The 451834-nt window shown below is 61.9% G+C and carries 430 protein-coding genes, 11 tRNA genes, 3 pseudogenes and 1 riboswitch (1 of these 445 cut by a window edge); of the genes and pseudogenes, 163 read left to right on the top strand and 281 right to left on the bottom strand.

What is annotated here, in order from left to right:
* Both QM996_RS06620 and QM996_RS06615 read right to left on the bottom strand, forming a co-directional pair.
* A protein-coding gene (locus tag QM996_RS06620) for an LL-diaminopimelate aminotransferase (protein ID WP_429817114.1) crosses the window boundary here: on the bottom strand, positions 1-326 show its start. The gene continues 892 nt to the left of window position 1, outside the view; only the first 326 of its 1218 coding nucleotides appear in the window; its start codon is at positions 324-326; the stop codon falls past the left edge of the window.
* 125 nt (positions 327-451) lie between these two features.
* On the bottom strand, positions 452-760 hold the full coding sequence (locus tag QM996_RS06615) for an SHOCT domain-containing protein (RefSeq protein ID WP_500269761.1): 309 nt from the start codon (positions 758-760) through the stop codon (positions 452-454).
* Positions 761-870: 110 nt separating this feature from the next.
* Here QM996_RS06615 and phaC point away from each other — a divergent pair, with 110 nt between their 5' ends.
* From phaC to radC, 4 genes and pseudogenes are all read left to right on the top strand, one after another.
* Positions 871-2721: a PHA/PHB synthase family protein gene (phaC, locus tag QM996_RS06610; protein ID WP_500269760.1), complete on the top strand. Its 1851-nt coding sequence runs from the start codon at positions 871-873 to the stop codon at positions 2719-2721.
* Positions 2722-2742: 21 nt separating this feature from the next.
* Positions 2743-3462 (top strand): DNA/RNA nuclease SfsA, encoded by a 720-nt coding sequence (gene sfsA, locus QM996_RS06605; RefSeq protein ID WP_500269759.1) that lies wholly within the window; start codon positions 2743-2745, stop codon positions 3460-3462.
* A 31-nt stretch (positions 3463-3493) separates the two neighbouring features.
* The gene (map, locus tag QM996_RS06600; RefSeq protein WP_500269758.1) at positions 3494-4333 is read left to right on the top strand and encodes a type I methionyl aminopeptidase; all 840 of its coding nucleotides are present in this window, start codon (positions 3494-3496) and stop codon (positions 4331-4333) included.
* A pseudogene (gene radC, locus QM996_RS06595) lies at positions 4330-5115 on the top strand (RadC family protein); the annotation flags it as partial. The gene map and the pseudogene radC, both read left to right, overlap by 4 nt.
* A gap of 51 nt (positions 5116-5166) precedes the next feature.
* Here the strand turns inward: radC and QM996_RS06590 are convergent.
* Positions 5167-6210, bottom strand: coding sequence for a magnesium and cobalt transport protein CorA (locus QM996_RS06590; RefSeq protein WP_500269757.1), 1044 nt, complete (start codon positions 6208-6210; stop codon positions 5167-5169).
* Between the two features lie 204 nt (positions 6211-6414).
* Between QM996_RS06590 and sthA the strand changes: the two genes are divergently transcribed.
* Together sthA and QM996_RS06580 are read left to right on the top strand one after the other, a co-directional pair.
* Positions 6415-7830 carry a Si-specific NAD(P)(+) transhydrogenase gene (sthA, locus tag QM996_RS06585; RefSeq protein ID WP_500269756.1) on the top strand — a complete coding sequence of 472 codons (1416 nt, stop codon included), beginning with the start codon at positions 6415-6417 and terminating at the stop codon, positions 7828-7830.
* A 161-nt stretch (positions 7831-7991) separates the two neighbouring features.
* Complete coding sequence (locus QM996_RS06580) at positions 7992-8795, top strand: endonuclease/exonuclease/phosphatase family protein (protein WP_500270261.1); 804 nt, start codon at positions 7992-7994, stop codon at positions 8793-8795.
* Positions 8796-9003: 208 nt separating this feature from the next.
* On the opposite strand, the gene tig is transcribed toward QM996_RS06580, so the two are convergent.
* The 4 genes from tig to QM996_RS06560 all read right to left on the bottom strand — a co-directional run bounded on the left by tig (position 9004) and on the right by QM996_RS06560 (position 12622).
* Positions 9004-10482, bottom strand: coding sequence for a trigger factor (tig, locus tag QM996_RS06575; RefSeq protein WP_500269755.1), 1479 nt, complete (start codon positions 10480-10482; stop codon positions 9004-9006).
* A gap of 178 nt (positions 10483-10660) precedes the next feature.
* A tRNA-Leu gene (locus QM996_RS06570) sits at positions 10661-10745 on the bottom strand.
* A 183-nt stretch (positions 10746-10928) separates the two neighbouring features.
* Positions 10929-11516 carry a GDYXXLXY domain-containing protein gene (locus QM996_RS06565; RefSeq protein ID WP_500269754.1) on the bottom strand — a complete coding sequence of 196 codons (588 nt, stop codon included), beginning with the start codon at positions 11514-11516 and terminating at the stop codon, positions 10929-10931.
* Positions 11513-12622, bottom strand: coding sequence for a DUF2157 domain-containing protein (locus QM996_RS06560; protein ID WP_500269753.1), 1110 nt, complete (start codon positions 12620-12622; stop codon positions 11513-11515). Before QM996_RS06560 ends, QM996_RS06565 begins: the two co-directional genes overlap by 4 nt.
* Positions 12623-13560: 938 nt before the next feature.
* Between QM996_RS06560 and QM996_RS06555 the strand changes: the two genes are divergently transcribed.
* The 4 genes and pseudogenes from QM996_RS06555 (at position 13561) to trmFO (ending at position 17234) form a co-directional block, all read left to right on the top strand.
* Positions 13561-13704 (top strand): DUF1127 domain-containing protein, encoded by a 144-nt coding sequence (locus tag QM996_RS06555; protein ID WP_064816990.1) that lies wholly within the window; start codon positions 13561-13563, stop codon positions 13702-13704.
* Positions 13705-13802: 98 nt separating this feature from the next.
* Positions 13803-15144: pseudogene (locus QM996_RS06550) on the top strand (IS3 family transposase).
* Between the two features lie 425 nt (positions 15145-15569).
* Positions 15570-15713, top strand: a complete 144-nt coding sequence (locus QM996_RS06545) for a DUF1127 domain-containing protein (RefSeq protein ID WP_064816989.1) — start codon at positions 15570-15572, stop codon at positions 15711-15713.
* A gap of 102 nt (positions 15714-15815) precedes the next feature.
* Positions 15816-17234, top strand: a complete 1419-nt coding sequence (trmFO, locus tag QM996_RS06540) for a methylenetetrahydrofolate--tRNA-(uracil(54)-C(5))-methyltransferase (FADH(2)-oxidizing) TrmFO (protein WP_500269752.1) — start codon at positions 15816-15818, stop codon at positions 17232-17234.
* Between the two features lie 84 nt (positions 17235-17318).
* On the opposite strand, the gene QM996_RS06535 is transcribed toward trmFO, so the two are convergent.
* The 5 genes from QM996_RS06535 to yajC form a co-directional block, all read right to left on the bottom strand.
* Positions 17319-17786 carry a hypothetical protein gene (locus tag QM996_RS06535; protein WP_500269751.1) on the bottom strand — a complete coding sequence of 156 codons (468 nt, stop codon included), beginning with the start codon at positions 17784-17786 and terminating at the stop codon, positions 17319-17321.
* Between the two features lie 155 nt (positions 17787-17941).
* Positions 17942-18784, bottom strand: coding sequence for a phytoene/squalene synthase family protein (locus QM996_RS06530; protein WP_500269750.1), 843 nt, complete (start codon positions 18782-18784; stop codon positions 17942-17944).
* Between the two features lie 21 nt (positions 18785-18805).
* A complete protein-coding gene (locus tag QM996_RS06525) occupies positions 18806-19192 on the bottom strand; it encodes an Mth938-like domain-containing protein (protein ID WP_173518123.1) in 387 nt (128 codons plus the stop codon).
* Between the two features lies 1 nt (position 19193).
* The gene (gene secDF / locus QM996_RS06520; protein ID WP_500269749.1) at positions 19194-21764 is read right to left on the bottom strand and encodes a protein translocase subunit SecD/SecF; all 2571 of its coding nucleotides are present in this window, start codon (positions 21762-21764) and stop codon (positions 19194-19196) included.
* 47 nt (positions 21765-21811) lie between these two features.
* The gene (gene yajC / locus QM996_RS06515) at positions 21812-22147 is read right to left on the bottom strand and encodes a preprotein translocase subunit YajC (RefSeq protein ID WP_500269748.1); all 336 of its coding nucleotides are present in this window, start codon (positions 22145-22147) and stop codon (positions 21812-21814) included.
* Between the two features lie 291 nt (positions 22148-22438).
* Here yajC and QM996_RS06510 point away from each other — a divergent pair, with 291 nt between their 5' ends.
* A complete protein-coding gene (locus tag QM996_RS06510; protein WP_429817071.1) occupies positions 22439-23308 on the top strand; it encodes an ATP-binding protein in 870 nt (289 codons plus the stop codon).
* 119 nt (positions 23309-23427) lie between these two features.
* Here the strand turns inward: QM996_RS06510 and QM996_RS06505 are convergent, their stop codons facing one another.
* The 15 genes from QM996_RS06505 to QM996_RS06435 all read right to left on the bottom strand — a co-directional run bounded on the left by QM996_RS06505 (position 23428) and on the right by QM996_RS06435 (position 40702).
* A complete protein-coding gene (locus QM996_RS06505) occupies positions 23428-24981 on the bottom strand; it encodes a peptidoglycan DD-metalloendopeptidase family protein (RefSeq protein ID WP_500269747.1) in 1554 nt (517 codons plus the stop codon).
* A gap of 181 nt (positions 24982-25162) precedes the next feature.
* On the bottom strand, positions 25163-25807 hold the full coding sequence (locus QM996_RS06500; protein WP_500269746.1) for a biotin biosynthesis protein BioC: 645 nt from the start codon (positions 25805-25807) through the stop codon (positions 25163-25165).
* Between the two features lie 173 nt (positions 25808-25980).
* The gene (locus QM996_RS06495) at positions 25981-26634 is read right to left on the bottom strand and encodes a protein-L-isoaspartate(D-aspartate) O-methyltransferase (protein WP_483502355.1); all 654 of its coding nucleotides are present in this window, start codon (positions 26632-26634) and stop codon (positions 25981-25983) included.
* Positions 26635-27402, bottom strand: coding sequence for a 5'/3'-nucleotidase SurE (gene surE / locus QM996_RS06490; protein WP_500269745.1), 768 nt, complete (start codon positions 27400-27402; stop codon positions 26635-26637).
* A gap of 27 nt (positions 27403-27429) precedes the next feature.
* Complete coding sequence (gene serS, locus QM996_RS06485; protein WP_500269744.1) at positions 27430-28713, bottom strand: serine--tRNA ligase; 1284 nt, start codon at positions 28711-28713, stop codon at positions 27430-27432.
* A gap of 46 nt (positions 28714-28759) precedes the next feature.
* A complete protein-coding gene (gene tatC / locus QM996_RS06480) occupies positions 28760-29602 on the bottom strand; it encodes a twin-arginine translocase subunit TatC (RefSeq protein WP_500269743.1) in 843 nt (280 codons plus the stop codon).
* Positions 29599-30276, bottom strand: a complete 678-nt coding sequence (gene tatB, locus QM996_RS06475) for a Sec-independent protein translocase subunit TatB (protein WP_500269742.1) — start codon at positions 30274-30276, stop codon at positions 29599-29601. Before tatB ends, tatC begins: the two co-directional genes overlap by 4 nt.
* 75 nt (positions 30277-30351) lie before the next feature.
* Complete coding sequence (locus tag QM996_RS06470) at positions 30352-30558, bottom strand: twin-arginine translocase TatA/TatE family subunit (RefSeq protein ID WP_113537623.1); 207 nt, start codon at positions 30556-30558, stop codon at positions 30352-30354.
* Between the two features lie 91 nt (positions 30559-30649).
* Complete coding sequence (locus QM996_RS06465; RefSeq protein WP_500269741.1) at positions 30650-31759, bottom strand: ABC transporter ATP-binding protein; 1110 nt, start codon at positions 31757-31759, stop codon at positions 30650-30652.
* Between the two features lie 77 nt (positions 31760-31836).
* A complete protein-coding gene (gene scpB, locus QM996_RS06460) occupies positions 31837-32568 on the bottom strand; it encodes an SMC-Scp complex subunit ScpB (RefSeq protein ID WP_500269740.1) in 732 nt (243 codons plus the stop codon).
* The gene (locus QM996_RS06455; protein WP_500269739.1) at positions 32561-33427 is read right to left on the bottom strand and encodes a segregation and condensation protein A; all 867 of its coding nucleotides are present in this window, start codon (positions 33425-33427) and stop codon (positions 32561-32563) included. Before QM996_RS06455 ends, scpB begins: the two co-directional genes overlap by 8 nt.
* Before the next feature lie 36 nt (positions 33428-33463).
* Positions 33464-34480 carry a glycoside hydrolase family 3 protein gene (gene nagZ / locus QM996_RS06450; protein WP_500269738.1) on the bottom strand — a complete coding sequence of 339 codons (1017 nt, stop codon included), beginning with the start codon at positions 34478-34480 and terminating at the stop codon, positions 33464-33466.
* Positions 34481-34633: 153 nt separating this feature from the next.
* On the bottom strand, positions 34634-37564 hold the full coding sequence (locus QM996_RS06445) for an SPOR domain-containing protein (protein WP_500269737.1): 2931 nt from the start codon (positions 37562-37564) through the stop codon (positions 34634-34636).
* Between the two features lie 63 nt (positions 37565-37627).
* Positions 37628-39388: an arginine--tRNA ligase gene (gene argS / locus QM996_RS06440; protein ID WP_500269736.1), complete on the bottom strand. Its 1761-nt coding sequence runs from the start codon at positions 39386-39388 to the stop codon at positions 37628-37630.
* Positions 39389-39484: 96 nt separating this feature from the next.
* Positions 39485-40702 (bottom strand): deoxyguanosinetriphosphate triphosphohydrolase family protein, encoded by a 1218-nt coding sequence (locus tag QM996_RS06435; protein ID WP_500269735.1) that lies wholly within the window; start codon positions 40700-40702, stop codon positions 39485-39487.
* Positions 40703-40914: 212 nt separating this feature from the next.
* Here QM996_RS06435 and erpA point away from each other — a divergent pair, with 212 nt between their 5' ends.
* Complete coding sequence (gene erpA / locus QM996_RS06430; RefSeq protein WP_057255803.1) at positions 40915-41247, top strand: iron-sulfur cluster insertion protein ErpA; 333 nt, start codon at positions 40915-40917, stop codon at positions 41245-41247.
* Positions 41248-41277: 30 nt separating this feature from the next.
* On the opposite strand, the gene QM996_RS06425 is transcribed toward erpA, so the two are convergent.
* Complete coding sequence (locus tag QM996_RS06425; RefSeq protein ID WP_500269734.1) at positions 41278-42741, bottom strand: phospholipase D-like domain-containing protein; 1464 nt, start codon at positions 42739-42741, stop codon at positions 41278-41280.
* A 206-nt stretch (positions 42742-42947) separates the two neighbouring features.
* Between QM996_RS06425 and xth the strand changes: the two genes are divergently transcribed.
* Positions 42948-43739 (top strand): exodeoxyribonuclease III, encoded by a 792-nt coding sequence (gene xth / locus QM996_RS06420; RefSeq protein WP_500269733.1) that lies wholly within the window; start codon positions 42948-42950, stop codon positions 43737-43739.
* A gap of 68 nt (positions 43740-43807) precedes the next feature.
* Here the strand turns inward: xth and exoR are convergent, their stop codons facing one another.
* From exoR to QM996_RS06375, 9 genes are all read right to left on the bottom strand, one after another.
* Complete coding sequence (exoR, locus tag QM996_RS06415; RefSeq protein ID WP_500269732.1) at positions 43808-44614, bottom strand: tetratricopeptide repeat protein; 807 nt, start codon at positions 44612-44614, stop codon at positions 43808-43810.
* Between the two features lie 473 nt (positions 44615-45087).
* Positions 45088-46332 (bottom strand): OmpP1/FadL family transporter, encoded by a 1245-nt coding sequence (locus QM996_RS06410; RefSeq protein WP_500269731.1) that lies wholly within the window; start codon positions 46330-46332, stop codon positions 45088-45090.
* A 486-nt stretch (positions 46333-46818) separates the two neighbouring features.
* Entirely contained in the window at positions 46819-49659 is a 2841-nt protein-coding gene (locus QM996_RS06405) for a valine--tRNA ligase (RefSeq protein ID WP_500269730.1), read from the bottom strand.
* A gap of 122 nt (positions 49660-49781) precedes the next feature.
* Positions 49782-50615 (bottom strand): PopZ family protein, encoded by an 834-nt coding sequence (locus tag QM996_RS06400; protein ID WP_500269729.1) that lies wholly within the window; start codon positions 50613-50615, stop codon positions 49782-49784.
* Between the two features lie 179 nt (positions 50616-50794).
* On the bottom strand, positions 50795-52168 hold the full coding sequence (locus tag QM996_RS06395; protein WP_500270260.1) for a TolC family protein: 1374 nt from the start codon (positions 52166-52168) through the stop codon (positions 50795-50797).
* Between the two features lie 289 nt (positions 52169-52457).
* The gene (locus QM996_RS06390) at positions 52458-53123 is read right to left on the bottom strand and encodes a protein-L-isoaspartate O-methyltransferase family protein (protein ID WP_500269728.1); all 666 of its coding nucleotides are present in this window, start codon (positions 53121-53123) and stop codon (positions 52458-52460) included.
* 233 nt (positions 53124-53356) lie between these two features.
* Positions 53357-53782: an ExbD/TolR family protein gene (gene exbD / locus QM996_RS06385; protein ID WP_500269727.1), complete on the bottom strand. Its 426-nt coding sequence runs from the start codon at positions 53780-53782 to the stop codon at positions 53357-53359.
* A 3-nt stretch (positions 53783-53785) separates the two neighbouring features.
* A complete protein-coding gene (gene exbB, locus QM996_RS06380) occupies positions 53786-54730 on the bottom strand; it encodes a tonB-system energizer ExbB (RefSeq protein WP_500270259.1) in 945 nt (314 codons plus the stop codon).
* 315 nt (positions 54731-55045) lie between these two features.
* A complete protein-coding gene (locus QM996_RS06375) occupies positions 55046-57526 on the bottom strand; it encodes a ComEC/Rec2 family competence protein (RefSeq protein WP_500269726.1) in 2481 nt (826 codons plus the stop codon).
* 315 nt (positions 57527-57841) lie between these two features.
* On the opposite strand from QM996_RS06375, the gene gltA reads away from it, so the two are divergent.
* Positions 57842-59131: a citrate synthase gene (gltA, locus tag QM996_RS06370; RefSeq protein ID WP_173516397.1), complete on the top strand. Its 1290-nt coding sequence runs from the start codon at positions 57842-57844 to the stop codon at positions 59129-59131.
* A gap of 211 nt (positions 59132-59342) precedes the next feature.
* On the opposite strand, the gene lpxB is transcribed toward gltA, so the two are convergent.
* The 14 genes from lpxB to QM996_RS06300 form a co-directional block, all read right to left on the bottom strand.
* The gene (gene lpxB, locus QM996_RS06365) at positions 59343-60518 is read right to left on the bottom strand and encodes a lipid-A-disaccharide synthase (RefSeq protein WP_500269725.1); all 1176 of its coding nucleotides are present in this window, start codon (positions 60516-60518) and stop codon (positions 59343-59345) included.
* Complete coding sequence (locus QM996_RS06360) at positions 60515-61402, bottom strand: LpxI family protein (RefSeq protein ID WP_500269724.1); 888 nt, start codon at positions 61400-61402, stop codon at positions 60515-60517. The genes lpxB and QM996_RS06360 overlap by 4 nt, the downstream gene beginning before the upstream one ends.
* Before the next feature lie 5 nt (positions 61403-61407).
* Positions 61408-62217, bottom strand: a complete 810-nt coding sequence (lpxA, locus tag QM996_RS06355; protein WP_500269723.1) for an acyl-ACP--UDP-N-acetylglucosamine O-acyltransferase — start codon at positions 62215-62217, stop codon at positions 61408-61410.
* Between the two features lie 2 nt (positions 62218-62219).
* Positions 62220-62684, bottom strand: coding sequence for a 3-hydroxyacyl-ACP dehydratase FabZ (fabZ, locus tag QM996_RS06350; RefSeq protein ID WP_034796695.1), 465 nt, complete (start codon positions 62682-62684; stop codon positions 62220-62222).
* The gene (gene lpxD / locus QM996_RS06345; RefSeq protein WP_500269722.1) at positions 62677-63744 is read right to left on the bottom strand and encodes a UDP-3-O-(3-hydroxymyristoyl)glucosamine N-acyltransferase; all 1068 of its coding nucleotides are present in this window, start codon (positions 63742-63744) and stop codon (positions 62677-62679) included. Before lpxD ends, fabZ begins: the two co-directional genes overlap by 8 nt.
* 46 nt (positions 63745-63790) lie before the next feature.
* A complete protein-coding gene (gene bamA / locus QM996_RS06340) occupies positions 63791-66124 on the bottom strand; it encodes an outer membrane protein assembly factor BamA (RefSeq protein WP_500269721.1) in 2334 nt (777 codons plus the stop codon).
* Positions 66125-66373: 249 nt separating this feature from the next.
* On the bottom strand, positions 66374-67507 hold the full coding sequence (gene rseP / locus QM996_RS06335) for a M50 family metallopeptidase (protein WP_500269720.1): 1134 nt from the start codon (positions 67505-67507) through the stop codon (positions 66374-66376).
* Between the two features lie 29 nt (positions 67508-67536).
* Positions 67537-68370 carry a phosphatidate cytidylyltransferase gene (locus tag QM996_RS06330; protein WP_500269719.1) on the bottom strand — a complete coding sequence of 278 codons (834 nt, stop codon included), beginning with the start codon at positions 68368-68370 and terminating at the stop codon, positions 67537-67539.
* Positions 68370-69113: an isoprenyl transferase gene (locus QM996_RS06325; RefSeq protein ID WP_173516390.1), complete on the bottom strand. Its 744-nt coding sequence runs from the start codon at positions 69111-69113 to the stop codon at positions 68370-68372. The genes QM996_RS06330 and QM996_RS06325 overlap by 1 nt, the downstream gene beginning before the upstream one ends.
* 37 nt (positions 69114-69150) lie before the next feature.
* Positions 69151-69711 (bottom strand): ribosome recycling factor, encoded by a 561-nt coding sequence (gene frr / locus QM996_RS06320; RefSeq protein ID WP_173516389.1) that lies wholly within the window; start codon positions 69709-69711, stop codon positions 69151-69153.
* 54 nt (positions 69712-69765) lie between these two features.
* A complete protein-coding gene (gene pyrH / locus QM996_RS06315; RefSeq protein WP_247959054.1) occupies positions 69766-70488 on the bottom strand; it encodes a UMP kinase in 723 nt (240 codons plus the stop codon).
* Positions 70489-70680: 192 nt separating this feature from the next.
* Positions 70681-71604 carry a translation elongation factor Ts gene (tsf, locus tag QM996_RS06310; protein WP_429816987.1) on the bottom strand — a complete coding sequence of 308 codons (924 nt, stop codon included), beginning with the start codon at positions 71602-71604 and terminating at the stop codon, positions 70681-70683.
* A gap of 253 nt (positions 71605-71857) precedes the next feature.
* A complete protein-coding gene (gene rpsB, locus QM996_RS06305) occupies positions 71858-72625 on the bottom strand; it encodes a 30S ribosomal protein S2 (RefSeq protein ID WP_173516386.1) in 768 nt (255 codons plus the stop codon).
* Between the two features lie 184 nt (positions 72626-72809).
* A complete protein-coding gene (locus QM996_RS06300) occupies positions 72810-73637 on the bottom strand; it encodes a cell envelope integrity EipB family protein (protein WP_500269718.1) in 828 nt (275 codons plus the stop codon).
* 145 nt (positions 73638-73782) lie between these two features.
* Between QM996_RS06300 and QM996_RS06295 the strand changes: the two genes are divergently transcribed.
* The 4 genes from QM996_RS06295 to QM996_RS06280 are packed head-to-tail and all read left to right on the top strand — an operon-like array spanning position 73783 to position 76644.
* Positions 73783-74250 (top strand): RidA family protein, encoded by a 468-nt coding sequence (locus tag QM996_RS06295; protein WP_173516384.1) that lies wholly within the window; start codon positions 73783-73785, stop codon positions 74248-74250.
* Positions 74251-74263: 13 nt separating this feature from the next.
* Positions 74264-74989 (top strand): glycerophosphodiester phosphodiesterase, encoded by a 726-nt coding sequence (locus QM996_RS06290; protein WP_429816980.1) that lies wholly within the window; start codon positions 74264-74266, stop codon positions 74987-74989.
* 4 nt (positions 74990-74993) lie between these two features.
* On the top strand, positions 74994-76181 hold the full coding sequence (locus tag QM996_RS06285) for a GNAT family N-acetyltransferase (RefSeq protein ID WP_500269717.1): 1188 nt from the start codon (positions 74994-74996) through the stop codon (positions 76179-76181).
* Between the two features lie 40 nt (positions 76182-76221).
* Positions 76222-76644: an HIT family protein gene (locus tag QM996_RS06280; RefSeq protein ID WP_500269716.1), complete on the top strand. Its 423-nt coding sequence runs from the start codon at positions 76222-76224 to the stop codon at positions 76642-76644.
* Between the two features lie 101 nt (positions 76645-76745).
* On the opposite strand, the gene QM996_RS06275 is transcribed toward QM996_RS06280, so the two are convergent.
* From QM996_RS06275 to QM996_RS06240, 8 genes are all read right to left on the bottom strand, one after another.
* Positions 76746-77090 carry an AzlD domain-containing protein gene (locus QM996_RS06275; RefSeq protein WP_500269715.1) on the bottom strand — a complete coding sequence of 115 codons (345 nt, stop codon included), beginning with the start codon at positions 77088-77090 and terminating at the stop codon, positions 76746-76748.
* Positions 77087-77824, bottom strand: coding sequence for an AzlC family ABC transporter permease (locus tag QM996_RS06270; RefSeq protein WP_500269714.1), 738 nt, complete (start codon positions 77822-77824; stop codon positions 77087-77089). The genes QM996_RS06275 and QM996_RS06270 overlap by 4 nt, the downstream gene beginning before the upstream one ends.
* An 83-nt stretch (positions 77825-77907) precedes the next feature.
* Positions 77908-80421 (bottom strand): ATP-dependent Clp protease ATP-binding subunit, encoded by a 2514-nt coding sequence (clpA, locus tag QM996_RS06265; protein ID WP_500269713.1) that lies wholly within the window; start codon positions 80419-80421, stop codon positions 77908-77910.
* 9 nt (positions 80422-80430) lie between these two features.
* The gene (clpS, locus tag QM996_RS06260; RefSeq protein WP_173516377.1) at positions 80431-80784 is read right to left on the bottom strand and encodes an ATP-dependent Clp protease adapter ClpS; all 354 of its coding nucleotides are present in this window, start codon (positions 80782-80784) and stop codon (positions 80431-80433) included.
* A 240-nt stretch (positions 80785-81024) separates the two neighbouring features.
* The gene (locus QM996_RS06255; protein ID WP_173516376.1) at positions 81025-81381 is read right to left on the bottom strand and encodes a phasin family protein; all 357 of its coding nucleotides are present in this window, start codon (positions 81379-81381) and stop codon (positions 81025-81027) included.
* 279 nt (positions 81382-81660) lie between these two features.
* A complete protein-coding gene (locus QM996_RS06250; RefSeq protein WP_034796738.1) occupies positions 81661-81864 on the bottom strand; it encodes a DUF3126 family protein in 204 nt (67 codons plus the stop codon).
* A 100-nt stretch (positions 81865-81964) separates the two neighbouring features.
* Positions 81965-82792 (bottom strand): serine O-acetyltransferase, encoded by an 828-nt coding sequence (gene cysE, locus QM996_RS06245; RefSeq protein WP_429816962.1) that lies wholly within the window; start codon positions 82790-82792, stop codon positions 81965-81967.
* 95 nt (positions 82793-82887) lie between these two features.
* Positions 82888-83694, bottom strand: coding sequence for an alpha/beta fold hydrolase (locus QM996_RS06240; protein ID WP_500269712.1), 807 nt, complete (start codon positions 83692-83694; stop codon positions 82888-82890).
* 167 nt (positions 83695-83861) lie between these two features.
* Between QM996_RS06240 and QM996_RS06235 the strand changes: the two genes are divergently transcribed.
* Both QM996_RS06235 and QM996_RS06230 read left to right on the top strand, forming a co-directional pair.
* Positions 83862-84107 (top strand): zinc-finger domain-containing protein, encoded by a 246-nt coding sequence (locus tag QM996_RS06235; protein ID WP_057255736.1) that lies wholly within the window; start codon positions 83862-83864, stop codon positions 84105-84107.
* 9 nt (positions 84108-84116) lie between these two features.
* Positions 84117-85283 (top strand): Rossmann-fold NAD(P)-binding domain-containing protein, encoded by a 1167-nt coding sequence (locus tag QM996_RS06230; protein WP_500269711.1) that lies wholly within the window; start codon positions 84117-84119, stop codon positions 85281-85283.
* A gap of 153 nt (positions 85284-85436) precedes the next feature.
* Here the strand turns inward: QM996_RS06230 and QM996_RS06225 are convergent, their stop codons facing one another.
* Positions 85437-86627 carry a cystathionine beta-lyase gene (locus QM996_RS06225; protein WP_500269710.1) on the bottom strand — a complete coding sequence of 397 codons (1191 nt, stop codon included), beginning with the start codon at positions 86625-86627 and terminating at the stop codon, positions 85437-85439.
* Between the two features lie 339 nt (positions 86628-86966).
* Between QM996_RS06225 and QM996_RS06220 the strand changes: the two genes are divergently transcribed.
* The 4 genes from QM996_RS06220 to QM996_RS06205 all read left to right on the top strand — a co-directional run bounded on the left by QM996_RS06220 (position 86967) and on the right by QM996_RS06205 (position 91234).
* Positions 86967-87992: an amino acid ABC transporter substrate-binding protein gene (locus QM996_RS06220; RefSeq protein WP_500269709.1), complete on the top strand. Its 1026-nt coding sequence runs from the start codon at positions 86967-86969 to the stop codon at positions 87990-87992.
* Positions 87993-88084: 92 nt separating this feature from the next.
* Positions 88085-89278 carry an amino acid ABC transporter permease gene (locus tag QM996_RS06215; RefSeq protein ID WP_500269708.1) on the top strand — a complete coding sequence of 398 codons (1194 nt, stop codon included), beginning with the start codon at positions 88085-88087 and terminating at the stop codon, positions 89276-89278.
* A 4-nt stretch (positions 89279-89282) separates the two neighbouring features.
* The gene (locus QM996_RS06210) at positions 89283-90440 is read left to right on the top strand and encodes an amino acid ABC transporter permease (RefSeq protein ID WP_500269707.1); all 1158 of its coding nucleotides are present in this window, start codon (positions 89283-89285) and stop codon (positions 90438-90440) included.
* A gap of 17 nt (positions 90441-90457) precedes the next feature.
* Positions 90458-91234, top strand: a complete 777-nt coding sequence (locus QM996_RS06205; RefSeq protein ID WP_113537665.1) for an amino acid ABC transporter ATP-binding protein — start codon at positions 90458-90460, stop codon at positions 91232-91234.
* 84 nt (positions 91235-91318) lie between these two features.
* On the opposite strand, the gene QM996_RS06200 is transcribed toward QM996_RS06205, so the two are convergent.
* The 5 genes from QM996_RS06200 to QM996_RS06180 are packed head-to-tail and all read right to left on the bottom strand — an operon-like array spanning position 91319 to position 99836.
* Positions 91319-92848, bottom strand: coding sequence for a caspase family protein (locus QM996_RS06200; protein ID WP_500269706.1), 1530 nt, complete (start codon positions 92846-92848; stop codon positions 91319-91321).
* Complete coding sequence (locus QM996_RS06195) at positions 92845-94389, bottom strand: caspase family protein (protein WP_500269705.1); 1545 nt, start codon at positions 94387-94389, stop codon at positions 92845-92847. The genes QM996_RS06200 and QM996_RS06195 overlap by 4 nt, the downstream gene beginning before the upstream one ends.
* A 2-nt stretch (positions 94390-94391) precedes the next feature.
* Positions 94392-95282, bottom strand: coding sequence for an OmpA family protein (locus QM996_RS06190; RefSeq protein WP_500269704.1), 891 nt, complete (start codon positions 95280-95282; stop codon positions 94392-94394).
* 22 nt (positions 95283-95304) lie between these two features.
* Positions 95305-98532 carry a c-type cytochrome gene (locus tag QM996_RS06185; RefSeq protein ID WP_500269703.1) on the bottom strand — a complete coding sequence of 1076 codons (3228 nt, stop codon included), beginning with the start codon at positions 98530-98532 and terminating at the stop codon, positions 95305-95307.
* 44 nt (positions 98533-98576) lie between these two features.
* A complete protein-coding gene (locus tag QM996_RS06180; RefSeq protein WP_500269702.1) occupies positions 98577-99836 on the bottom strand; it encodes a ferredoxin reductase family protein in 1260 nt (419 codons plus the stop codon).
* Between the two features lie 272 nt (positions 99837-100108).
* Here QM996_RS06180 and QM996_RS06175 point away from each other — a divergent pair, with 272 nt between their 5' ends.
* On the top strand, positions 100109-100726 hold the full coding sequence (locus QM996_RS06175) for a GntR family transcriptional regulator (protein WP_500269701.1): 618 nt from the start codon (positions 100109-100111) through the stop codon (positions 100724-100726).
* A gap of 308 nt (positions 100727-101034) precedes the next feature.
* Here QM996_RS06175 and QM996_RS06170 read toward each other — a convergent pair whose 3' ends face one another.
* From QM996_RS06170 to cysG, 5 genes are all read right to left on the bottom strand, one after another.
* A complete protein-coding gene (locus QM996_RS06170) occupies positions 101035-101847 on the bottom strand; it encodes a ferredoxin--NADP reductase (RefSeq protein WP_500269700.1) in 813 nt (270 codons plus the stop codon).
* A gap of 198 nt (positions 101848-102045) precedes the next feature.
* Positions 102046-102546 carry a DUF934 domain-containing protein gene (locus QM996_RS06165; protein ID WP_500269699.1) on the bottom strand — a complete coding sequence of 167 codons (501 nt, stop codon included), beginning with the start codon at positions 102544-102546 and terminating at the stop codon, positions 102046-102048.
* Positions 102547-102562: 16 nt separating this feature from the next.
* On the bottom strand, positions 102563-104233 hold the full coding sequence (locus QM996_RS06160) for a nitrite/sulfite reductase (RefSeq protein WP_500269698.1): 1671 nt from the start codon (positions 104231-104233) through the stop codon (positions 102563-102565).
* Positions 104234-104247: 14 nt separating this feature from the next.
* On the bottom strand, positions 104248-104562 hold the full coding sequence (locus QM996_RS06155; protein WP_173516356.1) for a DUF2849 domain-containing protein: 315 nt from the start codon (positions 104560-104562) through the stop codon (positions 104248-104250).
* A gap of 10 nt (positions 104563-104572) precedes the next feature.
* Positions 104573-106033 (bottom strand): siroheme synthase family protein, encoded by a 1461-nt coding sequence (gene cysG, locus QM996_RS06150; protein WP_500269697.1) that lies wholly within the window; start codon positions 106031-106033, stop codon positions 104573-104575.
* 230 nt (positions 106034-106263) lie between these two features.
* Here cysG and QM996_RS06145 point away from each other — a divergent pair, with 230 nt between their 5' ends.
* Positions 106264-106851 (top strand): tRNA-specific adenosine deaminase, encoded by a 588-nt coding sequence (locus QM996_RS06145; RefSeq protein ID WP_500269696.1) that lies wholly within the window; start codon positions 106264-106266, stop codon positions 106849-106851.
* 5 nt (positions 106852-106856) lie between these two features.
* A complete protein-coding gene (gene mazG, locus QM996_RS06140) occupies positions 106857-107690 on the top strand; it encodes a nucleoside triphosphate pyrophosphohydrolase (RefSeq protein ID WP_500269695.1) in 834 nt (277 codons plus the stop codon).
* Between the two features lie 81 nt (positions 107691-107771).
* Here mazG and hflX read toward each other — a convergent pair whose 3' ends face one another.
* The 9 genes from hflX to dusB form a co-directional block, all read right to left on the bottom strand.
* On the bottom strand, positions 107772-109097 hold the full coding sequence (gene hflX / locus QM996_RS06135; RefSeq protein WP_500269694.1) for an HflX GTPase family protein: 1326 nt from the start codon (positions 109095-109097) through the stop codon (positions 107772-107774).
* A gap of 78 nt (positions 109098-109175) precedes the next feature.
* Positions 109176-109418, bottom strand: coding sequence for an RNA chaperone Hfq (gene hfq / locus QM996_RS06130; protein ID WP_003535434.1), 243 nt, complete (start codon positions 109416-109418; stop codon positions 109176-109178).
* Positions 109419-109527: 109 nt separating this feature from the next.
* On the bottom strand, positions 109528-110391 hold the full coding sequence (locus tag QM996_RS06125; RefSeq protein WP_500269693.1) for a D-amino-acid transaminase: 864 nt from the start codon (positions 110389-110391) through the stop codon (positions 109528-109530).
* 11 nt (positions 110392-110402) lie between these two features.
* Positions 110403-111779, bottom strand: a complete 1377-nt coding sequence (gene trkA, locus QM996_RS06120; RefSeq protein ID WP_500269692.1) for a Trk system potassium transport protein TrkA — start codon at positions 111777-111779, stop codon at positions 110403-110405.
* 149 nt (positions 111780-111928) lie between these two features.
* Complete coding sequence (ntrX, locus tag QM996_RS06115) at positions 111929-113293, bottom strand: sigma-54-dependent transcriptional regulator (RefSeq protein WP_500269691.1); 1365 nt, start codon at positions 113291-113293, stop codon at positions 111929-111931.
* Positions 113283-115553 (bottom strand): sensor histidine kinase NtrY-like, encoded by a 2271-nt coding sequence (locus QM996_RS06110; protein WP_500269690.1) that lies wholly within the window; start codon positions 115551-115553, stop codon positions 113283-113285. Before QM996_RS06110 ends, ntrX begins: the two co-directional genes overlap by 11 nt.
* A 222-nt stretch (positions 115554-115775) precedes the next feature.
* Positions 115776-117230 (bottom strand): nitrogen regulation protein NR(I), encoded by a 1455-nt coding sequence (gene ntrC / locus QM996_RS06105; RefSeq protein WP_173516348.1) that lies wholly within the window; start codon positions 117228-117230, stop codon positions 115776-115778.
* Complete coding sequence (locus QM996_RS06100; protein WP_429816905.1) at positions 117227-118378, bottom strand: two-component system sensor histidine kinase NtrB; 1152 nt, start codon at positions 118376-118378, stop codon at positions 117227-117229. The genes ntrC and QM996_RS06100 overlap by 4 nt, the downstream gene beginning before the upstream one ends.
* Positions 118375-119418, bottom strand: coding sequence for a tRNA dihydrouridine synthase (gene dusB, locus QM996_RS06095; RefSeq protein WP_500269689.1), 1044 nt, complete (start codon positions 119416-119418; stop codon positions 118375-118377). The genes QM996_RS06100 and dusB overlap by 4 nt, the downstream gene beginning before the upstream one ends.
* A 127-nt stretch (positions 119419-119545) precedes the next feature.
* Here dusB and QM996_RS06090 point away from each other — a divergent pair, with 127 nt between their 5' ends.
* Together QM996_RS06090 and QM996_RS06085 are read left to right on the top strand one after the other, a co-directional pair.
* Positions 119546-120772: a bifunctional 2-C-methyl-D-erythritol 4-phosphate cytidylyltransferase/2-C-methyl-D-erythritol 2,4-cyclodiphosphate synthase gene (locus QM996_RS06090; RefSeq protein WP_500269688.1), complete on the top strand. Its 1227-nt coding sequence runs from the start codon at positions 119546-119548 to the stop codon at positions 120770-120772.
* Positions 120772-121269 (top strand): CinA family protein, encoded by a 498-nt coding sequence (locus tag QM996_RS06085; protein ID WP_500269687.1) that lies wholly within the window; start codon positions 120772-120774, stop codon positions 121267-121269. The genes QM996_RS06090 and QM996_RS06085 overlap by 1 nt, the downstream gene beginning before the upstream one ends.
* On the opposite strand, the gene QM996_RS06080 is transcribed toward QM996_RS06085, so the two are convergent.
* The 14 genes from QM996_RS06080 to QM996_RS06015 form a co-directional block, all read right to left on the bottom strand.
* Complete coding sequence (locus QM996_RS06080) at positions 121257-121706, bottom strand: type II toxin-antitoxin system RatA family toxin (protein WP_500269686.1); 450 nt, start codon at positions 121704-121706, stop codon at positions 121257-121259. The genes QM996_RS06085 and QM996_RS06080 overlap by 13 nt on opposite strands.
* Before the next feature lie 9 nt (positions 121707-121715).
* The gene (locus QM996_RS06075) at positions 121716-122039 is read right to left on the bottom strand and encodes a P-loop NTPase family protein (protein ID WP_500269685.1); all 324 of its coding nucleotides are present in this window, start codon (positions 122037-122039) and stop codon (positions 121716-121718) included.
* 417 nt (positions 122040-122456) lie between these two features.
* Positions 122457-123425, bottom strand: coding sequence for a lipoyl synthase (gene lipA, locus QM996_RS06070; RefSeq protein WP_173516343.1), 969 nt, complete (start codon positions 123423-123425; stop codon positions 122457-122459).
* A gap of 131 nt (positions 123426-123556) precedes the next feature.
* Positions 123557-123808 carry a GlsB/YeaQ/YmgE family stress response membrane protein gene (locus QM996_RS06065; RefSeq protein ID WP_500269684.1) on the bottom strand — a complete coding sequence of 84 codons (252 nt, stop codon included), beginning with the start codon at positions 123806-123808 and terminating at the stop codon, positions 123557-123559.
* Between the two features lie 77 nt (positions 123809-123885).
* Entirely contained in the window at positions 123886-125331 is a 1446-nt protein-coding gene (gene lpdA / locus QM996_RS06060) for a dihydrolipoyl dehydrogenase (RefSeq protein ID WP_500269683.1), read from the bottom strand.
* 18 nt (positions 125332-125349) lie between these two features.
* Positions 125350-125931, bottom strand: a complete 582-nt coding sequence (locus tag QM996_RS06055) for a GNAT family N-acetyltransferase (protein ID WP_500269682.1) — start codon at positions 125929-125931, stop codon at positions 125350-125352.
* A gap of 2 nt (positions 125932-125933) precedes the next feature.
* Entirely contained in the window at positions 125934-126575 is a 642-nt protein-coding gene (locus QM996_RS06050) for an SGNH/GDSL hydrolase family protein (protein WP_500269681.1), read from the bottom strand.
* Between the two features lie 66 nt (positions 126576-126641).
* A complete protein-coding gene (locus QM996_RS06045; protein ID WP_500269680.1) occupies positions 126642-127988 on the bottom strand; it encodes a pyruvate dehydrogenase complex E2/E3BP family protein in 1347 nt (448 codons plus the stop codon).
* Positions 127989-128003: 15 nt separating this feature from the next.
* Positions 128004-129377, bottom strand: a complete 1374-nt coding sequence (locus QM996_RS06040; protein ID WP_500269679.1) for a pyruvate dehydrogenase complex E1 component subunit beta — start codon at positions 129375-129377, stop codon at positions 128004-128006.
* Between the two features lie 17 nt (positions 129378-129394).
* Positions 129395-130441, bottom strand: a complete 1047-nt coding sequence (pdhA, locus tag QM996_RS06035) for a pyruvate dehydrogenase (acetyl-transferring) E1 component subunit alpha (RefSeq protein ID WP_173516336.1) — start codon at positions 130439-130441, stop codon at positions 129395-129397.
* Between the two features lie 136 nt (positions 130442-130577).
* Positions 130578-130898 (bottom strand): FtsB family cell division protein, encoded by a 321-nt coding sequence (locus QM996_RS06030; protein WP_500269678.1) that lies wholly within the window; start codon positions 130896-130898, stop codon positions 130578-130580.
* 222 nt (positions 130899-131120) lie between these two features.
* A complete protein-coding gene (gene eno / locus QM996_RS06025) occupies positions 131121-132395 on the bottom strand; it encodes a phosphopyruvate hydratase (protein WP_483502263.1) in 1275 nt (424 codons plus the stop codon).
* Positions 132396-132532: 137 nt separating this feature from the next.
* Positions 132533-133375, bottom strand: coding sequence for a 3-deoxy-8-phosphooctulonate synthase (kdsA, locus tag QM996_RS06020; RefSeq protein WP_500269677.1), 843 nt, complete (start codon positions 133373-133375; stop codon positions 132533-132535).
* A complete protein-coding gene (locus QM996_RS06015) occupies positions 133375-134265 on the bottom strand; it encodes a VOC family protein (RefSeq protein ID WP_500269676.1) in 891 nt (296 codons plus the stop codon). The genes kdsA and QM996_RS06015 overlap by 1 nt, the downstream gene beginning before the upstream one ends.
* Before the next feature lie 768 nt (positions 134266-135033).
* On the opposite strand from QM996_RS06015, the gene QM996_RS06010 reads away from it, so the two are divergent.
* Genes QM996_RS06010 through QM996_RS05995 form a run of 4 tightly spaced genes read left to right on the top strand, consistent with a single transcriptional unit; the run spans position 135034 to position 137666 of the window.
* The gene (locus QM996_RS06010; protein WP_500269675.1) at positions 135034-135681 is read left to right on the top strand and encodes a lysophospholipid acyltransferase family protein; all 648 of its coding nucleotides are present in this window, start codon (positions 135034-135036) and stop codon (positions 135679-135681) included.
* Positions 135678-136628 carry a phosphatidate cytidylyltransferase gene (locus QM996_RS06005; protein ID WP_500269674.1) on the top strand — a complete coding sequence of 317 codons (951 nt, stop codon included), beginning with the start codon at positions 135678-135680 and terminating at the stop codon, positions 136626-136628. Before QM996_RS06010 ends, QM996_RS06005 begins: the two co-directional genes overlap by 4 nt.
* Entirely contained in the window at positions 136625-137029 is a 405-nt protein-coding gene (locus QM996_RS06000) for a hypothetical protein (RefSeq protein WP_500269673.1), read from the top strand. Before QM996_RS06005 ends, QM996_RS06000 begins: the two co-directional genes overlap by 4 nt.
* Positions 137013-137666, top strand: a complete 654-nt coding sequence (locus QM996_RS05995; protein ID WP_500269672.1) for a CDP-alcohol phosphatidyltransferase family protein — start codon at positions 137013-137015, stop codon at positions 137664-137666. The genes QM996_RS06000 and QM996_RS05995 overlap by 17 nt, the downstream gene beginning before the upstream one ends.
* A gap of 238 nt (positions 137667-137904) precedes the next feature.
* Here QM996_RS05995 and pyrG read toward each other — a convergent pair whose 3' ends face one another.
* The 6 genes from pyrG to QM996_RS05965 form a co-directional block, all read right to left on the bottom strand.
* Positions 137905-139542 (bottom strand): CTP synthase, encoded by a 1638-nt coding sequence (gene pyrG / locus QM996_RS05990; RefSeq protein WP_312033043.1) that lies wholly within the window; start codon positions 139540-139542, stop codon positions 137905-137907.
* Positions 139543-139680: 138 nt separating this feature from the next.
* Positions 139681-140157, bottom strand: coding sequence for a preprotein translocase subunit SecG (secG, locus tag QM996_RS05985; RefSeq protein ID WP_500269671.1), 477 nt, complete (start codon positions 140155-140157; stop codon positions 139681-139683).
* Positions 140158-140288: 131 nt separating this feature from the next.
* Complete coding sequence (gene tpiA / locus QM996_RS05980) at positions 140289-141059, bottom strand: triose-phosphate isomerase (protein ID WP_500269670.1); 771 nt, start codon at positions 141057-141059, stop codon at positions 140289-140291.
* Positions 141060-141187: 128 nt separating this feature from the next.
* A complete protein-coding gene (locus QM996_RS05975) occupies positions 141188-142504 on the bottom strand; it encodes a GNAT family N-acetyltransferase (protein WP_500269669.1) in 1317 nt (438 codons plus the stop codon).
* 8 nt (positions 142505-142512) lie between these two features.
* Positions 142513-143049: a GNAT family N-acetyltransferase gene (locus tag QM996_RS05970; RefSeq protein ID WP_500269668.1), complete on the bottom strand. Its 537-nt coding sequence runs from the start codon at positions 143047-143049 to the stop codon at positions 142513-142515.
* 190 nt (positions 143050-143239) lie between these two features.
* A complete protein-coding gene (locus QM996_RS05965) occupies positions 143240-143719 on the bottom strand; it encodes a hypothetical protein (RefSeq protein ID WP_500269667.1) in 480 nt (159 codons plus the stop codon).
* Positions 143720-143911: 192 nt separating this feature from the next.
* Here QM996_RS05965 and QM996_RS05960 point away from each other — a divergent pair, with 192 nt between their 5' ends.
* Positions 143912-144532: a cytochrome b gene (locus QM996_RS05960; RefSeq protein ID WP_500269666.1), complete on the top strand. Its 621-nt coding sequence runs from the start codon at positions 143912-143914 to the stop codon at positions 144530-144532.
* A 53-nt stretch (positions 144533-144585) separates the two neighbouring features.
* Entirely contained in the window at positions 144586-145131 is a 546-nt protein-coding gene (locus QM996_RS05955) for a YceI family protein (RefSeq protein ID WP_500270258.1), read from the top strand.
* A gap of 36 nt (positions 145132-145167) precedes the next feature.
* Here the strand turns inward: QM996_RS05955 and QM996_RS05950 are convergent, their stop codons facing one another.
* From QM996_RS05950 to QM996_RS05925, 6 genes are all read right to left on the bottom strand, one after another.
* Positions 145168-146619, bottom strand: a complete 1452-nt coding sequence (locus QM996_RS05950) for an aspartate aminotransferase family protein (protein ID WP_500269665.1) — start codon at positions 146617-146619, stop codon at positions 145168-145170.
* A gap of 11 nt (positions 146620-146630) precedes the next feature.
* Complete coding sequence (locus QM996_RS05945; RefSeq protein ID WP_500269664.1) at positions 146631-147641, bottom strand: NAD-dependent epimerase/dehydratase family protein; 1011 nt, start codon at positions 147639-147641, stop codon at positions 146631-146633.
* Positions 147638-148078: a DMT family transporter gene (locus tag QM996_RS05940; protein WP_500269663.1), complete on the bottom strand. Its 441-nt coding sequence runs from the start codon at positions 148076-148078 to the stop codon at positions 147638-147640. The genes QM996_RS05945 and QM996_RS05940 overlap by 4 nt, the downstream gene beginning before the upstream one ends.
* Positions 148079-148172: 94 nt before the next feature.
* Positions 148173-149495 (bottom strand): FAD-binding oxidoreductase, encoded by a 1323-nt coding sequence (locus QM996_RS05935; protein WP_500269662.1) that lies wholly within the window; start codon positions 149493-149495, stop codon positions 148173-148175.
* Positions 149492-150934, bottom strand: coding sequence for a UbiA family prenyltransferase (locus tag QM996_RS05930; protein ID WP_500269661.1), 1443 nt, complete (start codon positions 150932-150934; stop codon positions 149492-149494). The genes QM996_RS05935 and QM996_RS05930 overlap by 4 nt, the downstream gene beginning before the upstream one ends.
* Before the next feature lie 128 nt (positions 150935-151062).
* A complete protein-coding gene (locus tag QM996_RS05925; RefSeq protein ID WP_500269660.1) occupies positions 151063-151941 on the bottom strand; it encodes an alpha/beta hydrolase in 879 nt (292 codons plus the stop codon).
* 252 nt (positions 151942-152193) lie between these two features.
* On the opposite strand from QM996_RS05925, the gene parE reads away from it, so the two are divergent.
* A complete protein-coding gene (gene parE, locus QM996_RS05920; protein WP_500269659.1) occupies positions 152194-154254 on the top strand; it encodes a DNA topoisomerase IV subunit B in 2061 nt (686 codons plus the stop codon).
* Between the two features lie 121 nt (positions 154255-154375).
* Here the strand turns inward: parE and QM996_RS05915 are convergent, their stop codons facing one another.
* A complete protein-coding gene (locus tag QM996_RS05915; protein ID WP_500269658.1) occupies positions 154376-154846 on the bottom strand; it encodes a GNAT family N-acetyltransferase in 471 nt (156 codons plus the stop codon).
* A gap of 220 nt (positions 154847-155066) precedes the next feature.
* Between QM996_RS05915 and QM996_RS05910 the strand changes: the two genes are divergently transcribed.
* The gene (locus tag QM996_RS05910; protein ID WP_500269657.1) at positions 155067-155480 is read left to right on the top strand and encodes a hypothetical protein; all 414 of its coding nucleotides are present in this window, start codon (positions 155067-155069) and stop codon (positions 155478-155480) included.
* A 15-nt stretch (positions 155481-155495) separates the two neighbouring features.
* On the opposite strand, the gene QM996_RS05905 is transcribed toward QM996_RS05910, so the two are convergent.
* Entirely contained in the window at positions 155496-156518 is a 1023-nt protein-coding gene (locus tag QM996_RS05905) for an SDR family oxidoreductase (RefSeq protein WP_500269656.1), read from the bottom strand.
* A 96-nt stretch (positions 156519-156614) separates the two neighbouring features.
* Entirely contained in the window at positions 156615-157751 is a 1137-nt protein-coding gene (locus QM996_RS05900) for a DUF2336 domain-containing protein (RefSeq protein WP_500269655.1), read from the bottom strand.
* 110 nt (positions 157752-157861) lie between these two features.
* Between QM996_RS05900 and QM996_RS05895 the strand changes: the two genes are divergently transcribed.
* A complete protein-coding gene (locus QM996_RS05895; protein WP_500269654.1) occupies positions 157862-158524 on the top strand; it encodes an aldolase/citrate lyase/malate synthase family protein in 663 nt (220 codons plus the stop codon).
* Positions 158525-158547: 23 nt separating this feature from the next.
* Here QM996_RS05895 and QM996_RS05890 read toward each other — a convergent pair whose 3' ends face one another.
* On the bottom strand, positions 158548-159150 hold the full coding sequence (locus QM996_RS05890) for a flavin reductase family protein (RefSeq protein WP_500269653.1): 603 nt from the start codon (positions 159148-159150) through the stop codon (positions 158548-158550).
* Entirely contained in the window at positions 159150-159734 is a 585-nt protein-coding gene (locus QM996_RS05885) for a nitroreductase family protein (protein ID WP_500269652.1), read from the bottom strand. Before QM996_RS05885 ends, QM996_RS05890 begins: the two co-directional genes overlap by 1 nt.
* Before the next feature lie 100 nt (positions 159735-159834).
* Here QM996_RS05885 and QM996_RS05880 point away from each other — a divergent pair, with 100 nt between their 5' ends.
* Positions 159835-160845 (top strand): RgsD C-terminal domain-containing protein, encoded by a 1011-nt coding sequence (locus tag QM996_RS05880; RefSeq protein WP_500269651.1) that lies wholly within the window; start codon positions 159835-159837, stop codon positions 160843-160845.
* A gap of 135 nt (positions 160846-160980) precedes the next feature.
* Here QM996_RS05880 and QM996_RS05875 read toward each other — a convergent pair whose 3' ends face one another.
* The 6 genes from QM996_RS05875 to QM996_RS05850 form a co-directional block, all read right to left on the bottom strand.
* Positions 160981-161820 carry a lysophospholipid acyltransferase family protein gene (locus QM996_RS05875; protein ID WP_173516305.1) on the bottom strand — a complete coding sequence of 280 codons (840 nt, stop codon included), beginning with the start codon at positions 161818-161820 and terminating at the stop codon, positions 160981-160983.
* Positions 161821-161899: 79 nt separating this feature from the next.
* The gene (thrS, locus tag QM996_RS05870) at positions 161900-163882 is read right to left on the bottom strand and encodes a threonine--tRNA ligase (RefSeq protein ID WP_500269650.1); all 1983 of its coding nucleotides are present in this window, start codon (positions 163880-163882) and stop codon (positions 161900-161902) included.
* 224 nt (positions 163883-164106) lie between these two features.
* The gene (locus QM996_RS05865) at positions 164107-164646 is read right to left on the bottom strand and encodes a DUF1697 domain-containing protein (protein WP_500269649.1); all 540 of its coding nucleotides are present in this window, start codon (positions 164644-164646) and stop codon (positions 164107-164109) included.
* 12 nt (positions 164647-164658) lie between these two features.
* Entirely contained in the window at positions 164659-165078 is a 420-nt protein-coding gene (locus QM996_RS05860; RefSeq protein ID WP_500269648.1) for a DUF2267 domain-containing protein, read from the bottom strand.
* A 5-nt stretch (positions 165079-165083) separates the two neighbouring features.
* A complete protein-coding gene (yidD, locus tag QM996_RS05855; RefSeq protein ID WP_500269647.1) occupies positions 165084-165458 on the bottom strand; it encodes a membrane protein insertion efficiency factor YidD in 375 nt (124 codons plus the stop codon).
* Position 165459: 1 nt separating this feature from the next.
* Entirely contained in the window at positions 165460-165906 is a 447-nt protein-coding gene (locus QM996_RS05850) for an iron-sulfur cluster assembly scaffold protein (RefSeq protein WP_500269646.1), read from the bottom strand.
* A 340-nt stretch (positions 165907-166246) separates the two neighbouring features.
* Here QM996_RS05850 and folE point away from each other — a divergent pair, with 340 nt between their 5' ends.
* From folE to QM996_RS05835, 3 genes are all read left to right on the top strand, one after another.
* Positions 166247-166864 (top strand): GTP cyclohydrolase I FolE, encoded by a 618-nt coding sequence (gene folE / locus QM996_RS05845; RefSeq protein WP_429816789.1) that lies wholly within the window; start codon positions 166247-166249, stop codon positions 166862-166864.
* 23 nt (positions 166865-166887) lie between these two features.
* Positions 166888-167340: a phosphoribosyl-AMP cyclohydrolase gene (hisI, locus tag QM996_RS05840; RefSeq protein WP_500269645.1), complete on the top strand. Its 453-nt coding sequence runs from the start codon at positions 166888-166890 to the stop codon at positions 167338-167340.
* Between the two features lie 398 nt (positions 167341-167738).
* Entirely contained in the window at positions 167739-168698 is a 960-nt protein-coding gene (locus QM996_RS05835) for a patatin-like phospholipase family protein (RefSeq protein WP_429816783.1), read from the top strand.
* Positions 168699-168873: 175 nt separating this feature from the next.
* Here the strand turns inward: QM996_RS05835 and QM996_RS05830 are convergent, their stop codons facing one another.
* Together QM996_RS05830 and QM996_RS05825 are read right to left on the bottom strand one after the other, a co-directional pair.
* Positions 168874-169302, bottom strand: a complete 429-nt coding sequence (locus QM996_RS05830) for a CBS domain-containing protein (RefSeq protein ID WP_500269644.1) — start codon at positions 169300-169302, stop codon at positions 168874-168876.
* Positions 169303-169565: 263 nt separating this feature from the next.
* On the bottom strand, positions 169566-170297 hold the full coding sequence (locus QM996_RS05825; protein WP_500269643.1) for a rhomboid family intramembrane serine protease: 732 nt from the start codon (positions 170295-170297) through the stop codon (positions 169566-169568).
* A gap of 206 nt (positions 170298-170503) precedes the next feature.
* Here QM996_RS05825 and QM996_RS05820 point away from each other — a divergent pair, with 206 nt between their 5' ends.
* The 6 genes from QM996_RS05820 to QM996_RS05795 all read left to right on the top strand — a co-directional run bounded on the left by QM996_RS05820 (position 170504) and on the right by QM996_RS05795 (position 176384).
* Complete coding sequence (locus QM996_RS05820) at positions 170504-171289, top strand: PAS domain-containing protein (RefSeq protein WP_500269642.1); 786 nt, start codon at positions 170504-170506, stop codon at positions 171287-171289.
* Between the two features lie 108 nt (positions 171290-171397).
* Complete coding sequence (locus QM996_RS05815) at positions 171398-172006, top strand: PilZ domain-containing protein (protein ID WP_500269641.1); 609 nt, start codon at positions 171398-171400, stop codon at positions 172004-172006.
* Between the two features lie 681 nt (positions 172007-172687).
* A complete protein-coding gene (locus tag QM996_RS05810; protein ID WP_500269640.1) occupies positions 172688-173296 on the top strand; it encodes a transglutaminase-like cysteine peptidase in 609 nt (202 codons plus the stop codon).
* Positions 173297-173584: 288 nt separating this feature from the next.
* Positions 173585-174319 carry a hypothetical protein gene (locus QM996_RS05805; protein ID WP_500269639.1) on the top strand — a complete coding sequence of 245 codons (735 nt, stop codon included), beginning with the start codon at positions 173585-173587 and terminating at the stop codon, positions 174317-174319.
* A gap of 182 nt (positions 174320-174501) precedes the next feature.
* Positions 174502-176037, top strand: coding sequence for an SPOR domain-containing protein (locus tag QM996_RS05800; RefSeq protein WP_500269638.1), 1536 nt, complete (start codon positions 174502-174504; stop codon positions 176035-176037).
* 77 nt (positions 176038-176114) lie between these two features.
* A complete protein-coding gene (locus tag QM996_RS05795) occupies positions 176115-176384 on the top strand; it encodes a hypothetical protein (protein WP_247959104.1) in 270 nt (89 codons plus the stop codon).
* Positions 176385-176551: 167 nt separating this feature from the next.
* On the opposite strand, the gene QM996_RS05790 is transcribed toward QM996_RS05795, so the two are convergent.
* Positions 176552-176989, bottom strand: a complete 438-nt coding sequence (locus tag QM996_RS05790; RefSeq protein ID WP_429816765.1) for a DUF1489 family protein — start codon at positions 176987-176989, stop codon at positions 176552-176554.
* 176 nt (positions 176990-177165) lie between these two features.
* Complete coding sequence (locus QM996_RS05785; RefSeq protein ID WP_500269637.1) at positions 177166-178566, bottom strand: serine dehydratase alpha family protein; 1401 nt, start codon at positions 178564-178566, stop codon at positions 177166-177168.
* Between the two features lie 733 nt (positions 178567-179299).
* Between QM996_RS05785 and QM996_RS05780 the strand changes: the two genes are divergently transcribed.
* The 3 genes from QM996_RS05780 to QM996_RS05770 all read left to right on the top strand — a co-directional run bounded on the left by QM996_RS05780 (position 179300) and on the right by QM996_RS05770 (position 181610).
* Positions 179300-179992 (top strand): DUF599 domain-containing protein, encoded by a 693-nt coding sequence (locus QM996_RS05780; protein WP_500269636.1) that lies wholly within the window; start codon positions 179300-179302, stop codon positions 179990-179992.
* Between the two features lie 130 nt (positions 179993-180122).
* Positions 180123-181133 (top strand): heparan-alpha-glucosaminide N-acetyltransferase, encoded by a 1011-nt coding sequence (locus QM996_RS05775; RefSeq protein ID WP_500269635.1) that lies wholly within the window; start codon positions 180123-180125, stop codon positions 181131-181133.
* A gap of 3 nt (positions 181134-181136) precedes the next feature.
* Positions 181137-181610: a methyltransferase family protein gene (locus tag QM996_RS05770; RefSeq protein ID WP_429816757.1), complete on the top strand. Its 474-nt coding sequence runs from the start codon at positions 181137-181139 to the stop codon at positions 181608-181610.
* Between the two features lie 82 nt (positions 181611-181692).
* Here QM996_RS05770 and QM996_RS05765 read toward each other — a convergent pair whose 3' ends face one another.
* Both QM996_RS05765 and mgtE read right to left on the bottom strand, forming a co-directional pair.
* The gene (locus QM996_RS05765) at positions 181693-182079 is read right to left on the bottom strand and encodes a MerR family transcriptional regulator (RefSeq protein WP_113537749.1); all 387 of its coding nucleotides are present in this window, start codon (positions 182077-182079) and stop codon (positions 181693-181695) included.
* A gap of 68 nt (positions 182080-182147) precedes the next feature.
* Complete coding sequence (gene mgtE / locus QM996_RS05760) at positions 182148-183569, bottom strand: magnesium transporter (protein WP_500269634.1); 1422 nt, start codon at positions 183567-183569, stop codon at positions 182148-182150.
* A 395-nt stretch (positions 183570-183964) separates the two neighbouring features.
* On the opposite strand from mgtE, the gene QM996_RS05755 reads away from it, so the two are divergent.
* On the top strand, positions 183965-184474 hold the full coding sequence (locus QM996_RS05755) for a peptide deformylase (protein ID WP_500269633.1): 510 nt from the start codon (positions 183965-183967) through the stop codon (positions 184472-184474).
* 48 nt (positions 184475-184522) lie between these two features.
* On the top strand, positions 184523-184792 hold the full coding sequence (locus tag QM996_RS05750) for a hypothetical protein (RefSeq protein WP_500269632.1): 270 nt from the start codon (positions 184523-184525) through the stop codon (positions 184790-184792).
* A 151-nt stretch (positions 184793-184943) separates the two neighbouring features.
* Here QM996_RS05750 and QM996_RS05745 read toward each other — a convergent pair.
* Positions 184944-185028, bottom strand: a tRNA-Leu gene (locus tag QM996_RS05745).
* A gap of 389 nt (positions 185029-185417) precedes the next feature.
* Positions 185418-185502: transfer RNA gene (locus QM996_RS05740), tRNA-Leu, on the bottom strand.
* 194 nt (positions 185503-185696) lie between these two features.
* Here QM996_RS05740 and lipB point away from each other — a divergent pair.
* A complete protein-coding gene (gene lipB / locus QM996_RS05735; protein ID WP_500269631.1) occupies positions 185697-186416 on the top strand; it encodes a lipoate-protein ligase B in 720 nt (239 codons plus the stop codon).
* Positions 186417-186422: 6 nt separating this feature from the next.
* On the opposite strand, the gene QM996_RS05730 is transcribed toward lipB, so the two are convergent.
* Entirely contained in the window at positions 186423-187361 is a 939-nt protein-coding gene (locus QM996_RS05730) for a DMT family transporter (protein WP_500269630.1), read from the bottom strand.
* Positions 187362-187708: 347 nt separating this feature from the next.
* Here QM996_RS05730 and QM996_RS05725 point away from each other — a divergent pair, with 347 nt between their 5' ends.
* The 9 genes from QM996_RS05725 (at position 187709) to QM996_RS05685 (ending at position 194542) form a co-directional block, all read left to right on the top strand.
* Positions 187709-188107 carry a helix-turn-helix domain-containing protein gene (locus tag QM996_RS05725; protein WP_500269629.1) on the top strand — a complete coding sequence of 133 codons (399 nt, stop codon included), beginning with the start codon at positions 187709-187711 and terminating at the stop codon, positions 188105-188107.
* A 68-nt stretch (positions 188108-188175) separates the two neighbouring features.
* Positions 188176-189303: an S-(hydroxymethyl)glutathione dehydrogenase/class III alcohol dehydrogenase gene (locus tag QM996_RS05720; RefSeq protein ID WP_500269628.1), complete on the top strand. Its 1128-nt coding sequence runs from the start codon at positions 188176-188178 to the stop codon at positions 189301-189303.
* 194 nt (positions 189304-189497) lie between these two features.
* The gene (locus QM996_RS05715; protein ID WP_500269627.1) at positions 189498-189938 is read left to right on the top strand and encodes a DUF188 domain-containing protein; all 441 of its coding nucleotides are present in this window, start codon (positions 189498-189500) and stop codon (positions 189936-189938) included.
* 49 nt (positions 189939-189987) lie between these two features.
* Positions 189988-190635: a DUF1345 domain-containing protein gene (locus QM996_RS05710; protein ID WP_500269626.1), complete on the top strand. Its 648-nt coding sequence runs from the start codon at positions 189988-189990 to the stop codon at positions 190633-190635.
* A 24-nt stretch (positions 190636-190659) separates the two neighbouring features.
* Positions 190660-191493, top strand: a complete 834-nt coding sequence (gene fghA, locus QM996_RS05705) for an alpha/beta hydrolase family protein (RefSeq protein WP_500269625.1) — start codon at positions 190660-190662, stop codon at positions 191491-191493.
* Between the two features lie 24 nt (positions 191494-191517).
* Positions 191518-191895 (top strand): fluoride efflux transporter CrcB, encoded by a 378-nt coding sequence (crcB, locus tag QM996_RS05700; RefSeq protein ID WP_500269624.1) that lies wholly within the window; start codon positions 191518-191520, stop codon positions 191893-191895.
* 211 nt (positions 191896-192106) lie between these two features.
* The gene (locus QM996_RS05695) at positions 192107-193099 is read left to right on the top strand and encodes an RluA family pseudouridine synthase (protein ID WP_500269623.1); all 993 of its coding nucleotides are present in this window, start codon (positions 192107-192109) and stop codon (positions 193097-193099) included.
* Positions 193099-193764, top strand: a complete 666-nt coding sequence (locus QM996_RS05690; protein WP_500269622.1) for an HAD family hydrolase — start codon at positions 193099-193101, stop codon at positions 193762-193764. Before QM996_RS05695 ends, QM996_RS05690 begins: the two co-directional genes overlap by 1 nt.
* Complete coding sequence (locus tag QM996_RS05685) at positions 193757-194542, top strand: ATP12 family chaperone protein (protein ID WP_500269621.1); 786 nt, start codon at positions 193757-193759, stop codon at positions 194540-194542. The genes QM996_RS05690 and QM996_RS05685 overlap by 8 nt, the downstream gene beginning before the upstream one ends.
* 126 nt (positions 194543-194668) lie before the next feature.
* Here QM996_RS05685 and sugE read toward each other — a convergent pair whose 3' ends face one another.
* The 3 genes from sugE to QM996_RS05670 all read right to left on the bottom strand — a co-directional run bounded on the left by sugE (position 194669) and on the right by QM996_RS05670 (position 197940).
* Entirely contained in the window at positions 194669-194983 is a 315-nt protein-coding gene (gene sugE / locus QM996_RS05680; protein ID WP_500269620.1) for a DMT family transporter, read from the bottom strand.
* A 249-nt stretch (positions 194984-195232) separates the two neighbouring features.
* Positions 195233-196546 (bottom strand): replication-associated recombination protein A, encoded by a 1314-nt coding sequence (locus QM996_RS05675; RefSeq protein ID WP_500269619.1) that lies wholly within the window; start codon positions 196544-196546, stop codon positions 195233-195235.
* On the bottom strand, positions 196543-197940 hold the full coding sequence (locus tag QM996_RS05670; protein ID WP_500269618.1) for a DegQ family serine endoprotease: 1398 nt from the start codon (positions 197938-197940) through the stop codon (positions 196543-196545). The genes QM996_RS05675 and QM996_RS05670 overlap by 4 nt, the downstream gene beginning before the upstream one ends.
* Positions 197941-198139: 199 nt before the next feature.
* On the opposite strand from QM996_RS05670, the gene msrP reads away from it, so the two are divergent.
* Positions 198140-199081 (top strand): protein-methionine-sulfoxide reductase catalytic subunit MsrP, encoded by a 942-nt coding sequence (msrP, locus tag QM996_RS05665; RefSeq protein ID WP_500269617.1) that lies wholly within the window; start codon positions 198140-198142, stop codon positions 199079-199081.
* Positions 199082-199083: 2 nt separating this feature from the next.
* A complete protein-coding gene (msrQ, locus tag QM996_RS05660) occupies positions 199084-199746 on the top strand; it encodes a protein-methionine-sulfoxide reductase heme-binding subunit MsrQ (RefSeq protein ID WP_500269616.1) in 663 nt (220 codons plus the stop codon).
* 40 nt (positions 199747-199786) lie between these two features.
* Here the strand turns inward: msrQ and rplQ are convergent, their stop codons facing one another.
* The 31 genes from rplQ to rpsL form a co-directional block, all read right to left on the bottom strand.
* Positions 199787-200212 carry a 50S ribosomal protein L17 gene (gene rplQ / locus QM996_RS05655; protein WP_173516266.1) on the bottom strand — a complete coding sequence of 142 codons (426 nt, stop codon included), beginning with the start codon at positions 200210-200212 and terminating at the stop codon, positions 199787-199789.
* A gap of 103 nt (positions 200213-200315) precedes the next feature.
* On the bottom strand, positions 200316-201326 hold the full coding sequence (locus QM996_RS05650; protein WP_034795592.1) for a DNA-directed RNA polymerase subunit alpha: 1011 nt from the start codon (positions 201324-201326) through the stop codon (positions 200316-200318).
* Positions 201327-201429: 103 nt separating this feature from the next.
* Positions 201430-201819 carry a 30S ribosomal protein S11 gene (gene rpsK / locus QM996_RS05645; protein WP_003536496.1) on the bottom strand — a complete coding sequence of 130 codons (390 nt, stop codon included), beginning with the start codon at positions 201817-201819 and terminating at the stop codon, positions 201430-201432.
* A 228-nt stretch (positions 201820-202047) separates the two neighbouring features.
* Positions 202048-202416, bottom strand: coding sequence for a 30S ribosomal protein S13 (gene rpsM / locus QM996_RS05640; protein ID WP_173516265.1), 369 nt, complete (start codon positions 202414-202416; stop codon positions 202048-202050).
* A gap of 232 nt (positions 202417-202648) precedes the next feature.
* Complete coding sequence (locus QM996_RS05635) at positions 202649-203227, bottom strand: nucleoside monophosphate kinase (RefSeq protein WP_500269615.1); 579 nt, start codon at positions 203225-203227, stop codon at positions 202649-202651.
* On the bottom strand, positions 203224-204564 hold the full coding sequence (secY, locus tag QM996_RS05630; protein ID WP_500269614.1) for a preprotein translocase subunit SecY: 1341 nt from the start codon (positions 204562-204564) through the stop codon (positions 203224-203226). The genes QM996_RS05635 and secY overlap by 4 nt, the downstream gene beginning before the upstream one ends.
* 234 nt (positions 204565-204798) lie before the next feature.
* On the bottom strand, positions 204799-205269 hold the full coding sequence (gene rplO, locus QM996_RS05625) for a 50S ribosomal protein L15 (protein ID WP_057255582.1): 471 nt from the start codon (positions 205267-205269) through the stop codon (positions 204799-204801).
* A 13-nt stretch (positions 205270-205282) separates the two neighbouring features.
* Positions 205283-205486: a 50S ribosomal protein L30 gene (rpmD, locus tag QM996_RS05620; RefSeq protein WP_057255581.1), complete on the bottom strand. Its 204-nt coding sequence runs from the start codon at positions 205484-205486 to the stop codon at positions 205283-205285.
* 12 nt (positions 205487-205498) lie between these two features.
* Entirely contained in the window at positions 205499-206068 is a 570-nt protein-coding gene (gene rpsE, locus QM996_RS05615; protein WP_173516262.1) for a 30S ribosomal protein S5, read from the bottom strand.
* A 135-nt stretch (positions 206069-206203) separates the two neighbouring features.
* On the bottom strand, positions 206204-206566 hold the full coding sequence (gene rplR, locus QM996_RS05610) for a 50S ribosomal protein L18 (RefSeq protein ID WP_173516261.1): 363 nt from the start codon (positions 206564-206566) through the stop codon (positions 206204-206206).
* Between the two features lie 12 nt (positions 206567-206578).
* Positions 206579-207112, bottom strand: a complete 534-nt coding sequence (gene rplF, locus QM996_RS05605; protein WP_173516260.1) for a 50S ribosomal protein L6 — start codon at positions 207110-207112, stop codon at positions 206579-206581.
* A 44-nt stretch (positions 207113-207156) separates the two neighbouring features.
* Positions 207157-207555: a 30S ribosomal protein S8 gene (rpsH, locus tag QM996_RS05600; RefSeq protein ID WP_173516259.1), complete on the bottom strand. Its 399-nt coding sequence runs from the start codon at positions 207553-207555 to the stop codon at positions 207157-207159.
* A 12-nt stretch (positions 207556-207567) separates the two neighbouring features.
* Positions 207568-207873, bottom strand: coding sequence for a 30S ribosomal protein S14 (gene rpsN, locus QM996_RS05595; protein WP_173516258.1), 306 nt, complete (start codon positions 207871-207873; stop codon positions 207568-207570).
* A 34-nt stretch (positions 207874-207907) separates the two neighbouring features.
* Positions 207908-208465 carry a 50S ribosomal protein L5 gene (gene rplE, locus QM996_RS05590; RefSeq protein WP_429816692.1) on the bottom strand — a complete coding sequence of 186 codons (558 nt, stop codon included), beginning with the start codon at positions 208463-208465 and terminating at the stop codon, positions 207908-207910.
* On the bottom strand, positions 208458-208769 hold the full coding sequence (gene rplX / locus QM996_RS05585; protein WP_173516256.1) for a 50S ribosomal protein L24: 312 nt from the start codon (positions 208767-208769) through the stop codon (positions 208458-208460). The genes rplE and rplX overlap by 8 nt, the downstream gene beginning before the upstream one ends.
* Positions 208770-208783: 14 nt before the next feature.
* A complete protein-coding gene (gene rplN / locus QM996_RS05580) occupies positions 208784-209152 on the bottom strand; it encodes a 50S ribosomal protein L14 (protein WP_034795548.1) in 369 nt (122 codons plus the stop codon).
* Positions 209153-209330: 178 nt separating this feature from the next.
* Complete coding sequence (gene rpsQ / locus QM996_RS05575) at positions 209331-209567, bottom strand: 30S ribosomal protein S17 (RefSeq protein WP_173516255.1); 237 nt, start codon at positions 209565-209567, stop codon at positions 209331-209333.
* A gap of 12 nt (positions 209568-209579) precedes the next feature.
* The gene (rpmC, locus tag QM996_RS05570) at positions 209580-209780 is read right to left on the bottom strand and encodes a 50S ribosomal protein L29 (protein WP_056319072.1); all 201 of its coding nucleotides are present in this window, start codon (positions 209778-209780) and stop codon (positions 209580-209582) included.
* Between the two features lie 12 nt (positions 209781-209792).
* Positions 209793-210206: a 50S ribosomal protein L16 gene (rplP, locus tag QM996_RS05565; protein ID WP_011975175.1), complete on the bottom strand. Its 414-nt coding sequence runs from the start codon at positions 210204-210206 to the stop codon at positions 209793-209795.
* A gap of 38 nt (positions 210207-210244) precedes the next feature.
* Positions 210245-210979 carry a 30S ribosomal protein S3 gene (rpsC, locus tag QM996_RS05560; RefSeq protein ID WP_113541392.1) on the bottom strand — a complete coding sequence of 245 codons (735 nt, stop codon included), beginning with the start codon at positions 210977-210979 and terminating at the stop codon, positions 210245-210247.
* Entirely contained in the window at positions 210979-211368 is a 390-nt protein-coding gene (gene rplV / locus QM996_RS05555; RefSeq protein WP_034795534.1) for a 50S ribosomal protein L22, read from the bottom strand. Before rplV ends, rpsC begins: the two co-directional genes overlap by 1 nt.
* Before the next feature lie 2 nt (positions 211369-211370).
* Positions 211371-211649 carry a 30S ribosomal protein S19 gene (rpsS, locus tag QM996_RS05550; RefSeq protein ID WP_018239488.1) on the bottom strand — a complete coding sequence of 93 codons (279 nt, stop codon included), beginning with the start codon at positions 211647-211649 and terminating at the stop codon, positions 211371-211373.
* 15 nt (positions 211650-211664) lie between these two features.
* A complete protein-coding gene (rplB, locus tag QM996_RS05545) occupies positions 211665-212501 on the bottom strand; it encodes a large ribosomal subunit protein uL2 (RefSeq protein WP_500269613.1) in 837 nt (278 codons plus the stop codon).
* Positions 212502-212544: 43 nt separating this feature from the next.
* Entirely contained in the window at positions 212545-212838 is a 294-nt protein-coding gene (locus QM996_RS05540) for a 50S ribosomal protein L23 (protein ID WP_057255571.1), read from the bottom strand.
* Positions 212835-213455: a 50S ribosomal protein L4 gene (gene rplD / locus QM996_RS05535; protein WP_173516253.1), complete on the bottom strand. Its 621-nt coding sequence runs from the start codon at positions 213453-213455 to the stop codon at positions 212835-212837. The genes QM996_RS05540 and rplD overlap by 4 nt, the downstream gene beginning before the upstream one ends.
* 12 nt (positions 213456-213467) lie before the next feature.
* Positions 213468-214154 carry a 50S ribosomal protein L3 gene (rplC, locus tag QM996_RS05530; RefSeq protein WP_173516252.1) on the bottom strand — a complete coding sequence of 229 codons (687 nt, stop codon included), beginning with the start codon at positions 214152-214154 and terminating at the stop codon, positions 213468-213470.
* A gap of 138 nt (positions 214155-214292) precedes the next feature.
* The gene (gene rpsJ, locus QM996_RS05525) at positions 214293-214601 is read right to left on the bottom strand and encodes a 30S ribosomal protein S10 (protein ID WP_003507767.1); all 309 of its coding nucleotides are present in this window, start codon (positions 214599-214601) and stop codon (positions 214293-214295) included.
* Between the two features lie 318 nt (positions 214602-214919).
* Complete coding sequence (gene tuf / locus QM996_RS05520) at positions 214920-216095, bottom strand: elongation factor Tu (protein ID WP_336174473.1); 1176 nt, start codon at positions 216093-216095, stop codon at positions 214920-214922.
* Positions 216096-216166: 71 nt separating this feature from the next.
* The gene (gene fusA, locus QM996_RS05515; RefSeq protein ID WP_429816684.1) at positions 216167-218266 is read right to left on the bottom strand and encodes an elongation factor G; all 2100 of its coding nucleotides are present in this window, start codon (positions 218264-218266) and stop codon (positions 216167-216169) included.
* A 33-nt stretch (positions 218267-218299) separates the two neighbouring features.
* Positions 218300-218770, bottom strand: coding sequence for a 30S ribosomal protein S7 (gene rpsG, locus QM996_RS05510; RefSeq protein WP_173516250.1), 471 nt, complete (start codon positions 218768-218770; stop codon positions 218300-218302).
* Positions 218771-218847: 77 nt separating this feature from the next.
* Positions 218848-219219, bottom strand: coding sequence for a 30S ribosomal protein S12 (gene rpsL / locus QM996_RS05505; RefSeq protein ID WP_003507760.1), 372 nt, complete (start codon positions 219217-219219; stop codon positions 218848-218850).
* 564 nt (positions 219220-219783) lie between these two features.
* On the opposite strand from rpsL, the gene QM996_RS05500 reads away from it, so the two are divergent.
* The gene (locus QM996_RS05500) at positions 219784-220080 is read left to right on the top strand and encodes a transcriptional regulator (protein ID WP_500269612.1); all 297 of its coding nucleotides are present in this window, start codon (positions 219784-219786) and stop codon (positions 220078-220080) included.
* Positions 220081-220212: 132 nt separating this feature from the next.
* On the opposite strand, the gene rpoC is transcribed toward QM996_RS05500, so the two are convergent.
* The 9 genes from rpoC to QM996_RS05455 all read right to left on the bottom strand — a co-directional run bounded on the left by rpoC (position 220213) and on the right by QM996_RS05455 (position 232669).
* A complete protein-coding gene (gene rpoC / locus QM996_RS05495; RefSeq protein WP_500269611.1) occupies positions 220213-224418 on the bottom strand; it encodes a DNA-directed RNA polymerase subunit beta' in 4206 nt (1401 codons plus the stop codon).
* A 183-nt stretch (positions 224419-224601) separates the two neighbouring features.
* Positions 224602-228744, bottom strand: coding sequence for a DNA-directed RNA polymerase subunit beta (rpoB, locus tag QM996_RS05490; protein ID WP_500269610.1), 4143 nt, complete (start codon positions 228742-228744; stop codon positions 224602-224604).
* Between the two features lie 267 nt (positions 228745-229011).
* Complete coding sequence (gene rplL, locus QM996_RS05485) at positions 229012-229395, bottom strand: 50S ribosomal protein L7/L12 (protein ID WP_173516246.1); 384 nt, start codon at positions 229393-229395, stop codon at positions 229012-229014.
* Positions 229396-229453: 58 nt separating this feature from the next.
* On the bottom strand, positions 229454-229972 hold the full coding sequence (gene rplJ / locus QM996_RS05480; protein WP_104668466.1) for a 50S ribosomal protein L10: 519 nt from the start codon (positions 229970-229972) through the stop codon (positions 229454-229456).
* Between the two features lie 332 nt (positions 229973-230304).
* Positions 230305-231003, bottom strand: coding sequence for a 50S ribosomal protein L1 (rplA, locus tag QM996_RS05475; RefSeq protein WP_247961097.1), 699 nt, complete (start codon positions 231001-231003; stop codon positions 230305-230307).
* 4 nt (positions 231004-231007) lie between these two features.
* Complete coding sequence (gene rplK / locus QM996_RS05470) at positions 231008-231439, bottom strand: 50S ribosomal protein L11 (RefSeq protein WP_500269609.1); 432 nt, start codon at positions 231437-231439, stop codon at positions 231008-231010.
* 208 nt (positions 231440-231647) lie between these two features.
* Positions 231648-232178 carry a transcription termination/antitermination protein NusG gene (gene nusG / locus QM996_RS05465; protein ID WP_034795476.1) on the bottom strand — a complete coding sequence of 177 codons (531 nt, stop codon included), beginning with the start codon at positions 232176-232178 and terminating at the stop codon, positions 231648-231650.
* 16 nt (positions 232179-232194) lie between these two features.
* The gene (gene secE, locus QM996_RS05460; RefSeq protein ID WP_173516242.1) at positions 232195-232395 is read right to left on the bottom strand and encodes a preprotein translocase subunit SecE; all 201 of its coding nucleotides are present in this window, start codon (positions 232393-232395) and stop codon (positions 232195-232197) included.
* Positions 232396-232593: 198 nt separating this feature from the next.
* Positions 232594-232669 (bottom strand) — tRNA-Trp (locus tag QM996_RS05455).
* Positions 232670-232922: 253 nt separating this feature from the next.
* On the opposite strand from QM996_RS05455, the gene QM996_RS05450 reads away from it, so the two are divergent.
* The gene (locus tag QM996_RS05450) at positions 232923-233450 is read left to right on the top strand and encodes a GrpB family protein (RefSeq protein WP_500269608.1); all 528 of its coding nucleotides are present in this window, start codon (positions 232923-232925) and stop codon (positions 233448-233450) included.
* A gap of 19 nt (positions 233451-233469) precedes the next feature.
* On the opposite strand, the gene tuf (QM996_RS05445) is transcribed toward QM996_RS05450, so the two are convergent.
* The 3 genes from tuf (QM996_RS05445) to QM996_RS05435 form a co-directional block, all read right to left on the bottom strand.
* Positions 233470-234645, bottom strand: coding sequence for an elongation factor Tu (gene tuf / locus QM996_RS05445; protein ID WP_336174473.1), 1176 nt, complete (start codon positions 234643-234645; stop codon positions 233470-233472).
* 274 nt (positions 234646-234919) lie between these two features.
* A tRNA-Gly gene (locus QM996_RS05440) sits at positions 234920-234993 on the bottom strand.
* Positions 234994-235016: 23 nt separating this feature from the next.
* Positions 235017-235101, bottom strand: a tRNA-Tyr gene (locus tag QM996_RS05435).
* A 217-nt stretch (positions 235102-235318) separates the two neighbouring features.
* Between QM996_RS05435 and QM996_RS05430 the strand changes: the two genes are divergently transcribed.
* Together QM996_RS05430 and QM996_RS05425 are read left to right on the top strand one after the other, a co-directional pair.
* Positions 235319-236194: a TrmH family RNA methyltransferase gene (locus QM996_RS05430; RefSeq protein WP_500269607.1), complete on the top strand. Its 876-nt coding sequence runs from the start codon at positions 235319-235321 to the stop codon at positions 236192-236194.
* A 148-nt stretch (positions 236195-236342) separates the two neighbouring features.
* Positions 236343-237059 carry an AprI/Inh family metalloprotease inhibitor gene (locus QM996_RS05425; protein WP_500269606.1) on the top strand — a complete coding sequence of 239 codons (717 nt, stop codon included), beginning with the start codon at positions 236343-236345 and terminating at the stop codon, positions 237057-237059.
* On the opposite strand, the gene QM996_RS05420 is transcribed toward QM996_RS05425, so the two are convergent.
* Positions 237049-237309, bottom strand: coding sequence for a hypothetical protein (locus QM996_RS05420; protein WP_500270257.1), 261 nt, complete (start codon positions 237307-237309; stop codon positions 237049-237051). The two genes, QM996_RS05425 and QM996_RS05420, sit on opposite strands and share 11 nt — an antisense overlap.
* A gap of 165 nt (positions 237310-237474) precedes the next feature.
* Positions 237475-238095, bottom strand: coding sequence for an FMN-dependent NADH-azoreductase (locus tag QM996_RS05415; protein WP_500269605.1), 621 nt, complete (start codon positions 238093-238095; stop codon positions 237475-237477).
* Positions 238096-238232: 137 nt separating this feature from the next.
* On the opposite strand from QM996_RS05415, the gene QM996_RS05410 reads away from it, so the two are divergent.
* Positions 238233-239174 (top strand): LysR family transcriptional regulator, encoded by a 942-nt coding sequence (locus QM996_RS05410; RefSeq protein ID WP_500269604.1) that lies wholly within the window; start codon positions 238233-238235, stop codon positions 239172-239174.
* A gap of 82 nt (positions 239175-239256) precedes the next feature.
* On the opposite strand, the gene QM996_RS05405 is transcribed toward QM996_RS05410, so the two are convergent.
* Positions 239257-239332, bottom strand: a tRNA-Thr gene (locus QM996_RS05405).
* Positions 239333-239489: 157 nt separating this feature from the next.
* Here QM996_RS05405 and QM996_RS05400 point away from each other — a divergent pair.
* Complete coding sequence (locus QM996_RS05400; RefSeq protein WP_500269603.1) at positions 239490-240263, top strand: NAD kinase; 774 nt, start codon at positions 239490-239492, stop codon at positions 240261-240263.
* A gap of 151 nt (positions 240264-240414) precedes the next feature.
* Complete coding sequence (locus tag QM996_RS05395; protein WP_500269602.1) at positions 240415-240903, top strand: hypothetical protein; 489 nt, start codon at positions 240415-240417, stop codon at positions 240901-240903.
* Positions 240904-241068: 165 nt separating this feature from the next.
* Here the strand turns inward: QM996_RS05395 and prfB are convergent.
* The 3 genes from prfB to QM996_RS05380 all read right to left on the bottom strand — a co-directional run bounded on the left by prfB (position 241069) and on the right by QM996_RS05380 (position 246306).
* Positions 241069-242200, bottom strand: a protein-coding gene (gene prfB / locus QM996_RS05390) for a peptide chain release factor 2 (RefSeq protein ID WP_500269601.1) whose coding sequence is annotated in 2 segments (ribosomal slippage) — positions 241069-242130 and positions 242132-242200 — 1131 coding nt in all. Because the reading frame shifts where the segments join, the coding sequence is not laid out codon by codon here.
* A gap of 96 nt (positions 242201-242296) precedes the next feature.
* Positions 242297-244750, bottom strand: a complete 2454-nt coding sequence (locus QM996_RS05385) for a penicillin-binding protein 1A (RefSeq protein ID WP_500269600.1) — start codon at positions 244748-244750, stop codon at positions 242297-242299.
* A gap of 335 nt (positions 244751-245085) precedes the next feature.
* Positions 245086-246306: an N-acetylmuramoyl-L-alanine amidase gene (locus QM996_RS05380; RefSeq protein WP_500270256.1), complete on the bottom strand. Its 1221-nt coding sequence runs from the start codon at positions 246304-246306 to the stop codon at positions 245086-245088.
* A gap of 768 nt (positions 246307-247074) precedes the next feature.
* On the opposite strand from QM996_RS05380, the gene QM996_RS05375 reads away from it, so the two are divergent.
* Positions 247075-249888, top strand: a complete 2814-nt coding sequence (locus tag QM996_RS05375; RefSeq protein WP_500269599.1) for an Rne/Rng family ribonuclease — start codon at positions 247075-247077, stop codon at positions 249886-249888.
* A 170-nt stretch (positions 249889-250058) separates the two neighbouring features.
* Here QM996_RS05375 and QM996_RS05370 read toward each other — a convergent pair whose 3' ends face one another.
* Positions 250059-251216, bottom strand: a complete 1158-nt coding sequence (locus tag QM996_RS05370; RefSeq protein WP_500269598.1) for a pyridoxal phosphate-dependent aminotransferase — start codon at positions 251214-251216, stop codon at positions 250059-250061.
* 236 nt (positions 251217-251452) lie between these two features.
* Here QM996_RS05370 and QM996_RS05365 point away from each other — a divergent pair, with 236 nt between their 5' ends.
* From QM996_RS05365 to QM996_RS05340, 6 genes are all read left to right on the top strand, one after another.
* A complete protein-coding gene (locus QM996_RS05365; protein ID WP_500269597.1) occupies positions 251453-252220 on the top strand; it encodes a DsbA family protein in 768 nt (255 codons plus the stop codon).
* Positions 252221-252326: 106 nt separating this feature from the next.
* The gene (gene aroQ / locus QM996_RS05360; RefSeq protein WP_500269596.1) at positions 252327-252773 is read left to right on the top strand and encodes a type II 3-dehydroquinate dehydratase; all 447 of its coding nucleotides are present in this window, start codon (positions 252327-252329) and stop codon (positions 252771-252773) included.
* A gap of 26 nt (positions 252774-252799) precedes the next feature.
* Positions 252800-253285 carry an acetyl-CoA carboxylase biotin carboxyl carrier protein gene (accB, locus tag QM996_RS05355; RefSeq protein ID WP_500269595.1) on the top strand — a complete coding sequence of 162 codons (486 nt, stop codon included), beginning with the start codon at positions 252800-252802 and terminating at the stop codon, positions 253283-253285.
* Positions 253286-253297: 12 nt separating this feature from the next.
* Positions 253298-254641 (top strand): acetyl-CoA carboxylase biotin carboxylase subunit, encoded by a 1344-nt coding sequence (gene accC, locus QM996_RS05350; protein WP_500269594.1) that lies wholly within the window; start codon positions 253298-253300, stop codon positions 254639-254641.
* Positions 254642-254651: 10 nt separating this feature from the next.
* Positions 254652-255266, top strand: a complete 615-nt coding sequence (gene aat / locus QM996_RS05345) for a leucyl/phenylalanyl-tRNA--protein transferase (protein ID WP_500269593.1) — start codon at positions 254652-254654, stop codon at positions 255264-255266.
* 145 nt (positions 255267-255411) lie between these two features.
* On the top strand, positions 255412-255558 hold the full coding sequence (locus QM996_RS05340) for a hypothetical protein (protein WP_500269592.1): 147 nt from the start codon (positions 255412-255414) through the stop codon (positions 255556-255558).
* A gap of 40 nt (positions 255559-255598) precedes the next feature.
* On the opposite strand, the gene QM996_RS05335 is transcribed toward QM996_RS05340, so the two are convergent.
* The 5 genes from QM996_RS05335 to gatB all read right to left on the bottom strand — a co-directional run bounded on the left by QM996_RS05335 (position 255599) and on the right by gatB (position 259283).
* Positions 255599-256051 carry a DUF2155 domain-containing protein gene (locus QM996_RS05335; RefSeq protein WP_057252269.1) on the bottom strand — a complete coding sequence of 151 codons (453 nt, stop codon included), beginning with the start codon at positions 256049-256051 and terminating at the stop codon, positions 255599-255601.
* 125 nt (positions 256052-256176) lie between these two features.
* The gene (locus tag QM996_RS05330) at positions 256177-256572 is read right to left on the bottom strand and encodes an NADH:ubiquinone oxidoreductase subunit NDUFA12 (RefSeq protein ID WP_104665671.1); all 396 of its coding nucleotides are present in this window, start codon (positions 256570-256572) and stop codon (positions 256177-256179) included.
* Between the two features lie 108 nt (positions 256573-256680).
* Positions 256681-257151, bottom strand: a complete 471-nt coding sequence (locus QM996_RS05325) for a GNAT family N-acetyltransferase (protein ID WP_500269591.1) — start codon at positions 257149-257151, stop codon at positions 256681-256683.
* Positions 257152-257277: 126 nt separating this feature from the next.
* Positions 257278-257778: a GNAT family N-acetyltransferase gene (locus tag QM996_RS05320; RefSeq protein WP_500269590.1), complete on the bottom strand. Its 501-nt coding sequence runs from the start codon at positions 257776-257778 to the stop codon at positions 257278-257280.
* Positions 257779-257780: 2 nt separating this feature from the next.
* On the bottom strand, positions 257781-259283 hold the full coding sequence (gene gatB / locus QM996_RS05315; RefSeq protein WP_500269589.1) for an Asp-tRNA(Asn)/Glu-tRNA(Gln) amidotransferase subunit GatB: 1503 nt from the start codon (positions 259281-259283) through the stop codon (positions 257781-257783).
* Positions 259284-259442: 159 nt separating this feature from the next.
* Here gatB and QM996_RS05310 point away from each other — a divergent pair, with 159 nt between their 5' ends.
* Together QM996_RS05310 and QM996_RS05305 are read left to right on the top strand one after the other, a co-directional pair.
* Complete coding sequence (locus tag QM996_RS05310) at positions 259443-259751, top strand: DUF1294 domain-containing protein (protein ID WP_500269588.1); 309 nt, start codon at positions 259443-259445, stop codon at positions 259749-259751.
* Positions 259752-259928: 177 nt separating this feature from the next.
* Positions 259929-260183 carry a YjhX family toxin gene (locus tag QM996_RS05305; RefSeq protein ID WP_173516218.1) on the top strand — a complete coding sequence of 85 codons (255 nt, stop codon included), beginning with the start codon at positions 259929-259931 and terminating at the stop codon, positions 260181-260183.
* 57 nt (positions 260184-260240) lie between these two features.
* Here QM996_RS05305 and QM996_RS05300 read toward each other — a convergent pair whose 3' ends face one another.
* The 4 genes from QM996_RS05300 to QM996_RS05285 form a co-directional block, all read right to left on the bottom strand.
* On the bottom strand, positions 260241-260726 hold the full coding sequence (locus QM996_RS05300; protein WP_500269587.1) for a GNAT family N-acetyltransferase: 486 nt from the start codon (positions 260724-260726) through the stop codon (positions 260241-260243).
* Positions 260727-260810: 84 nt separating this feature from the next.
* Complete coding sequence (gatA, locus tag QM996_RS05295; RefSeq protein ID WP_500269586.1) at positions 260811-262292, bottom strand: amidase; 1482 nt, start codon at positions 262290-262292, stop codon at positions 260811-260813.
* Positions 262293-262341: 49 nt separating this feature from the next.
* Positions 262342-262629: an Asp-tRNA(Asn)/Glu-tRNA(Gln) amidotransferase subunit GatC gene (gene gatC, locus QM996_RS05290; RefSeq protein ID WP_500269585.1), complete on the bottom strand. Its 288-nt coding sequence runs from the start codon at positions 262627-262629 to the stop codon at positions 262342-262344.
* Between the two features lie 109 nt (positions 262630-262738).
* On the bottom strand, positions 262739-263443 hold the full coding sequence (locus QM996_RS05285; RefSeq protein WP_500269584.1) for a metal-dependent hydrolase: 705 nt from the start codon (positions 263441-263443) through the stop codon (positions 262739-262741).
* Positions 263444-263524: 81 nt separating this feature from the next.
* Between QM996_RS05285 and ruvX the strand changes: the two genes are divergently transcribed.
* Entirely contained in the window at positions 263525-264010 is a 486-nt protein-coding gene (gene ruvX, locus QM996_RS05280) for a RuvX/YqgF family protein (protein ID WP_500269583.1), read from the top strand.
* On the opposite strand, the gene QM996_RS05275 is transcribed toward ruvX, so the two are convergent.
* The gene (locus QM996_RS05275; RefSeq protein ID WP_500269582.1) at positions 263956-264297 is read right to left on the bottom strand and encodes a DUF6105 family protein; all 342 of its coding nucleotides are present in this window, start codon (positions 264295-264297) and stop codon (positions 263956-263958) included. The genes ruvX and QM996_RS05275 overlap by 55 nt on opposite strands.
* Entirely contained in the window at positions 264294-264449 is a 156-nt protein-coding gene (locus tag QM996_RS05270) for a hypothetical protein (protein WP_500269581.1), read from the bottom strand. The genes QM996_RS05275 and QM996_RS05270 overlap by 4 nt, the downstream gene beginning before the upstream one ends.
* A 222-nt stretch (positions 264450-264671) precedes the next feature.
* Here QM996_RS05270 and QM996_RS05265 point away from each other — a divergent pair, with 222 nt between their 5' ends.
* On the top strand, positions 264672-265607 hold the full coding sequence (locus tag QM996_RS05265) for an AEC family transporter (RefSeq protein WP_500269580.1): 936 nt from the start codon (positions 264672-264674) through the stop codon (positions 265605-265607).
* Here the strand turns inward: QM996_RS05265 and QM996_RS05260 are convergent.
* Entirely contained in the window at positions 265589-267241 is a 1653-nt protein-coding gene (locus QM996_RS05260; protein WP_429808827.1) for an acyl-CoA dehydrogenase family protein, read from the bottom strand. The genes QM996_RS05265 and QM996_RS05260 overlap by 19 nt on opposite strands.
* 157 nt (positions 267242-267398) lie before the next feature.
* Between QM996_RS05260 and QM996_RS05255 the strand changes: the two genes are divergently transcribed.
* From QM996_RS05255 to rpmG, 10 genes are all read left to right on the top strand, one after another.
* Entirely contained in the window at positions 267399-268340 is a 942-nt protein-coding gene (locus tag QM996_RS05255) for an aspartate carbamoyltransferase catalytic subunit (RefSeq protein WP_500269579.1), read from the top strand.
* The gene (locus tag QM996_RS05250) at positions 268337-269629 is read left to right on the top strand and encodes a dihydroorotase (protein WP_500269578.1); all 1293 of its coding nucleotides are present in this window, start codon (positions 268337-268339) and stop codon (positions 269627-269629) included. The genes QM996_RS05255 and QM996_RS05250 overlap by 4 nt, the downstream gene beginning before the upstream one ends.
* Positions 269630-269659: 30 nt before the next feature.
* A complete protein-coding gene (gene plsY, locus QM996_RS05245; protein ID WP_500269577.1) occupies positions 269660-270271 on the top strand; it encodes a glycerol-3-phosphate acyltransferase in 612 nt (203 codons plus the stop codon).
* Entirely contained in the window at positions 270271-271419 is a 1149-nt protein-coding gene (gene dprA, locus QM996_RS05240; protein WP_500269576.1) for a DNA-processing protein DprA, read from the top strand. The genes plsY and dprA overlap by 1 nt, the downstream gene beginning before the upstream one ends.
* 231 nt (positions 271420-271650) lie before the next feature.
* Positions 271651-274317 (top strand): type I DNA topoisomerase, encoded by a 2667-nt coding sequence (gene topA, locus QM996_RS05235; RefSeq protein ID WP_500269575.1) that lies wholly within the window; start codon positions 271651-271653, stop codon positions 274315-274317.
* Positions 274318-274319: 2 nt separating this feature from the next.
* The gene (gene rnr, locus QM996_RS05230) at positions 274320-276692 is read left to right on the top strand and encodes a ribonuclease R family protein (RefSeq protein WP_500269574.1); all 2373 of its coding nucleotides are present in this window, start codon (positions 274320-274322) and stop codon (positions 276690-276692) included.
* A 25-nt stretch (positions 276693-276717) separates the two neighbouring features.
* Positions 276718-277173 (top strand): DUF983 domain-containing protein, encoded by a 456-nt coding sequence (locus tag QM996_RS05225; RefSeq protein WP_500269573.1) that lies wholly within the window; start codon positions 276718-276720, stop codon positions 277171-277173.
* Entirely contained in the window at positions 277170-277871 is a 702-nt protein-coding gene (locus QM996_RS05220) for an NUDIX hydrolase (protein WP_500269572.1), read from the top strand. The genes QM996_RS05225 and QM996_RS05220 overlap by 4 nt, the downstream gene beginning before the upstream one ends.
* A 13-nt stretch (positions 277872-277884) precedes the next feature.
* Positions 277885-279069: an MFS transporter gene (locus QM996_RS05215; RefSeq protein ID WP_500269571.1), complete on the top strand. Its 1185-nt coding sequence runs from the start codon at positions 277885-277887 to the stop codon at positions 279067-279069.
* Positions 279070-279162: 93 nt separating this feature from the next.
* Positions 279163-279330 (top strand): 50S ribosomal protein L33, encoded by a 168-nt coding sequence (rpmG, locus tag QM996_RS05210; protein ID WP_034795357.1) that lies wholly within the window; start codon positions 279163-279165, stop codon positions 279328-279330.
* A 580-nt stretch (positions 279331-279910) separates the two neighbouring features.
* Here rpmG and QM996_RS05205 read toward each other — a convergent pair.
* Positions 279911-281278, bottom strand: a complete 1368-nt coding sequence (locus tag QM996_RS05205) for a PleD family two-component system response regulator (protein ID WP_500269570.1) — start codon at positions 281276-281278, stop codon at positions 279911-279913.
* 17 nt (positions 281279-281295) lie between these two features.
* Positions 281296-281667 carry a response regulator gene (locus QM996_RS05200; protein ID WP_003537642.1) on the bottom strand — a complete coding sequence of 124 codons (372 nt, stop codon included), beginning with the start codon at positions 281665-281667 and terminating at the stop codon, positions 281296-281298.
* A 156-nt stretch (positions 281668-281823) separates the two neighbouring features.
* Here QM996_RS05200 and QM996_RS05195 point away from each other — a divergent pair, with 156 nt between their 5' ends.
* A complete protein-coding gene (locus QM996_RS05195; protein ID WP_500269569.1) occupies positions 281824-282093 on the top strand; it encodes a DUF3572 domain-containing protein in 270 nt (89 codons plus the stop codon).
* The gene (locus QM996_RS05190; RefSeq protein ID WP_500269568.1) at positions 282090-282737 is read left to right on the top strand and encodes a hypothetical protein; all 648 of its coding nucleotides are present in this window, start codon (positions 282090-282092) and stop codon (positions 282735-282737) included. Before QM996_RS05195 ends, QM996_RS05190 begins: the two co-directional genes overlap by 4 nt.
* A 17-nt stretch (positions 282738-282754) precedes the next feature.
* Here the strand turns inward: QM996_RS05190 and QM996_RS05185 are convergent, their stop codons facing one another.
* Positions 282755-283339 carry a GNAT family N-acetyltransferase gene (locus QM996_RS05185; RefSeq protein ID WP_500269567.1) on the bottom strand — a complete coding sequence of 195 codons (585 nt, stop codon included), beginning with the start codon at positions 283337-283339 and terminating at the stop codon, positions 282755-282757.
* 66 nt (positions 283340-283405) lie between these two features.
* Here QM996_RS05185 and QM996_RS05180 point away from each other — a divergent pair, with 66 nt between their 5' ends.
* Together QM996_RS05180 and QM996_RS05175 are read left to right on the top strand one after the other, a co-directional pair.
* The gene (locus QM996_RS05180) at positions 283406-284698 is read left to right on the top strand and encodes a DNA polymerase IV (RefSeq protein WP_500269566.1); all 1293 of its coding nucleotides are present in this window, start codon (positions 283406-283408) and stop codon (positions 284696-284698) included.
* 113 nt (positions 284699-284811) lie between these two features.
* Entirely contained in the window at positions 284812-286047 is a 1236-nt protein-coding gene (locus QM996_RS05175; RefSeq protein WP_500269565.1) for a L,D-transpeptidase family protein, read from the top strand.
* Between the two features lie 106 nt (positions 286048-286153).
* Here QM996_RS05175 and dnaE read toward each other — a convergent pair whose 3' ends face one another.
* Positions 286154-289651 (bottom strand): DNA polymerase III subunit alpha, encoded by a 3498-nt coding sequence (gene dnaE, locus QM996_RS05170; protein ID WP_500269564.1) that lies wholly within the window; start codon positions 289649-289651, stop codon positions 286154-286156.
* A gap of 415 nt (positions 289652-290066) precedes the next feature.
* Between dnaE and QM996_RS05165 the strand changes: the two genes are divergently transcribed.
* Both QM996_RS05165 and QM996_RS05160 read left to right on the top strand, forming a co-directional pair.
* Positions 290067-290639: a hypothetical protein gene (locus QM996_RS05165; protein WP_500269563.1), complete on the top strand. Its 573-nt coding sequence runs from the start codon at positions 290067-290069 to the stop codon at positions 290637-290639.
* A gap of 80 nt (positions 290640-290719) precedes the next feature.
* The gene (locus QM996_RS05160; protein WP_500269562.1) at positions 290720-291187 is read left to right on the top strand and encodes a DUF5680 domain-containing protein; all 468 of its coding nucleotides are present in this window, start codon (positions 290720-290722) and stop codon (positions 291185-291187) included.
* 149 nt (positions 291188-291336) lie between these two features.
* On the opposite strand, the gene QM996_RS05155 is transcribed toward QM996_RS05160, so the two are convergent.
* From QM996_RS05155 to QM996_RS05035, 25 genes are all read right to left on the bottom strand, one after another.
* Positions 291337-292023, bottom strand: a complete 687-nt coding sequence (locus QM996_RS05155; RefSeq protein ID WP_500269561.1) for an ABC transporter ATP-binding protein — start codon at positions 292021-292023, stop codon at positions 291337-291339.
* Positions 292024-292039: 16 nt separating this feature from the next.
* A complete protein-coding gene (locus QM996_RS05150; RefSeq protein WP_500269560.1) occupies positions 292040-293350 on the bottom strand; it encodes an ABC transporter permease in 1311 nt (436 codons plus the stop codon).
* A gap of 19 nt (positions 293351-293369) precedes the next feature.
* Positions 293370-294698, bottom strand: a complete 1329-nt coding sequence (gene proS / locus QM996_RS05145) for a proline--tRNA ligase (protein ID WP_500269559.1) — start codon at positions 294696-294698, stop codon at positions 293370-293372.
* A 753-nt stretch (positions 294699-295451) separates the two neighbouring features.
* Positions 295452-295721 (bottom strand): DUF1467 family protein, encoded by a 270-nt coding sequence (locus QM996_RS05140; protein WP_483502091.1) that lies wholly within the window; start codon positions 295719-295721, stop codon positions 295452-295454.
* Between the two features lie 126 nt (positions 295722-295847).
* A complete protein-coding gene (gene mce / locus QM996_RS05135; protein ID WP_500269558.1) occupies positions 295848-296252 on the bottom strand; it encodes a VOC family protein in 405 nt (134 codons plus the stop codon).
* Positions 296253-296316: 64 nt separating this feature from the next.
* The gene (locus tag QM996_RS05130) at positions 296317-297984 is read right to left on the bottom strand and encodes a ribonuclease J (protein ID WP_500269557.1); all 1668 of its coding nucleotides are present in this window, start codon (positions 297982-297984) and stop codon (positions 296317-296319) included.
* Positions 297985-298010: 26 nt separating this feature from the next.
* Entirely contained in the window at positions 298011-298775 is a 765-nt protein-coding gene (locus QM996_RS05125; RefSeq protein ID WP_500270255.1) for a biotin--[acetyl-CoA-carboxylase] ligase, read from the bottom strand.
* Entirely contained in the window at positions 298775-300217 is a 1443-nt protein-coding gene (nuoN, locus tag QM996_RS05120; RefSeq protein ID WP_173516187.1) for an NADH-quinone oxidoreductase subunit NuoN, read from the bottom strand. The genes QM996_RS05125 and nuoN overlap by 1 nt, the downstream gene beginning before the upstream one ends.
* A 19-nt stretch (positions 300218-300236) precedes the next feature.
* Positions 300237-301748 carry an NADH-quinone oxidoreductase subunit M gene (locus QM996_RS05115; RefSeq protein ID WP_500269556.1) on the bottom strand — a complete coding sequence of 504 codons (1512 nt, stop codon included), beginning with the start codon at positions 301746-301748 and terminating at the stop codon, positions 300237-300239.
* Complete coding sequence (gene nuoL, locus QM996_RS05110; RefSeq protein WP_500269555.1) at positions 301748-303742, bottom strand: NADH-quinone oxidoreductase subunit L; 1995 nt, start codon at positions 303740-303742, stop codon at positions 301748-301750. Before nuoL ends, QM996_RS05115 begins: the two co-directional genes overlap by 1 nt.
* A 7-nt stretch (positions 303743-303749) precedes the next feature.
* Entirely contained in the window at positions 303750-304058 is a 309-nt protein-coding gene (nuoK, locus tag QM996_RS05105) for an NADH-quinone oxidoreductase subunit NuoK (protein ID WP_025426592.1), read from the bottom strand.
* A gap of 27 nt (positions 304059-304085) precedes the next feature.
* Positions 304086-304700, bottom strand: coding sequence for an NADH-quinone oxidoreductase subunit J (locus tag QM996_RS05100; protein WP_500269554.1), 615 nt, complete (start codon positions 304698-304700; stop codon positions 304086-304088).
* A 138-nt stretch (positions 304701-304838) separates the two neighbouring features.
* On the bottom strand, positions 304839-305330 hold the full coding sequence (gene nuoI, locus QM996_RS05095) for an NADH-quinone oxidoreductase subunit NuoI (protein ID WP_025426590.1): 492 nt from the start codon (positions 305328-305330) through the stop codon (positions 304839-304841).
* Positions 305331-305394: 64 nt separating this feature from the next.
* Entirely contained in the window at positions 305395-306438 is a 1044-nt protein-coding gene (gene nuoH, locus QM996_RS05090; protein ID WP_500269553.1) for an NADH-quinone oxidoreductase subunit H, read from the bottom strand.
* 20 nt (positions 306439-306458) lie between these two features.
* Positions 306459-308540 (bottom strand): NADH-quinone oxidoreductase subunit G family protein, encoded by a 2082-nt coding sequence (nuoG, locus tag QM996_RS05085; protein WP_500270254.1) that lies wholly within the window; start codon positions 308538-308540, stop codon positions 306459-306461.
* Between the two features lie 110 nt (positions 308541-308650).
* A complete protein-coding gene (locus tag QM996_RS05080; RefSeq protein WP_500269552.1) occupies positions 308651-309301 on the bottom strand; it encodes a helix-hairpin-helix domain-containing protein in 651 nt (216 codons plus the stop codon).
* Positions 309302-309307: 6 nt separating this feature from the next.
* Entirely contained in the window at positions 309308-310612 is a 1305-nt protein-coding gene (gene nuoF, locus QM996_RS05075; RefSeq protein WP_500269551.1) for an NADH-quinone oxidoreductase subunit NuoF, read from the bottom strand.
* An 11-nt stretch (positions 310613-310623) separates the two neighbouring features.
* Positions 310624-311751: an NADH-quinone oxidoreductase subunit E gene (locus tag QM996_RS05070; protein WP_500269550.1), complete on the bottom strand. Its 1128-nt coding sequence runs from the start codon at positions 311749-311751 to the stop codon at positions 310624-310626.
* Positions 311752-311767: 16 nt separating this feature from the next.
* Entirely contained in the window at positions 311768-312025 is a 258-nt protein-coding gene (locus tag QM996_RS05065; protein ID WP_500269549.1) for a hypothetical protein, read from the bottom strand.
* Positions 312025-313215: an NADH-quinone oxidoreductase subunit D gene (locus tag QM996_RS05060; RefSeq protein ID WP_500269548.1), complete on the bottom strand. Its 1191-nt coding sequence runs from the start codon at positions 313213-313215 to the stop codon at positions 312025-312027. Before QM996_RS05060 ends, QM996_RS05065 begins: the two co-directional genes overlap by 1 nt.
* Positions 313216-313272: 57 nt before the next feature.
* Positions 313273-313878 carry a complex I 30 kDa subunit family protein gene (locus QM996_RS05055; RefSeq protein ID WP_500269547.1) on the bottom strand — a complete coding sequence of 202 codons (606 nt, stop codon included), beginning with the start codon at positions 313876-313878 and terminating at the stop codon, positions 313273-313275.
* A gap of 18 nt (positions 313879-313896) precedes the next feature.
* Positions 313897-314478 (bottom strand): NuoB/complex I 20 kDa subunit family protein, encoded by a 582-nt coding sequence (locus QM996_RS05050; protein ID WP_500269546.1) that lies wholly within the window; start codon positions 314476-314478, stop codon positions 313897-313899.
* Positions 314469-314834, bottom strand: a complete 366-nt coding sequence (locus QM996_RS05045) for an NADH-quinone oxidoreductase subunit A (RefSeq protein ID WP_429808724.1) — start codon at positions 314832-314834, stop codon at positions 314469-314471. Before QM996_RS05045 ends, QM996_RS05050 begins: the two co-directional genes overlap by 10 nt.
* A gap of 293 nt (positions 314835-315127) precedes the next feature.
* Positions 315128-315204: transfer RNA gene (locus QM996_RS05040), tRNA-Asp, on the bottom strand.
* A gap of 76 nt (positions 315205-315280) precedes the next feature.
* Positions 315281-315357: transfer RNA gene (locus tag QM996_RS05035), tRNA-Asp, on the bottom strand.
* 454 nt (positions 315358-315811) lie between these two features.
* On the opposite strand from QM996_RS05035, the gene QM996_RS05030 reads away from it, so the two are divergent.
* Positions 315812-315887: transfer RNA gene (locus QM996_RS05030), tRNA-Val, on the top strand.
* A gap of 189 nt (positions 315888-316076) precedes the next feature.
* Here the strand turns inward: QM996_RS05030 and QM996_RS05025 are convergent.
* The 3 genes from QM996_RS05025 to QM996_RS05015 all read right to left on the bottom strand — a co-directional run bounded on the left by QM996_RS05025 (position 316077) and on the right by QM996_RS05015 (position 321299).
* Positions 316077-316475 carry a cupin domain-containing protein gene (locus QM996_RS05025; RefSeq protein WP_500269545.1) on the bottom strand — a complete coding sequence of 133 codons (399 nt, stop codon included), beginning with the start codon at positions 316473-316475 and terminating at the stop codon, positions 316077-316079.
* Positions 316476-316560: 85 nt separating this feature from the next.
* On the bottom strand, positions 316561-320019 hold the full coding sequence (locus tag QM996_RS05020; RefSeq protein ID WP_500269544.1) for an ATP-binding protein: 3459 nt from the start codon (positions 320017-320019) through the stop codon (positions 316561-316563).
* A complete protein-coding gene (locus QM996_RS05015) occupies positions 320019-321299 on the bottom strand; it encodes a metallophosphoesterase family protein (protein ID WP_500269543.1) in 1281 nt (426 codons plus the stop codon). The genes QM996_RS05020 and QM996_RS05015 overlap by 1 nt, the downstream gene beginning before the upstream one ends.
* Positions 321300-321679: 380 nt before the next feature.
* Here QM996_RS05015 and QM996_RS05010 point away from each other — a divergent pair, with 380 nt between their 5' ends.
* Positions 321680-323518, top strand: a complete 1839-nt coding sequence (locus QM996_RS05010) for a methyl-accepting chemotaxis protein (RefSeq protein ID WP_500269542.1) — start codon at positions 321680-321682, stop codon at positions 323516-323518.
* A gap of 271 nt (positions 323519-323789) precedes the next feature.
* Positions 323790-324266: a MarR family winged helix-turn-helix transcriptional regulator gene (locus QM996_RS05005; protein ID WP_173518111.1), complete on the top strand. Its 477-nt coding sequence runs from the start codon at positions 323790-323792 to the stop codon at positions 324264-324266.
* An 84-nt stretch (positions 324267-324350) separates the two neighbouring features.
* Here QM996_RS05005 and QM996_RS05000 read toward each other — a convergent pair whose 3' ends face one another.
* The 8 genes from QM996_RS05000 to QM996_RS04965 form a co-directional block, all read right to left on the bottom strand.
* Positions 324351-326558: an esterase-like activity of phytase family protein gene (locus QM996_RS05000; protein ID WP_500269541.1), complete on the bottom strand. Its 2208-nt coding sequence runs from the start codon at positions 326556-326558 to the stop codon at positions 324351-324353.
* Between the two features lie 75 nt (positions 326559-326633).
* A complete protein-coding gene (locus QM996_RS04995; RefSeq protein WP_500269540.1) occupies positions 326634-327539 on the bottom strand; it encodes a DMT family transporter in 906 nt (301 codons plus the stop codon).
* Positions 327540-327626: 87 nt separating this feature from the next.
* A riboswitch (FMN riboswitch) is annotated at positions 327627-327820 on the bottom strand.
* Positions 327821-327943: 123 nt separating this feature from the next.
* The gene (gene hbs, locus QM996_RS04990; RefSeq protein WP_065777403.1) at positions 327944-328219 is read right to left on the bottom strand and encodes a non-specific DNA-binding protein Hbs; all 276 of its coding nucleotides are present in this window, start codon (positions 328217-328219) and stop codon (positions 327944-327946) included.
* A 220-nt stretch (positions 328220-328439) separates the two neighbouring features.
* Positions 328440-330860 (bottom strand): endopeptidase La, encoded by a 2421-nt coding sequence (lon, locus tag QM996_RS04985; protein ID WP_429808707.1) that lies wholly within the window; start codon positions 330858-330860, stop codon positions 328440-328442.
* A gap of 373 nt (positions 330861-331233) precedes the next feature.
* Complete coding sequence (gene clpX / locus QM996_RS04980; RefSeq protein WP_077961578.1) at positions 331234-332511, bottom strand: ATP-dependent Clp protease ATP-binding subunit ClpX; 1278 nt, start codon at positions 332509-332511, stop codon at positions 331234-331236.
* A 283-nt stretch (positions 332512-332794) separates the two neighbouring features.
* Positions 332795-333427, bottom strand: coding sequence for an ATP-dependent Clp protease proteolytic subunit (locus QM996_RS04975; protein WP_500269539.1), 633 nt, complete (start codon positions 333425-333427; stop codon positions 332795-332797).
* Positions 333428-333720: 293 nt separating this feature from the next.
* Entirely contained in the window at positions 333721-335280 is a 1560-nt protein-coding gene (locus QM996_RS04970) for a phospholipase D family protein (protein ID WP_500269538.1), read from the bottom strand.
* Positions 335281-335304: 24 nt separating this feature from the next.
* Entirely contained in the window at positions 335305-336162 is an 858-nt protein-coding gene (locus QM996_RS04965) for an endonuclease/exonuclease/phosphatase family protein (RefSeq protein WP_500269537.1), read from the bottom strand.
* Positions 336163-336510: 348 nt separating this feature from the next.
* Here QM996_RS04965 and QM996_RS04960 point away from each other — a divergent pair, with 348 nt between their 5' ends.
* Complete coding sequence (locus QM996_RS04960; protein WP_500269536.1) at positions 336511-337749, top strand: cytochrome P450; 1239 nt, start codon at positions 336511-336513, stop codon at positions 337747-337749.
* Between the two features lie 39 nt (positions 337750-337788).
* Here QM996_RS04960 and QM996_RS04955 read toward each other — a convergent pair whose 3' ends face one another.
* The 3 genes from QM996_RS04955 to QM996_RS04945 form a co-directional block, all read right to left on the bottom strand.
* On the bottom strand, positions 337789-338133 hold the full coding sequence (locus tag QM996_RS04955; protein ID WP_500269535.1) for a cupin domain-containing protein: 345 nt from the start codon (positions 338131-338133) through the stop codon (positions 337789-337791).
* Positions 338134-338171: 38 nt separating this feature from the next.
* Positions 338172-339455 carry an O-acetylhomoserine aminocarboxypropyltransferase gene (locus QM996_RS04950; protein ID WP_500269534.1) on the bottom strand — a complete coding sequence of 428 codons (1284 nt, stop codon included), beginning with the start codon at positions 339453-339455 and terminating at the stop codon, positions 338172-338174.
* Between the two features lie 202 nt (positions 339456-339657).
* Positions 339658-340086 (bottom strand): CoA-binding protein, encoded by a 429-nt coding sequence (locus QM996_RS04945; RefSeq protein ID WP_500269533.1) that lies wholly within the window; start codon positions 340084-340086, stop codon positions 339658-339660.
* Between the two features lie 190 nt (positions 340087-340276).
* Here QM996_RS04945 and QM996_RS04940 point away from each other — a divergent pair, with 190 nt between their 5' ends.
* A complete protein-coding gene (locus QM996_RS04940) occupies positions 340277-341113 on the top strand; it encodes a DMT family transporter (RefSeq protein ID WP_500269532.1) in 837 nt (278 codons plus the stop codon).
* Between the two features lie 3 nt (positions 341114-341116).
* On the opposite strand, the gene QM996_RS04935 is transcribed toward QM996_RS04940, so the two are convergent.
* Entirely contained in the window at positions 341117-341938 is an 822-nt protein-coding gene (locus tag QM996_RS04935; protein WP_500269531.1) for an enoyl-CoA hydratase, read from the bottom strand.
* Positions 341939-342104: 166 nt separating this feature from the next.
* Here QM996_RS04935 and QM996_RS04930 point away from each other — a divergent pair, with 166 nt between their 5' ends.
* The 4 genes from QM996_RS04930 (at position 342105) to QM996_RS04915 (ending at position 344139) form a co-directional block, all read left to right on the top strand.
* The gene (locus tag QM996_RS04930; protein ID WP_483502060.1) at positions 342105-342536 is read left to right on the top strand and encodes a PaaI family thioesterase; all 432 of its coding nucleotides are present in this window, start codon (positions 342105-342107) and stop codon (positions 342534-342536) included.
* Between the two features lie 225 nt (positions 342537-342761).
* Entirely contained in the window at positions 342762-343226 is a 465-nt protein-coding gene (rplM, locus tag QM996_RS04925) for a 50S ribosomal protein L13 (protein WP_173516155.1), read from the top strand.
* A 2-nt stretch (positions 343227-343228) separates the two neighbouring features.
* Entirely contained in the window at positions 343229-343696 is a 468-nt protein-coding gene (gene rpsI / locus QM996_RS04920) for a 30S ribosomal protein S9 (protein ID WP_173516154.1), read from the top strand.
* 104 nt (positions 343697-343800) lie between these two features.
* Complete coding sequence (locus tag QM996_RS04915) at positions 343801-344139, top strand: antibiotic biosynthesis monooxygenase family protein (protein ID WP_500269530.1); 339 nt, start codon at positions 343801-343803, stop codon at positions 344137-344139.
* A gap of 37 nt (positions 344140-344176) precedes the next feature.
* Here QM996_RS04915 and QM996_RS04910 read toward each other — a convergent pair whose 3' ends face one another.
* The gene (locus QM996_RS04910) at positions 344177-344650 is read right to left on the bottom strand and encodes an Lrp/AsnC family transcriptional regulator (RefSeq protein ID WP_247957776.1); all 474 of its coding nucleotides are present in this window, start codon (positions 344648-344650) and stop codon (positions 344177-344179) included.
* Between the two features lie 114 nt (positions 344651-344764).
* Here QM996_RS04910 and QM996_RS04905 point away from each other — a divergent pair, with 114 nt between their 5' ends.
* The 3 genes from QM996_RS04905 (at position 344765) to argC (ending at position 347729) form a co-directional block, all read left to right on the top strand.
* The gene (locus tag QM996_RS04905) at positions 344765-345556 is read left to right on the top strand and encodes a phenylalanine 4-monooxygenase (RefSeq protein ID WP_500269529.1); all 792 of its coding nucleotides are present in this window, start codon (positions 344765-344767) and stop codon (positions 345554-345556) included.
* A gap of 126 nt (positions 345557-345682) precedes the next feature.
* Positions 345683-346645 carry an agmatinase gene (speB, locus tag QM996_RS04900; RefSeq protein WP_500269528.1) on the top strand — a complete coding sequence of 321 codons (963 nt, stop codon included), beginning with the start codon at positions 345683-345685 and terminating at the stop codon, positions 346643-346645.
* Between the two features lie 151 nt (positions 346646-346796).
* Entirely contained in the window at positions 346797-347729 is a 933-nt protein-coding gene (gene argC / locus QM996_RS04895; protein WP_500269527.1) for an N-acetyl-gamma-glutamyl-phosphate reductase, read from the top strand.
* 82 nt (positions 347730-347811) lie between these two features.
* On the opposite strand, the gene QM996_RS04890 is transcribed toward argC, so the two are convergent.
* Positions 347812-348915, bottom strand: coding sequence for a COX15/CtaA family protein (locus tag QM996_RS04890; RefSeq protein ID WP_500270253.1), 1104 nt, complete (start codon positions 348913-348915; stop codon positions 347812-347814).
* A gap of 173 nt (positions 348916-349088) precedes the next feature.
* Between QM996_RS04890 and QM996_RS04885 the strand changes: the two genes are divergently transcribed.
* The 3 genes from QM996_RS04885 (at position 349089) to QM996_RS04875 (ending at position 351575) form a co-directional block, all read left to right on the top strand.
* The gene (locus tag QM996_RS04885) at positions 349089-349301 is read left to right on the top strand and encodes a DUF2842 domain-containing protein (protein WP_500269526.1); all 213 of its coding nucleotides are present in this window, start codon (positions 349089-349091) and stop codon (positions 349299-349301) included.
* Between the two features lie 134 nt (positions 349302-349435).
* Positions 349436-350176, top strand: a complete 741-nt coding sequence (locus tag QM996_RS04880) for a metallophosphoesterase family protein (RefSeq protein WP_500269525.1) — start codon at positions 349436-349438, stop codon at positions 350174-350176.
* A 154-nt stretch (positions 350177-350330) separates the two neighbouring features.
* Positions 350331-351575 carry a GNAT family N-acetyltransferase gene (locus tag QM996_RS04875; protein ID WP_500269524.1) on the top strand — a complete coding sequence of 415 codons (1245 nt, stop codon included), beginning with the start codon at positions 350331-350333 and terminating at the stop codon, positions 351573-351575.
* Positions 351576-351640: 65 nt separating this feature from the next.
* Here the strand turns inward: QM996_RS04875 and QM996_RS04870 are convergent, their stop codons facing one another.
* The gene (locus QM996_RS04870; protein WP_500269523.1) at positions 351641-353830 is read right to left on the bottom strand and encodes a GumC family protein; all 2190 of its coding nucleotides are present in this window, start codon (positions 353828-353830) and stop codon (positions 351641-351643) included.
* 204 nt (positions 353831-354034) lie between these two features.
* On the opposite strand from QM996_RS04870, the gene QM996_RS04865 reads away from it, so the two are divergent.
* Genes QM996_RS04865 through QM996_RS04845 form a run of 5 tightly spaced genes read left to right on the top strand, consistent with a single transcriptional unit; the run spans position 354035 to position 359847 of the window.
* Complete coding sequence (locus QM996_RS04865; protein WP_057252881.1) at positions 354035-354610, top strand: polysaccharide biosynthesis/export family protein; 576 nt, start codon at positions 354035-354037, stop codon at positions 354608-354610.
* Positions 354611-354615: 5 nt separating this feature from the next.
* Complete coding sequence (locus QM996_RS04860; protein WP_500269522.1) at positions 354616-355788, top strand: glycosyltransferase family 4 protein; 1173 nt, start codon at positions 354616-354618, stop codon at positions 355786-355788.
* Positions 355789-355847: 59 nt separating this feature from the next.
* A complete protein-coding gene (locus tag QM996_RS04855) occupies positions 355848-357410 on the top strand; it encodes a sugar transferase (RefSeq protein ID WP_500269521.1) in 1563 nt (520 codons plus the stop codon).
* A complete protein-coding gene (locus QM996_RS04850; RefSeq protein ID WP_500269520.1) occupies positions 357407-358651 on the top strand; it encodes an O-antigen ligase family protein in 1245 nt (414 codons plus the stop codon). The genes QM996_RS04855 and QM996_RS04850 overlap by 4 nt, the downstream gene beginning before the upstream one ends.
* A 2-nt stretch (positions 358652-358653) precedes the next feature.
* Positions 358654-359847, top strand: coding sequence for a glycosyltransferase family protein (locus QM996_RS04845; RefSeq protein WP_500269519.1), 1194 nt, complete (start codon positions 358654-358656; stop codon positions 359845-359847).
* A gap of 63 nt (positions 359848-359910) precedes the next feature.
* On the opposite strand, the gene QM996_RS04840 is transcribed toward QM996_RS04845, so the two are convergent.
* Positions 359911-359987, bottom strand: a tRNA-Pro gene (locus QM996_RS04840).
* Between the two features lie 310 nt (positions 359988-360297).
* Between QM996_RS04840 and QM996_RS04835 the strand changes: the two genes are divergently transcribed.
* Positions 360298-360462: a hypothetical protein gene (locus QM996_RS04835; RefSeq protein ID WP_173516138.1), complete on the top strand. Its 165-nt coding sequence runs from the start codon at positions 360298-360300 to the stop codon at positions 360460-360462.
* A gap of 311 nt (positions 360463-360773) precedes the next feature.
* Here QM996_RS04835 and QM996_RS04830 read toward each other — a convergent pair whose 3' ends face one another.
* From QM996_RS04830 to QM996_RS04805, 6 genes are all read right to left on the bottom strand, one after another.
* Positions 360774-361310 (bottom strand): MerR family transcriptional regulator, encoded by a 537-nt coding sequence (locus tag QM996_RS04830; protein ID WP_057252555.1) that lies wholly within the window; start codon positions 361308-361310, stop codon positions 360774-360776.
* Positions 361311-361449: 139 nt separating this feature from the next.
* Positions 361450-361788, bottom strand: coding sequence for an integration host factor subunit alpha (locus QM996_RS04825; RefSeq protein ID WP_113536913.1), 339 nt, complete (start codon positions 361786-361788; stop codon positions 361450-361452).
* Between the two features lie 92 nt (positions 361789-361880).
* Complete coding sequence (locus QM996_RS04820; RefSeq protein WP_500269518.1) at positions 361881-362852, bottom strand: beta-ketoacyl-ACP synthase III; 972 nt, start codon at positions 362850-362852, stop codon at positions 361881-361883.
* Between the two features lie 4 nt (positions 362853-362856).
* Positions 362857-363915, bottom strand: a complete 1059-nt coding sequence (gene plsX / locus QM996_RS04815; RefSeq protein ID WP_500269517.1) for a phosphate acyltransferase — start codon at positions 363913-363915, stop codon at positions 362857-362859.
* A gap of 201 nt (positions 363916-364116) precedes the next feature.
* Positions 364117-364668: a YceD family protein gene (locus QM996_RS04810; protein ID WP_500269516.1), complete on the bottom strand. Its 552-nt coding sequence runs from the start codon at positions 364666-364668 to the stop codon at positions 364117-364119.
* A 104-nt stretch (positions 364669-364772) separates the two neighbouring features.
* Complete coding sequence (locus QM996_RS04805; protein WP_500269515.1) at positions 364773-365312, bottom strand: ubiquinol-cytochrome C chaperone family protein; 540 nt, start codon at positions 365310-365312, stop codon at positions 364773-364775.
* Between the two features lie 138 nt (positions 365313-365450).
* Between QM996_RS04805 and QM996_RS04800 the strand changes: the two genes are divergently transcribed.
* Entirely contained in the window at positions 365451-365960 is a 510-nt protein-coding gene (locus QM996_RS04800; RefSeq protein ID WP_500269514.1) for an outer membrane protein assembly factor BamE, read from the top strand.
* Between the two features lie 69 nt (positions 365961-366029).
* On the opposite strand, the gene QM996_RS04795 is transcribed toward QM996_RS04800, so the two are convergent.
* The 4 genes from QM996_RS04795 to ribH form a co-directional block, all read right to left on the bottom strand.
* The gene (locus QM996_RS04795; RefSeq protein ID WP_500269513.1) at positions 366030-368165 is read right to left on the bottom strand and encodes a sodium/proton-translocating pyrophosphatase; all 2136 of its coding nucleotides are present in this window, start codon (positions 368163-368165) and stop codon (positions 366030-366032) included.
* Positions 368166-368361: 196 nt separating this feature from the next.
* A complete protein-coding gene (locus tag QM996_RS04790) occupies positions 368362-369591 on the bottom strand; it encodes an MFS transporter (RefSeq protein WP_500269512.1) in 1230 nt (409 codons plus the stop codon).
* 22 nt (positions 369592-369613) lie between these two features.
* The gene (gene nusB / locus QM996_RS04785; RefSeq protein WP_173516131.1) at positions 369614-370096 is read right to left on the bottom strand and encodes a transcription antitermination factor NusB; all 483 of its coding nucleotides are present in this window, start codon (positions 370094-370096) and stop codon (positions 369614-369616) included.
* Positions 370093-370554 (bottom strand): 6,7-dimethyl-8-ribityllumazine synthase, encoded by a 462-nt coding sequence (gene ribH, locus QM996_RS04780; protein WP_500269511.1) that lies wholly within the window; start codon positions 370552-370554, stop codon positions 370093-370095. The genes nusB and ribH overlap by 4 nt, the downstream gene beginning before the upstream one ends.
* A 370-nt stretch (positions 370555-370924) precedes the next feature.
* Between ribH and QM996_RS04775 the strand changes: the two genes are divergently transcribed.
* From QM996_RS04775 to QM996_RS04765, 3 genes are all read left to right on the top strand, one after another.
* Positions 370925-371425, top strand: coding sequence for a cupin domain-containing protein (locus QM996_RS04775; RefSeq protein ID WP_500269510.1), 501 nt, complete (start codon positions 370925-370927; stop codon positions 371423-371425).
* Positions 371426-371449: 24 nt separating this feature from the next.
* Positions 371450-371995, top strand: a complete 546-nt coding sequence (locus tag QM996_RS04770; RefSeq protein ID WP_500269509.1) for a GNAT family N-acetyltransferase — start codon at positions 371450-371452, stop codon at positions 371993-371995.
* A 275-nt stretch (positions 371996-372270) separates the two neighbouring features.
* A complete protein-coding gene (locus QM996_RS04765; protein WP_500269508.1) occupies positions 372271-372621 on the top strand; it encodes a hypothetical protein in 351 nt (116 codons plus the stop codon).
* A gap of 92 nt (positions 372622-372713) precedes the next feature.
* On the opposite strand, the gene QM996_RS04760 is transcribed toward QM996_RS04765, so the two are convergent.
* The 7 genes from QM996_RS04760 to QM996_RS04730 all read right to left on the bottom strand — a co-directional run bounded on the left by QM996_RS04760 (position 372714) and on the right by QM996_RS04730 (position 379321).
* A complete protein-coding gene (locus tag QM996_RS04760; protein WP_429808609.1) occupies positions 372714-373334 on the bottom strand; it encodes a riboflavin synthase in 621 nt (206 codons plus the stop codon).
* The gene (gene ribD / locus QM996_RS04755; RefSeq protein WP_500269507.1) at positions 373334-374437 is read right to left on the bottom strand and encodes a bifunctional diaminohydroxyphosphoribosylaminopyrimidine deaminase/5-amino-6-(5-phosphoribosylamino)uracil reductase RibD; all 1104 of its coding nucleotides are present in this window, start codon (positions 374435-374437) and stop codon (positions 373334-373336) included. Before ribD ends, QM996_RS04760 begins: the two co-directional genes overlap by 1 nt.
* Before the next feature lie 20 nt (positions 374438-374457).
* Positions 374458-374931 (bottom strand): transcriptional regulator NrdR, encoded by a 474-nt coding sequence (gene nrdR / locus QM996_RS04750; protein WP_034803756.1) that lies wholly within the window; start codon positions 374929-374931, stop codon positions 374458-374460.
* A gap of 10 nt (positions 374932-374941) precedes the next feature.
* Entirely contained in the window at positions 374942-376237 is a 1296-nt protein-coding gene (gene glyA, locus QM996_RS04745; protein ID WP_500269506.1) for a serine hydroxymethyltransferase, read from the bottom strand.
* Positions 376238-376420: 183 nt separating this feature from the next.
* Positions 376421-377746 carry a L,D-transpeptidase family protein gene (locus QM996_RS04740; protein WP_500269505.1) on the bottom strand — a complete coding sequence of 442 codons (1326 nt, stop codon included), beginning with the start codon at positions 377744-377746 and terminating at the stop codon, positions 376421-376423.
* A 494-nt stretch (positions 377747-378240) separates the two neighbouring features.
* A complete protein-coding gene (gene ldtR, locus QM996_RS04735; RefSeq protein WP_065777474.1) occupies positions 378241-378753 on the bottom strand; it encodes a transcriptional regulator LdtR in 513 nt (170 codons plus the stop codon).
* 130 nt (positions 378754-378883) lie between these two features.
* Entirely contained in the window at positions 378884-379321 is a 438-nt protein-coding gene (locus QM996_RS04730; protein ID WP_500269504.1) for a DUF6163 family protein, read from the bottom strand.
* Between the two features lie 183 nt (positions 379322-379504).
* Here QM996_RS04730 and hemB point away from each other — a divergent pair, with 183 nt between their 5' ends.
* The 4 genes from hemB (at position 379505) to QM996_RS04710 (ending at position 382924) form a co-directional block, all read left to right on the top strand.
* Positions 379505-380521 (top strand): porphobilinogen synthase, encoded by a 1017-nt coding sequence (gene hemB, locus QM996_RS04725; RefSeq protein WP_247957820.1) that lies wholly within the window; start codon positions 379505-379507, stop codon positions 380519-380521.
* A gap of 109 nt (positions 380522-380630) precedes the next feature.
* Entirely contained in the window at positions 380631-381095 is a 465-nt protein-coding gene (locus tag QM996_RS04720) for an RDD family protein (RefSeq protein ID WP_500269503.1), read from the top strand.
* A gap of 140 nt (positions 381096-381235) precedes the next feature.
* The gene (locus QM996_RS04715) at positions 381236-382024 is read left to right on the top strand and encodes an arginyltransferase (protein ID WP_247957822.1); all 789 of its coding nucleotides are present in this window, start codon (positions 381236-381238) and stop codon (positions 382022-382024) included.
* A gap of 3 nt (positions 382025-382027) precedes the next feature.
* Positions 382028-382924: a DMT family transporter gene (locus QM996_RS04710; RefSeq protein ID WP_500269502.1), complete on the top strand. Its 897-nt coding sequence runs from the start codon at positions 382028-382030 to the stop codon at positions 382922-382924.
* 106 nt (positions 382925-383030) lie between these two features.
* Here the strand turns inward: QM996_RS04710 and QM996_RS04705 are convergent.
* Positions 383031-383357 (bottom strand): annotated as a pseudogene (locus QM996_RS04705) (helix-turn-helix domain-containing protein); the annotation flags it as partial.
* A gap of 24 nt (positions 383358-383381) precedes the next feature.
* On the opposite strand from QM996_RS04705, the gene QM996_RS04700 reads away from it, so the two are divergent.
* The gene (locus tag QM996_RS04700; RefSeq protein ID WP_500269501.1) at positions 383382-383537 is read left to right on the top strand and encodes a hypothetical protein; all 156 of its coding nucleotides are present in this window, start codon (positions 383382-383384) and stop codon (positions 383535-383537) included.
* On the opposite strand, the gene parC is transcribed toward QM996_RS04700, so the two are convergent.
* Positions 383527-385803 (bottom strand): DNA topoisomerase IV subunit A, encoded by a 2277-nt coding sequence (parC, locus tag QM996_RS04695; protein ID WP_500269500.1) that lies wholly within the window; start codon positions 385801-385803, stop codon positions 383527-383529. The genes QM996_RS04700 and parC overlap by 11 nt on opposite strands.
* A gap of 425 nt (positions 385804-386228) precedes the next feature.
* Here parC and QM996_RS04690 point away from each other — a divergent pair, with 425 nt between their 5' ends.
* From QM996_RS04690 to groL, 5 genes are all read left to right on the top strand, one after another.
* Positions 386229-387422: an aq_1923 C-terminal domain gene (locus tag QM996_RS04690; RefSeq protein ID WP_500269499.1), complete on the top strand. Its 1194-nt coding sequence runs from the start codon at positions 386229-386231 to the stop codon at positions 387420-387422.
* A gap of 508 nt (positions 387423-387930) precedes the next feature.
* On the top strand, positions 387931-389298 hold the full coding sequence (locus QM996_RS04685) for a cytochrome P450 family protein (RefSeq protein WP_500269498.1): 1368 nt from the start codon (positions 387931-387933) through the stop codon (positions 389296-389298).
* A complete protein-coding gene (locus tag QM996_RS04680) occupies positions 389285-390292 on the top strand; it encodes a lysophospholipid acyltransferase family protein (RefSeq protein ID WP_500269497.1) in 1008 nt (335 codons plus the stop codon). The genes QM996_RS04685 and QM996_RS04680 overlap by 14 nt, the downstream gene beginning before the upstream one ends.
* Positions 390293-390427: 135 nt before the next feature.
* Entirely contained in the window at positions 390428-390661 is a 234-nt protein-coding gene (locus tag QM996_RS04675) for a hypothetical protein (protein ID WP_057252607.1), read from the top strand.
* A gap of 111 nt (positions 390662-390772) precedes the next feature.
* A complete protein-coding gene (gene groL / locus QM996_RS04670; RefSeq protein ID WP_500269496.1) occupies positions 390773-392398 on the top strand; it encodes a chaperonin GroEL in 1626 nt (541 codons plus the stop codon).
* Positions 392399-392575: 177 nt separating this feature from the next.
* Here the strand turns inward: groL and aspS are convergent, their stop codons facing one another.
* Positions 392576-394363 carry an aspartate--tRNA ligase family protein gene (gene aspS, locus QM996_RS04665; protein ID WP_500269495.1) on the bottom strand — a complete coding sequence of 596 codons (1788 nt, stop codon included), beginning with the start codon at positions 394361-394363 and terminating at the stop codon, positions 392576-392578.
* A gap of 321 nt (positions 394364-394684) precedes the next feature.
* Between aspS and QM996_RS04660 the strand changes: the two genes are divergently transcribed.
* From QM996_RS04660 to QM996_RS04645, 4 genes are all read left to right on the top strand, one after another.
* Positions 394685-395926, top strand: a complete 1242-nt coding sequence (locus QM996_RS04660; RefSeq protein WP_500269494.1) for an MFS transporter — start codon at positions 394685-394687, stop codon at positions 395924-395926.
* Between the two features lie 150 nt (positions 395927-396076).
* Entirely contained in the window at positions 396077-397477 is a 1401-nt protein-coding gene (locus QM996_RS04655) for a multicopper oxidase domain-containing protein (RefSeq protein WP_500269493.1), read from the top strand.
* Between the two features lie 77 nt (positions 397478-397554).
* Positions 397555-398706, top strand: coding sequence for a ribonuclease D (gene rnd, locus QM996_RS04650; protein WP_500269492.1), 1152 nt, complete (start codon positions 397555-397557; stop codon positions 398704-398706).
* A gap of 165 nt (positions 398707-398871) precedes the next feature.
* Positions 398872-399924, top strand: coding sequence for an adenylate/guanylate cyclase domain-containing protein (locus tag QM996_RS04645; protein ID WP_500269491.1), 1053 nt, complete (start codon positions 398872-398874; stop codon positions 399922-399924).
* 22 nt (positions 399925-399946) lie between these two features.
* Here QM996_RS04645 and QM996_RS04640 read toward each other — a convergent pair whose 3' ends face one another.
* The gene (locus tag QM996_RS04640; RefSeq protein WP_500269490.1) at positions 399947-400354 is read right to left on the bottom strand and encodes a DUF2000 family protein; all 408 of its coding nucleotides are present in this window, start codon (positions 400352-400354) and stop codon (positions 399947-399949) included.
* Between QM996_RS04640 and QM996_RS04635 the strand changes: the two genes are divergently transcribed.
* Both QM996_RS04635 and QM996_RS04630 read left to right on the top strand, forming a co-directional pair.
* Positions 400353-401249, top strand: coding sequence for an AraC family transcriptional regulator (locus QM996_RS04635; protein ID WP_500269489.1), 897 nt, complete (start codon positions 400353-400355; stop codon positions 401247-401249). The two genes, QM996_RS04640 and QM996_RS04635, sit on opposite strands and share 2 nt — an antisense overlap.
* Before the next feature lie 200 nt (positions 401250-401449).
* Complete coding sequence (locus QM996_RS04630; RefSeq protein WP_500269488.1) at positions 401450-402808, top strand: esterase-like activity of phytase family protein; 1359 nt, start codon at positions 401450-401452, stop codon at positions 402806-402808.
* Between the two features lie 166 nt (positions 402809-402974).
* On the opposite strand, the gene ppx is transcribed toward QM996_RS04630, so the two are convergent.
* The 4 genes from ppx to QM996_RS04610 all read right to left on the bottom strand — a co-directional run bounded on the left by ppx (position 402975) and on the right by QM996_RS04610 (position 408598).
* Positions 402975-404498, bottom strand: coding sequence for a Ppx/GppA family phosphatase (gene ppx, locus QM996_RS04625; protein WP_500269487.1), 1524 nt, complete (start codon positions 404496-404498; stop codon positions 402975-402977).
* A gap of 11 nt (positions 404499-404509) precedes the next feature.
* Positions 404510-406696 carry an RNA degradosome polyphosphate kinase gene (locus QM996_RS04620; protein WP_429808938.1) on the bottom strand — a complete coding sequence of 729 codons (2187 nt, stop codon included), beginning with the start codon at positions 406694-406696 and terminating at the stop codon, positions 404510-404512.
* 64 nt (positions 406697-406760) lie between these two features.
* Positions 406761-407450, bottom strand: a complete 690-nt coding sequence (gene hdaA / locus QM996_RS04615) for a DnaA/Hda family protein (RefSeq protein WP_500269486.1) — start codon at positions 407448-407450, stop codon at positions 406761-406763.
* Between the two features lie 26 nt (positions 407451-407476).
* Positions 407477-408598 carry an AI-2E family transporter gene (locus QM996_RS04610; RefSeq protein ID WP_500269485.1) on the bottom strand — a complete coding sequence of 374 codons (1122 nt, stop codon included), beginning with the start codon at positions 408596-408598 and terminating at the stop codon, positions 407477-407479.
* Between the two features lie 372 nt (positions 408599-408970).
* Here QM996_RS04610 and purM point away from each other — a divergent pair, with 372 nt between their 5' ends.
* Both purM and purN read left to right on the top strand, forming a co-directional pair.
* Complete coding sequence (gene purM / locus QM996_RS04605; RefSeq protein ID WP_173516099.1) at positions 408971-410041, top strand: phosphoribosylformylglycinamidine cyclo-ligase; 1071 nt, start codon at positions 408971-408973, stop codon at positions 410039-410041.
* Positions 410038-410706 (top strand): phosphoribosylglycinamide formyltransferase, encoded by a 669-nt coding sequence (gene purN, locus QM996_RS04600; RefSeq protein WP_500269484.1) that lies wholly within the window; start codon positions 410038-410040, stop codon positions 410704-410706. The genes purM and purN overlap by 4 nt, the downstream gene beginning before the upstream one ends.
* Positions 410707-410822: 116 nt before the next feature.
* Here purN and QM996_RS04595 read toward each other — a convergent pair whose 3' ends face one another.
* From QM996_RS04595 to QM996_RS04575, 5 genes are all read right to left on the bottom strand, one after another.
* Complete coding sequence (locus QM996_RS04595) at positions 410823-412208, bottom strand: virulence factor family protein (RefSeq protein ID WP_500269483.1); 1386 nt, start codon at positions 412206-412208, stop codon at positions 410823-410825.
* Positions 412205-414814, bottom strand: coding sequence for a putative bifunctional lysylphosphatidylglycerol flippase/synthetase (mprF, locus tag QM996_RS04590; RefSeq protein ID WP_500269482.1), 2610 nt, complete (start codon positions 414812-414814; stop codon positions 412205-412207). Before mprF ends, QM996_RS04595 begins: the two co-directional genes overlap by 4 nt.
* A 103-nt stretch (positions 414815-414917) precedes the next feature.
* A complete protein-coding gene (locus QM996_RS04585; RefSeq protein WP_500269481.1) occupies positions 414918-415514 on the bottom strand; it encodes an NUDIX hydrolase in 597 nt (198 codons plus the stop codon).
* Between the two features lie 35 nt (positions 415515-415549).
* Positions 415550-416443 carry a cation diffusion facilitator family transporter gene (locus tag QM996_RS04580; protein WP_500269480.1) on the bottom strand — a complete coding sequence of 298 codons (894 nt, stop codon included), beginning with the start codon at positions 416441-416443 and terminating at the stop codon, positions 415550-415552.
* Positions 416444-416475: 32 nt separating this feature from the next.
* Positions 416476-418611: a molybdopterin-containing oxidoreductase family protein gene (locus QM996_RS04575; RefSeq protein ID WP_500269479.1), complete on the bottom strand. Its 2136-nt coding sequence runs from the start codon at positions 418609-418611 to the stop codon at positions 416476-416478.
* Between the two features lie 69 nt (positions 418612-418680).
* On the opposite strand from QM996_RS04575, the gene QM996_RS04570 reads away from it, so the two are divergent.
* The 4 genes from QM996_RS04570 (at position 418681) to QM996_RS04555 (ending at position 421419) form a co-directional block, all read left to right on the top strand.
* Positions 418681-419550 (top strand): 23S rRNA (adenine(2030)-N(6))-methyltransferase RlmJ, encoded by an 870-nt coding sequence (locus tag QM996_RS04570; RefSeq protein WP_500269478.1) that lies wholly within the window; start codon positions 418681-418683, stop codon positions 419548-419550.
* Positions 419551-419601: 51 nt separating this feature from the next.
* On the top strand, positions 419602-420042 hold the full coding sequence (locus QM996_RS04565) for a hypothetical protein (RefSeq protein ID WP_500269477.1): 441 nt from the start codon (positions 419602-419604) through the stop codon (positions 420040-420042).
* Positions 420043-420044: 2 nt separating this feature from the next.
* The gene (locus tag QM996_RS04560) at positions 420045-420761 is read left to right on the top strand and encodes a ribonuclease T2 family protein (RefSeq protein ID WP_500269476.1); all 717 of its coding nucleotides are present in this window, start codon (positions 420045-420047) and stop codon (positions 420759-420761) included.
* Positions 420762-420828: 67 nt separating this feature from the next.
* Positions 420829-421419, top strand: a complete 591-nt coding sequence (locus QM996_RS04555) for a glutathione S-transferase (RefSeq protein ID WP_500269475.1) — start codon at positions 420829-420831, stop codon at positions 421417-421419.
* 64 nt (positions 421420-421483) lie between these two features.
* Here QM996_RS04555 and QM996_RS04550 read toward each other — a convergent pair whose 3' ends face one another.
* Complete coding sequence (locus tag QM996_RS04550; RefSeq protein ID WP_500269474.1) at positions 421484-422122, bottom strand: outer membrane protein; 639 nt, start codon at positions 422120-422122, stop codon at positions 421484-421486.
* Between the two features lie 367 nt (positions 422123-422489).
* Between QM996_RS04550 and QM996_RS04545 the strand changes: the two genes are divergently transcribed.
* From QM996_RS04545 to QM996_RS04525, 5 genes are all read left to right on the top strand, one after another.
* The gene (locus QM996_RS04545) at positions 422490-423254 is read left to right on the top strand and encodes an SDR family oxidoreductase (RefSeq protein ID WP_500269473.1); all 765 of its coding nucleotides are present in this window, start codon (positions 422490-422492) and stop codon (positions 423252-423254) included.
* Entirely contained in the window at positions 423251-425275 is a 2025-nt protein-coding gene (gene uvrC, locus QM996_RS04540; protein WP_500269472.1) for an excinuclease ABC subunit UvrC, read from the top strand. The genes QM996_RS04545 and uvrC overlap by 4 nt, the downstream gene beginning before the upstream one ends.
* Before the next feature lie 128 nt (positions 425276-425403).
* Complete coding sequence (gene pgsA / locus QM996_RS04535) at positions 425404-425991, top strand: CDP-diacylglycerol--glycerol-3-phosphate 3-phosphatidyltransferase (protein ID WP_173516086.1); 588 nt, start codon at positions 425404-425406, stop codon at positions 425989-425991.
* Positions 425988-426248: a MoaD/ThiS family protein gene (moaD, locus tag QM996_RS04530; protein ID WP_500269471.1), complete on the top strand. Its 261-nt coding sequence runs from the start codon at positions 425988-425990 to the stop codon at positions 426246-426248. The genes pgsA and moaD overlap by 4 nt, the downstream gene beginning before the upstream one ends.
* A gap of 4 nt (positions 426249-426252) precedes the next feature.
* A complete protein-coding gene (locus tag QM996_RS04525; protein WP_500269470.1) occupies positions 426253-426720 on the top strand; it encodes a molybdenum cofactor biosynthesis protein MoaE in 468 nt (155 codons plus the stop codon).
* A 39-nt stretch (positions 426721-426759) separates the two neighbouring features.
* On the opposite strand, the gene QM996_RS04520 is transcribed toward QM996_RS04525, so the two are convergent.
* Complete coding sequence (locus QM996_RS04520) at positions 426760-427656, bottom strand: branched-chain amino acid ABC transporter permease (protein ID WP_500269469.1); 897 nt, start codon at positions 427654-427656, stop codon at positions 426760-426762.
* A 67-nt stretch (positions 427657-427723) separates the two neighbouring features.
* On the opposite strand from QM996_RS04520, the gene QM996_RS04515 reads away from it, so the two are divergent.
* Positions 427724-428284, top strand: coding sequence for a CGNR zinc finger domain-containing protein (locus QM996_RS04515; RefSeq protein WP_500269468.1), 561 nt, complete (start codon positions 427724-427726; stop codon positions 428282-428284).
* Positions 428281-428790 (top strand): hypothetical protein, encoded by a 510-nt coding sequence (locus tag QM996_RS04510; RefSeq protein ID WP_500269467.1) that lies wholly within the window; start codon positions 428281-428283, stop codon positions 428788-428790. The genes QM996_RS04515 and QM996_RS04510 overlap by 4 nt, the downstream gene beginning before the upstream one ends.
* Before the next feature lie 76 nt (positions 428791-428866).
* On the opposite strand, the gene ndk is transcribed toward QM996_RS04510, so the two are convergent.
* Positions 428867-429289 carry a nucleoside-diphosphate kinase gene (ndk, locus tag QM996_RS04505; RefSeq protein ID WP_331373919.1) on the bottom strand — a complete coding sequence of 141 codons (423 nt, stop codon included), beginning with the start codon at positions 429287-429289 and terminating at the stop codon, positions 428867-428869.
* Between the two features lie 102 nt (positions 429290-429391).
* A complete protein-coding gene (locus QM996_RS04500) occupies positions 429392-430081 on the bottom strand; it encodes a glutathione S-transferase family protein (protein WP_500269466.1) in 690 nt (229 codons plus the stop codon).
* 135 nt (positions 430082-430216) lie between these two features.
* Between QM996_RS04500 and QM996_RS04495 the strand changes: the two genes are divergently transcribed.
* Positions 430217-430726 (top strand): DinB family protein, encoded by a 510-nt coding sequence (locus QM996_RS04495; protein WP_500269465.1) that lies wholly within the window; start codon positions 430217-430219, stop codon positions 430724-430726.
* Here QM996_RS04495 and QM996_RS04490 read toward each other — a convergent pair.
* Positions 430712-433312 carry an AMP-binding protein gene (locus QM996_RS04490; protein WP_500269464.1) on the bottom strand — a complete coding sequence of 867 codons (2601 nt, stop codon included), beginning with the start codon at positions 433310-433312 and terminating at the stop codon, positions 430712-430714. The genes QM996_RS04495 and QM996_RS04490 overlap by 15 nt on opposite strands.
* Positions 433313-433592: 280 nt before the next feature.
* On the opposite strand from QM996_RS04490, the gene QM996_RS04485 reads away from it, so the two are divergent.
* Positions 433593-434672, top strand: coding sequence for a GGDEF domain-containing protein (locus tag QM996_RS04485; RefSeq protein WP_500269463.1), 1080 nt, complete (start codon positions 433593-433595; stop codon positions 434670-434672).
* An 11-nt stretch (positions 434673-434683) separates the two neighbouring features.
* Here the strand turns inward: QM996_RS04485 and QM996_RS04480 are convergent, their stop codons facing one another.
* The 3 genes from QM996_RS04480 to QM996_RS04470 form a co-directional block, all read right to left on the bottom strand.
* The gene (locus QM996_RS04480) at positions 434684-435136 is read right to left on the bottom strand and encodes a MarR family winged helix-turn-helix transcriptional regulator (RefSeq protein ID WP_500269462.1); all 453 of its coding nucleotides are present in this window, start codon (positions 435134-435136) and stop codon (positions 434684-434686) included.
* Between the two features lie 89 nt (positions 435137-435225).
* On the bottom strand, positions 435226-435504 hold the full coding sequence (locus QM996_RS04475) for a hypothetical protein (RefSeq protein ID WP_500269461.1): 279 nt from the start codon (positions 435502-435504) through the stop codon (positions 435226-435228).
* A 143-nt stretch (positions 435505-435647) separates the two neighbouring features.
* Positions 435648-435935, bottom strand: a complete 288-nt coding sequence (locus QM996_RS04470) for a hypothetical protein (RefSeq protein WP_173516076.1) — start codon at positions 435933-435935, stop codon at positions 435648-435650.
* 314 nt (positions 435936-436249) lie between these two features.
* Between QM996_RS04470 and QM996_RS04465 the strand changes: the two genes are divergently transcribed.
* Positions 436250-438139 (top strand): ABC-F family ATP-binding cassette domain-containing protein, encoded by a 1890-nt coding sequence (locus tag QM996_RS04465; RefSeq protein ID WP_500269460.1) that lies wholly within the window; start codon positions 436250-436252, stop codon positions 438137-438139.
* Between the two features lie 17 nt (positions 438140-438156).
* Here QM996_RS04465 and QM996_RS04460 read toward each other — a convergent pair whose 3' ends face one another.
* The gene (locus QM996_RS04460; RefSeq protein ID WP_500269459.1) at positions 438157-438999 is read right to left on the bottom strand and encodes a GNAT family N-acetyltransferase; all 843 of its coding nucleotides are present in this window, start codon (positions 438997-438999) and stop codon (positions 438157-438159) included.
* 228 nt (positions 439000-439227) lie between these two features.
* Here QM996_RS04460 and QM996_RS04455 point away from each other — a divergent pair, with 228 nt between their 5' ends.
* Positions 439228-440154 (top strand): Gfo/Idh/MocA family protein, encoded by a 927-nt coding sequence (locus QM996_RS04455; protein WP_500269458.1) that lies wholly within the window; start codon positions 439228-439230, stop codon positions 440152-440154.
* A 74-nt stretch (positions 440155-440228) separates the two neighbouring features.
* Here QM996_RS04455 and QM996_RS04450 read toward each other — a convergent pair whose 3' ends face one another.
* Positions 440229-440678: a DNA polymerase III subunit chi gene (locus tag QM996_RS04450; protein ID WP_483501950.1), complete on the bottom strand. Its 450-nt coding sequence runs from the start codon at positions 440676-440678 to the stop codon at positions 440229-440231.
* 41 nt (positions 440679-440719) lie between these two features.
* Positions 440720-442213: a M17 family metallopeptidase gene (locus QM996_RS04445; protein ID WP_500269457.1), complete on the bottom strand. Its 1494-nt coding sequence runs from the start codon at positions 442211-442213 to the stop codon at positions 440720-440722.
* A gap of 414 nt (positions 442214-442627) precedes the next feature.
* On the opposite strand from QM996_RS04445, the gene lptF reads away from it, so the two are divergent.
* From lptF to rsmA, 6 genes are all read left to right on the top strand, one after another.
* Positions 442628-443797 carry an LPS export ABC transporter permease LptF gene (gene lptF, locus QM996_RS04440; RefSeq protein WP_500269456.1) on the top strand — a complete coding sequence of 390 codons (1170 nt, stop codon included), beginning with the start codon at positions 442628-442630 and terminating at the stop codon, positions 443795-443797.
* Positions 443791-444873, top strand: a complete 1083-nt coding sequence (gene lptG / locus QM996_RS04435) for an LPS export ABC transporter permease LptG (RefSeq protein ID WP_500270252.1) — start codon at positions 443791-443793, stop codon at positions 444871-444873. The genes lptF and lptG overlap by 7 nt, the downstream gene beginning before the upstream one ends.
* The gene (locus QM996_RS04430) at positions 444873-447224 is read left to right on the top strand and encodes an LPS-assembly protein LptD (protein ID WP_173516069.1); all 2352 of its coding nucleotides are present in this window, start codon (positions 444873-444875) and stop codon (positions 447222-447224) included. Before lptG ends, QM996_RS04430 begins: the two co-directional genes overlap by 1 nt.
* A 187-nt stretch (positions 447225-447411) precedes the next feature.
* Entirely contained in the window at positions 447412-448350 is a 939-nt protein-coding gene (locus tag QM996_RS04425) for a SurA N-terminal domain-containing protein (protein ID WP_173516068.1), read from the top strand.
* 13 nt (positions 448351-448363) lie between these two features.
* Complete coding sequence (gene pdxA, locus QM996_RS04420) at positions 448364-449392, top strand: 4-hydroxythreonine-4-phosphate dehydrogenase PdxA (protein WP_500269455.1); 1029 nt, start codon at positions 448364-448366, stop codon at positions 449390-449392.
* Positions 449392-450219 carry a ribosomal RNA small subunit methyltransferase A gene (gene rsmA / locus QM996_RS04415; RefSeq protein ID WP_500269454.1) on the top strand — a complete coding sequence of 276 codons (828 nt, stop codon included), beginning with the start codon at positions 449392-449394 and terminating at the stop codon, positions 450217-450219. Before pdxA ends, rsmA begins: the two co-directional genes overlap by 1 nt.
* A 39-nt stretch (positions 450220-450258) precedes the next feature.
* On the opposite strand, the gene gmk is transcribed toward rsmA, so the two are convergent.
* Positions 450259-450918: a guanylate kinase gene (gmk, locus tag QM996_RS04410; RefSeq protein ID WP_247957854.1), complete on the bottom strand. Its 660-nt coding sequence runs from the start codon at positions 450916-450918 to the stop codon at positions 450259-450261.
* 3 nt (positions 450919-450921) lie between these two features.
* The gene (locus tag QM996_RS04405) at positions 450922-451809 is read right to left on the bottom strand and encodes a YicC/YloC family endoribonuclease (RefSeq protein ID WP_247957855.1); all 888 of its coding nucleotides are present in this window, start codon (positions 451807-451809) and stop codon (positions 450922-450924) included.
* Positions 451810-451834: the final 25 nt, after the last annotated feature.

The following is a 451834-nucleotide window of genomic DNA, read 5'->3' as shown; positions in this document are numbered from 1 at the left end:
GCCATGTTGGCGAAGCCTTCCTTGGAGCCAAGGGTGGCGACGACCTGCGTTTCCGGATTGAGTTTGACGCCGAAGCGACGGGCGTAGTAGGCGGCCTGGGCACGACGCAGCCCGGGAATGCCCTTCGACGACGAATAACGATGCGTGCGCGGGTCCTGAACGACCTCGCAAAGCTTGTCGACAATCGACTGTGGTGTGGGAAGATCCGGATTGCCCATGCCGAGGTCGATGATGTCAGCACCGGCCGCTCGCGCGCTTGCTTTCAAACGGTTGACCTGTTCGAAAACATAGGGCGGCAAACGCCGGACTTTGTGAAACTCTTCCATCTCCAAACCTCGTTTGGCGCACGCTCCCGCCAGCGGCTCAAGCCTTCGCGAAACCGTGCGCTGTGGTGAACGGCCGTCTTGCGGCCATTGAACGCTTTGCGTCCAAATCACCCGAAAGGCAAGCGCTAATTCTGGATCTCTTTCAGCGTGTCGGCGCCGTGCTGTTCGGCGAGCGCGCGCATTTCCTTCAGACGGCGCTGATATTCCGCTTCCGAGATCGCGCCGGACTTGCGCGCAGCGCCAAGCGATGTCAGGCGCGCCTGCATGTCGGCCGCCTCCTCATTCGTCATCTGCGTCGTCGCGGCCGGCTTTTGGCCGTAGACCGAGGGATAGTTCTCGAAGTTCGTCGTCTGGCTGTTGCAGCCTGCAAGCGTACCTAACAGAACGATCCCGGCAAGCCAGGTGATGGAACGCTGTTTTCCGACGGTAAGCATACTGAAGAGAACCTCTGATCTGACGGCGCGACGATGCGCCTAGCCCTTGTAATCATTTTCGGGCAGAATGTAAAAATACAAAACAAACAAGATGCTGTGGAGGAAGCCGGGTGACAGCAGAGAGGAAAGCGGAAGGCACCACTGGCAAGGACAGCTTCACGGGTTTCGACCCCAAATCCGTCGAGCCTTACATTGTCAAGGACCCGGAAAGCCTCGCCGTCAACCTCGCCCGCGCCATGGAGCAACTCGGCAAGGCGGCCTCCGCCTGGCTCGCGCCGCGTGAATCGGGGCAGAAATCGGGCGTCTTCGCCGAGCCGGTCACCGACATGGTGAAAACGCTGTCCAAGGTCTCCGAATACTGGCTTTCCGATCCGCGCCGCACGCTTGAAGCGCAGACGCATCTGATGGGCAGCTTCTTCGAGATCTGGTCGCGGACGCTCCATCGCATGTCCGGCGACGTCGGGATGGCGGAGCCGGCCGCGCTCCAGCGCAACGACAAGCGCTTCACCGACGAGGATTGGGTGAAGAACCCGTTCTTCGATTTCATCCGGCAGGCCTATTTCGTCACATCGGATTGGGCCGAGCGCATGGTCGAGGATGCCGAAGGGCTCGACGATCACACCAGGCACAAGGCGGCCTTCTACGTCCGGCAGGTTTCGAGCGCGCTCTCGCCTACGAATTTCGTCACCACCAATCCGCAACTCTATCGCGAAACCGTCGCGTCGAGCGGCGCCAACCTCGTCAAGGGCATGCAGATGTTCGCCGAGGACGTCGCCGCCGGCCGTGGCGACCTCAAGCTGCGGCAGACGGACACCAGCAAATTCGCGATCGGCGAGAATATCGCAATCACGCCCGGCAAGGTCATCGCCCAGAGCGACGTCTGCCAGGTGCTGCAGTATGAAGCGACGACGGAGACGGTGCTGAAACGACCGTTGCTGATCTGCCCGCCGTGGATCAACAAGTTCTACGTCCTCGACCTCAACCCGCAGAAATCCTTCATCAAATGGGCCGTTGACCAGGGGCACACGGTGTTTGTGATCTCCTGGGTGAACCCCGACGAGCGGCATGCGACCAAGGACTGGGAGGCCTATGCCCGCGAAGGCATCGGCTTTGCCCTCGACACCGTCGAGCAGGCGACCGGCGAGAGCGAAGTCAACGCCATCGGCTATTGCGTCGGCGGCACCTTGCTGGCGGCAACCCTTGCGCTGCATGCTGCCGAAGGCGACGACCGCATTCGCTCCGCGACCCTCTTCACGACACAGGTCGACTTCACCCATGCGGGCGACCTCAAGGTCTTCGTCGACGAAGACCAGATTCGTCAGATCGAACAGAACATGAGCGTGACCGGCTATCTCGACGGCTCGAAGATGGCGACCGCCTTCAATATGCTGCGCGCCTCCGAGCTCATCTGGCCCTACTTCGTCAACAACTACCTCAAGGGGCAGGATCCCCTGCCCTTCGATCTGCTCTACTGGAATTCCGATTCGACGCGGATGCCGGCAGCCAACCACTCCTTCTATCTGCGCAATTGCTACCTCGAGAACAAGCTCTCGAAGGGTGAAATGGTGCTTGCGGGCCGGCAGGTGTCGCTCGGCGACGTGAAGATCCCGATCTACAATCTCGCCACCAAGGAAGATCACATCGCTCCGCCGCGCTCGGTTTTCCTGGGTAGCTCTTCCTTCGGCGGCAAGGTTACCTACGTGCTCTCCGGCTCGGGCCACATTGCCGGCGTCGTCAATCCGCCGGACAAGGGAAAATACCAGTTCTGGACCGGAGGCGCGCCCAAGGGGGAGTTCGACGACTGGTTCAAAGCCGCGAAGGAAACGCCGGGATCCTGGTGGCCGCATTGGCACCAATGGATCGAGAAGCTCGACAAGAGACGCGTTCCGGCCCGCAAGCCCGGCGGCCCACTGAATTCGCTCGAAGAAGCGCCGGGCTCCTACGTTCGCGCCCGGGCATGATACAGTTGCAGGACATATCTTTTGATCTTCGATCCGCCGCTCGCACAGGCAACCCTCGTGCAGCGCTACAAGCGCTTTCTCTTCGATGCGATCCAGCCGGACGGCACAGCCTTGACCGGATCCTGCCCGAATACGGGCTCGATGCGTGGTCTGACGACGCCGGGCTCACGCATATGGATGTCGGAACACGACAGCCCGACCCGGAAATACCGTCACATGCTCGAAATCGTCGAAGCCGACGGCACGCTGGTCGGGATCAATACCGGCTTGCCGAACCGGCTCGCCGAGGAAGCCATTCGTCTGGGCCTCGTTTCCGATCTGCACACATACCAGGACTCCACGCGGGAACAGAAATACGGTCGCAATTCGCGGATCGATATCTTGCTCACCGACCCCGTTCGCGGCCTTGCCTATGTCGAGGTGAAGAACGTGCATTTCAGCCGCAGGCCCGGTCTCGCCGAGTTTCCGGACAGCCCGACGGCACGCGGCGCCAAACATCTCGACGAACTCGGCGACATGGTCGAAGCCGGCCACCGCGCCGTCATGATCTATCTCGTGCAGCGCAGCGACTGCGACCGCTTGCGAATCTGCCGCGACTTCGACCCCGCCTATGCGCAAGCCTTTGACCGCGCCATGGCACGCGGGCTCGAGGCCTATGCGATCAAATGTCAGGTTTCGCCGACCCAAATCCGTCCGACCGGGTTGATGGCAGTGGACGAAACGGCCCTCGCTGCTCTATGAAATCCGACTTGGAACAAATGAAAGCTTTGGAATGGTGACTTACATCGAGGCAGGGTCTGCCCCCTATAAAAACACCGGCGTTATCCGGCTCTACGGACCGGAAGGTTTCGAGGGCATGCGCAAAGCCTGCCAGGTAACCGCGCGCTGCCTCGACGAACTCGTCTCGCGCGTTCAGCCGGGCGTCACGACCGACGAGATCGACCGCTTCGTCTTAGAGTTCGGCATGGACAATGGCGCCCTGCCCGCGACGCTGAACTACCGCGGCTACACGAAGTCCTCCTGCACCTCGATCAATCACGTCGTCTGTCACGGGATTCCCAATGACAAGCCGCTGCGCGAAGGCGACATCGTCAACATCGACGTCACCTATATCGTCGATGGCTGGCATGGCGACTCGAGCCGCATGTATCCGGTCGGCGAGATCAAGCGCGCGGCCGAGCGGCTGCTCGATGTCACCCATGAAAGCCTGATGCGCGGCATTGCCGCCGTACGCCCGGGCGCACGCACCGGCGCCATCGGCGAGGCGATCCAGACCTATGCCGAAGCGGAGCGCTGCTCGGTGGTGCGCGATTTCTGCGGCCACGGTGTTGGCAAGCTCTTTCACGATGCGCCGAACATCCTGCACTACGGCCGCGCCAATGAAGGGCCCGAATTGCGTGAGGGCATGATCTTCACCATCGAGCCGATGATCAATCTCGGCCGTCCGCATGTGAAGGTGCTTTCGGATGGCTGGACCGCCGTTACCCGCGACCGGTCGCTTTCGGCGCAATACGAGCACACGGTCGGCGTGACCGCCGAGGGATGCGAGATCTTCACGCTGTCGCCCGCCGGCCTGTTCAAGCCGGGCCTCAACAATGTCGGCGCCGCATGAAGAAGCGTCCGATCTCCCCTGAGGGCGATGAAGCGCTATCGGCGGACGAAAGGACGTTTTTTCCGCAATTGCAATTGGACAGGGGAGCTGCGCCTAAGAAGGCGCCGGCGCCTGAAGCGCATTATCACGGCCATCGCGATCGGTTGCGGGCGCGCTATCGCGAGCACGGTGACGCGGCGCTTGCGGACTACGAAATCTTGGAAATGCTGTTGTTTCGGCTGATCCCACGCAAGGATACCAAGCCGATCGCCAAGGCGCTCATCAGTCGTTTCGGAACGCTTGCCGGCGTTTTCGGCGCACCGATCGGGCTGTTGCAGGAGGTAGACGGTATCGGCGAGGCCGTTGCCCTCGATCTCAAGCTGATCTCCACCATCGGTCACCGCACCCTGAAGAGCGCGCTTCGGCAAAAGCACCTTCTCTCCTCCTGGAGCGCCGTCATTGATTATTGCCATGCTGCAATGGCCTACGAGACCAAGGAACAGTTCCGCATCCTCTTTCTCGACAAGCGCAACGCGTTGATCGCCGACGAGGTGCAGCAGACGGGCACGATCGACCATACGCCGGTTTATCCGCGTGAAGTGGTCAAACGCGCACTCGAACTCTCCGCCACCGCGATCATTCTCGTTCACAATCATCCGTCCGGGGACCCTACGCCGTCACGCGCCGATATCGACATGACCAAGCTGATCGTCGAAACCGCGAAGCCGCTCGGCATCGCCGTCCACGATCACATCATCATCGGCAAGGATGGACATGTCAGCCTGAAGGCGGCTGTTCTGAGAAGCAGTTCCAGACGGAAACCGCTTCACATTGTTCCCGGGAAGTGCTTCGGCCTACAGCCATTTCGCGCGTCGGAAGAAGCGATAGAGCGTCGCACACAGTCCGATGATCACCGCCAGCACGACGAAATAGCCATAGCGGAACTTCAGCTCCGGCATGTCGTCGAAATTCATGCCGTAGATACCGGCGATCGCGGTCGGCACGGCGAGGATCGCCGCCCACGACGCGAGTTTGCGGGAAATCTCCGTCTGTTCGGATTGTCCGATCATCAGGCTCGCTTCGAAGGTGAAGGCAAGAACCTCGCGCAGCGCATCGATATCCTCCTGCACGCGGCGCACGTGGTCGGTCACATCGCGAAAGAGCGGCTGCAGCGCGGCATCCATCCCGGGAAGATCGATGTGTTCGTGCCGGCGGCAAACGTCGACAAGCGGCAAGACCGCATTGCGCAGTCTCAGGAGGTTGCGGCGGAGCAGATAAAGACGCTCGATATCACGCTTGACCAATCGCTCGCGTAACAGCCGATCTTCCAGTTCTTCCACCTCCTCATGGATCGCCTCGATCACCGGCATGTAGTTGTCGACGATGAAATCGAGGATCGAATAGAGGATGTAGTTTTCGCCATGGGCGAGCGCGGACGGCGAAGATTCGCAGCGCTGGCGCACCGCCATGTAGGACGTGGACGCGCCGTGCCTGACCGAGACGACATAGCCTCGGCCGACGAAGAGATGGGTCTCGCCGAAAGCGATCTCATCGCCGACCATGTGGGCGGTGCGGGCCACGACGAAGATCGAGTCGCCATAGATCTCCAGTTTCGGCCGTTGATGCGCCTTGCCGGCGTCCTCGATGGCCAGATCGTGGAGGTCAAACTCTCGTTGCAGTTGGTGAAGCAGGTCCGCATCGGGCTCGTGTAGGCCAATCCAGATCACCGCGCCTGGCCGCGACCGCCACTTGCCGGCATCTTCGATTCGAATATCGCGCAGCCTTACGCCGTTCTCATAGACCGCCGCCGCAACGACACCCGGTCGATGCGCGGACTGTGCAGCCGCGCCCTCCTCGTCGACTGGCGGCACCGCCCTGTTCGTAAGCTCCAATCCCATCGTCAGCCTCCCCAGGCGAATACGACACCGATGGGGCTCGGCATGTCGTAACGAAGCCAAGCCTACGCGCATTCCCTTATATTCTCATCCAGCTGTTTCGGCTATGAAAACCACTTCATCAAACCGTGCCATTGACGGTATAGACGCTTGCAAGCGAGAATTTTTGCGATGCACAACGATTCCTCCCTTCAAACGGAAATGCCCATGAACCAGTTCGATCTCATCGTCGTCGGAAGCGGGCCTGCCGGCCGCCGCGGCGCCATCCAGGCTGCCAAGCTCGGCAAGAAGGTTCTCGTCATCGAACAGGGAAAACGCGTCGGCGGCGTTTCGGTGCATACGGGTACCATCCCCTCCAAGACCCTGCGGGAGACGGCACTCAATCTCTCCGGCTGGCGTGAACGCGGCTTCTACGGGCGCGCCTATCGCGTGAAGCAGGAGATCAGCGCCGACGATCTCAGGCAACGGCTGATCATCACCCTCAATCACGAGGTCGAGGTTCTCGAACACCAGTTTGCCCGCAACCGCGTGCAGCAGATGCGCGGTAAGGCAAGTTTCGTCGATCCGACCACGCTCGAGGTTGTGAAGGACGACGGCGAGACCCTGCTCGTTTCAGCGACCAGCATCCTGCTTGCCGTCGGCACGAAGCCATTCCGCCCGGACTACATGCCCTTCGACGGCAAGACCGTCCTCGACAGTGACGAACTGCTCGATATCGCGGAACTGCCGCGCTCGCTCGTGGTCATCGGCGCCGGCGTCGTCGGTATCGAATACGCGACGATCTTCAGCGCGCTGGACACACATGTCACGGTGATCGACCCCAAGACGACGATGCTCGACTTCATCGACAAGGAGATCGTCGAGGATTTCACCTACCAGCTGCGCGACCGCAACATGAAGCTGCATCTGGGCCAGAAAGCCGACAAGGTCGAGCGGCTCGACGACGGTAAGGTTCTGCTGACGCTCGACAACGGCCGCAAGATCGTCACCGACATGGTGCTCTTCGCTGCCGGCCGCATGGGCGCGACCGACATGCTGAACCTGCCTGCAGCCGGGCTTGAGGCCGACAGCCGCGGACGGCTCAAGGTCAATCCGGAGACATTCCAGACCTCGGTGCCGAATATCTATGCCGCCGGCGATGTCGTCGGATTCCCGAGCCTTGCCTCGACCTCCATGGAACAAGGCCGGATCGCGGCGCGCGTTGCCGTCGGCGCGATCGCCATGGAACCGCAGAAGTATTTCCCCTACGGCATCTACGCGGTGCCGGAAATTTCCACCTGCGGCCTTTCGGAAGAAGAGGTCAAGGAACGCGGCATCCCCTATGAATGCGGCATTGCCCGCTTCCGCGAGACCTCGCGCGGTCACATCATGGGGCTCGATTCCGGCTTGCTGAAGATGATCTTCTCGATGAAGACGCGCCGCCTGCTCGGCGTGCACATCATCGGCGAAGGCGCGACCGAGCTGGTTCACATCGGCCAGGCCGTGTTGAACCTCAAGGGCACGGTCGAGTATTTCGTCGAGAACACCTTCAACTACCCGACGCTTGCCGAGGCCTACAAGATTGCCGGCCTGGATGCATGGAACCGCATGGGCGAGATCAAGCAGGAACTGCCGAAAGCGTAAGCCGCAGCCGACAGATCTGAGCGCGCTCAAAAGACGACACCGACGGTCCATGGCGTCCAACTCGGTCACATACCGAGCAAGCGGTCACGCAAATTGCGCGCATGCCCACATGCCAACGAATCGGTTAGCTTTGCCGCTCCCGATAAAGAGACATGAACGCCATGCGCATCCTTTCGCTCAATGCCTGGGGCGGTAAGCTCCATTCCCCGTTGATGAAATATCTCGCGGAGGTCGATGCCGATGTCCTGTGCCTGCAGGAGATTGCGCGTTCGCCGACCACGGAAGCCGAGTGGCTGACGTATCGCGATGCGGATGTCGTACTGCCGCAGCGCGCAAACCTCTTCGACGAGATCGCGGCAGCGCTTCCGGGGCATGATGGCTTCTTCTGCCCGACGGCGCGCGGCACGCTTTTCGACGGCGACAGGTCCGTGGTCTCGGAATTTGGGCTCGCAACCTTCGTCCGACGGACGTATTCCGTCATCGGCCAGGCGCTCGGCTTCGTGCATGGCAGCTTTTCATCCGGCGGGTGGGGGCCACATCCACGAGCGCGGAATGCGCATTGCATCCGCCTGTTCGATCACGACATCGGCGCTGCGATCACTATCGCCCATATGCATGGGTTGAGAGAAATTGACGGCAAGAACGACACGGCGGCGCGGCACGCGCAAGCGGATGCGCTTGTGGCGCTCATCCGTCAGGTCTGGCCCGGAGACGAGCGGCTTGTCGTGTGCGGCGACTTCAACGTGCTTCCCGACAGCGTTACCTTCCAGGCACTCGGGCGGCTTGGGCTTATCGACCTTGTGGCCTCCCGTGGCCACACGGACACCCGAACGTCGCACTATCTGAAAAGCGGCCGCTTTGCCGATTACATGCTCGTGAATGGTGGCGTCGATATCGCCCGGTTCGAGGTCGTCGCACAGCCGGAAGTGTCCGACCACCGGGCCCTGCTCCTCGACATCGGCTAGGCCACGCCGCTGAAACCGGAATAGATCCGCCTCCCCGACGTCCCTCCAACGAAAAAGCCCTGCCGCAAGCGGCAGGGCATTTCGATTCCTGAGGCTTACTGCATGTCTCCTTAAGTCGACCTCGATTTGAGGACAAAGACATGCAGCAACTCAAAGTGCTACAGCGATCTTTGCGCGTCTTAAAAGACGCGCGGCGCTGTAGGTCCGATTACTCGGCGCTGTCGTCAGCGGCCTTCTTCTTGGCCGGAGCCTTCTTCTTCGGAGCCGCGGCTTCTTCACCTTCAGCGGCTTCAGCCTTGGCAGCAGCCTTCTTCTTGGCCGGAGCCTTCTTGGCAGTCTTGCCTTCGCCTTCTTCGTCGTCAGCCGTCAGCTCTTCCTTGGAAACCGTCTTGTCGGTTACCGAGATTTCGCCGAGCAGGTGGTCGACGACCTTTTCTTCGAACAGCGGAGCGCGGAGCGATGCAGCGGCGCCGGGGGTGTTCTTGAAGTAGTCGAGGATCTGCTTTTCCTGGCCCGGGAACTGGCGGAGCTGCTCGAACAGCGAACGCTGCAGTTCGTCGTCGCTGACCTGGACGCCGGCCTTTTCACCGATTTCCGAGAGAACCAGGCCGAGGCGGACGCGACGCTCAGCGAGCTTGCGGTATTCGGCGCGGGCTTCTTCTTCGGTGGTTTCTTCGTCAGCGAAGGTCTTGCCGGCCTGTTGCAGGTCGGTGTTGATCTGGCGCCAGATGTTTTCGAATTCGGCTTCGACGAGGCGCTCCGGCGTTTCGAACTGGTAGAGTTCGTCGAGCTGGTCGAGGATTTGACGCTTGACCTTCTGGCGGGTCAGGTTGCCGTACTGGCTTTCGATCTGGCCGCGGACGATTTCCTTCAGCTTGTCAGCCGATTCGAGACCGAGCTTGGTGGCCAGTTCGTCGTTGATTTCGATGTCCTGGGCAGCAGCAACGTCCTTGACGGTGATGTCGAAGGTCGCTTCCTTGCCGGCGAGGTTCGCAGCCGGGTAGTCAGCCGGGAAGGTGACGGTGATCGTCTTCTCGTCGCCAGCCTTGACGCCGACGAGTTGCTCTTCGAAGCCCGGGATGAAGCGGTTGGAGCCGAGAACCAGCTCAGCGTCTTCGTCCTTGCCGCCGTCGAAGGCAACGCCGTCGACCTTGCCGAGGTAATCGATGGTGACGCGGTCGCCGTTGGCAGCCTTGCCCTTCTTCGATTCGTAGCTGCGGGCGCTTTCGGCGATCTTCAGGATCTGTTCGTTGACTTCCTCGTCAGCGATCTCGACGACTTCGCGGGTCACCTTGATGCCGCTGACGTCCTTGAGTTCGATCGCCGGGATGATTTCGTAGGCAACGGTGAACTCGAGGTCAGCTTCCGCATTGAGGATCTTGTTGGCTTCGGCCTCGTCCTCGGTCATCGCGATTTCCGGCTGGGTCGCCGACTTTTCGCCACGGCCCGACAGGATCTCGGTCGGCTTGTCGCGGACGATCTCGTTGACGAGATCAGCCATGATCGATTTGCCGTAGACCTTCTTCAGATGCGCGACCGGCACCTTGCCCGGACGGAAGCCGTTGATCTTCACACGGTCCTTCACTTCGGCCAGGCGCTCGTTCATCCGAGCTTCCATGTCCTTGGCCGGGATAACGACCTTGAGTTCGCGCTTCAGCCCTTGAGCGAGCGTTTCGATAACCTGCATGTTCAAACCTTCATTTCACGTTGACTGTGCTCTTCCCCTTCATAAGGTCTGGCGAGCACGTGAGCCGATCCATTTGCCGGGAGTGGCTTTACGCAGTTCTGCAACCGTTTTGCAAGCAAAATGGCACTCCAGCCCCCTTCATCCCTGCAGAATCCGGACTTTAGGCGCGATCCCTGTCTGGTGCGGGTAGAGAGACTTGAACTCCCACGCCTTGCGGCACCAGAACCTAAATCTGGCGTGTCTACCAATTTCACCATACCCGCGTTCAGACAATCGCACCGCCTGATCGTTTTCCCGCAAGTCCAACCAGCGGAATCCCGCGGATACTATGGGCATGCTGAAAGTTCACGGCTTTCCCGAGCGCGGCGTCTCTATATCACTCGTTTTCGCGGGATCAAAGGGAAAATGCGGAATTTCACGTTGGAACGGAGCAGGACGACCAAGCCTCAATAGAGCGGCTCTTCGTAGACCGGGCTTCCGTTGACCGCGATCTCGCGGATCTGCGCACGGCCCTTTCCATCAACGCGGATGTCGACGGAAAGCGCCTCGGCATTGCGCGCCTCCTCCAATGTGCGCCCTTCGCCCTCCGGCACGTAGAAGCGCTCTATGCCGTAGTCGACATTCACCGCGGAAGGAGGCGACGACGGATAATAGGAGAATGGAAGCGAGCGGAGTACGACGCTATCGCCAGCGGGCGGCAAGGGTTGGAACGACGCTTCGGTCGCCGTCCAGAAACCGTCGGGCTGCTTTTCCAGCCGGACATAAAGCACCACCTCACCCGATTGCGTCGGAATGGCGCCCTTGAACAGCTCGGGCTGCAGCCTGGAAATATCGTAGCTCAGGATCACATAGTCGCCCCTGAGCAGGTCGCGCGGATCAACGGGCACGGTTTTCAGGAGGACGTCCCGTCCGCTTCTGAGGATCGAGGCCCTGCTCTCGATCATGTAGCCGAGTGCCGCCGTCTGCGCGCCGGCGACAAGCAGGGCGGCAAGCAGCGGGTTCAGCCAACGCTTATTCGATGCGCCGCTGCTCATCGCGAAACCTCCGCCTGGCGCGTCCGCGCCATGTGCCCTTCGATGCGAATGACCAACCACGCGATGCACGCGACGACCAGCCCTGAAATCAGGAAGAAGCCCGATGTGCCGAGCATTGATCCCAAGGTTTCAAAAGCGAGATAGAGAAGCTCTCCGGCAAAGGCGACATAGCCGAGATAGCGCACAGCCCCATTCTGCGCTCCGGCAAGCGCAATGCCGAGGAGCGCCACCAGCAACGTGCCTGCGCCGGTCGCGATCTCCGTCGTCGGGCCGACTGCCTCATATTGAAGCCCGGTGAAACCAAGCAGGGCGAGCGCAAAGGAATAGAAGGCGGGTGCCGAACCGGCATCGAGCGCAAGTTGGCGCAGGGGCGAACCCGGCAGGGTCGCCACCAGGAATGCCGCAAGACCGAGGACAGCGAGGCCAGCGGCGAAAGCAAGCGATGGGCTATCCAGGTAGAGCCATGCCAGCCAGGAAAGAACGAGCAGATAAGCAAGATGGCGAGCCCTGCCCGCATCCGTGAAACGAACCAGGAGAACGACGATTGCGGCCAGGACCGGTACGGACCACGAGTGCCAGTCGGAGATCGTGGGGAACGCACCTTCCGTCAACATCGTACCGAAATAAATCCACGCGAGCCCGCCGGCGGCGGTTGCCATCGCCGCCGAGCGAAATGCGAATGCCGAGAGACTGGCGCCCAAGAACCAGAGCAGCGCAGCATCAGCCGCATCACCCGACAGGTGATACATCTGCCCGATGAGGGCGATGCCGCCGCCAAAGGCGGCCGCTCCCAGGACCAGAGCTGCGGCGGCAAAGGCCGCCCTGCCGGCGCGCAACAGCCAGCCAGCGGCAAAATGGAAGCCCCAGATCAGGGCAACAATGCCGGCAACCCGCGCCAGACGCGGCAGCGCCTCCCAATTGGCGGCGACAAGCAACAGGATCGACGCGGATAGCAGAAGGGCGGCGAGAATGAGCAGGACGCGCCCGGCTCGGAAGGTTGACTCCCGCCCGTCATACTCGGCCAGCATGGCGCGTGCGGCATTGTCCTGCAGCAGGCCCTTGTCGATCCAGTGCTTGAAGTCTCGCTCGAGACGCGCGCGATACATGCTGCCCTCAGCCTTAAGCATCCGATGCTTGAAATGATCCGGTTTCGTCACCAACTAACCACGTATCGGCGCGGAAATACAACTGCTCTGTCGCGAGCGTGCTCCCGTACCGATAGGAACTGCTGAACGGCTTGCGCGATGCGCATATCTTCCATGCGGATATTGCACTGCACAAATCGATTTAGAGCCCCTATATTCAAATCATCAAAGGCGAACGAGGGCAGCAAGCCAGACGATCGCCAGCGGAACTGGCCAACCGCCTCAGGACACTGGGAAAGGCCCGGGCAAAACCCGACAGAATTCGGATGAGCGTACTCCTCCTCCCAACGCTCCTCCGATCAGATTGGCAACACTCCTCCTCCCGGTTGCCAATCACTTCAAATGACGCTCGCTGGACCTCCTCCCCCAGCGAGCGTTATTGTTTTCAGCCCTCCTCCCACAAGAAAGCCAGCGCCTCGAGCAATTGCACAATATTCGTGCACATTACGGTCGCGCCCGCCAGAGCCATGCACCTATTGCATAGGTGCCATTCTGGAACAGCTCTACCCTTCCGTCCGGCTCCATACTATCTTCAATTCATCGATCGGGGCGGCGCACTCCTCCTCCCAGCGCCCCTCGATTTGGATCGGCGACACTCCTCCTCCCGGTTGCCGATCAGAACAAAGCGACGCTCGCTGGACCTCCTCCCCCAGCGAGCGTTGTTTGTTTTCCGGCCGTGGATTTCGGTCGAGACCTTCAACCACCACAACCCGATTGCACGATGCGCATCGAGCGCCATTGGTGGCCTGGCGACTGCGCCAAGGCTTGCACCTGATGCATGGGTGCGATGCAGCATTATCTCTGTAACTTCTGCTCAAAACGATTATATTTCAGATCATCAGATGACGGCCAGCAAGAGAGATAGAGCGCTGGCAAACGACCCTAGAAAGGATAGGATCATGAACCTCGCACGTTCTTTCAACAATTGGCGCAAGTATCGTCAGACCTGCAACGAGCTCGGCCGCATGACCGACCGGGAGCTCAGCGACCTCGGCATCGGCCGCGGCGACATCCCGTACGTTGCTCGCCAGGCGATCAAGTAATTCAGGCTGCGCTTCGAGCGCAACCGACCTCCAGTAAAAGCGCCCTCCGGTTCTGAACTGACCCCCGAAAGTTGGACATCAACCTTCGGGGGTTTTGCATGTCCAAGCACAGCACGGTTTTCAAGCAGTCTGTCGTCGCGTTTTATCTGCGCGGTGATCACGGCTACGGCAGCGTTGGGGCGCGGTTCGGCATCGATGACGCGACGGTGCGCAAATGGGTGGCGGCTCATGCGGCGCATGGTTTGGCGGGACTGGAGAAGAAATACGGCCACTATGATGCCGAGTTCAAGCTATCGGTTCTGCGTCGGATGTGGGAGGATGGGTTGTCCCGTCGGCAGGCAGCGGCGATCTTCGGCATCCGCAATGCCGGCTGCCTTTCGGAATGGGAGAGGCGATATGAACGCGGCGGCTCGCAGCCTTGACCCCGCGCCGGAGAGGAAGGCCGCCATCCATGCCAGAACCACCCGTCAAAGCCAGTGGAGCGGATGCTTCGCGGAGCGATGACGCCAAGAGCCGTGAGGAGCTGTTGGCAGAACTGAACTATCTGCGCATGGAGAACGCCTACCTAAAAAAACTGGAGGCCTTAACGCGGGAACAGGCGCCGAAAAAGCGCACGTCGTCCAAGCGTTAAGGCCGTTCTATCGGCTTGACGGCTTGCTCAAGCTTGCCGGCCTGGCGCGCAGCACGTTCTACTATCAGCAGCAGGCACTCGCCCGGCCCGACCGGCATATCGTGCTTAAGGACCGGATCCGATCAATCTTCGCGGCCCACAAGGGCCGCTATGGCTACCGCCGGGTGAGCGCAGCGTTGCGCGGACTAGGCGAGACGGTCAACCACAAGACGGTTCAGCGGCTGATGGTCGAGCTGGGCCTGAAGTCGCTGGTCCGGCCGAAGAAATACCGCTCCTACACGGGCCAGGCCGGACACGTAGCGCCCGATCGCATCCAGCGGCAGTTCGCCGCCGAGCGCATGAACCAGAAATGGGTGACCGATGTGACGGAGTTCAGCGTGGCGGGCGAGAAGCTCTATCTCTCGCCGGTCATGGACCTCCACAACGGCGAAATCATCGCCTATGAGACCGCCAGGCGGCCGGTGTTCAAACTGGTCGAGAGCATGCTCACCAAAGCTCTGAGCCGATTGCAGGCCGATGAACGGCCGATCCTGCACTCCGACCAGGGATGGCAATATCAGATGCCGGCCTGGCAGCGCCTGCTTCAGGCAGGCAACATCGATCAGAGCATGTCACGCAAAGGCAACTGCCTCGACAACGCCGCCATGGAAAGCTTCTTCGCCATCCTCAAATCCGAGTTCTTCCATCCCACGCGCTTCGACAGCATCAACAGCCTGCAAGACGGCATCGCAGACTACATCCACTTCCATCACCGCATCAAACTGAAGCTCAAAGGGCTGAGCCCTGTACAATACAGGACCAGCCCTTAAATCATCCCAGCCTATGAACCGTCCAACTTTACGGGGTCAGTTCATTCATTCCGGGGGGCGTTTTTCGTTGCCCAAACCGCGGATATCCCAACGCGCTTTCGCACGTGCGAGATACACCTGAGATCTGGTCGACAACGCCCGGCGGAATAACACGAGCCACGCTCGCCAGAGGCGCAGTGAGCGCGCGCCCGTGATTTCAGAAAATATTTAAAACACAGATGCTTAGCGCAGCAAAAACAGCATTCTAATTGATCGTTAATCGATGCCGCGTTTTGAAGCGGTGCCCATCTATGCGGCGATGCACTGCACAAATGCATAGCAGCTGCATTTTCTTTGCACTCCACCTTCTAATTAGACAAGCGTATAAGAACCTCAACGACGCAGACAGATGGCTGTCGCGACAAACTGATTTTGAGGAAAAGACCATGAACCCGATTCGTATCGCAAAAAGCTGGATCAACTACCGCCGCACCGTCAGCGAGCTCGGCAACCTGTCGAACCACGCTCTCAATGACATCGGCATCACCCGCTACGACATCCGCAACATTGCGGCCCGTTCCTTCCGTTAATCCGAACGGTTCGAACTGACTTTTCGAAACGGCGTCCCTCGGGGCGCCGTTTTCATTTATTGACATTGGAACGAAGGGCCGAGCCGTGATAGGAAGCCGGCCATGAGCAAAGACACCACTTCCCACTCTCCCATCCATGTCATCGGCGGCGGCCTTGCCGGCTCGGAAGCCGCCTGGCAGATCGCCGAGGCCGGCGTACCGGTCATCCTGCATGAAATGCGCGGCGTGCGCGGCACCGACGCGCACAAGACCGACGGCCTTGCCGAACTCGTCTGTTCCAACTCGTTCCGCTCGGATGACGCGACCAGCAATGCGGTGGGCGTGCTGCATGCGGAAATGCGTCTCGCCGGCTCGCTGATCATGAGGTCCGCCGACGCCAACCAGGTTCCGGCCGGCGGCGCGCTTGCGGTGGACCGGGACGGCTTTTCCGACGCGGTCAGCGCGGCGATCGCCGCCCATCCGCTGATCACAGTCGTGCGAGAAGAAATCACCGGCCTGCCTCCGAAGGAGTGGGACCTTGCCGTCATCGCAACCGGCCCGCTGACGGCGCCCGATCTTGCCGAAGCGATCCGCAAGGAAACGGGCGCCGACGCGCTCGCCTTCTTCGATGCCATCGCACCGATCGTCTACACCGAGACGATCGACATGGATGTCTGCTGGTACCAGTCGCGCTACGACAAGGTCGGCCCCGGCGGCACCGGCAAGGACTACATCAACTGCCCGATGACCGAGGAGCAGTACAACGCCTTCGTCGACGCGCTGATTGCCGGCGACAAGACCGGCTTCAAGGAATGGGAAGGCACGCCCTATTTCGACGGCTGCCTGCCGATCGAGGTGATGGCCGAGCGCGGCCGCGAGACGCTGCGCCACGGGCCGATGAAGCCGATGGGCCTCACCAATGCCCACAACCCCACGGTCAAGCCCTATGCGGTCGTGCAGCTGCGCCAGGACAATGCGCTGGGCACGCTCTACAACATGGTCGGCTTCCAGACGAAGCTGAAATACGGCGCCCAGGCGGAAGTTTTCCGCATGATCCCGGGCCTGGAGAATGCCGAGTTCGCCCGCCTCGGCGGCTTGCACCGCAACACCTACATCAACTCGCCGACGCTGCTCGACGGTACTTTGACGCTGAAATCGCGGCCGGGCCTGCGCTTTGCCGGACAGATCACCGGCTGCGAAGGCTATGTCGAAAGCGCCAGCATCGGCCTCCTTGCCGGCCGCTTCGCCGCTGCCGAGCGCAAGGGCGAGCTATTGGCTCCACCGCCGGCCACCACCGCCTTCGGCGCGCTGCTGAACCACATCACCGGCGGGCACATCGTCTCCGACGATGAGCCGGGCAAGCGTTCGTTCCAGCCGATGAACGTCAATTTCGGCCTGTTCCCGCCGCTCGAACCGGGCGCAATCACGAAGCCGGAGGGCGCCAAGCGCTTCCGTGGCAAGGAAAAGGCCGTTGCCAAGAAGCAGGCAACGGCGTCACGCGCCCTCGCCGATTGCGCCGCATGGCTCGGCAAGTCTGCCTGACGGCGAACCCGAAACCAGACAACGAAACGGCCCGCTCGCGATGACGCCAGCGGGCCGTTTCTTTTGAACGGATCTCTGAAACCGCTACTCGCTCGCCTGAGCCGCCGAGGACGGTTCCGATTCGGCCTGCGTGAATTCCGATTTCGGGTTGAAGCTGCCGAGCAGCCACAAGGAAACTTCGGCCGCTTCGCCTGCGTTTTGAAACTCGAAGGCGTTGTCCAGGTAGGCAAAGTCGGGGAAATGCACGATCAGCCCACGGCCGGTCTCGGAGCTGTTCACCCGCACCTTTCCCGGCTGGATTACATGGCAGACATAGTGCGTACCATGCGATTGAATGAAGCCCGCCTTGCCGTCGTGCAGCCTCAGGAATATCGCCTTCCGATCCGCGGTGGAATGCAGCGCACGGATCGCCTCATCCGGAAAAGCACGGCCGAATTCAACCATCGCAGAGCCTGCATCGGGATTGTCCCAATCCCGCTCGGCGCGGGCGTTCATCCACATGTAGAATGCGCCGGCCAGTACGATGACGGCGATGAGCAATAACCAAAGCATCCGCGGGCGCTCCCCTTCGCTCGGCGTGACGCCGATAAAACGTTTCTATACGCTGCGAGGCTTGTGCCAATGTGTCGTCCCGTCGGGGCGACTAAGCCGAACGCATTGGGTTTTTGACCGGTAGCCGCTCCGCCTCGACCGGCTGTCTTGGCGCGTTAGAAGCGACGACGCCGGGCGGCGCGCCACATCCACCATTGCCGCCGCCATTGCACCGGACGAATAGGCGTCTTCAAAAGCCCGGCGCCAGCCGCCTCAGCCCGATCGAAGACCGGCTCGGCTAACGCAACTGGCACGAAGGCGGGAAAGTTCGACGGCGAGATCGTCGCTATTTGCGCTCGAGCCTTGGCAAGATGGTCCCGTCCGAACCCGGCGAAGGCCCGAATTGCCCGGCTGATTCCGTCGGTGTCTTCCCCGGCGATGAGCCCTTCGCGATCGACGCCGGTCGCGCGCAACAGTTCTGCCGGCAAATAGACCTGACCGCGTTTCAGATGCAGCGGCAACAGCATCAGGAGGCCGGCGACGGTCTGCGCGACGCCGGCGTGGCCGGCGGCCTCCGCGGACTTTGCCGCATTCTGCGGATCGAGCACCAGCGACGAGAGCTGGATCAGGGCCGAGGCGGTCTCGCCGGCATAGCCCTCAAGCGCCGAGCGGTCTTCCATCGGATCGTCGTAGAGATCGAAAATCCGAGCGTCGATCATGTTCTGCAGCACCGAGACCGGCAGCCGATGCGCGCGGATGCACTGGAGAATGGCTTCGGCGAGCGGATGCCCCTCGCCGGACCCGGCACTGTTGCCAATGAGATCGCGCCACCATTGCATGCGGATTTCGCCTGGAATCGGCTCATGCACGAGATCGCGAATTCGCGCGATCTCCGCGTTGAAGGCATAAAGCGCGGCGAGCGAGCGCTGCTTGTCGGCGGGCGCCAGCAGGCAGGCGAGATAGCGGTCGCGGTCCGTGTCCCTGAGGTCGGCCAGGATCTGAGCGGAAATGTCTTGCACGTCGTCTTCCTCGGATCCCGATCAAACGGCGATCAGCGCGACGGCGACTGCACGCGATTCGGCCAGCATCACATTGTAGGTGCGAACCGCAGCCCCGGTGCTCATCGGATCCGAGGATACGTTGACGGCACGCAACGCCGCCTTCAGGTCTGCAGGCAGCGGGCGGATGTCCTTGCCGGTGCCGACCAACAGCACTTCGATGTCTTTCGCCTCATCGATGACCTTACGGAACTTCTCGACCGCCAAGGGATCGCCTTCCACCACGTCCCATGCATAGACGCCCGAGGGCAGCATCAGGATCGAGCCGCGATGCGACATGTCGGCAAAGCGAAAACCACCGTTGCCATAAGCATCGATAGGCGCGCGGCCCGGAAAATGCGCTTCGCGGATTTCAATACCCTTGGGCATTTCAAACTGTACCCTTTGCCGCGCCGGCAGCACCCGTATCCGCGCCGGACGCGTTTTCGTCCCCCGGAATGTGGTCGGTCCGCTTCCTGAAGAGGATGAGGACCGGGCCGGCGATGTAGATAGAGGAGAACGTCCCTACGGCGACACCAAACAGCATGGTGACGCTGAAGGAACGGATGAGGCCGCCACCGAAGAGATAGAGCGCAGCGAGCGCCAGAATGGTCGTCAGTGCCGTCAGGATCGTGCGCGAGAGCGTCTGGTTGATCGACGTATCGATCAGCACCGAAAGCGGCATGCGCGGATAGCGGCCGAGATTCTCGCGGATGCGGTCGTAGATCACCACCGTATCGTTCAACGAGTAGCCGACGATCGTGAGAACTGCGGCGATGCTGCCAAGATTGAACTCGATCCCGGTCAGCACCAGGAAGCCAATCGTCAGCAGCACGTCGTGCATGGTCGCGATGATCGCGCCGACGGCGAAGCGCCACTCGAAACGCAGCCAGACATAGAGCAGGATCGCCATGAAGGAAATCGCGAGCCCAATCGTTCCGGCGCGTGTCAGTTCGCCCGAAACAACGGGGCCGACCACTTCGACACGGCGGAACTCGTATTCGTCGGCCAGTTCCGTCCTGATGACGCCGGCGGCGGTCTGCTCGGCATTGTCGCCCGCCTCTTGAGACGGCACCCGAACGAGCACATCCTCGCCCGAGCCCAGTTGCTGTACCTGCACTTCGCCGAAGTTCAGCTCGTCGAGGCGGGTGCGGAGGTCGGCAACGTTGACCGCACCGCCCTTGGAGTGCAGCTCGATGATCGAGCCGCCCTTGAAGTCCACACCCAGATTGAGCCCGATGCCTGCAAGCAGGAGTACGGAGGCGGCCGACAAGGCGGCCATCAGGATGAAGGCCGGATTGCGTATCCGCATGAAGCGGATGTCCAGATTGCTGAAGCGACCGGTCCGAATGCCCTTCGGCAAACGTTCCGACTTCCACTGCCGAAGCCAGCGCTTCACGATCAGGCGGGTCACCGTATAGGCGGTGAACAGCGTCGTGACACTGCCGATCGCCAGCGTTACGGCGAAACCGCGCACCGGCCCGGAGCCGAGGTAGAACAGGATGGCGCTGGCGATCAGCATTGTCAGGTTGGCGTCGAAGATGCTGCTGAAGACGCGGGAGAAGGCGTTGTTGATCGTGCGACGCAACGGCTCGCCACCACGAACTTCCTCACGCAGGCGCTCGTAGATCAGCACGTTCGAATCGACCGCGACGCCGATCGTCAGGATGATGCCGGCAATCCCCGGCAGCGTCAGTGTCGCGCCTGACGCAGAGAGTGCGGCGAGGATCAGGACGATGTTCAAGGCAAGCGCGATCACGGCAAAGACGCCGAAAACGCCGTAGAAGAAGATCATCGAGGCGGCCACGGCAATCGCCGCAACGAGGCCGGCCTTGAGCCCATCGGCAATAGCGTCGTTACCGACCCCGGGGCCGACCGTCCGCTCCTCGACGAAGGTCAGCGGGGTCGGGAGCGGTCCGGTCCTGATGAGGGCGGCGAGATCGGCAGCGGAGTCGGCCGGCAGGTCGGCAGAAATGCGCGCTGTGTCGCCCTTGACCGCGTCCGAGAGTTTGGGCGTTGCGGCTACCTGGCCATCAAGGACGATCGCAATTTTCGCCTCCGGCTGCTGCGCCGTGACCGCTGCGACGCGCTGCTGCGAGGCAGCATCGAGCTTGACCGCGACCGACGCCGTATCGCCGGCAGCATCCGCTTCCGGCTGCGCGGCGAGAAAACTGCCCGTCGCCAGCAGCGGATCTTTCTGGACCAGATAGGGAACCGGCGGATCGTCGTAGGAATAGAGAACTTCTGCGCCCGCCGGCACTTGCCCCTCGACGGCCCGCTGCACCGGTACGGACGTGTCCAGCAATCTGAAGGTCAGACGAGCGCTTTGGCTGAGCAGGTCTTTCAGTCGTTGCGGGTCGTCGAGGCCCGGCACCTGGACGATGAGACGATCCTTGCCGCGGCGTTGGATCAACGGCTCGAGCACGCCGACTTCGGCGACACGACGGCGCACCACGTCGATAGACTGATCAAGGGCCAGGGACAGCCGATAGTCGATCCCCTCGTCGGTCAGGCGCAAACGGACGAGCTCATCCTCGGCGGCGCTGTCAAACACGACTTCTGAAATTGCCCCTCCGCCAAAGCCACCGATTTCGACCGGCGCCGTCAGCGTCTTCAGTTTGTCGCGAGCGACCGAGAGTTGCGCACGGTCCCGAACCCGGAACGAAATCGCCTGCCCTTCCCCAGAAAGGCCGATATAGGCGATATCGGCGTCCCGCAGCGACTTGCCAACTTCGCTGGCGACCGCTTCGAGCCTTTCAGCGACGATATCGCTGCGCGCGGCCCGCAGCATGAAGTGCGAGCCTCCCTGGAGATCGAGGCCGAGCGCCACCTGGCGATGAGGCATCCAGGACGGTAGTCCGGCTACCTCCTCACGCGTCAGAACGTTCGGCAGGGCAAAGGCGATGCCGGCGAGAGCCACCAACCAGACGAGGATACGTTTCAATGGCGGAAATCTGCGCATGCCCAAAACGCTCCAGTTGTTCGTCGGATGGTGACTGTCCGCGTCCCTTATTCTTTCACAGGTTCGCCTTTGACGCGAACTTCAGATACGCCGCTGCGAACGACGCGGATCTTCACGCCTTCGGCAATTTCGACTTCGACCTCGTTGTCATCGACGACCTTCGTAACCTTGCCGACGATGCCGCCACCGGTCACCACCTGATCACCACGACGGATGTTCTTCAACAGCTCCTCGCGGCGCTTCATCTGGGCGCGCTGCGGACGGATGATCAGAAAATACATAACGACAAAAATCAGCAGGAACGGCAGGATGGACATGAGAATGTCCGCGCCGCCAGCGGAAGGGGCGCCGGCTGTCTGCGCAAAAGCTTCGGTAATGAACATCGATCACTCCTTGAGTTCAAATATCGGCGGTTCCTCCGCACCAAATCGGCCGGAATATAGGGGCGCGCAGCCGCTCTGCAAAGCAGCGGCACCCTTACCCGTTCCTGTGCCTCTGACACAATTTCAACAAGAGTAGAACCCCCCGCGCGAGGCTCTGCGGCCTTTTCCAGCGCAAACCTGCGTGCTACCGGGTGTCAGTTAACCGTACAGTCGCAGTCGCGTGCCGATTCATGCGGCCCCTCGTCCTTGCGGCGCGACCAAATGATTGAATCAGTTGTTGGAGATAGACAGATGCCGGAAGCAAAGATCGACGTCCTCATCAGGGAAATGCAGAAGCTTTCCGCGGCGATCGAGCGCATGGCCGGTCCCGCCGCAGCAAGCAACGATTGGAACGCCGCCGAATGCTTCGTCTGGGCGCCGGCCACGCATCACCTGCAACCCGTCGCCAAGCCCAACCGTATCGAATTGTCGCTGATTTCAGGTGTCGACCACGTCCGTGACATTCTGCTGGACAACACGCTGCGCTTCGCCGAGGGTTTTCCTGCCAACAACGTGCTGCTCTGGGGTGCACGCGGCATGGGCAAGTCATCGCTGGTGAAGTCGGTGCATGCGCAGGTCGCCCGCGAGACTGGTGTTGCCGTCAAGCTCGTCGAGGTGCATCGCGAGGATATCGCCACCCTGCCCGCCCTGATGGACATCCTCAAGACGGCGCCGGTGCCGGTGATCGTCTTCTGCGACGACCTGTCCTTCGATCATGACGACACGTCCTACAAATCGCTGAAGGCCGTGCTCGACGGTGGCGTCGAAGGTCGTCCGTCGAACGTGCTGCTCTATGCGACCTCGAATCGTCGCCATCTGCTGCCGCGCCACATGATGGAGAACGAGCAGTCGACCGCCATCAATCCTTCCGAGGCCGTCGAGGAAAAGGTGTCGCTGTCGGACCGCTTCGGGCTGTGGCTCGGCTTTCACAAGTGCAGCCAGGAAGACTACCTTGTCATGATCGATGGCTATGCAAAGCACTACGGCTTCGCCGTCGAGGCCGAGACCTTGCATGCGGAAGCACTCGAATGGGCAACGACGCGTGGTGCAAGGTCCGGCCGCGTCGCCTGGCAGTTCATTCAGGATCTTGCCGGACGCATGCGCCATCGCCTGGACGCATAGGCTCGCGATCGCATCGCTGGTCACATCTGCTCTACGATCAAAAATACCGCCTGTCGGCCCGACAGGCGGTATTTGATTTTTCCGTCTCGATCGCGCCCGACTAGGGAAATGGCTGCGGACTATTCGAGGAAGGTCGCCGGGTTTACCGCCGTGGCGTTCTTGCGGACCTCGAAGTGCACCTGCGGCTGGCTGGCGCGACCGGTCATGCCGGACGCCGCGAGCGTCTGGCCGCGCTGAACCTTCTGGCCGCGCTGAACCTTGAGCTCGGAAGCGTTGCCGTAGACCGTAACCGTGCCGTCGTCGTGGCGGACCAGGACGGCGTTGCCGAGTTCCTTCAGGCTGCTGCCCGAATAGATGACGACGCCGTTTTCGGCCGCCTTGATTGGCGTGCCCTCGGGCACCGAAATGTTGATGCCGTCGTTGCGGTTGCCGTCGACATTGGCGCCATAACCGGCAACCACCGCGCCGCGCACCGGCCAGCGATATTTGCTGATGCCCGTCGACTTCGGCGAGTCCTCATCGACATCCGTCTTGACGGCCGCAACGTCCGTAACGCTCTGCTTGGCAGCCGGCGGCTGGTATTCTGCCGGCTTATTCTTCTCGAGCGAAGCAACCTGCGGCTGCTCGGCCTTCTTGCTCGGAACCGATGCGGTCTTGACCTGGTCCGGTGCGGCGCCGGCTGCGCCCGGCAGTTGCAGCGTCTGGCCGACACGGATCGATTCCGCAGTCAGGCCGTTCGCCTGCTTGAGGGCAGAGACGGACACACCCGTCGTCTTGGCGATGCGATTGAGCGAGTCGCCGGGCTTGACGGTATAGGTTCCACTGCCGTTACCTTCGCCGTTCGTCGCCGGCTTGCCAGCAACGACATCGGTCTTGCCTGCGCCCTTTTCGCGGGACTGGGCAGAGCCCGGCAGGATCGCAGCGTCACGCTGATCATTGGGCAAGGGCGACGGCTGGCGCTTGTTGCCATCGAGACCGGCAATCGAGTTGGTCGCAGCAGCCCTCGCCGGACTGCCCACGGAACCAAAGGTCGGGATCACCAGCCGCTGACCGGTTTCAACCTGAGCGGCAGACTGCAGACCGTTCGCCTTCAGAATTTCCTTCTCGGGAACACCGAAACGCTTGGAGAGGACCGCGACGTTGTCGCCGGGGCGAACCATGATCGTCGGGGCGTTCTGCGTCGTCCAGCCACTCTTGCTCGCGGTCTCCTTGACTGCGGCCGGAAGCGTCTGCTGTGTCGCGATTGCCGCCTGCTGACGTGCCGCGGGGAACGGCTGTGCCTCGGGACGCTGATGCGTCGTCGAGCTCGGGTCGGCGAGTGTCGTGCGCTGCACGGAGATCGGCGTCGAAGCGCCACGGGCCGTAGACATCGGCGTGGAAGCGGTATTCACCGGATCGTAGCCGTCCTGGGCGCCCGCAGTCGGATAGGGTTGACCGAGAGCCATGTTGCGCGAATCTGCTGGAGCGGCCATCTGACCGACCGCCACATCGCCGCGCGGAACCGGCGTCGCGTCGCGTGGGATTGAATTTGTGGTGATGTTGTCCGACCGGGAGAACAGGCCGTCAAATCGGCTGGCATCCGAACTGCAGCCCGTTGCGGCGCCTGCTAGTAAGACCGCCACGCACAGGCGGATCATGGACTTTCCAACCCCGGGAGATACAAACTGACGCATGACGCTTACCCACTCCGAACGCAACTCGATGTGGGATGATTAAAACGTATTAGAGTTACCGCCCGGTTAAGGTCGGTACCACCAATGGACTAATTTGACGAAACGCTAACCATAGGCGCCGGCTCGCCGCATCCATGGCGCCGAACAAGCCTGGTGACCGCGCACTTTTGCGCGACAAGTTTTAGCTCAGTTCGGAATAGAGACGCTCGATTTCGGAAACCGAACGCCGCTCCGTTGGTTCATCTTCATAGCTGATGCTTGTCAGATCCCAGGCGAAGATCGGACGTCCCTCCGGACGGACCGGGGTTTCGGACTGAGCGGTCTTGTCCTCTTCGAGCAGCACGCTCACCAGAGTCTGGAACGTGGCCTCGCCATCAAATCCGCTTGCCTGCTCATACTCGAGCGACCGCAGACCGGCGACGGCGGCCTCGCGCGTCCCGAAATAGCGCAGGCTGTCCTGATCCTCGGGGCGGAGGCTGTCGTAATAGTCGATGAAGTTCTTGTAGTAGGCCTCATGATCGCCGGCATCCAGAAACCTGCCGAAGGCCTGATATTCGCGCGACGCCAGCTGCGGAGTCAGATGATTGTTCCACTCGTCCCGGCTGAGCGGCGGTTGCCCGTCCGATGCCTTCTTCGCCTGGCTGAGATAAAGCAGAGCGTCGGCGGAAAGGGAGATGCGCGGAGTGGGGTCGAAGAAACTGGCCGCAAGAGCCTGCGCGGCCTGTTCGTCCTTGCCGCCGGAATTTGCCTGACCGGAACTGCGCCCGGCAAGATTATTCAGCCCGTCGCCCGATGCTGCGGCCGTCAGCCTGTTCGCGATCTGCATTTGCCGTCTCCGTCAATCTCACGATCCGGCAGCAACACCCTGGTCGAGCAAGAGCAACGACTCGCGGGAGGAACCCATCGTGCAATGGAGGCGTATGGCGCGAAGCTTGCGCGAGGCTGGGCGCGGTTAAAATTTCCTTAATGCACCAGCCGGAATGTTCGGCAGCAGCCGCATCATAGGAACGAAGCGAGCTGCGGCACGATCGGAAGGTAAGGCGCGTCGAACAGATCTTCGCGGTCGAAGCGACTTCCCGTTCGATTGACCCGGACGACCCGGCAATGGGTCTCGCTCATCATGATCGGCACCACCAGGGTTCCGCCGGAGACGAGATGATCGGAAAACATGCGCGGCAGGCTGTTGAAGGCAGCCGTAATCAGGATGCGGTCGAAGGTCCCCTCGCCCGGCACACCGGCGCTGCCATCGGCATGGCGGACGATGACATTGCGAACGCCTGATTTCTCGAGGTTCTTCTGCGCTGTACCAACAAGTGTCTGATAGCGGTCGATGGTCAGGACACGCTCGGCCACCCGCCCCATCACCGCCGCGGTAAAGCCGCTGCCCGTTCCAACCTCGAGGATGCGCTGTCCTGTCTTCAGGTTCAGACAGTGCAGCAACCGCACGGCAAAATCATAGCCTTCCATGAACGAGCCGCAGTCGAGCGGAATCGTCCGCTGCGAATAGGCCTCGGCCTGATATTGCGGCGGCGCGAACAGGCCGCGCGGAGTCTGCTCGACCGCCTTGAGGAGATCATGATTGGTGATGCCTGCGGCGCGCAGCCGCAGCACCATCTTGGCAAAACCTTCCTGTTCCGAAACGCGCACGCTCAATCAATGAGCCCCTTCGTTCAATGCCCGCATCAGACGGTCCTGGACGGTATAGTCCGTCAAGTCGAGCTTGAGCGGCGTTACGGAGATGTGATTCTCGCGCAGTGCATGAATGTCGGTTCCGGCACGGAAATCGCCGAAGCGCTCACCGAAGCGCAACCAGAAATAAGGAAAACCACGGCCGTCGGTGCGCTCATCGATCGACAGGCCGAAGTCGAGCTTGCCTTGCGACGTTACCTCGACCCCTGCAACGGTGTCGGCTGAGCAATTCGGGAAATTGACGTTGAGAAGCGTGCCATCGGGCAGATCCACGGCCATCAGCTTGCGGATCAGGCCCGGCGCATGCGTCTCCACCACATCCCAAGGCACGGTCTTGCCGACGGCGTGGTGATAGGCCTGGCTGAGCGCGATGGAGCGAATGCCCTGCAACGTCCCCTCGATAGCGCCCGCCACCGTGCCGGAATAGGTCACGTCATCGGCCATGTTGGCACCGATGTTGACGCCCGAGAGCACGAGATCGGGCTTGCGGTCCAGCACCTTGCGGACGGCCATGATGACGCAATCCGTCGGCGTCCCCCGCAGCGCAAAGCGCTTCTCCGTGATCTGGCGCAGCCGCAGCGGCTCCGACAGGGTCAGCGAATGCGCCAAGCCGCTCTGGTCCGCCTCGGGCGCCACGACCCAGACATCGTCCGAAATCGTCCGGGCCACCCTTTCGAGCACGGCGAGGCCTTCAGCATGGATGCCGTCATCGTTTGTCAGCAGGATCCGCATGGATGCCGTCCTTCCCTTGACGTCCGTTCAGTCCGCCTTCTCGATGCGCTTCTGGCCGCCCATGTAGGGCACCAGCACATCCGGCACCGACACCGAACCGTCTTCGTTCAGATAGTTTTCGATGACGGCGATCAGCGCGCGCCCGACGGCGACACCGGAACCATTCAAAGAGTGAACGAAGCGCGTTCCCTTGTCTTCCTTGGTCCGGTAGCGCGCATTCATCCGGCGCGCCTGGAAATCGCCGCAGACCGAGCAAGACGAGATCTCGCGATAGGTATCCTGTCCCGGCAACCATACTTCCAGATCATAGGTCTTGCGGGCGCCGAAACCCATGTCGCCGGTGCAGAGCGTCATCACGCGGTAGTGCAGACCGAGGCGCTTCAGCACCTCTTCCGCACAGGCGGTCATGCGCTCGTGCTCGTCGATCGAAGTTTCGGCATCGGTGATCGAAACCAGTTCGACCTTGTTGAACTGGTGTTGGCGCAGCATGCCGCGGGTGTCGCGACCGGCCGAACCGGCCTCCGAGCGGAAGGACGGCGTCAGCGCGGTGAAGCGCAACGGCAGCTTGTCGCCTTCGAGGATCTGCTCGCGAACGATGTTGGTGAGCGGCACTTCCGCAGTCGGGATCAACCAGCGATCATCCGTGGTTCGGAACAGATCTTCGGCAAATTTCGGCAACTGGCCGGTGCCGTACATGGCGTCGTCGCGCACCAGAAGCGGCGGCTGCACTTCGGTGTAGCCGTGTTCCTGGGTATGCAGGTCGAGCATGAACTGGCCGAGCGCCCGCTCGAGCCGGGCCAATTGTCCCTTGAGGATCGTGAAACGCGAACCGGAAATGCGGGCGGCCCCCTCGAAATCCATGAGACCCAGGGCCTCGCCGATTTCGAAATGCTCGCGCGGCTGGTGGTTCCAAGTGGGCTTGTTGCCGACCACGCGCTTGACGACATTGCCGGTCTCATCCTCGCCGACCGGAACATCCTCGAGCGGGATGTTCGGAATGCGGGAAAGCGCGTCGCTGAGCTCGGCTTCCACCTTGCGGCTATCTTCCTCGAGCGCCGGCATGGCGTTCTTGAGTTCGGCCACCTCGGCCTTCAGCTTGTCGGCAAGCTCGGCATTCTTCTGCGCCATGGCCGCACCGATATCCTTCGAGGCGGCGTTGCGGCGCGACTGCATATCCTGCAGCGACTGAAGGATCGATCGGCGGCGTTCGTCGAGAGCGATCAGCGACGCCGACAAAGGCTCCGCGCCCCGCTTCGCCAGGGCGGCGTCCAGCATCTCGGCATTTTCACGGATCCATTTGATATCAAGCATTGTCGTTCCACGCGTTGGTCAACTCACGGCGCGAAATCTCGAATGCTCAGCCCTTGGCGGGGCCGACCTCTCCGGAAGATCCTTCCTGCGACTCGGCAACTTCGCTCTTGAGCGCGTCCGCTGCCCGCTGTCTTTCGACGAGTCGCGCCGTATAGATCGAAATTTCGTAGAGAAGGATGGCTGGCAGCGCAAGGCCGATCTGGGAAACCGGGTCAGGCGGCGTGAGCACGGCCGCAACCACGAAGGCAATCACGATTGCGTACTTGCGCTTCTCGGCCAGGCCCTGCGACGTGACGAAGCCGACGCGTGCGAGAAGCGTCGTGATCACCGGGAGCTGAAAGACCAGGCCGAAGGCAAAGACCAGCGACATGATCAGGCTCAGATATTCCGAGACCTTCGGCAGAAGCTGGATGGCCACCTGCCCTTCGCCGCCGCCCTGCTCCATCGCCAGGAAGAACCACATCACCATCGGCGTGAAGAAGAAATAGACCAGGGCGCCGCCAAGCAGAAAGAGGATCGGCGAAGCGATCAGGAACGGCAGAAACGCGGCACGCTCGTTCTTGTAAAGGCCCGGAGCCACAAACTTGTAAATCTGCGCAGCGATCACCGGAAAGGCGATGACCAGTGCGCCGAACATCGCCACCTTAATCTGCGTAAAGAAGAATTCCTGCGGGGCCGTGTAGATCAGCTCGACATTGCGATGGTTCAGGCCGGCCCAGCCTACTGCCCATTTGAACGGCAGCACCAGGAGATTGAAGAGACCCTTGGCGAAGTAGAAGCAGACGAGGAACGCCACGAAGAAGGCGCCGACCGCCCACATCAGGCGCCTGCGCAATTCGATCAGATGCTCGATCAGCGGCTGCGGCCGGTCCTCGATATCGCCGCTCATGCTTCACCTTTCTTGCGCGTGCTGGCGCGCGGCTTGGACGTCTTGGTAGCCGGCTCGGTTGAAGCGGGCTTCGACGACGTCTTCTCGGCCACCGCCTTTGGGGGCGCCTTTGCCGAAGTCTTGAGTGCCGCCGCCTTGGGCGTTGCGGCTTTCTTTGCTGCCGGCGCCGGATCGGCCTTCGCCCTTGGCGCCCGCTTGGGCTTCTCGGCCGGGACGGCTGGATCGGCGCGCTCCAGCTGGCGGGTGGCTGAGCCCAGGGCGGCTGCGGCAACCGCATCCGCGGGCTTTGCTTCCGCCACAGCCGCGGGAGCGGCCGCTACCGGCTCCGCAATGGCGGGCTCGGTCGTAGCCGTTGTGACAGGCTTGTCGGGTGTCGCAGCCTTCTGCAGGTCCGATTTGATCTCGTTGCCGATCTGGCGAAGCGGATTCATCGCGTCCCTGAGCGCATTGGCCGGGTTGAGGCTCTGCGCATCGCTGATCGTCTTGCGAACCTCGTCGAGGTCCGCTTCGCGCAGCGCTTCGTCGAATTGCTGACGGAACTCCGAGGCCATGCCGCGCATCTTCGCCGTCATGCGGCCAAACGCCCGCAGCATAGGCGGAAGATCTTTCGGCCCGACAACGACGATCAAAACGATGGCGATGACGACAAGCTCGGTCCAGCCGATATCAAGCATTCGAAATGTCCTGCAAACCCGTGATGGGAACTGGTCCGATACCGATACCGGACCGGCTCCACCGACGCCAGACCGTTAGCGAACTTCGTCGGACTTGTGGTCAACGGTCTTGCTGTCGAGCGTCTTGTCGGTCGCGCCCGCTTCCTCGTCGCTCATACCCTTCTTGAAGTTCTTAATGCCCTTCGCAACATCGCCCATCAGTTCGGGAATCTTGCCACGACCGAACAAGAGCAGCACTACGACCAAAACGATCAGCCAGTGCCAAATGCTAAAGGAACCCATGCTCTTACTCCTCTGAGCCTTCCCCGATATAGGCTCTTTCACATGTCAATTTTCAGGCGCGCGCTAAACACGCCCTTCTTTGCGACAGAACCTAAGATGCAGAACCATCTTTTTCAAACAGTAATATATCCCGCTCGTTAACTGAAAGCATTACATCGCGCAATCCTTGCGGCAATTGGTCCGCGCGGATGCGCGCACGCACCACATCCTCACAACGCGGCACCGCCAGCTCCAGCAGTTCCACAACACCGATGAACCGACGAGAGAGGATACGCGCGGGAATCTCGCCCTCATTCTCGCCGACACGCACGCCGGAAAGCCTGACGGCGACCGAAACGCGCTCCCCTTCGTGGTGGCGCCCGGCCGCAACGGTGCCGACCGGCGTGTCGACGCGGCCATTGCGAACCTGTGCGTTGAACACGTTGATTTCCGAGAAGAACCCGGCTGCGAAAAGATTTCTCGGATGGCGATAAAGCTCATCTGCCGTGCCGACCTGCACCAGTCGCCCGTCCTGCAGAAGCGCAATTCGGTCGGCCATGCGCATCGCTTCTTCCGCGTCGTGGGTGACGACGATCGCGGTTGCCCGGGTCTCTCTGAGGATGGCGAGCGTATCGGCGCGGATCGAATCCTTCAGGCGCGAGTCGAGACCGGAAAACGGTTCGTCCATCAGAAGCACGGCGGGGCGTGGCGCGAGCGCGCGCGCCAGTGCCACCCGCTGCTGCTCGCCGCCGGAAAGCACATGCGGGTACTGGTTGGCGTAATGGGAGAGCCCCACACGCTCGAGCGCCGCATCCGCCTGGTTCAGGGCCTCCTTCTTCGGAAGCGCCGTCAGGCCAAAGCGAACGTTGTCGCGAATGGACATATGCGGGAAGAGCGCGAAATCCTGGAACATCAGGCCGACACCGCGTTTTTCGGGCGGCAGGAAGACCGAGGGGCCGGAAATCTCCTGGCCATTGAGCAGAAGCCGTCCCGCGCTCTGCTTCTCGATCCCTGCGGCGATACGCAGCAGGGTCGTCTTGCCGGACCCGGACGGGCCGAGCAGGCAAAGGACTTCGCCGGCCTTGGCCGCCAGGCTGACGCCCTTGATCGTTTCCTTGGCGTGATAGCTGTGATGAATGTCTTCGAAGGTCAGGCTCGCCGCGAAGGATACACCCGCCCGTCGTGTCGTCATGACGGGAGCGTCCTGCGGATCTAAAACCATGCTTGCATTCCTTGACACCAGTCGTGCCCGGCAAAAATGCCGGGCGCCGGGGAAAGCCGATATCCCCATTCAGGTTTTTAATCGGCTTCTTCGCCCTTCGGTGTCAAGAGCCCCAGTTCTTCAAGGTCAAGCTGGGTGATGGGGTCTTCATTCTCGGCAAGCTCGTCTTCGCCCACGGGAACGGGAATATTGAGATTGGACGGCACGCGGCCAGAGAGCAGCCCTGCCCCCTTCAGCTCCTCGATACCCGGCAGGTCGCGCAGTTCCTCGAGGCCGAAGTGATCGAGAAAGTCACGGGTAGTACCGAAGGTCACCGGCCGGCCCGGCGTACGCCGGCGTCCCCTGAAGCGGACCCAGCCTGCCTCCATCAGGACGTCGAGCGTGCCCTTCGATGTCTGGACGCCGCGGATATCCTCGATCTCGGCGCGGGTCACCGGCTGATGGTAGGCAATGATGGCGAGAACTTCGAGCGCAGCGCGCGAGAGCTTGCGGACCTCCTGCTCGTCGGTCTGCACCACGAAGGAGAGATCGGCGGCCGTGCGGAATGCCCAATGGTCCGCGACCTGGACAAGGTTGACGCCGCGCGTCGCATAGAGCGCCTTCAGCCGCCCCATGATCTGCCTGACATCGGCACCCCGCGGCAGCCTGCTTTCGATATAGGCCTCCGACACCGGCTGCGCCGAGGCAAAGACCAGGGCCTCCGCGATCCGCTCGGCCTCTTGTTCCAGCCGAGGATCCAAGGACGGCGTCGTATCGATATCGTCGTCCTCGTCGGGAGCGTCCGGCATGTATTTTTGGGCTTCAGCCACGGGCTGCCTCCATTTCGGCAAGCGTCTCCGCATCGATCGGATTCGGTCCGCGCCGAAGATAGATCGGCGCAAAGGCCTCTTCCTGACGGATCTCCAGCCGGCCCTCGCGGACCATTTCGAGCGAGGCGGCAAAGGAGCTGGCGATCGCCGTTGCCCGCTCCTTCGGCGTCGTCATGTAGCGGATAAGAAAATGATCGAGCGCTGTCCAGTCATCGAGCTCGCCGATCATGCGTGCCAGGATCAGGCGTGCGTCGGCGAGAGACCAGACGTGGCGCTTCTCGATCGTCACCTGCGTGATCGCCTGGCGCTGCCGCAGGCTCGCATAGGCGCTCAGGAGATCATAGAGCGAGGCGTCGAAACCGGACTTCTTCTCAGTGACGATATGTTCCGGCGCACCGCGAACGAAGACGTCCCGGCCAAGCCGGTTTCTGTTGACGAGCCGTGTTGCCGCCTCGCGCATCGCCTCCAGCCGTTTCAGCCGGAAAGCCAGGGCCGAGGCCATTTCCTCGCCAGTCGGACCATCGTCCTTCACCTGCTGCGGGATCAGCAGCCGCGACTTCAGATAGGCAAGCCATGCCGCCATGACGAGATAGTCGGCGGCGAGTTCGATGCGGATGCTGCGCGCCCGCTCGATGAAGGCGATATATTGCTCGGCGAGTGCCAGTACGGAGATGCGCGAAAGATCGACCCGCTGGCTGCGGGCGAGATGAAGCAAGAGATCGAGTGGGCCTTCGAAGCCGGCGAGATCAACCACCAGCGCTTCTTCATGCAGCCCGCGCTCGGCAGTCTCCTCCTGCCACAGGGGCTCCATCGGCGCCTTCGACGCAGGCTTGCCTTGTCTTTCGCCCGCATTGCTCACTGACAGTCCGATCCTTTCCCGCTGGCCGCGCCTGCCTTACCCTGTTGCGAACAGACCGTTGAACTCGGCCCGCAGATCGCTTTCGTTCGCATCGTCAGGCGCCCGGAAGGCCGCCTCGGCGATCCTTGCCCGACGCAGGCTCTCGCCGGCGAGAACCGGCACGACGTCGGCGACGGCCTTCATTTCTTCCATTATGCCATGACAATGCAAGACGAGATCAAGCCCCGCGGCAATGATGTTGCGCGCGCGGGTGGTCATGTCGCCGGCAAGCGCGTTCATCGAGACGTCGTCCGACATCAAAAGACCGTCGAAGCCGATGTGCCCGCGAATGATCTCGCGCACGACCTTCGCCGAGGTTGTCGCCGGGTTATCCGGATCGATCGTCGTGAACACCATGTGCGCCGACATCGCCATCACTTCGTCCTTCATCGCGACAAAGGGCAGGAAGTCGCTGACGGCGAGTTCTTCGAAAGTCGCACTGACCACGGGCAGGTTGTGGTGCGAGTCGACGAAGGTGCGGCCGTGACCGGGCATGTGCTTCATGACAGGCAGCATGCCGCCGGCCTTCAATCCCTCGCCCATCGCGCGGCCGATCGCCGTCACGGTCTCAGGGTCATGACCATAGGCGCGATTGCCGATAACATCGTGGCTTCCTGGCACCGGCACATCCAGCACCGGCAGACAGTCGACGGTGATTCCGAAGCGCATCAGGTCGAAGGCATGCAGGCGCCCCATGAGCCAAGCCGCGCGCAGACCCATTTCCGCGTCGCGGCGGTAGATCTCACCGATCGCCGCACCGTTCGGATATTGCTGGACGAGCGGTGGCCGGATGCGTTGCACGCGTCCGCCTTCCTGGTCGATGAGCACCGGCGCATTCGGATTGCCGATGCTGTCGCGAAGCGACGCCACCAGATCGGAGATCTGCTGCTCCTCGCCGATGTTGCGCCCGAACAGGATGAAGCCCCATGGCCGCTCGCCGGCAAAGAACTGGCGTTCGTCTTCGTTAAGAGAAAGGCCCTTGCAGCCCGAGATAAATGCTTTTGATTCGCTCATTGAAAGAGCATAGAGCGGGCGCCGCCCGGCGCGAAGCCACAAAGACGAAGCCCCGTCGTTCATTCACAAGGCCAAGGGCGATCGAAGCCCTGAAAATGCGAAGGGCGCGGCCCCCGAGCCGCGCCCTCCTCAAACTCTATCGGTGTGCCAGCCTTACTTGGTCACCAGGCAGCTTCCGCCAGCCCCCTTGTACTTGGAGCACAGAGCGTTTGCCTCTTCCTTGGATCCGGCCGGGATACGGACGCGATAGTAGGTCCCCTTGCCGGCGATCTCCGCCTTGCGGATGTCGACGCCGCGGCCGCCGATGACGTTCGCGAACTTGTTGGAAAGGCTATTGTACGACTTCTGCGCCTCAGCTTCCGACGGCAGGGACGCGACCTGGATGAAGTAACCACCGGTCGGAACCGAGGCCGTTGCCACCTGCTGCGGCGGCTGCGCTTCCGGTGTGGCGGCGGTCTGCTCTTCAGCCGGGCGAACATTGCCACCGTCTGCGGCCGCAGCGGCCACTTTGGCCGGCTGCTCGGCCGGACGCGTCTGCGGCGTCGGCGCCTTCTCGGCCGTTGCCGTCGTCGTCACGCTGCGAACCGGCACCTCTTCGATATTGGCATTGCCCGTTGCAGCAAGCGCGACCTGGTCGTCATTGGCGGACGCCTGACCGGCAGCGCTGACCTCAGCCGAGGCGACTTCCTTCGAGGGCGTTTCCGGCAGCGGCTGCGTTGCCCCGGCAACATCGGTCGCAGGCGCGGCAACCGGCTCTTCACGAGCAACCAGCGTGCCGTCCGGCTTGACGATCATCGTGCGCACCTTGCGCGGTGCGACGGCAGGCGCCTTGTCTTCTTCCTGAGCAGCCGTCTGGGTGCCGCCGTCCGGCAGCAGGCGAGCGCCATCCTCGTCGTCCGCAGGCAGGTTGGCCTGCGGGCCATCCGAGTCGTCACTGCCTTCGAGCGGCAGCGTTTCCGGCGTCAGCGTCTTCTGAACGACATCCATCGGCTCTTCGGTCGAGGAAACCAGTGCTTCCTGCTGCGGGGCACCGGCCTGCGCTCCAGCGACACGATCGTAAACTGCCTTGTCCTGATTCGGCACAGTCTTGCCGCCCTTTTCTTCCGGCACGACCTTAACCGGCCCCTTATCGGCGAGAATGATCTTGGGGCCCTCGGCCGAAGTTGCGGCATCACTGCCGCCCATCCAGGCATAGACTGCCGCGCCGCCGAGAATGATGACGCCAGCAACGCTTGCGGCAAGCAGCATCGTGCGCTGTGACCGCCGGCCGGAGCCGTAATCGCGATAGTCGCCCGCATCGTCCTGGCCTTGCGCCGCGGAAACCCGCTCCGCATCGCGCGTCGGGGACTGCCGCTCGGTCATGGAGCGGCGGAAGTCCTCCTCCATCGCCTTTTCGAATTCGTCGAAATCATCGAGCGCGCCGGCACCGAACGACGGATTTGCATTTGCGGCTGGGGCAGGACGAACCGCCTCGGCCTTTTCAACGGCTGCAGGACGGGCATCCTTGGCGACCGGAGCCGGCGTGCCGAACAGCTGCGCCATTTCCGCGTCGATATCGAGATCGTAATCCGCCGGATAGGCGACCGGCTTTTCCGTTTCGATGACCGGCAGCTGCGGCACCTCCATGTCGGCGATCGGCACAACGCCATTCTCGGCTTCGGCGATCATCGAGGGATCGAAGGGCAGCGTGCTTTCGGGCTGCGCGTCCTGCTGCTCAGCCTGGGCCGGAGCTGCGAAAGTCTCGACGGAGCGTTCCGGTTCGCGCTGCGGAGCTACGGTCTCGACGACGGGCTGCACAGCAGCCTGCGGCACGGCGGCAGGGGCCGCGGCAACCGGTTCGGTCGGGCCGAGGTCGGCGAGATCGAGCTTCAGCGCGGCATCGGAGAGCTCCATCTCGAAGTTCTCGATGTCGAAGCCCGGCTCGTTTTCCGGTTCCGCGACGGGCTGTGCTGGCTGGGCGGCCTCGACCACCGGCGTAGCGGCGGGCGTGGTGACCGCGGCAGCGGCAACCGGAGCGGCCGGGGATACGAGCGGGCCTGCAAAGGCGCGCTGTTGGCTCGCGCCGGTCGGCGAAGCGACAGGCGTCGCCCGGCTAAAGGTCGGCGTAAAGGGATAGGGGCTCTTCTTCGCCGGCGTCGCGACCGTATTTACTGGGGCGACGGCAGGCACAACAACCGGCTGTTCCGTCGCGTGAAGCGCCGGATGAGACTGAACGGCAGCGGCAACGACGGCAGCGACCGGCGGAACCGGGAAGCGCTCGACATCCGCGAGAAGCTCGTCGCGGGCAATTTCATGGCTCGCGGGCTCTTCCGGAATTGTCTCGTTCGCGTATGCGACCTCATTCAAGCGCTCCTCCGGAGCGACGTCAGGGCCGGCAACATCAAGGTTGGCAACATCAAGGTTGGCAACCTCAACGCTCGGCTCGCCGTAGACCGGGAACGGCTCGGCGACAGGGGCAGGCTCGGCCCAAGCGGTAGAGGGTTCTGCGGCCGGCGACTGCCAGGCGTCCGCAACCTGTTCCTTCGCCTCGGATGTCGGCGCTTCTTCGAACGGCAACAGATCGGCTTCGCCGAGCGACAATTCGAGCTCACGCTCCAGATCGAATGCCGGCTCATCAGTGCCGAATTCCGCGCCATCGCCTTCGGCAACCGGAGGGGCGGCCGAGAACGATTGCACCTCGAAAGCCTGATCCGGCTCCTCTTCAACGACAGAGGCTGGCGCTGCGACCGGCTCCGGCTGACGGAATATCGGCGCTTCGTATTCTTCCGCGAGGTCGGCTACCGGCTCGATTACCGGCTCGATCCGGGCCTCTTCGACCGGCTGCGGCGCCGAAACCGGCTCCACAGCAGGCTGCTGCACAGCGCGGGGCGCATCATAGCTGTCGAAGGCGCGAAGAAGTTCGTCCTCGAGATCGAAGGCGGGATCCTGACGGACCGCCTCCTGATGTCGCTGCAACTCTTGCAATTGCTGTACGGCCGGCCGGGCATCGTAACCGACGATCCGGGCGAGTTCGGCCAACGGATCATCGTCTGCCAATACGTCGAATTCAGCCGGCCCGCTTCGTGCGAATTGTTTGTCTGCCATGCTCTCCACTCACAATTGCCTGTATTTATGTGCCAGTGCATTGTGGGAAAATGGTGACAATACTTATCGCATTTCCTCCGGTGCGGAGGTGCCTGTAATAGACAGGCCGGACTTCAATACCGAAGCGACAGCATGCACCAGCCCGAGTCTGGCAGTACTTAATTCTCTATTTTTATCGTTAACAAAACGTAATTCCGGATTCTCTTTACCTTTGTTCCAGTGTCCGTGGAAGGCAGCGGCAAGATCATACAGGTAAAACGCGATGCGATGCGGCTCCTGAGCCAGTGCCGCCGCCTCGATCACGCGCGGATATTCTGCGAGCTTGGCGACGAGCTGAAGCTCCGTCGGATCCTCGATCTGCCCCTGTACGGCACCAGCAAAGTCGAGCGATTCGATATCCAGATCCGGGAAAGCTTCCGCCGCCTGACGGAACACCGACCGGCAACGCGCATGAGCATATTGCACGTAGAAGACCGGGTTATCCTTCGACTGTTCTGTAACCTTAGCAAAATCGAAGTCGAGTGGCTCGGAATTCTTCCGATAGATCATCATGAAACGAACCGGATCACGGCCGACTTCATCGACGACGTCGCGCAGCGTAACGAAATCGCCGGAGCGCTTCGACATCTTCACCGGTTCGCCGTTACGGAAGAGCTTGACCAACTGGCACAGCAGAACCGTAAGCTTCGACGAACCGCCTGATACGGCGCGTGCCAGCGCTTCGAGCCGCTTGACGTAACCGCCATGGTCGGCGCCCAGCACATAGATCATTTCGTCGAAGCCGCGATCGAACTTATCTTTGAAGTAGGCGACGTCGGCGGCGAAATAGGTGTAGCTGCCATCGGACTTGATCAGCGGGCGGTCGATGTCGTCACCAACCTCCGTCGAGCGGAACAGCGTCTGCTCGCGATCTTCCCAATCCTCCGGAAGTTGCCCCTTCGGCGGCGGCAGCGTGCCCTTGTAGACGTGCCCCTTGAAGGTCAGGTCGTTGATCGCGGTGCGAATCGCAGCCGCTCCATTGGCGTGCAGCGTCCGTTCGGAGAAGAAGACGTCGTGATTGACGTTCAGCGCCGCGAGATCTTCGCGGATCATCGCCATCATGGCACCGATCGTCCGGTCCTTGACGAGGGGCATCCACTTGTCTTCGGGCATCAGGCGCAGGCTCGTGCCGAATTCATCGGCGAGCGCTTCGCCGACCGGAACGAGATAGTCACCCGGATAAAGACCCGCCGGGATCTCCCCGATGTCCTCGCCAAGCGCCTGGCGATACCGCATGAAGGCGGAACGCGCGAGAACGTCGATCTGCGAGCCGGCATCGTTGATGTAGTATTCCTTGGTCACCGCATAGCCGGCAAAGGCCAGCAGGTTGGCAAGCGCGTCGCCGACGACGGCGCCGCGGCAGTGGCCGACATGCATCGGTCCCGTCGGGTTGGCCGAGACATATTCGACGTTGACCTTGCGGCCCGAACCGACGGTGCTGCGGCCATAGTCAAGGCCCGCCCGCACCACGTTCGACAACAGTTTCTGCCAATAGGATACTGAAAGCCGGACATTGATGAAGCCGGGGCCGGCAACGGTCACATCGGTGACTTCCGGGTTCTGCTTGAGCTTTTCAACGATGAGTTCGGCAAGCGCCCGCGGGTTCAGGCCGAGCGGCTTGGCCAGCACCATGGCGGCATTGGTCGCCACGTCACCGTGGCTCGGATCGCGCGGCGGCTCGACATTGACACGGCCGAAGTCAAGATCGGATCGCTTTTCTCGAACGCTTTCAAGCGTTTCGAGAATGTCCTTAATTCTTGATTCGAAGTCCGTGAAGAGATTCATCTGATCCGTCCGCTTTTCCCGACCACATGTGGCCGGTGCAAAACTCAAAAAGGAGGCTCGGTTCGGTTGAACCGTAAGCCTCCGGGCGGGGCGTCCCTACCGCAAATCCGGCGTGTGGTCAAACAAGCGCTTGTGCACGCTGATTGCGAAGGTATCGGTCATGCCGGCAAGATAGTCGCCGACATGACGGGCCCGCGCCGGTTCGGCCATGCCGGCAATCTGATCGATCCAATAGTGCTCCCGCATCAATTGCGGGTCATCCATGAAAGCATGATAGAGATCGCAGACGATCGACGCCGCTCCCTCCCGCACCCGCATCACTTCGGGGTGCCGGTAGATGCGGGTCATCAGCAAGCGCTTTATCTGCTTGTCGGTCTCGCTCATCTCGTCGGAGAAGGTCGCCATGACCGTACCCGCCTGACGCACCTCGCTCGCGCTCTCAGGGCGAATGTCCGCGATGCGCTTCTGGGCGACACCGATCACGTCCTCGACCATCGCCGTGATCTGGCGACGCATGATTTCGTGCGTGAAGCGGCTACTTTCAAGGCCGGGATAGCGGTCATGGACCTCGCGCATCAGACGGGCAAGGAACGGAACGTCTTCCAGCATCTCGAAGGTCAGATAGCCGGCCCTGAGGCCATCGTCGATATCATGGGTGTTGTAGGCAATGTCGTCGGCGATGGCCGCGACCTGCGCCTCAAGGCTCGCATAGCTCGCCAGTTCCAGATCGTGCAGCGCGCAATAATCGAGGATCGGCTGCGGTACCGGTCCGCGCGTGCCCTGCCCGTCGGGCGTCAGCAGCGGTCCATTGTGTTTGACCAATCCCTCCAGGCTTTCCCAGGTCAGGTTCAGCCCGTCAAACTCGGCGTAGCGCCGTTCGAGTTTCGTGACGATGCGCAGCGACTGGGCATTGTGATCGAAACCGCCGTAGGGCTTCAGCATCTCGTGCAAGGCGTCCTCGCCCGTATGCCCGAATGGTGTGTGACCGAAATCGTGAACGAGGGCGACCCCTTCGGCGAGATCCTCGTCGAGCTTCAGCGCGCGGGCGAGTGCGCGGGCGATCTGCGCCACTTCGATCGTGTGCGTCAGCCGCGTGCGGTAGTGGTCGCCGTCGGCGGCGATGAAGACCTGCGTCTTGTGCTTCAGCCGGCGAAAGGCCGTCGTGTGCACGATGCGGTCGCGGTCACGTTGGAAATCCGAGCGTGTCGCGCTCGATTCTTCCGGATAGAGCCTGCCGCGCGTCGCCCAGGGATTCGACGCGAACGGCGCATGTTCACCATACCCGAAGCCCAGCGCATTTTTGTCGAATGTCATTTTGCACCCAAATCGTCATCCCATTGACGGGACATTGAAGCCTTCATACCTATAGTGAAAGCCACGGAAACGCGTCGCGCAAGCATCGACCGATTCCGCAAGCGAAAGCAACGGCTTGGCCGCGGGAGTTGAAACCACCTCCGGAAGCGGCCGGGACATTGCTGGAACAACAATCAAATCTCTCCGGTTCTTGACCCCGGCAGGAGGCAGATATGACGCAAGAAACCGTGACCCTTTCGGACGCTGCTGCAAAGCGGATCGCCACGATCCTTCGTTCGGACAGTCACAACAATGCCATGCGGGTGTCCGTGGAAGGTGGCGGCTGCTCGGGATTCTCCTACAAGTTCGACCTGGTCGACAGCGCAAACGACGACGACCTGGTGCTGGAGAAGAACGACGCCAAGGTTCTGATCGACAGCCTTTCGCTCGTCTACATGGGCGGCTCGGAAATCGACTTCGTCGACAACCTGCTCGGCCAGTCGTTTCAGATCAAGAATCCGAACGCGGTCGCAAGCTGCGGATGCGGAACGAGTTTTTCCATCTGACACGGCCAGATGGCCCGATCGGGGTCGCCGTCACAGATATGGCGACCCGAGCCAAAGCAAACGGTTCGCCAACCGGTCGACGAGCGGCTTGGCGCGCAATGCCTCGAGCGTCACGGGCTCGGCCGATGCCTGAACATCCGATATCATCCCGCTGATCGTATGGGCGAAACCGTCGTCCAGCACTTCGAGATCGAACTCGAAATTGAGCCGCAGCGAGCGCGGGTCGAGATTGGTCGATCCGACATAGGCCCAGCGCTCATCCACGATCAAGAGCTTGGAATGGTTGAAGGCGCCTGCGGCACGCCAGACGCGGCAGTGGCCCTTCAAGACCTGGTCGAATTGCGCGGTCATCGCACGATCGACCAAGAGCAGGTTGTTGACCGCGGGGACGATGATATCGACGTCGACTCCCCGGCGGGCCGCAGTGACCAACGCGCTGATCAGTTCGCGGTCCGGAAGGAAATAGGGCGACATCAAGCGGATGTTCTTCCGCGCCACCGAGAATGCCCCCATCAGTATCTTGTGATTGGTTTCGTTGGTGGCGTCCGGCCCTGAGGGTACGGCGCGCATCAGCACGGAAGGTGCATCTGCCGACGGGGGCATGTCTTCGAGAGCCCAGGCGCCGCCCGCCAGCATCTCACCGCTGGAAAATTGCCAGTCCTCGGCGGCGACCTGAAAGATGTCGGCGACCACCGGGCCGCTCACGCGAAAATGCGTATCGAGCGCCGGTATTTCGCCGGGGATCTCGTTGGTAAAGCCGGCGCGGATGTTCATGCCACCGGCAAAGGCAACCCGTCCGTCGACGACGAGGATCTTCCGGTGCGTGCGCAAATTGGCATAGGGCAGCCTCAGTCCCATGATGATATTACCGTTGAAGACGGCCGTCGGAACGCCGGCTGCCTTCAAATGACCGACGATGCTGGGCACGGAGTAGCGCGCGCCGACTGCGTCGATCAGCACGCGCACCTCGACGCCGCGCGCGACCGCGGCGATCAAGGCATCGGCGAAGCGAAGGCCGACCACGTCGCGATCGAAGATGTAGCTCTCGATCAGGATGCTGCGCTGCGCACCGGCGATGGCCGTCAGCATGGCCGCATAGGCGGCGTCTCCGCCGGAAAGCACCTCGATGCCGTTGCCGGAACACATGCGATGGCGGGAAACACGATCCCCGAGAATTTTCATCGCGGCAAAACGATTCCCGAAGCGTCCGGCAATGTCCGTTTCGGAGATATCGAACTTGCCGAACTGGTCGGGGCCCTGGCCCCGCAACAGCGCGCGCTGCGAGCCGATCGAGGAGCGGCGGATACGGTTGATACCGGCGACGGCATAAAGCAATGCCCCGACGATCGGCGAGAGCAGAACGACACCGACCCAGCCGGCTGCGGCGCGAACGTCGTCCTTGGTCATGGCGGCGTGAATGGCAGCCGGGATGCCAAGCGCGAAGGACAACAGCGCCAGGATATGCGGCCAGTAGTTCTGCACGAGATCGATCATGCGCCGGACTATAGCCGGCCATGAAGCGGAATCAATTCGAGCACCCGCACCTATACCGTATAAACTGTGCTCGGCGCCGCACGCCGTCGTTGCACCTTTCCTGCGGGCCTGAAAGGCCGCAGGTATCGGATTTGTCAAAAGAATCGGGAGCAGCTAGAAGATTCTCGGCGTCAAGGACTCACCGATATGGAAGGGCGTTTCGAGCCATGAAGATTGCGACCTGGAACATCAATGGCGTTAAGGCGCGAATCGACAGCCTCTTGGCGTGGCTCAAGGAAGCCAATCCGGACATCGTCTGCCTCCAGGAAATCAAATCTGTCGACGATGGCTTTCCTCGTCTGGAAATCGAGGCGCTCGGCTACCATGTCGAGACCCACGGCCAGAAGGGCTTCAACGGTGTCGCCCTGCTCTCCAAGCTGCGCCCGGACGAAGTCAACCGCGGACTGCCCGGAGACGACTCGGACGAGCAGTCCCGTTTCATCGAAGGCGTGTTCTCGGTTGCCGGCGGCGTGATCCGCGTCTGCTCGCTCTACCTGCCGAACGGCAATCCCGTCGATAGCGAGAAGTACCCCTACAAGCTTTCCTGGATGCGCCGGCTTGCCGCCTATGCCGAGCAGCGCCTTCTGCTCGAAGAGCCCTTCATCCTGGCCGGCGACTACAATGTCATCCCGGAGGAGCATGACTGCTGGGACATCAAGGTCTGGCAGAACGACGCTCTCTTCCTGCCTGAAACACGCGCGGAGTTTCGGCGCCTGCGCAATCTCGGCTTGATCGATGCCGTGCGGGCGACGTCGGACGCGGTCCCGCTCTATACGTTCTGGGATTATCAGGCCGGCTGCTGGCCCAAGAATTTCGGCATTCGCATCGACCATCTGATGCTGTCGCCGGAGGCAGCCGATCGTTTGGTTTCGACCGCGATCGACAAGCATGTGCGCGCCTGGGAAAAGCCCTCGGACCACGTCCCGGTCATCGGCGAGTTTGCCTTCGTCGCCGCCTGAGGCGCGGAGCTGCCGTTCGGCTATTCCGTATTAGCTCTGCTGTTTTTGTGGGTTGTTCCGCGGTGAGATCAGTCGTCGTCGCCCTGCATGTGCAGGTTCTGCGACAGGGCGATTGCCGTGCGGCGGTCGTCCTCGCTCGCCAGCGAGAACGCTTGCTCCTGCATCGACTGCATCCAGGGCCGATCCTTCGGCGAACACTGGTCGAGCGCGGCAGTCATATAGGCGAGACCACGGACGGTCTGGCCTTCCTGGAAAATCACGTTGCCGAAGACACCCATGGCGCCGGCATGGCCGCTCTTGCGGGCCCGATTGAGCCACTTCTTGGCTTGCTGAACGTTGACATTGCCGCCCTCGCCCGAGAGCAGCATGCGCGCAAGCTGGAACTGCGCCTCAGCGACCCCAAAGGTCGACGCCGCCTGGAAATAGAGTTGCCGCGCCTGGGCCATATCCGACTTGATCGGGCTGTCGGGAATGCCGCGTCGGTAGTAGCCGGCAAGAGAGATCAATGCGTTGACGAAGTAACCGGTATCCTCGGAACCCGGCTCCACGCCCTGCTGGGCGATCTCGCTATAGATCTTGAAGGCTTCGAGGTCGTTCTCGGCGACACCGTCGCCATAGGCATACATATTGGCCAGAGCCCAGCGCGAGCCGGTATGCCCCTTCTCCGCTGCGTATTTGTAGGCTTCGATGGCCTCGTCCTTGCGACCGTTCTTGTAAGCGGAGAAACCGAACTTGAAGAGCGCGAAGGGACCGGATTCCTTCGTAACGCCTGCCCCCGGATCAAAGGCAAAAGCCGGCATGGTGATGGTCCCGCAGACCGCCAGCGACACGCCGAGTATCGCAACCTTCAGTGACTTCAGTTCACCCGCAAGCATCACAGTCTAATTCTTCCGTTCCAGCCGGCCACGCCGAACTCATCACCGCTGCAAACACAAACACCCGGGCGACCCGCCGCCGCCCAAAACTTCACCACATCCGTCGACGATATCGACGCGCCCATTCCAGAACGAAACTTCGACACATCCGCCGAAAAGACCATTTCAGTCGACCGCTTGCACAAAAGCACCGGAGGCCACATCTGACGTGAACATCGACAGTCCAAGTTTCATTTCACACCAAACGCCGCAGGTTTCGTTTTCACGTTGCAGGTTTGTCCCTACTATCGCTGCTCCCTGTTTGTGGCGGGAAATGGACATAGCCGGGACGAGTCCGATGCTAACAAACTCTAGCATTAAATGTGTTGCTGAATCGTCACATTGCGGGACGCTACTGGCGCTTGGTTAAACACTCCACACCAAAAGAAAGGCCCGGTTGAAACCGGGCCCTGAACGGTCTGATTAACGAAGGATCAGAACTTGATCTTGATCGAAGTCGAGACGGCTGCGAAGTAGTCGTCGTCGAAATCGTACTTCACGTCGGTACCGACGGGCTGTCCCTCAAACGTCTGCGGACCGGAGCTGCCGCCCGTCAGTATACCGACCGCACCGGCGAGGCGGAACTCCAGGTTCTCGGTTGCGGCATAGGAAAGCCCGGTGCCGAATGTCCAGGTGTCGGTCTGCGTGCCGAAGCCGTGGCTCGTGCCGCGGTCCCAAGTGATGCTGGCCGCGCCGCTGAGCTTGTCGGTAAACTTGTGGCCGATACCGCCCGAGATTGTCCAGCCGTCGCGGTAGAGCAAGTTGAGGCTCGTGCAGGGCGTGAGCGGGTTGGCCGTACGCGGGCAGAAACTCAGAACCTGGAGTTGGCTCCAGTCAGTCCACTTGACCGAGCCGAACGCCACCCAATCCGGAGCGATACCCGACTGCACCTTCAACTCCAGCGAATCCGGCATGGAAGCGTTGCCGAAAACATCATACTTGGTGCCCGGGATCCGAACCAGACCCACGCCAGGGATCACCACCGGAAGCGCCGCTTCGCGCAGATCGATCGAGCCGGAAAGGTCATCCAGATCGACCGCGCTGTTGTAAACGAGGCTTGCCCGCACAGCATACTCAGGAATCTCGTAGGCAACGCCAGTGCGCCAGCCCCAGCCTGTACCTTCGAGATCAAGTCGACCGGAGCCATCAAAGGTGCCGAATGCCGGTACGACCTGACGTTCTTTGAAACCGCCGACCTCCTGGTAGAAAACACCACCGATCACACGGAACTGGCCCGGGCCGACCGCCCACTTGTAGGAACAGGTCGCAGCATAGTTGTCACTTTCGACCTTCGTTTCGGCGTTATCATTGGCGCCGGCCCAGTTAAATCCTGGCTTCGAGTGCGCGCCCCAGGGCTGCGAATAGTCAGCCATACAGTCGAAGCCTTCGCCGATCCCAGCCTTGATGCCGACGCGCGGCACCCAGTAGCTCTCGGTGTCGCGAACGCCACTGGACGGACCACCAGGCGTACCGTTCAACGGGTTGAGATCGACGACGTTATTGAGTTCGCGCTGCGGATTGACGTAGGTTGCCGACGCTTCTGCCGCGTAGTCCGACGGGTCGAACAGCAGGTCGATGTTGTAGCCACCGCGCTCGAGACCGCCGGCGTGGGCCGCCGACGCAAACAGCAAACCAGCCGCCACCGTCAGGACGCCACGCTTAAAATTCATGTGAGCCATCAAGCTCCTCCCCTGCACTGCACTCTGCGACATTCCACCTCATGCCGCGTGTGGCGAAAGTATTCTCACGAACATGTGAAATCGCAAATGCCGGAGGCAGAGGTGGTGCGGCACTATGGGTCACATGATTTACGTAAGATTCTCATGATTTAGACACATTCGCGCATTTCCGAAATGATATTCCGGGAAATAGGTAAATAAGCCAATAAAATAGGAAAAACTTCCAACACTCGCGAAAGCTGTGTCGCGGAGACAACAATATTGGTTTTTGCTGGAGACCACAAAAATGGCCATTGAAACTCCGCCGGCACATGCCAAGCGATTTCGTGAACGGTCTACAGTATTCGGCCCGGCGATTCGATCGCGAAGCTCATACGCGCAAGTATATCCGGTCATGCTAAAATAAAAAATCCGCGACATAGCTGCCGCGGATTCTGATTTTCTTGGTCGACTGATCCTGGGGCGAATACACCCCTAGCGTGCTTCCTAACCGGCTTCCGCCACGCGGGTCAGAGCGACGCCAAGCGATTCCTTCTGAAGATCGAGCTCCACCAGACGCTCACGCTCTGCTTCCACCAGTTCAGGCTTTGCGTTCGCAACGAACTTTTCATTGGCCAATTTGCCAAGAATACGCTCGCGCTCTGCCTCCACCTTGGTGATCGCCTTCTCCAGGCGCGACTTCTCGGCGGAGAGATCGATCAGGTTGCCGAGCGGCAGGCACGCGGTCGCCTCGCCGACGACGATCTGGGCGCTGCCGCGCGGGGCGACAGACGCATGGTCGATGTGTTCGACACGTGCCAGGCGGGCGATTGCCGGGGCATGCTGCTGCAGGCGCTCGCGCGTCAGGTTGTTGGCACCGACGACGATCAGCGGCGCGGTTGCCGCCGGCGGGACATTCATCTCCGAGCGAACCGAACGAATGCCCGAAACGAGGTCGATCAGCCAGTTGATCTCGTCGGCAGCGGCATCGTCGGCATAGGAAGCCGCCGGCCATTCGGCGTGGCAGAGCAGCGTCTCGCGTTCGCGGCCCTCGCCTGCCGTCTGCCCCCAGAGCTCCTCGGTCATGAACGGCATGAAGGGATGCAGTAGCTTGTAGATCTCGTCGAGAACATAGGCGACGCAGGCCTGCGACTCGCGCTTGGCCGCCTCATCCTCGCCGTTGAAGACGGGCTTCAGCAGTTCAAGGTACCAGTCACAGAACTGGTTCCAGACGAAACGATAGAGACTGCCGGCCGCTTCGTTGAATCGATAGGCCTCGATCGCCTCGGTGACGTCGCGGATGGTGCGCGAAAGCTCCGTCAGGATCCAGCGGTTGATGGTCAGCGATGCGGCCTCGGGGATGAAGCCTTCGCTGTCGACGACGCCGTTCATCTGGGCAAAGCGCGTGGCGTTCCAGAGCTTCGTGCCGAAGTTGCGGTAACCGGCGATACGAGCGGGATCGAGCTTCACGTCGCGGCCCTGCGCGGCCATGATCGCCAGCGTGAAGCGCAGTGCATCGGCGCCATATTCGTCGATGAGTTCGAGCGGGTCGATGACGTTGCCCTTCGACTTCGACATCTTCTGGCCGTTCTTGTCGCGAACGAGCGCATGGACGTAGACCGTATGGAACGGCTCGACCGGGGTGCCGTCTGCATCCTTCATGAAGTGCAGGCCCATCATCATCATGCGGGCAACCCAGAAGAAGATGATGTCGAAGCCGGTCACCAGCACGTCGGTCTGGTAATACTTCTCCAGTTCGGGCGTCTCGTTCGGCCAGCCGAGCGTCGAGAACGGCCAGAGCGCCGAAGAGAACCAGGTGTCGAGCACGTCTTCGTCGCGCGTCAGGATTTCGCCCGGCTTGAAGTTCTCGAGCAGGTCCTCGACATAGGCCTTCATCGGACCTTCATGCGCAAGATAATGCTGGATCGCGGCGTGCAGCGCCTCTTCCTCGGTCTTCTCGACGAAGACCTGACCATCGGGGCCGTACCAGGCCGGGATCTGATGCCCCCACCAGAGCTGACGCGAAACGCACCACGGCTGGATGTTCTCCATCCACTCGAAGTAGGTCTTCTCCCAGTTCTTCGGAACGAAATTCGTCCGGCCTTCCTTGACCGCAGCAATCGCAGGCTTCGCCAGCGTCTTGGCGTCGACGTACCATTGTTCCGTCAGGCGCGGCTCGATCGGTACACCGCCACGGTCGCCGTGTGGGACCATGTGCTTGTGCGGCTCGATCTTGTCGAGCAGGCCAGCCTCTTCGAAGATGCGGACGATGATCTTGCGAGCCTCGAACCGGTCCTTGCCTTCGAGCTCGTCCCATGCGCCATGCAAGGCAGCCGGGTCGGTCAGTCCTTCGAGGAACTCCTCGTTGTCCTTGACGGTGATGCGGCCGTCGATCGTCATGATGTTGATCGCGCGCAGGCCTGCACGCTTGCCGACATCGAAGTCGTTGAAGTCGTGCGCAGGCGTGATCTTCACCGCGCCGGTACCGGCCGTCGGGTCCGCATAGCTGTCGGCAACAATGGGAATGCGCCGGCCGACGATCGGCAGGATGACATGCTTGCCGAGGAGCGGCTTGTAGCGCTCGTCGTCCGGATTGACGGCAATGCCGCTGTCCCCGAGCATCGTTTCCGGGCGGGTGGTCGCGACGACCAGATAGTCGCGCTTCTCCCATTCGGTCGCCTTGCCTTCGTCATTGAAGGCGACTGGATATTCATAGGTGACACCAGGCTCGAGCGGATAGCGCAGGTACCAGAGATTGCCATTGATCTCGTGCTGCTCGACTTCCAGATCGGAAATCGCCGTCAGAAGCTTCGGGTCCCAGTTGACCAGGCGCTTGTCCTTGTAGATCAGCCCTTCCTTGTAGAGCGAGACAAAGACCTCCAGAACCGCCTCCGACAGACCGTCATCCATGGTGAAGCGTTCACGCGACCAGTCGCAGGACGCGCCAAGCCGCTTCAACTGGTTGAAGATCAATCCGCCGGATTCGGCCTTCCACTCCCAGACCTTCTCGATGAAGGCCTCACGCCCCATCTGGCGACGGTGCAGCTGGGTTTCCATCAGCTTGCGCTCGACCACCATCTGCGTCGCAATACCGGCATGGTCCATGCCCGGCTGCCACAGCACGTCCTTGCCGCGCATACGCTCGAAGCGCACCATGATGTCCTGAAGCGTGTTGTTGAGCGCGTGGCCCATGTGCAACGAGCCGGTCACGTTCGGCGGCGGGATCACGATACAGAAGCTGTCGGCGCCGGGCTTGGCACCCGCGCCTGCACGAAACGCGTTTTCTTCGTCCCACTTCTTGGCGATACGTGGATCGACGGATGCGGAATCGTAGGTCTTATCAAGCATTTTGGAGCCAATTTAGGAGAGTGATGTCTGTGTCTTGTAAACCGGAACGGCCGGTGCAAGTCAACACGAACGCAAAAAGCCGCGACGGTCGCCGCGGCCCCATGCGTCAAACGGTCTGAATTTCAGCGACGCGGCCCGCGGGCAACACGCTCGATTTCCTCGCGAACCAGCCGTTCGACGAGTGTCGGCAGATTGTCGTCCAGCCATTCCTGCAGCATCGGCCGCAGCATCTCCTCAGCGATTTCGTCAAACGAACGCATCGCGCCCTGATCGACCGCGAGAGCGAGATTGTCGAAGGATTGCGCGACCTTCCGGCCGACTTCCGGAGAGACGATGGCTGCGATCGCCTTCTCGGGTGCCAGCGTGTCCACCACAGCGGCCGCTGCCTGTACGCGCGATTCGGGGTTGTCGCGAGGCTCCGATGAACCGGGGGCAGCGACGGCCTCCACATTCGCGTGTGTTTCAGAGGCGTGTGTTTCAGGGGCGGCGATCGGCTGAACGGCAGGAGCCTTGGGCGCCGATACCGCGGCCATGCGTGACGTTACGACAGGGCTGTCCTGGATCACCGGCGCCGGCGCGACTGGCTGCGTGTCACGCGGGGCAAACCCTGTCGCGTGACGCTCCGAAGCCGCGCGAACGCGTGCTGCGACATCCGCCAGGGAGAGCGGCGGCTGCGCGGACACCGTACCAGCCTCGGACGGAACGATGGAAAGCTCTACGGCCGGCGCCGCTGGCGTGGCCCTTGGTGCTGTTTCTGTGGGCTCCTCGCGCCTTCCGAAGGTTATGGTCTCGATCTCGCGGTCGATCGTCAACTCGATCTCGTCGCTCGCCTCGTCCTCGAAGTGCTGCTGCGGCGAAAGCCCGGCCTGCCCAGGCTCATTGCTTTCGATGATCTTGCGAATGGATGCCAGGATCTCATCCATCGAAGGTTCACGCGCGACATTGAGCTGTGCCATTTCCATCCTCGTTTGCACGGCCGGCATGTGCCTCAGAACAGGACATGCGCCGATTTCCGACAAACCTTATGTGAGTTCGCGGACGAAACATACGCCACGAATCAGCCACTCAGATTCTTGCACAGATTTGTTTTCAGGGGGAAAAATAGAAACGCCCCGGGGCGACCGGGGCGTTTTCTTCAGCGACCGTCGACGGTTCGAAGACCGAACCATTTATCCTTGACCGCCTCGTAGTGTTGCTCGGCGCGATACTCCGCAACCTGCAACCCTTGGCTCTTCACCGTAAGATTCGCCGCTGCCGCAAGCAACGTGTAGCTGGCGACGACGGCATCGCGTTGTGCGAGAGCCAGCAGTTCCTGCGCCTGAAGCACGTCCTGTTGCGAATCGAGAACGTCCAGGGTCGTACGCTGGCCGACCTTGCGCTCTTCGATCACGCCATCCAATGCCAGCTTGGCGGCAGAGATCTGCGCCTTGTTGGCGGAAATACGGGCAATCGCGGCTTCAAGCTGCGCATAGGCGGAGACGATTGTCTGCTGAACAGCCGCGCGAGCCGAATCGACCAGGATACGCTGCTGCCCCAGGCGTTCCTTTGCCTGGCGGATCTGGCCGTATTCGGCGCCGCCCTGATAGATCGGAACTTCCAGCCGCGCCGTTATGCTCGAGGTGTTGTTGTCGAGACCGTTGGTGCTGGCGTTACCGGTGGTGCGGCTGACCTCTCCCTGAAGCGTCACGCCAGGCAGCATCGTGCCTTCCGCGGACTTCACCTGGAACCCTGCCGAGTCGACCGAGTATTGCGCAGCCAGAATCGTCGGATGCTCGCGCAGACCTGCTGCAACAGCCTGATCGAGCGAGCGTGGCAGGCCCTTCGAAGCGGGCGAAGCCTGCTTGATGCCTCTCGGCACGTCGCCGACAATCTGCACATAGGTCGCTTCGCTCTGCTTCAGCTGAGCAACGGCCACGATGAGCTGCGACTGCGCGTTGGCGAGCGATGCCTCGGCAAGGCTCACGTCCGTGCGCGTGCCTTCACCCACGTCCAGGCGCGCCTTGGCGGCGTTCACCTGTTCCTGAAGGAAGGCGATGTTCTGCTTGCGGATAGAGACCAGCTGCTGATCGCGGGCGATGTTGGAGTAGATGGTCGCAGCCGAGAGCAGGATCTGCATTTCGTTGGCACGCAGCGATTCGCGGGTCGCGAATACGTTCGCTTCGGCCGCGCGAACATTGTTCAGGGTCTGAAAGCCGTCGAAGACCATCTGCGTTACGGAGACGCCGACCTGCCCCTGATGAAAGTCTTGTGACCGGGTTTTCTCTCTTTCGAGAGTCGTAAGCGTTCCCGTTGCGAAAGCCGCGACTTGGGGCCGAAAGCCGGACTTGGCGATCGGCACACTCTCGTCCGTCGCGCGCAGACCCGCACGCGCAGCATTCAGATCCGGGTTGTTCTCGTAGGCTTTGGCCATTGCGCCGAAGATCGTCTCGGCCAGTACTGCATGCGGGGCAACCAGTACACTCGTCGAAACGGCGGCCCACAGAGCCGCTTTACGGACAATCGACACCATTACTTCTCTCTCCGATCGGGGCGGCAGAGCCTGCCCTCTATTTCCCGCAGCGCCGTCCTCGTTATAAAAACGACGCTGCCTAGATACGGCGATGAAGCGCTCACACCGCCCACTGGTGAGCAAATCACTACCACTGCACTCTTTGAAACCCGGATTCCAGATTCCGACAACTGCGCAGACCTACTCTGTGCAGGCATTTCAAAAAGAAACAAGCACCCCGTTGCGAATTGGCAACATTGTTATTTTAGCAGTGCATTTTGAATGTTGATATCCCTCAATAAGCGGGACCTCAAAAAACAAATTCCTGCTCGCGGCGGAAGCCGGGAAGCGGCTTCACCGCAGTGTTGAAATCGGCACGCTCGGAGGTTCTTCCGTGCTCGTGCACATAGAGTTTAGCGCGCGAAGCGTTGCCAAATCCTTCGACCACGACGAGCCGGCCGCCATCGCGCAGCTGTTCGAACAGACCCGCAGGCAACACTTCCACCGCGCCGTGGACGAAGATGACGTCGTAGGGCGCTTCGGCAGCGTAACCCTTCTCGAGTTCGCCGGTGACGACGGCGATATTGTCATAGCCGAGACGCGCCAGGGTCTCGGTGGCGGTGGCGGCAAGACCCTGATCACTTTCGAGCGCCACGACCGAACCGGCGACCAGCGACAAGAGCGCCGAAGCGTAGCCGGTGCCGCAGCCGATCTCGAGCACGACGTCGGACTTGGCGATCTCGGCAAGCTGCAGAAGCTTGGCGAGCGGCGAAGGCTCCATCAGGAATCGCGGGGCTGCGCCGTTGGTACCTTCAAGCGCGATGTCGGTGTCGATATAGGCGAGCTCCTTCATCTTGGCGGGCACGAACTCCTCGCGCGGCACGGTGAGGAAGGCGGACAAGACCGAGTGGGACGTCACATCCGTCGTGCGGATCTGGTTGTCCACCATCTTGGTGCGCGCTGCTTCGAAATTCATGCTAGTGCCCTCGTATCCGGATAGGCGCGGCGCCGCTTTTCGGAGAAGCCCGCGCGATCGTCTTGTGGCTCTCAACGGAAAGCCTTTGACGTAAGCTCTTAAATCGCCGCCCCGCTGGATTCAAGCGACAGCGGCAAATTGCGCCGGAAAAACGGGGAAGAAGGGCCTTGAACGGCCAAGCGCGGCGGCGCGGACAGGGCAGGACGCATCGTTGAGACACGGACCCGGGTAGGTCAGCGCCCGGGTGCGCCTTCCAGGCCCACGAGGGCGATCTTGGCATAGCCGGCGTTCTGGATGAGGTTCATGACCGTCATCAGCTCGCCATAGTCCACGGCCTTGTCGGCCCGCAGCAGTACACGCGTCTCGGTATTGCCCTCGGTCAGGCGCTTCAGCTCGTCAGCGAAGGTCTCGCGGGCCGTTTCTTCGTTGCCGATCGCAAGCACCAGATCGGCCTTCAAGGTCACGAAGACCGGCTTGTCGTCGCGCGGTGCGGGCTTTGCCGCCGATTGCGGCAGATCCACCTTCATGTCCACCGTGGCGAGCGGCGCCGCCACCATGAAGATGATCAGGAGTACAAGCATGACGTCGATGAAGGGCGTGACGTTAATTTCGCTGTTCTCGTCGAGATCGCCGCCGTCATGGCTTACTTTTCCGGCCATGAGTCACCCGATCCGTGCGATGGTCGTTTCCGCATGGACGAAGCCTTCCTGACGGCGGGGCTGCGCCTTGCGGACCAGGCGGTGGTCGAGATCGCGGCTGACGAGCCGCTCTACGGCGGCGGCCGCATCGGCAAGGATCACCTTGTAGCCGCCCACCGAACGGGCGAAGTAGTTGTAGATGACCACCGCCGGAATGGCAGCGACGAGGCCGATCGCCGTGGCGAGCAGCGCTTCGGCTATGCCAGGTGCGACGATCGCGAGATTGGTCGTCTGCGCCTTACTGATGCCGATGAAGGAATTCATGATTCCCCACACCGTGCCGAAGAGGCCGACGAAGGGGCCGACCGAGCCGATCGAGGCAAGAATGCCAGTCCCACTGGCCATGCGCTTGCCGGCGCGAACCTCGATGCGATTCAGCAGCGATGAAACGCGCTCCTTGATACCGCTTGCGGGCGCATGGTCGACCACCGCTTCCGAACGCGCCATTTCGTCGATCGCGGCCGCCACCATCTCAGGCGCGGGGCCCGTCTTGCCATCGAACGCATTCTTGACATCCGCGAGGCCGTTGGCGGCTGACAGGAGGCGAACCGCACGGGTAAGGCGTGCCTTGGCACCGAAGAGCTCCAGTGCCTTGACCAGGAAGATGGCCCAGGTGGCGATGGACGCCACTGCCAGGCCGATCATTACGCCTTTGACGACCACGTCCGCTGCCATGAACATGCCGACCGGCGAGAGGTCATGCGGCAGCACCGGGCTCGCCGCACCTTCGGCCGCAGCAGCGGTGCCCTCGACAGCAACGGGGGCAGCTTCAGGCGACGTGGCCTGCGCCGCGGGCTGTACCTGCGTGGTCGGCGTCGCCCGGCTTACGGGTGCGGTGGCGGCCGTCTGGCCCTCTGCGACCGGCGCCTGCGCAGGCGAACCTGTGGCAGTTTCCCGATTGCCGCTCATGACCGGGGGGGACAAAGATCCTTCACTCGCTGATTGAGCGAACGCAACCGCAGGCAAAGCAGCCGATGACAGACCGAGTATCGCGGCTGCCAGCAGATTGATCGTCGATCGGGCTCGGTTCGGCATCTTGTTCCTCACGTACTGATCCGTTTCGTCGTTTCAGAGCGAAGGGATGGTCGTCACCCGCCACATCCCTTGCGTGCTTTTTTGGCTCTTTACGCAAAGGGGAGCCAAATGACAAGGATTTGTGGAGTTTATCAATCAAGAATAATTTCGCAACCTACCCGGCCCTCAGGACACGTACTGGAACTGCCGTCAAAAGCCTGACGGCACATCCGTGAAGGTAGCCGTCCGCCAGTCATAGGCGCGGTGCCGTTCCCACGGGCGGGCAAGAGTCGTGAATGCCGTCCGGAACTGCATGGCGGGCGGCGCTTGCTCCGTATCCGGTTGCGCTCGTATTTCGATCGCACCCGTACGACGCAGCGTCTGTGCATTCACGATACGGGCGCGATCGCTCGGGCACGTCGCGCCATCGACCCGCGCGGCGGTCACCACCAAATCCGCCAGGCCGCACAAAGCCGGAAACAGGCGCGGGTTCTCGAGCGCGATGATCGTCCAGTCGTAAGTGTTGCGCGCCGCACACCATTGCTTTTCCCGGCAGACGAAAACACCCGCAGCATTCGCCTCGATCGCCGACGACAGATCCGCACGGATTGCGGCCACCTTTGCCTCTTCGAGCGGCGGAGCGCCCTTCCCGGTCGGTTCCGTAGCCGGATAAGGATCGGTAGAAGCTGGTGGCGGAAGCGTCACCGGCGCAAGATGGTTTCCCAGCGCGAGTGCTCGCTGCCATTGTGAAAACACGAAATCCGACGGGCGCGTCCTGTTGGTCGCGATCGCGCCGTTCGCGACGAGACCGATGAGGCGGCCATCTTCGGCTATCACAACGTCGGGAAGACGGTCGCGCTCCACGGCGAGGCTGACGAGACCGGCGCAGATCAGCAGGGCGCCCGACAGTGCCAGCCAACTCCGCAATACACAAACCAGAACACCGCCCGTGGCAATCAGCACAAAGCCGAGATGCCCGATCCGACCAGTGACGATCTCGCCGTCAAGCGAGGTTACGAAGCGGGCGATGTCGAGCATCCGGTCGAGGCCCCATGCCATTGCCACCAGTGGATAGTGTTCAAGCCCCAGCGGCATCAGAAGCATGGCGAACAGGCCGAACGGCATGATCACGATGCTGATCACCGGCATGGTGAGAACATTGGCGAGCAGACCATAAGCCGGCAACCTGTGGAAATAGGCGATCGAATAGACCGATGTCGCCAGCCCGCCGATCAGCGAGGTGATGACGACACCGGCGACCACGCCCGTGACCAGCCCCCTTCCCTTGCCCTGTCTTTCCGCCGCCGGTAGCTCCGTTTCCCGCCGCTCGCGCCAGCGCGCATAACCGGCAACGAGCGCAAGGGTCGCGGCGAACGACATCTGAAAACCCGGCCCGGCAACCGCCGACGGCGTTGTGGCGACGATGACGATCGCCGCGAGCGCAACGTTGCGCAGGCTGATCGACATGCGATCGAAAAACACCGCCACGAGCATGATCGAAATCATGATCCAGGCGCGCAATGCCGACACGGCGCCACCGGCGATGAGAATGTAGAGACAGACCATCAGCAGCGCGCCGGCCGCCGCGACCTTCTTGATCGGCGCACGATGGGCGAGGCCGGGGACCATGCTGAGAACCGTGCGGGCGCCGATCAGAAAGGTTCCGGCGGCCAGTGCCATGTTGAGGCCCGAGATCGCCAGCACATGCGCAAGACCGGCTTGCCGCAACACCTCGACGGTCTCGCGGCTGATGGCACGCTCTTCCGCCGTCACCAGTGCAGCGGCAAGTGCGCCCGTATCGCCGCCGATCGCGGTGCGGATGCGCTCTCCGACAACCTCTCGCATCAAGGCGATCCTGGTCGCCAAGGATGAACCGAAGGAAGGAGGCGCTTCCGATTCTCCGGCCGCGGGCGCTTTTCCGCCTGTCGGCGAACCGTAGAAGAAGCCGACTGCGCCGATGCCCCTGAAGTAACTGTCGAACGCAAAGTCGTTCAGACCCGGCAGTGCCGGGCCGGACGGTGGCGACAGCCGCGCCCTGCCCTCGATGATCGCTCCTATCGGCAGCGGCTCGTCCCGACCCCGCGCCACCAGCGTTATTCTCGTTGGTTGGCGGCGCAGGCGCGGTTTGGTCGTCTCCTGAACCTCTACCCCGTAGCGCCATTGGCCCCGATCGTCCTGTTCGCGAGAGAACACCACGCCCCGCACATTCGTCGTCACCGGTGCGTCGAGAATAATTGTATCGGTACGCGCCGTCTCGGCCGCAATCAGCACCATTCCCGCTACAAACAGTGTCGCCGCGATCAGCGGTGCCCGCAGGAATGCAGATTTTCCGATGCAAGCCACCGTCGCTATACCAAAAACGCAAAGCAGCAGTGCAAGTTTGGCGATTCCGACATCGAAAGGGAGCGACAGCCAAGTGAGGACGCCGAAGCTCAGCAGTACCGGTATCAACACAAAACCGTGACCGAACGCGCGCTCGTCTTCGATCGCGGAGGCGAAAGACGCCTTGACCAGACGCGGGCCGAGGTGAGCCGAGACCATCGACATCCCGCGTTTGACCCGTGTCGAGAACAAGGCGGGCGGCGCATTGGGAGCAAAAACTGTAACGGCATTGGCGGGATCGGAACCGGACAGCAGGAAGCTGCCGCGCTCCGCGTCGTGCGACGCATACCGCCTTTCAGTATCGCTCATTGCGCCAGCGCTCTTTCCCCCGAATATGCGCTCGATCATGCAACCAAAGGCAGGCAACCGCAACCGCTGCGCTATCTGCCGAAAAAAGCGGCAAACCTATATAGAATGGTACCGCACCATCATCCGACGAGATTATTGATCTCCTTGGACTTATTGCCGTAACATGCCATTGTTGCGTCGCCATATGCACATTTTCGCATCGCACAATTTGCCTTTCGTACAGCTTGGCAGTCGAAAGTAAATCATATAGCAAATTCGCAACGTTCATTTTCGTGGCACGTCTCAGTGCCACGTTGCCATAAGACGGAGGGTCCGATGACTGAAAAAACCGCGGTTGTAACACTCGATGGAAAGTCTGCGGATCTTCCGGTGCGATCGGGGTCCATCGGCCCTGACGTCGTGGACATCGGCTCGCTTTACAAGCAGACGAAGATGTTCACCTACGACCCGGGCTTCACCTCCACGGCGTCGTGCGAATCCAAGATCACCTATATCGACGGCGACGAAGGCGTGCTGCTGCACCGCGGCTATCCGATCGAACAGCTCGCAGAACATGGCGACTTCCTGGAAGTCTGCTACCTGCTGCTCTACGGTGAACTGCCGACGAAGGCACAGAAGGCCGATTTCGATTATCGCGTCACGCACCACACCATGGTGCATGAGCAGATGTCGCGCTTCTTCACCGGCTTCCGCCGCGACGCGCACCCGATGGCCGTCATGTGCGGCTGCGTCGGCGCGCTGTCGGCCTTCTACCATGACTCGACCGACATCACCGATCCGCATCAGCGCATGGTCGCTTCGCTGCGCATGATCGCCAAGATGCCGACGATCGCGGCCATGGCCTATAAGTACCACATCGGCCAGCCCTTCGTTTACCCGAAGAACGACCTCGACTACGCCTCGAACTTCCTGCGCATGTGCTTCGCCGTTCCGTGCGAGGAATATGTCGTCAACCCGGTCCTGTCGCGCGCCATGGATCGTATCTTCATCCTGCATGCCGACCATGAGCAGAATGCGTCGACCTCGACGGTTCGTCTCGCCGGTTCTTCCGGCGCCAACCCGTTCGCCTGCATCGCTGCCGGTATCGCCTGCCTCTGGGGCCCGGCCCACGGCGGCGCCAACGAAGCGGCGCTCAACATGCTCGCCGAAATCGGCACGGCTGACCGCATTCCGGAATACATCGCCAAGGCCAAGGACAAGAACGATCCGTTCCGCCTGATGGGCTTCGGCCACCGCGTCTACAAGAACTACGACCCGCGCGCCAAGATCATGCAGAAGACCACGCATGAAGTGCTGGCGGAACTCGGCCACAAGGACGATCCGTTGCTCGAAGTCGCGATGGAACTCGAGCGCATCGCACTTACGGACGAATATTTCATCGAGAAGAAGCTCTATCCGAATATCGACTTCTACTCCGGCATCACGCTGAAGGCGCTGGGCTTCCCCACCACCATGTTCACCGTGCTCTTCGCGCTCGCCCGCACCGTCGGCTGGATCGCGCAGTGGAACGAGATGATCGAAGATCCGGAACAGCGCATCGGCCGTCCGCGCCAGCTCTATGTTGGCGCTCCGCAGCGCGACTACGTGCCGGTCTCCAAGCGCTGATCGGTTTCAGACCAGAAAGCGAAGCCCGGTCAGCGATGACCGGGCTTTTGTTTATGGGGGGCCGCGACATCGGCTCGTACGCGTTTCCATAAGACGGGCTGCAAGCAACGCCGGTCGCAAACTGGCTCCGCCGAGCGGAATCCCAGCGCATAGTTTCAGGGTCATCGGCGCATCGATGGATGCATCCTGCGCGCTCAAGGCACTATGAAACTTACCTATTGGTCTTCTTGAGATAGCCGAGAACAATCTCGGCCGCGATCTCTCCAGGCGGGCGGCTCGTCGCCATGCGCCGCTGTACCTCCGCGTAGCCATCCAGCATCGAGGCGCGCTGCGCCGTTGCACCGGAAAGCCGCTCCATCCAACGCGTCAAGGCACCGGGGCGGATTGCCTGGTTGAAGTATTCCGGAACGATCGGGAAGTCCGCGATCAAATTCGGCAAGGCGCCGCTCCAGATGCGGATGCGCTTGTGCAAAAGCTTCACCAGGAAATCGGGATCGTAGGTCGAAACGACGGGAACGCCGGCCAGCGCCAATTCCAGGAGAACCGTTCCCGAGGCAGCGATCGCCGCATCGGCCTGATCGAAGGCGGCCCACTTTTCCGCCGCGCCCACGGTGATCTCCGGCTGGATGGGCCAGGATGCCGTGATTTCGCGCACCAGCTTCTCCTGTCGCGAAACAGTCGGCAACAGGAAGCGGATGCCAGGATGCCGGCTGGCAAGCTCCTCGACCACCCGGCCGAAGATCGGCAACAGGCGGCCAACCTCACTCGAACGGGAGCCCGGCAGAAGGAGGCACGTCGACACCCGCCCATCCATGGCGCCGGCAAGACGCTGCTGGCGGCTCGCCCGAACCGCGAGCACATTCGCATCGCTTGCGAGGCGATGGCCGACATAGGTCGTCGGAGGGCCGTGCAGCTTCTGCATCGCCTCCGGTTCGAACGGCAACACCGCCAAAACATGATCGACATAGCCGCGCATGCGCGGCGCGCGTTCCGGCTTCCAGGCCCAGACGCTCGGGCAAACATAGTTGATGACAGACACATCCGGCAGTGCCGCACGCACCTTCCTCGCCACGCGGTGGGTAAAGTCCGGGCTGTCGATGATCAGCAGCGCATCGGGACGCGCGGCAATGATCGCCTTTGCCGTCTGGCGAATGCGCATGATGAGCTTCGGCAATCTTGCCAACACCTGGGTGAAGCCCATGATGGATAGTTCGGAATAGTCGAAGAGGGAGCGAAGGCCCTCCGCCTCCAGCGCCTCGCCGCCGACACCAACGAGCTCGATCGTGCTGGTGTTTTGCGTCCGAAGCGCCCGGACGAGATCGGCGCCCAGCAGGTCTCCGGAAACCTCACCCGCAATCACCGCGAGTTTGTAGCTGGACGCACTCATTGCTCGGCTCCCCTGGCCGATCGCTCGACCCCGGCAACAAACAGACCGGAGCGATCGGCGACGTCGATCACGTTGGCGCGTTCCAGCACCAGGGCCCTGCCAGCTTCGATGGCGATGCCTGCGAGACCGGCCCTTTCTGCGAGCGCAACGGTAGAGGGGCCGATCGACGGCAAGTCGGCGCGAAGATCCTGCCCCGGCTTGCAAAGTTTGACGAGGACTCCCCGCCGGCGAGAAGAGACACGGCCTTCGGCCTTCAAGGCGACAACACGTTCAAGCATCGCATCGGTACCTTCAGCGCCCTCCAGCGCCACGACGCGCCCACCGACGGCCACAGCGCCCTGCCCCACATCCAGAGCGCCGAGGGCATTGGCAGCGGCGATGCCGACCTCAATGTCGCGGCGGTCGTCGGCATCGGGCGTGACCGCACCGATCGGCCCCGGTTCCGCCAGGAGATTGGGCACCACTTCGTGAACGCCGATGACATGGGCTCCGCTTGCTTCGATCAGTGCCATGGCCATGCGCAGGACGGCATCGTCTCCACCGGATACCAGCGTCTTCAAGACGGCCGGGATCTTTGCGAGCGTTCTCAGCGTCGGGCGAATGTCACGCCATTCCGGTCGGCGGCGAACCCAACCCGACAGGACGACGCGATCGATCCCCTCTTCCCTGAAGGTACGGCTGATATTGGCAAAATCGCCGATCCCCAGGACGGAATGATCGAATCCGACCCAATCAGCCTCTTCCGCCTCTCGCGATAATGCGATGATGAAAGGATCTTCGCCGCGCGCCCGGACGGCTTCGGCCACGTGATGCGGCAGCGCGCCCCCGCCGGCGATGATTGCGAGCCGACCGCCGGTCGCTGCGTGGCTCGCAGCAGCCGACATCGCGCTCACGCCTTGCCGCGGGACGGCGACGATAGTGCCCGGTCGCTCTCGGCCGCGATGAAATCGAGGATTTCGACGACCGGTGCGCAGTCGGCGTATTCTTCGCGAATGGCGGCCGCATTGGCGCGGATCGACTCCGGCCCTTCAAAGATCTGCTTGTAGGCACGACGAACGACGTGGATCGTCGCCCGGTCGATCCCGGCTCTCGTCATGCCGACAACATTCAGCCCGCTCAGCACGCCCGGATTGCCGTTGAGCATACCGTAGGGAATGACGTCATAGCTGACGGCGGAGAGGCCCCCGACGAACGCCTGGCGGCCGACACGGGTAAACTGGTGCACGGCGCAGCCGCCGCCGAGAATGGCGCGGTCTTCCACCGTGACATGGCCCGCCAGCATCACGTTGTTCGACAGGATGATATTGTTGCCAAGCCGGCAATCATGCGCCACGTGCGAATAGGCCAGGAACAGATTGTTGTTACCGACGACCGTCTGTCCGCCATGCTCGACGGTGCCCGTGTTCATCGTCACGCCTTCGCGGATCGTACAGTTCGTGCCGATCAGCAGTTCCGTATCGACGGCGCTATGATGAACGCTCTGCGAGTCGGCGCCGATCACGGCCTGCGGGAAGATCTTGGACCCCTTGCCGATGATCGTGCGGCCGGTCACCACGACATGACTGTGAAGCTCAATATCGTCGCCGAGAACGACTTTCGGACCCACGTGGCAAAAAGGGCCGATCTTGACGTTTTCGCCGACCACAGCGCCGTCTTCGATGATCGAGGACGGGTGGATCTTCGCTGTTGCTGCAATCATGTTCAGGCGTCTTCCTTGCTGACGATCATCGCGCCGATATCAGCTTCTGCGACCAGTTGCCCGTCAACTTTTGCATCACAGTGAAATTTCCAGATATTGCCGCGCTGCTTCTGCTTCACGACATGGAATTCGACGCGATCGCCCGGTACGACCGGCTTGCGGAAACGCGCATTGTCGATGGTCATGAAATAGACGAGGTTTGTTCCGGTCCCCACCTTGCGGGCGCAGATCGCACCGGCCGTCTGAGCCATGCCCTCGACAAGCAAAACGCCGGGCATGATCGGCTGTTCGGGAAAGTGACCGGTGAAATGCGGTTCGTTCGCCGAGACGTTCTTGATGCCAATCGCCGAATTGTCGCCGTCGATCTCGATGATCCGATCGACGAGCAGAAATGGATAACGATGCGGGAGCAGCTTCAGAATTTCCTGAATGTCCGCCGTACCGAGAACCGTTGCTGCCTCACTCATCCGAGCCGCCCTTCTTCTTTTTCTGTCTGTCGCTTGCCCGCATCGCCATCTCCGCGACATCGCGCAGGAAATCGCGCATCGGGCGCGCCGGAATACCACCATAACGTTCGCCGGCGGGAACGTCGCTTGCCACGCCGCTCATCGCCGCGATCTGCACACCATCGCCGACTGTGATGTGACCATTGACGCCGCTACCGCCGCCGATCATCACGCCGTCGCCAATCTTCGTGCTGCCTGCAATGCCCACTTGGCTGACGATGCCACAATAGCGACCAATGCGCACGTTGTGGCCAATCTGGACCAGATTGTCGATCTTCGTCCCCTCGCCGATCACCGTGTCATCCATCGTGCCACGGTCGATCGTCGTGTTGGCGCCGATCTCCACGTGATCCTGGATGATCACGCGCCCAACCTGAATGATCTTGATCATTCCGCCCTTCGGACCCGGGGCATAACCAAACCCATCCTGCCCGATACGGGCGCCTGGATGGATGATCACGCTGTTGCCGACGAGAGCACAGAGCACGCTTGCGCCCGAAGCAATCGTACAATCACGGCCGATGCGCACACCCGAGCCGATGACCGCGCCGGCAGCAATGCGGGTGCCGCGACCAATTTCGGCGCCGGCTCCGACGACCGCCATCGGCTCGACTTCGACACCGTCTTCGAGACGCGCAGTCGGATCCACGAAGGCGCCCGGCGCCACGCCCTTGAGGCTGGTGTTGCGCGCGGGGCGCATCGCGACCTCGTGCAGCAAGGTACCGGCAAGGGCAAAGGCCGTATGCGGACGCGCCGCCAGCAGGACCGGGATATGGGCAGGCACAAGGCTGGAGATCGTCTTGTCGCAGATGATCGCGGATGCCTGACACGTATCAAGCTCGGCGCGGCTCTTGCGAGACAACATATAGCAGATGTCACCGGGCTTTGCCCGATAGACCGGTGCTACCGAACGGACAGCGCGGTCCGCAACCGCGACATCCACCAACTCCGCCCCAATTTGATCCGCCAGGTCACCCAGGCGAATCCCTTCATGGGGCGGAAAAAACCAGTTCTGTTCCATGGACACTCCAGAACGATCTTTTCTGGCAGTTCTGGACTGCTCTTTATCAGAACGACGAGGAAATACCGAACTTCAGGTTCTGTACCCGGTCGAAGTCTTCCTTGGCAACCGGCCAGGCGTAGTCGACACGCAGCGGACCGAACGGCGAAGCCCAGATCAGGCCGATACCGACCGACGCGCGCAGCGACGAGTCGTTGCCCTGAACCGTTTCCGACGGCAGCATTGCAACCTTATTGCTGTAGAGCGTGCCGGCATCGGCGAAGACCGCACCACGGAAGCCGCTGTCACGCGGGATACCCGGAAGCGGGAACGTCGCCTCGGCCGAAGCCGTGAAGTAGGTCGTGCCGCCGAGTGAATCGCCCGTAGCCTTGTCGCGCGGGCCGATACCGTTGCGCTCGAAGCCGCGGATATCGTTGGAGCCAAGCTGGAACTGGTCGAAGACCTGCAGATCACTGCCGGTTTCGAAGATGTGACCGGCGCTACCACCGAGCGACGCGATGATGTCCGCCTCGTCGTTCACTGTGTAGTACCATTTGGCCTTACCGGTCATCTTGTAGAAATCGGAGTCGCCACCAAGACCTGCAAACTCGTGCGTGAAGGTCGCCAGGATGCCGTCATGCGGCAGCTGCGCATCGTCGAGCGTGTTGTAGGTGATCGACTGCGAGACCGACGAACGGACCCAGTTTCCACCCTCAACCGCGCGAACGTAAGGCGACGACAGCTTCGCGACGTCGCCGCTATAGTCGAACTGCGTGAAGTTGTAGCGCAGCGTGGTCGACAGGTTTTCGGTGATCGGCGCCGTTACGCGCAGGCTGAAGCCCTGATCTTCGTAGCTGTAGTTGTCGTCATCGAAGTCGTTCTCGTTCTTGAAGACGTCAAAGCCAGCAGCCAGGCGATAGCCAAGGAAGTAAGGCTCGGTGAACGAAACGTTGTAGGTCCGGCTCTCATCACCGCGACCGGCGGCGACGCGGATATACTGACCGCGACCAAGGAAGTTCTTTTCCTCGATCGACGCTTCGACGAGGAAGCCGCCACCGCTGCCGGCGGAGTAACCCGCACCGATACCGAACGAACCGGTCGATTGATCCTGAACATCGACGATCACGACGACGCGGTCGGCAGCGCTGCCCGGCGCAGTCGAGATATTGACGCTCGAAAAGTAGCCGAGAGCCTCCAGGCGACGCTTGGCCCGTGCAACCATCTCCTGGTTGAAGGCATCGCCTTCACCCATGTCGAATTCGCGACGGATGACGTAATCACGCGTGCGGGTGTTGCCGCGGATCTCGATGCGCTCGACGTAAGCTCGTTCGCCCTGGTCGACGAGATAGTCGACGGCGATCGTGTGATTGGCCAGGTCGCGGTTGCCGCGCGGCGTGACGCGCGCAAAAGGATAACCAGCCGAAGCGACACGCTTCGAAATCTCGCTCATCGTCGCCTGAACGTCCTTGGCCTTGTAGACCGAGCCTTCACGGCTCACGACGAGACCCTTCAGCTCTTCGGCATTGATGCCCTCGACGGTCGATTCGACATTGACGGCACCGAAGTCATAACGCGGACCTTCTTCGACGGTGATCGTCACCGTGTACTCGTTGGTCGCTTCATTGAGCGTCGCGTCAGAGGAAACGACCTGGAAGTCCGCATAACCGCGGTTGAAATAGAACTGGCGCAGCAGTTCCTCGTCGGCGCGAAGCTTGTCCGGGTTGTAGACGTCCTTGCGCGTGATGAACGAGAAGATGCCCGATTCCTTCGTCGCGATGACCGATTGAAGACGGCCGTCGCTATAGGCCTCGTTGCCAACGAAGTTGATCTGGGAGATCTTGGTGCGCTCGCCTTCGTTGATCACGAAGGCAAGGTTGACACGTCCTTCGGCAACCGGAACGACCTGCGTCGTCACAGTGATATCGCTGCGGCCGATGGCAGCGTATGCGTCCTTGATGGCCTGAATGTCCGTTTCGACCGTCGCTTCGCTGTACGGGCCGAGCGGCTGCGTGCGGACGACGCCCTGCAGCTTGTCGTCCTTGATCTTGCGGTTACCGTTGAAGACAACCTGGTTGACCAGCTGGTTCTCGCTCACGTTGACGACCAGCGTACCGCCGGCGACGTTGATGCTGACGTCGGAGAAGTAGCCGGTGGCATAGAGGCGCTTCACGGAAGCGTCGATGTCAGTGTTGCTGAAGGCCTTGCCCGGAACGATCGTGATGTTCGCACGGACCGTCTCAGCGCTGACGCGCGTTGCCCCGCGCACTTCGACACGATTGATGACCGCAGCTTCTGCGACAGACGTGCCTGCGAGCAACCCAACACCAGCGCCGGAAACAACAATGCTTGTTGACAGCGCAGCCGCCGACACCGCGTTCAAAAACCTTGAACCAGCTTTCATGTTCAAATCTTACCTTTTCCAAACGTCGCGCGGCAGTTTCGTGCCGACTCCGGTCACGGTTGCCGTTTTAACCGCTTTTCCCATACAAGCAAGCCAGCTCGTTAATTTCTGTTTACTTCAATTCGAACCGTGGCTTAACGGCCACTACAGCCTCGAGTTATCGTAAACAAAACCTTTCTTCGCAAGCCGTTGAAAACCAATCGTTCACAGTGTCCGCCGAATTCCCCTCGCCGTTTCCCCGACCGAACGTTAGCCGAAGAACATCGATATGTCGTTCCAGGTGGCAAAGACCATGAGCATCAGCACCATGGCAAAGCCGATCCGATAGGCGACATCCTGCGCGGCAGGACCGACAGGCTTCCCGCGCAAGGCCTCAACCGCATAGAACATCAAATGGCCGCCATCAAGCACCGGCACGGGCATGAGGTTAAGCAATCCTATGGAAACTGACAGGATTGCAGCAATATTCAGCAGGAATGGAATACCGAGCGTCGCCATCTGTCCGGAAACCTTGGCGACGCGGATCGGGCCACCGATCTGGTCCGCCTTCATCCGTCCGGTCAGCACATTGCCAAGGTAGTCAAAGGTGCCCGTGATCACGTGCCAGCTTTGCAGGACGCCCTGTCCCACGGCCTCGATCGGGCCATAGGTGACGGTGCGGAAATTGCCGGCTTCCTGGTCGGTCAGGATGCCGATGATGCCGATTTCCATCTTGTTGCCGAACTGGTCGGCGAGCTCTGTCCGCTGAGGCACCATCGGCAGATCGAGCATCGCACCATTGCGCTCGATTCGAATCGTGATCTTCAGTTCGGGCCGCACGCTGACATAGCGGCGAACGTCGTCGAAGGTCGTCACCGGCGTGCCGTCAATCGAGATCAGCCGGTCGCCCGGGATGACGCCCGCCTGCGCGGCTGCGCTGTTTTCGTTCACCCGCGCCACCACCGGATCGGCGACCTGGCGGCCGTAAACGGAGAACAGAACGGCGAAGATCGCAATCGCAAGGATGAAGTTGGCGATCGGTCCTGCGGCAACGGTGGCGGCCCGCTTCCAGAGCCTGGCGCCAACAAAGGTCTTGCCGCGCTCTTCCGGCGCGATCGCTTCCAGGCGCTTGTAGTCCGGCACGCTCGCAGCGTCCTCGTCGCCGAAGAACTTGACGTAGCCGCCGAGCGGGATCAGCGACAATTTCCAGCGTGTTCCGCGCCGATCGGTCCAGCCGAACAGTTCGGGACCAAAGCCGATCGAAAAGGCAAGGATACGTATTCCCGACCAGCGGCCGACGAGGTAGTGCCCCATCTCGTGTACGAATACCAGCAAGGTCAGCACGAGAAGGAAGGGGATGATATAGCCGGTCAGAAGCTGAAAGGCATCAAGCAGATAGGTCATGAACGTTCCTCAAGTCCCTGCGATCGGCATCAAGGGCCGAGCAGGACCGAACCGAAGGCGATCTGGCGCCCGTCGCTGACGAAATACTGAATCATGACCAGAATCAACGCCGCGACGCAGGCGAATATCAAACCGTCGACTCGATCCATGACTCCGCCGTGCCCCGGAATGAGACGACTCGAATCCTTCACGCCAAAGCGCCGCTTGATGAAGGATTCGAACAAATCCCCAACCTGGCTGGCAACCGAAAGCACCAGGGCAATGATCGGGATCCGAAGATCTTGCAGCGAAAAGTATGCCATAAAAACGGCAATACCGGCGAGGATGCCACAAATCGTGCCGCCGACGGCACCCGACCAGGTCTTGCCGGGCGAGATGCGCGGCGCGAGCTTCGGGCCACCGATCGCGCGACCGGTGAAATAGGCCAAAATGTCGGTTGCCCAAACCACGGCAAAGACGAACAAGGTTGCGATCAGACCGAGATCGTCGGCGCCACGCAGCGCCGCCAGCGAGATGCCGGTGAGGCCCGCATAGGCAATGCCCCCGGGCAGCCACCAGCTCGTCTTTTGAACAAGGACCCAAAGCAATGCGGCGCCGATGCCGAACGCCAGGAAGGGAAGGCTGTAGCCGATATAGCCGGTGACGACCAGACCTGCGATCACCGCCATGGAGAGCCAACCGAAGGCATTACCCTGGAAGTCGCGCTCAACAAGGCCGGTGATCGTCGACCACTCGTAGTAGACAAGAAGCGCGATCAGGACGGAAAGGAACTGGAAAGCGAGCCCGCCGAACCAAGTCGCAGCGAGAGCGACCGCTGCGAGCACCACTCCCGAAGCGATGCGAAGCTTGAGTTCAGTTTGCATCAGGAACCAACCGCCCGCGTCGGCTCGACCAATCCGCCAAAACGGCGCTCCCGGCAAGCATATTTCTCCAGAGCCGCCAGGAAGGTCTCACGTGTGAAATCGGGCCAAAGTTCGGGAACGAAGATCAGCTCGGAATAAGCGCCCTGCCAGAGCAGGAAATTCGACAAACGTTCTTCGCCGCTCGTACGGATGATGAGGTCCGGATCAGGTATATCGGCGGTGTCGAGCGCGGCCGCAATGCGTTCCTGGTTGATGTCCTCTGGACGCAAGCGTCCTTCGGCGACATCGACGGCGAGGCGACGCATCGCTCGGCTCAACTCGTCCCGCGCGCCGTAGTTGAAGGCGATAACCAGGGTAATTCCGGTGTTCGCCCGCGTCGTTTCCTCGGCCTCGATCAACAAGGGCAGGATGTCGCCGCGCAGGTTCGAGCGGTCGCCGATGACACGGATGCGGACGTTCTCGCGGTGCAGGTCGGCGAGATCCCGGCGGATGAAGGTCTTGAGCAGCCCCATGAGGTCGCTCACCTCCGGTTCCGGTCGGCTCCAGTTTTCCGAGGAGAACGCAAAAAGCGTCAGATAGCGAATACCCAGTTGGGCCGCCGTCTTGACGGCATCGCGAACGGTCTCGACGCCTTTGCGATGCCCCATGGTGCGCGGTAACCCACGCGCGTTCGCCCAACGCCCGTTGCCATCCATGATGATGGCAACATGTTCAGGAACGGTCGTGGAGATGAGGTTTTGCATAAGGCGTCCGCGAAAGGAGACTCAGATCACGAGCAGATCAGACCTGCATGATTTCCTTTTCCTTCTCGGCGAGCAAGCGGTCGATCTCGGAAATCGTTTCGTCGGTCATCTTTTGCACGCGCTCGGACTGAGAACGGCTGATATCCTGACCGATTTCGCCATCCTTTTCGGCTTTTTTCAGGTCATCCATACCGTCGCGGCGCACGTGGCGTACGGCTACCTTGGCTTTTTCAGCATAGTCGTGGGCCACCTTGACCAGCGACTTGCGGCGCTCTTCGTTGAGCTCCGGCAACGGAATGCGCAGGTTCTGGCCGTCGATGATCGGATTGAGGCCGAGGTTTGATTCGCGAATGCCGCGATCGACGGCGCCAACCATCTGCTTGTCCCAGACCGAAACGGACAGCATGCGCGGCTCGGGAACGGTGATGTTGGCAACCTGGTTGAGCGGTACGCGCGAGCCGTAGGCTTCAACGGTCACCGGATCGAGAACGTTCGCCGACGCCCGGCCGGTACGAAGCGATGCAATATCGCTCTTGAATGCGGAAATGGCGCCATCCATGCGACGCTTCAGTTCCTTCAGTTCAACACCTTCACTCATGGTCGAAACTCCCGTTCTATCATTCGCCGGCCCGAGGGCCGTTCTGCGGCGTACTTAGTTGTCTGTGACGATGGTCGCGCGACCGCCGCCGGTCAAGATTTCCGCGAAACCACCCTTTTCGTGGATCGAGAAGACGACGATCGGAATGGTATTTTCGCGTGCCAGCGCGACGGCGGCAACATCCATGACGGCCAGGCCCTTTTCAAGGACCTCGCTGTGGGTCAAGCGATCGAAGCGGGTCGCTGTCGGATCCTTCTTCGGATCGGCAGAATAGATACCATCGACCTGGGTGCCCTTGAAAATGGCCTGAGCCCCCATTTCCGCCGCGCGCAGCGCCGCAGCCGAGTCCGTTGTAAAGAAGGGATTGCCGGTGCCGCCGGCGAAGATCACGACGCGGCCGAGCGAAAGATGATGAAGCGTTGCGCGCTGCGAGAAGCTTTCGCAGATCTCCGGCATCGCGATCGCCGAAAGCACAACCGTGTCGATGTCGAGCTTGCGCAGCGACGTTGCCAGCGCCAGCGCGTTGATGACCGTTGCCAGCATGCCCATGTGGTCGCCGGTGACCCGGTCTCCACCTTTGGAGGCCACGGCGACGCCGCGGAAGATGTTACCGCCACCGACGACGACACCGACTTCGACGCCCATGGCGCGCGCTTCGGCGATGTCGGCGGCGATGCGGTCGGCGACCGCCACGTCGATACCGAAGCCTTGGCTGCCCATCAGGGCTTCACCGGAGGCTTTGAGGAGAACACGCTTGTAGATTGGCTCGGCCGGCATCATCGCTCCTGATCAGATCGGTGCGCGTGCACACGACAACGGCGCACAGCGCATAAGGACATATTGCGCTCTCCGGTTTCAACCGCTGCGGAGTCATTTCCGGCGGGTCCGGCGCATTGACGAAGCCCGATACACGAAGGGCACCGCGTTGTCACGCGATGCCCCGAGGTTTTCCCAATATGGGTGAAGAAATCAGCCCTTGGCGACGGCCGCGACTTCTGCGGCGAAGTCGGACTCTTCCTTCTCGACGCCTTCGCCGAGCAGCAGCCGAGCCATGCCGGTCACTTCGATCGGTGCGCCAGCAAGCTTTTCAGCGTCCTTGACGGCCTGACCGACAGTGATTTCCGGGTTCATGACGAAGGCCTGCGACAGCAGGGCGACTTCTTCGAAGAACTTGCGCATGCGGCCTTCGACCATCTTTTCGATGATGTTGTCCGGCTTGCCCGAAGCGCGCGACTGTTCGATGAAGACGTTGCGCTCGCGCTCGGCGACAGCTGCGTCGACTTCTTCAGCGCGGATCGCCAGCGGGTTGGTCGCAGCGATGTGCATGGCGACCTGACGGCCGACCGAGTACAGCACTTCCTTGTCGCCGACCGACTTCAGCGCGACGAGAACGCCGAGCTTGCCGATGCCGTCGCCGGCAGCGTTGTGGATGTAGGTTGCGACAACGCCGTCTTCGACCTTGAGCAGAGCCGCGCGACGCAGCGTCATGTTCTCGCCGATCGTGGCAATCGCGTCCTTGATCGATTCGTCGACCGACTTGCCGGTCGCCGGATAGTTTGCGGCGGCAATGGCTTCAACCGTGCCGTCGGTGCCGAGCGCTACGTTGGCAACGCCGCGAACGAGTTCCTGGAAGGCTTCGTTACGGGCAACGAAGTCGGTTTCGGAGTTGATTTCGACGACGACGGCCTTGGCGCCGCCGCTGACGATGCCGACGAGGCCTTCGGCAGCCGTACGACCCGACTTCTTGTCGGCCTTCGCGATACCCTTGGCGCGCAGCCAGTCGATCGCTGCTTCCATGTCGCCGTTGGTTTCAGCAAGTGCCTTCTTGCAATCCATCATGCCTGCGCCGCTCTTTTCGCGCAGTTCCTTCACCATTGCTGCAGTCACAGTCATCTTTTTTGCCTCTTTGTCTGTTTGGCGGGGTGTACCCGCGCATGGCGCGATGCCAGGAGGTTTGGCAGGGAATGGCTTTTCAATGTGACACCGTGATGAATGCATCACGCTGATGTTGCTCGGATCCAACGATCCGAACGGATCGGCGCCATCCCCGGCTGAAAAGAACAAGGCCGTTCAGACTTTCATCACAAACGGCCTCGTCCCGACATTTCATTGGGGGCGACAGGGGTTATCTGCCGCCAGGGCCCGATCAGGCGTCGGTGGCCTCGTCGAGTGCCGGCTCGACCGGAACTTCGGCAGAGGCGCCGAGGTCACGGCCTGCTGCGCCCTGCTGGCGTGCGATGCCATCAATGGCAGCGCGAGCGATGAGGTCGCAGTAGAGAGCGATGGCGCGCGAAGCGTCGTCGTTGCCCGGGATCGGATAGTCGATCTGGTCCGGATCGCAGTTCGAGTCGATGACGGCGACGACCGGGATGCCGAGGCGCTTGGCTTCGTCGATCGCGATCGATTCCTTGTTGGTGTCGATGATGAACATCAGGTCCGGGGTGCCGCCCATGTCGCGGATACCGCCGAGTGCGCGGTTCAGCTTTTCGCGCTCGCGCTCGAGGTTCAGGCGTTCCTTCTTGGTGAAGCCCGAAGCTTCCGAAGCGAGGATTTCGTCGAGCTTGCGCAGGCGCTGGATCGAGTTCGAAATCGTCTTCCAGTTGGTCATCATGCCGCCGAGCCAGCGAGCGTTGACGTAGTACTGGGCCGAACGCTTGGCAGCGTCAGCGATGATTTCCGAAGCCTGGCGCTTGGTGCCGACGAACAGAACGCGGCCGCCGTTGGCAACGGTGTCGCTGACGACCTGCAGGGCGCGCGACAGCATCGGTACGGTCTGAGCGAGGTCGATGATGTGAACGTTGTTACGATCGCCGAAAATGTACGGCTTCATCTTCGGGTTCCAGCGGTGCGTCTGGTGGCCGAAGTGAACGCCAGCTTCCAGAAGCTGACGCATGGTAAAATCAGGCAATGCCATGCCTTTTTCTCCTTTTCCGGTTGAACCTCCGCGAAGCGTCGAGCATGGTCTTTCGACCGGCCCACCGGCGGAACGATCCGGATTTCTCCCGGAACATCCCATGCTTCACGTGTGGAATGGGCAGCCCCTTAACCTCAACTGCCCGAGAAATCAAGACGCGAAAGCCGCTTTTTGGCGGGATCGCCTATTTGCAGTCCTCGGAATTGAACACTTCGAGGTCAGCGAGCTTTCCGCTGAGGACAAAATCACCGTAGTCCATCGTCAGGTCGCGGGTGATTCCGTTTTCATAGAGCTTGAACGACATGCGGTAGATCGGCAGTGCATCGCCGCTCTTGTCGTCGTTGAAATAGGAGATCGTCACCGGCCAATAGCTTTCGCTGCCGAACTTGCCGGCCTTGCCCGCATCCGGCTCATCGGCGGTGGGCTTGCGCGATTTGCCGACGAAGGTCGAGGTGATCAGCGTCTTGTCGCCCGAGTCGGAACCGTCGAAGATGCGCGCCTCGAACAGGCTTTCTCCCTTTTTCGCCCGCGAAATCACTTCCATCATGTGGGCGGTCGGGAACCGGCTGGCCGCGAGTTCCACCTCACGTTTGTCGGGCGCAGTCAACTCGACCTTGACGCCGGCCTTTTCCTCGTGCGCCGTGCCGCGCACTTCCTTATCCAGTTTCTCGTCCGTGAAGGAACGTGTCAGGAAGCGGAAGTTGCCGCTCTTCAGGTCCTCATAGGTGGTCGTCTGCTGGTCGGTGAGACGCACTTCCTCGCCGGTGTCGACCTGGGTCACGAAGCGGAAGCTGACCGTATAGCCCTCGCAGGCGGAGCCATTGAATTCATAGACCATACGACCATACATTCCGGCAATGCCCGAACGATCCGACGCGTCCTTGAGTTCGAGATCATAGACGGCGCGATGCGGCACGAGGATATTCGCACTCGCCGCCGTCGCGCCTGACGCCGTCATGACGGCGAGACAAACGCTGCCCAGTGTGACGAGACCGAAGCCTTTATGAAACATCCGTTTCCTCCTGTTGGACTCGCCGGCAATGCTATAAACAAGCGTTCGGCAGAAGCGAGGCGGTGATTGCAGGAAAAGCCGGCCCCCCGCCGCGATCCGGCCTGAATGCAGGATTTTAACACAAAAGACAACAATGGAGCTTTCCATGTCCGCAGAGATCGAAACGCGCCTCAAGGACCTCGGCGTCACCCTTCCCCAGGCTGCGACCCCGGTCGCGAACTATGTGCCGTACGTGATCAGCGGCTCCATGCTGTACATCTCCGGGCAGCTTCCGATGGAGGACGGCAAGGTCGCCGTGACGGGCATTGTCGGCAAGGATGTTGACGTCGCCCGCGCACAGCGCGCCGCCGAACTCTGCTCGATCAATATTCTTGCACAGGCAAAATCCGCACTCGGCGGCGACCTCGGACGCATCCGTCGTCTCGTAAAGATCAACGGCTTCGTCGCCTCGACGCCGGAATTCACCGAGCAGCATCTGGTCATCAACGGCGCCTCCAACCTGCTGGCAGGCGTGCTCGGCGAAGCCGGTAAACACGCCCGCGCCGCCGTCGGCATGGCTTCGCTTCCCTTCAATGCCGCCGTCGAAATCGACGCGGTCATCGAGATCGCCTGATCAGGTGCCCGGCATGGCTGATATTTCCTGGCTGAAGGCCCAACCGATCGCCCATCGCGGTTATCACGACATGAACAGGCAAGTGTGGGAGAATACGCTCTCGGCATTTTCGCGCGCCGTCGAGGCAGGTTTCGCGATCGAGTGCGACCTGCAATACACCGCCGACAGCATCCCGGTCGTCTTCCATGACGACGACACCCAGCGGCTATGCGGTATCAAGGGCGACGTTCGCTCACGCACCGCCGGCGAGCTCGGCCTGATGGCGATTGGCGGGACCAAAGACAAGGTGCCGACGCTGACCCAGATGCTGCGGCTGGTCGACGGCAAGGTGCCACTCATCATCGAACTCAAGGGCCGCAAGGGCGACGACGAAGGCTTTGCCGCCGCCGTTCTGGAGACCCTCGAAGGATACAAGGGGCACGTCGCCCTGATGAGCTTCGATCACTGGCTGCTCAAGGATCTGAAGGCGCTCGACGCACCCTACCCGCTCGGCCTGACCGCGGAAGGCGCCAATCCCGAAACCTTCTTCGTGCATGAGGAAGCGATGCAGTTGGGGCTCGACTTCATCTCCTACCACTACGGCCACCTGCCGAACTCGTTCATCACCAAGGAGCGGACACTCGGCAAGACGATCATCACCTGGACCGTGCGCGACCGGCAGGCCGAGGCTTACACTTACGCCCATGCGGATCAAATGACCTTCGAGGGTTTCGATCCGCGGGAGGCCCTGGTTTCCTGAATTGATGTCAGACGCCGTCACCATCCGTATAGCCCAATCCTTCGCCGATGTGCCGGCAGCACGTTGGAACGTGCTTTCCGGTGCGTCGAAGGAGCATCCCGACGGCGTCTACAATCCATTCCTCTCGCATGCCTATCTCTCCGCTCTCGAAGAATCCGGATCGGCTACCGCCAAGACCGGCTGGCTCGGCCAGCACCTGCTTCTCGAAGGATCGGACGGCCATCTGCGCGGCGGGCTTGTCTGCTATCTGAAGAGCCACAGCCAGGGCGAATATGTCTTTGACCACGGCTGGGCTGATGCTTTTGAGCGGGCGGGCGGGCGCTACTATCCGAAACTGCAAAGCTCCATCCCCTTCACGCCGGCCACCGGACCGAGACTGCTTACGGCGCCGGGAGAGAACGAGCGGTCGGCGCAGGATGCGCTTGCCGCGGGCTTGAAGGAGCTTGCGCGCAGGCACGATGTCTCGTCGGCGCATGTCACCTTCGTGCCGGAAGCCGAGATGCCTGCCCTCGAGCGTGCCGGCTTCCTGCACCGCACCGACCAGCAGTTCCATTTCTCCAACGAGGGTTACGGATCGCACGCCGATTTCCTGGAGACCCTTGCCTCGCGCAAGCGCAAGGCACTCAAGAAGGAACGCAGGGCTGCGCTCGAAAACGGCATCTCGATCGACTGGCTGACCGGTCGCGACCTGACGGAAGCGATCTGGGACCAGTTCTTCGCCTTCTACATGGACACCGGCGGCCGCAAATGGGGTCGTCCCTATCTGACACGCGCCTTCTATTCGCTGATCGGCGAGCGCATGGCCGACGATATCCTGCTGGTGATGGCGCGCCGCAATGGGCGCTACATTGCCGGCGCGATCAACTTCATCGGCGGCGACGCACTCTACGGCCGTCACTGGGGCTGCATCGAGGACCATCCGTTCCTGCATTTCGAAGTCTGCTACCACCAAGCGATCGACTTCGCGATCGCCAAGGGCTTGAAGCGGGTCGAGGCCGGTGCCCAGGGCGAACACAAGCTCGCGCGAGGCTACATGCCCGTCACCACCCATTCGGCGCATTTCATCACCCATCCGGGGCTCGCCCGCGCGGTCGCCGACTATCTTGACCGCGAGCGCAGGGATGTGGAGGAAACGGGCGAGATTCTTGCAGAACACGGTCCTTTCCGCAAAGGTGAGCGGCAAGACGACTAGACCGCTTCGGCGAGGGTCGGCCTGCGCCAATTCACGAGGAATGACAATGAGCTACGACGACAACAACATCTTCGCCAAGATCCTGCGCGGCGAAATTCCTTCGCATCGCGTCTACGAGGACGATGCAACGATCGCGTTCATGGATGTCATGCCGCAGGCCGAAGGCCATTTGCTCGTCGTTCCGAAAGCGCCCTCGCGCAACCTGCTCGATGCCGATCCGGCGACGCTGCCAACGCTGATTGCCACCGTGCAGAAACTGGCGGTCGCGGCGAAAGAGGCCTTCGAGGCGGATGGCGTCACGGTCATGCAGTTCAACGAGGCACCGGCCGGTCAGTCAGTCTTCCACCTGCACTTCCATGTCATTCCGCGGCGCGCGGGCGTGCCGCTGAAGCCGCATTCCGGTACGATGGAAGACGGCGCCGTGCTGGCTGCCAATGCCGAAAAGGTTCGGCAGGCGCTCTGATCGCGCCTTCAATCTCTTCCTGAGTTGTAATTCCGGCGAGACGGTTCCCTTGCTCGGCGGATGGCTTTTTCAATCCGCCTGTCTTCGGCGAAGATGAGCGCTCAGAAACCAAGCAACCAGAGCCCCGACGCAAGCCCTGCGATGGCGGTCGCTATCCCGATCGCCGGCTTTCGGCCGAAGAGAAAGAAAGCCACGGTCCCAAGCGCAACGGATCCCGTGCGCAGCCAGAGTGGCGATTGCTCGAGCACACCCGTCGGATAGAGGACGAGCTTGGCGATGACCGCAGCGACAAGAGCGGTCGCGACCGCCCTCACCCAGTTCAGCGCCTCGGAATCATCGCGCAGCTTGTTGCCGGCAACGACGCCCAGCCAGCGCCAGATGTCGGTTGCCAGCCAGCCGGCGATCGCGATGAAGGCATAGGGCCACCAACCGTCCTGCCACGTCATGCGCCCACCTCCTTGCGTTGGCGCCAAAGGCGCTCGACCAGCCAGGCGAGCGTGCCGCCAACAAGGCCGGCAATCAGGATATCGAATTCCGGAAACAGCCAGTAGAACAGCGGCCCGCCGGCGAGGCCGAACAGGAGCGCGACGTAAACGACAGGGTGCCGCGCGGAATGCCATATCGATGCGAGGAAATAGACGGGTGTCAGGAAGAAGAGGCAGCCGGCGACGATCGGCGGGAAGTCCGCGACGAAGTGGTAGACGACGGCGACCAGCAACATGTTTGTCGCGACGAGCGTGATGCCGAAGCCGGCAAAGAAGGCGGCACGCCGCCCGCGCGGCACCTTCGGCACCTTCTCCATTGCGAACACCCAGGCGGTGATCGCGATGAAGTGCGACAGCAAGAGGAGCAGCCATGTCGGCGTTCGCGACGTGCGCAATTCCGGAACGAGCGCCGCAACCATCGGCATCAGACGAACGGACGACAGCGAAACCGCCAGGAACGCGGCCGCAAGGTTTGCGCCGCTCATCATCGAACCGACAAGGATAACCTTGGCCGGAAGCGCCCAGACGATGCCGGTCATGAAGACGACCTGCTGCACCGGAATTCCAGCCTGCGCCGTCAGCGAGCAGAAGCCGACGAAGGACAGCATCAGGATGAAGGCCGGCAGGCTGAAGATGCCGCGCATACCCCTTCCGAACCAGGCGAGCGAAGATTGCTCGTCTTCTTCCTTATTCATCGGCACTTCCGGACTGTCTTTGACTCAGAAAAACGGTGCCGGATGGTTCGCATCCGGCACCGTCGAACATTTCCTGCACGCGCCTATTTCTTGCGCGGCACCTTCGGCACCGTGCGGCCCTTTCTCGGAGCCGCGTCGCTGGCGCCAGCGTCGCCACCCGACGACGCCTTGGCGGCAGCCTTCTTCGGCTTGGACTTCGACGCAGGCTCGGCGCCCACTTCTTCCTTGTCCTCGGCCTTCTTCGGCTTTGTCTTCATCGCCGGGCGGGAAACCTCCGCCTTCGGCTTGATCGGCGTGGTTTCGGGAACGGCATCCAACAGCAAGCCCTTGGTGCCATCGGCCTTGGTGCCGATCGTCACCTTGACGACGCCGCCCTTCTTCAGCTTGCCGAAGAGGATTTCATCGGCGAGCGGCTTCTTGACGTTTTCCTGGATGACACGCGCCAGAGGCCGGGCACCCATCTTCTCGTCGTAGCCCTTCTCGGCAAGCCAGGCGATCGCCTCGGGCGCGAGGTCGAAGGTGACGTTGCGCTCGGCAAGCTGGGTCTCCAGCTGCATGACGAACTTCTGTACCACCTGGTGGATGACCGGGGTCGGCAGCGAAGCGAACGGGATCACCGCGTCCAGACGGTTGCGGAATTCCGGCGTGAACAGGCGGTTCAGCGCCTCTTCGTCCTCACCCGTGCGCTTGGAAGAACCGAAGCCGATGGCGGCGCGGGCCATTTCCGATGCGCCGGCATTGGTCGTCATGATCAGGATGACGTTGCGGAAATCGATCTTCTTGCCGTTATGGTCGGTCAGCGAGCCGTGATCCATGACCTGCAACAGGATGTTGAACAGGTCCGGATGCGCCTTCTCGATCTCGTCGAGCAGCAGCACGCAATGCGGATGCTGGTCGACGCCATCGGTCAACAGGCCGCCCTGGTCGAAGCCGACATAGCCGGGAGGTGCACCGAGCAGGCGCGAAACCGTGTGCCGCTCCATGTATTCCGACATGTCGAAGCGCAGAAGCTCGACGCCGAGCGACGTCGAAAGCTGCTTGGCGACTTCCGTCTTGCCGACGCCAGTGGGGCCGGAGAAGACGTAGCAGCCGATCGGCTTGTTCGGTTCCCGCAGGCCGGCACGCGCCAGCTTGATCGACGAAGCGAGTGCTTCGATCGCCAGGTCCTGGCCATAGACGACCGAGCGCAGCTCTTTTTCGAGGTTGGCGAGCACGGCCTCGTCGTCCTTGGAGACGGACTTCGGCGGGATGCGTGCCATCGTCGCGACCGTCGCCTCGATCTCCTTCTCGGTGATCAGCTTACGGCGCTTTCCGGCCGGCAGCAGCATCTGCGCCGCGCCGGACTCGTCGATCACGTCGATCGCCTTGTCGGGCAGCTTGCGGTCGTTGATGTAGCGGGCCGAGAGCTCGACAGCCGCCTTGATCGCCTCGTTCGAATATTTCAGGTGGTGATATTCCTCGAAGTAGGGCTTCAGCCCCTTCATGATCTCGATCGCATCGGCAATTGTCGGCTCGTTCACGTCGATCTTCTGGAAGCGGCGGACGAGCGCCCGGTCCTTCTCGAAGAACTGACGGTATTCCTTGTAGGTCGTCGAACCGATGCAGCGGATGGCGCCGGAAGACAGCGCCGGCTTCAGCAGGTTGGAGGCATCCATCGCGCCACCCGACGTGGCGCCGGCACCGATGACGGTGTGGATCTCGTCGATGAAGAGCACGGCGCCCGGATAGTCCTCCAGTTCCTTGACGACTTGCTTCAGGCGCTCCTCGAAATCGCCGCGGTAGCGCGTGCCGGCGAGCAAGGTGCCCATGTCCAGCGAGAAGATGGTCGCATCCTGCAGCGCCTCCGGTACCTTCTTTTCGACGATCCGCTTGGCAAGGCCCTCGGCGATTGCCGTCTTGCCGACGCCGGGGTCACCCACATAGAGCGGATTGTTCTTGGAACGGCGGCACAGCACCTGGATGGTACGGTTCACCTCGGCGTGACGCCCGATCAACGGGTCGATCTTGCCGGACTTCGCCTTTTCATTGAGGTTGACGCAATAAGCAGTCAGAGCATCCTGCTGCTTCTTGGGGCCGTTTTCCTCGGTGTCGCGCGAAGGCTTCTGCTCGGATTCGTGATCGTCGGCGCCGCGCACCGGCCGAGACTCGGAACTGCCGGGGCGCTTGCCGATACCGTGCGAAATGAAGTTGACGGCATCGTAACGCGTCATCTCCTGCTCCTGCAGGAAATAGGCAGCATGGCTCTCGCGCTCGGCGAAGATGGCAACCAGCACGTTGGCGCCGGTCACTTCCTCGCGGCCGGACGACTGGACGTGGATCACCGCGCGCTGGATGACACGCTGGAAGCCCGCCGTCGGCTTGGAGTCCTCATCGTAGCCGGTCACGAGATTGGAGAGCTCGTTGTCGACATAATCCGTCACGGTCTTGCGCAGCGTCTCGAGATTGACGTTGCAGGCGCCCATCACGGCTGCCGCGTCGGCATCGTCGATCAATGCCAAAAGCAGATGCTCGAGCGTGGCGTATTCATGATGGCGCTCGTTGGCAAAAGTCAGTGCCTGGTGCAGCGCCTTTTCGAGGCTGGGCGAAAATGTTGGCACGTTAGTTCCTCATTTCTTTTCCATGACGCATTGCAACGGATGCTGATGCTGCCGGGCAAAATCCATCACCTGCGTCACCTTGGTTTCGGCGACCTCATAGGTGAAGACGCCGCATTCTCCGACGCCATGATTGTGGACGTGGAGCATGATACGGGTCGCCTCTTCCGGGTCCTTCTGAAAGAAGCGCTCCAGAATGTGGATGACAAACTCCATCGGCGTGTAATCGTCATTCAAAAGCAGAACACGATACAAACTTGGCTTTTTGGTCTTCGGCTTGGTACGCGTGATGACGGACGTGCTGCGGTTGTTGCCGTTTCCCTCGTCATCGCTACCTTGCTGCATCCGGACCGGCATGGCGATCATTCTTGTCAGTTCCTTGTACAGCAGCGACCCCATTGAACACGGCCGCAGCGTGCTTGCCCTTTATCTAATGGTTCGTTTTCAGATTTTAAGACCGAACCAACGCACTGCAATCATAATCGCACGACCACGCGCAAGATTGATCAACTTTCTTCGAGCCGCTCACAGCAAAAGCGAGAAAACAAAAGGGCCGGTCGCAATTGCTGCGACCGGCCCTCGAGAAACTTGTTCCGTGTTCGGCGATCAGGCGGCGGCAGCGGCGGCCTTGACTGCTGCCGTTGCCTTGGCAACCGGCGCTTCGTAGGGCTTGTAAGCATCCTTGGCGAGATCGGCGTACATTTCGCCGATCTTCGTAGCCTCGGCGACGAAGCCTTCGTAGCTCGACTTGATGTAGTTGGTCTGCAGTTCGAAAGCAGCTTCGACACTCTTGGTGGCCGACAGCTTCTCGACGTGCGCAACACCTTCTTCGAAGGACTTCTTGGAATAGTCGGCAGCTTCGGTCGCGATAGCCTGGAGGCCCTTGGTCCAAGCGGAATAGCTCTTTACAGCCACGTCAATGGCTTCTTTGCTCTTCTTGTTTGCATCATCGAAGTTGAACATCCGGTGTCTCCTTAGTGACGGCCTGATCTGGAGGCTTCAGTTTATGTGCACTGCACAAAAAGTCAAGACGAGTGTGCAACGCAATAAAATACAACGGATGCAACAACTTGATGAAAAAATGCCGTCGAGCGTAAAATTTCCTTCGATCTTTGCCGGAAGACGAAAGATGAATGCCGCGAGCAATTGCCCAAAGCGACATCAAGGCTTCACCAGAAACAATAAGCCCCAAAAATCACGGGGATTTTCGGGGCTCGCTACTTTGTTGTCCGTCGTCAGGACTTAGAGGTCGATGTCGAGGATCGCCATGGAGAAGTTGTAGGAAAGCTCGCCATCTTCCTCATCGCGGAAAACGACACCGAGGAACTCGTCACCGAGATAGACCTCAGCGGACTCGTCCTTCTTCGGGCGAGCCTTGACGACCATCTGCTGGTTGAAGGTGCGCTTGAAATAGGCTTCAAGCTTGCGGATTTCTTCGGGCTTCAAAACACGTCTCCGTAGCCGTTTATCTGTGCGGCGCTTCTCGCACGCTGCATCGCCGGGTGTAAACCCCTCGAAAGAGGCTTACGCACCGGTTCCCGCATGTTCAGATATCGAAGCTGCTCAGGATCTGGTCCATCTGACGCGACGGCTCGGAGCAACCGGCCTCGCCCACCACCTTCGCCGGCACGCCTGCGACGGTCGACTTCGGCGGTACCGGTTTCAACACAACCGACCCAGCGGCGACACGCGAGCAATGGCCGATATGGATATTGCCGAGGATCTTGGCGCCGGCGCCGATCAGGACTCCATCGGCGATCTTCGGATGGCGATCGCTGCCTTCCTTGCCCGTACCACCGAGCGTCACGCCGTGCAGGATAGAGACATTGTCGCCGATCACGGCCGTCTCGCCGACGACAAGACCGGTGGCGTGGTCAAGGAAGATGCCGCGGCCGATGCGGGCGGCCGGGTTGATGTCCGTCTGGAAGACGCTCGACGAACGGCTCTGCAGATAGAACGCGAAATCCTTGCGGCCACGCTTCAAGAGCCAATGGGCCAGCCGGTGCGTCTGGATGGCGTGGAACCCCTTGAAATAGAGCACCGGCTCGATGAAGCGGGTGCAGGCGGGATCGCGGTCATAGACCGCCTGGATATCGACGCGCAGAATGGCGCCCCATTCCGGCCAATCCTCGAGCATCTCCGAGAACGTCTGCCGCAACAGGTTCGCCTGGAGATCGGGATGATCCAACCTCTCGCAGATGCGATAGATCACGCTTTCTTCGAGCGAGTGCTGATTGACCACCGTGGAATAGAGGAAGGCGGCAAGCATCGGGTCCTGCTCGGCTGCCACACGGGCTTCCTCACGCAGGCTGTTCCAGATCGGGTCCATCACCTTCAATGCTTCCGTCTGGCGAAGTTCGGTCTTGGCGACCATCGTCGCTCTCCTTCCTGTCCGTCCTGCAGTCAATATAGGGGAAATCCGACATGACTTAAATGGCCCGGCCTCAGTTCCACTCTCGGTCGAGCAACTCAGGAGCGGGCAAGCGTACGGTGCTCTCCGCCCACTTCCTCGAGGAACTCGAGTACGGCCTTCTTGAAAACCCGATCACCAACCGCGAGCATATGGTCCCGGCCCGGAATATCAAGCGCACGCGCATTGGGCATCAGTGCCGCCAGTTCCTGCGGCGAGCCGGCAATGTCGTCCTTCGTCCCGACGCCGATCAGAGCCGGCACGTCGATCCGCCCCATGTCCTCGGCGGTCAGCAGATCACGGGATGTCGAGATACAGGCCGCAAGCGCCTGCCTGTCGCTCTTGGTCTGGTCGGCAAAGGCGCGGAACATGCGGCCGCGCGCATGGGTCACGACTTCCAGAGAGGGCGCCACCAAGGCGTCGGCAATCGGGTCCCAATCCCCTACGCCTGTCACCATGCCGATACCGAGGCCGCCGAAGACCAGCGAGCGCACCCGGTGGGGATGTGCGAGCGCCAGAAATGCGGAGATGCGCGCGCCCATGGAGTAGCCCATCACATGCGCCTCGGCGATTCCGAGATGGCCCAGAAGCGCTACGGCATCGCCCGCCATCTGCTGCGGATGATAAAGTGCCGGATCATAGGGTTTGCTGCTGATGCCATGTCCGCGATTGTCGAGCGCGATCACCCGGTAACCGGCATCGCCCAGCGTCTTCAGCCAGCCCGGAAACACCCAGTTGACGTTGGCGCTCGAGGCAAACCCGTGAATGAGCAGAATGGGTGCGCCGGCTGGATCACCTTCGTCGAAGAAGGCGATCTCCAGGCCCTCGTGGGTAAAGCGGGAAAACGGCGGCGGATTGAGATCCATCTTTATCATCCTAGGGTATCGATCCGGTGCAACCTAGTTCGTCGCCCTGGCGAGTGAAACCCCGCCCCGGCAAAAACCACAGCTGCGGCGTGTTTGCCGCTACACTTTTGCAGCAAAGCTCACTATGGTGCCGGCAACTTTCAGACTTGCATTCATCGGAGCATGACATGGCCGGCCACAGCATCCCGCACTTCCAGAACGACGGCGGACATCAGGCAATCGAAATCGGCGTCAAGGAATTCATGTGCACCGGCGCGTCCATTCCTTACGATCACCCGCACATCTTCATCGATATGGGCGACGACAACGAAAAGGTCTGCTCCTACTGCTCCACGCTCTATCGCTACAATCCGAAGCTGAAGGCGACGGAAACCAATCCGCCCGGCTGCCTCTTCGCCCACAAAGCCGCCTGACAAGCCACGATGTCGCGCGCTGTCGCGATCATCGGCGCCGGTATCGGCGGGCTTACGGCCGCCTTGTGCCTCGCCCGCCGAGGCTTCGCGGTTGACATCATCGAGCGGGCCGAGGCACTGACCGAGGTTGGCGCCGGCCTGCAACTGTCACCGAACGCCTCGCGCATCCTCATCGGGCTCGGTCTCCTCGCAAAGCTCGAAGGCTACTGGAGCGAGCCGGAGTACATCGGCCTGGTCGACGGCGTAACCCTGAGCCCTCTGGCCAGCGTAGCGGCTGGCGCTTTCGCCCGCCGCCGCTGGCATGCCCCCTATGCCGTCATGCATCGCGCGAGCCTGCAGAAGGTCTTGCTTTCCGCCGTCGAGGCCGAGCCTCACTGCCGCCTGCAGCTTGGGCATCAGATCGATACTCCCGACGAGCAGACGATTGAAAGACTGACGGGGCGCCGCCCGGACATCATTATCGGCGCCGACGGGATCTGGTCGCGATTGCGCAACAGCGTACCCGGTGCCGGCCGCGTAAGCTTCTCGGGCAACGTCGCCTGGCGCATGACGCTCGCGCGTGACACGGCCGCGGGCCTCCTCAAACCGAACCAGGTGACGGCGTTCCTCGGTCCTCGCGCCCATCTCGTCGCCTACCCGTTGCGGGAAGTTGACGGCTTCAATCTCGTCGCGATCATCGAGGGCAAGGAGACCGACGCCGTCTGGGTCGGCAAGGATTCGGACGAGCGGCGCCAGGATTGTCTGAATGCTTTCTCGCGCTGGAATGCAGGCATCCGCTCGCTGCTCGAAAAGGCTGCGGCTCCCACCTATTGGCCATTGTGCACTGTGGACGACGGCGCCTGGCAAGACGGGCGAAAGACCGTGCTGATCGGGGATGCGGCTCATGCGATGACGCCTTTTGCGGCACAGGGCGCAGCCATGGCAATCGAGGACGCCTTCGAGCTTTCCGACTGCCTGGCCGCCGGCACCGATGTCCCGCTGGCACTGGCGACATTCGAAGCGAGGCGCCGACCACGCATCGCCCGGGTTCGCCGGCGTGCGGCATTCAATCACTTCGCCTACCATGCCCGGGGGCCTTTCCGCCTCGGCCGCGACATCGTCCTGAAACTCAAGGGACCGGACGCGCTCGCCGCCGACCTCGACTGGCTCTACGGCTACGGCGCCCAGCGGCCCTAATTCCGACGCACCGCATATCTTTTAAATCGGCCGCGATTCGAGGGCGAAAACAGGCGCCTCCGCGCGTCCGACAAGACGCGCGCCCCTGCGGCGCTCAGCCTTCGATAATCGATGGTAGCGAGGCGCCGCGAATGGTCGCGGCGCCTATTTTCGTCAGACGGCGTTCGCCGCCGCCAATCCCGCTTCGATGTCGCGGCGGATATCCGGCACATCCTCGAGGCCGATCTGCAGGCGGATGACCGGCCCTTCCGTCGGTGCCAGCGCGACCTTGCGATCTCCCAGGCCGACGTGAACGGCGAGACTTTCGAACCCGCCCCAGGAGTAACCCAGCCCGAAGAGCTTCAGCGCGTCGAGGAAAGCGTGCGCCTTGGCCTTGAAACGATCGGGGCTTTCCGCCTTCAGGACAAAGGAGAAGATGCCGCTCGCGCCGCTAAAATCACGCTTCCAGAGTTCGTGGCCCGGGAAGCTTGGCAGCGCCGGATGCAGTACGCGCGCGACTTCGTCCCGCGTTTCAAGCCATTTCGCCAGCGTCAGCGCACTTTCCTGATGGCGTTCGAGACGGATGCCCATGGTTCTGAGGCCGCGCAGGATCTGATAGCTGTCGTCGGGCGAGACACAGACGCCAAGCGTGACCATCGCCTCCGTCAACGCCGGCCAATGCGCGGCGTTCGCCGACACGGTGCCGAAAAGCACGTCAGAATGACCGGACGGATATTTGGTGGCCGCATGGATCGATACGTCGACGCCATGGTCAAGCGGCTTGAAATAGACCGGCGTCGCCCAGGTATTGTCCATGGTGACGACGCAGCCGTGGCGATGGGCGGCGGTGGCAATCGCGCGGATATCCTGCATCTCGAACGTGTTCGAGCCCGGCGCTTCCGTGTGCACCAGACGCGTGTTCGGGCGGATCAGCGATTCGATACCCGCACCGATCATCGGATCGTAATATTCGACGGTGACGCCGAGACGCGTCAGCATCGTGTCGCAGAAGTGGCGCGTCGGGAAATAGACCGAATCGACGATCAATGCGTGGTCGCCCGCTGAAAGGTAAGCGAGGAACGGCACCGTCACCGCAGCCAGACCCGAGGGCACCAAAATCGTCCCCGCGGAACCTTCGAGCTCGTTGATCGCGTCGCAAAGCGCATCCGTGGTCGGCGTTCCGCGCGTTCCGTAGGTGTATTTCTGCGCGCGCGTTTCCATCGTCTTCGCATTGGGAAACAGCACGGTGGACGCATGCACCACCGGCGGATTGACGAAGCCGAAATAGTCGGAGGGATTGTTGCCGCTATGAGCGAGACGGGTGTTGATGCCCCTCTTGCCATTCACATTGCCGCTGTCTGCCATTGCATGTTCCGCTTCTGATTTCGAATGAGAAACTCTTCGAATGAGCTACAACCGCGGTCAAGTGGCAAAAATCATGGAGTGTCGTTTTGGCAGTTATTGGCGGGCATTTGGCGATTTTTCGTCCAGCGCCCGCTCGCTTTCCCCAAAAGCTGCCTAACTTTCTGGCTTGTTTCGAGTTTTTCACATGCAAAATCAGAAAATCGGCAGCCTCTCTTGACCCTCATGGAATTTGAGCATGAGATAGCCTGTACTCGCGCCAGGAGGGTGGCGGAGACTGCACGCGCCCGAAGAGGCGGCGTTGCAGACGGGAACTAACGACAACAGAAAAAGGTTCTAAAAATGGCAAGAAGAATTCTGACAGCTCTCGTTGGCGCTGCTGTCATGGGGATTGGCACACAGGCGGCTTCGGGCGCCACCCTTGACGACGTGAAGGCCAAGGGCTTTGTCCAGTGCGGCGTGAATACCGGCCTTGCCGGCTTCGCGGCACCGGATGCTTCGGGCAATTGGAGCGGTTTCGACGTTGACTACTGCAAGGCAATTGCCGCCGCGATCTTCGCGGATGGCAGCAAGGTAAAGTACACGCCCACTTCGGCCAAGGAACGCTTCCCGGCACTGCAGTCCGGTGAGGTCGACGTCCTTGCCCGCAACACTACCTGGACGATCAACCGCGACACCGCGCTCGGCTTCAACTTCCGCCCGGTCAACTACTATGACGGCCAGGGCTTCATGGTTCGCAAGAGCCTGAACGTGAAGTCGGCCCTCGAGCTTTCGGGCGCAGCCGTCTGCGTGCAGACCGGTACCACCACCGAACTCAACCTTGCCGACTACTTCAAGTCCAACAACCTGCAGTACAACCCGGTCGTCTTCGAAAAGCTCGAGGAAGTGAACGCTGCCTATGACGCCGGCCGTTGCGACGTTTACACCACCGACCAGTCGGGCCTCTATTCGTTGCGCCTGACGCTGTCGAAGCCCGACGATCACATGATTCTGCCGGAAATCATCTCGAAGGAGCCGCTTGGTCCGGCCGTTCGCCAGGGTGACGACCAGTGGTTCGACATCGTCAGCTGGGTCCACTACGCCCTGATCCAGGCCGAGGAGTTTGGTATCACCCAGGCAAATGTCGAAGAAATGAAGAAGTCCACGAACCCGGACGTTCAGCGCTTCCTCGGCGTCGAAGCTGACTCCAAGATCGGCACCGACCTCGGCCTGACCAACGAATGGGCCGTGAACATCATCAAGGCCGTCGGCAACTACGGCGAAGTCTTCGACCGCAACATCGGCGTCGGCAGCCCGCTCAAGATCGAGCGCGGCCTCAACGCATTGTGGAACAAGGGCGGCATCCAGTACGCACCGCCGGTCCGCTAAGGCGATCTGACACGACAGGGGAAGCGGACCACCGCTTCCCCATCCCAACGATAAGAACACCCAAAAGGGTGAAAAGGGGAAAGAGGCATTGTATGGCGATTGGCGTCACAACTACGCCTGAGAAAAGCAAAGCGTCCGGGTCGATCATCAACGATCCGCAGGTCCGTGGCATCTTTTATCAGGTACTCACCCTCGTCGTTCTCGCGGCCTTCGTCTATTGGGTGGCCGACAATACGATCGAGAACCTCAAACGGGCGAACATCGCCTCGGGCTATGGCTTCCTGAAGGGGCGCGCCGGCTTCGACGTCGGACAATCGCTGATCGCCTATACCAGCGATTCAACCTATCAGCGCGCACTGTTCGTCGGCCTGTTCAATACGCTGCTCGTGGCGGTCTGCGGCATTGTGACGGCCACCGTCATCGGCTTCACGGTCGGCATCGGCCGATTGTCACACAACTGGCTGATCGCCAAGTTGTCGCTCACCTATGTCGAAGTGTTCCGGAACATCCCGCCGCTGCTCGTCATCTTCTTCTGGTACAGCGGCGTCCTGGCGATCCTGCCTCAGCCGCGCGAATCGGCGGCGCTGCCGCTGAACATGTTCCTGAACAATCGCGGCCTCGCCTTTCCGAGGCCGATCCTCGGTGACGGCTGGCAATTCACGTTCTTCGCCTTCGTCGTCGCGATCGTCGCAAGCTTCGCGGTGGCGCGTTACGCGCACAAGAAGCAGGAAGCCACCGGACAGCGCTTCCCGCTTCTGTGGACCGTTGTCGGTCTCCTCATCGGCCTGCCGCTCGTGACATTCCTCGCGAGCGGATCGCCGATCACCTTCGACGTTCCGATTGCCGGAAAGTTCAACCTCACCGGCGGCTCGGTCATCGGACCGGAGTTCCTGTCGCTGTACCTGGCACTCTCGTTCTATACGGCGGCCTTCATCGCGGAGATCGTGCGCGCCGGTATTCGTGGCGTTTCCAAGGGGCAGACGGAGGCCGCGCATGCGCTCGGAATCCGACCGCGCCTGACGACTCGCCTCGTTGTCGTTCCGCAGGCGCTGAGGATCATCATTCCGCCGCTTACCAGCCAGTACCTGAACCTCACCAAGAACTCGTCGCTTGCCGTCGCGATCGGTTATGCGGATCTCGTCGCCGTCGGCGGCACGATCCTCAACCAGACGGGTCAGTCGATCGAGGTGGTCACGATCTGGATCGTCGTCTACCTGTCACTGAGCCTCGCGACATCGCTGTTCATGAACTGGTTCAACGCCCGCATGGCCCTGGTGGAGAGATAAGACAATGAGCACACACCAGGCAACTTTCGTCCGGGCTTCGATGATCGAAGCTTCGGCTCCGCCGATCGCAGAAGGCGGCATCGTCCACTGGCTGCGCCAAAACCTTTTCGCCACGCCGAAGGACACGGTGCTCACCATCATCGCCGTGCTTGTGCTCGCGTGGCTCCTGCCCCCGGCGATCCAATGGCTGTTCCTTGACGCCGCTTGGACCGGAGGCGGGCGTGGCGTCTGCGCCACGGTTGCACAGGGCGGCGCGCAGCCGGAGGGCTGGAGCGGCGCATGCTGGGCCTTCGTCAATGCGAAGCTCGATCAGTTCGTCTACGGGCGCTACCCGCTCGAAGAACGGTGGAGGCCGACCCTTGTCGGCATCCTCTTCATAGTTTTCCTCGTGCCGATGTTGATGCCGAAGCTCCCTTACAAGAGCATCAACGCCATTTTGCTGTTTGCGGTGCTGCCGGTCATCTCCCTGATCGTGCTTCCCGGCGGCTGGTTTGGGCTGACCTTCGTCGAAACGCCGCTTTGGGGCGGCCTGATGGTGACGCTCATTCTCTCCTTCGTCGGCATCGCGGTGTCGCTGCCTTTCGGCATTCTCCTGGCGCTCGGCCGACGATCGCACATGCCGGTGATCAGGATGCTTTGCACCGCCTTCATCGAACTGGTGCGCGGCATTCCGTTGATCACGGTGCTGTTCATGGCCAGCGTCATGCTGCCCTTGTTCCTGCCGCAGGGCGTTACCTTCGACAAGTTCCTGCGCGCGCTGATCGGTGTCTCGCTCTTCGCCTCCGCCTATATGGCTGAGGTGGTGCGTGGCGGCCTGCAGGCCATTCCCAAGGGGCAATATGAGGGGGCCGATTCCCTTGGCCTCAGCTACTGGCAGAAGATGAACCTGATCGTGCTGCCTCAGGCGCTGAAGCTGGTGATCCCGGGTATCGTGAACACCTTCATCGGCCTCTTCAAGGATACGTCGCTGGTCTCGATCATCGGCATGTTCGATCTGCTCGGCATCGTTCGCTTCAACTTCACCGATGCAAACTGGGCCTCCTCGGTCACACCGATCTCGGGTCTAATTTTCGCTGGCTTCATATTCTGGCTTTTCTGCTTCGGTATGTCGCGCTATTCAGGCTTCATGGAACGCGTGCTCGACACGGCCCATAAACGATAAAATGAGGGGAGGATCGCATGGCAAATACCGCCACTGCTTCCAAAATGACTGTATCTGCAACGGATGTTGCAGTCGAAATCACCGGAATGAACAAATGGTACGGGGACTTCCACGTCCTTCGTGACATCAACCTGAAGGTCATGAAGGGCGAGCGCATCGTCATCGCCGGCCCGTCAGGCTCCGGCAAATCGACGATGATCCGCTGCATCAACCGGCTGGAAGAACACCAGAAGGGCAAGATCGTCGTCGACGGCATCGAGCTCACCAACGACCTGAAGAAGATCGATGAAGTGCGCCGCGAAGTCGGCATGGTGTTCCAGCACTTCAACCTCTTCCCTCACCTGACGATCCTGGAAAACTGCACGCTTGCACCGATCTGGGTCCGCAAGATGCCGAAGAAGCAGGCGGAAGAAATCGCGATGCACTTCCTGAAGCGCGTCAAGATTCCGGAACAGGCCAACAAATATCCGGGCCAGCTCTCCGGCGGTCAGCAGCAGCGCGTGGCGATCGCCCGCTCGCTGTGCATGAAGCCGAAGATCCTGCTGTTCGATGAGCCGACCTCGGCACTCGATCCGGAAATGGTCAAGGAAGTGCTCGACACTATGGTGTCGCTCGCGGAAGAAGGCATGACCATGCTGTGCGTGACCCACGAAATGGGCTTCGCACGCCAGGTCGCCAACCGCGTGATCTTCATGGACCAGGGCCAGATCGTCGAGCAGAACTCGCCGGCCGAGTTCTTCGACAATCCGCAGCACGAGCGCACCAAGCTGTTCCTCAGCCAGATCCTGCACTAAGCAATTCCGGACGGAGAACCGCCCGAGAGAAACGCCCGCCTCAATAAGGCGGGCGTCTTCATTTTCAGCGATCGGATCGTCGTCTTATTCCACGCGATAGCGCAACGTGCCGACGGACCAACGGATGCCGCGCCTGTCGAGATCATCGGTCCAGGTCTTCTGCAATCGCGCAACGATGTCGCCGAGCGTCTCCCGGGCATTCAGCTCGACCTTCAGCCCACGGGCTTTCGGCGCAATGCTGCTCAAATCGACCGCATCGCTGACCACGAATGCGACGAGGACGTTTTCGCCGGCACCCGACGCCTCGAAATCAAAGCCGTAATATTCGTCCGGCAATGTCAGCGGCACGTCTGGTGCGAGCGGCGTGATCTTCTGCGCGAATTCGTTCGGAAAGATTTGCGTCGCCTTGCCCTGGCTGTTCACGTCGAAGAGTATTAGGTCGCCGCTGGTGCGGCTGGTGACTGTCAGCTTGAAAACGTCGCCGGCCTTCATGGCTGTCGGTCGGTCTATGACAATCCTGACGTCTCCGGTCTCTGTCTTGCCGATGATGTCGCCGACAGCACTGACGGCACTGGCATCTTGATAGATGGGGTGGGCTAGGTTCGGTGTGCCGGCTTGCAGATAAGCCCCCTGCCCGTTGCCACTTGCATCCAGCCTTTCGGGTACGACTGCGCTCTCGCCAAGAGCCTGCGCCCTGCTTTCCAATTGCGGGTCGAGATTGCCGCATTTGTCCTGCGATGCGCAGTAAGCGGTCGATTGCGCCTTTACGAACTCGAGAAGCTCGGCGTTGCTCGTCAAACCGTTACCGTTCGCATCGGCGGCGTTTCCGGTCTGGCCGGCAACGAACGCGGCGGTGAACACGCCGCGGCGACCCTCAACGGGAAGCCGCACGTCGTCCCAGGCGACCTGGTATGGCGCAGCCGCGCTCCAGGTGGTCATGCCCGCTTCCGCGAGCTTCGGCTTGTCGACGACGGCAAGATCGATCCTGAGGCCGCGCGACAATGCCTGCTCAACCGGCTTGGCGTGAGGCCGCGGCAGGAAGCGGGCACCCTCGATGCCCGTTGCTATATCGTCGGAGGGCGGGCGAGAGATCGGGCCGGAATGGCAAGCGTCGATCACCATCGTCACCACCCGCCCCTGCAACCGCTCCAGCACCTCGTCGATCTCGTCATCGAGGACCGCGCCTTGCCAATCGGTTTGCCCGGACATGATATCGACAGGCGCCAGCGCCTCGTCCAGTCCATCCGCCTCGTCACCATCCGCATCCTTCACCTGAAGGCCGTGGCCGGAAAAATAGATGTAGACGCGATCGCCGGGCCCGGTTGCATCGACGAGCCACGAGTTCATCGATGAGAGGATCTCCGCTCGCGTCGCCTGCTCGTCCTTCAAAACGCGGATCGAGGACGCGTCGAAACCGAGCCTGCCTGTCAGCAGGCCGTGCATTGCCACGAGATCGTTCTTTGGACCTTGAAGCGCGAACTTCGGCGGCAGGTTCGGATAGTTGCCGACACCAATGAGCAAGGCCCGGTCGCCGGCCGTGGCCGGAGCAGGATGCAAGGCGAGACATGTCACCACAGCAAGCACCGCACGCCATGACCTGCCACGCGCGCTCATTGGCCCCGCTCCCTGGTGTAAAGCGGTTGGATGGCGACCGTGCTGTCGCTGCCTTCCAATCGCGTCTCGAGAAGGCGCAGAAGCTCTGCGGCGTCGAGCTTGGAGTTGGAGAAGGCGGCCGCAATGGCGTCGATCGGCGCGTTGGTCGAAATGACGATGAGATGATCGGCGCCGAAGGGTTTCACCACCTCCAGGCCCTGAAGCTGAAACGCATGGCTGCCGCTGCCGGCGATCTGCGCATCGAGAAGCTGGGCTTCACCGGTATTCGCCAGATTGAAAACCAGCATGTTGGCGTAGTCGCCCTGCGTCGCCCTAAAATTGAGGCGGTCCCCTGCCGCATAGATGTCCTTGAGCGGTGTCAGCGAAACGCTGCCAGGGCTCTGCGCCGCCAAGGTCTTCAGGAAGTCGACCAGGATGAACTTGTCGACGGCGCCCTGGAGCATTTCCGGCGCGATATGCTCGCCGGCGACATCGCCGTTCGGCGTATAGAACACGCCGGTCGCCGCATCCCAGCGGTAGGGCACGCCATTGCCGCCCAGATTGTTGAGCGGCGGCGCCGCACCGGTGACACTCAGTGCCAATTTCCCCGTCCAGCCCATGTCACGTAGTGATTTCAGCCGCGTCCTGGCCTCACTGGTCGCGGTCGCGCCAGTCGTTGCACGGCGCGGCAGCGACAGAACAATCTCCTTGTCGGAGCGCGGCAACTGCGGCGTAAAGTTCGGCACCTGCAGGGCTTCCGACTGAAGCTTGACGTTGGAGAAGACGTAGTCCTCGAGTTCGATGCGCGAGATCCGGCCGTCGCCGTCACGGTCGGCAGCGCCTTCAAGAGCCCGGGCAAAGCTCCAGCTCAGGGCTCCGCGCGGCTCTCCGCCGATCACCACTTCCGGCGTCGGCTGGCTTTCCAGCGATGCGGCGAGGATCGTCACGCTGGACAGTTCCGCCTCCTTCACCTTGGCGCCCTTGAGCGCCTCCTCGGATGGCGGAGGTACCTTCGCTCGCACGATCGGCGCAAGCCGCGTCTTGCCGGATATGGATCGGTTCATGCCGCCGGAAAAGCAACTGTCGGAAACGAACAGAACCTGAATGGCCTTGGCCTCCGCCTCCGCGAACCAGGCGTTCAGTTCGTTGTCGACAATGATCTCCTTGCCCGTTTCCTCCGCACGGCTTCTGTCGAAGCCTGGCAGTTCCAGGAACTCGTCCAGGCCGTCCTTCTCGCTGCCCGCGACCAACTCCGGCATCTGCGCGCCATGCCCGGCATAGGTGAAGACGATCGTATCGCCGCGAGCTGCGCCGGCGACCAGTTCGCTCCAGGCGGCGCGGATGGCGTCCTTCGTCGCCTGCTCGTTGATGAACTGCCGTATCGTGCCGACTTTGGCCGCCTTTAGCGCCTGCGCGACATCGCGTGCATCCTTGACTGCACCGTCGAGGCTCACTTCATGCGGATAGGCATCTACCCCGACGACAAGCGCCGACGTGGCGGCGAGGACGGGAGCTACGGGCAGGACGACGAGAGCCGTCGAAAGCAGGACCCTGTGCAGCACCGCTAGTTCCCCACATCCACTTCCACCCGCCGGTCGAGCTGGTGCAGCATCACCTCGTCATAGGCGCTCGGATCGTCCGGTTTGAAGGGCTCTTCCTCGCCCCTGCCAACGACTGTCCAGGTGCCTGGGTAGCCAGCTTCGACGAGGTACTTCGCCAATGCCTCGGCGCGTGCGATCGACAGCGCCTTGTTCGCCTCTGTCGTCCCAACCGGATCGGTATGGCCGATCAGCGTGATTGTCGGCGGTTTTGCTGATTTCAGGCACTCGAAAAGATCCTTCGCCGACTGCAGCCCCTCGGGTGTGAACTCGGCGGTGCCGAAAACGTAGCGCACCGGCGTGGCCTTCTTCCTGATCGATATGCCGCGGTAGGAGAACTTGCAGGCGCCGCGCGCCGCCAGCTTGACGGGCTTGCTTGCCGCAAGTCGCATCTCCGAGGCCAGCCTGTCCAGCCGCAGGATGTAGCCCTTGTCCGGCGCCATCCAATCGGGTGTCAGCTCTTCGTTCGCCGTATCTTCCAGCGCCTGCTGATAATACGTCGCCGCCGCCTCATAGTCCCGGCGCGCCCGGTGGATGTCGCCGAGAGCGTCGAGGATCTGCCAGGGGCCGCCGGCGTCCCTGCTCGCAGTCGTCAGGTCGCCTTCGAAGCTTTCTAGCTTGGCGCCCTGCCCCACGGCGGCCGCGACACGGTTGAAGGTCACCAGCGCCGCGACCCGACGCGTCAGCGCGATCTCAGTCGCCGAACATCCCGCGAAGCGCTCGGGATCGACCGTTGCACGCGCAGCCGCCTCGTCGCCGCGGTTCAGCGCCTCGGACGCCTGGCGAAGGCCATCGCAGGCCGGCGCGGGCCAGGCGAAAGGCAGCACCAACGCCGACACGAGAATGAGGGATGTCATCACCTTTGCCATGGCTCGCGCGTCAATCCTTGATCTCGAACGTTACCATCTGAACGCTGCTGGCCCCGCCATCGCCCTGGGCCTGCTTGGCCAGATTGATCGCCAGCCCCCTCGTCGGCGGCAACCGCGACCTCGCCACGTAGTCGCGCGCCTTCTCCACAGTGAGCCTCTGATCGCCAAGCCCGCCGACGCGGCAGAATGCCAACATCGACTCGGATGGTGCCGGCGTGTCGAAGGTCAGCGTGCCTGTCCCCGGCTGCGGGATCAGGCGCCGTTCGCCCGGCTGCAGCGTCGTGTTGCCAATCATCACATTCGGGATGACCTCGACATTGCCATTCTCCTCGACATAGAGGATCTGCAGCTCGCAGGCCTGATTGGCGCTGAGCTCGAAAGAAAGCTGATCGCCGACCTTCGCCGTCGTCGACTTCACCTTCAGTGCGAGCGCGAGCCTGTCGCCAGCTTCCGCCATCTCCTTGCGATAATCGGGCACTGCGACCGCGATCGATTGTGGCTTTGCGTCCAACGGCTGATCGGCACCGGCAACGACGATTGCCGCCGTGTCCAGGGGACGGCGCTGGAGCAACGGTTCCAGCAGCAAGGCATATTGCTGTTCGACCTCGTTGCGCGGGATCGTTCCGCCGGCTTCCAGGGTCGTCACCCAGTCGAGCCCCAGGCGCAGGACGTCGGTGTTCGTCACGCGCTTGATGGCATCGGAGAACTGCTTCGGCGTCATGTCGAACTCTGCCGCCAAACCGTCAAAGTCGAGTTCGTCTTCGTATTTGTCCGCGAAGTAGGTGATGATCTCTGCGTCGCCCGGCGCATGCCTGCTCTGCAGACGGCCATCGGGCGTCGGCTCGGTGACGCCAAGCGCCTTGAGGGCGGCGACGAAGCGCTCGCGATCCGTGCGATAGGCCTCGTCCAGTTCCTCCTGCTTCACATACATGGCGAGCAACACGTCCTGCTGATCCTTGCTGAAAAGCGTCGATGTCTCGATATGCTCACGCAACTGATCGCGCTTCGACAGAATGCCGTCGGCATGGCAATCGACGCAGGAACGCGCGTTGATAATCTCGACGCCCTTGCCGATCGGACGCTTGCGGAACGACACGATCGTCGTCGGTCCAACATCAAGCTGTTTGCCCGCCGCGGTCGATAAGTAGTACCCCTGCAATCCGTTCGGGAGCGAAAAGATCATCTCGCCCCCATCATGTTCGAACGGCACCAGGCCCGCACCGAGCGGAGCGAGTTCCTTCGGCCCGTGCGGGAACCGCTTCAGCACCTGCTTGCCGACGTCGCCGCCGAAATCATAGGATTTCCAGTAATAGCCGCCAAAGGGCATGTCGTGCCGCTCCAGCATGCGGTTATGGTCGGATACGCCGGAGGAGCCATCGGCGAAGCCGGCACGCAGGACGTCGCGCCGGCGAATGTTGCCGGCCACATCGATCTTGAAGCTCGCCTCGAGTTCACTGATCTGCGTCGGCAGCCTCATCAGCCGATTGTAGATCTCCGGCCGGGCGCCATTGCTCATGAACCAGTCGATCCGCATGATCGGCAGTTGCGTGGCCGTCTCCCTGGAAAGCGCCGCCAGCGACGGATCGCTCTGCGGATCGGTGCCGTAGAAATAGCGTTTGATCAGGAAGTCATAGTCCGCGGCCTCCCATTGCAGCTCGCGCAGATCGATGCGCACCAGCAGCCCGTTGGTGCCGTCGACCTCCGCCGGCAGGACCAGATTCGGCCCGTAGGAGAGCGAATTCAGCAGTTTCTTGAAGCCGCCCGCGAGCACGTCCATGCGCTTCATGAAGGTCTGGTCGTCCTCGCAACCCATCATGCCGTTATATTGGTCGCGATAGGAGAAATAGCGCATGAACGGACGATCGCGTTCGCTGACAGTCCCTATGTCCTTAAGCGCCGCCTCGACGAACTGCCCATAGGTCAACATCGGGCGCGCGCGCTCGGGCTTGGTCGCTGCGGTTTGCGGCAGGCTTTTCTCGCTCAGCGCGTTGATCCAGTCCTCCAGCACCTTGATCTCTTCAGCCGAGGGCCGCTTGCCGAGCGGCATGCGGCCGCTGACGACAGTCGAATAGAGACGCGACTTCGATGCGTCGCCCGGCGTTACGAAATTGGCATCGGCGGCGATCGAAGCGAGATCGCCGGCCGGGTAGCTCCCCTGCGAACTTTCGCCCGGTCCGTGACAGTTGCGGCAATACTTGCCGATGAAGGCATCCGCCTGCTGTGCCAGCGCCGCATTGTCGCCGCCGAGCGCTTCCGCTGCCGTGTTTTCCTTGCAGACGGCGGTCACCGATTGCGCCACCGGCGCCGGCGCCTTCACTTCGCGGTCGGAAAGAAAGGCATAGATCGCCCGCCGATCGTCCTCCGTCAGAACTTTCAGCCCCTTGGCGATGCGCCGCATGACGGGATCGCTGAATGGCGCGCCTGAAAGTTTCTTGCCTTCGTCGATCAGGCCCTTGGTGAAGACCTCGGGCGAAGCAAGGCCCGCCATCTTCGCCTTGCTGATGTCTGGCGCAACCGCCCCCGTCAGATCCTTTTCGCCCTGGTAGGCACGTTCCAGATCGAGGCCATAGGTGGTCGTGCGTGGCGTATGGCAGTCGCCGCAAGCACCGACATTCTCAGCGAGATAACGACCGCGCTCGGCTTGTGTCTCTTCGCGTGGCTGATAGCCGGGCACCGTGAAATGGCTGCGTTTCCAAAGCGTGATCGTCGTCTGGCGACTGAAGGGGAAGGCGATTTCGTGTTCTTTCGAGGCGGCGTCCGACTGCGGCAGCGTTTCGATATAGGCCTTGATGTCGAGCGCATCCTCCGGCTTCATCCCGCCATAGGAGGTGTAGGGCATGACCGGGTAGAGGTTGTTTCCCTCCCGATCGAGGCCGACCAGCACCGCGTTCAGGAACTGTGCATTTGTCCACCCGCCGATACCGTTGGCGTGCGGAGAAATGTTCGGCGCATAGAAGGTGCCGATCGCGGTGTTCATCTCCATGCCGCCGGAAAGCAATTCTGTATTGTCGCCGGATCCATGACAGGCGCCGCAGCCTGCGGCGTTGAACATGTACTGACCGTTTTCCACATTCGCCTTGTAGGTCGAAAACGCGTCATCGGCGAAGGCATCGCGTGCTTCTGCAAGGGCGGGACAAAGCGAGATGGCAAGCAGTACCGCCGCCCGCAATGCCAATGATCCCGTGCCGGGGCCGGCTCTTCGCGAGACGCTCTCCAGCCTTCTCCGCAGACCGCGCATAACACCCTCTCCTCAATCAAAAAATCGCTCGTAAAATCGGCTGCTTATCGAAACTGAAACCGCTCGAATTCGATTCGCCTCGGTTCCTTGCCGAGTTCCTTCAAGCCCTTGACGATTGCTTCTCTCAGCGGCGGCGGACCGCAGAACCACAGGTCGGCCTCCGACGGATCGATCGCGCTTCCGGTTGCCAGCTTGGCCGCGTCCAGGCGTCCATCCGCAGAGGAATCATGCAGGACGAAGCTGAAGTTTCCGAGCGTCCGCGCCTGCGCCTCGAAGGTTTCCAGGCCGATCGCCTCGCGCCGGTCGCGGACGCAATAGACCATATGGATCTGCTGTCCTTCGTCGCCCTTCAGGTGCCGTGCCATCGCCAGGAACGGCGTAACCCCGATGCCACCGGCAAGCCAGATCTGCTTCTTGCCGCCACGACGATGATTGAAGCGGCCGTAGCCGCCTTCGAGCTTCAACCGATCACCGGCCGCGATATTGGCACGGAGCGCTTGCGTATAGTCCCCGAGCGGCTTGATTGCGAAGCGGACGATGCCGTCAGCCTCGATTCCGGCGATCGTAAACGGGTGCGGCTCCCGAAGGCCCGGCTTCATCACGCGCAGAAACCCGAATTGTCCCGGCTTCGCGCGAAGGCGACGCCCGAGGGGCCGCGCCGCGATCACGGTCGCGCCGTCCTCCCTGGCGACATCAAAAACCTCGTAGCCGCGCGTTCTCAGCCAAGGCAGAAGCTGGGTATAGGCGTAGCTCAGAATGCCGAGAGCGGCAAAAACGTTCAGATAGACCGCGAGCATCGCAGTGCCGTCATAGGGACGCTTGATGAACATCTGGTGGAAAGCGACGAGAACGAAGAGCAGGCCGATCAGGCGGTGCGTGTATCGCCAGAGGTGGTAGGGAATCTCTATCTTTGTCCTCGGGATGATCTTGACGATACTGAGAACCAGCAGGACGACGAAACCATAGAAGGCATACTTCCCGGCCGAGGCGGCCAGGTGGTTCAGGCCGCTCGTCAGTGCCAGCCCCTTGAAATCGGGCTTTAGAAAATAATGGATGAGGATCAGGATCAGCACGGAAATGCCGATCTTGCGGTGGAAGTGATAAACGCGGTCGAGACCGCCGAACAAGGCTTCGACGAACGGCGGGCGTGCGGCCATGAACTGGGCGATCGCCATGCCGACGAAAGCGGCGGACGATGCCATCAGGGAGAAAGTCGTCAATGCATTGGTGTGGCTGACCGCCGGCACGGCCAGCAGCCCCGCAAACACCATCAGCGACCAGACCAGAAACGCGCCCACTTGCATCCTGCGCCCCTCAACGCCGACGTCAGACGGTTGTTGCCAAGGGAAAGACTGACAAGCCCCTTACCATTCGTCAACATCATTCCCGCTGGAAACGGCTGATGAGCTTCCTTTATTCATGCCTTTGAAATTCGTGATTTTTGAGCGCTTGCTCATTTACCTTTCTCAAGGCTCGCATCAGCTTGAAAGGCGATACTCGGATGCGATGATCGCCTTGCTTGCCTCCTTATGAGAAATTGTGCAAGCTCCTGATATATCAGAAGCAAAGGAACGGCATGTCACTGCAATCCCAAGCGCATCTCGCCTACCTCGCGCTCGAACGGCTCATCGTGACACTGAAGCTCGAGCCCGGCGCCCTGGTCACCGAGAAACGGTTGATCGAGCTCGCGGGGCTTGGCCGAACGCCGGTTCGCGAGGCGATCCAGAAGCTCGCTTGGCAAGGCCTGATGGATGTGCGACCGCGTGTCGGCCTGCAGATCACCACGATCCGTCCTGACGACCAGGTCCATGTCATGCAGGCCCGGCAGAAGCTGGAGCCGCTTGCGGCAGCTCTGGTCGCGACACACGCGAATGCTGACGACCGAAGCGCGATGAAAGCCTGCGGCGCGGAGATGGCCGCCTGCCTCGACGCAGGCGACATGGAGGGTTTCCTCGTGGCCGACAAGGTCTTTGACGAACTGATGGAGGAGGCGTGTCCCAACCGCTTCCTGACCGCGGCGCTGGCACCTTTGCAGACCCATGCGCGCCGCATCTGGTTTGCGTCCTCCTCTCCGGAAAAGATGGCTGGGTCGGTCCGCCGCCACGTCACCGTGATCGATGCGATCGAAAGGGGTGATGCTTCAACTGCGTCTGCGGCCATGACGGAATTGATGAACTATCTGTCAGACGCCTGAGGACCGGTCGCACAAGTGCGAAGAAATCACCGCAACCATTTGCTTTGACAAAGATTTCTTCGCTCTCACGCCTTCAATCCATGCATCACGCCGTTGGCATCATACTTCCGGTCCTCAGGCGGCGCACATGCCAAATCGAAAGCCTCTTCGCAGGAGGCCGCGCAGATCGTGCTCGGTCACCAGGATATGGGATACCATCGGCACGACGGATGAAATGGCTCCGCCCTTGGCGACGAGTGCCCACCACAAACGACGAAAGGCGCCCCGGGGACGCCTTTCGCAAAATCGAAGATTACCTGGAACCGGGATCAGCCGACGAAGGCCCGCTCGATCACGAATTCGGCCGGCTTGTTGTTGGCGCCCTCGGTCAGCCCGGCTGCCTCGAGGATTTCCTTGGTGTCCTTCAGCATCGCCGTCGAACCGCAGATCATGCCGCGGTCGACAACCGGATCGAGCGGCGGCAGGCCGAGATCGGAGAAGAACTTGCCGTTGACCATCAGGTCGGTGACGCGGCCCTTGAACGGATAGTCCTCGCGGGTCACCGTCGCATAGTGGCGCAGCTTGTCGCCGACGATCTCGTTCAGGAACTCGTGGTTGCGGATTTCCTCGACGAGATCAAAGCCGTACTTCAGTTCGGCGACGTCGCGGCAGGTATGGGTGAGGATCACTTCCTCGAATTTCTCATAGGTTTCCGGATCGCGGATCAGACTTGCAAAAGGCGCAATGCCGGTGCCGGTCGAGAACATATAGAGCCTGCGGCCGGGAACCAGCGCATCAAGCACCAGCGTGCCGGTCGGCTTCTTGCGCATCAGCACCTTGTCACCCGGCTTGATCGCCTGCAGGTGCGAGGTCAGCGGGCCATCCGGCACCTTGATCGAGAAGAACTCGAGCTCTTCGTCCCAGGCGGGGCTGGCGATCGAATAGGCGCGATAGATCGGCTTGTCGCCAACCATCAGGCCGATCATCGCGAATTCACCCGAGCGGAAACGGAATTCCGCAGGACGGGTCATGCGGAAGCGGAAGAGCCGATCCGTATAATGCTCAACGCTCGTCACCGTCTCGACGTAAACGCCTGCCGGTGCCTGGATCGCGAAATCTTCCGTTTTTGCCGGAGCATTCATCTGGCTAAAGTCCTGTAATGATGACCCTGTTTATCAACAATGACCGGATATTCCAAGCCACGAGCGATGGGAAGGAATTCCCTTCCAAATATAGTCGCTTTCGGGGATTTCAGCGTGCTTCACACTGTCGCGGCCGATTCGGCCCACTTCTTGCGCGAGGCGAGAGGAAAACCGCATCACATTATTCCTGGCATTGCCTCATGAAACCCGCCGCCAGCTATAGGATTTTGCGTCGGTCGAGGGCCTTGCCGTCGGTTGGTAGTGGTTGGCGATCCCCGGCAGACGTCCTTCCGAAAGGCGCTTGAGAGCCGTCGCATTGCTGACCGCGAAGCTCTCGACACCACAGCGCAACATCAGCGGGATCTGATCGATCAGCACGTCGCCGACCGCCCTCACCTCGCCGTCGAAGCCAAGACGCGAGCGCAGCAGCGACGCGTGGCTGAAGGCGCGACCGTCGTTGAAGGCCGGGAATGCCACCGCCACGAGAGCGACGCGATCGAGATGGGGCGCCAGCTTCGTCACGTCATCCGCCGGCGCGATGACCACGCCGAGGCCGGTTTCGTCGCTCGTTTCCACCTTGGCGAGGAACGCATCGAGGCCAATGATCGCCTTCTCGTTCGAGCCCGCCTTCGTTTCCTCCGTCTCGATGATCCAGGGATCGTCGCCCACGAAGCCGGTTTCCTTCCAGATTTTCGTCATATCCGTTCCTTGCGCCTCAGGCAGCTTCCTGCGCACTGCCGTAGAGCGCGTCCTTGAAGGGTTGCGGGCCGACGCGGCGATAGGCTTCGAGGAAGGTCTCGTCCTTGTCGCGGCGCAGTCCCAGATAGGTGTCGACGATCGTCTCGACGGCATCGGTCACCTTCTCCGGCTCGAAGCCGCGGCCGATGATCTCGCCGATCGAGGTGTTCTCGTCGCCGGAGCCGCCGAGCGTGATCTGATAGAGTTCCGCACCCTTCTTCTCGACACCGAGCAGGCCGATATGGCCGACATGGTGATGACCGCAGGCGTTGATGCAGCCGGAAATCTTGATCTTCAGTTCGCCGATCTCAGCCTGGCGCTCGGGCGAGCCGAAGCGGTTCGAAATCTCCTGGGCCACCGGAATGGAGCGTGCATTGGCAAGCGCGCAATAGTCCAGCCCCGGACAGGCAATGATATCCGTGATCAGGCCGGCATTGGCGGTCGCAAGGCCGGCGGCAACGAGCGCACGGTAAACCGGCTCGAGATCGGCCAGCGCCACATGCGGCAGGATGAGGTTCTGCTCGTGGCTGACGCGAATTTCATCAAAGGCATATTCCTCGGCGATATCGGCAACGGCGTCCATCTGCGCGTCGCTTGCGTCACCCGGAATGCCGCCGATCGGCTTCAGCGAGATCGTCACCATGCCGTAATCCGGATGCTTGTGCGGTTGCACGTTCTGCTGCACCCAGCGGGCAAAGTCCGCATCGGTCTTCTTCCAGCGCGCGAGGTTCTCCCAGCCTTCGGCGCGGTCACCGAGCGTCGGCGGCGCAAAATAGGTGGAGATCGCCTGAATGTCCGTCTCAGGCAGCTTCAGCTCGGTGTCCTTGAGCGCAGCAAATTCGACCTCGACCTGGCGCGCCAGTTCTTCGGCGCCAGTTTCGTGCACGAGGATCTTGATGCGGGCCTTGTACTTGTTGTCGCGGCGGCCGTGGAGGTTGTACACGCGCATGATCGCCGTGGTGTAGGACAGCAGGTCCTCTTCCGGCAGGAAGTCGCGGATCTTCTTGGCGATCATCGGCGTGCGGCCCTGGCCACCGCCGACATAGACGGCAAAGCCGATGCGGCCGTTCTCGTCCTTCTTGAGGTGCAGGCCGATATCGTGGACCTGGATCGCGGCGCGGTCACGCTCGGCGCCGGTGACGGCGATCTTGAACTTGCGCGGGAGGAACGAGAATTCCGGGTGAACGCTCGACCATTGCCTCAGGATTTCGGCATAAGGCCTTGGATCAGCAACCTCATCGGCTGCCGCACCGGCGAAGTGATCGGCCGTGACATTGCGAATGCAGTTGCCCGAGGTCTGCAGCGCGTGCATCTCAACCGTTGCCAGTTCCTGCAGGATATCCGGCGTATCGGAAAGGCGCGGCCAGTTGTACTGGATGTTCTGGCGCGTGGTGAAGTGACCATAGCCGCGGTCATATTTGCGCGCGATATGGGCGAGCATGCGCATCTGACGGCTCGACAATGTGCCATAGGGAATGGCGACGCGCAGCATATAGGCATGCAACTGCAGATAGACGCCGTTCATCAGACGCAGCGGCTTGAAGGCATCTTCGGCGAGCTCGCCGCTCAGGCGGCGCTCGACCTGATCGCGAAACTGTTCGACGCGGGAGGAAACGAAAGCGTGGTCGAATTCATCGTAACGGTACATCGGGTATCGGTTCCTCAGGCAGCGTGTTTCGGGCCGGCCAGACCGTTGTAGCCGGCAGCATAGGGGATGGACGGGCCTTCGGCGCGGATGCGTTCACGCATGCGCAGCGGCCGAAGCGTGCCGTTGATCTCTTCGACGTCGACGACATTGACGTCGACGACCTTGTTATCCTCGAACGCCTGCTTGCCCGTCGCTTCGAGCGCCGTCACGGCCTCAGCATGGCGGGCAACAAAGGCATCCTGAAGCGATTCGGCCCAGTTGCCGGCGGCATCCAGCCAGACGGAAATGCCGTCCGAAAGCCGATTTGCCGTCAAAACCTTGCTCACCATCGTCTCTTCCTCAGCTCAAAATCTGTTCGTTGCGCCCGGAGGCGACTTCAGCGGTTTTCTTGGCGCCGCGTGATTTGCCGACAACGAGCGGTTCGGACCGCCCGAAGTTGGCGCCGGCAACGGCCTCGCCAATGATGACCATGACCGGACCTGAAAGCTCGCTTCGGTTTTCGAGGTCCGGAAGATCCTTCAGCGTGCCATGCAGCAAGCGACGATCCGCGCGGCTGGCGTTCTCGATGACGGCGACGGTCGTTTCCGCCGGAAGGCCGGCCTGCATCAGACGGCCAGCGACGGACGCGGCGACAGTCCGGCCCATATAGACCGCAATCGTGGCACCGGAAACGGCAAGCCGTGCCCAATCGGGCAAGACTTCGCCGGTCAGATCGTGACCGGTGGTGAAGACCAGCGAAGAGGCAACGCCGCGCAGCGTCAGCGGCAATTCGAAATCAGCGGCGGCGGCAAAGGCCGACGTAATCCCCGGGACGATCTCATAGCTGATACCGGCTTCGCGCAGTGCCGCCATTTCTTCGCCGGCGCGGCCGTAGACCAGGGGATCACCGGACTTCAGCCGAACGACTCGCTTGCCTTCGGCGGCGAGCGCCACGAGCAACTGGTTGATCTCGTCCTGAGACTTCGTGTGGCAGCCCTTGCGCTTGCCGACGGACAGGCGCTCGGCGTCGCGGCGGCCCATATCGACGATCGCCTGCGGCACCAGCGCGTCATAGACGATCGCGTCGGCTTCCATCATCACGCGCTGGGCGCGAAGCGTCAGCAGGTCTTCAGCGCCCGGACCGGCACCAACGAGCCAGACATGGCCAGACGCCTTCTCAGGCGCATCGAGCAGGCGCGACGCCTCGCGCCGGGCAGCCGCCAGATCGCCGCCGGCGACCTTGTCGGCGACCGGACCTTGGAAGAACCGGCGCCAGAAGAGCCGGCGCGCCACGCCACGCGGCACCAGGCGGTCGACGGCCTCGCGATAGCTCGCGGCAAGCGACGCGACGACACCGAGCGAAGGCGAAAGGAGCTGATCGATCTGGGCGCGGATCATCTGGGCCAGCACCGGCCCTGCCCCTTCGGTGCCGATGGCGACTGCGACCGGAGCACGATTGACGAGCGCCGGCGTGAAGAAGTCGCAAAAGTCGGGCTGATCTACAGCGTTGGCCGGGATCTTGCGTTCACGCGCGGCGACAACGATGCGCCGGTCATCGGCGGCATTGCCGGTCGCGGCAAAAACGAGGATGGCGCCGTCGAGCTGCTCGGGAGCGAAGGCGGCGGCGACGTGCTCGATGGCGCGATCACGAAGATACTGCGCGAACTCCGCCTCCGGCTCATCGGCGTAGACGACGATCGAGGCTTCCGTGTTCAACAACAACCGCACCTTGGCAAAGGCCTCGTCGCCATTGCCGAAAACCGCCACGCGCTTCTGCGCGACGCGAAAGAATGCGGGGAAAACGGCGAGCTGCTGCGTCATGGTCTGGCAGAGGGTTCCTTCTACAGGCTGCGCCGAATATCCCGCATAGGGCACGACAATTGAAGGAACAGAAATTTCAATGCCTTTCCGGTCCCGTATTGTTTTGCTCGGTGGTGCACCATTTTGAGCAAATATCTCCGGTCCCGTTAAGCGGCCGGTCCTTCCGCAGCCATTGCGCCGCGGGGGCAACCTCCGTTAAATGCGGTCACTGACCTGCCGGAGATGCAAGCATGACCCAATCGGACCTCGCCGAACGGCTTTTGACCGTCATCGAGCAGAATATCCTGCCGCTCACCGAAAAGGGTGTGGCCGCGGGCAACAAGGTGTTTGGCGCTGCGATCCTGCGCAAGTCCGACCTGTCGCTGGTGCTGGCGGAAACCAATAACGAGACGGAAAACCCGCTCTGGCACGGCGAAGTCCACACGCTGAAGCGCTTCTACGAGATGGCGGAGAAGCCCGATACGCGCGACCTCATTTTCCTGTCGACGCACGAGCCCTGCTCCATGTGCCTTTCGGCAATCACCTGGGCCGGTTTCGACAATTTCTATTACTTCTTCAGCCACGAAGATTCGCGCGACAGTTTCGCGATCCCGCATGACCTGAAGATCCTCAAGGAAGTCTTCCGCCTGGAGCCGGGTGGCTACGCCAGGGACAACGCCTTCTGGCATTCGGCCTCGATCGCGGCCCTTGCGAAGGACGCCGATATTGAGACCCGTACGCGGCTTGCCGCCCAGGATGCCCGCATCCGCGCCCGCTACCAGAGCCTTTCCGACAGCTACCAGTCGGGCAAGGATCAGAACGCCATTCCGCTGAACTGAGATCCATGGAACCTTCACGCGACATCCAACGCCTGCTCGACATCATGGCGGCGCTCCGTCAGCCCGAGGCCGGCTGCCCCTGGGACATCGTCCAGACCTTCGAGACGATCAAACCCTATACGATCGAGGAAGCCTATGAGGTTGCCGACGCCATCGAGCGCGGCGACATGCACGACCTCTGTGACGAACTCGGCGATCTCCTGCTGCAAGTGGTGTTCCACGCCCGCATGGCGGAGGAAGCCGGGGACTTCGCCTTCGGCGACGTCGTCGAGGCGGTGACGCGCAAGATGATCCGCCGGCATCCGCATGTCTTTGCCCGTTCCGACGCCGATACGCCCGAGGCGGTCAAGCTGCAATGGGACGAGATCAAGAAGGCCGAGAAGGCAGAACGACAGGCGCGACGCAGCAAGCGCGGCCTCGCCCCGGATGCCGCTGCAAGCCATCTCGGTTCGGTCCAGCGCTCCTTTCCGGCGCTTGTCGAAGCGCTGAAACTGCAGGAGCGTGCCGCCAAGGTTGGCTTCGACTGGTCGGAGCCCGAACCGATCCTCGACAAGATCGAGGAGGAGATCGGCGAACTGCGCCAGGCGCTGCGCGAAAAGGACCGCGCCAAGGTCAGCGACGAGCTGGGCGATCTGATCTTCGCAGTGGTCAATATCGGCCGCCACGTCGGGACTGACCCCGAAATGGCCCTTCGCGGCACCAACACCAAGTTCCGCCGCCGCTTCGCCCATATCGAGCGCGAGCTAGAAGCCGGCGGCGAGACGCTGGATAACGCGACGCTGGAACGCATGGAAGAGCTTTGGCAGGCGGCCAAGGCGATCGAGCGGCAGTTGGGCTAGGACCATAAGGACGCAGATTTGCGATGTGCGTCCCCTTGCACGCAGCCAATGAAACGAGTGGATCTGGGCGAGCGCTCAGGCTTACCAGTCTTCCTCGACGGGCTTCGGCCCGTTTCCGAGACGGCGCTCCAGATCGGCGGCTTCGTTTTCGGTCAGCCGGAGATCGAGGCTCACCCGCCCGTCCTCCAGATCCTCGCGGCCATCGACGATGGCGTGCTGATAGATCCAGGGCAGAAGCTGCAACTGGTCGATGCCGAGCACGACGGTGCATTCCGTCAGAACGCCGGACAGGCGTCGACCGATTTCGGCGAGCAGCTCGTCAACGCCCTCGCCAGTGATCGCCGAGACGGCAACCGTATTGTCCGAGGTCGCGGCCTTGCCGCGCAACGCTTCGCGCGATTCGACGTCCAGCCGGTCGATCTTGTTCCAGACCTCGATCAGCCGTTCGGAGGCTTCCTTCTCGTCGATGCCGAGATCGGCGAGAATGCGGAGCACATCGCTTGCCTGCGCCTGGTTGTCCGGATCGGAGAGATCGCGCACATGCAAGATCAGATCCGCCTCCAGCACCTCTTCAAGCGTCGCGCGGAAGGCGGCGACGAGGTGCGTCGGCAGGTCGGAGATGAAACCGACGGTGTCGGAGAGGATCACCATGCGGCCATGCGGCAGCTTCAGACGCCGAAGCGTCGGATCGAGCGTCGCAAACAGCATGTCCTCGGCGAGCACGCCCGCCCCGGTCATGCGGTTGAAAAGCGTGGACTTGCCGGCGTTGGTATAGCCGACGAGGGCGACGATCGGATGCGGCACCTTCTTGCGCTTGGAACGGTGCAACTGCCGGGTCCGGCGGACCTGCTCCAGTTCGCGCTCGAGCTTGACGATGCGGTCCTGCAGCAGGCGCCGGTCCGCTTCGATCTGGGTTTCACCCGGACCGCCCATGAAGCCGCCGCCACCGCGCTGACGCTCAAGGTGGGTCCAGCTTCGGACCAGGCGGCCTTTCTGGTAGTTGAGATGTGCAAGATCGACCTGCAGCGTGCCTTCCTTGGTAGAAGCGCGGCGCCCGAAAATCTCGAGGATGAGGCCCGTTCGATCGATGACCTTGGCGTTCCATTCCTTCTCGAGATTGCGCTGCTGCACCGGCGTCAAGGGATGGTCGACGATAACCAGACCGGCATCCTGTTCGACGAGGATGTGGCCGATCTCTTCGATCTTGCCGGTGCCGAGCAGGGTGCCGGGCTTTGGCTGCGCCACCGGAACGATGGCACCATGCACGACATCGAGGTCGATCGCCAGCGCCAGCCCGGTCGCCTCGTCGAGGCGGCTTTCATCCGAGCGTGTGGTCATGGTCGAGAGTATTTCTGCGGACTGTCTTCCGGTCTTTTTCAAGACCGGAACGATGACGACCGCGCGCATGTCGTCGCGGAGCTTCTCGAGCTCCGGAATGATCGACGACGATTTTGAATCCCGCTTGGTAATGTGCCTAACGTCCCGTCAGGATGCGGCTTCTTCGTTCTCGAACATCTGCAGCGGCTGGCCGGGCATGATGGTCGAGATCGCGTGCTTGTAGACCAGTTGCGAGTGGCCATCGCGACGCAACAGGACGCAGAAATTGTCAAAAGATGTCACGACACCCGTGAGCTTGACACCGTTGATAAGAAAAATTGTCAATGAAATCTTTTGCTTGCGGACCGTGTTGAGAAAGAGATCCTGCAAGTTTTGAGAACGTTCCGCCATCGCGCCGCTTCTTTCTTATTTGCCGGCGTTTCGCGCCGGTGCATTTTTGTCGATATCTGCAATCAGAGGCGCCACAAGTACCTTCCCCGACACCTCTCTAAGTTTGGTATCAAATCAATGTCTTTTCCGCAACGCCGAAAAAGGCTTCACGAATATTCTGTGCTATGCTTCCCGGATGGCCATTGCCGATCGGCCTGCCGTCCACCGAAACGACCGGAAAGCAGATGCTGGTAGCAGCGGTGATGAACACCTCGCGCGCCGCGAGCATCTCCTCGACCGAGAACGCTCTCTCCTCGACCTTGAGCCCAAGCGGGCCCGCGACGTCCATCAGTGTGGTGCGGGTGATTCCCTTCAGGATCCCGTGCTCCGCCGGACGTGTGCGCAGCGTTCCGTCGCGATCGACGATCCAGACATTGGTCGCGGCGCCCTCCTTCACCGTGCCATCGGCGTCGACGAAAATCGCCTCTTGCGCGCCCTCCTCCTTCGCCTTCTGGCGGGCAAGCACGTTGGGGAGAAGCCCGACGGACTTGATGTCCACCCGGTCCCATCGGTTTTCCGGCACGGTGATCGTCGAGATCCCCTGCGTCGCCTTTTTGGCAATGGCTTCGGCATCGGTGCGCTTCGCCGTCACCACGATCGTCGGCATGGTCTCCTTGGCCGGGAACACATGATCGCGGCGCGCCACGCCGCGCGTGACCTGCAGGTAGAACAGACCATTCCGGACCCGGTTGCGCCGGATAACCTCCCGGATCACATGCACGAGCGCCGCACGGCTCATCGGCCAGTCGATGCGCAATTCACGAAGCGAACGGTCGAGACGATCGAGATGCCGGTTGAGATCGACGATGTAACCATGACGGACCTCGCAGACCTCGTAGACGCCGTCTGCAAACTGATAACCGCGGTCCTCGATATGGACTGCGGCGTCGGCGTGCGGCACGTAGGCACCGTTGACATAGGCAATTCTTGGCATGGATCTCGGCCCTAGAAATACTGGATGCTGACGCGGAAAAGCTGTTCGACATGCCGCACGGCATCGGCGGTCGCAAAGAGCACCACACGGTCCTTTGCCTTGATCTTCGTGTTGCCGTCCGGGCGGATGAACGTCTTGTCGCGGTAGAGCGCCCCGATGCGGATGCCATCGGGAAGTTCGAGGTCACGCAGGGCGCTGCCAACCAGCGGCGACGTTTCCAGCGCTTCGGCCTCGATCACCTCGGCCATTCCCTTCTGCACCGCGTAGACGGAGCGAATGCGTCCCTTGCGCACATGTTGCAGCACGCGGGAGATCGTCACGGCACGCGGGTTCACATAGGCGTCCACGCCAGCCGTGCCAGCAAAATCCTGATAGGACGGTTCGTTGATCAAGACGAGCGTCGACTTGGCGCCGAGCCGCTTCGCCATCATGCTACCGAGGATGTTGATCTGGTCATTGTTCGTCAGTGCAACCACGAGATCGGCACCCTGAACGTCCGCCTGCGCCAGGATCCGCTGATCCATCGCCGAGCCGTTGAGGACAACGGTGTTGCTCAGCTTATCCGCCATTACCACTGCCCGGTCGCGATCACTCTCGATCAGCTTCACCCGGGTCCGCGGCTGATGCTCCTCGATGGTCTTGGCAACGAAGTAGCCGACATTGCCGCCGCCGAAGATGATGATGCGCCGCGCTTCCTGCTCCTCATGGCCGAAGAGCGCCAGGGTCCGGCGGGCATGGTCCCGGTCGCAAACGACATAGGCGATATCGCCCGCCTGCAACTGGTCATCAGAGTGCGGCACCATGACCTTGCCGTTGCGGAAAATACCGGTCACCGTCGCGAGCAGATCGGGGAACAGTTCGCTCAACTGCTGCAGCGGCGTGCCGACAACAGGGCAATCTTCGAGGCACTCGAAGGCGACCATGGCAATGCGATCTTCGGCGAAACGCACGACGTCAATTGCGCCGGGAAAGGAAATACGCCGCAATACCAGCCGCCCAACCTCGACCTCGGGCGAAATGGTGACATCGATCGGCACGTTCTCACGGGAGAAGAGATTCGAATACTCGGGCGCGAGATAGCTTTGTGCCCGGATGCGCGCAAGCTTCGTCGGCACGTTGAAGATTGCATGCGCCACTTCACAGGCGACGATATTGACTTCGTCGGAAAGGGTGACGGCGATCAGCATGTCGGCCTGGTCGGCGCCGGCCTTGGCGAGCACGTCCGGATGCGCGCCGTGTCCGACATAGCCGCGTACGTCCAGGCTCTCGGTGATGTTGGCAATCAACGCCGCCGACGTATCGATCACCGATACGTCATTGTCTTCCTGTGCCAGCCGCTCGGCGATGCCGTATCCGACCTGCCCCGCGCCACAAATGACTACCTTCATGTCGTCCTTTCAATGAACTACAGCGACCTTTGCGTCTACAGCGCCGCGCGTCTTATCAGACGCGCAAAAGTCGCTGTAGCATTTTGAATTGCTGCATGGACGCGCAGCGCTGTAGGAGCGCGGGTGCCAAGGCCGTAAGTTGTATCGGCTCAGACGCCCAGCGACTTCAGCTTTCGATGCAACGCCGACCGTTCCATACCGACGAATTCCGCCGTGCGCGAAATATTGCCGCCGAATCGGTTGATCTGCGCGATCAGATAGTCACGCTCGAACATTTCGCGAGCCTCGCGCAACGGCAAGGTCATGATGTGCTGGTCGCCCTGGGCCGAGATCTTCGGCAGGGTATCGCCCACTTCCGTCGGCAGCATGTCGGCAGAAATCGGGGTATCCGGACCGTCGCTGCGCGCAAGGATCATCAAACGTTCGATGTTGTTGCGAAGCTGGCGGATGTTGCCGGGCCAATCATGGGCCTGGAGCACGGCCAGCGCGTCGTCGCCGATCTTGCGCGGACGGATACCCGCCTGCTCGCTGACCTGGCGCATGAACATGTCGACGAGGAACGGAATGTCCTCGCGCCGCTCGGCGAGCGCCGGCACTCGCACCGGAATGACGGCAAGCCGGTGGAACAGGTCTTCGCGGAACAGGCCCTCGGAGATCATGTTTTCGAGATTGTAGGCCGTCGAAGAGATGATCCGGACATCGACCCTGACGCGCTTGGTGCCTCCGACGCGTTCGAACTGTTGGTCGACGAGCACGCGCAGGATCTTGTTCTGCGTCTCGCGCGGCATCTCGCCGATTTCGTCAAGATAGAGGATGCCGCCATGAGCCTCCTCAAGAGCGCCCGTGCGACGCGGCTGGCCCGGCGTGCCTTCGGTTCCGAAAAGCGCGACCTCCATGCGGTCAGGCGTGATCGCCGCGGCGTTCAGCGCCACGAACGGACCGGCCGAGCGCGTCGACTTGCGGTGGATCATCCGCGCGACCAGTTCCTTGCCCGACCCGGACGGCCCCTGGATCATGATGCGGCTGTTGGTCGGCGCGACCTTCTCGATCGTCTGACGAAGCTGCGACACGGCAACCGACGTGCCGATCAACTCAACGGGATCGCCGGACTTCCTCTTCAGCTCAGAGACTTCACGCTTGAGCTTCGAGTTTTCCAGCGCCCGCTCGGCAATCAGGATCAGGCGGTCGGCCTTGAAGGGCTTCTCGATGAAGTCGTAGGCGCCACGCTTGATGGCGTTGACCGCGGTCTCGATGTTGCCGTGACCCGAAATCATGACGACCGGAAGATCCGGATACCGTCCCTTGATCTCGTCGAGCAGCGCCAGTCCGTCGAGGCGGCTTCCCTGCATCCAGATATCGAGGAAGACCAGACGCGGCACGCGATCACTGATCGCCGCCAGCGCGCTGTCGCTGTCGAAGGCGGTGCGGGTTTCGTGCCCTTCGTCAGAGAGGATACCCGACACGATCTCGCGGATATCTTCCTCATCGTCCACAACCAGAATATCAGCGGCCATCGCTCGCACCCTTATCCTTCAAACTGTCTTCGCCCCCGGCCTCTCCGGCAGGCGGCAGGATCACGCGGATCATCGCCCCGACACCGCCGTCGAAATCGGCTGGCGCATCGTGCAATTCCAATTGTCCGCCATGGTCCTCGATGATCTTCTTGACGATGGCGAGCCCGAGGCCCGTGCCCTTCTCGCGCATCGTCATGTACGGCTCCAGAATCCTGTGCCGGTTCTCCGTCGGCAGCCCCTTGCCGTTGTCGATGATATCGACAACGAAACGACCCGAGGCCAGGTCAATTCGTGCTCGCGCAACGATCATCGCGTGGCCGCGCACCGCGTCAGCAGGCACCGCCTCGATCGATTCGACCGCATTCTTGACGATGTTGCCGAAGGCCTGACCGAGCATGCGCCCATCAAACAGGCCTTCGAGCGGCTCTTCGCCGAGGTCCCGCACGAAATCGATGTGATTGTTGCCCATCTCGCGCAGGAACATCGCATCCTTCAGGATCGCGCGGAGATCGGCCTTCTCCTTGGTCGGCTTCGGCATGCGCGCGAAAGCCGAGAACTCGTCGACCATCCGGCCGATGTCTTCCACCTGGCGCACGATCGTATCGGTGCACTGGTCGAAGACCGTCTTGTCTTCCTGATTGATCTGCTTGCCGTAGCGGCGCTTCAGGCGCTCGGCGGAGAGTTGGATCGGCGTCAGCGGGTTCTTGATCTCGTGCGCGATGCGGCGCGCCACGTCGGCCCAGGCCGTCGATCGCTGCGCGATGACGAGGTCGGTGATGTCGTCGATGGTGATGACGTAGGATTCGTTCGACTCGCCGCCCTCTTCGCGCGTTACCTGAACGTTCAGCGTCCGCTCGGTCCCGCCGCGCATGATGTTGATCTGCTTGCGGTAGTCGTTGCGATGGCGGTTTTCCGCCTCGACCAGGACCTCTTCGATCTCGGGCGCCACCGTGCGCAGATCGGCACCCAGGAGTTCAGGTGCCGCCTTCTTCAGGAAATCTTCGGAGGAAGAGTTGGCGATGGTGATCTGCCGATCGCGGCCGACACCGATCACGGCCGCGGTCACGCCCGAAAGGACGGCCTCGATGAAACGGCGGCGATGGTCGACTTCGTCCTTCGCCTCCAGGATCTGCTCCTGCTGGCTGCGGATTTCCGAGACCATCTTGTTGAAGGTGCGCGACAGGTTGCCAACGTCGCCGTCGACGGCGCGCACGGGCACGACGACGTCGAGATTGCCCGAGGCGACGCTATCGGCAGCGCCGATCAATTGGCGAATGGGCCGGACGATCCGGTCGGCGACGGCGATGGCGGTCCAGATCGCCGCCAGGAGAACGATGAGCGCAAAGCCGATGTAGAGGACGCCGAAGGCGATCTGCGTGAAGGTCCGCCCGGCCTCCAGCATCTTGTACTCAGCCGTGTTCTCTTCCATCAGCCGCAGCGAGCGCATCACTTCCGGATCGACATTGCGAACCGTGTAGAGATAGGTGCCTGGAATATCGTCGAGCGGGATCACGGCGCCGACGAGGTTGGTAACCCCTGGCGGGATCAGGGTCGGCTGGCCGGAGACGGAGCTTTTCAGCGCGTCCGGTGGAATGGCCGGCAGTGGGCGGTCGGTGGAAATGTTGGCCTGGATGATGGCGCTGCCGTCAGCGCGCACGAGGAAGGCGCCGAGCATGCCGCGGCCCCGCGCCTGGCGGGTCATCAGCTCCGTAAAACCGGTGCGGTCGAGGCTGTAGAGCTGCCGGTTGCGTTCGAGGTCGTTCGCCATCGACACGGTCTGCCCCTGCAGATAGCTGGCATTCTCGAGCACATAGGCCTGGGCAACGTTGATCGACGAGCGGACGATCGCCTGGGTTCGAAGCGAAAACCAGCGATCGAGACCGACATCGAGGGTGATGCTGGCAAAGATCGCGACGAGAACCGCCGGCGTGATCGCGACGATCGAAAACAGGGCAACGATGCGCACGTGCAGGCGCGCGGCGGCGCGGCCCTTGCTGCGGGCCCGCAGCAGCCGCAGGATTTCGCGGGCGATCAGGTAGATAAGGCCGACGACGAACAGGCTGTTGATGGCAGCGCAGGCAATGACGACGTTTCTCTCGAGCCGTATCGGCGTCAATCCGAGAAGCACGAGCAGCGAGATGGTGGCGCAGATCAAGGCGCCGGTCGCCAGCATCAAGCCCGGGAGAGCAAAGGACGCGCGCCGGTCCTGCGCCGCGAGTCCCTCATCTGTGCCCAGCGGCAAGGCCATTGCGTCCACCATAAAAAGCGTTCCCCCAACCGCCGCCTGCCGGCGACGGCATCACTTGCTGGCATTCTCTGGTCAAAGGTTGACCTCACCGCCCAAATGGGCTGCTGCGTTGCGGCCCCAGTCAATCAATTGGGTCAAATCGATTAAACGAGACGGCAACGACGCACGATTCGGCGGTCGTCACACGTTCAAGCAACGCATTGTGGCGAAAATGCAACGGTGGCCGTGACCAAGTCAAGCGCTGCGTGAGCTGCGATAGACCGAAACGCCAAGTTCGCGGATTTTCTTGCGCAGCGTGTTACGGTTGAGGCCGAGCAAATCGGCCGCCTTGATCTGATTACCACGGGTTGCGGTAAGTGCCGCCAGGATCAGCGGATACTCCATTTCGGCGAGCACCCGGTCGTAGAGGCCGGCCGGAGGCAAGGCGTCGCCGAAGCTTGCGAAATACTGGCGCATGTTTTCTTCGACGGCCTGTGAAATGGTGAGCGATCCGGGCCGCGCGGCGGTCTTCTCGATCGGACTGTCCGGTATCTCCGAACGCAACTCGTTTTCGATGATTTCGCGGGTGATCACATCCTGTGGATAAAGTGCCGTGAGGCGCCGCACCAGGTTTTCCAGCTCGCGCACGTTGCCCGGCCAGGCATGCGCCTTCATCAGTTCCAGCGCTTCGTGATCGAAGCGCTTGACGTCGAGCCCTTCCTTTTCCGCCTGCTGGACGAAATGGCGAACGAGATCCGGAATATCCTCTGCGCGATCCCGCAGCGGCGGCAGACGCAACGGCACGACGTTGAGGCGATAATAGAGGTCTTCGCGGAACAGGCCCTGATTGATCGATTGCTTCAGGTCCTTGTTGGTCGCCGCCACGATGCGCACATCCGAGCGGATCGGCGTGCGGCCGCCAACGGTCGTGTACTCGCCCTGCTGCAGCACGCGCAGCAGACGGGTCTGCGCGTCCATCGGCATGTCGCCGATTTCATCGAGGAAGAGCGTGCCGCCCTCGGCCTGCTCGAAACGACCGGTCGAGCGCATCTGTGCGCCGGTGAAGGCGCCCTTCTCATGGCCGAAGAGTTCCGATTCGATCAGATCGCGCGGGATCGCCGCCATGTTGATCGCCACGAACGGGCCGTTGCGGCGCTTGCCATAATCATGCAGCGCGCGGGCGACGAGTTCCTTGCCGGTGCCGGACTCGCCGGTGATCATCAGCGTCAGATCCGTCTGCATCAGGCGCGCGAGCACCCGGTAGATTTCCTGCATCGCCGCCGAACGGCCAACCAGCGGCATGCCGTCCTGGGTGTCGTCGTCGAGCTTCGCCGGCCGGCGTTTGGGTTCCGATAGCGCCCGGCCGATGATGCCGATGAGTTCGGTCAGGTCGAAGGGCTTGGGCAGATAGTCGTAGGCGCCCTTCTCCGAAGCCTTGATCGCCGTCATGAAGGTGTTCTGGGCGCTCATGACCAGCACCGGCAGATCGGGGCGCGCCTTCTTGATGCGCGGCAGCAGGTCGAAGGCGTTCTCGTCGGGCATCACGACGTCGGTCACGACGAGATCGCCGTCGCCCGCCGCAATCCAGCGCCACAGCGTCGCCGCATTGGAGGTGATGCGGACATCGTAGCCGGCGCGGCTCAGCGCCTGGTTCAGCACGGTGCGAATGGCTGCGTCGTCATCCGCGACGAGGATCGTGGCACCCGTCATGCAAGGTTTCCTTTTGTCATCGGCATGTCGTCTTCATCCGCTGCCTGGCCCTTGGAGGCTGGCATCAGGACACGGAAAGTGGTGCGGTTCTGCTGGCTGTCGCATTCGACGATGCCGCCATGGGCGCCGATGATCTTGGCGACCAGCGCGAGCCCCAGGCCGGAACCGTTGGTCTTGGTGGTGATGAAAGGATCGAAGAGCAGCGGCAGAAGGTCGGAGGGCACGCCCGGCCCATTGTCGTGCACGCAGAATTCGAGCGGCAGCGAGATCTTCTCGCGCGTTCCGGCAACCGACAGGCGGATGCCCGGCCTGTAGGCCGTCGTCAGCACGATCTCGCCATCTGAGCGCTCGCCGATCGCTTCGGCCGCATTCTTGATCAGGTTCAGGAATACCTGAACCAGTTGATCGCGGTTGGCGAAGACCGGCGGCAAGGACGGATCATAGTTCTCCGCGAACTTGATGTGTCGCGCGAAGCCGGCCTTGGCGATCGCTTTCACGTGGTCGAGCACCGAGTGGATGTTCAGCGGCACGCGATCTACGGGGCGCTCGTCGGAAAACACCTCCATGCGGTCGACCAGCGAGACAATGCGGTCAGTCTCATCGCAGATCAGCCGCGTCAGCGCCCTGTCTTCGTCATTGACCGAGGTTTCCAGCAGTTGTGCGGCGCCGCGTATGCCGGAAAGCGGATTCTTGATCTCGTGCGCCAGCATCGAGGCAAGGCCCGTCACCGAACGGGCGGCGCCGCGATGGGTCAGCTGCCTGTCGATCTTGTCGGCCATCGAGCGCTCCTGGAAGACGACGACGACCGCGCCCGGCTCGGAAAGAACCGGCGCGACATAGAGATCGACAAGCTTGTCGGCGCCGAGACGCGGCGAACTCAGGTCGACACGGTACTCATTCACCGGCGCCTTGCGTTCGCGCACCTGCTCGATCAGGGTCAGCAGCGGACTGCCGAAGGGGATGAACGCGCTGATATTGTGGCGCGCCAGGTGATTGGCACTGGCGCCGAAAAACGATTCGGCTTCCCAGTTGGCGAAGGCGACCAATCCATTGGCATCGACCAGGATCACCGGGTTCTGAATGGCGTTCAGGACCGCCATCGACAGACCGTTCGCGGCGGCATCGGGAATGCTCGGTTTCTCGGTCATGCGGCGATTCCTTCTGCGACCATCTCGCCGTCAGACTTGGCCGGCGCCGCATCCAGCATCGCCGCGCGCGCCCTGTCGCGGACAAATCGGACATCGGTCGATGTCAGGATTGCAGCCTTTTCCGCACCTGCCATATCAGGGACGGCGCGGTCGAGATACCAGGCGACATGCTTGCGGGCATGCCGCAAGCCGACGTCGACGCCATAGAATTCGAGCATCATCTCGTAGTGCTCCGCAAAGATATCGGCGATCTCCGCCTGCGAGGGCTGCTCGACGGCACCGGCGAGAAAGCCGATGTGCCACGGGCGCCCCTGCGACGAGCGCCCGGCCATGACGGCGTCGGCACCCGACCGGCAGAGAATCTCTTCCGCGTCGGCGATCGTCTCCACGTCGCCATTGGCGACCAGCGGGACCGTAACGACGTCGCGAACCGGGCGAATGGCATCCCAATCGGCCTTGCCGTTGTAGAACTGCATGCGCGTTCGACCGTGCACGGTGATCGCCTTCACGCCCGCCTCTTCGGCGCGTTTCGCAATCAGCGGCGCATTGATGGAGTTTTCGTCCCAGCCGAGCCGCATCTTCAGCGTCACCGGCACATCGACGGCGTTTACCGTCGCCTCGACCAATGACAATGCGTGGTCGGGATCGCGCATGAGTGCCGAGCCGGAATAACCGCCCGTCACCTTCTTGGCCGGGCAGCCCATATTGATGTCGATGATATCGGCACCATTGTCGGCGGCGATCCTGGCGGCTTCAGCCATCCAATGCGCTTCACGACCGGCGAGCTGGACGATATGCGGCTTGATGCCCGAATTCTTCAGGCGCGCCCAGGATTCCGACGCGTTGCAGACCAGCTCGCGGCTCGCAACCATCTCCGTAACGACGAAGCCGGCACCGAAGCGCCAGGCGAGCCGCCGGAACGGCAGATCGGTGACACCGGACATGGGCGCGAGCGCAACCCGGTTGCGGATTTCGATCGTCCCGATTCGGAGCGGCGAAGAAAGAGCCGGAATTGGCAAATGCTTATCTTTCAGGCACATGTTGTTGCTGCACTATTTTTAGACATTGTTCTTGAGCTTGCCAAGCGATTTCGGCGCCTTGCGCAAATTTCCTCGCTTGGCTGGCAAAGCACGACCCTTCGCGGTACATCACGGCGAAGATCGGCGAATGCGGGACCTCATACAGAAGATGCAGCCTCAAGGACAGCTTAAGTGCGGCGTGGTGATCGTTGCAGCCGGGCGCGGCGAACGTGCAGGACAATCTGCCGAGGGTCCAAAGCAATATCGAACCATCGGCGACCGCCCCGTTATCGCCCATACGCTTGACACTTTCGCGACATGGCCGGGCGCAGGCCCGATCGTCGTCGTCATCCACCCGGACGACGAGGCCCTGTTCGACGCGGCGCGCAAACGCTCGGTGGCCGGCGACGTGATCATCGTCCATGGCGGCGCGACGCGGCAGGTATCCGTGCTCGCCGGCCTCGAGGCACTCGCCGGGACCGGCGTGGGCCATGTCATGATCCACGATGCGGTCCGCCCCTTTGCCGATCACGCGCTGCTTTCGCGTTGCGCCGCCGCGCTCGGCGGCGAGGTCAAGGCCGTGTTGCCGGCGGTCGCGGTCGCGGACACGCTCAAGCGCGCGGGCAAGGGCAGCGTCGTGCTGGAGACTGTTCCGCGCGACGGCCTCTATGGCGCGCAAACACCGCAAACCTTCGATCTTCCGGCCATTCTCGCCGCACACCGGGATGCGGCCAAGAGCGGCCGCACCGATTTCACTGACGATGCTTCGATCGCCGAATGGGCCGGCCTCAAGGTCGTCCTCGTCGAGGGCACGGTCGACAACGTCAAGCTTACGTTGAGAAGGGATATCGCCATGGCCGACGAGAAACTCAAGCGCACCGCCCTGCCCGATGTGCGCACGGGCAACGGTTACGACGTGCACCAGTTGATCGAAGGCGACGGCGTCACGCTCTGTGGCGTCTTCATTGCGCACACGAAGAAGCTCTCCGGCCATTCCGATGCGGACGTGGCGCTGCACGCGCTCACCGACGCGCTGCTCGCCACCTGCGGCGCCGGCGACATCGGCGACCATTTCCCGCCGTCCGATCCGCAATGGAAGGGCGCGCCGTCGCGCATATTCCTGGAGCATGCTGCACGGATCGTGCGGGAGCGCGGCGGCATCATCACAAATGCCGACATCTCGCTCATCGCCGAAGCGCCGAAGGTCGGGCCGCATCGCCTGACGATGCGTCAGAACCTCGCGGACATGCTGGGAATTTCGCTCGACCGCTGCTCCGTCAAAGCCACGACGAACGAACGCCTCGGCTTCGTGGGCCGCGATGAAGGCATCGCCGCCATCGCCACGGCCACCGTCGTCTATGGGAGCCTTTCCTGATGTGGCCCGCCGACATCGAAGTCAAGGCTGGCGAAATCATCGCCGAGCTCACGGCACGCGGCCTCAAGATAGCGACGGCCGAATCCTGCACGGGCGGCCTGATCGCGGGAGCGCTCACCGAGATTTCCGGTTCGTCTGCCGTCGTCGATCGCGGTTTCGTCACCTATTCCAACGAAGCGAAGGTCGCCATGCTCGGTGTCGAGACGGCGACGCTTGCCGCCCATGGTGCGGTTTCGCGCCAAACGGCAATCGAGATGGTACAAGGCGCGGTGCAACATTCGGCGGCGGATTTTGCGGTTGCCGTCACCGGCATTGCCGGCCCCGGCGGCGGATCGGCCGAAAAGCCGGTCGGGCTCGTGCACCTTGCGGCATCGGGGCGAAATGGTGAGATGCTGCATCGGGAGATGCGTTATGGCGACATCGGCCGCAGCGGCATCCGGCTTGCGACCGTCCGCACCGCGCTCGACATGCTCGCGGAAATCGCTCAGATCGCGTAGATGCTGTCGGCGCGCTTTTCGAAGGCGTCGGAAAACATCCGGAAGGCGCGGTCGAACATCGAGCCCATCAAGGCGCCGAGAATGCGGCTCTTGAACTCGTAGTCGATATAGAAATGCACGACCGACTGGCCCTCGCCCGCCGGTTCGAAACGCCAACGATTGTCGAGGTACTTGAACGGCCCGTCGATGTATTTGACGTCGATCGCACGCTCGGCCTTGTTCAACAGCACCTGCGTCGTGAAGGTCTCGCGGATCGCCTTGTAGCCGACGGTCATGTCGGCAAGCAGCAACACCTTGCCGTCGCGCTCCTTGCGTGAGCGCACCGCCAGCGCCTCGCAGAGCGGCAGGAATTCGGGATAGTGCTCGACATCGGCGACAAGATCGAACATCTGGTCGGCGCTATGCTTGACGACATGGTTGGTTTCGAAATGTGGCATGATCGAGAGCTAGTGGCCCCGCTTTATCTTAGCAAGTAGCAACGCCGTTTCGGCGTGCGATTTCAACACGAGAACCGGCAGGTCGGCATGAGCCGTCAGTTGCATCTCGATCTCAACCGCATCCCTCCGCTCGAAGTTCCAGACGTAGCGGAGGAAATCGAGATCGACCCTCTCCGGACAACCGTCGGCCATATCCGGGCGGGTCTTTTTCCAATAGGCGAACCAGCGCCAGAGCACCCCGCGCAGCGACACCCAGCGCGGCGGCCGCATCCAGATCACGACATGCGCACGCGGCAACCGCAGCGGCAGCGTCTTCGGGCCGGTGCCATCCATACCAGCGTTCGCCGGCCGCAGCCCTCGAGATCAGCGCGAGCATTTCCTGCCGCGGCCGAAGCTTCCATCCCGGCAGCCAGAAGAACTCCCGGTCCATCGCCAGATGCGGCAGGTCGAGCCGCTCGGACAGTCGCCGGGAAAGCGTGCTCTTGCCGCTGCCGGAACAGCCGATCACCAGAATACGTTGCGCATTCCTGAGATGCGATGCTGCCTCTTCCCCGTTCACGTATCGCGGCATCGGCTCGTCTCCTCTGAAGACAGCCGTTAGGCGATCGAGCGGGTCGATGCAAGCCTGGCGCGAGCGTCCGAACGTCGCGCCATGGCGCGGGGAAGCGTTTCGGTAAAAACAAAAGCTCCCAAAACAAAAGCTCCGGCGCAAGCGCCGGAGCCGATCGTTCTCCAAACCCGCAGTCCGCCTTACTCGGCAGCCTGCAGCTTTTTCTCGCGCGCTGCCCTCAGACGGGCAAAGTCATCGCCGGCATGGTGCGACGAGCGCGTCAGCGGGCTCGAGGAGACCATGAGGAAACCCTTGGTATAGGCGACGGTCTCGTAGGACTTGAACTCCTCGGGGGTCACGAACTTCTCGACCTTGTGGTGCTTGCGCGTCGGCTGCAGGTACTGGCCGATCGTCAGGAAGTCGACATCGGCGGTGCGCAGGTCGTCCATCAGTTGCAGCACTTCGTTGCGCTCTTCGCCGAGGCCGACCATGATGCCGGACTTGGTGAACATCGTCGGATCCAGTTCCTTCACGCGCTGCAACAGGCGCACGGAGTGGAAATAGCGCGCACCCGGGCGGACCGTCAGATAGTTGCCCGGCACCGTTTCCATGTTGTGGTTGAAGACGTCGGGCTTGGCGGCGACGACGCGTTCCAGCGCACCCGGCTTCTTCAGGAAGTCCGGCGTCAAGATCTCGATGGTCGTCGTCGGCGAAGCCTCGCGGATCGCCCAGATGACCTTCTCGAAGTGCTCGGCGCCACCATCTTCCAGATCGTCGCGGTCGACGGAGGTGATGACGACGTGGCTGAGCCCCATCTGCTTGACGGCCTTGGCGATGTTTGCCGGCTCTTCAAGATCGAGCGCATTCGGCTTGCCGGTCGCGACGTTGCAGAAGGCGCAGGCACGGGTGCAGATCTCACCCATGATCATGAAGGTGGCGTGCTTCTTGTCCCAACATTCGCCGATGTTCGGGCAGCCGGCCTCTTCGCAGACCGTGACGAGCTTGTTGCTCTTCACGATCGAGCGCGTCTCCTGGTAGCCCTTCGACATCGGCGCCTTGACGCGGATCCAGTCCGGCTTGCGCATCACTTCCGTGTCGGGCTTATGCGCCTTTTCCGGGTGGCGGACGCGTTGCGCCCGGTCAGAGACGGCATCGAACACCGTTACCATACTGTCTTCCTCGTCGCGGCGGGACCGGCATCAGGCCGGGTGACCCATTTTCGCTCTATATAGACGGCCCGACGGCAAATGTCAGGCCGTCTTTACTTGATGCCCGACGGAAGCGCGGAAAGCCCGACAGACTATCGTTTGACGGCGCGACCAGCGGCAATCAACAGGCAGGCGCCGATGAAGCCGATGACCAGATAGGCGACCCAGCCGGCAAAAGCCATGCCGAAAGCCGCCAGGATGAAGTTCAGCACCACCGCGCCGATGATGCCGAGCAATATGTTCATGAACAGGCCCATGTCGCTGTGCATGAACTTCTCCGCGAGCCATCCGGCCAAACCGCCGATGATGATCGCAGCCAGAATACCGACGCCGTTCACGCTCATTTTGGTCTCCGTGCATTGAGAACGATGGCCGTCCTCAATGCCGAAGCCGCCACAAAAGTTCCGGCGCCGGACAACCCTTAGGCGTTGAGCGCGCGGCCGTAGGCGTCGAGCACGCTTTCCTTCATCGTCTCCGAAATGGTCGGATGCGGGAAGATCGTATGCATCAGGTCTTCTTCGGTCGTCTCGAGGTTCATCGCGACGACGAAGCCCTGGATGAGCTCGGTAACTTCGGCGCCAACCAGGTGAGCGCCGAGCAATTCGCCGGTCTTCTTGTCGAAGATGGTCTTGACCAGGCCCTGGTCCTCGCCGAGCGCGATCGCCTTGCCGTTGGCGACGAACGGAAAGCGGCCGACGCGGATCTCGCGGCCCAATTCCTTGGCCTTGGATTCGGTAAGGCCGACGGAAGCAACCTGCGGATGGCAATAGGTGCAGCCCGGGATCTTCAGCTTGTCCATCGGGTGGACGTTCGGCAGGCCGGCGATCTTCTCGACGCAGATCACGGCCTCGTGCTCGGCCTTGTGGGCGAGCATCGGCGGGCCGGCGACGTCGCCGATGGCGTAGATGCCCGGGACATTGGTCTTGCCGTAGCCATCGATGACGATGCAGCCGCGGTCCGTCTTCACGCCGAGCGCCTCGAGGCCGAGGTTCTCGATATTGCCCTGGACGCCGACGGCGGAGATCATGCGGTCGGCGGTGATCTTCTCGACCTTGCCGTCCTTCATCTCGACATGGGCGGTGATCGAGTTCGCCCCCTTCTCGACCTTCGTTACCTTGGCTTCAAGGTGGATCTTCATGCCCTGCTTCTCGAACTGCTTCTTGGCAATCGCCGAGATCTCGGCATCCTCAACCGGCATGACGGTCGACAAGACTTCGACAACCGTCACATCGACACCCATGGTGCGGTAGAAAGAGGCGAATTCGATGCCGATCGCGCCGGAGCCCATGACGATAAGCGACTTCGGCATTTCCTCGGGCTTCATCGCCTCGAAGTAAGTCCAGATCAGCTTGCCATCGGGCTCGATTCCCGGAAGCGCGCGCGGACGGGCACCGGTCGCGATGATGATGTGCTTGGCGGTGTAGGCCCCCTCGCCCTTTGTGTTCTTCGGCAGCGGCGCCTGCGGCTGGACGATCGGCTTCGTCGACTTGCCGACGACGATTTCGCCGGGTTTCGTCAGCTTCGCTTCGCCCCAGATCACGTCGACCTTGTTCTTCTTCATCAGGAAGCCGACGCCGCCGTTCATGCGCTCGGCAATACCGCGCGAGCGGGCGACGATCGCCTTGAGGTCCGGCGTCACCGTGCCTTCGATCTTGACGCCATAGGCGCCCGGATGCTGGGCGTAGTGCAGGACTTCGGCCGAACGCAGCAGCGCCTTGGTCGGGATGCAGCCCCAGTTGGAGCAGATGCCGGCCAGATGCTCGCGCTCGACGACCGCGGTCTTCAAACCAAGCTGTGCTGCGCGGATGGCGGCGATGTAGCCCCCCGGACCCGAACCGATGACGATGACGTCGTAATTCTCAGCCATATGTTTCCTGCCTTTGTCTCAAGCGACCTTGCGGGTGAACAGCACCCAGTCGTGTTTCTTGCTTTCGTCAAAGAGCGGAACCGCCTCGGCGCGCGCTGCCTCGCCGAAGCCGTTTGCTCTGTATAGTGCCTGGGCGCTCACGTTGTGGCTTTCGGTGATCAGGCTCACCGGCGCCGATCCGGCGCGTTCGAATTCCCTTGCCAGGAGCGCGCTACCGATCCCGCGGGCGCGCTGATGGCGATAGACACCGAGGCTTTCGATGAACCAGTGACCGACGATCTGCCTTTGCAGCACGAGCAAGGGTTCCAGCGCCGGGTGCTTGGCGACGATCTCCAGAACCTCCGGACCGATCGCATAGCCGACCGACAGACCGGCAACCTCGTCATCGGTTTCGGCAACCAGCGCGTCGCGCCAGTTTCCAGGCCCCGGCTCCTCGCGAAGCTTGTTGCGGCCGCGCTCGAAAGCCGTGTCCGTCACTCCATGGAGGACGGCGCCGTACCAGAGCCAGGAGGCAAAGCCGTGCGCGGCGATGTCGACGAGGATGGCGAGCTCGGCCGCCTCACGTCTTTCCGCCGGACGAATGGTGACGCCCCCCACCATCCTTAGACCCCAAGCATCATCCGCACGACCGGTTCGAGACCCCGGCCGATCGCACGCGTATTCTCCGCATCGAGATGCACGCCATCGAGCGGCGTCGTCACCGCCACCGAACCGGCATCGAAGAAGCCGCAATCAAGCTCGTCGGCCAGGTCGCGGTAGAGTGGCGCCAGCATGGCCGACTGTTCGATGCCGCCGGCAAACATGGCGGCAAATCCGGCATCGGCAGTTTCGCAGAGCGCCGGCGGCGCGACGATCAGGATCTCCGGGCCCTCCTCGCCCTCGACCGGCCAGTCATGCCGGCGCACGAGGTTGACGAGACGCTGAATGCCCTTCACGGCGCCGAAGGCGGTTCCGTGGATCACCGGCTTCATGTCGTTGGAGCCGAGAAGAAATATAATGAGATCGAGCGGCGCGTGGCTGTGCAGCACCGTCGGCAGCACTTTTGCACCATTGCGATCGCAATCGGCGAGATGATCGTCATAGGCGGTCGTGCGACCGTTCAACCCCTCGGCGATAACCTGGACGTCAGAACCGAGCGCCTTCTGCAGTACACTCGGCCAGCGATCGGCAAGCGGGTGGCGGCCTCCGTCCGTGGCATCATAGCCCCAGGTCAGACTGTCGCCATAGCAGAGAACTGTTTTCATCGTCCGGGTCCGCCTTCGACTGCGCGAATAGGAACGGACCGGCCCGAGGGCCGGTCCCTATCCAACTCAGACCAGCATGCCCATCGGGTTTTCGATGTAGCGCTTGAAGGCGGCGAGCAGTTCGGCGCCGAGCGCGCCATCGACGCAGCGATGGTCGGTCGAAAGCGTGACGGTCATGACGTTGGCGATGACCATCTGCTTGTTCTTGACCACGACACGCTCCTCGCCGGCACCGACCGCGAGGATCGTCGCATGCGGCGGGTTGACGACGGCGGCGAAGTTCTTGACGCCCATCATGCCCATGTTGGAGACCGCCGTGGTGCCGCCCTGGTATTCCTCGGGCTTCAGCTTGCGGTCCTTGGCGCGCTGGCCGAGGTCCTTCATCTCGTTGGAGATGGCCGACAGGCTCTTCAGTTCCGCCTGGCGCACGATCGGGGTGATCAGGCCGCCCGGGATCGACACGGCAACACCGACGTCGGCGTGCTTGTGCTTGACCATGTTGTTCTCGGTCCAGGAGACGTTCGCATTCGGAACGTCGCGCAGCGCCAGCGCCAGGGCCTTGATGACCATATCGTTGACGGAGAGCTTGTAGACCGGCTTGCCACCCTGTTCGGGAGCAGCGGCGTTGAGCTGGGCACGGAGTGCCAGCAGCGCGTCGAGCTCGCAGTCGACCGACACGTAGAAGTGCGGGATCGTCTGCTTGGATTCGACGAGGCGCTTGGCGATCGTCTTGCGCATGCCGTCATGCGGCACGAGCTCGTAGGAACCCGGCTCGAAGAGTTTGAGAACGGCGTCGTCCGACGGTCCCTTGGCAAGCGGTGCGGCCGCCGGAGCAGCGGCGCCGGCAGCCGGAGCGGCTGCGGGCTTCGCCGCGCCACCGGCAACGGCGGATTCAACGTCCTTCTTGACCACGCGGCCGTGCGGGCCGGTACCGGCGATTGCCGAAAGGTCGATGCCGGCATCCTTTGCCAGGCGACGTGCGAGCGGCGAAGAGAAGACGCGTGCCCCTCCCTCGGACTTCGCCGGCTGCGCGGCAACCGGGGCGGCTGCGGCTGGTGCAGGAGCGGCCGCCGGAGCGCTCGGCGCTGCCGGTGCGGGCACTTCCGCCTTGGCCGCGGGAGCCGGTGCGGCTGCACCGTTGCCACCCTTGGCAGCCGTCGCGACATCCTCGCCATCGGCGGCGAGAACGGCAATCAGCGCGTTGACCTTGACGCCTTCGGTACCGGCGGGAACGACGATCTTGGCAACGGTGCCTTCGTCGACGGCTTCGACTTCCATCGTCGCCTTGTCGGTCTCGATCTCGGCGATCACGTCACCGGACTTGACCTTATCGCCTTCCTTGACGAGCCACTTGGCCAGATTGCCTTCTTCCATCGTCGGAGAGAGGGCAGGCATTGTGATGTTGATAGGCATCGAAGGGCCCTCCCCTTATTTGTAGCAAACGGCTTTCACCGCATCGACGACTTCGGCAACGTTCGGAAGCGCCAGCTTCTCGAGGTTCGCGGCATAAGGCATCGGCACGTCCTTGCCGGCGATCGTCAGGATCGGGGCGTCAAGGTAATCGAATGCCTGCTGCATGACGCGGGTGGCGATTTCGGTGCCGACGGAAGACTGCGGATAGCCTTCCTCGACGGTGACGAGACGCCCGGTCTTCTTGACGGATTCGATGACCGTCGGCAGGTCCATCGGACGGATGGTGCGCAGGTCGATCAGTTCGACGTCGATGCCCTGGGCTTCGAGCTCGGCAACCGCCTTGACGGCATAGGTCATGCCGATGCCGAAGGAGACGATCGTCGCGTCCTTGCCCTGCTTGTGGATGCGGGCCTTGCCGATCGGCAGAACGAAGTCGTCGAGCTTCGGCACTTCGAAGGAGTGACCGTAGAGGATTTCGTTTTCGAGGAAGATGACCGGGTTCGGATCGCGGATCGCCGCCTTCAGCAGACCCTTGGCGTCGGCTGCCGTGTAGGGCATGACGACCTTGAGGCCCGGGATATGGCTGTACCAGGCGGCGTAGCACTGCGAGTGCTGGGCGGCCACGCGGGCAGCGGCACCGCTCGGGCCGCGGAAGACGATCGGGGCGCCCATCTGGCCACCGGACATGTAGAGCGTCTTGGCCGCGGAGTTGATGATCTGGTCGATCGCCTGCATGGCGAAGTTGAAGGTCATGAACTCGACGATCGGACGCAGACCGGTCATGGCAGCACCGACGCCGACGCCGGCAAAGCCGTGCTCGGTGATCGGGGTATCGATGACGCGGCGGGAACCGAATTCCTGCAGCAACCCTTGCGTGATCTTGTAGGCGCCCTGATATTCGGCGACTTCTTCGCCCATGACGAAAACATCATCGCTGGCGCGCATTTCTTCGGCCATGGCGTCCCGAAGCGCTTCGCGGACGGTCATCGTGACCATTTCGGTGCCGGCCGGGATTGCCGGGTCGGCGGCAACTTCAACCTTCGGCTGGGCTGCCACCGGAGCCGGCGCGGATGCGGCCGGCGCCTCGGCAGCTGCCGCCTTCGGCGCCTCGGCCTTCGGAGCAATGGCGATATCGCCTGCCGCTTCACCGTCCTGCAGCAGCACGGCGATCGGCGTGTTGACCTTGACGCCTTCGGTGCCGGCGGCGATCAGCAGCTTGCCGATCGTGCCTTCGTCGACGGCTTCGACTTCCATCGTCGCCTTGTCGGTCTCGATTTCGGCGATGACGTCACCGGAGGACACCTTGTCCCCCTCGTTCTTCAGCCATTTCGAGAGCGTGCCTTCCTCCATCGTCGGGGAAAGGGCGGGCATAAGAATTTCTACTGGCATGTTTGTCCCTCCCCGGATCAAAGCAGGATGTCGGTGTAGAGCTCGGATGCATCCGGCTCCGGATCGGCCTGGGCGAAATCGGCGCTATCGGCAACGATATCGCGGACTTCCTTGTCGATCTGCTTGAGCTCGTCTTCGCTCGCCCAGCCCTTTTCCATGAGACGGGCCTTCACCTGCTCGATCGGGTCATGCTCCGAGCGCATCTTCTGCACTTCATCCTTCGAGCGATACTTCGCCGGGTCGGACATCGAGTGGCCGCGATAGCGGTAGGTCAGCATCTCCAGAATGATCGGGCCCTTGCCCGCGCGGCAATGGGCGACAGCCTCGTCAGCCGCAGCCTTGACGGCGCGCACGTCCATGCCATCCACCTGGAAGCCCGGAATGTTGAAGGAAACGCCGCGCTGCGAGAAGTCGGTCTGCGCCGAGGCGCGGGAAACGGCGGTGCCCATGGCGTAACGGTTGTTCTCGATTACGTAGATCACCGGCAGCTTCCAGAGCTGCGCCATGTTGAAGCTCTCGTAGACCTGGCCCTGGTTGGCCGCGCCGTCACCGAAGTAGGCAACGGAAACATTGTCGTTGCCGCGGTAGCGGTTGGCGAAAGCGAGACCGGTGCCGAGCGACACCTGGGCGCCAACGATGCCGTGGCCGCCGTAGAAGTGCTTTTCCTTGGAGAACATGTGCATCGAGCCGCCCTTCCCCTTGGAAAGACCGCCGCGACGACCGGTGAGTTCGGCCATCACGCCGCGGGCGCTCATGCCGCAGGCCAGCATGTGGCCGTGATCACGGTAACCGGTGATGACCTGGTCGCCTTCCTTCAGCGCCGCCTGCATGCCGACGACGACAGCTTCCTGGCCGATATAGAGGTGACAGAAGCCGCCGATGAAGCCCATGCCGTAGAGCTGACCGGCTTTTTCCTCGAAACGCCGGATCAGCAGCATCTCGCGGTAGGCATTGAGATCTTCTTCCTTGGAGAATTCGGCGAAGGTGCCGCCGTTGAAATCTTTCTTGGCCGGCTTTGCGGCACTCTTGCGGCTGGAAACGGACGCGGATTTTCGCGGAGCCATTCGTTCCTCCCAATGGTTAGCCTTTTGCGGTTACCATAGGGAAAGAAAGCAGTCACAGCAATGCCATATTTGCATGGCTCGCATTCCACACAACTTATTGAATTTACTTTACAAATCACAATTAACTGAATTCAGGTTAATTTGCGGTGCGGTGAAAAATAACGATCTCGTCGCTTCGCGACATGTTCAGCGCGAGGCGAGCTTTTTCATCCAGCATGTCCCGTTCCAGCGACCCGTCACTCATCAGCTGAACCTCTTTTTCAAGGATCATTCGCCGCTTCGTGAGCTCATCCAGCCGCGCCTGCCGCTCGACGATCTGGCGATCGAATTGCTCGGTCGCCTTCAGGCCATAGCCGCCGTGGATGGAATGATAGCCGAAGTAAGAGAGAAAGGCGACCGCGATCAGCGGCATCACCAGCCGACCCAGTTTCCGTTTCTTATGATGCCGTGTCCACATCCGTTCACGCCCTGATACGCAATACGGAAATCAGATTAGCGGCGATTGATTAACCGACCGTTGACCATGAATGGCAGGAAAACAGAAACCCGCCCACGAGGAACGTGAGCGGGTTCGTTTGTTAGCTGCTGCATTGCGCGTCCGACAGGACGCGCGGCTTTAGTAAGTTAGAGCGGGATGCGGGCGGAAAACCGCGCACACTTTCCTCGTCCCGCTCTGGGATCAGCCGCGCAGGATCGAGCGGCCGGCGTATTTGGCCTGCAGGCCGAGCTGCTCTTCAATGCGGATCAGCTGGTTGTACTTGGCGAGCCGGTCCGAACGGGCGAGCGAGCCGGTCTTGATCTGGCCGCAGTTGGTGGCAACCGCGAGATCGGCGATCGTCGCGTCTTCGGTTTCGCCCGAGCGGTGCGACATGACGGCGGTGTAGCGCGCCTTGTGCGCCGTCTCGACGGCATCGAGCGTCTCCGAGAGCGAGCCGATCTGATTGACCTTGACGAGGATCGAGTTGGCGACGCCCATCTTGATGCCGTCGCGCAGGCGCGCCGAATTGGTGACGAACAGGTCGTCGCCGACGAGCTGAACCTTCGAGCCGATCTTGTCGGTCACGGCCTTCCAGCCGTCCCAGTCGTCTTCCGCCATGCCGTCTTCGATCGAGAAGATCGGGTACTTGGCAGCGAGCTCCGCCAGGTATTCGGCCATGGCGCCCGGCTCCAGCGTGCGGCCCTCACCTTCGAGCACGTACTTGCCGTCCTTGAAGAACTCGGTTGCGGCGCAATCAAGCGCGATAAACATGTCTTCGCCCGGCTTGTAGCCGGCCTTCTCGATCGACTTCATGATGAAGTCGAGCGCCGCCGGAGCAGAGGCGAGACCCGGGGCAAAGCCGCCTTCGTCGCCGACATTGGTGTTGTGGCCGTCGGCTGCAAGCTGCTTCTTCAGCGTGTGGAACACTTCCGAACCCATGCGGACCGCATCGCGCATCGTGTCGGCGCCAACGGGAACGATCATGAATTCCTGGAAGTCGATCGGATTGTCGGCATGGGCGCCGCCGTTGATGATGTTCATCATCGGAACCGGAAGCACGTGGGCGTTCGGACCGCCGACGTAGCGGTAGAGCGGCAGGCCGGCAGCTTCGGCCGCGGCCTTGGCGACGGCCAGCGAAACGCCGAGGATGGCGTTGGCACCGAGGCGCGACTTGTTCGACGTGCCGTCGAGCTCGATCATGGTCTTGTCGATCTGGATCTGGTTCTCGGCATCCAGGCCGCCGATCGCTTCGAAGATCTCGCCGTTGACGGCTTCGACCGCGCGCTCGACGCCCTTGCCGAGGTAACGCGTACCACCATCACGCAGTTCGACAGCCTCATGCGCACCGGTCGAGGCGCCCGACGGGACCGCCGCACGGCCGAAGCTTCCGTCTTCCAGGTACACGTCGACCTCGACGGTCGGGTTGCCGCGGCTGTCCAGAATTTCTCGGCCGATGATGTCGATGATTGCAGTCATGATCTCTTCCCTGTTGAGGACGGTGGGTGGTCGGGGCCTGTCATACGCCAAGGCCTCGAAATTACAATGGCGCGCAAGATGCAAAACCGTTCGCGCCATTGCGGTTCATGAAAATTTCACGAAGCGTCGCTGATGGCTCAATCCTTGGCGATCGCATCGAAGGCGAGCAGCTTTTCGAGCAGCCGCGGCATGTCTTTCAGGTGCACCATGTTCGGGCCGTCCGACGGTGCGTTGTCCGGGTCTTCGTGCGTCTCGACGAAGACGCCGGCGACACCCACGGCCACGGCCGCACGGGCCAGCGTCTCGACGAATTCACGCTGGCCGCCCGAAGAACCGCCCTGCCCGCCCGGCTGCTGCACCGAGTGGGTCGCATCGAAGACGACGGGCGCACCGAGCGAAGCCATGATCGGCAGCGAGCGCATGTCGGAGACCAGCGTGTTGTAGCCGAAGGAGGCGCCGCGCTCGCAGAGCAGCACGTTCGGATTGCCGCTGTCGGTGAACTTAGCCAGCACGTTCTTCATGTCCCAGGGCGCCAGGAACTGGCCCTTCTTGACGTTGATCGTGCGGCCGGTCTTGGCGGCCGCGACCAGAAGGTCGGTCTGGCGCGACAGGAAGGCCGGGATCTGCAGGACGTCGATCGTCGGGGCGACCAGAGCGCACTGCTCCTCGGTGTGCACGTCGGTCAGCACCGGGAAACCGAATTCCTTCTTGAGATCGGCGAAGATCTCCATCGCCTTGTCGAGGCCTATGCCGCGCTTGCCGGAGAGCGACGTGCGGTTCGCCTTGTCGAAGGAAGACTTGTAGACGAGGCCGATACCGAGCTTCTTGCAAAGTTCAGAGAGCGCACCCGCGATCATGAAGGCGTGTTCGCGGCTCTCCATCTGGCAGGGGCCGGCGATCAGCGACAGCTTCTCGGTTTGCGCGAAGGCGACCTGGTGGGCGCCGTTGCCGACAACTACTCTGGCATTGGTTTTCATCATCAAGCTCCAAAAGCGAAGATCACCCCTTGCCCCGGTATTTCGGGGACAATGAGGCGTCCGCCCATTTCTGCAAATTCGATATCGTTCTCCGCGAAGAGGGTGCGTGTCGCCTCGAGGTCGGCGACGCGGAAAACGACAGCGCGACCACGCAGGCCGCGCTCGGCACCCCGCACCGAACGGCCGAAGAAGGCTTCCATACCGGCGGCGTTCAGCACCGAAATCTTGGCGTTGGTGGCCGACACATCCATGCCGAAGGAATGGGCCGCGACCTCGCGTTCGTCGACCGCCTCCTGCAGGAGGTACTGGAAATCGGTCGGGTTGGATTCCGACAGAACCACTTCGGTTATGCCGATCACGCCGTTTTCATGCTGCTCCAGTGCAGCCCGATCAGTGGGCAGCGCCCGGACACGCTGACAGTTGAAGAGGAAGAAATCCGGCGAGCGCAGATCGGCCGCGAAGGCAAGGCGGAAGGAACCCAGTCCCTCACGGCCATCCGGCAGCTTCATCGGCCGGGAAAACTCCAGCATGTCGCCGCCGGAAATGCCGCGCGCGCGAAAACGGATGTGATCGCTCGCGGCATCCTCGGTGCCGAAGACCAGCGCCGAGAGACCTTCTGGCCCCTGGCGGAAACGGAAGGCCTGATCGCGCGCGACAAAGGCATTACCATCGAGTGCAGCGGCTTCGCATTCTTCGCGGGAAGCAACGGCCAGCGGCTCGAGGTAGGTGCCGTCGGAAAAGAACACGCAGGCATTCTCGGTGCCGAAAGGATGGCGCGCGTCGTCGGCGACGGTAAAACCGAGATCAGACAGGCGACGCCGTGCCTGGGTAAGCGTATCCACCGGCAGCACGAGGTGATCGAGCGGGCGGGTGGTGCGCTTGGAGAGGCTCATGGCGTTTTCCCTGATGGTTCGCCGCTGTTTGCAACTTTTGGCCGGCGAATGCAAGCCGCGTCGCGGCCATGGAGCCGATTGGTCGCCGGCGCCCGAACACGGGCCACAAACAGAAACGCTCCGCGCCGGGCCGCGCCCGCCGCAGAGTTACCTTTGCCAGCAAGTGCCGGACGGCCTCAGTAGTAGCCCGGAGCCGCCGTGGAGTTGGCCGTATTTCCCGCCCCGAGACCGGGTGCGAAGGTTTGGGGCTGCGCGTAGGTCGTATTGGTGGAGGACGTGGAGGCACAGCCCGCAAGCCCCGCCACGATCGCCAACGGCACGAATAACAAAGTGATGAAGCGCATGCGTATTGCCCCTTTCCAGTTTCGCTGACGAACAGAAAAGAATGAAACCGACGATTTGGCGAGTACGTAACAGTAACGCGACGTAACAAGGGGCGATGATCCACGTGCAGCTTACCCGGGAACGCAACCGCGGGTCACAGCAGCCACATGGCATCGCATCATATTGCGATCCATCCCCGCCCGCTGATGGCGAATATCCAAAGCGCCCGGCACGTCATCATCCTGCGTGTGATTTCGACCGCTTGAGAAGCGGACACAATCGCGTAATGTTGTTCGATGCAGCCTGGAGTTACGCCGGGCGGCAGGCTGAGGGGCAGCGCTTGATCTTTTTGTTGCAAGGCATGAAACGCATCCGGGCGCGGCCGATAGGCTGCGCGAGGCGCGTCGCGACGCCGACCTGGTTCCCACTTGGATATGAACCGACATGATCCGCGATTTGACGGCCAAGCTGGCCTCCATCGCCATCATGATGTTTGCGCGCGCGCTGACTGCGGCGCGCGCCATCTGGCATGAGACCGGTCTCCCGCCGAAGCAGAGCATCTATTTCGCCAATCATTCCAGCCACGGCGACTTTGTGCTGATCTGGGCGGTGTTGCCGCCCTGGCTTCGGGAACGCGCGCGGCCGGTTGCCGGCGCGGAATACTGGCTGAAATCGAAGCTGTCGGCCTTCATCGGCCGCGACGTCTTCGATGCGGTGCTGATCGAGCGCGACCCGGCGGCCCGCACCCAGGATCCGGTCGAGCGAATGACGGCCGTTCTGAACGACGGCTCGTCGCTGATTCTCTTTCCCGAGGGAACGCGCAATCAGACCGAGGCACGGCTGCTGCCCTTCAAAAGCGGGCTCTATCACCTCGCCTGCAGGCGGCCGGATGTGGCATTGGTTCCTGTCTGGATCAACAATCTCAACCGCGTCATGCCGAAGGGGGAGTTCGTGCCGATCCCGCTCATCTGTACCGTAACCTTCGGCGAACCGATGCATCTCAAGGCGCAGGAGACGAAGGATGAGTTCATCGCCCGCGCCGAGGCCGCCATGCTCGCGCTCGCACCTTCATCGACGGAAGACGACGCATGAGCGCCGCAACCTTGGACATGCTCAAACTGCTTCTCGGCGTCGGCGGCATTCTCGTCCTGGCGTCGAGCATCGGCTACGTCCTGAAGCAAAAGCTCTCGCCGGATGGGTCGAACGGCGCAATCGAGAACCTCAACGCCCGCATCAAGGCATGGTGGGCGATGGTGGTGCTGATCGCCATCGCCTTCGTTGCCGGCCGGGTCGGCGTGCTCCTGCTTTTCGCCTTCTGCTCTTTCGCGGCGCTGCGCGAATTCATCACGCTCATCAATACCCGCCGCGGCGACCACTGGGCGATTGCTGCCGCTTTCTTCGTTGTTCTGCCGATCAACTACGTCCTGCTCTGGGCCGAGCAATACGGCATCTACTCGATCTTCGTGCCGGTCTATGCCTTTCTGCTGATGCCGATCATTGCCGTCATGCGCGGCGACACGCGCGATTTCCTGCTCAGGATCGCGGAGGTGCAATGGGCGCTGATGATCTGCGTCTTTTGTGCCTCGCACGTGCCAGCACTCCTGACGCTGCAGATCCCGGATTACGAAGGGCGCAACGTCCTTCTCATCGCCTTCCTGGTCATCGTCGTTCAGTCCAGCGACGTGCTGCAATATGTCTGGGGCAAGCTCTTCGGGCGAACCAAGATTGCACCGACCCTTTCGCCCTCGAAGACGGTCGAGGGCTTTATCGGCGGGGTCGCAAGCGCCACCCTGATCGGCGCGTCGCTCTGGTGGATCACGCCGTTCACGCCGTCCCAAGCCGCGTTGATGTCGCTGCTCATCACCCTGATGGGCTTCTTCGGCGGGCTCGTGATGTCGGCGATCAAGCGCGACCGCGGCGTCAAGGACTGGGGCCATCTGATCGAGGGCCATGGCGGGCTGATCGACCGGCTGGATTCCGTCGTCTTCTCCGCACCGATCTTCTTCCATCTGACGCGTTACTGGTGGTCACTGACATGACCGCGAAACTGAGAGGACTGGCGGGCAACGGCGTGGTGCACGTGGCATTCGCCTTTTTTGCCATGGGCGGCTGGGCACTTTTCGCCAATCGCCATCATCCGATACCCAAGCCGCTTCTTGCCGCGATCGTGCAAGGTACGCTCTCGGCGCTTCTGACGCTCTACCTCAAGACAGCAATCGACGCGCTTTCCAGGCGGTTCCGCGGAACAAAACGTTTGTTCCTGCCACCACTCCTCGCCTGCCTCGGTTCGTCGGCAATGCTTGCCGCGATCCACTCGGCCAGCGGCACGCCGGAGATCCTGAGGACGATCGCCCTGCCGCTCGCGGTGTCGACCACCTATGCCGCCATCTACAACTATTCCATCAGCCGAGGAGAGCCTGGGCATGACCGAGACCGGTGACCGCAGGCCGCTCGCAAGCCGCAACACCCGCTGGGCGCAGGCGATCGCGCGGCGCCTGGCGTCGAATGTCACGCCCAACCGGATCTCGCAGGCAAGCATGCTGGCCGCAGCCTTTGCCGGGCTTGCCTTCTGGCTGACGGGCGAAACTCAGGATGGGATGAGGGTCGCGCTGTTCGTCGCCGCCGCCCTCTTCTGCCAGTTGCGCCTGCTCTGCAATCTCTTCGACGGCATGGTCGCCGTCGAGGGCGGCAAGGGCGAGGCCGACGGGCCGTTCTGGAACGAATTTCCCGACCGGATCGCGGATATTTTCATCTTCGTCGGCGCCGGATATGGCATCGGTTTGCCTGCGCTCGGCTTTGCCGCAGCCGCCTTCGCCGTGCTGACGGCCTATGTGCGCGAACTCGGCCGCGCCAATGGCGCGCCGAGCGACTTCTCCGGCCCGATGGCCAAGCAGCATCGCATGGCGACCATGACGGCCGCTGCTCTCCTATCGTCCCTTGAAGGGCTTTGGCTTGGTGACGGCGAAATCCTCTGGGCAGCGCTGCTGCTGGTGTCGATCGGGGCGGCGCTGACCGCTCTCTTGCGCGCCCGGCGCCAGATCGCCCGGCTCCGGCAGAACGCCACCCACAAAGGCTGACCGCTTCCCCATCGCCGCCACTGATCGACGCCCGCGCGACAAACCCGCGGACGCCGCCCTAATGTTTCGCCGCTCAATTATTAAATGGTTACGGCGTGGCGCTTCTGCTCGGAATCCTTCTCGTCAGCACCATTGCCTTCGCCCCTACTGCCGTGAACGCGCAGACCGCTCCGGACACCGGCGCATATGAAAAAGGCCGGTCTCGCGACCGGCCCTTCATGGTTCCTGCAATCCCGACTTAGACGAGGCGGGACTGTTCCAGTGCCGCTTCGACGAAGCTCGCAAACAGCGGATGCGGGTCGAGCGGGCGCGACTTCAATTCCGGGTGGTACTGGACGCCTATGAACCACGGATGATCCGGATATTCGACCGTTTCCGGCAGGACGCCGTCCGGCGACATGCCGGAGAAAACGAGGCCACAGGACTCGAGGCGATCCTTGTAGTCGACGTTGACTTCGTAGCGGTGGCGGTGGCGCTCTGAAATGTCGGTCGAACCATAGATCTCGGCGATCTTTGTATTGCCCTTGAGCGACGCGCGATAGGCGCCGAGACGCATCGTGCCGCCGAGATCGCCGGAGGCGGAACGCTTCTCGAGTTCGTTACCTTTCACCCATTCGGTCATCAGGCCGACGACCGGCTCCTTGGTCGGACCGAACTCCGTGGACGAAGCCTTCTCGATGCCGGCGAGATTGCGGGCCGCTTCCACGACCGCCATCTGCATGCCGAAGCAGATGCCGAAATAGGGCACCTTGCGCTCGCGGGCAAAGCGCGCCGCGTTGATCTTGCCCTCGGAGCCACGCTCGCCGAAACCGCCGGGAACGAGGATGCCATGCACCTTTTCGAGATAGGGTGCGGGATCTTCCTTCTCGAAGACTTCCGACTCGATCCACTCGAGTTTGACCTTCACCCGGTTGGCGATACCGCCGTGGTAAAGCGCTTCGATCAGCGACTTGTAGGCATCCTTGAGGCCCGTATACTTGCCGACGATCGCGATCGTCACTTCGCCTTCCGGCGTGCGGATCCGGTCGGCAACGCGTTCCCAGGCTTCCATGCGCGGCTTCGGCGCCGGCTCGATACCGAAGGCGGCGAGCACTTCGTTGTCGAGGCCTTCCTTGTGGTAGGCGATCGGAACGTCATAGATCGAGGCAACGTCGAGCGCCTGGATAACGGCCGACTGGCGGACGTTGCAGAACAGCGAAAGCTTGCGACGCTCGGCTTCCGGAATTTCGCGGTCGGCGCGAACGAGCAGGATATCGGGATGAATGCCGAGCGCCTGCAGTTCCTTGACCGAATGCTGCGTTGGCTTGGTCTTGAGCTCGCCGGCTGCCGGAATATAGGGCATCAGTGTCAGATGGACGTAAACTGCGGTGCCGCGCGGCAGGTCGTTGCCGAGCTGGCGGATCGCCTCCATGAACGGCATCGCTTCGATGTCGCCGACCGTGCCGCCGATTTCACAGAGCACGAAGTCGTAGTCGTCATTGCCTTCGGTGACGAAGTTCTTGATTTCATTGGTGACGTGCGGGATCACCTGAACCGTCGCGCCGAGATAGTCGCCGCGCCGTTCCTTGTCGATGATGTTCTTGTAGATCCGGCCCGTGGTGATGTTGTCGGTTTTTGTCGCCGAACGCCCCGTGAAGCGTTCATAGTGGCCGAGATCGAGATCGGTCTCCGCGCCATCGTCGGTTACGAAAACCTCGCCGTGCTGGGTCGGGCTCATGGTGCCCGGATCAACGTTGAGGTAGGGGTCGAGCTTGCGCAGTCTCACCCGGTAGCCACGCGCCTGCAGCAGTGCTCCGAGAGCCGCTGCAGCGATGCCTTTTCCGAGGGAGGAAACCACGCCGCCAGTGATGAATACATATCGCGCCATGGGAGTCACCGGATACCTTTTCACAAATGATTCCGCCACCGAAAAATTCATGTTCCAGAACTTTTCGCCTTGGGATGGAGGCAGATTTCACACAAAACAAAACCGGCGGATGAAACATCCGCCGGCGGGTTCTTTAGAATTGCGACCTTATTGGCCGCTGGGAACTTGCGATCCCGAATTGTTGTTGGCGGGCGTCTCGGTCGTTGCGCCGCCTGCCGGAGCTTGGCCCGACGTTGCCGGTGCCGTCGAGGGGACACCGTTGCCCGTTGCCGGGGCAGTTGCCGGCTGCTGCTGCGTCGCACCACCGGCGGGAGCCTGGGTATTGCCGCCGCCGAGCGAATTGAGAACGCCGCCACCGTTGGAGCTGGTGCCCGGGATACGATCGAGGATGTCGGTCGCCTGCGGCTGGTAGCGAGCAAGGATACCCATGGCAAGCGCCAGAACGAAGAACATGGCCGCGAGGATTGCGGTCGTGCGGGTCAGCGCATTGGCCGTGCCGCGCGCGGACATGAAGCCCGAGCCGCCGCCGATGCCGAGACCACCGCCTTCGGAACGCTGGATGAGAACGACGCCGATCAGGGCGACGACGACCATGAGATAGATGACGAGTAGTACGGTCTGCATCAGCTTCCAGTCCTGCCCTTTGGGCACACGAATCAAACCATGCGCAAACTCGGCATGGCCGGGCGCAATTTTCGCGCCTCTTTATACCATGCCGTGCGCCATTCCAAGCCCCTGCCCGGCGATGCGCGCGATCAGGCCGTCAATTCTTCATAAGCCCGGTAGATGGCGAGGAAGTCTTCCGCTTTCAAGCTCGCGCCGCCGATCAGGGCACCGTCGACATTGGCGACGCCCATCAGCTCCTTGGCATTGGACGGCTTGACCGAACCGCCATAGAGGATGCGCATCCTGGCTCCGGCGTTGCCGAAGCGCGAAACGAGTTCCTTGCGCATGAAGGCATGCGCCTCCTCGACATCGGCCGCCGTCGGGGTCAGGCCGGTACCGATCGCCCAGACGGGTTCGTAGGCGATGACGGTGTTTTCGGCGGTCGCCGCATCCGGCAGGCTCTCGGCGAGTTGGCGCTTCAGAACATCGAGCGTCTTGCCAGACTTGCGCTCATCGCCGGTCTCGCCGATGCAGACGATCGCCACGAGCTCGGCGGCATGCGCCGCTTCGGTCTTCGCGCGAACCAGCGCATCGCTTTCGGCGTGGTCGGTGCGGCGCTCGGAATGACCGACGATAACGTGGGTGCCGAAGCAATCGGCGATCATTTCGGCGGAAACGTCGCCGGTGTGGGCACCCGACTGCTTCTGATGGCAATCCTGCGCGCCGATCATCAGCGGGCTGTCGTCGCAGAGCGCCGTTGCCACATAGAGCAGGGTTGCCGGCGGGCAGATCAGCGTTTCGACCTTGGCGGAGAGCTCGCCCTTGACCCCTTCGGCCATCGTCTTGATCTGATCGAGCGAGGCGCGGGTTCCGTTCATCTTCCAATTGCCGGCGACGAGCGGGCGGATATCGGGCGTCATGCAATTTCCTCCGGATCTTATGCTTTTCTCCGGAAGCGGCCTAGCAAATGCGGCAGGCAAATAAAAGCGCTGCCGGCGATTATTCCCGTGCGGTGAGGCGGGTTGCACCGCCCCATCGCGCGGGTTTGTCATGCGCTGCGCGTCATGGCGATCACGGCGAAAGGCAGTCCTTCGTCGTCCGTCTCTCTGCGCCCGGTTTCGACGAAGCCGCGGCGACGGTAGAAGTCGACGGCGGCCTGATTGTCCGCGTAGACACTGACTTCGAGTTGCCCGAGGCGCGCGGCGGCATTCTCGACGAGGGCGCGACCGATGCCGGCGCCGTGGATGTCCGGATCGACGAACAGTCCGCCAATGAAGTTATCGATCAGCCCGATGAAGCCCACGACCTGCCCGTCGATCTCGGCGACCCAATTGTCTGCCATCGGCAGGTAAGTGTCCCGTACCAACTGCTGCTGCTCGATAAGACGCGCCTCACCGAGAAACGGATGGCCGATACGCGATGCGGCGAGCCAGATTGCAAGCAACCGTTCGCCTTCCTCCGGACGCCAGGGGCGAATGGCGACGGGCGCGGCACCATCACCGGCTCCCTGCTTGCCTTCCGGTTTTGCCGCTCCAATCGAGTACATCAAAGGCAGGCTTGGCATGGTTGCCGGCGGCGCCAGGCGCCGGCCACCGAGGTCTCGCATGCCTTCGAAACCGACCCAGCCGTTGGCATAGGGATATTCCGTCAGGCGTTCGATCCGGAGTCCGGCATCGATGAGCGCCTGGATCACGTCGGCGATACCCCAGTTGAACTCGAAGGATGGGTGGGGATTGGTAAAGCCCACGACACCCTCCTGGTAGCCGCCGATTGCAAGGCCAGTGCCGGAATCGGCGACATAGTCGCCGACACCCGCTTCTGCGACCGGGTCCTTGGGAGCATAGTCGTAGTGCGGCTTCCAGCCCGGGTCGAAGACCATCGCGAAGGGATGGAACTCGATGAAGGCGAAGCGCCCGCCCGGCCTTAGCACGTCGGCTATGCCGCGGGCCCAGATGCCGAGATCCGACAGCCAGCAGATGGTGCCGTAGGACGCAAAGACGCGATCGAACCGCCGTCCGTCCGCCACCGCACGCTCGAACCATTCGAACAGGTCGGACCGTTCGAAGCTGGCCGCAATCCCGCTTTCTTCGGAAAGCCGCGTCGCAAAGGCGATCGCCTCGTCCGAGATATCGACACCAGTGACCCGGGCGCCGAGGCGGGCGAGACTCAGGCTGTCCTGGCCGGAGTTGCATTGGAGATGGAGAAGCTCCAGCCCGGTCATGTCGCCGAGCAAGTCGATTTCTTCAGGATAGAGCGTGGAGCCGCCCGCGCGAAAAAACGCCGCCTGATCGCCCTTGTGGCTGTTATGCGCGACCGTCGCCGCGTTCCAGGAGAGGCGATTGGCCTCGTGTAGATCGTTACTCATTGTCCTACTCATAAAATAGTATCGGCAGGCATGCGGCCGACGCCCATGTCCGCACGGTTCGAAAACCTCAGCACGGCCTCAAGCTCGTTATCATAATGCTCGCCCGTCAGCTCAAAACCGAGGCCACGATAAAATCCTTCGGGGCTGCCGGGACCCTGACCGTAGCTCGTGTAGAGTTCGCGAACACCGCGGGCTTTCAGATCGCGCACGACAAGGGCGATCGCCTGCTTGCCAAAGCCCCTGCCCTGATACGGACGGGCAATCATGAAGCGCCAGAGATAGACGCCGGGGCAATCGATGCCGTCGTCCCAGTCGGAACCTTCATGCAGCATGATGAAGCCGACCAGCGTCTCTTCAGCATAGATTGCGCGGAACCAGGCATTCTCGGAAAAATGGGCCTCGGCGATCGAGGTGCCGTTGTCCGCTACCATGTCGCGCTGTTCGTCGCTCAGCGTTTCGCTGAGCTCGCAGACGTCACAGACGGTCGCGGCTGAAATGCGCCGGAGGCTAATCTCGGCATCAGACGTCAATACGGTTTCACGCATTGGGAAACTCCTAAGAAAAATCAAAATGTAAAAAAGCCGAGGCCGGGAGGTCGGCATCGAATCACCCGCAAAAAGGGCAATTGGCGCGTAAAATGAAATCATGGCGAGAAAACGCCTGCCCGTTCGCAGTGGCGAACGCCGGTGAAATCCGGTGCGGTGGTGGTCGTGGCTCCGGCTTAGGAACCCGACGTCACTTCGGTCGACCTGCTGCCGGCTGCGTTCCGCCGTTCTCCAGGCCGGCAATCGCCGCGTGAACGTCCGCCTCCAGATCTTCGTCGAACTGCTCGAAGATCGCATCGCCGATCAAGCCATGAACCTCGCGGAGGTAAGGCGCGGCTGCCTCGCCTTCGCCAAGAGCGAGGTAGGAGCGCGCGATCGAAAGTGACGAGAGCGGCTGGCGCCGCTCCAAGGTCCATTCTCGGGCCAGCAGCGAGACGGCAATGCTCTCCCGGTATTGCCCGGCATCGCAAAGTGCCGCGCCGTAGCCGCTTTTGACCCAGTAATACATGTCCGTGAAAGCGAGGTGCGCGTCGGCTATGTCGGACGCCAGACGCCAGGCGTCGATCGCCTCGCCATATTTGGCTTCGGTTCCAAAGCGGATGCCCTTACGTGCATGTTCGTAGGCCTCCCGCTCATGCGGACTCATTGGTGTCGTCTTTTTCTTCGTCATGTATGCCAGCCCAACTGCTCCCGGGAACAACTCCTCCGTGTCCCCCTCCACTGCAAGTGGACCACAGCTTGCCGACGTCAACAAGATCGCAGTGCAATTTTACGGTATTATCGGCGAATAAAAGCATGGGCTCATGGGTCTCATCGCCGTAACCGAGTTGTAGCGGCCGGGCTGGTGAACACGGAGACGATCATGTTGCGCAACGACAAAGCCGGGTTCGGCTGGGTCACCATCGTCCTTCACTGGACGATTGCGGCGATCATTCTTGCCTTACTCGCCCTCGGCTTCATCATGAGCCGGGTTCCGATCGATCCAGCGCTGCAGTTTTCGCTTTACCAGTGGCACAAGTCGCTGGGTTTCACCGCGCTTGGCCTGGCGGCGATCCGCGCCCTCTGGCATCTGGTCGAGCTCCGCCCCCAACCGCCGGCAGGCCTCAGCCCGCTTGAACAGCGTGCCGGCAGCATCACGCATATCGTGCTCATCGGGCTTGCTCTCGCGGTCCCGCTCGCCGGCTGGGCCGTCGCGTCGACCTCGACGTTGGACATTCCCAGCTTCTATTTCAATTGGTTCATCATACCGCATCTACCGATGGCGAAATCGGCGCCGGCCGAGGACTTCTGGACGCTCGTCCATATGTCGCTCGCCTACCTGCTCCTCGCTTTTGTCGCGTTTCACGCATTGGCCGCCCTCTACCACCACTTCGCGCGCCGGGACGACGTCCTCGTTCGCATGCTGTCGGCCGGATCGCACCGCCGCAAACGCTCCCAAGCGGCGGGCTCGGATCCGGTGATCGCTGGAAGGAAAAAACCATGACACTGCGCCTGCAACCATCACCCAGGGCAATAGCGCTCGCCTTTCTGGCGGTCATGCCCGTCGGTCCGTCACTCGCCTTCGCCGCCGCGCCAGACCTTGCCGACGCCGCCGGCAACTATGGCATCACCTCTGCCTCCCGCATCCATTTCACGGTAGCACAGGCCGGCGGCGGAGGAGGAATTGTCGGTGACTTCGGCAAATTTTCCGGCAGTTTCCGCATAGACCGAAATGATGTCGGCCACTCGACGGTTGAGTTCACGCTTTATCCGGAGAGCGTGAAAACGGGAGAGAAGCGTGTTGAGGATTTCCTGAAATCGAGCGCCGTCTTCGATACCGCCAACTACAGCACCGTCACCTTCCGCTCGACGAACGTGAAGCAAACCGGCCCCGATACGGCGGCGGTCGAGGGAACATTGACGGCCCGCGGGACCTCCCGCAAGGAGCGCTTCTCCGTCACGCTGCTTGACTGGAATCGCAGCTCGATCGCTTTCAACATCCGCGGCAATATCCACCGCTCGCCCTACGGCATGGATGTCGGCACGCCGATCTATTCCAACGTCGTCGAATTCGACATGAACATCAAAGGGCAGAGGCGGTGAACGCCCCTGCCCTTGGCAAGAGTATAGGCTCGTCGTTCAGCCGATCTGGCTGCCAACGAAATCCTTGACGATACGTACGATGCCACGGCCGAGCAGGTCGTCCAGCGCAGCGATGAACTGGTCGACATGGGCGCGCTCGCAGATCAGCGGCGGCTCGAGGCGGATGACGTTGCGATTGTATTCGGTGAAAGCCACCAGCACGTCGTAATCGCGCAGCAGCAGCGCACCGATGAAGCCCGAGAGCGAGCCCTTGAGCTTGTCGTCGAGCATCGAGACGACAGGGCGCAGCACCATCGGCAGCGTCTGGCTGAAGTCCTGGAACTCGAGGCCGACCATCAGCCCCTTGCCGCGCACGTCCTTGATGACCTTCGGATACTTCTCCTTCAGCGCCTGCAGGCGCTCGAGCAGATAGTCGCCGCTGTCGGCGGCACGATCGATCAGGTGTTCGTCGTAGAGCACGTTGATGCCTTCGATCGCCGTCACGCAGGCCTCGCCCATGCCGCCGAAGGTTGCCATGGCGTGGATCATCGCCGTCTTCGGCGTGCCATAGGCCTTCATGTAGACTTCGCGGCGGGCGATCATCGCGCCAACGGCCGCCTTGCCGGCGCCGAGCGACTTGGCAAGCGCGGTCACATCGGGCACGACGCCGTAGTGCTCGAAGGCATAGAAGCGGCCGGAGCGGCCATAGCCGCACTGCACTTCGTCGGCGACCCAGAGCACCCCGTATTGGTCGCAGAGCGCGCGCAGCTTCTGCCAGTATTCGGCCGGCGCCTGGATGATGCCGCCGCCGCCCTGGATGGTTTCGAGCACGATGACGCCGATCTCCGGGTCGGATTTGAAGGCGTTCTCCACGGCGTCGATATCGGCAAAGGGCACGCGGACCGTGTTGTCGGTGACCTTGAAGTCGGCACGGTAGAGCTGGCCATCGGTGATGGCGAGCACGCCCTTGGTCTTGCCGTGGAAGGAATTCTCCGCATAGACGACCTTCGGCCGCTTCGGACCGGCGGCGCGTTCGGCAAGCTTGACCGCGGCCTCCATCGCTTCCGAACCGGAGGATCCGAGAAAGACCATGTTGAGATCGCCGGGCGAGCAGGCAGCGATGTTCTTCGCCAGCGCCGCCGCATATTGCGACATGAAGGCGATTGCGATCTCGTGGCGCTTTTCGTCCTGGAACTTCTGGCGGGCGTCGAGGATGCGCGGATGGTTGTGGCCGAAAGCGAGCGAGCCGAAGCCGCCGAAGAAATCGAGGATCTTGCGGCCGTTCTGGTCGGTGTAGAACATGCCTTCGGCGCTCTCGATTTTCACCTTGTGGAAGCCGAGAAGCTTCATGAAGTGGAGCTGTCCGGGGTTCAGGTGCTCCTTGAAAGCCGTGGTGATGTCGCCGATCGACATGGCTTTCGCCTGTTCGACGGAGATGAGATCGGGCTTGGTCACGCCACCGTCAAGCGAAGGGGCGGCAACGGCGATACGGTTCGGTATGTCCAGCATGGTGTCTCCCCTCACTCGGCCGGCACGGCGACGGCAGCGGCGGAAACTGCGCCTACCTTCTTCGCCCGATATTCGTCATAGGCGGCGATCAGCATGTCGCCGTCATTGTATTCGGCACGCCACCCGAGCTCGCGCTTCAGCTTGCCGGTTTCGCGCACGCACATCTCGTCGGCGATCAGATACTGCTCCGGGTCCATGATCGGCTTGTTGATCAGGTCGAAGAAGGCCAGCGTCTGCTTGACCGCGAAGGCGGGCGTCGGCAGCAGGAAGGACTTGGAACCCGCATGCCTGATCAGATTGCCGAGCAGGTCGCGCACTGAAGGCGGGTTGTCGGAGCCGAGATTGTAGGCTTCGTTCGGTACGCCACCCTTCCAGGCAAGGCGCGCGGCTTCGGCGCAATCGAAGACCGAGATGAACTGATAGGGCACCTTGCCCGAGCCGATCATCGGCACCGGCAGGTTCATGTCTATCAGCTTGAACAGTTTCTCGAGAATGCCGAGACGGCCGGGGCCAATGATGAGGCGCGGGCGGAAGATCGAAATGTTCATGCCCTGCTTGCGCCATTGCACCGCAAGCTGTTCCGTCGCCCACTTCGATTTACCGTACTCGCCGAGCGGCTTTGCCGGGTGATCCTCCGTCTGCGGCGACTGGACCGTATGGCCGTAGATCATGTCGGTGGTGAACTGCACCAAACGCGACGCACCGGCGGCATCCATGGCCTTCATGATGTTTTCGGCGCCGTAATAGTTGACGGGCCAGAAGAATTCCCACCGTTTCGAGCGGATCTGCAGCGGCGACAGCATCTTCGCCGCCATGTTGTAGATCATATCGTCCGCGCCGATACCGACCTTCCGAACAGATTCCAGATCGGTGACGTCGCAATGGACGAAGCGGGCGCGGCCGTAATGCGGCAGGTCGGACTTGACGATATCGGCGATCACGACTTCCTCGCCGTCCTTGACGAGGCGCTCCGCCAGGTGACGGCCAACGAAGCCGTCGCCACCAAAGATGATGTGTTTCATGACTTGCTCCCGAATTCTGCGGTGCTCACCCCGGCGGCTTCAGCCGGCTTGTCATCGGCATGGGATGAGATGCCCGACTGGGCGATGAGAACGGTTCCTGCGCAGATCAGCGCGATACCGGCGATGCGCCAGGTATTGAGGTCCTCGCGGAAAACGAAATAGGCGAAGACCGCGACGGCGACGTAAGCGAGGCTGAGGAAAGGATAGGCAAAGGAAAGCTCGACCTTCGACAGCACATAGAGATGCGACGCCATCGAAATGACGAAGGTCGCGAGGCCGGCAAAGACCCAGGGGTTGAAGACGATCTGGAACAGCCGGACGATCGCCGTTTCGGCGGTCATCGACATCGGTCCGAGCGTCATCATTCCTTGCTTCAGCATGAGCTGAGCGGCAGCGTTGGTAAGCACCGTAAAGAGAATGAATGGAATATATTTCATTGTTTTACTCCCCAGTCCCGCAAATGTACTTACGGGCAAGAGACGGATTTTCCGTGAAGATTGAAAGTTTAATTGAATAAAATTGTCTGCATTCTCATTCTGGCAAAGCCAGAGCCGTGCGCTTCCAGAAGTTGGAAACGAGCGCAGGATCGCGCAGCGCCTCGAGTTTTTTCCAGGAAGGGAACGATTTTTCAAAGACTTGCGGGCTCATGCGAGCATCCTTGTACGGATTGATCGCACCGCCTGCCTCGATCACGATGCGATCGAGCGCATCCAGGAGCTTTACTGTCCGTTCACCTTGATTGGCGAAGTCCAATGTCAAAGTAAAACCGGGTCGCGGGAAGGACAGAAGACCGCGCGAGCCGATGTCGCCGAAACGCTTCAGAACCGTCAGGAACGACGCATGGCCTGCCATACGGGCCGTTTCCATGAGCTGCGCAGTGATTTCCGGCGCGCGCTCCGTCGGATAGACGCTCTGGTGCTGGTAGAGACCGCGCGGACCGTAAAGCCGGTTCCAGGCGCCGATCGCATCCAGCGGACAGAAATAGGAGGTCCAGGGAACCGTCGTCACGGTTTCACCCGGCTTTTTCTTGCGGAAGTAATATTCGTTGAATGCCTTGAGCGTTGCCCGATTCAGAAGGTTGAAGGGCGGCGCGAAGGGCACCGATAGCTTCAGTCCCTTGGGAATATCGGGCAGCTCGCAGGAGCCATCGGCGTGGTCGCCGGCAAGCAGTACACCCCTGCCCGTGCGCGAACCGGTTGCGAGCTGATCGATCCAGGCAACGGAATATTCGTGCTCCTCGTCGACGCGATCGACGAGCGCGAAGTATTGGTCGAGATTGTCGAAGCGGATCGCATGTTGCTGCACATGCGGCGACGGCACCTTCATCAGCCGCAGATCCACGGTCAGGATCAAGCCCGTCAGGCCCATGCCGCCAATGGTCGCGGCGTAGAGTTCAGGGTTCTCTTCCGGCGAACAGGTCAGCCGATCCCCATTCGAACGCAGGAGCGTGAAACCTGTCACGTGATTGCCGAAGGTGCCGCGCGCATGGTGGTTCTTGCCGTGCACGTCGTTGGCAAGCGCGCCCCCGACGGTCACGAAAGCCGTGCCAGGGGTGACCGGCAGGAAGAAGCGATGTTCGATCGCGCGTTCGAGCACCTGACGCAACGTCACGCCGGCCTCGCAGGTCATGTTGCCGGTGCCGGGATCGAAGGCGATGATCCGGTCATGCCGGCGGCTTTCGATCAGCGTGCCCCGATCATTGTGGCAACTGTCGCCATAGCTGCGGCCATTGCCGAAGGGCAAGTAGCCTTCAACGTCCAGGCTGCCGAGACGATCCTCGTAGTCGTCAGGCGAGATGGCCGGCCGCGCGCGATTGTCGAGCCGCCCCCAGCTTTCATGATCTAGCAAACTCATTGCGGCCCGATGGCTCCAAACAGGATCAACAGCGCGCCGACCAGCATGGTCAATTGGCTGCGCCAGTCACGCATGATGAAGACAACGGGGTCTTCATGCAGCATGCCGCGACGCGCGAGCATCCAGATGCGCAACAACATATAGAGCACCAGCGGGCAAAGTGGCCACAGCGCCCAGGGCGTGGTGTACATTTCCTGGAGTTCCTTGCTGTGCACGTAGAGCGCAAGGACCAGGGCCGAGGTGAAGGCGGAAGCGACGCCGGCCTGCCCCACCATCTCGAAATCGACAGCGAGATAGCCGCGGCCCGGAACGTTGCCGCCGTCCTTGTCGTCGAACTCGTGCAACTCGACATAGCGCTTCACCAGCGCGAGGCTGAGGAAGAAGAAGATCGCGAAGGAGACCAGCCAGAAGGAGAGTTCCGTGCCCGTGGCCGCAGCACCGGCAACAATGCGTGTGGTGTAGAGGCCGGCAAGCGTGAAGACGTCGACCAGCAGCTTGCGCTTCAGCACGAAGGTATAGGCGGTCGTCGCGCAGGCATAGAACGCCAGCACACCGGCGAATTTCCACGGCAGCACGAGCGTCAGCGACAGCGACGCCATGATGAGGCAGGCGGCGAGAATGAGCGCCGTCGGCACCGACATCTGGCCGCTTGCGAGCGGCCGGTGACGTTTCTTCGCGTGGCGGCGGTCATTCGAAAGGTCCGAAAGGTCGTTGATGACGTAGACCGCCGAGGCGAGGAAACTGAACGCGAAGAAGGCAATGATGACGCTGACGATCGCGTCGAGATGCAGGACCTCGTGATTGAGGATCATCGGCACACCGATGAGCACGTTCTTCGCCCATTGATGCACCCGAATGGATTTCAGCGGGGCGAGCATGCTCACCTTGCCAGTATCCAGGCGCTCGGCATCATGATTGCGGCGCCACTTTTCGGCGGCGGCATCCGGGGCGACCACGATCGCGCGCCGCGCCGCCTCGAAGACGGCGATGTCGTCACGGCTGTTGCCCATATAGTCGAAGGCACCGTCGCCGAAGCGATCGACCAGAGCCTGGCGCTTGCGGCTACTCGTCAGATTGAGCGCATCGGTCGAATGCATGACCGAGGAAAAGAGCCCGACATGATCGGCAACGTCTCTGGCGACCGACGGCGCCGCACCGGTGACGAGCACCAGTTCGCGCCCGGTTTTTCTTTCCTCCGCCAGCCGATCGATGACGGCCTGGCGGTAAGGCCAGTCCTGAGCCCGGCGGCCGGAACGCAAGGCCACCTCATGCTTCAGCCGCGCCTTGCCCTTCGCCAGCCAGAACAGCATGGGAATGAGCATCAGGGGATTGCGCAAGAGGATGATCGCCGCACCTTCCCACAGCGTATCGGCGGCCAACAAAGTACCGTCCAGATCCACACATAGGGGAACGTGCCGTGTTTCGGTGCGCGCGTCCATGATATTCACCCCAGCCATAATTGCCGGGGCATGATGACCTCTTCAACTTTCCAGAGTGGAAACACGGCCTACAATCTCGGTCGGAAACTGTCGGGCTGGTTAACAAATGTCAGCGGCGCCAACCAAGGTCAGTGGCGACCGATCCAGTTCAACGCATCGCGCCAATCGGTCATGCGCACCGGAGTGCCATGCGATCCGGTTTCGAAGAGCACGAAGCGTGTCGGGTAGCCCTGAGCCTTCAGCGTGCGATAGAGCGACCTCTGGCTTTCGGCCGGATAGACGCTGTCGCGGCTGCCGTGGCTGAAGAACATTGGCAGCTTTGCCTTGTAGGCGGCGCTCTTGGTGAAATCGGGATCGCTCACGCCGCCCATCACCATCATGCCGCCGAGAGCCGCCACGGCAGAGGCATCGCGCGAAACGCCCCAGCAGATGAAGCTTCCCATCGAGGCGCAGGCGAGCACCACGGGGCGACCGCCGGATCGCTCGGAAGCGTGCTTCACCAGGCCGGCAATATCCGCAGCGCCTGATGTATCGAAGGAGCGGACGCTCGGCGCGTAGTAGGCGCCGCCGTTGGCGACAGCGAGGTTCTTCAGCCGGTTGAAGTTGCCGCCAAAGGAAAAATCGTTGGTGCCGAGCCGGCGATCGCCGCCGCGGCCGTGGATGAAGATCACCGTGAAGGCAGCGCCACGGTCGGGACCGACGCGGGTCACGTCAAGCGAACGGCCGCCAATGTCGAGCGTCTCATTGACTTGCTCGCTCTTCACGCCAAGCGAAACATAGGCACGCTTCACCCGGCGCTCCGGGATCTCGTCCCTTTCGTTGATGTCGCGCAGTTCCTGATAATCGACGGTCAGGTCGTCGCCGTCATCATTTTGCTGCAGCACCTTGCCATAGGAGAAGAGTTCGTCCTTGAAGGGCTTCAGAGCCTGTGCCTGGGCGACGGAAGCCGCGGAAAACAAGGCAACGGCCAGCAAAAGCCGACGAAACGGAAAAACAATTGTGGACACGGCCAATGACGGGCTCCCTCGTTCGCCGAAAGCCTTGCCATCGCCCGGACGCCAAAGCAACACTTGCTCCATGACATGGCCATGAAGGCGGCATTTCGCCCCCGGCCAAGGCCAGCATTCTCCTTTTGTTCGCGCATCCTGTGAGAGTCTGGCAGAATTCAGGTGATTCGACCGCCGGGGGATGGCGGCAAAGCCGAGGTCTTGCTATGGCCTCCGGCATCCCCAGACGACAGGAACGACCCGAACGGCCCCATGGACGACAACAGCGACCTCTTTTCAATGCCCGAGCAACCCAAGCCTGCACAGCCGAGCGCCAAGCCGGCGGTGCCAGTGGCACCAGTCGCGCGCGAAGAGCCGCGGCCTGCGCCGAAAGGCAGTGATGGCAGCGACTATGACGCTTCGGCAATCGAGGTGCTCGAAGGGCTGGAGCCGGTTCGCCGTCGTCCGGGCATGTATATCGGCGGCACCGACGAGAAGGCGCTGCACCATCTCTTCGCCGAAGTCATCGACAACTCGATGGACGAAGCGGTCGCCGGCCACGCGAACTTCATTGAAGTCAACCTCGATGCCGACGGCTTCCTGACGGTGACCGATAACGGCCGCGGTATTCCGGTCGAGAACCATCCGAAATTCCCGGGCAAGTCCACGCTCGAAGTCGTCATGACCGTGCTCCACGCGGGCGGCAAGTTCGACGGCAAGGCCTATGAGACCTCGGGCGGTCTTCACGGCGTGGGCGTTTCCGTCGTCAACGCCCTGTCCGATGCGCTCGAAGTCGAGGTCGCCCGCAACCGCAAGCTCTATCGCCAGCGCTTCTCCCGCGGTATTCCGCAGGGCGGGCTCGAAGAACTCGGCGACGTGCACAACCGCCGCGGCACCCGCGTTCGCTTCCATCCGGACCCGGACATCTTCGGGCCGCACGCGCATTTCGAGCCCGGGCGGCTGTTCCGCATGGCGCGCTCGAAAGCCTATCTCTTCGGCGGCGTCGAGATCCGCTGGTCCTGTGATCCGTCGCTCCTGCAGGAAGGCTCGGAAATCCCGGACAGGGCCGTCTTCCACTTCCCGGGCGGCCTGAAGGACTATCTCGCCGCGACGCTCGGCAAGGAATTCACCGTCACCCGCGAGATTTTCGCCGGCAAGTCGGAGAAAGCGAACGGGCACGGCTCGCTCGAATGGGCCGTCACCTGGTACGGCGGCGACCAGCAGGTGCATTCCTACTGCAACACCATCCCGACGCCCGAGGGCGGCACGCACGAGGCGGGTTTCCGCATCGCGCTGACCAAGGGCCTGAAGAGCTATGCCGAGCTGACGCAAAACAAGCGGGCGGCGATCATCACCACCGACGACGTTATGATCTCGGCGGCGGGCATGCTGTCGGTCTTCATCCGCGAACCGGAGTTCGTCGGCCAGACGAAGGACAAGCTCGCGACTGTCGAGGCGCAGCGCATCGTCGAAAACGCGCTTCGCGACCCCTTCGATCACTACCTGGCCGACAATCCGGGAGAAGCCGCCAAGCTGCTCGACTGGGTGATCGAGCGCGCCGAAGAGCGCGTACGCCGGCGCAAGGAGAAGGAAGTCAACCGCAAGACGGCGGTGCGCAAGCTGCGCCTGCCCGGCAAGCTGGCGGACTGCTCGCAGAACACCGCAGAAGGCGCCGAACTCTTCATCGTCGAAGGGGATTCGGCAGGTGGATCGGCAAAACAGGCGCGCAACCGCTCCAACCAGGCGATCCTGCCGCTGCGCGGCAAGATCCTCAACGTTGCGAGTGCGGGCCGCGAAAAGCTCAGCGCCAACCAGCAGATCACCGATCTCGTCCAGGCGCTCGGCTGCGGCACCCGGACCAAGTATCGCGACGAGGATCTGCGCTACGAGCGCATCATCATCATGACCGACGCCGACGTCGACGGCGCGCATATCGCTTCGCTGCTGATCACCTTCTTCTACCAGGAGATGCCGGAGCTGATCCGCGGCGGCCACCTCTATCTCGCCGTACCGCCCCTCTACCGCATCAGCCAGGGCTCGAAGACGCTCTATGCCCGCGACGATGCGCATCGCGAAGAGCTGATGCGCACCGAATTTGCCGGTCGCGGCAAGGTCGAGATCGGTCGCTTCAAGGGCCTCGGCGAAATGCTGCCGGCACAGCTCAAGGAAACGACGATGGACCCGGCCCATCGCACCCTTCTCAAGGTGGAGATCGACGAGATCGATTTCGAGGGCACGCGCGAGGCGGTGGACAATCTCATGGGCACGAAGGCCGATGCCCGCTTCCGCTTCATCCAGGAGCGCGCCGTGTTCGCCGAGAACCTGGACATCTGATCGGGAGATGGAAGGCGCATGACGTTCTTGCGCGTCACCCCCCCTGAGCGATCGAGATTGAGAACGGCGGCACGAGTGCTGCCGTTTGGTCTTCAGCGCATCGCGGTTCGGCGAGCTGAGATCATACCGGCTGGCGAACAGGCTTTTCCATGAACAGGCTCAACGGATCCGGCTGGTAGTCACCAAAGGGCGGACGCTCGACATAGCCGGCCGCCTTGTAAAGCCCGATCGCCTCGGGCTGGTAGATGCCGGTTTCGAGGCGAATTGCCGTGTATCCGAGTTCAACCGCGCGTACCTCCAGCGCCTGTAGCAACAGCTTACCGATCCTCAGCCCCCTCGCCTCCGAATCGACGAACATGCGCTTGATCTCTGCCGTGCCGTCGTCGGCTTCTACCAGGGCACAGCAACCGACGATGTCGTCCTCACGCCGCGCCACATAGAAGGAAACGCCAGGCTGCTCCAGGCTCGACAAGTCGATCATATGATTGCTCTCGGCGGGATAGAGCGAAGCGGCATAGGCGTCGGAGAGTTCCAATAGACGCGCGACCTGTGCTTGGCGCGGCGACTCCAGGGCTATGGTTACGGCAGGCACTTGTTTCGTCCTTCTCGATCTCAGCTATTTCTGCCGGACGTTAGTGTCAGCCCTTCCGCCAGCCAATACGTCAAATGACGCAGGCGCCCGGTTCTATCATCCGGCGAACAGGCCGAAACAATTTGTTCCGCGCCACCCGCGACGCCGCCCCAATTCGGAGAGAATCGCACAGGCATAGATTGATTCCTTACAACCTCCAGGGACCAACGACAGGAACACCATGCAAGCGGCGCTGATTGTCATGACCATTCTCGGCTGCGACCACGATGTCAGCCAATGCCAGTACATCTCGACGGTCAACGGCACATGGCCGTCGATCGCCCAATGCGATACGGACTCGCAGGCGCAATTGCCAAAGTTCTCGAACGCCAACTATCCGGTCGTCGTCGCCGTTTGCGAAAGCTCCAGCCCGGCCCTCGCCGACTTGAGCCCGCCACCGGCCGGCTCGCAACAGAGCCAGATGCCGCCCTCGCAGGTGACGGAGCCGGAGCCCGAACCAACCTTGCCGAAACGGACACTGGCCTTCCTGTCGGGCGCCATCCCGGATCGGGAAAAGCTCAAGACCATCGTCACAAAGCCGGTGCATTACATTGAGGACGGCTATTCCTGGGTCGCCCGCCGTTTCACCAATTAGAGCGGGCGGGCACACTCACACAAGACCGGCGCCGATCAGGCTTTCGGCGCTGGCCATGACCGCCTCTTCCGCGGCTCGTGGCTGCCACCCCAGAATGCGACGCGCCTTTTCGTTGGAGATACGGGAGTCGTGTCCCAGTTCCCCGACGATCAGGCGCAAGCCGGCGTCAAAGGGAGCGGCCAAGCCTGCCAGCCAGTTCGGCAGAATGAATTTCGGCAGCTTGGCGGCATGCTCGGGAAACCGACGGCGAAGGATGGACGCCATGTCGGCAAGAGACAAGGTCTCTCCGGCGACCAGAAGACGCTCGCCCGCCGCGCCAGCAACGGTCATCGCCCGCAGATGGGCGTCGGCGACGTCGCGGACGTCGACGACGGGTACGCTGAACTTCGGCAGAGCGGGGTACCCCCCTCTCAGGAGGTTGCGGACCACGGCGACAGAAGTGCCGATCTCACGTCCAAGCAGCGGCCCGAGGACCATGCCCGGATTGACGACTGCCAATTCGAGCCCGTTCGCGGTCGCATAGTCCCATGCCGCGCGCTCCGCGAAGGTCTTCGAGCGATAGTAGGGCGTCGCCAGCGGCGATTGCGGATCGGTCCAATCGTCCTCAGTGAACGGCGCGCGTCCAGGCCCGTAGATGACCGCAGCGACCGAGGAGGTCAGGACGACGCGGCGAGCGCCGGATGAGCGGGCGGCTTGCAGAATGCGCAGCGTGCCGTCGCGCGCCGGCCCGATCAGTTCGGCTTCGTCCGCAGGCAGTCGTGCGGGGAACGGCGATGCCGTGTGCATGACATGGGAGACGCCGGTGAAGGCCTCCGCCCAGCCCCGTTCCCCCAGCAGGTCCGCTTCGGCAAAGGTCAATTGCGCCAGATCCGTGCCGCCGGCGGCACGGATCGATCGTTCGATCTCCGCCGCGCGCGCCAGGCTACGAACGGTGCCGCGCACGTCATACCCCCGCCGCAACAAGAGGAGCGCGATGTGCCGTCCGACAAAGCCGCCTATGCCGGTCACAGCAACGGTTGCGGCGGCCTTCATGCTCATGGGTCAGTTCCTTGTCGACCGGAGGCCCACCGTCGCCGGAGCGCCTGCGGAGAAGTGGGTGGAGATGTTGCGGGGCGCACTTGACCGCAATCGAAGTCAGGCGGCCTGCCGCGCTGCGAGTTCCGCATAGTTGCGGGCCGACTGCCGCTCCTCGGCAAATGCCAGGCGCTCGAGCAGGTCGATCATCGCGGTATTGACCGGCGACGATGACCGCTCGTTTCGAAGGCGTGCAAGCAGTGCTGTGGAAACGGAAGCGACACTGTCGTTTCCGGCTGAAGCATCCTGGCGCCAGAGAAGCACGGCCGCAGCGAAGGTTTCGCTGACATCATGGCCGAGGCCGGCGCTTTCGAACAGGGCGCGGATCGAATGGATGCGGCCGCCGGACAGGATGGAGCGCACGCGCTTTTCGCAAACGCCGGAGAGATCGACGATCGCCGCCGAGAAAAATTCCGCTCGGCCGGTGACGAGCGCATGGAGCAGGAAGGCTGGGGTCAGGCGCCCGGTGTCGCGCAGATGCGCCACCAGGCCAGGCAATTCCTCCACCGCCAGCGTGCCGGCCATGCCGACGGCAGCGATGTCGCAGGCTTCCCGCGTGATCCGCCGTCCGCGGGCTTCTCCGATCGCCATCTGCACCAGGCCAAAGGCGGCCAATGCAGCGCCCACTTCTTCCACCAGCGCATGGCGGGCGTCGCTCGGCAGGTCCGGCCGCGCAAGCAACAGGTCACGCACGGCCGCTGAACAGCCAAGACGCTCGGCAATGCGTTTCAACGACCGGCGCGACAGGTTGGCGCCGGCATTTTCCAGGAGGATCAGAATTTCTTCCTCGCCGCCGATTTCGGCGATCGCGGCCGATACGGCACGGGAGACGAAATTGCGCGCGGCGATCAGCGCCCGCGTTTCGAGCGTTCCTCTGGCCGCGAGGTCGACGAGGTCCTCGTCCGTCAACACCGGCGAGCGGGAAATGACGACATAGGCAATTTCGGGCTGGTCTTCGGCAAGGCCGAGAATGATGGCGCGCGGAACCGACGCGCAGCCGCAAAGCGCATCGGCAAGTGCGTGTCGAACCTTTGGCGACGGATCGTCGAGCAGGAAGGTCATCGCCATCTCCGCGGCGCGGCGGTCCAGGCCATTCATCTGCGCATCGACATAGGCGCGACCAAGCGCGCTGGCGGCGCGGGTGCGCTCACCCGTTCTCGCCGTTTCCACCCAGCGAAGAAATGCTTGTATGATCACCTACGCCCCACTAGACCACGCCAATGCCACCGATGTTCAAACCCTAGCGGGCAAAGGTTTAAGATTGGTTCACCATGTCTGTTAACCGCTCCCAAACCATGAGGCCGCTGTTGATCATCGATGGCGCCTTCCCGACCATGGACATCGTTGCACTCAATGCGCTGGCCGGCGTCATCGTCGATATTGGTGTCGACACCGATACGCTTGCCGCAATGGCACGTTTGGCAGGCCGCACCTTCGCGCTGCTCGCGCGCGTCGAACCGCTGGAGCGGCTGAGCGAGGACGTATTGCAACGGCTGCTCGATAGCGGTGCCGACGGCATCGTGCTTTCCGGATGCCGCGGGCGCGCCGATATACAGAAGCTCGATGTGATGTTGCGGGTTGCGGAAGCCGCCCATGGCGCCGCGTCCAACCCTATCCGGATTTATGGGGAATATGGCGGTGCGCCGGAGGGCTTGTTGTCACCCCATCCGCTGACGGACTCGTCGCCCCGCCTGAAGGCTCTGATCTTCAATGGCGTAGCGCTGGCAAAGTCCATCGGTTGTCAGGAGCCGACCAGCGCTCGCCATCAGCGCGTCGCAGCGCCGATCCTCACCGGACGAGCAAATGTGGTCCTGAGGGCGTTCGAAGCCGGCGTGCCCGCCTACGAGGTATTGCCTGCCACCCCTGACGAAACCGCGGCACGATGGGCGCAATCGCAGAGCCGAGACAACGGCTTTGCCTCCGTCGTTTGCAACTCGATCGAACAGGCAACCATTCTCAGCAACGCGTGACCTGCGCGGCCAAGTCGCGGATCTCAACGGGTCGGGCGGGTCATCTGAAAGACATCACCGCCGTCGCAATAGTCCATGTAGCCAAGACGGGCGAGCGGCTTGACCGTTGCCATGTCGAAGCGACCGTCGCGGATTGCTTCTTCTCGGATATGAATGCCGACGACCTGGCCGATGACGACATAGTTGTCGGTCACCGCGCCATCCAGGCCTTTTGGTTGAAACATCTCGGTCATCCGGCACTCAAGCGCAGCAAAAGCCTCGGCGACGAACGGCGCATTCACCAAGGTACCATCGACCGGAGTGAGCCCGGCGATCTCGAATTCGCTCTCGCCATGCGGTGCGGGAACAGACGTCTTGTTCACGGCCTCGGCAAGATTGCGGCTGGCGAAACTCGCCGTGAACTCACCCGTCGCTTCGATGTTGCGAACCGTATCCTTGTGGCCGCTTGACGAGAACATCACGAGCTTAGGCCGATCACTGATGGCGTTGAAGAAAGAATAGGGCGCGAGATTATGCGTACCGTCGCCTCCGCGCGTGCCGATCCAACCAATCGGCCGCGGCGAGACGATGGCCTTGAAGGGGTCATGCGGCAGGCCGTGACGATTCGAGGCCGTATCGTAGAACATCAGGCGTCCTCTCCGACCCAGGTGACGATCTCGGCGAGCTCCGGCCGCGGCCGTTCCGTCGGCGGCATCATCGCGGTACCGATGTGAATGAAACCAGCAAGTTTCTCACCCGGATTGACACCCAGCAAGGGATAGGCGCGTTCGTCGAAGGCAAACCATTCGGTCAACCAGTTGGAGGCGTAGCCAAGTGCGTTTGCGGCCATCAGCAGGTTCAGGCACACGGCGCCGGCGGACATCAACTGCTCCCACTCCGGGATCTTGAAATGCGGCGCAGCCTTGCTGACCACAGCGACGACGACCGGCGCCCGCGTCAGCCGCGTTTCCTCGACCTTGATCATTTCCTCCGAAAGATCCGGTTTTACCGCCAGCGCCAGCTTCTTCAATTCGGCGCTGATGCGCGCCCTCTCCTCGCCGCGATAGACGATGAAGCGCCAGGGAGCGAGCTTGCCGTGGTCCGGCACGCGGGAGGCGAGCTTCAGCATCTCCTCGACCTCGGCCTTGCTAGGGCCGGGTTCGCCCATCTGGAAAGCGGGGATCGAGCGGCGGGACGCGAGGTAGTCAACAAGCTTAATTTCGGTTTTCATGTCGGATGAATTCCACTAATTTGCCGCAGCATCGGAAGCCACGAAAATGCCATATCGGCGTCCCAAGTGGAGTCACTCAGTCAGGAAGTCAACTGCTCTCATGCGTGCATGCTCTCGTATTTTCCTCGGAACCGGGCTCGCGATCCTTGTCGCCGGCGCTGCTGCGGGAAGTGTGCGTGCCGAGGATGCGACCCAGGCCTTCGAGAGTTTTCCGTCGATCGCCGGCCCGCGCAAGATGCCGAAGCTGACGGGCTTCAGCCCGATGACGAGCGATCCGATCGCCGAAGGCACCTTGAAGGATGTCAAGCTCGAAGCCTTGCTCACGCAGAAGGGCGCGCCCGTCGAGGCTGGCCTGACCTGGCGCATGTTCAGCCCGATCCCGGGAAGCGACGGCAAGCTGCCGCTGCTGGCGACGTCGGAAGGCGGTTCGACGGCATTCAACGTTGCACCGGGTGATTACTTCGTCAACGTTTCCTTCGGACGCGCCTCCGCGACGCGCAAGATACGCGTGCCCCAGGAAGGCACGCTCGAAAAGCAGACTCTGGTCCTGGACGCAGGCGGTATCAAGCTGAATGCCGTCTCCGGCAGCGATGTCCGCATACCGCCGGCCGAACTCAGCTTCTCCGTTTATTCCGCTGACACCAAGAGCGACGGCGAGCGGGCGCTCATCATGTCGGATGTGAAGCCGAACACGGTTATCCGGCTCGGCGCCGGAACCTATCACGTGACCTCGAGCTACGGTGCGACCAACGCTTCGACGGCCGCCGACATCCAGGTCGAAGCTGGCAAGCTGACCGAAGCGACCATCCAGCACCGCGCTGCCAAGCTGACGCTCAAGCTGGTGTCGGAACCGGGCGGCGAAGCCATCGCCAACACCGCCTGGACGATCCTGACGTCGGCCGGCGACACCGTGGACGAAGAAAACGGCGCCTTCCCGACGCTGGTTCTGCTCGAAGGCAGCTACTCCGCCGTCGCACGCTACAAGGACAAGATCTACGAACGTGACTTCACGGTGAAGGCCGGTGTCAACACGGACGTGGAAGTGCTGCTCAGCAGCGGCGGCAACGATGCGAACACCAACCCGGGCGTCGTCTCCGACGCACAGGACTAGAGCATCCTGCCTTGAAGTGGTATCACTTGAAAGCAGAAAGATGCTCTAGAATCAAAGTGCTAGAGCGTCCTTTGTGCGTTCATATAAACGCACGGCGCTCTAACTCCAACGTCACGGTATGCGATTGACGCTACGTCAACCCGCTCGCCGCATGAACCGCCGGCGCGGCGGCGCCATGGAGAAGACCGCGTCATAGATACGGGCCAGCAGATCCTTGCGATCACTACAGACGCCGAGATCCTCGGGCGTCAGCACCCGGCCGATGCGCGCCGCGATCGTCGTGCCGGACAGACGGCGGAACTCGCGGATCAGCAGCGACAGCCTCAACGTCAGTGAAATCTTGCTCGCCAGATGGAAGATGGGACCGTTCTGCCCCTCGAAGTAGATCGGGATGACGCTCGCGCGTGCGGCCTGGATCAGTTTCGCCGGGAAGATCTTCCAGGGCAGGTCCTCGGCGCGGCCAAAACCCTTGGGCGCGGTCGCGACGCCACCGGCGGGAAAGATCACGATGGTCACGCCTTCCTTCAGCAGCCGCAATGCCTCATGGCGCGTCGCCATGTTGACGGCCAGCGCCTCCTTCGTCTCCTCGAACGATACCGGCAGGGAGTAAGGCGCCATTTCCGGCACCTTCAGCAGTTCGTTGTTGATAAGGACACGGAACGGTCGGCCAAGCTGTTCGGCGAGAGCCAATACGGCGATGCCGTCGCCGATGCCGAAAGGGTGATTGGCGACGATGACGATCGGCGTGTCGGGCAAATGCCGCGGCGGCCACTCGCCCTGGGTGCGCAGTTTCACATCGATGAGTTGCAGCATCTCACCGAAGACCCGATCGCTCTTGCCGACGATGTCGGACCGCCAGCGCGTGTAGAGCTTTGCGTAACGGTTGCGGCCCGACAGGCCTTCGATGGAGCGGATGAACCAGCGCTTCAGGCGCCGGTCGTTTGCGTTGGCGTAGGACAGCTCTTTGAACTGCACGGAAATCTCCGATGGATCATCTCGTATCCGGATATTCCGCTAATATGACAGTTTGCTGACAAAGCAAGTGCCCAGGGTCTCAACCCCGGGCTTTCTTTTCGGCCTTGCGTTTAAGGTCCGGCGCCATGGCTTCCGAGGCGAGCGAAGCAATCGCCTCGTCGAGCGACATCGCGGTCTGCGCCTGGGAGCCCAGACGACGAATGTTGACCGAACGTTCTTCGGCCTCGCGCTTGCCGCAGACGACGATGACCGGAACCTTCGTAACCGAGTGTTCGCGGACCTTGTAGTTGATCTTCTCGTTGCGGAAGTCGGTCTCGACGGTCAAGCCCGCGTCACGCAGGAGTTGGGCAACCTCGCGACCGTAGTCGTCGGCTTCAGAGGTGATCGTCGCGACCACGACCTGCAGCGGCGAAACCCAGAGCGGCATGTGGCCGGCGAAGTTCTCGATCAGAATGCCGAGGAAGCGCTCCATCGAACCGCAGATGGCGCGATGGATCATGACCGGCTGGCGCTTTTCCGATTCCTTGTCGATGTAGAACGCGCCGAAACGCTCCGGCAGGTTGAAGTCGACCTGGGTGGTGCCGCACTGCCATTCGCGGCCGATTGCGTCCTTCAGCGTATATTCGAACTTCGGCCCGTAGAAGGCGCCCTCGCCCGGCAGGATGCCGGTCTTGATGCGGCCTTCCGACTGCGCCTCGATCGTCTTCAGCACGTCCATCATCACGCTCTCGGCACGATCCCAGAGTTCGTCGGAGCCGACGCGCTTGTCCGGACGCGTGGAGAGCTTGACCACCACTTCCTTGAAGCCGAAGTCCTCGTAAACCGAGAGGATGAGGTCGTTGATGCGCAGGCATTCAGCCGCCATCTGCTCGTCGGTGCAGAAGACGTGCGCATCGTCTTGCGTGAAGCCACGCACGCGCATCAGTCCGTGGAGCGCGCCTGACGGCTCGTAGCGGTGGACGTTGCCGAACTCGGCCAGGCGGACCGGAAGTTCGCGATAGGACTTCAGGCCATGCTTGAAGATCTGGATATGGCCGGGGCAGTTCATTGGTTTCAGCGCGAAGACGCGGTCGTCGTCGGTCTCATCGCCGGCCACCGTCACCTTGAACATGTTGTCGCGGTACCAGCCCCAGTGACCCGAGGTTTCCCAGAGCGACTTGTCGAGGACCTGCGGCGCATTGACTTCCTGGTAGGTGTTTGCGAGCCGGCGGCGCATGTAGGCCACCAGCGTCTGGAACATGCGCCAGCCCTTGCCGTGCCAGAAGACGACGCCCGGACCCTCTTCCTGGAAATGGAACAGGTCCATTTCGCGGCCGAGGCGACGATGATCGCGCTTTTCGGCTTCGGCGAGAACGTGCAGGTACTGGTCGAGCTCTTCCTGGGTGTGCCAGGCCGTGCCGTAGATGCGGGTCAGCATGGCGTTGTTGCTGTCGCCGCGCCAATAGGCACCGGCCACCTTCATCAGCTTGAAGGCCGTGCCGATCTGACCGGTCGAGGCCATGTGCGGGCCGCGGCAAAGGTCGAACCAGTCGCCCTGATAATAGATCTTGAGATCCTGTCCCTCGGGGATCGCATCGACGAGTTCGACCTTGTAGCTCTCGCCCTTTTCAGCAAAGACCCGGCGCGCCTTCTCGCGCGACCAGACTTCCTTGGTGAAAGGCTTGTTGCGCGCGATGATCTCCTTCATCCGCTTTTCGATGATCGGAAGATCGTCCGGAGTGAAGGGCTCGTTGCGGGCGAAATCGTAGTAGAAGCCATTGTCGATGACCGGGCCGATGGTCACTTGCGTTCCCGGCCACAGTTCCTGCACGGCCTCCGCCATCACGTGCGCGGCATCGTGACGGATGAGTTCCAGCGAGCGCTTGTCGTCGCGCACGACGATCTCGATCCTGCCATCGGTCACGGGATCGGACAGGTCGCGCAGTTCGTCGTCGAGCGCAATCGCCACGGCTTTCTTGGCGAGCGACTTCGAAATCGATTCTGCGACGTCACGGCCGGTCGTGCCGAAGGGATATTCGCGCACCGAGCCATCGGGAAATGTAAGGGAAACGGAATTCGACATAATGATCTCCTATCCAGTCCCGCCAACGAATGCGGGTGGTATGGTTGACCGGCAACGACCGGTGAATTGACGATACAGCGTCGCATCCGTCAGACGCGCATAGATCGCTGTAGTGCTTTGGATTTCTGGATGTTTTACCCCAGGCCGGAGGCGACCCGGGGAAACACGCCGTAGCCTGATAAAGGGTTTTCGAAAGTGAGTAAAGGCGAAGGCTGCGTTGGAGACTAGCTGCGCAACATCTCGGCAAGCCCCTTCACCGTATTCCAGTTGCGGAACGTTCCGACACCAAGGCGCTTGGTCGTCATCGCGCCCAGGAGTTTCGATTCGCTCGCCTTGCCGGTGAAATGGACCCACAGATCGCCGTCGACGATTGCCAGACGTTCGCCGGCGACACAGTAACGCTCGAGACCTGCGAGCGCGGCCCCCGTCAGCGGATCGCGCATCACCCGCACATGGACACGCGTCGCGTCTTCTTCGCCCTCATCGCGAAACGGATTTGATGCCGCAAGCTTCCGCCAGTCGGCGCCGGACCGGACAATAATGTCGACATGCCGGCCAAATGTCCTGGAGAAGGCTGCCTCAAGCGGCGGTTCGAGGTCTCTTATGGATGTTTGTCCGGCCTCAAACACAAGATTGCCTGTCGCAACCAATGTTCGCGGCGAACGGTAGCCGAGACCTTCGGCCATCTCTCTGAGATCGGCCATCACGACCCGTCGCCCGGCATCAAGAACGATGCTGTAGAGCAAGGCAACGTAGCTGTTCATCTCTTCTCCCGCTCATGCACGCCAGAAATCTGCAGCACCCGCCGGCAGGCGGGCGAGAACCCGATCGAGCTTCGCCTCGTCGATGTTGCGACGCAGGGCGGCAGCCACATCGACGATCGCGCTGTCCGGCGAAAGATTGTGATCGGCCCGAAACGCCTGCACCTCCCGGGTCATGGCGATACGGCCCGAAAACGGGCTCTTCGGCTCTTCGAGGTCCCATTCGGCGACGAATATCGCGCGCAGCACCGGCGGCAAGACATCTGCGAACAGGATGGCCTCCTCAAGGTCCAATCGCCGCCGGAAAGTCTGGAGCACCGCCTGAACCATCGTATAGGCCTGGTTCGTCGTCTGCAGCCCGGCCAGCTCGCGCGCGTCGAGGATGAACCGGTCGAAGTCGACCGAGGCCTGGCGGTATTCCATCGGCATGGGCATCGTGATCAACCAACCTTCGGCCGCGGTCGCCAGTAGCGCCACGGCGCATACCACACGAGGCGAGACTCAAGCCGTTCCGGTACCGGATCAAAGCCTTGCGTCCCGCCTGGCCCGCAGCGGGCGACGCGAAACAGCGTCATCCAACCTCCAGCCCAGAAGCCATGACGGGCGATTGCCTCATAGCCATATTCCGAACAGGTCGGCAGGTGCCGGCACGAATTGCCGATGAAGCTCGAAAGCGTGAGCTGGTAGGCGCGGATCAGCGCCATCCCGATCAGCCGCCCCGGAGTCTTGCGAAACGGGCCCTTCCAGTTTCGACCATGCGCCGCCGGCTCCGCACCGCTGTCCGGCGAATGCCGACAATTCGGTTCGCCGCACATGTCAGACGGCCGCGAGCAGCCGCTTGGCTTCGATCTGCTCGATGGCGTCGACCACGGCATCGAAAGTCAGCATCGTCGATGCGTGGCGCGCCTTGTAGTCCTTGACGGGGCGCAGGAAACGCATGTCCTCGAAGCGCCCGGACGGACCTTCGCCGTCCGCTTTCAACATGGCAAGCATGTCCGCACGCGCCTGGCGGATTTCCTCCGCACCGGCCCCGACGACATGGCGCGCCATGATCGAGGAAGAGGCCTGACCCAGCGCGCAGGCCTTCACGTCATGGGCGAAATCGGTGACCACGTCGCCGTCCATCTTCAGCCAGATATGCACCTTCGAACCGCAGAGCTTCGAATGCGCGATCGCGTCCGCGTCGGCGTCCGAGAGCGTTCCGATGCGCGGAATGTTGCCGGCAAATTCGAGAATTCGGCTGTTGTAGATGTCATTCATCATTTGACGCGATCCGACTGATTTTTCGCGGTTTTGAGTGATCGACGCATGATTTTCTCCGGTAGGCAGGAAAAAAGCACGACGCGACACGCTCCGCCTCTTTCATCTCTGTGGCACCATACTATATGCTATGTCGTGTTGGGGCGACAGTTCCGCAAGAGGAACAATGTCGCCTGTTGTTTGGGAAACCGTGCCGGAAGGTCCAGTGCACTGCTAAGCCAGGACCCGAAAGCCCCGGAGCCCGCCAACGGAACCCAAGCCTGCAGGGTTAGGCGAATGGCCAGTGGCGAGTTGTCCGAAAGATAAAACGTCAAGCAATCCCGTATTGCTCAAAGAGGCCATTATGGATGCCATAGTGAAGAATTTTCCTGTGCTCGACGATGCGAGCGGCCGCCCGACCCAGAAGGAAGCGGAGGATGCCGTGCGCGTCCTGTTGCGCTGGGCCGGCGACGATCCGGAGCGCGAAGGCCTGAGGGACACGCCCGCGCGCGTGGCGAAGTCCTACCGCGAGCTTTTCAGCGGCTATGATCTTGCCGCCGAAGACGTGCTTGGCCGGACCTTCGAAGAGGTTGCCGGCTACGACGACATGGTGCTGGTCAAGGACATCCCGTTCTACTCCCATTGTGAACACCACATGGTGCCGATCATCGGCAAGGCGCATGTCGCCTACCTGCCGAATGGCCGCGTGCTCGGCCTGTCGAAGATCGCCCGCGTCGTCGATATCTACGGCCGCCGGCTGCAGACGCAGGAATCGATGACGGCGCAGATCGCTCGGGCGATTGACGAGTCGCTTGCCCCGCGCGGCGTCGCCGTGATGATCGAAGCCGAACATATGTGCATGGCGATGCGTGGTGTGCAGAAGCAAGGCTCGACAACGCTCACCACCACATTTACGGGTACGTTCCAAACGGAACCGGCCGAACAGGCGCGGTTCATGACTATGATCAGGGGCTTCAAGTAAGGCTCCGACAGACGGAGCCTTCCATGACGCTCATCTTCGACGCCCCCTCTTCCAACAAGGCCGAGCTGGAATCCGGACCGGCGTTCACGCCCCGTTTTGATGAAAAGGGCCTGATCACCGCTGTCGTCACGGATGTGCGGGACGGCGAGCTCTTGATGGTTGCCCATATGAACGCCGAGGCCCTGGCCCTGACGATCGAGACGGGTATCGCGCACTATTACAGCCGCTCGCGCAAGAGCCTCTGGAAGAAGGGCGAAAGCTCCGGCAATCTTCAGACCGTCAAGGAGATCCGCACCGATTGCGACCAGGATGCGATCTGGCTGAAGGTCTCGGTGGGCGGTCACGACGCCACCTGCCACACCGGTCGCCGGTCCTGCTTTTATCGCACGGTCGGCGTCGAGAGCGGCCAGGCCGTCGTCACAATCACCGACGACCATAGGCACTTCGACCCTGCCGAAATCTATGATAAAAATTAACGATCGCGCATCTTTTTGATGCGGCCACATGCTATATTTATCATTTGGAAACCAAGTGAGCGCCTAATCCTTAAGCAAGGATGCGGCGCGATGAGGGAGCGGCAACGTTCCCAATTGTATTGCAAACTGTATCCAATATTTATCGGTCATGCCGCAATCGGCGACGGGATCGGTGATATACCTAAGTACGGTGCCAGTCTTTCAGCAATGGAATAGGACGAGGCCGGCACCTGCGCCGGCTTGGCGAAGCCTCCCAAGACGCGCGCATCAATTTGCCTCTCTCCAGGATCGAATTCGGTCCTGGGAAGTTAAGTCAATGATGATTTGCCACAGCGATCTTCGCGCATTCTCATCGACGTGTCGCGCTGCGGAGTATTCGGCGGTGTTGGAGGTGCCGGATGTTGAACTGGACTTTTACGCGTAACAATCAGATTGCAGATCTGTCCGGCCCGGACGGAACATCGATTTCAACAACACCACCAGAACCTGCGACACCCCCACAACGACCGAAGATCGCTATTGCCCTTGGGGGTGGCGCCGCCCGCGGCTGGGCGCATATCGGCGTGCTGCGCGCCCTCGACGAGGAAGGCATCGAAGTCGGCATGATTGCAGGCACGTCGATCGGCGCGCTCGTCGGCGGCTGCTATCTTGCCGGCAAACTCGACGAACTCGAGGCCTTCGCACGCTCCCTCACCGTTCGGCGAATCGCTGGACTGCTCGACTTCGCCATTGGCGGCGGCGGTCTCTTCGGCGGCCTCCGACTGACCAAACGCATGCAGGAGCACCTGGAAGGTCTCAGCATCGAAGGTCTCGACAGGCCGTTCATTGCCGTTGCGACCGAAGTGCACAGCGGTCACGAGGTTTGGCTCGAGAGGGGATCACTCATTACCGCGATCCGCGCCTCCTACGCGCTGCCCGGCATCTTCGAACCGATCAAGGCGAACGGGCGCACGCTCATCGACGGCGCGCTGGTCAATCCCGTCCCGGTCTCGGTCTGCCGCGCCCACGAGCAGCAACTCGTCGTCGCCGTCAACCTCAACTACGACCTCTATGGCCGCTCCGCCGTCGTCAAGCACAGCGCTGGCATGGAAACGCCGGATGCGCAGGAGAAGGAAGCGACCCATCACTCCCGCCTCGGCATGACTGGCGTAATGGTTCAGGCCTTCAACATCATCCAGGATCGTATCTCGCGGGCCCGCCTTGCCGGTGATCCGCCGGATCTGGCCTTGCACCCCAAGCTCAACGATATCGGCCTGTCGGAGTTTCATCGTGCAGGTGAGGCCATCGACCGGGGCTATCACGAAGCGAAGGCCAAGCTCATGGAAATCCGCAGAATGCAGGACGCGCTCGTGCGCTGACGCGCGTTCCATCAATCGTCTGCGTTGGCCCCGCGGTGATGGCGCGCAGGGCATTGCCCATTTGAGGGAACCCCTTCGCGAAGCCCGAACGAACCGCTTCGCGCGTCGTCGCGACAAGCAGTCGACGTATCCGAGGCGCGGATAAGAGGGCGGCGCGGGCCGCCCTACCCGCTCGTTAGCCAGCGATATAGGCTTTGATCTGTTCGGTCTCGTGCTCGATCGCACGGATGTGGTGCTTGATCACGTCACCGATCGAAACGATGCCGGCAAGCCGGCCATCTCTTTCGACCGGCAGATGACGGGCCCTGAGCTTGCTCATCATTTCCATCAGGGCCTGGACGGTCATTTCCTCGGTGCAACTATAGACGTTCTGCCACATGACGGCCGCGACCGGCCTTTCGAGACAGGTGGCTCCCTGCTTGGCGATCGCTGCGACGATGTCGCGCTCGGTGAGGATGCCTGCGATCTGATCGTCCGCATCGACGATGATGACCGCACCGATATGATTGTCACGCAAGAGAATGGCAGCCTGTTGGACTGACATCTGCGGGCCGACCGTTACGACATTGCGGCCCTTCTCATCGAGTATTGCTTTTACTGACATGCGCACATCTCCCGTTGCGACAACACCGGGTCGGCAGGGAAAGGTCCAGCCGTCTCTCGTGCGGTACGGTCGGGCGATGGAACCTGTACCCTGGCCGCTTACGATCGCCTGCCCGCGTGCTCCTCAGACGCGAACGGGCTTTCAATACCCGGCCTTCACAGGCCGCCTGCCTCTCGACAATCAGCGACCGTGGCAAATGGTGCGCCAGCACCCATGGGAAATCAAGCGCCGAGGAATGTCGTCCGCCGATCTTTCCCCGACCGTCAGTCGCGCGGGTCGAAAAGGCCGAAGAGAAGAAAGCCGAAGAGGAAACCGCCGATATGGGCCTCCCAGGCGATGCTGCCCGCGCCGCCAGGCGTGAACATGCCAAGCCCGATCAGAAAGTTGGTGAGGAACCAGATCCCCGCGAAGATCACGACGGAGCGATTTGCCAACGATTCGCTGATAGGCAGCCGTCGGTTGAGATGAGCAAATTGCCGGCTGATCCGTCCACTTGGCGAGAAGACGAAGCGCGCCGCCGCGCCCATGAAACCGGACACGACGCCCGAAGCGCCGACGACCACGATCATCTCACCCCAATGAAATGCCGTGTGCAGCGCAACGGCGGCCGCAGCCGAAAGGCACCAGAACACCGCCAGCCGCCCCATGCCGATGCGGCGTACGACCGGAGCGCCGAAAGCGACCATCCAGAAGATGTTGAAGATCAGGTGCTCCCAGCTCCCGTGCAGGAATGAATAGGTAATGGGGCTCCAGAGCCAGGCGAGACCCTGCTCGGCCAAGGGATGATCGTAGCGCGCCGGCAAAAAGGCAAAGTTGAAGATGATCTCCTGATCGATCGCAGGCGGCAGGACATAGGTGCGCAAGGCGTGAATGGCGATCAGAAACAGCAGGATGCCGGTGAGCCCGGCCGGCAGATTGAAGGCAGGCTCACGCGATGGTCCGGCGGCGCTGTCCCGGTCTGTCTCCGGTGGCGTTGCCGTCTGATCTCGTTCCATGGCTGCTGCTTTCTCCATCGATTGGTCCGTTCGATCGAACTCGATCGAGGCGATGGCATGACATCGCCGGATTCGGACCGGACTGGGGCGACCAGCCATAAGCAAACAAAAAAAGACCGTCCAGTAAAAACTGAACGGTCGCCAAGCTCAAATCCGAGCTCCAGTTCAAGTGCCGAAGCCAACGCTTCGTGAAGTCATGTCTTCCAGTGCCAGTCGTGGTGCCCGCGTGCAATCGAAACCGTTCGTTAACCTTAATTTCGAGCTGGCATGGTTTTCGCTCCATTGATCTCAAGACCGCAATGAACGGCCAAACATGTGCCAGACCGGCACAGACGGCCCGCAGAAATGGAATGAACGCAAAGATGCGCAGCAATACGAGCACGGAGCTTTTCCGATACTGGAACACCATTCGCGGCAAGCGCGACCTTCCGCGTCGGGACGAACTCGAGCCGGGGGACATCCGCACGCTCCTGCCCAACCTGTTCATTCTCGAGCGTGACCGTAACGCCGGCATCTCGTTTCGTCTGGCGGGAACCCATGTCTGCGCCCTCTTCGGCCTTGAGTTGCGCGGGCGGCAATTCGGCATGCTCTGGCTGAACGCGCAGGCCGCCAAGGCGCAGCGCATGGCCGGCCAGGTGATGGCGCACCGAGTGCCGGTGATGCTGTCCGCCAAGGGCCGTACCGCCGATGCGCGCGAGATCGAGGTCGAAGCACTATTGCTGCCGCTCGCCTCGACCGAGGAGGCAAGCGACCGAATCCTGGGTGCGCTCTCGCCACTTTCCCGCCCGTATTGGTTGCATGCGACATCGGTGGAAGGCCTTGACGTCACCGGCATGAAAATCCTCGATCCCGATCGCACAGCCGTGTTTCGCGAAGAACAGGCGCCAGAACATGTCCCGCCCCGCGCAGATTCACATGCTGGCGAAGGGATTTTCGGCGAGTTCCGTCGGGTCCGACATCTCCGCATCCTGGAGGGCGGGCGTCGCGGCTGATCGCCGCCGCTGTCCCGGGCTGGCCACTTGGACCAACCGGAGGACGAACCTTCTATTAACCCGAACGTCCTAAACTCTGCCTGCCGAAATACGTCATGCAGAGTCACCATGTTCTCGTTCCAGCACGCTCAGAATACCGCTCCGAAGCCGCATCACGAAGGTGCGTTCCAGCGCGTTTCGGTGAACCTTGCTGGACGGCTGATGCTCGCCAATCGCGACGAATATGACTGCACCGCCGTCGACATGTCGCCCGGCGACGTCCTGTTTTCCTCACCGGCACGGCCGCGGGCGGGTGAGCGCATCATCGCCTATATCGACCATGTCGGCCGCCTCGAAGGCACGGTGTCGCGCGTCGCCGACGATGCCTTCGTGATCCAGCTCAACGCCACCGAGCGCAAGCGCGAGAAGTTGGCCGCACAGCTCACCTGGATCGCGAACAAACACGAACTCGGACTGCCGGAAGACCGGCGTCATGATCGCCTTGCACCGCGCAAGACGTCTACCGAGCTGACGCTCGACACCGGCGAGAAATTCCCTTGCCGCATCATCGACCTCTCACTCTCCGGCGCTGCCGTGGACATCGAGAATCGCCCGCCGATCGGCACCCCGGTCATGCTCGGCAACATGAAGGGCAAGATCGTTCGCCATTTCCAGGAAGGCTGCGCCATCGAGTTCTCGGGCGTGCAGTCCCGTGAAGCGCTGACCGAGTTCCTCTGAGGCGTGCCCGCGCCATCGCGCCTGCCCTACCCCGGATCAAGTTCGCTGGCCCAATCCTGCCGCACGAAACGAGGGTGCGTCCCGGACTCGCGGCTTCGCTTCCTGCGCTCTGAGTTTATGATATTTCGCATGTCGGTATCGCAAGACCGCCGCCCATTTTTGCGCGACATGCTTGATCCTCGGCCTTCACAGTAGATCTGCCCCATAGGCCGCAACAAAGCTGCCGGCGAAACCCAGCCGATCGAAATCGCTTCGAGGCCGAGACTGCCTCATTTCGGAACATCACGACGCGACCGCTGCTTCCGATCGCTGCAAATATTTTTTCGAACAAATTCAAGGCACGACGCATATTCCAAGTCGAAAAGCGTCGACACAATCGCCGGATTTCGCCTCGCGAGCCATACATCGCGGCCGCCATTCTCCCCCAACCACTGCACCAGTCGACCCGCGGATCGACATGGATCGATTGATTACAGTCACTTACATGGTCAAGGAAACATGAACGCAAGGTCACTCCGCTGGAAAATCGATAAAATTTGAGTCAAATTCGATTTAAATAAAAATCAAAATCTATTCTTATTTTATTCTTATACGACTTTTATTTGTACTTGTTTTTAGTTCGCAAGTTCGCGATCGATGAAAACGTCTGTGCCATTGTCGAACCACAACGGGGAGACAATCATGCTCAAGACAATCACCAAGATGGTCGCGGTTGCGGTCCTTTTCACCGCCGGCTTGATCGAAACGGCGCTGGCGCTTCCGGCCAACATGGTCGTCACCGGCGCCACCAATCCGCCGATCGGTCACTACGAGTTCTGCAAGATCTATCCGTCGGAGTGCACTTCCAACGGCAAGGACGGCGGCCCGATGGTGCTGACGCGCGAAGGCTGGCAGAAGATTCTCGAGGTCAACTACGACGTCAACCAGGCGATCACGCCCATGACCGACATGGAAATTCACGGCGTCGAAGAAAAGTGGTCCTACCCGGAGACGGTTGGCGACTGCGAAGATTATGTTCTGCTGAAGCGCCGCAAGCTGATCGAGAACGGCTTCTCCCCGTCGGATCTCTTGATCACCGTCGTTCTGCAGCCGAATGGCGACGGCCATGCCGTCCTGACCGTGCGCACCGACCGCGGCGACTTCATTCTCGACAACATGCGCAACAAGGTGCTGCTGTGGTCGGACACCGAATACACCTACCTCAAGCGCCAATCGACCGAACACTCCGGTCGCTGGGTCAAGCTCCAGGACGGCCGCACCGTCGCCGTCGGCAGCGTACGGACGCAGTAACCTTAGAAGACTTGGGGAGGCGGCGCGCCTGCCGCAGCGGCCTCCGTGATTACAGGGCTCCGGTCACACTATCCCCGTCCAGACCGAGCCTCGGCCGGTTCCGCGTCCCTCGGAACCGGCTTTTTTATTGGTGGATTCCCGTAGGGCGCCGCCGGAAAAGAAATTTATCAAAAATTAACCATCCTCGACCAGCGTCGGGCAAGCGACGTCGTCCACCTTAAAACGCGCAGGAAGCGTGAGCGAACAAGGATCGCCGAGGTTCGGTCATCACTACGGGACAGTCCAACGATGAGCAGCACTTCAAATGAGACTCACGAACCGGACCTCCGACCGCTGTTGTCGTCCGGATTCGTCTACCGGGTGACGGCAGTCGTCATGGTGCTCGCGACGCTGACGGCCGCCATCTCGCTTGCGGGGCGCTGGTTTGGCGAAAATCTCGCCCTTGCCGGCCACACCGCGAGCAATGAGGTTTTCGACATCTTCATCGGCCAGGATCACTTGCGCCTTCCGGCAAACATGATCCGCTTCGAAGCTCAGCGCGCCACCTCGATCGCCGAGCGCGTCGATCTTTACCTGACCTGGCCGGGGCTCGAAGGCTACAGCGATCGGAGCCGGGACCTCTTCAACAATGTCGACGCACCCGAAAAGCTCATCTTCCTGCAGATTTCGCAAAGCACGATGTCTCGCGACATGTCCGGACGGCTCGAGCCGATTTACGCGCAGGTCTTCGACGGCGCGCCCACGGCTGGCCCTGCGGGCCTGACGGAGCACACAGTCAAGGCGACATCCAGCTATGCGGGCGAAGTCTTCCTGACCGCTGAGACGACTGCTCAGGCACCCTATGTGGTGCGCTGTCTCAAGCCCGACCCACAAACCATCTCGACCAGCGCCGACTGCCAGCGCGACATTCACGCCGGCAAAGATCTCGTCGTGCTCTACAGATTCTCGAACAGGCTGCTGCCGCAGTGGCGCGAAATCGACCAAGCAATCGCGACCTTCGTCAAAAGCCGTCTCGTGCCCTGATTTCGACTAACTGGTGTGGTGCAGGCAGCCCGCCGCGCCATTGCGCTACACCGGCATCGCCCTTGTACAAATGCATTCGATTCCGGAAACCAATCATTCATCATAAACCGATTGGTAACGCTATGCCGATACTGTCTCGAGAACGGTCGTTCCCGGAGGCGGCGTCCGGACAACCCCATGACATGAGAATAAAGAGTAGCGTAGTGTCCCAATCCGGTTTTTTTGATCTCGCGAAGCGCCCGTTCGGTGCTCTTTCAAAGATGGTAGGACGGGTCGTCCTTGCGGGCGCCATTGCCTCGGTCGCGCTTGCCGCGCCGGCTTTCGCAGCCTCCTCGAACTACGCCAATCCGAAATATTCGGGCATCGTCATCGATGCGAAGACAGGCAAGATCCTCTATGGCGAGGACGCCGACGAACCGCGCTACCCGGCGTCGCTCACCAAGATGATGACGCTCTATCTGACCTTCGAAGCGCTCGAGGCCGGCCGGATCACGAAATCGACGCCCATTCCCTTCTCGAAGAACGCTTCCTCCGAGCCGCCGTCGAAGCTTGGCGTCCGCGCCGGACAGTCGATCACCGTCGAGCAGGCGATCCTTTCGCTCGTCACCCGCTCGGCCAACGATGCGGCGACGGCGCTTGGTGAATATCTCGGCGGTTCCGAGCAGCGTTTTGCCCGCATGATGACGAACAAGGCCCGTGCGCTCGGCATGACGCGCACGACCTATCGCAACGCAAACGGCTTGCCCAACCCGGAACAGCGCACGACGGCGCGCGACCAGGCCCGCCTCGGCCTCGCGCTTCGCCAGCACTTTCCGCAATATTACGACTACTTCTCCACCCGCAGCTTCCAGTTTGGCCGACAGACAATCGGCAACCACAACCGCCTGCTCGGCAATGTACGCGGCGTGGACGGCATCAAGACCGGCTATACCCGCGCATCAGGCTTCAACCTGGTGACATCGGCTCAGCTCGAAGGCCGCAGCATCGTCGCTGTCGTCATGGGTGGCACCTCCGGCGGCAGCCGCGACGCGCAGATGCGCCGACTGGTCGCCAAGTACATGCCCGCAGCGTCCCGTCGCGGCGACGGCAACCTGATTGCCGAAACCAAGCCGGCTCCGGTTCCGGCCGAAGAAACCGAGGTCGCTTCGGCAGCACCCGTCTCCGAGACGCCCGTTGTCGCCGCGACCGCCAGCGGCCATGACTTGCCCAACACTGGCCCGGTTCCGGACTTCCGCTACAACGGCGAGAGCGCGAGCAGCGTGCAGATGGCCTATGCTGGCAACACGCGCGCGTCCAACAACCCTGTCCTTTCGCCGAAGATCGTTCCCAACACGCTCGATGCGCAGAGCCTGAAGCTTCGTCAGCCGGTCGCCGCCGGCATGGTCGACACCCAGGTCACCAACTCCGTGCCGAAGAAGGCCGAAGCCATCGCAAAGGCGGAGCCGGTCGAGGGCGCAAAGGCCGAACCGATGCCGGCCCAGCCGCAGGGCTGGGTGATCCAGATCGGCGCGACGCCGGACAAGGATCAGGCCATGACCCTTCTCGGCAATGCCAAGGACAAGGGCGGCAAGGCTCTGCTGAACGCAAAGCCCTTCACTGTGGCCTTCGGCCAGGTCTACCGCGCGCGCTTCGGCGGCTTCGACGACCAGAATGCAGCCGTCAACGCCTGCAAGGCATTGAAGAAGAAAGGCATCTCCTGCTGGGCGAGCCAGCAGTAAGGTAAAAGTTTTGGCGGCCGGATGTGTTTGTTTTCCGGCCGCCTTCCTCGGATTTGTACAGCGTAACGAGGTTAATCATGGCGATGAACGAAAACGTTCCGGGTGTTACCCCGCTGCCGGGACGGCGCGCTAAGCCGTCGCGTATCAACCTGCATCCCCTGCACGAGGCGGCCATGCGCATTGCCGATCTCGGGCTCAACAGATCGAAGGCGAAGACGCGCGATCTGGTCGGGATGCTGCTGACGCACGGAGCGCGCGCCTGGCGGTCGACGCAGCCGCGCGCCGGCATTCATCTTCACGTGACGGGGCCGAACCGCCGCCATCCCTTGAAGATGCGGATCTCCTGAAAGTTCGCGACGTTGCAAGGGCGGCCTGTGCCGCCTTTGTGCTTTCAACAGTGTCGCTGCAACGATGCGCGTAGATTACCCCAACCAGCCATCCGGTTGATGGCTCGCCACATTGTCAAAGTTGAAGCTGGAGCAAACGTAGTGCGTTCATCTGAACGCATGGCGCGCTAGAGAAGTCCGAGTTCCGCCAGTTCACGGCGCAGTTCGAGCGGCATATCGGCACCACCGCCGGAAAGCGACGCCAGGTCGCGAGGCGCGTCCTTGTCGGTGAGATAGCGCCAGCCCTGGAAGGCGCGCCGCGGCTGCAACTCCGTCTCGACCACTTCCGGCCCGAGCAGCAGATTGCAGCGGCCGATACCCTCGCCATCCGTGAAGGTCTCGATGCCGATCAAGGGCTGCCGCGCCTGCACCGTCCCCTTGATGACCCAGTAGAGCGAACCGCCATTCAGCAATTCCTCCACCCGTTTCGGCACCATGCGGGTCGTGTGGAAGGAGTGGGGCTCAAGGCCTGCGGCCATGGCGGCCATCGCCTTGCGCGAAACCCATTCGCGCAGGTCCTCGATCGATTCCGCTCCGACGCAGAGCTTTATGAGATGCAGAGACATAGCTGTTTTGAACACCCGTCCGGCCGCTGCGGTCAAGCGGCCAGACGCCGTTCATCCACAATCACCGCCACTGCATAATTCCTTAAACCGGAAACGATTTACGGACAAATTATGCAGCACTTCAAAGTGATACAGCGACCTTGGCGCGCCTTAAAAGGCGCGCGGCGCTGTATGGCTCAACATTCGACGACGTTGACCGCGAGGCCGCCGGTCGATGTTTCCTTGTACTTCTCGTTCATGTCGACGCCGGTCTGGCGCATCGTCTCGATGCAGGCATCGAGCGGCACGAAATGCTTGCCGTCGCCCTTGAGCGCCAGGGACGCCGCCGTCACCGCCTTGACCGCACCGAGTGCGTTGCGCTCGATGCATGGCACCTGAACCAGGCCCGCCACCGGATCGCAGGTCATGCCGAGGTGATGCTCGAGTGCGATCTCGGCGGCATTTTCGATCTGCTCGGGCGTACCGCCCATGACGGCAGCAAGACCTGCGGCGGCCATGGCGGAAGCGGAACCGACTTCGCCCTGACAGCCGACTTCTGCGCCCGAAATCGAAGCGTTGTGCTTGATGATGCCACCGATCGCGGCAGCCGTCAGCAGATAGTCGCGAATGCCCTCCTGATCGGCATCGTCATGGAAGTGCATGTAATAGCGGATCGTGGCGGGAACGACGCCGGCGGCACCGTTGGTGGGCGACGTGACGACGCGGCCGCCCGCGGCATTCTCTTCATTGACCGCCATGGCGTAGACGCTCAGCCAGTCGTTGGCGAGCAGCGGATTGGTCTTGTTGGAGCGCCATTCTTCCTGCAGCTTGTCGTGGATCGAGCGGGCACGGCGGCGGACCTTCAGGCCGCCGGGCATGATGCCCTCCTGACTCAGCCCCCGGTCGATACAGTTGCTCATCGCGCCCCAGATGCGGTCGAGCCCGGCATTGAGCTCATCCGGCGACATGGTCGCTTCTTCGTTCGCCCGCTTCATCTGAGCGATCGTCAGACCCGAGCGGGCCGCCATGTCCAGCATCTCCTGGGCTGTCGAGAACGGGAAAGGCACCTTGACGCCAGCCGCCTTGTTCTTCGAGGCACGCATGGCCTCGAGTTCCGTGTCGGTCACGACGAAGCCGCCGCCGATCGAATAATAGATCCGCTTCAGAAGCAGCCTGCCATCCCGATCGAAGGCGGAGAAGGACATGCCATTGGCGTGGCCGGGCAGCGGCACCTTCTTGTCGAAGATCAGGTCGGTCTTCGGCTGAAATTCGTAGGACGGATGTCCTGATGGCGTGATGCGGCCACTACGCTCGACCTCGTCGATCAACGCATCCATGCGATCGGGGTCGACCAGATCGGGGCGTTCGCCGACGAGGCCAAGGATCACCGCCCTGCCCGTTCCGTGGCCGATACCGGTATGGGCAAGCGAACCATGCAGGCTGACCTTGATCGCCGCCACGGCAGCGTGGGACGGGCGCGGCCAGTCATCAGACAGGATGAGATCAAGAAAGCGGTTGGCGGCCGACATCGGCCCCATCGTGTGCGAGCTCGAAGGCCCGATACCAATCTTGAACACGTCGAAGACGGAAAGAAACATAAGCTGCCTGCCCCGGAGACTGACCCGCAGCGCACCGGCATGACCGCCTGAACGCCGCATTCACGATTGCCTCGATATCACGCTTCACGGTCCGTGCGAACCGGCGCGCTATCCTCATATTCGCTAGACGATTTTATCCTCAGATCGGTCCCGATTTAAGGAAATCCGCAGCAAATATAGGAACGAAGCCTATGCGATCCCATAGCGAACGGTCAGGCGATCAACCGACATTCGATCCCATCCGTGCGACATTGCCGTGCGCAGGCGCTCCCGCCATCAGGAATCAAAACGGCGCGGCTCTTGGGAAGCCGCGCCGTCAATCAGTGGACTTTTCTAGATACTAGATATCAAAGGCCGCCGAAAAGATAAGCAAGAACAAGAACGCCAGCGAAACCAGCTACGGCGCGAGCAGTCACACCCCAGCAAGACTTCTGAATTGTATTGTCCATGATGTCTCCGAAACACTCTCAACGGCCGCGGGCTGCACATGTGGCGCGCCCCGCGTCTGGGGCCATGCATATTGAAGAAAGCGTAAATGCGCAATGGGGAAATGTGGCGAAAAGGTGTCCCGACCTTGCCGCACCAAACGCCAATCTGGTGAAAACCGCGCAATCGGCCGGCGGCAACGGAGAAAAATTCCGCCGCAATTTCATCACAGTAGTTGACGCGCCGCCGATTCCCGCGCCGCCGCGGCCACCTTGCAATTTCCAAAAGCCATGCCAAAAACACGTGTATGACCTTCGAAGATTACATAGCGCTTGTCGTGTTCATCCTGCTTTGGGCAGGCTTCAGCTGGGCGACCGACGGCTCGCGCGGCTTCAAGCGCGTGAGTCTCACCCGCCTCATGAACGAGCATCGTGGCCGCTGGATCCGCAATTCTCTGAACCGCGACCTGAAGATGATCGACACGCAGATCATCGCAGGGCTTCAAGCCGGCACCGCCTTCTTTGCCTCGACAACGATTTTCGCGCTCGGCGGCTGCTTCGCGTTGCTGGGGGCCACCGAACAGGCGCAGATGATCTTCGCGGACATGCCCTATGTCTTCCATGGTGGGCGAACCGCGTTCGAGCTCAAGGTCGGAGGCCTCACCTGCCTCTTCGGCTATTCCTTCTTCAAGTTCGGCTGGTCCTATCGGCTGTTCAACTATTGCTCGATCCTGATGGGCGGCATTCCGATGACCGCCGACATGCAGCGAGATCCACGGGCGGCAGAGAAGGCTGCCGAACGGGCGATCCGTATGAACGTGCTGGCCGCCAAGCACTTCAACGCTGGCCTCCGGGCGATTTTCCTGTCGATCGGTTATCTCGGCTGGTTCGTCAGCCCCTATGTCTTCGTCGGGCTTACCGTCTTCGTCATCTTCGTGCTGACCCGCCGACAGTTCTACTCGCAGGCACGCGCGGCGTTATTGCAGGACGCAGCGCCCTGACGGCACGCACGCCTTTCGCGCCGAACAGCAACAAGCCAGGTCTGCTCAGTTCCACCATCAACCAGCGACGCGTGTTTGGCGCAAGCCAAGCCTGTCATTCTTCCTCACGCCCACAGGATGGCGAATGCCCATGTCCGACAGCAACGTGACTTCACCGGCAACACAGATACCGGCTCAACCTGCCGCACGGGGGCGGCTTGCCTTCATCGATGTCGCGCGCGGCGTGGCGCTGCTCGCCATGGCAACCTATCACTTCGTCTGGGATCTCGAGTTCTTCGGCTATGTTGCCGCGGGAACCGCCGGAACCGGCGGCTGGAAGATCTTCGCCCGGCTGATCGCCAGCAGCTTCCTGTTCCTCGCCGGTTACAGCCTGGTGCTCGGACAATGGCCGAAGCTGCGCCTCGACGCGTTCATGCGCCGCTTCGCCAAGATCGCCGGTGCCGCAGCACTGATTACCATCGCGACCTATTTCGCGTTCCCGGACTCGTTTATCTTCTTCGGCATTCTGCATGCCATCGCCGCGGCAAGCGTGATCGGCCTCGCTTTCCTGCGGCTTCCCGCCGTCGTCTCTCTCGTTGCGGCGGCAGCAGCCATCGCAGCACCCTTCTATCTGCGCTCGCCGGCCTTCGACGCCCCCTGGCTCTGGTGGGTCGGACTGTCCGAAACGTTGCCGCGCTCCAACGACTATGTGCCGATGCTGCCGTGGCTCGGGCCTTTCCTGCTCGGCCTTGCCGCAGCCAAGCTCTTCCACGCGCGGCTCATCGCGGTCCTGGCAATCCGTCCATCCACAGGCGACAAAGGCAAGCTGTGGATGAGGCCCTTCGTCTTCGGCGGTCGTCACAGTCTGGCCATATACCTCATTCACCAGCCCGTGCTCATCGGACTGGTCTATCTCTTCTCGCTGATCTCACCGCCGACATTGCCGGATCCCAAGCAGGCGTACCGCAGCAATTGCGTGGCGGCCTGTAACCAGGGCAACCCGACCGTGCCGTGCGAGGCCTTCTGCGGCTGTACGTTGGACCTTCTGGTGCAGCAGAACCTGTTCGACAGCCTGAACAGGGGAGAGATCAACGTCAGCACGGATGAACGCATTGCGCGAATCGCGCGACAGTGCACAATGGACTTGCAATCAGGGGACTAGGACATGAATGCCTATCGTGCCAAGCCGCTGACCTTCCCGTGGCCCGCCCTGCTCTACGGCGTCGCCACGCTCGCGGCCCTTGTTCTGGGGCGATATTCCCCCATCCCGGTGGCACACGGACACAGCTGGTTTCCCTGGATCATCGGCGGCACACTGATCACTGTCGCCATCTGGCTGGACCTCTGGGCGGTCAAGACCTTGCTCGACCGCCACACGGCCGTCATGCCTTACCGCTCCGCGACCTGCCTTGTCACCTACGGCCCCTTCCGCTTCACGCGCAATCCGATCTATCTCGGCTATACCTTGATGATGGTCGGCTTTGGCCTTGCGACGCTCAATCCGTGGTTCTTCATCACGGCGATCGCAGCGGTGATGCTGACGACGCTCTTTGCCATTCGCAATGAAGAGCGGCACTTGCTTTCGCGCTTCGGCTTCGAGTTCGAGCGCTATTGCCGGCACACCAGCCGCTGGATCTGAGCTGGCAGCCCGGTAAAGCCAAACAAAAAAGGCGGCGCACACGCCACCCTTCGAATTCCTCATCTGCAAATGCATTGGCGGATCAGGTGCCGACGCCAATCTCCGCCAGACGCGTGAGGCACGCCTCTTCGACATTGTCGAGTTCTGCCAGCGTGTCTTCGATATCCTTGCGCTTCTGGCGAAGTTCCTCGCGCTTTTCCTCGACGCGGCTCATCAACAGCCGAAGTTGGCCCATCTCGCCGGGCGGGTCCTTGTAGACCTGGATGATTTCGCGGATCTCGGCAATCGTAAAGCCGATCCGCCGGCCACGCAGAATTTCCTGGATCAGCCGCCGATCCGCCGGCCGGAACAGCCGCGTACGTCCTCGGCGCTCAGGATGAATGAGGCCCTCGTCCTCATAGAACCGCAGCGTTCGGGTGGAAATGCCGAATTCCCGCGTCAATTCGGTGATGCTGTAATATTTATTCACGCTGCCATTCCATGATTTTTCGCAAGTCCACTATCGTTGACCTTGACGTAAAAGTCAAACAACGACGCTTACGTGACGTGGAACCACCAGGTGGCAATGCCGAGAAAACTGAAGAAGCCGGTGATATCGGTAATGGCGGTCACGAAGACGGCGGAAGAGACGGCCGGATCCGCGCCGAAGCGGTCCAGGCACAGCGGAACGAGGATGCCGGCGAGCGCTGCGGCCATCATGTTGATCAGCATCGCGGTAGCGATGATGCCGCCGATGTTCGGATCCTGAAACCAGAGACCGGCCACCAAACCGATCAACGTGCCGAAGATCATGCCGTTGAGGAGCCCCACCCCGGCTTCGCGCCGAATGATGCGCGGAGCGTTGTGAATATCGAGACCGCGGGTCGCAAGCGCGCGCACGGTGACCGTCATCGTCTGCGAACCCGCATTGCCGCCCATGCCCGCGACGATCGGCATCAGGATGGCAAGCGCCACGATCTGCTGAATGGTCGCATCGAAGAGGCCGATGACCGAAGCGGAAATGCAGGCCGTCATGGAATTGATGAACAGCCAGGGCACGCGCGAGCGCGATGCTTCCGCCACCGAGTCCGACAGTTCTTCGTCGCCGACGCCGCTCAGGCGCAGCAAGTCTTCCTCGGCTTCTTCCTGGATGACGTCGACGACGTCGTCGATGGTGAGAACGCCAACCAACCGACCGTTGTCGTCAACCACCGCCGCGGAGAGCAAGTCGTACTGCTCGAAGAGCTGAGCCGCCTCTTCCTGGTCCATTTCGGCAGGAATGGCGTGGCTCGTGTCGTGCATGATCGCGTCGACCTTGACCGAGCGTTTGGTACGCAGCACGCGATCGAGGTCCACGGCACCGAGCAGCTTGAAGGTAGGATCGATAACGAAGATCTGCGTGAAGCTCTCGGGCAGGTCCTCGTCTTCGCGCATGTAGTCGATCGTCTGGCCGACGGTCCAGAACGGCGGCACGGCCACGAACTCGGTCTGCATGCGCCGGCCGGCCGTGCTCTCGGGATAGTCGAGCGAGCGGCGCAGGCGAACCCGTTCCGTAAAGGGAAGCTTCGCCAGGATTTCGTCCTGGTCTTCCTGGTCGAGGTCCTCGAGAATGTAGACGGCATCGTCCGAATCCATCTCGCCGATAGCCTCGGCGATCTGCTCGTTCGGCAGATGATCGACGATATCGAGACGGATCGCCTCGTCGACTTCGGTCAGTGCCGAAAGGTCGAACTCCTTGCCGAGCAGCGAGACCAGGGCCAGACGCTGCTCCGGCTGGATCGCCTCAAGCAGGTCGCCGAGCTCCGAGGAATGCAGGCCGGCAACGTGCTGGCGCAGATAGATCGTGTCGCGATCGGCAATCGCCGCGCCGACATGCATGAGGAAATCGGAACGGACCGAACCGTCGTCGGCATAGATGTCCGAACCGTCAAAGGTCTTGACGTCTTCGAGACCGCTGTCGTCGTCGCCGATATTGCTCATGGGCGCCCTCGAAACGATTGCTGCTTTCCGGTGGTCCATCTTTGCAGACCGGAAAGAATGCGTCACTGACGGTTGGCTGGCCTTCTTCCGCCGCCGTGGTCCGGAGTCGGGCTCTAGAGCCTGCTACCGCAAAGCCCCGCCGAGGTCCACAGCACAGTTACCACCCCGCGCGCGGCGGCAACAGATTTATTCAAGCTGTTGCAAATACATGAGAAACCGGCTGCACCTCGATACAGTCGACATCGATCGCACGATCGGTTAGCACTTTCCTTCGCTCCCTGGAGCCGGAATCGATTTCAGCGAGCGAAACAGCAGCTCAAGGTTTACGGCGTCTCTTGCGTCCCTCAATGGGACGGACCGCGTCGCTCCAGACCGCTGCAGTCAAGGAATAACTGATGGCGATCCGTCCCATTGTCCGCTTTCCAAACCAAACGCTGAGCCGGAAAGCGGACAGCGTCACGTGCTTTGACGCGACGCTCGAGGCCCTTGCGGGCGACCTTCTCGACACGATGCGAGCGGCACCGGGTATCGGTATCACCGCGCCGCATATCGGCGTCCTTCAGCGGGTGACCGTGATCGAGCTCAACCAGGAGAGCGGCGTCAGGATCTACGTCAACCCGGAGATTGTCTGGCACTCTGCCCAGCTCATGAAACATGCGGAAGGCAGCGTTTCGATGCCGGGGGTCACGGAAGACGTCGAACGTCCGCAAGCGGTGCGGGTTCGCTTTCAGGCACTCTCCGGCGAAACAATCGAGGAAGACGCCGAAGGGCTGATGGCGATTTGCCTGCAGCACGAGATCGACCAGCTCGACGGCATATTCTGGACCCAGCGCCTCTCGCGCCTGAAACGCGATCGGGCCATCAAGAAATTCGAAAAGCTGACAAGGGAACAGACACGCAGCTAGAGCCGTGCCCTGTAGACAGTATCAAATGACTCCACCAAGGATCGAACAATGAAGCCAAAATATCTTGCAGTCATCGGCCTCCTGGCTCTTACCGGTTGCAACAGCGCCCAGCAGAGCCTTGAACCCCTGCCCGAAAGCCTGACCTACGGCGAGAACGCGAGCAAGAGAAAGACGCAGGCCGCTCCCGGCACGATGGTCCAGAACCGCTTCATGTATGAAGGGCAGATGGTCTACGAAACCTACGAGGTTCAGCCCGATCACAGCTACAAGCTCGTCCGGCGCCGCATGGACCAGAGCGGCCCCGCCGGCAACAGCTGACGCGGGCCGTGAAGTCGCGTTCGACCTGAAAGGCGCCTTGCGATCGACAGCGCAGATGAACGCAAGGCGCCGGCACAGGTTCGTCCACCCACACGTTCAAAGCTAACTGTTGGATTTACAAACAAAAAACCCGGCCGAAGCCGGGTTTTTTTGGTGCGGTCGAGAAGACTCGAACTTCCACGGGTTGCCCCACAGCGACCTCAACGCTGCGCGTCTACCAATTCCGCCACGACCGCATCGTGGTAGCTGCCGACTCGCGCCGGCGGGCTGCATGTAGCAAAAGCCCCCGGGGTGCACAAGGGACGGCTGTGCACAATTCGGACGATCGCGACGGAACGCAGCAGCCTTCGCATTTCGGTGTGAAGAGGCCAGGGCCCGGTCGCCTCTCCGCACACCAAGTGCGCACGCACGTTATCAGCGACCGCGCCGAGACAGGCCGTTTGGATCGCGGCGGTTCTCGACCAATCGCGAGTAAGGCGAACGAGCTGGTCCCGCCATATCGAACGGCTGCTCTTGATCAGAAACGTGCAGCGAATGAATCGGTCAAAGACACGATCCCGGACAAACGCCGTTTTCGCTAAGCTTAAGATAAAAAACAAAAAACCCGGCCGAAGCCGGGTTTTTTTGGTGCGGTCGAGAAGACTCGAACTTCCACGGGTTGCCCCACAGCGACCTCAACGCTGCGCGTCTACCAATTCCGCCACGACCGCATCGTGGTAGGTGTCGACTTGCGCCGACGCGGCTGCATTTAGCAAAAGCCCCTGGGGGGCACAAGAGGATGACGACAGAAATTTGACGGGAAATGAAACTATTTCAACAGCCCGCTCGGGAAGCCGTGGAAACGCTGGACTCTTGTCTCACGCCATCCCATGTACAAGCTCTGAAAAACAGGAATGCCGAGCGAATGCAGCGTGAAAATCTGAGCCAGGACATGTTCGCCTCTCCGGAATCACCGCCGGTTCGCTGGCGGATCGCCTCCGAACTGGTCGATTATCCACAGGCCGTCGAGTTGATGGAGAAGGAGGCCGCCGCGATTGCCGCTGGAACGGCGGACGAACTCGTCTGGCTGGTCGAGCATCCACCGCTCTATACGGCCGGAACCAGCGCCGATGCCGCCGACCTGGTGATGCCAGATCGCTTTCCGGTGTTCACGACCGGTCGCGGCGGCGAATACACCTATCATGGTCCGGGCCAGCGCGTCGTTTACGTCATGCTCGACCTCAAGCGCCGGAAACAGGACGTGCGCGCCTTCGTCTCCGCGCTGGAGAGCGTCGTCATCTCCACGCTCGATTCCATGAATGTCAGAGGCGAGCGCCGCGAAGATAGAGTGGGCGTCTGGGTTCGCCGCCCGGAAAAGCCCGCCCTGCCCGACGGCTCCATGGCAGAAGACAAGATTGCCGCAATCGGGATCCGCCTGCGCAAATGGGTGAGCTTCCACGGCTTCGCGCTGAACGTCGATCCGGACCTCGACCATTTCGGCGGCATCGTGCCCTGCGGTATCCGCGGTTACGGGGTCACGAGCCTCGTCGACCTCGGTCTGCCGGTCATGATGCCGGACGTGGACATCCGTCTGCGCGAAGCCTTCGAGAGCGTGTTCGGTCCGACGAAGAGCGACGGAGCCTGAACCCGCTTACTTTGCTGCCCGTCGGCCTGCCTGCCGCTCGCGCCAGATGATGAAGAGGCCAGAGCCGACGATGATGGCGATACCGAGCCATTTGGAGAGCGATGGGAAGTCTCCGAAGATGAGGTAGCCGAGCGCTGTCGTCGTGACGATCTCGAAATAGTGGAATGGCGCCAGCAAGGAGACAGGCGCCGCTCTGAAGGCCTTGACGACGAGCAGGTGGCCGTAGCCGGAAAGCGTGCCGAGCACGACCACCAGTGTCAACCCAAGTGCCGAATGAGGCAAGGACGGCACGAAGTCCGCGCTCCCCATGCCGTTACCGATCAGGATCACCAGCGCCATCATCAATGTGCCGCCGATACCGGTGATGGTCTGCATCGTCAGCGGCGAGTCGCCGGTACCGACCGCGCGATTGAGAAGCAGATAGCAGGCAAACACGAAGGCGCAGGCAACCGGCAGCAATGCCGTCACGCCGAAAGCCGCGAAGCTCGGCTGGATGACGATCATCGCTCCACCGAAGCCGACGACAATCGCCAGCCAGCGCCGCCAGCCGACCTTCTCCTTGAGAAACACGGCCGAAAGGCAGGTCAGGATGAAGGGCTCGACGAAGTAGATGGCGAAGGTATCGGCCAAAGGCATGTACTTCACGGAAATGAAAAAGAACAAGGCCGCCGTCGCCAGCAGCACGCCGCGCAGCAGATTGGCCCAGGGACGCTTCGGCTTCAGCGCCCGCAGGCCACCGGCGCCGAGAAGCATGGGCAACGTCGCCACCAACTGGAAGAAGAAGCGATAGAAGGTTACCTGGCCGGGCGACATGCCTTCATAAACGGCCATGTATTTCGCGATCACATCCATGCCGGGCAAGATGACCATCGCAAAGAGCATGATGGCGACGCCTTGCATCACCGTATTGGCGGGCTCGGCAGCCGCGGTTCGGGCGTCGGTCATGGGTAGGCTCCGGTTGGCCGCGGCAGATTAGTGGCAACGCTGTGGTTTTCAACAGCAGAAGACAAGACGGAGAACAAACTATCCGCGCCTGCAGCGCCGCGCGTTTTATCAGATGCGCAAAGGTCGCTGTAGCGCTTTGATTTTCTGCATGTCTTCGTCCTCAAATCGAGGTCCGTTTAAAGAGACATGCAGTAAGCCGCAATTGACGGTGTTTTTGGCGCTTCGGGGTGGTCCCTCGCCGGCCAAATGCCTATAAGTTCAGGACCATCTTCCGCCCCGGAAATCAAAAGCGGCCGTCTGCCGGATTTCCGGGACCTTTGAACGTAACCGTGGCAAAGGAGATATCCATGCGCTTATCCACCGAAACGATGATTGCCCGCCTGCGAGACACCAGCGACGGTGATACGCTGGGTGGACGCATCTGGAGGGCGCGCGATGCCGCCAGCCTCAGCACCAAGGATCTTGCAGACCAGCTTGGGGTGCGCGCTGAAACGGTCTCGGCCTGGGAGCGCGATCGTGCCGAACCCCGGACGAACCGGCTGTTCCTGCTGGCCGGCGTGTTGGGCGTTACGCCCGCCTGGCTGATTGCCGGCCTCGGCAAGGCCCCGGATTCAGAGGCGTGCGACGATGATCGCGATGGTCTTCGCGAGCAGCTTGCACTGGTCAAGAAGCTGCACGAACAGACAGGCAAGGCCATCGCGGCTCTTGAGATGGAACTCAATCGCGTTCAACAGAACACTCGTTAGCTATTACCGATTCCAACGGGCCGCCGTCCTGGTGGCCCGAAACCATTTTTGCTCAAGGGAGAAATTAAATGGACGTACGTGCCGCCGTTGCCGTTCAGGCCGGCAAGCCGCTCGAGGTCATGACGGTTCAGCTCGACGGCCCGCGGGCGGGCGAGGTGCTGATCGAGGTCAAGGCCACCGGCATCTGCCACACCGACGACTTCACGCTTTCGGGTGCCGATCCGGAGGGCCTGTTTCCGGCGATCCTCGGCCATGAGGGCGCCGGCATCGTCGTCGACGTCGGCCCGGGCGTCACGAGCGTGAAGAAGGGCGATCACGTCATCCCGCTCTACACGCCCGAGTGCCGTGAATGCTATTCCTGCCTGAGCCAGAAGACCAATCTCTGCACGGCGATCCGCGCGACCCAGGGCCAGGGCCTGATGCCGGACGGCACCTCGCGCTTCTCGATCGGCAAGGACAAGATCCACCACTATATGGGCTGCTCGACCTTCGCCAACTACACGGTGCTGCCGGAGATCGCGGTTGCCAAGGTCAACCCGGAGGCGCCGTTCGACAAGATCTGCTACATCGGCTGCGGCGTCACCACCGGCATTGGTGCGGTGATCAACACGGCCAAGGTGGAGATTGGCGCGACCGCGATCGTCTTCGGTCTCGGCGGCATCGGCCTCAACGTATTGCAGGGCCTCAGGCTCGCCGGCGCCGACATGATCATCGGCGTCGATATCAATCCGGACCGCAAGCAATGGGGCGAGAAGTTTGGCATGACCCACTTCGTCAACGCCAAGGAGGTTGGCGACGACATCGTGCCCTATCTCGTCAACATGACGAAACGCAATGGCGACCTGATCGGTGGCGCCGACTACACCTTCGACTGCACCGGCAACACCAAGGTGATGCGCCAGGCGCTGGAATCGGCCCACCGCGGCTGGGGCAAGTCGGTGATCATCGGCGTCGCCGGCGCCGGCCAGGAAATCTCCACCCGGCCGTTCCAGCTCGTCACCGGTCGTCAGTGGATGGGCACCGCCTTCGGTGGCGCGCGCGGCCGCACCGACGTGCCGAAGATTGTCGACTGGTACATGCAGGGCAAGATCCAGATCGACCCGATGATCACCCACACCATGCCGCTCGAAGACATCAACAAGGGCTTCGAACTGATGCATTCCGGCGAAAGCATCCGCGGCGTCGTTCTTTACTAACCGCCAAGTGACACAATTCCGGGCGGAAACCGCTTCACACTTTTCCTGGAATTGCTTCAACTTGACTGATGCAATTCCAGACGGAAAACCGCTTCACACTTTTCCTGGAATTGCTTCACAATCCGATTCAGAACGGCGCCGGGGTCGATTGATTTCCGGCGCCTTTTTCAGTCCCGTTGAGAAACTGATTCAAGATGATCTATGTCGATGCCGATGCCTGCCCGGTGAAGGCGGAAATCCTGAAGGTGGCCGAGCGCCATGGAATAGAGGTGACTTTCGTCGCCAATTCCGGCCTGCGTCCTTCGCGCGACCCGATGGTGCGCAACGTCATCGTCTCGGCGGGCTTCGATGCGGCGGACAACTGGATCGCCGAACGGGCGCATGTGGGCGATATCGTCGTCACCGCCGACGTGCCGCTGGCCGTGCGCTGCGTTGCCGCCGGCGCGCTGGTCACCGGTCCTTCGGGTCGCCTCTTCGACAAGAGCAATATCGGCATGGCGTCCGCCATGCGTGATCTTGGCCAACACCTGCGCGAAACCGGCGAGAGCAAGGGCTACAACGCCGCCTTCACCCCACGGGATCGCTCGGCCTTTCTTGAAACACTTGACCGACTCGCACGCCAGTCGAAAAATTGACGGCGCGACGAGCAAGCCCGCGGGCAACCGCAATCGCAGGGGCATTTCAATGAAAGCGACGACAAAGCTCAGGCACTGGCCCTTCTACACCGCCCTCTTCTGCGGAGTTCTGACCGTACCAGCCCTCTGGTTCCTTGCGCGCCCCTTTGTCCTCGTCGCCGCTGCCATTACCTTCTTCTGCGTCTATCTCTTCATGAGCTGGCGGCGCTTGCGAATGATGACGGGCAGACATCTGAAAACGCATGCCCGTAACACCGACGAGCCGGAAGCCGTCATCTTTCTTGTAACATTCGCGGCCGCCGCAACTGCGCTCGTCTCGCTGTTCATTGCGCTCAACGCCCAGCAAACGGGATCCGCACTGGCTCTCGCCCTCGCCTTTGCCTCTGTCGTACTCGGCTGGGCGACGATCCACATGATGGCCGCCATGCACTATGCCCATGTCTACTGGGTGGCTGACCAGAATCAGCAGGCAGCGGAGCCGGCGCGCGGCCTCGATTTTCCCGGGACTCCCGATCCTGGCGGCTATGACTTCCTCTATTTTTCCTTCGTCGTCGGCATGACGGCGCAGACATCTGATGTCGCCATCACGACGACAGCCATGCGGCGTATCAACCTGATGCACGCCATCGTTTCGTTCTTCTTCAACACCGTGCTCGTCGCCGCCGCCGTCAATGCGGCCGTGCAGCTTGCCGGCTGAGCATCATTATCCAAGGAGCATTCCATGAAAGTCCTTTCGCAAAACACCGCCTTTGGCGGCATGCAGGGCGTCTTTTCGCACGAGTCCGAGGCCTGCAAGGGCGAGATGACCTTTGCCGTCTTCGTGCCGCCGCAGGCGATCAAGGAGCCAAGACCGGTGCTCTGGTACCTGTCCGGCCTCACCTGCACGCATGCGAACGTCATGGAAAAGGGCGAGTACCGGCGTATGGCCTCCGAACTCGGCCTCATCATCGTCTGCCCGGATACCAGCCCGCGCGGAGCCGACGTTGCCGACGAGTTGACCAACTGGCAGATGGGCAAGGGCGCCGGGTTCTATCTCGACGCCACCGAGAAGCCCTGGGCCGAGCACTATCAGATGTACACCTACGTCACCGAAGAGCTGCCTGCCTTCGTCAGCCAGCACTTCCGCATGGACATGAGCCGCCAGGGGATCTTCGGACATTCAATGGGCGGTCACGGCGCGATGACGATCGCTCTGAAGCACCCCGACCGCTTCAGGAGCTGCTCGGCATTCGCACCGATCGTCGAGCCGTCGACGGCTGATTGGTCGATCGGCGCCTTCGAAAAGTACCTTGGAACCGACCGCGCCGTCTGGCGGCAATACGATGCCTGCGCCCTCGTCAAGGACGGCGCACGCTTCCCCGAATTCCTGATCGACCAGGGCAAGGCCGACGGCTTCCTCGAAAACGGATTGCGCCCCTGGCTGTTCGAAGACGCCGTGAAGGGCACGGGCATCGATCTGACGCTGCGCATGCATGAGCGCTACGACCACTCCTATTACTTCATCTCCACCTTCATGGACGATCACTTGAAGTGGCATGCCGACCGGCTGGCCTGAGCCGATTTGACCCCGGAGCGACTGATGACCCACCTCCTTCTCGTCGGCGCCGGTGGCGCGATCGGCTCGATCTTGCGCTACATTGCCGGTCTCTGGGCTATCCACCGCTTCGGGCCCAGCTTCCCGTGGGGCACCCTTGGGGTCAATATCTCAGGCTCGTTCCTGATCGGCCTGCTGGTGGAGATGATCATGCGCAAGTTCGGCGCGTCGCCGGAAATGCGCGTGTTCCTCATCACCGGTGTTCTCGGTGGTTACACGACCTTCTCCGCCTTCTCGCTGGACGCAATCACGCTGGCCGAGCGCGGCGATGTCATGCTTTCCATCATCTATATCATCGCCAGCGTCGCGCTTTCGATCTTGGCGGTCTTCTGCGGGCTGGTTCTGGTGCGCGCAATAGTCTAAAGGCTGCTCCTACAGGCGCTGCGTCTCCAGAGAGAAACGCGGCGCATGCTGCATTGGTCCGCGACCGTCATCGCTTCGAGGGCGTTGTCATGCAGCGGCTAAAGGATTGCGGCAGCCTTTGCGCGCCTGAAGCGTTTTCCTGCGTCCATCCCAGCGCAGGAGCTTCGGACCGACGCGCGACGCTGCGGAAACAGAAGGCAGGTTCGCTCAAATGGCAGGTATAGAACACAGACAAGTGGATGGTGACGAGGCCGGCATGCGCCTCGACCGCTGGTTCAAGGTGCATTTTCCCGGACTGGGCTTCGGTCCACTGCAGAAGCTCCTGCGCTCCGGCCAGGTTCGCGTCGATGGCGCGCGCGCCAAATCCGACACCCGCGTCCAGCCCGGCCAGACGATCCGCATTCCGCCGCTCGGCGTCGACCCGAAGGAGACCAAGACCGGCCCGATCGGTGGCCGCGATCTCAGGCACTCTCCGGATGGCGAGCTTCTGTCGCGCATGGTGCTGCACGAGGATGCGAAGGTCATCGTACTGAACAAGCCGGCCGGCCTTGCCGTCCAGGGCGGCTCCGGCGTCAGCCGTCATATCGACAAGATGCTCGAGGCCTGGACCAACCAGAAGGGTGAAAAACCGCGCCTGGTGCACCGGCTCGACCGCGACACTTCGGGTGTGCTGGTGATCGCCCGCACCCGCGGTGCTGCCCAGCAACTGACGGCCGCCTTCCGCGAGCGCGACACCAAGAAGACCTATTGGGCCCTGGTGAAGGGCGTGCCGCGCAAGCGTGAAGACCGGATATCCACCTGGCTCGTCAAGGAACAGACGCCGGATGGCGACCGCATGCGCATTGCCAAGCATGGCGACGACGGCGCCGATCACGCGATCTCCTACTACCGGATCGTCGAACAGGCCGGCCAGAACCTCGCCTGGCTTGAAATGGAACCCTATACCGGCCGCACCCATCAGTTGCGCGTGCACGCGGCCCATATCGGTCATCCGATCATCGGCGATCCCAAATATTTCGAGGCCGACATCAACTGGTCGTTCCCGGGCGGCATTCAGAACCGGTTGCACCTGCATGCCCGGCACATCGACATCCCGCATCCGAACGGCGGTCGCCTGCAGGTGACAGCGCCGCTGCCGCCGCACATGGTGCAGAGCTGGAACCTGCTCGGTTTCGACGAGAATGCTGCGAACGAGGAAGACTGATGAAACTGGCTCTCTTCGACTGTGACGGGACACTGGTCGACAGCGGTGGCCTGATCCATGAAGTGATGGCGCGCACGTTTGAGGCCTTCGATCGCGAGCGCCCGCCCCTTTCGGCGACCAAGGGCATCATCGGCCTGACACTCGACATCGCCATTGCGCGGCTGCTCGGCCGTGAGCACGTCGACGACCTGGCGCTGGCGATGACGACACACTATAAGGCGATTTTCGCAGGCGTGCGCGGCGAAGCCGGCTTCCAGGAGCTGTTGTTTCCGGGAATCGCCGACATGATGCAGACGCTCTCGTCGCGCAATGAACTGCTGATCGGTGCTGTCACCGGAAAGTCGCGGCGCGGCCTCACCCACATTGCGGCAACCCACGGCTTCGACAGCATCTTCTTCGTTTCCCGTACGGCCGACGATTGCCCCTCCAAGCCGCATCCGGCGATGGTGACCGGGTGCTGCTCGGAAGCCGGCATCGATGCGAAGGATACGGTCGTCATCGGCGACGCGATCTACGACATGCAGATGGCCAAGGCAGCCGGTGCCGCCGCCATCGGCGTCGCCTGGGGCTATGCGTCCGTCCCTGAGCTCATCGAGGCAGGTGCGGATTTCGTTGCCCAGACGCCGGCTGACATCATTGAATGGATGGAACACAATCATGCCTGATATTCGCGACGAACTCAGCGGTGCGATGAGCCACGAGGATCCGGTCCGCCGCGCACAGATCCAGATGCTGAAGCCGCTACCGAAGCGCTTCTACAAAGAGGTCAGTATCGCTGCGGCCGACGGAGATACGTATAGCGTGCTGCTCGATGGCCGGACGGTGCGCACGCCGGCAAAGCAGCCGCTTGCCGTGCCGATGCGCAAGCTCGCGGAGATTCTCGCCGCCGAATGGGAGGCCCAGACCGAGGTCATCAACCCCGGCCAGATGCCGGTCACCCGCATCGTCAACACGGCGCTCGACGGCGTCGCCAAGGACCAGCGCTCGGTCTTCGACGACATCCTGCGCTTCGCCGGAACCGATATGCTCTGCTACCGCGCCGACAGCCCGGAAGGTCTCGTCGCCCGCCAGAACGAAATCTGGAATCCGGTGCTCGATTGGGCGCGACAAATGCTCGGCGCCCGCTTCATCCTTGCCGAAGGCGTGATCCATCAGGAACAGCCGGAAGAAGCGCTCGCTGCCTATGCGGAAGGCTTGCGTGCCTTCGCGACGCCGCTCGGCCTCACCTGCATCCACACGGTGACGAGCCTGACGGGCTCGGCCCTCTTAGCGCTCGCCTTCGCCTCGGGCAGGCTCTCCGCCGAAGAGGCCTGGACGGCCGCGCATGTGGACGAGGACTGGCAGATCGAGCATTGGGGAACCGACGAGGAGGCCTTCCGCCGGCGGGAGAACCGCTGGCAGGAAATGCAGGCGACCGCCGCGGTGCTCGACGCCCTGCGCTAACAGAAAACGCCACATCGCTGAATACGATTGCGGGTTGCGCGTCCTTCATGACGCGCAACCCGCTTCGTTTGTAACTATGGCTGCCGCTTCGAGAGCCTGACGCTACGACAATGCGAGTACGCAGCGTTAGGCAGCGAGCTTCAGCCCGGCGATGCCGCTGATGATGAGAACAATGCAGCCGAGGCGGATGAAGGTCGCCGGCTCCGCGAACAGGAAGATGCCGAGGATGACCGTGCCGACGGTACCGATGCCGGTCCAGACCGCGTAGGCCGTGCCGAGCGGCAGGCTGCGCACGGCGAGACCAAGCAACACAATACTGAGGATCATCGACCCGACGGTCAGGATCGTCGGCGTGACGCGCGTAAAGCCATCCGTGTATTTGAGACCGATTGCCCAGCCGATTTCGAGGAAACCGGCAAGCAGAAGAAGGAACCAGGCCATGTCAAACTCCTGAGGTTGGAGCGAGGCCGTCCCCGCGGTTGTTCGGTATCGACTTTGCGACCCGTGCAGCCGTCTGCAATGCGGCTTCTATCTCACACTCCGGTGCCGACAGCAAGGCAACCACGGGCAGATCAGCTTTGCACCGGTGGCAAAGCTGGATCACTTCACGCATTCCTTGAAACAAGCGGGGATTGCTGCGAGCCACGCACTTCGCAAAGGGAAGCCGTCTTACGCCTTCCCGGATCGGCGCTAGGAAGCATTGCGCTCCCGGCGCAGTTTCGCCCACCATTCCAGCCGCCTGCGGATTTCGCGCTCGAAACCGCGCTCCGGCGGGTCGTAAAAGGTCTGGCGGCCCATCTTTTCCGGAAAATAATCCTGGCCAGAGAAAGCATCCGGTTCGTCGTGATCGTAACGATAGCCGTCGCCGTAGCCTTCGCCTTTCATCAGCTTGGTCGGTGCGTTAAGGATGTGTTTCGGCGGCAGCAGCGAGCCGTTTTCCTTGGCAGCGCGCATCGCCGCTTTGTAGGCGGTGTAAACGCCATTCGACTTCGGCGCGGTCGCCAGATAGACGCAGGCCTCGGCGAGCGCCAGCTCGCCCTCCGGCGAACCGAGATAATCATAGGCGTCCTTGGCGGCGTTGCAGATCACCAGCGCCTGAGGGTCGGCGAGGCCGATGTCCTCGACCGCCATGCGCACCAGGCGTCGCCCAAGATAAAGCGGATCCTCGCCAGCGTCGAACATACGGCAGAGATAGTAGAGGGCAGCATCCGGATCAGAGCCGCGTACCGACTTATGCAGCGCGGAAATCAGATTATAGTGGCCGTCTTGGCCCTTGTCGTAGACCGGCGCCCGCCGTTGCACGATGTTCTGAAGCGCTGCCGCATCGAAGATTTCGTCGCGCCGGGCCGCCCGCCAGACTTCCTCGGCCAGTGTCAGGGCCGCCCGGCCATCGCCATCAGCCATGCGGATCAGGCTGGCACGCGCATCCGCATCAAGCGGCAGCGTCTTGCCTTCCGCCTGCTCGGCTCGCGACAGCAGCTCCTGGATGCTGTCTTCGTCATGCGGCTTGAACGTCAATACGCGGGCGCGGGACAACAGAGCGGCATTGAGCTCGAAGGACGGGTTCTCCGTCGTTGCGCCGACGAGGATGACGGTGCCGTCTTCCATGACAGGCAGGAAGCTATCCTGCTGGGCGCGATTGAAGCGGTGGATCTCGTCGACGAAGAGCAGGGTCTGCCGGCCGGACATGCGCCGCGCGCGCGCCGCTTCGAACACCTTCTTGAGATCGGCGACACCGGAGAAGATGGCCGAAATCTGCTCGAAGGCAAGCCCCGCCTCCCCCGAAAGCAACCGCGCCACGGTCGTCTTGCCGGTACCCGGCGGCCCCCAGAAGATCATCGATCCGAGAGAACCCGACGCGATCATGCGCGACAGCACGCCATCATCCCCGGTCAGGTGCTCCTGACCGGTGACTTCGGCAAGCGTGCGCGGACGAAGCCTGTCGGCAAGCGGTCTTGCCGACGCCATCTCAGGAGGTTCGGAGGCGGAGAAGAGATCGCTCATCGGAAGAACTGACGGATCAGTTGGCCGTCCCGCTCGATCTCGACCCGCCAGAAGGAGGCATCATCGGCCATCACATGCTCCAGCGTCTTGGATGTGTCTATCGTGGTGCCATTGACGGAGCGCACGATGTCCTTCGGTTCTAGACCGATACGGGCTGCCGGCGAACCGCGGTTGACCTCCATGACGACGACCCCTTGCAGCGAAGTCGACATGCGCAACTCGTCGGCAAGACGCGGCGACAGGTTGGCGACGACCGCGCCGGCGAAGGGGTTGCGCCCCTCGATCAACCGTTCGTCGCGCGGCGACGTCTCCGGCGCCCGATCGAGCTTCAGCGTCACGTCACGGGTTTTGCCGTTTTCCGACACGGTCACGCGCGCCTCGTGACCGATGCCGACCGTCGTCAGGCGGTAGCCGAGCGCATCCGGGTGTTCGACGTCGATGCCGTTGACGGCGGTGATCACCTGTCCCGGCTTGATGCCCGCCTGTTCGGCCGGGCCACCCGCCACGACAGCAGTCACCAGCGCGCCGCGGGCACGGCTGAGGCCAAGAGCCTCGGCGACTTCAGAGGTCACCGGTTCGAAGCTCGCGCCGATAAAGGGACGCACGAAGGTGCCATTGCCACCGTCGGCGGAAGCGACGAAAACCTTCACCAGATTGGCCGGGATGGCGAAGCCGACGCCGTTCGAGCCTCCACCCTTGGAGAAGATCGCGGTGTTGATGCCGATGAGTTGGCCATTCATATCGATGAGGCCACCGCCGGAATTGCCCGGGTTGATTGCCGCGTCCGTCTGGATGAAGAAGCCGAAATCGCCCGACGAGACCTGGTTGCGCGCGAGTGCCGAGACGATGCCGCTCGTTACCGTCTGGCCGACGCCGAAGGGATTGCCGATCGCGAGAACAAGGTCGCCGACTTCGACCGCATCGGAATCGCCGAGCGGGACGATCTCGAACGGGCCGTCCGACTGGATCTTCAGCACCGCCAGGTCGAGCCGGTCATCCTTGAGCACGATCTTGCAGGGAAACTCGCGGCCATCTGCCAGCGCCACCTTGATGTCGTCGGCGCCCTCGATGACGTGATTGTTGGTCACGACGATTCCGTTCTTGCCGACGATCACGCCGGAGCCGAGCGAGGATTGCTTTTCCGAACGGTTCGGCATCCGCTGGCCGAAGAATTCCTCGAAGAAGGGATCGCCGGAAAAGATCGAGCGGCGCTCGACGACGCGTTCGGCGTAGACATTGACGACCGCGTTTGCCGTCTGCTTGACGAGCGGCGCGAAGGAAAGCTGCATTTCGGTGCGCGACTGCGGAACGGTCTTGGCCTCCTCGGCCAATGCCGGACAGGCAAGAGAAACAGCAATGACGAGCGCGGCAAGCGCTCTTCGACTAACGATCATGTGAAGCATTCTCCTATTCGTCGCGGCTACGTTCAGATAGGATTTCGCGGGAAAAAAGGCAAATGTTGGCGCAAGATACGCAAACTTGCCGGCTTCACGCGCTACGCACGAAAACGTGGTTCGGCACCCCTTTCACGGTGATCGAAAGTCTGCTGAGTTCTTACAAGCCAAGGCTCATAAACCACTCTCGGATAAGACCATGCCATCCTACCGTCCGCCGCGAATCGTTTCCTCCGAAATCACCCCGGAGAATATCTTCATCAACCGTCGCGCATTCCTGGGCGCCGCTGCCGGCGGCATCCTCCTCGCCGGAAGCAGTTCAGGCATGGCGGCTGCGCTCAGCGCACCGAAAGGCAAATACGTCGTCGACGAGGATCTGACCCCCGAGACCGACGTCACGGGCTACAACAACTTCTATGAATTCGGGACCGGCAAGGGCGATCCCGCCGCCAATTCCGGCAACTTCAAACCGACTCCCTGGACGGTGAAGGTCGACGGTCTCGTCGGCAAGCCGCAGGAGTTCGGGCTGGAGGAATTGCTGAAGTTCCCGATCGAGGAACGCGTCTATCGCATGCGCTGCGTCGAGGCATGGTCGATGGTGATCCCCTGGACCGGCTTCCAGCTTTCGACCCTGCTCGACAGGGTCGAGCCGCTTGGCAGCGCCAAGTATGTTTCGTTCGAGACGATCGTGCGCCCCGCGGAGATGCCGGGCCAATCCGGCTTCTTTCAGCCGTTGCCCTGGCCCTATCGCGAAGGGCTGAGGCTGGATGAAGCCCGCCATCCCCTCACCCTCTTGTCCCTCGGCGTCTACGGCAAGACCCTTCCCAACCAGAACGGGGCGCCGATCCGGCTCGTTACCCCCTGGAAGTACGGCTTCAAGGGGATCAAGTCGATCGTGCGGATCTCGCTCACCGAAACGCAACCGCCCTCCACCTGGAATCTGTCGGCCCCGCACGAATATGGCTTCTATGCCAACGTCAACCCGGCTGTCGATCACCCGCGCTGGAGCCAGGCGACGGAGAACCGCATCGGTGGCGGTGGCTTCTTCGGCTCCAATCGTCGCGACACCCTGCCCTTCAACGGCTATGCTGATGAGGTTGCCAGCCTCTATGCCGGCATGGATCTCAGAGCGAGTTACTGATCATGGTCCATCTGCCCGCCCTCCCGAAACGCTACCACTCAGCCTCGGTATGGGCACTTTATGGCCTCGGCCTGCTGCCGGCAGGCTACGGCTTCTACCTCGGCGCCACTGGGCAACTCCCCGGAAATCCGGTCAAGGAATTCGAGCACCTGCTTGGTCTCTGGGCGCTTCGCTTTCTCGTCGCGACCCTGGCGATCACGCCGATCCGCGACATTTTCGGCATCAATTGGCTTCGCTATCGCCGGGCGCTCGGGCTGCTCGCCTTCTATTACGTGCTGATGCACTTCCTCGCCTACATGCTGCTCGATCAGGTGCTGAATATTCCGGCGATCCTCACCGATATCGGCCGTCGCCCGTTCATCACCATCGGCGTGGCCGGGCTCGTGATGTTGATCCCGCTGGCACTGACGTCCAACAATTGGTCGATTCGCAGGCTCGGGACCCGGTGGAATACGCTGCACCGCCTTGCCTATGTCATCGCCGCTGCCGGCGCCCTGCATTTTTCGATGTCGGTGAAGGTCGTGGGCCCCGAGCAGATGCTCTATCTGGGGCTGGTCGCCGTGCTGCTCGCCTGGCGACTGGTGCGCAAGCCCTATCTGCGCCGCAAACGTCAGGCGGCCAATTCGCCGATCAGACGGCAGCCCATAGAAAAAGCGGCCGGGTGATTGCCACCCGGCCGCTTTAATTTTTCTGCCTTCGATCGGCTTAGGCTGCTTCGGCAGCTTCAGCTTCTGCGGCAACGCGGGCGCGGTCCGCAGCGCCCTTGGCGTCGACATCGCGGTCAACGAACTCGATGACGGCGAGAGCGGCGTTGTCGCCGTGGCGGAAGCCAGCCTTCATGATGCGCAGGTAGCCGCCGTTGCGGGTGGCGTAGCGCGATGCGATCGTGTCGAACAGCTTCGAAACGACAGCGGCGTCGCGGATCTGCGAGATCGCCTGGCGGCGAGCATGCAGGTCGCCGCGCTTGCCGAGCGTGACGAGCTTCTCGACGATCGGGCGGATTTCCTTGGCCTTCGGCAGGGTCGTAACGATCTGCTCGTGCTGGATCAGCGAAGCTGCCATGTTGGCAAACATCGCCTTGCGGTGGCTGGCGGTTCTATTCAGCTTGCGGCCGGCTTTTGCGTGGCGCATGGCTATTCTCCTTCAATGCAGGCTCTGCCTGCCGTTTCCTGGCACATACAGGTGCAACACCTGCTGTTTGACGGGGAAAGGCAGAACAAGCTGCCTTTATCTGTTAGTATTGGTCTTCGTAACGCTTGGCGAGATCTTCGATGTTCTCCGGCGGCCAGGACGGCACTTCCATGCCGAGGTGCAGGCCCATGGAAGCGAGAACTTCCTTGATTTCGTTCAGCGACTTGCGACCAAAATTCGGCGTGCGGAGCATTTCTGCTTCGGTCTTCTGAATGAGGTCGCCGATGTAGACGATGTTGTCGTTCTTCAGGCAGTTGGCCGAACGGACCGAAAGTTCCAGTTCGTCGACCTTCTTGAGAAGCGCCGGGTTGAAGGCGAGTTCGGTAACTGCCTCTTCCTCTGCTTCCTTCTGCGGCTCGTCGAAGTTGACGAAGACCGACAACTGGTCCTGAAGGATGCGGGCCGCAAAAGCGATCGCATCTTCACCGGTGACGGAACCGTCCGTCTCGATGGACATCGTCAGCTTGTCATAGTCAAGAACCTGGCCTTCGCGGGTGTTCTCCACCTTGTAGGACACTTTCTTGACCGGCGAGTACAGGCTGTCGACCGGGATCAGGCCGATCGGAGCATCTTCCGAACGGTTGCGATCAGCCGGCACGTAGCCCTTGCCGTTGTTGACGGTGAACTCCATGCGGATCTCTGCGCCCTCGTCGAGGGTGCAGATCACATGGTTCGGGTTGAGGATTTCGATATCGCCAACCGTCTGGATGTCACCGGCGGTAACAACGCCCGGACCCTGCTTGCGCACAACCATGCGCTTTGCGTCGTCGCCATCCATCTTGATGGCGATTTCCTTGATGTTGAGCACGATGTCCGTCACATCTTCCCGGACGCCCGGGATAGAGGAGAACTCGTGCAGAACGCCGTCGATCTGCACTGCGGTGACAGCAGCACCGCGCAGCGACGACAGAAGCACGCGGCGAAGCGCGTTGCCGAGCGTCAGACCGAAGCCGCGTTCAAGCGGTTCCGCAACCAGCGTTGCCTTGGTGCGGCCGGAGGAGACGAACTCCACCTTGTTCGGCTTGATCAGTTCCTGCCAATTCTTCTGGATCATGTTTTCTGCCTTCCGTTCGTTGCCACCATCCAATCGTGACAACCGAGCCCCGAAGACCGGGAGAGCGCGGATGCACCCTCACCGGCATGTTGAATGCATATGATCAGACGCGGCGCTTCTTGCGCGGACGGCAGCCGTTGTGCGGGATCGGGGTCACATCGCGGATCGAGGTGATCATGAAGCCCGCAGCCTGCAGCGCGCGAAGAGCCGATTCACGGCCGGAACCCGGACCGCAAACTTCGACTTCCAGCGACTTCATGCCGTGTTCCTGAGCCTTCTTGGCGCAGTCTTCAGCGGCGATCTGTGCGGCAAACGGGGTCGACTTACGCGAGCCCTTGAAACCCTTTGCACCGGCAGACGACCAGGCAATCGCGTTGCCCTGTGCGTCGGTGATGGTGATCATCGTGTTGTTGAACGACGAATTGACGTGTGCAACGCCAGACGTGATGTTCTTGCGTTCGCGGCGGCGAACGCGGGTGGCTTCCTTGGCCATAGGATCCCTTTCTTAGATCTCTGCACCGCCGTAATTCCAGCGGCTCCACCGGGAAAAGGATTTGTCGTCCCCTGCCCTGCATCTTCATTTCCCCCGAGGGGCGGAATACCCGCTCTTCGGACTAACATCCGGACCATTCGCCCGGACAGCGGTCAGGCAAGCGCCGTACCAAACTGCAAAAGGAGGCCGGCGCCTGACGCCAGCCTCCCAATCTCCCTTTTCGGGAAATTACTTCTTCTTACCGGCAATCGCCTTCGCCGGACCCTTGCGGGTGCGAGCGTTGGTGTGGGTGCGCTGACCGCGAACCGGCAGGCCACGACGGTGACGCAGGCCGCGATAGCAGCCGAGGTCCATCAGGCGCTTGATGTTCATCGAGGTCTCGCGACGCAGGTCACCTTCGACCTGGTAGTCACGGTCGATCGTTTCGCGGATCTGCAGAACTTCAGCGTCCGTCAGCTGATGCACGCGACGATCGGACGGAATACCGACCTTCTCGACGATTTCCTGTGCGAATTTCGGGCCGATCCCATGAATGTAGGTCAGCGCGATAACTACGCGCTTCGCCGTCGGGATGTTGACGCCAGCGATACGTGCCACGTCTATTCTCCTTGCGTTCCAGTTGCCATCCGGCAATAGGTGCTTCGTTACGCGACCTCGAAGAGCCGCACGTTGATTGAGGTTCGAGACACGTCAAAAACGACCGCACCCGGACTTCATTTTCTTTGAAGACCGCGCCGATCGCTCTCATGTCGCGAGTTGGCGCTGTCTTTGGCGGAATCGGCCGGAAAAGTCAACTCCCCGGCGGTTCCTTTTCGGCAAAGACCAGTGTCTAAGCCAGAATCTTCTCGATCTCTGCGGTGACGGCGGTCACATCCGCCATGCCATCCACCGTTCTCAGTTGGCCGGTACCGGCATAGTGCTCGGACAGCGGCGCAGTCTTTTCGCGATACTCTGCCAGGCGACGCTTGAAGGCTTCCGGATTGTCATCCGAACGGACCATACCTCCCGCAGCGATAGTCTCCGCTACGCGATTCTCCATCCGCTTTACAAGGGCCGCCTCGTCGACCTTCAGCTCAATGACCGCATCGAGCTTCAGTCCCTTGCTTTCCAGCATCTTGTCGAGGGCAATCGCCTGCGGAACGGTGCGCGGGTAGCCATCGAGGATGAAACCCTTGGCACAATCCGGCTGATCGATGCGATCCGACACGATTTCGTTGACGATCTCGTCCGATACCAGCTGGCCGGCGTCCATCACTGCCTTGGCGCGCTTGCCAACTTCAGTCGCCTGGGCAACGGCGGCCCGCAGCATATCGCCTGTGGAAAGCTGCGGAATGCCGTATCTCTCCGTCAGAAGCTTGGCCTGAGTCCCCTTGCCAGCGCCCGGCGGTCCCAAAAATATCAGTCTCATCGTCCCCTCTTTCCTCCGCGCAGCTTCGACTTCTTGATCAGCCCCTCATATTGCTGTGCGATGAGATGGCCCTGGATCTGTGCTACAGTATCGAGGGTCACGCTGACAACAATCAAAAGCGACGTACCACCAAGGTAGAACGGCACGCCGGTCTGCGAAATCAGAACTTCCGGCAGAATGCAGACGAAGATCAGGTAGACCGCACCGATGACGGTGATGCGCGTCAGGACGTAATCGATGTATTCAGCCGTGCGCTCGCCCGGACGTATGCCCGGAATGAAGCCGCCGTGCTTCTTGAGATTGTCGGCCGTGTCCTTCGGATTGAAGACGATCGCCGTATAGAAGAAGGCGAAGAACGCAATCATCGCTCCGTAGAGAACCATGTAGAGCGGCTTGCCGTGACCGAGCGCACCAACGATGGTCGTCGCCCAACCCGGCAGTGTCGCCGTGTTGGCGAAGCCTGCAAGCGTCGCCGGCAGCAGCAGCAGCGAGGACGCGAAGATCGCCGGGATGACGCCCGAAGTGTTGAGCTTCAGCGGCAGATGCGAGGTGTCGCCCTGGAACATGCGGTTGCCGACCTGGCGCTTTGGATACTGGATCAGAAGCCGGCGCTGTGCCCGCTCGACGAAGACGATGAGCGCAATGACGGCAACGACCATGATGATGATCGCGAGGATCAGCGGCGTCGAGAGCGCGCCGGTGCGGCCGAGTTCGAGCGTGCCGGCGAGAGCCGTCGGCAGGTGGGCGACGATACCGGCGAAGATGATCAGCGAAATGCCGTTGCCGATACCGCGCGACGTGATCTGCTCACCGAGCCACATCAGGAACATGGTACCGCCGAGCAGCGAAATGACGGTCGAAATGCGGAAGAACCAACCCGGATCGTTCACAAGGCCGTTGCCGCTCTCGAGGCCGACGGCGATGGCGTAAGCCTGCGCCGTGCCGAGAAGCACCGTACCGTAGCGGGTATACTGGTTGATGATCTTGCGGCCCTGCTCGCCTTCCTTCTTCAGCTGTTCCAGCGCCGGAACGACGGAGGTCATCAGCTGAACGATGATCGAAGCAGAGATATAGGGCATGATGCCGAGCGCGAAGATCGCCATGCGCTCAACTGCACCGCCCGAAAACATGTTGAAGAGACCGAGGATGCCGCCGCTCTGGCCACGGAAAGCCTGGGAAAACGCTTCCGGATTGAGACCGGGCAACGGGATATAGGTGCCAAGACGGTAAACCAGAAGCGCACCAAGCGTGAACCAAAGCCGTTTCTTCAGATCTTCCGCCTTGGCGAAAGTCGAGAAATTCAGGTTCGAGGCGAGCTGTTCCGCTGCAGAAGCCATGCAATTCTCCGCGTACCAAATCTCGGAATCAGCGGGAGCACCCGGTCCGTTCCGGAAGGAGTAACTTTTCGTCTTGAAAACCGGACGCGAGGCGATTGTGTCTGCAATCGGATGCCTCACCGTGGTTTCCGCTATGTCCGCCGCGGCGAGCGATTCGCCGATTGCGGACGTGAGGCTCACATATGGGAGCAAAACCGCCCGGAGTGAAGCACCCCGGGCGGTTCATCAGTAATATTATTCAGCGGCAGCTGCGAGCAGCTTGACCGAACCGCCGGCCTTTTCGATCTTCTCGATCGCCGACTTGGAAGCGCCAGCGACTTCGATCGAAACCTTCGCCTTCAGTTCGCCGTCAGCGAGAACGCGGACGCCGTCTTTTTCGCGACGGATGACGCCAGCGGCCTTGAGAGCGGCTGCGTCGACGGTCTTCGAAGCGTCGAGCTTCTTGGCGTCGATTGCCGTCTGGATACGGCCGAGCGACACGACAACAAACTCCGAAGCGAAGATGTTGTTGAAGCCGCGCTTCGGCAGACGACGGTAGATCGGCATCTGACCGCCTTCGAAGCCGTTGATGGCAACGCCCGAACGAGCCTTCTGACCCTTGACACCGCGGCCGGCCGTCTTGCCGGAGCCAGAGCCGATACCACGGCCGAGACGCTTGCGGCTGTGGGTAGAGCCTTCGTTGTCCTTGATTTCATTCAGTTTCATGAGCTTATCCCCCTCACTTCTCGTCGACGACGCGAACGAGGTGCTGGACGGTCCGGATCATGCCGCGAACAGACGGAGTGTCTTCCAGCGTGCGAACCCGGTGCATCTTGTTGAGGCCCAGACCAATGAGCGTCTGACGCTGTACGGCCGGACGGCGAATGGGGCTACCGATCTGCTCGACGGTAACCGTCTTCTTGGCAACTTCTTTCTTAGCCATCTGTCAGCTCCCTTATTCTTCGGAAGCAGCGCCGGAGGAAACACGACGAGCCTGGAGCGTGGCGTACTTGATGCCGCGCTGAGCTGCGATGTCCTTCGGGTGCATCTGGTTCTTGAGGGCGTCGAAGGTTGCGCGAACCATGTTGTAGGGGTTCGACGAACCGGTCGACTTTGCAACGACGTCATGAACGCCGAGCGTTTCGAAGACCGCGCGCATCGGACCACCGGCGATGATACCGGTACCGGGCTTGGCCGAACGCAGCAGCACCTTGCCGGCGCCGTGACGGCCATGGACGTCGTGATGCAGGGTACGACCACCACGCAGCGGGACGAAAATCAGGTCGCGCTTGGCAGCTTCCGTGGCCTTGCGGATGGCTTCCGGCACTTCGCGGGCCTTGCCATGGCCGAAGCCAACGCGGCCCTTCTGGTCGCCAACGACGACGAGAGCGGCGAAACCGAAACGACGACCGCCCTTCACCACCTTGGCGACGCGGTTAATTGCTACGAGCTTATCGACAAATTCGCTGTCGCGCTCTTCGCGGTTCTGGCGATCTTCGCGAGAACCTCTTTTTTCTTGTGCCATTGTCCTCTTCCTTTTTCTTTTCCGGGTGCAATCGGCAGATTGACGAGACCGCCTCCCCTCTTTTCGAGGTGAAGACGGCTGGAGATTTGCGAAACCGGCTGAAAAGCCCGGGCGGTTACGCCCGGGCCAACGAACTTAGAAGTTCAAGCCGCCTTCGCGGGCTGCCTCGGCCAGCGCCTTGACGCGGCCGTGGTAGATGAAGGCGCCGCGGTCAAAGACAACGTCCTTGACGCCAGCCTTCGAAGCACGCTCCGCCAGGAGCTTGCCGACAGCCGAAGCGGCTGCCGTGTCTGCGCCGGTCTTCAGAGAAGACCGCAGATCCGTGTCGAGGGTCGATGCCGAAGCAAGGGTCTTGCCGGCAACGTCATCGATGATCTGCGCGTAGATGTTCTTCGACGAGCGATGAACCGACAGGCGCGGGCGGCCGTTGGCGACCGCCTTGATTTGACGGCGCACGCGGTTGGCGCGACGCACAAGAGTATCTTTCCTGCTAGCCATTTCGCGTGATCCTTACTTCTTCTTGCCTTCTTTGCGGACAATCCGCTCTTCGGCATACTTGACACCCTTGCCCTTGTAGGGCTCGGGGCCACGGTATTCGCGGATTTCCGCGGCAACCTGGCCGACCTGCTGCTTGTTGATGCCGGACACGATGATTTCGGTCGGCTTCGGAACAGCAATCGTGATGCCTTCCGGCGTCTGGTAGACGACGTCGTGGCTGAAACCGAGCGCGAGCTGCAGGTTCTTGCCCTGCATCGACGCACGATAACCAACGCCGTTGATTTCGAGCTTGCGCTCGTAACCGTCCTTGACGCCCTTGAAGATGTTCTCGATCATCGTGCGGGACATGCCCCACTTCGAACGAGCATCCTTGCTCTGGCTGAGCGGCTGAACAACAACCGCATTATCTTCGAGCTTTACCGAAACTTCGTCGTTTGCAACGAAGAACAGTTCGCCCTTCGGGCCCTTCGCCGTTACCTTCTGGCCATCAACGCTTGCCGTGACGCCTGCCGGAACCTGAACGGGCTTCTTACCGATACGAGACATTTTTATACCTGTCTGTTCGCTATGGAGAACCTGCTACGCCTTCGTTAGAAGACGGAGCAAAGGATCTCGCCACCAACATTCTGTTCGCGTGCCTGATGATCGGCCATCACACCCTTCGGGGTCGAAAGGATGGTGATGCCGAGGCCGTTCGCGACCTGCGGAATGGACTTAACCGAGACATAGACTCGGCGGCCCGGCTTGGAGACGCGTGCGATCTCGCGGATCACGGAAGCGCCTTCGTAGTACTTCAGCTCGATGTTCAGCTCGGACTTGCCGTTGCCGAATTCGACTTCAGAGTATCCGCGGATGTAGCCTTCGGCCTGAAGGACATCCAGAACGCGTGCACGGAGCTTCGAAGCCGGCGTGGAAACGCTCGACTTGCGGCGAGCCGCGCCGTTACGGATACGGGTGAGCATATCGCCCAGCGGATCAGTCATTGCCATGTGCCCGTCTCCTTACCAGCTCGACTTGACGACGCCCGGCACCTTGCCGAGGTTGCCCAGTTCGCGAAGCGCAATACGCGACATACGAAGTTTACGATAGTAGGCGCGCGGACGGCCGGTAACTTCGCAACGGTTGCGGATGCGGGTCTTGGATCCATCGCGCGGCAGACCTGCCAGCTTGATGGTTGCCTTGAACCGCTCTTCAATCGGCAGAGACTGGTTCATGATGATCGCCTTCAGAGCGGCACGCTTTGCAGCCTGCGAGGCAACCAGTTTGCGGCGGCGCTTGTTCTTTTCAACTGCGCTCGTTTTCGCCATTACAGTTATCCTTCTTTACGCTTGTCGTTACGGATTACTGACGGAACGGGAAGTTGAACTCTGTGAGCAGAGCGCGAGCTTCGTCGTCGTTAGTTGCCGTCGTGCAAACGATGATGTCCATGCCCCACATCTGATCAACCTTGTCGTAGTTGATCTCAGGGAACACAATGTGCTCCTTGATGCCCATGGCGAAGTTGCCACGGCCGTCAAAGGACTTCGGATTGAGGCCACGGAAGTCGCGAACGCGCGGGAGAGCGATGTTCACGAGACGATCCAGGAACTCAAACATCCGAACGCCGCGCAGGGTAACCTTGGCACCAATCGGCATGCCTTCGCGGACCTTGAAGCCTGCGATGGAGTTGCGAGCGCGGGTGATTACCGGCTTCTGGCCAGCAATCGCTGCGAGGTCGGCAGCAGCAACGGTCGGCTTCTTCGAGTCGCCGGTTGCTTCGCCAACACCCATGTTGATGACGATCTTGTCGAGGCGCGGGATCTGCATTTCGTTGGCGTAGGAGAACTTCTCCTGCATCGCCTTGCGGATGCGCTCTACATATTCCTTCTTGAGCCGTGGCTCATAAGCGGACTTAGCCATCGATCACTTCTCCCGAACGCTTGGCCACGCGGACCTTCTTGTCGCCATCGATCTTGAAACCGACGCGGGTCGGCTTGCCGTCCTTCGGATCGGCAATCGCGATGTTCGAAAGGTGGATCGGGGCTTCCTTGTTGATGATGCCGGCTTCCTGGCTCTGGGTCTGGCGCTGGTGACGCTTCACCATGTTGACGCCACGCACGACAGCCCGGTCTTCCTTCGGCATAACCTGGACGACTTCGCCGGTACGGCCCTTGTCCTTACCGGTGAGAACGACAACCTTGTCGCCTTTGCGAATCTTTTGCATCTCTCAACGCTCCTTTAGAGTACTTCTGGAGCCAGCGAGATGATCTTCATGTGGTTCTTGGCGCGAAGTTCGCGCGGAACCGGTCCGAAGATACGGGTGCCGATCGGCTCTTTCTTGTTATCGATAAGAACGGCTGCGTTGGTGTCAAAGCGGATGACGGAACCATCCGGACGGCGGATGTCCTTCGCAGTGCGAACGACAACAGCCTTCATGACATCACCCTTCTTTACGCGGCCGCGCGGAATGGCTTCCTTGATCGATACGACAATGATGTCGCCGACCGACGCATACTTGCGCTTGGAGCCGCCCAGCACCTTGATGCACATGACACGACGTGCGCCGGAATTATCCGCCACGTCGAGGTTTGTTTGCATCTGAATCATGTCAGGTCGCCTTCTTGTTGTTACCAGGCCGGTTGGGTCGAGACCCCCTCGCCTGGCTTATAGTGCTCATCTCAAAGCAAAAGAACGCCCGGACTCGAGCGTTCCTCTGCTTCAATTGCGTGCTTCATACAGGTATTTGCCCAAGACGCAAGGGTCTTGCGGTCAAAACCTGCAGAAATCAAGCGTGGACGGCTACGACCGTCCAGCGCTTATCCTTCGAGATCGGCGCACATTCCTCGATGGAAACGACGTCACCAACCTTGTACTGGTTGTTTTCGTCGTGCGCCTTGTACTTCTTCGAACGGCGAACGGTCTTCTGGAGGATCGGGTGCGCGAAGCGGCGCTCGACCCGGACGACAACCGTCTTGTCGTTCTTATCGCTGACAACAGTGCCCTGCAGAATGCGTTTCGGCATATTTTCTGGTCCTTAGGCCTTGGCTTCTGCCGCCTTCTGGCGGGCAATGGTTTTGACGCGTGCGATGTCCTTGCGGACTTCGTTGATACGCGAAGACTTCTCGAGCTGGCCGGTTGCCTTCTGGAAGCGCAGGTTGAACTGCTCCTTCTTCAGTTTGGCAAGCTCTTCGTTGAGTTGATCGGCGCTCAGAGCGCGAACATCTGCGGCTTTCATGAGCTTCACTCCTTACTCTGCGATACGCTGCACGAAGCGCGTCTTGACAGAGAGCTTGGCAGCGCCAAGACGAAGTGCCTCACGGGCAAGTTCTTCGCTGACACCATCGATCTCAAACATCATTCGGCCGGGCTTGACCTTGCATGCCCAGTATTCGACCGAACCCTTACCCTTACCCATGCGGACTTCCGTCGGCTTGGCGGTAACGGGAACGTCAGGGAACACGCGGATCCAGACGCGGCCGGCGCGCTTCATGTGACGCGTGATCGCGCGGCGGGCCGCTTCGATCTCGCGCGCATTGACGCGGTTCGGTTCCTGAGCCTTCAGGCCGAATTCACCGAAGGCAAGATCAGAACCGCCCTTGGCAACGCCCTTGATGCGGCCCTTGAACTGCTTGCGATACTTCGTACGCTTTGGCTGCAACATTTTTTTACTTCTCCGATATTGGCTGCCAAACGCGAATGTTACGCGTTTTCACGACGGCGGTCACGATCGCCACGGTCGCGATCACGGCCGGCCGGGCCCTGGTTGTCACTTTCGATCGCGCGACGCTCGGAAGCCATCGGATCGTGCTCAAGGATTTCGCCCTTGAAGATCCAGACCTTGATGCCGCAGATACCGAAAGCGGTTTCCGCTTCGGCCGTGCCGTAGTCGATGTCCGCACGCAGCGTGTGCAGCGGAACGCGACCTTCGCGGTACCATTCGGTACGAGCGATTTCGGCGCCGCCGAGGCGACCGGCGCAGGTGATCTTGATGCCTTCGGCGCCAAGACGCATGGCCGACTGAACAGCGCGCTTCATCGCACGACGGAAGGCCACGCGGCGCTCGAGCTGCTGGGCGATCGACTGGGCAACGAGCGTTGCGTCAACTTCCGGCTTGCGCACTTCGACGATGTTGAGGTGCGTTTCGGAGTTGGTCATCTCGGAAAGCTTCTTGCGGAGCTTTTCGATGTCGGCGCCCTTCTTGCCGATGATCAGGCCCGGACGAGCCGAGTGGATCGTGACGCGGCACTTCTTGTGCGGACGCTCGATGACCACCTTGGCGATACCGGCAGCCTTCAGTTCTTCCATCAGGTAGGCGCGGATCTTCAGGTCTTCGTGAAGAAGCTGGCCGTATTCGGCATTGTCCGCGAACCAGCGGCTATCCCAGGTCCGGTTGATGCCGAGACGGAAACCGATCGGATTAATCTTCTGGCCCATTATGCGGCCTCCCCTTTGGCTTCCACTTCACGAACGACGATCGTCAAGTGAGAGAACGGCTTTTCGACACGCGATGCACGGCCGCGACCACGAGCGTGGAAGCGCTTCATGACGATCGACTTGCCAACGTAAGCTTCTGCGACGACGAGCGAATCGACGTCGAGATCGTGGTTGTTCTCTGCGTTTGCGATCGCAGATTCAAGGGTCTTCTTGACCGTTTCTGCAATGCGCTTGCGGGAGAACTCCAGTTCGGCCAGAGCGCGGTCGACCTTCTTGCCGCGGATCATCGCGGCAACCAGGTTGAGCTTCTGGGGGCTGACGCGGATCGTGCGCGCAACTGCCTGCGCCTCATTATCCTTCAGCCGGCGTTCGGCTTTTGCCTTGCCCATCGTTACTTCCTCTTTGCCTTCTTGTCCGCGCCATGACCGTAGTAGGTCCGGGTCGGAGAGAATTCGCCAAACTTGTGGCCGACCATGTCTTCGTTGACGCTGACCGGAACGTGCTTGCTGCCGTTGTAGACGCCGAAGGTGAGACCGACAAACTGCGGAAGGATCGTGGAGCGGCGGCTCCAGATCTTGATCACTTCGTTACGACCGCCTTCGCGGACCTTCTCAGCCTTCTTGAGAAGATAACCGTCAACGAACGGACCTTTCCATACTGAACGAGTCATTCGAGACTTCCTCTCTTACTTCTTCTTCTGATGCCGCGAGCGCATGATGAACTTGTCGGTCGACTTGTTCGAACGCGTACGCTTGCCCTTCGTGGGCTTACCCCACGGGGTAACCGGGTGACGACCACCCGAGGTACGGCCTTCACCACCGCCGTGCGGGTGGTCAACCGGGTTCATGACGACGCCGCGAACGTGCGGACGCTTGCCGCGCCAACGCGAACGACCAGCCTTACCGTCATTGATGTTGCCGTGATCGGGGTTCGATACGGCGCCGATCGATGCGAGGCAGGAACCGTGCACGAGGCGCTGTTCGCCCGAGTTCAGACGAAGGATCGCCATGCCCTGGTCGCGACCGACGAGCTGTGCATAGGTACCGGCCGAGCGCGCCATCTGGCCGCCCTTGCCCGGCTTCATTTCCACGTTGTGGATGATGGAGCCGACCGGGATGTACTGCAGCGGCATCGTGTTGCCGGGCTTGACGTCAACGGCCTTCTCGGAAGCGATGACCTTGTCGCCGGCAGCGAGGCGCTGCGGAGCGAGGATGTAGGCCTTTTCGCCGTCGGCGTAGCTGACGAGCGCGATGAAGGCGGTGCGGTTCGGGTCGTATTCCAGACGCTCGACCGTGCCCTCAACGTCGAACTTGCGACGCTTGAAGTCGACCAGACGGTAGGTACGCTTGTGACCGCCGCCCTGGAAGCGAACGGTGATGCGACCGAGGTTGTTGCGGCCGCCCTTGGAGGACAGGCCTTCGGTCAGCGCCTTGACCGGCTTGCCCTTGTAGAGGCCAGCCCGGTCTACGATGACCAGCTGACGCTGGCTCGGGGTCGTCGGATTGAAACTTTTCAATGCCATTTTCTTGTTCCCTTTTGGGTTTTTACCCTAATGGGCCTATCCGTTAGAGACCGGTGGAGACGTCGATGGACTGACCGTCGGCGAGCGTGATGATCGCCTTCTTCACGTCCTTCTGCTTTCCGGCAAAGCCGCGGAAACGCTTCGTCTTGCCCTTGCGGACGAGCGTGTTCACGGCCGTAACCTTGACGCCGAACAGAGCTTCGACGGCAGCCTTGATTTCAGGCTTCGAAGCGTCCTTGGCGACGTTGAAGACGACCTGGTTCTGTTCGGAAACCAGCGTCGACTTTTCAGTGATCGAGGGGGACACGATCACGTCGTAGTGGCGAAGATCCGTCATTTGAACCGCTCCTCCAGAGCTTCCACGGCAGCCTTGGAAAGCACGAGCTTGCCACGGCGCAGAATGTCGTAAACATTGATGCCCTGAACCGGCAGAACGTCCACGTTCGGGATGTTCTGGGCTGCGAGCTTGAAGTTGTTCTCGATCTCGGCGCCGCCGATGATCAGAGCGTTGGTGAGGCCGAGCGATGCGAACGCACCGGCGAGAGCCTTGGTTTTGGCTTCCTTGGCAACGAGATCGTCGATGACGATGATCTCTTCAGCCTTCAGCTTGGCCGACAGAGCATGACGCAGGCCGAGGGCGCGAACCTTCTTCGGCAGATCATGCTCGTGGCTGCGGACGACCGGGCCATGGGCCTTGCCACCGCCGCGGAACTGCGGAGCGCGAGCGGAGTGGTGGCGGGCGCGGCCCGTACCCTTCTGCTTGTACATCTTGGCGCCGGTGCGCGAAACTTCCGCGCGGCCCTTGGCCTTGTGCGTGCCCTGCTGCTTCTTGGCGAGCTGCCAGCGAACGACGCGGGCAATGATGTCTTCACGGGGTTCGAGGCCGAAAATGGCGTCAGAAAGGGAAACCTTTCCCGCGTCCTTGCCCTCGAGGGTTTTGACGTTGAGATCCATTACTCGGCTCCCTTACTTCGATGCTTCGGCGCGCACGGCGGCCGGACGCGGAGCGCCTTCCGGGGTGCCCGACTTGATGGCGTCACGAACGACGATCCAGGCACCCTTGGAGCCGGGGACTGCGCCCTTGACCAGGATCAGACCGCGGTCTTCATCGGTCGATACGACTTCGAGGTTCTGGGTGGTGACGCGGGTCTGACCCATGTGACCAGCCATGCGCTTGCCCTTCCAAACGCGGCCCGGATCCTGGTTGGAACCGGTCGAACCATGCGAGCGGTGCGATACGGAAACGCCGTGCGTTGCACGCAGACCACCGAAGTTGTGGCGCTTGATCGCACCAGCAAAGCCCTTACCGATCGTGGTACCGGTAACGTCGACGAGCTGGCCGGCAACGAAATGGTTGGCCGTCAGTTCTGCACCGATGTCAATCAGGTTGTCCGCGGTAACGCGGAACTCGACGAGCTTTGCCTTCGGCTCGACGTTGGCAGCAGCAAAATGGCCGCGCATCGCCTTCGGCGTGTTCTTGACCTTCGAACGGCCGGCGCCCAGCTGGACAGCCACGTAGCCGTTCTTCTCTTCCGTACGCTGGGCTACCACCTGGCAGTTCTCCAGCTTCAATACTGTAACCGGGATATGCTCACCGGCGTCGTTATAGACGCGGGTCATTCCCACTTTCTGTGCAATCACACCTGAACGCATCGGTTCATTCCTCTTGAGAGTTAGTGACGGGGCAAGCCCCCTCACATCTCTGGTTTAAGGTTTCCTTGAGATCATCCGATCTTGAGGTCGCCCGTTTTCGGAAGCCGTTGGACCGGGGTCCACGTACCTTCCTTGTTATTAAAGCTTGATTTCCACGTCGACGCCGGCAGCCAGGTCGAGCTTCATCAGCGCGTCAACGGTCTGCGGGGTCGGATCTACGATATCGAGAAGGCGCTTGTGGGTGCGCATCTCGAACTGTTCACGGCTCTTCTTGTCGACGTGCGGCGAGCGGTTGACCGTAAACTTTTCAATGCGCGTCGGCAGCGGTACGGGACCGCGCACGCTTGCACCGGTACGCTTTGCCGTCGACACGATTTCGCGCGTCGAGGCGTCGAGGATCCGGTGATCAAACGCCTTGAGGCGGATGCGGATGTTCTGGCCGTTCATACGACTTATCCTTGTTCATGTTGTCTGCGGTTTCCGTGGAAAAACACGCATTGAACTTCGTTTAATGTTCGGCCAGTCCGCTAATTTTCAAAGATCGGAGGGACAGGGTTTCCCCTGCCCCTTCCTATTTGAGCGGCCGTGGCCGGCCTGTCTTTTTGTGAGCGCACAACGTCGAAGCACCGTGCAAATCACGCGTGGGCGCCATTTGCACTATTTCGTCGTCTTCGGCAAGCCGTGCGACCAACTAAATCTTTCGGGGCGGGTATGTTCGAGGCGCATAGCACGCGCCTCGCTTCCCTCCGCCCTCAGTCCCGTCGATTACTCGACGATCGAGGCAACGATGCCGGCGCCGACGGTACGACCGCCTTCGCGGATCGCGAAGCGCAGCTTTTCTTCCATCGCGATCGGAACGATCAGCTCGACGTCAACCGTGACGTTGTCGCCCGGCATAACCATTTCCGTGCCTTCCGGCAGCGTCACGATGCCCGTCACGTCCGTCGTGCGGAAGTAGAACTGCGGACGATAGTTCGTGAAGAACGGCGTATGACGACCGCCTTCTTCCTTCGTCAGGATGTAGGCTTCGGCCTTGAACTTCTTGTGCGGCTTGACCGAACCCGGCTTGCACAGGATCTGGCCACGCTCGACGCCGTTGCGGTCGACACCGCGCAGCAGCGCACCGATGTTGTCGCCGGCCTGGCCCTGGTCGAGCAGCTTGCGGAACATTTCAACGCCCGTGCAGGTCGTCTTCGTCGTCGGACGGATGCCGACGATTTCGATTTCTTCACCGACCTTGACGATGCCGCGCTCAACGCGACCGGTCACAACCGTACCGCGGCCCGAGATCGAGAACACGTCTTCGATCGGCATCAGGAACGGCTGGTCGATCGGACGCTCCGGCGTCGGGATGTAGGCGTCAACCGCTGCCATCAGCTCGCGGATCGCGTCTTCGCCGATCTTCTTGTCCGAATCTTCCAGAGCAGCAAGCGCCGAGCCCTTGATGATCGGAATGTCGTCGCCCGGGAATTCGTAGGACGACAGAAGTTCGCGAACTTCCAGCTCGACGAGCTCGAGAAGCTCGGCGTCGTCAACCTGGTCGACCTTGTTCAGGAACACGACGATCGCCGGAACGCCGACCTGGCGGGCCAGCAGGATGTGCTCGCGGGTCTGCGGCATCGGGCCGTCAGCGGCCGAGCAAACCAGGATCGCGCCGTCCATCTGCGCCGCACCGGTGATCATGTTCTTGACGTAGTCGGCGTGGCCGGGGCAGTCAACGTGAGCGTAGTGACGGTTCGGCGTCTCATACTCAACGTGCGCCGTCGAAATCGTGATACCACGGGCCTTTTCTTCCGGAGCGGCGTCGATTTGGTCATACGCCTTGAACTCGCCGAAGTACTTCGTGATCGCTGCCGTCAGCGACGTCTTGCCATGGTCAACGTGGCCAATCGTGCCAATGTTAACGTGCGGCTTGTTGCGCTCAAATTTGCTCTTTGCCATTTCCGGCTCTCCGTTTTCTATCCCCTCTCGGGGAAAACTTTCTATCTGCTTTCAGCGTGTCGGTATTCCGGTCACTTCTGACCGGAATACTTTGCCTGGATTTCCTGTGCGACGTTCGACGGGACCGGCGCGTAGTGATCGAAGGTCATCGTGTACTGCGCACGACCCTGCGACATGGAGCGCAGGTTGTCGACGTACTTGAACATGTTCGCGAGCGGAACGTTTGCATTGATCACAACGGCAACGCCACGCGATTCCTGGCCCTGGATCTGGCCACGGCGGGAGTTCAGGTCGCCGATAACGTCGCCGACGTAGTCTTCCGGCGTCACGACTTCCACCTTCATCATCGGCTCGAGCAGCTGTGCACCAGCCTTCTTGGCTGCTTCACGGAAGCAAGCGCGCGAAGCGATTTCGAAGGCCAGGACCGACGAGTCGACGTCGTGGAAGGCACCGTCGATGAGCGTCGCCTTGACACCCAGCATCGGGAAGCCAGCGAGCGGACCCGAGGACAGAACGCTTTCGATACCCTTCTGAACGCCCGGGATGTATTCCTTCGGAACAGCACCGCCGACGATCTTGGATTCGAAGACGAAATCTTCGCCATCCGGGTTCGGTTCGAACACGAGCTTGACGCGCGCGAACTGACCGGTACCACCGGACTGCTTCTTGTGCGTGTAGTCTTCTTCGTGCTGACGGGTGATCGTTTCGCGGTAAGCAACCTGCGGCGCGCCAACGTTGGCTTCAACCTTGAACTCGCGACGCATGCGGTCGACGATGATGTCGAGGTGAAGTTCGCCCATGCCGGCGATGATCGTCTGGCCGGATTCCTGGTCGGTCTTGACGCGGAACGACGGGTCTTCAGCTGCCAGGCGGTTGAGCGCGAGGCCCATCTTTTCCTGGTCGCCCTTGGACTTCGGCTCGATCGCGATCTGGATAACCGGCTCCGGGAATTCCATGCGCTCGAGAACGACCGGCTTCAGCGGATCGCAGAGCGTGTCACCCGTGGTGGTTTCCTTGAGGCCGGCGAGAGCAACGATGTCGCCTGCGAAGGCTTCTTCGATGTCTTCACGCGAGTTCGAATGCATCTGCAGCATACGGCCGACGCGCTCGCGCTTGTCCTTGACCGTGTTCATGACCGACGAGCCCTTTTCGAGCTTGCCCGAGTAGATGCGGGCGAAGGTCAGCGAACCGACGAAGGGGTCGTTCATGATCTTGAACGCGAGCATTGCGAGCGGCTCGGCATCGTCAGCATGACGTTCGATTTCAGCTTCGGTCTTGACGTCGATGCCCTTGATGGCCGGAATGTCGACCGGCGACGGCAGGTAGTCGACGACGGCGTCGAGAAGCGGCTGAACGCCCTTGTTCTTGAACGCGGTACCGCAGAACATCGGGTGGAACTTCACGTCGATGGTGCCGCGGCGAACGAGTTCGCGGATCTTGTCGTTCGAGGGCATGTTGCCTTCGAGGTAGGCTTCCATCGCGGCTTCGTCGATCTCGACAACGGTCTCGATGAGCTTTTCGCGATATTCTTCGGCCTTGTCCTTCATGTCGTCCGGGATCTCGACGACGTCCCACTGCGCGCCGAGCGATTCATCGCGCCAGACGAGAGCGTTCATCTCGATCAGGTCGACGACGCCCTTGAAGTCGCTTTCAGCGCCGATCGGCAGCTGCATGACGACGGCGGTCGCGCCGAGACGGGTCTTGATCATCTCGACCGAGCGGTAGAAGTCGGCGCCGGTCTTGTCCATCTTGTTGCAGAAGATCATGCGCGGAACATGATACTTCTCAGCCTGACGCCAGACGGTTTCCGTCTGCGGCTCAACGCCGGCGTTGGCGTCGAGCAGCGCGATGGCGCCATCGAGAACGCGCAGCGAACGCTCGACTTCGATGGTGAAGTCGACGTGGCCGGGGGTGTCGATGATGTTGAAGCGGCGGGTCTTGCCGTCGCGACCCTTCCAGAAGGTCGTCGTAGCAGCGGACGTGATGGTGATGCCGCGTTCCTGCTCCTGCTCCATCCAGTCCATGGTGGCAGCGCCGTCGTGGACTTCGCCGATCTTGTGGGACTTGCCGGTGTAGTAGAGGATGCGCTCGGTCGTCGTGGTCTTGCCAGCGTCGATGTGCGCCATGATACCGAAGTTACGGTAGTCTTCGATTTTATATTCGCGTGCCATAGTGGACTGCCTCTCGAGACGTTCGCGCCAGAATTACCAGCGATAATGCGAGAACGCACGGTTGGCATCAGCCATCTTGTGCGTGTCTTCGCGCTTCTTCACGGCGCTACCACGGTTGTTCGCTGCGTCCATGAGTTCGCCGCAGAGGCGATCAACCATGGTCGTTTCGTTACGCTTGCGTGCGGCCGCAATCAGCCAACGGATGGCGAGGGCCTGGCGACGCTCCGGACGAACGTCGACCGGAACCTGGTAAGTAGCACCACCGACGCGGCGCGAACGCACTTCAACGTGCGGCGCAATGTTGTCGAGCGCGGAATGGAATACGGTGATCGGCTCCTGCTTCAGCTTGGCCTGGACCGCATCGAATGCGCCGTAAACAATGCTTTCCGCTACGGACTTCTTGCCGTGCAGCATGATTGCGTTCATGAATTTCGTGACAACCAGATCACCGAACTTCGGATCCGGGTTGATCTCACGCTTTTCTGCTCTGTGACGTCGGGACATACTTCTCGTCTCTTTAACTGTTTCAGCGCTTTACCACGCGGAGGACCTCGCGCAGCGCCGGGATTTTCAAAACCGAATTACTTCGGACGCTTCGCACCGTACTTCGAACGGCGCTGCTTGCGGTTCTTAACGCCCTGCGTATCGAGAACGCCACGGATGATGTGGTAACGAACACCCGGAAGGTCCTTAACGCGGCCGCCGCGGATCATAACAACCGAGTGTTCCTGAAGGTTGTGACCTTCACCCGGAATGTAGCCGATGACTTCGAAGCCGTTCGTCAGACGAATCTTGGCAACCTTACGGAGAGCCGAGTTCGGCTTCTTCGGGGTCGTCGTATAAACGCGGGTGCAAACGCCGCGCTTCTGCGGGTTTTCCTGCAGAGCAGGAACCTTGTTGCGCTTTACCTGTGCCTGACGAGGCTTGCGGATCAGCTGGTTTACGGTAGGCATATACCCATCCCTTGCAAAATCTTGTCACGTTACCCTTGCGGGCGGATCGTTGCCGTCGCCGGCGATGTCGAACGCCTCATGAAATGCGCAAAACAGGGGCCGATCCGCCTTTCCGCAGATGGCCCCAAATAAAGCAGAGGACGCACTATCGTGCGCGTCTTGCGTGCAGCATTGTAGTCGTCAGCGTGCGTTTCGAACCTTGTTTGAGGCGAACTCCAGAACGCGACGTTCCGAACCAGCCAGCCTCACATGGGCTCCGATGCGGCGGGGTGTACTGATTTCAAGGCCAACAGTCAAGGGCAATTAAGAAATATTCTATCGCCCGCAGGCCTGACATGCCTGCAAAACCAGGCTTTTGCACATGGTTTCGCACCCGGCGCTCGCCTCCTTGGCCCTTCAGCAGGCGGAGTGTCCGACAGGGTTAAGGAATCGGCAACCACTTTGTGGGGGTTTTCCACCGTCTTCGAGTCGACTGCCCGAGATGCGCTCCGGCAGCGCCGCATTTCCATCGCCTTGGACAAAAAAGGGCGCTAAGGTCGCGCCAGCCAAACGAAAGGAAACAAAATGGCCGTCACCCCAGACAACGACAATGCCCCGGACGAACCGATGGTGTTCATCATCATTGGCAAGGCCTATGAGACCGACGGCGACGAAGACGGCGTGGATATTCACGTGATGCTCAAGGCGCCCGACGACGATACCGCCGTTCGCGAAGCACTGAACGCCCTTGCCGAAGAGGGTTTTCTCGAGGCTGATCTGGACCAGATCGGTACATTGACCGAAGTGCCGAGTGAGGAACCTCACTCCTCTGCCTACCAAGGCGCACTCGAAGGCGAAGTGGCGATCATTCGCTTCAGTTGAGCGTTACGGGCGAGCAACCTTCGCCCTCGCCGTCTGCACGCGGGCCGCACCTCCCAAAAGAAGAAGCCGCCGAGAGCGATCTCGGCGGCTTCTTCTTTGTCTGGACAGAGGGCGGAAACCCGCCCTCCCCACTTATTCGGCTGCTGCGTTCTCGTTGGCGAGATCGGCCAGCATCGGCGTTGCGGTCTCGGCACCCGTGCCGCGACGACGCTCTTCCAGGATCATTTCGTCGCGCGCGGTTGCGATGCGGCGAATCTGGGTCATCGTGCCACCGGTACCGGCCGGGATCAGACGGCCGACGATGACGTTTTCCTTCAGACCCTGCAGTCCGTCCATCTTGCCGGCAACCGCAGCCTCGGTCAGGACCTTGGTGGTTTCCTGGAACGAAGCGGCCGAGATGAAGGACGGCGTCTGCAGCGATGCCTTGGTGATGCCGAGCAGAACCGGGTCGCCGTAGGCGGGCTTCTTGCCTTCGGCAATCAGAGCGTCGTTGACGTCTTCGAGTTCGATCCGGTCGACATTGTCACCGACGATATAGGTCGAGTCACCGGCGTCGGTGATTTCAACCTTCTGCAGCATCTGGCGAACGATGACCTCGATATGCTTGTCGTTGATGACAACGCCCTGCAGTCGGTAGACTTCCTGGATTTCGTTGACCAGGTAGGAAGCAAGTGCTTCCACGCCCTTGATCGCCAGGATGTCGTGCGGCGCCGGGTTGCCGTCGAGGATGTAGTCGCCCTTTTCGATGTAGTCGCCATCCTGAAGATGGAAGGGCTTGCCCTTCGGGATCAGGTACTCGACCGGCTCGACACCATCTTCCGCCGGCTCGATCAGAACGCGGCGCTTGTTCTTGTAGTCGCGGCCGAAGCGGATCGTGCCATCGATCTCGGCGATGATGGCGTGGTCCTTCGGACGACGGGCTTCGAACAATTCGGCAACGCGCGGCAGACCACCGGTGATGTCCTTGGTCTTGGCGCTTTCGAGCGGCGAACGGGCGAGAACGTCACCCTGGCTCACCTTCTGGCCCGGCTCGACCGAGAGGATCGCGTCAACCGAGAGCAGGAAGCGGGCTTCGCCGCCACGCGACAGCTTGGCAACTGCGCCGTTCTTGTCCTTGATGACGATTGCCGGCTTGAGGTCCGTACCACGCGGGGTCGAACGCCAGTCGATAACCTGACGCTTGGTGATGCCGGTGGATTCGTCGGTCGCTTCGAGCACCGAGATGCCGTCGACGACGTCTTCGAAGTGAACGATACCTTCCACTTCCGTCATCATCGGACGGGTGTAGGGGTCCCACTCGGCGAGACGCTGACCGCGCTTCACCTTGTCGCCATCGTCGACGAGGATCTTCGAACCGTAGGCAACGCGCTGCGACGAACGCTCGACGCCGCGCTCGTCCAGGATCTGGACCGCCATGTTACGACCCATCGCAACGAGAACGCCTTCCGAGTTGCGCAGCATGTTGCGGTTCTTGATCTGAACCGTACCTTCGTAGGACGCTTCCAGGAACGACTGGTCAACCACGGTCGCCGTACCACCCAAGTGGAAGGTACGCATGGTGAGCTGGGTACCCGGTTCACCGATCGACTGAGCCGCGATGACGCCGACGGCTTCACCCATGTTGACGGGCGTACCGCGGGCCAGGTCGCGGCCGTAGCAGACGCCGCAGACGCCGGTCTGGATTTCGCAGGTCAGAGCCGAGCGGATCCGAACCGACTGGATACCAGCCTTCTCGATGGCAGCCACGTCGGCTTCGACAATCATCTTGCCGGCGTCGACGATGCGCTCGCCGGTGATCGGGTTGTCGATGTCGTCCAAGGCCGTACGGCCGAGGATGCGTGCGCCGAGCGAAGCCACGACCTGACCGGCGTCGACGATGGCCGTCATGGTCAGGCCCTTGTCGGTACCGCAATCGGTGTGCGTGACGATGCAATCCTGCGCGACGTCGACGAGACGGCGGGTCAGGTAACCGGAGTTCGCGGTCTTCAAGGCAGTGTCTGCGAGACCCTTACGGGCGCCGTGCGTCGAGTTGAAGTACTCGTTCACGGTCAGGCCTTCCTTGAAGTTCGAGATGATCGGCGTCTCGATGATTTCGCCCGACGGCTTGGCCATCAGGCCGCGCATGCCGCCCAGCTGACGCATCTGGTTCGGAGAACCACGAGCACCCGAGTGCGACATCATGTAGATCGAGTTCATCGGCTTCTGGCGACCATTGTCGTCGAACTCGACCGCCTTGATGCGCGCCATCATCTCGTCGGCGACCTTTTCGGTCGCCTTGCCCCAGGCGTCGACAACCTTGTTGTATTTTTCGCCCTGGGTGATGAGACCGTCGTTGTACTGCTGCTCGTATTCCTTCACCAGCGCTTCGGTGTCGCCAACGATCTTCGCCTTGGTGTCCGGAATGACCATGTCGTCCTTGCCGAACGAAATGCCGGCGCGGCAGGCATGGGCGAAGCCGAGCTGCATGATGCGGTCGCAGAAGATGACCGTGTCCTTCTGGCCGCAATGACGGTAGACCGTGTCGATCATCTTGGAGATGTTCTTCTTGGTCATTTCCTGGTTGCAGATGTCGAACGGAATGTTCGCGTTCTTCGGCAGAAGCTCGCCGATGATCATGCGGCCAGGCGTCGTTTCATAGATCTTCGAAACCGGGTTGCCCTCGGCATCGACGGTCTTGTAGCGGCCACGGATCTTGGCGTGCAGCGTCACGGACTTGGTTTCGAGCGCGTGGTGCAGCTCGCCCATATCCGAGAAGGCCATGCCTTCGCCCGGCTCGTTCTGGTTCAGGATCGACAAGTAGTAGAGACCCAGAACCATGTCCTGCGACGGAACGATGATCGGCGCGCCGTTTGCCGGGTGCAGAATGTTGTTCGTCGACATCATCAGCACGCGGGCTTCGAGCTGCGCTTCGAGCGACAGCGGCACGTGAACAGCCATCTGGTCGCCGTCGAAGTCGGCGTTGAAGGCCGTGCAGACGAGCGGGTGCAGCTGGATCGCCTTGCCTTCGACCAGGGTCGGTTCGAAGGCCTGGATGCCCAGGCGGTGCAGCGTCGGTGCGCGGTTCAGCAGAACCGGATGCTCGCGGATGACCTCGTCGAGGATATCCCAAACTTCCGGCTTTTCCTTTTCAACGAGCTTCTTGGCCTGCTTGACGGTCGAGGAGAAGCCCTTGGCGTCAAGACGCGCATAGATGAACGGCTTGAACAGCTCGAGCGCCATCTTCTTCGGAAGACCGCACTGGTGCAGCTTCAGTTCCGGACCGGTCACGATGACCGAACGGCCGGAATAGTCGACGCGCTTGCCGAGCAGGTTCTGACGGAAGCGGCCCTGCTTGCCCTTCAGCATGTCGGACAGCGACTTCAGCGGACGCTTGTTGGCGCCGGTGATGACGCGGCCGCGACGGCCGTTGTCGAACAGCGCATCGACAGATTCCTGCAGCATGCGCTTTTCGTTGCGGATGATGATGCCCGGAGCGCGCAGTTCGATCAGGCGCTTCAGACGGTTGTTACGGTTGATGACGCGGCGATAGAGATCGTTCAGATCCGACGTCGCGAAACGGCCGCCGTCGAGCGGGACGAGCGGACGCAGGTCCGGCGGGATCACCGGAACGACCTTGAGGATCATCCACTCCGGACGGTTGCCCGACTCCATGAAGTTCTCGACGATCTTCAGGCGCTTCATCAGCTTCTTCTGCTTCAGATCCGAGGTCGTCTCAGCGAGCTCGGTGCGCAGGTCGCCAGCGATCTTTTCCAGGTTCATCGAAGCGAGCATCTCGTAGATCGCTTCTGCGCCGATCATGGCGGTGAACTGGTCTTCGCCGAATTCATCAACGGCGAGCATGTAGTCTTCTTCGCTGAGGAGCTGGTTCTCCTTCAGCGACGTCAGACCCGGCTCGGTGACGATGTAGTTTTCAAAGTAGAGAACGCGCTCGATGTCCTTCAGAGTCATGTCGAGCAGCGTCGCGATGCGGCTCGGCAGGGACTTCAGGAACCAGATATGGGCAACCGGAGCAGCGAGCTCGATATGGCCCATGCGCTCACGGCGAACGCGCGACAGCGTGACTTCGACGCCGCATTTTTCGCAGATGATGCCCTTGTACTTCATGCGCTTGTACTTGCCGCACAGGCACTCGTAGTCCTTGATCGGGCCAAAGATGCGCGCGCAGAACAGACCGTCGCGTTCCGGCTTGAACGTGCGGTAGTTGATCGTCTCCGGTTTCTTGATCTCACCGTAAGACCAGGAAAGAATCTTCTCCGGCGACGCGATCGAAATCCGGATGGAATCGAAGGTCTGTGCAGGCACCTGCGGATTGAAAAGATTCATGACCTCTTGGTTCATGCCTGTCTCCTTTACGGGCTTTACGCCCTGAGCTTGGCGAGGGTGCCGACAAATCCCGGGCGCCGGCCCCTGCCCCTTAAACAGCTAAAACCGCATTGGCTGCGGCTCTGTTCCTTCCGAAGACTTGAGCGTCTCCAGGCGGAAACGGTGCGCGCCGCGTCGCGGCACGCACCTTGGGTCTCTTTACTCGGCTGCGTCCGGCAATTGTGCCGCAGCGCCGGCGTCGTCGACCTTCGAGTTTTCGAGCTCGACCGAAAGGCCCAGCGAGCGCATTTCCTTGACGAGAACGTTGAAGCTCTCCGGAATGCCCGCTTCGAAGGTATCGTCGCCGCGGACGATCGCTTCGTAGACCTTGGTACGGCCGGCGACGTCGTCCGACTTGACCGTCAGCATTTCCTGCAGGGTGTAGGCCGCGCCGTAAGCTTCCAGCGCCCAGACCTCCATTTCCCCGAAGCGCTGACCGCCGAACTGCGCCTTACCGCCCAGCGGCTGCTGGGTGACGAGCGAGTACGGACCGATCGAACGGGCGTGGATCTTGTCGTCGACCAGGTGGTTGAGCTTCAGCATGTAGATGTAGCCCACGGTCACCTGGCGGTCGAACTGATCGCCGGTACGGCCGTCGTAAAGCGTCGACTGACCGGTCACCTTGAGGCCAGCCTTGGCCAGCATCTCGTTGACGTCGGCTTCGACTGCACCGTCGAAGACCGGGGTCGCGATCGACACGCCGCGGCGGGTCTGCTCGGCCAGGCGGACGATCGACTCGTCGTCGTACTGCTTGATCGGCTCACCCTTAGGACCGGATCCGATGACATCGTCGATGGTCGCGCGCAGCGGCTTGATGTCGCCACTCTCGTGGTAGGCATCGAGCATCGCGCCGATCTTCTTGCCCATGCCGGCGCAAGCCCAGCCGAGATGGGTTTCGAGGATCTGGCCGACGTTCATGCGCGACGGAACGCCGAGCGGGTTCAGAACGACGTCGACATGCGTGCCATCTTCCAGGAACGGCATGTCTTCGATCGGCACGATACGCGACACGACACCCTTGTTGCCGTGACGGCCGGCCATCTTGTCGCCCGGCTGGATCTTGCGCTTAACAGCGACGAAGACCTTGACCATCTTCATGACGCCCGGGGGCATTTCGTCGCCGCGCTGGACCTTCTCGACCTTGTCCATGAAGCGCTGTTCAAGGCGCGACTTGGATTCGTCGTACTGGGCGCGCAGAGCTTCGATCTCGCCCTGAGCCTTTTCGTCTTCGACGGCGAACATCCACCACTGCGAGCGGGGGTATTCGCTGACGACGAGGTTCGAAAGCTCGGTGCCCTTCTTGAAGCCCTTCGGGCCGGCAACGGCCGTGTGGCCACGCAGCATGTCGACGAGACGTGCGTAGACGTTGCGATCGAGGATCGCCTGTTCGTCGTCGCGGTCCTTGGCGAGGCGTTCGATTTCCTCGCGCTCGATCGCCATCGCGCGCTCGTCCTTCTCAACGCCGTGGCGGTTGAAAACGCGAACTTCGACGACGGTACCGAAGGTGCCCGGAGGCATGCGCATCGAGGTGTCGCGGACGTCGGAGGCCTTTTCACCGAAGATGGCGCGCAGAAGCTTTTCTTCCGGCGTCATCGGGCTTTCGCCCTTCGGCGTGATCTTGCCGACGAGGATGTCACCCGGCTGAACCTCAGCACCGATATAAACGATACCGGCTTCGTCGAGGTTGCGCAGCGCTTCTTCCGAAACGTTCGGAATGTCGCGGGTGATTTCTTCCGGACCCAGCTTGGTGTCACGCGCCATCACTTCGAATTCTTCGATGTGGATGGAGGTGAACACGTCATCGCGCACGATCCGCTCGGAGAGCAGGATCGAGTCTTCGTAGTTGTAGCCGTTCCACGGCATGAACGCGACGAGCGCGTTGCGGCCGAGAGCCAGGTCACCGAGGTCGGTCGACGGACCGTCAGCGATGATGTCGCCCTTGTTCAGAACGTCGCCGACGGTCACCAGCGGGCGCTGGTTGACGCAAGTGTTCTGGTTCGAACGCTGGAACTTCTGCAGACGATAGATATCGACGCCCGACTTCGACGGATCGAGGTCTTCGGTGGCGCGGATAACGATACGGGTCGCGTCGACCTGGTCGACGACGCCGCCACGACGGGCTGCGATCGCAGCGCCGGAGTCGCGGGCAACGACCGGCTCCATGCCGGTACCGACGAACGGGGCTTCGGCACGCAGCAGCGGCACGGCCTGTCGCTGCATGTTCGAGCCCATCAGTGCGCGGTTGGCGTCGTCGTTCTCGAGGAACGGGATGAGCGCGGCCGCGACCGAAACGAGCTGCTTCGGCGAAACGTCCATCAGGTTGATGTTGTCGCGCGGCGCCAGCATAACTTCGCCGGAGTGACGGCAAACAACGAACTCTTCGGAGAAGGAGTTGTCCTCGTTCAGCGGCGAGTTAGCCTGCGCCACGTGATACTTCGCTTCTTCCATCGCCGAGAGGTAGACGACGTCATTCGTCACCTTGCCGTCGACGATCTTGCGGTACGGGCTTTCGATGAAGCCGTACTTGTTGACACGGGCGAAGGTTGCGAGCGAGTTGATCAGACCGATGTTCGGGCCTTCCGGCGTTTCGATCGGGCAAATACGGCCGTAGTGGGTCGGGTGAACGTCGCGGACTTCGAAGCCGGCGCGCTCGCGGGTCAGACCACCCGGGCCAAGAGCCGAGAGACGGCGCTTGTGGGTGATTTCCGAAAGCGGGTTCACCTGGTCCATGAACTGCGACAGCTGCGAGGAGCCGAAGAATTCACGAACGGCAGCAGCGGCCGGCTTCGCGTTGATCAGATCCTGCGGCATGACCGTGTCGATCTCGATCGAGGACATGCGTTCCTTGATCGCGCGCTCCATGCGGAGCAGGCCGAGACGGTACTGGTTCTCCATGAGCTCGCCGACCGAACGAACACGGCGGTTGCCGAGGTTGTCGATGTCGTCGATCTCGCCCTTGCCGTCACGCAGCTCGACGAGCATCTTGACGACCGCCAGGATATCTTCCTTGCGCAGGATGCGCACGGTGTCGGCGACTTCGAGGTCGAGGCGCATGTTCATCTTGACGCGACCGACGGCCGAAAGGTCGTAGCGTTCGGCATCGAAGAACAGCGTGTTGAACATGGCTTCCGCGGAATCCATGGTCGGCGGCTCACCCGGACGCATCACGCGATAGATGTCGAACAGGGCGTCCTGACGGTTCTCGTTCTTGTCGGCCGCAAGCGTGTTGCGGATATAGGCACCGACATTGATATGGTCGATGTCGAGAACCGGGATCTCGTCGAATCCGGCCGAGAGGATGACCGGAAGGGTCTTCTCGTCGATCTCGTCGCCGGCTTCGAGATAGATCTCGCCGGTGGCGAAGTTGACGACGTCCTCGGCAAGGTAGTTGCCGTAGAGATCATCGTCGGTGGCCTTGAGTGCCTTCAGGCCCTTGTCCTGCAGCTGACGGAGCAGGCGCGGGGTCAGCTTCTTGCCGGCCTCGACAACGACTTCGCCGGTGTCGGCGTCGACCATCTCAGTGATCGCCTTCTGGCCCTTCAGCGCATCCGGCTGGAACGGCACGCGCCAGCCTTCGCCGTCGCGCTGGTAGAGCGACTTCGTGTAGAAGGTGTCGAGGATTTCCTCGCCATCCATGCCGAGCGCCATCAGCAGCGACGTCACCGGAATCTTGCGGCGGCGGTCGATACGGGCATGCACGATGTCCTTGGCGTCGAACTCGATGTCGAGCCAGGAACCACGGTAAGGAATGACGCGGGCTGCGAAGAGCAGCTTGCCCGACGAATGGCTCTTGCCCTTGTCGTGGTCGAAGAAGACGCCCGGTGAACGGTGCATCTGCGAAACGATAACGCGCTCGGTACCGTTGACGATGAAGGTACCGTTGTCGGTCATGAGCGGCATGTCGCCCATGTAGACGTTCTGTTCCTTGATGTCCTTGATCGACTTCGCGCCGGTATCCTCGTCAATATCGAACACGATGAGACGCAGCGTCACCTTGAGCGGCGCTGCGTAGGTCAGATCGCGCTGACGGCATTCTTCGACGTCGAACTTCGGCGGCTCGAATTCGTAGGACACGAACTCCAGCATCGATGCGCCCGAGAAATCCTTGATCGGGAAAACGGACTTGAAAACAGCTTGGAGCCCTTCGTCAGGGCGACCGCCCTTGGGCTCTTCAACCATCAGAAACTGGTCGTAGGACGCCTTCTGAACCTCGATGAGGTTCGGCATTTCTGCGACTTCTGGAATTTTACCAAAAAACTTGCGTACGCGCCTGCGACCGTTAAACGAAAGGGTCTGAGCCATCGTCGCTCCTTGTCAATCTTGCATCCGGGCCTGCAACGGACGGGAACCGATGGCCAGTCGATCCCGTCAATCAATGAGTAGTCCAATCTCGTCCAGCTAACGAAAAACGCTCAGCGCGGATTGCTGTGCTGCCTTCCGTTCGAGACCATCCTCTTGAAGAACCCATTACCCAAAAGCCGTTTTTCGACAGGCTTTTGGGTAATATGTTCTAAAAACGGTCAAAGAGAGGCGGCCTGAAAAGGCCACCTCCCCTTGCATGTAGCCGAATTACTTGACGTCAACCTTGGCGCCAGCTTCTTCGAGCTTCTTCTTGAGGTCAGCAGCTTCAGCCTTGGAAACTGCTTCCTTGACCGGCTTCGGAGCGCCTTCGACCAGGTCCTTGGCTTCCTTGAGGCCGAGGCCGGTGATGCCGCGAACTTCCTTGATGACGTTGATCTTGTTGGCGCCAGCGTCAACGAGGATAACGTCAAACTCGGTCTTTTCTTCTTCAGCAGCAGCAGCAGCACCGCCGGCAGCGCCGCCAGCAGCAGCAACAGCTACCGGAGCAGCAGCCGAAACGCCCCACTTCTCTTCGAGCATCTTGGAAAGCTCAGCAGCTTCCAGGACGGTGAGCGAGGAGAGGTCTTCAACGATCTTTGCGAGATCAGCCATTTTACTTTTCCTTTTGTTCGGTTCGAACTGGTTTTAAATACAGCAGCGAAAATCCGCCTTAGGCGGCTTCGTCCTTCTTGGCATAGGCCGAGAACACGCGAGCAAGCTGGCTTGCCGGTGCCTGAACAACCGTTGCGACGCGGGTTGCCGGGGCATTGAGAAGGCCCAGCAGCTTTGCGCGCAGCTCGTCGAGCGAAGGCAGGGTCGCGAGCGACTTGACTGCTTCGGCGTTGAGCGTGGTCGTGCCCATGGCGCCACCGAGAACAACGAGCTTGTCGTTGGTCTTGGCGAAATCCATGACAACCTTAGGAGCCGTGATCGGGTCTTCGCTGTATGCGATCAGCGTCTGACCCTTGAAGAGATTGCTCATCCCTTCCGACTCGGTGCCCTGAAGAGCGATCTTGGCCAGGCGGTTTTTCGCGACTTTGACGGTGCCGCCAGCAGCGCGCATCTTCGAACGGAAGTCGTTCATCTGCGCAACTGTGACACCAGCATAGTGGGCCACGACAACCGAACCGGAAGCCTTGAAGACTTCGTTCAGCTCCGTGACGAATTCGCGCTTTTCCGCTCTTTCCACTGTCTGTCTCCAGTTGACAGGGTTGCAATAATGCCCCCCTGCCGGGTTTGCCTTTGTCACCCGAGATCGAGCTCGATCCCTGATAACGCTTAAGGATCCTGTCCCTTGGCGTTCCCGGGAGAGCCGGGTCTGACACAAGGCAAGCGAGGTTCGAACCGAATTTCGACGCCTCCGGCGCCATGGTGAAATTCAGATCTTACCCGTCTCATGCAGGCCGAAGTGATTAAGGTAAAACCACCCGCAATCTCGGACAGGAGTTCCGGACTTGACGTCCGGAATTCCCGGCCCCGAAGGACCGGGAATTTGTGTGCCGGGCCGAAGCCCGAAAACAATTAGGCGACGCTGAGCGTGGCCGGGTCGATCTTGAGACCCGGGCCCATGGTCGACGAAATCGCGACGCGCTTGACGTAGTTGCCCTTGGCGCCGGTCGGCTTCGCCTTGATTACGGCGTCAGCGAAAGCGCGGATGTTTTCTTCCAGCGCCTTGGCATCGAAGGATGCCTTGCCAACGCCGGCGTGAACGATACCAGCCTTCTCGACGCGGAACTCGACGGCGCCGCCCTTGGATGCCTTGACGGCACCAGCAACGTCCATCGTAACCGTGCCGACCTTCGGGTTCGGCATCATGCCACGCGGGCCGAGAACCTTACCGAGACGACCGACGAGCGGCATCATGTCCGGGGTGGCGATGCAGCGATCGAAATCGATCTTGCCGCCCTGGACGATTTCGACGAGTTCTTCCGCGCCGACAACGTCAGCACCGGCAGCCTTGGCTTCGTCAGCCTTGGCGCCACGGGCGAAAACAGCGACGCGAACCGAGCGGCCGGTGCCGTTCGGCAGGTTGACAACGCCACGAACCATCTGGTCGGCATGGCGCGGGTCAACGCCGAGGTTCATCGCGACTTCGATGGTCTCGTCGAACTTGGCGGTCGCACGTTCCTTGACCAGCGATACGGCTTCGGTGAGGCCGTAGATCTTCGCCGGATCGATGCCCTCGCGGGACTTCTGTACACGCTTTGCAATCTTCGCCATGGTCTTAGCCTACCACTTCCAGGCCCATAGCGCGGGCAGAGCCCTCGACCATAGCCATTGCGCCTTCGATATCGGCAGCGTTGAGATCCTTCATCTTGGCTTCGGCGATCGACTTGATCTGAGCCTTGGTGAGCTTGCCAGCCGAAGTGCCCTTACCCGGGGTCTTCGAGCCGGACTGGATCTTCGCTTCTTTCTTCAGGAAGTAGCTGACCGGCGGCTGCTTCATGACGAAGGTGAAGGACTTGTCCTGGTAATAGGTGATGACGACCGGGATCGGCATACCCTTTTCCATTTCCTGCGTGGCGGCGTTGAACGCCTTGCAGAATTCCATGATGTTAATGCCACGCTGACCGAGCGCAGGACCGATCGGCGGGGACGGATTGGCCGACCCAGCCTTCACCTGCAGCTTGAGCTGGCCTGCAACTTTCTTAGCCATTTCTCTCTGCCTTTTCTAAAATCCTCTCGCGACGGATCGCTCCAAGGATCGATTGCGCCGGTTTCCCGGCTTTTGCCGACCACGGGGATCGGCGGCTGCGGTTGCGTGGTGCGGAACATCCGACCCGGCTAAGGCCAGCTTCCTTCCACGCGCATGCGGATTTCTCCGCCAGAACGGGTCGTGACCCGCCCTATCTCTTGAGATCTTCTCAGACCTTCTCGACCTGACCGTATTCCAGTTCGACCGGCGTCGCGCGACCGAAGATCGACACCTCGACCTTGAGGCGCGAACGCTCTTCGTCGACGTCCTGAACGACGCCGTTGAACGAGGCGAACGGACCGTCGGAGACGCGAACCTGCTCGCCGATCTCGAACGAAACCGACGGCTTCGGACGCTCGACGCCGTCCTGGACCTGACCGAGAATGCGCTCAGCCTCATGATCCGGAATCGGAACCGGCTTGCTGTCGGTACCGAGGAAACCCGTCACCTTCGGCGTATTCTTGATAAGGTGGAATGCCTCATCTGTCAGGTTGGCGCGAACCAGAACGTAGCCCGGGAAGAACTTGCGCTCGGCGTCGACCTTGCGGCCACGACGCACTTCGACAACCTTCTCGGTCGGCACGAGAATCTTCTCGAACAGATGCTCGAGACCCTTCTGCTTGGCCTTTTCCTCGATCGATTCAGCGACCTTCTTTTCGAAGTTCGAATAGGCGTGAACAATGTACCAGCGCGCAGCCATGCTACCCTCCACCCAATCAAGCGCCAACGTTGAGGACGAGGCCGATCAGCCATCCCATCAACTGGTCCGCAGCAAAGAAGAAGGCGGCGGCAAAAAAGACCATGACAAAAACCATCAGCGTCGAGATCATCGTCTCGCGCCGAGAGGGCCAAGTCACTTTCGACGTCTCAGAGCGAACCTGCTGCAGAAACGTTACCGGATTCGTTTTGGATGCCATGTAATGCTCACGCCATTACGGCGCGTAAAGCCGATGATTCAGCCCCACGCACCGCGTGTCTGTTTGGACCCTACATAAAGACCGATTCTGAAAACCACAAGAGCCAATCAGTCTTTTTTGTGAATTTCACCAGCCGGGTAACCGGCCCTTAAACTTACTCTGCCGAACCCTCAACCTTTATGCAAGTGTCGAGGAGAATGGCAGGGGCAGAGGGGCTCGAACCCCCGACCTGCGGTTTTGGAGACCGCCGCTCTACCAACTGAGCTATACCCCTATTCAGCGGCGCCTTTCGTCTAACGACGCGTCACCGCCTCAAGTCAGCGGCTTCATATTCAGTTTGCCGGAGGATGACAAGCATCTTTCACCGAAGAAGCAAAAAAATCCTCATCGGATTGAGACGACACCTCCCCTGGCGGCTTTGGTACTGCACCAACGGGCGCAAGTCATTGCCGAGCCAATCGGAATTTTCCACAGGCGCAGAACCAAAGGAGCCGCTACCCTGCCGGCAATTGGCCGGAGCCGAATCAATGTCGCGCATCACGTTGGTCGAATACGATCCCTGCTGGCCATCGCTCTTCGAAGAACGAGCCGTGGCCGTAACCACCCTGCTCTCCCCTTTCGTCAGCGAGATCCACCACATCGGCAGCACGGCAGTACCGGGCCTGGCGGCGAAGCCGAAGATCGATATCGATGTCGTCGTCTCGGATCAAAGGATGCTGCCGGAGCTCGGCGCGCGCCTTCGTAGCGCCGGCTACACCTTTCACGGCGATCCGTACGCAGACGGCCTCTGGACGTTCACCGCCGATACTCGCCCCTGCGGCACACGGCTCTATCTCTGCGGAACCGACAACGCCGCGCATGCGGTACGCCTCCGCGATGCGCTCCGCGAGCACAAGGATCTCGCCCGCCGCTACGAGACGCTGAAACGGCGGCTCGCAAATGAGGCGAAGGGTGACTGGGATATCTACACGAATGGGAAGCACGGCTTCGTAAATGAAGTCCTGACACTGGTGGCAACGAAAAAGGGCCCCGCTGTCGCCAGCGGGGCCCTCTGAAGAACTGTAACCCTAGGGATTACTCGACGATCGAGGCAACGATGCCGGCGCCGACGGTACGACCGCCTTCGCGGATCGCGAAGCGCAGCTTTTCTTCCATCGCGATCGGAACGATCAGCTCGACGTCAACCGTGACGTTGTCGCCCGGCATAACCATTTCCGTGCCTTCCGGCAGCGTCACGATGCCCGTCACGTCCGTCGTGCGGAAGTAGAACTGCGGACGATAGTTCGTGAAGAACGGCGTATGACGACCGCCTTCTTCCTTCGTCAGGATGTAGGCTTCGGCCTTGAACTTCTTGTGCGGCTTGACCGAACCCGGCTTGCACAGGATCTGGCCACGCTCGACGCCGTTGCGGTCGACACCGCGCAGCAGCGCACCGATGTTGTCGCCGGCCTGGCCCTGGTCGAGCAGCTTGCGGAACATTTCAACGCCCGTGCAGGTCGTCTTCGTCGTCGGACGGATGCCGACGATTTCGATTTCTTCACCGACCTTGACGATGCCGCGCTCAACGCGACCGGTCACAACCGTACCGCGGCCCGAGATCGAGAACACGTCTTCGATCGGCATCAGGAACGGCTGGTCGATCGGACGCTCCGGCGTCGGGATGTAGGCGTCAACCGCTGCCATCAGCTCGCGGATCGCGTCTTCGCCGATCTTCTTGTCCGAATCTTCCAGAGCAGCAAGCGCCGAGCCCTTGATGATCGGAATGTCGTCGCCCGGGAATTCGTAGGACGACAGAAGTTCGCGAACTTCCAGCTCGACGAGCTCGAGAAGCTCGGCGTCGTCAACCTGGTCGACCTTGTTCAGGAACACGACGATCGCCGGAACGCCGACCTGGCGGGCCAGCAGGATGTGCTCGCGGGTCTGCGGCATCGGGCCGTCAGCGGCCGAGCAAACCAGGATCGCGCCGTCCATCTGCGCCGCACCGGTGATCATGTTCTTGACGTAGTCGGCGTGGCCGGGGCAGTCAACGTGAGCGTAGTGACGGTTCGGCGTCTCATACTCAACGTGCGCCGTCGAAATCGTGATACCACGGGCCTTTTCTTCCGGAGCGGCGTCGATTTGGTCATACGCCTTGAACTCGCCGAAGTACTTCGTGATCGCTGCCGTCAGCGACGTCTTGCCATGGTCAACGTGGCCAATCGTGCCAATGTTAACGTGCGGCTTGTTGCGCTCAAATTTGCTCTTTGCCATGGGTACGTTTCCTGTGGTCAAGTATGAATGATCAGCCGGCAGGGCCGGTTTGTGGAGCCGTTTAAGGGTTTCAGTGGATTTGCGCAAGACTTAATTGCGTACGCCCGGACCGGTCGCCGACGGCCTTTTCCTATCGAAATGTAAGAACGGTGAAGCGCCGACGCAAGAGTGGGTATCTGCGAATCACAGATCGCCAGCCAAGCAAGATAAACAATGGTTTATCACGAGGCGCTGAAGCGTCGATTTAAGTGGGGATTTGGAGAAAGTTCGCGGCTGGAGCGGGTAGCGGGAATCGAACCCGCGTATTCAGCTTGGAAGGCTGCTGCTCTACCATTGAGCTATACCCGCGGGCCTTCGATCCAGAAGCAGAATGGTGGAGGGAGTTGGATTTGAACCAACGTAGGCTGAGCCAACGGATTTACAGTCCGTCCCCTTTAACCACTCGGGCATCCCTCCATTATTCTGTCGGGATCTTTCGACCAAGCATTTGAGATCGCGAGACAACCAGCGACTTGTCGTTGCCGCTCTCGATCTGTGGCCGGGTATATGACTGCCCTCTTTCGTCCTGTCAACACGGCTCAATGGAAAATTTCTGAATTTCTCCACAGCGACAATTCCGGACCGCTTACGGAAAACCATTTCGCCCCGCCTGCAACCTCTCTATAAGACGCCCATGAGCAAAGATCGCACCGGCGACAAGAGCGCCAAGGACACCCATTACGCCAACCTCAGGCGCGCCCACCGCGACGCCAGGCGGGAACGTGGCGAAATCCCAACGCCAAAACAGGAGAAGCGCCGCAAGGCGCCGGCCGACTGGAAGCCGCCGCAACTCGCGCCGGAGCAGGTCCTGCTCTACGGCCTGCACACGGTTCGCGCCGCCCTCGACAATCCGGCGCGCCAAGTCGTTCGCCTCAGCGTTACGCAGAACGCTGCTGCCCGGCTGGACCTCGGCGAACTGTCGGCCCTGCCCTTCCCGGTCGAGACCGTGACGCCGCAGGATCTCGACAAGATCCTCGGCCCTGATGCGATCCACCAGGGCGTTATGCTCGAAACGCGCCCCTTGCCGCACCGCAAGCTCGAAGCGCTTCGCGACTGCCCCCTGATTCTCGTCCTCGACCAGGTGACCGATCCGCACAATGTCGGTGCCATCATGCGCTCCGCCGTCGCCTTCGACGCCGGCGCGCTGATCACCACCATGCGCCATAGCCCGACCGAATCGGGCGTGCTCGCGAAATCCGCCTCAGGCGCGCTGGAGATGATTCCCTATATCCAGATCACCAATCTTGCGGATGCGATCGAGGAACTCCATCGGCTGGGCTTCCAGACGATCGGCCTCGATTCAGAAGGACCGCAGCCGCTCGAGGGTACATTCAGCGGTGAGAAGGTCGCGCTCGTTCTCGGTTCCGAGGGCAAGGGGCTGCGGCAGAAGACCCGTTCGATCGTGACGGACCTTGCCCGGCTCGACATGCCCGGCGCGATCAAGTCGCTGAACGTATCGAACGCGGCGGCGATCGCCATGTATGCTGCGCGTCAGTTCCTGAACCGCTGAGATCTCCAGGCAAAGCCGACCGCCCCATCGCGACGACCATGCGGGCGGTCGCATTGCCCAAGGCTCAGCGCAGCGACACCGAAGGCCGCGCATTGACGCGTTCTTGGGCCTGTGGAAATCTCCGCATCGTTGGGATCGGAGAACTTCCATGGTCATCGCACTGGCGTCACGCATTTCCATGTTTCAGCTGCTGGTTTTGACTGCGGTCTGCCTCGGTCCGCACACCGCCTCCGCGGCCGGCGACATCGATCCCGCCATCATCGCGGCGCAGACGGGCGATTATCTGGTCGCGCCGCTCGATGGCGCCGACGGATGCACGCTCACATTCACCGCGGACGAGGCGATCGGCGGCTACGCCGTTGCCGGAGCCGAGGGCTGCGCCAAAAGCTTGCCAATCCTTGCCGACGTCGCCGCCTGGAATTTCGACGGGAGTGGTGGCCTGTTGCTGATCGACGTCCTGCGAAAGGTTCACGCCCGCTTTGAAGAGAGCGAGGGATCCCCTCTCCAGACAAACGGCGAGAACGGGCCTCTGCTGGCGCTCGTACCTGCGGTGGACGGCATCTCGCATCTGCCGGCGCCGGCCAATATGAAAGGCGCATGGCAGATGAAACGTCCGGACGGAAGCGCCGTCTGCCAGGTGAGCTTCACGGGGACCGCCGACAATGACGGCAATCTCGGGCTGTCCGTGGAGGAACCTTGCGAAGGCGCCGTCAGAAAACTGAAACTGCGGAGCTGGACAGCAAACGGCCTTGGCATAACCCTGATGGGAGACGGCGGCAGTTCGCTCGCCTTCACGGCCACGGCTTCCGGATTCGAGAAAGACCGGAACGAAGGCGGCAAGCCGCTGCTCCTCGTCAGAAACTGACCGATTGCCGCGTGAGGTCTGGAGGCGTGCTCATCCCGGCCGTCGGACAGCCGTCGCGCAACTTCTTCCAGGTGGTGACATTGAGGTTCATCTCGCAGCGCGCGAGATAGGCGTTGCCGTCGACGCGCACGCAGGCAATCTGCCCAAGTTCATATTTCGAACCATCGCGGTTGCGGCAGGTGCAGCCATGATCCGGCGGCGCGGCAAGGGCGGCTTCGGCGGCGAGCAAAAGGGCCACCGTAGCGGTCATGCCCCAAAGGATCGTCCGCCCGTTCATCATGAAGGCAATATAAAGCAAATCGTAATAGACGAAAACGGACAATGCCGGCTGCATTCGCAACCGGCACCGTCCGCAAGCAGGGCCGAGGCCCCTCCACCGGATCACCGCCGTGATCCGCTGAACCCATCTTTATTTTTAGCTCGCCAGGCGAAGCACATTGCCCTCGGCAATGGTCTTTTCGGCTTCGGCGATCGCGAACTGCTTGGAGTCGGCGCTGAGGTTCAGGCCTTCGGCGCGGACGAACTCGACATCCGTGACGCCCAGGAAACCGAAGACCGTCTTCAGGTAGGATTCCTGGTGGTCCATCACGGCAGCCGGACCGGCGGAGTAGTGACCGCCGCGGGTCGAGGCGACGATGATCTTCTTACCCTTGGCGAGGCCTTCCGGACCACTTTCGGTGTAACGGAAAGTCTTGCCGGAGACGGCGATGCGGTCGATCCAGGCCTTCAGCTGGCTCGGAATACCGAAGTTGTACATCGGCGCGCCGATGATGATCGTGTCAGCAGCCAGGAATTCTTCGAGCATGTCGCGGCCAAGCTTGACGTCGGCGGCAAGGTCGGCGTCCACGCCTGCGAGATCTGCGGGAGCCATGATCTGGGCGCCGGTCAGGTGCGGGAGCGAGCTGGCGGCGAGGTCACGATAGGTCACCGTTGCATCCGGGCGGTCTGCCTTGACCTGAGCAGCGAGTGCGGCCGTCAGGCGGCGGGAAACCGAGTGATCACCGAGGATACCGGAGTCGATATGAAGAACATTCATGGGAACACCTTTGTGTTTGCGTTGCGGTGGTCCACATATGAGGGGAAAACAATCACCCGATAAGCCAGTGGATATTTGACATACTGTTTCCAGACGGAAACAATCATCCCAAGCATCCGCACTTCGGAGACAGGACAATGCAGGATCTAAACGACCTCGGGCTTTTTGCCGCCGTGGTGCGAAACAACGGCTTCAGCGCTGCCGCACGTGACCTCAACATACCCAAATCCAAACTCAGCAAACATGTGGCCCGCCTTGAGGAGCAGCTCGGCGTGCGCCTTCTCGAGCGCTCGACCCGCAAGCTGCGCGTCACCGACATCGGCCGCGTGTTCTACGAACATTGCCAGGGGCTGCTCGACGGTGTTGCTGCCGCCGAAGCCGAAATCGCGGCCGTTCGGGCCGAGCCCTCCGGCACCGTCAGGCTCGCCTGCCCGCTCGGATTCACGCCCATGCTCGCCGATATCCTTCCGGCGTTTCACCGGCGCTATCCCGGCGTCCGGCTGCTGATCACCGCCACCAACCGGCGCATTGACCTCATCGAGGAACGGATCGACGTGGCGCTTCGCGCCCGCGGCCAGCTCGATACCGACAATCAGCTGATCATCCGCAAGTTCGGCGAAGTGCGCGAGCGGCTCGCCGCCAGCCCGACGTTCCTTGCCCGCGCGGGCGAGATCACGATCGACAATCTCAGCCAGCAGGCGACGCTGTCGATGAACGAACAGCATCCGACCGATGTCTGGCGGCTCATCTCGGCGGACGGAAACGCGACGGAGATCACCCACCGCCCGATCATCGGCTGCAGCGACTTCATCATTCTCGAACGTGCCGCGATCGAGGGCATGGGCGTGGCGCTGCTGCCGGACCATATCTGCGAACGCGCCTTCCGTGCAGGCGTCTTGGTACCGGTGCTACCGGAGTGGACCTCGAACGACGTCGTCGTGCATCTCGTCTTCCCGTCCCGCCAGGGCATGCTGCCGGCAACCCGGGCGCTGATCGACTACCTCGCCGAAAATCTCCTCAACGCCTTGCAGAAATGCCGCGAGGTTCCGGTGCGGATGGCCCCCTCGTTCGACATCTGACGTCGCGCGCGGCCGCCCGCATCTCAAAATCCGAATGCGGCCCCACGGTAAAAAGCGAACGATTTCAGCAAAAAGGATGGCGTGGTGCCCCCAGAGAGACTCGAACTCCCGACCTACTGATTACAAATCAGCCGCTCTACCAACTGAGCTATAAGGGCACTTTCAGCGGTCGGAGTTACCATAATCTCGCGCGGTGTAAAGCAAATTTGCGAATTCTCCCAATTTTTCAGATGCGTTCGGTTGCCGGCCATGCCAGAAACGGGGGTGAGAGAACGCCGTAAGCGGCACGCAACGCATCGAACGGACTAGAGTTTCATGGCCCGAACGTTCAATTCCTTCGCCTTCATCGCCTCTTCTGCGGAGGAGGCGCAAAAGGCTGCGGCTGATCTCAAGGCGATCTATGGTGATCACGATCCGGCAAAGGCCGACGTGATCGTGGCGCTCGGCGGCGATGGCTTCATGCTGCAGACGCTGCACCAGACCATGAACAGCGGCAAGCTGGTCTACGGCATGAACCGCGGGTCCGTCGGCTTCCTGATGAACCGCTACAGCACCGAGAACCTGACGGATCGCATCTGTCAGGCGGTCGAAAACGCGTTCCATCCCCTGGAGATGCAGACGACCGATGTCTATGGCGAGAGCTTCACGGCGCTTGCGATCAACGAGGTCTATCTCTTCCGCCAATCCTACCAGGCCGCGAAGCTGCGCGTCGTCATCGACGGCAAGACGCGGCTCGAGGAACTGACCTGTGACGGATTGCTGGTGGCGACGCCCGCCGGATCGACGGCTTACAACCTCTCCGCCCATGGCCCGATCCTGCCGCTCGAGGCGCCGCTTCTCGCGATGACGCCGGTCAGCGCCTTCCGTCCGCGGCGCTGGCGCGGTGCGCTGCTGCCGAACCATGTGACCGTCGAGATCGAAATCCTCGAAGCCGACAAGCGGCCGGTCAACGCGGTGGCGGACCACCAGGAAGTAAAATCGGTGGTCAAGGTGCGGATCGCCGAATCGGAAAACATGACGGCGCGCATCCTATCGGATCCCGACCATTCCTGGTCGGACCGCATCCTGGCCGAGCAATTCTCGAACTGAGCGCACGTTTTCCGCGCGATATGGTATGATCCTCCATGGACCGGCTTGCGACCGCTCAAAATGCTACAGCGACCTTTGCACATCTGATAAGACGCGCGGCGCTGTAGGAGCGAAGCGGCCGCGGAGCGGCTTGAAAGGACGACAACCCCAAATGCAAAGATCCGCCCTCCTCGCGCTTCTCCTATTCGTGAGCAGCGCCGGCGCCAAGGCCGAGGACGCCAACGTCGTGCCGCCGCAGGTAACCTTTGTGACCAGCACCGGCTATTGGGAGGAAAGCGGAGAGCCGCTTTCGTTACTCGACCCCAATGCGGCCGCCGAGAAGCAAGGCGACGCCCGGCGCGGCTACTACAAACTGATTGCGCTTCGCCAAGCGGATGGCACGGCACAGGTCCACCTGCAGCAAATCGAAGCGACACCAGCCGGACCCGTGGTGGTTTCCTCGGCGGAACTCGAAGAGTTCTCGGCGCTCAAGGCCTATGTCACCGATATTCGCCCGGAGACCTCGACCGGCGTCACCGCGCAGCCGGGCATGTTCGCGACCGTCTATCTGAAGACCGATCCGAGCGCGCGCGAACCGGAGAGCTGGACCGTGCTCATCGACGATCTCGGCGACATCAAGATCGAGCGCGCCTCGAACTGAGCAAACGAAAAGGCCGGAAGCGAACACCCGGCCTTCTTCAACTCCAGAACTCTCGCCGCGATGCTTAAAGCCGGTCGCGATCTTTCAGATTCGCTCCTTGCGCTTTAAGTTCTTGATATCGCATGTCGCTATCGCAAAACCGCTGCGCACTTTTGCGCGACATGCTTAGTTTAGATCGTCGACGATGGCATCCGCGCCACCGCTGACACGGTGCGCGAGCGCCGCTTCCATGAACTCGTTGAGCTCGCCGTCGAGAACATCGCCCGGTGCCGTGCTTTCGACGCCGGTGCGCAGATCCTTGACCAACTGGTAGGGCTGCAGAACGTAAGAGCGGATCTGGTGCCCCCAGCCGATGTCGGTCTTCGACGCGGCTTCGGCGCTTGCCGCCTCTTCCCGCTTCTTCAGCTCGGCCTCATAGAGGCGGGCGCGCAGCATGTCCCAGGCCTTCGCCCGGTTTTTGTGCTGCGAGCGCTCCTGCTGGCACTGCACAACGATTCCCGACGGCATGTGCGTGATGCGCACCGCCGAGTCGGTCGTGTTGACGTGCTGACCACCGGCGCCCGAGGAGCGGTAGGTATCGATGCGGCAATCGCTCTCATTGACGTCGATCTGGATCGAATCGTCCACCACCGGGTAAACCCAGATCGAGGAGAACGAGGTGTGACGGCGGGCGTTGCTGTCATAGGGCGAAATGCGGACAAGGCGGTGCACGCCCGATTCGGTCTTCAGCCAGCCATAGGCATTATGGCCTTTGACGAGCAGTGTCGCAGACTTGATGCCGGCTTCTTCGCCATCCTGGATTTCCAGAAGCTCGACCTTGTATCCCTGGCGCTCGGACCACCGGGTATACATGCGCAGAAGCATGTTGGCCCAGTCCTGGCTCTCCGTGCCGCCGGCGCCGGAATGCACTTCGAGATAGGTGTCGTTCTGATCCGCCTCGCCAGAAAGCATGGCCTCGACCTGCTTCTTGGCCGCTTCCGACCGAAGCTCGCGCAGCGCCTGTTCGGCATCCGCGACGATCGCCGCGTCGCCCTCTTCCTCACCGAGTTCGATGAGTTCGATGTTGTCGTTGAGCTGCTGCTCGAAACGACGCAGGCCATTGATGCCGTCGTCAAGCTGCTGGCGCTCGCGCATCAGCTTCTGTGCTTCCGAAGCATCGTTCCAGAGGGTCGGGTCTTCCGCCTTGTTGTTCAACCAGTCCAGTCGTCTTACCGCCTGATCCCAGTCAAAGATGCCTCCTCAGCAGGCTTATGGCCTGCTTGATTTCGTCGACAATATTCTCGATTTCGCTGCGCATGATCCTGCTTCTTGTGAACCCGATATGAAGATGAGCGTCAAATAGCGATGCCCGCCGCTGATGTAAAGGCGGCGGGCATCGCGAGTGAGGAAAGGCTTAGAACAGGCCGTTGGAACCCGAGGTCACAGCCTGGTTTGCCTGCGGCGAGTTCTTCAGGATCTCTTCGGGCGGAACATATTGATCGAGACCGCCGATGACCGAGAACGTATCGGCCGGGCCGGTGCCGGGCTTGAAGGCTTCGATGATCGTGTCCGGCTCGCCCTCATAGGCGGCCATACCGGTCTTGCGGTTGACGGCGATCATGCTCATGCCCTCCGGAACGACGAACTTGCTCGGGCGTATGCCCTTGACGGCCTCCTGCATGAAGTCGTTGAAGATCGGCACCGCGAGGCTGCCGCCGGTGGCGCCGCGGCCGAGCGGAGCGGGATTGTCGAAGCCGAGATAGAGGCCGGCAACGATGTCCGGCGTGTAGCCGACGAACCAGGCGTCCTTTTCGTCATTGGTGGTACCGGTCTTGCCGGCAACCGGACGATCGAGCTTGATCTTGCCAGCCGCCGTGCCGCGCAGGACCACGCCCTCCATCATCGAAGTGATCTGGTAGGAGGTCATGGGGTCGAGCACCTGCTCGCGGTTGTCGGTCAGAACAGGCTCTTCCTGGCTCTGCCAGTCGCCTGCATTGCAGTTGTCGCAGGTGCGATCCTCATGCCGGAAAATCGTCTTGCCGTAGCGGTCCTGAATACGGTCGATCAGCGACGGCTTGATCTGCTTGCCGCCGTTGGCGAGCACCGAATAGGCCGACACCATGCGCAGAACCGTCGTTTCGCCGGAACCCAGCGACATCGCCAGCAGCGGCGGCATCTTGTCGTAGATGCCGAAACGCTCGGCATATTCGGCAACGAGGTTCATGCCCATGTCATTGGCGAGGCGAACGGTCATCAGGTTACGCGACTTCTCGATGCCGAGACGCAGCGTCGACGGACCGGCCGAGCCGCCCCCATAGTTTTCCGGACGCCAGACCTGACCGCCGGCGACGATCTCGATCGGGGCGTCGAGAATGACCGACGCCGGCGTGTAGCCGTTGTCGAGCGCTGCAGCGTAGACGAAGGGCTTGAACGACGAGCCCGGCTGGCGCATCGCCTGGGTCGCGCGGTTGAATTCCGACTGGCCATAGGAGAAGCCGCCGACCATGGCCAGCACGCGGCCGGTCTGCGGGTCCATCGCCACGAGACCGCCCTGGACCTTCGGCGGCTGGCGGAGGCGATATTCGCCCTTTTCGGGCAAGGGCTCGACATAGACGACATCGCCGGCACCGAAGACCCCCTCGGGCGACTTCGCCGACTTGCGGTCGCCGTTGGCGGAACGGTAGGCCCATTGCATGTTCTTGGCGGAGATGTGTCCGGTGACGCGTTCGGCGACGATCTTGCCCGAGGCTTCCTTATCCGGCTGGATGCCGATCTCGGCACCCTGGGCATCGACCGACAGAACGACGGCGAGCTTCCACTCCGGCACGTCGCTGAAGGCAGGAACCGCGCCAAGCGGCTCACCCCAATCGCCACCGATCTCGATCGTCTTGACCGGACCATGGAAGCCGCGGCGCTCGTCATAGCTCAGCAGACCCGCCTGCAGCGCCTTGCGCGCCGCGATCTGCAGACGCGGATCGAGCGAGGTGCGAACCGACAGGCCGCCTTCATAGAGCGCGTTGTCGCCATATTTCTGGATGATCTGCCGGCGGACTTCCTCGGCGAAGAAGTCGGACGCGAAGAGATGTGCGCCACCGCGGCGTGGATTGACGCCGAGCGGCTGCTTCTTGGCCTCTTCGCCATCGGCCTTGGTGACGTAGCCGTTCTCCACCATGCGGTCGATCACCCAGTTGCGGCGTTCGATGGCAGCTTCGGTCTTGCGGAACGGATGGTAGTTGGCCGGGCCCTTCGGCAGAGCGGCGAGATAGGCGGTCTCGGCAATGGTAAGCTCGGTGACCGACTTGTCGAAATAGGTCAGCGCCGCGCCGGCAATACCGTAGGAGTTCAGGCCGAAGAAGATCTCGTTGAGATAGAGCTCGAGGATCCGATCCTTGCTGTAGGCCTGCTCGATGCGGAAGGAAAGGATCGCTTCCTTGACCTTGCGGTCGATCGTCTGGTCGGACGACAGCAGGAAGTTCTTTGCCACCTGCTGCGTGATCGTCGATGCGCCCACGGGCCTACGGCCGGAGCCGAAGTTCTGCAGGTTGACTGCGATAGCGCGGGCGAGACCCGTAAGGTCGACGCCCGGATGCTGGTAGAAGTTCTTGTCTTCGGCCGAGATGAAGGCTGCCTTGACGCGATCCGGGATCGCCTGGATCGGCAGATAGAGACGCCGCTCGCGCGCGTATTCTGCCATCAGGGCGCCGTTGCCGGCATGAAAGCGCGTCGTCACAGGCGGCGAATATTTCGCGAGCACCTCGTAGTCAGGTAGATCCTTGGTGACGACGCCCAGATAAAGCGCCACGGCTCCGGCCACGCCAAGCAGCAGAAACGCACCAATCCCGAAGAAATATCCAATCAGCCTGATCATCAGTCAGATACCGGTACCTTAATTATCGTCCAATTGCCGGACCGCCGCGCGACAGTCCATGCTCTGTGCCGCCGGTTTACATTGCGTCGGTCCGACCAAACTCTTCCGTCAGAAATCGTCTGGCATCGCAGCGCCCCGCCAGCCCGGCTCCTCATATGGCGAGGAACCCCGGGCATCAACTCGTTTCTCAACAAATCCGGGCGCAATTCCGGTTAGGTCTCGGATTGTGCGTAAAATAGGGCTGTTTCTGATTATCGCGTGCGCATCCAGTTGAAAAGCATAACGCTGTTACCGGGGCGACACAAATCACTTCGTTCCGGGCATGCCTTCAAACGTCAGCCGCCGCTGGCCACCGCCTGCTCGCGGTAACGCTGAACCGCGACGGCAAGACGCTCCGAAACTTTTCTGCGCCATTCCGGATCCAGCAGCAACTTCTCATCCTCCTTGTTCGACAGGAATCCCAGTTCCAGCAGGATCGACGGCACATCGGGAGCCTGCAGCACCCGGAACCCGGCGAAGCGGTGCGGGTTGTTGATGAGATTGATCTGGCCCTCGAACGAGGAAACCACCGCGCGCGCCATGTTGACGGAGAAGGCCTGCGTCTCGCGGCGGGTCAGGTCGATCAGGATATCGGCGACCTCCGCGGGCTCGCTTTGAAGCGGTACGCCGGCGATTTCGTCCGAAAGGTTCTCGCGGGCAGCAAGGCTTGCAGCCAGATGGTCCGATGCCTTGTCGGAGATCGTATAGACCGTAGCGCCACGGATGTCCTTCTGCCGGAGTGCATCGGCATGGAGCGAGATGAAAAGATTGGCGCCCCTGTTGCGGGCAATCTGCACGCGCTGCGGCAACGAGAGAAAGATATCCTCTTCGCGGGTGAGAAAAGCCTCAATCCCCGCGCCCTTGTTCAGGGCCGCGACGAGATCTTTGGCAAAGGCCAGCGTGACGTGTTTCTCTTCCGTCTTCGTCTCGCCGGCGAGCGCGCCGGTGTCGATGCCGCCGTGACCGGCATCAATTGCGACGACGAACGGCCCGCCGTCCTTCGCAGGCGCAACCGCAACGGGTCTGTCGGTTTTCGTCGCTGCGACCGAACCGGTCCACTGCTGTTCGCCGAGAAGCGCATCGAAACGCGCCTGGTCGACCCGTACCGCGTCGAGGACCAGGCGGTAGCCCTTGCCCCCCTCTTCCGCAATTACTTCCGCATGGGTCACGGCGACCGGTCCCTTCGCGGAGAGAACGATGCGGGAATTGCCCGCCCCCATGCTGCCATAGCGGATCGCATCGAACAGACCACGCGGCTCGAGGCTCTCCGCCTTCAGACCAAAGGCCGTTTCCGGAAGGTCGACAACCACGCGAACCGGGTCGGCCACGTAATGAAGGGAAAAGTCCGGCTTGCGGTCGAACTCGACGACGACCCGGGTGCGCGCGTCGTCACCGGCGATCCGCGCGCCGAAAGCGAGCAAGGGTCCCGGCTCGACAGCATTGGCGGTCGGCGCGCTCAAGAGGAAACCACCGACGAGCAACGATGCACCGAGCAAACGCCAACCCGTACGCGACATCAACGACAACAGCGAACCGCGCATGCAAACCGCCAAAGGCTTCACCTTGGGCTCCCACCACTTTCTAAAAAACCAGACGGCAGCCGACGCGGCCACCAAACGCACACATTGATCAATGAACCTTTATGGTTAACCAAAGCTTGACAAAGGTCATCTTCCGCCCTGCACCGAAGCCATCGATTCATCATTTGCCGGCCTACTCCACGTGGACAAGCGAATCGATCATAATTGTGGCGGCACGGGCTTTTCTCTTGCCAATGTGACATAGAAAACATAAAAGCGTCACAAGGAGAAAGTGTTGACGGGATAGAACAGTCGACCGGGCAGCCGGAGCTTCTCCAAAGCTTGGCGCCAGGGAGTGGTCGAACCGGATTAACCGGTTAAACGCATCGCACTTCCGCGGTCGCAAGCGTTCATCCGCCGTCTCTGCATTTCCTCCTCGTATACTGGATCGCAAATTTCCGGCGGTGGCCGGAGTTCTTGATGGTGATTTTTCACCAAGGCCCGCAAGCGGGCGCATTCATCGGGTCTTCATGAGACCTTAGACATTGGCATTCTTGTTTGGTCATTGATGTTGACTCAGCAGTATCGGTCAGAAGTAGAGCGGCCCCGGAACAGACATGTTCCGGCTGTCGTCTGGCTGCTGCACCATCGCCTGCACCAAACAGGAACTTTCATATCCGGCGCACCTTCCGACGTGTTTGGCAGTCTTCCCAAGGAAGCAGGTCTGTCTCCCGTTCCGCTGGTGCGCCGAGGAGCACAGCTTAGATGGCAGAGAAAATGCTTATCGATGCGTCTCACTCCGAGGAGACGCGCGTCGTTGTCGTACGCGGGAACCGCATAGAAGAATTCGACTTCGAGTCGGAACATAAGAAGCAAATCCGCGGCAATATCTATCTGGCGAAGGTCACCCGGGTGGAGCCTTCGCTGCAGGCCGCCTTCGTCGACTATGGCGGCAACCGCCACGGATTTCTGGCCTTTGCCGAAATTCATCCCGATTACTACCAGATCCCCCTTGCCGACCGTCAGGCCTTGCTGAAGGCAGAAGCTGAGGAAGCACGGCGCGACGACGACATCGAACACGTCGAAACCGCACCGGCGCCGACGAGCGGGCTTTCCGTTCCCGTCGACCTCGAGGTCGCAACGGAGTCCGAAACCGAGGCGCAGCCGGCAGAAACCGTCGCCGCCGAACCGGCGGTCGAAGAGGAAGCGCCGGCCGAAAAGCCGAAGGCAAAGCCGAAGCGCACCCGCAAGACCAAGGCCAAGGCTGCCGAAGAAGCGGCAGCCACAGCCGTCGATGGCGACGAAAGCAACGACGGCGAAATGGCCGCAATGGTCGACACCGACACCATATCCGAGGATGTCGACAGCCGCCGTCGCCATGACGACGACGATGATGACGACGACAGCCACGATGGCGAAAAGGAAATCATCGAGTCCGTCGGCGCGGAAGACGCCATGGAAGAGGTTCCGGATCGTCAGGTCCGCAAGCCCCGGAAGCAATATCGCATCCAGGAAGTCATCAAGCGCCGCCAGATCCTGCTCGTCCAGGTCGCCAAGGAAGAGCGCGGCAACAAGGGCGCGGCGCTGACGACTTACCTGTCGCTTGCCGGTCGCTACTCGGTGCTGATGCCGAACACGGCGCGCGGCGGCGGCATCTCCCGCAAGATCACCAACCTGCAGGATCGCAAGCGCCTGAAGGAAATCGCGCGCGGCCTCGAAGTGCCGCAGGGCATGGGCGTCATCCTGCGCACCGCCGGTGCGAACCGCACCAAGGTCGAGATCAAGCGCGACTTCGAATACCTGATGCGCCTGTGGGAAAATGTCCGCACGCTGACTCTGAACTCCACGGCCCCCTGCCTCGTCTATGAGGAAGGCAGCCTGATCAAGCGCTCGATCCGCGATCTCTACAACAAGGATATCGGCGAGATCATCGTTTCCGGTGAGGAAGGCTACAAGGAAGCCAAGGGCTTCATGAAGATGCTGATGCCGAGCCACGCCAAGGTGGTTCAGCCCTATCGCGACGTGCACCCGATCTTCTCGCGCTCCGGCATCGAAGCACAGCTCGACCGCATGCTGCAGCCGCAGGTGACGCTGAAGTCCGGTGGCTATATCATCATCAACCAGACCGAAGCGCTGGTTTCGATCGACGTCAACTCCGGTCGGTCGACGCGCGAGCACTCGATCGAAGACACGGCGCTGCAGACGAACCTCGAGGCGGCCGAAGAAGTAGCGCGCCAGTTGCGCCTGCGCGACCTTGCCGGCCTTGTCGTCATCGACTTCATCGACATGGAGGAAAAGCGCAACAACCGCGCCGTCGAGAAGAAGCTGAAGGACTGCCTGAAGAACGATCGCGCCCGCATCCAGGTCGGCCGCATCTCGCATTTTGGCCTGCTCGAAATGTCGCGCCAGCGCATTCGCGCCTCGGTGCTCGAATCGACGATGCAGACCTGCCCGCACTGCAACGGTACGGGTCACGTTCGCTCGCAGTCCTCCGTCGCCCTGCACGTGCTGCGCGGCATCGAGGAGTATCTGCTCAAGAACACCACGCACGACATCACCGTGCGCACCATTCCGGATATCGCGCTCTACCTGCTCAACCAGAAGCGCGGCACGATCATGGATTACGAAGGTCGCTTCGGCGTCTCGATCATCATCGAGGCAGACGCCCATGTCGGTGCGCAGCACTTCGCGATTGATCGCGGCGAACCGGTCGAAAATCCGGTCAAGATCGAGCAGCTCCTGCACTTTGAGCCGGAGCCGGAAGAAGATGACGTCGTGATCGAAGAGGAACTCGACGAAGAAGAAGCCGAAGAAATCGCCAGCGAGCAGCGCCAGGAGCAGCCGAAGGCTGCTCAGTCCTCCGACGACCAGGGTGGCCGCAAGCGCAAGCGCCGCCGTCGCCGCCGCGGCAAGGGCGGCCAGCAGGCCGAGGGCGGTGTCACCCAGGTCTCCGAGTCGGCATCGGATGCGGAAGACGATTCCGATGAAGGTGAAGCAGATGACGAGGGTGTAGAGGCCGAAGCCACGACCGCCGATGGCGATCAGAAGCGCAAGCGTCGCCGTCGCGGCAAGCGCGGTGGCCGCCGCAACCGGCCGGAGGGTGAAGGTGAAGGTGAAGGCGAAGGCGAAGGCCAGATCGAGGCCGATGCGGAAGGCGATGACGCCGACGAGCCGGAGGCCGCAGAAGCTCCGGCCGTTGCTGCAGAGATCGAAGTGGCCGTAGCCGTCGAGGAAACCGCTGCAGCCGTCGAGGAAGCTGAGGTCGTCGAGGCTAAGCCGGCCAAGCCGAAGCGGACCCGCAAGAAGGCTGTGAAGGCCGAGGAACCGGTCGCGGCCGTCGATGACGTCGCCCAGGCCGCCGTCGAAGATCAGCCGGCAGACGTCGACGTCGCGGCGGAGGCGGTAGAAGAGGCTGCGGCCGACCTCGCCGAAACCAAGCCGGCGCGCGCGAACCGCGATCTCTCGAAGATTGCCTCGGAACCGGTCGTGACCTCGAGCTCTCCGAAGGCCGAAGGCGAAGAAGAAGAGCCGACGAAGCCTAAGAAGGGCGGCTGGTGGCAGCGCCGCGGCTTCTTCTAAGAAGTCGCTCTGGTCCCGGCTCGAAGCCGAACCGGGACGCTGACGCCTCGAAGCGTTGAACGCGAAAGATCATGAACAGAAAAGGCCCGGATCGCTCCGGGCCTTTTGTTTACAGATGGTAGCCAAAGCAGACGGGACTTCTTCGCTCCCCTGCCGGTTCGGCCGGGCAATCAGGCAAGCCAGCGAGAGATCCTGTCCATTGCCTCGACCATGTCGGCCTCGGCGCCGGCATAGGAAAAGCGCATCGTGCGGTGTCCCTCGAGCGGATCGAAATCGAAGCCCGGCGTCGCCGCGACATTGATCTCGGCAAGCATCCGGCGGGCAAAGGCCATGCTGTCATTGGTGAAGCGGCTGACATCGGCATAGGCGTAGAAGGCGCCATCCATCGGCGAGGCGATGGAGAAGCCGATCTCCGGCAGGCGCTTCAAGAGCATCTCGCGATTAGCCGCATAGGCGGCCTTGTAGCCGTCGAGTTCCTCATGCGTGTCGAGCGCCGCTTCGGCGGCGATCTGCGACAGTTCCGGCGGCGAAATATAAAGGCTCTGGGCGATGCGCTCGAATCCGCGCACCTTGTCGGCCGGCAAGACCATCCAGCCGATGCGCCATCCGGTCATGCAGTAATATTTGGAGAAGGAGTTGATGACGATCACCTCGTCGGTAATCTCCAGCACGCTCGCCTCTTCGCCGGCGAAGGTCAGGCCGTGATAGATCTCGTCCGAAATGAAGGCGATCGATTCCGCCTGGCAATAATCGGCCAGCGCCTTGAGGCCGGCCCTGCCCGTGACGGTGCCGGTCGGGTTCGCCGGGCTTGCCAGCAATACGCCCTTCAGCGGTCGGCCGATCTTTGCGGCGGCCCGCGCCAGGCTTTCCGGTGTCAGCGTGAAGCCGGTCTCGGCATTGGCCTCGACCTCGACCACCGTCAGACCGAGCGCGGCGAGGATGTTGCGGTAGGCCGGATAGCCGGGCCGCGCGATGGCGACGCAATCGCCGGGATCAAAGAGCGCGAGGAAAGCGAGATTGAAGCCGGCTGACGACCCCGTTGTCACGGCAACCCGCCGCGGATCGAGTGCGATCCCGTGGCGCTTCTCGTAGTGGCGGGCGATGGCATTGCGCAACGACAGAGTGCCGAGCGCATCGGTATAGCCAAGGCGCCCGTGTTGCAGGGCGTTGCGCGCGGCTTCCAATGCGGCCGCCGGCGCCGGATGCGCCGGCTGCCCGACCGCCATCGAGATCACCGGATGGCCGGCATCGCGGCGACGAGTCGCCTCTGCCAGCACATCCATCGCGTGAAAAGGTTCGACGGCGCTGCGTTTTGACAAGTCTATCAACGGAAAATCCTCGATATGCGGCTGTGCTTCAGCCCCTTTGCCCGATGATATTGGCCTTCACAAGTCCGCGAGTGCCGTATTTCCGCCGATTTTGCCGTTTCGTTTCCGCGGCACCCACCCTATGCTGCCAGCATGTAGCGAATACGAGGATTCCTGTTGTCTTTTGCAGTTGCCCCGGTTGACGTGACGATGGCCGATGAACGACACACAGGATACGCAAGGACAACGAGGTAAAAATGAATTTCAGCACCAAGATGGTTGCCGCCGGAACGCTCGCCGTGCTCGTGGCCGGAGCCAGCCTGCCGCAGAGCGCGTTTGCGCTCGACGCGAAGCAGAAGGAAGAGATCGGCGCCTTCATCAAGGAGTACCTGATCGCCAATCCGGAGATCATGCTGGAGGTCCAGGAGGCGCTGACGACGAAGCAGCGCGCCAAGCAGCAGGAGGCCGCCGAAAGCGCGATCACCGAGAACAAGAAGGCGATCTTCAACTCCGACTATGACATGGTGTTGGGCAATCCCAAGGGCGACGTCACCATCGTCGAGTTCTATGACTACAACTGCGGCTATTGCAAACGCGCCCTTTCGGACATGGACGCAATCCTCAGCAAGGACAAGAACGTCCGCTTCGTGCTGAAGGAACTGCCGATCCTCGGCCCGGATTCGCTGGCGGCGCACAAGGTGAGCGCTGCGTTCCGTCTCATCGCTCCAGAGAAGTACGGCGACTTCCATCGCGCCCTGCTCGGCGGCGAAGACCGCGCCACGGAAGAGACCGCCCTTGCTGTCGCCGCCAAGCTCGGTGTTCCTGAGGATCAGTTGCGCTCCAAGATGGAAAAGGAGCCGCATGACGCGGCCGTGCGCGAGGCCTATGGACTTGCCAACGACCTCGGCATCACCGGCACGCCGTCCTATGTCATCGGCAACGAGGCGGTCTTCGGCGCCGTCGGCGCCGAAGAAATCGAGGGCAAGGTCGCCAATATGCGCGAGTGCGGCAAGACCGCCTGCTGACAAACCTTCCCATGACTGTGGACAAATCCCGCGGGGGCCCAAAGGGCTTTTCCTCGCGGGACCATCAGTCTATAGGTAACCCTCCATCATCGGACCGGAATCCCTTATGCCATCGACCATTTTCGTGCTGAACGGCCCCAACCTGAATGCGCTGGGCAAGCGCGAACCGGGTATTTATGGCGGCCAGACGCTCGCCGATATCGAGGCGATGTGCAAGGCCGAGGGCAATGCGCTCGGCTTCGCGGTCGATTTCCGCCAATCCAACCACGAGGGCACGCTGGTCGACTGGCTGCATGAGGCCGGCAGCGTCGCCGCGGGCGTGGCGATCAATCCGGCGGCATACGGCCACACGTCGATCGCGCTTCACGACGCCATCCGCGCCATCGGCATTCCAGTGGTCGAACTCCACCTCTCCAACATCCATGCGCGCGAGGAATTCCGCCACAAATCGATGATCGCGCCCGCTGTCAAAGGCGTCATCTGCGGCTTCGGCGCGCAGAGTTACATTCTTGCGCTGCATGCGCTAAAGAACCTGACAAATCCGTCGAAATAAAAAGAACATTAAGAGGCTCATATTCCATGGCTGACAAGAAACCAGGTATCGACCAGGCGCTGATCCGCGATCTCGCCAATATTCTCAAGGACACCGATCTGACCGAGATCGAAGTCGAGCAGGACGACCTGCGCATTCGCGTCTCGCGCAACGGCACGCCCGTGGCGATGCCGATGGCCATGCCGCAGATGCCGGCCTATCAGGTCCCCGCTGCTGCGGCAGCCGCCGCTCCGGCAAACGCTGTCGCCGCTCCCGCTGCCGAGAACGGCCGCGCGTCGAAGAACGCGGTGACGGCACCGATGGTCGGCACCGCCTACCTCGCTCCGGCTCCCGGTGCGCGCCCGTTCATCGAAGTCGGCGCCACCGTCAAGGAAGGCCAGACCATCCTCATCATCGAGGCGATGAAGACGATGAACCAGATTCCGGCTCCGCGCTCGGGCAAGGTCACCGAAATCTTCGTTCAGGACGCAGCCCCCGTCGAATATGGCGAACCGCTGATCGTAATCGAATAAGGCGGCGCGGCGATGATCTCGAAAATTCTCATTGCCAATCGCGGCGAAATCGCCCTTCGCGTGCTGCGCGCCTGCAAGGAGCTCGGCATCGCGACGGTTGCCGTCCACTCCACGGCCGACAGCGATGCCATGCATGTGCGCCTCGCCGACGAGAGCGTCTGCATCGGTCCGCCGCCCTCGCGCGATAGCTATCTGAACATTCACCAGATCGTCGCCGCCTGCGAAATCACCGGTGCCGACGCCGTGCACCCGGGCTACGGGTTCCTGTCGGAAAACGCCAAGTTCGCCGAAATCCTCGAAGCGCACGACATCACCTTCATCGGCCCGACGGCCGAGCACATCCGCCTCATGGGCGACAAGATCACCGCCAAGAAGACGGCGCAGGAGCTCGGCATCCCGGTTGTTCCGGGCTCGGATGGCGAAGTGAAGCCCGAAGATGCGCTCGAAGTCGCCCGCCAGATCGGCTTCCCGGTGCTGATCAAGGCCACCGCCGGCGGCGGCGGCCGCGGCATGAAGATTGCACGGACGGAAGCCGATCTCGAACATGCCGTGGCCACGGCGCGCGCCGAGGCCCTGGCGGCCTTCGGTAACGACGCGGTCTACATGGAGAAGTTTCTCGGCCAGCCGCGCCACATCGAGATCCAGGTCGTCGGCGACGGTGCGGGCAACGCCGTACACCTCGGCGAACGCGACTGCTCGCTGCAGCGTCGTCACCAGAAGGTCTGGGAAGAGGCGAACTCCCCGGCTCTCAACGTCGACCAGCGCATGAAGATCGGCCAGATCTGCGCCGATGCGATGAAGAAGCTCAAGTACCGCGGCGCCGGCACGATCGAGTTTCTCTACGAAAACGGCGAGTTCTATTTCATCGAAATGAACACCCGTCTTCAGGTCGAGCATCCGATCACCGAAGCGATCACCGGCATCGACCTCGTGCACGAGCAGATCCGCGTCGCGTCCGGCGGCGGTCTTTCGGTCAAGCAGGAAGACATCGTGTTCTCCGGTCACGCCATCGAGTGCCGCATTAACGCCGAGGACCCGCGCACATTCGTCCCCTCCCCGGGCACGATCACGCATTTCCACGCGCCAGGCGGTCTTGGTGTACGCGTCGATTCCGGCGCCTATCAGGGTTACCGCATCCCTCCGTACTACGACAGCCTGATCGGCAAGCTCATCGTGCACGGGCGCACGCGCGTCGAGTGCATGATGCGTCTGCGCCGCGTCCTCGACGAATTTGTCATCGACGGCATCAAGACCACGCTTCCGTTGTTCCAAGACCTGATCAATAATCAGGATATCGCCAACGGCGACTACGATATCCACTGGCTGGAAAAGCATCTGGCCGCTACGTCCGAGTAAGGGCCATACGTTGAAAGGGACGCGCAGCAAGCAGCCCGACATTACCCCGGACATGCTGCTGCGCGCCTATTCGATCGGCCTGTTCCCGATGGCCGACTCGGCCGACGACCCGGAACTCTTCTGGGTCGAGCCGGAAATTCGCGGCGTTATCCCGCTGACGAACTTTCATGTCTCCCGCAGCCTCGCCAAGACGATCCGCCGGAAACCCTTCGACATCCGCTTCAACACCGCCTTCGAAGCGGTGATGGAAGGCTGCGCTTCCCCCGCCCCGGACCGACCGACGACCTGGATCAACAGCAAGATCCGTACCCTCTATGCAACGCTTCACACGATGGGCTACGCCCATAGCGTCGAGGCCTGGGAGAATGACATGCTGGTCGGCGGCCTCTACGGCGTCTCGCTCGGTTCGGCATTCTTCGGCGAGAGCATGTTTTCCAGGCGCACCGACGCCTCGAAGATCTGCCTCGTGCATCTGGTGGAGCGCTTGCGCGCTCGGGGCTTTGAGTTGCTGGATACCCAGTTCACCACCGAGCATCTTAAATCCTTCGGCGCGATCGACGTGCCGAAGGCCGAATATGAGATCATGCTCGGTAACGCGATGAACTCGCCGGACCTCTCGTTCTAGATACTCTTCGCTGCGGAAGCAAAGACATATCGCGAGATGTTCGGTAGCGAACCGAACCTGTCACCTGAGTATTCGGCCGTCGTGGGGTCGCTGGATTTCAAGCAGAGCAAGGCGCCGCTGCCCTCCGCCTACGGCAGCAGCAGCCTTGCTTTCCATAGCGCTGGCCTTTCTGAAAAAAGGCGGCGTGGTGATCGTGATTGCCGGCGCTGCGGTTCTGCGTTTCTTCAAGGGCCTGTTCGGCCGCAAGGAACCGCAAGCGCATAGCGCCGGGACGATGACGGAGATGGATTAGGTGTTAGGCTGCGGCTCGTACGTCCGACAGCCTCGGCGAATTACTGCTTCGCCGCCGTATCCGGTGGCGGCAGATCGGACGTCGCCTTGCAGGACTGCAGCCAGACGTCATAGACCGGATGCTCCACAGCGTTTAGGCCTGGGCTATCGGCGAACATCCAGCCGGTAAAGATGCGGCGGATCTTGCGGTCGAGCGTGATCTCCTCGACCTCGACGAAGGTCGTGATCTTCTGCGCCTCGGTATCGTCGCGGCTGTAACAGACGCGCGGCGTGACCTGGAGGGCGCCGAACTGGACCGTCTCGCCGATATAGACGTCGAAGGTCGTGATACGGCCGGTGATCTTGTCGATGCCGGAGAAGACCGCAACGGCATTGGAAAGGCGCGCCGCATCGACGGCACCGGCCGAGGCGATCAGCGGCAAGCCGGCAAGCAGGGACAAACCCAACCGCCGTGCTCCTTGGCCGATTGCTTTGCGCAGATCAGAACCTGCCATTGTCGCCTGTCTCCCGCGTGCCCTGTTCATCGTCGATAGATTTCAGGCGCTAACCATCAATTGTGGCCGCGCCGTGATCGAGGAACCTATTCCGCGGTCCGTCCTCGTCGCTGAAGAGAGATTTCTCAGGAACCCGGTGTCCAGGCATCGTAGTCGCCGGTCACGCGCGGGCGTTTGCCGGTGGCTGCGATCGAGCCCTGCGGGCGGTAGGCATTGGCCGTGCCGGTCGGGTTCGCGCGATGCGGCTTCTGCCATTCGCGCGGCGTGTACTTCTCGTCGGCCGGCGAAACGTCGGTGCGGTGATGCATCCAGCCGTGCCAGCCGGCCGGAATGGCGGAGGCTTCGGCATAGCCGTTATAGATCACCCAGCGGCGGGTGCGGCCTTCGGAATCCTTGCCACCCTGATAGTAGACATTGCCGAGCTCGTCTTGACCGACCCGTTGACCATGGCGCCAGGTGTGAAAGCGCGTTCCGATCGTCTGTTCGTTCCACCAGGTGAAAATCTGCAGCAGGAGCTTCATGGATGCCGTCCTTGACCGGCCGTTGGGAAGGCGGCCAGATACCAAAACTATGTTCCCGCTTATGCCCCGCCGCTCATGGCTTGTCCAGTGATTCCGAGGCAAAGGCCGTCATTTCAATGGCATGAGGAAGCCGAAATGGCTGCGCACGAAGCCAAGCCGCTCATAGAAGCGGTGCGCATCCGTGCGCACGGCATTGGACGTCAGTCGCACCTTCTTCGCTCCCCGGTCGCGCGCCTCGGCGACGGCGTGGCGCATCATGCGTTCACCGATGCCGCGGCCGCGCATATCCTCACGCGTCTGAACCGCCTCGACGATCAGGCTGGACCTGCCCCGCCCCGACAGGGTGGTATGCAGCGCCGTCTGAAAGGTACCGACGACCTCGCCGGCAAGCACCGCGACGAAAAGTGTCTGCAGTGACGAAGCTTCGATTTTCTCGAAGGCGGCGACATAGTCGCCGAAAGCGGCGGGATCGGCCGTGTCACCATGACCACCAACCTGATCGGCGGCGAAGAGAGCGACGATCGCCGGCAGGTCTTCGCGCTCGGCCTTGCGGATCAAGAGTTCGGTTGTCGCGTCCATGGTTCCCCCGCTCACATCGTTCATCGGCAGCGGACCAAATACCGAGAGGTAGCGGCGTGATGAAGGCTCCGCACCTCCCGCGGTTTTCCACAGGCACACGAAACTTCAGGCGGCCGAAGCCATCGCCTAGCCGAGAAGCCGCTTCTCCAGGATGATGGCCGGCAGGCCGGATTGCTCGTCGCCGCAATTGGCCGTCTTGCCCATCTCTGAGAAGCCATGCGTCCGGTAAAACACCAGCGCATGCAGGTTCTGCGGCTCAACTTCGACGCGCATGCGCTCGGCATCGGGGAAACAGGTCTCGAGCTCGGCGAAGATGTCGCGGCCAATGCCCTGCCGCTGGAATTTCGGCAGCACATAGAGCTGATGGAGCACGGCGGTCTTGGGCTGCGTGTCCGACATCGCCGCAAAGCCCATGCCCCCGATCTGGCGGCCGTCATCGGCCACCAGGAATTCGGCGTTCTTACGGGCAAGCCGGGCTTTCAGCGCCGGCAGCGAGTGCCAGCGCTCTGTCAGCTCGTTGACCTTCTCGACGCCATAGAAGGTGTCGTAGGTCGCGTGCCACGTTTCGATCAGCAGGGCGCGCACCTTTTCCAGGTCGCGCTCGCTGGCCGTGCGCACGAAGAACATCGTTATTCCTCGATGCCGAGCTTGGCCTTCACCAGCGCCTGTACGGCTTGCGGGTTGGCCTTGCCGCCGGTTGCCTTCATCACCTGGCCGACGAACCAGCCGGCGAGCGAGGGCTTGGCCTGAACCTTGGCAACCTGATCGGGGTTGGCGGCAATGATCTCGTCGACAGCCTTTTCGATGGCGCCGGTGTCGGTCACCTGCTTCATGCCGCGCGCTTCGACGATTTCGGCCGGGTCGCCACCCTCGTTCCAGATGATCTCGAAGAGATCCTTGGCGATCTTGCCGGAAATCGTCTCAGCCTTGATGAGGTCGATGATACCGCCGAGCTGTGCCGGCGAAACCGGAGTCTCTTCAATGGCTTTGCCGGCTTTGTTCAAGGCGCCGAGCAGGTCATTGATGACCCAGTTCGCAGCAATCTTGCCATCGCGTCCTTTGGCTACCGCCTCGAAATAGTCCGCGATCGACTTCTCGGAAACGAGAACCGACGCATCGTAAACCGAAAGGCCAAGGTCGCGAACGAACCGCTCCTTCTTGTCGTCCGGCAGTTCCGGCAGGTCGGCCTTCAGTGCTTCGACGAAAGCGTCGTCGAATTCCAGCGGCAACAGGTCCGGGTCCGGGAAATAACGGTAGTCGTGCGCGTCTTCCTTGGAGCGCATGGATCGGGTCTCGCCCTTGTTCGGGTCGAACAGACGGGTCTCCTGGTCGATCACGCCGCCGTCCTCGAGGATGCCGATCTGGCGGCGTGCCTCATATTCGATCGCCTGGCCGATGAAGCGGATCGAGTTGACGTTCTTGATCTCGCAGCGCGTGCCGAAGGCTTCGCCCGGACGACGGACGGAAACGTTGACGTCGGCGCGCATCGAGCCTTCGTCCATGTTGCCGTCGCAGGTGCCGAGGTAGCGCACGATCGAGCGCAGCTTGGTCATGTAGGCTTTCGCCTCGTCCGACGAGCGCATGTCGGGCTTGGAGACGATCTCCATCAGGGCGACGCCCGAACGGTTGAGGTCGACATAGGACATCGACGGATGCTGGTCGTGCATCGACTTGCCGGCATCCTGTTCCAGATGCAGGCGTTCGATGCCGATCTCGACGTCTTCGAACTGTCCCTGACGATCCGGCCCGATCGAGATGATGATCTTGCCTTCGCCGACGATCGGATCCTTGAACTGCGAGATCTGATAGCCCTGCGGCAGGTCCGGGTAGAAATAGTTCTTGCGGTCGAAGATCGAGCGCTTGTTGATCGTAGCCTTGAGGCCGAGGCCGGTGCGCACGGCCTGTTTCACGCATTCCTCGTTGATGACGGGCAGCATGCCGGGCATGGCGGCGTCGACGAGCGAAACGTTCGCGTTCGGCGCATTGCCGAACTCCGTCGAGGCACCCGAGAACAGCTTCGAATTGGAAAGCACCTGGGCATGGACTTCCATGCCGATGATGACTTCCCAGTCGCCGGTGGCGCCGGGAATGAAGCGTTTCGGATCGGGGGTGCGGACGTCGACAATGCTCATATCATGCTCTTCTTTGAAGCCTGAATTCTTGGTTTCTCGGTAGAACAATTGGTTCACCGGTGCAAGTTGTTCGGCGTCATCTGACGTCTATCTCTGTGCAACCGCGAATGCGAAGCGCCGCTTAACCACCGCTTAGCACCCTTGCGCCAAGATTTCCCAATGTCGACCGTAACCGCACTCGCATTGTACGCAGCCTACATCAACATCCTAAGCTTCGGGCTGTTTTGGTTTGACAAACGGGCTGCGCGCGCGGGCCGTTGGCGCGTCAGCGAGCAGACATTGCTGACAATCTCTCTCCTCGGCGGAAGTCCTGGTGCGATGGCTGCCCGGCACATATTTCGCCACAAGACGCGCAAGGAACCGTTTCGAACCCGGTTGGCGCTCATCATCGTTTTCCAGCTGGCTGCCGCGACTGTCGGCACCCTGGCGTTGCACGGGCACCTTGACGTGCTCGCAAGCGTCTTCTAGGAAAGCGTCGTCTTTCTGGAGTTTTGATGTTCACTTCTTCGTCTGAGTCCCGGTAAGGGCCCGTCCCCGCAATCCCCTTTGATTGCGCGCACGGGCCGGAAACGTCGCCCCGCATTCCCAGTGATTTGCGGAACGGTTTCCTGCGTTCATACGAACGCTTTTCCGGAACATTCAGAAATGGACATCTCACGCGCCGAACAGCGCATTCTTCATCATTTGGCCCAGGGCGGCCGCATCGAAGTCACCCGCGAAAGCAAGGCGATCATCGAAATTCGATGCTTCACCCGTGACGGCTGGGTCTATCCTGGTTTTGACCTGGAGCTCTTCCGCAAGCTGAAGCGCAAGAAGGCGATCTCGTCCTCTGGCGGCAAGCCCTATCGCATCACGGAACGCGGCTTGCAGCTGGTGCGCGCCGAACTCAACAACCGCTGAGCGGTAAGAACCGATGATGCCGGGCGTCGAATGATGCCCGGCACAGGTGAGCGGTTTTTAGTCTCGCACATTGAGGACTTTGCGAAGACCGATGAACTCAACATCGCTGTCAAGTTGCGGCGCGTAGGCGGTGGAGAGCCAGTTCACGTCGAAACCGCGATTGCGGAAGAACGTCACTGCACGGCCGTTGCGCGCATGCGTCCTGGTAGTGACAGCATCGAACCCGTCCGCAACGACGCGATGCTCGATCTCACCAAGCAGCAACGCGCCGAAGCCCCTGCCCTGGTCTGCCGGCTCGATCCACAGGTCGGAGATCGCGTTGTCGAAATCTTCGCGCGCTGCCCAGCCGCGAATGTCGCCTTCCGCTTCGATCAGCAGAACGGACAACCAGTGATCGGAAAGAAAACGGGAGAACGAGGCTTCGGCCACATGCCGCATTTTCTCGCTGTCGGCGAGACCCGCAATCGCGGATTGCCAGGCGGCGATACCAATCGCCGTCAACCGCTCGATATCGCCGACGCGAGCATGGCGGATGAAGGGCATGACGCGGGCTCCTTCCGCGACAAGAGTGGCTGTGCGTGCCTCAGAAGCAGAATGGCGGTGCCTGCCCGGCACCGCCATCAGAATTTACCACCACTTGGTGGGCGTGAAGCGGCCCGCCGCCTGCTCGATGATATGCGCCGTCTTGAACAGCGTCTCTTCTTCGAACGGCTTGCCGATCAGTTGCAGGCCAAGCGGCAGGCCCTTGTGGTCAAGCCCGCCGGGAACGGCGATGCCGGGCAGGCCCGCCATGTTGACCGTCACCGTAAAGATGTCGTTCAGGTACATCTTGACCGGATCGGATGCCAGATCCTCGTCGGCAATGCCGAAGGCGGAGGACGGCGTGGCGGGCGTCAGGATCGCATCGACGCCGGCGTGGAAGGCCAGCTCGAAGTCCCGCTTGATCAGCGTGCGGACCTTCTGTGCCCGCAGATAATAGGCGTCGTAGTAGCCGGCCGAAAGCACGTAGGTGCCGATCATGATGCGGCGCTTGACCTCCTGGCCGAAACCGGCGGCGCGCGTCTTCTCGTACATTTCGACGATGTCCTTGCCGTCGACGCGCAGACCGTAGCGCACGCCGTCATAGCGGGCGAGGTTCGAGGAAGCCTCGGCCGGAGCGACGATGTAATAGGCCGGCAGGGCATATTTCGTGTGCGGCAGGGTGATGTCGACGATCTCGGCGCCGGCCTCCCTCAGCCAGGCAATGCCCTGTTGCCAGAGCGCCTCGATCTCCTCCGGCATGCCGTCGACGCGGTATTCCCTGGGAATGCCGATCTTCATGCCCTTGATCGACTTGCCGATCGAGGCTTCGTAATCCGGCACCGGCAGATCGACCGAAGTCGTGTCCTTGGTGTCGACGCTTGCCATCGACTTCAGGAGGATGGCGGCATCGCGCACGTCACGGGCGATCGGGCCGGCCTGGTCGAGCGACGAGGCGAAGGCGACGACGCCCCAGCGCGAGCAGCGGCCATAGGTCGGCTTGATGCCGACAGTGCCGGTGAAGGCGGCCGGCTGGCGGATGGAACCGCCGGTATCGGTTGCCGTGGCGCCGGCGCAAAGATGTGCCGCCACCGCCGCGGCAGAACCGCCGGAGGAGCCGCCCGGAACAAGATCCATGTTGGAGCCCTTGGCGCGCCAGGGGTTCTTCACGGCACCATAGTAGGACGTCTCGTTCGACGAACCCATGGCGAACTCGTCCATGTTCAGCTTGCCGAGCATGACTGCACCGTCGTTCCAGAGGTTCTGGGTAACGGTCGATTCGTAGCGCGGCGCGAAACCGTCGAGGATATGGCTGCAGGCCTGCGTGTGCACGCCTTCGGTACCAAATAGGTCCTTGATACCGAGCGGGATGCCTTCGAGTGCACCGGCCTTGCCGGCGGCAATGCGCGCATCCGAGGCCTTGGCCATTTCGCGTGCCTTGTCCGGCGTTACGGCGACATAGGCATTGATCGCCTCGTTGGCGGCGTCGATCGCGCTGATATAGGCGTCCGTCAGTTCGACGGCGGTGATTTCCTTGGCGGCGAGTTTTGCGCGGGCTTCGGCAATCGTGAGGCTGGTAAGGTCGGTCATGATGAAATCGGGCTTTCGCAATCGGGAACGTCGGGGCGGCAGGCGGAGGTTACTCGACCACCTTTGGAACGAGGAAGAAATTGCGATCGGAATTCGGCGCATTGGCAACGATGTCGTCCGCCTTGCTGCCGTCCGACACGGCATCCGTCCGCTTCTTCATCTCCATCGGCGTGACCGAAGTCATCGGCTCGACGCCATCGACATTCACTTCGGAGAGCTGTTCGACGAAACCGAGGATGCCGTTGAGTTCGCCCATCATTCGCTCGGCTTCTTCTTCGCTGACGGCGATACGGGCAAGGCGCGCAACGCGCTTCACGGTGGCAAGGTCTACGGACATGATCGTCTCCGGTAACTGGAACTTCCCCCGCTATAATGGCGCACGGCCAGCCACGCAACGGGGGAATTGCCGGAGTACCGGGCCTCACGTCAAAAGGCCCGGAGCAACATCAGACCTCGACGACGCCGCCAACCTGCGGCGTCTCCACCTTGGTGGATGCACTTTCCATACCGGCAACGAAGGTCTCTGGCGTCTGGTCGATGATCGGGAACGAGCCGTAGTGGCAGGGGATCGCCGTCGAGAACTTGAAAAAGCGCTGGCAGGCGAGTGCAGCAACCGCGCCACCCATGGTGAAACGGTCGCCGATCGGAACGATGCCGATCTCCGGCTGGTGCAGTTCGCCAATCAACGCCATGTCGGAAAAGATGTCGGTGTCGCCCATGTGGTAGAGCGTCGGCTCGTCGTCGAAGTGCAGCACCAGGCCATTGGCGTTGCCGAGCGAGTGGGAGACGCCGTCCTCGGTGATCTGCGCCGAGGAATGCAGCGCGTTGACGAAGGTTGCGGAAAAGTCGCCGAGATGGATCGTTCCGCCGGTGTTGCCCGGCTCCATTTTCGTGACGCCCTGCCTGCCGAGCCACATGCAAAGATCGAAGTTGCCGACGACGGTCGCCCCTGTCTCCTTGGCGATCGCAACCGTATCGCCGACATGGTCGCCGTGGCCATGGGTCAGGAGGATGTGGGTGAGGCCGGCGGTCGCGCCCCTGCGCTCCTCGTCCCGGAAGGCGGGATTGCCGGTGAAAAAGGGGTCGATGAGGATTTTGGCCTTTGCCGTCTCGACGTGAAAGGCGGAATGGCCGAGCCATTTGATCTTCATGACTTTCTCCCTGATGATTTGCGTATCGGAACAGCATATGGAACAGACAACCCTCCGCGCAAAGATCGAATCGACACGGACATGGCAATTCTCACCATCGAAGAGCTGGCATCCCAGCTTCATCAGAACCAGGCGATCGCCGGGCTCGACCTTGGCACCAAGACGATCGGTCTCTCGGTCTCCGATCTCGGCCGCCGTTTCGCGACCCCCCGCGAGGTGATCCGCCGGGTCAAGTTCGGGGTGGACGCGGAAGCACTGTTGTCAGTGGCGGAAAAAGAAAAGGTCGCCGCCTTCGTCATCGGCCTCCCCGTCAACATGGACGGCAGCGAGGGACCGCGCTGTCAGGCGACCCGCGCCTTCGTGCGCAACATGGAGCAGAAAACGCCGCTGCCCTTCATCTTCTGGGATGAACGACTTTCTACCGTTGCGGCCGAGCGCGTGCTGATCGAGATGGACGTTTCGCGACGGAAGCGGGCCGAACGCATCGATTCGGCCGCCGCCTCCTTCATTCTTCAGGGCGCGCTCGACAGGCTGACGTCGCTTGAAAGGGACGCCCTCTCGGACTGAGCTTTGCCGGCACCGAAATGACGGCGATACCAGGCTGCGATCTCCCGGCGCTTGCGAAAACCGATGATGGCAAAGACCACGAAACTATCGAAGACGATTGCGCGGGCGACAAGCGGCGGGATCGTCTCCGGCGGAATGCCGAGGACATGGCCGTAGACCTGGAACACGAGATCGTGGGTCTGCCGCGTCAGCATGAAGAAGCCGAAGCTCATGTCGTAATAGGAGAGACCATACCACGACGTGAGGAACACGACCGGGCAGGCCCAGAGGATTAGAAACCACTTCATGCGGCTCCCCTTTCCGAAATGCGGCGGTAGACCAGCGGATATATGGCGCGGTCTGCCAGCAACAAGGCGAGCAGGATCGTCGTTGGGACCGCAATATCCATCGCCAGTCCGGCGAAAAACATCATCATGATGATCAAAAGGCCAGTTCTCACCGAACTGCTCCATCCGGATTCTGTTGAAATGCCTGGTCAATTTCCTCCTTGCGGGGAAGACGTGCAACGTAAACCATTTGTTAAGGTTAATTTGCACAGGGCTGGTCTTTTCGTGCCGTTGGATGGGGCCGCGCTCCGATTTTTCTTCACCATGCCGCAAGCCCATTCCGGTCTCAGCGGAATTCGGGTAGCGATATCCCTCCCCCTCGCAGGTCCTCCTCCATGACCGTCGTCTTTGAAAGCATCCTCCCGATCTTCCTGCTCGTACTGCTCGGCGCCTGGCTCAAGCGCTCGACATTCGTCGACCAGAGCCTTTGGCTCGGGCTCGAGCAGTTTGGTTATTTCATCCTGTTCCCCGCCCTTCTGTTCTCGACGCTCGCCCAGGCAGACTTTGCCGGCCTTAGAGCCGACGCGACGGCCATCGCGACGGTCGGCAGCGTCAGCCTGATGTCGGCCTTCGTGCTGTTGCTCTGGCCAATTCTGCGCGACCGGAAGGTGTCCGGTGCCTCCTTCACATCGGTCTTCCAGACCGCGACGCGTTGGAACGGCTTCATGGCGCTGGCAATTGCACAGAAGCTTTACGGCCCGATCGGCTTGACGCTGACCGCCCTGGTGATGACGCTCGTGATCATCCCCATCAATCTCTACAACATCGGCGTGCTGGTCTGGTTCGGCGGGGGCCATCGTGACTTCAGGCGCTTCTTCGCCAAGATCGCCACCAATCCGCTGATCGTCGCCTCGGTGCTCGGCATTCTCGTCAACTCGGTCGGCCTGAAGGTCTACGGCCCCGTGATGACCACGATCGAGATGCTGGCAAGCGCCTCGCTCAGCCTCGGGCTGGTAATGGTCGGGGCGGGTTTGCGCGCTTCCGATGCACTAACGCCGAGCGCGACGGCGCTGCTCGCGGTCTTCCTCAAGCTGATCGTCATGCCGGTCTTCATGGTGAGCGCGAGCTACCTGCTCGGCATTCGCGGCGACGCCCTGCTCGTCATCGCGCTTGGCGCGGCCGTGCCGACGGCGATGAACGGCTATCTGCTGGCCAAACAGATGGATGGCGACGCCGAACTCTATGCGGCAGTCGCGACGATCCAGACGGTCGTCTCGTTCTTCACGATACCGCTCGTCCTCTACCTGACGGCTTACGCCGCAGGGGGATAGAGAAGATCGAGGATGTAGGCGGAATCGAAGCGCGAATCGAGCATGCCGTAGGTCGAGCGCCATCCGGCAGCCAGGCGCGATTCGAGGAACGCGTCCGCGATGCGGCCGGCACCGAGGCGGTAAAGCTCGGCGGCTGCTCCTGCGAGCGCCAGTTGCTCGACCAGCATGCGCGCCGCTCCCTCGTCGCGTTCGCAGAGCGACATGGCCGCACGCAGCACGTCGATCGTCTTGCGGCCGGACGGCCCGAGATCGCGCGCCAGAACGACGAAGAGCTGCTCGAAGAGGTCCTTGCCCTTGGCGAGCACGCGCAGCACGTCCAGCGCCATGACGTTGCCGGAGCCTTCCCAGATGGCGTTGACCGGCGCCTCGCGGTAGTGACGCGCCAGCGCGCGCTCCTCCACATAGCCGTTGCCGCCCAGGCATTCCATCGCTTCATAGATCAGCGCCGGCGCGATCTTGCAGGCCCAGTATTTCGCGACCGGCGTCATGATCCGCGCATAGGCCGCGTCTTCCGAACTGCTGCGCGCCTTGTCGAAAGCCTCGGCCAGACGGAAGGAAAGCGCGCTTGCCGCCGCCACATCGAGCGCCATGTCGGCCAGCACACGCGTCATCATCGGCTGGCTGACGAGCGGCTTGCCGAAGACCTTGCGGCCGCGTGTGTGATGCACGGCTTCGGCGAGCGAGGCCCGCATCATGCCGGCGGATGCCAGCGCACAGTCAAGGCGCGTCAGCGTCACCATGTCGAGGATCGTCCGTATGCCGGCATCCGGTGCCCCGAGGATGAAGCCGAAGGTGTCGGAGAACTCGACCTCTGACGAAGCGTTGGAGCGGTTGCCGAGTTTGTCCTTCAACCGCTGGAAACGCAGCCCGTTGGCGCTGCCGTCCTCCAAGAGACGCGGCACGAGGAAGCAGGCGAGGCCGTCGCGCGTCTGTGCCAGCATGACGAAGGCGTCGCTCATCGGCGCCGACATGAACCACTTGTGGCCGTTGAGCCGGTAGATGCCCTCGCCCACGCGTTCCGCCGTAGAAGTGTTGGCGCGCACGTCCGTGCCACCCTGTTTCTCGGTCATGCCCATGCCGACGGTGACCGCCGATTTCTGCATCCAGGGGCGGTTGGTGGAATCGTATTTGCGCGACAGGATCTTCGGCGCCCATTCCTTCTGGACCGCCGGCGACGCAGTGATCGCGGCAAGCGAAGCGCTCGTCATCGTCAGCGGGCAGAGATGGCCGCATTCGAGCTGGGCCGTCAGATAGAAGCGGATGGCGCGGGTCTTGTGCGACTGGTTGCGTTCATCCGGCAGATTCTCCCAGGCGGACGCGTGCAGGCCCGAAGACATCGAGCGGCGCATCAGCGCATGCCAGGCCGGGTGGAACTCGACGACGTCGAGACGCTCGCCGCGCGGACCATGCGTCTTCAGCTTCGGCGGACCTTCGTTCGCCATGCGCGCCAGTTCCTGTGCTTCCGGCGAGGTGACGTAACGGCCGAGCAGGTCGAATTCGTCGCGCAGCGTCTTGCTCATGCCAGAGGTGATGTCCACCACCAGCGGGTCGGAGCGATAGGCATTGACACCGGACCAGGGCTTGGGCTGGTTCAGCTCGGCGAGTTTCTGTTCAGTCCGGTTCATCTGATTCATGGGCCGGTTCTAGCGCAAGTTTTACGACCACGGAACGGGGCGCGAAAAAGATAGGATCGCCGTTGCAAGTTTTCTGCGGACGGTGACGCCCAAGCCTTGCCGTGCCGAGGGCCAAGTCTTATAGAGCGACCACATTTCCAGAGCGCAAGGGCGGCCCATGATCACTTTCCCGCATCGCCACCTGCTCGGCATCAAGGGGCTCACGGAGCAGGATATCACCTATCTGCTCGACCGCGCCGATGAAGCCGTCCAAATCTCCCGTCAAAGAGAGAAGAAGACTTCTACGCTTCGGGGCCTGACGCAGATCAACCTCTTCTTCGAAGCCTCGACCCGCACGCAGTCTTCCTTCGAGCTCGCCGGCAAGCGCCTCGGCGCCGATGTCATGAACATGTCGGTCGGCAATTCCTCGGTGAAAAAAGGCGAGACACTGATCGACACGGCGATGACGCTGAACGCCATGCACCCGGATGTGCTGGTCGTGCGCCATTCCTCGGCCGGCGCCGCGGCGCTGCTGGCGCAGAAGGTTTCCTGCTCCGTCGTCAATGCCGGCGACGGCCAGCACGAGCACCCGACCCAGGCGCTGCTCGACGCGCTGACGATCCGCCGCGCCAAGGGCAAGCTCTCACGCATCATCGTGGCGATTTGCGGCGACGTGCTGCACTCGCGCGTGGCGCGCTCCAATATTCTCCTCCTGAACCAGATGGGCGCCCGCGTCCGCGTGGTCGCTCCGGCGACGCTGCTGCCCTCGGGGATCGCCGAGATGGGCGTTGAGGTTTACCACTCCATGGCCGAGGGCCTGAAGGGTGCCGACGTCGTCATGATGCTGCGCCTGCAGCGCGAGCGCATGGCCGGCGCCTTCGTTCCTTCGGTGCGCGAATACTTCCACTATTACGGGCTCGATGCGGAGAAGCTGAAGGCTGCCAAGGACGATGCACTCGTCATGCATCCCGGGCCGATGAACCGCGGCGTCGAGATCGCCTCGGAAATCGCCGATGGCCCGCAGAGCGTGATCGAACAGCAGGTCGAGATGGGCGTTGCCGTACGCATGGCGGTGATGGAAACGCTGCTTCTCTCGCAGAATCAGGGGCCGCGCCTATGACCAGACCACTCGTTCTGAAGAACCTCCGCATCGTCGACCCCTCGCGCAACCTTGATGAGGTCGGCACCATTATCGTTGGAAACGACGGCCGCATCCTGGCTGCTGGCGCCGATGCGCAGAACCAGGGCGCGCCGGACGGCGCCTTCGTCAAGGACTGCGCCGGGCTCACCGCAGTCCCGGGCCTCGTCGATGCCCGCGTCTTCGTCGGTGAACCGGGCAGCGAACATCGCGAGACCTTCGAATCCGCGTCGCGCGCGGCAGCAGTCGGCGGCGTCACCACTTTCATCGCGATGCCGGACACCGATCCTGTGATCGACGATATCGCGCTGGTCGAGTTCGTGAAGAAGACGGCGCGCGACAAGGCCGTCGTCAACGTGCACCCGGCCGCGGCCCTGACCAAGGGGCTGGCCGGGGAAGAGATGACCGAATTCGGCCTGCTGCGCGAAGCCGGCGCCGTCTGCTTCACCAATGGCCGGCGGTCGATCCACGATACGCTGGTTCTGCGCCGGGCCATGACCTATGCACGCGAATTCGGCGCCGTCATCGCCCTTGAGACACGCGACAAGTATCTCGGCGCCAACGGCGTCATGCACGAAGGCCTGCTCGCGAGCTGGCTCGGTCTTGCCGGGATCCCGCGCGAGTCGGAGATCATCCCGCTCGAGCGCGACCTGCGCATTGCCGGCCTGACGAAGGCGGCCTATCACGCCGCGCAGATTTCGGTTCCCGAATCGGCAGAGGCCATCCGCACCGCGCGCGAACGCGGCGCCAACGTCACCTGCGGTATCTCCATCAACAATCTGGCACTCAACGAGAATGACATCGGCGAGTACCGCACCTTCTTCAAGCTTTCGCCGCCGCTTCGCAGCGAGGACGACCGGGTCGCCATGGCCGAGGCACTGGCCGATGGCACCATCGACATCATCGTCTCCTCGCATGACCCGCAGGACGTCGATACCAAACGCCTGCCCTTCGCCGACGCCGCCGATGGCGCCATCGGCCTGGAAACGCTCGCGGCTGCAGCCCTTCGCCTGCACCACAGCGGCCAGGTTCCGCTGATGCGCCTGATCGATGCCATGTCGACGCGTCCGGCAGCCATCTTCGGTCTCGACGCCGGCACGCTGAAACCCGGCGCCAAGGCGGATATCGCGGTCCTCGACCTTGACGAGCCGTGGGTGCTCTACAAGGAAGCGATCGTTTCGCGCTCCAAGAACACGCCGTTTGAAAATGCACGCTTTACCGGCCGGGTTGTGCAAACCTATGTTGCGGGCAAGCTTGTGCATTCCGCATAAGCCCAAAGCGGTCGCGCGGGAGGGGAACCGGTGGATCTATTTTCCTGGCAGCTCGGGCTGCCCTTGACGTTGGTGAGCCTCGCCTTCGGCTATCTGCTCGGCTCGATCCCATTCGGGCTGATCCTGACCCGCATGGCGGGGCTCGGCGACGTGCGAAAGATAGGCTCGGGCAATATCGGCGCGACCAACGTGCTGAGAACCGGCAACAAGAAACTCGCAGCCGCCACGTTGCTGCTCGACGCCCTGAAGGGTACGGCGGCGGCGGCCATCGCCTCCTATTGGGGCGTCGAGGCAGGCATCGCCGCCGGCTTCGCGGCGTTTCTCGGTCACCTTTATCCGGTCTGGCTCGGCTTCAAGGGCGGCAAGGGCATTGCCACCTATATCGGCGTCCTCCTCGGCCTCGTTCCCGTCATGGTGCTTGCCTTTGCGGCGATCTGGCTCGCCATGGCGAAAATCACCCGTTACTCCTCATTGTCCGCCCTGGTTGCAACGGCTATCATTCCGGTTCTACTTTACGCGGTAGGGAACGAGAAGGTCGCTCTCCTCTTCGCCGCAATGACCGTCATTAGCTGGGTGAAGCATCGCGCCAATATCCAGCGGTTGCTCGCCGGCACGGAAAGCAAGATTGGAGATAAGGAATAATGTCTGAGGACAGCGCAGGACGAACCGGAGTGGCGCTGACCGAACGACAGAAACTCTCCTGGCTGCGGCTGATCCGCAGCGACAATGTCGGTCCCATCGCCTTCAGGGACCTGATCAACCACTTCGGCACCGCTGAAAATGCGCTCGACGCGCTTCCCGAGCTGTCCCGGCGCGGAGGAACCAAGCAGGCCTACCGCGTGGCGACCGTGAGTGAGGCCGAACGGGAACTGGAAGCGGCGCGACGCTGCGGCGCGGTCTTCGTCGGCATCGGCGAGCCGGGTTATCCCTCGGCGCTGCGACAGATCGACGGCGCTCCCCCTCTTCTCGCCATGAAGGGCGACCTCAAGGCGGCGACCCGCCCGTCGCTCGGTATCGTCGGCTCGCGCAATGCATCGGCGAGCGGCGCAAAGTTCGCGGCGATGATCGCGCGCGATGCCGGTCGCGCCGGCTATGTCGTTAGTTCGGGTCTCGCCCGCGGCATCGATACGGCCGCCCATCGCGCGAGCCTCGAAACCGGCACGATCGCCGCACTTGCCGGCGGGCTGGATCGGCCCTACCCGCCCGAAAACCTCGGCCTCCTCGAGGAGATCACATCGGGCCGCGGCCTCGCGATCAGCGAGATGCCTTTCGGGTGGGAGCCGCGGGCCCGCGATTTTCCGCGCCGGAACCGCCTGATCGCCGGCGTCAGCCTCGGCGTCGCCGTCGTCGAGGCGGCCACGCGCTCCGGCTCCTTGATCACCGCCCGTTATGCCGCCGATTTCGGCCGGCTCGTTTTCGCCGTTCCGGGATCCCCACTCGATCCCCGATGCCATGGCACGAACGATCTTCTGAAACAGGGCGCGATCGTCACGACGTCGCCGGGCGATGTCCTCGAAGCGCTGGCGCCGCTCAGCCAGTTCGAGTTAGCCTTGCCTGGCGCCAGGGAACCGGAGAGGCACACGCCATCGAGCGCCCCCACCACAACCAGCGACAACGACCGTGCGGCCATCATCAATGCGCTCGGCCCGACGCCGGTCGAGACGGACGACATCGTCAGGCACACCGGGCTCTCTCCAGCGCAGGTCTACCTGCTTCTTCTGGAACTCGATCTCGCCGGGCGGCTCGATCGGCACGCCGGCGGGCTCGTGTCTCTCACGACAAGCGAATGAGTGCCCGCGATGGTGATCCGCGGCCGCGGCGAAGCGATGGGACATCCCATTGCAGATTGCGGACGCCATGCAATCTTGCGTGAGTTGCATCGCCTCCTCTCATCGTTATTTTGGGTGAACCCTCTTGACCCCGCACGAATCCCTGTCCATTTCGGGGCATCGATACAAGGCGACACACGGCGCTGACAGCGCTGACGCCCGAACCAGAACCGGTTGTCTCAGAAAATGACGATGAATGTTGTAGTGGTGGAGTCGCCTTCCAAGGCAAAGACGATCAACAAGTACCTCGGGCCTGGCTACAAGGTGCTGGCTTCGTTCGGCCATGTGCGCGACCTGCCGGCGAAGGACGGTTCGGTCCGCCCGGACGAAGACTTCGAAATGTCCTGGGAGGTCGACGGCGCCTCGGCGAAGCGCATGAAGGACATTGCCGACGCGGTCAAATCCTCCGACGGCCTCATTCTCGCAACCGACCCGGATCGCGAAGGCGAAGCCATTTCCTGGCACGTGCTCGACCTCTTGAAGAAAAAGAAGGTGCTCGGTGACAAGCCCGTGAAGCGCGTCGCCTTCAATGCCATCACCAAAAAAGCCGTTCTCGAAGCGATCGCCCACCCGCGCGACATCGACATCTCGTTGGTCGACGCTTATCTGGCGCGCCGCGCGCTCGACTACCTCGTCGGCTTCAACCTCTCCCCGGTGCTCTGGCGCAAGCTGCCGGGCGCCCGCTCGGCCGGCCGCGTGCAGTCCGTCACGCTGCGTCTCGTCTGCGACCGCGAAGCCGAGATCGAGCGCTTCGTCTCGGAGGAATACTGGAACATTTCAGCACTGCTGAAGACTCCGCGCGGCGACGAGTTCGAGGCTCGCCTCGTCTCGGCCGACGGCAAGCGCCTCGCGCCGAAGGCGATCGGCAACGGCGAGGAAGCGAACCGGCTGAAGACCCTGCTCGATGGCGCCGCCTATGTCGTCGACAGCATCGAGGCGAAGCCCGTCAAGCGTAACCCGTCGCCGCCCTTCACCACCTCGACGCTGCAGCAGGCGGCATCCTCCAAGCTCGGCTTCTCGGCCTCGCGCACCATGCAGGTCGCGCAGAAGCTCTACGAAGGCGTCGACATCGGCGGAGAGACGGTCGGTCTGATCACCTATATGCGTACCGACGGCGTGCAGATGGCGCCGGAAGCGATCGAGGCCTCGCGCAAGGCGATCTCCAGCCAGTTCGGCGATCGTTACCTGCCGGAAAAGCCGCGCTTCTATTCGACCAAGGCGAAGAACGCCCAGGAAGCGCACGAAGCCATCCGCCCGACCGATTTCAACCGCACGCCGGACCAGGTTCGCCGCTTCCTCGATGGCGACATGCTGCGGCTCTATGACCTCGTCTGGAAGCGCGGCATCGCGAGCCAGATGGCATCCGCCGAGATCGAGCGCACGACCGCAGAAATCACCGCCAACAATGGCGGCAAGACCGCCGGCCTGCGTGCCACCGGCTCCGTCATCCGCTTCGACGGCTTCATCGCCGCCTATACGGACGCCAAGGAAGACGGCGAGCAGAGCGACGACGGTGACGAGGATGGTCGCCTGCCGGAGATCAATGCGCGCGAGAACCTCGCGAAGCAGAAGATCAACGCCTCGCAGCACTTCACCGAGCCGCCGCCGCGCTACTCGGAAGCGAGCCTGATCAAGAAGATGGAAGAGCTCGGCATCGGCCGGCCTTCCACCTATGCCGCCACGGTCACGACGCTGCTCGACCGCGACTACATCACCAACGACAAGCGCAAGCTCGTGCCGCAAGCCAAGGGCCGCCTGGTGACGGCGTTCCTGGAGAGCTTCTTCACGCGCTATGTCGGCTACGACTTCACGGCGTCGCTCGAAGAGAAGCTCGACCAGGTCTCGGCCGGAGAGGTCAACTGGAAAGACGTCCTTCGCGACTTCTGGAAGGATTTCTTCGCGCAGATCGAGGAAACCAAGGAACTGCGCGTCACCAACGTGCTGGACGCGCTGAACGAGGAACTGGCGCCGCTGGTCTTCCCGAAGCGCGAGGATGGCGGCGATCCGCGCACCTGCCAGGTCTGCGGCACCGGCAAGCTGTCGCTGAAGCTTGGCAAGTATGGCGCCTTCGTCGGCTGCTCAAACTATCCGGAGTGCAACTTCACCCGCCAGCTTTCCTCCGAGAGCAACGGCGACCAGGAGGCGGCGGTCTCCAACGAACCGCAGGCGCTCGGCAAGGATCCGCATACCGGCGAGGAAATCACGCTGCGCAGCGGCCGCTTCGGTCCCTATGTCCAGCGTGGCGACGGCAAGGAAGCCAAGCGCTCGAGCCTGCCGAAGGGCTGGACGCCATCGACCATCGACCATGAGAAGGCGGTCGCCCTTCTGTCGCTGCCGCGCGACATCGGCGCGCATCCCGAAACCGGCAAGATGATCTCGACCGGCCTTGGCCGCTACGGACCGTTCGTGCTGCATGACGGCACCTATGCCAATCTCGAATCGATCGAAGACGTGTTCTCGATCGGCCTCAACCGCGCCGTCTCGGTTCTTGCCGACAAGCAGTCGAAGGCCGGTGCCGGGCGTGGCCGCGCGGCAGCCGCCGCGCTCAAGGAACTCGGAGAGCACCCGGAAGGCGGCGCCATCACCGTTCGGGACGGGCGCTACGGTCCCTATGTCAACTGGGGCAAGGTCAATGCCACGCTGCCCAAGGGCAAGGATCCGCAGTCGGTAACGGTCGAGGAGGCGCTCGCGCTGATTTCGGAGCGCGCCGCCAAGGGCGGAACGACGAAGGGCAAGGCAAGCAAGGCCAAGACGACCAAGGCAGCGGCAAAGTCCGAGGACGGTGTCGCGAAGACGACCAAAGCCAAGGCACCCGCCAAGAGCAAGACGAAGACGGCCGCCAAGGCCAAGAAGGGCTGATTTTGACCAGAATACCGCGCGACCCGACCGAACAGTCCGGCAAGAGAAGCATGGGCAAGAAGCCTGTTCGCGCGGCCAAGGGAGGATCGGCCGCGGCGAGCGAACCCATCATCCACGGCGCGGTTCCACCGCGTGACGTGCTGATGCGCTTCATCGCCGAAAATCCTGACCGCGCCTCCAAGCGCGAGATCGCCAAGGCCTTCGGCCTCAAGGGCGAGACCCGCGTCGAACTGAAGGCGCTGCTGAAGTCACTCGAAGTCGACGGGTTCGTCGAGAAGAAGCGCAAGTCGCTGGTGCGTCCGGGCGCCCTGCCCCCGGTGACCGTGCTCGACATCACCATCCGCGACGTCGACGGCGAGCTGATCGGCCGGCCGGCCGAATGGCTTGACGATGACGGCGTCGCCCCGGCGGTGCTGATCAAGCAGTCGGCCGTAGGCAAGGCCAAGGGCAAGGTTCCGGTTGGCGGCCTCGGCGACCGCGTGCTCGCCAAGATCTTCCCCGCCAAGGAACGCGGTGGACCTGCCTATACCGCACGCATCATCAAGGTGCTCGACAAGCGCAAGGACGCGGTGCTCGGCGTCTTCCGCTCGACGCCCGGTGGCGGTGGCCGATTGATGCCGATCGACAAGCGCGGCGAGGAAGTGCTCGTCGATCCGGAATTCACCGGCAACGCCAAGGATGGCGATCTGGTCGAGGTACAGCTCGCACGGCTCGGCCGTTACGGCTTGCCACGTGCCCAGGTGCAAAACGTCATCGGCTCGGTGGCCTCGGAGAAGGCGATCTCGATGATCGCGATCCATTCGCACGGCATACCCCACGTGTTCCCGGAACGGGTGATCGAGGAGGCAAATGCCGCCGGGCCCGCCACCATGGCGCATCGCGAAGACTGGCGGACGCTGCCGCTCATCACCATCGACCCGGCCGATGCGAAGGATCACGACGACGCCGTTCATGCCGAGCCGGATTCGTCCGAAGACAATCCCGGCGGCGTCGTGGTTACGGTCGCGATCGCCGACGTCTCCTACTATGTGCGGCCGAAGACCGCCCTGGACCTCGAGGCACTGAAACGCGGCAACTCGGTCTACTTCCCCGACCGGGTGGTGCCGATGCTGCCCGAACGGATTTCGAACGATCTCTGCTCCCTCAAGGAAGGCGTCGACCGCCCAGCGCTGGCCGTGCGCATGCGGTTTTCCAAGGAGGGCCGCAAGGCCGGCCATACCTTCCACCGCATCATGATGAAGAGCGCGGCGAAGCTCTCCTACCAGCAGGCGCAGGCGGCGATCGACGGCAACCCGGATGAAAAGACCGGGCCGATCCTCGACGCGATCCTGAAGCCGCTCTGGGAGGCTTATCGCATCCTCACGCGCGGGCGTGACCGGCGCCAGCCGCTCGAACTCAACATGCCCGAGCGCAAGATCATCCTGAAGCCCGACGGCACGGTCGACCGTGTCTTCGTTCCCGAACGCCTCGATGCCCACAAGCTGATCGAGGAAATGATGATCCAGGCAAACGTCGCTGCGGCCGAGACGCTGGAGCAGAAGCGCCAGGTGCTGATCTACCGCGTTCACGACCAGCCGTCGCTCGCCAAGCAGGAAAGCCTGCGCGAATTCCTGGCAACGCTCGACATCTCGCTCGTCAAGGGCGGCAACATGCGCTCGAACCATTTCAACGGCGTTCTCGCCAAGGCCGAGGGAAAACCCTTCGAGACGATGGTCAACGAGATGGTGCTCCGCTCGCAGAGCCAGGCCATCTACAGCCCCGAGAATATCGGGCACTTCGGCCTGAACCTCTTGAAATATGCGCATTTCACCTCGCCGATCCGGCGTTATGCCGACCTCATCGTGCATCGGGCGCTGGTTGCCTCGCTCGGTCTCGGCGAAGGCGGACTGACGCCGCAGGAAGAGGGCGTGCTCGACGACATCGCCGCCGAGATCTCGACCTTCGAGCGCCGCGCCATGGCAGCGGAACGGGACACCGTCGACCGGCTGATCGCCCATCATCTGAATGGCCGTGTCGGCGAGGAATTCGACGGCCGCGTTTCGGGCGTCACCAAGGCGGGACTCTTTGTCACCCTGCCCGCCTATGGCGCCGACGGCTTCGTTCCGATATCTACGCTCGGACGCGACTACTTCATCTATGATGAGGCGCATCAGGCGCTTTCCGGCGAAAAGACCGGGCTCGGCTATCGCCTCGGCGATCCGGTGCGCGTCAAGCTCGTGGAGGCCGTGCCGCTTGCGGGTGCGCTCAGGTTCGAGATGCTGAGCGAAGGGCGCAAGATGCCGACGGCGACGCGCTCCTTCCACAAGTCCGGCCGGCGCGACCGCACCGTGGCACGCAAGAAGCCGGGAACACGGCCGCCGAGAGGCCGGCGATAGGTCCCCGCAAGGCAGAGGAATAGGCATGAAAGCAGCGGCAGGCGAAACACTTCAACTGGGCAGCCGCGAAAGCGACGAGCGCTCGGTTGGCCTTTCGATGAAGCGCGGCTTTCTCGGCCGCTGTCCGGCCTGCGGTAGCGGCAAGCTGTTTCGCAGCTACGTCAAGTCCGTCGATGCCTGCGCCGCCTGCGGCGAGCGCATGGACCACCATCGTGCCGATGACTTCCCGCCCTATATCGTCGTGACGATCGTCGGCCACCTCGTGCTTGCCGGCTATATGATGACCGACCTCATCCTGCCGTTGACGACGTGGCAGCATCTGGCGATCTGGGCGCCGATCACCGTGATCAGTTCGCTGGGGCTGCTGCAGCCGGTCAAAGGTGCCGTCATCGGCCTGCAATGGGCGCTGAGGATGCACGGCTTTGGCGGTCACGAAGACGCGCCGGAGGATGTCCTGCCGCCGCGAGACGACAGGGCATGACGTCTGCGCGGAGCCAGGGCGTCCAGGAACGCCAGCGTCCCGCGGCTGTCAGACCGCGGGATGCCGCCTCCGTCATGCTGCTCGACCGCCAAGGGAAGCGCGTGCGGGTTTTGATGGGCAAGCGGCACAGCGCCCACGTCTTCATGCCGGATCTCTATGTCTTCCCCGGTGGACGGCGCGATGCCGGCGACCACCGCATCAGTTTTGGTTCCGATCTTCACCCGGCGGTCCTGCATGCACTGAAGACGGCCGGCCCGCGCAAGCTGACCGACGCACGCGCCCGCGCGCTCGCCCTTGCCGGACTGCGTGAGCTCTACGAAGAGGCCGGCATCGCTGTCGGCCAACCAGCGCCTTCGGCCACCGCGCCGGTTCCCTTTCTTCCCGATCTTGCAAAGTTGCGCTATATGGCTCGGGCCATTACCCCTCCGGGCCACGCGAGGCGGTTCGATACGCGCTTCTTCGCTTTGTTTGCGGACGAGGCCGGGATCGATCCGACACGCTTCCTGGACAGCCGGGAGCTTCAGGATTTGCAGTGGATCGATGTGAACGATTCTCCGTCTCTACGGATACCTGACATCACCGCCATCATACTTGCGGATCTCAGAAGCAGTCTCGACACCGATCCGTCGCTCCCCTGTGAACGAGCGGTGCCACTCTATGCCGCGCGCCGTGGGCGCCTCGTCCGCACGTTGCCCTAAGGATCTTCGTCTGATGTCACAGCCGTCGCCCGGTACAGTTGCACCGGTTGGGGATATTCACTGGCGGTCGCTGATCGCTGCCGTTGCCGCAATCAGCGCCGTTGGCATCGCCATCGGCCTTGGTCTGCCGCTGCTCTCCATCATCATGGAGAAGCGTGGGATTTCCTCGACGCTCATCGGGCTCAATTCGGCGATGGCCGGCCTTGCCTCGATGGCGGCCGCGCCGTTCACCACAAAGGTCGCCCATCGCTACGGAGTCGCGCAGACCATGTTGTGGGCCGTGCTGGTCGCCGCCATGAGCGGCTTCGGCTTCTACTACATCACCAGCTTCTGGCTCTGGTTTCCGCTGCGTGTGGTCTTCCACGGTGCCATTACTGTGCTCTTCATCCTCTCGGAATTCTGGATCAACGCGACTGCACCACCAAGCAAGCGCGGCTTTGTGCTCGGCATCTACGGCACGGTTCTTTCGCTCGGTTTCGCCACCGGTCCCCTCCTCTTCTCCATCCTCGGCAGCGAGGGCATCCTGCCCTTCGTCGTCGGCGCGGGCGTGATTCTGCTTGCCGCCGTGCCGATCTTCCTGGCGCGTGACGAGAGCCCTGTCATCGACGAGAAGCCCGAGCGGCATTTCCTGCGCTACGTCTACCTCGTTCCCACGGCCACGGCCGCCGTCTTCATCTTCGGCGCGGTCGAATCGGGCGGGCTTTCGCTGTTCCCGGTATTCGGTACCCGGTCCGGCTTCACCGAATCACAGGCCGCACTGCTGCTGACGGTGATGGGCATCGGCAACTTCATCTTCCAGATCCCCCTCGGCATGCTGTCCGATCGGGTGAAGGACCGGCGCACGCTGTTGTCCGCGATGACGGTCATCGGCCTCATCGGCGCGCTCTGTCTGCCGATGCTGGCCGAAAGCTGGTTCCTCATGGCGGTCGTGCTGCTCTTCTGGGGCGGTTGCGTTTCCGGGCTCTACACCGTGGGCCTCAGCCATCTGGGGTCTCGCCTGCAGGGCGCGGATCTTGCGGCCGCCAACGCCGCCTTCGTGTTCTCCTATGCGGTCGGCACGGTCGCTGGCCCGCAGGTCATCGGCGCCGCGATGGACGTCACCGGCGACAACGGCTTCGCTTGGGCGATCGCCGGCTTTTTCGCTCTCTATGTCGCGCTTTCGGTGGTCAGGATCGTTTTGAATCCAAAACGGCCTTGACTTTTCGGCCGCGATTTGTAGTTTCGCGCCAACCTTGCCCGTGGCCCGCAACCGGTTGTCCACGGCTTTCATTGTTACAAAGGCAGGACGACCATGGCAAAAGCCACCACCATCAAGATCAAGCTGCTTTCGACAGCCGACACGGGTTTCTTCTACGTCACCACCAAGAACAGCCGTACGATGACGGAAAAGATGACGAAGACCAAGTACGACCCGGTCGTCAAGAAGCACGTCGAATTCAAGGAAACCAAGATCAAGTAAGATCGACCGTTTCCCGGGGATCAAAGGGCGCCGACCGCAAGGTCAGGCGCCCTTTCCTTTTGGGCGCTCGCGCATGGAGCATGGGCTTTCGGCGATCGCGGCACCGTCCAGTTGACGGTCGAAAGGCATGCCATCTCGCGCCTCTCGCCTGATCCCCCAAAGCAAAAACGCCGCCCCGGGATGGGACGGCGCTTCGCAAAGGGGGTCGGCTGGCCTCTGACTGCGGCACGAGGATTCCGCAGGCGTCAAAAGCCAACCGACCGACCCCACGACCCAGGAGATGCGGCGGACCTGAGCATCATGGGGTAAGCAAAATGTTAGGAGGCGATGCCCTCTTGTTCATCAGCATCACCTGAAAATGGAAAAAAATCAACGAATTCTTAATGCGCGAAGCGGTGCCGCTAAGCGCATGGTTAATTCTGTATCAGACTGAGACAGGCGCACGGCCTGGGCGCCGCGGCTACCCAAACTCCCCGGTAGCATCGGCTGCGGCGAGAATACAACTTTAGATGCAACCCGCAAGAGGTGGCCCCAAGAAATTCACCGGGGCGCGAAGCGTCCGGATTGGACGGCCAAATGCTCAGGCGGCCGCCGCCACCACCCGGTTGCGGCCCTCGTTCTTGGCTTGGTAAAGTGCCGTATCCGCGCGCTTGAGCAGAGCCTCGGCCGTATCGGCATCCGGCCTGAGCGTCGCGATTCCCATCGACGCCGTCACCTTCAAAACACCATCCGCCTGCGGTACCGGGAACGGCAAGCTTTCGATAATCATGCGTAAGCGTTCGGCGACGCCGGCCGCCATTTCAGCCGACGTATCCGGCATCACGACGACAAATTCCTCTCCGCCGAAACGACAGGCAAGATCAGCCCCACGCACGGTCGTGCGGATGCGGTTGGCGAACTCCCGCAGCACCTCGTCGCCGGCATCATGGCCGTAGGTATCGTTGACCTGTTTGAAACGGTCGATGTCCGTCATGCAGATGGACAGCGGCCGGCCGCGCGCCGCAGCCCGATCCATCAGCAGTTTCAGGTGAGTGTCGAAATAGCGGCGGTTGTGCAGGCCCGTCAGGCCGTCGGTGACGGCAAGTTCGATGGTCTGCTGCACGCTCGCGCGCAGCCTGTCATTGCAATGCTTGCGCCGGATCTGGGTCATGGAGCGAGCGATCAGCTCATTCGGATCGACCGGCCGCATCAGGTAATCGGTCACGCCGAGATCGAGCGCGCGCACCACCATCTCGTCGCTGCCCTGCTCCGCGATCAGCAGGATGGGAATGAAGCGCGTCCGCTCCAGCGAGCGCAACTGCGAGCACAGCCGCAGAGGATCGTAGTCGTCGAAGTTCGCGTTGACGATGACCAGGTCGAAATTGTTCTCGGCCGCTTCGAAGAGCGCTGCCTGCGGATCGGAAATCACCGAGACATCCGCGATCGGCGCAAGCGCGCGCTGCAGCCTCTCCTGCGACGAGCCGCGGCCATCGACGAGCAGAACATTGCCCGGCTCGTCCGGGCGGTCCGCGCGGCCGACGTCCTCGAGGCCGATGGTCTGCGCCGTCTGAGCGCGCAGGCGCAGTTCGTCGCTGACATTCTTCAGCCGCACCAGGCTCTTCACGCGCGACATCAGTTGGAGATCGTTGACGGGCTTCGTCAGGAAGTCGTCGGCGCCAGCCTTCAGGCCGCGCACGCGGTCCGACGGCTGATCGAGCGCCGTCACCATGACGACGGGAATGTGCGCCGTGCGCGGATTGGCCTTCAGTCGTTCGCAGACCTCGAAACCGTCGAGACCGGGCATCATGATGTCGAGCAGCACGAGATCGATGGGCGTCTTCTCGCAGAGCGCCAAGGCCGAATAGCCGTCATTGGCCGTCAACACATCGAAATATTCGGCGAGCAGCCTGGCTTCGAGCAACTTCACATTGGCCGGAACATCATCGACGACAAGGATACGCGCAGTCATAACAATTTTCCCGCCGCTCAGGCATCGCCCAGGTAGGTTTTGATCGTTTCTATGAACTTCGGTACGGAAATCGGCTTGGAAACATAGGCTTCGCATCCACCCTGGCGGATGCGCTCCTCGTCTCCCTTCATTGCAAATGCGGTAACGGCGATGACAGGAATGACGTGCAATTCATCGTCTTCCTTCAGCCACTTGGTCACTTCCAGACCGGACACTTCCGGCAACTGGATATCCATGAGAATGAGATCGGGCCGGTGCTTGCGCGCGAGTTCGAGCGCCTCCATGCCGTTGCGCGTCTGGATCGTCGCATAGCCGGAAGCCTCAATCAGGTCGCGGAACAGCTTCATGTTCAGCTCGTTGTCCTCAACAATCATTACCTGTTTGGGCATGTCGATCCCTTGCTGTCCATCGTCACCTTGCAAGTCTCCTCAGGACATTTAACTTGCAGAGCCGACGACTCGACCCATTTCCTCAACTTCAGAGATAGGCCTATTTGGTTGAAAAATAGGTAACTCCGCACGTAAAAACCATACGGGGACGAAGCATTGAAGAGCGCTGATGAAATCGCCATCGACATCCTTGCCTGGCTCGCCGGCGAGCCTGAGCTTCTGTCCCGTTTCCTGGCGCTTACGGGCACCGATCCCTCGGCGTTGCGCAATGCCATCGCCGAGCCTGGATTCATGGGCGGTCTCGTTGCCTTTCTCATGGACCACGAGCCGACGCTGATGGCATTCTGCCAGGCGACCGGTACGGCGCCGGAAGATGTGGTGCGCGCCCATGCGGCACTTTCGGGCCATTCGGAATTTGAGGATTGAGCGTGCCAGGCGCGTCCACAGGCGACCGCATCCAGCTTCGAGAGCGCCCGCTGATCGTCAGCGACATCGATGAGGTCGTGCTCGAATTCATCAATCCGTTCAAGCTCTTCCTTGAAGGCTGCGGCCACGTTCTGCTGCCCCGATCCTTCCGTTTGACCGGCAACATCGTCGATCGTACGAACGAACGACCGCTCGCGGAGGCGGAGGTCAAAGCCCTGCTTGATTCCTTCTACGGGTCGCAGGATCGCTGGCAGAAGCCGGCCGCACAGGTCGTCGAGACCTTGGCCGCGCTGTCGAAGGAAGCGGACATCGTTTTCCTCACCGCCATGCCGCCGCATCACACCGCGGTCCGCCGCGCCTTGCTCGACCGGCTTGGCCTTCCCTACCCGTTGCTTGCCTCCGAGGAGCCGAAGGGACCGATCGTGCAAAAACTGCACGCCGGACGGCCGGTTCCGCTGGTCTTCGTCGACGACATTCTCCGCAACCTGCAGTCGGTCCAGCGCCACGCGCCGTCCTGCCTGCTGATCAACCTCATGGTTAACGCGGAGTTCCGCGCGCTCGCCCCAAAGCCGGACGCCGGCATCCGCGCGGCCGCGGACTGGCCAGAGGCCGCGGCGGCCATTCGTGCGCATTTCGAGGGCTAGTTCAGCGCCGGTTCCCATCAGTGCAAATCCAATCGCATCAGCGGCCTGCCATCCTTGCGGCGCGCCACAATGTCGAATCCCGCAGCCTCGAAGACCGTCGTAGCGCCGACCCAAAGGGCGACTGACTTTGACTGTTTGGCGTGATCGATCGGACAAGCATCGAGATAGCGGGCGCCGCCCACTCTCGCGTGGTCGATCGCGGCGCGCACGAGTTGATGGCTCAAGCCCTTGCCCCGTAGTTTCGACTGCATGAACAGACAGCTCAGCGCCCAGATCGTCGGATCGGTCGCCTCGCGGTCCTCCAGCGGTCGCGCGACCGTGCGCGGTGAATTGAACTGCGGAACATCCTGGCGAGGACCAACCTGAACCCAGGCCACCGGCCTTCCCTCGAAATAGCCGAGGATTCCGGGCGGCGGCGCGGCTTCGATGCGTGCCTTGATAAAGGCCTTGCGCTGCCCGGCCGGCATCGCAGTTCGGACGGAATGCGGCAGGCGCAAAGCGGTGCACCAGCAACCGCCATAGGCACCGTTCGGCTCAAGAAGCTGCTCGAAATCCGCCCAACTATCCGCCGTCACGGGTGAGAACTGGAGTGTGATTTCCAACAGAGCCTCCCTTGAGACTCACCAGCCTAGAGCGTAAGGTCGCGATGTTCAATATTTGTTCCCGATATGCCCGACAGCGCTGCTCAATCTCCAGGCTTCTGCCGCGACTGCCTCAAGGAACAGGCCGGTGGCGCGCGGCGCTGCACGGCCTGCGGCAGTCCACGCCTGCTACGCCACAGCGAGCTCTATGATCTGACATTGGCGCATATCGATTGTGACGCCTTCTACGCGTCGATCGAAAAACGCGATGATCCGGAACTTGCCGACAAGCCGGTGATCATCGGCGGCGGCAAGCGCGGCGTGGTATCCACCGCCTGCTACATTGCCCGCATTCACGGCGTACGCTCGGCAATGCCGATGTTCAAGGCGCTGGAGGCCTGCCCACAGGCCGTGGTCATCAAGCCCAACATGGAAAAATACGCGCGTGTCGGCCGCGAAGTCCGCACGCTGATGCAGGAGTTGACACCGCTGGTGCAGCCGCTGTCGATCGACGAGGCCTTTCTGGAGCTCAAGGGCACCGAGCGGCTGCATCACGATCCACCGGCGCGTACGCTCGCGCGCTTCGCCCGACGTGTCGAGCAGGAGATCGGCATCACCGTCTCCGTTGGCCTCTCCTACTGCAAGTTTCTCGCCAAAGTGGCTTCCGACCTGCAGAAGCCGCGCGGCTTTTCCGTCATCGGCCAGGCCGAGGCACTGGAGTTCCTGAGGGAAAAACCGGTCACGCTGATCTGGGGCGTCGGCAAGGCCTTCGCCAATACCCTGGAACGCGACGGCGTGCGCACGATCGGACAATTGCAGACCATGGAGGAAGCCGATCTCATGCGCCGCTACGGCACCATGGGACAACGGCTCTTTCGTCTGTCGCGCGGGCTCGACGAAAGGGCGGTCGAGATCGACGGCGAAGCCAAGAGCGTATCCGCCGAGACGACGTTCAATGACGATATCGCGCGTTACGATGATCTCGTGGCGCATCTCAGGCGTCTCAGCGAGCAGGTAGCGCATCGGCTGCGAAAGTCGGAACTCGCTGGCCAGACCGTCGTTCTGAAACTGAAGACGGCCGACTTCAAGATCCGCACCCGCAACCGGCGGCTCGACAGCCCGACACGGCTCGCCGACCGCATCTTCCGCACCGGGGTGCAACTCCTGGAGAAAGAGGCGGACGGTACGAAGTACCGCCTGATCGGGATCGGCGTCAGCGATCTCTCAGCCCCGGATCTTGCCGATCCGCCCGATCTGGTCGACCCCGCGGCAACCCGCCGGGCCGCGGCCGAAGACGCCATGAACAAACTGCGCGACAAGTTCGGCAAGGCCAGCGTCGAGACCGGCTATACCTTCGGCACCCGGAAACGCGGTCGCTGAACGCGGACACAGCGCGATCACGCAACCTTGATGTGGTGCGCACACGGGCTGGATGAATTCTTTAAAGATTGCAGGCTAGGCTCGCTCGCCAAGTCACGTGTTGGGTTGAGTGTATGGTATCGCGTTTCGCTCTCACCGCCAGCTTCGTTGCTCTGCTCTTGTCACCGGCCACCGGGTTTGCAGGCAGTCGCGGGCCGCTACAGATCATCGTTTCGAAAGACCAGCAATCGCTCGTCGTCTATGACGGCGACGCCGTGATTGCGACGTCGCCCGTGTCAACCGGCAAGGCCGGCCATGCGACGCCGACCGGCATCTTCTCGATCCTGGAAAAGCGGCGCCATCACAAGTCGAACATCTATTCGAACGCGCCGATGCCCTTCATGCAGCGGCTTACATGGTCGGGTATCGCGCTGCACGGGTCCAACCATGTGCCCGACTACCCCGCCTCGCATGGCTGCGTGCGCCTGCCGAGCGCTTTCGCCGCCTCGCTTTACAAGATGACCGAGCGCGGCGTGCACGTGCTGATTTCCGACCGGCAGATAACGCCTGCAGAGGTCAAGAGCGCCCTGCTCTTTCGCCCGGCTCCCTCGGAAGTCCTGCCACCGCTTTCCGATGTGCCGCTGAGACCCGCCATTAGCCAGGCTGGAGATACGCCGGTCGAAGTCGCCATGACAGAACCGGCAGGTGGTGCGGCCGGCGCAGCCAAAGCCACGGCAGAACCGATCCGAATCCTGATCACCCGCAGCGATGCACGGGACACCATGCGTGAGGTCCAGGCGTCGCTGGAATTCCTCGGATACGCACCCGGTACGATCGACGGCCACGCAGGGCCGGCGACGATTGCCGCGCTTCGTGCCCTCCAGGCGAGCGAAGGGCTCGAAAGCGACGGCAAGCTGACGCCGGAGTTGACCGACAGGCTGCTGCGCAAGGCCGGCCGCACGCCGCCGCAAAACGGCAAGATCCTCGTGCGGCAAGGGTTCAAGCCACTGTTCGAGGCAGGCCTTACGATCGACAAACCGGAAGAGGCGCTGGGAACGCATTTCCTTCAATTCCGCCACAATGAAGAAGAAGAAGGCGCTGAAGGCAAATGGTTCGGCGTTTCACTCGAGAACCACCTGCCTGCCTCGACGAAGAAGCGGCTCGGCATTTCCATAGACGCCGATCCCTTCGCCTATAACGGAATACAGCGGACGCTGGCGCGGATGACGATATCAGACGATGTTCGCAAGCGGGTCGAAGGCCTGTTGGTCGAAGGCTCGTCGCTCTCGATCGCCGACACGGAAAGCGGCCTAGAGACCGGCCAGGGTACCGATTTCATCACCATCACCCGAGCGCAGCCCGGCGACTGATCGGACGCTTACATGGGAAATGCGAAGCGACCACGGGCGCGCCGCCGCTCGCCTTCAAGGCCCCCGCGTCAGTTCCCCCTTGAATGAAAAGGGGAAACCATCCGGATCAAACCAGCTCGACGTCGACGACACCCGGCGCCGAGCGCAGCGCTGCGGCGATCTCCGGCGAGATCCGGAACTTCTCGCTCAGTTCCACCTCGATCTCGCGCTGACCGTTGTCCTTGATGACGACGAAGGAGACAAGGCCGTCGCCTTTGGTGTTGAGATGCGAGGCGATCGATTTCAGCGGGCCGGAATCGCGCACATAGACGCGCAGCGCCTTCTGCAGTTGCAGCGATTCTTCCTCCAGCGAGCGCAGGGTCTGGATGCGCAGACCGATGCCTTCCGGCCGCTCTTCGGCGGCAACCGTCATGACGAGCGATTTGCCCGGCTCAAGGAGGTCACGATACTGATGCAGCATCTCGGAGAAAAGCACGGCCTCGAATTGGCCGGAGGAGTCCGAAAAGGCGATGATGCCCATCTTGTTGCCGGTGCGCGTCTTGCGTTCCTGCTTCGAGGTCACCGTGCCGGCTAAGCGGCCGGCGGTTGCCCCCTTCTTCACCGCGCCGGCGAAATCGCCGAAGGTCTGCACGCGCATCTTGGCGAGCAAGGCATTGTAGGTGTCGAGCGGATGGGCGGAGAGATAGAAGCCCAGCACCTGGAATTCGCGGTGCAGCTTTTCCGACGCGAGCCAGGGCGTGTAGGCCGGGAGCGCGATTCGCTCCGGCCCGGTTGCCGCCCCTACCCCGAACATGTCGCTCTGGCCGCTCGTCTTATTCTCCTGCGCACGCTGGGCGAAGCCAAGGATGCGATCGAGCCCGCCGACCAGTTCCGCCCGGTCATAGCCGAAGCAATCGAAGGCGCCGGCGGCAATCAGGCTTTCGAAGACGCGACGGTTAAGAAGCTTGGGATCGATCCTGAGGCAGAAGTCCTCGAGGCTTGCGAAAGGCCGGTCACCGCGCACTTCGACGATATGCTCGACCGCGGATTCGCCCACGCCCTTGATCGCGGCGAGCGAATAATAGATGCAGCTCTCACCTGTCTGGAAATGCCGGAACGAGGTCTGCACCGATGGCGCGATTACTTCAATGCCCAGCCGCTTCGCATCCTGGCGGAAGTCGTTGACCTTTTCCGTGTTGGCCATGTCGAGCGTCATCGACGCCGCCAGGAACTCCACCGGATAGTGCGCCTTCATATAGGCGGTCTGGTAAGAGACGATCGCATAAGCCGCGGCATGCGACTTGTTGAAGCCGTAGTTGGCGAACTTGGCGAGCAGGTCGAAGATCAGGTCGGCCTGCGGCTTCGACACTTCATTCTTCACGGCGCCGTCGACGAAGCGGGCGCGCTGCTTGTCCATTTCCTCCTTGATCTTCTTGCCCATGGCGCGACGCAGAAGATCGGCCTCGCCGAGCGAATAGCCCGAGAGCACCTGGGCGATCTGCATCACCTGCTCCTGGTAGACGATGACGCCCTGCGTTTCCTTGAGCAGATGGTCGATCTTCGGATGGATCGATTCGACTTCTTCCTCACCATGTTTGCGGGCATTGTAGACCGGGATGTTCTCCATCGGGCCCGGGCGGTAGAGCGCGACCAGCGCGATGATGTCCTCGATGCAGTCGGGCCGCATGCCGATCAGCGCCTTGCGCATGCCGGCACTTTCCACCTGGAACACGCCGACGGTCTCGCCGCGCGACAGCATCTCATAGGTCTTCGGGTCGTCGAGCGGGATGCTCGCGAGATCGACTTCGATGCCCCGCTGCTTCACGAAATCGACCGCAACCTTCAGAACGGTGAGGGTCTTCAGGCCGAGAAAGTCGAACTTGACGAGGCCCGCCTGCTCCACCCACTTCATGTTGAACTGGGTGACCGGCATGTCGGAGCGCGGATCGCGATACATCGGCACGAGTTGCGACAGCGGCCGGTCGCCGATCACGATGCCGGCGGCGTGGGTCGAGGCGTGACGGTAGAGGCCTTCGATCTTCTGCGCGATATCGAGAAGCCGCGCCACCACCGGTTCCTTCTCGGCCTCCTCCTGCAGGCGCGGCTCCTCCTCGATCGCCTTGGAGAGCGGCGTCGGATTGGCCGGGTTGTTCGGCACCAGCTTGCAGATCTTGTCGACCTGGCCATAGGGCATTTCGAGCACGCGGCCGACGTCGCGCAGTGCGGCGCGCGCCTGCAGCGAACCGAAGGTGATGATCTGCGCCACCTGCTCGCGGCCATATTTGCGCTGCACGTAGCGGATCACCTCTTCGCGCCGGTCCTGGCAGAAGTCGATGTCGAAGTCGGGCATCGAGACGCGCTCAGGATTGAGGAAGCGTTCGAACAGCAGCGAGAAGCGCATCGGATCGACGTCGGTGATCGTCAGCGCATAGGCAACCAGTGATCCTGCACCCGAACCGCGCCCCGGCCCGACGGGGATATCGTGCTGCTTCGCCCATTTGATGAAGTCGGCAACGATCAGGAAGTAACCGGGGAACTTCATGCGCTCGATAACACTGAGCTCGAAGGCCAGGCGTTCGCGATATTCCTGCTCGCTATAGCCGGGCGCCATGCCGAGCCTGGCGAGACGCTGTTCGAGCCCCTCCTCCGCCTGGCGGCGCAGCTCGGCCGCCTCGGCACGCTCCGCCTCTTCCGGATCTGCGGTGGCGCCGGTAAAGCGCGGCAGGATCGGTCCGCGGGTCTTCAGCATGAAGGAGCAGCGCCGTGCGATCTCGACGGTGTTTTCCAGCGCCTCGGGCAGATCCGCAAAAAGCGCCGCCATTTCCTTGCGGCTCTTGAGATAGTGGTCCGGCGTCAGACGGAAGCGGCTGTCGTCCGAAACCATCGCGTTGTGCGCGACCGCCATCAGGGCGTCATGGGCATCGTAGTCGGACGGCGACGGAAAGAAGGCTTCGTTGGTGGCAACAAGGGGAATGTCGAACTTGTAGGCAAGCTCGATCATCCGGCTCTCATGGCGCCGGTCGTAGCCTCCGTGCCGCTGCAGCTCGATATAGAGACGATCGCCGAAGAGATCATGCAAGGTTTCAAGGCGCGCTTCGGCCAGCGCCGTCGAGCCCGCCTTCAAGGCCAAGTCCACCGGACCGCCGGACGCGCCGGTCAACGCGATCAATCCGTCCGTACCGTTTTCGGCAAGCCAGGAGCGCGTGATCCGGGTCGCCTGGCTGCCCTCGCCGCTGAGATAGGCGCGGCTCACCAAATCGACGAGCCGCGTGTAGCCGTCGTCCGTCGCGGCGATCAGGACGATCGATGGCAGCTTCGCGAGCTGTTGCGCGTGGCCGCGCCGTTCGCCATCCACCTCGTCTTCCATGTCGATGGAAAGCTGGCAGCCGGTAATCGGTTGCAGTCCGTCGCCGGCTGCCTTCTGCGAAAACTCGAGCGCGGCAAAGAGATTGTTGGTGTCGACGATCCCAATCGCCGGCTGATTATCGGCAACCGCCTTGCCGATGACCTTCTTCAGCGGCAGTGCGCCTTCGAGCAGGGAGAAAGCCGAGTGAACACGCAGATGCACAAACTGCGGGTCCGTACCAAGCGCCTCGCTCGATGCTGCTTTGCCGTCGTCTGCCATTGTTCGCACCCTGATTCCTGTCCGGTCGGCAGGATATCCCGCTTCTCACCCGACATGTCCAGTTTCACCTGACACGTCGTCCCCCTTATTCAATCGAGAGGGCGGAAATTGGGAGGTGCGTGAGAGGAAATGTCGGCGCTCCTCAGAGGCCGAGCGCGATGAAAGAGATGCTTGCGATGAAAAGGCTCATCGAAGCGAAGGCGGCGAGGTCACGAACAAAATCAGTCATAACATGGCTCCTTTTCCGTTATGTTTTTACTTTGTTCCATTTTTGTTCACGCGTCAAGTGAGACACAGGCGTACTGTTCACGATGGTTAACACGGCAGGCGAACGCAGGTTAACCGGTGAGGAAGCCGCTTGAGGAAAGCGCCGAGCCCGCCTATCAAGAGGAACAACCAAGCGGAGCGTTTCGACATGCATGCACGCCTGATTCTACTCTTGCTGTTCCTGTTTCCGGCCGTCGCCTCCGCGACGGAAACGATCGACCCTGCCCGGATTGTCTCCGCGGCAACCGGCGACTGGGACAAGGACGGAGATACGGATCTCGCCCTGATCGTGCGGCCAGCCGAGGGCAGCGACGACGACAACGGCGTCTATGTTTACCTGGCCGGCGAAACTGGCGCGCTCGGTTTGAAATCGGCCATCCCGAACAAGATCTGGGGGCAGTTCGACCTTGCCGGGCAGGCGCCGTCGGTCGAGGCGTTGCCGAACGGTTCGTTGATCATCACCAGCCACAACGACGCCATCGGCCGTGACCGCTGGGAACAGAAATTGACGGTGGCATACCGCAACTTCGACTTTGTGGTCGCAGGCTACACCTACTCATCCTACGATACGCTCGCCCCCGACAGCACCTCCCAATGCGACCTCAACGTGCTGACGGGTAAGGGCAAGGCCAACGACAAGCCCATTGCCGTAAAAGGCGAGCTCGTTCTCCTCAAGGACTGGAACGACGATCGCGGGCAGAAGGCTTGCGGCATTCAATAATCATCCGATTGTTCCCTTTATGTTCTTTACAGCTCTCGCGCATTGCGGCATCCTGGGCCCGGAACAGATGAGGAACGATCATGACCGAACTCAAGGGACTCACGGACTTCATCGTAGAGGCCAAATCTAATGCCTATGTGGGCGGCGGCATGGCCCGGGCTTCTTCGCGTCCGGGTTCCCACGACATCGGTTATGAACGTGATCGCTGGCGCTATCTCGACAGCTATTTCGGTGGGACTGATTTTGCCGGACAGGAAACCGTCTGGCGGGAGGAGGAACCCCGCTGGGCGATGAACTATTTCGGCCGCATCATCCGCCCCGATCTCATCGATGGAGAGAAGGCTGGACTGGTCATCAAGGCTGCCCTGCAGGCGATGTATCAGGGAAAGCGCCACTTCCTCGGCGGCATGGAGTTTCGGCATGCGCATGGCTACTATATCGATAGCAGCCGTGGTGACACCGGACATTTTTCCGGCCACGAAGTCATCTTCGTCGATGGCGAGGAAGCTTACGAACTCGACTATCGCGGCGGTCTGATCAGGCGTTAAGAGCAAGGCCAGAATATGCGTCCATCGTGCCTCAGAGCAGACGCTCCGGTCGGCCTAAAGACGCGGGCTGAGCCCGCTTGTCCCGGACGGGCGAAAGACCGCGCGAGAGGTAACGGCGCCTGACGATCAACAGGCCGGCCGCCACGCGGTCAGTTCATCTCGACAACCTTGCCGTCCTCGATCGTCACGCGGCGGTCCATCAAGCCGGCAAGCTCGTGGTTGTGCGTGGCGATCAGGGCCGCAAGGCCCGACTGGCGCGCGAGCGCCTCCAGCGCTTCGAAGACATAGCCGGCGGTTTCCGGATCGAGATTGCCCGTTGGCTCGTCCGCAAGGAGCACGAGCGGCGCATTGGCGACGGCACGCGCGATCGCGACACGCTGCTGCTCGCCGCCAGAAAGTTCCGCCGGGCGGTGGTCGGCGCGGTGACCGATGCGCATGTAGTCGAGCAGCGCCCTTGCCCGATCGGCGGCCTCAGCCTTGGGCAGACCAGCGATCAGCTGCGGCATCATGATGTTCTCGAGTGCCGAGAATTCGGGAAGCAGATGGTGAAACTGGTAGACGAAGCCGATCTCGTTGCGGCGGATCGCCGTGCGCCGATCGTCGTTGAGCCCACCGCAGGAGACGCCGTTGACCAAGACTTCGCCGCCATCCGGGCGCTCCAAGAGGCCGGCCACATGCAGGAGCGTCGACTTGCCGGTTCCCGAGGGTGCGACCAGCGCAACCGTCTCGCCGCTTCTCAACGCAAAATCCGCCCCCTTGAGGATGGGTAGGTACGTTTCGCCTTCCCCGTAGTGTCGCTCGACGCCGGAAAGCTGCAGTGCCACGCGCGCATTCATTCAGTTGATGTCCTTGTCATTCGTAACGCAGGGCCTGCACCGGATCGAGGCGCGAGGCACGCCAGGCCGGGAAGATTGTGGCGAGGAAGGAAAGCGTGAGTGCCATGACGACGACGAGCACGGTCTCATCGGCATTCATGTCGGCCGGGAGCTGGCTCAGGAAATAGAGTTCCGGACTGAAGAGTGTGGTTCCCGAGATCCAGGAGAAGAACTGCCGGATGGATTCGATGTTGAGGCAGACGACGACGCCGAGCGCCACGCCGGCGATCGTTCCCGCCACGCCGATCGCCGCGCCTGTCATGAAGAAGATGCGCATCACCGAGCTTGAAGTTGCGCCCATCGTTCTGAGAATCGCGATGTCGCTACCCTTGTCCTTCACCAGCATGATCAGGCCCGAGATGATGTTCAGCGCCGCGACCAGCACGATCAGCGTCAGGATCATGAACATCACGTTGCGCTCGACTTCGAGCGCCGAGAAGAAGGTCTTGTTGCGATCACGCCAGTCGCTGATGAAGATCTGCCGTCCCGCGGCATCCTCGATCGGCTGGCGCAGTTCGTCGACGACATCCGGATGCTCGACGAAGACCTCGATCGACTGCGCGAGCCCCTCCGCGTTGAAGAAGAGCTGCGCCTCTTCGAGCGGCATGAAGATGATCGTCGAGTCGTATTCGGACATGCCGATCTCGTAGATCGCCGAAACGGTATAGGCCTTGACGCGCGGGTTCATACCGAGCGGCGTCACGTCGCCATTGGGCGAGGTCAGCGTGATCGTTCCGCCGACACGGATGCCGAGTTGCTCGGCCATGCGCGAGCCGATCGCCACGCCGGAGCCGGAGGCAAAACCGACCATGTCGCCGGACTGGATGTGGTCGGAAACCGACTTCATCTTGCTGAGATCGTCGGCACGGATGCCGCGAACCAGAGCGCCCGTGGAACTATCGCCGACGCCCTGGGCCAGAACCTGGCCCTCGACCAGCGGGATCGCCATGGTGACGCCCTTGACGCCCGAGAACTTGGTCGCCAGTTCCGCATAATTGTTGAGCGGCCCGTCGATCGGCTGGACGATCATGTGACCGTTGATGCCGAGAATGCGGGAGATGAGCTCGGTGCGGAACCCATTCATCACCGCCATGACGATGATCAGCGTCGCGACGCCAAGCATGATGCCGATAAAGGAGAAGCCGGCGATGACCGAAATGAAGGCTTCCTTGCGCCTGGAACGCAGGTAGCGCCAGGCTACCATGCGCTCAAAGGCGGAAAAGGGACGGCTGGAGGACTTTTCAGGCTGCGCTGCGGCCTGCACCTGATCTTGCACCACGGCGGTCATCCTGCCTTCCCTCGCCTCATTACTTCGTTGCGATCAGCTTGTTGATCGCAGCTTCGACGGTCATCGTCTCGCGCTCGCCGGTCTTGCGATCCTTGACCTCGACTTCGCCATTGGCGACCGAACGCGGACCGACGATGATCTGGACCGGAACCCCGATCAGGTCAGCCGTCGCGAACTTCGCACCGGCGCGGTCGTCGGTGTCGTCAAGCAGCGCATCGAATCCTGCCTTGCCGAGTTCGGAGTAGAGCGTCTCGCAGGCTCCGTCGCAAGCGGCATCGCCCGCTTTCATGTTGATGATGATGCCATCGAACGGCGCGATCGACTTCGGCCAGATGATGCCGTTGTCGTCATGCGAGGCTTCGATGATCGCCGGCACGAGGCGGGTCGGCCCGATACCGTAGGACCCCATGTGCACGGCGTGCTCCTTGCCGTCGGGGCCGAGAACCTTGGCGCCCATGGCTTCGGAATACTTGGTGCCGAAATAGAAGATATGGCCTACTTCGATACCGCGCGCCGACACGCGATCGCTTTCGGCAACCGCATTGAAGGCTGCCTCATCGTGCATTTCCGATGTCGCCGCGTAGCGCGACGTCCACTTGTCGAAGATCGCCTTGAGGCCGGTGACATCATCGAAGTTGGTTTCTTCGCCGGGGATATCGAAGCCAAGGAAATCCTTGTGGCAGAAGACTTCGGATTCGCCGGTGTCGGCGAGGATGATGAATTCGTGGCTCAGATTGCCGCCGATCGGGCCGGTATCGGCACGCATCGGAATGGCGCGAAGGCCCATGCGCGCGAAGGTGCGCAGGTAAGCGGCAAACATGCGGTTATAGGCGTGTTCGGCCCCTTCCCGGTCGAGATCGAAGGAATAGGCGTCCTTCATCAGGAACTCGCGCGAGCGCATGGTGCCGAAGCGCGGGCGAATCTCGTCACGGAACTTCAGCTGGATGTGGTAGAGGTTGAGCGGCAGATCGCGGTAGGACTTCACGTAGGAACGGAAGACGTCCGTGATCATTTCCTCGTTCGTCGGACCGTAGAGCATCGGGCGGTCCTGGCGGTCCTTGATGCGCAGCATCTCCTTGCCGTAGGCGTCGTAGCGGCCGCTTTCCTGCCAGAGCTCTGCGGACTGCAGCGTCGGCATCAGGAGTTCGATCGCGCCCGAGCGGTTCTGCTCCTCGCGGATGATCGCATTGACCTTGTCGAGAACGCGCTTGCCCAGTGGCAGCCAGGTATAGATGCCCGAGGACTGCTGCCGGATCATGCCCGTACGGAGCATGAGGCGGTGGGAAACGATTTCCGCTTCCTTAGGATTTTCCTTCAGGATGGGCATGAAAAAGCGGGACAGGCGCATGACGGGTTCCAGAACTTGATGAACGTCGCACTATCGGCGGATTCGGGCGAAATGACGTTGAGCTCCGGCGCCTTCCTTGCCGATAGACTGGCAAGGGCGACCGTCGCTTCTCGGGGTCGAGCTCTCCATTATCCATCGCCGGCAAAGCCAGCGTGAACCTTTATGAGCCTTGCGTTCATAGCTGCTTCGCAGGCGGAAGAAAACCCTACTCTCAGACCATCGCCGGAAAGATCGGAGCCGCTGATTTTGAGGAGAAAAGACCGGCAAAGCCTGCGTCAAAAGAGCACGCTAGTAACAAGATTGCGACAGGAATTGTCAACGGGAATATTTTACCCAACTGTAGCAAAAATGCAAAAAAACAGGATGACAGAGCTTAATGTTTGGGCTAATTTCGGCTCACAAAACAGGCATGAAGACTAAATTCTTGCCGACTTTCGCGGTCAAGTCTTGGGAGGATAAGATCTTAGGCGCGCTTAGTCGCTGCCGCCGGCAACGGATGAAAGATCACGCGAAACTTGAAAACAAGGCTTCTGGCCTTGTTTTTTTTTGCTTTTCTCGGTCCATCGCAATCGCGAAGCAGCAATAAGAATTGAACTATGTCAATTTGGCGGCGGTCAACCCTGCGATTGCCCTGGTTCCGGTCACGGCGGCACGCTGGCCGTCATCGCGACGCCGAAATTTCAGACTCGATATCCTGAAAAATCTTCGCTCGCCCTGCGGCTTCGCTCAGCCAACCCGCCCTCGCGGAAGCTCTCAATAGAATTTCGGGTAAAATCGCGGGATGGAATCGATGCCGTAGCCAAGTTTGACGGAGACGACATACCAGGCGATCTGGATGACGGCAGCGATGGCGGTGGTCAAAAGCACGACCCGTTTCGCATTGAACTTGGCCGGCGCGCTTTCGACGCTTCCCGGGACGACGCTGTTTTCTTCCGCTTGCGTGCGTACTCCCAAGGGGAGAACGGCAAACAGCGTGATCCACCAGATGATGAAGTAGATGGCAAAAATTGAAAACAGCGGCATTTCCGGCTCCCGGTGAAGGCAATCGACGTAACGGCCCAAGGCCATTCGCCGCGACTTCCGCGACATTCTGTCCGCCTTATAGCGCCGCCTGCCCGATCAGACAAACGCGCATCGCGCGGTCAACTGTCACACCTCTTCGAGTTCGATCAGCGTACCCTGGAAATCCTTGGGGTGCAGGAAAAGCACCGGCTTGCCATGCGCACCGACTTTCGGCTCTCCGTCTCCCAGAACCCGAGCTCCCGCCGCCCGCAGCGCGTCACGCGCCGCGAGGATGTTCTCCACTTCGTAGCAGATGTGGTGCATTCCGCCCGAAGGGTTCTTCGCCAGGAAGGCGGCGATCGGCGAGCTCTCGCCGAGCGGCTCGAGGAGTTCGACCTTGGTGTTGGCCAACGTCACGAACACAACGGTTACGCCGTGCTCCGGCAATGCCTGCGGCTCGGTGACGGATGCGCCGAGCGTCGAGCGGTAGCTTTCGGCGGCGGAGCCAAGATCCGGCACGGCGATGGCGATATGGTTCACTCGTCCGAGCATTGCGATCCTCCCGCTATGACGTCCTGTACCGGTCCCGCTTACATCGCCGCGGGACAACCGCCAATCAGACTTTGGTGACAAACACCGTTACAATCGGCTTCTTGCCCCAGGTCTGATTGGCTGTGCTGCGAACGGCGCGGCGAACCGCCTCCTGCAACATTGCCAGGTCCTTGCGCTTTGCCCGCGGAATACTCTCGACCGCACCGAGGATTGCGTCATAGAGGGTGTCCTCCATGTCTTCGCCCTCATCATCGAACTCCGGGAGACCGATCGCAACGATATCCGGGTCGCCGAGGAAATCGTAGCGGCTGTCGAGAACGACGTTGACGGCGACGTGTCCGGCGAAAGAGAGCTTGCGGCGCTCGCCGATGCCCATTTCTTCAAAATCGCCGATGAGGTTGCCGTCCTTGTAGATACGGCCATGCGGCGCTTCGTCAATGACCTCGGCCGGACCCGGGGCAAGGCGCAGCATTTCGCCGTTCCGAAGGCGCGGAACACTGGCAATGCCAGACTGCTGACCGAGTTCGGCATGGGCCGTCAGATGCGCAGCTTCGCCATGAACCGGGACAAGGATCTGCGGGCGCAGCCACTGATACATCTGCTGCAGTTCGGTGCGGCGGGGATGACCGGACACATGCACCAGCGCTTCACTGTCGGTGATGATGTGGATGCCCTGCTCGACCAGGCCATTCTTGATGTCGTTGATCGCCTTCTCGTTGCCGGGGATCGTGCGTGAGGAGAAGACAACGGTGTCGCCGGCGGAGAATGCAACGTTGCGCATCTCGTCGCGCGCGATCTTGGCGAGTGCTGCCCGCGGCTCGCCCTGGCTGCCGGTCAGGATAACCACGACCTTGTCGCGTGGCACATAGCCGAACTCATCTTCAGCGAGGAACGGCTTGATGCCTTCCATCAACCCGAGATCCTGAGCAACGGCAACGACGCGGCGCATCGAGCTGCCGAGCAGGAGGACATCCCGCCCCGCCTCTTCCGCGGCCTCGGCGATGGAGCGGATGCGCCCGACATTCGACGAGAAGGTGGTGATCGCAACCCGGCCCTCGGCGTTGGCGATGATCTTCGACAGGCTTTCGGAGACTTCCTGTTCCGACGGCGAAACGCCGTCGCGCATGGCATTGGTGGAATCGCAGATGAGCGCCAACACGCCTTCGTCGCCGATCTGGCGGAAACGCGTCTCGTCGGTCAGGGGCCCGAGCGACGGATGCAGATCGATCTTCCAGTCGCCGGTATGAACGACCGTGCCGAGCGGCGTGCGGATGATCAGCGACATCGGCTCGGGGATCGAATGGTTGACGCCGACGGCTTCGATCTCGAACGGGCCGACATTGATGCGGTCACCCTGCTTGAAGATCGTCACCGGGATTTCGCCGCGGCTCTTTTCGAAATCGCGCTTGGCCTCCAACATGCCTGCCGTGAACGGCGAGGCATAGACCGGAACGTTGAGACCCGGCCACAGATCATTCAGGCCGCCGTAGTGGTCCTCGTGGGCGTGAGTGATAATGATCGCCTTGAGATTGCGCCGCTCCTCGGCGAGAAACCCGATATCGGGCAGCACCAGCTCGACGCCGGGAAGCTCCGGTCCCGGGAACGTCACGCCGCAATCGACCATGATCCACTGGCGGCTTCCGGGCCGCCCGAAGCCGTAAAGGCCGAGATTCATGCCGATTTCGCCGACGCCGCCAAGCGGCAAGAACACCAGTTCTTCGTCCTGCGCCATATTGTAATGCGCCCTTGTTCTAGAAATTATCCGAAAAATACGTCGCCGGCTGCAATCGCCTGCATCGTGCCTGACCCGGTATCGAGCATCAACCGCCCGGTCTCATCAATACCGGCAAAGCGGCCCGAAAGCGATCGGTCCGGCAGGTTCACTGTAATCGTCTCACCGATGCCGCGGGCGGCCGCCCGCCATTGCTCGATGGTCTTTGCAATCCCCGCGCCACGGTCCCATAGCGACAGCGTCTCCGCCATCGTCACGAACAGCCGCGCGAAAAGTTCGTCCGGAGAAACCGAGGCGCCCTCGTTCCTCAACGAGGTAACGGGATAGAGGGCCTCGTCCGGCTGGACGGCAATGTTGATGCCGCAGCCAATGACCAAGGCCTGGCGCCCGTCAGGAAGAGCCTCCCCTTCGAGCAGGATGCCGCAGGTCTTTTTCCCATCGATGAGAATGTCGTTTGGCCACTTGATCTCCACCGGTGCCGCACCCGGCGGCATCACCTGGCGGATTGCCCGGTGCACGGCGACGGCAACGGCGAGCGGCAGAGAATGCAGATGCTCGATTGGTGCCGGATCGATCAGGAGAAGCGATGCATAGAGGTTGCCGGGTTCCGAAAACCAGGCACGGCCGCGGCGGCCGCGACCGCCGGTCTGCCTGACAGCCGTGACCCAGAGATTGCCCGGATCGCCCTGGCGCGCACGCGCCAGGCATTCGCTGTTTGTCGATCCGACCGCATCGAGAGCGACATGCCGGAAATCGTCGGGCGATATCCGGCTACCGCTTTCAAGGGCGATCAAAAGAAGGTCCGCGCCGCGGCCTCGGCAGCGCTTCCAAGCGGACCGCCGATCAGGACGTATCCGATGACGAACAGGCCCGAGAGGCCGAACACCAGCTTCAGTTCGCCGGCCGTACGGGCAAATTCGCCCTTGGCGTCATCGAACCACATGACCTTGATGACGCGCAGGTAATAGTAGGCACCGACAACGGATGCGAGCACGCCGATGATGGCGAGTGCATAGAGCTGCGCCTCGATCGCCGCCATGAAGACGAAGTACTTCCCGAAGAAGCCTGCCATCGGTGGAATGCCGGCGAGCGAGAACATCAGGACGGTCAGCACGGTCGCCATGAAGGGGTTCGTCTGCGACAGGCCGGCGAGATCGTCGATGTTCTCGACGTTTTCGCCTTCCTTGCGCCGCATCGCCAGGATGCAGGCAAAGGTGCCGAGCGTCATGACCATGTAGATGAGCATGTAGAGCAGCACGCCGCGAACACCCGCCATCGAGCCGGCAGCAAGGCCGACCAGCGCGTAGCCCATGTGACCAATCGAGGAATAGGCCATCAGGCGCTTGATGTTTTTCTGGCCGATCGCCGCAAAAGCGCCGAGCAGCATTGAAGCGATCGAGATGAAGACGATGATCTGCTGCCAGTCGGCAACGACGGGCTCGAAGGCGTTGATGACGATACGCACAAGGATCGCCATCGCGGCGACCTTCGGCGCTGCCGCGAAGAAGGCGGTGACCGGTGTCGGCGCACCTTCGTAAACGTCCGGCGTCCACATGTGGAACGGCACGGCCGAGATCTTGAAGGCGAGACCGGCGAGCACGAAGACGAGACCGAAGATCAGGCCGAGCGAGCGGCCTTCCGCCGTCAGCGCAGCGGCGATCTGGGTAAAGCCGGTGTGACCGGTAAAGCCGTAGATCAGCGACATGCCATAGAGCAGCATGCCCGAAGAGAGCGCACCGAGCACGAAATACTTGAGGCCGGCTTCGGTCGAACGAACGCTGTCGCGGTTGATGGCGGCGACGACATAGAGCGCAAGCGACTGCAGTTCCAGCGAAAGATAGAGCGAGATCAGGTCGTTGGCGGAGATCATCAGCAGCATGCCGAGCGTCGCCAGCACCAGAAGCACCGGGAACTCGAAGCGATCGATCTGGGCGGAACGCGCGTGACCGACGGTCATCACCATCGCCGTGATCGAACCGATCAACGCCAGCACCTTCATGAACTTGGCGAAGGGATCCGACAGGAAGGCGCCGCCATAGGCTTCGCCTTCACCGGTTTTCAGAACGAGCCAAAGGCCGGCGATGATCAGAACGGCAACCGCGAGGCCGGTGACGGTCGAAGCCGACTTTTCGCCGGCAAATACGCCGATCATCAGCAACGCCATCGCGCCGACCGCGAGGATCAACTCGGGGATCGAGAGTTGCAGGCTTGCAAGGAGGGTTTCAGCAGTCATGTCCAATCACGTCCTGTGGTCATTGCACCGAAAGCGCAACGTTTTGCGCTGCCTGCAGGGCTGCGGAGTAGTTGTTGACGAGCAGATCCACGGAAGCCGCGGTCGCATCGAAGATCGGTGCCGGGTAGACGCCGAAGAAGATCGTCAGGATCACCAGCGGATAAAGAATGGCCTTTTCACGCGGCGACAGGTCGAGCAGCGCCTTCAGGCTTTCCTTTTCCAGCGCACCGAAGATCACCCGACGATAGAGCCAGAGAGCATAGGCGGCCGAGAGGATGACGCCCGACGTCGCGAAGAGCGCAACCCAGGTGTTGGCACGGAACGCGCCGACGAGGGTCAGAACTTCACCGACGAAGCCGGAGGTACCCGGAAGGCCGACGTTAGCCATGGTGAAGACCATGAAGGCGACGGCGTATTTCGGCATATTGTTGACCAGGCCGCCATAGGCCAGGATCTCGCGGGTGTGCAGACGGTCATAGACGACGCCGACGCAAAGGAAGAGCGCGCCGGAGACGATGCCGTGCGACAGCATCTGGAAGATTGCACCCTGCACGCCCTGGGTGTTGGCGGCGAAGATACCCATCGTCACGTAGCCCATGTGTGCAACAGACGAATAGGCGATCAGCTTCTTGATGTCCGTCTGCATCATCGCGACCAGCGAGGTGTAGATGATGGCGACGATGGAAAGCGTGAAGACGAACGGCGCGAAGTAGTCGGATGCCAGCGGGAACATCGGCAGCGAGAAGCGCAGGAAGCCGTAACCGCCGAGCTTCAGGAGGATGCCTGCCAGGATGACCGAGCCCGCCGTCGGCGCCTGAACGTGCGCGTCCGGAAGCCAGGTATGGACCGGCCACATCGGCATCTTCACCGCGAAGGAGGCGAAGAAGGCGAGCCACAGCCAGGTCTGCATCTGGCGCGGGAAGTTGTAGGCGATCAGCTGCGGGATGTCGGTCGTACCGGCCTGCCAGTACATCGCCATGATCGCGAGCAGCATCAGCACCGAGCCGAGCAGCGTGTAGAGGAAGAACTTATAGCTGGCGTAGACGCGGTCCTTACCGCCCCAGACACCGATGATGATGAACATCGGGATCAGGCCGGCTTCGAAGAACACGTAGAAGAGCACGATATCGAGCGACACGAAGACGCCGATCATGAACGTTTCCAAAACGAGGAAGGCGATCATGTATGCCTTGAGCCGCTTCTCGATCGTCAGCCAGCTTGCAAGCACGCAGAACGGCATGAGGAAGGCCGAAAGCACGACGAAAAGTACCGAAATGCCGTCGACGCCGAGATGATAGGAAATGCCGGTGCCGAGCCACTCGTGCTTTTCGATCATCTGGAAGCCCGGGTTCGAGGCGTCGAACTGGTACCAGATGTAGACCGACACGGCGAGCGTGAAGATCGTCGTCAGCAGCGATACGTTCAGGATGTTCCGGCGGCCGTAAGCGCTGTCTTCCCTTGTCAGCAAGAGAAGCAGAACGCCGACGAGCGGCATGAAGGTGACCGCGGAAAGTACGGGCCAATCGGTCATCAGAAGGAACTCCTGAACATCATCCAAGTAACGAGCGCGGCAATGCCGATCAGCATCGCGAACGCGTAGTGATAGAGGTAACCAGTCTGCAGGCGGACAACGCGGTCAGTGACGTTCAGCACACGCGCGGCAACGCCGTTCGGGCCGTAGCCGTCGATCACGCGGCCATCGCCTTCCTTCCAGAGGAAAGTGCCGAGCCACTTGGCCGAGCGTACGAACAGCAGGTCGTAGAGCTCGTCGAAGTACCACTTGTTGAGCAGGAACTGGTAGAGGCCACGATGCTGCTCCGCCAGATACTTCGGCAGTTCCGGCCGGCGGATATACATGTACCAGGCGGTGAAGAGGCCGAGCGCCATGGCGACGAACGGGCTCCACTTAACCCACAGCGGAACGTGGTGGTATTCATGGAGGACTTCGTTTTCCGCCCCCGTGAAGAGCGCCCCCTTCCAGAACTCGGCATAGCCTTCGCCGAAGAACTGGTCGTGGAACAGGAAACCCGCGAGCAGCGCACCGGCACCCAGGATGTAGAGCGGCACCAGCATGACCTGGGGCGATTCATGGACGTGATGCATCACATCCGATGACGCACGGGGCTTGCCGTGGAAGGTCATGAAGGTCAGGCGCCACGAGTAGAAGCTCGTGAACAGTGCGGCGATCACCAGCAGCGCGAAGGCAAGGCCCGATACGGTGCTATGCGAGGCGAAGGTCGACTCGATGATCGCGTCCTTCGAGAAGAAGCCAGCCGTACCGAAGAGCGTACCGGGGATACCGACGCCGGTCAGCGCGATCGTACCGATGAACATCATCCAGTAGGTGACCGGGATGTGCTTCCGAAGGCCGCCCATGTAGCGCATGTCCTGTTCGCCATCGACGGCGTGGATGACCGAACCGGCCCCCAAGAACAAGAGCGCCTTGAAGAAAGCATGCGTGAACAGATGGAAGATGGCCGCGCCATAGGCGCCAACGCCGAGCGCCACAAACATGTAGCCGAGCTGCGAGCAGGTCGAATAGGCGATGACGCGCTTGATGTCGTTCTGGACAAGACCGACGGTCGCCGCGAAGAAGGCGGTGATTGCGCCGATTGTCGTGACGACGGTCAGTGCGTCCGGCGACAGTTCGAAGAGCGGCGACATGCGGGCGACGAGGAAGACGCCGGCCGTGACCATGGTTGCGGCATGGATAAGAGCCGAAACCGGGGTCGGGCCTTCCATTGCGTCCGGAAGCCAGGTGTGCAGCAGGAACTGCGCCGACTTGCCCATTGCGCCCATGAAGAGCAGCAGGCAGGCAGCGGTCAGCGCATGGCCCTTGTCGAGCTGCATGCCGAAGAGGTTCACGACCACCTCCCCTGCAGCGGCGCCTTCGGCCGGCAGATAGGTCTGGGCGGCGGCGAAGATCGTCTCGAAGTTGACCGAGCCGAACAGCACGAAGACGAGGAAGATACCAAGCGAGAAGCCGAAGTCGCCGACGCGGTTGACGATGAAGGCTTTAATGGCGGCAGCGTTGGCCGAAGGCTTCTTGTACCAGAAGCCGATGAGCAGATAGGACGCCAGGCCCACGCCTTCCCAGCCGAAGAACATCTGCACCAGGTTGTCCGACGTGATGAGCATGAGCATCGCGAAGGTGAAGAGCGACAGATAGGCAAAGAAGCGCGGACGATGCGGATCGTGGTGCATGTATCCGATCGAATAGACATGCACGAGCGTCGACACGGTGTTGACGACCACGAACATGACCGCCGTCAGCGGATCGACGCGGAACGCCCATTCGACGTCGAAGCTGCCGGACTGGATCCAGCGCAGCACCGAAACCTTGATCATCTCCTGGTGGCCGAGGGCGACGTCGAAGAAGACGTACCAGGAGAGCGCAGCGGCGATGATCATCAGACCGCTGGTGACATATTCCGATGCCTTGGCGCCGATCGAAGTCCCGAAGAGGCCGGCGATCAGAAAGCCGATCAAAGGCAGGAAGACGATAGCCTTGATGATGGTATCCATAGCCCAATCAGCCCTTCATCATGTTGACGTCTTCCACGGCGATCGAGCCGCGGTTGCGGTAGAAGACGACGAGAATTGCAAGTCCGATGGCCGCTTCCGCAGCCGCGACGGTCAGGATGAACAGGGCGAAGACCTGGCCCGTGATGTCGTTCAGGAACGACGAGAAGGCAACCATGTTGATGTTGACCGCGAGAAGAATGAGTTCGACCGACATCAGGATGACGATGACGTTCTTCCGGTTCAGGAAGATGCCGAAGACGCCCAGCGTGAACAGGATGGCGCTGACGGTGAGATAGTGGGAAATTCCGATTTCCATTTTTTGTTCCTCGATCTCGCGTCCGACTTAGATGCCCTGGCCCGGCTTGACCGTGACCACTTCGACGGCGGTCTCGGGCGTACGGGCAACCTGCTGCGGGATGTTCTGGCGCTTGATGTTTTCGCGATGGCGCAGGGTCAGCACGATCGCGCCGATCATGGCGACGAGCAGCACGAGGCCGGCGATCTGGAAGAAGTAGATGTAGTGGGTGTAGAGCACGTCGCCGAGAGCTGCCGTGTTTGTCCTCTCCGTGACGGCCGGGATCGGCATCGAAATCGCCTTGGCGATGTCCGGCGAGAAGGTTGCGCCGCCGACCACGATGATGAGTTCGGCTGCGAGGATCAGGCCGATCAGGGCGCCGATCGGCGCGTATTCGAGCACACCTGCACGCAATTCCGCGAAGTCGATGTCGAGCATCATGACCACGAACAGGAAGAGCACCGCGACCGCACCGACATAGACGACCAGCAGGATCATCGCGAGGAATTCGGCGCCGGTCAGCAGGAACAGCCCCGCCGAGTTAAAGAAGGTCAGGATCAGGAACAGAACCGAATAAACCGGGTTCCTGGCCGCAATGACCATAAATGCCGACGCCACCGCGATGAAGGCAAAGAGATAGAAAAAAAGAACCTGCAGACCCATGATCGGTGCCTTTTTCGTCTTGCACGGCGTGAAGCGCTTCTGGCTCCACTCCACAGGCAAAGCCGGACACGCGTCCGGCCGTTGCCCAAACCTATGTCACATGCACCGCCCTCCCCGGGGCGGCACTACGCTCCGGCCTCAGCGATAAGGCGAGTCCATTGCGATGTTGCGTGCGATTTCCCGTTCCCAACGGTCGCCGTTGGCGAGGAGCTTGTCCTTGTCGTAGTAAAGCTCTTCGCGCGTCTCGGTGGCGAACTCGAAGTTCGGGCCTTCGACGATCGCATCGACCGGACAGGCTTCCTGGCAGAAACCGCAATAGATGCACTTCACCATGTCGATGTCGTAGCGCACCGTGCGGCGCGTGCCGTCGTTGCGGCGCGGACCGGCTTCGATGGTGATGGCCTGTGCAGGACAGATCGCCTCGCACAGCTTGCAGGCGATGCAACGCTCTTCGCCATTCGGATAGCGGCGCAGAGCATGCTCGCCGCGGAAGCGCGGGCTGACCGGCCCCTTTTCGAAGGGATAGTTCAAGGTCGCCTTCGGCTTGAAGAAATAGCGCATCGACAAAAAGAACGCGCCGACGAATTCCTTCAGGAACAGCGAGCTGACGGCTTGCGAAAGACCGGCCATCATTTACCTCCAGAATTGCCGGCCTGAGAGCGGCCGGCGGTATGCTGCCAAACGTGAGCCATCGTCATGCGGCTCCCGTCAGCTTGAGAACGAACGCAGTGATCACGACCATTGCAAGAGAGAGCGGCAGGAAAACCTTCCAGCCGAGACGCATCAACTGGTCGTAGCGATACCGCGGAACGAAAGCCTTCACCATCGCGAACATGAAGAACACGAAGGATGCCTTCAGAACGAACCAGATGATGCCGGGAACCCAGTTCAGGAACCAGACGTCGACCGGAGGCAGCCAGCCGCCGAGGAACAGGATCGTCGTCAGCGCGCACATCAGGCAGATGGCGGCATATTCGCCGAGCATGAACATCATGTACGGAGTGGAGCCGTACTCGACCATGAAGCCGGCGACGAGTTCGGATTCGGCTTCCGGCAGGTCGAAGGGCGGGCGGTTCGTTTCGGCGAGCGCCGAAATGAAGAACACGATGAACATCGGGAACAATGCCAGCCAGTGCCAGTCGAGGAACGACGCCGGGAGGCCGAGGCGCGTGCCGATGCCGTCGGTCTGGGCGTTGACGATGTCCGTCAGGTTCAGCGAGCCGACGCAGAGCAGGACGGTGACGATGACGAAGCCGATCGAGACTTCGTAGGAAACCATCTGTGCCGCGGAACGAAGCGCGCCAAGGAACGGATATTTGGAGTTCGACGCCCAGCCGCCCATGATGATGCCATAAACCTCTAGAGAAGATATGGCGAACACGAAGAGGATGCCGACGTTGATGTTCGCGATCACCCATCCGGCGTTGAGCGGGATCACCGCCCAGGCGGCGAGCGCCAGCGTCACGGAGACGAGCGGAGCGAGCAGGAAGATCGCCTTGTTGGCGCCGGCCGGAATCACCGGCTCCTTGAAGACGAACTTCAAAAGGTCGGCGAAGGACTGGAAAAGCCCCCAGGGGCCCACCACATTCGGACCACGGCGGAGCTGAACTGCAGCCCAGATCTTACGGTCGGCGAGCAGGATGTAGGCGATGAAAAGCAGCAGCGCAACCAGGAGCAGCAGCGACTGGGCGACCATGATGATCGTGGGCCAGACATAGGTCGAAATGAAAGCGTCCATGATACTCTATTCCCTCGCGCTCATTCCGCCGCAGCTTTGAAATTGTTGCGTGCCAAAGCCGAGCATTCGGCCATGACGGCGGATGCGCGCGCTATCGGGTTCGTCAAATAGAAGTCTTTGACCGGAGACGCAAACACGGATTTGCCCATCTCACCGGCTTTTTGGCCGAGTGCGGCAATTTCGTCGCCGTTACCGGTCGCGATCGCGTCGACATCAGCGAAATGCGGGTGGGCCGCATAGAGCTTCTGGCGCAATTCGCCAAGCGAATCAAAGGGCAGCTTCTTGCCGAGAACGTCGGAGAGTGCGCGGATGATCGCCCAGTCCTCGCGTGCATCGCCTGGTGCGAAGCCGGCGCGGTTGCCGACCTGAACGCGACCCTCGGTGTTGACCCAGGTGCCGGACTTTTCGGTGTAGGTTGCGCCCGGCAGGATGACGTCGGCGGCATGCGCGCCGTTGTCGCCGTGCGAGCCGATATAGACCGTGAATCCGGACTTGCGCGCCGAAAGATCGATCTCGTCGGCACCGAGCAGGAAGAGAACGTCGGAAGCGGTAACCATTTCGGCGGCCGACTTGCCGTTCGCACCCGGCACGAAACCGAGGTCGAGACCGCCGACGCGGGAAGCGGCCGTGTGAAGGACGGCAAAACCGTTCCAATCGGCGGTGACTGCACCGACAGCGCCCGCGAGCTGGGCGGCAGCAGCGAGAACGGCAGCACCGCCCTCCCCTGCGATCGCGCCCTGGCCGATGATGATCATCGGGCGCTGAGCCTTCTTCAGCGTTGCGGCGAACTTGCCCTTGCCGGAGACGAGTTCGGCCAGCGTCTCGGTACCGGCGCCGAGATATTCGTATTCGTAGCGCAGCTCACCGGGCTCGCCGATCACGGCGATCGGGAAATTGCCCATGCGGTAGCGCTTGCGGATACGGGCGTTGAGGACGGAAGCCTCGAAGCGCGGGTTGGAGCCGATGATCAACAGAGCATCGGCGCTTTCGATGCCGGCGATCGTCGGGTTGAAGATGTAGCTGGCGCGGCCAAGCGACGGGTCGAGCGCTGCGCCATCCTGGCGGCAGTCGACGCTCTCGGAGCCGAGCGCTGCGATCAGGCTCTTCAGTGCAAACATTTCCTCGACCGAAGCGAGGTCGCCGGCAATGGCGCCGATCTTGTCGCCGGAGGTCTTGGCAACGGCAGCCTTGACCGCCTGGAAGGCTTCGCCCCAGGTCGCCGGCTGCAGGCGGCCGTCCTTCTTGACGTAGGGACGATCGAGGCGCTGGGTCTTCAGGCCGTCCCAGATGAAGCGGCTCTTGTCGGAGATCCACTCTTCGTTGATGTCTTCGTTGACGCGCGGCATGATGCGCATGACTTCGCGGCCGCGGGTATCGACGCGGATCGCAGAACCCAGCGCATCCATCACGTCGATGGATTCGGTCTTGTTCAGCTCCCACGGGCGGGCGGTGAAGGCGAAGGGCTTCGAGGTCAGCGCGCCGACCGGGCAGAGGTCGACGACGTTGCCCTGCAGTTCAGAGGTCATCGCCTGCTCGAGATAGGTGGTGATCTCGGCGTCTTCGCCGCGGCCGATCAGGCCAAGCTCGGCAATGCCGGCAACTTCGGTCGTGAAGCGGACGCAGCGCGTGCAGTGGATGCAGCGGTTCATCACGGTCTTGACGAGCGGGCCGATGTACTTGTCTTCGACGGCGCGCTTGTTTTCCTGATAGCGCGAACTGTCGATGCCGAAGGCCATCGCCTGGTCCTGAAGGTCGCATTCGCCGCCCTGGTCGCAGATCGGGCAGTCGAGCGGATGGTTGATCAGCAGGAATTCCATCACGCCTTCGCGGGCCTTCTTGACCATCGGCGTGGTCGTGAAGACTTCCGGCGCTTCGCCGTTCGGGCCCGGACGAAGGTCACGCACGCCCATGGCGCAGGAGGCGGCCGGCTTCGGCGGCCCTCCCTTCACCTCGACCAGACACATGCGGCAGTTGCCGGCGACCGAAAGCCGCTCGTGGAAACAGAAGCGCGGAACCTCGGCTCCGGCCTCTTCGCACGCCTGAAGCAGCGTGAAATGATCCGGTACCTCGATCTCTTTTCCGTCGACTTTCAGCTTTGCCATCTTCGTACTCAATCCTGTCTTCCGTCCATCGGCCTTCCGGCGACGGACAATTCCAACACAGCCTTGCTGCTTGCGGGCGATGACCGTCTCAGGTCCCCGCCCCTATTGTCTCACGCGCCTTTCAGCGCCTTGGCCTGTCCAACCCAGTCATCCCGCTTGATCCGGCCGCCGAAACCGAGTTCGTCATCGAAGCGGGCAACGTCCGCCTCGCTCCAGCCGGCAATGTCGGCAAAACCGCTGATACCCTTCGCGTTCAGCACCTGCTCGAGCTTCGGGCCGATACCGGAAATCCGCTTGAGGTCGTCAGCGGCCTTCGCCTTGGCCCGCGCCGCGCGAGCCTTAACCGGCTTCTCGACGGCGGCCTTATCAACCACCGGCTTCGCCGCAACGCGCTTGGCGCCCGCGGACGGCCTGGCGACCGGTTCCGGCTTTGCTTCGGCTTGTACCGTCTTTGCGACAACCGGGGCCGTCGCGCCAGACACTGCGGGTTCCGTCCGCTTCTGAGCCGCCTCGACCGCCCCCTGCATCGCGCCGAACATGGCGCCTGCAATGTGGCTCGTGAGGCCGAAGCCGATCGCGGTCGCTGCCGCGACCGCGGCAGCCGGGTGAACGATAAGCGGATGCAACGGCACCTGCGGCAGGCCCTTCATCCATTCGGCCACGCCGAAGGGATCGGCCGGATCGCCGCCAAGCGGACGTGCGAACGGAATGCCTGTTTCGGCCTGCCCCTTCATCTGTCCCTCTCCGCGTGCGCCGGCCATCGTCCGTTACTCCGCCGCTTCCAGAACCGCGCCGTGCGACGAGGCATTGCGCGTGTACTCGTCGATGCGTTTTTCCATTTCCGGACGGAAATGCTTGATCAGGCCCTGGATCGGCCAGGCGGCTGCGTCGCCGAGCGCGCAGATCGTGTGGCCTTCCACCTGCTTGGTGACGTCGAACAGCATGTCGATCTCGCGCTTCTGGGCGCGGCCCTGAACCATGCGTTCCATCACGCGCATCATCCAGCCGGTGCCTTCGCGGCACGGCGTGCACTGGCCGCAGCTCTCGTGCTTGTAGAAAGCCGAGAGGCGCCAGATCGCCTTGATAATGTCGGTCGACTTGTCCATGACGATGACGGCGGCGGTGCCGAGACCCGAGCCGAGTTCGCGCAGACCGTCATAGTCCATGATCGCGTCCTTCATCTGCGCGCCGGGCACGCAGGGGACGGACGAACCACCGGGGATGACGGCGAGCAGGTTGTCCCAGCCGCCGCGAATGCCGCCACAGTGCTTTTCGATCAGCTCATGGAACGGAATCGACATCGCGTCTTCGACCGTGCACGGGCGGTTGACGTGACCGGAAACCGAATAGAGCTTGGTGCCGTGGTTGTTCGGACGGCCGAAGCCCGTGTACCAGCCGGCGCCGCGACGCAGTATGGTCGGGGTGACCGCGATCGACTCGACGTTGTTGACGGTCGTCGGGCAGCCGTAGAGGCCCATGTTGGCCGGGAACGGCGGCTTCAGGCGCGGCTGGCCCTTCTTGCCTTCGAGGCTTTCGAGCAGTGCGGTTTCTTCGCCACAGATGTAGGCGCCGGCACCATGGTGCACGTAAATGTCGATGTCGTAGCCTAGCTTGTTGTTCTTGCCGAGCAGGCCGTAGGCGTAGCACTCGTCGATCGCCGCCTGCAGCGCCTCGCGCTCGCGGATGAACTCGCCGCGAACGTAGATATAGGCGACATGCGCACCCATGGCGAAGCTGGCGACGACGCAGCCTTCGATCAGGGTGTGCGGATCGTGACGCATGATGTCACGGTCCTTGCAGGTGCCGGGCTCGGACTCGTCGGCGTTGACAACGAGATAATGCGGACGGCCATCGCTTTCCTTCGGCATGAAGGACCACTTGAGGCCCGTCGGGAAGCCGGCGCCGCCACGGCCGCGAAGGCCGGAGGCCTTCACCTCGTTGACGATCCAGTCACGGCCCTTTTCGAGCAACTGCTTGGTGCCGTCCCAGTGGCCGCGCGCCATGGCGCCCTTCAGGGATTTGTCCTTGAGGCCGTAGATGTTGGTAAAGATGCGGTCTTCATCTCTGAGCATAATTCACCTCTTTACCGCGGCTTCTTGCCGAAGACCTTGATGTATTCGGCTTCGCCACCCTTGGCGAGCGCCTTGGCCTGCTTGACCCAGTCGTCGCGTTCGATGCGGCCCTTGAAATTCAGGTATCCGTCGACCCATTCGCGCTCCGCCTTCTTCCACGAAGCAACTTGCGCGTAGGTGTAGATGCCCAGTTCGTTCAGCGTGCCCTCGATCTTCGGACCGACGCCGGAGATCAGCTTGAGGTCGTCGACGGCTGCCGGCTTTTCGATGCCTGCTGGGCGGTTCTTGTCCTCGAGCGAAGGCTTGCCGGCAACGGCGGCAGCCTTGGCCGGCTTCGATTTGTCGACGGTGTCACCTTCGACCTTGGCGTTGGCAGCGGCTTCCGCCTTTGCCGTCGCCGGGGTCTTCAGCGATGCGTCGGTCACGGCCGAAGCGGTCTTGGCGCGGGCGGCATTCGACGGCGGCACGGAAACGGCCGGCCCGTCATTGACCTTCTTGGCGCTGGCCGCAGCCTTGGTCGGAGCCGGATCGGCCGTCATCAGCGTCGTCAGGCCGCCTTCCGGCGCTGAATAGATGCGGTCGATCTGCGGACCGGGGGTAACTTCGGCGCCCTTGCCTGCTTCGAAACGGTCGATGATCTGCTCGAGCTTCTCGGGCGTCAGGTCTTCGAAGGTATCCTTGAAGATCATGACCATCGGCGCGTTGACGCAGGCGCCCTGACATTCGACCTCTTCCCAGGAGAGCGTGCCGCTTTCGTTGAGCGTGAAGGGGTCATGCGCGATCTTGCTCTTGCAGACCTTGATCAGGTCTTCGGCGCCACGCAGCATGCAGGGCGTCGTGCCGCAAACCTGGACGTGGGCGCGCGTGCCGACCGGCTTAAGCTGGAACTGGGTGTAGAAGGTCGCAACTTCGAGCACGCGGATATAGGCCATGCCGAGCATGTCGGCGATCGACTCGATCGCCGCCTTCGTGACCCAGCCGTCCTGATCCTGAGCGCGCATCAACAGCGGGATGACGGCGGACTGCTCACGACCCTTGGGGTATTTCTTGATCGTTTCCTTCGCCCAGGCGGCGTTCTCCTTGCTGAAGGCAAAGCTCGCTGGCTGGACGGTGTCTTCGGCTAGTCGACGAACGGACATTCTAGTGGACACCTTATCAGTTAATCGAACCGCACCGCGATTTCGTCACCGAGACGAATTCGCAGGCATAGGCTGACTGGTCTTTCTGCAAAAATACGATGTAGCGCGTGCCATTGGCGACCGCGGCCTTGATCTCGTAGCCCTTGGCCACGAGGTCGGCCATCGAGCCCCCGCGCATGCCACCCGACGTCGCGCCGCTGTCGACCGACTCCTGCGCAGGAGCGGCCGATGCGAAAGCGAGAAGAGCAAGCGTGGCCAGGGGCACGAGACGCATCAGCGGTCTACCTCACCGAACACGATATCGAGGGAGCCCAGCACGGCCGAAACGTCGGCAAGCTGGTGACCGCGACAGATGAAATCCATCGCCTGGAGATGTGCGTAACCCGGCGCACGAATCTTGCAGCGATAGGGCTTGTTGGTGCCGTCGGAGACGAGATAGACGCCAAACTCGCCCTTCGGCGCTTCGACGGCGGCGTAAACTTCGCCGGCCGGCACGTGATAGCCTTCGGTGTAGAGCTTGAAGTGGTGGATCAGCGCTTCCATCGAACGCTTCATCTCGCCGCGCTTCGGCGGAACGATCTTGCCGTCGAGCGACGAAACCGGACCGACCTTGGCATCGCCGAGCAGGCGATCGACGCACTGGCGCATGATGCGCGCCGACTGGCGCATCTCGATCATGCGGATCAGGTAGCGGTCGAAGCAGTCGCCGTTCTTGCCGATCGGGATATCGAATTCGAGATCCGAGTAGCATTCGTAGGGCTGCGAGCGGCGCAGGTCCCAGGCAGCGCCCGAGCCGCGCACCATGACGCCCGAGAAGCCCCAGGCCCAGGCGTCATCGAGCTTGACGACGCCGATGTCGACGTTGCGCTGCTTGAAGATGCGGTTACCGGTCAAGAGTTCGTCGATGTCGTCGACGGTCTTCAGGAACGGATCGATCCACTTGCCGATGTCTTCGACCAGCTCGTGCGGCAGGTCCTGGTGGACGCCTCCCGGACGGAAATAGGCCGAGTGCATGCGCGCGCCACAGGCACGCTCATAGAACACCATCAGCTTTTCGCGCTCTTCGAAACCCCAGAGCGGCGGCGTCAGCGCACCGACGTCCATGGCCTGCGTGGTGACGTTCAGGAGGTGCGAAAGGATGCGGCCGATTTCCGAATAGAGAACGCGGATGAGCTGGCCGCGGATCGGGACTTCCGTGCCCGTCAGCTTCTCGACCGCAAGCGCGAAAGCGTGCTCCTGGTTCATCGGCGCCACGTAGTCGAGGCGGTCGAAATAGGGCACGGCCTGCAGATAGGTCTTGGTCTCGATCAGCTTCTCGGTGCCGCGGTGCAGAAGGCCGATATGCGGGTCGACGCGTTCGACGATTTCGCCATCAAGCTCGAGCACCAGACGAAGAACGCCGTGCGCCGCCGGATGCTGCGGACCAAAGTTGATGTTGAAGTTGCGGACGTTATGTTCGGTCATACCGATTGCTCCAGGCCGGACGGCAGCCGTTCAACGGCTACCGCGGGCCACTTAGTCTCACCGTGCTTTCGCCTTCTCGTCGCCGGGCAGCACGTAGTCCGTGCCTTCCCAGGGAGAGAGGAAGTCGAAGTTGCGGAATTCCTGCTTCAGCTCGACGGGTTCGTAGACGACACGCTTGGCTTCGTCGTCATAGCGCACCTCGACAAAACCGGTGACCGGAAAGTCCTTGCGCAGCGGATACCCTTCGAAACCGTAGTCCGTCAGGATGCGGCGCAGGTCCGGATGGCCGGTGAACAGGATGCCGTACATGTCGTAGGCTTCGCGCTCAAACCAGTCGGCGCCGGGATAGACCGGCGTCGCCGACGGCACCGGCTCGTTCTCGCCGGTCGAGACCTTGACGCGCACGCGCAGGTTCTGGCGCGGCGACAGCAGGTGATAGACGACATCGAAGCGATCCGGCCGCTGCGGCCAGTCGACGCCGCAGACATCGACGAGGTTGACGAAGGCGCACTGGACATCGTCGCGCAGGAAAGTGAGCAGCGCGATGACGTTGGCAGCCGTCGTCGTCAGCGTCAGTTCGCCATAGTTCAGCGATGCGTCGGAGATCAGCGCGCCGCGCGTTTCGCGCAGGTAGGACGCAAGCTCGTTCAGGGCTTCACTCATATCAAAGACCCTCTGCCCTTAGCGCTCGATCGTGCCGGTCCGGCGGATCTTCTTCTGCAGCAGAAGCACGCCATAAAGCAGCGCTTCTGCCGTGGGAGGACAGCCTGGCACGTAGATATCGACCGGAACGACGCGGTCGCAGCCGCGAACAACCGAATAGGAATAGTGATAATAACCGCCGCCATTGGCGCAGGAGCCCATCGAGATGACGTAACGCGGCTCCGGCATCTGGTCATAGACCTTGCGAAGCGCAGGCGCCATCTTGTTGGTCAGCGTGCCGGCGACGATCATGACGTCGGACTGGCGCGGTGAGGCGCGCGGCGCAAAACCGAAACGCTCGGCATCGTAGCGCGGCATCGACATCTGCATCATCTCGACCGCGCAGCAGGCGAGACCGAACGTCATCCACATCAGCGAGCCGGTACGGGCCCAATTGATGAGCTCGTCCGTCGAAGTAACGAGAAAACCCTTGTCGGCGAGCTCGTTGTTGATCTCGCCGAAGAATGCGTCATTGCTGCCAATCGGCTTGCCGGTGGAGGGATCGATGATCCCCTTCGGCTTGGGCGCAACGAGCGTGGTGCCGGATGATGCTAGTTCCATTCCAGCGCTCCCTTCTTCCATTCATAGACAAAGCCGATCGTCAGCACAGCGAGGAAGACCATCATCGACCAGAAGCCGAACCAGCCCAGATCATGGAACGAAACCGCCCAGGGGAAGAGGAAGGCGACTTCAAGATCGAAGATGATGAAGAGGATCGACACGAGATAGAAGCGGATGTCGAACTTCATGCGGGCGTCATCGAACGCATTGAAGCCGCACTCATAGGCCGACAGCTTTTCCGAATCAGGAGCCTTGAAGGCGACGGCGAAGGGAGCAATCAGAAGCGCCAGGCCGATCACCAATGCGATTCCAATGAAAATCGCGATCGGAACGTAGGAACCGAGAAGTTCAGTCATTGTTATCCGTCCCTGCCTGCGGGAGGGCGCATGGGAGAGCACCAAAACAACAGATCTCGCAGGCCGAAAAATATGTTGCAACGCCAGAGTGGTTAGCGCAGGCCGCGCCTGCGCGCAAGCCTTCAAGGGTCATTTAAACCGGTTCACGGCACAGGATCGAATGGGTGGGCGCGACAAAGCTCGGAATCACGGGCCATCGCCGACTTTACCGTAAACAGCGGCAATGCGAGACAGATTGCCGCAGCGCACAAATTCAGCCGCACAGCACAGAAACGGGAAAATTCAAGAGGAAGTGGCGCGAGTGACGGGGCTCGAACCCGCGACCTCCGGCGTGACAGGCCGGCACTCTAACCGACTGAGCTACACCCGCGCATGATGACCGCGAACGATCATTATTACCACCATTGGCCATCCATGAGAATGCCTAGGCAGGACCAGATCAAGAGTGGCGCGAGTGACGGGGCTCGAACCCGCGACCTCCGGCGTGACAGGCCGGCACTCTAACCGACTGAGCTACACCCGCATCATCTTGACTTGGTTGGAGCGTTTCCGCCCCGGCACCGAGCGGGCTTGCCCGTTCGATGAGCGGCTAACTAAGCGGTTCGCATTGGGGTGTCAAGCGTGTTTGAAGACAAATCCATGACGGAACGAAAAATGATCCACAGGCCAGGGGTGACGGCAAAGTTCAGAAGGCTGGATCGGATGCACGACGCAGGCACAGGCCCACTCCGGTCACCTCTTCTATCGCGTCCGACAGTGCCGAACGGCGAATCTTTGCCTCTCTCCCTCCCCCGCCGCGCGGGACGGCCAAGATCCCACTCACTTGTCCACAAAGCGCGAACCCCGGCAATTCAGGGCGTTGTACGACCCGCAACAAAAAAAATCATAAAAACGATACAAATGCTCTTGCGGTTTTATTCGGTTACGCCTAGATCACGGCCACCGACGCGGCGGACTGATCCGGTCCGGATGCGGAAGGGCGATTAGCTCAGTTGGTAGAGCGCCTCGTTTACACCGAGGATGTCGGGAGTTCGAGTCTCTCATCGCCCACCATTATTCTCCCCGAAGATCGACATCCATACATTTGCGGCATCGCTGTGTATTCGAGCGCCGCTCGCGCCTGCCTTTCATAATCTTTTTCAAGATGGGCGCTGCGCTTTAAGCGGGCAAGAATCACGGCCTCGACAATCACGATCGAAGACCGCCAATTTTTCGCCGGATGCGCCGACCGGCGCGGCGCACCTACGCGCCGCGATACTGCTCGTCGGTTACATGTTCCAGCCAATCCACAGCCTTGCCGTCGAGCGCTTCCTGAATCGCCAGATGCACCATTGCGGTCTCGGGCGCGGCACCATGCCAGTGCTTTTCGCCCGGCGGGAACCAGACGACATCACCCACGCGAATCTCGCGCACGGGGCCGCCCCAACTTTGGGCCAGGCCGCGACCGGCGGTCACGACCAATGTCTGGCCGAGCGGATGGGTGTGCCAGGCGGTGCGGGCGCCCGGCTCGAAGGTAACGCTGACGGCGCGGACCCGCGCCGGATCTGCGGCCTCGATGACCGGGTCCTGCCGCACGGTGCCGGTGAAATACTCCGCCGGAGCGCGCATCGAAGGTCTCGATCCACCGGGTATGATCTCCATCTCTCGTTCCTCCGGTTTTCGCTTGCGGCGCTTCCGTTAGCGAAAGTGCGTCACGGCGAACAGGCACCGCCTTTCCGCGACCCTATCATAACCTGTGGATTGTCACAGTCGGGCAGGCAGTACGGGCGATCTCGCACAGATGTTCGTGGTGCGTCAGATAGATCACCTGGCCCACGCGTGCCATTGCCGCCATCTGCTCGAAGGCGCGGCCGGCGCGCCCGTCGTCGAAGGTCTCCATGATGTCGTCGGCGATGAAGGGCAGCGATTCGCGTGCTGCCGCGATTTCGTGATAGCCGGCGATTCTGAGCGCCAGGTAGAGTTGGAATCGGGTGCCTTTGGAGAGATCCTTGGCAAGTTTCGATCCGGCTCCGGCGGCGTTGGCGATCAGGAACTCCTGCCCCCTGTCGGATTGCGCCGACAGGCCGGAATATTCGCCGCCGCTGATGCGGCTGAAGGTTTCCGAGGCCCGGCGCATCATTGCGCTGCGGTGCCGCTCGCGGAAAAGCCGAAGCGCCGTTTCCGCCGCGATGACGCCTGCCCGGAGCCGCAGATAGGCGAGCGCCTTGCTCTCGATGTCAAGCAGCAGCGTTCGCCGCTTCTGATCGAGCTCGGCCACCGTATCCCCGCCTTCGACATCGGCGAGCGCCTTCTCCTTGCCGCGCATATCCGTATGCAACTCGCTGACGTCGCGGTCGCTGTCTTCGAGCGCCGCGTCGAGCCGCGCCAATTCCAACCGGACCGCGGCGTCATCGAACTCCGCGAACAACGCCTCGGCCTCCTCGCTGTTAGCGACGCCAAGTCGAGATACAAGGTCCGCTTCCAATTCGGCGATACGCTGGCGCAGGCGCTCCTGCTCACGCGCGATTTCGAACTGCTGCGCAGCTTCCTCGAGTGTATCGCACGCGAAGAACTCAGTAACGAGGCGCCGGCGCGCGCCATGAAGCTCGCGTGCGCCACAGATTTCTCGCCGCTCTTCCTCCAATCGGGCCAGTTCCGACAGAACGGTCGCCCGACGATCGGCAATCCGCTGCGCCTCAGCGGCACGCGCTTTGAGCATCGCAAACGTTGCGAGCGTATCGTCTGTCGCGGATGCGCCGGCAAGGTCGGCGATATCGCGCTCGAAAGCCGCCTGATCCTTGCGCATGCCGGCGATGCGATATTCGAGGTCGGCCTTGCGCTGTGCGAGCTTGTCCAGGTCCTGCAGGATAGCGAGCATCGCGCCAATCTGCTCCGGCACGAGTTGTTCGCTGCGTTCGGCAAGCCAGCTCTTGGCGAGAAGCGCATTCCACTGCTCCTGCCAGGCGGCCCCCTCTGCCTCGGCAAGATCAAGGGTCGAACGCCGGGCTTCAAGAACCGTTGCGCCGCGCTTCACCGCCTCGCGGGCCGCGTTGCGGGCGGCGGCTGCGGCTTGCGCTTGCGATACGACCCGCTCGGCGATCAGCAGAAGATCGTCGAGCCGCTCCGGCAGCCCTTCTTCCATGCCGATGCCGGCGAGCTCGTCGCTGAGCCCGCGAATCGCTTCGGCTTCCTCGGCATGCGCCCGCTCAAATTCCAGGCGCGCCATACGCAATTGCGCGCGAATCTCGAGCGCCGAAATCCGAACGGCAAGCCAGGCCTCCAGTTGCGGCAAACTCGTGACGCTGGGTAAGCCGCACGACGTCGCGACGCCTCCGAGAACCTGCGCTTGGGCCACCCCTTCCTCGCTGCATCGCTGCTGCTGTTCACTGAGCGCCGCGAGCCGGGCGCGTCGCTCGGCGAGCGAAAGGGACAGGCCGCGCGTCTCGGCGAGCCGCGCCGTTTCGGCGAGGCGCAGCGCGGTGACCTCGTCATCCCTACCCATCGCCTCTTCGAAAACGACGGCCGTTTCGTGGAGGAGCCGGTCCTTGTGCCGTTCCCAGGCCTCGTCACGATGACGACGCAGCGCCGCGGCCGAAACATCGTCCAGAGTGCCGCCGACGACAGAGAGCGCGTCCAGCCGCGCCTCCTCGCCGGCAAGCAGTTCCTGCTCGCCGGCGATGCGATCGGACAGGCGCGCTTGCCGTTCCTCCAATGTGGCGGCCGCCTTGCGCCAGGTCTCAAGCGCTCCGGGTGCGGGAACACCAAGCGCCAGGAGATCATCGGCGCTTCCGGCAAAAGGTTGCAGCAGCAACAGTTTGTCGGCAAGTTCCGCCTCCAGCCGATCCAGCGACTGCGCGGCGGCCTGTTTCCGCATCAGACAGTCGCTGCGACGCAGCAGCGTCAGCCGCCCGGCAAGACCCGAGGCATCCGCTGGTCCCCCTTCTCCATCGATCCGCGCCAGTTCACATTCAGCGACCCGATTTTCCTCGGCGGCCGCCCGCACTTCGTGCCGGGCGGACGTGCACCGTTCGGCAAGGGCAGAGTGCCGGCGCGCGAGATCCTGAAGCCGCGCGCCAACCCCTGCCGGCAGCAGCAGCTCGGCGGGTTCGCGGTCCGCCGGTTCGCCGAGCCGCAGCAAGCAGCCGGCGATCTCCGTCGACGTTCTCGCCAGTTCGTCCAGCCGCGACGGCATGTCGCGCGCGGCAGTGACATAGCGCGCATCGAGTGCTGTCTCCTGCAGCGCCGTCAGCCGTTCGGCGAGGCACAGCCCTTCCTTATCGAGTGGTAATTGTTCGAGCGCATCACGACGATGCTTCATCTCGCTTTCGTTTTGCCGGAGCCTGACCTCGATCTCCGCTTCCTGGCGGCGAAGCGCCGGCAGTTCGGTTGCCCATTCGGCCGGCGGAACCGGCAACACCGGCGCGCTCGCCAGCTCCATGCGAAGTGCACGCAACCGGCCAAGGTGCGGCATTGCGTCGATCTCAGTCTTCAATCGAGCCCGCGCGACCCGAAGCTCGGCGCGGCGTGTGATCGCCTCCTCGTGACGGTCGCGTGCTTGCGCCAGCGTCTTGCGCAGCGCCGCATATTCGCGTGCATTGATATCGAGAGTGTTTCGTTCGGTCCTCAAAGCATCAAGCTGCGCCTTCAGCTCGGCAAGCTGATGCTTACGCGCCTGTGGCCGATAGAAGGCGTCCGCCTGGCCACGCAAGGCCGCAAGGATCGCCGTGCTGTCCGGCAGCCCCGAGCTTGCGGAGAACAACAGCGATCCAAGCTCGCCCTCGCTCTTCAGGATCGCCTCGCCGCCCTTCTCGATGCTCTCGTCATCGAGCGAAAACATCGTCTGATAGGTGTCGCGGTCGATTGCGCCCAGCGCTCCGGAGAAGAGATTGTCGGGCAGCGGCTGATCATCTGCAGCAACCAGCGAGTTCGTCTTGCGTTTGATCCGGAACACGCGGTGAGTCCGATCGGCCGCCGTGAGTGTGCCGCCGACGCGCATCGTCGGATAGGGATGCAGGAACCCATAGGGGCTCGAGTGCTCTATCCCGAAGAGCAGATCGAGGAAGCCAGAAAAAAGAGTCGATTTGCCCGCTTCGTTCGGACCGTAGACGATGTGCAGATCGGGCACGTCGGCCGCACTCTCACCAAAGTCGAGGCGGCGATCGGTGAATTTGCCATAGCGGACGAGATCAAGCGCACGAAGCCGCATCAGTGGCTGCCCTCGCCGGCACTGCCGCCATGAAGATGGGCAAGCACCTCCATACCTCCCGATGCGCTGGCATCGAAAGCGAGCCGTTCGATCGCATCTTCGTCAGGCGCCATAACTTGGCGCAGCTCCGGAGGCAGTTGTTGCAGCAAATCTTCCACGGCCGCCCGGACCTCCTGGCGAAAGGCGTGGGCGGGCAGAACGTCGGCCTCGACGAGAGCCACAAGTTCGTCGACCGGATCCACCATTGCACCCGTTTTTTCCGCGAGCGGACTGCCGCAGGCGAGTTCCACCTTCTCGATCCAGCAACCGACGATGCCTGCCGCGATGTTGTCGATCTCGGCGCGCAACAGGTCCGAGTCACGGCGAAGGCGCCAGGCCAGCGCCGTCGCCCCTGTCAGCGTTACGCGCAGGATCACGTTTTCTGCCGCCGTATCCACAGTGACACGCGTAAGCGCCTGCCTGACCGCATCGAGCACATCGCTCCACTCGGCGAGGCCGGTGATATCGACCGGCAGGCGCTCGAAACTGGCGATGCCGATCGGCATCTCGGCAATCTCGGTCCGTCCGTCGTCATCGATCGCCACCAGCGTCACGCTTTTCACACCGGCCTCGTTGATGTCGCGGCCCTGCGGTATGCCGGGCATGACGACGAAACGGCCTGTTGCATGGATCTGGCGTTGGTGGATATGGCCGAGCGCCCAGTAGTCAAAACCATGCGCCACGAGGTCGGCGGTACTGCAGGGCGCATAGGGATCATGGCCAGCGGCGCCGGCAAGGCTGGTATGCAGCATGCCGATATTGACCGCGCCCGGCATCGGCGGCTGAAAGGCCGGCAGCAGGCTTTCCGGCGCGTGCGGACTGGCGAAACTTACCCCGTGCACGTAGACGTCGCGCCCGTTTGCCAGGGTCTTGGCGAGAACGGCCTTTGCCTTGCCTTTGAACACATGTGCCGAGGGCGGCAAAGTAAGCTCGTTGGTGACCTGCGACTGGGCGTCGTGGTTGCCGCGGATGATGAACGTCCGGATCCCCGCCTCATCCAGCCGGCGCAACTCCCGTCCGAGAAACAACGCCGTGTTCATCGACGTCTGGCTGCCGTCATAGAGATCGCCCGCGATCAGCAGCGCATCGACCTTTTCGGCGATGCAGAGATCGACGATCTTGACGAAGGCGCGCCGGGACGCTCCGCGCACGATCTCCGCGAGGTCGGCGTTTCTGAGGGCGAGGCTGCGGAAGGGCGAATCGAGATGAAGATCTGCGGTATGGACGAAGCGGAAGGGCATGGCCGACCATGGCCCGGCAGGCCGGTGCCCGTCAATCAGCGGCCTCCCTTCATCCACGTGGGAGATTGGCCGGTGATAGACGAGCACATTTCAGGCCGGCCAAGTAAAGCCAAGACTAAACAGAAGATCCCCTAGAGGATTGACGAAACCGAACGATCAACCGCACCGTCTGAGTACCTGCAAATATCAGATTATACTCACTTTAATCGATTAGGGTTTTTGTAATATCTTGTTCGCTAGGTTTCCACCGGCTGCGCTCAGGGCGCATCCGGGCACCGGAATGATTCCTGCTTCGGCATCCGCTCCGTCATGACGATTAAGAGCCGGAACGACTTCATCAAGTACAGCTTTATGGACGGCCGTCCTTCCGGGGGGAACCTATGTCACGGCTCAAGATTTCACACACGCTCATTGCCCTTTTCCTCGTGGTCGCCGTCATCGTCGCGGCGCTTGCGGTTTCCTCGCTCGGCGGCATCAAGATGATGAACGAGCGCAACAACGAGATCGCCACCACCTGGCTGCCGCGTGTCTCGCTTTCCCGCGCGCTCGAAACCCAGCTTTCCGACACGCGCATGGCGTTTGCGCGCCACCTGATCTCGCTGACGCCCTTCGAGAAGAAGGCCGCGGAAAAAGTCATCGGCCAGACCGTCGAAGGCTTCAACAAGCTCGCCGACGACTATGCGGCGCTGATGGTGACGGACGCCGACAAGGCAGCGCTGGAGAAAGTACGCACTGCCTTCCAGGCCTACCTCTCCATCGCCGATGGCATGGTCAAGCTCTCCAACAACCTCGAGAACATGAAGGCGCAGAGCGTCTTCAAGGTCGAGATGCGTGAGACGGAGCAGAAGGTCGACGAGGCGATCAAGGAAATGCGCGCCCTCAACGTCGCCGGAGCCGATGCCGCCGTTGCCGCAAGCTCGGCAACGCATGACCAGATCCGCATGATCGAGATGGCCGTGATCGCCGTTGCCGCCATCATCGTGATCGGCGCCATTTTCTATGCCGTGCGCGGTATCGCCCGCCCGATCCAGATCATCACCCGTTCGATGGCGCGCCTTGCGGAGGGCGACACGGACAGCAGCATCCCCTACGGCGCCCGCAAGGACGAAATCGGCGAGATGGCCCGTGCCGTCGAGGTCTTCCGCCAGGCGGCAATCACCAACGAGCGGCTCGAAGCGGATGCTGAGGCGCAGCGCGCACGCGCCGAGGCCGATCGCCGGCGTCTGACCGAAGAAGCGGAAGCCGCGGCCCAGCACCGTCTCCAGGAAGCGACCGCCGGCCTGGCCGGCGGTCTGCGCCGCCTGGCCTCCGGCGATCTCGCCTTCCAGCTCAACGAACCCTTCGCACCGGACTTCGAGCAGCTTCGCCACGACCTGAATCAGGCCGTCGCCCAGCTTGCCGACACGCTTGCCGCCGTTTCGGTAAGCTCCGGCAGCATCGACAGTGGTGCGCGCGAAGTCAGCCAGAGCGCAGACGACCTGTCGCGCCGGACCGAACAGCAGGCCGCTTCGCTGGAAGAGACCGCGGCCGCCCTCGACCAGATCACCGTCAATGTCGGCAATTCATCGAAGCGCACTAACGAGGCCCGCGCGGTCGCCAGCCAGGCAAACAAAAGCGCCCGCAAGTCCGGCGCAATCGTCTCGGGCGCCGTCGATGCCATGGGCCGAATCGAGCATTCGTCGAGCCAGATCTCGAACATCATCGGCGTCATCGACGAGATTGCCTTCCAGACGAACCTCCTGGCGCTGAATGCCGGCGTCGAAGCGGCCCGCGCCGGTGATGCCGGCAAGGGTTTTGCCGTCGTCGCCCAGGAAGTGCGCGAACTTGCCCAGCGCTCGGCCAATGCGGCCAAGGAGATCAAGGACCTGATCCGCAACTCCGCCGTCGAAGTCGAGAGTGGTGTCCGGCTCGTGCGCGAGACCGGCGAGGCACTCCGCACCATCGAAGGCTTCATCGTCACGATCAATCAGCATATGGATGCGATCGCCGTCTCGGCGCAGGAGCAGTCCGCCGGACTGTCGGAGGTCAACATGGCCGTGAACCAGATGGATCAGGTGACGCAGCAGAATGCCGCCATGGTCGAGGAAGCCAATGCGGCAAGCGCCACGCTTGCCCAGGAAGCTGGCCGCCTGCGCGAACTGATCGCCCGCTTCACGCTGGAAGAAGCTCAAGGCTATGGCAACGCGCCGTCCGCCGGCTCGACGCGCCGGGCGGCATAACAATCGCGCAGGCCAGAGCCTCGTTTTCGCGGGCGGGCGCCGGACACATCGCAACCGACCGTGAAGTGGACGAGCGATCGTAGCCGGTGTGCGGAATACGAAAATCTTGACGAACCAACAGAAACGGCCGCCGGAAACGGCGGCCGTTTCTTTGCCTGTCCGGCGCTTACCGTGAAGTCTCGGAGGTTTGTATCGACAAATGCGGTAATTGTAACTATCACTAATGTTACTGCCATTTCACATGGCACCTCATGAAATTCCAATGACGATCATGAAGAAGACATTCGAAGTTTCCGACAGACTGTTCGAGCTCTACCATCGGGTCCACCGGCTGGTGAACGAATCGATGACCGAAGAAGGCGTATCGCTGGCACGGAGCAAGTTCCTCTTCTTCCTCAGCAAGCTCGGCCCCTGTCGCTCGACCGATATCGCCTGCGCGCTGAACTTCGCGCCGCGCACGGTCACCGAAGCCATCGACGGTCTCGAACGTGACCGCCTGGTCATGCGCAAGCCGGACCCAGAAGACCGGCGCGCCAAGATCGTCTCGATCACCGAAACCGGCCGCATCGTTCTCGAGGCCGCCGAACATCCACGCAAGCAGCTGCTCGAGGAAATCTTCTCGGCGCTCGACGACGAGGAACTAGACGCCCTCTACGACATCGTCGGCAAGCTCGTGGACAGGACGGACGAGATCCGCAAGCGCAAGGACGAAGCCGAAGAGGCGGCACAGATCGCTGTCGCCCGCTAACGGCTATCAAGCCATGCAGTGCCGAAATTGAAAGAGGCCGGGGCGTCATGTCCCGGCCTCTTCCGTTTTCTCCGGGCGTAACGCTTACATCGCGTTGATGGCGCCAATGGAGAAGAACAGGGTTTCGCCGGAGGAGTCGTCGACACCGTCGTTGTCGGTGACGACGTAGCCATTACCGGCGGCATCGACAGTGAAGCCTTCGACCTTGTCGACGACATAGCCGTTCAGCGCCTTCAGGTCCGGAATGAGGTCACGTACCTCTTCCTTCTTGACGACCGGCAGTTCGCCACCGAGTGTTGCCGGCCTCAGTTCCGTCAGCGCGACGCGGTAGATCTTCTTGAGCTTGGCTGCCTGGCCGATCAGGTTGTCGCGCTCGATGATATAGGCGTAGTCGCCATGAACGGAGATTTCCGAGAGGCCGACCCAGCCGTCACCGGCCTTTTCCAGCGGGTAGCGCACGGCGCCCCACTCTTCACTCTTAGGCTTATAGGAAACGAGTTTGACGAAGCCCTTCTCGTCATCCTTCCATTCGCGTTGGACAGCCATCCACAGCGTCTGGTCGTCGCCTTCGCCAACGACGGTGATGCCTTCGAGGCCGAAGCGGGTTTCGCCGGCACGCAGCGCCTCAGGCAGAGCGATTTCCTTCTTGATCTCGCCCTTCTTGTTCACGTGGAAGATCGCGTGATTGTAGAGCTTGTCGGAGTTGCCCTCGGATGCGAGCCAGAAGCCCCCTTCCCCGTCATTGGCGATGCCCTCGATGTCGAGCTTCTGAGCCGGCGCGCCGTCCCGGGTGATCGTAAGCGTTTCGGTGATGAGAGCGGGCTTCTGCGTTGCGTCGATCGTGAAGATCGTCGGCTGCGACGAGAAGACCGAGTCGTTGACGGCGCGCAGGAAACCCGGCTTGTCCGAGACGGCAGCAAGACCGGAGAGTGCGCCGAAGCCGACCGGCAGGCCGTCCTTCTCGGCGGAGCGGATCTGCGGATAGGCTGCCTCGCCTTCAGCGCGCTCATAGATCATCACGTGCGAACGTGCGCCGCCGTCCTCGACGAGGTCGACTTCGTTTGCGGTCGCAAGCAGATTGCGCGACGGGATGGCGACAGCACCTTCCGGCGAAATGCCCGACGGTAGCAACTGCAGCAGTTCAGGCTCCGCACCGGTGTCCTTGTAGACGCCAACGACTGAAGCACGCTCCGAGAGCAGGAAGAACAGGTTGTCGTCACCGAACTTCGCCGCGTCCAGCCCCTCGGGCTCGACGCCCTTGGCAGAAGAGCGCTTCTCCGGATAGTGGCCGATCGCGGCAATGGCATGCTCGAAGCTCGCACCCGATTCGAAGAGGACCTTGCCGGTCGTATCAAAGATCGTGAAACCACGCGAACCGCCTTCGTAATCACCTTCGTTGGCGACGACGATCCGATTGTCGTCGAGCCACTTCACCGCATCCGGCTCGCGCTTGCGGCCCAGCTGTTCGTCCTTGAAGGCAATCGCACCGTTGCGCTTGGTGTCGATCTCCTTGAGGTCAACCGTACCGGCGGAGAAATGCGTCTTCACCGTCGCGGTCTTGCCGTCGATGATGACGATGTGGTTGTTTTCCTGCAGCGTCAGCGCAATCTCATCCTTGCTGTTGAAGGAGACGAATTCCGGCTCCGGATCCTCGCCGGCGATTTCGGCAAGACCTGTCAGTGTCACACGCTTCAGCGAGCCGCAGTCGGCAACGTCGTCCTTCAGCGACAGGATCACCAGGTCGCCGGCCGGCATCTGCGGGATCTTGCCTTCGTTCACATCCTCGTCACGCTCGTTTTCAATGGCGATGGCTGCAAGCGTGCGATCCTTGTTGACGGCGACCGAGTCCGGCTGACCGCCGAGGTCACAGGTTGCCTCGACGTTCTTCGAAGCGAGATCGACCACGGCGAGCAGACCGGAAGGCTTGACGAAGCTTTCGCGCGTGTTGACCGCAACGAGCGCCTTGGCGCCGGCAACGGTGACGGAGGTCGGCTCACCATCGAAAGAGATCGTGCCGGCAGCCTTCGGCGCCTTGGCATCGGTGATGTCGATCAGGCCGACGCGCTTGCCCGGGCTGTCCGAATAAATCAGCGTATTGCCGTCTTCGCTGGCCGTGATGATCTCGGCAGACGTCGGCGCCTTGCGCGCGTCGCCTTCAGGCAGATTGTCGGCAACGGCGAAGGATGCAATCCGGTTGAATACGGGCTCGGCCGCCGCGGGAAAAGCCGCGGAAGCGAGAAGGACGGCGGCAAATGCCGCCACGCGCGATGCATTGGTCATAAAATCCCCCATGGACACACCTGAAAAACATGGGGTTTCTGCGCGATGGGGATGACAGCCGAATGACAGCCGAACGGTTTTGCACACTCAGGCGGCGGCGGTCTCCCGCTCGCGCCTGATCTCGTTGCGCATGATGAACAGCGAGGCTGCGAGGATCAGCACGGCACCGATCCAGAGATAGCCGGTCGGCGCGTAGCCGAAGACGAGCCAGCCGGCGAAAACATTGAGCGGCAGCTTCAGATCATCGAAAGGCTGCACATAGGCTGCATCAGCGACCGTGTAGGCCAATGTCAGCAGATACTGCGCGAAAACGGTCAGAACCCCGGCGAGCACGAGAAGGCCGAGTGCCGCGCCGTCCGGAACCGCAAAACCAGTCGTGAGCGCTATGGCGCCATTGATCGGGGTCAGGAGGACAAGCAGCCAGATGGTGATCGTTTCGGGACGCTCGCTGCTCGTCAGGCTCTTCGTGATGAGTGACGACGCGCCCCAGAGCAAGGCGGAGAGGATCGGCAGCAGGGCCGCCCAGGTGAAGCTGTCCGACCACGGTTCGAGAATGATCATGGCACCGGCAAATCCGACCGCCGTCGCGGTCCAGCGCGCCGGGCCGACGCGTTCGCCAAGAAACAGGCGAGCGCCAAGGATGATGAAGAACGGCGAGGTCATGACAAGGGCGATCGCCTGCCAGATCGGCACGTGAGCGAGGCCGGAGACCCAAGCCCCGACGCCGAAGGCGGCGAGCGCCACACGCACCACATGGCGCCAAGGGTGATCGGTGCGCATCGCCGAAAACCCCGCACGACGCAGGAACGGCAGCGAAAACAGGAAGGCGAAGGCATATTGCCAGAAGGCCGTGGCGGCGGCGGGAAAGCCGAGCGTCATCGTCAGCCATTGGGTCACGACGTTGAGGCCGGCGAAAGCTGTGCCGGCCAGCACCATGAAGCCGGCTCCGGCCACGGCACGCGAGGAGGAAAAACCGAGGGAAGTCTGATTCATGTCATGCATCCTGAGAAATGAACAAACACAAATCAGGACGCATGAGCGCGCGGCACGACGCCGGGCGGCCTTGCCCTTCGTGCCGACGACCATTCTCTTTCATCCGGACTATGACCGTCGGCTCCGGAGTTGCACCGGATCTGCTGACCCCTTCCCCTGTTTTAGAAGAAAGGCGCTCGCGGGCTTGGGCCGTACTGCGACCTTGGTACGCCTTGAAAGACGCACGGCGCAGTAGTGCCCTTACCGCCGGTGGGGACTTTCACCCCGCCCTGAGAATGGGCAAGCCGTAGAGCAAATGGCGGGAGGCTGCAAGGGCCGTCCCTGAATGCAAAAGGGTCCGGCTTTCGCCGAACCCTCGAATACCTGGACTGCCGGCCTCGTGTCCGGCCGCCAAGCAAATCTGATCAGCCGTTGACGGCGTCCTTCAGGCCCTTGCCGGCCGTGAACTTCGGCACGTTGCGAGCCGGGATATCAACTTCCGCACCCGTGGACGGGTTGCGGCCCTTCGAGGCTTCGCGGCGCGAAACCGAGAAGTTGCCGAAGCCGACCAGGCGAATGTCGCCGCCGTTCTTCAGCTCGCCCTGGATGGTCTCGAAAACTGCATCAACTGCAGAAGATGCGTCGGTCTTGGAAAGTCCGGCCTTCTCAGCAACGGCAGACACGAGCTCATTTTTGTTCATGTTTCCACCCCTTTCAGATTGGTTCGAAACGACTGTGTTTTAAGGCGCGGCGGCTTGTGCATCGCCCGCGTCTTGCCTTTCCCAATTGCGCCTAATCCCTTGGAATGCAAGGCTTGCAGCGCGCTTTTACAACAAAAAAGACCGGCCAGAGGCCGGTCTTCCCAATTTTTCTGCAAAATGAGCGCCGCGTGAGGGCGCGGCGCCCATTGCCTGGCATTTTTTAGTGGGCGATCGAAGATCCCGCTTCGTCCTGCGAATCAACCGCTGCGACGGTCGCCGGCTCGTTTGCCGGGTCCCAGTCGATCGGCTCCGGCCGGCGCACCAGAGCGTGTTCGAGCACTTCGCCCATCCGCGAAACCGGGATGATTTCGAGCGCGTTCTTCACGTTGTCCGGGATCTCGGCGAGATCCTTGGCGTTCTCTTCGGGGATCAGCACCTTCTTGATGCCACCCCGGAGAGCTGCGAGCAGCTTCTCCTTGAGACCGCCGATCGGCAGCACCCGGCCGCGCAGCGTGATCTCGCCGGTCATCGCCACATCCTTGGAGATCGGGATGCCGGTCATGATCGATACGATCGCGGTTGCCATGGCGACACCGGCCGACGGGCCATCCTTCGGCGTTGCGCCTTCCGGCAGGTGCACGTGGATGTCGCGCTTGTCGAACAGCGGAGGTTCGATGCCGAAGTCGATCGCCCGCGAACGGACATAGGACGCCGCCGCCGAAATCGATTCCTTCATCACGTCACGCAGGTTGCCGGTGACCGTCATGCGGCCCTTGCCGGGCATCATGACTCCTTCGATCGTCAGCAACTCGCCGCCGACCTCGGTCCAGGCAAGACCCGTGACCACGCCGATCTGATCGTCGCGTTCGGCTTCGCCGTGACGGAAGCGCGGTACACCCAGGTAGTCGTTGATGTTGTCCGCCGTGACTTCGACCGTCTTGGTCTTACCCTTGATGATCTCGGTCACCGCCTTGCGGGCGAGCTTCATCAATTCGCGCTCGAAGTTACGGACACCGGCTTCCCGCGTATAGGTCTGGATGACCGCCATCAGGGCTCCGTCGCTCACGGAGAACTCCTTCGGCTGCAGCGCGTGGTCGCGGATCGCCTTCGGCAGCAGGTGCCGCTTGGCGATCTCCAGCTTTTCCTCTTCGGTATAGCCGGCGATGCGGATCACTTCCATGCGGTCCATCAAAGGCGCCGGAATGTTCAGCGTGTTGGCCGTGGTGATGAACATCACGTTGGACAGGTCGTATTCGACTTCCAGGTAGTGGTCCATGAAGGTCGAGTTCTGTTCCGGATCCAGCACCTCGAGCAGAGCCGACGACGGATCGCCGCGGAAGTCCTGGCCCATCTTGTCGATTTCGTCGAGCAGGAACAGCGGGTTGGACCGCTTCGCCTTCTTCATCGACTGGACGACCTTGCCCGGCATGGAGCCGATATAGGTGCGGCGGTGACCGCGGATCTCGGCTTCGTCACGAACGCCGCCCAGCGCCATGCGCACATATTCGCGGCCGGTCGCCTTGGCGATCGACTTGGCGAGCGAGGTCTTGCCGACGCCCGGAGGGCCGACGAGGCACAGGATCGGGCCCTTGATCTTCGACGAACGCGCCTGCACGGCGAGATATTCGACGATGCGTTCCTTGACCTTGTCGAGACCGAAGTGATCCGTGTTGAGCACGTCCTCGGCATGGTTCAGGTCGCTCTTGATCTTCGACTTCTTGCCCCAGGGCAGGCCGAGCAGCCAATCCAGATAGTTGCGAACCACGGTCGCTTCCGCGGACATCGGGCTCATCTGGCGCAGCTTCTTGAGTTCCGCATCAGCCTTTTCGCGCGCTTCCTTGGAAAGCTTCGTCTTGGCGATGCGTTCCTCGATCTCGGCCATCTCGTCGCGGCCATCTTCGCCGTCGCCGAGTTCCTTCTGGATCGCCTTCATCTGTTCGTTGAGGTAGTATTCGCGCTGGGTCTTCTCCATCTGGCGCTTGACGCGCGAGCGGATTCGCTTCTCGACCTGCAGGACGGAGATCTCACCTTCCATGAAGCCGAGCGCCTTTTCCAGGCGCATCTTCACGCTGGTGGTCTCCAGCATTTCCTGCTTCTCGACGATCTTGATCGACAGATGCGAAGCGACAGTATCGGCGAGCTTCGAATAGTCTTCGATCTGGCTGGCGACGCCGACGACCTCGGGGGAGATCTTCTTGTTGAGCTTCACATAGCTTTCGAACTCGGAAACGACCGAGCGGCTCAGCGCCTCGATCTCGACCGGATCCTCTTCCGGCTCGTTCAGCGTATGCGCCGAAGCCTCATAAAATTCTTCGCGCGGCGTGTAGCCGTCGATCTTGGCGCGCGCGCGGCCTTCGACCAGCACCTTGACGGTGCCGTCGGGCAGCTTCAGCAATTGCAGGACATTGGCGATTGTGCCGACGTCATAGATCGCGGACGGTTCCGGATCGTCGTCGGTGGCGTTGATCTGGGTGGCAAGCATGATCTGCTTGTCGGTACCCATGACTTCCTCAAGCGCACGGATCGACTTTTCACGGCCGACGAAGAGCGGCACGATCATGTGCGGGAAGACTACGATGTCGCGGAGCGGCAGGACCGGGTAGGTCGCGCTTTCAGTCGCCGGTGACGTTTTGTTCGTCATGTCATTTCCTTTCCGTCCCGATTTCGGGCCCGTTCCCGGGAGCCCCGCAGGCACTCCCGGCTGTCATATTTTCCACATGAAAGTGGAGTGCGACCGCGTCCATTTCAAGGCTGACGCGACACCCACCAACCGTGGCCGGGTCCTTCTGACTACGCATCATTTCTGTTGCGGGCCTTGCGACGGAGAACGAGGCTCAAGGACGCGCAACGACAAAGGTCCTTCATTGAATCATCACATCATTGCGTTGTTTGGGACACTTTAGCAACAATCGAATTGTGAAATCTGCGCTGCCGCCCCTTTGTCTCAACAGCTAAGTGCATGAACATGAAAAAGCCCGCACAAGGCGGGCTTCTCAAACGATAATTCAGCTTTCTCAGGCCGAAACGTTGGTCTTTTCGTCCGACCGCTCGGAGTAGATGTAGAGCGGCCGAGCAGCCCCCTTGACCACTTCGTCGGAGATGACCACTTCGCGCACGCCTTCCAGCGTCGGCAGCTCGAACATGGTGTCGAGCAGGATCTTTTCCATGATCGAGCGAAGGCCGCGAGCACCGGTCTTGCGCACGATCGCCCGGCGGGCAATCTCGCGCAGCGCGTCTTCATGGAAGGTGAGCTCCACGTCTTCCATCTCGAACAGGCGCTGGTACTGCTTGACGAGCGCGTTCTTCGGCTCCGAGAGGATCTGGATCAGTGCATCCTCGTCGAGGTCTTCGAGCGTCGCCAAGACCGGCAGACGACCAATGAATTCCGGGATCAGGCCGAACTTGACCAGATCTTCCGGCTCCAGTTCGCGCAGCACTTCGCCAACGCGACGGTCTTCCGGCGCACGAACCGTGGCACCGAAGCCGATCGAGGTCTTCTCGCCGCGGGCGGAGATGATCTTGTCGAGGCCGGCAAAAGCGCCACCGCAGATGAACAGGATGTTGGTGGTGTCGACCTGCAGGAATTCCTGCTGCGGATGCTTGCGGCCACCCTGCGGCGGTACCGATGCAACCGTGCCTTCCATGATCTTCAGCAGAGCCTGCTGCACGCCCTCGCCCGAAACGTCGCGAGTGATCGAAGGGTTGTCGGACTTGCGCGAAATCTTGTCGACTTCGTCGATGTAGACGATGCCGCGCTGGGCGCGCTCGACGTTGTAGTCGGCTGCCTGGAGCAGCTTGAGAATGATGTTTTCGACGTCTTCACCGACATAACCGGCTTCGGTCAGTGTCGTGGCATCCGCCATGGTGAACGGCACGTCGATGATGCGGGCGAGCGTCTGGGCAAGATAGGTCTTGCCGCAACCGGTCGGGCCGACGAGCATGATGTTCGACTTCGCCAGTTCGACATCGCTGCCCTTGGCGGCGTGCGCCAAGCGCTTGTAGTGGTTGTGTACGGCGACCGACAGGATGCGCTTGGCCTGCTGCTGGCCGATGACGTATTCGTCGAGAACCTTGATGATTTCCTGAGGGGTCGGCACACCGTCGCGGGACTTGACCATCGAGGTCTTGTTCTCTTCGCGAATGATGTCCATGCACAGTTCGACGCATTCATCGCAGATGAAGACGGTCGGTCCGGCAATCAGCTTACGGACTTCGTGCTGGCTCTTGCCGCAGAACGAACAATAAAGCGTATTCTTCGAGTCACCGCCGTTGCTTCCGCTGACCTTGCTCATTTCCACTTCCTTCCAGCACGCCGGACACTTCAAGAAAAGTATCGCGGACCACTCAATTCGCCCTGTAGCCTATCCTCATGCAGGGCTTCCGGGAGTACTTACCGCATCGGCACGGACACGCCCGATACGGCTGCAACGACTCTCCCAACTCATCCGAACACTATGCCCTCAGAATCCAACATAGCATTAACGGTCCATATTAACGGCTTTACCCTGACGATAAAGCCCTTGAGCCATTACAATTGTGTCACAATTACATCTGTCGCGACACAAAAGCGCGTTATCAGGCCTCCTCGGCGCCTTCGATCTCTTCGCGCGAGGTCAGTACCTTGTCGACGATACCCCAGTCCAGAGCCTCGTCCGCGCTCATGAAATGATCGCGATCGAGCGTCTGTTCGACTTCCTCGTAAGTCCGACCGCAATGCTTGACATAGACCTCGTTGAGGCGGCGCTTCATCTTGAGGATGTCGCGGGCATGGCGCTCGATATCGGAGGCCTGGCCCTGGAAACCGCCCGAGGGCTGGTGAACCATGATGCGCGCATTCGGCGTCGCAAAACGCATGTCCTTGTGGCCGGCCGCCAAGAGCAGAGAACCCATGGAGGCTGCCTGGCCGACGCAGAGCGTCGAGACCGCCGGCTTGATGAACTGCATCGTGTCGTAGATCGCCATACCCGAGGTGACGACGCCGCCCGGGGAATTGATGTAGAGCGCGATTTCCTTCTTCGGGTTCTCCGCTTCGAGGAAGAGAAGCTGGGCGCAGATGAGCGTCGCCATCTGATCTTCGACCGGACCGGTGACGAAGATGATGCGCTCCTTCAGAAGGCGCGAAAAGATATCGTAGGAACGTTCACCGCGGTTGGTCTGCTCAACAACCATCGGCACCAGTGCCAGTGCGGTATCAACGGGATTTCTCATATCGAACCTTCATCAATCGGGCTCGCAAAACCTTTGCGAACCGGGAATCACGGGATTTACCTTCTGCTCCTACATAGAGTGTCAACACCCTTCACTTCAAGTCGCGAAGCTTCGATAACCTTAATCGAACGCCCCGCTTTGCTGCGAAGTCCGGCACTCCTCCACACATGGTTGTCAATAGAGCCTTTTTTCACCGAAAAGCGCGGTGCAAGCCGTCGCGACCGAGCGTTTCGCACAGGGTTCGATGACCTCGGTAAACGAACGGCAAATCATGCAGCCGGTCCACCGCCTTGTCAGAGCTGAGATTCGATCGGCAGAATGCGGATCAGGTTGGCCATCAAGCGCCTTGCAAGGCTCGCATCCGGCTCGTGCCGCAACAGCCTCTCGGAACCGTTGGCGCGATCCCGCCAGACAAGCCGTGAACCGTCCATTCCGAGCCGATAGCTGATCGACGGCGAGGTCTCCTCTTCGAACATGCCGGCCAGTTCGCCGGCAAGAGCCTCGTCCGCAAATACCACGCCCATTTCCGTGTTGAGCGATGCGGAGCGCGGATCGAAGTTCATCGAACCGACGAAGCCGTGCCGGCCATCAACGACGAAAGCCTTGCTGTGCAGGCTCGCATTGCGCGCGCCGAACAACGACATGCGATGCCCTTCGGTGACATCGCCCTGTTCCTTCAATTCGAAGAGTTCCACGCCGGCGCGCACGAGTTTGCGGCGATACTTGACGTATCCGCCGTGAACGGCTGCGACGTCCGTCGCAGCAAGGGAGTTGGTCAGGACCGAGACGCGCGCGCCGCGCGCCGCAATGGAGGTAAGCTCGCGCGTCCCGGCAACGCCGGGTATGAAATAAGGTGAAATGATCCTGAGATCCCTAGCGGCCGCCTCTATCAACGGGAAGAGCTCACGCAGCATCCAGTTCTGCCGCCGCTGCATCAGCGCCTTTTCCGGCGGGTCCGATGCCAGGCGGATCTGCGAACTCCAGTGAAGGTGTCGCGAGCCGTGATAGATGTCGGCCTCCTTGACCGCGCTGTCGATGCGTTCGATGTAGAACCGGCCCGCCGGCGTCCGGGCAAGTCCTTCGACGGCATCGCGGAGCGCCGGCAGATATTGCTTGCGTGGTGTGCGCAGCGCCGCGATCGGGAGAACCGAGGCGCTGTTCCAATAGCGGTCGAACATGGCAGACGCCTGTTCCAGCACCGGCCCCACCATCCAGACGTCAAGGTCGCGGAAGTTGGAGAGTTCGGCAGCGTCGAAATAGGCATCGCCGATGTTGCGCCCACCGGCGATCGCAATGCGGCCATCCGCCACCCACAGCTTGTTGTGCATGCGGCGGGTGGCGCTGAAGGCACGGATCGCCATTTCGAAGCCGCGACGAAAGCGATCGGTCCGCGCCCGGCTCGGGTTGAAGAGCCGCACGTCGATATTGGGGTGGGCGTCAAGCGCGATGCACATGCGATCGTGAATGCCGGCATTGATGTCGTCGAGCAGCAGCCGGACACGTACGCCCCTGTCAGCCGCTGCCAGGATCTCACGAGCCAGCAGAAGACCGGTCAGGTCATCCTTCCAATAGTAATACTGCAGATCGAGACTTCGTCCGGCGCGGCGCGCCGCATGCGCGCGCACCACCAGGGCCTCGATATTGTCGGAGACGAGCGACACGCCATTTGCCGCTGGATGGGCTGCAAGAAGCGGCGCCAGATGCCGATCGAGTTCGGTTCCGGCCTCGGCCACCGGGAGCGCGGTCGACGGCAGCCCATGCGGGCGCCGCCCGAACCGGCCGTAAATGTAGAGGATGACCGAAACGGCCACACCGAAGATGATAGCAACGGCGATCAGGACGGAGGACAACATCGAAAGTTCGCCCCGCGCCCGACGTCAGGCCGATCCGGCGCGACCGGCATCGACCCGATTTCCGTCTCGGTGCTCCTGCTGGGCTGCCTTCAAGGCGATCGAGGCTTTTATCGGCAGATGGTCCGAGGCGATCCGCGCAAGCGGTGAGTCATGCACGGCGACCGAGGTTACCAGGTGGTGTGGATTGCCAAGCACGCGATCGAGCGGAAGCAGGGGAAAGCGCGACGGAAAACTCGCGACCGTGGCATGCGACGGATCGAAAACCGGACTGAGGAACGACAGCGACGAGCGCCGGCCCATGCGCCACTCGTTGAGATCGCCGATCAGCAAGGTCGGCCTGCCGTTCGCATCGGCCGCCGCCTCCAGGATTGCCTCGGCCTGCTGAGCGCGGGAATGCCTGAGAAGACCGAGATGGGCGGCGATGATGCGCAATGGGCCGACCTTCAGATCGAGATCGACGACGAGGGCACCGCGCGGCTCGACACCCGGCAGTTTCAGCTGCCGCACGTCCGAAACCGCCCCCTCGCGCAGCAGCAGCACATTGCCGTGCCACCCATGCCCCTTCGCAGAAAACCCGGAGATCGGCACCGAAACGAGATGGGCTTCACGGCGGAGGTGGTCGAGATCGAGAAGGCCGGCGCGCTCCCCGAACCGCTGGTCCGCCTCCTGAAGCGCAACGATGTCGGCTCCCAGTTCCCCGATCACATGAGCGGTCCGCCCAGGATCGAAACGCCCATCCGTGCCGACACATTTGTGGATGTTGTAGGAGGCTATGACGATGTCGCCGCGGTTCACCGCGGTTTCGCGATGGACGACCGTGGGGCGCCGCTTGCGGATCGCCGCCACGATCCCCGCCGATAGACTGGACTGGTTTTTTGCCATGCCGCTCCCTGCCTGCTGCCCGCATCATTGCGCAAATAGGTCGCCCGGCGCTACCGAAAAAGGGTGGAAGGCGGAAGTTGTTTCGCAACCGCATTGCGGCAAAGACCGAATGGATGCCGAGACAGCAAGAGCAGCGCGGGTATCCATTTCGCCGTTCACGCTCCGTCGGCCGGCCCTGCGAACAGGACCAGATTTCCGTCCGGATCGACCACGATGAACGGCGGGCACTCCAGGGTTCCGTCCGCAGTCAACGCCGTGCCGGCGGCCGGAGGGATATCTGCACTTGCCGGTCGAACGCCGGTTCCCGTAGAAATAGATATCAGTCAAATCCTGCGAAGAGCCCGTTGCATGCCTGGCATAACCATTGACGGCGCCCAAAGGCGCGTTTCCATCGATGCGCGCAATCCAGCTTTCTACAGTGCGCCACTCGCCGCCTATGCCGAGATCCACGCGCAATGCCCGGCCTTCTTCTGGGAAGAGCGGCAGCAATGGTATTTCGCTGGCTACGACCAGGTGAACGCGCTGCTGCGCGACCGGCGTTTCGGCCGGCAGATCCTGCATGTGGCGACGCGCGAAGAGGTTGGCCTGCCGGCACCGAAGCCGCATTTGAAGGACTTCGACGCGCTTGAAGAGCATTCGCTGCTGGAGCTCGAACCTCCGGCGCACACCCGCCTGCGCACACTCGTCAACCGCGCCTTCGTTTCGCGGCAGATCGAACAGTTGAGACCGGATATCGAGCAGTTATCGCATGCCCTGATCGACGGTTTCGAGCGCAATGGTGAAGTCGAATTGCTCAAGGCCTATGCCGAAACGATCCCGGTGACGATCATCGCCCGCATGCTCGGTATTCCCGTCGAGGCGGCGCCCGACCTTCTCGACTGGTCGCACCGCATGGTCCGGATGTATGTCTTCAACCCGAGCCACGAGACCGAACTCGATGCCAACCAGGCATCCGCCGATTTTGCCGATTACCTCAGAAAGATCATTGCGGAGAAACGCCGCAACCCCGCCGACGATCTGCTGACCCACATGATCACCTCGGAAAAGGATGGCGAGCGACTTTTCGAGGCAGAACTGGTCTCGACCACCGCCCTGCTCCTCAATGCCGGTCACGAAGCGACGGTGCATCAGATCGGCAATGCGGTCAAAACCATCCTGCAATCCGGATTCTCTGCCACGGATCTGTTTGCCACGGAAGCGGCGACGGCGCTGACGATCGAGGAGTGCCTGCGCTTTGCGGCACCGCTGCATATTTTCCAGCGCTATGCCCTGACGGACGTCGAACTCGATGACGGCATCACGCTTCGAAAGGGCGACAAGATCGGCCTTTTGCTCGGGGCGGCGCATGTCGATCTGAAAAAGTTCACGGACCCGAATGTGTTTCGGCCGACACGTGACGAAGGCGCCAATGTCTCCTTCGGCGCCGGCCTGCATTTCTGCATCGGCGCGCCGCTCGCCCGGCTTGAGCTCAATCTATCGCTGCCGATCCTGTTTCGGCGGCTGCCGAATATGCGGCTGAAGAACGAGCCAGAGGTGAAGGATGCGTTCCATTTCCACGGCCTCGAACGCCTCGATCTGGTCTGGTGACCAACACCGGAGCCAGGACGGTCTCCGGCGCTTCATTGCTTACAGGCGGATGACGTAATCCTTGCGCGTGGTCTCGACGACCTCCCAGGTGCCTTCGAAGCCGGGACGCAAGATCATGCTGTCGCCGGCACGCAGATGCGCCGCTTCGCCACCATCCTGCGTGACGATCGAATAGCCGGAGATGATGTGGAAATATTCCCACTCCTCGTAGACGATCCGCCATTTGCCCGGCGTCGATTCCCAGACCCCGGCATAGAGGCCGCCCTCAGCCTCCTCCAGGTTCCAGGTCCGGAACTGCGGCGCCCCGGAGATCAGCCGGTCGGCGGCGGGCGTGCCCACTTCCGCCTCGACGGAAGTCAGATCGAACTTCTGCATTTTCGTCATTTTGGCACCTTCGCGGGAGGCATCGCCTCCCTCCTGTTTCAGAGCATTGCCAGCGATTGCTCGATATCGGCGATGATGTCGGAGACGTCCTCGATGCCAACCGAGAGACGGACGACATCCGGTCCGGCACCGGCCGCCACCTGTTGTTCAGGCGTCAGTTGCCGATGAGTGGTCGAGGCCGGGTGAATGACGAGCGAGCGCGTGTCGCCGATATTGGCGAGATGCGAGAACATTTCCAGCCCTTCGACGAAGCGCTTGCCGGCCTCGTAGCCACCCTTGAGACCGAAGGTGAATACGGCACCAGCCCCCTTCGGCGAATAGCGCTGCTGAAGCGCGTGGTTGGGATCGTCCTCAAGCCCTGCATAGCTTACCCACGACACCTTGTCGTGCGTCTTCAGCCATTTGGCGACGGCAAGCGCATTGTCGCAATGGCGCTGCATGCGTAGAGGCAGGGTCTCGGCACCGGTCACGAGCATGAAGGCATTGAACGGCGAGATTGCCGGACCGAAATCGCGCAGACCCAGGACACGGGCGGCAATCGCAAAGGCGATGTTGCCGAAGGTCTGGTGCAGCACGACGCCGGCATATTCCGGACGCGGCTCCGAAAGCATCGGATACTTGCCGGACTTCGACCAGTCGAAGGTGCCGCCGTCGACGATGACGCCACCCATCGAATTACCATGGCCGCCGATGAACTTCGTCAGCGAATGCACGACGATATCGGCGCCATGCTCCAGCGGCCGCAGCAGGTAGGGCGTCGCCATGGTGTTGTCGACGATCAGAGGCAATTCGTGCCTGCGGGCAATCTCGGCGATCGCGGCGATGTCGACGAAGGTGCCGCCGGGATTGGCGAGGCTTTCGATGAAGATCGCCTTGGTGCGCCGATCGATCTTCGCCTCGAAGGAGGCCGGGTCGCTCGGATCGGCCCAGCGCACCTGCCAGTCGAAGGACTTGAAGGCGTGGCCGAACTGGTTGACCGAGCCGCCATAGAGCCGGTTGGCCGCGACGAAGTTGTCGCCTGGGCTCATGATCGTGTGGAAGACGAGCAACTGTGCGGCATGGCCGGAGGCAACCGCCAGCGCCGCCGTGCCGCCTTCGAGCGCCGCGATACGCTCTTCCAGCACCGCCTGGGTCGGGTTCATAATGCGGGTGTAGATGTTGCCGAACTGCTGGAGACCGAAAAGTGCCGCGGCATGGTCGGTGTCGTTGAAGACGAAGCTCGTCGTCTGGTAGATCGGCGTCGCCCGCGCGCCCGTGGTCGGATCAGGCTGCGCTCCGGCGTGGATTGCGAGCGTGTTGAAACCAGGATTGTCTTTCGTCAATTTCGTACCTCCCATGACCGGAGCGCCGCGCCAGCCGGCGCGCCGAGGACGCTCGATCACCGTGAATCTGCGTGTGCCCCGCTATCGAACCTCCGTGGCCAGCGCGGAGGTGGCGGCACTATTCCAGAGCCTACGTGTGCGGTCAAAGAGGATTTTTGCGAAACTGACGGTTGTGCGGCCGGTCGCCGTGTCTCGGCCGAGGTCAGCCGATCAGCCGCGGATACTCGATCGCCGGACAGCGGTCCATGACCACCTTGATCCCGGCAGCTTCCGCTTTTGCCGCTGCGCCATCGTGGCGCACGGAGAGCTGGCCCCAGATCACCTTCGGCAATCGGTCAAGCGCCAGGATCTCGTCGACGAGCGCCGGCAAGGTATAGGCCGCGCGGAAGACGTCGACCATGTCGATCGGCTCCTTGACGTCGGCGAGCCTGCCGACCACGGCCTGGCCCAGGATGGTCTTGCCGACGTGACCGGGATTGATCGGGATCACCCGATAGCCCTTGCGCAACAGGAACGCCATGACCCGATGGCTCGGTCGCTCGGCATTCGGCGAGGCACCGACCAGCGCAATCGTCTTGGTCTCGCGCAGGATGTCGGCGAGATAGTAGTCCGGATAGGCGTCGTGGTTCATCTAAGGCTACGGGTCCATTGTATTTAAACGGCCGTATAATGATGCCAGGACCCGGCAAGTCAACTGCGCGCTCCATGCTTCCCGCGCGAAGCTCAAGACGACCGCCGCCGCGACACTTTCCGATTGCATTTACGGCCGAGCGGCGCGACAAGCGTCACAAAGCCCGCCACATCGTTTCCGAGGTCCCATCTTGCCCGTTGAAGTCATTGCGCTCGTCCTGTTCGGGGCGTTGTTGCACGCGACCTGGAATGCCCTGGTCAAGGCAGGCTCGGAAAAATCGCTCGACGCAGCAATGATCGCGCTCGGGGCTGCCGCCGTGGCAATCCCCTTCCTGCCCTTCCTGCCCCTGCCGAAACCGGAAGCCTGGCCCTACATCCTGGTTTCGGCGCTGTTCCAGTTCGCCTATTTCCAGCTTGTCGCCGCCTCCTATCGCGCCGGCGACATCGGCCTCGTCTATCCGCTGATGCGCGGTACCGCGCCCTTGATCGTCGCGGCCACCAGTGGTGCCTTGATCGGCGAGCAGCTTTCTTTCGGCACGATGATCGGTATTCTGACGATCTCAGCCGGCGTCCTGACGCTCGCTTTCGAGTCGCGAAAGGGCGGGAAACACGCGATCGTGCTCGCCCTCCTCAATGCCTGCGTCATCGCCTGCTACACCTATGTCGACGGCATCGGCGCGCGCGTCTCGGGCAACGCGATTTCCTATACGCTGTGGATGGCCCTGCTGCCGCCAGCGCTGCTCTTCACCTGGGCCTTCGCCCGCCGCGGCATCAAGCCGGTCGCCTGCCACGTCTACAAGAACTGGTGGCGCGGGCTCATCGGCGGCGCCGGATCGATCGGCGCTTACGGCCTGGCGCTCTGGGCGATGACCAAGGCGCCGGTCGCCACCGTCGCGGCGCTCCGCGAGACGTCGATCCTTTTTGCCGTCGTCATCTCGGTCGTGTTCCTCAAGGAGCCGGTCAGCGTCTGGCGCATCGCCGCTGCCTGCGTCATTGCACTCGGCGCGCTCCTCCTGAAGCTCGCCTGACCGTCAGTCATCCTTCCATTCCGGCATGCGCTTGCCGAGGAAGGCACCGATGCCGTCCTCGGCATCGCGGGCCAGCATGTTCTCGACCATGACGCCGACGGCGTAGTCATAGGCATCCGGCAGGTCCATCTCCGCCTGACGATAAAAGGCCTCCTTGCCGATCTTCAGCGCCTGCGGCGACTTCGAGGCGATCACCGCGGCATATTTGTCGACGACCTGGCGCAGATATTGCTGCGGCACGATGCGGTTGACGAGGCCGAAATCCTTGGCGGTCGAGGCGTCGATGGTCTCGCCAGTCAAAAGCATCTCCATCGCCTGCTTGCGATGCGCCGCACGCGTGAGCGCGACCATCGGCGTCGAGCAGAAGAGGCCGATATTGACGCCGGGCGTGCAGAAGGTGGAGTTGTCGGTGCAGATCGCCAGGTCGCAGCTTGCCACAAGCTGGCAGCCGGCCGCCGTCGCAAGCCCATCGATCTCGGCGATCACCGCCTGCGGCAGCCGGTTGATCTTCAGCATCAGCTCAGCGGCCATCCGGATCGTCTGTTCGAAGAAGGCCCTGCCACGGTCGTCGTCCTCGCGATGAACCGTCATTTCCTTGAGATCATGACCGGCGGAAAAGAGTTTGCCCGAAGCGGCGAGCACGACGACCTTGATTTCCTTGGAGGCGGTGACCACGTCGAACTCCAAGTGCAAGGCCTCCATCATGGCGATCGAAAGCACGTTGGCCGGCGGATTGTTGAGCGTCAGCCGCAGCACCGGCCCGGAGCGTTCGCGCAGCAGCATCCCGTTCGGCTCTTCCTTCCTGAACGATACGACGTCGGCCATGATCTTCTCCTGAAACGTGAACTCGGGCTTGGTGGTACGCCGGACGCGCGTGCGGTGCAAGCTGGCGGGAGAACCAGCAGCCCATTCCGTCTAAGACCTTTTTCCGCCTTGCGTCCGGCCGCCGGTCGGTTTCAGGTGGCGGCAGATATGTTGAAGGATGCAATGAATGACCATCGAGCCGATCATGACCGTCGACGACCTCAACCGGTTTCTCGACACTGATTTTCCGCAGGTCCATACCGACGGCAAGGTCTTTCATGTCACGGCGGTCGGTCCCGGCTTTGCCACGATGCGGCTCGATCCGAACGAGCGACACATCCGCCCGGGCGGCACCGTCTCGGGCCCTACCCTCTTCGCCCTTGCCGACGTTTCCGCCTATATCGCGCTGATCGCCCATATCGGGCCGATCGCGCTTGCGGTCACCACCAATCTCAACATCAATTTCCTGCGCAAGCCCGAGCCGGAACCGCTCGAATGCACCTGCCGGATCCTGAAACTCGGCAAGCGGCTGGCCGTTCTGGACGCATCGATCGTCAAGGTCGGCGGTGACGATCTCGTCGCGCATGCAACGGCGACCTATTCGATTCCACCACGCTAATTTGTGGTATCCGAATACCATACATATAACATATTGTTTTTGTTTATCTTTATTTCCGGCGCGCTGATTTCGCGTTCTTGACGCTGGTTTCGCACTTGCGTATAAGCTGCCGCAGATCGCGGTCCTCAAGGGCCGCTTTCTTCTTTTGTCCGGGAAACCGGCCAAAACCAAGCAACAAGAAACGCCCAGCGGCTTGCCGCTCGGGTCCAAAGAAAGAGTTTTGATATGGCAACCTTCGTTCAGAAGCCTGCAGAGGTGGAGAAGAAGTGGATCATCATCGACGCCGAAGGCCTCGTTGTCGGTCGCCTCGCTTCCATCATCGCAAACCGCCTGCGCGGCAAGCACAAAGCTACCTTCACCCCGCATGTTGACGACGGCGACAACGTCATCGTCATCAACGCCGAGAAGGCAGTTCTGACGGGCAAGAAGTACACCGACAAGAAGTACTACTGGCACACCGGCTACCCCGGCGGCATCAAGGAGCGCACCGCTCGCCAGATCATCGAAGGCCGCTTCCCGGAGCGCGTCATCGAGAAGGCCGTCGAGCGCATGGTTCCGCGTGGTCCGCTCGGCCGTCGCCAGATGAAGAACCTGCGCGTTTACGCAGGCGCCAACCACCCGCATGAAGCACAGCAGCCGACCGTCCTCGACGTCGCCAAGCTGAACAGCAAGAACACAAGGAGCGCCTGATAATGGCTGACCTTTCCGCTCTCAAGGACATCGCCACGACCGCGGAACCGGCTGCTCCGGTTCACGTCAAGAAGGTCGACGCCCAGGGTCGCTCCTACGCGACCGGCAAGCGTAAGGACGCTGTCGCCCGCGTATGGGTCAAGCCGGGCTCCGGCAAGATCACCATCAACGGCAAGCCCTACTCGGCTTACTTCGCCCGTCCGGTTCTGCAGATGATCCTGCAGCAGCCGATCGTCGCTGCTGCCCGTGACGGCCAGTTCGACATCGACGCGACCGTTGCTGGCGGTGGTCTCTCCGGCCAGGCCGGTGCCGTTCGTCACGGCATTGCCAAGGCGCTGACCTACTTCGAACCTGGCCTGCGCTCCGTTCTGAAGCGCGGTGGCTTCCTCACCCGCGACAGCCGCGTGGTCGAGCGCAAGAAGTACGGCCGTGCGAAGGCACGTCGTTCGTTCCAGTTCTCGAAGCGTTAATCGCTTCCAAACTGCGACACTGGAAAGGCGGGGCTTTGCTCCGCCTTTTTTGTTATCGTCGCCGGCATAACATCCGATAACGTCGACCTTCCGAGGCATAGCGTATGACCAACTCCCCCGTCGCCAAGACCCCAGCACCTCCCTATTACATCGTCACCTTCTCCTCACGGCGCACGGCCGGCGACAACGGCTACGACAACATGGGTATGGAGATGGAGAGGCTTGCCCGCGAACAGCCCGGCTTTCTCGGCCCCGAAAGCGTGCGCGGCACCGATGGCTTCGGCATCACCAATTCCTACTGGGCAGACGAGGAGAGCATCACGGCATGGAAAAGCAATGTCCGCCACCTTGCCGCCCAGCGGATGGGCCGCGAGCGCTGGTACGAGGATTATCAGGTGCGGGTCGGCAAGATCGAACGGCAGTACGGGTTCGAGCGAGCCTAAACGACGCGGCTCCGTGCGGCGCTCTGTTTGAGCCGCTTTAGATCGGTAATTCGGTCGTCGACTTGAGTTCGCGCAATACGAAACTCGATACGACCGTGCGCACATGCGGATTGCGCATCAGATACCGCGTCATGAAGGCGTCATAGCTTTCGACGTCAGCCGCGCGGATCTTCAGCATGTAATCGAACGTGCCCGACAGAGCGTAACACTCCATGATTTCCGGCCGGTCGCGCACCACTGCCGAGAAGGCCGCGATCGCTTCGTCGTGATGGTCCTCGAGTGTCACGTGGGCGATGATGCAGAGTTTGAGATCGAGCTTTGCCGGATCGAGCAGCGCTACGCGCTTGCGGATGACACCGTCGCCTTCTAGTTCCTGCAGGCGCCGCCAGGCTGAGCTTTGCGACATGCCGGCCTTTTCCGCCAGTTCCGAAAGAGACTGGCCGCAATCGGCCTGAATCAGCCGCAACAGCTTTCGCAATGGCTGAAGATTTTCTTTCACATCGGACGGCATGTCGAAATTTTCTCCCGCTCTCAGTCCACAGCCTGGCAACTGTGAAACAAATACTCGCTCCAATCGCGATACAATTGCAACAGGAGAAGTTGTTCTGACGAGCGAGGAGGCGTCATGACCAAGGAAAGCACTTATACCGCCAAGCTACCCGAGCCTGACGGCACCTATCTCTACACCCCGGAAGAGGATGCAATCTGGGGCGAGCTCTATCAGCGGCAGATGAAACTTCTTGCCGACAAGGCTTGCGACGAATATCTGGAAGGCGCAAGGACGCTCAACCTCGGCCCCGATCACGTGCCGCAACTGAAGGACGTGAATCGCCGCCTGGCCGAGACCACCGGCTTCGGTGTGGAAGGCGTTCCCGCCCTCATTCCGCCGTCACGCTTCTACGAGCTTCTGTCCCAGGGCAAGTTTCCTCTGGCGACGTTCATTCGGCGGCGCGAGCATATCGACTACATCGAAGAGCCCGATATCTTCCACGAAGTCTTCGGCCATTGCCCGCTGCTCACCAACCAGAGCTACGCCAATTTCGTCCGTCGCTTCGGCGAAAAGGCGGCTTCGCTCGGCAAGGGCTATTCGTGGCATATGTTCCGGATCTTCTGGTTCACGGTCGAGTTCGGTCTGATCAACACGTCGAAGGGCCGTCGCTGCTATGGTGCCGGCATCGTGTCTTCGCCGAACGAGACACGAAATGCCACGGAGACCCCTGGCATCGAGTTCCGTCCGTTCGACCTGATGACCGTGCTGCGCACGCCCTATCGCATCGATATCGTGCAGCCGATCTATTACGTGATCGACAGCTTCGCGCAGCTCGAAACGATCATCGAAGAGGATGTCGCCGCGCGCATCACCGAAGCGAAAGCGCTTGGCGACTTCGCCCCAACCTACGAGGCCAAGGCCTCGTAATCGCGGAAGATTCGGCCGGCAGGGCCTTGCCTTGCCGGCGACGATTGTCCAACGTCTCGCCACCACACGTTGGAGCGGGGTGCGCGCGCAGGGTGCGCCTATCCCACCCTGGAGCAAAGGCGGGCTATGGCCAACAGGACAATCGATCATGCGCTGACGGCGCGTTCACTGACATCAGCGGCATCCGACCCGACACATGCCGGCATTCTCTCCTTCATGCGGCGCAAATACTCGAAGCAGTTGAAGGGCGTCGATGCCGTCGTCTGGGGCATCCCCTTTGATGCCGCGACCTCGAACCGCCCCGGCGCCCGCTTTGGGCCGCAGGCGATCCGGCGGGCTTCGGCGATCTTCGACAACGATCCGCAATACCCCTTCGAGCGCGATCTCTTCTCGGAGATGGCGACGATCGACTACGGCGACTGCCTGCTCGACTACGGCAACCATTCGAAGACGCCGGCAACGATCGAGCGCGAGGCCGCCAAGATTCTCAGGAGCGGCGCCTATCTGCAGACGCTCGGCGGCGATCACTTCGTCACCTACCCGATCCTGAAGGCGCATGCGGCGATCCACGGTCCCCTCGCCCTCGTGCAATTCGATGCCCACCAGGATACCTGGCCGGACGAGCGCGGCCGCATCGATCACGGCTCCTTCGTCGGCCGTGCCGCGCGCGAGGGCCTGATCGACACCGACGCCTCGATCCAGATCGGCATCCGCACCCACGCGCCGGAAGATTGCGGCATTCGTATCCTCTATGGCTATGACGTCGAAGAAATGAGCGCGACCGAGATTGCCGAGACGATCATCCGGCAGGTGGGCGAACGGAAAGCCTATCTGACCTTCGACATCGACTGCCTCGATCCGGCCTATGCGCCCGGCACCGGCACGCCGGTCGCCGGGGGCCCGTCGAGCGCCAAGATCCTCTCGGTGCTGCGCAAGCTGGGCGCGCTGACGGTCGTCGGCAGCGACGTCGTCGAAGTGGCGCCCGCCTACGATCATGCCGATATCACCGCGATCGCCGGCGCGACCGTCGCCATGTACATGCTGGGGCTGCATGCGGAAAAGCTCGCGGAACGCACGCCACTGCGCTGAAGGCAAGCGTTGCCGTTGCGACGAAGGGCGGCTGCTTGTATAGGAATTGACAGGCTTGGCGGTGGTCCGCCCGCCTGTTGAGAAAATGATTCAATTCTATGCCAGAGTGATTCCGGAACGACCTCTAACCTACTGGCAGAACGGGAAAATCATGAAACCGAAGATCTTCATCGATGGCGAACATGGCACCACGGGCTTGCAGATTCGCACGCGCATGGCCGGCCGTAGCGATCTGGAACTGCTTTCGATACCGGAAGCGGAGCGACGCAACGCCGCGATGCGCGAAGATCTTCTGAACGACGCCGACATCGCGATCCTCTGCCTGCCGGACGATGCCTCGCGGGAAGCGGTTTCGATGGTCTCCGGCAATAACAAGGTGCGCATCATCGACACGTCGACCGCGCATCGCATTGCGCCCGACTGGGCCTATGGCTTTGCCGAAATGGACAAGGCGCAACCGGACAAGATCCGCGACGCCCGCCATGTCGCCAATCCCGGCTGCTATCCGACCGGCGCGATCGGCGTGATCCGGCCGCTGCGCCAAGCCGGCATCCTGCCGGACGGCTATCCGGTCACGGTCAACGCGGTGTCCGGCTATACCGGCGGCGGAAAGCAGATGATCGCGCAGATGGAGGACGAGACCAATCCGGACCACATCAGCGCACCGCACTTCCTCTACGGCCTGCCGCTCAAGCACAAGCACGTGCCCGAGATGAAGATGCACGGCCTGCTCGACCGGGCTCCGATTTTCGCCCCCTCGGTCGGCAAGTTCGCGCAGGGCATGATCGTCCAGGTCCCGCTCTACCTCGAAGATCTTGCCGCAGGAGCAACGCTGGAGGCGATCCATGCCGCCATCGTCGAACATTATGCCGGCCAATCGATCGTCGAGGTCGTGCCGCTTGCGGAAAGCGAAAAGCTCGCACGCATCGACGCGACCGAGCTTGCCGGCAAGGACACGATGAAGCTCTTCGTCTTCGGCACCAGCGGCGGCAATCACGTGAACCTCGTCGCCCTGCTTGATAATCTCGGCAAGGGCGCCTCGGGCGCGGCCGTCCAGAACATGGACCTGATGCTGTCGGCATAACCGGCAACTTCACTTGAAAAGCAAAAGACCCTCGGCGAGCCGTTCGCCGGGGGTCTTTTGATTCATCGCTTCGGGGCGAATGTCAGTCGCGATACTCGATCGCCGTCGGCGGCGGATATTCGCCGTAGAATCCGCGCCAGTGGGCGATGGCGAAGCCGAGCACGACAAGCGCGCCGCCTTGGTGCAGCACGCCCCAGCCGATCGGCACCTGCAACACCAGCGTGGTGATACCGATGACCGCCTGGGTCGAGACGAGCAGGAACAGAAGCACCGAGCGCCGTGCATGGGTGGTTTCTGGGGCAGCCCTCAACGAAGCGATCATGTGCATCAGCGCGAAGGAGAACAGCACATAGGCGCCGATGCGGTGAACGAACTGCACCGTCTTCGGGTTCTCGAAGAGATTGATCCACCAGGGCTGCTGCAGGAACAGGTCCTGCGGGACGATCGCACCATCCATCAGCGGCCAGGTATTGTAGCTGAAGCCGGCATCGAGTCCGGCGACGAGCGCGCCGAGATAGATCTGGAACAGGCTGAAGATGGCTATGATCATCGCCATCTTGCGCGAACGATCGGTGGGCGCGGCATCATTCGAATGCGGACTAAGCCCGCGGAAGATCCACATAGAAGAGGCGAAGATCAGACAGGCGATGACGAGGTGCGTGGCCAGCCGGTACTGGCTGACCTCGGTGCGCTCGACGAGGCCGGAGGAAACCATCCACCATCCGATGAAGCCTTGAAAGCCGCCGAGCGCCAAGATGCCGAGAAGCGGCATCCGGAGCTTACGCTCGACCCGCCCGGTCAACCAGAAAAATGCGAGCGGCAGGGCGAAGATCAAGCCGATGGTACGGGCGAGCAGGCGATGCGCCCATTCCCACCAGAAGATCGTTTTGAATTCGTCGACTGTCATGCCGTTGTTCATCTGCTGATATTGCGGAATGCGCTGGTAGAGCTGGAACTCTTCTTCCCATTCCTCGGCCGAAAGCGGCGGGATCACACCATGGATCGGCTTCCATTCGGTGATCGACAGGCCGGATTCTGTAAGGCGTGTTGCACCACCGACAAGCACGAGCGCAAAGAGCGTGAAAAGCACCACCGCCAGCCAGCCGCGGATTTGCCGCCGGTTACGGTCGGTCCTGCCGATCTCGTTTCGAAGCATCTGTTCTGTCGCCAATTCGACGCCGGCCATCATTTTCCCTCTGGTATCGCAGGGTTGTCGGCGGAGCGACCGGACGGATCAACGGTCGCACCTCTCGGAAAGCCGTTGATTTGCACCAGAGCGGCATGCAAAACAAGGCCGAAACCTTTGCGGCATGCGGTCGCGGCCTCCTTGCCCATGTAAGCCCACCTGAAAGAAGTGAAATGCCCGTACGCCTCAGAAAGCTGATCGGCACGATCCTGATCATCATCCTCGTCGTCGTTTATGCGCTTGCCGCCGTCACCTTCGCCTCGCTGCTGCTCGGCGCGTCGCCGTGGTGGGTGCATCTCGCCTACTTCTTCTTCACCGGCCTGCTCTGGATATTGCCAGCCATGCTGATCATCAAATGGATGGAAAAACCCGGCAAGGATCGCTGATCCCCCACAGCGCCGCGCGTCTAATCAGACGCGCAAAGGTCGCTGTAGAACTTTAATTTGCTGCATGTCTCCTTAAATCGAGGTCGACTTAAGGAGACATGCAGTAGGCGTCGCGCCCATCGAAGAGGTCACAGATGAGACTTGCGGTCATTTCCGATATCCACGGCAACGATCTCGCGCTCGAAGCCGTGCTCGCCGACATTGATGCGCTGGGCATTCGCGACATCGTCAATCTCGGCGATCACCTGAGCGGCCCGCTCAATGCCGCTCGCACCGCCGAAATTCTCATCGAGCGGGCAATGCCGTCGATCCGCGGCAATCACGATCGCTATCTGCTGACCGTCGATCCTCTGCACATGGGGTTGTCCGATCGCGCCGCTTACGATGAATTGCAGCCGCGACACCACGAATGGCTCGCCACTTTGCCCGCGACGCTGGTTTACAAGAACACATTCTTCCTGTGCCATGCGACGCCGGACAACGACGAGGCCTATTGGCTTGAGGCCCTGAGCACTGAGGGCATCGTCCACATGGCGGCGCGGTCGGCGATCGAGGCTTTGGCCGACGGTATCGATTATCCGGTGATCCTCTGTGGTCACACCCACATCCAACGTGCCGTCCGCCTCTCCGACGGACGCCTCGTCATCAATCCCGGCAGCGTCGGCTGCCCCGGATACGACGACGACCAGCCCGTGCCGCACAAGGTCGAGGCGGGCTCTCCGCACGCGCGCTACGCGATCATCGAGCAATCGGCGGCAGGGTGGGGCGTCACCTTCCGCAACGTTCCCTATGATTGGATGGCGATGTCCCAGCTCGCAGCCAGCCGCAACCGGCTGGAATGGGCAAAGGCACTGGCCACAGGTTTTCTCGATTGATCCGTTGGGTCGCGAGATACCCGCTCGTTTCACGCTTTGCTAACCGCATTCCCCGGTTATTCTCCAAAGCAGTTCATAAGAATTCCCGCATTAAACGGATCGTAGCGGAGTTGAGGTTCAATCGCTCGGCAACAGGGACCGGATGGCACCTTCGATGACGAACTCCGACCTCACCATGGAAGGCTCCGGCGACCGTCGCCCGCGTGCTTCCACGCGTGTCGGTCCGACCGATGCTGCGAGCCGCTTCGCGATTTCGATCCATCGCACCATGGAGCCGCTGGAGGCCGAGTGGCGTTCACTCGACAGCCTCGCCGGCAATTCGCTGCATCACGCCTATGACTGGTGCCGTGCCTGGGCGGAAACCCACGGCAGCGATCTCCTGTTGCTGCGGGTGGCGTTCGATGGCGAGCTTTTCCTCATCCTGCCGCTGGAACTCAGGCACGGGCGCCTGTTTCGGAGCGCCCGCCTGATCGGAACGGAACACAGCAACCTCAACACCGGGCTCTTTGCCGCCGAGGTCTCAGCGGCGACCACGCCGGCGCTGGCCCAAGCCTTGGCCCGAGACATCACGAGTGCGCTGCACGGCCTCGCCGATGTCCTCATGCTCGAACGGATACCAAGCGAGTGGCGCGGCGGTGTCAGCCCCTTCGCCGCACTTCCCGGCGTCGCTAACCCCAACTCTTCGTTCCAGCTTCCCCTCCTCGGCAGCATCCAGCCCACGCTGGCGCAGATCAACGCCAAGCGCCGCCGCAAGAAGATGCGCATCTCCGAGCGACGCTTGGCGGAAATGGGCGGCTACGACTATGTGATCGCCCGAACTGCCGGCGAAACGCAGGCGCTGCTCGACACCTTCTTCCGGCAGAAGGCGACCCGCTTTGCAACACTCGGCCTTCCCGATGTCTTTCAGGACGCCGAGACACAGGCCTTTTTCCATGCGCTTGCCTCCTATCAGGACGGCGACCCACAGCTCATGCAGCTCAACGCCATCCGGCTCAAGGGTGAACACGACGGACAGGTGGTTGCCGTCGCCGGGCTTTCGCTGAAAGGCGACCATGTCATCTGCCAATTCGGCTCGATCGACGAGGCGCTGGCGGGTGATGCAAGCCCGGGTGAGTTGTTGTTCTATCGGATGATCGAGCGCCTTTCGACACAAGGCCTGCGCCTGTTCGATTTCGGCGTCGGCGACCAACCCTACAAGCGATCCTGGTGCACGATCGAGACGCCGCTGCGTGACATTGTGTTACCGGTGACGTTTTGGGGGCGCCTTGCCGTCCTGCGCCATCACCTCATCGTGCGGGCAAAGGCTGCAGCGAAGTCGAACAAGGCGGTTTACGCTCGCCTGCAGCGAGCGAGGCGGTTCAGACAAGGCAAGGTCGATTCACAAGGCACCCCCGACTGAGGGCTGAACAACAGCGTCGCAACCGTGCGGACGTTGATTACTCGCAGTCGGCACGCCGTCGTCCGTCAGGCGGCATCCCGGTCGGGATAGTCCGGATCGGTCTCTGCCTGCCCTGTCATGAGGACGATGTCGCGATAGCCAGCGGCACCAAAGCCGGTCAGAACCTCGACGATACGTTCATCGCTGACCGACGGTGCCGAGAGGATGATCTCGGCCCCGTCGCGACCGGCAATCTTCTCGACAGCCATCTCGTCGGCCGGACCACATTCGACCAGAACGAGATCATAGGCGTTGGTCAGGGCGTCGATGATCATCTTCAGCCGTTCGATGCCACGCATGGCCTGCCGCGGGTCGGCATCGCCCTGGGGGATGATGTGGGCGTCGGAGAAGCGGTCGGCATGGATCGTATCGGTGAAGGGCACCTCACCCGCCAGCAGGTTGGTAATGCCGGAAAGTTGGGGCGAGCGCGCCATCAGGCGCGTCGGGCAGGCCGAGCCGGTCAGGTCGATCAGCACCACCTTCACGCCATCCTCGGCCAGCAGGCGTGCCAGCATCACCGTTGCGGTCGATCCTTCGTCTCCGCCCGGCGACACCGAAATCGCGACGCGCACGCCGGTGGCGCGCAGATGTTCCGCCACCGCTTCGATCGAGAAGTCTGGTTCGGCGCCTGCTTCCGCGGCATCCACGTCTGCATCCGACGTTTGCGCCACGGGCAGCAGGTCGACAGCATCGCCATCGGCCACGGGCGCTACCTCGGGCGAAGTGTCCGCGGCAACGACCGGGATGTCAGCGGCGCTTGCAGCCAGCGCTGGCCGCGGGCGAACCGGTGCCAGCCGCTCGCCGGTTGCCGAGACCGGCTGCAGCGCCCGGCCGCTGAACAGTTCGCCGAGCATGATCACGACGCAGCTCAACAGGAACGTCGCGAGAGCGGCAACGATCGTGATCGGCAGCACCTTCGGGAAGCTGGCGCTCGTCGGGACCACCGCGTTTGAAATCACACGTGCATCGGCCGGTGTCGCATTCTCGACCGTGCGCGACGTCGCCTCCCGGTAACGTGCAAGATAGGTCTCGAGCAACTGCCGCTGGGCGGTCGCTTCGCGCTCGAGCGCGCGCAGGCCGACCTCTTCCTCGCCGGCCTGCGCGGACTGAGCCTTTAGCGCGTTGAGTTGCTGGACGAGCTGCTGTTCGCGCAGTTCGCCGACCTTCGCCTCGTTTTCGAGGCTCGTCAGGATCTTGCGCGTCTCCGTGCGGATCTGTCCGCGGATGCCTTCAAGTTGCGACTTCAGCGCCTTGAGGCGCGGATGACCGTCAAGCAACGTGGTCGAGAGATCGGCGACCTGTGCCTGCAGGTTTGCCTCGGTCTCCTTGAGCCGCTGGATCATCTGCGACCCGACGACATCGGTGATCGTGTCCGGTGCCCGGCCGCTCGCAAGCGCTGAGCGCACGCCCGCAGCGCGCGCTTCCGCGTTGGCACGCTCACCGCGGACGCGGGCCAGCTCGGTCGAGATATCCGTCAGTTGCCGTGTCGCAAAATTTGTCGTCTCACCCGCCGGCAACAGATCGGACGATGCACGATAGGCGGCAACTTTTGCCTCCGCATCCCGTACCTTCTCGCGCAGATTGGCGATCTCCGGCTCGAGCCAGCGGGTGGCCTCGGAATTGGTGTCGAGCTTCGCGCCGCTTTGAAGCGCAAGGTAGACCTTCGCCATTTCGTTCGGAATCGCGGCCGCAAGCTGCCGATCCTTCGAGGTGAAGCTGATCGCGATCACGCGCGACTTCTCGACCTGATAGACTTGGAGCTTGTCGTTGAATTCCTTGAGCACCCTCTCCTCGGGTGGCATTTCCAAGGGGTTCTTCTTGAGGCCGAGCATGACGAAAAGATCCGAAAGCGCCGAGGGCGCTGCCGACGGATCGAATTCCTTGAGCTCATAGAGCTTCATGTTGCGCGCAACCTGCTTGATGAGGTCGGCGGAGCGGAGCACCTGCACCTGGCTGAGAATCCCGGACTCGTCAAATACACGATCGGCTCCGGCCTGCGAGGCCTGGTTCGGGCCGCTGAATTCCGGCTCACGGGATTCAATGAGTACGCGGGTTTCGCTCTGATAATCCGGCGCAATCATCTTCGCAGCACCGAAGGCGAGTGCCGCCACACCGGCAGTTACGAGCAGCACCTTGACGCGCCGATCCCAGACAGCGCGAGACAGGCCGCCGAGGTCGATATGCACATCCTGTTGACCGCTGCCGCTTCCCGACATGCTACTGGCTCCGAACCTTCAAATTTTGCCGGAGGGTAAAGGAACATGGTAACGCAAGGGTTAATAGGATCAACTTCCGGACGATAACCCCCTCTCCGCCACAGCGATACATCGCAAAAATTCTACCGCGAGTTTACCGGCTATTAACCCTAACGGTTCGATAACGTCTGAAAAGATGGGTCGTTTCCGGAGCCTATGAACCGCATGTCAACCGCAGCTATCAAGACGGGTCTCGCGATCACGGCGGCAGTGCTGTCGATGTTGCTCAGCGGTTGCACAAGCTATCAGCCGGCGCCGAAGGCTTTCAGCGAAGCCACCATCCAACCCTATCGCCTCGACAGCGGCGATCGCCTGCGCATCAACGTCTTCGAACAGGCGGGCCTTAGCGGCACCTATACGGTCGATCAGGCCGGATATGTCGCCTTCCCGCTGATCGGCACGGTCGCCTCACGCGGCAAGACCCTGCCCGAGCTCGAAGGCATGATCGCCGCCAAGTTGCGCCAGGGGTACCTGCGCGACCCCGACGTGACGATCGAGGTCGATCGCTACCGTTCGGTCTTCATCATGGGTGAAGTCGGCCAGGCTGGACAATATGCCTATGTGCCTGGCATGACCGTGCAGAATGCGATTGCGGTCGCTGGCGGTTTCTCGCCGCGCGCCAACCAATCCAATGCCGACATTACCCGGAAGATAAACGGCCGCATCATCACTGGCCGGGTTCCGATCACCGACGCGGTTCTCGCCGGCGATACGATCTACGTCCGCGAACGCCTGTTCTGATCTCGATGCAGCCACAGCGTCCCCTGCGCATCATTCATTGTTTCAGGTCGCCGGTCGGCGGAATTTTCCGCCATGTGCGCGATCTCGCCGAGGCGCATGCGCGCGCCGGCCACGAGGTCGGCATTCTCTGCGACAGCACCACCGGGGGTCGCCACGAGGATTCACTGTTCGACGAGATCCGGCCCCATCTGGCGCTCGGCCTCGTCCGCATGCCGATTCACCGCTCTATCGGGCCGTCGGATTTTGCCGCGCTGTGGCGCGGCTACAAGGAAATCAGAAGTTTGCGACCGGATGTGTTGCATGGGCACGGCGCCAAGGGTGGCGCCATCGCCCGCCTCATCGGTTCAGCCTTGCGGGTCAACAGGTATCGCGTAGCCCGCCTCTATTCACCGCACGGAGGGAGCCTCCACTATCGCCGCCGCTCCCTGATCGGCCGGCTCATCTTCCCGCTGGAACGGGTTCAGGAGCGGCTGGCGGATGCCCTCGTTTTCGTCTGCGACTTCGAGCGCCAGACCTATTTCACCAAGGTCGGGGCGCCACACGTCCGGCACGAACTGATCTACAACGGGATAGACGACGGGGAGTTCGAACTAATCCCCCCCCGGCCGGATGCGGCCGATTTTCTCTATATCGGCATGATGCGGGACCTGAAGGGTCCCGATTTGTTTGTAGAGGCCTTCGCGCGGACCGAACGCCTCGTCGGACGCCCCCTCTCCGCATTGATGATCGGAGACGGTCCACAACAGCAGGAATATGGCGAACTGATGCTGCAGCAGGGCCTCAGCCGCCGCATCAAGATGCAGCCGGCCATGAAGACCCGCGAAGCATTTACGCTGGCGCGCAACGTCGTCGTTCCCTCGCGCGCCGAGTCCATGCCCTATATCGTCCTCGAAGCGCTCGCGGCGAGAAAACCGGTCATCGCCAGCCGTGTCGGCGGCATCCCGGAGATTCTTGGGCCCGACAGCGGCGCGCTTGCAGACCCGGCCGACGTCCAATCGCTGGCCGCCATCATGGCGCGCTCGATCAGCGAAAAGGACTGGGCGGTGCGGGTCATGCCTGAGCCGAGCACGTTCAAATCGCGCTTCGCCGCTTCGGTCATGTCGTCCGAGATGCTGGACCTCTATCGGGAATTGTGCCGTTACCAGCCATCCACGGACAGCGTGTCATCTACAACGTAAGCGTTTCTTAGTGGCTTTCTGCTATCCGGGCGGAGGGACTTCAGCGCCGGAAGACAGCCATGAACAAGATTGATCGCCCGGGTTCATTCGATCCGGAAGTGCTTCGCAAGAAGATTTCGGAAATCCGCGCCCGTGCACCCGGCGAGATGCCGAGCGACGGGCCGACCGCGGAACTCAATCCGCTGGCGCGCCAAATCGCCGAACAGTTCCGGGCCGACACCTATTCGCCGACCATGATCATGGGGCTGATGCGGCTGTTCGAGTTCAGTGCGCTCTTTGCCATCGGCTACGCGATCAACGCACTCTATGTTCAACCGGGCTTCGACCACTTGCCCATCTATCTGGCGATCCTGGTGGGGGGCTCTGCTCTGGCGGTTGCCGCGATGCAGATTGCCGATACCTACCAGATCCCGGCACTGCGTGCCTGGCTGCGGGTGATGCCGCGCATTCTCGCGGCCTGGGCAGTCGCCTTTGGTGGTATTGCCATCGCCCTCTTCTTCCTGAAATCCGGCCACCAGTATTCCCGCGTCTGGTTCGGCGGCTGGTTCGTCGGTGGCGCACTCTTTCTCGTCGCGGAACGCGCCTTCATCGCCTATTCCATCCGCCACTGGGCCCGCAACGGTACGATGGAACGGCGCGCCGTCGTCGTTGGCGGCGGCCAGCCGGCGAAGGACCTGATCCGCACACTCGAGGATCAACCCGACAACGACATCCGTATCTGCGGCATTTTCGACGATCGCGACGAGCGGCGCTCGCCCAATGTCATCGCCGGCTATCCGAAACTTGGCACGGTCAACGAACTCGTGGAGTTCGCGCGCCTGGCGCGCATCGACATGCTGATCATCTCGCTGCCGCTGACGGCCGAAAAGCGCATTCTCGAGCTCCTCAAGAAGCTCTGGATCCTGCCGGTCGATATCCGGCTCGCCGCCCACGCCAACAATCTGCGCTTCCGCCCGCGCAGCTATTCCCATGTCGGCGACGTGCCCATGCTCGACATTTTCGACAAGCCGATCGCCGACTGGGACTCGGTCGCCAAGCGCGGCTTCGACATCTTCTTCAGTCTGGTCGCCCTGGTGCTTCTGTGGCCGATCATGCTGGGCGCCGCCATTGCCGTCAAAGCCACCTCTCCCGGCCCGATCATCTTCAAGCAGAAGCGGCACGGCTTCAACAACGAGACCATCGAGGTCTACAAGTTTCGCTCGATGTATACGCATATGAGCGACCACTCGGCACGCAACGCCGTAACCAGGGGCGATCCTCGCGTCACGCCGGTCGGCCGCTTCATCCGCAAGTCGTCGATCGATGAGTTGCCGCAGATTTTCAACGTGCTGAAAGGCGAACTGTCGCTCGTGGGGCCGCGCCCGCACGCCGTGCTGGCGCAGACCCAGAACCGGACCTATTCCGACGTCGTCGAAGGCTATTTCGCCCGCCATCGCGTCAAGCCCGGCGTCACCGGCTGGGCACAGATCAATGGCTGGCGCGGTGAGATCGACAATGACGAGAAGATCCGCCTGCGCACCGCCTTCGACCTCTACTACATCGAGAACTGGTCGCTGCTCTTCGATCTCAGGATCCTGTTCCTGACGCCATTCCGACTCCTCAACACCGAGAACGCCTATTGAGCACCGTCGAGACAGGCCGGTTTCCGATCGCTCGTCCCCAGCTTGCAGCGCTCTCGCTGCTCGGCTCGGGCCTGGCGGCGTTCGCCGTCTTTCTTTCCGGCTTCGTCATCTTCGAGCCCGCGCCCTACGAATTGTTCCTCGTCGCACTCATCGGTCTCTGGGCGCTCTTCGGTCTCAAGATTTCACGGAGCATCGCGCCCCTGCTCACGCTTCTGACGCTGTTCATGGTGGGCGGCATCCTCTCCTTGACGGTCATGGTCGACCTGACCAAGGGGCCGATGTACATGGCGGTTTCCGGGTTCCTTGCGCTGTCGTCGGTGTTCTATGCTGCGATCATCGAGGACCGTCATGAGCGACTGCGGCTGATCTTCAATGCCTGGGTGGCGGCGGCCATCATTACCGCGTTACTCGGCATCCTCGGCTATTTCGGCGCAGTTCCGGGCGCGGAGAACTTCACACTCTACGGTCGCGCCAAGGGCGCCTTTCAGGACCCCAACGTGTTCGGACCGTTTCTCTCGGTGCCGGCCATGTATCTGATCCACGGCATCCTGACGCAGCCGATCCGGAAGGCGCCGCCGAAGATCGCCGCATTGCTGATCCTTGCCCTCGGTGTTTTCCTGTCGTTTTCGCGTGCCGCCTGGGCGCTCAACCTCTTCTGCGTCGTCGCCTTCGTCTTCGTCATGCTGCTCAGGGAACGCAGCGGCCTTTTTCGTCTCAGAATCCTTGTCCTGGCGCTGGTGGGCGCACTCCTGGTCGTCGGCGCTCTTCTCGCCGCCCTTCAATCCGAGCAGGTCGCAACGCTCTTTTCCAGCCGATCGCAGCTCGTGCAGGATTATGACGGCGGGCATCTCGGCCGTTTCGACCGCCATCGCCTGGGCTTCCTGATGTCGATGGAGAAGCCTCTCGGCATCGGCCCCATGGTCTTCAGCACGATCTTCCCCGAAGACGAGCACAATGTCTGGCTGAAATCGCTGACGTCCTATGGCTGGCTCGGCTTCATCAGCTATGTGACGCTCATCATCTGGACGCTTTCACTTGGCTTCCGCTTCCTGCTGCTCAACCGCCCCTGGCAAACCTACCTGATGATTGCCTGGGTTGCCGTCCTCGGCCATGTCGGCGTCGGCAACGTGATCGACACCGATCACTGGCGCCATTTCTACCTGCTCCTCGGAATCATCTGGGGATGTGCCGCCCTCGAATACCGTCATCGCCGGCAAGCGCGTGCCGGCTGGAGCTCCTGATCATGGAACACTTCGTTCCGGGCCGGCGCCCGGCCCTCCCCTTGCGCCTCCTTCAGGTTCTGGAACCGAGCGGTGGCGGCTCGGGCCGCCACTTTCTCGACCTCTGCCGTGGGATGCACCAACGTGGGCACCATGTGGAGGCGGTCTATTCGCCGGTGCGCGCCGAGGAAGGTTTCGTGCGCGAGCTGAAGGCGGTCGGCCTGCCGGCCATCCACGTCGTCAACATGAAGCGGGCGCCGGGTCCGTGGGATCTGGCCTCCTTCCTCGAACTGCGGCGCATCATTCGCAGCGGCGGCTTCGACATCATCCATGGCCACAGCTCCAAGGCCGGCGCGCTGACCCGGATCCGGCTTCCCGGTCCGCACGTTCCCCGCCTCTATACCCCACACGCCTTTCGCACCCTGGATCCCAGGCTCAGCCGCGGCGGCCGGCTGATCTATGGCACGATAGAATGGGGCCTTGCCCGCTTCTTTACCGACCGCCTCATCTGCGTTTCCGAAGACGAATACCGTCACGCCCTATCGCTGCGTATGCCCGAGGATCGGACGTCGGTGATCGTCAACGGCGTTGCCCCACCCTCATGCGAGATGGCGCAAACGATTCGCGCCAGCTTCGGGATCGCGCCGGATGCCTTCGTCTTCGGCTTCATCGGCCGGCTTTCGGCGCAAAAGGCGCCGGAGCGTCTCATCGCTGCCTTCAAGAGCGTCGCCGCTTCGGTGAAGGATAGCCATCTGGTGATGGTCGGCGCGGGTGAACTCGAAGGGAACTTGCGCAAGGCGATCGCCGAAAGCGGACTGCAGAACCGCATGCACCTGACCTCGGCCTTCACCGGACCACAGGCGGCACCCGCTTTCGATGTTCTGGTCATGCCGAGCCGCTACGAGGCCATGTCCTACGTGATGCTGGAAGGGGCGGCCGCCGGCAAACCGATCATCGCTACCGATATCGGCGGTGCCCGCACGGTCATCGAGGACGGCCAGAACGGCTTCATCCTGCCGAACAGCGACGACACGTCACTGCTTGCGAAGACGATGGTCAAGGCAGCCACAGCGGAGACTTTCGAAAAGCTGTCTGCCGTCGCGCGGAGCCGGAAGCAACGCTTCACCGTCGATGTGATGCTCGATCAAACCGAAACGCTCTATAAGAGGACGGCCATCAAACGCCGCGTCCCAGCAATTCTTCAGCCGGCGGAGTAGCGCGGATAGAATAGAAGGGGAAAGCAGATCAATCGCTCTATGGGGGATCGAGGATTGAGAAAATGGTCGGAGCGGCGGGATTCGAACCCACGACCCCTTGACCCCCAGTCAAGTGCGCTACCGGGCTGCGCTACGCTCCGAACCGAGGAAACCCCTATATAACCAGCGCTTAGAGCGCAAGCGGGAATTTCGAACTCAGTGTGAAAAAGAAATGTCCGGCGTGGAAAAGCAGGCCCGGCAGGGGCCGGTGAGAAAATCGATCTGCTTATCTCGGCCATCGCCCATGACGATCGACGCTTGCGCGCCGCAATGAAACCTTCACCAAACCTGAAATCGCGTCGCTCGAAACGTTGTCCCTAACGCAACGTGAGCTTGCCATCACAACCGATTTGAGGGACAGTTTGGTCCTGGCCCCTCGAGGCCTGGAGCCTCCCCTTCTAGGAGAAAACCATGCCTCTTAAATCTCTGATGGCCGTGACCGCACTCGTCGTCCTGACCTTGTCGGGATGCGCGACTTCCGGCTCGACCAACACAACCTACGCGCAGTGGACCGGCCCTTACCCGGAACCGGATGTTTCCGCAGCGAGCCCCGGTGGTTTTCGTATGTCCTACTAAAAAGGGCAGCTGTAGCGTGAGCGACAGAACGCGGGCCCAGTGAGGCGACCCTCAGTCGCTCACGTCAATGCATGAGTGGGTTGCCCCTTTGCCCAGGGCCGAAGCAATTGGATGCGGAGCGCCCGCCAATCTCCCAAACCGACGATTGAATGAATGTTCGCCGATCGCTCCGGTTGGAATGTTCGGCTGGCAGCAACGCGACCACAACCGCGCGAGCGCCACGCCTGCGTCACCGCTGAATTTCTTTAAGGCCATGGAAGCGTTGCGCGTTGTCGACCAAGCGCGCGCCTCGCAGGCGATCGCGGACGGCCTCAGCGCACCTGGTCGAGCAGGCGCTTGCATTCGAGGAGATCGTAGAGCGCCTCCTGAAGCAGGGCGCGATCTTCCTTGCCGACAGACGACGATTTGCCGAGAGAGATCTCCGGCACGTCGTCGCTGCCGCCGCCGAACGAGAAGAAGCGGCGGCTCGCCGGCGCCTTGGCGCGGCCGACGATCTGGTCCTCCTCTGAAACGCCGGCTTTGGGTGGCGCGGGCTCCTCGTTGCTCGATGCCGCAAGCGCCTCGACGGTCGCGAGATCACCGCTGGCAATGGCGGCAACGAACTTGTTGCCGTTGGTCTTCAAGAGCTTCTGCACGCCCTTGATAGTGTAGCCGTGATCATAGAGCAGGTGCCGGATACCCTTCAGGAGATCGACATCCTCAGGTCGGTAATAGCGTCGACCGCCGCCACGCTTCATCGGCTTGATCTGCTGGAAACGGGTTTCCCAGAAGCGCAGAACGTGCTGCGGCAGATCGAGATCGTCGGCGACCTCGCTGATGGTGCGGAAAGCGTCCGGGCTCTTTTCCATGTGGTTCCCAATCCATGTCACGCGACTCACGCCTGCAGGCCGCAATGAACCGATATCATACCGATGATGGCACGAATCAGGTCCATTTCAACGGCTTATGGATGGGTTTTCAACCACATTTGTGGCTGACGCCGTGACTTCACGCGACGGGAGATACCGGCTTCTGCTTGGCCCTGCGGCTGAGATGGGCCTTCAGCACCCGCTGCTTGAGCACGTTGGACGCCTTGAAGGTCATGACACGCCGCGGCGAGATCGGCACTTCCTCGCCGGTCTTCGGGTTTCGCCCGATGCGCTCGTTCTTGTCGCGGACCTGAAATGTCGCGAAAGAAGACAGCTTCACGCTCTCGCCACGCACGATTGCGTTGCATATTTCGTCAATGACGGTTTCCACCAGTTCGGCAGACTCTGTTCGCGACAGACCTACCTTGCGAAAAACCGACTCAGCCAAGTCCGCCCGTGTTACTGTTTTTCCGCTCATCTTCCCCCACCAACGTCTGGTACGCCGATCAGCGTCCGAAGACTATTGCCCTTACCTTTTGCGGTCAAGCGCCTGTTGCTTAAGCAATTTCTTTACCAGCGGAGGAGCACGGAGCCCCAGGTGAAGCCACCCCCCATGGCCTCGAGCAGGACGAGGTCACCCTTCTTGATCCGCCCGTCGCTTGCCGCTGCGTTCAAGGCCAGCGGAATGGAGGCAGCAGACGTGTTGCCATGCAGGTCGACCGTCACCACAACCTTGTCGAGAGGGATGCCGAGCTTCTTGGCGGAGCCGTCGATAATGCGCCGGTTGGCCTGGTGCGGCACCAGCCAGTCCAGATCTTCCGCGGTCGTTCCGGTCGCCTCGAAAGCGGCCTCGATCACGTCGGTGATCATGCCGACCGCGTGCTTGAAGACCTCGCGGCCTTCCATCTTGAGATGGCCGACCGTGCCCGTGGTCGAGGGGCCGCCGTCGACATAAAGCTTGTCGCGATGGGCACCGTCGGAGCGGAGCTTCGCCGTCAGCACGCCACGGTCGGCATTCGTGCCCTCGCCCTCCTCAGCCTCCAGGATGATGGCACCGGCGCCGTCGCCGAAGAGCACGCAGGTCGTCCGGTCGGTCCAGTCGAGAATGCGCGAAAACGTCTCCGAGCCGATCACCAGAACGCGCTTGGCAAGCCCGCCGCGGATATAGGCGTCGGCCGTCGTCACCGCATAGACGAAACCGGAACAGACGGCCTGCAAGTCGAAAGCCGCACCATGGTGCATGCCAAGGCGATCCTGGATATTGACGGCCGTTGCCGGAAAGGTGTTGTCCGGAGTCGAGGTCGCCAGGATGATGACGTCGATATCGTCAGGCGTGAGCCCGGCATTGGCGAGGGCCGCGCGGGCCGCGCCTTCGCCGAGAGACGCGGTGGTTTCGCCCTCGCCGGCGATGTAGCGCTGCCGGATGCCCGTGCGCTGGACAATCCACTCATCGGACGTATCGACCTTGGATTCCAGCTCCTGGTTGGTAACAACGCGCTTCGGCAAGGCTGCGCCGAAGCCGCGAACGACGGAACGGATCATTTATTCAAACCTCATCATTCATGCCGGCGGAAAGGGCCTGGGGCGGCTCCGCACCATGGTACTTCGCCAGATCGAGCTCGATCTTCGACTTCAGGCCATTCTTCACCATGTCGTAGCCGACATCGATCGCGGCTGCGAAACCCTCGGCATCCGCACCACCATGGCTCTTGATCACGACGCCATTGAGGCCAAGGAATACCCCGCCATTGACCTTCCTTGGATCCATCTTCTCGCGCAGACGATCGAACGCCCCCTTCGCCAGGATGTAGCCGATCTTGGCGAGCAGGGTACGCGACATTGCAGCGCGCAGATATTCGGCAATCTGGCGCGCGGTGCCTTCGGCGGCCTTCAGCGCGATGTTGCCGGAAAAACCTTCGGTCACGACCACATCGACCGTTCCGCGGCCGATGTCATCACCCTCGACGAAGCCGTAATAGTCAAAGCCATCGATGTTGGCTTCCCGGATCAGGCGGCCAGCTTCCTTGACCTCCTCCTGTCCCTTGATTTCCTCGACACCGACATTGAGAAGACCAACCGTCGGCCGTTCGATCTCGAAAAGCGCCCGTGCCATGGCACCGCCCATCAGCGCGAAATCCATGAGCTGCTGCGCATCCGCACCGATCGTCGCCCCGACGTCCAGAACGATGCTTTCGCCCTTCAGCGTCGGCCAGATGGCGGCGATCGCCGGACGCTGGATCCCCTGCATCGTGCGCAGACAGAAGACCGACATCGCCATCAGCGCGCCGGTATTGCCGGCCGAAACGACGACATCCGCCTCGTCGGCGTTGATCGCGTCGATCGCCTTCCACATGCTCGATTTTCCGCGGCCGCGGCGAAGCGCCTGACTCGGCTTCTCGTCCATCGCGACGGCGATCTCGCAGTCATGGAACGTGCTGCTGGCCTTGAGCTTCGGATATTTTTCCAGGAGGTCCGCGCATTGCGCCTCGATGCCGAACAACACAAACTTGATGTCCGGATGACGTTCGAGCGCCCTTGCGGCGCCCGGGATGACGACTTCGGGACCATAGTCGCCACCCATCACGTCAAGTGAAATTCTGACCACGCGTGTCTTATCCTTCATTTCTGCCACACAACACGTGCCGTCGTGGCGCACTCACCTGGAACGCAATGACGATACATATTGCTTCTGACGCTTGAGCCAAGCACGCGGCAGATCGCTTCGCGGCTCTTTTGGCCGGTTTGGGGCCAAAATACTGCTTTTCCTTTGCGTGACAACCGAATTGTCGAGGAGGCTTTCAGAGCCTCAGTCCTTTTTCCAGTCCTTCAGAACGGCAAAGGGGTTCGGCTTCTTGTCGTCCGCCGCCGTGCTCTCGATGCGCGCGCCGAAAGTGGCGCCAGGCTTGCGCGGATAGGGATCGATCGCGAGCGCCACCTGCTCGCTGACGACGACGCCGGCATCGATCGTGTCACCGGTGAAGGTATCGGGAATGTCGGGACCATCCGGATCGAGAATCATCTCACCGCCGTCGTTGCTCGCCTGGCGGGCGAGCCGCGATCCCTCGGGTACCAGGATCACTTCGACCGGCTCGTGGATGTCGGCCTCGACGGGCTCGAGCGTCACCACGCAGCTTTGCACGATGCGGGCCGTGACATCGCCCTTGATCTTGATGCCATCCTTCTTCCAGCGCGCGATTTGCAGATCAGCGGCGAGCGACAGCACATCGTCGACGCCCCAGAGCTTCGCGAGCGCCGCACGCTCGCGCTCGTTTGCGGAGAGCTTAACGCTGACAGCGTTCGCCGAGATATGTCCCACCCTCACCGGATAGGAGAAGGCCGGCTGGCCATCGTCTTTCATGGTCGGATCCTTCCTCGCCAGGGCAATCGATGCCGCCCAGTCGCGAATACAGCCGTCGCCCATATTCCGGTTCGCGACGCTGTTATCTCTTAATGACCGCTCTATTAAGCGCCAGCGGACGGAATCTGCAACTGACCGGTCTCGACGACCTCTTCGCCGACGTCGGCGAGTTGTGCCTCCACGGTCAGCAGATAGGCGGCAAGCGCCTCCATCGCGGGCGCGGCATCGCCCCCTTCCGGGTGGAAATTGCGCTTCAACGCCGCCGCAAGGGCCGCCCTGTCCTTTGCCTCCAGCGCAGCCGCATAGGATTCGAGGCGACCATAATACATGCCGGCCAGCCTCTTCATCTTCTTCGGAACGCCGGCATCGCCCACGCCAAGCTCGCGGATCGAGTGGTCGACGTCCTCGAAGAAAGCGTCGATGATCTCCTGGGCGATTTCCTGCCCGGGCCTTGCGGAGGCGCGTGTGCGGCGGAAGTAGAGGATCAGAATTGCCGACAGCATCTCGAAACGCCCCATGACCGTGTCCGGCACGTCGAGGTCGGTATAGAGATAGGGTTGGCGCGCGGCCGACGTCAGCAGCGCATACTGCCGTTCGACAATCGCCGTATTGCCGCTTTTTCTTTTGAACAGTCCAAAAATCATCACAAAGCTCGGGCTTGGCTTTCTCGAAATGCGCGCAAGCGCCCATCCCGTTGTTGCATGACAGCCGAAGCTGGTTTACCGAAGCAGGCACGAATTGCAATGGCGGATCTGCCATCGTTTCTCCAAGGGGAGCTGTCGTTGACGAAGCGGTATTTGAGAAAAAACTTTAAAACCCTCGGCCGCGTGGCGGTCGTAGCTACCATCGCCGGTCTCACCCTTTCAGCCTGCCAGTCTGCCAATGTCGGTGAAGTCCTTCATCAGGGTTACGTGGTTGACCAGGAAACGCTAAATCTCGTTCCGGTTGGCTCCAGCCGCGAACAGGTGCTGCTGTCGCTCGGTACGCCCTCGACGACTGCGACCTTCGACAACGAAGTGTTCTACTACATTTCCCAGACCCGCAAGCGTCCCGTCGCCTTCATGAAGCCCAAGTTGATCGACCAGTCGATCCTTGCGGTCTACTTCGACAAGGAAGGCACCGTCAGCCAGCTCGCGCATTATACTTTGAAGGATGGCAAGATCTTCGACATGCTGTCGCGCACGACGCCGACCGGCGGCAAGGAAACGAGCTTCCTCGGCCAGCTCTTGAGCGGACCGGGCGCCGGACAGGCTGCCGCAAAGAGCCTGTTCAAGGACTTCGGCAGCAAGTAGTTCACCCATCACAAAGCAAAAGGCCCGCGGAACCTCGTTCCGCGGGCCTTTTTCGTTATACGGGTTCGATCAGGCGAGGACCGCCAACAGCAGCAGCGCCACGATGTTGGTGATCTTGATCGCCGGGTTCACCGCCGGGCCGGCCGTATCCTTGTAGGGGTCGCCCACCGTGTCGCCGGTGACGGATGCCTTGTGCGCATCCGATCCCTTGAGATGACGGTCGCCGTTCTTGTCGACGAAACCATCCTCGAAGCTCTTCTTGGCATTGTCCCAGGCGCCGCCGCCCGAGGTCATCGAGATCGCCACGAAGAGGCCATTGACGATGACCCCGAGAAGCGATGCGCCAAGTGCTGCGAAGGCCGAGGCCTTCGAGCCCGACAGAAGCAGCACGCCAAAGTAGACGACGATAGGTGCAAGAACCGGCAGCAGCGAGGGAACGACCATCTCGCGGATCGCCGCCTTCGTCAGAAGGTCGACGGCGCGGCCATAGTCCGGCCGTTCCTTGCCTTCCATGATGCCGGGCTTTTCGCGGAACTGCCGACGAACCTCCTCGACGATAGACCCGGCCGCACGGCCGACGGCCGTCATCGCGATACCGCCGAAGAGGTAGGGGATGAGACCGCCGAAGATCAATCCGGCAACCACGTAAGGATTGGAGAGATCGAAGGAGATCTGCCCGACATCGGCGAAGTACGGGTACTTGTCGCCGTTGGCGGCGAAGTAGCTGAGGTCGTTCGAATAGGCGGCGAACAGCACGAGCGCGCCGAGACCGGCCGAACCGATCGCGTAGCCCTTGGTGACGGCCTTGGTGGTGTTACCGACAGCGTCGAGCGCGTCCGTCGATTTACGCACTTCCGGCGGCAGATGCGACATTTCCGCGATGCCGCCTGCGTTGTCGGTCACCGGTCCGAAGGCATCAAGCGCCACAATCATGCCGGCGAGGCCGAGCATGGCGGTGACGGCAATGCCCGTGCCGAAGAGACCGGCGAGCTGGTAGGTGGCAATGATGCCGCCGACGATGACGATCGCCGGCAGAGCCGTCGATTCCAGCGAAACGGCCAGCCCCTGGATCACGTTGGTGCCGTGGCCGGTCACAGAGGCCTGGGCGATCGAGTTCACCGGCCGCTTGTTGGTGCCGGTATAATATTCGGTGATGACAACGATCAGGGCTGTCACGACCAGGCCGAGGATACCGCAGAAGAACAGGTTCCACCCGGTGACGTCCTTGCCCGCGACGGTGCCGATCGAGCCCCAACCAATCGTAAACGACGTGGCGGCGCCGAGACCGAAGATCGACAACACGCCGGTAACGATCAGGCCCTTGTAGAGCGCCCCCATGATCGAGCTGTTGGCACCGAGCTTCACGAAGAAAGTGCCGACGATCGATGTGATGATGCAGGCCGCGCAGATCGCCAGCGGGTAGACCATGACGGTCGCGAGCATCGGCGTGCCGGCGAAGAAGATCGCCGCGAGCACCATGGTTGCGACGACCGAGACGGCATAGGTCTCGAAGAGGTCGGCCGCCATGCCGGCGCAATCGCCGACATTGTCGCCGACGTTGTCGGCAATCGTCGCCGGATTGCGCGGATCATCCTCGGGGATGCCGGCTTCCACCTTGCCGACGAGGTCTCCGCCGACGTCGGCACCCTTGGTGAAGATGCCTCCACCGAGACGGGCGAAGATGGAGATCAGCGAAGCGCCGAAGCCGAGCGCGACCAGTGCGTCGATGACTTCGCGCGAGGCGGGTTCATGCCCAAGGCCGGCCGTGAGGACGGTGTAGTAGACGGAGACGCCGAGAAGCGCCAGGCCCGCTACGAGAAGGCCGGTAATCGCGCCGGACTTGAAAGCGATGTCGAGGCCGGAGGCAAGGCTGACGGAAGCCGCCTGGGCAGTGCGGACGTTCGCCCGAACCGAAACATGCATGCCGATGAAGCCCGCGGCGCCCGAAAGGATCGCACCAATCAGGAAACCGAACGCGGCGGCGGGGGAAAGAAGAACCCAAGCGGCGATGAAAACGACGACGCCGACGATGGCAATGGTCTTGTACTGACGCGTGAGATAGGCTTGCGCCCCTTCACGAATGTAGCCTGCGATTTCTTGCATGCGGGCGTTCCCCTGGTCGGCGGCCAGCACCGACTGTGTTGCCCAGATGGCATAAGCCACCGCGAGCAACCCGCATGCGATAACGCCCAACAAAATGGTCATTTCGCATTACCCTCCGTTACAACCCGCAGACTCACTCCCGGCCACGGGCCCCTCAAAACCGCGAATCACGCGCCACCTCCTCAAGCAGCACCCGCCACGGCGCGGCCAGAGTGCGGTTGCAACGGGAGATCGTCAAGCCCCGGAAAACGCCAGTGACAAGGCGCTCCGGCGACTTCGAATGTCGGGAGGAAAGGAGTTAGGCGGCAGCGTTCCGGGGAGCGCGCTTCAACAGCAACAGAAGCACGAGGCAGACGATGGTGACCGGCCAGACGACCGCGTTCAGCATGTCCCATCCATAGGCGGACAGGACCTTGCCCGAGGCAAAGGACGACAGCGCCACGGTGGTGAACAGGATGATGTCGTGGAAGGCCTGGACCTTGTCGGCCTCCTGCGGGCGGTAGCTGCTCGCGACGATCGCTGTCGAGCCGATGAAGCCGAAGTTCCAGCCAAGGCCGAGCAGCACCAGGGCGCCCCAGAAGTTCCAGAGCTCGATGCCCATATGCGCAACCGTGGCGCAGGCCATCAACAACAACAGGCCGCAACCGACGATACGCTCGGCGCCGAAGCGGCTGATCAGCCAGCCGGTGAAGAAGCTTGGGGCGAACATCGCCAGCACGTGCCACTGGATGCCGAGCGTCGCAAGCTCGGTCGAAAAGCCGCAGCCCACGACCATCTCGACCGGCGCACCGGTCATCATGAAGGTCATCAGTGCGTAGCTGGAGATGCCGCAGACCATGCCGGTGGCGAAGCGCTGGCTGCGCACGATCGCGCCGAGAGGACGTACGGCCTGGTCATGGTGATCTCTCACCATCGCGCTCGGTTCGGGCAGCCGTAGCGGTGCGAAGAAGAATGCCGCAAGCAGGCAGATCGGTAAGAGCACGACGAAAGCGCCGGCAAAGGATACGGGCGCGAACAGGTCGCCGGCAAAGATGACGATCTGCGGGCCGAGCACCGCGGAGACGATACCGCCGCCAAGGATCAGCGAGATTGCCTTGGGCTTATAGAACGACGGAGAAGCATCGGCGGCAGCGAAACGCAGCTTCTGGGTGAAGCCGTTCGACGAGCCGAGCATCGCGAGCGCGAAGGCAAAGAGCCAGAAGCTTTCACGGAAGAGCGCGATTGCGGCGAGCGCCGCACCTGCAGCAGCAATCCCGGTCCCGGTCATGAAGGCAAAACGGCGACCGATGAGGCGCGATAGCATCGCGACCAGCACGACGCCGAGCGCCATGCCGACATTGAAGGCGGTGAGAGGTGCCGTTGCCAGCGACTTGTCATCCGCCAGCAACTGATAGCCGGCAACGCCGCCGACGGAGAAACAGATCGGCCCGACGACGCCCATGATGGCCTGGGCTGCGGTCAGGTGGAAAACGTTGCGGCGCGCTTCGCTAAGGGTGGTCCCCATGTCATCCGCAGCAACCGCAACCATAACTCTTTACTTCCTGAACTCGTTACTTCCTGAACTCGCTGCGAACCTGCTTGGCGATGCGGTCGAGAACGGCGTTGACCAGCTTCGGCTCGTCATCCTCGAAGAAGGCCTTGGCGATCTCGACATATTCGGTGACGATCACCGGAACCGGCACATCCTTGCGCTCCAGCATCTCGAAGGTGCCGGCGCGCAGGATGGCGCGCACGGTGGAATCGAGCCGCGACAGCGCCCAGTCGTCCTGAAGCGCCGAACCGATCAACGGGTCGAGCTTGCGCTGGTCACGCACGACGCCGGAGACGATCGAGCGGAACCAGGAAGCGTCCGCCTTCAGATAGGTATCGCCGTCGACGTCCTGGCCGAGGCGATGGGCCTCGTACTCGGCAACCACTTCGAGCACGCCTGTGCCACCAATGTCCATCTGATAGAGCGCCTGCACGGCGGCAAGGCGCGCTGCACCGCGCTGGTTTACCTGCTTCAGCGGCTGATCCGAGGGTGTCTTCGTCACTTTTCCGTGCCCAGTTTCTTCTTCAATTCAATCATGGTGAGCGCCGCGCGCGCGGCGAAGCCACCCTTGTCACCTTCCGACCGGCGGGCACGTGCCCAAGCCTGGTCGTCATTCTCGACCGTCAGGATACCATTGCCAATAGCGAGGCTTTCGCTCACGGCGAGATCCATGATGGCCCGCGAAGATTCGTTCGCGACGATATCGAAATGATAGGTCTCGCCGCGAATGACCATGCCGAGTACGACGAAGCCGTCATATTCCGTTCCGCCCTCGTCGGCACCGTCAAGCGCCATGGCGATCGCAGCCGGGATTTCGAGCGCGCCCGGAACCGTCACGATATCATAGGTGGCCCCGGCTGCGTCCAGCGCATGCTTGGCGCCGTCGAGCAATGCATCGGCCATATCGTCATAGAAGCGCGCTTCCACAATCAGGATGTGGGCTGCCGTGGTCTCTGCCATGGATCACCTGTCTTTGAGAGTTCGTCGCCGGATGCGACCGACTGAGGCGGCGGTCAAACCATGCCCGGCGCCGAATGGCAAGCAAATTCCGCCGCGGATGGCCTTTTGCCGCGCCGAACGGCGCCAGAATAGCTGCCCCGAAGGACGTTGGAGAAGCGCTCAAGGCGGCAACATGGCAAACGCGCGGTCCAATGTGATCCGCATGCGCTCCGCGGCAGCTACCGTCGTAGGATTGCAATACGGAGACACAATCAACGTGACGTTTATCAATTTTCAACGCTTCTCGGTTGACGATCCCTCGATCGCGCGACACGGATAGGGAAGGGCCCTCGATGTTTCTTGCGAAATGCACGGCGCCAGGGAGGAAGACATGACGGAAACGCGAAAACCGATCGTCAACCCGAAGACCCTCGACCTCGATCATTGGACGAAGGGCAGCTTCTTCGAATCGCGCGACGCCTCCTTTGGCTCGCTGCTTGGTCTGAAGGGTCTCGGCATCGGCTACGGCGAAGTGCCGCCGGGCAAGTCCGGCTGCCCCTTCCACAATCACCACGTCGAGGAAGAGCTTTTCATCATTCTCGAAGGCGAAGGCACATACCGTTTCGGCAGCGAGCGTCATTCGGTGGGCCCGGGCGATATCCTGGGCGCGCCGGCGGGCGGGCCGGAAACGGCGCATCATCTGATCAACACCGGCACGGTGCCGCTCAAATATCTGTCGATCTCGACCATGGCGGCAACCGAGATTTGCGAATATCCCGATTCCGGCAAGTTTCTCGCCAAGACGCGCGGCCCCGACGGCGAACGGCGCTTCCGTTTCATCGGCCGCGCGGAAAGCGCCGTCGACTATTGGGACGGCGAGCCCGGCGCCTGAGTTCACCACAGCATAGGATCGAACATGCATAGCATGCCTATCATCGAGACAGATCGCCTCATCCTGCGCCCCTATCGCCGTGATGATTTCCCTTCCTACGTCGCTCTGTTCGGCGATGCCGAGGTGATCCGCTATGTCGGTGGGGTCCCGTTCACGCGCGAACAATCCTGGACCCGTTTCCTGCGCCAGGTCGGCATGTGGCACTATTTCGGCTTCGGCTTCTTCGCTATTCAGGATCGGCAATCGGGGACGTTTCTTGGCGAGGCCGGGTTTCACGACGTGCACCGCGCGATCACGCCGTCACTCGAGGGAACAATGGAAACCGGATGGGCGCTGTCACCCAAAGCGCACGGCCGGGGCCTGGCAACGGAAGCCGTCAGTGCCGCGCTCAAATGGGCCGATCAGCAATTTCCGACACTCCGGAAAACCTGCATCATCGACATCGGAAACCACGCCTCGATCCGTGTCGCGGAAAAGCACGGCTTCCAGGAGTTCTGGCGAACGACCTATCACGGCAATCACGTGATCATGTTCGAGCGCCAGCGGGCGCGTGCGCACGCCGAAACATGAACAATTTTTAATTGTTTTCCGGCGCTTGGCGCCATGGAAACGGCCAGATTCCGGCCCAGTTTTCTAGGCGTTGGCACGACGCGCCCCCGCCCCAAGCCGAGGAAACGCCGCCCCAATTAGTCGAAACAATCCAGCACGTCCCGCTGCGGGTTACGCAACCCGTAAACGACGCCCGCTGGCCGCTGCGGCATGAGATCCCCGGACACCCGTAACGATCCCGCGTTCGGGCGGGAGGCCGGAGGTCGCGATGCCGCGAGCAACCAAGGAGCATGACCATGAACCGCATAGCCAAGCTTTCCGTCATCGCTGCTCTCTCCGCCCTTCCCTTCGGAGGCATCTCCTACGCGGCAGGCGCTGCGATGAACTGGCCGGCGCATATCGACCAGACGGTACGCCACTTCAAGGGCAACCACTTCACCGTCGTCGACGTCGACACGCTCAAGGCAACGAGCCAGACGCGGACCTGGATCAACGAAGCGACGCCGAAGCAAGTTTCGGCCCTGCACGCAGCAATCCGCGCCAACAAGCCGCTGGCAACCAAACTGAAGGGCCAGAACGTCGAGATGAACAACATCGCCGGCGCCGAACGGGCGGCCGATGGCAGCCTGACCTTCTATGTGCGTTAAGCCTTAAGTTCCCCTCCCGAAACGCCGCCGCCCCCAATTGGGGGCGGTACGGTTTCAAAGGACATTTTTCGGCGAGGAACTTCAGACTTCGCTCATGCCGGCTTGGGTGCCGGGAACTCGGCCAGGCGCGCCGCATAACGCGCCATGGTGTCGACCTCGAAGTTCACAAAATCACCGGCCTTGCGCTCGCCCCAGGTGGTGACCTCCAGCGAATGACGGATAAGCAGCACGTCGAATTCTGCGCCATCGACCTTGTTGACCGTCAGCGACGTTCCGTCGAGCGCGACGGAGCCCTTCGGAGCCACGAATTTTGCCAGATGCTCGGGTGCCCGCAGGCGAAAGCGCACCGCGTCGCCCTCCGGTTCCACCGACAGGATTTCCGCCTTGTCGTCGACATGGCCGGAGACCAGGTGGCCACCGAGCTCGTCGCCGATCTTCAGCGACCGCTCGAGGTTGATCCGCGTGCCCTTCGTCCAGCCTGCGATCGTCGTCAGCCGCAGCGCCTCTTCCCAGGCCTCGACCTCGAACCAGCGCTCGTTGCTGCCGGCTTCAGGCAGGGCGGTCACCGTCAGGCACACGCCGGAGTGGGCAATGGAGGCGCCCATGTCGATGGTCTTCGGATCATAGCTCGTGGCAACACGCAGCTTGATGCCTTCCTTGAGCGGGGTGACGGCATCGACGGTGCCGATATCGGTAACAATGCCTGTGAACATCAGTTCTCTCTTTCGTATTCCTCGAACAGATCGTCGCCATACCGTGCCTCGGCGACGCGCCGGAAGCCTGCCGGCACGGACTTACGGTCAAATGGGGATGCAATGCCGTTTTCGCCAATCGTCCCAGGCCCGGTGTAAAGCTGGATACGGTCGACGAGATCCGCATCGAGAAAGGCGCGCGCCGCGACGGCTCCGCCTTCGACCATCAGAGAGGAGAGTCCGCGGGAAGCGAGCGCCGCCAGCAAGTCGGCAATCGAACCGGCCTCGAGCACCTCGACACCCGCCGCCTCCAGCGCCGCCTTGCGCGCGGCCCGGCCGGCGTCGGCATCCGTCTCGCCGGATCCATCACTGGAGACCACGATCACCGGGACATCCCGCGCCGTTCGCGCCAGTTTCGAAGCAAGCGGGAGGTCGAGCCGCCGGTCGAGGACGATGCGCAGCGGCGAGCGATTTTCAAGCCCTGGCAGCCTTACGGTCAATTCGGGGTCATCGGCCGTCGCCGTGCCGATTCCGACCAGGATCGCATCCGTCTCGGCTCTCAGCATCTGCACCTGCCCACGGGAGATGGGACCGGTGATGCGAACCTGCCCCTCCCCTTTGCGGCCGATCATGCCGTCGGCCGAAACGGCAAGCTTGAGAATCACGTAGGGGCGGCGGCGGACCTGGCGCATGAGATAGGCTTCGAGCGCCCGCTGCCCCTCTTCCGCGAGAACGCCGATATCGACGGTGATGCCGGCATCGCGCAGACGCACGACGCCGCGCCCGGCGACGCGCTCGTCCGGATCGAGAATCGAGATCACCACGCGGGAAACGCCGGATGCGACGAGCGCGTCCGCGCAAGGCGGCGTCTTGCCGTGGTGCGAGCAGGGCTCCAGCGTGACATAGGCGGTCGCTCCCCTCGCCCGCTCGCCGGCTTCGGCAAGCGCCTGGGTTTCGGCATGCGGACGGCCGCTTCGCGCCGTCACGGCGCGCCCGACGATGACGCCGTCCTTGACGATCAGGCAGGCGACGGAGGGATTGGTGGATGTCTGACCGAGATGATGGCGGGCCAGCCTCAGCGCCGCGGCCATGAACCTCTCGTCTTCACGGTTGGTCGCTGCCATGGCTCTATCCAGCCTGTGTTCTATTCGCCGGGATCGCGCGCGATCTTGGCGCTGATCTCGGTGATGACCTTCTCGAAATCCTCGGCATGCGAGAAATCGCGATAGACCGAAGCGTAACGCACGAAGGCAACGTCATCGAGGCTCTTCAGGGCCTCGAGCACCTGCAAACCGATTTCTTCGGAGGGAATCTCCGTCTCGCCGGAGCTTTCGAGCCGCCGCACGATGCCGGAGACCGCCCGCTCGATGCGGTCGCGATCGACCGGGCGCTTCCTCAGCGCGATCTCGAAGGACCGCAGGAGCTTGTCCCGGTCGAAAGGCACCTTCCGACCGGTCTTCTTGATGATCATCAGTTCACGCAGCTGCACCCGCTCGAAGGTCGTGAAGCGACCTCCGCAATCCGGACAAATCCGGCGACGGCGAATGGCGTTCCCGTCCTCTGCCGGACGGGAATCCTTCACCTGGCTGTCTTCAGAACCGCAGTAGGGGCAGCGCATGGGCGACCGATCACATGTAGCCGTACATCGGGAAGCGGTCGGTCAGCTTGACGACCTTGTCGCGAACGCCCGCTTCGACGGCGGCATTGCCCTCGTCGGAGTTGGCGACCTTCAGGCCATCGAGGACCTCGACGATCAGTTCGCCGATTTCCTTGAACTCGGCTTCCTTGAAGCCGCGGGTCGTGCCAGCCGGCGTGCCGAGACGGACGCCCGAGGTGACGAACGGCTTCTCGGGATCGAACGGGATGCCGTTCTTGTTGCAGGTGATGAAGGCGCGGCCGAGCGCGGCTTCTGCACGCTTGCCGGTCGCATTCTTCTTGCGCAGGTCGACGAGCATCAGGTGGTTGTCGGTGCCGCCGGAAACGATGTCGAGGCCATTGGCCTTGAGCGTTTCGGCAAGCGTGCGGGCGTTCTTGACGATCTGGGCCGCATAGTCCTTGAACGAGGGCTGCAGAGCCTCGCCGAGCGCAACGGCCTTGGCGGCGATGACGTGCATCAGCGGGCCACCCTGGAGACCCGGGAAGACGGCCGAGTTGATCTTCTTGGCGATGTCTTCATCGTTGGTCAGAACCATGCCGCCGCGCGGGCCGCGCAGCGACTTGTGCGTGGTCGTGGTGGCGACGTGGCAATGCGGGAACGGCGACGGGTGCTGGCCACCGGCAACGAGACCGGCGATGTGCGCCATGTCGACCATCAGCCAGGCGCCGATTTCGTCGGCGATCTCGCGGAAGCGCTTCCAGTCCCAGATACGCGAATAGGCCGTGCCGCCGGCGATGATCAGCTTCGGCTTGTGCTTGCGTGCCTTCTCGGCAACGTCGTCCATGTCGAGCAGGTGATCGTCTTCACGCACGCCGTAGGAGACGACGTTGAACCACTTGCCGGACATGTTGACCGGCGAACCATGCGTCAGGTGACCGCCGGAGTTGAGGTCGAGGCCCATGAAGGTGTCGCCGGGCTGCAGGAGCGCCAGGAACACGGCCTGGTTCATCTGCGAACCGGAGTTCGGCTGGACGTTGGCGAAGTTGACGCCGAAGAGCTTCTTGGCGCGCTCGATCGCCAGTTCCTCGGCGATATCGACGAACTGGCAGCCGCCGTAATAGCGCTTGCCCGGATAGCCCTCGGCATATTTGTTGGTCATGATCGAGCCCTGGGCTTCGAGCACGGCGCGGGAAACGATGTTCTCGGAGGCGATCAGTTCGATCTCGTGGCGCTGACGACCCAGCTCCTTCTCGATCGCACCGAAGATATCCGGATCGCTGTCGGCCAGAGAGCGGGTGAAGAAGGCGTCATTGGTCTGTTCAGGCATTGGCGCGAGGCTCCTCTCAAGGGTGGCAGTTCTTTAGCTTCCTCGCACGACGAGAGCAATATCTGCTGTGCGGTTTGCGTCATTTCCCCCATCTGCCGCGCCGAAATACCGCGGGGCTCCGCCCACGAAAAAGCCGCGCGGGCAAGGCTCGCGCGGCTTCAATCGGAAAATGCCCGACTTTGCTTATTGCGGCAGATTATCCTGCTCGATCGAGCCGGCCGATTGTTCGATGCCGGTCGTCGTCTGCAATGCCAGCTGCTGTTCGCCGTCCATTTCGTAGATGTCGTCGCGGAACTGGACGATGCCGTCCATCGCTGCCCAGGCGGTGATGTACTTGAAATAGACCGGAACCTCGACCGCCAGCTTGATCGGCGAATTCTGGCCCGAACGGATCGTCGCCTCGATCTGCTGGCGCGACCAGCCGGGCGTGTCGCGCAGAAGCCACGTCGTCAGGTCGCGCACGTTCTGAACCCGCACGCAACCGGACGATTCGAAGCGCGCCAGCTTGTTGAACAGGCCCTGCTGCGGCGTGTCGTGCATGTACTCGTTGTTTTCATTATGGAAATTGATCTTCGTCGAGGCCATGGCATTGGTCTTGCCGGGATCCTGGCGGAACGTCAGGTTCGGTGCCTTTTCGGCATTCCAGTCGATTGTCTCAGGGGAGACCTCGTTGCCGCTGCCGTCGATGAGGCGGATCGCATTCTTCTCCAGATATTCCGGATCCTTGCGCATCAGCGGAACGATGTCCTTCTCGACGATCGAACGCGGCGCGGTCCAATAGGGATTGAGGATGACCTCATAGATCTTCGAGTTGATGATGTGCGTCGGGCGGCTGATACGACCGACGACGGCCGTGTGGCGCGTTGCAACGCGGCCATTTTCGACCGCCTCGATGTAGGCGGCGGGAATGTTGACGAGGACATAGCGGCTGCCGAGATCTCCGGACATGGACTGCAGCCGCACGATATTCGTGTTCAGTTGCCCAAGCCGGACATCCGCGGCGATGTTCATCGCCTTGATGGAATATTCGCCGAGCACGCCGTCCGCCGGCAGTCCGTGGCGGGCCTGGAAGCGCTTGACCGCGCCATCAACATAGGAGTCGAATGCGCTGGAAATCCCGGCAGACTGTGGAAGGTCACCGGAAATCATCAGACGCTGGCGCAGAGCCTGCACGGCCGGATCGGAGACGCCCATCTGCAAGCGAACTGCCGAATTGACCTGCGGCCAGCCGCCGGCGGAGACGATCTGTTGATACTGCGCAATGGCATTCTGCGTATTGGCAAGCGTATCGATGCCGAAGATCGGATTGTTGGAAACGACGGCGGTCGCGGCCCGCGCGGCCTTGGCGTCGTACTGGTCATCCCAGGAACCGCGGCGCGGCGAATTGATGATCTCGTTCAGGGCATCCTGTGCGCTTGCCGCGCCGGCGACCGCCACAGCACCGAAGGTTGCCGCCGAGCGCAGAAAGGCGCGGCGCGAGAATGCATCAATTCCATTCTTTTTCGACATATTCCTACCATCCCAATGCGTTGGCACGCGCCCTATGCGCTGGCACGCATGTTGCCGAAGCCCTAACACGATCGTGGTTAACAAAGGTCAACCAACGAGCCACCCTGCCCTCACAAGTTTTCACGATACCGCGAGTGAGAACCCTCATCCGGCAGGCGAAACGCGAAATGAATCCACGCGCGAGAAACCGCGTGGCCGCACCTACCGCATGCCGTCGTCGCTGTCACAGCAATATGGCCAATTCGTGTCTCGGCGAGGCTGAACGACGACGTGGCACGCCATTTGCTTTTCACCGCAACGGACGGGCCGGCAGGCAGGCTGCAGACAGCAACATTTTGATTTTCTAATATTTTCTGTCTGGAAAGCCGGCCAGACGCAGGATTGGCATGCCGAAGGGGTGCGGCTTTTGGGCAACAGAGCGCGACGCCGACAAACGGCAAAGGTCGGACACGCAGGGATTGCGCCCGACCCTTGAACTGGAGGTTTTGTCTGGATCAGAGACGGTACATGATCGAGTCGTTCCAGAAGCGATCCAGGCGCTGCAGCAGCTTGTTCATCTGGGTGAACTCGTCCGAACCGATGCCGCCGACCTTCTGGATCGAGCCGATGTGGCGCTCATAAAGCTTGGCGACGGTTTCGGCGATGTCCTGGCCATCTTCCGTCAGGCTGATGCGGACCGAGCGGCGATCGACGCGGGAGCGCTGGTGGTTGATCAGGCCAAGGTCGACGAGCTTCTTGACGTTGTAGGAGACGTTCGAGCCGAGGTAGTAGCCGCGGGAGCGAAGTTCGCCGGCGGTCAGTTCCGAATTGCCGATGTTGAAGAGCAACAGGGCCTGAACGGCGTTGACGTCGCTGCGACCTTCGCGGTCGAACTCGTCCTTGATGACGTCGAGCAGACGGCGATGCAGGCGCTCGACGAGGTGAAGGGATTCCATGTAGAGACCACGGATGGTTTCTTCCTGAGGGTCTCGGGGCTGAGCCGCCTGCGGCTTCATCTTGGTGTTCATTTGACTGCCTCACTGTTTTGTTTGGCGGTGTCTGTTTGTCTTCCCGCCTTGAGTGAGACCCTATCGAATACGTCTAAAATTCTACTTAAACCGCAGCCTTAACAAGAGCTTGCCATTTGACGAGCCTGTCTCAGGGTGAATCAACTCTTACCTGCTTGGCCTGCCGCCAGCGCTGATAGAGGAGCGCCGCCCGGAAAAGAACGAAGGTCACGGCAACCGCCGCATGCAGCACGAGCAGCAGCGGACGGGCACCGAAACTGGTCGGATAGAACTCGTACATGGCGATCTCGATCGCCGCGGCGACCACCCAGACCACGGGCCCCCAGGAGACGAGCAGCCAGAGGCCGAGCGCCGCAACGGGATAGACGACGGCGAGCGCCGTGGCAGCCGCACGCCATTCGGGAGACAGGAGATCGAAGCGACCAGCGCCGCCATGGGAAAAGCCGATCAGCATGGCCCAGTAGTTGAGCGCGAACCAGATGCACGAGGCAGCGACCAGACGCAGGAAGACACCGAAGAGGACCTCGGTGAGCGATGGTTTCGGCACATGGGCAGAATCATGAAGCATGCCGGCAAGATAGGGCGGCTCTTGCTCATCCGCCAGCGGGATCGCTGCGTGCCCTCCCCTGCCGCAGTCACTTGAAGAGAATAAATGCCGCAGCCTGTTCGCCGGACGCGCGGTTCCCATTTGCCGCCGCCCCATGATAAAGCGCTTGGCTAACGACGATTTTGACCGGAAAGGCGCGGCGCGATGAACGACAGGACAAATCTTGTGGACAGGATCACCGGCCACCGCCGCATGCGTCGCAACCGCAAGGCCGACTGGACGCGGCGGCTGGTGCAGGAAAACCGCCTGACCGTCGACGATCTGATCTGGCCGATCTTTATCGTGCCGGGCAGCAACATCGTCCAGCCGATCGACGCGATGCCCGGTGTCAACCGCATGAGCGTCGACAAGGCGGTGGAAGCCGTCAAGGAAGCGGCCGACCTCGGCATTCCGGCGATCGCCACCTTCCCTAACATCGATATGCGGCTGCGCGACGAGACCGGCTCCAACAGCCTGGCCGCCGACAACCTGATCAATGAGGCGACGCGCGCGTTCAAGAAGGCGGTGCCCGAGATCGGCGTCATCACCGACGTCGCGCTCGATCCCTTCACCAGCCATGGCCACGACGGCATTCTGCGCAACGGCGAGATCGTCAACGATGAAACCGTCGAGATGATCTCCAGGGCGGCGGTCGCCCAGGCGGATGCCGGCTCCGACATCATCGCCCCCTCCGACATGATGGATGGCCGGATCGGCGCTATCCGCCAGGCGCTTGACGCCGCCGGACACCAGAATGTCGGCATCATGTCCTATGCGACGAAGTTCGCCTCTGGGTTCTACGGCCCCTATCGCGAAGCGATCGGCACCGGGGGCCTGCTCAAGGGCGACAAGAAGACCTATTACATCGATCCCGCCAATGGCACCGAAGCCATCCGCGACGCCGCCCTCGACGTCGAGGAAGGCGCCGATATGCTGATGGTGAAGCCGGGTCTCCCCTATCTCGACATCTGCTGGCGGATGAAGGAGGCCTTCGGCCTGCCAGTCTTCGCCTATCAGGTGTCTGGCGAATATTCGCAGATAAAAGCCGCCGCCGCCAACGGCTGGATCGACGGCGAGAAGGTCATGCTGGAAACGCTGCTCGCCTTCAAGCGCGCCGGCTGCGACGGCATTCTCAGCTATTTCGCCGTCGAGGTGGCTCGCATCCTCGCCAAGGGCCGTTAGGCCCAAGGTTCTGCGGCGCCGCGCGTCTTTTCAGACGCGCGGCTCCGATCCTTGTTTTGCAGACGTCACCGTCCCATATTCTGCATGCACCCAAGCGAGGCTTAAACGGATGACCATGCACAACGAAGAACTGAGGCTGCCGAGCAATGATTGGCGCGCCTATCAGGGCGTGCTTTCCCGGCGCATATTCGCGTTCCTGCTGGATTATGCCATCATCGCGCTTCTTTGGATCCCGGCGGCCGTCGTCGTCTTCTTCCTGGGCATCCTCACGCTCGGCCTCGGCTTCATGCTGTACCCGGCGCTCTTTGCCATCGTCGCCATGCTTTATTTCGGCCTGACGGTCGGCGGGCGGGAACAGGCCTCCCCCGGCATGCGGATGATGGGATTGGCGGTCGCCCGCACCGATGGACGCCCGATGGATTTCCTGACCGCCATCGTCCACCTCGTCATCTTCTGGATCGCCAACGCTCTGCTGACGCCGCTGATCCTGCTGATCGGCCTCTTTACCGATCGCAGCCGCCTGCTGCACGACCTCTTGATTGGCACCGTCATGGTCCGCCGTGACATGTACTGACCGGAAGCGCGCCCATTGTCGGCAACGCTAAAATAACTGGCCGGCGGAGGCGGAAGCTGCAAACGAGTGAGTTGACGTTTTCCATTCTTCCGCCATGCTATTGTCATGAGCAACCGCGTGAAGAGTAACCTCCGCACTCGATGAACACACAGACCGCACCGTCTCCGCAATTCTACCTCACTGCGCCGGCAGCCTGCCCCTACCTGCCGAACGAGATGGAGCGAAAAGTCTTCACCCACATGGTGGGCGAGCGCGCGCCTGAACTCAACGATCTCCTGACGCAGGGCGGCTTCCGCCGCTCGCAGAACATCGCCTACCGTCCGGCCTGCGAGACCTGTCGCGCCTGTATCTCGGTGCGCATTCTTGCCAATGAGTTCAAGCCCAGCCGCTCCATGCGCCGGGTGCTTGCCGCCAATCAGGATGTGACCTCGGCGGAGTATCCGGCCGAGCCGTCCAGCGAGCAGTACAATCTTTTCCGCCGCTATCTCGACCGCAGGCACCAGAAGGGCGGCATGTCGGACATGTCGGTGCTCGACTACGCGATGATGGTCGAGGACACGCATGTGCACACGAAGATCATCGAGTATCGTCTTAGGGTCGAAGGCGATGGCGTCAGCGAGAAAGCGCGCGGGCCGCTGATCGCGGCGGCGCTGACCGATCGCATGGGCGACGGGCTTTCGATGGTCTACTCCTTCTTCGATCCCGATCGAGAAGACCGCTCGCTCGGCACGTTCATGATTCTCGACCACATTCGCCGCGCCAGAGAGCGCGGATTGCCCCATGTCTATCTTGGCTACTGGGTCAAGGGATCGCGGAAGATGGGCTATAAGACAAAGTTTTTGCCGCAAGAACACCTTATGGCCCGTGGCTGGGAGCGCTATGAAGGCGGAGACGCCACAGTGGAAGCCGCACCTACGAAAACGGGTTAGAAATTGAGTTCATCTTCCGATGCCGCGATGCACCGGCGCGGCCTTGCCATCACCGGTCTCGGCGGTCTCGCGCTCTCCTTCGACATCCCGCTCATCCGCTCCGCCGGTGGCGACGTCTGGTCGCTGCTTGCCGTGCGCAGCCTGTCGACGTTCGTCGTCGCGCTCGGCGCCTGGTTCGTGATCAACCGCGTGTTTGGCCGGAAGATCTCCCTGTTGCCGGGCAAGACCGGGCTTGCCGTCGGGCTGTTCTACGGCATCAATTCCTGCACCTTCCTGCTCGCCGTTTTCAACACCTCGACGGCGAATGTGGTCTTCATCCTCGCCTTCACCTCGATGTTTGCCGCCATCTTGTCCTGGATCTTCCTGAAGGAACGGCCATCGAACGCCACGTTGGTGACGATGCTGGTCATGGTGTTCGGCGTCGGATTGATCGTCCAGGACGGATTGGAAAGCGGTCATCTCTTCGGCGATGCGATGGCAGCGTCCTCTGCCTTTCTCCTTGCCAGTGCCATCACGATCAGCCGCGCGAGCAAGCGCGACATGGCGCTGGTACCGTTGGTGACCGCGATCTTCCCGGCCGCGGTCGCTCTGCTGATGCTGCCCCCTTCGGGCTTCTCGATCGCAGAGCCCGGTTACATCTTCTTCAACGGCCTCGTGATGATCCCGCTCGCCTTCTTCTGCCTGGCGACTGGACCGCGTTACCTCTCCGCGCCGGAAGTGGGCATGTTCTACCTGCTCGAAACGATCCTGGCGCCGATCTGGGTCTGGCTGGTCTTTGCCGAAACCCCGACAACGCAGACCTTGCTCGGCGGCGCGGTCCTGATCCTGGCGCTCATCGGTCATTCGCTCTGGCAGATGCGCAGCCGAGCGCTGAGAGCCGCAGTAATCTGCACCGAGTAACGATATCGGATCAATGGTCGCGGCGGGGACCGGTCGGCCGCGGGCGGCGCGACTTCTGGTCGGCTTCGCCACGGCGGTCACGAATCGGGGTTCGTTCCGGCACCGGTTCCGGCGCGGCGGATGCCAGTCGGGTTTCCGGCATCTGCACGCGCATCGCCCACAGCTCACGATTGGTGTTGATCCAGGTAGCCGCCTCGCTCAAAGGCGCCGGATTCCCGCTTAGGGATTCGCCTTCGCGACGCCGCAGGCGCGTGACGAGACCCGCAGCCTCAAGGAGTGCGATGTGCTTCTCCAGTTCTTCACCTCGTACTGCAACGGCCGAGGCGATGTCGGTGACACGCGCCTCACCGGCAAAGAGGATCTCGAAGATCCGCCGGCGAACCGGACTGGCGAGCGCCAGGAGAATATCGTCGAGAGTGTTGGCGTTCGGCATTGGCACCATCCTGTTGGATGGGCAGTGATCCACGATACGTGCGGCACTTACAAGCGCCGCATCTCGCTCGGTTTCAACTGTATTTCCAATACCTTAATGTACAAATTCAATGCCCCGGAACGGGACATCGGCCATGCGGCTCGTCGGCCGCACGGCCAGCAATTGCTGGTCAGCCGCTGAACTTTCCGCTGCGCGGGAAGCCCTTCGGAACGACGCGGCCTGCCGATGCGCGATCGCCCTGCCACTCGATCAGTTCATCCTTCGTCTTGGTAAAGACGCGGCCGGCGCTGTCTTCCCAGACGAGCCCCTCGGCGATGGTGAAGCAGCGGATGTCGGAGATGCCGCCATCCTTGTAGCGCTGCAGCCGGACGCCCTTGCCGCGCGCCATTTCAGGGATCTGGACGAGCGGGAAGACGAGCATCTTGCGGTTCTCGCCGACGACGGCGACGTGGTCACCCTTGACCGGAACCACGAGCTTGGTTTCGTCCGGCATGGAGACGTTCATCACCTGCTTGCCCTTGCGGGTGTTGGCGACGATGTCGCTTTCCGTCACGACGAATCCGTTGCCGGCAGCCGACGAGACAATGAGCTTGCGCGCCGGATCGTGGACAAAGGCGGTGAGCACGTCCTGGTCGTTTTCCATGTCGACAATGATGCGCAGCGGCTCACCGTGGCCGCGACCGCCAGGCAGCTTGTCGCCGCCGAGCGTATAGACCTTTCCGCCGGTCGTGAAGACGAGGATCTTGTCGGTCGTCTGCGCCGGGAACGCCACCTTGAGCGCATCGCCCTCCTTGAACTGAAGCGAGGACGTGTCGGAGATGTGGCCCTTCAGCGCCCGGATCCAGCCCTTTTCCGAGATGACGACGGTGATCGGTTCCTTCTCGATCATCGCCTGCTGGATCGCTTCGACGTCCGCCTCCGGTGCATCGGCGAAGGTGCTGCGACGCTTGCCGATCTCGGTTGCCTTGGCAAACTTCTTTTTAACCTCACCGATCTCCCAGGCGACCGTCTGCCACTGCTTCTCCTCCGAGGCGAGCAGTGCTTCGATCTCGGCCTTCTCCTTCGAAAGCGCGTCGAATTCGGTGCGGATCTCGAACTCTTCGAGCCGGCGCAAGGAGCGCAGGCGCATGTTGAGGATCGACTCGGCCTGCAGATCGGTGAGCGAGAAACGCTCCATCATGACCGGCTTCGGCTCGTCTTCTTCGCGGATGATGCGAATGACTTCGTCGATGTTCAGATAGGCGACGAGATAGCCGCCGAGAATTTCCAGCCGGCGGTCAATGGCCGACAGGCGATGGCGGGAGCGGCGCTGCAGCACCTCGCGACGGTGCGCCAGCCATTCCGAGAGCACCTCGTTGAGCGCCATGACCTTCGGCACGCGCCCCATGGACAGCACGTTCATATTGAGCGAGATGCGGCTTTCGAGCTCGGTCAGCTTGAAGAGCGACTCCATCAGAATGCCGGCGTCGACCGAGCGGCTCTTCGGCACGAGAACGATGCGGACGTCTTCCGCGGATTCATCGCGGATGTCCTCGAGCAGGGGCAGCTTGCGGGCGACCAGAAGCTCGGCAATCTTTTCGATCAGGCGCGACTTCTGCACCTGATAGGGGATCTCGGTAACGACGATCTGGTAGCCGCCACGGCCGAGGTCCTCCTGTACCCAGCGAGCGCGGACGCGGAAACCGCCACGGCCCGTCCGATAGGACTCGGCCATGCTTTCGCGGCTCTCGACGATCACGCCGCCGGTCGGGAAATCGGGGCCTTCAATGCCGCCCTTCTGCGGATTGGCCGGATCGTAAAGCAGATCCTCGACGCTCGCGTCCGGATGGCGGATGAGGTGCAGCGCCGCATCGCACAGTTCGTGCGCGTTGTGCGGCGGGATCGAGGTGGCCATACCGACCGCAATGCCGGTGGCGCCGTTTGCCAGCAGATTCGGGAAGGCCCCGGGAAGCACGGTCGGCTCCTGGTCCTCCTCGTTGTAGGTGGGGCGGAAATCCACCGCGTCCTGGTCGATCCCTTCGAGCAGGAGCGAGCAGACGTCCGTCATCTTCGCTTCGGTGTATCGCATCGCCGCGGCGTTATCGCCGTCGATGTTGCCGAAGTTGCCCTGGCCGTCCACCAGCGGATAACGGATCGCAAATTCCTGGGACAGACGCACCAGCGCGTCATAGATCGAGGCGTCGCCATGCGGGTGGAACTTACCCATGACGTCGCCGACGATGCGGGCGCATTTCTTGAACGACGAGTTGGGCCTGAGTCCCATTTCGCTCATCGCATGCACGATGCGGCGATGCACGGGCTTCAATCCGTCGCGGACGTCCGGAAGCGCGCGGTGCATAATGGTCGACAAGGCATAGGCAAGGTAACGCTCTTCCAGCGCCGCCTTGAGGTCAACCGGCTGAATATTGTCGTCCCCGCCTGACGGGGGAGTAAGGCTTTGTCCCATAGGTCCTTGCTAACGCAACAAACCCGGAACAGCAAGGTTTTCAGGGGATGCGATTGTGGAGAACCCCTTGCCGGCCAACTGTTGGCGGTCGAAGCGATCCGCTTGCTCCGGCGCAATGTTCGTGCAACGGTCGGGCGGCTATGCGTCGGAGGCGAGCGATTGGTAACATCCCGGAAAGCATGCCCGACCGGGAACATGTGCGGTTCGGCCAAGCGAATATAATTTCGCCCTGTTTCGTAATAGCTTCGGCTGCAGTTGATTTGGACGAATTGTGAGGGGGATTGCAAGACACGAACTGGCCGCCGAAAACTGTCGGATGTTGCCGTTCGCTCCCAGTTGACGCCCTCCGCGGAAACAAACCAGATTAGCCACGCCTCATCTTCGAAACAGCTACACAATCAAAGATTTTACGAAGGAACTCGACAATGATGCACACGCGCAAGATCCGCCTGATGATGGCGAGCGCCGCGCTCCTCACGCTCGCCGGCCCGGCCTTCGCGCTCGATGGCGCGGATCTGATGAAGAAGCTCGACGCGGCGACGAACGCGAACGGAACCTCCTTTACCTACGACAAGGCCGAAGTGGACGGCGACAAGGTAACGGTGTCCGGCGTGCAACTGAAGGTCGCCAGCCACCCGGGCGACGCGCTGAAGATCGGTGAGCTGACCTTCGAAGGTGTCGAAGAAACCGAAGGCGGCGGATACTACGCAGAAACCGTATCCTTCCCCGACGTCAATCTAAGCCAGGACGAGGGCAGCCTGTCGGTCAAGGACATCCTGATTTCGGGCCTGACGATCCCCGCCAACGCGAACGGCGGCACCATCAACGATATCCTCCTCTACGAAAGCGCCAGCACCGGCCCGATCACGGTGAATGCGAAGGGCAAGGAAGTCTTCTCGCTGGAGAGCACCGAAGCCAACCTCGCCCGCCAGGAAAACGATGCCGGCTTCGACTTCGACGCGACGGCCTCCGGAATCAAGGCGGACCTTTCGTCCGTCGAGGACGCCAAGACGAAGGACGCAATCGAAAAGCTCGGCCTGACCAAGCTTGACGGCGCCCTGACGATGAAGGGCAGTTGGGAGATCGAGAGCGGCAATGTCGCCCTGGAAGAATACGCCTTCGACTTCAAGAATGTCGGCCGGCTGAACTTCGCCTTCGACTTCTCGGGCTATACGCTCGCCTTCGTCAAGTCGATGCAGGAGGCGATGAAGGCAGCCGAGGCCAACCCGAACAAGGAAGAGGCCAACCAGGCGATGGGCCTCGCCATGATGGGCCTGATGCAGCAGCTGACTTTCAACAGCGCCGAAATCCGCTTCGATGACGCCTCGATCACCAAGAAGGCGCTCGACTATGCCGGTTCGCAGCAAGGCGTTTCCGGCGAGCAGATGGCTCAGTCGCTGAAGGGCCTGGTACCGATCATGATGGCGCAGCTCAATGTGCCGGAACTGCAGAACCAGGTGTCCGCCGCCGTGAACGCCTATCTCGATGGCCCGAAGAGCCTGACGATCAGCGCGGCTCCGGAAAAGCCGGTTCCGTTCCCGATGATCATGGGCGCCGCCATGGGCGCACCGAACACCATTCCGTCGGTGCTCGGCGTCAAGGTGACTGCGAACGACTGATCCTCGTAACTGTTCCTGGCCTCAGCCGGGCCCGGAACAAGCGACGTTACGACAAGCGTTTGCGCGCCCGTACGGGCGCGCAAACGCCAATCCAGCTTCACTGAAGCAGATTTGTATTTTGCAAGCATCGGCTCTCCACAGATCAAGGGCCGCTTCTACTTGCAGGTATGCTTTCGGCTGACACCGTACTTCTTGGCGGAGCGCGCATCGGTTGCAGCGATCGTCACTTTCCCAGCGTGCTATTCATGGCATCAAGAAAATTTCGCGGTCGGGCGATGGCGTTTTTCATCAAAATCGGGCATGCCACACTCACGCTACTGAAAATCCGACTTCTGACGAACTTGAGTACATCTAAGGCGTAGCAGGGGCGTCCCGGACTTTATGTAAGAAATACAAGTATACGCCTGAATATCATCTTCACGTTACGGCAGATCGGACGTAAATGCTCGCCTGGCTCCAGCAGTCTGTAAATTTTAGAGAAGAATTGGCAGAGGGGAAATTCGCCCCCGTGCGCGCCGATTACTATTCGGGTCCGCCGGGTAAGCCGCTGCGCCTCCTGCTCCAGGCGCGCACGGATTTCCTGTCGATCTGGCGCGCCGGCGATTATACCGAAAAGGTCTCACAGATCCGGATTCTCGGCCGGCAGGTCATCGTCGTCAACTCACCCGACTTGATCCGGCAGGTGGTCGTCAAGCGACACGAGAACTTCGAGCGCAAGAGCCCGCAGATGCGCCGGGCGCTCGAATTCCTGCTCGGGGACGGGTTGTTCATTTCCGACGGCGACACCTGGAAGCAACGCCGGCCGTTGGTGGCGGACATCGTCCACGCCAAGAGGGTCCCGTCCTTCGGCCCCGTCATGGAGAAGACGACCAGCGAACTGGTCGAGCGCTGGAACCGCATGCCCGATGGGGCCGAGGTCAATGCGCTGCACGAAATGGCGGGCCTGACCGCCGAGATCATCGCGCGCAGCGTCTTCGGCAACCAGCTCGGCGACGACAGTGCGGCCGCCGTGACCGAGGGCTTCACCAGTTACCAGTCGCTGGTCGATTCCATCAACATCGGCTATTTCCTTGGCTTTGACGACGGGCTCCCCGTCCTGCGCACCCCGAGCCTACGCCGCTCGGTCAAGCGCATCCACGGGACCATCGACAAGGTGGTGGAGGATCATCTTGCCGGGCGCGGTGACCACAACTCCATGGTCGAACTGCTCATCCGGCGCCAACAGCGAAATCCGGAGCTGAAGCTCGACCTCGTCGCCTTGCGCAACGAGGCGGCGACCATCTTCATGGCCGGTCATGAGACGACGGCGGCAACGCTGACCTGGACCTGGTATCTGCTTTCCAAGGCCGGCTGGATCGAGAAGGCCGTCCACGACGAGATCTCCAGGATCTGCGGCGACCGAACGCCGACGATCGACGACGTGCCGCAGCTCGAATGGTGCCGGGCCGTCATCGAGGAAACGCTTCGCCTCTACCCGCCGGTTCCGATACTGGCGCGACAGACGCGCGAGGCGGACATGATCGGCGACGTCGTTGCCGAGCCGGGCTCGCTGGTCCTGATCGTGCCGTGGCTCCTTCACCGCACCGCAAGCCTCTTCGAAGACCCGCACCATTTCCATCCGGAACGGTTCACCGAGGGCCGCCGTCCGACGCCCTACAGCTTCATTCCCTTCGCAAGCGGCCCGCGCGTCTGCCCCGGTCTGCATTTCGGCCTGACGGAAGCGATCCTGTGCCTGGCCATCATTGCTCAGCGCTACCGGGTTCGCCTGCGCGAACGCCACGCGGTCGAGCCGATCTGCCGCCTGACCCTGAGGCCGAAGGGCGGGCTTCCGGTGACCCTACACAGGCGAGAAGGCACATCGCATGGCGCCGGATAATCCTGGCCTCAAGGGACCGATCGCCAAGCGGAAAGCCTGGATCTTCGCTGAAGAGCACCCGCCGCGTCTTGCTGACGCGCTGGCGGGGGGAGAACGCGCGCGGGCCTTTCGGCGCTATTGGATCAGCGACAATCTCTCGAATCTCGCCAACCTCGGCGCCCATTTCGGCATGAAACTGTTGCCGATGGATGCTTGCTCGCGCTTGGGGGCCGCGCTTGGCCTATTCGCGGTACCGCGCTTCCACAAGGTTGCCGCCCAACGCGCCCGCGATACGATCAGACATCTGCGTCCGGACCTGAGCCCCGCGGAACAGGAAGCCTTGTTTCTCGAAAACTGTCGGGCCCAGGGGCGCCTGATGACGGAGTTTTCCGTCATCAACAGATTGCAGAGATATCACGAGAGGTTGCGGACCGACGGCCTCGCGCCGATCCGCGACGCGGCGAAAGACGGCCCCATCGTCCTCGTCGGGCTGCATCTCGGCAATTGGGAGGTCGGGACAATCGCATTCCGCAATCTCGGCCTCCAGCCCCATGCCTTCTACGTTCCGCCGACAAGCCGTGCCAAGGCATGGATTGCCGAACGCGTGCGCAGCAAGGCCGGGTTGCAGTTTCTTCCGCCGGGCGCCGAGGGAATTCGGCCCGCTCTCAGGGTCCTGAAGAGCGGTGGTGTTGTCAGCATGTTCTGCGACGAAGGTTTTGGCGGCATGATCCGCGGACCGTTCTTCGACCGCAAACCGCATCAGGAAGGCAATCTCGCGCTTGCCATTCGCCTGGCACGCATGACCGGCGCCACGATCTGCCCCTGGTACGGCCTGCGTACTGACGGTTTCCGCTTCGAATGCCGCGCGCTGGAGCCCATCCGGCTTCCGGTTTCAGATGACCCGAATGCGCGCCTCGTGGACGATACGCTGCTGTTGAACGAGGCGATCGAGCCCATCGTTCGTGCGCATCTCGACCAATGGTATTTCCTCGACAACGCGCTTCGGCCGGAATGACGGCACCGCGGTTTTTCGCCCCCTCGGCTTCCATGATATGATCAACGCTTGATGCCTTCGGACCCCGGCCTATTTACATTGGGCGGGGATCCGAGGTCCCCGCATTCCTGACCGATAAAACGGAAGGAGGAGCCCATGGGACTGAAGCATGCGGATATTACCGCTATCCTTGGCCCGGTCGACGAGACGCTGATGGCCGAGTTGCTTGCGACCGGCGCGACGGCGGGCGAACTTGCCGAGGCTATCGCCTGGGTCAACAACGACGAGGCGCTGATTGGCGAAGGCCGCCACCTGCCGGCTGGCCGGGTTGCGGCATTGATCGATATCCTGACGCCGGACAATGATGAGGAACGGGACTTCGCGACGTAGCCGAACAGGCAGCGAGGCGCGCTGAAGGTTTTCGATTGCGTGCAGGATTGCCCCCGCGCGGCGGGCGGCGGGAGCATGAGGCTACGTGTTTGGTGTTGAGGGAGGTCAACAATGGCAGCCAAGGAAGTCAAATTCAGCAGCGATGCTCGCGACCGTATGCTGCGTGGTGTCGATATCCTCGCCGATGCCGTGAAGGTGACGCTCGGCCCGAAGGGGCGGAACGTGGTGATCGACAAGGCCTTTGGCGCGCCGCGCGTCACCAAGGACGGCGTCTCGGTTGCCAAGGAGATCGAGCTCGAAGACAAATTCGAGAATATGGGCGCGCAGATGCTCCGTGAAGTGGCGTCACGCACCAGCGACGTCGCCGGCGACGGGACAACGACGGCCACCGTGCTTGCTCAAGCCATTGTCCGGGAGGGCGTCAAGGCGATCGCATCGGGCATGAACCCGATGGACCTCAAGCGCGGCATCGATCTCGCCGTCGAGGCGATCGTCGCGCAATTGAAGACCCATGCCCGAAAGATTTCCAACAACGAGGAAATCGCACAGGTCGGCACGATCTCGGCGAACGGCGACAAGGAAATCGGCAACTACCTGGCAAAGGCGATGGAGCGTGTCGGCAACGAGGGCGTGATCACCGTCGAGGAAGCCAAGACCGCCGAGATCGAACTTGAGATCGTCGAGGGTATGCAGTTCGACCGCGGCTACCTTTCCCCCTACTTCATTACCGACCAGGAGAAGATGCGCGTCGAATTCGAGGACCCGTATATTCTCATCCACGAGAAGAAGCTCTCCAACCTGCAGGCCATGATCCCGATCCTCGAATCCGTCATCCAGGCAAGCCATCCCTTGCTGATCATCGCCGAGGATGTGGAAGGCGAAGCGCTTGCCACGCTCGTCGTCAACAAGCTGCGCGGCGGTCTCAAGATCGCAGCCGTCAAGGCCCCCGGCTTCGGAGATCGGCGCAAGGCGATCCTCGAGGACATCGCCATCCTGACGGGCGGCACGGTCATTTCCGAGGATCTCGGCATCAAGCTTGAAAACGTGACGCTCGACACGCTCGGGCGCGCCAAGCGGGTGATGGTCGAGAAGGAAAACACAACGATCGTCGATGGCGCCGGAACGAAGGCGGATATCGGCGGACGTGTCAGCCAGATCAAGGCACAGATCGAGGAAACGACGTCCGACTACGATCGGGAAAAGCTGCAGGAACGGCTCGCCAAACTCGCTGGCGGCGTTGCGGTAATCCGGGTTGGCGGCTCGACCGAAGTGGAAGTGAAGGAGAAGAAGGATCGCGTCGACGACGCCCTGCATGCGACGCGAGCCGCGGTAGAGGAAGGCATTCTGCCCGGCGGCGGCGTCGCGCTGCTCAGGGTCGTGCACGCGCTCGACGGGCTCAAGGCCGGCAATGACGATCAGCGCGTCGGCGTCGAGATCGTTCGGCGGGCAGTCGAGATGCCCGCGCGTCAGATTGCCGAGAATGCCGGTGCCGAAGGCTCCGTGATCGTCGGAAAGCTCCGCGAAAAGAATGACTTCGCCCACGGCTGGAACGCCCAGACCGGCGAATACGGCGATCTCTTCCGCATGGGCGTCATCGACCCCGCCAAGGTGGTGCGTGCGGCGCTGCAGGATGCGGCTTCCATCGCCGGTCTCCTGGTGACGACCGAGGCCATGGTCGCGGAAAAACCGAAGAAGAATGGACCCGCGCCGTCGCCCGGTCCCGGCATGGACTTCTGACGGGCGTCAGAAGCTCATTATCGCATGACGAACGCAACCTTCGCGGACATGGGGCCAGTTCATGCGAGACATTCGCGACGCCGTCTACGGCACGCGCTGAAACAGATCGAGCAGATCAAACGAAAAAGCCCGGCGAGGAGACCGCCGGGCGTTCCCTTTTGTGAGGTCTGCTCGACCTCAATCCTTTTTCTGCGGGATCGGCCGGATCGCCAGTTCGCGCAGCTGTGCCGGGGTTGCGGCCGACGGCGCGCCCATCAGGAGGTCAACGGCCTGCTGGTTCATCGGGAACAGCGAGATCTCGCGCAGGTTCTTGGCGCCGACCAAGAGCATGACGATGCGGTCGATGCCGAAAGCCATGCCGCCATGCGGCGGCGCGCCGTACTGGAAGGCGCGGTAGAGGCCGCCGAACTGCTCTTCGACTTCCTGCTGCGACTTGCCGGTCAGTTCGAACGCCTTGACCATGACTTCCGGAAGCTGGTTACGGATCGAGCCCGAGGCGATTTCGAAGCCGTTGCAGACCATGTCGTACTGGTAGGCCTTGATCGACAGCGGATCTTCACCGTTGAGCGCTTCCAGGCCGCCCTGCGGCATCGAGAAGGGGTTGTGGGCGAAGTCGATCTTCTTCTCGTCTTCCAGCCATTCGTAGAACGGGAAGTCGACGATCCAGCAGAATTCGTAGCGGTCGCGGTCGACGAGGTTCAGTTCCTCGCCGGCGCGGGTGCGGGCTTCGCCGGCAAACTTGTAGAACTTCGAAGGATCGCCGGCGACGAAGAAGCAGGCATCGCCATCGTCGAGGCCGAGCTGGGTGCGGATCGCATCCGTGCGCTCTTCGCCGATGTTCTTGGCGAGCGGGCCGGCGCCTTCGAGCTTTTCGCCTTCCTTGCGCCAGAAGATGTAACCGAGGCCAGGCTGGCCCTGGCTCTGCGCCCAGGCGTTCATGCGGTCGCAGAAGGCGCGCGAGCCGCCGGTCTTGGCCGGAATCGCCCAGACTTCGACCTTCGGGTTCGACGCGATCATGTTGGCGAAGACCTTGAAGCCGGAGCCGGCGAAGTGCTCGGTGACCGCCTGCATCTCGATCGGGTTGCGCAGGTCCGGCTTGTCGGAGCCATATTTGCGGATCGCGGTGTCATAGGGGATGCGCGGGAACTTCTCGGTCACCGGCTTGCCTTCGGCGAACTCGACGAAAATCTCGCGGATGACCGGTTCCATGGTCGACCAGACGTCTTCCTGCTCGACGAAGCTCATTTCCAGGTCGAGCTGGTAGAACTCGCCCGGCAAGCGGTCGGCGCGCGGATCTTCGTCGCGGAAGCACGGCGCGATTTGGAAGTAACGGTCGAAGCCGGCAACCATCAGGAGCTGCTTGTACTGCTGCGGCGCCTGCGGCAGAGCATAGAAATTGCCGGGGTGGATACGCGACGGCACGAGGAAGTCGCGCGCGCCTTCCGGCGACGATGCGGTCAGGATCGGGGTCGTGTATTCCGTGAAGCCGACTTCGCCCATGTGGCGGCGCATCGACGAAATGATCTGCGTGCGCTTGACGATGTTCTTGTGCAGCGTGTCGCGGCGCAGGTCGAGGAAGCGATATTTCAGGCGCACGTCTTCCGGATAATCAGGCTCGCCGAACACCGGCAGCGGCAGTTCCTTGGCGGCCGAGAGAACCTCGATCTCCTTGGCATAGAGCTCGATCTCGCCGGTCGGCATGCCCTTGTTGACGGTATCGTCGGTGCGCGCCTTGACGACGCCATCGATACGGATCACCCATTCGCCGCGCACCGTCTCTGCGATCTTGAATGCCGGGCTATCCGGATCGGCGACGACCTGGGTCATGCCGTAATGGTCGCGCAGGTCGATGAAGAGCACGCCGCCATGGTCGCGGACGCGGTGGACCCAGCCGGAGAGGCGAACGGTGGAGCCGACGTCCGACTTGCGGAGGGCGGCACAGGTGTGGCTGCGGTAACGATGCATCGTCTTATCCCGGAATTGCAAAGAGCCGCACAGGCTCGTGGGACACGGCGCGCGGCAACATGGTCAAAATCGGGCGGAAAAGCGCATGATGCGCAGCCTTTGTCAAGCCGCGCGACCGCTGCCGCCCCCGATGGAGGCGCGTTGTAGACGAAGGAAACGGCCAGTCCAAGGCCGTGCTCGAACAAGAGCCTGCCGAAATGCCGCGAAAAGAATGGCAATCGTCACAATTCGGGGCTGTCCGGCAGCAGAATGCGGGGCTACACATTTGAGGCCCGCAACGATCCCTCGAGTCGCGGCCGATTTCCGGATGTCGCCTGCCCCATGTCTCAGATTCGCCCGCTCATCCCCCTTCTCGTTACCGCAGGCATCCTCATCGGCGGCAATGGCCTGCAGGGCACCTTCATCTCGCTTCGTGCATTGGAAGAGGGATTTTCGACATCCCTGATCGGTGTGATCGGCGCCGGCTACAATATCGGCTTCGCGCTCGGCTGCGTCTATGTCACGCGCATCCTGCGCGCCATCGGCCACATCCGCACCTTCTCGGCAATGGCTGCGATCGCATCGGCCGCGGCGATCTCCATGGTGCTCGTCATCAATCCGCTGATGTGGTTCCTGATGCGGCTGCTCGCCGGCATCTGTTTTGCCTGCCTGTTCGCGACCGTCGAAAGCTGGCTGAACGCCAGCGTCACCAATGCCAACCGGGCGCGCACGCTTTCGGTCTATCGCCTCGTCGATCTCGGATCGGTGACGGCAGCGCAATATGTCATCCCCGGCATCGGCCTCGAGGGCTTCGAACTCTTCGCCATCATCTCCATGGCTCTGACGCTGTCGCTGGTCCCGATCTCCTTCGCCGACCGGTCGAGCCCCGTGGCCCCGGAAGCGATCCGCTTCGATGTGAAAGCGCTCTGGAACATCTCGCCGCTCGCGACCATCGGCTGCATCGTCGTCGGCCTGACCAACGCCGCCTTTCGCTCGCTCGGCCCGATCTATGGCCAGGGCATCGGTCTCTCCGTGACGGCCATCGCGACCTTCATGAGCGCCGGCATCATTGGCGGCGTCGTGCTGCAGTATCCGCTCGGTCACTATTCCGACCGGCTCGACCGCCGGCTGATCATCCTGGTCGCCACCTTCGGCTCGTTGCTGGCCGGCCTGTTCCTGGCCTTCGGCGCCGGCAACGACGAGTGGCTGAACTTTGCCGGCATCTTCCTTTTCGGCGCCTTTGCAATGCCGCTCTATTCGCTCTGCTCGGCCCATGCCAACGACCATGCCGCGGAGGGCCAACATGCACTGGTTTCGGCAGGTATGCTGTTCTTCTGGTCGCTCGGCGCGATCATTGGGCCGCTGTTTGCCTCGTTTCTGCTCGATATCTTCGGGCCTCAGGCGCTCTTCATCTACACGGCCGCCGTCCTCTTCCTGTTCATGCTCTACACCTTGCAGCGCATGACGGCCCGCGGGCCGGTGCCTACGGAGGCGCGCGCCATGCCGTTCCGCAACCTTCTGCGCACCTCGTCCTTCTTCAACAAGCTCGCCGCCGGCAACAACCACAGGCGCAAGGACGACTGACCCTGCGGCAAGATGCGCGCAGTCCGGATAATTGCTGAATGCAGCGATCAGGTTTAGAACCGGCGCCAGAGCGGGATGAGGGAAAGTGTTTGCGGTTTTCCGCCCGCATCCCGCTCTAACGTGATCCAACCAGTTGCCGAGATTGCCTGAATGCCCGCCATCAGTCGCCGCACCTTCCTTCAAGGTTCCGCCGCCCTCGGAGGTGCCTTTGCGCTCGGCGCCGGCATGGCGGCGCGCGCCGGCACGGCACCCGATCCGCAGATCCTGACGGCGCAGTTTACCAAAGCGCAGATCGCCACCGACGGCATCACACCGAAAATGATGACCTATGGGTTGGGAGAGGCTGAAAACGGCGGCATGCCCCCGGTCCTGCGCATGCGCAAGGGCGAGCCCTACGCCGCCCGCCTCCTCAACCGGCTGGACGAGCCGACGACGGTGCACTGGCACGGGCTTCGCATCGCCAACGCCATGGACGGCGTGCCTGAGCTGACGCAACCCTATGTCTATCCGGGCGATCGCTTCGACTATCTCATCACGCCGCCGGATGCTGGTACCTTCTGGTACCACCCGCACTGCAACACGCTGACGCAGATGGGCGCCGGCCTGACCGGTGTCATCGTCGTCGAGAATCCGGAGGATCCGGTGTTCGATGCCGAGATCGTACTCAACCTGCGCGACTGGCGGCTTGGCACAGGCGGCGCCTTCATCGATCCGTTCAAGCCGCGCGACGCCGCGCGTGGCGGCACCTACGGCACGGTGCGCACCGCCAACTGGCAGCAGGAACCGACCTATGATGCGCCAGCCGGCGGGCTGGTGCGCGTGCGCATCGCCGCAACCGACGTCACCCGCATCTATACGATCGGCCTCGATGGTGCCGAGGCGATGGTGATCGCGCTCGACGGCAACCCGGTCGACAAGCCTTTCGCGCTCGATCGCTACGACTTCGGCCCCGGCCAGCGCGTCGATCTTGTCGTGCGCATGCCCGATGGAGAGGGCCAGACGGTCGTGCTCGGCAATTTCCGCGGATCGCACCCCTGGACCATCGCGCGTTTCCGTGCGGCCGGCTCTTCGCTGAAACGCGACCTCCGCGAGGTCACCCCCCTGCCCGCCAATCCGATCTCCGAGGCGGACCTGTCCACCGCGATCCGCGTGCCGATCGAACTGACGGCAACGGCCGAACATAAGGCTGCCGCCTCGATCTGCGGCTCGCTCGGCTATACGTTCTGGGCGATCGACAAGGTGCCGTGGCCAGGCGACACGCCGGATCCGATCGCGCCGATCGAGGAGATGAAGCTCGGCAAGAGCTATGTCCTGCAGGTCGCCAACCGGACGCCGCACGCCCATCCAATCCATCTGCACGGCCTGAGCTTCCGCATCCTCAATTCCAACAAGCGGACATTCCTGCCGCCGCAGACCGATACGATCCTGCTTTTGCCCGACGAACAGGCGGAACTGGCGCTTGTGGCCGACAATCCGGGCGACTGGGTTATTCATTGCCACATCATCGAGCACCAGAAGACCGGCATGACGGGTTATTTCAAGATCGTCTGAGATTTCGATTGTGACAGATGGCGCGACGGGCTACACGAAAATGTAAGCCGCATTTTTGCCATAGTGATTTAAATCTGATGATTGAAACAACCGCAGACCTTGAGGCGGCGTGCCAACAACTGGCCCGCTCAAATTATATTACGATCGATACTGAATTCCTGCGTGAGACGACCTTCTGGCCAGAGCTCTGCCTGATCCAGATGGCGAGTCCGGATCTCGCCGTCATCGTCGATCCGATGGCCAAAGGCATCGATCTTTCGCCCTTCTTCGCGCTGATGGCCAATCCTGAAGTCATCAAGGTATTCCATGCCGCGCGTCAGGACATCGAGATCATTTTCCATCTCGGCAACCTCATTCCGCACCCGATCTTCGACACGCAGGTTGCGGCCATGGTTTGCGGGTTCGGCGACAGCGTCTCCTATGACCAGCTCGTCAACCGCGTCACCGGCACCCAGATCGACAAGTCTTCGCGCTTCACCGACTGGAGCCGCCGGCCGCTGACCGACAAGCAGCTCGACTACGCGCTCGCCGACGTCACGCATCTGCGCGACATTTACAAATACTTGGCCGCCGAGCTGGAGCGCGAGGGGCGCTCGCTGTGGCTGACCGAGGAGATGGCGATTCTCGAAGCGCGTGACACCTACGACCTGCATCCGGACGACGCCTGGCAGCGTCTGAAGATGCGCGTCAAGAAACCGATCGAACTCGCCACCCTCAAGACCGTCGCCGCCTGGCGCGAGCGCGAGGCACGCGCCCGCAACGTGCCGCGCGGCCGCATCCTGAAGGACGACGCCATCTACGAGATCGCCCAGCAGCAGCCGAAGGACGCGGAAGCCCTGGCACGGCTCAGGACCATTCCCAAGGGCTGGGAACGCTCCAGCGCCGGCACTGCGGTCATCGAAGCGGTCAACGAGGCGCTCGCGATCCCCAAGGCCGATCTGCCGAAACTGCCGCGCCAGAGCCATACGCCGGAAGGTGCCGCTGCCGCCGGCGAAATGCTGAAGGTGCTTTTGAAGCTCATCGCCGAAAGGCAGGGCGTCGCCGCGAAGATCATCGCCAACAGCGACGATCTCGACAAGATCGCTGCCGAAGGCGAGAAGGCCGATGTCGGCGCGCTCAAGGGCTGGCGGCGCGAACTCTTCGGTGAGACCGCGCTGAAGCTCATCAACGGCGAAGTGGCTCTTCGTTTCGTCGACAAGAAGATCGAGACGGTGGAACTCGGCGGCTGAGCCTACAAGGGCGGAGCCAAGTTTCCGCCCGAATCTGGCTCTAGCTGAAAGCCCGGCGGAACAGAACCACCATCGTCTCAAACGAGGTGACAGGGCGTGGAGCCGGCGCGGCTAACAGTGCCGGCTGACACGGATGCCGCTTCTTCCGGTACCGGGGCTTTCCGCATGCGTTGGCGTTTCTCCACTTTCGAAGGACTGCTCCTGCTCCTGGTGGTTGCGGCCGCCGGGGCAGTCTACGCCTGGATTGCCTATGGCACAGGCGCGCTGATCGGCGCGACCTATGCGCTGTTCATGTGCATTCCGATCATTGCGTTCGAGCGGCGCATCATTTTCCGACGCCTCAACCGACGGATTCACGCCTTCTCGACACCGATGTTTTTCGTCGCCTCGCTTGCGATCTACTTTGTGCTTCTTGACGTCGGTTACGCGGCCGCCGGTCTGATCATGCAGACAAGCGGCGCTTTCGGAGATGTCTACTGGATGGAGGCGATAATGCCTTCCAAGACGGTGCTGCTCTATGCGCTGACGATCTCGGGCTCGCTCGTCTTCATCCTCAGGGTCCGCGAACTTCTTGGACGCGACGTGTTCTTAAGCCTCCTGACGGGGCGTTACCGCAGACCGATCCAGGAGGAGCGCGTCTTCCTGTTCATCGACCTCGCCGGATCCACCTCCTATGCCGAACGCTACGGCGACCTCAGGATGCAGGAATATCTCGGCAAGTTGTTTGCGACGATTGCCGACCCCGTGCTGCGCTATCGCGGGTCGATCGACGATTATGTAGGCGACGCCGCCGTCATCACCTGGCCTTTCGACCGCGCCACCAACAACGCGGCCTGCATCCATTGCGTCTTCGACATTCTGGAAATCATCGATGCGGACGCGCACCGCTGGCAGAAGGAATTCGGCGAAGTCCCGCGCCTGCGCGCGGCCCTTCATGGCGGCACCATCGTCGCCGCCGAAATCGGCCTCGATCGGCACAAGATCACCTATTTCGGCGACACGGTGAACACCACCGCGCGGCTCGAAGGCTTCTGCAAGACGCTCGGCCACCAGGTGCTGATCTCCACCGATCTCGCCCGCAAGATGCGCCTTCCGCACTATGTCCGCGTGGAGGATCTCGGCGAGCACGCCGTCAAGGGGCGCGGCCAGAAGCTCGGCGTGCTGGCGCTGCGTGTCGGAGGCTCGACGCCTGTCCTCGCCCCCAGTGCGGCAGAATAGTCATCGTTGGACGGCAGCCGCTTCAGCCGTGCAGTTTTGCGCCCTTGGTGATCTTGTCGACCAGCTTCTTGTCCGCGTGAATAGCGATGCCGGCAACGGCGGCATCATCCGGGCTGGTCTCTGCGAAGACCGCGCGGTTGGCGCTGTCGTGACCGGTGGCGAACATCGCGTCGACATAGATCGACGCCCGTACGTCTCTCTCGATCGCCCGGCGTTGAATGTTGCCGAGCGTCTTCCCATCTGCGGCAAGTACGATGATCGGCTGAACGCTCAAGGCGTTGTAGACGTTGCCGGCGCCGTCGCGATAATCTTCGCCGATGATACCGGGCTTCTGCCCGGCAATACCGGTGGCGAGGAAGGCGGTGACGTTCAGCTTCTGCCAGGTTGCCAGGTCCTCGCGCAATACGATCGCAAATTTGGTATCGAACATGACGGTCATCTCCATTTCAGCCCGACAGGGCGTACCGGAAGACGCATTATCGGAGGATGCCGCGATCGATCTTGAACGATTGTGCGGCGCGCCCGGCGACGGCATCCGCGTCGCCCCGGCGGTCGACGGCATCGAGCGCATCGAAGCGCGGCTACACGGGAAATTCTTCGAGCCGCACCGCCACGACACCTATGCGATCGGCGTGACGCTGGGCGGCGTTCAGACGTTTCAGTACCGGGGCGAAAGCCGCTTCAGCAAGCCTGGAAGCATCATCATCCTCCACCCGGACGAGGTCCACGATGGCGGCGCGGGAACGGAGATGGGGCTACGCTACAGGATGATGTATCTGCAGCCGGAAAGGTTGCTTGCGGCGCTCGACGAAACGGGCCGCTCCCTGCCCTTCGTCGCAGCACCGGTCGTGGGTGATGAGGCCTTGCGGCAGGCGGTCGGGGAAGCGTTGATGGACCTCGACAATGGCATTGACGAGCTGGCGCTCGACGACATCCTTGTGCGGATTGCCGAGGGCCTCTACCGGCACGCCGGCGCCAAGGACATCAAGCCGGGAAAGGCTGACAAGCACGCCGTTCTCGAGGTAACAGAATTCCTTCGCGCCAATCTCGAACGGCCCGTCGGATCGCTGGAACTCGAGGCGATCAGCGGACTTGATCGCTTTACGCTCGCCCGGCAATTTCGCAAGGTTCTCGGCACCAGCCCGCACCGCTATCTCTTGATGCGCCGGCTGGAGCGCGCCCGCCAGATGATCGCCAGGGGCGAAAGCCTTGCAGGCGCGGCGCTCGAGACCGGCTTCGCCGATCAGGCGCATTTTACCCGCCATTTCAAGCGCGCTTACGGCATCACGCCCGGGCGGTGGTCAAGCCTCGCCGTCGCCGGCTGAGCCTGTCACCAAAGCTTCATCGGCCTGTAAAGCAAGCATCACCCAACCGTCATCAAAGCCGCCTATCGGGTTGCCGTCTACAGCGCCGCGCGTCCGATCGGACGCGCAAAGGTAGCACTTTGAATGGCTGCATGCCTTTGTCCTGAAATCGAGGGTGATTTGGGAAGACATGCAGGAGGCTCCAACCCATGGTGACTTTCATGACGAAAACGCTTCTCGCCACCGCGGCTCTTTCTCTTTTGATGACGATGGCCGCTTCGGCCGAGCAAAAGTCCTTCACCGCAACCCTGAAGGGCCACGCGATCCTGCCCGCGAACACGATCATCGCTGCCCCCTCGGACGCCCCTGACTATCTGAAGACCTCGGGCAAATTCACCACCCCGGACCGCAAGCGCGCCGAGGCGCTGGGCACCGTTCCGGGTAAGGACGGCGTTCGTCCGACCGGCCTTTCGCTGCCTTTCGATGGCCAGCCGATGCAGGGTTTCTCCGGCATCAAGGCGATGGAAGACGGCACCTTCTGGAGCCTCTCCGACAATGGCTTCGGCAACAAGCTGAACTCCTCCGATGCCATGCTGATGCTGCACCATGTGAAGATGGACTGGGATGCCGGCAAGGTCGAGGCGCTGAAGACCCTGTTCCTGACAGACCCGGACAAGAAGGCGCCCTTCCCGATCGCCATGGAAGGCTCCGGCAAGCGTTATCTCACCGGCGCCGACTTCGACGTCGAATCGATCCAGCCGGTTGCCGACGGCTTCTGGGTCGGTGAAGAGTTCGGACCCTACATCCTCAAGTTCGATCTTGACGGCAAGCTGACGGACGTCATCCCGACGACCGTTAACGGCAAGCCGGTCATGTCGCCCGACAATCCGACGCTGACGCTGCAGGCCGATCCGTCGAAGAAGACGCCCGCCTTCAATCTGAAGCGCTCCGGTGGCTATGAGGGCATGGCCCTTTCCAAGGATGGCAGCAAGCTCTACGGCCTGCTCGAAGGCCCGCTCTGGACGGACAGCGAAACGGTCGAGCAGGCCGAAGGCCGCCCGGCCCTTCGCATCATCGAACTCGATGTCACGAACAAGGCCTGGACCGGCCGTAGCTGGCTCTATCCGCTGGCTGAAGGCGGCGAGGCGATCGGCGATTTCAACATGCTCGATGACAGGACCGCGCTGGTGATCGAACGCGACAACGGCGCCGGCACGGTCGACAAGGCCTGCGCCGATCCGAAGGACCCGAAGCCCGACTGCTTCGCCACGGGCTCCAAGGTCAAGCGCATCTACAAGATCGCCTTCGACGACAGCAATGTCGGCAAGGCCGTGCGCAAGATCGGCTACATCGACCTGCTGAAGATTGCCGACCCGGACAACAAGAAGCGCCAGGGCGGCGGCGAAGGCTTCTATGACATGCCCTTCGTTACTATCGAAAATGTTGACCGCGTCGATGCGACCCACATCATCGTCGGCAATGATAACAACCTGCCGTTCTCGGCCGGCCGCTCGCTCGACAAGGCCGATGACAACGAGTTCGTGCTGCTCGAAGTCGGCGATTTCCTGAAGGCCGAATAAGCGACAAGGGCGCGCGAACACTGCATGTTTCCTTAAATCGTTTGCCGATTTAAGGATAAAAACATGCAGCAAATCAGACTGCTACAGCGACCTTTGCGCGTCCGACAAGACGCGCGGCGCTGTAGGGCTCGCGCGCCCTTTTATTTGAACCCGGATTTTGAAGGTTTCAGCTTTCGAAGTGGAAAGCGAGCCGCTTGCCGGTAAGCTTGCCAAGCTGCTGCAGGCGCCCATCCAGCCGTTCGCCCGCAAACTCCGAGTAAGCGGCCGGAACGACGATTTCGAGATCCACGTCCGGCTGGGGCGACCTGCGGAACGTCAGGTTCCGCGCAATCCCAGGCATCGATGCGGAGAAGAGATAGGCGACACGCAGCAGGCCGCCGAGCAGCTTCGCCAGTTCCAGCAAGCGCGGCGTGGTGATGCCAGCGAGCGCGTTCGTGGCGCCGTCGTCGTTCAACCCTTCGAAGCGGTAGTAGTTGGCAAGCGCGATATAGGCGCGGCCCGCATGGGTGATCCCCGAAAAGGTCGAGTGAGCGATGATGTTCAGTGCCTGCAGGCCGCGATAATCCGGGTGCGCGCGCCAGCTGATATCGGCGAGCAGGCAGGCGGCCTGACGGTAACGGCTTTCCTCTTCCGTCTCCTCGATCCCGAAGAACGGCACCATGCGGCCGGTCCAGTCGGCCAGTTCGCGGGCGTGCACGGGCGAGCGGGCGCGCAGGATGGCGATCTCGTTCGCCGCCGTCAGCAACGGATCCTGGGCGCGTTCCTCGTGCTTCAGCAGCGAGAACAGATAGCCTTCGCGCACACCGAGCGCGGAGAACGAAATCCGCTCCGGCTCCATGATCGCGAGCGCTTCCTGCATGGCGATCGCCCCGAAGGGCAAAAGGCTGCGGCGGCTCTTCGAGATCGTCGAATAGGCCGAGGGCTTGATGTTCTTGGGTTCGATCACCTCCGGCAGGAGCGCCATCGCCTCGTCAAAGGAAATCTCGTAGCCCTGCATCATGTGCAGCGGATAATCGCGGATTTCCATGTGCAGCTTGGCGATCGAGCGCCATGTGCCGCCGACGGCATAGAAGGTGCGCCCCGCGCCTGTCTTCAGGACAGCCGAGTTCTTCATGAACTTGCGCACCCAGGTGCGCGCTTTCGTCAGCGAGCCGTTGCTGTGTTCGAACAGACGGATGCCGCCGAGCGGCAGGGTGATGCCCCTGCCGATCTTCGTGCCCGAGACGTCGACAAGTTCAAGGGAGCCGCCGCCAAGGTCGCCAACGACGCCATCAGGATCGTGATAGCCGCTGACGATGCCCATCGCGGAATAGTAGGCCTCCTCCTCGCCGGTGAGGATGCGGACCTTGTGACCAAGGATCGCCTCCGCCTTTTCGATGAAAGCCGGGCCGTTGCTGGCCTCGCGCGCGGCCGCGGTGGCGAGCACGTACATCGATGTCGCACGCGCCTGCTTCGAGAGCGCGTGAAAGCGATGCAGCGCCTTGAGCGCACGCTCGACGCTTTCTTCGTCCATGCGACCGGTGGCATCGATACCCTTGCCGAGACCGCACATCACCTTTTCGTTGAACAGCATGGCCGGCGAGCGGCTCAGGCCTTCGTAGACGACAAGGCGGATGGAGTTCGAACCGATATCGATAACGGAAACCGGGCGGATGCCGGGCAGACGCCCCTGCGCTTCAGATTCGACCATGCAATTCCAGTTTATTTGTGCCAGCCGCTCTTCCAGCCGGCGATGAGCTTCGGTGCGCTGGACTTCAGGGCCTCGCCCCGGCCGGAGAGGCTGGGATTGGTCATGAAATAGTGCTGTGCGTTGAAAGGCTCGGCGTCCTTGCCGACTTCCATCCGACGAGAGGTGCCGTCAGGAAGAATTTCGTAGCTCTGCTGGTTGTCGATGAGATTGCCCAGCATGATCTGCGACAGAACCTGTTCGTGCACAGTCCGGTTGATGAGAGGCACGAGCGTCTCGACCCGCCGATCCAGATTGCGCGGCATCATATCCGCCGAGCCGATATAGACAAGGGCATTTTCCGATGGAAGCCCGTGACCGTTGCCAAAGCAGAATATGCGGGAATGCTCGAGGAAACGGCCGACGATGGACTTGACGCGGATGTTGTCGGAGAGCCCCGGAACCTGTGGTCGCAGGCAGCAGATGCCGCGCACCACGAGGTCGATCTCGACCCCGGCGCGGCTCGCCTTGTAGAGCGCGTCGATGATTTCCGGATCGACGAGCGAGTTCATCTTCATCCAGATCGCCGCCGGGCGCCCGGCCTTGGCGTGCTCGATCTCTTCATCGATGTGCTTGAGAATACGCGGGCGCAGCGTATGCGGCGAAACCGCCAGCTTCATGCCCGCCTCCGGCTCGCCATAGCCGGTGATGAAGTTGAAGATGTTCGCCATGTCATGGGCGATCACCGGGTTGCAGGTGAAGAACGACAGGTCCGTGTAGATCTTCGCCGTCACCGGGTGATAGTTGCCCGTGCCCAGGTGGCAATAGGTCCTGAGCTTGCCCTCCTCGCGCCGCACGACCATCGACATCTTGGCGTGGGTTTTCAGTTCGATGAAGCCAAAGACGACCTGCACGCCGGCGCGTTCCAGGTCGCGCGCCCAGCGGATATTGGCTTCCTCGTCGAAGCGAGCCTTGAGCTCGACCAGGGCGGTTACCGACTTGCCGGCCTCGGCGGCGTCGATCAACGCACGCACGATCGGACTGTCATTCGACGTGCGGTAGAGCGTCTGCTTGATGGCGACGACATCAGGATCGCGCGCCGCCTGAAGCAGGAACTGCACGACGACGTCGAAGGATTCATAGGGGTGGTGGACGACCATGTCCTTTTCGCGGATCGCCGCAAGGCAATCGCCGGCGTGTTCGCGCACCCGTTCCGGAAAGCGCGGATTATAGGGCTCGAAGCGCAGGTCGTCGCGCGGCGCCTTGGTGATTTCCGAAAGCGTGTTGAGCGCCAGCAGTCCCGGCAGAACGGCGATGCGGTTTTCCGGAACGCCGAGTTCCTGCACGACGAATTGGCGCAGCGATGCCGGCATCTCCGAATCGGTCTCGATGCGGATCACCGATCCGCGGCGACGGCGTTTCAGCGCCGTCTCGAAGAAGCGCACCAGATCTTCGGCCTCTTCCTCCACTTCGATATCACTGTCGCGAATGATGCGGAACGTACCGGAACCCTTCACCTCGTAGCCGGGGAACAACCGGTCGATGAACTGGCTGACAACATCCTCGAGCGTGATGTAGCGGATGACGTTCTTGACGTCGGGCAGCCGGACGAAGCGATCGAGCGCCACCGGCAAACGCAGGAGCGCCGTCATCGGCTCGCGGCCGGTCTTGCTGACGAGCTGCAAGCCCATCGAAAAGCCGAGGTTCGGAATGAACGGGAACGGGTGGGCCGGATCGATCGACAGTGGCGTCAACACCGGAAAGATCGACTGATCGAATTCGTTGGCGAGCCAGCTCTTGTCCTGCGCCGAAAGCGACGCCGGACGCACGATCAGGATGTCCTCCTTGGCGAGATACTGCTGCAGCACGGCGAGCGATGCCTGCTGCTCCATCTGCAGGTTGTCGATTTCCTTGAGAATGTCTTCGAGCTGCTCGATCGGCGTCTTGCCGTCAGGCGAACGCATGGCGAGGCCCTGGCGGACCTGTCCTTCGAGGCCCGCGACGCGCACCATGAAGAACTCGTCGAGGTTGGCGGCGGAGATAGACAGGAAGCGAATGCGCTCCAGCAGCGGATGGGCCGTGTTCAGCGTCTCCTCAAGCACGCGACGATTGAACTGCAGCCAGGAGAATTCGCGGTTGATGAAGCGCTGCGGGCTGGTCAGCAGATCGACTTCCTCCGCCGCAGCCTGGTTTTCGTTCACCGCCGATACCGCGTTATCCATGCTCATTCGATCCCATTGCTCCGGTTGCACCGGCTATCTCAGTTTGACGACGGTTCTGTGACAGTCAATCGGACCGCCGCTGATTCCCCAGTTCTTCAAGAACTTCGGAGGCAAGCGTCCGGCTGAGCTTCGTGCCGCGCGAGAGCGCCAGATGATCGATCCGCTCGACGATCGTCTGCGCTGCTTCGAGCGACCGCTCCATGCGCTGGACGATGTAGCCGACGAGCCGCTCGTCGACGAAGAGCTGGCGGTCGGCGAAAAGCTTGATCAGCACCTGTGTCAGCAACTCGTCATCCGGCTCGCCGATCTCGACGACGGTCGCCGCCTTCAGGCGCGAGCGCAGATCCGGCAGCGTTACCGGCCACGACATCGGCCAGAGCCGCGTCGTCATCAAGAGGCCGGTGCCGTGCTGGCGCACGTTGTTGATGACGTGAAACAGCGTGGTGTCGTCGAAGGTGCTCCGGTCGGCGTCCTCGAAGAGAACAGGCTTTTCCGCCGCAATCAGCGCGGCATCGGAGCCGGCGAGCGGATGGATTACCTCGGCTCCTGCGCGTTCCTTCCAGATGCTGGCGAGATGCGATTTGCCGGAGCCGACCGGCCCGGCGATGATGACGACCGGCGACGGCCAATCCGGCCAGTGGTCGACGATGGCGATCGCCGCGCTCAGCCGGTCGGAAACGAGCAGATCCTCACGGCCCGTCGCCGGGTCGTGGCCGAAGGCCAGGGGTATTTGTTCGAATGGGCGTTTTGTCATGCTGTACTCGGGACAATCGTCGGAAATCAGGCGGCCTTGTCGCTCTTCGCCTTCTTTTCCACGGCCTTGCCGTGCCCGTGATAGAGGTCGCTATCAAGGTACCGCTGGATGCCGAAGCGAACAAGCACGCCGATGGCCGCTGCCGCCGGCACCGCCACCAGCAGACCGACGAAGCCGAACAGCGCACCGAAGGCAAGCAGGGCAAACATCAGCCAGACCGGATGCAGGCCGACACTTTTGCCCACCAGCTTCGGCTGGAGGATGTTGCCCTCCATGAACTGGCCGCTGAAGAAGACTGCCAGCACGAGGCCGATCCAGAGATAGTCCGGCCAGAACTGCACCAGGGCGACGCCGACGGCGAGCACGAGGCCGACCAGGGATCCGACGTAAGGAATGAAACTGATCATGCCGGCGAAAAGACCGATCAGCAGGCCGAAATTGAGACCGACGAGCGACAGGCCGATACCGTAGTAAAGGCCGAGAATGACGCAAAGCGAACCCTGCCCGCGCACGAAACCAGCGATCGTCATATTCATGTCTCGGGCGATCTGGCGCACCGTCGTCACATGGTCGCGCGGCACCCAGCTGTCGACCTTCTCGACCATCCGGTCCCAGTCGAGCAGAATGTAGAAGGCGACGACGGGGGTGACGACAAGCAGCGAGATGACGTCGAGCAAAGCCACGCCGGAGTTCCAGATCTGCTGGAAGAGCGTGCCCAGGAAGGCGGCTCCCTGTTCCAGCAGCTTGCCGGAACTTTGCTTCAGCGACGGCATCTGGCTCGCCAGCCAATCCGGAATGAGCCGTGTCTGCGCTTCGTTGACGAGCACCTGCAGCTTGGCGGCGTAGCCTGGAATGTTCGCGATGAAATCCGAGGCCTGACTGACGATCACGGGAATGATGATCATCAGTGCGAGTACGAAGACGACGACGAAGCCGATCAGGATGACGACCGTTGCCATCAGCCGGCTGAGGCCCAGCCGCTCGAGACGGTCGGCGACCGGATCGAGGAAATAGGCAAGCGCCATGCCGGCAAGGAACGGCAGCAGGATCGAGCTGAAAACCATGAGGAAGGCAATGAAGGCGGCAAGCACCAGCAGCCAGAAGATGACCTGGCGCTGCAATCCGGAACCGCTGACCTTGATATCCATGACGCTCCCTTTAGATCACGATGATTTTAGGTCGGATCGGCCCAAAATCATCGTGATCGTTTCTCATAAGTGAGAGCGGGATGCGGGCGGAAAGCCGCACGCACTTCTTCTCATCCCGCTCTAGCGCGCCCCGCGCGCACCGATCGCGTATCACAATCCTTCAAAGGAGATAGGGGGCGGCGCGGGCGCCGGTCAAGTCCAACCGGGCGGGAGCGCGCGGTTTGGAGCCATACTCGCTCGCTTCCATCGTGGGATATGGGCAAAATGTTGAAAAAACGCCGTTGACGACAGCTCTCGGCTTGCACTCCCTTGCCTGCCGTGCCAATCGCATCCGCAAATTACCTGTCGCACGACGAGCCTTGGAGAACGAGCATGAGCCAGTCGGGAAAGAACGGCCTCACCTATAGCGACGCGGGCGTGGATATCGACGCCGGTAACCTGATGGTCGAGAAGATCAAGCCGCATGTGCGCTCGACCAGGCGCCCTGGAGCCGACGGCGAGATCGGCGGCTTCGGTGGCCTCTTCGATCTCAAGGCAGCGGGCTTCACCGACCCGGTGCTGGTTGCCGCCAATGACGGCGTCGGCACCAAGCTCAAGATTGCCATCGACGCCAACAAGCACGACACCGTCGGGATCGACCTCGTCGCCATGTGCGTCAACGACCTGGTGGTTCAGGGCGCCGAGCCGCTGTTCTTCCTCGATTACTTCGCGACCGGCAAGCTCGACCCGGATCAGGGTGCGGCCATCGTCGCCGGCATTGCCAGCGGTTGCCGGGAAGCGGGCTGCGCGCTGATCGGCGGCGAGACCGCGGAAATGCCGGGCATGTATTCCGGCGGCGACTATGATCTTGCGGGCTTTGCCGTCGGCGCTGCCGAACGCGGTCAGTTGCTTCCCGCCGGCGACATCGGCGAAGGCGACGTCATTCTCGGCCTCGCCTCGTCGGGCGTTCATTCCAACGGCTATTCGCTGGTACGCAAGATCGTTTCGCTCTCGGGCCTCGCCTGGGATGCCCCGGCCCCGTTCGGCGAAGGCACGCTCGCCGACCTCCTGATGACGCCGACACGGATCTATGTGAAGCCGCTCTTGAAGGCGATCCGCGAGACCGGTGCGATCAAGGCGCTCGCCCATATCACCGGCGGCGGCTTCCCCGAGAACATTCCGCGTGTGCTGCCGAAGCACCTGGCGGCCGAAATCGACCTTGATGCGATCAAGGCGCCAAAGGTCTTCTCCTGGCTCGCCCAGACCGGCGGCGTCGCCGCCAATGAAATGCTGCGCACCTTCAATTGCGGCGTCGGCATGATCGTCGTCGTTCCGGCCGACAAGGCCGCAGAGGTTTCGGCGGTGCTGACCGGCGAAGGTGAAACCGTCTTCACCCTCGGCCGGATGGTCGCGCGCGCCGAAGGTGCTGCCGGCACGATCTACAAGGGCAGCCTCGCCCTATGACGACTGAGGTCACGACGGGCAAGAAGCGGGTCGTCGTCTTCATTTCGGGCGGCGGCTCCAACATGCTGGCGCTTGCGAAGGCGGCCGCCGAACCGGATTTCCCGGCCGAAATCGTCGCCGTCATCGCCGACAAGGCGGATGCCGGTGGGCTCGCCAAGGCGGCGGCGCTCGGCATTCCGACGAAGAGCTTCCAGCGCAAGGATTTCGACAGCAAGGACGCGCACGAGGCGGCGATCCTTGCCGAACTCGATCGCCTGTCGCCCGACATCATCTGCCTGGCTGGCTACATGCGGCTGCTCTCCGCGACGTTCATCCAGCGCCATGAAGGGCGGATTCTCAACATCCACCCCTCCCTGCTGCCGCTGTTTCCGGGCTTGCACACCCATCAGCGCGCAATCGACGCCGGCATGAAGGTCGCCGGCTGCACCGTGCACTTCGTCACCGAAGGCATGGACGATGGCCCGATCCTCGCCCAGGCGGTCGTGCCAGTTCTCCCTGGCGATACGTCCGACAGCCTTGCTGCACGGGTGCTGACCGTCGAGCACCGCACCTATCCGATGGCGCTGCGGATGATGGCCGAGGGCAAGGTGCGCATGGAAGGCGGCCGCGCGGTGATCGATGGCGCTCGCGAGGCAACGGGCACGCTGATTTCGCCGGCGGCGTGATCGTCCGTGGCTGTCGTGAGCGACAGCAGTCGTAGCGAGCTTGGCTACCCCTCTGCACCTTCATCGTTATTGCTCCTGACCGTTTCAGGGCCCAGGCGCTACACCGCAAAGTCAGTTCACTTCGCCGACGCCAGCCGGCGATCGAGCGCATCGAGCACCCGCCGCGTCAGTGCCGGATAGTCCTCGTCGAAGTGGTGGCCACCATCGATGCCGATGACATCCACGCCGGCACCCTTCAATTCAGGGCAGGCATCGTCCTCTTCGTCCGTGCCGTAGATGCATTGCACGAGCGCAGGATCGATGCGCTTGATATCGTCGAGCGGATCGCCGCCCTTGCCATCGCCCGCCGCGCCCAGCCAACCGAGCACGGAGACCTTGTAGTCGACCATGTGCGAGAGCGCCATCAGCGTCACCTGGCGAACATGGGCCTTCTCGCCTGACGGCAGCAGGTTGAAGGTTCGCGGCAAAACGTCGGCACCGAAGGAATAGCCGATCAGGAGCACATTGCGGACGTTCCAGTGCTTGCGATAATAGCTCATCACCTTGGCAAGGTCGTCCGCAGTCGACTGTGGGTCTCGCTCGGACCAGAAGTAATGCAGGGAATCGAAGCCGACGACAGGCACGCCTTGCTGCTGAAGGACGTCGCCGACCTCCTTGTCGATGTCGCGCCAGCCACCGTCGCCCGAGTAGATCACTGCCATCGTATCGCGCGTCGGCTTCGCGTCGAGAACGGTCAGCGGCAGGCCAAATGGGTTGCCGGCATCGCGCTGGCTGTCGATCAGATCGGTGAGGTGATCGGACAATGCCGTGAAAGCGTCGTCGTCACTGTCTTCCTGCTCGACATCCGGATGTTTCGCAACGAGTGCCGCCACATGCGCCCGGCCATCCGCGGAAGCTGCCGGAGAAAAGACGACGGAGACCGGGTCCGGTAAGGCGCCGTCGGTCAGCCCATAGACCATCCGGTCGCCCTTCCGCACTTTATCGGCCGGTGTGCAGAGCTGCTTCTCGAGCGCGATCCCCTCTTCCGGGTCGACGGCCAGCGTCTGACCGATCGTCGCCGGCGGGGTTTGGGCGGCAATCGCGAGCGCCATCGCGCCGCCCGCGCCGACGCCCGCAACAACGGGCAACTGGTAAGCGTCGGTGCCGACTGCGCGCTGCACCTGTTGGCTGAGCGACTCGATATCGGAGACCATGTAGATGCAATCGCCATCGTCCTTGGCAAGCGATGCGAGATAGGCCTTGAGATCAATACCGATGACGACGGTCTTGTCGCCTGCGAGCGTATCGGCGATCGCCTGCTCCTTGTCCGTCCAGCCGCCGGCATCCGAAAGCAGCACGACCAGTGCGGCCGCCTTTTCCTTGGGCAGCATGATGCGTGGCGAGGGGATCATCCCGGTATCGTAGCTCTTCGGCGCGTCTTCTGCGGAAGCGGGAAGAATGGAAGCCGAAAGCAGCAGCGCCGCCGAGGCAAGGCATTTCCAGGCGTTCGCAACACGGATCATTTCTTCACCACTCCCTTGAGACCGCCGCCGATCAGGAATGTCGCATCCATCAAGGCGAGGATCGGATTGATGCCGCCGCTGGCGACAAGATAGCGCGGTTGCCACTGTGGATGAAACTTCGACTTGAAGGCACGCAAGCCCTTGAAGTTGTAGAAGCGCTCGCCGTGTTCGAAGAAGGTGCGGCCGGCGCGGTCCCACACCGGCGCGATCTGGCGCGTCGACATGCCCGATAGCGGCGCCATGCCGAGATTGAAGGTGCGATAGCCCTCCGCCTTCAGATATTCCATGACCTGGGCGAAGAGAAAATCCATCGCCCCTTTCGGCGCATCGGGCGCAAAACGCATGAGATCGACGGTCCCCTCCTGCTTGGTCCCCGTCACCAGGATGTTGGCGAAGGCGACGATGCGTCCACCGCAGGTGAGGATTGCAACCGGCTGCTGGGCCAGATAGTTGGGGTCGAAGGCACCAAGCGAGAAGCCCTTTTCCTTGGCGTTGTGATGTTCCAGCCAGGCATCGGAAACCGCCGTCAGCTCGTCCATGATCCTCGGGATCTCTGCCGGTGGTACGACCTGGAACTCGAGCCCGTCACGCTGGGCACGGCTGACCTGCTGGCGCAGGTTTGCCCACTTGCCGCCCTTCATTTCGAAGCTGGCGAGGTCGACGCGCGCCAGTTCGCCGAGCCGGAAGGCACGCAGCCCCGCATCGGCATAATAGGCAAGGCCGTCGGGTGAGACCTGGTAGAAAACCGCCCGGCACCCCGAGGCGCGCGCCTTTTCGATGAATTGCCAGATCAGCTCCGGCCAGGCATCGATCGGGCCGACGGGATCGAAAAGCGCGATCCAGGAACGGGCGCGCTGGCCGAACATGATGAAGGCGCGCCCATCAGCAGAAAACAGGATGCTCTTGTCCCCCATGCGCACCAGATTGGCATCGGACATGTCCTGTGCCTCGACGATCGCCAATGCCCGCTCCAGCGCATCGCCGGAGGCGGGCTCCGCTGCCCCGGTTGCCGGACGCATCAGGCTCCAGATCGCAAGCAGGCTCGCCCCGACCGTCACACCCAGCAGCGCCCGAAGCCCTCGCGGAGCTTCGGCGGAGAATTCGAACTGCCACCAGAGTTCATGGCTGTACTCGACATCGCGGTAGACAAAGAGCAGGACGACCAATCCGCCCAGGCAGATGACCCCAAGCGCCGTCAGCCACGGTATGGTGAGCGCCTGGCCGAAGAGCGATGCCGGCCGGACGAACAGGCGCCGGCTGACCACCAAGCCCAGGAGGAAGAAGGCAAGCATGCCCGCCTCCACCACCGCGACCGCCTTGATGAGCGACAGCAGAAGCGCTGCCATCGCAATCGCGATGGACGCCCACCAGGCGCCATCAAGGCGCAGGGCAAGACCGCGGGAGACGACAACGAGCGCCAGTCCGAGCAGGCTTGCGAGGAAATGGGCGCCCTCGACGATCGGCAAGGGCAGCAGGCTTTCCAGAAAAGCCAGGTTTTCGTCCGGCGTCGGCGTCACGCTCGAAAGCACCAGCATGATCGCCAGCACGATGCCGAGCGTCGCAAGCAGCAACGGTGTCATACGGCCGCCGATGCGCCGCACGCTCGAGGCAACCGGATGGCCGGAAAGCTGCCGGAGTTCGATGCCGATAACGACGGCAATCGCGATCACCAGAGGCAGCACGTGATAGATCACGCGATAAAGGACCAGCGCGCCGAGAATAGTATCGACATCGGTGTTGTGACTGAGCGTCGCGATGATGATCGTCTCGAAGACACCGAGGCCGGCGGGAACATGGCTGAGAACACCGACGCCGACGGCGAGCGAATAGACCGCGAGGAAGGCCGGCCAGCCGATGGTGCCGGCCGGCAGGAGCACGTAGAGGACGGTCGCCGAAGCGGCGAGATCGAGTGCCGTCACCAGGAACTGGCGGGAGACCGTGCGCGAATCCGGCAGCCGCAACGTCATGCGTCCGAGGCTGACCTCGCGCCCGTTGCGTGCAAGGAAGAACACGGTGAACAATCCACCGAGGATGACGACGGCGATCAGGCGCAGGAACAGGGGATCCAGCCCGGTCATCGGCGCCACATATTCGCCGACGGCGAGCAGGCTGAGGCAGGTCACCGTCAGAAGCCCGAGACCGAAGGCGAGCGTCACAAAGGCGATGATCCGGGCAATCTTTTCCGGCTCGACGCCGAGGCGGGAATAGGACCGGTAACGGATTGCGCCACCGCTCAATGCGCCAAAGCCCGCGGTATTGCCGACCGCATAGGCGCAAGCCGCCGTCAGCGCCACGTCGGCATAGGGCAGTTTTCGCCTGACATAATCGAGCGCGCTGACATCATAGAAGGTCAGCGCCAGGAAGCTCAGGGCCGTGAAGAACACCGCTGCCGCGACCGACGTCCAGGACGTCTCCGCCAAGGCCTGCACGACTTCGTCGTACTGCACTTCCGATGTCAGGTGAAAGATCGCAACGCCGAAAAGGGCGATTACGAACAGCGTACCGGCGGCCGAAAGATAGCGACGGTTGCGGCGCAGGAAGGCGAGCCAGCCTCCCTCCGCCTGTTGTTCGTCGTCGGCTGGGCTTTGTGAAAGGGAGGATGTCATGGAGCGCCCATGTCAATGATGAGGACACCAGCGCTTTAGCCTACCCGATACGGATCAAAAAGTGAAATATCCGTAATAAATTATGTTCTTGTAAAACAATGAGTTAGCCGATGAATTCGTGGCGGTTGAGCCTTGCCCATTGCAGCAGCATGATCGTCTTGGCGTCGCAGATCTCGCCGGTGGCAATCATCGCGAAGGCCTCATCGAGCGGTATTTCGAGAACTTCGATGTCCTCGCCCTCATGCGCAAGCCCGCCGCCGTCGCCGCGTTTCTCGCCAACGTCGATACGGCCGACGAAGAAGCTCGTGCGCTCGGTGATCGCGCCCGGGCTCATATAGGCATCGAAAAGATGGGTGGCGCCCTCGACATGGTAGCCGGTCTCTTCCAATGCCTCACGGGCGATCGCGATCTCGGGAGTATCGTCATCCAGCAACCCCGCCACCGCCTCGATCATATAGGCGGGATCCCCCTGCAGCAGGACGGGAACGCGCAGTTGCCGTACCAACACCACGCTCTGCCGTTTGGTGTCGACGAGCAGGATCGTCGCCGCACTGCCGTGATCGTGCACCTCTCGCTTCAGCGTCGCGGTCACGCCATTCGACATATCCTGTTCGAGCGTCACCTCCTCGAGATGGATGAACCCGTCCCACAGGGTGCGGCGACCGATGATCCTGACGCGCGGATCGTGATGCGTATTCATGCGAAATCCTTCGTTGGCGGGGGCAGCTCCGCCCTCTAGTGAACGTGTTCCTTTGCCGCGCGGTCTTCGCGCTCCATCTGCAAGGTCGTGTGATGCAGGTCGAACTCCTGGCGCAGGCGCTCCTCGATCGCCCGGCGCACGGTTTCGCCATCGGCGCCATCGGCAAGCACCGCATGGGCGGTCAGCGACGGCTGGCTTTGGGTGATTGCCCAAAGGTGAAGATCATGGACCGAGGCGACGCCGGGCACGGCGGCGATCGTCGCGTGGACATCGGCGAGCCGCATGCCGGGCGGCACGCCTTCGAGCAGAATGTTGACGCACTCCTTGAGCAGCACCCAGGTGCGCGGAAAGACCATGAAGCCGATGCCGACGGCAAGCAGCGAGTCCACCCATTGCCAACCGGTGAACCAGATGACCACCGCGCCGACGATGACGGCGAGCGAGCCGATCATGTCGGACCAGACCTCCAGATAGGCGCCCTTGACGTTGAGGCTCTCATCCTTGTGACTGGTCAACAGCCGCATCGAGGCGAGATTGACGAGGAGGCCGATGACGGCGATCACCAGCATGCCGGCCGATTGGATCTCCTGCGGCTCCGACAGGCGCTTCCAGGCTTCATAGAGAATGTAGAAAGCTATGGCGAGCAGCAGCAGGGCATTGAAGGCGGCCGCCAGGATCTCGAAGCGCGCATAGCCATAGGTGCGCAGCAGGTCGGACGGACGGCGGCCGACCTGGATGGCAACGAGCGCGATCGCCAGTGCCGCCGTATCCGTCAGCATATGCATGGCATCGGAGATCAGCGCCAGGCTACCGGTCAGGATACCGCCGACGACCTCGGCCAGCATGAACCCGCCGGTCAGGCCGAGCGAAGCCCAGAGCCGGGAGACCGGCGTATTGCTGATATCGGCATGCTGGTGGTCGCCGCTCATGAGGCCTCCGGGTTACCGTTCAGTGCGATGATCTAGGGCGCGCGCTTTACCCAGACCCTGTTGTCGTGAAAAGCGGCACCGCCATAGGGCGCCACCGCATCGGCACCGGTCAGAACGTTGATCCCCTCGCCGTCGAGATGGGCGCCGTTCGGCCACAGCCCCTCGGCGATCACCACGCCGCGGCGCGTACCGCCGCCGATCTTGGCGTGCAGGCGAACCTCTCCGCGTTCATTGCCGAGCTGAACGACATCGCCATCGGCAATGCCGAGCGCTGCGGCGTCCTCGGCATGGATCATCACTTCCGGGCGCACTTCCTTCTGGATCGAGGACGGCGTCTCGGCAAAGGTCGAGTTCAGAAAGGAGCGCGCCGGCGAAGTCGCAAGGCGGAAGGGATGCTCGGCATCGGCGACCTCGATCAGGTCGACATGGTCAGGGAATTCCGGCAGTGCCGCGTGCGGCCCCTGAATGCCCATGGATTTCGGCGGCCGGTTCGGCGCGGGCGTTCCCGTCCAGTCCGCCCTGAAGCGGAACTTGCCGTCGGGATGGCCGAACCCCTTGAGATAGTGCGCTTCCTCGAAGGCCGGCTGACAGTCCAGCCACTTCTTCTGCTTCATCGCCTCGTAGCCGATGCCGTAATTGGCAAGCAGGCGGTCGATGTGCTGGCGCTCCGTGAGGCCGAAGCCGGCATGGTCGGCGACACCCAGACGCTTGGCCAGTTCCTCGATCACGAAGAGGTTGGTGCGCACGGTCGACGGCGGCTCAACCACCTTCGGGCCGATCAGGATGTGCTGGTGTCCGCCGCCGCGATAGAGATCGTCATGCTCTAGGAACATGGTGGCCGGCAGAACGATATCGGCGACTGCAGCCGTATCGGTCATGAACTGCTCGTGCACGGCGACGAACAGGTCGTCGCGCAGGAAGCCGCGCTTCACCAGCCGCTGCTCCGGCGCGACGTTCACCGGATTGGTGTTCTGGATCAGCATCGCCGTTACCGGGCCGCGATGGCGCAGTGCCTCGGCGTCACCGGTCAGCACCCGGCCGATCTGCGACTGGTCGAGCATGCGCACATCCGGATCGTGGAAGGCCGAGCCGACCAGTTCGCGCTTGTCGAGCTTGAAGATGTCGTTGTTGGAGTGGAAGGCGCCGCCGCCCTCGTGTTCCCACGAACCGAGGACCGTCGCCACGGAGGCAGCAGCATGGATCGCGACCGAGCCATTGCGCTGCCGCGTGAAGCCGTAGCCGAGGCGGAAATAGGTCCGCGGCGTCGTGCCGACGAGCTTGGCGAAGGCCTCGATCTCCTCGACCGAAAGGCCGGTGATTGCGGACGCCCATTCGGGTCCGCGCGATTTGAGATGCGCTTCGAGCCCGGCCGGATCGTCGGCGAACTCCGCCATGTAGGCCCGGTCGGCATAGCCGTCGCGGAAGGCGATGTGCATCACGGCGCAGGCGAGTGCCGCGTCGGTGCCGGGCTTCAGCACCAGAGCCATGTCCGCCTGCTTCACCGTCGGATTGTCATAGACGTCGATGACGACGATCTTGGCGCCGCGGTCCTTGCGGGCCTTGACCGCGTGCGTCATCACGTTGACCTGGGTCGCCACCGCGTTCGTCCCCCAGATCACCACGCAATCGGCCTTTGCCATCTCGCGCGGGTCGGGGCCGCGCAGGGCGCCGGTCGCCATGGTAAAGCCGGTCCAGGCCATGTTGGTGCAGATCGAGCCGAAGAAACCGGAATAGCGCTTGGCGTGGCGCAGTCGCTCGATGGAGTCGCGCTGCACCTGGCCCATGGTGCCGGCGTAGAAATACGGCCAGATAGCCTCCGCCCCGTGCTTCTGTTCGGCGCGGATGAACTGATCGGCGATCTCGTCGAGCGCCGCTTCCCAGCTCACCTCCTGCCAGTTGCCCTCACCCTTGGCGCCCTTGCGGCGCTTCGGCACCATAAGACGGCCCGGGTGGTAAATGCGCTCGGAATAGCGCGCCACCTTGGCGCAGATCACGCCGGCGGTATAGGTGTTGGCGGATGCGCCACGCACGCGGCCGATGCGGCCTCCGGCGGTCAGGTCGACCTCCAGCGCGCAAGCGGAGGGACAGTCGTGCGGGCAGACCGAATGGCCGATCGATTTTTCTGCTTTGATAGGGGTCGCAACGTTCATGGCTTTTCTATATGGCATCGACAAACGGGCTCAAAGAGCCAATCGTTCACCCATCGAAACAATTGATCACGGCCATCGGCGGCGCTCATGAACTATCGGCACATCTACCACGCGGGCAATTTCGCTGACGTCCTGAAACATGCGGTGCTGGCGCGGCTTGTCACCTATCTCCAGCAGAAGGAGAAGGCGTTTCGCGTGCTCGACACCCATGCCGGCATCGGGCTCTACGACCTCTCCAGCGAAGAGGCACAGAAGACCGGCGAATGGCGCGACGGCATCGGCCGGCTGCTCGACGGTGATCTGCCCGCAGAAATCGCCGCCATCCTCGCTCCTTATCTTTCGTCGATCCGCACGCTCAATCCCGGCGCCGAGCTGGCGCTCTATCCCGGTTCGCCGAAGCTGGCGCGCATGCTCTTCCGGCCGCAGGACCGGCTCTCGGCAATGGAGCTGCATCCGCAGGACTACGAGACCCTGCACCGGCTCTTCGACGGCGATTTTCAGAGCCGCATCACCGAACTCGACGGCTGGCTGGCCCTCGGCGCGCATCTGCCTCCGAAAGAGAAGCGCGGGCTGATCCTCGTCGATCCGCCTTTCGAAAAGGAAGGCGAGTACGAACGCCTCGTCGATGGCCTCGCGCGTGCCCATAGGCGCTTTTCCGGCGGCATCTATTGCCTCTGGTATCCATTGAAGCAGGGCGCGCCGATCAAGGCTTTCCACGAAGCACTGAAGGCACTCGAGATTCCGAAGATGCTCTGCGCTGAACTGTCGGTCCGCAGCGACCGCGAAACCACCGGCCTTTCGGGCTCCGGTCTCATCATCGTCAACCCACCCTTTACGCTGAAGGGCGAGCTCGACCTGCTGCTGCCGTTCCTGAAAGCACGGCTTGCGCAAGATCGCTTCGCCTCCGCACGCTGCTTCTGGCTGCGCGGCGAAGAACAGGCAACCCGAGGGGCTTGACGGACGGCCGCGACACACCGCAATCTCGTGTGACGATATAGGGAGACGCCCATGACTCGCACGCTCGCAGCAACGCTTCTCATCTCGCTTTCCCTCGCCGGCGCCGCAGCGCCGGGCGCATCTGCCGCCGACTATATCGGCAGCAGCCAGGCACAGTCCTACAACGCAGGGGTTTGCAGCGAAACCTCGGTGCTCGGCTTCATCACCTCGCGCTTTGAATACCGGGATGCAAACTATTTGCACGCCAATCTGTCGATCGCCGAGATCCGCGACATGGGGCAGAACCGGCAAGAGTTTCGCGACGAGACACATCTGGTGGAGCGTGAATATTGCTACGCCACGGCGGTCATGAACGACGGCCAGCAGCGCTCGCTCTACTATCTCATCGAACGTCCTTGGGGCTTCGCCGGCGTCGGCAGAAGCATCGAGTTCTGCGTCGGCGGGCTTGATCCCTGGTATGTCTACGGCGCGCATTGCGCCTCGCTCCGCTAACCATGAAAGCAATCCGGGATGCGCGCCGGCTTCTGCCGGCGCTTCTCGTTGTGACCGGTCTGGTCGGTTGCAGCGATCAGAACGCCGAGAAGGCGCCGCCTTCGACTGGAAATGAGAGCGCGAAAGCGACCGGCGCCATGCCGATCGGTAGCGGCTTCGATTTCTACGTGCTGTCGCTCTCCTGGTCGCCGACTTGGTGCGGCGACAATGATCCCAACGGAAAATCCAGCCAATGCGAGATCGGCAGCAACCGCGGCCTGATCGTGCACGGCCTCTGGCCTCAGAACGAAAAGGGCTATCCGGATTTCTGCCCGACGCGACAGTCCGATCGCGTGCCCACCTCTCTCGGCAAGCAATATCTCGACCTGATCCCGTCCATGGGGCTGATCGGCCATCAATGGCGCAAGCACGGCACCTGTTCCGGCCTCAGCCAGGAAGACTATTTTGCCGTCACGCGCGCGGCCTGGAGCAGGCTTGCCCTGCCCTCGGAGCTCTCGCCTCCCCGGCAGCAGACGAATTTGTCCGTCAACGCGATCGAAAGCGCGCTCGTCGCCAAAAACCCTGGCATGACAAAAGATGCGGTCGCGGTTACGTGCGAAGGCAACAGGCTCGAAGAAATCCGGGTCTGCTTCGACAAGTCGCTGAATTTCCGGCCCTGCCCGGCGGTCGATCGACAGGCATGCAGGAAAGACAGTGTTTCGCTGCCTCCGGCTCCATAAGGTTTTGTTTTTACGCGACTCCCGGCGCAGCGCCGGGAATTGCACCGCACCAGAAGAAAGACGTTCGATGAAGATACTGTACTCGCCTGCCTCGCCCTATTCGAACAAGGTTCGGATGGCGGCGCATTATGTCGGCCTCTCGGCTGATAGCGTGCTGACCGACACCGGCGCCAATCCACCGGAACTGATCGGCAACAATCCGCTCGGCAAGATACCGACACTGATCCTCGACGATGGACGCTCGGTTTATGACAGCCGCGCGATCATGCATTTCATCGATCGCGAAACCAAGGGCAAGCTTTACCCGAAGAGCGCCGGCAAGCGGACCGATGTCGAGATCCTCGAAGCCCTGTGCGATGGTGTCTGCGACAGCTTGCTGGCAATCGTCTACGAGAAACGTTCACACCCGCCGGAAAAGGTGCACCAGCCGTGGATCGACCGGCAATGGGAAAAGGTCGAACGCAGCCTCGACCATCTGAATGCCAACCTGCCGAAGACCGGAGCCAAGCTCCATGCCGGCCATTTTGCCCTTGCGGCGATGCTGCGCTACATCGAATTGCGCTTTACCGGCGAATGGCAGAAGGGCCGCGCCAAGCTCAAGAACTGGCCGGCAAAGTTCGAAAAGCACTTCGCCGACTATTCCAAGTTCAAAGCTTGAAACGAAGACGGGACATGAAAAAGGCCGGGTCTCCCCGGCCTTTTTACGATCCGGCAGAAGCCGATCAGAACTTCACGCCCATACCGACGCGAACGCTGTGCTCGTCGTAACCGGACGAGACGTTGGTGCCGCCGACGTTGAAGTCCTTCGAACCGTAGTCCGTATAACGGTATTCGACACGTGCGGTGATGTTGTCGGTGACGAAGGTTTCCGCACCAGCGCCGGCGGTCCAGCCGACCATGGTGTTCTTGTCGGAAGCGCCACCGATGCTAGCCTTGGCCTGACCAACGGCGAGACCGGCGGTGCCGTAAAGCAGGACCGGGTTCAGATCGACACCGACGCGAGCGCGCAGCGAGCCGTTGACGCCCTGCTTCATGCGCAGGTTGCCCTTGCTCGAATCCTGATCGGAGTAGCCGATGTCGGCTTCACCGCCGTATACGATCTGGCCGCTCTGCATGTTGTAGCCGCCGTAGAGACCGCCGCCGAAACCGGCTGCCGTGTTGTCGCCGGTCGCGTCATGCTGACCATGGTGCCAATCGGCGGTACCACCGACATAGGCGCCCGACCAGTTCTTGACTGCCGGCTCGGTGTATTCGGCCTGCGGAGCAGCCGGAACTTCGTCGATCGCATCAGCAGCCTGGGCGGCCTGGAAGGCGATGAGGGTCATAGCGGAAGCCATGAGGGTGGTGGTGAGCGTACGCATAAATATTCTCCTTTTCGTACCGATGCCCCCTGGGCTTGGGGTCCCACAGTGAAACATCGGACAACTTTCAATTAACCCGCCCGGTTGAGCTGAAATTGGCCAGCAAATGAGGATTCACAAGAGCCAAAATGTGAAATTTTGGTGGCGCAAACACGCCCAAAATTTGATGTTGCTTTGGCGCCACACGGAATTTGTTAACCATAATTCAAGATTAACGAAAGATATACTATAAGTCTTCAAAATAATACAATTTACGCCAATTCCATTAATTTTTCGGCAAGGAACTGTCAGGGAGTGTTTCAGGCTCACGTTTCTTGCCTATATCTTCGTCCGCTGACGCGAAGATTCGAAAAAGCGGGATGAAACGGTGAAAAAAGCACGGAAGGCGGCCCTCGTAACCGGGGGCGCCAAGCGGATCGGCAAGGCTATAGTTGAGGACCTCGCGGCCCATGGCTTTTCGGTCGCCATTCACGCCGACGCCTCATTTGCCGAAGCGGAAGCACTGGCCGAGACCCTTTCGAAAGGCAAAACAAAGGCCGTCGCGCTTCGCGCCGATCTCACCGATACGGCCGAGACTTCGACGCTGATCGCACGCGCCGCAGAGGCACTTGGCCCGCTGGATCTGCTCGTCAACAATGCCTCGGTGTTCAAGAAGGATAGCCTCGACGCCTTCGACGAAGCGATATGGGATCAGCACTTCGCCCTGCATGTGAAGGCGCCTTCCCTGCTGGCGCGCGACTTCGCTGTCATGCTTCCGGCGGACGCCAATGGACTCATCGTCAATGTGATCGACCAGCGCGTCTGGGCTCCCAATCCGCGCTTTTATTCCTATATGTTGTCCAAGTCGGCGCTTTGGATGGCTACCCGGACGATGGCGCAGGCGCTCGCCCCGCGCATCCGCGTCAACGGTATCGGCCCCGGGCCGACGCTGCCGAACGAGCGGCAAGACCCGAAGGACTTTGAGGCACAGGTCGAAGCCCTGCTTCTCAAACGCGGGCCGACGCTCGACGAATTCGGACGGACGATCCGCTTCCTGTTCGACACGCCGTCGATTACCGGACAGATGATCGCCCTCGACGGGGGCCAGCACCTCGCCTGGGAAACGCCCGACATCAGGGAGATAGTGGAATGAACGGACGCGTGCCGACAGACGGCGGCATCCTCTATGACGGCACCGAGGCGGAAGACGACGACGATCCGATCGAGGTCGCGGAAAGCGAAAGCGCCGCCACGCCTGTCGCATGGAACGAGAATCGCGTCGAGACCGCGGGATTGAAGGGCGCGGAACTGATTCAGGCCTTCGTCAAGCTCTTGCCGAACGGGCCCGGCGTCTATCGCATGTTCAACGAGGCCGGCGACGTTCTCTATGTCGGCAAGGCGCGCAGCCTGAAGAAGCGCGTCAGCAACTATGCCCAGGGGCGTGGCCACTCCAACCGCATCGCGCGCATGGTCCGCGAAACGGCGAACATGGAGTTCGTGACGACGCGCACCGAGATCGAGGCGCTGCTTCTCGAAGCGAACCTGATCAAGCGCCTCAGGCCGCGCTTCAACGTGCTTTTGCGCGACGACAAGTCGTTTCCCTATATCCTGGTGACGGGCGACAGCCGCGCGCCGGCGCTCTACAAGCACCGCGGCGCGCGCAGCCGCAAGGGCGACTATTTCGGTCCCTTCGCCTCTGCCGGCGCGGTCGGCCGCACGATCAATTCGCTGCAGCGCGCCTTCCTGCTCAGAACCTGTACAGACAGCGTTTTCGAGACCCGGACGCGGCCCTGCCTGCTCTACCAGATCAAGCGCTGCTCGGCGCCCTGCACCGGCGAAATCAGCGATCGCGACTATGCGGAACTGGTGCGCGAGGCCAAGGACTTCCTCTCTGGCAAGAGCCAGACGGTAAAGGCGACCATCGCCGCTGCCATGAGCGACGCATCGGAGAACCTCGATTTCGAACGGGCGGCCCTTTACCGCGACCGCCTGGCGGCGCTGAGCCACGTGCAGAGCCACCAGGGCATCAATCCCGCCGGCGTCGAGGAGGCGGACGTCTTTGCCATCCACCACGAGGGCGGCATTTCCTGCATCCAGGTCTTCTTCTTCCGCACCGGGCAGAACTGGGGCAACCGCGCCTATTTCCCGAAAGCCGACCCGTCGCTCCCGGCGGCCGAGGTCCTTTCGCAGTTCCTGGCCCAGTTCTACGACGACAAGCCCTGTCCCCGGCAGATCCTTCTCTGCGAGGCCGTGGAGGAACAGGAACTTCTGGGCCAGGCGCTCAGCGAGAAGTCCGGATACAAGGTGGCGATCCAGGTGCCGCAGCGCGGTGAAAAAAAGGATCTCGTCGACCACGCGCTTGCCAATGCGCGCGAAGCCCATGGTCGCAAACTGGCCGAAACCGCCTCGCAATCGCGCCTGCTCGAGGGTTTCTCGGAAACCTTCAAGCTCGAGCGCGTGCCGCGCCGCATCGAGATCTACGACAACTCCCACATCATGGGCACCAATGCCGTCGGCGGCATGGTGGTGGCGGGGCCGGAAGGCTTCGTCAAAGGGCAGTACCGCAAGTTCAACATCAAATCGACCGACATCACGCCGGGCGACGACTTCGGCATGATGCGCGAGGTGATGACCCGACGGTTTTCACGGCTGCTGAAGGAAGAGGGTAAGCCGGACAGGAGCGCCGAGGCTGTCGATGATGGCGCCTTCCCCGCCTGGCCGGATGTCATCCTCATCGACGGCGGCCAGGGCCAGATGACCGCCGTGCGCGCCATTCTGAGAGAACTCGACGTCGAGGACTGCGTGACGGCGATCGGCGTCGCCAAGGGTGTCGACCGCGACGCGGGACGCGAGCGCTTCTTCGCACTCGGCCGCGACAGTTTCACGCTGCCGCCGCGCGATCCGGTGCTCTATTTCATCCAGCGGCTGCGCGACGAAGCACACCGTTTTGCCATCGGCTCGCACCGTGCCCGCCGCAAGAAAGAGATGGTCAAGAACCCGCTCGATGAGATCGCCGGTATCGGGCCCACGCGCAAGCGCGCGCTGCTGACGCATTTCGGCACCGCCAAGGCCGTCTCGCGCGCCGGCATCAGCGACCTCATGGCCGTCTCCGGCATTTCCGAAACGGTGGCCCGGCTGGTCTATGAACATTTCCACGACGATGCTGCGAAATGAAAACCGGGTGTCACAATTCACCCGGCGTTCACATGCAATAGGGCAAATATGACAGTTGCCGACGATGACCTGTTGACCTCCGGCCAGCAAAGTCATTCTGTACCTGACGAACCAGAGAACACGAATCCATGGCCAAGCCTGTCGCCTACAGCATCCCGAACCTGCTCACCTATTTCCGAATCCTGATCGTGCCCTTGATCGTCCTTTGCTTCTTCATCGAGGGTCGGCTGCACAGTTCGGATTTCGCACGCTGGACGGCGGTCACGCTCTTTATCGTTGCATCGATCACCGATTTCTTCGACGGCTATCTCGCCCGCATCTGGAATCAGACGTCGAACATCGGCCGCATGCTCGACCCGATTGCGGACAAGCTCCTGGTCGCGTCGATCCTGCTTCTCGTCGCCGCCGATCAGACGATTGCCGGTTGGTCGATCTGGGCTGCGATCATCATTCTCTGCCGCGAAATCCTGGTGTCCGGCCTGCGCGAATATCTGGCAGCGCTGAAGGTCAGCGTTCCCGTGACGCGCATCGCCAAGTGGAAGACGACGATCCAGATGGTCGCCATCGCCTTCCTGCTGGCAGGCCCCGCCGGCGACAAGATTTTGCCCTATACGACGGAAGCGGGTATCGTGCTCCTGTGGATCGCCGCCGGGATCACGCTCTACACGGGCTACGACTATTTCCGCGCCGGCCTCAAGCACGTGGTCAACGAATGAGCACCGTCAATCTCGTCTATTTCTCCTGGGTGCGGGAGCGCATCGGCAAGGGCGAAGAGACGCTGGACGTTCCCGCCGGCGTCGTAACCGTTGCCGACCTGCTCACGCATCTGAAGACGCTCGGCGAGGAGTACGAGGTGGCGCTCGAACATGAAAACGTCATCCGCGCGGCCATCAATCAGGAACATGTCGACCATCGCGAGCCGATCGCCGGCGCCCGGGAGATCGCCCTGTTTCCGCCGATGACGGGTGGTTGAGGCAATGAGCGCGCCGGTGACCGTGCGCGTTCAGCGCGAGGACTTCGATCTCAATGGCGAGGTCGCGAAACTCTCGGCGGGACGGGCCGATATCGGTGCCGTCGTCACCTTCTCCGGGCTTTGCCGCGATGAAGCGGGCACGCTCGCCGCCCTCGAGCTCGAACATTATCCGGGCATGGCCGAGGCGGAAATCGAACGCATCTGCCGCGAGGCGGTCGAGCGCTTCTCGCTGCAGGCCGCGGCCGCCATCCACCGCTACGGCAAGATCATGCCCGGTGAAAACATCGTGCTGGTGGCCACCGCCTCGCGGCACCGGCAGGCCGCCTTCGACGGCGCCAACTTCATCATGGATTTCCTGAAGACTTCGGCGCCCTTCTGGAAGAAGGAGCATCTTGGCGACGGGACCAGTGGCGGCTGGGTCAGCGCCAAGGACGCCGACGACACGGCGCGGGAGCGCTGGTCGACGAAATAGAGCCGCGCTGGCACGGAACACCCGTGGCCCATCCGCCAGTCAGGGAATGATCTTCTCCTTGCGCGTTACCGCGAGCACGAGCACCAGAAACCCGAAGATCGCAAAGTCGCGCCACAGGATCGGACCATAGGCGCTCCACAACGTTTCCAGCAGGCCGACCCCGGCGGCACCGAGTGCGGCGTAGAGCGGCGAGGCCTGGCCACCGATCGCGGCGATGAACAGCACCTTGACGCCGAAAGTGAGCCCCGTGCCGAAATCCATGTTGCCGTAGTAGGACGCAGCGAGAATGCCGCAGAAGGCAGCGATCAGCGACGCCGCGCCATAGGCGACGATGTAAACGGTCGCGGCGTCGACCCCGCAGAGCGCGGCAGCGCCCCGATCCTCCGATACCGCGCGCCAGAGCCGCCCTGCCCGTGAATGCGTGAGATACCAGTGCCCGGCTGCCACGAGCGCGGCCATGAGCACGGTGTTGCCGAGCTGGATGACCGTCAGCGTCACCGGAAAGCGCGGATCGTCCCAGAAGATGATGTTCCCGTTCAGGAACGGCGGCAGCCACAGGCTGCGTGTCTCAGAGGCGAGCCGCGCCGTTTCCATCAGGACCAACAGGCAGCCGAGCGAGGCCACGACGATGGTGTTGGCTGACGAAAAGGCGATCGGCCGCATGACATATCGCCCGACGACGAGCCCGGCGCCAAGGCCGAAACTCAAGGCCGCAGCCGCGCCGAGGCCGAGCGCAGCCGGCAGTACCAGCCACAGCCGGTTCCAGCCGAAATCTGCAAACAGAACGAACATCTGGCCCGAGAAAGCAAAGAGCGCGCCATAGGTGAGGTCCGCTCGACGCGTCACGGCGAAGGCGATGGCATAGCCAAAGGCAAGCACCGCATAAAGCGCGGCGACAGGGACGGCATTGGCGAGTTGCTGCAGAAAATAGAGCATGGCGCATCCGGAGCGTGACAAGATCAATATAACTGGTAAAATCATTTTTGCCAGTTAGGATTTTCGCATGACCTTCACCTGGACAGCCCATCGTTTTGCCGGCGGCGCCTTGGCGCTGGACGTGGCCAATTCCATCGTCCTGCGCATCGATCCGGAGCGCCGGATCGACCGTTTCGCCGACGTTGCGGCGATCGATTCCTTTGCGGAAGCTGCCAACCGTTTCGGAGCGGAGAACACCCGCTTCGGTCCGCTGCTGCCAGTGGCGGCTGAACGGCGCGCGGGCCTTCTGCGGTTGCGCGAAGCGACCGACAGGCACTTCCGCGCGGAGATATCGAACAATGGCCGGCCGGAGTTCCTGGCCGACTTGCTCGAGGCGATCGCGGTGGTTTTGCGCGGTCCCGTGCCGCATGGCGGCGCGCTTCCACTCGACACCGCAACCGCGCATTCGGCGCTCAGCCTTGCCGCCAACCCCGAGCCCGACCGGCTGAAGATCTGCCCGAATTGCGGCTGGCTGTTTCTCGACCGCAGCCGCAACCGCAGCCGAACCTGGTGCGACATGACGGTCTGCGGCAATCGCAACAAGGCCAAGCGCCACTACCATCGCAACAGGGAAGAAGCAGGCCCATGACAAGGATGATCGCGATCTTGGCAGCACTTGCCATCACACTCGCCACCACCGGCTGTCAGCGCGAGACCGGACCGGATCCGCTGAAGCTGACGGGCAAGATGTTCGTCTTCAATTACCGCCTCGCCTATGCGGTCTACACGATCACGCTTCAGAAGACAGAGCCCGTGCCCGAGGGCAGCGTCGTCGTTGCCACTTTCGAGAACCCGGTGGGCGGCAAGCCGTTCACGTTGACGCGCAAGCTCTTTCCAAAGCTCGACAGGGTGGTGCTGGAAAGTCCTGATTTGACCTGCGTGAAAAAAGAAAGACCCTATGCGGTAACGATCGAAGTGAAGGGACCTGACGGCGAAACGCTGCAGAAACTGGAGACCACAGTCATCTCGGATATCGACCAGGATATCCTGCCGGCCAAGGCACTGGTCGAGGGCCCCGCCTACGACAAGAATCCGGAAGTCTTCCGCGACGGCAAGACTCCCGAACATTTCGAGACCGCGAAATGCCCCATATGAAAAAACCGGAGCGTTTCCGCTCCGGTTCAAGTCCAAGTCAATTCAAGCCGTTGCGGCTCAAACTGGAGATTTTGAATCAGCCAACGATCTCGGTGCCCGAGAACCAGTAGGCGATTTCTTCAACAGCAGTTTCCGGGGCATCCGAACCGTGAACCGAGTTTTCGCCGATCGACAGGGCGTGAACCTTGCGGATGGTGCCTTCGGCAGCGTTTGCCGGGTTGGTGGCGCCCATGACTTCGCGGTTCTTGGCGATTGCGTTTTCGCCTTCGAGAACCTGAACGACCGTCGGGCCGGAGGACATGAACTCGACCAGTTCGCCGAAGAACGGACGTTCCTTGTGAACGGCGTAGAAGCCTTCGGCTTCGCGACGGCTCATCCAGACACGCTTGGAGGCGACGACGCGCAGGCCGGCATCTTCGAGCATCTTGGTGATGGCGCCGGTCAGGTTGCGCTTGGTCGCGTCCGGCTTGATCATCGAGAAGGTACGTTCAATAGCCATTGGCTCAAATCCCTTGTTTCTTGAGAAGTGGCGGTTCATTAGCCGCCAATCCCGCGCAAAACAAGGGGGCCTGCCGATGATTCGGCTCGAGCCGAGCGGGTTTCATGCAGCCGTCACAGTCCGTCCGAGGCCGCCATGCAGGTCGAGACAGCGTTCGAACCAGTCGGTGACGGGATCGCCTGGCTGAAGCAGGCTTTGCGGCGAAACGATGCGCGCCCACTGAAACGCCCCGAAGACGATGTAATCGGCGAAAAGCGGCTCCGCGCCACCCAGGAAATCCTGAAACTTCAGCATGTGGCGAAGCGGCTCGAGCTTTTCGGCGAATGTTGCAAGGGCAGCCGGGCCGCCTTCGGCGACCGCTTCCAGCGACGTGCCGAAACGCCTTTCGCGGCTTTGCCGGAAATAGGCCTGATCGACGGGATCAAGGCTATCGTGAATATCCTTGATAATGATGCGGGTGATGGCGGGATGCAGCGTCGTCTGCGACCAACCCTCCACGAAGCGGGCGGTGGCCTTCGCACCATCACCGGCGAAGAGCGGCGGGCGGTCCGGATAGGACTCTTCGAGATAGAGGGCAATGTCGAAGCTGTCCTTCACCAGCCGTTCCCCGTCACGCAACAGCGGCACGAGCGTCGTAGCTCCATCCTCGACGCCTGGGATTTCGGTGAAGCCGATCGGCACGACGTCAAAATCGAGCCCCTTGTGCGCGAGCGACATATTTGTCTTCCACACATGCGGCGAGAAGGGACGCGTCCTGTCGGACCCACAAAGCGAATAGAGTTTTCTCGACATATAGACTCCCGGTCGGTTGGCGTCCCGTTGAACGACAAATCGGCGGCGTCATCAAATCAGTAAATTTCATGAGTGATATCAGCCACAGAAATGCAGTTTCGCGTTAGCGTCGCCGCCCCTTCAAGGAGATACTCAATGCTCGACCACTTTCGCATGTTCGCCGACTATAACCGCTGGGCGAACCGCCTGATCTATGCCGCTGCGGCCGAATTGACCGATGCCGAATTGCGGGAAAATCGCGGCGCCTTCTTCGGCTCGCTGCTGGCGACCCTCAATCATATCCTCGTTGCCGATCGGGTGTGGATGAAGCGCTTTACGCACGAGGGTGATGCCCCGGCGGCGCTCGATACGATCCTGCACGGCGATCTGCCGGCGCTCACCACCGCTCGTAACGCCGAGGACGAACGCATCATTGCCTGGATCGACAGCTTGAGCGAGAAACGCCTCAGCGCCGATCTCACCTATACGCCACTCACCAACCCGACGGTTATCACGCAGAAGCTGGCGCCGACGCTCGGGCACTTCTTCAACCATCAGACCCATCACCGTGGGCAGGCGCATGCGACGCTGACCGCACTCGGCCAGCCGTCCGTGACGCTGGACCTGGCCTACTTCCTCAGGACTGACGGGTCACAGTGGGCGTAGCGGAAAGCGCAGCGCCCCGAATCCGAGCGATCGCAGCGGCCGGAGCTCGCGCTCCCGCCACTCCGCAAGCTTCTTTAGAAGCTGACGCTGGCCGAGCCAGGCAACCAGGCCGAGCGCGATGCCGCCAACGATCGACAGGATCGAAAACGCCACGGGCGGCAACGCCGGTTGCAGCGGCAGCATCAGCAGTTCGGGAACGAAGCGGTGCAGGATGTAGATGTGGAAGCCCGCCGCCGACAGAGGCAGGACGAGCTGCGCCGCCCAGCGCGGCACGCTGATGCGCGGAAGATAAAGCAGCGCTGCCAGGACGGCGATTTGCAGGAGATACTTGATCTTCGTCCCGATCCAGATCCCCTCGTACAGACCGAAGAACAGGAACGCACCGGCGCCGGACAGCATCAGCAGCAGACGCTGCTTGCCGGTTTCGGCGACCGCGGCGCACCAGCCGATAACTGCGAGATAGAAAATCCATGGCAGGGTGAAGATCTGGCGATTGCCGATCGGCCACAGGAGCGGCAAGGCCAACCTGGCGACGAGAGCGGCAAACAGCAGGGCCATGCCGGCGGCGAAGGGCCTTGCCGAGACAAAGCGCCGGAACTGCGGGATCGCGAAGAGCCCGACGAAGACGAGCATCATCTGGCAATAGGCTTCGATGAACCAGTAGAGATACGGCACCATGCCGTGTGTCTCCGGCAGGGCCACACCGAAATTGCCGACGAGGAAGACCGAGGCCCAGGGCACCTCGCCCCAGGCGACCGTATAGGCAGCGACGATCAGATAGTAAGGCACCAGCACCTGGGCGAGCGGGCGCAGGATGGCCGGGCCATCCCCGGCCAGAAGCGGCCCCATCTGGAAGCGGGCGAGGCTGAAGCCTGCGAGAACGACCATGGCTGCCGATCCGCCGGGGATGGGCCAAAGCAACTCGTGATGCAGGACGACGAGCAGAATCGCCAGTGCGCGGATCAGCAGGTCCATCCCGATCCGTCGTGTGGCGGTCTCATGGCGCTCCTGCGCCGACAACTCGGCGATCGACAAGATCTCCCAGGCATCCGGAACTTGCCCCAGCGCCTTTTCCAGACCGATCGAGAGCTGAACGAAGCGCAGGGAATCGCCGCCCAGCGACACAAAGCTGTCGGAGCGCTTCACCCTCTTCGGATAGAAGACCTGCGCAAAAAGCTCTTCGATGCCGCCATTGTCGTCGTCGACGGTCGCCGCCGCCTGGCGGGCCGCCATGTTGAGCGCGTTATAGTCGACCTTGCCGCTGGCAAGCCGCGGCATTTCGGCAAGGGGCGTGGCCTTGAGATGCGAGAGCGTCAGCCCGCTCGCTTGCGCGAGGAACCGTCTGATCTCCTCGGCATCACGACCGCCGGCGTAGAAAGCGTGGAGGCCGGCATCGTCACCGACGACGGCTGCCACGATGCCACGCCTTTCGAGCGCCGCTTCCAGCCCATCGTGGGCGATCCTGAGGCCGGCAATCTTGGAAATCCGCTTCATGCGGCCGACGATCTGGAACAGGCCGTCAGCATGGCGCATCGCGAGGTCTCCGGTGCGCAGTTCGGTAAGCTCGGCGCCGCGGTAGAGATCGTTGCGCGATGTGGCATACCCCATCATGACGTTCGGGCCGCGATAGACGAGTTCGCCAGTCATACCGTGACTTTCGATCGGCACTCCGTTCTCGTTTTCGATCGAGAGGTGACCGCCGGGGATGGCCACGCCGATCCTCTCCTCGTTGCCGGCAAGTACCGCAGGCGGCACAAAGGCTATGCGCGCGGTGGCCTCCGTCTGGCCGTACATCGCAAAGAAGGACGCGCCTTGGGCACGAAGGTGGTCGTCATAGAGACGGACGATCTCCGGGCTCAACCGACCGCCGGCAACGGTCATGAAGCGCAAATGCGGGAACCGCCGTTCGCGGAAGCCGACCTTCTCCAGCAACTCGTAGGAATAGGGCACGCCCGCAAGGTTTGTGCTGTCGCTTGCGGCGAGACCATCGAGGAAGCCGGCATCGAGGATCGATCCACCGGGAATATAGAGGCTTGCTCCAATCGCCAGGTGAGAATTCAGCACCGACAGACCGTAGGAGTAGTGAAGCGGCAGGATGAGGCAGCCGCGATCATCCGCCGTCAGGCCGAGATATTCTGCGATGGAGGCGGCGTTTGCCGCGATGTTTTCCCGGGACAAGCGGACAGCCCTGCCGCAACCAGTGCTGCCGGAGGTGGAGAGCATCACCGCCAACTCGGGATGTGGCGCCCTGCCGTCTTGCCGCACATACTCCGTGCGCCAGCGGCCATCGATGCGGCGAAAGCCGTAATCGGGCTCGAAGGCATCGACCCAGGATCCGGCAGCGCCGGTCTTCGGAGCCTGCATGGCTACTGCATGTCCCGCAGTCAGTGCCGCCAGGTAAGCGATGATCGCATGTTCGGAAAGTTCGGCCTCGATTGCCACCAGTCCGCGTGAACCGCCGAAGGCGAGCGCCTGGCGGGCAACCCGTTCGCCGAGTTCCCGATAGGTGACGATCCGTTGCCCGGAAAAGACCAGCGCTACGCGGTCACCCCATTTCGCCAGATCCGCAATGAACGAGAGGGACATCCTTGACCGTCGCTGTTTGTCCGCGGGCTCCGATGCCCGATTTAGCAGCGCCGAATATAATTGGTGACTAAAGGCGTCAAGTATAAAGTTTGTCGAGCTGACGGCCGTCAGTTGGCATGCGATTCCCGGTTGCGCCCGGCGGCGAGCAGATGGGATTCAGCAACCATACCGGGCGGGAACGAGCGGTAACCCGAAATCTTCAGACTCCCTTAAATGCAGCCCTCCCATAGTGTTCCTCGATCCGGACATCAGCATCCGACAGACATTGAGGACCGACAGAATGACCAGGCAAGTTCCGGCGGACGCCAGCCGATCGCAGGCGAGGCAGGCAGCGATCATTCTGAAGGTGGCCCACGCAATGTCCGCGCATGGCATTGCTGCCCTGCCCCGCAATTACGAGCTTTTCTACGAAGCACTGTCCGGGCGCCTGCCCCAGCTTTCCCGGGAGCTTGGCGCGCTCGGGCACAACCCGCAACAGGACTCGCTGGACGCGCTGGGCCTCAAGCATCACCTCGTCTCCCACGCGTCCCTCGCCGCGGACCGGGCGCGAGCCGCCGCCCAGGAAGCCCTCGCCGACATGGCCAGCAAGCTCAAGCTTGCGCTGGTGCAGAAACAAGCGTTCAAGAACGAACTCGATCATTTCGCCGGCCGTCTTGCGGAAGATCCCGTCGCCGGCCTCACGGAGTTCGCCGGCGATGCCACACGGCTGCGGGAAGCGGCGGGTCGATGGATGAACGAAGAGAGCGCCCTGCAGCGCCTGTTGGAAAACAGCGCGCAACGCTTCGTCGAACTGGAGGGCGATCTGGCCGAAAGCCGTCGGTCGCTCACCCGCGACGCCGCCACCGGCCTGCCGAACCGGCTGGCGCTTTCAGCGAAGCTCGACTCCATTCTCGAAACGGAGCGGATCGACCAGCCGGTCGCCCTGCTTCTCGTCTCCGTCGAAGGGTTTCGTGAGATGGCCGAGCGCCACGGCGGCACGGTCGCGACCAAAGCGCTTGCCAAGCTGTCGGCGCTGTTTCGCAAGTCGATCAAGAAAAACGACTTCGTCGCCCGCGTGGGCCAGCAGGACTTCGCCTTTGTCTGCCGGGACGTCAGTGCCGAGAACGCCGCGGCCATTGCGCGGCGCCTCCTGCAATCCGTAGAGGAAATGAAGGTCACCCTTCCCGGGCGCGTGCACACCGCAGCGACGCTCTCGCTTGCGGCGGGCATCACCATCGCGCAGCCGGCATCGACGACCGCCGATCTCCTGATCCAGGCGGAGATTGCGCTGGCCGGAGCGCGTGATGGCGCCGGCATCCTCGGCTATTCGGCGGCACTCGGCCGCGACCGCGGCAAGGTCTACGGTCAGAACGCCGCTTAGGTGCCCACGCGTCAGGCGGCGACCGGCTGGCGGTTTTCGTCGATCTCCGTCGCCTTCTCCCGGAGACAGCCGAGCAGACGGAAAAGCTCGGTGCGCTCGCACTCGTCGAGCGCCGAGAACAACTCGTCGATCGTGCGATGACGTGGCTGCAGCGCCGCTTCCAGCGCCAGCCGGCCGCGATCGGTAATCGATATGATCTTCGCGCGGCGATCCTCCGGATCCGCTTCACGGACGACCATGCCGTCCCGTTCCAGTCCGTCGATCGCCTCGGTGACCGTTCTCGCCGCAAAGCCGAGCGCCGATGCGATATCCGCGCAGCGACAGGGCCCGAGTGTGTTGAGATAGAACAGGAATTTGCTGCGCGCGAGCGAAACGCCTTCCTCCGACATCGACGCGTTCACCAGGCGATGAACGCAGTGGTAGAGCTCGAAGAGCCGCTCGGCGACCTCGACTTTTTCTGTCATGGCAATGTACCTCATTTGGCAACGCCAAAACGCAACAGCCCGGCCCCGCGTGGCGGGACCGGGCTGTTTGGTCAACCGTTTGGCGTGACTTACTGCTTGTTTTCGTCGGCCTGGCCGAAGGCGTTGGCGCCGCTGTTGGCGATCGCGCCGGTTGCCGTCGCATCGACGGATCGGACTTCGATACCTGCGTAGTAGTCGCCGCGGCTGGTCGTGCTTGCAGAGACGCCCGTGCCGGCGGAAGCCTCGGCGCGGCCGGTAAAGAGCGGCGCGGAGCTCACGCCCTCATAGTAGCTGCCGCCGGCCACAGCGGCCGACGCGCCGCCAAGCATGGCGGCCGCAACGAGGATCGCGGCAATGGACTTCTTCATAAATATGTTCCTTGGTGGAGATGGACAGTCGGGGCTAACCCCGTCGGGCGCTTGGGAGGCCGCTTCATAGGATCACGACGGTGATCAATCAAATCCCTCGAAAAAGGGTGCGGGCGGAAATCCGCACCCCCTCTTCATCGCGGTCAGCGCGAGATGCCCTGATAATATTCGCCTTCGCCACCCTGCACGCTCTTCGGCGCAACGCCGTAGCTTACAACCGAACCGGTGTTGGTGCGGTCGACATAGCCGGCTTCAGAGTTGCCGATGGTAAAGGACGACTTGCCGGTGACGGCAGGCGTGCGCTCGGTATAGAGCGGCGTCGGGCTGACACCTTCGTAGTAGCTGCCGCCGGCCAAGGCAGCAGAGGCGCCACCGAGGATGGCGGTTGCAACGAGAGCGGCGGAAAGAGCGGTCTGGATTGCAGTTTTCATGATCTTCACTCCTGGGAGGCTCGTTCGGTCGAACGAGGTTTCATCTAAAATGTCCGTGGCCGGATCGGTCGTCCCTCGGAACGCGGGGCCCTTGCCGATGGCGTTCAGTCGATCGAGGCGGTCAGAAGAGCGTTCCCCGCCCTTCCGATTATTGAGATGGTCCCTCACGATGAGGATGTGTAGTATCGATTGTCGGAACGCCTTGTTCAAAAATCGATAACAATGACCTCTTGAAATCCCGGACCGACACAGCAGGAAAACGCAGCACACCCGCGCCTCTTGCCTTCCCGGCCAAGTCCGGGCAAAAGGCCGCAATGATCCAGATTTCCGGCCTTTCCGCCCGCATCGCGGGACGTCTCCTCATCGAAAATGCATCCGTGACGCTTCCGGCGGGCACGAAGGCAGGGCTCGTGGGCCGAAACGGTGCCGGCAAGTCGACGCTGTTCCGCATCATCACCGGCGACTTTGCCTCCGAAGCCGGCAGCATCTCGCTGCCCAAGAACGCTCGTATCGGCCAGGTGGCGCAGGAAGCACCCGGCACCGAGGAGCCGCTGATCGAGATCGTGCTGAAGGCGGACAAGGAGCGCTCGGCGCTGATCGCCGAAGCGGAGACCGCGACCGACCCGCACCGCATCGCCGAGATCCAGACGCGGCTTGCCGATATCGGCGCCCACTCGGCCGAGTCCCGGGCAGCCAGCATCCTCGCCGGCCTCGGTTTCGACCACGAAGCGCAGCAGCGGCCGGCATCGTCCTTCTCCGGCGGCTGGCGGATGCGTGTGGCATTGGCCGCAGTGCTTTTCTCCGAGCCTGACCTGCTGCTGCTCGACGAGCCGACCAACTACCTCGACCTTGAAGGCACGCTCTGGCTGGAGGACTATGTCCGCCGCTATCCGCATACGGTCATCATCATCAGCCACGACCGCGATCTCCTGAACACCGCAGTCAACGCCATCGTGCACCTCGATCAGAAGAAGCTCACCTTCTATCGCGGCTCCTACGACCAGTTCGAACGGCAGAAAGCCGAGGCCGACGAATTGCAGATGAAGGCGAAGGCGAAAAACGACGCCGCCCGCAAGCATCTGCAGAGCTTCATCGACCGGTTCCGCGCCAAGGCGACCAAGGCCCGCCAGGCGCAGAGCCGCATCAAGGCGCTGGAGCGCATGGGAACGGTTGCTGCCGTCATCGAGGACCATGTCCAGGGCTTCTCCTTCCCGGATCCGGAGAAGGAAGCGGCATCGCCGATCATCGCCGTCACCGGCGGCGCCGTCGGCTACGAGCCCGGCAAGCCGATCCTCAAGCGGCTGAACCTCAGGATCGATACCGACGACCGCATCGCGCTGCTCGGCTCGAACGGCAACGGCAAGTCCACCTTCGCCAAATTCATCTCCGGCCGGCTCGCGCCTGAAGCAGGTGAATTGAAGATCGCGCCGAACCTCAAGGTCGGGTTCTTCGCCCAGCACCAGCTTGACGACCTGATCCCCAGCCAGAGCGCCGTCGAGCACGTGCGCCGGCGCATGCCGGATGCGCCGGAAGCCAAGGTGCGCTCGCGCGTGGCGCAGATGGGGCTTGCGACGGAAAAGATGGAAACGCCCGCCAAGGATCTCTCCGGCGGCGAGAAGGCGCGGCTGCTGATGGGCCTTGCCGCCTTCGACGCGCCGAACCTCTTGATCCTCGACGAGCCGACCAACCACCTCGACATCGACAGCCGCAACGCGCTGATCACTGCGCTCAACGACTATTCCGGTGCCGTGATCCTGATCTCGCATGATCGACACCTGATCGAGGCGACCGCTGACCGGCTGTGGCTGGTGCGCGATGGAACCGTGACGAGCTATGACGGCGACCTCGAGGATTATCGCAGCCTGATCGTCGGCGGCCCCAAAGCGAAGGACGAAAGGGCCAAGCCGGCGGGTGCCGAGGACAGCGTTTCGAAGGCAGACCAGCGCAAGGCCAATGCCGACAAGCGCGCCTCGCTGGCACCGCTTCGCAAAAGGATCAATGAAATCGAATCCTTGACCGGAAAGCTGGAGAAACTGATTCAGGCACTTGATGTGGAACTGGCCGATCCGGCGCTCTACGAAAAGTCGCCTGCGAAAGCTGCTCAGAAGGCCAAGGAACGCTCCGACGCGGCAGCGAAACTCGTTCACGCCGAGGAGCAATGGCTCGAGCTTTCGGCCGAGTACGAGGAGGCGATGGCCGGCTGACGCAGGCCGGCCGGCGTTCATCCCAGCTCAAACGTGGTGATGCCGTAGATCCGGGCAAGCGGTAGCCCCGGGTCCGGCCCGCGATACATGCGCGCCGTTTCGAACACCGGCCGCAGATTGTAGCGATCGCAAAGCGCCTTGGCCGAAGCGTTCGGTTCAGGGATATCGAGATAGACCTCGCTGCCGTTGGCGCCGGAGGCGAGCTTGCGAAAAACCAGATCGGCGCTGGTCTCTGTGTCAGAGAAGAGCGGCCCGATCTTGAACCCGTTGCGGCAGGCACGAATCGTGCCATAGGCCGCAATGACCCCATCGCGCAGCAGCAAAACACTGCGCCGTCCATCGCTCGACCTCAGCCACTCGCGAAGGAAGGCCTCGCGACTGGCCGGGACGAAGCGGCGGTCATATTCGGTGAGGAGCGACATGTGAACCGGCGCGACCTCCAAGAGATCGGCACCCGGCGGCTCAACGACGTGGATCACACCGCCGTAGCGGATGTTCGCATGGGCGTAGGTGAAGCCGGATCGGCGATAATTCTCCTGCTGGGCGACCACGCCGTCGAGGCCGACGATGCGCCCATCGGCGGCCGACATCGCCTGCTGCCACAATTGCCGGCCGATCCCCTGGCCACGAAAGTCCGGTCGCGTAATGAAGAAGCCGAGGAAGCCATAGCTCTGGTTGTATCGCACCAGTGAAATGGCTCCGATGGGCCCTTCCTCTCCACTCGCGATCCAGTAACCGTCCGGGTCGGCCGTCCAGAAAGGGCCTGCGTCGCCGAGACCGGGATTCCACCCTTCCCCCGCGGCCCATTCGATCATGACGTCGAGTTCGACACGGCTTGCGCGACGGATTTGCAACTGCATGTTCACTCCTCTTGGGCGGTCATATTACCCTGTTGACCCGCCCCGCTGGCGAGACGACACGGCGCGTCCGGTGGTAGAGCTAGAGCGATGACGTTCAGAGGGAATGATCGTCTGTCGATTTCCACGACATTGATGGCATATGCTGGCGGCGAACCGGCGGCGCTTGCCCCCTTTGCGCAATCTGCTACAAGAGCCGACAATAAGTCATACAAATCGAGCGGAACACCAATGGCCCCCATCAAAATTGCGCTTGTCGGCGTCGGCAAGATCGTTCGCGACCAGCATCTGCCGGCGATCGCCAGGAACGGCGATTATCACCTGATCGCCGCGGCCAGCCGGCATGGCACGGTCGACGGAATCGACAACTTCAAATCCATCGAGGCGATGCTCGAAGCCGTGCCTGCGATCGAGGCCGTGTCGCTCTGCATGCCGCCGCAGTATCGCTACGAGGCGGCACGCACGGCGCTCGATGCCGGCAAGCACGTGTTCCTGGAAAAGCCGCCGGGTGCCACCCTCAGCGAAGTCGCGGACCTCGAAGCGCTGGCGGCATCGAAGGGGCTGTCGCTGTTTGCCAGCTGGCACTCCCGCTACGCACCGGCCGTTGAAGCGGCAAAATCCTTTCTGGCGGCAACGACGATCAATGATGTCCAGGTCATCTGGAAGGAAGACGTGCGCCATTGGCACCCGAACCAGGAATGGATCTGGGCGGCGGGCGGTCTCGGCGTTTTCGACCCGGGCATCAACGCGCTTTCGATCGTCACCCACATCCTGCCGCGTCCGCTGTTCGTGACCTCGGCCGTGCTCGAATTCCCCGAGAACCGCGACGCGCCGATCGCTGCCAACATCACCTTCACGGATGGCAAGAAACTGCCGGTTTCCGCCGAGTTCGACTGGCGCCAGACCGGCAAGCAGAGCTGGGACATCGTCGCCCGGACGGCGGCAGGCGAGATGGTGCTGTCCGAAGGCGGCGCCAAGCTCGCCATCGATGGCAAGCTTGTCCATCAGGAGCCGGAACAGGAATACCCGATGCTCTATCGGCGCTTCGCCGAGATCGTCAAAGCCCGGACGTCGGACGTCGATCTGGCGCCGCTGCGCCACGTCGCCGATGCCTTCATGCTCGGCAAGCGCAAGTTCGTCGAAGCGTTCCACGATTGATCTGCTGAGCACGGCAGAAACGAAGAAGCCCGTGGCATCGGCCGCGGGCTTTCTCGTCGCAACGCGTTGTAAACTCAAGCCTTCTTTTCCCAGCGGCCGTCGCGGTTCTGCTGCCAGTAGGTGAGGTTGTGCCCCTCCCCCTTCAGCCGCTTCCAATGGGCGCGCGCGCCCTCGAGCTGATCCTGGTCGTAGCCATCGAACATGAAGACGACGCGCTCGTAGGTCGAAACATCAGGCGGGCTGGCGCCGTCAATGACGAAGCGGACCGTCGCCGCATTCGCATTGCCTTCGTCGGCCACCAGCAGGACCGGCTGATCCGCGGCGAAGTCGCCGGCATCCGTGCCATGCGGCAGGAAGCTTTCGTCGCGATAGACCCACAGATGCGTGTCGAGCGCGTCGCGCCGCTCGGCATCGATCGTCTGCACAGCCACCCGCCAGCCGCGCTCGACACTCTTGTCGAGCAATGGCGGCAACGCGTCTTCGAGCTTCGATTCGGTCAGGTGATAGAACAGGATTTCGGTCATCCCGATTGTTTCCCGCCTTTCGTCACGTCCGTCGCGGCCGGTCAGGATTCATAGCTCGCCCGCACCAATTCATCGAGCAGCCGGACACCGAAACCCGAGCCCCAAGACTGGTTGACCTCGTCCGTCGGTGCGCCCATGGCGGTGCCGGCGATATCGAGATGCGCCCAGGGCGTATCCTTGACGAAACGCTGCAGGAACTGCGCCGCCGTTACCGCACCGCCGTGGCGGCCGCCGGTGTTCTTCATGTCGGCGAACTTGCTGTCGATCATCTTGTCGTATTCCTTGCCGAGCGGCATGCGCCACAGACGTTCCTGCGTCGCGATGCCGGCAGCGAGCAACTGACCGGCCAGGCGGTCGTCGTTCGAGAACAGGCCGGCGTGGTGCGTTGCGAGCGCAACCATGATGGCGCCGGTCAAGGTCGCGAGATCGATGATCGCCTGCGGCTTGAAGCGGTCGTTGCAGTACCACAGCGCATCGCATAGCACGAGGCGGCCTTCGGCATCGGTGTTGATCACCTCGATCGTCTGGCCGGACATCGAGGTCACGATGTCGCCGGGGCGCTGTGCGCTGCCGTCGGGCATGTTTTCCACAAGGCCGATGATGCCGATGGCGTTGACCTTCGCTTCGCGCGCAGCGAGCACATGCATAAGGCCGATGACGGCGGCGGCGCCGCCCATGTCACCCTTCATCTCCTCCATGCCGGCGGCCGGCTTGATCGAGATGCCACCGCTGTCGAAGACGACACCCTTGCCGACGAAGGCGAGCGGGCGCTCCTTGGCCTTCCCGCCCTTCCACTGCATGACGACGAGCCGCGGCGGGCGGGTAGACCCCTGCGCCACACCCAGCAGCGCGCCCATGCCAAGTTTCTTCATTTCCTTTTCGGTGAGAATCTCCACCTCGACGCCGAGCTTCTCCAGGTCCTTTGCCTTGGCGGCAAACTCGACCGGGCCCAGCACGTTCGCCGGCTCGTTCACCAGGTCGCGCGCCAGGAAGACGCCTTCGGCAACCGCCTGTGCGGTGGCGAAGGCCTTCTTCGCGGCGATGACGGTGCCGGTGACGATCGTCACCTTGGCCGGCTTGCCGGAGAACTTGGCATCGTCGTCGGCTTTCTTGGTCTTGTAGCCATCGAATCTGTAGGCGTTCATCTCCATGCCGAGCGCGAAATCGGCGGCGGCCTTGCCGGTCACGTCAACCTCGGGCGCGTCGATGAAGACAGTCGCCTTGTCGGCCGAACCGAGCTTCGCGGCCACGGCACCGCCGGCCTTCAGCCAATCATGTTCCGTAAGCGCATCCGCTTCCCCAAGCCCGAGCACGATGATTCGGTCTGCGGGCGAGCCGTGTGGCGCGACGATATCGAGGCTGGAGAACGCCTTTGCAGTGAACTTCTTCACCTTCGCCGCCTTCGTCACGACGTCTTCCGGATCGGCGACATCGGCGCCGGCTGCAGCTCCGCCGCCCGACGTCTTGAGGAGCACGGCGACGCCGCCGCTCGGCCGGTGGGACTTGGCAAAGGTGAACTCGAACTTCATCGGCATGGAAAAACTCCGGCTACTTTCTTGTCTCTGCGCGCATCCGGAGGGTCGAAAGAAGCTTCCGAGAGCCGGCGTCAGGGCAAGGTGATGATGGCCGCGACGCGTTGGGATGACACGGCGAGGCTTGGGCGATCCGTCCTGTTACCGGGCGGTTACAGTGGAAAATATTCGCAACATTCGCCACCGTCAAAGCTGTGGCCGGCACCCTTCTCGCTTTTCAACCGCTTGGCAAGATGCCGCCGGATGTTTACATGCGGTTAACCGAGGTTCTTCGCCTTAAATTATCCCTGTTGCTTCACAATTTGAGCGACGCGAATAGCAGGCAGGAATCAGGCTTCGGCTTGGACCCGGGCAAAGCCCGGCCCGACGCCGCCGCCGGAACAGAAACATGAGCAGGATTTTGGACCGGACACGGGCATGAAGCTGATCGAACGCTACATATTCCGGCGTGCCTTGATCATGTTCCTCGCGACACTCCTGCCATTGCTCGGCATCGTGTGGACGACGCAGGCGCTTGCCAACGTCAATCTGGTCACCGACAGCGGCCAGTCGGTTCTGGCCTTCGCCAAGCTGGCAACGCTCATCCTGCCTTCGGTCGTCCCGATCATCCTGCCCTTCGCCCTGGTCATCGGCGTCACCCAGACGCTCACCACGATGAACACCGATTCGGAACTGACGGTGCTCAACGCCGCCGGCAGCTCGCGCATGGCCATCATCCGGCCGGTCATCTACCTGGCAGTGGGCCTGAGCGTCCTGTCTTTCGCCGTCGACAATTTCGTCGAACCGTATTCGCGCGTTTCGGTACGCAAGATGCTGGCGACCGCCAATGCCGACCTGCTGTCGTCCGTCGTTCAGGAGAACTCGTTCCGCAAAGTTGCGGACGGACTTTATGTCCAGGTCGGCGCGCGGCGAAGCGGCGGCGTGTTGCAGGGCATCTTCGTTGCCGATTCGCGCAATCCCGCCTTCGAACTCGTCTATTACGCCCGCGAAGGCGCGGTCGACGAAAAAAGCTCTGCGCTGGTGATGAAGGACGGCGAGGTGCAACGCAAACTGCCTGACGGCAGTGTCTCGATCATCAAGTTCGATTCCTATGCCTTCGACCTTGCCGATATGACCAAGACGACGCGCGAGGCGACGATCCGGGCGAAGGACCGGGACCTCGCCGGACTGCTCAATCCCGATCCGAACGATCAGGTCTACAAGAACAAGCCGCTTGCCTTTACCGCCGAGATCAACCGCCGCCTGACGGAGTGGACGTTCCCGCTGCTGTTCGGCTTGATCGCACTGGTGTTCAGCAGCGATGCGCGCTCTCACCGGGAAGCCCGCCTCCATCCCATGGTGAGCGCGCTCGGAACGGCGCTGCTCATCCGCTGGATGACCTTCTATGCCGGCAACAGCGCCGAGGATTCCATCTGGTTCGTACCGCTGATGTACATCGTGCCACTTGCAGCCGGTGCGCTCTGCATTCACCAGCTCGTGAGCAACAAGCGCCTCGACATCCCGATGACCTGGCAGGAAAAGCTGCAGGATCTCCTGGTACGCCTGCGCCTGGTGCGGCGTGACGCCGAGGGAGGGCAGCCATCATGATGGGCACGCTCGGACGCTACTTCTTCATCCGCTACGTGGTCACCACTTTCTGGTTTCTCGTCGGCATCTTCTCGCTGATCTTCATCATCGACTTCAGCGAGCAGGCAAGCCGCCTGGCGAACCTGCCGCATTATTCGATCACCGGCGCCCTGCTGATGACCGCGCTTCGCATCCCGCTGATCCTGCAGCAGACGATTCCGTTTGTGGCGCTGTTTTCGGCAATGGCGGCGCTGATCTCCCTCAACCGGCGCTACGAACTGGTCGTGACCCGCGCCGCAGGTATTTCCGTCTGGCAGTTCCTGCGCCCGTTCGTGCTTGGCGCCTTCCTCTTCGGCGTGCTCGCCGTGATCGCGCTCAACCCGCTGGCGGCCTGGGGAACGAAACGTGGGGAGGCGCTGCTGGCGGAATGGGGCGCCTCGCGTTCCTCCGACGCGGGGTCGATTCCGTGGCTCAGACAGATCTACAACGGGACCGATACGATCATCGGCGCGCGCTCGGTTCAGGACAACGGTACGACGCTCCTCAACGTCACCGTCATCCACTTCGATCCACAGGGCTCGATCATTCTGAGACAGGATGCGGCCTCGGCGAAACTCGAAGATGGTTACTGGCTTCTTAACGAGGTAACGGAAACGCGCAACGGACAACTGCCGCGTCGTCTAAAAACAGCACAACTCAGCACCAATCTGAAGGCTGAGTTTGTTCAGGAACGTCTTGCAAAGGCTGATTCCATTCAGTTTTTTGACCTGCCCGGCAAGATCGAAGTGGCTCGCTCCTTCGGTTTTTCAACCAATGCCATGGAAACCCAATTCCACTCGATGCTCTCGCTGCCGCTGCTTCTCGTCGCCATGACGCTGATCGCCGCCTGCGTGTCGCTCAAATTTAGCCGGTTCAACCAATCTCGCTCCGTAATTCTCGGTGGCATCCTTTCAGGCTTCGTGCTTTATGTCGTCACCGTGCTTGTCAAAGCATTCGGGAGCAGCGGCATTGTGCCTCCTTTCGTTGCAGCCTGGTTGCCAGTTGTTGTAGCGATGGCGCTGGGCTCGACGATTCTTTTAAATCAGGAGGATGGCTAGTGGCGGTAGTGAACCGCAAACGCATGACGCTGATCAACGCTACCCTGCTCGCAGGCGTGGCGCTGCAGACACTTGCCATGGGAATGAGTGCGCCTGCGATGGCGCAGCAGACTTCGGACCGCCTCGATTCGCTGCGTCCGAACATGCCAGAAGACGCCAAGCTGCTTCTGTCCGCCAATGAGCTCGTCTACAACAAGGACGCCGAGAAGGTGATCGTGCGCGGCAACGTGCAGATCGACTACGGCGGCTACAAGATGGTGGCCCGTCAGGTCGAGTACGACCAGAAGAATGGCCGCATCTATGCATCCGGGGACATCCAGTTCGTCGAGCCAGGCGGCAATGTCGTCTACGCCGACAAGATGGACGTCACCGACGATTTCGGCAACGGTTTCCTTGAGCAGATGCGCATCGAAACCACCGACCTGACCCGGCTTGCCGCAACGAGCGGCGAGCGCCGGAACGGCGAGGAATTCATCCTGAACGAGGCCGTCTACACGGCCTGCACACCCTGCGCGACCAAGCCGGAACATCGCTCGCTGTGGCATATCAAGGCGCAGCGCGTCATTCAGAACGGCCGCACGCGGACGATTCGCCTGGAGAACGCCCGCTTCGAGCTCTTCGGCAAGCCGATCGCCTATATTCCGGTGATGGAACTGCCCGACCATACGGTCAAGCGCAAGAGCGGCTTCCTGTTCCCGACGTTCCGCTCGGCGCAGAAGCTCGGCGTCGGCGTCGGCGTCCCCTACTACTGGGCGATCTCGCCCTATATGGACGCGACGGCAACCGTCACGGGCCTGACCCGACAGGGCTTCCTGCTGGAGGGCGAGTTCCGCCAGCGGTTCCACAACGGCTTCCATACGCTGAACGTTGCCGGCATCAGCCAGCTCGACAAGAGCAAGTTCACGCCCGGCACGGTCGACGCGGAGAAGACCAATCGCGGCATGATCGCGTCGAAGGCCGAGTTCGAGATCAATCCGCGCTGGACGTTCGGCTGGAACGTTCTCGTCCAGTCGGACGCCAACTTCGCCAAGACCTACGAACTGTCGAACTTCGACGGAACGACCTATGTCAACCAGGCCTATTTGACCGGGCTCGGCAAGCGAAACTACTTCGACCTGCGCGCCTTCTACTTCGACATTCAGGACGCGGATCCGAACAGCATCAAGGAAAACCAGCAGCCTGCGGCGCAGGTGCTCGATTACTCCTACAAGGCGCCGCAGCCCATATTGGGCGGCGAACTTTCGGCGACCGTCAACCTCACTAACATCAAGCGCAATCGGCTGGACTTCGAGGCCGTCCCAGGCGTCGTCGATCGCTTCCGCGGTCTGGAAGGCACAACCCATCGCCTGACGGGCGAGCTTGAATGGAAACGCACGTTCATCGCCCCCGGCGGTCTCGTCGTCACACCGCTGCTGGCGGCACGCGGCGATGCACTCGGGCTGAACATGGACGCGCCTGGCCCGCTCTATACCGGCGACTACAACACCAGCGACGCCACGACGCGACGCATGTTGACCGCCGGTCTCGAAGCCCGCTACCCGATCCTCTTCGTCGGCGAGGACAGCAGCCATGTGCTTGAGCCGATCGCTCAGCTCTATGCGCGCCCTGACGAACAGGACGCTGGCGGTCTGCCGAACGAAGACGCTCAGAGCTTCGTGTTCGACGCGACCAACCTTTTCGATCGCGACAAGTTCTCCGGCTTCGACCGAGTGGAAGGTGGCACGCGCGCCAATGTCGGCTTCCGTTATACCGGTACCTTCGACAGTGGCTACGGCCTGCGCGGCATCGTCGGCCAATCCTTCCATCTCGGAGGCCTGAACTCCTTTGCAACCGACGACCTGGTGAAGGTCGGCGCGGAATCCGGCCTGGAAACGAAGCGCTCGGACTATGTCGCGATGTTCGGCATCGATGCGCCGTCCGGCCTGATGGCGAGCCTCTCGGGCCGTCTCGACGAAAAGGATCTGGCACTGCGCCGTGCCGATGCGACCGTCGGGTACCTCGGCACGACGTGGCAGGCGGCGATGACCTATACGCGCATCGAAGCGCAGCCGCTTTATGGCTCGCAGGTGGATCAGGACGAAATCCAGACGGCCGCCGCCTATAAGTTCCACGACTATTGGTCAGTCTTTGGTGCCATCACCTACGACATCAACCGGGACGTCATCTCGCGCAACGGCTTCGGCATTACCTACGACGATCAGGACACCCTGTTCTCGATCGTCTACAAGCAGGAACGCGATACCAGCAGCACGCTGGCGAACGATTGGTCGATCGGTGCCAGGATCAGCTTCCGTACCCTCGGCGACGTCAATGTCGGCGACACCAAGTTCGAAGAGCTGGATTACTATTAAGATCATTGGAACGAGGGGGCGAAACGCGAAGTTCGCCCCCTCTCGCAATTTTGGGCTGCTCAAACGGTCTTGTCATCGTTTGGCCGCATGTATTATGCATTTCCTCCGACAAGATAAGGCAACGGCGCAACGCCGGTAGGCGGACAAGACCCGACGACAGTGATCGTCCGGCAAACAGGAAAAGGTAATGGGCGGGAAAATGTCGATCTCGAGGACGCTTTCGGTATTGGCTGTGGCCGGGGCCCTGAGCATCGCGGCATGTGCCGGTGCGCAGGCTGCAAGTCAGGTCAAGGTAACGGTCAACAACACCGTGATCACCTCGGGCGATATTGCCAAACGTGTCGCATTCATCCGCCTGCAGCGTCAAAAGGGCGGAGCAGACGAAGCCAAGAAGCAGCTTGTCGACGAAGTGCTGAAGCGCGCCGAGATCGCCCGGCTCGGGCAGTCGGTGAGCACGCAGGAAGTCGATGCCGCCTTTGCCCGCTTTGCCGGAGGCAACAAGCTTTCACCAGAACAGCTCGGCAAGATCCTCGACCAGGCGGGCGTCGGCGTCGAGCATTTCAAGCAGTATATCGCTGTCCAGATGAGCTGGCCGCGCGCGGTCAACTTCCGCTACGGCAATTCGAGCCGGCTGCAGGGCGCCGATCTCGTCAAGCGGATGATGGAAGGCGGCGGCAACAAGCCGGTGACGACCGAATACTTCCTGCAGCAGGTGATCTTCGTCATTCCCGAAAAGAAGCGCGGCGCCATCACGGCGAAGCGGCAGGCTGAGGCAAATGCCTCGCGGTCGCAGTTCCCGGGCTGCGAGACCTCCAAGGTGTTTGCCGCCAACTATCGCGACGTTTCGATCCGCAATCTCGGTCGTATGCTCGCCCAGCAATTGCCGGACGAATGGAAGCCCCTGGTCGAAAAGGCCGGCGAAAACGGCACGACCGGAACTCGCGTAACCGAAAAGGGCGTCGAATACCTGGCGATCTGCAAGAAGCGTGAGGTCAACGACGACACGGCCGCAGAAATCGTCTTCCGCGCCGAGGATATCGGCAAGAAGAAAACGGGCGGAGAAGACCCGAACAGCGAAAAGTATCTCGAGGAACTGCGCAAGAAAGCGCAGATCGTCAACAAGTAAGCACAGCGGTAACATGCGCGAACCAACCGGCGGGCCACTCGCCCTGACCATGGGCGATCCGGCCGGTATCGGGCCGGATATCAGCCTTTCCGCCTGGCTTGGCCGCCGCGAGCACGCGACGGCACCTTTCCTTTTCATTGGCGATCCTTCGGTGCTTGCCGCGCGGGCGGCCATGCTCGGCTATTCGGTTCCCGTGCGGGAAACGGATTGTGCTGGCGCCGTTGCCGTGTTCGATGCGGCGCTGCCGATTCTGCCGCTCACCTGCCCTGCCCCGGTTACGGCGGGCTATCCCGACACCGCCAATGCCAGCGCCGTCATCAAGGCGATCGATACGGCGGTGCAACTCGTCACCGCTGGAGAAGCCTCGGCCGTCGTGACCAACCCGATCGCCAAGGCGGTTCTCTACGACGCCGGTTTCCGTTTTCCCGGCCACACCGAATACCTGGCGGATCTCGCGGAGAAGGCGACCGGACAAACCGTTCTGCCGGTCATGATGCTGGCCGGACCGAAGCTACGCGCGGTTCCGGTCACCATCCACATCCCGCTGAAGGAAGTACCGGGCCAGTTAACACCGGATCTCATCTATCGCACCTGTGCGATTACGGCGGCTGATCTGCGCAACCGTTTCGGGCTCGAGCGACCGCGCCTCGCAATCGCCGGTCTCAACCCTCACGCCGGCGAAAACGGTGCGCTCGGCCTTGAGGATAACGCCGTCATCCGCCCCGTAATCGACCGTCTGCGGGCCGAGGGGATCGATGCCGTGGGTCCCCTGCCGGCGGATACGATGTTCCATGATCGGGCGCGCGCGACCTACGACGTTGCGATCTGCATGTATCACGATCAGGCGCTGATCCCAGCCAAGGCGCTCGGCTTCGACGACAGCGTCAATGTCACGCTCGGCCTTCCCTTCATCCGCACGTCGCCTGACCACGGCACGGCCTTCAGCCTTGCCGGCAAAGGCGTCGCCCGCGACGACAGCCTGAGGGCGGCACTTGATCTTGCCGCGATGCTCGCGGCCAACGCCCCAGGAGATATCCGCTGATGGCCGCGCTCGACGGTCTTCCTCCGCTGCGCGACGTAATCCAGCGCCATGGCCTCGACGCCAGGAAGGCGTTGGGCCAGAACTTCCTGCTCGACCTCAATCTGACACAGAAGATCGCCCGGACCGCCGGTTCGCTCGAAGGCGTGACGGTTATCGAAGTCGGCCCTGGTCCCGGCGGCCTGACGCGCGCCATTCTGGCCCTCGGAGCCAAGAAGGTCATCGCGATCGAGCGCGACTCGCGCTGCGTGCCGGCGCTTGCCGAAATTGGCGCGCACTATCCGGACCGGTTGCAGGTGATCGAAGGCGACGCCCTGAAAACACCGTTCGAGACGCTTGCCGACGGTGGGCCGGTCAAGATCATCGCCAACCTGCCCTACAATGTCGGCACCCAATTGCTCGTCAACTGGCTGTTGCCTCAACGCTGGCCGCCCTTCTGGCAATCGCTGACGCTGATGTTCCAGCGGGAAGTGGGCCTCAGGATCGTCGCCGAAGCGGATGACGATCACTACGGACGGCTCGGGGTGCTCTGCGGCTGGCGCACCAGGGCGCGGATGGCTTTCGACGTGCCGCCGCAAGCCTTCACCCCGCCGCCGAAGGTGACCTCATCGGTGGTCCATCTGGAGCCCGTGGAGAACCCGATCCCCTGCTCCGTTTCGGCACTCGAGAAGGTGACGCATGCCGCCTTCGGCCAGCGCCGCAAAATGCTGCGGCAAAGCCTCAAGCCGCTTGGCGGCGAAACCCTGCTGGCAAAAGCCGATATCGACCCGCAGCGGCGGGCCGAGACGCTTTCGGTGGAAGAATTCTGCCGCCTGGCAAACTGCCTCTGAGCCCTGTTGGTGGCCGGCAGGCCGGCCACTCCCCTCGCCTCAGAACGGATTTTCCGTCAGAAGCCCATTAACGAAATCGAACAGGCCCGGGCGTCGGTCGCGACGAAGCCGTTCCGCCTCGACGATCGCCCGCACCGAGGCGAAAGCGCGATCGAGGTCGTCGTTGAGCACGATGTAATCATACTCGCGCCAGTGCTCGATCTCGGCGCGCGAGTTGGCAAGCCGCGTCGCAATCACCTCTTCACTGTCTTCGGCCCGGCGGTGCAGGCGTGACTGCAGCTCGGTCATCGACGGCGGCAGGATGAAGATCGACACGACGTCGCCGGCCATCTTTTCCTGGAGCTGCTGGGCGCCCTGCCAATCGATATCGAAGAGCATGTCGCGACCGGCGGCCATCGCCGCTTCGACGGCATCGCGTGGCGTGCCGTAGAAATTGCCGTGCACCTCCGCCCATTCGAGCAGCGAGTCGGTCGCCCGCAACGCCTCGAATTCCCGGATCGATTTGAAGTGATAATGCCGCCCATCGATTTCGCTCGGACGGCGCTGGCGCGTCGTCACGCTGACGGAGATGCTCATCTCCGGATCGGCTTCCAGGAGATTGCGCGCAATCGTCGACTTGCCGGCGCCCGAGGGCGAGGAAATGACGAGCATCAGCCCACGACGGGCAATCTTGATGGGCGAAGGGGTCGCCTGGGTCATGCGTTACTCCAGATTCTGGACCTGTTCGCGGAACTGGTCGATGACGACCTTGAGTTCGATACCGGCGGCCGAAACGGCGGCCGCATTCGACTTGGAACAGATCGTATTCGATTCTCGGTTAAATTCCTGTGCCAGGAAATCAAGCTTGCGGCCGACGGGCCCGCCCTTCGCCAGCAGCTCACGCGCCGCTGCGATGTGGGAGCCAAGCCGGTCGATCTCTTCCCGAAGATCGGCCTTGGTGGCGAGCAGCGCCACTTCGGCGTAAAGGCGTTCCCGGTCGAGCGAGGAGCCGTTGTCCATCACCAGGGCCACCTGTTGGGCAAGCCGGTCGGCGATCGCCGCGGCGCTACGCGACGGATCGGCCTCCACGGTCGCCGTGAGTGCCTCGATGCCTTCGACCTGCGCCAGCAGGATCTGACAGAGCGCGGCCCCCTCCTCCTCACGCATGGCGCGGAGATCGGAAAGTGCGAGCCTCAGCCCTTCGAGGATGTCCGTATCAAGGGCGGCACGCTCCTCTTCGCTTTCTTCCGGTTCGCGAAAATCGACAATCCCGCGGATGGAGAGAAGCGTGTCAAATTTCAGGGGCGCCGGGTCAACGAGATCGCCGAGCTGTTCGCGCAAGTTCAAGACCGCCGTCAGCGCGCCCTGATTGACCACCGCCTCGACGGTTGCTTCTGCGCCGCTGACGGAAAGTCCGATCTGGAGATTGCCACGCGAGAAATAATCTGCCGCGAGTTTGCGCACTTCGGGCTCGAAGCGTTCGAGCCCTTGCGGCAGGCGCAACCTGAGATCAAGACCCTTGCCATTGACGGAGCGCAGTTCCCAGGCCCAACGGCGGCGGCCACTGCTGCCTTCCCTGCGGGCAAAGCCGGTCATCGATTGGAGCGGCATCGTCACCTCCGTTGTGTTTCAGCAG

Origin of the sequence: Sinorhizobium chiapasense (assembly GCF_045277575.1) — a bacterium.
GTDB lineage: Bacteria > Pseudomonadota > Alphaproteobacteria > Rhizobiales > Rhizobiaceae > Ensifer > Ensifer chiapasense_A.
Note: the sequence above shows the minus strand (reverse complement) of the source record. Positions and strands in the feature narration are given on the sequence as shown.

Excerpts from the sequence above, each read along its gene's own strand:
- QM996_RS06050 (WP_500269681.1), bottom strand. The coding sequence starts at position 126,575 with ATGAAAACAGTTCTCTGCTATGGCGACAGTCTGACCTGGGGCTATGAT.
- accB (WP_500269595.1), top strand. The coding sequence starts at position 252,800 with ATGGCTGACAAGAAACCAGGTATCGACCAGGCGCTGATCCGCGATCTC.
- QM996_RS04690 (WP_500269499.1), top strand. The coding sequence starts at position 386,229 with ATGATGCACACGCGCAAGATCCGCCTGATGATGGCGAGCGCCGCGCTC.
- clpS (WP_173516377.1), bottom strand. The coding sequence starts at position 80,784 with ATGATCGCCATGCCGGTCCGGATGCAGCAAGGTAGCGATGACGAGGGA.
- QM996_RS06580 (WP_500270261.1), top strand. The coding sequence starts at position 7,992 with ATGCGCATCCTTTCGCTCAATGCCTGGGGCGGTAAGCTCCATTCCCCG.
- QM996_RS05690 (WP_500269622.1), top strand. The coding sequence starts at position 193,099 with ATGAAACTGGCTCTCTTCGACTGTGACGGGACACTGGTCGACAGCGGT.
- folE (WP_429816789.1), top strand. The coding sequence starts at position 166,247 with ATGGATGCCATAGTGAAGAATTTTCCTGTGCTCGACGATGCGAGCGGC.
- QM996_RS05100 (WP_500269554.1), bottom strand. The coding sequence starts at position 304,700 with ATGGGTCTGCAGGTTCTTTTTTTCTATCTCTTTGCCTTCATCGCGGTG.
- exbD (WP_500269727.1), bottom strand. The coding sequence starts at position 53,782 with ATGGCCGGAAAAGTAAGCCATGACGGCGGCGATCTCGACGAGAACAGC.
- argC (WP_500269527.1), top strand. The coding sequence starts at position 346,797 with ATGAAACCGAAGATCTTCATCGATGGCGAACATGGCACCACGGGCTTG.
- QM996_RS06395 (WP_500270260.1), bottom strand. The coding sequence starts at position 52,168 with ATGGTGTCGATTGTCCGTAAAGCGGCTCTGTGGGCCGCCGTTTCGACG.
- QM996_RS06090 (WP_500269688.1), top strand. The coding sequence starts at position 119,546 with ATGCGGGACCTCATACAGAAGATGCAGCCTCAAGGACAGCTTAAGTGC.
- QM996_RS06510 (WP_429817071.1), top strand. The coding sequence starts at position 22,439 with ATGCCGGAAGCAAAGATCGACGTCCTCATCAGGGAAATGCAGAAGCTT.
- rplP (WP_011975175.1), bottom strand. The coding sequence starts at position 210,206 with ATGTTGCAGCCAAAGCGTACGAAGTATCGCAAGCAGTTCAAGGGCCGC.
- QM996_RS05810 (WP_500269640.1), top strand. The coding sequence starts at position 172,688 with ATGCTCAAGACAATCACCAAGATGGTCGCGGTTGCGGTCCTTTTCACC.
- tig (WP_500269755.1), bottom strand. The coding sequence starts at position 10,482 with ATGCAGGTTATCGAAACGCTCGCTCAAGGGCTGAAGCGCGAACTCAAG.
- QM996_RS04825 (WP_113536913.1), bottom strand. The coding sequence starts at position 361,788 with ATGAGCGGAAAAACAGTAACACGGGCGGACTTGGCTGAGTCGGTTTTT.
- QM996_RS04550 (WP_500269474.1), bottom strand. The coding sequence starts at position 422,122 with ATGCGTACGCTCACCACCACCCTCATGGCTTCCGCTATGACCCTCATC.
- QM996_RS06125 (WP_500269693.1), bottom strand. The coding sequence starts at position 110,391 with ATGCCAAGAATTGCCTATGTCAACGGTGCCTACGTGCCGCACGCCGAC.
- QM996_RS05415 (WP_500269605.1), bottom strand. The coding sequence starts at position 238,095 with ATGAATGTTCTTCATATCGACTCCGGTATCCTCGGTGATCACTCGGTT.
- QM996_RS05850 (WP_500269646.1), bottom strand. The coding sequence starts at position 165,906 with ATGATGAATGACATCTACAACAGCCGAATTCTCGAATTTGCCGGCAAC.
- QM996_RS05675 (WP_500269619.1), bottom strand. The coding sequence starts at position 196,546 with ATGAGCGATCTCTTCTCCGCCTCCGAACCTCCTGAGATGGCGTCGGCA.
- gmk (WP_247957854.1), bottom strand. The coding sequence starts at position 450,918 with ATGACCCAGGCGACCCCTTCGCCCATCAAGATTGCCCGTCGTGGGCTG.
- QM996_RS06535 (WP_500269751.1), bottom strand. The coding sequence starts at position 17,786 with ATGCTTTGGTTATTGCTCATCGCCGTCATCGTACTGGCCGGCGCATTC.
- tuf (WP_336174473.1), bottom strand. The coding sequence starts at position 216,095 with ATGGCAAAGAGCAAATTTGAGCGCAACAAGCCGCACGTTAACATTGGC.
- QM996_RS06235 (WP_057255736.1), top strand. The coding sequence starts at position 83,862 with ATGGCCGGCCACAGCATCCCGCACTTCCAGAACGACGGCGGACATCAG.
- QM996_RS05785 (WP_500269637.1), bottom strand. The coding sequence starts at position 178,566 with ATGTTTCTTTCCGTCTTCGACGTGTTCAAGATTGGTATCGGGCCTTCG.
- QM996_RS05395 (WP_500269602.1), top strand. The coding sequence starts at position 240,415 with ATGCAAAGATCCGCCCTCCTCGCGCTTCTCCTATTCGTGAGCAGCGCC.
- QM996_RS04805 (WP_500269515.1), bottom strand. The coding sequence starts at position 365,312 with ATGATTTTTGGACTGTTCAAAAGAAAAAGCGGCAATACGGCGATTGTC.
- tpiA (WP_500269670.1), bottom strand. The coding sequence starts at position 141,059 with ATGACGCCCGATATCCGCCCGCTCGTCGCCGGCAATTGGAAGATGAAC.
- QM996_RS04870 (WP_500269523.1), bottom strand. The coding sequence starts at position 353,830 with ATGTCGGGAAGCGGCAGCGGTCAACAGGATGTGCATATCGACCTCGGC.
- clpX (WP_077961578.1), bottom strand. The coding sequence starts at position 332,511 with ATGAGCAAGGTCAGCGGAAGCAACGGCGGTGACTCGAAGAATACGCTT.
- QM996_RS05905 (WP_500269656.1), bottom strand. The coding sequence starts at position 156,518 with ATGAGCATGAAGGCCGCCGCAACCGTTGCTGTGACCGGCATAGGCGGC.
- QM996_RS04965 (WP_500269537.1), bottom strand. The coding sequence starts at position 336,162 with ATGGCAAAAAACCAGTCCAGTCTATCGGCGGGGATCGTGGCGGCGATC.
- QM996_RS05430 (WP_500269607.1), top strand. The coding sequence starts at position 235,319 with ATGAGCAAAGATCGCACCGGCGACAAGAGCGCCAAGGACACCCATTAC.
- QM996_RS06220 (WP_500269709.1), top strand. The coding sequence starts at position 86,967 with ATGGCAAGAAGAATTCTGACAGCTCTCGTTGGCGCTGCTGTCATGGGG.
- QM996_RS04720 (WP_500269503.1), top strand. The coding sequence starts at position 380,631 with ATGACCATGCACAACGAAGAACTGAGGCTGCCGAGCAATGATTGGCGC.
- gatC (WP_500269585.1), bottom strand. The coding sequence starts at position 262,629 with ATGTCCGTAGACCTTGCCACCGTGAAGCGCGTTGCGCGCCTTGCCCGT.
- rpsG (WP_173516250.1), bottom strand. The coding sequence starts at position 218,770 with ATGTCCCGACGTCACAGAGCAGAAAAGCGTGAGATCAACCCGGATCCG.
- QM996_RS05305 (WP_173516218.1), top strand. The coding sequence starts at position 259,929 with ATGGACATCTCACGCGCCGAACAGCGCATTCTTCATCATTTGGCCCAG.
- QM996_RS06040 (WP_500269679.1), bottom strand. The coding sequence starts at position 129,377 with ATGCCAGTAGAAATTCTTATGCCCGCCCTTTCCCCGACGATGGAGGAA.
- QM996_RS04580 (WP_500269480.1), bottom strand. The coding sequence starts at position 416,443 with ATGAGCGGCGACCACCAGCATGCCGATATCAGCAATACGCCGGTCTCC.
- QM996_RS04640 (WP_500269490.1), bottom strand. The coding sequence starts at position 400,354 with ATGTTCGATACCAAATTTGCGATCGTATTGCGCGAGGACCTGGCAACC.
- QM996_RS05365 (WP_500269597.1), top strand. The coding sequence starts at position 251,453 with ATGAATTTCAGCACCAAGATGGTTGCCGCCGGAACGCTCGCCGTGCTC.
- QM996_RS05080 (WP_500269552.1), bottom strand. The coding sequence starts at position 309,301 with ATGGCCGGCGCACGCGGAGAGGGACAGATGAAGGGGCAGGCCGAAACA.
- nuoN (WP_173516187.1), bottom strand. The coding sequence starts at position 300,217 with ATGACTGCTGAAACCCTCCTTGCAAGCCTGCAACTCTCGATCCCCGAG.
- QM996_RS06240 (WP_500269712.1), bottom strand. The coding sequence starts at position 83,694 with ATGGATCTCAATCCGCCGCCGTTTTCCCGCTTTACCCACGAGGGCCTG.
- QM996_RS05260 (WP_429808827.1), bottom strand. The coding sequence starts at position 267,241 with ATGAATCAGATGAACCGGACTGAACAGAAACTCGCCGAGCTGAACCAG.
- nuoG (WP_500270254.1), bottom strand. The coding sequence starts at position 308,540 with ATGGCAAAGCTGAAAGTCGACGGAAAAGAGATCGAGGTACCGGATCAT.
- yidD (WP_500269647.1), bottom strand. The coding sequence starts at position 165,458 with ATGTGCGGCGAACCGAATTGTCGGCATTCGCCGGACAGCGGTGCGGAG.
- QM996_RS04585 (WP_500269481.1), bottom strand. The coding sequence starts at position 415,514 with ATGAATACGCATCACGATCCGCGCGTCAGGATCATCGGTCGCCGCACC.
- nuoL (WP_500269555.1), bottom strand. The coding sequence starts at position 303,742 with ATGGATACCATCATCAAGGCTATCGTCTTCCTGCCTTTGATCGGCTTT.
- QM996_RS04945 (WP_500269533.1), bottom strand. The coding sequence starts at position 340,086 with ATGAACCACGACGCCTATCCGGACTACTATCTCGCCGACATCCTGCGC.
- QM996_RS06030 (WP_500269678.1), bottom strand. The coding sequence starts at position 130,898 with ATGTGGACACGGCATCATAAGAAACGGAAACTGGGTCGGCTGGTGATG.
- ntrX (WP_500269691.1), bottom strand. The coding sequence starts at position 113,293 with ATGGCCGCTGATATTCTGGTTGTGGACGATGAGGAAGATATCCGCGAG.
- QM996_RS05020 (WP_500269544.1), bottom strand. The coding sequence starts at position 320,019 with ATGCGGCTTCGTGCGCTTGATCTCGTCCGCTATGGCAAATTCACCGAT.
- pyrH (WP_247959054.1), bottom strand. The coding sequence starts at position 70,488 with ATGCCGGCCGAGCCAATCTACAAGCGTGTTCTCCTCAAAGCCTCCGGT.
- QM996_RS04620 (WP_429808938.1), bottom strand. The coding sequence starts at position 406,696 with ATGGATAACGCGGTATCGGCGGTGAACGAAAACCAGGCTGCGGCGGAG.
- moaD (WP_500269471.1), top strand. The coding sequence starts at position 425,988 with ATGAGCACCGTCAATCTCGTCTATTTCTCCTGGGTGCGGGAGCGCATC.
- QM996_RS05670 (WP_500269618.1), bottom strand. The coding sequence starts at position 197,940 with ATGATCGTTAGTCGAAGAGCGCTTGCCGCGCTCGTCATTGCTGTTTCT.
- QM996_RS06615 (WP_500269761.1), bottom strand. The coding sequence starts at position 760 with ATGCTTACCGTCGGAAAACAGCGTTCCATCACCTGGCTTGCCGGGATC.
- QM996_RS05685 (WP_500269621.1), top strand. The coding sequence starts at position 193,757 with ATGCCTGATATTCGCGACGAACTCAGCGGTGCGATGAGCCACGAGGAT.
- nuoK (WP_025426592.1), bottom strand. The coding sequence starts at position 304,058 with ATGGAAATCGGAATTTCCCACTATCTCACCGTCAGCGCCATCCTGTTC.
- QM996_RS04910 (WP_247957776.1), bottom strand. The coding sequence starts at position 344,650 with ATGCCGTCCGATGTGAAAGAAAATCTTCAGCCATTGCGAAAGCTGTTG.
- QM996_RS05830 (WP_500269644.1), bottom strand. The coding sequence starts at position 169,302 with ATGTCAGTAAAAGCAATACTCGATGAGAAGGGCCGCAATGTCGTAACG.
- QM996_RS06555 (WP_064816990.1), top strand. The coding sequence starts at position 13,561 with ATGAACCTCGCACGTTCTTTCAACAATTGGCGCAAGTATCGTCAGACC.
- QM996_RS06565 (WP_500269754.1), bottom strand. The coding sequence starts at position 11,516 with ATGAGCAGCGGCGCATCGAATAAGCGTTGGCTGAACCCGCTGCTTGCC.
- QM996_RS06325 (WP_173516390.1), bottom strand. The coding sequence starts at position 69,113 with ATGCAAAACCTCATCTCCACGACCGTTCCTGAACATGTTGCCATCATC.
- QM996_RS05715 (WP_500269627.1), top strand. The coding sequence starts at position 189,498 with ATGATCTATGTCGATGCCGATGCCTGCCCGGTGAAGGCGGAAATCCTG.
- cysG (WP_500269697.1), bottom strand. The coding sequence starts at position 106,033 with ATGACGCAGCAGCTCGCCGTTTTCCCCGCATTCTTTCGCGTCGCGCAG.
- QM996_RS06200 (WP_500269706.1), bottom strand. The coding sequence starts at position 92,848 with ATGAGCGCGCGTGGCAGGTCATGGCGTGCGGTGCTTGCTGTGGTGACA.
- QM996_RS04595 (WP_500269483.1), bottom strand. The coding sequence starts at position 412,208 with ATGATCCGTGTTGCGAACGCCTGGAAATGCCTTGCCTCGGCGGCGCTG.
- purM (WP_173516099.1), top strand. The coding sequence starts at position 408,971 with ATGAGCCAGTCGGGAAAGAACGGCCTCACCTATAGCGACGCGGGCGTG.
- rpsN (WP_173516258.1), bottom strand. The coding sequence starts at position 207,873 with ATGGCGAAAACGAGCGCAGTTGAAAAGAACAAGCGCCGCCGCAAACTG.
- QM996_RS06080 (WP_500269686.1), bottom strand. The coding sequence starts at position 121,706 with ATGCCACATTTCGAAACCAACCATGTCGTCAAGCATAGCGCCGACCAG.
- nagZ (WP_500269738.1), bottom strand. The coding sequence starts at position 34,480 with ATGAGCGAATCAAAAGCATTTATCTCGGGCTGCAAGGGCCTTTCTCTT.
- exoR (WP_500269732.1), bottom strand. The coding sequence starts at position 44,614 with ATGCTTGCGGGTGAACTGAAGTCACTGAAGGTTGCGATACTCGGCGTG.
- QM996_RS05025 (WP_500269545.1), bottom strand. The coding sequence starts at position 316,475 with ATGGAGATCATACCCGGTGGATCGAGACCTTCGATGCGCGCTCCGGCG.
- QM996_RS05130 (WP_500269557.1), bottom strand. The coding sequence starts at position 297,984 with ATGGCGCAGGACGAAGAACTGGTGTTCTTGCCGCTTGGCGGCGTCGGC.
- QM996_RS05800 (WP_500269638.1), top strand. The coding sequence starts at position 174,502 with ATGAGAATAAAGAGTAGCGTAGTGTCCCAATCCGGTTTTTTTGATCTC.
- QM996_RS05410 (WP_500269604.1), top strand. The coding sequence starts at position 238,233 with ATGCAGGATCTAAACGACCTCGGGCTTTTTGCCGCCGTGGTGCGAAAC.
- QM996_RS06300 (WP_500269718.1), bottom strand. The coding sequence starts at position 73,637 with ATGTTTCATAAAGGCTTCGGTCTCGTCACACTGGGCAGCGTTTGTCTC.
- QM996_RS04860 (WP_500269522.1), top strand. The coding sequence starts at position 354,616 with ATGCAGCCACAGCGTCCCCTGCGCATCATTCATTGTTTCAGGTCGCCG.
- rpoB (WP_500269610.1), bottom strand. The coding sequence starts at position 228,744 with ATGGCTCAGACCCTTTCGTTTAACGGTCGCAGGCGCGTACGCAAGTTT.
- QM996_RS04995 (WP_500269540.1), bottom strand. The coding sequence starts at position 327,539 with ATGAATCAGACTTCCCTCGGTTTTTCCTCCTCGCGTGCCGTGGCCGGA.
- ribH (WP_500269511.1), bottom strand. The coding sequence starts at position 370,554 with ATGGCAGAGACCACGGCAGCCCACATCCTGATTGTGGAAGCGCGCTTC.
- rpsK (WP_003536496.1), bottom strand. The coding sequence starts at position 201,819 with ATGGCCAAGGAAGCCACCCGCGTTCGCCGCCGCGAACGCAAGAACATC.
- QM996_RS06160 (WP_500269698.1), bottom strand. The coding sequence starts at position 104,233 with ATGTACCGTTACGATGAATTCGACCACGCTTTCGTTTCCTCCCGCGTC.
- QM996_RS04765 (WP_500269508.1), top strand. The coding sequence starts at position 372,271 with ATGAACCGCATAGCCAAGCTTTCCGTCATCGCTGCTCTCTCCGCCCTT.
- glyA (WP_500269506.1), bottom strand. The coding sequence starts at position 376,237 with ATGCCTGAACAGACCAATGACGCCTTCTTCACCCGCTCTCTGGCCGAC.
- trmFO (WP_500269752.1), top strand. The coding sequence starts at position 15,816 with ATGAGCAAAGACACCACTTCCCACTCTCCCATCCATGTCATCGGCGGC.
- QM996_RS06215 (WP_500269708.1), top strand. The coding sequence starts at position 88,085 with ATGGCGATTGGCGTCACAACTACGCCTGAGAAAAGCAAAGCGTCCGGG.
- QM996_RS04930 (WP_483502060.1), top strand. The coding sequence starts at position 342,105 with ATGACCATCGAGCCGATCATGACCGTCGACGACCTCAACCGGTTTCTC.
- dprA (WP_500269576.1), top strand. The coding sequence starts at position 270,271 with ATGTCTGAGGACAGCGCAGGACGAACCGGAGTGGCGCTGACCGAACGA.
- QM996_RS06465 (WP_500269741.1), bottom strand. The coding sequence starts at position 31,759 with ATGGTTTTAGATCCGCAGGACGCTCCCGTCATGACGACACGACGGGCG.
- ppx (WP_500269487.1), bottom strand. The coding sequence starts at position 404,498 with ATGGTCGAATCTGAAGCGCAGGGGCGTCTGCCCGGCATCCGCCCGGTT.
- QM996_RS05205 (WP_500269570.1), bottom strand. The coding sequence starts at position 281,278 with ATGACTGCGCGTATCCTTGTCGTCGATGATGTTCCGGCCAATGTGAAG.
- rpsJ (WP_003507767.1), bottom strand. The coding sequence starts at position 214,601 with ATGAACGGCCAGAACATCCGCATCCGCCTCAAGGCGTTTGATCACCGG.
- purN (WP_500269484.1), top strand. The coding sequence starts at position 410,038 with ATGACGACTGAGGTCACGACGGGCAAGAAGCGGGTCGTCGTCTTCATT.
- hflX (WP_500269694.1), bottom strand. The coding sequence starts at position 109,097 with ATGCGCGCGGTCGTCATCGTTCCGGTCTTGAAAAAGACCGGAAGACAG.
- QM996_RS05725 (WP_500269629.1), top strand. The coding sequence starts at position 187,709 with ATGCGCTTATCCACCGAAACGATGATTGCCCGCCTGCGAGACACCAGC.
- QM996_RS05265 (WP_500269580.1), top strand. The coding sequence starts at position 264,672 with ATGACCGTCGTCTTTGAAAGCATCCTCCCGATCTTCCTGCTCGTACTG.
- lpdA (WP_500269683.1), bottom strand. The coding sequence starts at position 125,331 with ATGGCTGAGAATTACGACGTCATCGTCATCGGTTCGGGTCCGGGGGGC.
- QM996_RS05815 (WP_500269641.1), top strand. The coding sequence starts at position 171,398 with ATGTTCTCGTTCCAGCACGCTCAGAATACCGCTCCGAAGCCGCATCAC.
- rplM (WP_173516155.1), top strand. The coding sequence starts at position 342,762 with ATGGCAACCTTCGTTCAGAAGCCTGCAGAGGTGGAGAAGAAGTGGATC.
- rplB (WP_500269613.1), bottom strand. The coding sequence starts at position 212,501 with ATGGCATTGAAAAGTTTCAATCCGACGACCCCGAGCCAGCGTCAGCTG.
- QM996_RS05910 (WP_500269657.1), top strand. The coding sequence starts at position 155,067 with ATGCAAGCGGCGCTGATTGTCATGACCATTCTCGGCTGCGACCACGAT.
- QM996_RS06230 (WP_500269711.1), top strand. The coding sequence starts at position 84,117 with ATGTCGCGCGCTGTCGCGATCATCGGCGCCGGTATCGGCGGGCTTACG.
- ntrC (WP_173516348.1), bottom strand. The coding sequence starts at position 117,230 with ATGACGGGTGCCACGATCCTCGTCGCGGATGACGACGCAGCCATTCGC.
- QM996_RS04635 (WP_500269489.1), top strand. The coding sequence starts at position 400,353 with ATGACGGTCATCTCCATTTCAGCCCGACAGGGCGTACCGGAAGACGCA.
- QM996_RS04680 (WP_500269497.1), top strand. The coding sequence starts at position 389,285 with ATGGCGCCGGATAATCCTGGCCTCAAGGGACCGATCGCCAAGCGGAAA.
- QM996_RS06505 (WP_500269747.1), bottom strand. The coding sequence starts at position 24,981 with ATGCGTCAGTTTGTATCTCCCGGGGTTGGAAAGTCCATGATCCGCCTG.
- secE (WP_173516242.1), bottom strand. The coding sequence starts at position 232,395 with ATGGCATCCAAAACGAATCCGGTAACGTTTCTGCAGCAGGTTCGCTCT.
- hdaA (WP_500269486.1), bottom strand. The coding sequence starts at position 407,450 with ATGACAAAACGCCCATTCGAACAAATACCCCTGGCCTTCGGCCACGAC.
- QM996_RS05420 (WP_500270257.1), bottom strand. The coding sequence starts at position 237,309 with ATGACCGCTACGGTGGCCCTTTTGCTCGCCGCCGAAGCCGCCCTTGCC.
- QM996_RS06075 (WP_500269685.1), bottom strand. The coding sequence starts at position 122,039 with ATGGATGGCACCGGCCCGAAGACGCTGCCGCTGCGGTTGCCGCGTGCG.
- mazG (WP_500269695.1), top strand. The coding sequence starts at position 106,857 with ATGGAACCTTCACGCGACATCCAACGCCTGCTCGACATCATGGCGGCG.
- rplL (WP_173516246.1), bottom strand. The coding sequence starts at position 229,395 with ATGGCTGATCTCGCAAAGATCGTTGAAGACCTCTCCTCGCTCACCGTC.
- rplQ (WP_173516266.1), bottom strand. The coding sequence starts at position 200,212 with ATGCGCCACGCAAAAGCCGGCCGCAAGCTGAATAGAACCGCCAGCCAC.
- QM996_RS05005 (WP_173518111.1), top strand. The coding sequence starts at position 323,790 with ATGAAGAAGACATTCGAAGTTTCCGACAGACTGTTCGAGCTCTACCAT.
- QM996_RS05930 (WP_500269661.1), bottom strand. The coding sequence starts at position 150,934 with ATGGACGCGCGCACCGAAACACGGCACGTTCCCCTATGTGTGGATCTG.
- QM996_RS06145 (WP_500269696.1), top strand. The coding sequence starts at position 106,264 with ATGACCCAATCGGACCTCGCCGAACGGCTTTTGACCGTCATCGAGCAG.
- lpxD (WP_500269722.1), bottom strand. The coding sequence starts at position 63,744 with ATGGAACAGAACTGGTTTTTTCCGCCCCATGAAGGGATTCGCCTGGGT.
- QM996_RS04975 (WP_500269539.1), bottom strand. The coding sequence starts at position 333,427 with ATGAGAAATCCCGTTGATACCGCACTGGCACTGGTGCCGATGGTTGTT.
- mce (WP_500269558.1), bottom strand. The coding sequence starts at position 296,252 with ATGCTCGGACGAGTGAACCATATCGCCATCGCCGTGCCGGATCTTGGC.
- QM996_RS05175 (WP_500269565.1), top strand. The coding sequence starts at position 284,812 with ATGGTATCGCGTTTCGCTCTCACCGCCAGCTTCGTTGCTCTGCTCTTG.
- lipB (WP_500269631.1), top strand. The coding sequence starts at position 185,697 with ATGCAGCGTGAAAATCTGAGCCAGGACATGTTCGCCTCTCCGGAATCA.
- QM996_RS06225 (WP_500269710.1), bottom strand. The coding sequence starts at position 86,627 with ATGGCAGACAGCGGCAATGTGAATGGCAAGAGGGGCATCAACACCCGT.
- surE (WP_500269745.1), bottom strand. The coding sequence starts at position 27,402 with ATGCGGATCCTGCTGACAAACGATGACGGCATCCATGCTGAAGGCCTC.
- QM996_RS05115 (WP_500269556.1), bottom strand. The coding sequence starts at position 301,748 with ATGACCGATTGGCCCGTACTTTCCGCGGTCACCTTCATGCCGCTCGTC.
- QM996_RS04555 (WP_500269475.1), top strand. The coding sequence starts at position 420,829 with ATGAAGATACTGTACTCGCCTGCCTCGCCCTATTCGAACAAGGTTCGG.
- pdhA (WP_173516336.1), bottom strand. The coding sequence starts at position 130,441 with ATGGCTCCGCGAAAATCCGCGTCCGTTTCCAGCCGCAAGAGTGCCGCA.
- QM996_RS05965 (WP_500269667.1), bottom strand. The coding sequence starts at position 143,719 with ATGACGAAGAAAAAGACGACACCAATGAGTCCGCATGAGCGGGAGGCC.
- rplR (WP_173516261.1), bottom strand. The coding sequence starts at position 206,566 with ATGGCTAGCAGGAAAGATACTCTTGTGCGTCGCGCCAACCGCGTGCGC.
- QM996_RS05880 (WP_500269651.1), top strand. The coding sequence starts at position 159,835 with ATGCGTGCATGCTCTCGTATTTTCCTCGGAACCGGGCTCGCGATCCTT.
- QM996_RS05215 (WP_500269571.1), top strand. The coding sequence starts at position 277,885 with ATGTCACAGCCGTCGCCCGGTACAGTTGCACCGGTTGGGGATATTCAC.
- QM996_RS06190 (WP_500269704.1), bottom strand. The coding sequence starts at position 95,282 with ATGACATCCCTCATTCTCGTGTCGGCGTTGGTGCTGCCTTTCGCCTGG.
- QM996_RS05320 (WP_500269590.1), bottom strand. The coding sequence starts at position 257,778 with ATGTTCTTCGTGCGCACGGCCAGCGAGCGCGACCTGGAAAAGGTGCGC.
- QM996_RS04510 (WP_500269467.1), top strand. The coding sequence starts at position 428,281 with ATGACAAGGATGATCGCGATCTTGGCAGCACTTGCCATCACACTCGCC.
- QM996_RS04515 (WP_500269468.1), top strand. The coding sequence starts at position 427,724 with ATGACCTTCACCTGGACAGCCCATCGTTTTGCCGGCGGCGCCTTGGCG.
- QM996_RS04820 (WP_500269518.1), bottom strand. The coding sequence starts at position 362,852 with ATGATCCGTTCCGTCGTTCGCGGCTTCGGCGCAGCCTTGCCGAAGCGC.
- rseP (WP_500269720.1), bottom strand. The coding sequence starts at position 67,507 with ATGACCTATCTGCTTGATGCCTTTCAGCTTCTGACCGGCTATATCATC.
- QM996_RS06045 (WP_500269680.1), bottom strand. The coding sequence starts at position 127,988 with ATGCCTATCAACATCACAATGCCTGCCCTCTCTCCGACGATGGAAGAA.
- QM996_RS04835 (WP_173516138.1), top strand. The coding sequence starts at position 360,298 with ATGCCTCTTAAATCTCTGATGGCCGTGACCGCACTCGTCGTCCTGACC.
- QM996_RS05165 (WP_500269563.1), top strand. The coding sequence starts at position 290,067 with ATGCATGCACGCCTGATTCTACTCTTGCTGTTCCTGTTTCCGGCCGTC.
- QM996_RS06170 (WP_500269700.1), bottom strand. The coding sequence starts at position 101,847 with ATGAATGCTCCGGCAAAAACGGAAGATTTCGCGATCCAGGCACCGGCA.
- QM996_RS05770 (WP_429816757.1), top strand. The coding sequence starts at position 181,137 with ATGAATGCCTATCGTGCCAAGCCGCTGACCTTCCCGTGGCCCGCCCTG.
- rplX (WP_173516256.1), bottom strand. The coding sequence starts at position 208,769 with ATGCAAAAGATTCGCAAAGGCGACAAGGTTGTCGTTCTCACCGGTAAG.
- QM996_RS05225 (WP_500269573.1), top strand. The coding sequence starts at position 276,718 with ATGAAAGCAGCGGCAGGCGAAACACTTCAACTGGGCAGCCGCGAAAGC.
- QM996_RS06065 (WP_500269684.1), bottom strand. The coding sequence starts at position 123,808 with ATGAGCGTGAACGGCGTCGGTATTCTGGCTGCGATCATCATCGGCGGT.
- parC (WP_500269500.1), bottom strand. The coding sequence starts at position 385,803 with ATGGGACAAAGCCTTACTCCCCCGTCAGGCGGGGACGACAATATTCAG.
- QM996_RS05425 (WP_500269606.1), top strand. The coding sequence starts at position 236,343 with ATGGTCATCGCACTGGCGTCACGCATTTCCATGTTTCAGCTGCTGGTT.
- QM996_RS05200 (WP_003537642.1), bottom strand. The coding sequence starts at position 281,667 with ATGCCCAAACAGGTAATGATTGTTGAGGACAACGAGCTGAACATGAAG.
- QM996_RS05310 (WP_500269588.1), top strand. The coding sequence starts at position 259,443 with ATGTCGACCGTAACCGCACTCGCATTGTACGCAGCCTACATCAACATC.
- QM996_RS04740 (WP_500269505.1), bottom strand. The coding sequence starts at position 377,746 with ATGTCGAAAAAGAATGGAATTGATGCATTCTCGCGCCGCGCCTTTCTG.
- tsf (WP_429816987.1), bottom strand. The coding sequence starts at position 71,604 with ATGACTGTGACTGCAGCAATGGTGAAGGAACTGCGCGAAAAGAGCGGC.
- rpsB (WP_173516386.1), bottom strand. The coding sequence starts at position 72,625 with ATGGCATTGCCTGATTTTACCATGCGTCAGCTTCTGGAAGCTGGCGTT.
- QM996_RS06275 (WP_500269715.1), bottom strand. The coding sequence starts at position 77,090 with ATGACGTGGCAGGACGGTTGGTGGCCCTATGCCTTCATCGCGATCGCC.
- QM996_RS04450 (WP_483501950.1), bottom strand. The coding sequence starts at position 440,678 with ATGACCGAAATCCTGTTCTATCACCTGACCGAATCGAAGCTCGAAGAC.
- QM996_RS05865 (WP_500269649.1), bottom strand. The coding sequence starts at position 164,646 with ATGAACAGCTACGTTGCCTTGCTCTACAGCATCGTTCTTGATGCCGGG.
- QM996_RS05140 (WP_483502091.1), bottom strand. The coding sequence starts at position 295,721 with ATGCCGCTGTTTTCAATTTTTGCCATCTACTTCATCATCTGGTGGATC.
- QM996_RS04970 (WP_500269538.1), bottom strand. The coding sequence starts at position 335,280 with ATGTTGTCCTCCGTCCTGATCGCCGTTGCTATCATCTTCGGTGTGGCC.
- QM996_RS06010 (WP_500269675.1), top strand. The coding sequence starts at position 135,034 with ATGATCCGCGATTTGACGGCCAAGCTGGCCTCCATCGCCATCATGATG.
- rpoC (WP_500269611.1), bottom strand. The coding sequence starts at position 224,418 with ATGAACCAAGAGGTCATGAATCTTTTCAATCCGCAGGTGCCTGCACAG.
- QM996_RS06285 (WP_500269717.1), top strand. The coding sequence starts at position 74,994 with ATGTCAGACGCCGTCACCATCCGTATAGCCCAATCCTTCGCCGATGTG.
- QM996_RS04935 (WP_500269531.1), bottom strand. The coding sequence starts at position 341,938 with ATGGCCGACGTCGTATCGTTCAGGAAGGAAGAGCCGAACGGGATGCTG.
- QM996_RS06375 (WP_500269726.1), bottom strand. The coding sequence starts at position 57,526 with ATGAGCGATACTGAAAGGCGGTATGCGTCGCACGACGCGGAGCGCGGC.
- QM996_RS05160 (WP_500269562.1), top strand. The coding sequence starts at position 290,720 with ATGACCGAACTCAAGGGACTCACGGACTTCATCGTAGAGGCCAAATCT.
- QM996_RS05375 (WP_500269599.1), top strand. The coding sequence starts at position 247,075 with ATGGCAGAGAAAATGCTTATCGATGCGTCTCACTCCGAGGAGACGCGC.
- QM996_RS04775 (WP_500269510.1), top strand. The coding sequence starts at position 370,925 with ATGACGGAAACGCGAAAACCGATCGTCAACCCGAAGACCCTCGACCTC.
- lpxB (WP_500269725.1), bottom strand. The coding sequence starts at position 60,518 with ATGAGTGCGTCCAGCTACAAACTCGCGGTGATTGCGGGTGAGGTTTCC.
- msrP (WP_500269617.1), top strand. The coding sequence starts at position 198,140 with ATGCCATCCTACCGTCCGCCGCGAATCGTTTCCTCCGAAATCACCCCG.
- speB (WP_500269528.1), top strand. The coding sequence starts at position 345,683 with ATGGCCAACAGGACAATCGATCATGCGCTGACGGCGCGTTCACTGACA.
- QM996_RS05300 (WP_500269587.1), bottom strand. The coding sequence starts at position 260,726 with ATGCCCTTCATCCGCCATGCTCGCGTCGGCGATATCGAGCGGTTGACG.
- QM996_RS05045 (WP_429808724.1), bottom strand. The coding sequence starts at position 314,834 with ATGACTGAACTTCTCGGTTCCTACGTTCCGATCGCGATTTTCATTGGA.
- QM996_RS04480 (WP_500269462.1), bottom strand. The coding sequence starts at position 435,136 with ATGACAGAAAAAGTCGAGGTCGCCGAGCGGCTCTTCGAGCTCTACCAC.
- fabZ (WP_034796695.1), bottom strand. The coding sequence starts at position 62,684 with ATGAGTGAGGCAGCAACGGTTCTCGGTACGGCGGACATTCAGGAAATT.
- QM996_RS04915 (WP_500269530.1), top strand. The coding sequence starts at position 343,801 with ATGACCAACTCCCCCGTCGCCAAGACCCCAGCACCTCCCTATTACATC.
- QM996_RS06175 (WP_500269701.1), top strand. The coding sequence starts at position 100,109 with ATGTCACTGCAATCCCAAGCGCATCTCGCCTACCTCGCGCTCGAACGG.
- QM996_RS06360 (WP_500269724.1), bottom strand. The coding sequence starts at position 61,402 with ATGTCGGCTGCTGCGAGCCACGCAGCGACCGGCGGTCGGCTCGCAATC.
- rpmC (WP_056319072.1), bottom strand. The coding sequence starts at position 209,780 with ATGAAAGCCGCAGATGTTCGCGCTCTGAGCGCCGATCAACTCAACGAA.
- QM996_RS06180 (WP_500269702.1), bottom strand. The coding sequence starts at position 99,836 with ATGCAAGTGGGCGCGTTTCTGGTCTGGTCGCTGATGGTGTTTGCGGGG.
- QM996_RS06435 (WP_500269735.1), bottom strand. The coding sequence starts at position 40,702 with ATGACATTCGACAAAAATGCGCTGGGCTTCGGGTATGGTGAACATGCG.
- QM996_RS04880 (WP_500269525.1), top strand. The coding sequence starts at position 349,436 with ATGAGACTTGCGGTCATTTCCGATATCCACGGCAACGATCTCGCGCTC.
- QM996_RS06055 (WP_500269682.1), bottom strand. The coding sequence starts at position 125,931 with ATGGTGGGGGGCGTCACCATTCGTCCGGCGGAAAGACGTGAGGCGGCC.
- QM996_RS05180 (WP_500269566.1), top strand. The coding sequence starts at position 283,406 with ATGCCCGACAGCGCTGCTCAATCTCCAGGCTTCTGCCGCGACTGCCTC.
- fusA (WP_429816684.1), bottom strand. The coding sequence starts at position 218,266 with ATGGCACGCGAATATAAAATCGAAGACTACCGTAACTTCGGTATCATG.
- rplA (WP_247961097.1), bottom strand. The coding sequence starts at position 231,003 with ATGGCGAAGATTGCAAAGCGTGTACAGAAGTCCCGCGAGGGCATCGAT.
- lpxA (WP_500269723.1), bottom strand. The coding sequence starts at position 62,217 with ATGATTGCAGCAACAGCGAAGATCCACCCGTCCTCGATCATCGAAGAC.
- QM996_RS04905 (WP_500269529.1), top strand. The coding sequence starts at position 344,765 with ATGACCAAGGAAAGCACTTATACCGCCAAGCTACCCGAGCCTGACGGC.
- QM996_RS04885 (WP_500269526.1), top strand. The coding sequence starts at position 349,089 with ATGCCCGTACGCCTCAGAAAGCTGATCGGCACGATCCTGATCATCATC.
- QM996_RS05380 (WP_500270256.1), bottom strand. The coding sequence starts at position 246,306 with ATGTCGCGTACGGGTTGGCGTTTGCTCGGTGCATCGTTGCTCGTCGGT.
- QM996_RS05720 (WP_500269628.1), top strand. The coding sequence starts at position 188,176 with ATGGACGTACGTGCCGCCGTTGCCGTTCAGGCCGGCAAGCCGCTCGAG.
- QM996_RS06405 (WP_500269730.1), bottom strand. The coding sequence starts at position 49,659 with ATGCTTGATAAGACCTACGATTCCGCATCCGTCGATCCACGTATCGCC.
- QM996_RS04790 (WP_500269512.1), bottom strand. The coding sequence starts at position 369,591 with ATGGTTGCGGTTGCTGCGGATGACATGGGGACCACCCTTAGCGAAGCG.
- serS (WP_500269744.1), bottom strand. The coding sequence starts at position 28,713 with ATGCTTGATATCAAATGGATCCGTGAAAATGCCGAGATGCTGGACGCC.
- QM996_RS05860 (WP_500269648.1), bottom strand. The coding sequence starts at position 165,078 with ATGCCCATGCCGATGGAATACCGCCAGGCCTCGGTCGACTTCGACCGG.
- QM996_RS05015 (WP_500269543.1), bottom strand. The coding sequence starts at position 321,299 with ATGCCCTTCCGCTTCGTCCATACCGCAGATCTTCATCTCGATTCGCCC.
- QM996_RS04675 (WP_057252607.1), top strand. The coding sequence starts at position 390,428 with ATGGGACTGAAGCATGCGGATATTACCGCTATCCTTGGCCCGGTCGAC.
- QM996_RS06500 (WP_500269746.1), bottom strand. The coding sequence starts at position 25,807 with ATGCAGATCGCGAACAGGCTGACGGCCGCAGCATCGGGCGACGGGCTG.
- QM996_RS04475 (WP_500269461.1), bottom strand. The coding sequence starts at position 435,504 with ATGAAGAAGTCCATTGCCGCGATCCTCGTTGCGGCCGCCATGCTTGGC.
- dusB (WP_500269689.1), bottom strand. The coding sequence starts at position 119,418 with ATGTGCCTGAAAGATAAGCATTTGCCAATTCCGGCTCTTTCTTCGCCG.
- QM996_RS05325 (WP_500269591.1), bottom strand. The coding sequence starts at position 257,151 with ATGGACGCGACAACCGAACTCTTGATCCGCAAGGCCGAGCGCGAAGAC.
- groL (WP_500269496.1), top strand. The coding sequence starts at position 390,773 with ATGGCAGCCAAGGAAGTCAAATTCAGCAGCGATGCTCGCGACCGTATG.
- QM996_RS05070 (WP_500269550.1), bottom strand. The coding sequence starts at position 311,751 with ATGTCCGTTCGTCGACTAGCCGAAGACACCGTCCAGCCAGCGAGCTTT.
- aspS (WP_500269495.1), bottom strand. The coding sequence starts at position 394,363 with ATGCATCGTTACCGCAGCCACACCTGTGCCGCCCTCCGCAAGTCGGAC.
- rplN (WP_034795548.1), bottom strand. The coding sequence starts at position 209,152 with ATGATTCAGATGCAAACAAACCTCGACGTGGCGGATAATTCCGGCGCA.
- QM996_RS05150 (WP_500269560.1), bottom strand. The coding sequence starts at position 293,350 with ATGACCGCCGTGGTGCAAGATCAGGTGCAGGCCGCAGCGCAGCCTGAA.
- QM996_RS05790 (WP_429816765.1), bottom strand. The coding sequence starts at position 176,989 with ATGTCTCTGCATCTCATAAAGCTCTGCGTCGGAGCGGAATCGATCGAG.
- eno (WP_483502263.1), bottom strand. The coding sequence starts at position 132,395 with ATGACTGCAATCATCGACATCATCGGCCGAGAAATTCTGGACAGCCGC.
- secG (WP_500269671.1), bottom strand. The coding sequence starts at position 140,157 with ATGCAGACCGTACTACTCGTCATCTATCTCATGGTCGTCGTCGCCCTG.
- QM996_RS06295 (WP_173516384.1), top strand. The coding sequence starts at position 73,783 with ATGTCCGCAGAGATCGAAACGCGCCTCAAGGACCTCGGCGTCACCCTT.
- rpsE (WP_173516262.1), bottom strand. The coding sequence starts at position 206,068 with ATGGCACAAGAAAAAAGAGGTTCTCGCGAAGATCGCCAGAACCGCGAA.
- QM996_RS05940 (WP_500269663.1), bottom strand. The coding sequence starts at position 148,078 with ATGAAATATATTCCATTCATTCTCTTTACGGTGCTTACCAACGCTGCC.
- QM996_RS06545 (WP_064816989.1), top strand. The coding sequence starts at position 15,570 with ATGAACCCGATTCGTATCGCAAAAAGCTGGATCAACTACCGCCGCACC.
- nrdR (WP_034803756.1), bottom strand. The coding sequence starts at position 374,931 with ATGCGCTGCCCCTACTGCGGTTCTGAAGACAGCCAGGTGAAGGATTCC.
- QM996_RS05890 (WP_500269653.1), bottom strand. The coding sequence starts at position 159,150 with ATGTTCTACGATACGGCCTCGAATCGTCACGGCCTGCCGCATGACCCC.
- parE (WP_500269659.1), top strand. The coding sequence starts at position 152,194 with ATGGACGACAACAGCGACCTCTTTTCAATGCCCGAGCAACCCAAGCCT.
- secDF (WP_500269749.1), bottom strand. The coding sequence starts at position 21,764 with ATGCGCAGATTTCCGCCATTGAAACGTATCCTCGTCTGGTTGGTGGCT.
- QM996_RS04890 (WP_500270253.1), bottom strand. The coding sequence starts at position 348,915 with ATGGCCGGCGTCGAATTGGCGACAGAACAGATGCTTCGAAACGAGATC.
- QM996_RS05050 (WP_500269546.1), bottom strand. The coding sequence starts at position 314,478 with ATGGAACTAGCATCATCCGGCACCACGCTCGTTGCGCCCAAGCCGAAG.
- QM996_RS05060 (WP_500269548.1), bottom strand. The coding sequence starts at position 313,215 with ATGACCGAACATAACGTCCGCAACTTCAACATCAACTTTGGTCCGCAG.
- accC (WP_500269594.1), top strand. The coding sequence starts at position 253,298 with ATGATCTCGAAAATTCTCATTGCCAATCGCGGCGAAATCGCCCTTCGC.
- mprF (WP_500269482.1), bottom strand. The coding sequence starts at position 414,814 with ATGACATCCTCCCTTTCACAAAGCCCAGCCGACGACGAACAACAGGCG.
- rplE (WP_429816692.1), bottom strand. The coding sequence starts at position 208,465 with ATGGCTAAGTCCGCTTATGAGCCACGGCTCAAGAAGGAATATGTAGAG.
- rpmG (WP_034795357.1), top strand. The coding sequence starts at position 279,163 with ATGGCAAAAGCCACCACCATCAAGATCAAGCTGCTTTCGACAGCCGAC.
- proS (WP_500269559.1), bottom strand. The coding sequence starts at position 294,698 with ATGCGCCTGTCCCGCTTTTTCATGCCCATCCTGAAGGAAAATCCTAAG.
- map (WP_500269758.1), top strand. The coding sequence starts at position 3,494 with ATGGTGACTTACATCGAGGCAGGGTCTGCCCCCTATAAAAACACCGGC.
- QM996_RS05730 (WP_500269630.1), bottom strand. The coding sequence starts at position 187,361 with ATGACCGACGCCCGAACCGCGGCTGCCGAGCCCGCCAATACGGTGATG.
- QM996_RS05795 (WP_247959104.1), top strand. The coding sequence starts at position 176,115 with ATGGCGATGAACGAAAACGTTCCGGGTGTTACCCCGCTGCCGGGACGG.
- QM996_RS05750 (WP_500269632.1), top strand. The coding sequence starts at position 184,523 with ATGAAGCCAAAATATCTTGCAGTCATCGGCCTCCTGGCTCTTACCGGT.
- secY (WP_500269614.1), bottom strand. The coding sequence starts at position 204,564 with ATGGCTTCTGCAGCGGAACAGCTCGCCTCGAACCTGAATTTCTCGACT.
- QM996_RS05635 (WP_500269615.1), bottom strand. The coding sequence starts at position 203,227 with ATGAGACTGATATTTTTGGGACCGCCGGGCGCTGGCAAGGGGACTCAG.
- QM996_RS06445 (WP_500269737.1), bottom strand. The coding sequence starts at position 37,564 with ATGGCAGACAAACAATTCGCACGAAGCGGGCCGGCTGAATTCGACGTA.
- QM996_RS04520 (WP_500269469.1), bottom strand. The coding sequence starts at position 427,656 with ATGCTCTATTTTCTGCAGCAACTCGCCAATGCCGTCCCTGTCGCCGCG.
- ndk (WP_331373919.1), bottom strand. The coding sequence starts at position 429,289 with ATGGCTATTGAACGTACCTTCTCGATGATCAAGCCGGACGCGACCAAG.
- QM996_RS05775 (WP_500269635.1), top strand. The coding sequence starts at position 180,123 with ATGTCCGACAGCAACGTGACTTCACCGGCAACACAGATACCGGCTCAA.
- nuoI (WP_025426590.1), bottom strand. The coding sequence starts at position 305,330 with ATGGCCGGTCTTTCGCAAGCCGTCAGCTCGCTGTTCCTGAAGGAATTC.
- nusG (WP_034795476.1), bottom strand. The coding sequence starts at position 232,178 with ATGGCTGCGCGCTGGTACATTGTTCACGCCTATTCGAACTTCGAAAAG.
- QM996_RS06410 (WP_500269731.1), bottom strand. The coding sequence starts at position 46,332 with ATGGCTCACATGAATTTTAAGCGTGGCGTCCTGACGGTGGCGGCTGGT.
- QM996_RS05220 (WP_500269572.1), top strand. The coding sequence starts at position 277,170 with ATGACGTCTGCGCGGAGCCAGGGCGTCCAGGAACGCCAGCGTCCCGCG.
- lon (WP_429808707.1), bottom strand. The coding sequence starts at position 330,860 with ATGACGAACAAAACGTCACCGGCGACTGAAAGCGCGACCTACCCGGTC.
- rpsI (WP_173516154.1), top strand. The coding sequence starts at position 343,229 with ATGGCTGACCTTTCCGCTCTCAAGGACATCGCCACGACCGCGGAACCG.
- QM996_RS05945 (WP_500269664.1), bottom strand. The coding sequence starts at position 147,641 with ATGAAACACATCATCTTTGGTGGCGACGGCTTCGTTGGCCGTCACCTG.
- pgsA (WP_173516086.1), top strand. The coding sequence starts at position 425,404 with ATGGCCAAGCCTGTCGCCTACAGCATCCCGAACCTGCTCACCTATTTC.
- tatC (WP_500269743.1), bottom strand. The coding sequence starts at position 29,602 with ATGAGCGGCGATATCGAGGACCGGCCGCAGCCGCTGATCGAGCATCTG.
- QM996_RS04855 (WP_500269521.1), top strand. The coding sequence starts at position 355,848 with ATGAACAAGATTGATCGCCCGGGTTCATTCGATCCGGAAGTGCTTCGC.
- QM996_RS05055 (WP_500269547.1), bottom strand. The coding sequence starts at position 313,878 with ATGAGTGAAGCCCTGAACGAGCTTGCGTCCTACCTGCGCGAAACGCGC.
- ribD (WP_500269507.1), bottom strand. The coding sequence starts at position 374,437 with ATGGCAGCGACCAACCGTGAAGACGAGAGGTTCATGGCCGCGGCGCTG.
- uvrC (WP_500269472.1), top strand. The coding sequence starts at position 423,251 with ATGAACGGACGCGTGCCGACAGACGGCGGCATCCTCTATGACGGCACC.
- rpsC (WP_113541392.1), bottom strand. The coding sequence starts at position 210,979 with ATGGGCCAGAAGATTAATCCGATCGGTTTCCGTCTCGGCATCAACCGG.
- hemB (WP_247957820.1), top strand. The coding sequence starts at position 379,505 with ATGAACGACAGGACAAATCTTGTGGACAGGATCACCGGCCACCGCCGC.
- trkA (WP_500269692.1), bottom strand. The coding sequence starts at position 111,779 with ATGAAGGTAGTCATTTGTGGCGCGGGGCAGGTCGGATACGGCATCGCC.
- frr (WP_173516389.1), bottom strand. The coding sequence starts at position 69,711 with ATGAGTGAAGGTGTTGAACTGAAGGAACTGAAGCGTCGCATGGATGGC.
- aroQ (WP_500269596.1), top strand. The coding sequence starts at position 252,327 with ATGCCATCGACCATTTTCGTGCTGAACGGCCCCAACCTGAATGCGCTG.
- sthA (WP_500269756.1), top strand. The coding sequence starts at position 6,415 with ATGAACCAGTTCGATCTCATCGTCGTCGGAAGCGGGCCTGCCGGCCGC.
- QM996_RS04500 (WP_500269466.1), bottom strand. The coding sequence starts at position 430,081 with ATGTCGAGAAAACTCTATTCGCTTTGTGGGTCCGACAGGACGCGTCCC.
- QM996_RS04495 (WP_500269465.1), top strand. The coding sequence starts at position 430,217 with ATGCTCGACCACTTTCGCATGTTCGCCGACTATAACCGCTGGGCGAAC.
- gatB (WP_500269589.1), bottom strand. The coding sequence starts at position 259,283 with ATGAGCATTGTCGACGTCCGCACCCCCGATCCGAAACGCTTCATTCCC.
- QM996_RS04865 (WP_057252881.1), top strand. The coding sequence starts at position 354,035 with ATGTCAACCGCAGCTATCAAGACGGGTCTCGCGATCACGGCGGCAGTG.
- QM996_RS06110 (WP_500269690.1), bottom strand. The coding sequence starts at position 115,553 with ATGGTGGACGCAATGGCCTTGCCGCTGGGCACAGATGAGGGACTCGCG.
- rplO (WP_057255582.1), bottom strand. The coding sequence starts at position 205,269 with ATGAAACTGAATGAAATCAAGGACAACGAAGGCTCTACCCACAGCCGC.
- kdsA (WP_500269677.1), bottom strand. The coding sequence starts at position 133,375 with ATGATGAAAACCAATGCCAGAGTAGTTGTCGGCAACGGCGCCCACCAG.
- QM996_RS04570 (WP_500269478.1), top strand. The coding sequence starts at position 418,681 with ATGAACTATCGGCACATCTACCACGCGGGCAATTTCGCTGACGTCCTG.
- QM996_RS04655 (WP_500269493.1), top strand. The coding sequence starts at position 396,077 with ATGCCCGCCATCAGTCGCCGCACCTTCCTTCAAGGTTCCGCCGCCCTC.
- QM996_RS05500 (WP_500269612.1), top strand. The coding sequence starts at position 219,784 with ATGGCCGTCACCCCAGACAACGACAATGCCCCGGACGAACCGATGGTG.
- QM996_RS05275 (WP_500269582.1), bottom strand. The coding sequence starts at position 264,297 with ATGAAGTGGTTTCTAATCCTCTGGGCCTGCCCGGTCGTGTTCCTCACG.
- rpsS (WP_018239488.1), bottom strand. The coding sequence starts at position 211,649 with ATGACTCGTTCAGTATGGAAAGGTCCGTTCGTTGACGGTTATCTTCTC.
- rplK (WP_500269609.1), bottom strand. The coding sequence starts at position 231,439 with ATGGCTAAGAAAGTTGCAGGCCAGCTCAAGCTGCAGGTGAAGGCTGGG.
- QM996_RS04645 (WP_500269491.1), top strand. The coding sequence starts at position 398,872 with ATGCGTTGGCGTTTCTCCACTTTCGAAGGACTGCTCCTGCTCCTGGTG.
- QM996_RS06210 (WP_500269707.1), top strand. The coding sequence starts at position 89,283 with ATGAGCACACACCAGGCAACTTTCGTCCGGGCTTCGATGATCGAAGCT.
- QM996_RS05960 (WP_500269666.1), top strand. The coding sequence starts at position 143,912 with ATGTTGCGCAACGACAAAGCCGGGTTCGGCTGGGTCACCATCGTCCTT.
- QM996_RS06590 (WP_500269757.1), bottom strand. The coding sequence starts at position 6,210 with ATGGGATTGGAGCTTACGAACAGGGCGGTGCCGCCAGTCGACGAGGAG.
- QM996_RS04810 (WP_500269516.1), bottom strand. The coding sequence starts at position 364,668 with ATGAAAGACGATGGCCAGCCGGCCTTCTCCTATCCGGTGAGGGTGGGA.
- QM996_RS04960 (WP_500269536.1), top strand. The coding sequence starts at position 336,511 with ATGCCTGGCATAACCATTGACGGCGCCCAAAGGCGCGTTTCCATCGAT.
- hfq (WP_003535434.1), bottom strand. The coding sequence starts at position 109,418 with ATGGCGGAACGTTCTCAAAACTTGCAGGATCTCTTTCTCAACACGGTC.
- fghA (WP_500269625.1), top strand. The coding sequence starts at position 190,660 with ATGAAAGTCCTTTCGCAAAACACCGCCTTTGGCGGCATGCAGGGCGTC.
- QM996_RS06085 (WP_500269687.1), top strand. The coding sequence starts at position 120,772 with ATGTGGCCCGCCGACATCGAAGTCAAGGCTGGCGAAATCATCGCCGAG.
- lipA (WP_173516343.1), bottom strand. The coding sequence starts at position 123,425 with ATGGTAACGGTGTTCGATGCCGTCTCTGACCGGGCGCAACGCGTCCGC.
- QM996_RS05385 (WP_500269600.1), bottom strand. The coding sequence starts at position 244,750 with ATGATCAGGCTGATTGGATATTTCTTCGGGATTGGTGCGTTTCTGCTG.
- QM996_RS06155 (WP_173516356.1), bottom strand. The coding sequence starts at position 104,562 with ATGGTGAGCAAGGTTTTGACGGCAAATCGGCTTTCGGACGGCATTTCC.
- QM996_RS04660 (WP_500269494.1), top strand. The coding sequence starts at position 394,685 with ATGTCTCAGATTCGCCCGCTCATCCCCCTTCTCGTTACCGCAGGCATC.
- rplF (WP_173516260.1), bottom strand. The coding sequence starts at position 207,112 with ATGTCTCGTATCGGTAAGAAGCCCGTTCAGGTTCCGGCAGGCGTCACG.
- QM996_RS06390 (WP_500269728.1), bottom strand. The coding sequence starts at position 53,123 with ATGAATTTCGAAGCAGCGCGCACCAAGATGGTGGACAACCAGATCCGC.
- QM996_RS05255 (WP_500269579.1), top strand. The coding sequence starts at position 267,399 with ATGATCACTTTCCCGCATCGCCACCTGCTCGGCATCAAGGGGCTCACG.
- tatB (WP_500269742.1), bottom strand. The coding sequence starts at position 30,276 with ATGCTTGATATCGGCTGGACCGAGCTTGTCGTCATCGCCATCGTTTTG.
- QM996_RS04425 (WP_173516068.1), top strand. The coding sequence starts at position 447,412 with ATGGGCGGGAAAATGTCGATCTCGAGGACGCTTTCGGTATTGGCTGTG.
- topA (WP_500269575.1), top strand. The coding sequence starts at position 271,651 with ATGAATGTTGTAGTGGTGGAGTCGCCTTCCAAGGCAAAGACGATCAAC.
- argS (WP_500269736.1), bottom strand. The coding sequence starts at position 39,388 with ATGAATCTCTTCACGGACTTCGAATCAAGAATTAAGGACATTCTCGAA.
- mgtE (WP_500269634.1), bottom strand. The coding sequence starts at position 183,569 with ATGAGCAATATCGGCGACGACGACAGCGGTCTCGAAGACGTCAAGACC.
- sugE (WP_500269620.1), bottom strand. The coding sequence starts at position 194,983 with ATGGCCTGGTTCCTTCTTCTGCTTGCCGGTTTCCTCGAAATCGGCTGG.
- QM996_RS04770 (WP_500269509.1), top strand. The coding sequence starts at position 371,450 with ATGCATAGCATGCCTATCATCGAGACAGATCGCCTCATCCTGCGCCCC.
- rpsL (WP_003507760.1), bottom strand. The coding sequence starts at position 219,219 with ATGCCTACCGTAAACCAGCTGATCCGCAAGCCTCGTCAGGCACAGGTA.
- xth (WP_500269733.1), top strand. The coding sequence starts at position 42,948 with ATGAAGATTGCGACCTGGAACATCAATGGCGTTAAGGCGCGAATCGAC.
- QM996_RS05285 (WP_500269584.1), bottom strand. The coding sequence starts at position 263,443 with ATGAAGATCAAATGGCTCGGCCATTCCGCCTTTCACGTCGAGACGGCA.
- QM996_RS05155 (WP_500269561.1), bottom strand. The coding sequence starts at position 292,023 with ATGAATGCGCGCGTGGCACTGCAGCTTTCCGGCGTCGAGCGACACTAC.
- rplV (WP_034795534.1), bottom strand. The coding sequence starts at position 211,368 with ATGGGCAAGGCAAAAGCCGAACGCCGGCTGAAGGATAATGAGGCGCAG.
- QM996_RS06015 (WP_500269676.1), bottom strand. The coding sequence starts at position 134,265 with ATGAGCCTCTCCAAGCGCACCACCCGCCCGCTCGATCACCTCGTGCTG.
- nuoH (WP_500269553.1), bottom strand. The coding sequence starts at position 306,438 with ATGGACGCTTTCATTTCGACCTATGTCTGGCCCACGATCATCATGGTC.
- QM996_RS06400 (WP_500269729.1), bottom strand. The coding sequence starts at position 50,615 with ATGGCACAGCTCAATGTCGCGCGTGAACCTTCGATGGATGAGATCCTG.
- QM996_RS05885 (WP_500269652.1), bottom strand. The coding sequence starts at position 159,734 with ATGAAAACCGAAATTAAGCTTGTTGACTACCTCGCGTCCCGCCGCTCG.
- QM996_RS05000 (WP_500269541.1), bottom strand. The coding sequence starts at position 326,558 with ATGGGGGATTTTATGACCAATGCATCGCGCGTGGCGGCATTTGCCGCC.
- QM996_RS05955 (WP_500270258.1), top strand. The coding sequence starts at position 144,586 with ATGCCCGTCGGTCCGTCACTCGCCTTCGCCGCCGCGCCAGACCTTGCC.
- QM996_RS06165 (WP_500269699.1), bottom strand. The coding sequence starts at position 102,546 with ATGACGAAAATCTGGAAGGAAACCGGCTTCGTGGGCGACGATCCCTGG.
- QM996_RS06425 (WP_500269734.1), bottom strand. The coding sequence starts at position 42,741 with ATGATCGATCTCGTGCAGAACTACTGGCCGCATATCCTGGCGCTGTTG.
- rplD (WP_173516253.1), bottom strand. The coding sequence starts at position 213,455 with ATGGATCTCAACGTCAAAACCCTCGAGGGCAAGGACGCGGGAAAGGTT.
- rpmD (WP_057255581.1), bottom strand. The coding sequence starts at position 205,486 with ATGGCTAAGAAAGAAGTTGCCAAGAAGACGGTTACCGTCGAGCAGATC.
- QM996_RS04405 (WP_247957855.1), bottom strand. The coding sequence starts at position 451,809 with ATGCCGCTCCAATCGATGACCGGCTTTGCCCGCAGGGAAGGCAGCAGT.
- QM996_RS05970 (WP_500269668.1), bottom strand. The coding sequence starts at position 143,049 with ATGCGTGAAACCGTATTGACGTCTGATGCCGAGATTAGCCTCCGGCGC.
- QM996_RS05330 (WP_104665671.1), bottom strand. The coding sequence starts at position 256,572 with ATGAAGCTCCTGCTGCAGATTTTCACCTGGTGGAACGAACAGACGATC.
- yajC (WP_500269748.1), bottom strand. The coding sequence starts at position 22,147 with ATGTTCATTACCGAAGCTTTTGCGCAGACAGCCGGCGCCCCTTCCGCT.
- gatA (WP_500269586.1), bottom strand. The coding sequence starts at position 262,292 with ATGACCGACCTTACCAGCCTCACGATTGCCGAAGCCCGCGCAAAACTC.
- erpA (WP_057255803.1), top strand. The coding sequence starts at position 40,915 with ATGACGCAAGAAACCGTGACCCTTTCGGACGCTGCTGCAAAGCGGATC.
- pdxA (WP_500269455.1), top strand. The coding sequence starts at position 448,364 with ATGCGCGAACCAACCGGCGGGCCACTCGCCCTGACCATGGGCGATCCG.
- crcB (WP_500269624.1), top strand. The coding sequence starts at position 191,518 with ATGACCCACCTCCTTCTCGTCGGCGCCGGTGGCGCGATCGGCTCGATC.
- QM996_RS05805 (WP_500269639.1), top strand. The coding sequence starts at position 173,585 with ATGAGCAGCACTTCAAATGAGACTCACGAACCGGACCTCCGACCGCTG.
- QM996_RS04575 (WP_500269479.1), bottom strand. The coding sequence starts at position 418,611 with ATGCCATATAGAAAAGCCATGAACGTTGCGACCCCTATCAAAGCAGAA.
- QM996_RS06560 (WP_500269753.1), bottom strand. The coding sequence starts at position 12,622 with ATGTATCGCGCGCGTCTCGAGCGAGACTTCAAGCACTGGATCGACAAG.
- QM996_RS05695 (WP_500269623.1), top strand. The coding sequence starts at position 192,107 with ATGGCAGGTATAGAACACAGACAAGTGGATGGTGACGAGGCCGGCATG.
- lptF (WP_500269456.1), top strand. The coding sequence starts at position 442,628 with ATGAAGCTGATCGAACGCTACATATTCCGGCGTGCCTTGATCATGTTC.
- QM996_RS04830 (WP_057252555.1), bottom strand. The coding sequence starts at position 361,310 with ATGGAAAAGAGCCCGGACGCTTTCCGCACCATCAGCGAGGTCGCCGAC.
- QM996_RS04455 (WP_500269458.1), top strand. The coding sequence starts at position 439,228 with ATGGCCCCCATCAAAATTGCGCTTGTCGGCGTCGGCAAGATCGTTCGC.
- QM996_RS04490 (WP_500269464.1), bottom strand. The coding sequence starts at position 433,312 with ATGTCCCTCTCGTTCATTGCGGATCTGGCGAAATGGGGTGACCGCGTA.
- QM996_RS06470 (WP_113537623.1), bottom strand. The coding sequence starts at position 30,558 with ATGGGTTCCTTTAGCATTTGGCACTGGCTGATCGTTTTGGTCGTAGTG.
- tuf (WP_336174473.1), bottom strand. The coding sequence starts at position 234,645 with ATGGCAAAGAGCAAATTTGAGCGCAACAAGCCGCACGTTAACATTGGC.
- rpsH (WP_173516259.1), bottom strand. The coding sequence starts at position 207,555 with ATGGCAATGACTGATCCGCTGGGCGATATGCTCACCCGTATCCGTAAC.
- QM996_RS04875 (WP_500269524.1), top strand. The coding sequence starts at position 350,331 with ATGACGAACTCCGACCTCACCATGGAAGGCTCCGGCGACCGTCGCCCG.
- ldtR (WP_065777474.1), bottom strand. The coding sequence starts at position 378,753 with ATGAACACCAAGATGAAGCCGCAGGCGGCTCAGCCCCGAGACCCTCAG.
- QM996_RS05825 (WP_500269643.1), bottom strand. The coding sequence starts at position 170,297 with ATGGAACGAGATCAGACGGCAACGCCACCGGAGACAGACCGGGACAGC.
- msrQ (WP_500269616.1), top strand. The coding sequence starts at position 199,084 with ATGGTCCATCTGCCCGCCCTCCCGAAACGCTACCACTCAGCCTCGGTA.
- exbB (WP_500270259.1), bottom strand. The coding sequence starts at position 54,730 with ATGAGCGGCAATCGGGAAACTGCCACAGGTTCGCCTGCGCAGGCGCCG.
- QM996_RS05975 (WP_500269669.1), bottom strand. The coding sequence starts at position 142,504 with ATGAGTAACGATCTACACGAGGCCAATCGCCTCTCCTGGAACGCGGCG.
- QM996_RS05935 (WP_500269662.1), bottom strand. The coding sequence starts at position 149,495 with ATGAGTTTGCTAGATCATGAAAGCTGGGGGCGGCTCGACAATCGCGCG.
- dnaE (WP_500269564.1), bottom strand. The coding sequence starts at position 289,651 with ATGGCAGACGACGGCAAAGCAGCATCGAGCGAGGCGCTTGGTACGGAC.
- QM996_RS05335 (WP_057252269.1), bottom strand. The coding sequence starts at position 256,051 with ATGGCAGGTTCTGATCTGCGCAAAGCAATCGGCCAAGGAGCACGGCGG.
- QM996_RS04795 (WP_500269513.1), bottom strand. The coding sequence starts at position 368,165 with ATGACCATTTTGTTGGGCGTTATCGCATGCGGGTTGCTCGCGGTGGCT.
- cysE (WP_429816962.1), bottom strand. The coding sequence starts at position 82,792 with ATGGTCGCCAAGACCGAACTTCGCCAGACGGAAGCATTGAAGGTGATG.
- QM996_RS05010 (WP_500269542.1), top strand. The coding sequence starts at position 321,680 with ATGTCACGGCTCAAGATTTCACACACGCTCATTGCCCTTTTCCTCGTG.
- hisI (WP_500269645.1), top strand. The coding sequence starts at position 166,888 with ATGACGCTCATCTTCGACGCCCCCTCTTCCAACAAGGCCGAGCTGGAA.
- QM996_RS04470 (WP_173516076.1), bottom strand. The coding sequence starts at position 435,935 with ATGAAAACTGCAATCCAGACCGCTCTTTCCGCCGCTCTCGTTGCAACC.
- QM996_RS04730 (WP_500269504.1), bottom strand. The coding sequence starts at position 379,321 with ATGCTTCATGATTCTGCCCATGTGCCGAAACCATCGCTCACCGAGGTC.
- QM996_RS05065 (WP_500269549.1), bottom strand. The coding sequence starts at position 312,025 with ATGCGTCTCGTGCCCCTGGCCACGCTTGCTCTTCTCGCTTTCGCATCG.
- QM996_RS06330 (WP_500269719.1), bottom strand. The coding sequence starts at position 68,370 with ATGCAAACTGAACTCAAGCTTCGCATCGCTTCGGGAGTGGTGCTCGCA.
- QM996_RS04565 (WP_500269477.1), top strand. The coding sequence starts at position 419,602 with ATGACTCGCACGCTCGCAGCAACGCTTCTCATCTCGCTTTCCCTCGCC.
- bamA (WP_500269721.1), bottom strand. The coding sequence starts at position 66,124 with ATGAAAGCTGGTTCAAGGTTTTTGAACGCGGTGTCGGCGGCTGCGCTG.
- QM996_RS04715 (WP_247957822.1), top strand. The coding sequence starts at position 381,236 with ATGAACACACAGACCGCACCGTCTCCGCAATTCTACCTCACTGCGCCG.
- QM996_RS06000 (WP_500269673.1), top strand. The coding sequence starts at position 136,625 with ATGACCGCGAAACTGAGAGGACTGGCGGGCAACGGCGTGGTGCACGTG.
- QM996_RS05250 (WP_500269578.1), top strand. The coding sequence starts at position 268,337 with ATGACCAGACCACTCGTTCTGAAGAACCTCCGCATCGTCGACCCCTCG.
- QM996_RS04955 (WP_500269535.1), bottom strand. The coding sequence starts at position 338,133 with ATGACGAAAATGCAGAAGTTCGATCTGACTTCCGTCGAGGCGGAAGTG.
- QM996_RS05995 (WP_500269672.1), top strand. The coding sequence starts at position 137,013 with ATGACCGAGACCGGTGACCGCAGGCCGCTCGCAAGCCGCAACACCCGC.
- QM996_RS06205 (WP_113537665.1), top strand. The coding sequence starts at position 90,458 with ATGGCAAATACCGCCACTGCTTCCAAAATGACTGTATCTGCAACGGAT.
- QM996_RS05400 (WP_500269603.1), top strand. The coding sequence starts at position 239,490 with ATGGCCCGAACGTTCAATTCCTTCGCCTTCATCGCCTCTTCTGCGGAG.
- QM996_RS06255 (WP_173516376.1), bottom strand. The coding sequence starts at position 81,381 with ATGTTCAACTTCGATGATGCAAACAAGAAGAGCAAAGAAGCCATTGAC.
- QM996_RS04465 (WP_500269460.1), top strand. The coding sequence starts at position 436,250 with ATGATCCAGATTTCCGGCCTTTCCGCCCGCATCGCGGGACGTCTCCTC.
- QM996_RS06185 (WP_500269703.1), bottom strand. The coding sequence starts at position 98,532 with ATGCGCGGTCTGCGGAGAAGGCTGGAGAGCGTCTCGCGAAGAGCCGGC.
- rplC (WP_173516252.1), bottom strand. The coding sequence starts at position 214,154 with ATGCGTTCAGGTGTGATTGCACAGAAAGTGGGAATGACCCGCGTCTAT.
- hbs (WP_065777403.1), bottom strand. The coding sequence starts at position 328,219 with ATGAACAAAAATGAGCTCGTGTCTGCCGTTGCTGAGAAGGCCGGACTT.
- rpsQ (WP_173516255.1), bottom strand. The coding sequence starts at position 209,567 with ATGCCGAAACGCATTCTGCAGGGCACTGTTGTCAGCGATAAGAACGAC.
- QM996_RS06100 (WP_429816905.1), bottom strand. The coding sequence starts at position 118,378 with ATGACCGAGAAACCGAGCATTCCCGATGCCGCCGCGAACGGTCTGTCG.
- QM996_RS05650 (WP_034795592.1), bottom strand. The coding sequence starts at position 201,326 with ATGATCCAGAAGAATTGGCAGGAACTGATCAAGCCGAACAAGGTGGAG.
- QM996_RS06005 (WP_500269674.1), top strand. The coding sequence starts at position 135,678 with ATGAGCGCCGCAACCTTGGACATGCTCAAACTGCTTCTCGGCGTCGGC.
- QM996_RS04485 (WP_500269463.1), top strand. The coding sequence starts at position 433,593 with ATGACCAGGCAAGTTCCGGCGGACGCCAGCCGATCGCAGGCGAGGCAG.
- QM996_RS05450 (WP_500269608.1), top strand. The coding sequence starts at position 232,923 with ATGTCGCGCATCACGTTGGTCGAATACGATCCCTGCTGGCCATCGCTC.
- QM996_RS04445 (WP_500269457.1), bottom strand. The coding sequence starts at position 442,213 with ATGCCGATGAAGTTCGAGTTCACCTTTGCCAAGTCCCACCGGCCGAGC.
- QM996_RS04460 (WP_500269459.1), bottom strand. The coding sequence starts at position 438,999 with ATGCAGTTGCAAATCCGTCGCGCAAGCCGTGTCGAACTCGACGTCATG.
- QM996_RS05710 (WP_500269626.1), top strand. The coding sequence starts at position 189,988 with ATGAAAGCGACGACAAAGCTCAGGCACTGGCCCTTCTACACCGCCCTC.
- rnd (WP_500269492.1), top strand. The coding sequence starts at position 397,555 with ATGATTGAAACAACCGCAGACCTTGAGGCGGCGTGCCAACAACTGGCC.
- thrS (WP_500269650.1), bottom strand. The coding sequence starts at position 163,882 with ATGTCGAATTCCGTTTCCCTTACATTTCCCGATGGCTCGGTGCGCGAA.
- QM996_RS06270 (WP_500269714.1), bottom strand. The coding sequence starts at position 77,824 with ATGAATAAGGAAGAAGACGAGCAATCTTCGCTCGCCTGGTTCGGAAGG.
- QM996_RS04630 (WP_500269488.1), top strand. The coding sequence starts at position 401,450 with ATGACGAAAACGCTTCTCGCCACCGCGGCTCTTTCTCTTTTGATGACG.
- QM996_RS05780 (WP_500269636.1), top strand. The coding sequence starts at position 179,300 with ATGACCTTCGAAGATTACATAGCGCTTGTCGTGTTCATCCTGCTTTGG.
- QM996_RS06525 (WP_173518123.1), bottom strand. The coding sequence starts at position 19,192 with ATGCCCAAGGGTATTGAAATCCGCGAAGCGCATTTTCCGGGCCGCGCG.
- nuoF (WP_500269551.1), bottom strand. The coding sequence starts at position 310,612 with ATGCTCAGAGATGAAGACCGCATCTTTACCAACATCTACGGCCTCAAG.
- QM996_RS05950 (WP_500269665.1), bottom strand. The coding sequence starts at position 146,619 with ATGCTGGACATACCGAACCGTATCGCCGTTGCCGCCCCTTCGCTTGAC.
- QM996_RS04845 (WP_500269519.1), top strand. The coding sequence starts at position 358,654 with ATGGAACACTTCGTTCCGGGCCGGCGCCCGGCCCTCCCCTTGCGCCTC.
- QM996_RS04560 (WP_500269476.1), top strand. The coding sequence starts at position 420,045 with ATGAAAGCAATCCGGGATGCGCGCCGGCTTCTGCCGGCGCTTCTCGTT.
- QM996_RS06290 (WP_429816980.1), top strand. The coding sequence starts at position 74,264 with ATGGCTGATATTTCCTGGCTGAAGGCCCAACCGATCGCCCATCGCGGT.
- QM996_RS05835 (WP_429816783.1), top strand. The coding sequence starts at position 167,739 with ATGTTGAACTGGACTTTTACGCGTAACAATCAGATTGCAGATCTGTCC.
- QM996_RS04525 (WP_500269470.1), top strand. The coding sequence starts at position 426,253 with ATGAGCGCGCCGGTGACCGTGCGCGTTCAGCGCGAGGACTTCGATCTC.
- QM996_RS04760 (WP_429808609.1), bottom strand. The coding sequence starts at position 373,334 with ATGTTCACAGGCATTGTTACCGATATCGGCACCGTCGATGCCGTCACC.
- QM996_RS06280 (WP_500269716.1), top strand. The coding sequence starts at position 76,222 with ATGACAATGAGCTACGACGACAACAACATCTTCGCCAAGATCCTGCGC.
- QM996_RS04610 (WP_500269485.1), bottom strand. The coding sequence starts at position 408,598 with ATGGATATCAAGGTCAGCGGTTCCGGATTGCAGCGCCAGGTCATCTTC.
- QM996_RS05755 (WP_500269633.1), top strand. The coding sequence starts at position 183,965 with ATGGCGATCCGTCCCATTGTCCGCTTTCCAAACCAAACGCTGAGCCGG.
- rsmA (WP_500269454.1), top strand. The coding sequence starts at position 449,392 with ATGGCCGCGCTCGACGGTCTTCCTCCGCTGCGCGACGTAATCCAGCGC.
- gltA (WP_173516397.1), top strand. The coding sequence starts at position 57,842 with ATGACTGAAAAAACCGCGGTTGTAACACTCGATGGAAAGTCTGCGGAT.
- ruvX (WP_500269583.1), top strand. The coding sequence starts at position 263,525 with ATGGCAATTCTCACCATCGAAGAGCTGGCATCCCAGCTTCATCAGAAC.
- QM996_RS05540 (WP_057255571.1), bottom strand. The coding sequence starts at position 212,838 with ATGACGGATCTTCGCCACTACGACGTGATCGTGTCCCCCTCGATCACT.